General features: G+C 42.4%; 396 protein-coding genes and 5 tRNA genes (2 of these 401 running past the window's edge). 179 read left to right on the top strand and 222 right to left on the bottom strand.

The genetic code is table 11. From position 1 onward, the window contains the following. Positions 1-603, bottom strand: the 5' portion of a protein-coding gene (gene uxuA / locus DEO27_RS06135) for a mannonate dehydratase (protein WP_223818172.1). It extends 594 nt beyond the left edge of the window; the window shows 603 of its 1,197 coding nt (coding positions 1-603); its start codon is at positions 601-603; its stop codon lies off the left edge, out of view. Positions 604-821: 218 nt separating this feature from the next. Between uxuA and DEO27_RS06130 the strand changes: the two genes are divergently transcribed. The 3 genes from DEO27_RS06130 (at position 822) to DEO27_RS06120 (ending at position 3,697) form a co-directional block, all read left to right on the top strand. Next, positions 822-2,213 (top strand): sensor histidine kinase, encoded by a 1,392-nt coding sequence (locus DEO27_RS06130; RefSeq protein ID WP_112572296.1) that lies wholly within the window; start codon positions 822-824, stop codon positions 2,211-2,213. A 63-nt stretch (positions 2,214-2,276) separates the two neighbouring features. Continuing rightward, on the top strand, positions 2,277-2,654 hold the full coding sequence (locus DEO27_RS06125) for a response regulator (protein ID WP_112572092.1): 378 nt from the start codon (positions 2,277-2,279) through the stop codon (positions 2,652-2,654). Next, on the top strand, positions 2,654-3,697 hold the full coding sequence (locus DEO27_RS06120) for an adenylate/guanylate cyclase domain-containing protein (protein ID WP_190295337.1): 1,044 nt from the start codon (positions 2,654-2,656) through the stop codon (positions 3,695-3,697). Before DEO27_RS06125 ends, DEO27_RS06120 begins: the two co-directional genes overlap by 1 nt. A 310-nt stretch (positions 3,698-4,007) precedes the next feature. Here the strand turns inward: DEO27_RS06120 and DEO27_RS06115 are convergent, their stop codons facing one another. Next, a complete protein-coding gene (locus DEO27_RS06115) occupies positions 4,008-4,886 on the bottom strand; it encodes a YitT family protein (protein ID WP_112572094.1) in 879 nt (292 codons plus the stop codon). 12 nt (positions 4,887-4,898) lie between these two features. Continuing rightward, positions 4,899-5,474, bottom strand: a complete 576-nt coding sequence (locus DEO27_RS06110) for an HD domain-containing protein (RefSeq protein ID WP_112572095.1) — start codon at positions 5,472-5,474, stop codon at positions 4,899-4,901. Positions 5,475-5,707: 233 nt separating this feature from the next. Here DEO27_RS06110 and DEO27_RS06105 point away from each other — a divergent pair, with 233 nt between their 5' ends. Together DEO27_RS06105 and DEO27_RS06100 are read left to right on the top strand one after the other, a co-directional pair. Then, positions 5,708-6,931, top strand: a complete 1,224-nt coding sequence (locus DEO27_RS06105; protein WP_112572096.1) for a dicarboxylate/amino acid:cation symporter — start codon at positions 5,708-5,710, stop codon at positions 6,929-6,931. Between the two features lie 79 nt (positions 6,932-7,010). After that, entirely contained in the window at positions 7,011-7,625 is a 615-nt protein-coding gene (locus tag DEO27_RS06100; RefSeq protein ID WP_112572097.1) for a trimeric intracellular cation channel family protein, read from the top strand. A gap of 247 nt (positions 7,626-7,872) precedes the next feature. Here DEO27_RS06100 and DEO27_RS06095 read toward each other — a convergent pair whose 3' ends face one another. The 8 genes from DEO27_RS06095 to DEO27_RS06060 form a co-directional block, all read right to left on the bottom strand. Continuing rightward, positions 7,873-10,155, bottom strand: coding sequence for a GH92 family glycosyl hydrolase (locus DEO27_RS06095; protein WP_112572098.1), 2,283 nt, complete (start codon positions 10,153-10,155; stop codon positions 7,873-7,875). Positions 10,156-10,259: 104 nt separating this feature from the next. Then, positions 10,260-11,765: a RagB/SusD family nutrient uptake outer membrane protein gene (locus DEO27_RS06090; protein WP_112572298.1), complete on the bottom strand. Its 1,506-nt coding sequence runs from the start codon at positions 11,763-11,765 to the stop codon at positions 10,260-10,262. Positions 11,766-11,791: 26 nt separating this feature from the next. After that, the gene (locus DEO27_RS06085; RefSeq protein WP_112572100.1) at positions 11,792-15,193 is read right to left on the bottom strand and encodes a TonB-dependent receptor; all 3,402 of its coding nucleotides are present in this window, start codon (positions 15,191-15,193) and stop codon (positions 11,792-11,794) included. 292 nt (positions 15,194-15,485) lie between these two features. Then, positions 15,486-16,676 (bottom strand): FecR family protein, encoded by a 1,191-nt coding sequence (locus DEO27_RS06080; RefSeq protein WP_112572102.1) that lies wholly within the window; start codon positions 16,674-16,676, stop codon positions 15,486-15,488. Between the two features lie 92 nt (positions 16,677-16,768). Then, complete coding sequence (locus tag DEO27_RS06075; protein WP_112572104.1) at positions 16,769-17,371, bottom strand: RNA polymerase sigma factor; 603 nt, start codon at positions 17,369-17,371, stop codon at positions 16,769-16,771. A 173-nt stretch (positions 17,372-17,544) separates the two neighbouring features. Beyond that, positions 17,545-18,096 carry a pyridoxamine 5'-phosphate oxidase family protein gene (locus DEO27_RS06070; RefSeq protein WP_112572106.1) on the bottom strand — a complete coding sequence of 184 codons (552 nt, stop codon included), beginning with the start codon at positions 18,094-18,096 and terminating at the stop codon, positions 17,545-17,547. 118 nt (positions 18,097-18,214) lie between these two features. After that, positions 18,215-20,725, bottom strand: a complete 2,511-nt coding sequence (locus DEO27_RS06065; RefSeq protein WP_223818171.1) for a mechanosensitive ion channel family protein — start codon at positions 20,723-20,725, stop codon at positions 18,215-18,217. A gap of 142 nt (positions 20,726-20,867) precedes the next feature. Beyond that, positions 20,868-22,850: a hypothetical protein gene (locus tag DEO27_RS06060; RefSeq protein ID WP_112572108.1), complete on the bottom strand. Its 1,983-nt coding sequence runs from the start codon at positions 22,848-22,850 to the stop codon at positions 20,868-20,870. 113 nt (positions 22,851-22,963) lie between these two features. Between DEO27_RS06060 and DEO27_RS06055 the strand changes: the two genes are divergently transcribed. After that, the gene (locus DEO27_RS06055; protein ID WP_146750045.1) at positions 22,964-24,406 is read left to right on the top strand and encodes a hypothetical protein; all 1,443 of its coding nucleotides are present in this window, start codon (positions 22,964-22,966) and stop codon (positions 24,404-24,406) included. A 9-nt stretch (positions 24,407-24,415) separates the two neighbouring features. Here the strand turns inward: DEO27_RS06055 and DEO27_RS06050 are convergent, their stop codons facing one another. From DEO27_RS06050 to DEO27_RS06025, 6 genes are all read right to left on the bottom strand, one after another. Further along, positions 24,416-24,994, bottom strand: coding sequence for a TMEM175 family protein (locus DEO27_RS06050; protein WP_112572112.1), 579 nt, complete (start codon positions 24,992-24,994; stop codon positions 24,416-24,418). 15 nt (positions 24,995-25,009) lie between these two features. Continuing rightward, complete coding sequence (locus tag DEO27_RS06045) at positions 25,010-26,218, bottom strand: glycoside hydrolase family 88 protein (RefSeq protein WP_112572114.1); 1,209 nt, start codon at positions 26,216-26,218, stop codon at positions 25,010-25,012. 205 nt (positions 26,219-26,423) lie between these two features. Then, positions 26,424-26,957, bottom strand: coding sequence for a M15 family metallopeptidase (locus DEO27_RS06040; protein WP_112572116.1), 534 nt, complete (start codon positions 26,955-26,957; stop codon positions 26,424-26,426). 112 nt (positions 26,958-27,069) lie between these two features. Beyond that, positions 27,070-27,906 carry an alpha/beta fold hydrolase gene (locus DEO27_RS06035; protein ID WP_190295336.1) on the bottom strand — a complete coding sequence of 279 codons (837 nt, stop codon included), beginning with the start codon at positions 27,904-27,906 and terminating at the stop codon, positions 27,070-27,072. Between the two features lie 7 nt (positions 27,907-27,913). Beyond that, entirely contained in the window at positions 27,914-28,561 is a 648-nt protein-coding gene (locus DEO27_RS06030) for a LamG domain-containing protein (protein ID WP_146750046.1), read from the bottom strand. A 16-nt stretch (positions 28,562-28,577) separates the two neighbouring features. Beyond that, a complete protein-coding gene (locus DEO27_RS06025; protein WP_112572122.1) occupies positions 28,578-29,228 on the bottom strand; it encodes a hypothetical protein in 651 nt (216 codons plus the stop codon). Positions 29,229-29,363: 135 nt separating this feature from the next. On the opposite strand from DEO27_RS06025, the gene DEO27_RS06020 reads away from it, so the two are divergent. Next, positions 29,364-30,650 carry a hypothetical protein gene (locus DEO27_RS06020; RefSeq protein ID WP_112572124.1) on the top strand — a complete coding sequence of 429 codons (1,287 nt, stop codon included), beginning with the start codon at positions 29,364-29,366 and terminating at the stop codon, positions 30,648-30,650. 145 nt (positions 30,651-30,795) lie between these two features. Here DEO27_RS06020 and DEO27_RS06015 read toward each other — a convergent pair whose 3' ends face one another. The 5 genes from DEO27_RS06015 to DEO27_RS05995 all read right to left on the bottom strand — a co-directional run bounded on the left by DEO27_RS06015 (position 30,796) and on the right by DEO27_RS05995 (position 37,213). Beyond that, complete coding sequence (locus DEO27_RS06015) at positions 30,796-31,242, bottom strand: hypothetical protein (RefSeq protein WP_112572126.1); 447 nt, start codon at positions 31,240-31,242, stop codon at positions 30,796-30,798. Positions 31,243-31,251: 9 nt separating this feature from the next. After that, positions 31,252-33,459, bottom strand: coding sequence for a PQQ-binding-like beta-propeller repeat protein (locus tag DEO27_RS06010; protein ID WP_112572128.1), 2,208 nt, complete (start codon positions 33,457-33,459; stop codon positions 31,252-31,254). 395 nt (positions 33,460-33,854) lie between these two features. Then, a complete protein-coding gene (locus DEO27_RS06005; protein WP_112572130.1) occupies positions 33,855-35,165 on the bottom strand; it encodes a hypothetical protein in 1,311 nt (436 codons plus the stop codon). Positions 35,166-35,261: 96 nt separating this feature from the next. Next, positions 35,262-36,569 (bottom strand): hypothetical protein, encoded by a 1,308-nt coding sequence (locus tag DEO27_RS06000; protein WP_112572132.1) that lies wholly within the window; start codon positions 36,567-36,569, stop codon positions 35,262-35,264. Beyond that, positions 36,566-37,213: an RNA polymerase sigma factor gene (locus tag DEO27_RS05995; protein ID WP_112572134.1), complete on the bottom strand. Its 648-nt coding sequence runs from the start codon at positions 37,211-37,213 to the stop codon at positions 36,566-36,568. The genes DEO27_RS06000 and DEO27_RS05995 overlap by 4 nt, the downstream gene beginning before the upstream one ends. 301 nt (positions 37,214-37,514) lie before the next feature. Between DEO27_RS05995 and DEO27_RS31340 the strand changes: the two genes are divergently transcribed. Both DEO27_RS31340 and DEO27_RS05990 read left to right on the top strand, forming a co-directional pair. After that, positions 37,515-37,691 carry a hypothetical protein gene (locus DEO27_RS31340; RefSeq protein WP_190295335.1) on the top strand — a complete coding sequence of 59 codons (177 nt, stop codon included), beginning with the start codon at positions 37,515-37,517 and terminating at the stop codon, positions 37,689-37,691. 112 nt (positions 37,692-37,803) lie between these two features. Next, the gene (locus tag DEO27_RS05990) at positions 37,804-38,604 is read left to right on the top strand and encodes a glycosyltransferase family 2 protein (RefSeq protein ID WP_112572136.1); all 801 of its coding nucleotides are present in this window, start codon (positions 37,804-37,806) and stop codon (positions 38,602-38,604) included. Here DEO27_RS05990 and DEO27_RS05985 read toward each other — a convergent pair. Both DEO27_RS05985 and DEO27_RS05980 read right to left on the bottom strand, forming a co-directional pair. Next, entirely contained in the window at positions 38,588-39,802 is a 1,215-nt protein-coding gene (locus tag DEO27_RS05985; RefSeq protein ID WP_112572138.1) for a glycosyltransferase family 4 protein, read from the bottom strand. The genes DEO27_RS05990 and DEO27_RS05985 overlap by 17 nt on opposite strands. After that, positions 39,799-41,211, bottom strand: coding sequence for an oligosaccharide flippase family protein (locus tag DEO27_RS05980; protein WP_112572140.1), 1,413 nt, complete (start codon positions 41,209-41,211; stop codon positions 39,799-39,801). Before DEO27_RS05980 ends, DEO27_RS05985 begins: the two co-directional genes overlap by 4 nt. Positions 41,212-41,414: 203 nt before the next feature. On the opposite strand from DEO27_RS05980, the gene DEO27_RS05975 reads away from it, so the two are divergent. The 6 genes from DEO27_RS05975 (at position 41,415) to DEO27_RS05950 (ending at position 48,631) form a co-directional block, all read left to right on the top strand. Then, positions 41,415-43,097, top strand: coding sequence for a hypothetical protein (locus DEO27_RS05975; RefSeq protein WP_112572142.1), 1,683 nt, complete (start codon positions 41,415-41,417; stop codon positions 43,095-43,097). Further along, positions 43,090-44,109 (top strand): glycosyltransferase, encoded by a 1,020-nt coding sequence (locus DEO27_RS05970; protein ID WP_112572144.1) that lies wholly within the window; start codon positions 43,090-43,092, stop codon positions 44,107-44,109. Before DEO27_RS05975 ends, DEO27_RS05970 begins: the two co-directional genes overlap by 8 nt. Next, positions 44,099-45,301, top strand: coding sequence for a glycosyltransferase family 4 protein (locus DEO27_RS05965; protein WP_112572146.1), 1,203 nt, complete (start codon positions 44,099-44,101; stop codon positions 45,299-45,301). The genes DEO27_RS05970 and DEO27_RS05965 overlap by 11 nt, the downstream gene beginning before the upstream one ends. After that, positions 45,240-46,364 (top strand): DUF1972 domain-containing protein, encoded by a 1,125-nt coding sequence (locus DEO27_RS05960; RefSeq protein ID WP_112572148.1) that lies wholly within the window; start codon positions 45,240-45,242, stop codon positions 46,362-46,364. Before DEO27_RS05965 ends, DEO27_RS05960 begins: the two co-directional genes overlap by 62 nt. Then, entirely contained in the window at positions 46,342-47,607 is a 1,266-nt protein-coding gene (locus DEO27_RS05955) for an O-antigen ligase family protein (protein WP_112572150.1), read from the top strand. Before DEO27_RS05960 ends, DEO27_RS05955 begins: the two co-directional genes overlap by 23 nt. Positions 47,608-47,668: 61 nt before the next feature. After that, positions 47,669-48,631, top strand: coding sequence for a nucleotidyltransferase domain-containing protein (locus DEO27_RS05950; RefSeq protein WP_112572152.1), 963 nt, complete (start codon positions 47,669-47,671; stop codon positions 48,629-48,631). Positions 48,632-48,913: 282 nt separating this feature from the next. On the opposite strand, the gene DEO27_RS05945 is transcribed toward DEO27_RS05950, so the two are convergent. From DEO27_RS05945 to DEO27_RS05930, 4 genes are all read right to left on the bottom strand, one after another. Next, positions 48,914-49,735: a class I SAM-dependent methyltransferase gene (locus tag DEO27_RS05945; RefSeq protein ID WP_112572154.1), complete on the bottom strand. Its 822-nt coding sequence runs from the start codon at positions 49,733-49,735 to the stop codon at positions 48,914-48,916. Beyond that, a complete protein-coding gene (locus tag DEO27_RS05940; protein WP_112572156.1) occupies positions 49,732-51,195 on the bottom strand; it encodes a B12-binding domain-containing radical SAM protein in 1,464 nt (487 codons plus the stop codon). Before DEO27_RS05940 ends, DEO27_RS05945 begins: the two co-directional genes overlap by 4 nt. 231 nt (positions 51,196-51,426) lie before the next feature. Next, positions 51,427-52,479: a radical SAM/SPASM domain-containing protein gene (locus DEO27_RS05935; protein ID WP_112572158.1), complete on the bottom strand. Its 1,053-nt coding sequence runs from the start codon at positions 52,477-52,479 to the stop codon at positions 51,427-51,429. Positions 52,480-52,482: 3 nt separating this feature from the next. Next, positions 52,483-53,985 (bottom strand): B12-binding domain-containing radical SAM protein, encoded by a 1,503-nt coding sequence (locus DEO27_RS05930; RefSeq protein ID WP_112572160.1) that lies wholly within the window; start codon positions 53,983-53,985, stop codon positions 52,483-52,485. Positions 53,986-54,304: 319 nt separating this feature from the next. On the opposite strand from DEO27_RS05930, the gene DEO27_RS05925 reads away from it, so the two are divergent. The 6 genes from DEO27_RS05925 to DEO27_RS05900 are packed head-to-tail and all read left to right on the top strand — an operon-like array spanning position 54,305 to position 60,163. Continuing rightward, positions 54,305-55,057, top strand: a complete 753-nt coding sequence (locus DEO27_RS05925) for a class I SAM-dependent methyltransferase (protein WP_190295334.1) — start codon at positions 54,305-54,307, stop codon at positions 55,055-55,057. Further along, positions 55,044-56,201: an amidohydrolase family protein gene (locus DEO27_RS05920; protein WP_112572164.1), complete on the top strand. Its 1,158-nt coding sequence runs from the start codon at positions 55,044-55,046 to the stop codon at positions 56,199-56,201. The genes DEO27_RS05925 and DEO27_RS05920 overlap by 14 nt, the downstream gene beginning before the upstream one ends. After that, positions 56,198-57,202: a polysaccharide deacetylase family protein gene (locus DEO27_RS05915; RefSeq protein ID WP_112572166.1), complete on the top strand. Its 1,005-nt coding sequence runs from the start codon at positions 56,198-56,200 to the stop codon at positions 57,200-57,202. Before DEO27_RS05920 ends, DEO27_RS05915 begins: the two co-directional genes overlap by 4 nt. Beyond that, positions 57,195-58,130, top strand: coding sequence for a GNAT family N-acetyltransferase (locus tag DEO27_RS05910; protein WP_112572168.1), 936 nt, complete (start codon positions 57,195-57,197; stop codon positions 58,128-58,130). Before DEO27_RS05915 ends, DEO27_RS05910 begins: the two co-directional genes overlap by 8 nt. Positions 58,131-58,139: 9 nt before the next feature. Beyond that, complete coding sequence (locus tag DEO27_RS05905; RefSeq protein WP_146750047.1) at positions 58,140-59,060, top strand: hypothetical protein; 921 nt, start codon at positions 58,140-58,142, stop codon at positions 59,058-59,060. Then, entirely contained in the window at positions 59,060-60,163 is a 1,104-nt protein-coding gene (locus DEO27_RS05900) for a glycosyltransferase family 4 protein (protein ID WP_112572172.1), read from the top strand. The genes DEO27_RS05905 and DEO27_RS05900 overlap by 1 nt, the downstream gene beginning before the upstream one ends. 253 nt (positions 60,164-60,416) lie before the next feature. On the opposite strand, the gene DEO27_RS05895 is transcribed toward DEO27_RS05900, so the two are convergent. Further along, positions 60,417-62,072 (bottom strand): ATP-binding cassette domain-containing protein, encoded by a 1,656-nt coding sequence (locus tag DEO27_RS05895; RefSeq protein ID WP_112572174.1) that lies wholly within the window; start codon positions 62,070-62,072, stop codon positions 60,417-60,419. Positions 62,073-62,287: 215 nt separating this feature from the next. Beyond that, complete coding sequence (locus DEO27_RS05890) at positions 62,288-63,958, bottom strand: hypothetical protein (RefSeq protein ID WP_112572176.1); 1,671 nt, start codon at positions 63,956-63,958, stop codon at positions 62,288-62,290. A gap of 225 nt (positions 63,959-64,183) precedes the next feature. Between DEO27_RS05890 and DEO27_RS05885 the strand changes: the two genes are divergently transcribed. From DEO27_RS05885 to DEO27_RS05870, 4 genes are all read left to right on the top strand, one after another. After that, positions 64,184-64,726, top strand: coding sequence for an RNA polymerase sigma factor (locus DEO27_RS05885; protein WP_190295333.1), 543 nt, complete (start codon positions 64,184-64,186; stop codon positions 64,724-64,726). 55 nt (positions 64,727-64,781) lie between these two features. Then, on the top strand, positions 64,782-65,834 hold the full coding sequence (locus tag DEO27_RS05880; protein ID WP_146750048.1) for a FecR family protein: 1,053 nt from the start codon (positions 64,782-64,784) through the stop codon (positions 65,832-65,834). 139 nt (positions 65,835-65,973) lie between these two features. After that, entirely contained in the window at positions 65,974-69,165 is a 3,192-nt protein-coding gene (locus DEO27_RS05875) for a TonB-dependent receptor (protein WP_112572182.1), read from the top strand. A 24-nt stretch (positions 69,166-69,189) separates the two neighbouring features. Further along, complete coding sequence (locus DEO27_RS05870; protein WP_112572184.1) at positions 69,190-70,770, top strand: RagB/SusD family nutrient uptake outer membrane protein; 1,581 nt, start codon at positions 69,190-69,192, stop codon at positions 70,768-70,770. Positions 70,771-71,121: 351 nt separating this feature from the next. Here DEO27_RS05870 and DEO27_RS05865 read toward each other — a convergent pair whose 3' ends face one another. From DEO27_RS05865 to DEO27_RS05725, 29 genes are all read right to left on the bottom strand, one after another. Next, entirely contained in the window at positions 71,122-72,423 is a 1,302-nt protein-coding gene (locus DEO27_RS05865) for a sensor histidine kinase (RefSeq protein ID WP_112572186.1), read from the bottom strand. Next, positions 72,407-73,780, bottom strand: coding sequence for a sigma-54-dependent transcriptional regulator (locus tag DEO27_RS05860; protein WP_112572188.1), 1,374 nt, complete (start codon positions 73,778-73,780; stop codon positions 72,407-72,409). Before DEO27_RS05860 ends, DEO27_RS05865 begins: the two co-directional genes overlap by 17 nt. A gap of 21 nt (positions 73,781-73,801) precedes the next feature. Continuing rightward, positions 73,802-74,986 (bottom strand): ABC transporter permease, encoded by a 1,185-nt coding sequence (locus DEO27_RS05855; RefSeq protein WP_112572190.1) that lies wholly within the window; start codon positions 74,984-74,986, stop codon positions 73,802-73,804. A gap of 26 nt (positions 74,987-75,012) precedes the next feature. Then, a complete protein-coding gene (locus DEO27_RS05850) occupies positions 75,013-76,239 on the bottom strand; it encodes an ABC transporter permease (protein ID WP_112572192.1) in 1,227 nt (408 codons plus the stop codon). A 23-nt stretch (positions 76,240-76,262) separates the two neighbouring features. Beyond that, entirely contained in the window at positions 76,263-76,928 is a 666-nt protein-coding gene (locus DEO27_RS05845) for an ABC transporter ATP-binding protein (protein WP_112572194.1), read from the bottom strand. 31 nt (positions 76,929-76,959) lie between these two features. Further along, complete coding sequence (locus DEO27_RS05840; RefSeq protein WP_112572196.1) at positions 76,960-78,417, bottom strand: TolC family protein; 1,458 nt, start codon at positions 78,415-78,417, stop codon at positions 76,960-76,962. 250 nt (positions 78,418-78,667) lie between these two features. Continuing rightward, positions 78,668-79,912, bottom strand: coding sequence for an efflux RND transporter periplasmic adaptor subunit (locus DEO27_RS05835; protein ID WP_112572198.1), 1,245 nt, complete (start codon positions 79,910-79,912; stop codon positions 78,668-78,670). A 322-nt stretch (positions 79,913-80,234) separates the two neighbouring features. Next, the gene (locus tag DEO27_RS05830; RefSeq protein WP_262714162.1) at positions 80,235-80,579 is read right to left on the bottom strand and encodes a PleD family two-component system response regulator; all 345 of its coding nucleotides are present in this window, start codon (positions 80,577-80,579) and stop codon (positions 80,235-80,237) included. Positions 80,580-80,672: 93 nt separating this feature from the next. Then, positions 80,673-83,738 (bottom strand): PAS domain S-box protein, encoded by a 3,066-nt coding sequence (locus DEO27_RS05825; protein ID WP_112572200.1) that lies wholly within the window; start codon positions 83,736-83,738, stop codon positions 80,673-80,675. Between the two features lie 99 nt (positions 83,739-83,837). After that, entirely contained in the window at positions 83,838-84,656 is an 819-nt protein-coding gene (locus DEO27_RS05820; protein WP_223818170.1) for an NIPSNAP family protein, read from the bottom strand. Continuing rightward, positions 84,653-88,843 carry a hybrid sensor histidine kinase/response regulator gene (locus tag DEO27_RS05815; RefSeq protein WP_112572202.1) on the bottom strand — a complete coding sequence of 1,397 codons (4,191 nt, stop codon included), beginning with the start codon at positions 88,841-88,843 and terminating at the stop codon, positions 84,653-84,655. Before DEO27_RS05815 ends, DEO27_RS05820 begins: the two co-directional genes overlap by 4 nt. 239 nt (positions 88,844-89,082) lie before the next feature. Next, positions 89,083-89,853: a DUF1080 domain-containing protein gene (locus tag DEO27_RS05810; RefSeq protein ID WP_091211460.1), complete on the bottom strand. Its 771-nt coding sequence runs from the start codon at positions 89,851-89,853 to the stop codon at positions 89,083-89,085. 21 nt (positions 89,854-89,874) lie between these two features. Further along, positions 89,875-90,750, bottom strand: a complete 876-nt coding sequence (locus DEO27_RS05805; RefSeq protein ID WP_112572204.1) for a sugar phosphate isomerase/epimerase family protein — start codon at positions 90,748-90,750, stop codon at positions 89,875-89,877. A 51-nt stretch (positions 90,751-90,801) separates the two neighbouring features. Beyond that, positions 90,802-91,695, bottom strand: coding sequence for a hydroxypyruvate isomerase family protein (locus DEO27_RS05800; protein ID WP_112572206.1), 894 nt, complete (start codon positions 91,693-91,695; stop codon positions 90,802-90,804). 25 nt (positions 91,696-91,720) lie between these two features. Beyond that, the gene (locus tag DEO27_RS05795) at positions 91,721-92,944 is read right to left on the bottom strand and encodes a nucleoside permease (protein WP_112572208.1); all 1,224 of its coding nucleotides are present in this window, start codon (positions 92,942-92,944) and stop codon (positions 91,721-91,723) included. A 10-nt stretch (positions 92,945-92,954) separates the two neighbouring features. Next, positions 92,955-93,398: a c-type cytochrome gene (locus DEO27_RS05790; protein WP_112572210.1), complete on the bottom strand. Its 444-nt coding sequence runs from the start codon at positions 93,396-93,398 to the stop codon at positions 92,955-92,957. Between the two features lie 141 nt (positions 93,399-93,539). Next, positions 93,540-94,847 carry an MFS transporter gene (locus DEO27_RS05785; RefSeq protein WP_112572212.1) on the bottom strand — a complete coding sequence of 436 codons (1,308 nt, stop codon included), beginning with the start codon at positions 94,845-94,847 and terminating at the stop codon, positions 93,540-93,542. Between the two features lie 229 nt (positions 94,848-95,076). Further along, on the bottom strand, positions 95,077-96,129 hold the full coding sequence (locus tag DEO27_RS05780; RefSeq protein ID WP_112572214.1) for a sugar phosphate isomerase/epimerase family protein: 1,053 nt from the start codon (positions 96,127-96,129) through the stop codon (positions 95,077-95,079). A 26-nt stretch (positions 96,130-96,155) separates the two neighbouring features. Further along, entirely contained in the window at positions 96,156-97,307 is a 1,152-nt protein-coding gene (locus tag DEO27_RS05775; RefSeq protein WP_223818169.1) for a Gfo/Idh/MocA family protein, read from the bottom strand. A 146-nt stretch (positions 97,308-97,453) separates the two neighbouring features. Beyond that, positions 97,454-98,020 carry a gluconate 2-dehydrogenase subunit 3 family protein gene (locus tag DEO27_RS05770; RefSeq protein ID WP_091175423.1) on the bottom strand — a complete coding sequence of 189 codons (567 nt, stop codon included), beginning with the start codon at positions 98,018-98,020 and terminating at the stop codon, positions 97,454-97,456. A 117-nt stretch (positions 98,021-98,137) separates the two neighbouring features. Next, positions 98,138-99,565, bottom strand: a complete 1,428-nt coding sequence (locus DEO27_RS05765; RefSeq protein WP_112572216.1) for a Gfo/Idh/MocA family protein — start codon at positions 99,563-99,565, stop codon at positions 98,138-98,140. A gap of 38 nt (positions 99,566-99,603) precedes the next feature. After that, entirely contained in the window at positions 99,604-101,283 is a 1,680-nt protein-coding gene (locus DEO27_RS05760) for a GMC oxidoreductase (protein ID WP_112572218.1), read from the bottom strand. 276 nt (positions 101,284-101,559) lie between these two features. Then, a complete protein-coding gene (locus DEO27_RS05755; RefSeq protein WP_112572220.1) occupies positions 101,560-103,275 on the bottom strand; it encodes a GMC oxidoreductase in 1,716 nt (571 codons plus the stop codon). Between the two features lie 3 nt (positions 103,276-103,278). Beyond that, complete coding sequence (locus DEO27_RS05750) at positions 103,279-103,890, bottom strand: gluconate 2-dehydrogenase subunit 3 family protein (protein WP_112572222.1); 612 nt, start codon at positions 103,888-103,890, stop codon at positions 103,279-103,281. A gap of 182 nt (positions 103,891-104,072) precedes the next feature. After that, positions 104,073-104,987 (bottom strand): TIM barrel protein, encoded by a 915-nt coding sequence (locus DEO27_RS05745; RefSeq protein WP_112572224.1) that lies wholly within the window; start codon positions 104,985-104,987, stop codon positions 104,073-104,075. Between the two features lie 17 nt (positions 104,988-105,004). Continuing rightward, complete coding sequence (locus DEO27_RS05740) at positions 105,005-106,534, bottom strand: TolB family protein (RefSeq protein ID WP_112572226.1); 1,530 nt, start codon at positions 106,532-106,534, stop codon at positions 105,005-105,007. Between the two features lie 335 nt (positions 106,535-106,869). Continuing rightward, on the bottom strand, positions 106,870-107,940 hold the full coding sequence (locus DEO27_RS05735) for a fatty acid desaturase (protein WP_112572228.1): 1,071 nt from the start codon (positions 107,938-107,940) through the stop codon (positions 106,870-106,872). A gap of 258 nt (positions 107,941-108,198) precedes the next feature. Beyond that, complete coding sequence (locus DEO27_RS05730) at positions 108,199-110,103, bottom strand: tetratricopeptide repeat-containing sensor histidine kinase (protein WP_112572230.1); 1,905 nt, start codon at positions 110,101-110,103, stop codon at positions 108,199-108,201. Between the two features lie 54 nt (positions 110,104-110,157). After that, entirely contained in the window at positions 110,158-110,724 is a 567-nt protein-coding gene (locus tag DEO27_RS05725; RefSeq protein ID WP_112572233.1) for an acyl-CoA thioesterase, read from the bottom strand. 128 nt (positions 110,725-110,852) lie between these two features. Between DEO27_RS05725 and DEO27_RS05720 the strand changes: the two genes are divergently transcribed. Both DEO27_RS05720 and DEO27_RS05715 read left to right on the top strand, forming a co-directional pair. Next, complete coding sequence (locus DEO27_RS05720) at positions 110,853-113,636, top strand: TonB-dependent receptor (protein ID WP_112572235.1); 2,784 nt, start codon at positions 110,853-110,855, stop codon at positions 113,634-113,636. A gap of 70 nt (positions 113,637-113,706) precedes the next feature. Further along, positions 113,707-114,423: a hypothetical protein gene (locus tag DEO27_RS05715; protein WP_112572237.1), complete on the top strand. Its 717-nt coding sequence runs from the start codon at positions 113,707-113,709 to the stop codon at positions 114,421-114,423. A 136-nt stretch (positions 114,424-114,559) separates the two neighbouring features. On the opposite strand, the gene DEO27_RS05710 is transcribed toward DEO27_RS05715, so the two are convergent. Both DEO27_RS05710 and DEO27_RS05705 read right to left on the bottom strand, forming a co-directional pair. Then, complete coding sequence (locus DEO27_RS05710) at positions 114,560-115,063, bottom strand: peptidylprolyl isomerase (RefSeq protein WP_112572239.1); 504 nt, start codon at positions 115,061-115,063, stop codon at positions 114,560-114,562. 12 nt (positions 115,064-115,075) lie between these two features. After that, entirely contained in the window at positions 115,076-117,097 is a 2,022-nt protein-coding gene (locus DEO27_RS05705; RefSeq protein ID WP_112572241.1) for a thioredoxin domain-containing protein, read from the bottom strand. A 232-nt stretch (positions 117,098-117,329) separates the two neighbouring features. On the opposite strand from DEO27_RS05705, the gene DEO27_RS05700 reads away from it, so the two are divergent. Further along, positions 117,330-119,294, top strand: a complete 1,965-nt coding sequence (locus DEO27_RS05700) for a M1 family metallopeptidase (protein WP_112572243.1) — start codon at positions 117,330-117,332, stop codon at positions 119,292-119,294. A 111-nt stretch (positions 119,295-119,405) separates the two neighbouring features. Here DEO27_RS05700 and DEO27_RS05695 read toward each other — a convergent pair whose 3' ends face one another. Then, positions 119,406-120,563: a hypothetical protein gene (locus DEO27_RS05695; RefSeq protein ID WP_112572245.1), complete on the bottom strand. Its 1,158-nt coding sequence runs from the start codon at positions 120,561-120,563 to the stop codon at positions 119,406-119,408. 352 nt (positions 120,564-120,915) lie between these two features. Between DEO27_RS05695 and DEO27_RS05690 the strand changes: the two genes are divergently transcribed. The 4 genes from DEO27_RS05690 (at position 120,916) to DEO27_RS05675 (ending at position 124,768) form a co-directional block, all read left to right on the top strand. Continuing rightward, the gene (locus DEO27_RS05690; protein WP_112572247.1) at positions 120,916-121,275 is read left to right on the top strand and encodes a two-component system response regulator; all 360 of its coding nucleotides are present in this window, start codon (positions 120,916-120,918) and stop codon (positions 121,273-121,275) included. Positions 121,276-121,434: 159 nt separating this feature from the next. Continuing rightward, on the top strand, positions 121,435-123,717 hold the full coding sequence (locus tag DEO27_RS05685) for an ATP-dependent helicase (protein ID WP_112572249.1): 2,283 nt from the start codon (positions 121,435-121,437) through the stop codon (positions 123,715-123,717). A gap of 164 nt (positions 123,718-123,881) precedes the next feature. After that, positions 123,882-124,250, top strand: coding sequence for a helix-turn-helix domain-containing protein (locus tag DEO27_RS05680; RefSeq protein ID WP_112572251.1), 369 nt, complete (start codon positions 123,882-123,884; stop codon positions 124,248-124,250). A gap of 218 nt (positions 124,251-124,468) precedes the next feature. Next, positions 124,469-124,768: a hypothetical protein gene (locus DEO27_RS05675; RefSeq protein WP_146750050.1), complete on the top strand. Its 300-nt coding sequence runs from the start codon at positions 124,469-124,471 to the stop codon at positions 124,766-124,768. Here the strand turns inward: DEO27_RS05675 and DEO27_RS05670 are convergent. Then, the gene (locus DEO27_RS05670) at positions 124,765-126,195 is read right to left on the bottom strand and encodes a tetratricopeptide repeat protein (RefSeq protein ID WP_112572255.1); all 1,431 of its coding nucleotides are present in this window, start codon (positions 126,193-126,195) and stop codon (positions 124,765-124,767) included. The genes DEO27_RS05675 and DEO27_RS05670 overlap by 4 nt on opposite strands. Before the next feature lie 570 nt (positions 126,196-126,765). Between DEO27_RS05670 and DEO27_RS31335 the strand changes: the two genes are divergently transcribed. The 7 genes from DEO27_RS31335 to DEO27_RS31315 all read left to right on the top strand — a co-directional run bounded on the left by DEO27_RS31335 (position 126,766) and on the right by DEO27_RS31315 (position 130,578). Next, the gene (locus DEO27_RS31335; protein ID WP_190295332.1) at positions 126,766-126,927 is read left to right on the top strand and encodes a hypothetical protein; all 162 of its coding nucleotides are present in this window, start codon (positions 126,766-126,768) and stop codon (positions 126,925-126,927) included. A gap of 52 nt (positions 126,928-126,979) precedes the next feature. Then, a complete protein-coding gene (locus DEO27_RS31330; protein ID WP_154402382.1) occupies positions 126,980-127,123 on the top strand; it encodes a hypothetical protein in 144 nt (47 codons plus the stop codon). A gap of 33 nt (positions 127,124-127,156) precedes the next feature. Further along, complete coding sequence (locus tag DEO27_RS31325) at positions 127,157-127,309, top strand: hypothetical protein (protein WP_190295331.1); 153 nt, start codon at positions 127,157-127,159, stop codon at positions 127,307-127,309. Between the two features lie 75 nt (positions 127,310-127,384). Beyond that, positions 127,385-128,620, top strand: coding sequence for a hypothetical protein (locus tag DEO27_RS05665; RefSeq protein ID WP_149301869.1), 1,236 nt, complete (start codon positions 127,385-127,387; stop codon positions 128,618-128,620). 46 nt (positions 128,621-128,666) lie between these two features. Then, positions 128,667-128,837 carry a hypothetical protein gene (locus DEO27_RS31320; protein WP_190295330.1) on the top strand — a complete coding sequence of 57 codons (171 nt, stop codon included), beginning with the start codon at positions 128,667-128,669 and terminating at the stop codon, positions 128,835-128,837. Between the two features lie 128 nt (positions 128,838-128,965). Further along, positions 128,966-130,336, top strand: a complete 1,371-nt coding sequence (locus DEO27_RS05660) for a dipeptidase (RefSeq protein WP_112574017.1) — start codon at positions 128,966-128,968, stop codon at positions 130,334-130,336. 104 nt (positions 130,337-130,440) lie between these two features. Beyond that, positions 130,441-130,578 carry a hypothetical protein gene (locus DEO27_RS31315; RefSeq protein WP_190295329.1) on the top strand — a complete coding sequence of 46 codons (138 nt, stop codon included), beginning with the start codon at positions 130,441-130,443 and terminating at the stop codon, positions 130,576-130,578. 57 nt (positions 130,579-130,635) lie between these two features. On the opposite strand, the gene DEO27_RS05655 is transcribed toward DEO27_RS31315, so the two are convergent. Both DEO27_RS05655 and DEO27_RS05650 read right to left on the bottom strand, forming a co-directional pair. Next, positions 130,636-131,091, bottom strand: coding sequence for a GNAT family N-acetyltransferase (locus DEO27_RS05655; RefSeq protein WP_112574018.1), 456 nt, complete (start codon positions 131,089-131,091; stop codon positions 130,636-130,638). A gap of 3 nt (positions 131,092-131,094) precedes the next feature. Next, the gene (locus tag DEO27_RS05650; RefSeq protein ID WP_112574176.1) at positions 131,095-132,192 is read right to left on the bottom strand and encodes a mandelate racemase/muconate lactonizing enzyme family protein; all 1,098 of its coding nucleotides are present in this window, start codon (positions 132,190-132,192) and stop codon (positions 131,095-131,097) included. A 206-nt stretch (positions 132,193-132,398) separates the two neighbouring features. On the opposite strand from DEO27_RS05650, the gene DEO27_RS05645 reads away from it, so the two are divergent. The 3 genes from DEO27_RS05645 to DEO27_RS05635 all read left to right on the top strand — a co-directional run bounded on the left by DEO27_RS05645 (position 132,399) and on the right by DEO27_RS05635 (position 136,434). Next, positions 132,399-133,145, top strand: a complete 747-nt coding sequence (locus DEO27_RS05645) for a DUF4290 domain-containing protein (RefSeq protein WP_112574177.1) — start codon at positions 132,399-132,401, stop codon at positions 133,143-133,145. Positions 133,146-133,416: 271 nt separating this feature from the next. Further along, the gene (gene murA, locus DEO27_RS05640) at positions 133,417-134,724 is read left to right on the top strand and encodes a UDP-N-acetylglucosamine 1-carboxyvinyltransferase (protein WP_112574019.1); all 1,308 of its coding nucleotides are present in this window, start codon (positions 133,417-133,419) and stop codon (positions 134,722-134,724) included. Positions 134,725-134,871: 147 nt separating this feature from the next. Next, entirely contained in the window at positions 134,872-136,434 is a 1,563-nt protein-coding gene (locus DEO27_RS05635; RefSeq protein WP_112574020.1) for an ArnT family glycosyltransferase, read from the top strand. Positions 136,435-136,545: 111 nt separating this feature from the next. On the opposite strand, the gene DEO27_RS05630 is transcribed toward DEO27_RS05635, so the two are convergent. Beyond that, entirely contained in the window at positions 136,546-137,907 is a 1,362-nt protein-coding gene (locus DEO27_RS05630) for a pyridoxal-phosphate dependent enzyme (protein WP_112574021.1), read from the bottom strand. A gap of 165 nt (positions 137,908-138,072) precedes the next feature. Between DEO27_RS05630 and DEO27_RS05625 the strand changes: the two genes are divergently transcribed. Next, positions 138,073-143,928 carry an alpha-2-macroglobulin family protein gene (locus DEO27_RS05625; RefSeq protein ID WP_112574022.1) on the top strand — a complete coding sequence of 1,952 codons (5,856 nt, stop codon included), beginning with the start codon at positions 138,073-138,075 and terminating at the stop codon, positions 143,926-143,928. Positions 143,929-144,005: 77 nt separating this feature from the next. Here DEO27_RS05625 and DEO27_RS05620 read toward each other — a convergent pair whose 3' ends face one another. The 12 genes from DEO27_RS05620 to DEO27_RS05565 all read right to left on the bottom strand — a co-directional run bounded on the left by DEO27_RS05620 (position 144,006) and on the right by DEO27_RS05565 (position 155,457). Continuing rightward, the gene (locus DEO27_RS05620; protein WP_112574023.1) at positions 144,006-144,860 is read right to left on the bottom strand and encodes an AMP nucleosidase; all 855 of its coding nucleotides are present in this window, start codon (positions 144,858-144,860) and stop codon (positions 144,006-144,008) included. Between the two features lie 91 nt (positions 144,861-144,951). Next, positions 144,952-146,190, bottom strand: coding sequence for an ATP-dependent Clp protease ATP-binding subunit ClpX (gene clpX / locus DEO27_RS05615; protein WP_112574024.1), 1,239 nt, complete (start codon positions 146,188-146,190; stop codon positions 144,952-144,954). A gap of 138 nt (positions 146,191-146,328) precedes the next feature. Continuing rightward, positions 146,329-147,057: an ATP-dependent Clp protease proteolytic subunit gene (locus DEO27_RS05610; RefSeq protein WP_112574025.1), complete on the bottom strand. Its 729-nt coding sequence runs from the start codon at positions 147,055-147,057 to the stop codon at positions 146,329-146,331. 424 nt (positions 147,058-147,481) lie between these two features. Continuing rightward, positions 147,482-148,840 (bottom strand): trigger factor, encoded by a 1,359-nt coding sequence (gene tig / locus DEO27_RS05605; protein ID WP_112574026.1) that lies wholly within the window; start codon positions 148,838-148,840, stop codon positions 147,482-147,484. A gap of 306 nt (positions 148,841-149,146) precedes the next feature. Beyond that, a complete protein-coding gene (locus tag DEO27_RS05600) occupies positions 149,147-150,130 on the bottom strand; it encodes a c-type cytochrome (RefSeq protein WP_112574027.1) in 984 nt (327 codons plus the stop codon). 90 nt (positions 150,131-150,220) lie between these two features. Continuing rightward, positions 150,221-150,943, bottom strand: a complete 723-nt coding sequence (locus tag DEO27_RS05595; protein ID WP_112574028.1) for a head GIN domain-containing protein — start codon at positions 150,941-150,943, stop codon at positions 150,221-150,223. 116 nt (positions 150,944-151,059) lie between these two features. Next, the gene (locus tag DEO27_RS05590; protein ID WP_112574029.1) at positions 151,060-151,668 is read right to left on the bottom strand and encodes a GIN domain-containing protein; all 609 of its coding nucleotides are present in this window, start codon (positions 151,666-151,668) and stop codon (positions 151,060-151,062) included. A gap of 489 nt (positions 151,669-152,157) precedes the next feature. After that, positions 152,158-152,622 carry an SRPBCC family protein gene (locus tag DEO27_RS05585; RefSeq protein WP_112574030.1) on the bottom strand — a complete coding sequence of 155 codons (465 nt, stop codon included), beginning with the start codon at positions 152,620-152,622 and terminating at the stop codon, positions 152,158-152,160. Next, a complete protein-coding gene (locus DEO27_RS05580) occupies positions 152,603-152,944 on the bottom strand; it encodes an ArsR/SmtB family transcription factor (protein ID WP_112574031.1) in 342 nt (113 codons plus the stop codon). Before DEO27_RS05580 ends, DEO27_RS05585 begins: the two co-directional genes overlap by 20 nt. 145 nt (positions 152,945-153,089) lie before the next feature. Continuing rightward, on the bottom strand, positions 153,090-153,833 hold the full coding sequence (locus DEO27_RS05575; protein WP_112574032.1) for an SDR family oxidoreductase: 744 nt from the start codon (positions 153,831-153,833) through the stop codon (positions 153,090-153,092). A gap of 38 nt (positions 153,834-153,871) precedes the next feature. After that, positions 153,872-154,726, bottom strand: coding sequence for an oxidoreductase (locus DEO27_RS05570; protein ID WP_112574033.1), 855 nt, complete (start codon positions 154,724-154,726; stop codon positions 153,872-153,874). A 140-nt stretch (positions 154,727-154,866) separates the two neighbouring features. Then, positions 154,867-155,457, bottom strand: a complete 591-nt coding sequence (locus tag DEO27_RS05565; RefSeq protein ID WP_112574034.1) for a TetR/AcrR family transcriptional regulator — start codon at positions 155,455-155,457, stop codon at positions 154,867-154,869. Positions 155,458-155,830: 373 nt separating this feature from the next. Between DEO27_RS05565 and DEO27_RS05560 the strand changes: the two genes are divergently transcribed. Continuing rightward, positions 155,831-156,442, top strand: a complete 612-nt coding sequence (locus DEO27_RS05560; protein ID WP_112574035.1) for a hypothetical protein — start codon at positions 155,831-155,833, stop codon at positions 156,440-156,442. 90 nt (positions 156,443-156,532) lie between these two features. On the opposite strand, the gene DEO27_RS05555 is transcribed toward DEO27_RS05560, so the two are convergent. From DEO27_RS05555 to DEO27_RS05545, 3 genes are all read right to left on the bottom strand, one after another. Next, positions 156,533-157,132 (bottom strand): GIN domain-containing protein, encoded by a 600-nt coding sequence (locus tag DEO27_RS05555; protein ID WP_112574036.1) that lies wholly within the window; start codon positions 157,130-157,132, stop codon positions 156,533-156,535. A 962-nt stretch (positions 157,133-158,094) separates the two neighbouring features. After that, entirely contained in the window at positions 158,095-159,990 is a 1,896-nt protein-coding gene (locus DEO27_RS05550; protein WP_112574037.1) for an ATP-dependent DNA helicase RecQ, read from the bottom strand. Between the two features lie 220 nt (positions 159,991-160,210). Then, complete coding sequence (locus tag DEO27_RS05545) at positions 160,211-161,284, bottom strand: alpha/beta hydrolase (RefSeq protein WP_223818168.1); 1,074 nt, start codon at positions 161,282-161,284, stop codon at positions 160,211-160,213. A 413-nt stretch (positions 161,285-161,697) separates the two neighbouring features. On the opposite strand from DEO27_RS05545, the gene DEO27_RS05540 reads away from it, so the two are divergent. The 3 genes from DEO27_RS05540 to DEO27_RS05530 all read left to right on the top strand — a co-directional run bounded on the left by DEO27_RS05540 (position 161,698) and on the right by DEO27_RS05530 (position 167,427). Continuing rightward, on the top strand, positions 161,698-164,712 hold the full coding sequence (locus DEO27_RS05540) for a SusC/RagA family TonB-linked outer membrane protein (RefSeq protein ID WP_112574039.1): 3,015 nt from the start codon (positions 161,698-161,700) through the stop codon (positions 164,710-164,712). A gap of 32 nt (positions 164,713-164,744) precedes the next feature. Beyond that, positions 164,745-166,337 (top strand): RagB/SusD family nutrient uptake outer membrane protein, encoded by a 1,593-nt coding sequence (locus DEO27_RS05535; RefSeq protein WP_112574040.1) that lies wholly within the window; start codon positions 164,745-164,747, stop codon positions 166,335-166,337. A gap of 61 nt (positions 166,338-166,398) precedes the next feature. After that, positions 166,399-167,427, top strand: coding sequence for a SusE domain-containing protein (locus DEO27_RS05530; RefSeq protein ID WP_112574041.1), 1,029 nt, complete (start codon positions 166,399-166,401; stop codon positions 167,425-167,427). A gap of 285 nt (positions 167,428-167,712) precedes the next feature. Here the strand turns inward: DEO27_RS05530 and DEO27_RS05525 are convergent, their stop codons facing one another. After that, complete coding sequence (locus DEO27_RS05525) at positions 167,713-168,999, bottom strand: citrate synthase (RefSeq protein WP_112574042.1); 1,287 nt, start codon at positions 168,997-168,999, stop codon at positions 167,713-167,715. A 131-nt stretch (positions 169,000-169,130) separates the two neighbouring features. Here DEO27_RS05525 and DEO27_RS05520 point away from each other — a divergent pair, with 131 nt between their 5' ends. Continuing rightward, positions 169,131-172,418, top strand: coding sequence for a PAS domain-containing hybrid sensor histidine kinase/response regulator (locus DEO27_RS05520; protein ID WP_146750081.1), 3,288 nt, complete (start codon positions 169,131-169,133; stop codon positions 172,416-172,418). A gap of 129 nt (positions 172,419-172,547) precedes the next feature. On the opposite strand, the gene DEO27_RS05515 is transcribed toward DEO27_RS05520, so the two are convergent. Together DEO27_RS05515 and DEO27_RS05510 are read right to left on the bottom strand one after the other, a co-directional pair. Beyond that, on the bottom strand, positions 172,548-173,087 hold the full coding sequence (locus DEO27_RS05515; protein ID WP_112574044.1) for a DUF3347 domain-containing protein: 540 nt from the start codon (positions 173,085-173,087) through the stop codon (positions 172,548-172,550). Between the two features lie 7 nt (positions 173,088-173,094). Next, positions 173,095-174,342: an ABC transporter permease gene (locus DEO27_RS05510; RefSeq protein ID WP_112574045.1), complete on the bottom strand. Its 1,248-nt coding sequence runs from the start codon at positions 174,340-174,342 to the stop codon at positions 173,095-173,097. 261 nt (positions 174,343-174,603) lie between these two features. Between DEO27_RS05510 and queA the strand changes: the two genes are divergently transcribed. Both queA and DEO27_RS05500 read left to right on the top strand, forming a co-directional pair. Further along, a complete protein-coding gene (queA, locus tag DEO27_RS05505) occupies positions 174,604-175,653 on the top strand; it encodes a tRNA preQ1(34) S-adenosylmethionine ribosyltransferase-isomerase QueA (RefSeq protein ID WP_112574046.1) in 1,050 nt (349 codons plus the stop codon). A gap of 233 nt (positions 175,654-175,886) precedes the next feature. Next, positions 175,887-176,600: a 2-C-methyl-D-erythritol 4-phosphate cytidylyltransferase gene (locus DEO27_RS05500; protein WP_112574047.1), complete on the top strand. Its 714-nt coding sequence runs from the start codon at positions 175,887-175,889 to the stop codon at positions 176,598-176,600. Between the two features lie 41 nt (positions 176,601-176,641). Here DEO27_RS05500 and DEO27_RS05495 read toward each other — a convergent pair whose 3' ends face one another. The 3 genes from DEO27_RS05495 to DEO27_RS05485 form a co-directional block, all read right to left on the bottom strand. Next, positions 176,642-176,791, bottom strand: coding sequence for a lmo0937 family membrane protein (locus tag DEO27_RS05495; protein ID WP_112574048.1), 150 nt, complete (start codon positions 176,789-176,791; stop codon positions 176,642-176,644). A gap of 107 nt (positions 176,792-176,898) precedes the next feature. Continuing rightward, the gene (locus DEO27_RS05490) at positions 176,899-177,120 is read right to left on the bottom strand and encodes a DUF2795 domain-containing protein (protein ID WP_002996718.1); all 222 of its coding nucleotides are present in this window, start codon (positions 177,118-177,120) and stop codon (positions 176,899-176,901) included. A gap of 94 nt (positions 177,121-177,214) precedes the next feature. After that, positions 177,215-177,763, bottom strand: a complete 549-nt coding sequence (locus DEO27_RS05485; RefSeq protein WP_112574049.1) for a cob(I)yrinic acid a,c-diamide adenosyltransferase — start codon at positions 177,761-177,763, stop codon at positions 177,215-177,217. 239 nt (positions 177,764-178,002) lie between these two features. On the opposite strand from DEO27_RS05485, the gene DEO27_RS05480 reads away from it, so the two are divergent. The 3 genes from DEO27_RS05480 to DEO27_RS05470 all read left to right on the top strand — a co-directional run bounded on the left by DEO27_RS05480 (position 178,003) and on the right by DEO27_RS05470 (position 180,122). Beyond that, positions 178,003-179,028, top strand: a complete 1,026-nt coding sequence (locus tag DEO27_RS05480; RefSeq protein ID WP_112574050.1) for a chitinase — start codon at positions 178,003-178,005, stop codon at positions 179,026-179,028. Positions 179,029-179,095: 67 nt separating this feature from the next. Then, positions 179,096-179,707, top strand: a complete 612-nt coding sequence (locus DEO27_RS05475) for a hypothetical protein (RefSeq protein WP_112574051.1) — start codon at positions 179,096-179,098, stop codon at positions 179,705-179,707. A 7-nt stretch (positions 179,708-179,714) separates the two neighbouring features. Beyond that, positions 179,715-180,122 (top strand): hypothetical protein, encoded by a 408-nt coding sequence (locus tag DEO27_RS05470; protein ID WP_112574052.1) that lies wholly within the window; start codon positions 179,715-179,717, stop codon positions 180,120-180,122. A 90-nt stretch (positions 180,123-180,212) separates the two neighbouring features. Here the strand turns inward: DEO27_RS05470 and DEO27_RS05465 are convergent, their stop codons facing one another. From DEO27_RS05465 to DEO27_RS05445, 5 genes are all read right to left on the bottom strand, one after another. After that, on the bottom strand, positions 180,213-181,862 hold the full coding sequence (locus DEO27_RS05465) for a serine hydrolase domain-containing protein (RefSeq protein ID WP_112574053.1): 1,650 nt from the start codon (positions 181,860-181,862) through the stop codon (positions 180,213-180,215). A 59-nt stretch (positions 181,863-181,921) separates the two neighbouring features. Next, complete coding sequence (locus tag DEO27_RS05460; protein WP_112574054.1) at positions 181,922-182,737, bottom strand: helix-turn-helix domain-containing protein; 816 nt, start codon at positions 182,735-182,737, stop codon at positions 181,922-181,924. Positions 182,738-182,792: 55 nt separating this feature from the next. After that, the gene (locus tag DEO27_RS05455; RefSeq protein WP_112574055.1) at positions 182,793-183,533 is read right to left on the bottom strand and encodes an ABC transporter ATP-binding protein; all 741 of its coding nucleotides are present in this window, start codon (positions 183,531-183,533) and stop codon (positions 182,793-182,795) included. Between the two features lie 128 nt (positions 183,534-183,661). Then, complete coding sequence (gene gatC / locus DEO27_RS05450; protein WP_112574056.1) at positions 183,662-183,952, bottom strand: Asp-tRNA(Asn)/Glu-tRNA(Gln) amidotransferase subunit GatC; 291 nt, start codon at positions 183,950-183,952, stop codon at positions 183,662-183,664. Positions 183,953-184,090: 138 nt separating this feature from the next. After that, on the bottom strand, positions 184,091-184,846 hold the full coding sequence (locus DEO27_RS05445) for a lysophospholipid acyltransferase family protein (RefSeq protein ID WP_317132978.1): 756 nt from the start codon (positions 184,844-184,846) through the stop codon (positions 184,091-184,093). A 37-nt stretch (positions 184,847-184,883) separates the two neighbouring features. Between DEO27_RS05445 and trpS the strand changes: the two genes are divergently transcribed. The 9 genes from trpS (at position 184,884) to DEO27_RS05400 (ending at position 196,709) form a co-directional block, all read left to right on the top strand. Continuing rightward, entirely contained in the window at positions 184,884-185,879 is a 996-nt protein-coding gene (trpS, locus tag DEO27_RS05440; protein WP_112574058.1) for a tryptophan--tRNA ligase, read from the top strand. 125 nt (positions 185,880-186,004) lie between these two features. After that, positions 186,005-186,619: a deoxynucleoside kinase gene (locus DEO27_RS05435; protein ID WP_112574059.1), complete on the top strand. Its 615-nt coding sequence runs from the start codon at positions 186,005-186,007 to the stop codon at positions 186,617-186,619. 9 nt (positions 186,620-186,628) lie between these two features. Next, entirely contained in the window at positions 186,629-187,363 is a 735-nt protein-coding gene (kdsB, locus tag DEO27_RS05430) for a 3-deoxy-manno-octulosonate cytidylyltransferase (protein ID WP_112574060.1), read from the top strand. Between the two features lie 241 nt (positions 187,364-187,604). Then, positions 187,605-188,741, top strand: coding sequence for an FIST signal transduction protein (locus DEO27_RS05425; protein ID WP_112574061.1), 1,137 nt, complete (start codon positions 187,605-187,607; stop codon positions 188,739-188,741). A gap of 3 nt (positions 188,742-188,744) precedes the next feature. Then, the gene (locus DEO27_RS05420; protein ID WP_112574062.1) at positions 188,745-190,277 is read left to right on the top strand and encodes an ATP-binding protein; all 1,533 of its coding nucleotides are present in this window, start codon (positions 188,745-188,747) and stop codon (positions 190,275-190,277) included. Positions 190,278-190,476: 199 nt separating this feature from the next. Then, positions 190,477-192,087 carry a CTP synthase gene (locus DEO27_RS05415; protein WP_112574063.1) on the top strand — a complete coding sequence of 537 codons (1,611 nt, stop codon included), beginning with the start codon at positions 190,477-190,479 and terminating at the stop codon, positions 192,085-192,087. Positions 192,088-192,109: 22 nt separating this feature from the next. Next, on the top strand, positions 192,110-193,954 hold the full coding sequence (gene yidC, locus DEO27_RS05410) for a membrane protein insertase YidC (RefSeq protein WP_112574064.1): 1,845 nt from the start codon (positions 192,110-192,112) through the stop codon (positions 193,952-193,954). Positions 193,955-194,172: 218 nt separating this feature from the next. Continuing rightward, a complete protein-coding gene (locus DEO27_RS05405) occupies positions 194,173-195,537 on the top strand; it encodes an exonuclease domain-containing protein (RefSeq protein WP_112574065.1) in 1,365 nt (454 codons plus the stop codon). Between the two features lie 635 nt (positions 195,538-196,172). Next, on the top strand, positions 196,173-196,709 hold the full coding sequence (locus tag DEO27_RS05400; protein ID WP_112574066.1) for a pyridoxamine 5'-phosphate oxidase family protein: 537 nt from the start codon (positions 196,173-196,175) through the stop codon (positions 196,707-196,709). A 118-nt stretch (positions 196,710-196,827) separates the two neighbouring features. Here the strand turns inward: DEO27_RS05400 and DEO27_RS05395 are convergent, their stop codons facing one another. Together DEO27_RS05395 and DEO27_RS05390 are read right to left on the bottom strand one after the other, a co-directional pair. Continuing rightward, positions 196,828-198,810, bottom strand: a complete 1,983-nt coding sequence (locus DEO27_RS05395; protein WP_149301868.1) for an alpha/beta hydrolase family protein — start codon at positions 198,808-198,810, stop codon at positions 196,828-196,830. 30 nt (positions 198,811-198,840) lie between these two features. Then, complete coding sequence (locus tag DEO27_RS05390) at positions 198,841-200,814, bottom strand: alpha/beta hydrolase family protein (protein ID WP_112574068.1); 1,974 nt, start codon at positions 200,812-200,814, stop codon at positions 198,841-198,843. A 280-nt stretch (positions 200,815-201,094) separates the two neighbouring features. On the opposite strand from DEO27_RS05390, the gene DEO27_RS05385 reads away from it, so the two are divergent. Next, on the top strand, positions 201,095-202,537 hold the full coding sequence (locus DEO27_RS05385; protein WP_112574178.1) for a B12-binding domain-containing radical SAM protein: 1,443 nt from the start codon (positions 201,095-201,097) through the stop codon (positions 202,535-202,537). Between the two features lie 307 nt (positions 202,538-202,844). Here the strand turns inward: DEO27_RS05385 and pyrF are convergent, their stop codons facing one another. Continuing rightward, positions 202,845-203,675 carry an orotidine-5'-phosphate decarboxylase gene (gene pyrF / locus DEO27_RS05380; protein WP_112574070.1) on the bottom strand — a complete coding sequence of 277 codons (831 nt, stop codon included), beginning with the start codon at positions 203,673-203,675 and terminating at the stop codon, positions 202,845-202,847. A gap of 369 nt (positions 203,676-204,044) precedes the next feature. Between pyrF and rho the strand changes: the two genes are divergently transcribed. The 3 genes from rho to purS all read left to right on the top strand — a co-directional run bounded on the left by rho (position 204,045) and on the right by purS (position 206,727). Continuing rightward, entirely contained in the window at positions 204,045-205,679 is a 1,635-nt protein-coding gene (gene rho / locus DEO27_RS05375) for a transcription termination factor Rho (protein ID WP_112574071.1), read from the top strand. A 90-nt stretch (positions 205,680-205,769) separates the two neighbouring features. Then, positions 205,770-206,492 (top strand): CDP-diacylglycerol--serine O-phosphatidyltransferase, encoded by a 723-nt coding sequence (gene pssA, locus DEO27_RS05370; protein WP_091210667.1) that lies wholly within the window; start codon positions 205,770-205,772, stop codon positions 206,490-206,492. Then, the gene (purS, locus tag DEO27_RS05365) at positions 206,473-206,727 is read left to right on the top strand and encodes a phosphoribosylformylglycinamidine synthase subunit PurS (RefSeq protein WP_112574072.1); all 255 of its coding nucleotides are present in this window, start codon (positions 206,473-206,475) and stop codon (positions 206,725-206,727) included. Before pssA ends, purS begins: the two co-directional genes overlap by 20 nt. A gap of 155 nt (positions 206,728-206,882) precedes the next feature. Here purS and DEO27_RS05360 read toward each other — a convergent pair whose 3' ends face one another. Together DEO27_RS05360 and folK are read right to left on the bottom strand one after the other, a co-directional pair. Then, the gene (locus DEO27_RS05360) at positions 206,883-207,260 is read right to left on the bottom strand and encodes an Hpt domain-containing protein (protein ID WP_112574073.1); all 378 of its coding nucleotides are present in this window, start codon (positions 207,258-207,260) and stop codon (positions 206,883-206,885) included. Positions 207,261-207,276: 16 nt separating this feature from the next. After that, the gene (gene folK / locus DEO27_RS05355; RefSeq protein ID WP_112574074.1) at positions 207,277-207,765 is read right to left on the bottom strand and encodes a 2-amino-4-hydroxy-6-hydroxymethyldihydropteridine diphosphokinase; all 489 of its coding nucleotides are present in this window, start codon (positions 207,763-207,765) and stop codon (positions 207,277-207,279) included. 87 nt (positions 207,766-207,852) lie between these two features. On the opposite strand from folK, the gene sppA reads away from it, so the two are divergent. Both sppA and DEO27_RS05345 read left to right on the top strand, forming a co-directional pair. Beyond that, the gene (gene sppA / locus DEO27_RS05350) at positions 207,853-209,643 is read left to right on the top strand and encodes a signal peptide peptidase SppA (protein WP_112574075.1); all 1,791 of its coding nucleotides are present in this window, start codon (positions 207,853-207,855) and stop codon (positions 209,641-209,643) included. Between the two features lie 81 nt (positions 209,644-209,724). Then, positions 209,725-210,189, top strand: coding sequence for a hypothetical protein (locus DEO27_RS05345; RefSeq protein WP_112574076.1), 465 nt, complete (start codon positions 209,725-209,727; stop codon positions 210,187-210,189). Positions 210,190-210,244: 55 nt separating this feature from the next. Here DEO27_RS05345 and DEO27_RS05340 read toward each other — a convergent pair whose 3' ends face one another. Then, the gene (locus DEO27_RS05340) at positions 210,245-210,994 is read right to left on the bottom strand and encodes an ankyrin repeat domain-containing protein (protein WP_112574077.1); all 750 of its coding nucleotides are present in this window, start codon (positions 210,992-210,994) and stop codon (positions 210,245-210,247) included. Between the two features lie 202 nt (positions 210,995-211,196). On the opposite strand from DEO27_RS05340, the gene DEO27_RS05335 reads away from it, so the two are divergent. From DEO27_RS05335 to DEO27_RS05305, 7 genes are all read left to right on the top strand, one after another. Next, a complete protein-coding gene (locus tag DEO27_RS05335; protein ID WP_112574078.1) occupies positions 211,197-212,870 on the top strand; it encodes a DNA polymerase/3'-5' exonuclease PolX in 1,674 nt (557 codons plus the stop codon). 87 nt (positions 212,871-212,957) lie between these two features. Beyond that, positions 212,958-213,953: a D-glycero-beta-D-manno-heptose-7-phosphate kinase gene (gene rfaE1 / locus DEO27_RS05330; protein WP_112574079.1), complete on the top strand. Its 996-nt coding sequence runs from the start codon at positions 212,958-212,960 to the stop codon at positions 213,951-213,953. 101 nt (positions 213,954-214,054) lie between these two features. After that, a complete protein-coding gene (gene gmhA / locus DEO27_RS05325) occupies positions 214,055-214,624 on the top strand; it encodes a D-sedoheptulose 7-phosphate isomerase (RefSeq protein WP_112574080.1) in 570 nt (189 codons plus the stop codon). A gap of 87 nt (positions 214,625-214,711) precedes the next feature. Then, positions 214,712-215,215, top strand: coding sequence for a D-glycero-beta-D-manno-heptose 1-phosphate adenylyltransferase (gene rfaE2, locus DEO27_RS05320; protein ID WP_112574081.1), 504 nt, complete (start codon positions 214,712-214,714; stop codon positions 215,213-215,215). Between the two features lie 14 nt (positions 215,216-215,229). Next, complete coding sequence (locus DEO27_RS05315) at positions 215,230-216,195, top strand: glycosyltransferase family 9 protein (RefSeq protein WP_112574082.1); 966 nt, start codon at positions 215,230-215,232, stop codon at positions 216,193-216,195. 133 nt (positions 216,196-216,328) lie between these two features. Continuing rightward, the gene (locus DEO27_RS05310; RefSeq protein WP_112574083.1) at positions 216,329-216,949 is read left to right on the top strand and encodes a porin family protein; all 621 of its coding nucleotides are present in this window, start codon (positions 216,329-216,331) and stop codon (positions 216,947-216,949) included. Between the two features lie 161 nt (positions 216,950-217,110). Then, entirely contained in the window at positions 217,111-217,587 is a 477-nt protein-coding gene (locus DEO27_RS05305; protein ID WP_112574084.1) for a SixA phosphatase family protein, read from the top strand. A gap of 96 nt (positions 217,588-217,683) precedes the next feature. On the opposite strand, the gene dprA is transcribed toward DEO27_RS05305, so the two are convergent. Beyond that, the gene (gene dprA / locus DEO27_RS05300; protein WP_112574085.1) at positions 217,684-218,781 is read right to left on the bottom strand and encodes a DNA-processing protein DprA; all 1,098 of its coding nucleotides are present in this window, start codon (positions 218,779-218,781) and stop codon (positions 217,684-217,686) included. Between the two features lie 197 nt (positions 218,782-218,978). On the opposite strand from dprA, the gene DEO27_RS05295 reads away from it, so the two are divergent. The 3 genes from DEO27_RS05295 (at position 218,979) to DEO27_RS05285 (ending at position 221,538) form a co-directional block, all read left to right on the top strand. Beyond that, positions 218,979-219,317, top strand: coding sequence for a BlaI/MecI/CopY family transcriptional regulator (locus DEO27_RS05295; protein ID WP_410505399.1), 339 nt, complete (start codon positions 218,979-218,981; stop codon positions 219,315-219,317). Beyond that, the gene (locus DEO27_RS05290; RefSeq protein ID WP_112574087.1) at positions 219,314-221,020 is read left to right on the top strand and encodes a M56 family metallopeptidase; all 1,707 of its coding nucleotides are present in this window, start codon (positions 219,314-219,316) and stop codon (positions 221,018-221,020) included. Before DEO27_RS05295 ends, DEO27_RS05290 begins: the two co-directional genes overlap by 4 nt. Before the next feature lie 275 nt (positions 221,021-221,295). Further along, positions 221,296-221,538 carry a hypothetical protein gene (locus DEO27_RS05285; RefSeq protein WP_121810747.1) on the top strand — a complete coding sequence of 81 codons (243 nt, stop codon included), beginning with the start codon at positions 221,296-221,298 and terminating at the stop codon, positions 221,536-221,538. Between the two features lie 355 nt (positions 221,539-221,893). On the opposite strand, the gene rsmG is transcribed toward DEO27_RS05285, so the two are convergent. From rsmG to DEO27_RS05270, 3 genes are read right to left on the bottom strand one after another with little or no spacing between them, the layout of a single operon-like run. Further along, positions 221,894-222,520 (bottom strand): 16S rRNA (guanine(527)-N(7))-methyltransferase RsmG, encoded by a 627-nt coding sequence (rsmG, locus tag DEO27_RS05280; RefSeq protein WP_112574089.1) that lies wholly within the window; start codon positions 222,518-222,520, stop codon positions 221,894-221,896. After that, positions 222,510-223,115 (bottom strand): RNA polymerase sigma factor, encoded by a 606-nt coding sequence (locus tag DEO27_RS05275; RefSeq protein WP_112574090.1) that lies wholly within the window; start codon positions 223,113-223,115, stop codon positions 222,510-222,512. Before DEO27_RS05275 ends, rsmG begins: the two co-directional genes overlap by 11 nt. Beyond that, on the bottom strand, positions 223,106-224,227 hold the full coding sequence (locus DEO27_RS05270) for a glycosyltransferase (RefSeq protein WP_112574091.1): 1,122 nt from the start codon (positions 224,225-224,227) through the stop codon (positions 223,106-223,108). Before DEO27_RS05270 ends, DEO27_RS05275 begins: the two co-directional genes overlap by 10 nt. Before the next feature lie 222 nt (positions 224,228-224,449). Between DEO27_RS05270 and tgt the strand changes: the two genes are divergently transcribed. The 5 genes from tgt to DEO27_RS05245 all read left to right on the top strand — a co-directional run bounded on the left by tgt (position 224,450) and on the right by DEO27_RS05245 (position 229,830). Beyond that, entirely contained in the window at positions 224,450-225,580 is a 1,131-nt protein-coding gene (tgt, locus tag DEO27_RS05265; RefSeq protein ID WP_112574092.1) for a tRNA guanosine(34) transglycosylase Tgt, read from the top strand. 66 nt (positions 225,581-225,646) lie between these two features. Beyond that, positions 225,647-226,750 carry an LptF/LptG family permease gene (locus DEO27_RS05260; protein WP_112574093.1) on the top strand — a complete coding sequence of 368 codons (1,104 nt, stop codon included), beginning with the start codon at positions 225,647-225,649 and terminating at the stop codon, positions 226,748-226,750. Next, entirely contained in the window at positions 226,750-227,652 is a 903-nt protein-coding gene (locus DEO27_RS05255) for a DMT family transporter (RefSeq protein ID WP_112574094.1), read from the top strand. Before DEO27_RS05260 ends, DEO27_RS05255 begins: the two co-directional genes overlap by 1 nt. 1,008 nt (positions 227,653-228,660) lie before the next feature. Then, complete coding sequence (locus tag DEO27_RS05250) at positions 228,661-228,939, top strand: lipopolysaccharide assembly protein LapA domain-containing protein (RefSeq protein ID WP_112574095.1); 279 nt, start codon at positions 228,661-228,663, stop codon at positions 228,937-228,939. Between the two features lie 3 nt (positions 228,940-228,942). Further along, positions 228,943-229,830, top strand: coding sequence for an NAD(P)-dependent oxidoreductase (locus tag DEO27_RS05245; RefSeq protein ID WP_112574096.1), 888 nt, complete (start codon positions 228,943-228,945; stop codon positions 229,828-229,830). Between the two features lie 395 nt (positions 229,831-230,225). On the opposite strand, the gene ispE is transcribed toward DEO27_RS05245, so the two are convergent. Next, the gene (ispE, locus tag DEO27_RS05240; RefSeq protein WP_112574097.1) at positions 230,226-231,026 is read right to left on the bottom strand and encodes a 4-(cytidine 5'-diphospho)-2-C-methyl-D-erythritol kinase; all 801 of its coding nucleotides are present in this window, start codon (positions 231,024-231,026) and stop codon (positions 230,226-230,228) included. Between the two features lie 178 nt (positions 231,027-231,204). Between ispE and DEO27_RS05235 the strand changes: the two genes are divergently transcribed. The 5 genes from DEO27_RS05235 (at position 231,205) to DEO27_RS05215 (ending at position 238,405) form a co-directional block, all read left to right on the top strand. After that, positions 231,205-232,026, top strand: coding sequence for a thymidylate synthase (locus DEO27_RS05235; RefSeq protein ID WP_112574098.1), 822 nt, complete (start codon positions 231,205-231,207; stop codon positions 232,024-232,026). 244 nt (positions 232,027-232,270) lie between these two features. Then, positions 232,271-232,753 carry a dihydrofolate reductase gene (locus tag DEO27_RS05230; RefSeq protein WP_112574099.1) on the top strand — a complete coding sequence of 161 codons (483 nt, stop codon included), beginning with the start codon at positions 232,271-232,273 and terminating at the stop codon, positions 232,751-232,753. Positions 232,754-232,867: 114 nt separating this feature from the next. Beyond that, on the top strand, positions 232,868-235,858 hold the full coding sequence (gene secDF, locus DEO27_RS05225; protein WP_112574100.1) for a protein translocase subunit SecDF: 2,991 nt from the start codon (positions 232,868-232,870) through the stop codon (positions 235,856-235,858). Positions 235,859-236,095: 237 nt separating this feature from the next. Further along, positions 236,096-237,409: an NAD(P)/FAD-dependent oxidoreductase gene (locus DEO27_RS05220; protein WP_112574101.1), complete on the top strand. Its 1,314-nt coding sequence runs from the start codon at positions 236,096-236,098 to the stop codon at positions 237,407-237,409. A 135-nt stretch (positions 237,410-237,544) separates the two neighbouring features. Further along, entirely contained in the window at positions 237,545-238,405 is an 861-nt protein-coding gene (locus DEO27_RS05215) for a hydroxymethylglutaryl-CoA lyase (RefSeq protein ID WP_112574102.1), read from the top strand. A gap of 103 nt (positions 238,406-238,508) precedes the next feature. Here DEO27_RS05215 and DEO27_RS05210 read toward each other — a convergent pair whose 3' ends face one another. From DEO27_RS05210 to DEO27_RS05185, 6 genes are all read right to left on the bottom strand, one after another. Continuing rightward, positions 238,509-239,741, bottom strand: a complete 1,233-nt coding sequence (locus tag DEO27_RS05210; RefSeq protein WP_112574103.1) for an ROK family protein — start codon at positions 239,739-239,741, stop codon at positions 238,509-238,511. A 259-nt stretch (positions 239,742-240,000) separates the two neighbouring features. Next, positions 240,001-240,534 (bottom strand): hypothetical protein, encoded by a 534-nt coding sequence (locus DEO27_RS05205; protein WP_112574104.1) that lies wholly within the window; start codon positions 240,532-240,534, stop codon positions 240,001-240,003. Between the two features lie 8 nt (positions 240,535-240,542). Beyond that, positions 240,543-240,968: a VOC family protein gene (locus DEO27_RS05200; protein ID WP_112574105.1), complete on the bottom strand. Its 426-nt coding sequence runs from the start codon at positions 240,966-240,968 to the stop codon at positions 240,543-240,545. 64 nt (positions 240,969-241,032) lie between these two features. Beyond that, entirely contained in the window at positions 241,033-241,650 is a 618-nt protein-coding gene (locus DEO27_RS05195) for a pyridoxamine 5'-phosphate oxidase family protein (protein WP_112574106.1), read from the bottom strand. A gap of 90 nt (positions 241,651-241,740) precedes the next feature. After that, positions 241,741-242,277: a carboxymuconolactone decarboxylase family protein gene (locus tag DEO27_RS05190; protein WP_112574107.1), complete on the bottom strand. Its 537-nt coding sequence runs from the start codon at positions 242,275-242,277 to the stop codon at positions 241,741-241,743. A gap of 97 nt (positions 242,278-242,374) precedes the next feature. Then, on the bottom strand, positions 242,375-243,238 hold the full coding sequence (locus DEO27_RS05185) for a helix-turn-helix domain-containing protein (RefSeq protein WP_112574108.1): 864 nt from the start codon (positions 243,236-243,238) through the stop codon (positions 242,375-242,377). 233 nt (positions 243,239-243,471) lie between these two features. Here DEO27_RS05185 and DEO27_RS05180 point away from each other — a divergent pair, with 233 nt between their 5' ends. Continuing rightward, the gene (locus tag DEO27_RS05180; protein ID WP_112574109.1) at positions 243,472-244,302 is read left to right on the top strand and encodes a sterol desaturase family protein; all 831 of its coding nucleotides are present in this window, start codon (positions 243,472-243,474) and stop codon (positions 244,300-244,302) included. A 134-nt stretch (positions 244,303-244,436) separates the two neighbouring features. On the opposite strand, the gene DEO27_RS05175 is transcribed toward DEO27_RS05180, so the two are convergent. Both DEO27_RS05175 and DEO27_RS05170 read right to left on the bottom strand, forming a co-directional pair. Further along, entirely contained in the window at positions 244,437-244,877 is a 441-nt protein-coding gene (locus DEO27_RS05175) for a DUF695 domain-containing protein (RefSeq protein WP_112574110.1), read from the bottom strand. 118 nt (positions 244,878-244,995) lie between these two features. Continuing rightward, positions 244,996-247,413, bottom strand: a complete 2,418-nt coding sequence (locus DEO27_RS05170; RefSeq protein ID WP_112574111.1) for a glycoside hydrolase family 3 N-terminal domain-containing protein — start codon at positions 247,411-247,413, stop codon at positions 244,996-244,998. Positions 247,414-247,577: 164 nt separating this feature from the next. Here DEO27_RS05170 and DEO27_RS05165 point away from each other — a divergent pair, with 164 nt between their 5' ends. After that, entirely contained in the window at positions 247,578-247,967 is a 390-nt protein-coding gene (locus DEO27_RS05165) for a hypothetical protein (RefSeq protein WP_112574112.1), read from the top strand. Positions 247,968-247,975: 8 nt separating this feature from the next. On the opposite strand, the gene DEO27_RS05160 is transcribed toward DEO27_RS05165, so the two are convergent. Further along, positions 247,976-249,370 carry a hypothetical protein gene (locus DEO27_RS05160; protein WP_112574113.1) on the bottom strand — a complete coding sequence of 465 codons (1,395 nt, stop codon included), beginning with the start codon at positions 249,368-249,370 and terminating at the stop codon, positions 247,976-247,978. A gap of 201 nt (positions 249,371-249,571) precedes the next feature. Between DEO27_RS05160 and DEO27_RS05155 the strand changes: the two genes are divergently transcribed. After that, positions 249,572-250,582 carry a Kelch repeat-containing protein gene (locus tag DEO27_RS05155; RefSeq protein WP_112574114.1) on the top strand — a complete coding sequence of 337 codons (1,011 nt, stop codon included), beginning with the start codon at positions 249,572-249,574 and terminating at the stop codon, positions 250,580-250,582. Between the two features lie 71 nt (positions 250,583-250,653). Here the strand turns inward: DEO27_RS05155 and DEO27_RS05150 are convergent, their stop codons facing one another. From DEO27_RS05150 to fdhD, 9 genes are all read right to left on the bottom strand, one after another. After that, complete coding sequence (locus tag DEO27_RS05150) at positions 250,654-251,676, bottom strand: alpha/beta hydrolase family protein (RefSeq protein WP_112574115.1); 1,023 nt, start codon at positions 251,674-251,676, stop codon at positions 250,654-250,656. Between the two features lie 66 nt (positions 251,677-251,742). After that, on the bottom strand, positions 251,743-252,312 hold the full coding sequence (locus DEO27_RS05145) for a Crp/Fnr family transcriptional regulator (RefSeq protein WP_112574116.1): 570 nt from the start codon (positions 252,310-252,312) through the stop codon (positions 251,743-251,745). 42 nt (positions 252,313-252,354) lie between these two features. Next, positions 252,355-252,876, bottom strand: coding sequence for an O-acetyl-ADP-ribose deacetylase (locus DEO27_RS05140; RefSeq protein WP_112574117.1), 522 nt, complete (start codon positions 252,874-252,876; stop codon positions 252,355-252,357). Positions 252,877-252,925: 49 nt separating this feature from the next. Next, a complete protein-coding gene (locus DEO27_RS05135; RefSeq protein ID WP_112574118.1) occupies positions 252,926-253,654 on the bottom strand; it encodes an esterase family protein in 729 nt (242 codons plus the stop codon). Between the two features lie 42 nt (positions 253,655-253,696). Continuing rightward, positions 253,697-254,302 (bottom strand): GDSL-type esterase/lipase family protein, encoded by a 606-nt coding sequence (locus DEO27_RS05130; RefSeq protein WP_112574119.1) that lies wholly within the window; start codon positions 254,300-254,302, stop codon positions 253,697-253,699. A 105-nt stretch (positions 254,303-254,407) separates the two neighbouring features. Beyond that, positions 254,408-254,725 carry a hypothetical protein gene (locus DEO27_RS05125; RefSeq protein ID WP_091210719.1) on the bottom strand — a complete coding sequence of 106 codons (318 nt, stop codon included), beginning with the start codon at positions 254,723-254,725 and terminating at the stop codon, positions 254,408-254,410. A 75-nt stretch (positions 254,726-254,800) separates the two neighbouring features. Continuing rightward, the gene (locus DEO27_RS05120; RefSeq protein WP_112574120.1) at positions 254,801-257,116 is read right to left on the bottom strand and encodes an FdhF/YdeP family oxidoreductase; all 2,316 of its coding nucleotides are present in this window, start codon (positions 257,114-257,116) and stop codon (positions 254,801-254,803) included. After that, the gene (locus DEO27_RS05115; RefSeq protein WP_112574121.1) at positions 257,113-257,469 is read right to left on the bottom strand and encodes a DUF7009 family protein; all 357 of its coding nucleotides are present in this window, start codon (positions 257,467-257,469) and stop codon (positions 257,113-257,115) included. Before DEO27_RS05115 ends, DEO27_RS05120 begins: the two co-directional genes overlap by 4 nt. Positions 257,470-257,484: 15 nt before the next feature. Next, positions 257,485-258,369 (bottom strand): formate dehydrogenase accessory sulfurtransferase FdhD, encoded by an 885-nt coding sequence (gene fdhD, locus DEO27_RS05110; protein WP_112574122.1) that lies wholly within the window; start codon positions 258,367-258,369, stop codon positions 257,485-257,487. A gap of 305 nt (positions 258,370-258,674) precedes the next feature. Here fdhD and DEO27_RS05105 point away from each other — a divergent pair, with 305 nt between their 5' ends. The 3 genes from DEO27_RS05105 to DEO27_RS05095 all read left to right on the top strand — a co-directional run bounded on the left by DEO27_RS05105 (position 258,675) and on the right by DEO27_RS05095 (position 259,910). Beyond that, on the top strand, positions 258,675-258,917 hold the full coding sequence (locus DEO27_RS05105) for a MoaD/ThiS family protein (RefSeq protein WP_112574123.1): 243 nt from the start codon (positions 258,675-258,677) through the stop codon (positions 258,915-258,917). A gap of 126 nt (positions 258,918-259,043) precedes the next feature. Further along, entirely contained in the window at positions 259,044-259,472 is a 429-nt protein-coding gene (locus DEO27_RS05100; RefSeq protein ID WP_112574124.1) for a GNAT family N-acetyltransferase, read from the top strand. 18 nt (positions 259,473-259,490) lie between these two features. Then, positions 259,491-259,910 (top strand): molybdenum cofactor biosynthesis protein MoaE, encoded by a 420-nt coding sequence (locus DEO27_RS05095; protein WP_223818167.1) that lies wholly within the window; start codon positions 259,491-259,493, stop codon positions 259,908-259,910. Positions 259,911-260,009: 99 nt separating this feature from the next. Here DEO27_RS05095 and DEO27_RS05090 read toward each other — a convergent pair whose 3' ends face one another. The 5 genes from DEO27_RS05090 to moaA form a co-directional block, all read right to left on the bottom strand. Further along, on the bottom strand, positions 260,010-261,068 hold the full coding sequence (locus tag DEO27_RS05090) for a HesA/MoeB/ThiF family protein (protein ID WP_112574126.1): 1,059 nt from the start codon (positions 261,066-261,068) through the stop codon (positions 260,010-260,012). Next, positions 261,061-262,254 carry an NTP transferase domain-containing protein gene (locus DEO27_RS05085; RefSeq protein WP_223818166.1) on the bottom strand — a complete coding sequence of 398 codons (1,194 nt, stop codon included), beginning with the start codon at positions 262,252-262,254 and terminating at the stop codon, positions 261,061-261,063. Before DEO27_RS05085 ends, DEO27_RS05090 begins: the two co-directional genes overlap by 8 nt. After that, positions 262,235-262,705 (bottom strand): cyclic pyranopterin monophosphate synthase MoaC, encoded by a 471-nt coding sequence (moaC, locus tag DEO27_RS05080; RefSeq protein WP_112574127.1) that lies wholly within the window; start codon positions 262,703-262,705, stop codon positions 262,235-262,237. Before moaC ends, DEO27_RS05085 begins: the two co-directional genes overlap by 20 nt. 86 nt (positions 262,706-262,791) lie before the next feature. Beyond that, a complete protein-coding gene (locus tag DEO27_RS05075; RefSeq protein ID WP_223818165.1) occupies positions 262,792-263,997 on the bottom strand; it encodes a molybdopterin molybdotransferase MoeA in 1,206 nt (401 codons plus the stop codon). A 20-nt stretch (positions 263,998-264,017) separates the two neighbouring features. Next, positions 264,018-264,971: a GTP 3',8-cyclase MoaA gene (gene moaA, locus DEO27_RS05070; protein WP_262714173.1), complete on the bottom strand. Its 954-nt coding sequence runs from the start codon at positions 264,969-264,971 to the stop codon at positions 264,018-264,020. A gap of 471 nt (positions 264,972-265,442) precedes the next feature. Between moaA and DEO27_RS05065 the strand changes: the two genes are divergently transcribed. Then, positions 265,443-266,033 (top strand): NTP transferase domain-containing protein, encoded by a 591-nt coding sequence (locus DEO27_RS05065; protein WP_112574130.1) that lies wholly within the window; start codon positions 265,443-265,445, stop codon positions 266,031-266,033. On the opposite strand, the gene DEO27_RS05060 is transcribed toward DEO27_RS05065, so the two are convergent. After that, complete coding sequence (locus DEO27_RS05060) at positions 266,034-266,477, bottom strand: KTSC domain-containing protein (RefSeq protein WP_112574131.1); 444 nt, start codon at positions 266,475-266,477, stop codon at positions 266,034-266,036. 274 nt (positions 266,478-266,751) lie between these two features. Here DEO27_RS05060 and DEO27_RS05055 point away from each other — a divergent pair, with 274 nt between their 5' ends. The 3 genes from DEO27_RS05055 (at position 266,752) to DEO27_RS05045 (ending at position 270,358) form a co-directional block, all read left to right on the top strand. Then, positions 266,752-267,477, top strand: coding sequence for an RluA family pseudouridine synthase (locus tag DEO27_RS05055; protein ID WP_112574132.1), 726 nt, complete (start codon positions 266,752-266,754; stop codon positions 267,475-267,477). 56 nt (positions 267,478-267,533) lie between these two features. Further along, positions 267,534-269,012, top strand: coding sequence for a hypothetical protein (locus DEO27_RS05050; RefSeq protein ID WP_112574133.1), 1,479 nt, complete (start codon positions 267,534-267,536; stop codon positions 269,010-269,012). 335 nt (positions 269,013-269,347) lie between these two features. Continuing rightward, a complete protein-coding gene (locus DEO27_RS05045; protein WP_091210736.1) occupies positions 269,348-270,358 on the top strand; it encodes a glutamine synthetase beta-grasp domain-containing protein in 1,011 nt (336 codons plus the stop codon). 209 nt (positions 270,359-270,567) lie between these two features. On the opposite strand, the gene DEO27_RS05040 is transcribed toward DEO27_RS05045, so the two are convergent. The 3 genes from DEO27_RS05040 to DEO27_RS05030 form a co-directional block, all read right to left on the bottom strand. Continuing rightward, the gene (locus DEO27_RS05040; protein WP_112574135.1) at positions 270,568-271,539 is read right to left on the bottom strand and encodes a zinc-binding alcohol dehydrogenase family protein; all 972 of its coding nucleotides are present in this window, start codon (positions 271,537-271,539) and stop codon (positions 270,568-270,570) included. A gap of 69 nt (positions 271,540-271,608) precedes the next feature. Continuing rightward, positions 271,609-272,193 carry a Crp/Fnr family transcriptional regulator gene (locus tag DEO27_RS05035; protein ID WP_112574136.1) on the bottom strand — a complete coding sequence of 195 codons (585 nt, stop codon included), beginning with the start codon at positions 272,191-272,193 and terminating at the stop codon, positions 271,609-271,611. 12 nt (positions 272,194-272,205) lie between these two features. Continuing rightward, the gene (locus DEO27_RS05030) at positions 272,206-272,622 is read right to left on the bottom strand and encodes a gamma-glutamylcyclotransferase (protein WP_112574137.1); all 417 of its coding nucleotides are present in this window, start codon (positions 272,620-272,622) and stop codon (positions 272,206-272,208) included. Positions 272,623-272,740: 118 nt separating this feature from the next. Between DEO27_RS05030 and DEO27_RS05025 the strand changes: the two genes are divergently transcribed. The 10 genes from DEO27_RS05025 (at position 272,741) to arsB (ending at position 282,336) form a co-directional block, all read left to right on the top strand. Further along, entirely contained in the window at positions 272,741-274,099 is a 1,359-nt protein-coding gene (locus DEO27_RS05025) for a glutamine synthetase family protein (RefSeq protein ID WP_112574138.1), read from the top strand. Between the two features lie 197 nt (positions 274,100-274,296). Then, positions 274,297-275,334 carry a hypothetical protein gene (locus DEO27_RS05020; RefSeq protein ID WP_112574139.1) on the top strand — a complete coding sequence of 346 codons (1,038 nt, stop codon included), beginning with the start codon at positions 274,297-274,299 and terminating at the stop codon, positions 275,332-275,334. A gap of 52 nt (positions 275,335-275,386) precedes the next feature. Beyond that, positions 275,387-276,256, top strand: coding sequence for an HAD-IIA family hydrolase (locus DEO27_RS05015; RefSeq protein WP_112574140.1), 870 nt, complete (start codon positions 275,387-275,389; stop codon positions 276,254-276,256). Between the two features lie 297 nt (positions 276,257-276,553). Beyond that, the gene (locus DEO27_RS05010; protein WP_112574141.1) at positions 276,554-277,606 is read left to right on the top strand and encodes a UDP-glucose--hexose-1-phosphate uridylyltransferase; all 1,053 of its coding nucleotides are present in this window, start codon (positions 276,554-276,556) and stop codon (positions 277,604-277,606) included. Positions 277,607-277,649: 43 nt separating this feature from the next. Further along, on the top strand, positions 277,650-278,816 hold the full coding sequence (locus DEO27_RS05005; protein ID WP_112574142.1) for an aldose epimerase family protein: 1,167 nt from the start codon (positions 277,650-277,652) through the stop codon (positions 278,814-278,816). A gap of 158 nt (positions 278,817-278,974) precedes the next feature. Next, positions 278,975-279,460 carry a hypothetical protein gene (locus DEO27_RS05000; RefSeq protein WP_112574143.1) on the top strand — a complete coding sequence of 162 codons (486 nt, stop codon included), beginning with the start codon at positions 278,975-278,977 and terminating at the stop codon, positions 279,458-279,460. Between the two features lie 152 nt (positions 279,461-279,612). Next, the gene (locus tag DEO27_RS04995; RefSeq protein ID WP_112574144.1) at positions 279,613-279,942 is read left to right on the top strand and encodes an ArsR/SmtB family transcription factor; all 330 of its coding nucleotides are present in this window, start codon (positions 279,613-279,615) and stop codon (positions 279,940-279,942) included. A gap of 40 nt (positions 279,943-279,982) precedes the next feature. Then, on the top strand, positions 279,983-280,816 hold the full coding sequence (locus tag DEO27_RS04990) for an arsenite methyltransferase (RefSeq protein WP_112574145.1): 834 nt from the start codon (positions 279,983-279,985) through the stop codon (positions 280,814-280,816). A 10-nt stretch (positions 280,817-280,826) separates the two neighbouring features. Continuing rightward, a complete protein-coding gene (locus DEO27_RS04985) occupies positions 280,827-281,252 on the top strand; it encodes an arsenate reductase ArsC (protein ID WP_112574146.1) in 426 nt (141 codons plus the stop codon). 1 nt (position 281,253) lies between these two features. Continuing rightward, a complete protein-coding gene (gene arsB / locus DEO27_RS04980) occupies positions 281,254-282,336 on the top strand; it encodes an ACR3 family arsenite efflux transporter (RefSeq protein ID WP_112574147.1) in 1,083 nt (360 codons plus the stop codon). A gap of 89 nt (positions 282,337-282,425) precedes the next feature. On the opposite strand, the gene DEO27_RS04975 is transcribed toward arsB, so the two are convergent. The 3 genes from DEO27_RS04975 to gatB form a co-directional block, all read right to left on the bottom strand. Continuing rightward, the gene (locus tag DEO27_RS04975) at positions 282,426-283,115 is read right to left on the bottom strand and encodes a response regulator transcription factor (protein ID WP_022831601.1); all 690 of its coding nucleotides are present in this window, start codon (positions 283,113-283,115) and stop codon (positions 282,426-282,428) included. Positions 283,116-283,221: 106 nt separating this feature from the next. Next, positions 283,222-284,367, bottom strand: a complete 1,146-nt coding sequence (locus DEO27_RS04970) for a TlpA disulfide reductase family protein (RefSeq protein WP_112574148.1) — start codon at positions 284,365-284,367, stop codon at positions 283,222-283,224. Further along, positions 284,368-285,837, bottom strand: coding sequence for an Asp-tRNA(Asn)/Glu-tRNA(Gln) amidotransferase subunit GatB (gatB, locus tag DEO27_RS04965; RefSeq protein WP_112574149.1), 1,470 nt, complete (start codon positions 285,835-285,837; stop codon positions 284,368-284,370). It lies immediately after the preceding gene. Positions 285,838-286,420: 583 nt separating this feature from the next. Between gatB and DEO27_RS04960 the strand changes: the two genes are divergently transcribed. Then, a complete protein-coding gene (locus tag DEO27_RS04960) occupies positions 286,421-286,933 on the top strand; it encodes a hypothetical protein (RefSeq protein WP_146750082.1) in 513 nt (170 codons plus the stop codon). A gap of 199 nt (positions 286,934-287,132) precedes the next feature. Here DEO27_RS04960 and alaS read toward each other — a convergent pair whose 3' ends face one another. Next, entirely contained in the window at positions 287,133-289,793 is a 2,661-nt protein-coding gene (gene alaS / locus DEO27_RS04955) for an alanine--tRNA ligase (protein ID WP_112574151.1), read from the bottom strand. 326 nt (positions 289,794-290,119) lie between these two features. Between alaS and DEO27_RS04950 the strand changes: the two genes are divergently transcribed. The 6 genes from DEO27_RS04950 to DEO27_RS04925 all read left to right on the top strand — a co-directional run bounded on the left by DEO27_RS04950 (position 290,120) and on the right by DEO27_RS04925 (position 296,444). After that, positions 290,120-290,794 carry a hypothetical protein gene (locus tag DEO27_RS04950; protein WP_112574152.1) on the top strand — a complete coding sequence of 225 codons (675 nt, stop codon included), beginning with the start codon at positions 290,120-290,122 and terminating at the stop codon, positions 290,792-290,794. A 122-nt stretch (positions 290,795-290,916) separates the two neighbouring features. Then, positions 290,917-291,117: an addiction module protein gene (locus DEO27_RS04945; RefSeq protein WP_112574153.1), complete on the top strand. Its 201-nt coding sequence runs from the start codon at positions 290,917-290,919 to the stop codon at positions 291,115-291,117. 122 nt (positions 291,118-291,239) lie between these two features. Continuing rightward, positions 291,240-291,575, top strand: a complete 336-nt coding sequence (locus DEO27_RS04940) for a MerR family transcriptional regulator (RefSeq protein WP_091210753.1) — start codon at positions 291,240-291,242, stop codon at positions 291,573-291,575. A gap of 90 nt (positions 291,576-291,665) precedes the next feature. Next, a complete protein-coding gene (locus DEO27_RS04935; protein WP_112574154.1) occupies positions 291,666-293,768 on the top strand; it encodes a ComEC/Rec2 family competence protein in 2,103 nt (700 codons plus the stop codon). Positions 293,769-293,847: 79 nt separating this feature from the next. After that, positions 293,848-294,492 carry a DUF4412 domain-containing protein gene (locus DEO27_RS04930; RefSeq protein ID WP_112574155.1) on the top strand — a complete coding sequence of 215 codons (645 nt, stop codon included), beginning with the start codon at positions 293,848-293,850 and terminating at the stop codon, positions 294,490-294,492. A gap of 74 nt (positions 294,493-294,566) precedes the next feature. Further along, positions 294,567-296,444 carry an LTA synthase family protein gene (locus tag DEO27_RS04925; protein ID WP_112574156.1) on the top strand — a complete coding sequence of 626 codons (1,878 nt, stop codon included), beginning with the start codon at positions 294,567-294,569 and terminating at the stop codon, positions 296,442-296,444. Positions 296,445-296,555: 111 nt separating this feature from the next. On the opposite strand, the gene DEO27_RS04920 is transcribed toward DEO27_RS04925, so the two are convergent. The 4 genes from DEO27_RS04920 to DEO27_RS04905 are packed head-to-tail and all read right to left on the bottom strand — an operon-like array spanning position 296,556 to position 299,841. Then, positions 296,556-297,161, bottom strand: coding sequence for a hypothetical protein (locus tag DEO27_RS04920; RefSeq protein WP_223818164.1), 606 nt, complete (start codon positions 297,159-297,161; stop codon positions 296,556-296,558). Between the two features lie 3 nt (positions 297,162-297,164). After that, complete coding sequence (gene bioA / locus DEO27_RS04915) at positions 297,165-298,430, bottom strand: adenosylmethionine--8-amino-7-oxononanoate transaminase (protein WP_112574157.1); 1,266 nt, start codon at positions 298,428-298,430, stop codon at positions 297,165-297,167. After that, positions 298,427-298,867, bottom strand: coding sequence for an NUDIX domain-containing protein (locus DEO27_RS04910; RefSeq protein ID WP_112574158.1), 441 nt, complete (start codon positions 298,865-298,867; stop codon positions 298,427-298,429). The genes bioA and DEO27_RS04910 overlap by 4 nt, the downstream gene beginning before the upstream one ends. Further along, entirely contained in the window at positions 298,867-299,841 is a 975-nt protein-coding gene (locus tag DEO27_RS04905) for a cation diffusion facilitator family transporter (RefSeq protein WP_112574159.1), read from the bottom strand. Before DEO27_RS04905 ends, DEO27_RS04910 begins: the two co-directional genes overlap by 1 nt. Before the next feature lie 92 nt (positions 299,842-299,933). Here DEO27_RS04905 and DEO27_RS04900 point away from each other — a divergent pair, with 92 nt between their 5' ends. Then, positions 299,934-301,127, top strand: coding sequence for a pyridoxal phosphate-dependent aminotransferase (locus DEO27_RS04900; RefSeq protein ID WP_190295328.1), 1,194 nt, complete (start codon positions 299,934-299,936; stop codon positions 301,125-301,127). A gap of 112 nt (positions 301,128-301,239) precedes the next feature. Here DEO27_RS04900 and DEO27_RS04895 read toward each other — a convergent pair whose 3' ends face one another. The 6 genes from DEO27_RS04895 to DEO27_RS04870 form a co-directional block, all read right to left on the bottom strand. Then, entirely contained in the window at positions 301,240-301,773 is a 534-nt protein-coding gene (locus tag DEO27_RS04895) for a hypothetical protein (RefSeq protein WP_146750083.1), read from the bottom strand. Between the two features lie 230 nt (positions 301,774-302,003). Continuing rightward, positions 302,004-302,576 carry a hypothetical protein gene (locus DEO27_RS04890; protein WP_112574161.1) on the bottom strand — a complete coding sequence of 191 codons (573 nt, stop codon included), beginning with the start codon at positions 302,574-302,576 and terminating at the stop codon, positions 302,004-302,006. Between the two features lie 118 nt (positions 302,577-302,694). Continuing rightward, on the bottom strand, positions 302,695-303,267 hold the full coding sequence (locus DEO27_RS04885; RefSeq protein ID WP_112574162.1) for a hypothetical protein: 573 nt from the start codon (positions 303,265-303,267) through the stop codon (positions 302,695-302,697). A 403-nt stretch (positions 303,268-303,670) separates the two neighbouring features. Beyond that, the gene (locus DEO27_RS04880; protein WP_112574163.1) at positions 303,671-306,847 is read right to left on the bottom strand and encodes an efflux RND transporter permease subunit; all 3,177 of its coding nucleotides are present in this window, start codon (positions 306,845-306,847) and stop codon (positions 303,671-303,673) included. Positions 306,848-306,918: 71 nt separating this feature from the next. Next, positions 306,919-308,094: an efflux RND transporter periplasmic adaptor subunit gene (locus DEO27_RS04875; RefSeq protein ID WP_112574164.1), complete on the bottom strand. Its 1,176-nt coding sequence runs from the start codon at positions 308,092-308,094 to the stop codon at positions 306,919-306,921. A 55-nt stretch (positions 308,095-308,149) separates the two neighbouring features. Further along, entirely contained in the window at positions 308,150-309,502 is a 1,353-nt protein-coding gene (locus DEO27_RS04870) for a TolC family protein (RefSeq protein ID WP_112574165.1), read from the bottom strand. Positions 309,503-309,874: 372 nt separating this feature from the next. On the opposite strand from DEO27_RS04870, the gene spt reads away from it, so the two are divergent. The 10 genes from spt to DEO27_RS04820 all read left to right on the top strand — a co-directional run bounded on the left by spt (position 309,875) and on the right by DEO27_RS04820 (position 322,076). After that, on the top strand, positions 309,875-311,083 hold the full coding sequence (spt, locus tag DEO27_RS04865; protein ID WP_112574166.1) for a serine palmitoyltransferase: 1,209 nt from the start codon (positions 309,875-309,877) through the stop codon (positions 311,081-311,083). Between the two features lie 107 nt (positions 311,084-311,190). Further along, positions 311,191-312,309 (top strand): GNAT family N-acetyltransferase, encoded by a 1,119-nt coding sequence (locus DEO27_RS04860; protein ID WP_112574167.1) that lies wholly within the window; start codon positions 311,191-311,193, stop codon positions 312,307-312,309. Then, positions 312,306-313,292 carry an NAD-dependent epimerase/dehydratase family protein gene (locus DEO27_RS04855; protein ID WP_112574168.1) on the top strand — a complete coding sequence of 329 codons (987 nt, stop codon included), beginning with the start codon at positions 312,306-312,308 and terminating at the stop codon, positions 313,290-313,292. The genes DEO27_RS04860 and DEO27_RS04855 overlap by 4 nt, the downstream gene beginning before the upstream one ends. A 32-nt stretch (positions 313,293-313,324) precedes the next feature. Then, positions 313,325-314,647 carry an inositol-3-phosphate synthase gene (locus tag DEO27_RS04850; RefSeq protein WP_112574169.1) on the top strand — a complete coding sequence of 441 codons (1,323 nt, stop codon included), beginning with the start codon at positions 313,325-313,327 and terminating at the stop codon, positions 314,645-314,647. Between the two features lie 593 nt (positions 314,648-315,240). Then, a complete protein-coding gene (locus DEO27_RS04845; RefSeq protein WP_112574170.1) occupies positions 315,241-317,805 on the top strand; it encodes a DUF5686 family protein in 2,565 nt (854 codons plus the stop codon). A gap of 29 nt (positions 317,806-317,834) precedes the next feature. Beyond that, positions 317,835-318,572, top strand: a complete 738-nt coding sequence (locus DEO27_RS04840) for a CDP-alcohol phosphatidyltransferase family protein (protein ID WP_112574171.1) — start codon at positions 317,835-317,837, stop codon at positions 318,570-318,572. 228 nt (positions 318,573-318,800) lie between these two features. Beyond that, positions 318,801-319,424, top strand: coding sequence for a sterol desaturase family protein (locus DEO27_RS04835; RefSeq protein WP_112574172.1), 624 nt, complete (start codon positions 318,801-318,803; stop codon positions 319,422-319,424). A gap of 2 nt (positions 319,425-319,426) precedes the next feature. Further along, entirely contained in the window at positions 319,427-320,362 is a 936-nt protein-coding gene (locus DEO27_RS04830) for a phosphatase PAP2 family protein (protein WP_112574173.1), read from the top strand. Between the two features lie 246 nt (positions 320,363-320,608). Further along, the gene (locus DEO27_RS04825; protein WP_112574174.1) at positions 320,609-321,409 is read left to right on the top strand and encodes a hypothetical protein; all 801 of its coding nucleotides are present in this window, start codon (positions 320,609-320,611) and stop codon (positions 321,407-321,409) included. Between the two features lie 109 nt (positions 321,410-321,518). Then, positions 321,519-322,076 carry a CAP domain-containing protein gene (locus tag DEO27_RS04820; protein WP_112574175.1) on the top strand — a complete coding sequence of 186 codons (558 nt, stop codon included), beginning with the start codon at positions 321,519-321,521 and terminating at the stop codon, positions 322,074-322,076. A 152-nt stretch (positions 322,077-322,228) separates the two neighbouring features. On the opposite strand, the gene DEO27_RS04815 is transcribed toward DEO27_RS04820, so the two are convergent. From DEO27_RS04815 to DEO27_RS04800, 4 genes are all read right to left on the bottom strand, one after another. Then, positions 322,229-322,477 carry a DUF1456 family protein gene (locus tag DEO27_RS04815; RefSeq protein WP_112576055.1) on the bottom strand — a complete coding sequence of 83 codons (249 nt, stop codon included), beginning with the start codon at positions 322,475-322,477 and terminating at the stop codon, positions 322,229-322,231. A gap of 25 nt (positions 322,478-322,502) precedes the next feature. After that, entirely contained in the window at positions 322,503-323,804 is a 1,302-nt protein-coding gene (locus tag DEO27_RS04810) for a DEAD/DEAH box helicase (protein WP_112576054.1), read from the bottom strand. A gap of 168 nt (positions 323,805-323,972) precedes the next feature. Then, a complete protein-coding gene (locus tag DEO27_RS04805) occupies positions 323,973-324,242 on the bottom strand; it encodes a hypothetical protein (protein ID WP_112576053.1) in 270 nt (89 codons plus the stop codon). Between the two features lie 58 nt (positions 324,243-324,300). Beyond that, positions 324,301-324,978, bottom strand: a complete 678-nt coding sequence (locus DEO27_RS04800) for a pseudouridine synthase (protein WP_112576052.1) — start codon at positions 324,976-324,978, stop codon at positions 324,301-324,303. 263 nt (positions 324,979-325,241) lie between these two features. Here DEO27_RS04800 and DEO27_RS04795 point away from each other — a divergent pair, with 263 nt between their 5' ends. Continuing rightward, positions 325,242-326,390, top strand: coding sequence for an acyltransferase family protein (locus DEO27_RS04795; RefSeq protein WP_112576051.1), 1,149 nt, complete (start codon positions 325,242-325,244; stop codon positions 326,388-326,390). Positions 326,391-326,499: 109 nt separating this feature from the next. Here DEO27_RS04795 and rlmF read toward each other — a convergent pair whose 3' ends face one another. Both rlmF and DEO27_RS04785 read right to left on the bottom strand, forming a co-directional pair. Next, on the bottom strand, positions 326,500-327,465 hold the full coding sequence (gene rlmF / locus DEO27_RS04790) for a 23S rRNA (adenine(1618)-N(6))-methyltransferase RlmF (RefSeq protein ID WP_112576050.1): 966 nt from the start codon (positions 327,463-327,465) through the stop codon (positions 326,500-326,502). Between the two features lie 23 nt (positions 327,466-327,488). Then, positions 327,489-327,959 (bottom strand): nucleoside triphosphate pyrophosphohydrolase family protein, encoded by a 471-nt coding sequence (locus tag DEO27_RS04785; protein WP_223818163.1) that lies wholly within the window; start codon positions 327,957-327,959, stop codon positions 327,489-327,491. Positions 327,960-328,222: 263 nt separating this feature from the next. Between DEO27_RS04785 and DEO27_RS04780 the strand changes: the two genes are divergently transcribed. The 3 genes from DEO27_RS04780 (at position 328,223) to DEO27_RS04770 (ending at position 332,385) form a co-directional block, all read left to right on the top strand. Continuing rightward, on the top strand, positions 328,223-328,540 hold the full coding sequence (locus tag DEO27_RS04780; RefSeq protein ID WP_112576049.1) for a hypothetical protein: 318 nt from the start codon (positions 328,223-328,225) through the stop codon (positions 328,538-328,540). Between the two features lie 279 nt (positions 328,541-328,819). Further along, entirely contained in the window at positions 328,820-331,594 is a 2,775-nt protein-coding gene (locus DEO27_RS04775; RefSeq protein WP_112576048.1) for a TonB-dependent receptor, read from the top strand. 203 nt (positions 331,595-331,797) lie between these two features. Continuing rightward, complete coding sequence (locus DEO27_RS04770; protein WP_112576047.1) at positions 331,798-332,385, top strand: RNA polymerase sigma-70 factor; 588 nt, start codon at positions 331,798-331,800, stop codon at positions 332,383-332,385. Positions 332,386-332,412: 27 nt separating this feature from the next. On the opposite strand, the gene DEO27_RS04765 is transcribed toward DEO27_RS04770, so the two are convergent. The 3 genes from DEO27_RS04765 to DEO27_RS04755 form a co-directional block, all read right to left on the bottom strand. Then, a complete protein-coding gene (locus DEO27_RS04765; RefSeq protein ID WP_112576046.1) occupies positions 332,413-332,967 on the bottom strand; it encodes a dihydrofolate reductase family protein in 555 nt (184 codons plus the stop codon). 82 nt (positions 332,968-333,049) lie between these two features. Further along, complete coding sequence (locus DEO27_RS04760; RefSeq protein ID WP_112576045.1) at positions 333,050-335,167, bottom strand: FtsX-like permease family protein; 2,118 nt, start codon at positions 335,165-335,167, stop codon at positions 333,050-333,052. After that, positions 335,119-336,552 (bottom strand): helix-turn-helix domain-containing protein, encoded by a 1,434-nt coding sequence (locus tag DEO27_RS04755; protein ID WP_112576044.1) that lies wholly within the window; start codon positions 336,550-336,552, stop codon positions 335,119-335,121. The genes DEO27_RS04760 and DEO27_RS04755 overlap by 49 nt, the downstream gene beginning before the upstream one ends. Before the next feature lie 295 nt (positions 336,553-336,847). On the opposite strand from DEO27_RS04755, the gene DEO27_RS04750 reads away from it, so the two are divergent. The 3 genes from DEO27_RS04750 to DEO27_RS04740 are packed head-to-tail and all read left to right on the top strand — an operon-like array spanning position 336,848 to position 341,387. Next, positions 336,848-337,840 carry a FecR family protein gene (locus DEO27_RS04750; protein ID WP_146750162.1) on the top strand — a complete coding sequence of 331 codons (993 nt, stop codon included), beginning with the start codon at positions 336,848-336,850 and terminating at the stop codon, positions 337,838-337,840. Positions 337,841-337,900: 60 nt separating this feature from the next. Beyond that, positions 337,901-340,561 (top strand): TonB-dependent receptor, encoded by a 2,661-nt coding sequence (locus DEO27_RS04745; RefSeq protein WP_223818162.1) that lies wholly within the window; start codon positions 337,901-337,903, stop codon positions 340,559-340,561. A gap of 4 nt (positions 340,562-340,565) precedes the next feature. Beyond that, on the top strand, positions 340,566-341,387 hold the full coding sequence (locus DEO27_RS04740; protein WP_190295327.1) for a DUF4249 domain-containing protein: 822 nt from the start codon (positions 340,566-340,568) through the stop codon (positions 341,385-341,387). A gap of 208 nt (positions 341,388-341,595) precedes the next feature. Here DEO27_RS04740 and DEO27_RS04735 read toward each other — a convergent pair whose 3' ends face one another. After that, positions 341,596-344,268: a glycoside hydrolase family 2 TIM barrel-domain containing protein gene (locus DEO27_RS04735; protein WP_112576041.1), complete on the bottom strand. Its 2,673-nt coding sequence runs from the start codon at positions 344,266-344,268 to the stop codon at positions 341,596-341,598. 123 nt (positions 344,269-344,391) lie between these two features. On the opposite strand from DEO27_RS04735, the gene DEO27_RS04730 reads away from it, so the two are divergent. Together DEO27_RS04730 and DEO27_RS04725 are read left to right on the top strand one after the other, a co-directional pair. Beyond that, the gene (locus tag DEO27_RS04730) at positions 344,392-345,096 is read left to right on the top strand and encodes a 3'-5' exonuclease (RefSeq protein ID WP_112576040.1); all 705 of its coding nucleotides are present in this window, start codon (positions 344,392-344,394) and stop codon (positions 345,094-345,096) included. Beyond that, the gene (locus DEO27_RS04725; protein ID WP_112576039.1) at positions 345,080-346,987 is read left to right on the top strand and encodes a DUF294 nucleotidyltransferase-like domain-containing protein; all 1,908 of its coding nucleotides are present in this window, start codon (positions 345,080-345,082) and stop codon (positions 346,985-346,987) included. Before DEO27_RS04730 ends, DEO27_RS04725 begins: the two co-directional genes overlap by 17 nt. A 124-nt stretch (positions 346,988-347,111) precedes the next feature. On the opposite strand, the gene DEO27_RS04720 is transcribed toward DEO27_RS04725, so the two are convergent. The 11 genes from DEO27_RS04720 to DEO27_RS04670 form a co-directional block, all read right to left on the bottom strand. Continuing rightward, positions 347,112-348,269 (bottom strand): glycoside hydrolase family 76 protein, encoded by a 1,158-nt coding sequence (locus DEO27_RS04720; RefSeq protein ID WP_190295326.1) that lies wholly within the window; start codon positions 348,267-348,269, stop codon positions 347,112-347,114. Positions 348,270-348,326: 57 nt separating this feature from the next. Continuing rightward, on the bottom strand, positions 348,327-349,463 hold the full coding sequence (locus DEO27_RS04715) for a SusE domain-containing protein (protein ID WP_112576037.1): 1,137 nt from the start codon (positions 349,461-349,463) through the stop codon (positions 348,327-348,329). Positions 349,464-349,507: 44 nt separating this feature from the next. Further along, a complete protein-coding gene (locus DEO27_RS04710) occupies positions 349,508-351,133 on the bottom strand; it encodes a RagB/SusD family nutrient uptake outer membrane protein (RefSeq protein ID WP_112576036.1) in 1,626 nt (541 codons plus the stop codon). A gap of 11 nt (positions 351,134-351,144) precedes the next feature. After that, positions 351,145-354,483 (bottom strand): TonB-dependent receptor, encoded by a 3,339-nt coding sequence (locus DEO27_RS04705; RefSeq protein ID WP_190295325.1) that lies wholly within the window; start codon positions 354,481-354,483, stop codon positions 351,145-351,147. A 260-nt stretch (positions 354,484-354,743) separates the two neighbouring features. After that, a complete protein-coding gene (locus tag DEO27_RS04700; RefSeq protein ID WP_112576034.1) occupies positions 354,744-355,712 on the bottom strand; it encodes a FecR family protein in 969 nt (322 codons plus the stop codon). A gap of 68 nt (positions 355,713-355,780) precedes the next feature. Then, positions 355,781-356,374 carry an RNA polymerase sigma-70 factor gene (locus tag DEO27_RS04695; RefSeq protein WP_112576033.1) on the bottom strand — a complete coding sequence of 198 codons (594 nt, stop codon included), beginning with the start codon at positions 356,372-356,374 and terminating at the stop codon, positions 355,781-355,783. A gap of 96 nt (positions 356,375-356,470) precedes the next feature. Further along, positions 356,471-359,026 carry a hypothetical protein gene (locus tag DEO27_RS04690; protein WP_112576032.1) on the bottom strand — a complete coding sequence of 852 codons (2,556 nt, stop codon included), beginning with the start codon at positions 359,024-359,026 and terminating at the stop codon, positions 356,471-356,473. Positions 359,027-359,361: 335 nt separating this feature from the next. After that, positions 359,362-359,886 carry a hypothetical protein gene (locus tag DEO27_RS04685; protein ID WP_112576031.1) on the bottom strand — a complete coding sequence of 175 codons (525 nt, stop codon included), beginning with the start codon at positions 359,884-359,886 and terminating at the stop codon, positions 359,362-359,364. A gap of 164 nt (positions 359,887-360,050) precedes the next feature. Then, positions 360,051-360,662, bottom strand: a complete 612-nt coding sequence (locus DEO27_RS04680) for a PAS domain-containing protein (protein WP_112576030.1) — start codon at positions 360,660-360,662, stop codon at positions 360,051-360,053. A gap of 189 nt (positions 360,663-360,851) precedes the next feature. Continuing rightward, positions 360,852-361,616: a polysaccharide biosynthesis/export family protein gene (locus DEO27_RS04675; protein ID WP_190295324.1), complete on the bottom strand. Its 765-nt coding sequence runs from the start codon at positions 361,614-361,616 to the stop codon at positions 360,852-360,854. 70 nt (positions 361,617-361,686) lie between these two features. Continuing rightward, on the bottom strand, positions 361,687-362,847 hold the full coding sequence (locus DEO27_RS04670; protein ID WP_112576061.1) for a DUF1972 domain-containing protein: 1,161 nt from the start codon (positions 362,845-362,847) through the stop codon (positions 361,687-361,689). Between the two features lie 379 nt (positions 362,848-363,226). Here DEO27_RS04670 and DEO27_RS04665 point away from each other — a divergent pair, with 379 nt between their 5' ends. After that, complete coding sequence (locus tag DEO27_RS04665) at positions 363,227-363,892, top strand: acyltransferase (RefSeq protein WP_112576028.1); 666 nt, start codon at positions 363,227-363,229, stop codon at positions 363,890-363,892. Between the two features lie 3 nt (positions 363,893-363,895). Here DEO27_RS04665 and DEO27_RS31920 read toward each other — a convergent pair whose 3' ends face one another. From DEO27_RS31920 to DEO27_RS04620, 9 genes are read right to left on the bottom strand one after another with little or no spacing between them, the layout of a single operon-like run. After that, complete coding sequence (locus DEO27_RS31920) at positions 363,896-364,495, bottom strand: acyltransferase (protein ID WP_146750161.1); 600 nt, start codon at positions 364,493-364,495, stop codon at positions 363,896-363,898. Between the two features lie 27 nt (positions 364,496-364,522). Continuing rightward, positions 364,523-365,239 (bottom strand): acyltransferase, encoded by a 717-nt coding sequence (locus DEO27_RS31675; RefSeq protein WP_112576027.1) that lies wholly within the window; start codon positions 365,237-365,239, stop codon positions 364,523-364,525. Further along, positions 365,202-366,362, bottom strand: a complete 1,161-nt coding sequence (locus tag DEO27_RS04650) for a glycosyltransferase family 4 protein (protein ID WP_112576026.1) — start codon at positions 366,360-366,362, stop codon at positions 365,202-365,204. Before DEO27_RS04650 ends, DEO27_RS31675 begins: the two co-directional genes overlap by 38 nt. Before the next feature lies 1 nt (position 366,363). After that, positions 366,364-367,662 carry a glycosyltransferase family 4 protein gene (locus DEO27_RS04645; protein WP_112576025.1) on the bottom strand — a complete coding sequence of 433 codons (1,299 nt, stop codon included), beginning with the start codon at positions 367,660-367,662 and terminating at the stop codon, positions 366,364-366,366. A gap of 4 nt (positions 367,663-367,666) precedes the next feature. Then, positions 367,667-368,437, bottom strand: a complete 771-nt coding sequence (locus tag DEO27_RS04640) for a glycosyltransferase family 2 protein (protein ID WP_112576024.1) — start codon at positions 368,435-368,437, stop codon at positions 367,667-367,669. Positions 368,438-368,450: 13 nt separating this feature from the next. Beyond that, positions 368,451-369,725: a hypothetical protein gene (locus DEO27_RS04635; protein ID WP_112576023.1), complete on the bottom strand. Its 1,275-nt coding sequence runs from the start codon at positions 369,723-369,725 to the stop codon at positions 368,451-368,453. Beyond that, positions 369,713-370,369 carry an acyltransferase gene (locus DEO27_RS04630; RefSeq protein WP_112576022.1) on the bottom strand — a complete coding sequence of 219 codons (657 nt, stop codon included), beginning with the start codon at positions 370,367-370,369 and terminating at the stop codon, positions 369,713-369,715. The genes DEO27_RS04635 and DEO27_RS04630 overlap by 13 nt, the downstream gene beginning before the upstream one ends. A 13-nt stretch (positions 370,370-370,382) precedes the next feature. Further along, positions 370,383-371,744, bottom strand: coding sequence for a lipopolysaccharide biosynthesis protein (locus tag DEO27_RS04625; protein WP_112576021.1), 1,362 nt, complete (start codon positions 371,742-371,744; stop codon positions 370,383-370,385). Positions 371,745-371,787: 43 nt separating this feature from the next. Continuing rightward, entirely contained in the window at positions 371,788-374,190 is a 2,403-nt protein-coding gene (locus DEO27_RS04620; protein WP_112576020.1) for a GumC family protein, read from the bottom strand. A 446-nt stretch (positions 374,191-374,636) separates the two neighbouring features. On the opposite strand from DEO27_RS04620, the gene DEO27_RS04615 reads away from it, so the two are divergent. From DEO27_RS04615 to DEO27_RS04595, 5 genes are all read left to right on the top strand, one after another. Next, the gene (locus DEO27_RS04615; RefSeq protein ID WP_112576019.1) at positions 374,637-375,323 is read left to right on the top strand and encodes an NUDIX hydrolase; all 687 of its coding nucleotides are present in this window, start codon (positions 374,637-374,639) and stop codon (positions 375,321-375,323) included. Between the two features lie 766 nt (positions 375,324-376,089). After that, on the top strand, positions 376,090-376,986 hold the full coding sequence (locus tag DEO27_RS04610) for an NUDIX domain-containing protein (RefSeq protein WP_112576018.1): 897 nt from the start codon (positions 376,090-376,092) through the stop codon (positions 376,984-376,986). 4 nt (positions 376,987-376,990) lie between these two features. Then, positions 376,991-378,406: a nicotinate phosphoribosyltransferase gene (locus tag DEO27_RS04605; protein WP_112576059.1), complete on the top strand. Its 1,416-nt coding sequence runs from the start codon at positions 376,991-376,993 to the stop codon at positions 378,404-378,406. A 30-nt stretch (positions 378,407-378,436) separates the two neighbouring features. Then, the gene (locus DEO27_RS04600) at positions 378,437-379,339 is read left to right on the top strand and encodes a ribose-phosphate diphosphokinase (RefSeq protein WP_112576017.1); all 903 of its coding nucleotides are present in this window, start codon (positions 378,437-378,439) and stop codon (positions 379,337-379,339) included. 59 nt (positions 379,340-379,398) lie between these two features. Next, positions 379,399-380,829 carry a DUF2971 domain-containing protein gene (locus DEO27_RS04595; protein ID WP_112576016.1) on the top strand — a complete coding sequence of 477 codons (1,431 nt, stop codon included), beginning with the start codon at positions 379,399-379,401 and terminating at the stop codon, positions 380,827-380,829. A gap of 386 nt (positions 380,830-381,215) precedes the next feature. Here DEO27_RS04595 and DEO27_RS04590 read toward each other — a convergent pair whose 3' ends face one another. The 4 genes from DEO27_RS04590 to DEO27_RS04575 all read right to left on the bottom strand — a co-directional run bounded on the left by DEO27_RS04590 (position 381,216) and on the right by DEO27_RS04575 (position 386,790). Then, on the bottom strand, positions 381,216-383,621 hold the full coding sequence (locus DEO27_RS04590; protein ID WP_112576015.1) for an outer membrane beta-barrel protein: 2,406 nt from the start codon (positions 383,619-383,621) through the stop codon (positions 381,216-381,218). A 212-nt stretch (positions 383,622-383,833) separates the two neighbouring features. Continuing rightward, a complete protein-coding gene (locus tag DEO27_RS04585) occupies positions 383,834-384,769 on the bottom strand; it encodes a hypothetical protein (RefSeq protein ID WP_112576014.1) in 936 nt (311 codons plus the stop codon). Between the two features lie 213 nt (positions 384,770-384,982). Next, positions 384,983-385,426 (bottom strand): cyanase, encoded by a 444-nt coding sequence (cynS, locus tag DEO27_RS04580; RefSeq protein WP_112576013.1) that lies wholly within the window; start codon positions 385,424-385,426, stop codon positions 384,983-384,985. A gap of 113 nt (positions 385,427-385,539) precedes the next feature. Further along, positions 385,540-386,790: a DUF2130 domain-containing protein gene (locus DEO27_RS04575; RefSeq protein WP_162996933.1), complete on the bottom strand. Its 1,251-nt coding sequence runs from the start codon at positions 386,788-386,790 to the stop codon at positions 385,540-385,542. Positions 386,791-387,049: 259 nt separating this feature from the next. On the opposite strand from DEO27_RS04575, the gene DEO27_RS04570 reads away from it, so the two are divergent. Continuing rightward, positions 387,050-387,448 carry a hypothetical protein gene (locus DEO27_RS04570; protein ID WP_146750160.1) on the top strand — a complete coding sequence of 133 codons (399 nt, stop codon included), beginning with the start codon at positions 387,050-387,052 and terminating at the stop codon, positions 387,446-387,448. Between the two features lie 172 nt (positions 387,449-387,620). Next, positions 387,621-387,836: a hypothetical protein gene (locus DEO27_RS04565; RefSeq protein ID WP_112576011.1), complete on the top strand. Its 216-nt coding sequence runs from the start codon at positions 387,621-387,623 to the stop codon at positions 387,834-387,836. A 79-nt stretch (positions 387,837-387,915) separates the two neighbouring features. Here DEO27_RS04565 and DEO27_RS04560 read toward each other — a convergent pair whose 3' ends face one another. The 3 genes from DEO27_RS04560 to DEO27_RS04550 form a co-directional block, all read right to left on the bottom strand. Beyond that, positions 387,916-388,491, bottom strand: coding sequence for a YceI family protein (locus DEO27_RS04560; protein WP_091210822.1), 576 nt, complete (start codon positions 388,489-388,491; stop codon positions 387,916-387,918). Positions 388,492-388,669: 178 nt separating this feature from the next. After that, a complete protein-coding gene (locus DEO27_RS04555) occupies positions 388,670-388,891 on the bottom strand; it encodes a YdeI/OmpD-associated family protein (RefSeq protein ID WP_190295323.1) in 222 nt (73 codons plus the stop codon). 393 nt (positions 388,892-389,284) lie between these two features. Continuing rightward, the gene (locus DEO27_RS04550; protein WP_112576009.1) at positions 389,285-390,106 is read right to left on the bottom strand and encodes an alpha/beta fold hydrolase; all 822 of its coding nucleotides are present in this window, start codon (positions 390,104-390,106) and stop codon (positions 389,285-389,287) included. A gap of 221 nt (positions 390,107-390,327) precedes the next feature. On the opposite strand from DEO27_RS04550, the gene DEO27_RS04545 reads away from it, so the two are divergent. From DEO27_RS04545 to DEO27_RS04535, 3 genes are all read left to right on the top strand, one after another. Next, positions 390,328-391,149: an N-acetylmuramoyl-L-alanine amidase gene (locus DEO27_RS04545; RefSeq protein WP_112576057.1), complete on the top strand. Its 822-nt coding sequence runs from the start codon at positions 390,328-390,330 to the stop codon at positions 391,147-391,149. A 3-nt stretch (positions 391,150-391,152) separates the two neighbouring features. Next, positions 391,153-391,692: a DUF4269 domain-containing protein gene (locus DEO27_RS04540; RefSeq protein ID WP_112576008.1), complete on the top strand. Its 540-nt coding sequence runs from the start codon at positions 391,153-391,155 to the stop codon at positions 391,690-391,692. Between the two features lie 223 nt (positions 391,693-391,915). Then, complete coding sequence (locus DEO27_RS04535) at positions 391,916-392,566, top strand: autotransporter outer membrane beta-barrel domain-containing protein (protein ID WP_146750159.1); 651 nt, start codon at positions 391,916-391,918, stop codon at positions 392,564-392,566. A gap of 40 nt (positions 392,567-392,606) precedes the next feature. Here DEO27_RS04535 and DEO27_RS04530 read toward each other — a convergent pair whose 3' ends face one another. From DEO27_RS04530 to DEO27_RS04490, 9 genes are all read right to left on the bottom strand, one after another. Next, positions 392,607-393,005 carry a GNAT family N-acetyltransferase gene (locus DEO27_RS04530; protein ID WP_112576006.1) on the bottom strand — a complete coding sequence of 133 codons (399 nt, stop codon included), beginning with the start codon at positions 393,003-393,005 and terminating at the stop codon, positions 392,607-392,609. Between the two features lie 141 nt (positions 393,006-393,146). Continuing rightward, a complete protein-coding gene (locus tag DEO27_RS04525; protein WP_112576005.1) occupies positions 393,147-393,518 on the bottom strand; it encodes a DMT family protein in 372 nt (123 codons plus the stop codon). Positions 393,519-393,612: 94 nt separating this feature from the next. After that, positions 393,613-394,308, bottom strand: a complete 696-nt coding sequence (locus DEO27_RS04520) for an outer membrane beta-barrel protein (protein WP_190295322.1) — start codon at positions 394,306-394,308, stop codon at positions 393,613-393,615. Between the two features lie 228 nt (positions 394,309-394,536). Continuing rightward, complete coding sequence (locus DEO27_RS04515) at positions 394,537-394,752, bottom strand: hypothetical protein (protein ID WP_112576003.1); 216 nt, start codon at positions 394,750-394,752, stop codon at positions 394,537-394,539. A gap of 127 nt (positions 394,753-394,879) precedes the next feature. Then, positions 394,880-395,095, bottom strand: coding sequence for a hypothetical protein (locus tag DEO27_RS04510; protein WP_112576002.1), 216 nt, complete (start codon positions 395,093-395,095; stop codon positions 394,880-394,882). A gap of 107 nt (positions 395,096-395,202) precedes the next feature. After that, on the bottom strand, positions 395,203-395,484 hold the full coding sequence (locus DEO27_RS04505) for a YciI family protein (RefSeq protein ID WP_112576001.1): 282 nt from the start codon (positions 395,482-395,484) through the stop codon (positions 395,203-395,205). A 39-nt stretch (positions 395,485-395,523) separates the two neighbouring features. Continuing rightward, entirely contained in the window at positions 395,524-395,910 is a 387-nt protein-coding gene (locus DEO27_RS04500) for a VOC family protein (protein ID WP_223818161.1), read from the bottom strand. Positions 395,911-395,915: 5 nt separating this feature from the next. Continuing rightward, complete coding sequence (locus DEO27_RS04495; protein ID WP_112576000.1) at positions 395,916-396,506, bottom strand: TetR/AcrR family transcriptional regulator; 591 nt, start codon at positions 396,504-396,506, stop codon at positions 395,916-395,918. Positions 396,507-396,597: 91 nt separating this feature from the next. Continuing rightward, positions 396,598-397,317 carry a hypothetical protein gene (locus tag DEO27_RS04490; RefSeq protein WP_112575999.1) on the bottom strand — a complete coding sequence of 240 codons (720 nt, stop codon included), beginning with the start codon at positions 397,315-397,317 and terminating at the stop codon, positions 396,598-396,600. Between the two features lie 283 nt (positions 397,318-397,600). Between DEO27_RS04490 and DEO27_RS04485 the strand changes: the two genes are divergently transcribed. Both DEO27_RS04485 and DEO27_RS04480 read left to right on the top strand, forming a co-directional pair. Next, on the top strand, positions 397,601-397,822 hold the full coding sequence (locus tag DEO27_RS04485) for a hypothetical protein (RefSeq protein ID WP_146750158.1): 222 nt from the start codon (positions 397,601-397,603) through the stop codon (positions 397,820-397,822). 205 nt (positions 397,823-398,027) lie between these two features. Then, the gene (locus tag DEO27_RS04480; RefSeq protein WP_112575997.1) at positions 398,028-400,262 is read left to right on the top strand and encodes a tetratricopeptide repeat protein; all 2,235 of its coding nucleotides are present in this window, start codon (positions 398,028-398,030) and stop codon (positions 400,260-400,262) included. A gap of 109 nt (positions 400,263-400,371) precedes the next feature. Here the strand turns inward: DEO27_RS04480 and DEO27_RS04475 are convergent, their stop codons facing one another. Further along, positions 400,372-400,734 carry a helix-turn-helix transcriptional regulator gene (locus tag DEO27_RS04475; protein WP_112575996.1) on the bottom strand — a complete coding sequence of 121 codons (363 nt, stop codon included), beginning with the start codon at positions 400,732-400,734 and terminating at the stop codon, positions 400,372-400,374. A 374-nt stretch (positions 400,735-401,108) separates the two neighbouring features. Here DEO27_RS04475 and DEO27_RS04470 point away from each other — a divergent pair, with 374 nt between their 5' ends. Beyond that, positions 401,109-401,450, top strand: a complete 342-nt coding sequence (locus tag DEO27_RS04470) for a hypothetical protein (protein WP_112575995.1) — start codon at positions 401,109-401,111, stop codon at positions 401,448-401,450. Positions 401,451-401,579: 129 nt separating this feature from the next. Beyond that, positions 401,580-402,458 (top strand): alpha/beta fold hydrolase, encoded by an 879-nt coding sequence (locus tag DEO27_RS04465; RefSeq protein WP_112575257.1) that lies wholly within the window; start codon positions 401,580-401,582, stop codon positions 402,456-402,458. Between the two features lie 80 nt (positions 402,459-402,538). On the opposite strand, the gene DEO27_RS04460 is transcribed toward DEO27_RS04465, so the two are convergent. Further along, on the bottom strand, positions 402,539-402,955 hold the full coding sequence (locus DEO27_RS04460; RefSeq protein ID WP_112575255.1) for a hypothetical protein: 417 nt from the start codon (positions 402,953-402,955) through the stop codon (positions 402,539-402,541). A gap of 46 nt (positions 402,956-403,001) precedes the next feature. Then, on the bottom strand, positions 403,002-403,193 hold the full coding sequence (locus DEO27_RS04455) for a hypothetical protein (protein ID WP_112575253.1): 192 nt from the start codon (positions 403,191-403,193) through the stop codon (positions 403,002-403,004). 204 nt (positions 403,194-403,397) lie between these two features. Between DEO27_RS04455 and DEO27_RS04450 the strand changes: the two genes are divergently transcribed. The 3 genes from DEO27_RS04450 (at position 403,398) to DEO27_RS04440 (ending at position 405,655) form a co-directional block, all read left to right on the top strand. Continuing rightward, positions 403,398-404,099, top strand: coding sequence for a helix-turn-helix transcriptional regulator (locus DEO27_RS04450; protein ID WP_112575251.1), 702 nt, complete (start codon positions 403,398-403,400; stop codon positions 404,097-404,099). 474 nt (positions 404,100-404,573) lie between these two features. Then, positions 404,574-405,083 (top strand): GNAT family N-acetyltransferase, encoded by a 510-nt coding sequence (locus tag DEO27_RS04445; protein ID WP_112575249.1) that lies wholly within the window; start codon positions 404,574-404,576, stop codon positions 405,081-405,083. Between the two features lie 221 nt (positions 405,084-405,304). After that, the gene (locus DEO27_RS04440; RefSeq protein ID WP_112575247.1) at positions 405,305-405,655 is read left to right on the top strand and encodes a hypothetical protein; all 351 of its coding nucleotides are present in this window, start codon (positions 405,305-405,307) and stop codon (positions 405,653-405,655) included. A gap of 11 nt (positions 405,656-405,666) precedes the next feature. On the opposite strand, the gene DEO27_RS04435 is transcribed toward DEO27_RS04440, so the two are convergent. The 6 genes from DEO27_RS04435 to DEO27_RS04410 all read right to left on the bottom strand — a co-directional run bounded on the left by DEO27_RS04435 (position 405,667) and on the right by DEO27_RS04410 (position 413,423). Next, the gene (locus tag DEO27_RS04435; protein WP_112575245.1) at positions 405,667-409,434 is read right to left on the bottom strand and encodes a gliding motility-associated C-terminal domain-containing protein; all 3,768 of its coding nucleotides are present in this window, start codon (positions 409,432-409,434) and stop codon (positions 405,667-405,669) included. A 280-nt stretch (positions 409,435-409,714) separates the two neighbouring features. Beyond that, positions 409,715-410,005: an RNA recognition motif domain-containing protein gene (locus DEO27_RS04430; RefSeq protein WP_112575243.1), complete on the bottom strand. Its 291-nt coding sequence runs from the start codon at positions 410,003-410,005 to the stop codon at positions 409,715-409,717. 146 nt (positions 410,006-410,151) lie between these two features. Next, entirely contained in the window at positions 410,152-410,748 is a 597-nt protein-coding gene (locus DEO27_RS04425; RefSeq protein ID WP_112575241.1) for a hypothetical protein, read from the bottom strand. A 275-nt stretch (positions 410,749-411,023) separates the two neighbouring features. Beyond that, the gene (locus tag DEO27_RS04420) at positions 411,024-412,268 is read right to left on the bottom strand and encodes a hypothetical protein (protein ID WP_112575239.1); all 1,245 of its coding nucleotides are present in this window, start codon (positions 412,266-412,268) and stop codon (positions 411,024-411,026) included. A gap of 84 nt (positions 412,269-412,352) precedes the next feature. Next, a complete protein-coding gene (locus tag DEO27_RS04415; RefSeq protein WP_190295321.1) occupies positions 412,353-412,817 on the bottom strand; it encodes an RES family NAD+ phosphorylase in 465 nt (154 codons plus the stop codon). A 99-nt stretch (positions 412,818-412,916) separates the two neighbouring features. Beyond that, entirely contained in the window at positions 412,917-413,423 is a 507-nt protein-coding gene (locus DEO27_RS04410; RefSeq protein ID WP_112575235.1) for an antitoxin Xre/MbcA/ParS toxin-binding domain-containing protein, read from the bottom strand. Positions 413,424-413,596: 173 nt separating this feature from the next. On the opposite strand from DEO27_RS04410, the gene DEO27_RS04405 reads away from it, so the two are divergent. The 6 genes from DEO27_RS04405 to DEO27_RS04380 all read left to right on the top strand — a co-directional run bounded on the left by DEO27_RS04405 (position 413,597) and on the right by DEO27_RS04380 (position 418,923). Beyond that, the gene (locus DEO27_RS04405; RefSeq protein WP_190295320.1) at positions 413,597-414,067 is read left to right on the top strand and encodes a terminase small subunit; all 471 of its coding nucleotides are present in this window, start codon (positions 413,597-413,599) and stop codon (positions 414,065-414,067) included. A gap of 48 nt (positions 414,068-414,115) precedes the next feature. Continuing rightward, positions 414,116-415,375: a PBSX family phage terminase large subunit gene (locus DEO27_RS04400; protein ID WP_112575231.1), complete on the top strand. Its 1,260-nt coding sequence runs from the start codon at positions 414,116-414,118 to the stop codon at positions 415,373-415,375. 33 nt (positions 415,376-415,408) lie between these two features. Then, positions 415,409-416,128, top strand: coding sequence for a hypothetical protein (locus DEO27_RS04395; RefSeq protein ID WP_112575229.1), 720 nt, complete (start codon positions 415,409-415,411; stop codon positions 416,126-416,128). Positions 416,129-416,133: 5 nt separating this feature from the next. After that, a complete protein-coding gene (locus DEO27_RS31305; protein WP_190295319.1) occupies positions 416,134-416,271 on the top strand; it encodes a hypothetical protein in 138 nt (45 codons plus the stop codon). Positions 416,272-416,343: 72 nt separating this feature from the next. Beyond that, on the top strand, positions 416,344-416,784 hold the full coding sequence (locus DEO27_RS04385) for a hypothetical protein (protein ID WP_112575227.1): 441 nt from the start codon (positions 416,344-416,346) through the stop codon (positions 416,782-416,784). 33 nt (positions 416,785-416,817) lie between these two features. Then, on the top strand, positions 416,818-418,923 hold the full coding sequence (locus DEO27_RS04380) for a hypothetical protein (protein WP_112575225.1): 2,106 nt from the start codon (positions 416,818-416,820) through the stop codon (positions 418,921-418,923). A 7-nt stretch (positions 418,924-418,930) separates the two neighbouring features. On the opposite strand, the gene DEO27_RS04375 is transcribed toward DEO27_RS04380, so the two are convergent. Then, the gene (locus DEO27_RS04375) at positions 418,931-419,377 is read right to left on the bottom strand and encodes a lipocalin family protein (RefSeq protein ID WP_112575223.1); all 447 of its coding nucleotides are present in this window, start codon (positions 419,375-419,377) and stop codon (positions 418,931-418,933) included. Between the two features lie 106 nt (positions 419,378-419,483). Here DEO27_RS04375 and DEO27_RS04370 point away from each other — a divergent pair, with 106 nt between their 5' ends. The 11 genes from DEO27_RS04370 (at position 419,484) to DEO27_RS04320 (ending at position 433,718) form a co-directional block, all read left to right on the top strand. Then, entirely contained in the window at positions 419,484-421,532 is a 2,049-nt protein-coding gene (locus DEO27_RS04370; RefSeq protein ID WP_112575221.1) for a hypothetical protein, read from the top strand. A gap of 84 nt (positions 421,533-421,616) precedes the next feature. Next, the gene (locus tag DEO27_RS04365) at positions 421,617-422,213 is read left to right on the top strand and encodes a hypothetical protein (protein ID WP_112575219.1); all 597 of its coding nucleotides are present in this window, start codon (positions 421,617-421,619) and stop codon (positions 422,211-422,213) included. Positions 422,214-422,557: 344 nt separating this feature from the next. Further along, positions 422,558-424,873 carry a hypothetical protein gene (locus DEO27_RS04360; RefSeq protein ID WP_112575217.1) on the top strand — a complete coding sequence of 772 codons (2,316 nt, stop codon included), beginning with the start codon at positions 422,558-422,560 and terminating at the stop codon, positions 424,871-424,873. 126 nt (positions 424,874-424,999) lie between these two features. After that, positions 425,000-425,239, top strand: a complete 240-nt coding sequence (locus DEO27_RS04355) for a hypothetical protein (protein WP_112575215.1) — start codon at positions 425,000-425,002, stop codon at positions 425,237-425,239. A gap of 319 nt (positions 425,240-425,558) precedes the next feature. Then, positions 425,559-426,758, top strand: coding sequence for a head maturation protease, ClpP-related (locus DEO27_RS04350; protein ID WP_112575213.1), 1,200 nt, complete (start codon positions 425,559-425,561; stop codon positions 426,756-426,758). A 113-nt stretch (positions 426,759-426,871) separates the two neighbouring features. Next, entirely contained in the window at positions 426,872-428,080 is a 1,209-nt protein-coding gene (locus tag DEO27_RS04345; protein ID WP_112575211.1) for a hypothetical protein, read from the top strand. 98 nt (positions 428,081-428,178) lie between these two features. Continuing rightward, positions 428,179-428,769, top strand: coding sequence for a hypothetical protein (locus DEO27_RS04340; protein ID WP_112575209.1), 591 nt, complete (start codon positions 428,179-428,181; stop codon positions 428,767-428,769). Between the two features lie 87 nt (positions 428,770-428,856). Then, positions 428,857-429,090, top strand: a complete 234-nt coding sequence (locus DEO27_RS04335; protein WP_146750126.1) for a hypothetical protein — start codon at positions 428,857-428,859, stop codon at positions 429,088-429,090. Continuing rightward, positions 429,087-430,370: a hypothetical protein gene (locus DEO27_RS04330; RefSeq protein WP_112575205.1), complete on the top strand. Its 1,284-nt coding sequence runs from the start codon at positions 429,087-429,089 to the stop codon at positions 430,368-430,370. Before DEO27_RS04335 ends, DEO27_RS04330 begins: the two co-directional genes overlap by 4 nt. A 166-nt stretch (positions 430,371-430,536) precedes the next feature. Then, positions 430,537-431,151 (top strand): hypothetical protein, encoded by a 615-nt coding sequence (locus DEO27_RS04325; protein ID WP_112575203.1) that lies wholly within the window; start codon positions 430,537-430,539, stop codon positions 431,149-431,151. Further along, positions 431,151-433,718, top strand: coding sequence for a GDSL-type esterase/lipase family protein (locus DEO27_RS04320; protein ID WP_112575201.1), 2,568 nt, complete (start codon positions 431,151-431,153; stop codon positions 433,716-433,718). The genes DEO27_RS04325 and DEO27_RS04320 overlap by 1 nt, the downstream gene beginning before the upstream one ends. A gap of 150 nt (positions 433,719-433,868) precedes the next feature. On the opposite strand, the gene DEO27_RS04315 is transcribed toward DEO27_RS04320, so the two are convergent. Next, positions 433,869-434,741: a hypothetical protein gene (locus tag DEO27_RS04315; RefSeq protein WP_112575199.1), complete on the bottom strand. Its 873-nt coding sequence runs from the start codon at positions 434,739-434,741 to the stop codon at positions 433,869-433,871. Between the two features lie 136 nt (positions 434,742-434,877). On the opposite strand from DEO27_RS04315, the gene DEO27_RS04310 reads away from it, so the two are divergent. Beyond that, positions 434,878-435,129, top strand: coding sequence for a hypothetical protein (locus DEO27_RS04310; protein ID WP_146750125.1), 252 nt, complete (start codon positions 434,878-434,880; stop codon positions 435,127-435,129). Between the two features lie 17 nt (positions 435,130-435,146). Here DEO27_RS04310 and DEO27_RS04305 read toward each other — a convergent pair. Both DEO27_RS04305 and DEO27_RS04300 read right to left on the bottom strand, forming a co-directional pair. Next, positions 435,147-435,230 (bottom strand) — tRNA-Leu (locus tag DEO27_RS04305). A 62-nt stretch (positions 435,231-435,292) separates the two neighbouring features. Then, a tRNA-Leu gene (locus DEO27_RS04300) sits at positions 435,293-435,376 on the bottom strand. 141 nt (positions 435,377-435,517) lie between these two features. On the opposite strand from DEO27_RS04300, the gene DEO27_RS04295 reads away from it, so the two are divergent. From DEO27_RS04295 to DEO27_RS04285, 3 genes are all read left to right on the top strand, one after another. Further along, positions 435,518-436,540 carry a WD40/YVTN/BNR-like repeat-containing protein gene (locus tag DEO27_RS04295; protein WP_112575197.1) on the top strand — a complete coding sequence of 341 codons (1,023 nt, stop codon included), beginning with the start codon at positions 435,518-435,520 and terminating at the stop codon, positions 436,538-436,540. A 132-nt stretch (positions 436,541-436,672) separates the two neighbouring features. Beyond that, positions 436,673-436,745 (top strand) — tRNA-Lys (locus tag DEO27_RS04290). Positions 436,746-436,830: 85 nt separating this feature from the next. Then, positions 436,831-436,903 (top strand) — tRNA-Lys (locus tag DEO27_RS04285). Between the two features lie 84 nt (positions 436,904-436,987). On the opposite strand, the gene DEO27_RS04280 is transcribed toward DEO27_RS04285, so the two are convergent. The 8 genes from DEO27_RS04280 to DEO27_RS04245 all read right to left on the bottom strand — a co-directional run bounded on the left by DEO27_RS04280 (position 436,988) and on the right by DEO27_RS04245 (position 443,496). After that, positions 436,988-439,426: an outer membrane beta-barrel family protein gene (locus tag DEO27_RS04280; RefSeq protein ID WP_112575261.1), complete on the bottom strand. Its 2,439-nt coding sequence runs from the start codon at positions 439,424-439,426 to the stop codon at positions 436,988-436,990. 382 nt (positions 439,427-439,808) lie between these two features. Further along, positions 439,809-440,276: a hypothetical protein gene (locus DEO27_RS04275; RefSeq protein ID WP_112575196.1), complete on the bottom strand. Its 468-nt coding sequence runs from the start codon at positions 440,274-440,276 to the stop codon at positions 439,809-439,811. 70 nt (positions 440,277-440,346) lie between these two features. Beyond that, positions 440,347-440,694, bottom strand: a complete 348-nt coding sequence (locus DEO27_RS04270) for a hypothetical protein (RefSeq protein ID WP_112575194.1) — start codon at positions 440,692-440,694, stop codon at positions 440,347-440,349. An 8-nt stretch (positions 440,695-440,702) separates the two neighbouring features. Continuing rightward, positions 440,703-442,289 carry a Na+/H+ antiporter gene (locus DEO27_RS04265; protein WP_112575192.1) on the bottom strand — a complete coding sequence of 529 codons (1,587 nt, stop codon included), beginning with the start codon at positions 442,287-442,289 and terminating at the stop codon, positions 440,703-440,705. Positions 442,290-442,293: 4 nt separating this feature from the next. After that, complete coding sequence (locus DEO27_RS04260; RefSeq protein ID WP_112575190.1) at positions 442,294-442,491, bottom strand: hypothetical protein; 198 nt, start codon at positions 442,489-442,491, stop codon at positions 442,294-442,296. Between the two features lie 42 nt (positions 442,492-442,533). Next, on the bottom strand, positions 442,534-442,809 hold the full coding sequence (locus DEO27_RS04255; RefSeq protein WP_112575188.1) for a hypothetical protein: 276 nt from the start codon (positions 442,807-442,809) through the stop codon (positions 442,534-442,536). A 94-nt stretch (positions 442,810-442,903) separates the two neighbouring features. Then, on the bottom strand, positions 442,904-443,254 hold the full coding sequence (locus DEO27_RS04250; protein WP_112575186.1) for a hypothetical protein: 351 nt from the start codon (positions 443,252-443,254) through the stop codon (positions 442,904-442,906). A gap of 168 nt (positions 443,255-443,422) precedes the next feature. Next, a tRNA-His gene (locus tag DEO27_RS04245) sits at positions 443,423-443,496 on the bottom strand. A gap of 181 nt (positions 443,497-443,677) precedes the next feature. On the opposite strand from DEO27_RS04245, the gene DEO27_RS04240 reads away from it, so the two are divergent. Together DEO27_RS04240 and rnhA are read left to right on the top strand one after the other, a co-directional pair. Next, on the top strand, positions 443,678-445,723 hold the full coding sequence (locus DEO27_RS04240) for a heavy metal translocating P-type ATPase (protein WP_262714159.1): 2,046 nt from the start codon (positions 443,678-443,680) through the stop codon (positions 445,721-445,723). An 85-nt stretch (positions 445,724-445,808) separates the two neighbouring features. Further along, positions 445,809-446,279 carry a ribonuclease HI gene (gene rnhA, locus DEO27_RS04235; RefSeq protein WP_112575182.1) on the top strand — a complete coding sequence of 157 codons (471 nt, stop codon included), beginning with the start codon at positions 445,809-445,811 and terminating at the stop codon, positions 446,277-446,279. 197 nt (positions 446,280-446,476) lie between these two features. On the opposite strand, the gene DEO27_RS04230 is transcribed toward rnhA, so the two are convergent. The 5 genes from DEO27_RS04230 to DEO27_RS04210 all read right to left on the bottom strand — a co-directional run bounded on the left by DEO27_RS04230 (position 446,477) and on the right by DEO27_RS04210 (position 451,891). Then, positions 446,477-446,968, bottom strand: coding sequence for a metallophosphoesterase family protein (locus DEO27_RS04230; protein ID WP_112575180.1), 492 nt, complete (start codon positions 446,966-446,968; stop codon positions 446,477-446,479). Between the two features lie 42 nt (positions 446,969-447,010). Continuing rightward, entirely contained in the window at positions 447,011-447,715 is a 705-nt protein-coding gene (locus tag DEO27_RS04225) for a tRNA1(Val) (adenine(37)-N6)-methyltransferase (protein ID WP_112575178.1), read from the bottom strand. Between the two features lie 785 nt (positions 447,716-448,500). Next, positions 448,501-448,890: a VOC family protein gene (locus DEO27_RS04220; RefSeq protein WP_112575177.1), complete on the bottom strand. Its 390-nt coding sequence runs from the start codon at positions 448,888-448,890 to the stop codon at positions 448,501-448,503. Further along, positions 448,890-451,112, bottom strand: a complete 2,223-nt coding sequence (gene purL / locus DEO27_RS04215) for a phosphoribosylformylglycinamidine synthase subunit PurL (protein WP_112575175.1) — start codon at positions 451,110-451,112, stop codon at positions 448,890-448,892. The genes DEO27_RS04220 and purL overlap by 1 nt, the downstream gene beginning before the upstream one ends. Positions 451,113-451,396: 284 nt before the next feature. Further along, positions 451,397-451,891: a hypothetical protein gene (locus tag DEO27_RS04210; RefSeq protein ID WP_112575174.1), complete on the bottom strand. Its 495-nt coding sequence runs from the start codon at positions 451,889-451,891 to the stop codon at positions 451,397-451,399. Between the two features lie 255 nt (positions 451,892-452,146). Between DEO27_RS04210 and DEO27_RS04205 the strand changes: the two genes are divergently transcribed. Then, positions 452,147-452,659: a hypothetical protein gene (locus tag DEO27_RS04205; protein ID WP_112575173.1), complete on the top strand. Its 513-nt coding sequence runs from the start codon at positions 452,147-452,149 to the stop codon at positions 452,657-452,659. A gap of 3 nt (positions 452,660-452,662) precedes the next feature. Here the strand turns inward: DEO27_RS04205 and DEO27_RS04200 are convergent, their stop codons facing one another. The 3 genes from DEO27_RS04200 to DEO27_RS04190 all read right to left on the bottom strand — a co-directional run bounded on the left by DEO27_RS04200 (position 452,663) and on the right by DEO27_RS04190 (position 456,294). Next, positions 452,663-454,159, bottom strand: coding sequence for an ArnT family glycosyltransferase (locus DEO27_RS04200; protein WP_112575171.1), 1,497 nt, complete (start codon positions 454,157-454,159; stop codon positions 452,663-452,665). Between the two features lie 230 nt (positions 454,160-454,389). Next, positions 454,390-454,872: an SgcJ/EcaC family oxidoreductase gene (locus tag DEO27_RS04195; RefSeq protein ID WP_112575170.1), complete on the bottom strand. Its 483-nt coding sequence runs from the start codon at positions 454,870-454,872 to the stop codon at positions 454,390-454,392. 114 nt (positions 454,873-454,986) lie between these two features. After that, positions 454,987-456,294: a serine hydrolase domain-containing protein gene (locus tag DEO27_RS04190; protein WP_112575169.1), complete on the bottom strand. Its 1,308-nt coding sequence runs from the start codon at positions 456,292-456,294 to the stop codon at positions 454,987-454,989. Positions 456,295-456,516: 222 nt separating this feature from the next. Here DEO27_RS04190 and bla point away from each other — a divergent pair, with 222 nt between their 5' ends. Then, positions 456,517-457,383 carry a subclass B3 metallo-beta-lactamase gene (bla, locus tag DEO27_RS04185; RefSeq protein WP_112575259.1) on the top strand — a complete coding sequence of 289 codons (867 nt, stop codon included), beginning with the start codon at positions 456,517-456,519 and terminating at the stop codon, positions 457,381-457,383. Positions 457,384-457,485: 102 nt separating this feature from the next. Here bla and DEO27_RS04180 read toward each other — a convergent pair whose 3' ends face one another. Next, a complete protein-coding gene (locus DEO27_RS04180) occupies positions 457,486-458,550 on the bottom strand; it encodes a cobalamin-independent methionine synthase II family protein (protein WP_112575167.1) in 1,065 nt (354 codons plus the stop codon). 152 nt (positions 458,551-458,702) lie between these two features. Then, entirely contained in the window at positions 458,703-459,011 is a 309-nt protein-coding gene (locus DEO27_RS04175; protein ID WP_112575165.1) for a MarR family winged helix-turn-helix transcriptional regulator, read from the bottom strand. Between the two features lie 110 nt (positions 459,012-459,121). On the opposite strand from DEO27_RS04175, the gene DEO27_RS04170 reads away from it, so the two are divergent. Continuing rightward, on the top strand, positions 459,122-460,690 hold the full coding sequence (locus DEO27_RS04170) for a M81 family metallopeptidase (protein WP_112575163.1): 1,569 nt from the start codon (positions 459,122-459,124) through the stop codon (positions 460,688-460,690). Between the two features lie 112 nt (positions 460,691-460,802). On the opposite strand, the gene DEO27_RS04165 is transcribed toward DEO27_RS04170, so the two are convergent. After that, a protein-coding gene (locus DEO27_RS04165; RefSeq protein WP_112575161.1) for a DUF5683 domain-containing protein crosses the window boundary here: on the bottom strand, positions 460,803-461,373 show its 3' portion. 35 nt of this gene lie beyond the right edge of the window; the window shows 571 of its 606 coding nt (coding positions 36-606); its start codon lies beyond the right edge, outside the window; its stop codon occupies positions 460,803-460,805.

Here is a 461,373-nt window from a genome sequence, read left to right as displayed (position 1 = left end):
CAGCGTAAAGCTTTCCTCGCTGCCGGGCAAACCGGCTATAATATTGCGCTGCAATAGTTGCTTGTCTTCATCGCTCATGCCTTCAAAACGAGCTTTAGCGCGGGCAAGTTCATCAGCAGTATATTCCTGTTCTGCCCCTTCCCTTTTCAGCATAAATACGTCAAAAGCTATGAAAGCTGCTTTTTCAAACCGAAGGGCTTTTGAGCCATCCTCAACTGTAAAACTCAAATCGGTACGGGTCCAATCAAGCACCGGCATAAAGTTATAGGTAACTATATGGATACCGCAGGCAGCCAGATTTTGCAGGCTTTGCTTATAGTTTTCGATGTATTGCAGGTAACCATTCGTTTGAGTTTTGATGGCTTCGTGTACAGGTACGCTTTCAACTACATCCCAGGTAAGGCCGGCAGCTTCAACAATAGCCTTGCGTTCATTAATGGCTTCAACGCTCCAAACCTGGCCATTGGGAATTTGATGCAGGGCGCTTACAACGCCTGTGCAACCTGCCTGCCGAATATCATTTAAACTCACCGGATCATTAGGGCCATACCAGCGCATGGTATTGATCATGCTGAAAGTATTGCTTGTATTGGTACTACTCATTTTTTATATAGATAGGTTTAATATCAAAAACAGATGTTTTCTGCTTTTTAAACAGAACACTGATACACGGGCCAATAATCGTTATATTTTTTTAATAGCCTAACAGCTAATTGCAAATTGTTTTCGCCTGCCAATTAAATTACCCGCATAGTTTAATAATCATTGTAAAATTGTTAAATTTCGGCTTCGCATTTAATAAAAAGACAAAAACTGCCTTCATGAGTTTAGAACCTTTCCTCGCCGTATTTGTGATAACCCAGTACAGGAGACACCTGAAAATGGATGGTCTGCTAACTAAGTGGAACAAATACCTTAACATAGGCTATTACATAGCTATAGCCATTTTTATATTTGGCGTAAGTTTTGACCACGGAGAAAAACTGACCACGGTAATCTCACACCTGTTTTTTTTAGGGGTTGTAGTATGTCCTTACTATATTGAAGACCTGCGGTCGGGGAAACAGCTTGCCTTTGCGTTAATCCCCTACGCTATTGCCGGGTTAATACAGGATGTATTGGAAAAATGGTTTCCTACTTTTTATGACAATCATGACAACATGATACAAAGCCTGGTGGTGTTCTCGCTCATCTGGGCGTTTTCACTTTGGCTTATCAGCAGGAAGCAAACCAAAGCCCTGGAAAACGAGCGTAAACAGCGCTTTGCCGAGCAGGAACAAAACCGTATGATGGCCGCCATGAAGGTAAACCTTGAAAGCGAAGTGCGCGAGCGTACAGCCGAGCTTACCAAACAAACCGAAGAGCTTCAACTGGCGCTGTCCGAATTGAAAAGTACCCAGGCCCAACTAATCCAATCAGAAAAAATGGCTTCATTAGGCGAGCTTACCGCCGGAATTGCCCACGAGATCCAGAACCCGCTTAACTTTGTAAACAACTTTAGCGAGGTAAGTATCGAACTACTGGAAGAACTGAAGGACGAAGTTCTTGATAAACTGCCCGACGATGTAAAAGAAGATGCCGGCGATATCATTAACGACATTACCCAAAACCTGAGTAAAATAAACCAGCACGGCAAACGCGCCGACGCCATTGTTAAGGGCATGCTGCAACATTCGCGCGCCACAACGGGTAAAAAAGAACCTACGGATATTAATGCACTTGCCGATGAATACTTACGTTTAAGCTATCACGGGTTACGAGCCAAGGATAAATCATTTAACGCCGGTATGAAAACCAACTTTGCCCCTGATCTGGGCAAAGTAGAAGCTATTCCGCAAGATCTGGGGCGTGTGTTGCTTAACCTTTTTAATAATTCTTTTTACTCCGTTAGCGAAAAGAAACGGACTTTAGGCGAAGGTTACGAGCCTACAGTAACCGTTAATACCCAAAAGGTACGATCTCCATCGGGCGTCAACATGGTGCAAATTACCGTGGAAGATAATGGTACAGGAATTCCACAAAAAGTATTGGATAAAATTTACCAGCCATTTTTCACCACCAAACCTACCGGACAAGGCACCGGCCTTGGGTTATCCATGAGCTATGATATTATAACCAAAGGTCATGGCGGTGAGCTTAAGGTTGAAACCGCCGAAGGTGAGTTTGCACGTTTTGTGATCTGCATACCGGTAGGCAATGTTACCCAAAGTTAAACGCCCGTAATTTTTGCGTTTAACGGCTAATAAAACCATTCAATAATTTAACTTTGAACTACTATGAAAATACTTGTTGTTGATGACGAGGCCGATGTTCAACCCTTGTTTTTGCAACGTTTCAGAAAAGAAATAAAAAACGGTGAAGTAGAGTTTAACTTCGCCCTATCTGGTGAGGAAGCGCTTCATTTTTTGGAAGAGCACCACTCGCAGGTGATCCTGATCTTATCTGATATCAATATGCCGGGCATGAGCGGTTTGGAGCTGTTACGTAACATCAGGCACAGCTATGAGAAACCACCACCGGTTGTAATGATGATAACCGCTTATGGCGATGATGATAATTACAAACAATCAATGGAGCTTGGCGCAAATGATTTTTTAACCAAGCCACTTGATTTTAATAATTTGAAAGACAAACTTAAACACTTAGAACAATAATGGCCAAGATACTGGTAGTAGATGACGAACAGGACCTGGAATTACTGATCAGGCAAAAATTCAGAAAAAAGATAAGGGAAGGGGTATATGAATTTGTATTTGCCCAAAATGGTTTTGAAGCGTTAACTCAACTGGCTTCCCACCCGGATATTGATGTTGTTTTAAGCGATATCAATATGCCTGAGATGGACGGCCTTACCCTGCTCACTAAACTACCGGATGCCAATCCTGTTTTGAAAGCGGTAATGGTTTCAGCTTATAGTGATATGGACAATATCCGTACCGCCATGAACCGTGGCGCTTTTGATTTTGTGTGCAAACCGGTAAACTTTGAAGACCTTGACATTACTATCGAAAAAACTTTACAACACGTTATCGAACTAAAAAAAACCATGCAGGCCATCAAGGAAAACAATATCCTGCGCATGTATGTGGATGAAAATGTGCTCAACTTCATGACCCATAAAGAGTTTGAGAACAGCCTTTTGAGTAACGAAACTATCGAAGCAACCGTGTTATTTATTGATATCTGCGGCTTCACCGCGATCACGGAGCACGTTGCCGCCAATACCGTTGTGGGCATGATCAATAAGTACTTTGATATCATGGTGCAGGAGATCATAGCTCAAAACGGCCATATTGATAAATTTATGGGCGATGCCGTAATGGCTGTTTTTCGCGGCGAATACCACCTTGACCGTGCCATTGATGCAGCCCTCGCCGTCCGTGATAAAATGCACGGGGCCGACGAGATACAGGCAGGTGATAAAACCTTTAAACCATCCGTTTCTATTGGTATTAATTCGGGCGAGATGATTTCAGGTAATATTGGCTCAGCTACCTTAAAGCGACTGGACTATACCGTTATAGGCGATGCCGTGAACCTGGCCCAGCGCCTGCAAACCGTGGCACAAGCCAACCAGATCATCGTTAGCGCCGATGTGTATGAACAGGCTAAGGGATCATTTGCACTCAATAAAATTGGTGAGGTTAGTTTAAAAAACAAAGCTAATCCGGTTGAGATTTATGAGGTGGTGGATTAGGTCTTAAATTGGATGTTTTAAGTTCAAAGTCGGTTTGCTGCAAAACGATCAAGGTTCTGAACTCCACGCCGTTGTTGGTGTTGTCACCAACAACTTATATTGTATAAAACGGATTTCTCAAAACAGCGCAGAATTGTTGGTGACAACACCAACAATGGCACAGAGCAAAGCCATCCTTTTGGGATGGCTTTGCTGTTTTCATACTATATATGTCATTACGAGGAGGAACGACGAAGCAATCGCATGCTATACAGAGTGGCTATGCTTACGTGCAGTTGCCACGCTTCACTCACAATGGCAAATTGGGATATTAATGATCCCTAACTTTCTTCTTCAACACACCACCGGCTGCTTCTTTAATACTGTTAGTAAAAACGAAAGCTTTAGGATCGATACTATGTACCAGGTTTTTTAACCGGCGAACTTCTAAACGGGTTACCACAGTGAAGATGATATCAACAGGTTGGTGAACATCAAAGCTCTCTTTCATAAAACCACGCTCACCTTTATAAATGGTGATTCCGCGACCGAGTTCCATCACCAATCGTTCTTTAATGATCTCGCTTTGACCTGAGATAATATTTATCGCGGTATATTCTTCCAAACCATCAATTACAAAAGTTATTGTTCTTGATGCAGTATAATAAGTCAAAATTGAGTATAACGCTGTAGGTAGGCCGAGCTCAACTGCCGCTATCAGGAAAATAATGATATTGATACCTAAAATAATCTCGCTGATGGTAAAACTGCTGCGTTTCAGTGTGTATAAAGCTAATATCTCGATGCCATCCAGCGCGCAACCTCCACGGATAGACAGGCCTACGCCCAGCCCCATGAACACGCCACCAAAAATAGACACCAATAGTTTATCCTGGGTTATAACCGGATATTCTATAAATTGCAAGCACAGGCCAAGTCCAATTACGCATGCAAACGTTTTTAGCGCAAATGATTTATTAACCTGGAACATTCCCATGATAATAAAAGGGATGTTGGCTATGATAATTACATAGGCTATATTAAAATGATAAAGCTCATGAATAAGCAATGAGATGCCGGTTACCCCGCCATCGAAGAAACTATTGGGTACCAAAAAGCCTTTTAAAGCGAAACCGCAGAATAAAATACCAATGATAACGGTTACTACATCTTTGATAACTTCTTCAATTTTTAAACCCGGCTGTGTCATTAATAGCAGTATTTATAGTCGTTGTGTGATAGCTGTTAAGTGTTCGTTTTTACATTCGGCCCTGAGCCTGAGCGCGGTTTGGGTGAAGTAGTGATGGCTCTGCAGGAACTTCACCTGCTGCCTGTCCCACTCCAATTCCGATTCAAGGTGATCTGTAATTACAAGTTCCGAAAATAACCTTTTACTGAGGATAAAAAAATCATTTCGGCCCAAATAATCCAAATCGGCATCACAAATTATCTGCCCTAAATGATTATGAGGGCTTTGCGGCATTTTGGTTGCCATAATAATATCGCAAACCTGTTCAATTTCATCCGCAGTATAACCAAATTGTGGTAGATATTGTCGTGCGTTTTTGCATGAGCTTTCCTCATGATTGGCCTGCCCGAACAAAAAGCCCGAGTCATGGTAATAGGCTGCTGTTAGCAATAAGTCCAGCTCAAGGCCGCTTATCCCCTCGCCTGCCGCGATTTGTTTTGCAGCGGTATAAACATCAAGCGCATGATCGGCATTGTGGTAATGGAAATGTTCGAGGAGTTCGTTTTTTATTTTGTCGAGGATAAATTCCCCGGCTTGTTCTACTTGCATTCGGTGCTTATAATGGGACGCTAATATATAAATTTAGGAGAGATACGGTGATTGGGGAAAATCTTATTTAAGACGGGATGTTCCTATGAAGCCATTGGCGATCGCCATTTTTCATCAGTAACAAAGAGATTATATTTCCACAAACATGTCAGAATTTAAAATAGGCACGGATTCAACGGACACAATTATGTACCTCTACATTAAAAACAAAACCTAACAATTATCTTAGCACAATGAACAGCTGGTTTAAAAATTATAAAGGCATTATTCTATTAATAACAGGCATTATCATAGGTAGTATTGCCGGGGCTGTTTTAGGTAATAAAGTTGAGATCATTAAGCCTATTGGCGATATTTTCCTGAACCTGTTGTTTACCGCTGTTGTGCCGCTGGTTTTCTTCGCCATAGCTTCGGCCATCGCGGCTCTGGATAGTTCGCAAAAGCTGGGGAAACTATTAGGAGTTACTTCGCTCGTGTTTGTCTCTACGGTACTGGTGGCTGCAATAGTTACCATTATCGCCATCTGGATCTTCCCTATCCATCAGCATCTGGTTGCCAGTCCTATCACCGAAGCCATCACAAAAAAGCCTTTCGGCGATCAATTAACCAGCTTGTTTACCACCAGTGAGTTTTACCAGCTGTTATCACGTAAAAGTATGCTGGCCATGATAATTTTCGCGGTGATCACGGGATTTGCCACACTGCACGCCGGCGAAAAAGGTAAAGCATTTGCCAATTTCCTCCACAGTGGCAACGAGGTTTTCAAGAATATTTTTATCCTCATTATGAGGGTTGGCCCTATTGGTTTGGGGGCTTATTTTGCTTACCAGGTTGGCGTATTCGGCCCGCAATTGTTTGGCGGCTACGCGCGTTCTATGGCTTTATATTATGGCGTAGGCGCTTTTTATTACCTGGCGTTATTTAGTGCTTATGCATTTATTGCAGGCGGCGTAAGCGCGGTTAAACGGTACTGGAAAAATAATATCGTGCCATCGGCCACGGCGGTGGGTACCTGCAGCAGTATTGCCACTATCCCGGCTAATTTAGATGCCGCTAAAAAAATGGGGATTTCAGATGCTATTGCCAATATCACCATCCCGCTTGGGGGCACTTTGCATAAAGATGGATCAAGCATCTCATCCATAGTAAAAATGGCCGTGGTTTTCGCACTGTTCGGCAAAAGCTTCAACAATGCCGAAACGATTATCATAGCGCTTGCAATGACCGTTTTAGTAAGCCTTGTTGAAGGCGGTATACCCAATGGCGGTTATATAGGCGAGTTACTTTTTATTTCGGCCTATGGTTTCCCGCCAGAAGCCCTCCCTCCCGCCATTATTATAGGCACTTTGGTTGATCCCATGGCAACATTGTTGAACGCCACCGGAGATACAGTAGCCGCCATGCTGGTAGCCCGGTTTACGGAAGGAAGAGGCTGGATGAAACCTGAAGCCCCCTAACCCCCTAAAGAGGGAACCTTCGCAGTTTTTATTATTGTTTATTAACTTGTCTCTATAATAAACCTTAAACATTATCTATATGCTGCACATCCTTTACATTATAGCTATTATCGCTGAAGCCATGACCGCCGCTTTATCCGCAGGGCGAAGAGATATGGATTGGGTTGGTGTTTGTATTATAGCCTGGGTAACGGCCTTGGGTGGTGGAACGGTACGCAATATCCTGTTTAACCATTACCCCATGAGTTGGGTAGAGCATCCTGAATATTTGGTGATCACCGCGGGGGCAGCCATATTGGCCGCCATTATTGCCCGCATCATGACCAAGATGAAAACATTATTCCTTTACCTGGACGCTCTCGGCTTAGTGGTATTTACCATTATCGGCTGCCAGATAGCCGAGCAGATCAACCTGCCCATGATCATTATCTTACTAAGTGGTATGATAACCGGATGTGCGGGTGGTGTATTGCGCGATGTGTTATGTAATGAAGTACCATTATTATTTAGAAAGGAAGTTTATGCCAGTGCGTCCATTGTTACCGGGGCATTTTACTTAGGAATTGAACAGCTGGGAGCCCCGAATGGAGTAGCGATTGTAATAGCTTGTATTATTGGTCTGGCGCTACGCTTGCTTTCTATCAAATACAACTGGCAAATGCCCAAGTTTGTTTACCGGGAAGAATGGCATTGATTTCGGAATTGGGATTTTCGATTTCGGATTTTGCTTTTACGTCAGCTTAAAGCTGGCACTATGGTATACCACGTGCTGAAAGCCCGCGGCAGCCTTACATAAAAACAGCAACGGCGAGGTAAAAACCTCGCCGTTGCTGTTTTATATCTAAAAAAACGTCATTGCGAGGTACGAAGCAATCGCGAACTATACAGGGCGGACCTGCTAATCGGAGATTACTTCGTGCCTTATAATGACGAAACTTTTTTTACTTCTCCGTACTCAACGAATACGGTACATCGCTCACTTTTACGCCTCTTGTTTTATTAGGCTGAGGCGCCATGTTAAAGTTAAGTACCGCACCTTTTTTAAGCTCAGAATGGCTTAACCAGGTTAAATCATACGGTTTGCCGTTAACGTTCAATGTGTTGATGTATTTATTAGCCGGACTGTTGTTAGCCGCGTTGATCACTACTGTTTTACCATTTTCAAGGTTAAGGGTAATTTTCTTAAACAATGGCGTACCTAACACATACTGATCGCTGGCCGGAGTTACCGGGTAAAAGCCCATGGCCGAGAACACATACCATGCAGATGTCTGGCCGTTATCCTCATCACCGCAATAACCATCAGGAGTAGCTTTGTACAGTTTCTCCATAGCATCACGTACATGGAACTGGGTTTTCCATGGTTCACCGGCATAGTTGTATAGGTATATCATGTGCTGGATAGGCTGGTTACCGTGCGCGTATTGCCCCATGTTCATGATCTGCATTTCGCGAATCTCGTGGATGGTTTCGCCATAATAGCTATCATCAAATACCGGCGGCATACTGAATACCGAATCAAGCTTTACAATAAATTTCTGACGACCACCCATCAAATCAATAAGGCCCTGCATATCCTGGAATACGCTCCAGCTATAGTGCCAGCTGTTCCCTTCTGTAAAGGCATCGCCCCATTTAAAGGGACTGAAAGGTTTTTCAAATGTGCCATCCTGGTTTTTACCGCGCATCAGCTTGGTTTCCGGGTCGAACAGGTTTTTATAGTTCATGGCACGCTGTTTATAAATGCCAATTTCTGATTCGGGTTTGCCCAGCGCCCTGCCTAACTTGTAAATAGCAAAATCGTCATAAGCGTACTCCAATGTGCGGGCAGCGTTTTCGTTGATCTTAACATCATAAGGCACATACCCTAATTTGTTGTAATACTCCACTCCCTGCCTACCGGTAGCCTGCGGACCGGCATTGTTAGCACCATGTACCAAGGCCTCCCACAAAGTACTGATATCATATCCACGCAAACCTTTTAAATAAGCTTCAGAAACCACAGAGGCCGAGTTATTACCAATCATCACCGCCGAATACCCCGGACTTGACCACTCAGGTAACCAGCCGCCTTCTTTGTAATCGTTGATGAGCCCTTCCTGCATTTCTTTATTGATAGAAGGGTAAACTAGGTTCAGGAATGGATATAAAGCCCTGAAGGTATCCCAAAAGCCGGTACCGGCAAATTTATAACCAGGGAATACTTTACCTGTAGAGGCGCTGTAGTGAACTATCTTGTTGTCTTTGTCTATCTCATACAGCTTGTTCGGGAAAAACACCATGCGGTAAAAGCATGAATAAAAAGTACGCATCTGATCAACCGAACCACCTTCAACCTGTAAATGATTAAGTGTTTTGTTCCAAACGGCTTTGGCTTTTTGGCAGGTTACGTCAAAGCTGTCTTTACCCTGCTCACGTTCTAAGCTAATTTCAGCCTGTTCAATGCTGATGAATGATGAAGCTACCCGCAAATGAACCTTTTCGCCCTGCGTGGTTTTAAAACCAATTAAAGCGCTCGCGTGCTCTGCTTTCAACTCCAGGCCATCAGCCTGTGTGGTATCGCTGAAGGTGTGTGCATACGTGATAGGCTTATCTACATAAATAACAAAGTAGTTTTTAAAGTTTTTAAGCGGACCGCGGGCGTATTTAGTAGAGTAGCCTACTATCTTCTTCTGATCGGGCATGATCTTTACATACGAGCCCTTGTTCAACGCATCAATAACTATAAATGAGCTATCGGTTTTAGGATAAGTAAACCTGAACTGCGCCGAGCGTTCAGTTGGGGTAATTTCGGTAGTTACATCATGATCGGCCAGGTAAACGCTGTAATAGTAAGGCTTGGCAGTTTCGGCTTTGTGCGAGAACCAGCTGGCCCTTTTATTTTGGCCTACCGCCGCGTGTTTGGTAACCGGCATAATGGCAAACTGCCCATAGTCGTTCATCCATGGTGATGGCTGGTGGGTTTGTTTAAACCCGCGGATCTTATGCGCATCATAAGTGTATGCCCAACCATCGCCCATAACACCGGTTTGGGGCGTCCAGAAGTTCATACCCCATGGCAGGGCAATTGCGGGATAAGTGTTACCATTTGAAAGGTCGTAATGCGAATCGGTACCCATCAATGGATTGATGTACTCAACAGGATCGGTAACTTTATTTACCTGCTGAGCAAAAGTACCGGAGGCCAACAACACGGATGTGATAAGTACCAGGGCTTTTTTCATTGCTTTAATGTATTTAATATTTGGTGAAACGTTTTACCAGCCGTAAATATAAAAGACTGGCTTGATATGGCCAGTCTTTTATGTGTATTATTTGCAATATACAATTACCAACCCGGATTTTGGGTTAGTTTACTGTTAGTGCTAATTTCACGCTGTGGAATTGGCCACAGGTAGTATTGATCTTTGAAAGTTACCCCCTGCTCTGTTTGTGAAGCAGTAGGATCGGCAAAGGTATTTGACTGTGGCAGGTAAGCCATGTGGGTACGCTGCATATCAAAGTACGCTTTGTTTTCATAAGCAAGCTCATGGTAACGCTCTTTCCAGATAGCCTGACGGAAGGTATCTTTAGTTAAACCGCTCAAAGCAGCCAGTTTGGCCCGTGCACGGATAGCGTTTACTGCCGCATAAGCATCGGCAGTTGGGCCATTTACTTCGTTTGATGCCTCAGCGAAAATTAGCTGAGCTTCAGGTAAACGCAATAAAGTCCAGTTCTCATCGCTGTTTCCGCTTTGTGCAGCACTTTCAACATGAAAATATTTGTAAAGTGCATGCTCACCAAATTGGATAATGTTGCTTGGGTTACCATACTGCGGATAGCTTGAGAAGTAAAACTGACGCTCTTGTGTGCGAAGATCGCCTGCTTCATAACTTGCCACAAACTGGTTGGTAGGTATCATAGCACCCAGGTGGTCGCCATAAGCACCAACCAACAGGTTAAACGGAATTGTTAACTGAGGGATAGCGTTGGTTTGAGTACCTACCAGGTAATTGATCTGGAATATTAGTTCCTGTTGATTTTTATGAGCATTATCATGCAGGTAAGCATAATCGGTAAATAATGAATACCAACCTAAAACCGGCTGAATTTCAGATACGGCCTTAGCGTAATTTTCAGTTTGTTTAAGCGGGAAACCTGCAGTTGTTAAGTAAACACTGGCCAATAAAGTTTTTACCGCGCCTAAGGAAACACGACCGGTTGCATCTGTATTTGGCATACCAGAGTTTTCAGCGGCCTGCAAATCAGCAATGATTTGTTTGTATACATCAGCTACAGCTGTACGTGAAGGGTATAGGTCAGGGCTGCTAACTGTTTGCGAAGTGGTAATCAGCGGAACATCGCCATATAAGCGCACCAGGTGGTAGTAGTAAAATGCCCTGAAAAAATAGGCCTCTCCTATTAGCTTCTTTTTCAAGCCATCATCCATAGGTGATATGCCTGGGATCTTTTCAATGGCAAGATTTGCATTGGCAATACCCTTGTAACAATTAGACCATACCGTTTCAAAACCTGGGTTAACGGCGTCCGTACGCTGATGGATTACGTTACCATTGTTAACACTTTGTCCTAATGAAGTAGCGTGACCAGCAAACAACTCCATTGTAATAAACGGGCTTTCACCGTAAGCATCACCATTCTGGAAAAAATACATGATGTTATACAAACCGTTTACAAAAGTTTGCGCCTGGTTTGAGCTGGTGAAATAATTATTTTTAACGAAGTCCGTTTTGGCTTGTTCATCAAGATATTTTTTGCAACCACTGTTTACGGTAGCCGCAGCAAGGATAAGTAAAAGACCACCTACCCTGTATTTTTTAAAGTTAAATTTCATAATATGATATTTTAACATGTTTTAGATTAAAGACTAACATTAACACCTAACAGGAAAGTACGTGGTTTTGGATAATCATAAAACTGGATACCCTGTGTAAAGTTACTTGAGGCATTGTAGGTTGATACCTCAGGATCATAACCGGTATACTTGGTTATCAGGAACAGGTTTTGTGCCTGTGCGTAAACCCTTAAACGGCTTAATTTTAACTTCTTAAGAATGTTATCGTTAAAGGTATAACCCAATGTTACTGCCCTGCCGCGAATGAAGTTACCGCTCTCAACTTTGGTTGAATAAATTTCAGTTTGGTAACGCACATAAGCTGGCCTGTCTTCGGCAATGCTAGTGTTTTGGTTAGTTGGCGTCCAAGCGTTCAACACAGTTGCATAACTGTTTGCCTGACCTGTACGGTCCTGACCAGAGTGACGTGTTAAGTTCATGATCTGGTTACCGTAGTTAAACTGCAAATCCACACCTAAATCGATGTTTTTGTAACGGAAGTTGTTGCTGAAAGTACCGTAGCCATCAGGTATTGATTTACCAAGGATCACTTTATCAGCAGCGCTCACTTTGCCATCGCCATTGGTATCCTGTATTTTCAGGTCGCCTGGCAATAAACCATATTTAGCAGCTTCAGCAGCCTCTGCAGTTCCCCAGGTTCCAAGCACTTTGTAACCATAGAAGCTACCGGCCGGAAGACCAACACGCATCAGGTTAAATTGCGACAGGAAGGTTGGAGCAAGGAAGATATCATCATTAGATGCACCTAACTGAAGGATCTTGTTTTTAAGGAATGAAATATTAAATGTAGAATTCCAGGTAAAGTCCTGAGTTTTTATTGGAGTTGCATTTACGGTAAACTCTAAACCTTTATTTTGTAAGCGGCCGATATTTTTGTAAACCGCATTAAAACCACTTGTTTCTGGTAGTGGTGCATTTAACAACAATGCTTTTGTTTTTTTCAGGTACGCGTCCGCTTCAATGTTCAAACGGTTGTTAAACAAGCCTAATGAGAAACCTAAGTCATACTCGGCTGTTTTTTCCCATTGCAGGTCTTCGTTACCAATTGAAGTTTGAGTAGTACCTACTGCACTGTTACCGCCAAAGGCATAACCAACTGTTCCGATATTTGCCAATGAACGGTACTCACCAATTTCAGAGTTACCGGTTAGACCATAGCTCAACCTGAATTTCAGATCAGATATAGTTTTGTTGTCTTTCAGGAAATCTTCCTGTGATGCACGCCATGCAAACGCTGCTGATGGGAAGAAACCATACTTTTTGTTAGTACCGAAACGAGATGAACCGTCTTCACGACCGGTTAAAGTCAACAGGTATTTCTCGTTGTAATTATAGTTTAACCTGCCAAAGAACGATTGCATTTGCCATGCATCATAACCAGACTCAGGCTTGTTTGGTACGATACCTGCTGAAAGGTTATAGTACTGATAAAAATCGTCAGATAGTGTACCGGTTGATCCTTTTAAGCGAAGTTGCTGGAAGTTTTGACGTTCGGCACCTACAACCAGGTTTACGCTGTGTACTTTATTAAAGGTTTTGTTATAGGTGAAATAGTTTTGCCATTGCCAAAACGTTTTGTTAAACTCTTCTATCGAAGCCGAACTGTAGCTTTGTCCGGCAACAGGGCCACCAACAAGGCCGCTTTGTGAAGCAGGGTTATAGTTGGCAGATGTAGTTACACCTAAAACACTGCGGAATTCAAGACCTGGCACAATGTTTAAATTCAAATAACCATTACCGCTGAATATACGGTTGCGGGTAAGTGATTGAATTTCGTTAGCCTGCGCTACCGGATTATCGCCACCTTCAAGGTTTGGATAATCGGTACGTTTGCCATAAGTTCCGTCAGGGTATCTAACCGGAATAAAAGGAACCATCTCAATCAACATACGCGGAATGTTGTTACCGCCGGTACCCTGATCCTGGTTACGGCCATCCTGGTAGTTATAGTTTAACGTTGCACCAACTTTAACCCATGGTTTTATCTGGTTATCAAAAGTTAAACGCACATTATAACGTTTCAGGTAGCTATTCAGGATGATACCTTCATCATCGGCATAATTCAGGAATAAGCCATAGTTTACATTTTCGGCACCGCCGGTGAATGCAACGTTGTGGTTTTGGCTTACCGAAGTACGGGTTGTAGCTTTTTGCCAATCAACGTCATACAAAGGGTTCAGATTTTGATCGAACAATTTACCGATAAGGGCAGTTCTCTGTGTTACCGGGTTACGATCTGTATAGTCGCCCGCAGCCCAACCGGTAGGGTCATATTTTTTGATATTAGCATAAGAAATATCCTCAACCTGCATAAACTCTCTTGAGTTAAGCACCGGTATTTCTTTAAACATATGGTTTACCGCTACGTACGCATCGTATGAAATGGTACCGCCTTTTTTACCTCTTTTAGTAGTAACCAAAATTACACCGTTAGCGCCGCGTGTACCATAAATAGCGGTTGATGACGCGTCTTTCAATACGTCGATAGTTTCGATATCGTTAGGATTGATCGCGTTACCGCCTTCAGTCCAAACCACACCATCCACAACATATAACGGATCGGTGTTGGTGTTGATAGAGCTATAACCACGAATCCTGATCTTGGTTGCGCCGCCTGGTGCACCTGAGTTGCTTGATACGTTTACACCTGCAATTTTACCCGATAACTCCTGCTCCAGATTAGTTTGCGGGCGCTCTTGTAATTGTTTCGCGCCAACGCTACCAACAGAACCGGTAAGGTCGACTTTTTTTGCAGTACCGTAACCAACCACAACAACCTCGCTCAAAGCTTTTGGCTCTTCTACCATAACAACGTCAATCTGGCTTCTGCCATTAATGGGCACATTTTGGGTTGTATATCCAATAAATGTAAATACCAGCGTTCCGTTACCGTCAGGCGCGTTAATAGTGTACTTACCGTTAACATCGGTTTGTAAACCAACATTACTGCCTTTTACCCTAACAGTAACACCAGGGATAGGGCCTTTTGAATCGCTTACGGTACCCGTGATCTTGATCGGGGCAACAGCAATTTGCGACACAACAGGTTCATCCTTCTTTTTTACGACGATGGTTTGGTCAAAAATTTTGTAAGTAAGTGGCTGATCTTTAAAGCATTGATCAAGCGCGTTTTCTATAGATACGTTTGCAACTTCAATGTTGATTGCTCCTGCTTTTGAAACATCCTGCTTGTCATACATAAAATGATAGCCGGTTTGTTTTTCTATTGAACGGAGTACTTTTTCAACGGTAGTGTTTTTTTGGTGCAAAGTAACTATCTGGCTATAACTTTTGGCGCATACGTTGGTAAGGGCCGCAAGTATAATAAAGGCAGTTAGCTTCATGGCCAATATAAATTTGCGTAATTGGGGCCATGCCAAAGGCGTGGCCTTAGAATTAAAATTCATAAGTTTGTAGAGTTTGGGTTAAACATTAACTTTCAATTCATCGATTGTAGAATTTTGGGACCCAGATGTTTAAGCCGGGCAAGTACTGCGAATACTTCCCGGTTTTTTTATATCCTGGTTTTTAGCTTTAAACATGTGTTTAAACACATGATAAACCGTTTTACCATTTTGGGCCCAAAGGGGTCGGGCTAAATTTTCTTAGGTATTTCTTCCATCATAGGGTTGTTTAAATTGTTAACAATTGGTTGCTTAATATAGTAGGTATAATAATTATGCTATTGTTGTATGTATGCTATTGTTGTATGGTGATGCGCTTATCTTCAATTTTATATTTCACCCCGGCATAACCAAGCATGTTCATTAATTCGGATGCTTTTACATTTCGGGATATCCGGCCTGTAAATTCACGCTGCGGTATTTTGCCTTCGTAGGCCACATCAACATCATACCAGCGGGCAGCCTGTCTCATAATGGCATCTATCCCCGCGTCCCTGAATTGAAAAATGCCATCTTTCCAGGCTATTTCATCATCAACATCAACATCGTTAAGTACTTTCAACTTACCCGCTTTATTGAGTACAGCCTGTTGTCCGGGCTTTAAAATGCCTGTTGCAGTGCCATTGCTTATTTTTACTGATCCTTCTAATAATGTGGTTTTCATTTCGGCCTCGTCATTGTAGGCCATGACATTAAAATGTGTTCCTAAAACCTCAACTGTTGTGTTATCGGATTTAACCCTGAAAGGCATGTTCGGATTTTTAGAAACCTCAAAGTAAGCTTCGCCGGTGATGGTGACCTCACGTGTTTTTCCGGTAAATTTGGTTGGAAAAGTTAATGATGATTCTGAATTCAGACAAACCTTGCTCCCATCCGGTAAAATCAACTGATATTGTCCGCCACGGGGAGTCGAGATGGTATTTATAACCGGAGCATCAGCATTGATACCGGCTTCATATACCAGCTGACCGTTGCGGGTTTTGTTGATTTTAGTGGCTCCCTGTTGTGCAAGCAGGCCGTTTTGCGCACTATCAAGTGTAATGGTTTTGCCGTTAGCCAGTGTTAAAATTGCTTTGTTACCGCCCGGCAGCGCATCATTTTTAGGATGAATTTTGGCAATGCTCTTTTTTGTAACAACCTGCTTTTTTTGATTGCTATAAATATACGCGCCAAACCCTACAAGGAATAAAAGAGATGCGGCAACGCCCAGCTTTCTCCATGGTAAATTGTTTTTTGTAGGGGTAACAACAGCTGGCTCGGTATTAGTCCTTAAAATCTGGGCGAGCATCTCATCGCTTTTTGACTTATCAAAAAGCGGGCCATCGTCATCAAGACTGTCCCATGCCTGGTGTATAAGCGAAGCAAGCTCCGCGTCCGTTGCCGATGAGTCGATGATCTCGAAAAGTTCATCGCGCTCACCCTCCGAGGCAGTGCCGTTATAGTACTTATTAAACAGATAATTCAGCCTAACGTAAAGTTCGCTCATAGTGTTGCTTTTCGGTATAACTGTATAATTGGCTACAGTGAGTTGGGGCAGATCTCATATACATGACACCCGCAGGATTAAAAAAGGGGGTATTACCTTTTAAAAAAATGAAAAAAATGTACCAGCGCCGTTATAAGCGCTATAGCTTCGCGGTGCTCATGTACATATTCTTTTATGGAAGCGGTGGCTATTTGCAGGTATTTCTTTACCGTTTCACGGGATAGTTCCAGTTCATCGGCAATTTCATGGTATTTTAAACGACTGTGCCTGCTCATCAGGTAAATCTTTTGCTGCTGTGGAGGCAGCTTGTCTATCGCTTCATCAATCAGGTTATAATAATGATCAGATGCCTGTGCTTCGGTAGTAAAAGGTACGATATTGGTTTCTTCCAACTTTTTAAGCTGTAATTGCTCTCTTGAAACTTTGCGCAAACAGTTTAAAGCATGATTTTTGGAGAGCACAAACAGGTATGCTTTGAAATTATCAACATTGGCAAGCGCCTCGCGGGTCATCCAGATCTTCATAAAAACATCCTGAACCACTTCCTCTGCCAATTCAACAGACTGGGTAATGCGTAAGATGTGAACACCTAAACGCTGATGGTAGGCTGCAAATAAGCGGCGAAAGGCAAATTCATTGCCTTCGGCTACCTGCAAAAGCAGCTCCTTCTCATCTGATTGAGTAAATTCAAACATAGGTTAATGTTGGTGCTACAAATATTATAAAAATCGTAGTATTTGCAACATATAATTATATCGATGAAACCATCGTATAACTTTAAAGCAATTGAAATGTTTGAATAAAATATTCAACACCTCTATTCCTTAAAGTTGTTTTAACTATTAAGTATGTATTAAATAAAGGGTTATCAATATAATGGCGTTGGTAAACCATCCAAACTAATCCTGTTTTTCTCCTGCTTATAATCGGCCAGTCCTTGCTCGCCTTTCTTCTCTGCCCATTTAATAGCATAATCACGTTCGCCCAAATATTCATAAAGTGGTACGCTGAACCCGCATGAGGTTTGCACCATGTCTATATCGCCTACTATAATTTGCCGTGTAGCCATGTGAATGTCGAAATACCGGGAAAGCGTGTTCCACTCCTCGTTACCGTCATCAGGCAAAATACTATAACCCTTACCGTACAGACGCAGGATATTAGGAGGTCCATCAAAGGCACAAAACATAAAAGTGATGCGCCCGTTTTCAAGCAGATGAGCGGCGGTTTCATTACCACTACCAATTATATCCATATAAGCCACACGGTTGTTGGAAAGAATGCGAAAACTCGCGTTATCTTTTGGCGAAAGATTTACATGCCCCCTGGAAGTTAGCGGGGCAGTTGCCACAAAAAAGATTTTTTGATGGGCAATAAAATCCTTGTGGTGATCAAGTATCTCATTAAAAAACTTACCCATAATATGAGGTTTTAATTAGCGATACTCAAATATAAGCATAATCGTTTTAGCATTGTGTTAGCGAAGCGTGTTTATTAAATTAACCGGCACGCTAAAACACTCCTTTTTCGAGCAAAAGCTATTTTTTGTGCTCCTTTTTATTTGTGCTGCGATCAACAGCTTCATCGGCAGGCGGCTGATGGATATAAAGCTCCTGTTGCGGAAATGGAATCACAATCCCTTCGTTTTTAAACGCGACATCTATAGCGGCTATAACTTCGCTTTTAACGGCTGCCCCATCCTTATAATCGCGCACCCAAAAGATAGTTTTGATATCGATGGAGCTATTGTTAAAATTTTGAAATAAAACCGCCGGTTTAGGATGCTCATGAATCCGCTTATTCTCTGCCAGCAAACCGGCGATAATCTGCTGAGGTTTCTGCAAATCGGTTCCGTAGGCTACCCCAACTATTATTTCAATTTGCCGTTTGCTGCCGGCCAATGTCCAGTTTATTAAATGGGCATTTAACAAATCGCCATTGGGTATAACCATATCGGGGCCGTCCCATTTTGAGATGATACTGCTCCTGAAACCAATTGATTTCATGGTGCCCCCCTGCCCTCCTATTTCAACAATATCCCCCACGTTTACCGGTTTTTCAAAGGCGATGATAAGCCCGCTCACCAGGTTATTAACCAAAGTTTGCAAACCCAGGCCTATACCTAAACCCAAAGCGCCTACTATAACTGTTATTTGCTGTATTGGGAATCCCGATGCCGCAAGCGCCAGGAATAATCCCGTACTCATAATAGCAACCCGGATGAGCAGAAGCCAACTGCCCAACCCTGCTTTTCTGACGTTGCCAGTATTAACAGGATCTGTATTTGACTCCGAAGCGAAATAGGACACGATTTTTGAAACTACTATAGATGCAGCTAAAATCAGGAAGAATACCAGTATATTATTTACTGTGAAGGTGTAATTGCCAAGCGTTCGTTCATTAAAGAAAAAATCATTTAATGGGTCTGAGATCTCTTTGAAAACATAAAAATTATGCCCGAAAAGCACAAACCATCCAAGCACCAACAGGATATAAAGCAAAGGCGGGGCTTTTTCCCCAACACGATCAAAATTGATATAAAATAACTTTTTATCCTGCTTCGTATATACGTTTGAGGCTATGCACAGTCCCTGGTTTATCAACCTGATAGTCCACAAAAACAGGATGCCTATTACTACATTTAAATAACCGCTGATAAGAAGCGTTTTTGAAAGGTTATACCGGCCGAATATATTGGCCACAAGGGAGGCCAGCTCTAAAAATGCGGCAAGCCCGATAAAATAAAGGATCAACTTTTCCCGCAATTCGTCTTTTCGGCCTTTTATCAATACCAGTATGCTAACAATGAAACCTGCCAAAGCCAGGATCAACATGGCCCATCGCTCTACCCGGGATGCCTGCAGAATAAGATTATCAAAACAGGTTATCGCAAAAAGCACGACAAACGTTAACCAGATCATCATCCAATGCCGGGTAATAAACTGCCTAAAAACGATGGTTAGACAAATGGTAGGTGTAATCCAAAACAAACAGTTAAAAATAAAAGGCGGATCGGAAAAAATAAACTGACCAAGGTTGAGCACCATAATTATCGCTGAAATAACGGGATAGCGCAATACCAGCAACCTTTGCGCGTCATCAGCAGCATTATCCTTATAACCAATCATCTTTTGGAGCGTTTGTAAAAAGATGGTTGAAGCGGTGATCATTAACAGGATCAAAAAGATGCGGCCAGGATTATTCCGGGTATAAAAGATAAAGTTGAGCTTCGCCTTAATGTACGAGAAATGAAAGATCTGACTAAATGGTCTTGCGTATCCGACATCAGCTCCCAGGTTTGCAAACTCCCGGCTAAACATGTTTGCCGATAGGTCTTCCTGGTAATTGTCAACTTCCTCCAGTTGAGTACGAAGCTTTATGGCAACAAGGTTTACTATTTTTTGCAGTTTATGTACGTTGTTTATAGCATAAGTAAGTGCGGTATCTGCAGGGTTGATCTCATTGGCAACCATATTAATTTTCTGCACATACTCGTGTGCCAGTAACGAATCTTTCGGGAATTTATATAGCGATGTATCGGCAGATAATGAATCTATCTTATACCTGAACTGTACAAGATTCTTTTCATATTTATCAATTAAATCCTTACGTGCGTTTGCGCGATTTAATAACTCGGATAAAATTTTTGATGTGGCCGTGAGATTACGATAGGTTTGCGCAGTGCCTTTATTGGTAAAAACGCCATCGCCCACCACTTTTATGGTAGCTTCTACTTGTTCAAGTTCGCTATTTATGCCTACGGTATCAATCCCTGCCTTGATAAATACCTGGGCGCGCAATGTAAGTTTTTTGATATCCTCAATAAGTTCATCCTGCTTAATGGCTGTTTTTTCTACATTGAATTTAACTATACTTCGTTGCGTAATTGCCTGCCCAAGCCGTTTTACTTTTGAAGCATAATCTTTTTGAATGCTATCGACAACCTCCATTTTACTGGTTGAATCCTGTTGGGCAGCAGCAGAAGAGCACATCAATATTGTGCATAAAAACAGCAGAAACCATTTTTTATAGATATGAATTAACTTCATAAATGTTATTTCACGATACGGAATAAACAAAGCGGGCACAGATATAAATATGCAGGAGGTTTATAACCGGATCAGTATGTTTTTAATAGGACGAGGTAATTTAATTAAATTATTTGAATTGTGGTTTTCAACATCATACCCGCTAATTATAAAGCGGGGTACTGTTAAGTTCAATGCAATAATCGGTAATCCAGGGGCCCGCCACATCCACATACAGGATATTAGGTTTATTGGTTTTATTTATGGCTCCGCTATTTATCCATCCGTTAAGTTTGGCGGGCAAGTATTTATTACCTGATTGGGCAAGATCAATGATACTCTGATTTTTTTTCACAACGTTGGTCAACAGCATTATGCCGTTTACAACTGGGTTTACTTTTTCGTCCTCAAAATCATTACAGACCAGGGCTGCCTCATCGCTGCTCTGCGTTAGCTGCCAGTCCAATCGTACCAGGTCGTTTTTATTAATGCCATCCTTCATCGATCTAAAAAACGACTCTTCCCTTGCAAGCAGTTTATCTATTTGGTTGGTGGCTGCATAAGCACGCCGGAAATTCAGAAAGGTTTTAGACCTATCGGCCATTGAGTTCGAATCGATCATCTTTTCGCGATTGGCATATTGTTCGAAAGTAATGATCACTTTACCGGCCAGCTCGTTCAATTTAATATCACCTATATTTTTTCCCTGATTATTATAGATCTTATCCTTTCCAAGAACGCTCAAAATGGTATCAGCCACATGATCAGCAGATGCTTCCCTGGTGCAAAAATGGCTGAAAGTTATTATGATAAACTCCTTTTTATGCATGTTGAGGAACGATTTAACGGAATCAAGAATATCTTTAAACTGTTCTCCGTATCCTCCGCCCATAGCCTCGGCCATACAGTCGGACGAGCTGTGCTTGGCGTAAATAGCATTCTTATATGCCCCTACCCTCAAATCAAACATCCGGATACCCGCGTTAAGCTGCTTCCCTATATTTAACTTTTGGGTAAGCGTATTGCATGGGTTGATGGAACCGGCGTGAATACCACCAGTGCCATTCAATGCCGACATGCCGGCATCGTGCGCACCTGGAATAACAATATCCTTTAAAGTCAGGTTTCCCTTTGCCGGCATCAGGGTATCTTCCATCCAGTTGGCCGGGTTGTAGCTGGTAAAATAACTGAGATAAAGTTTTTGATCCTCTCCAACAAAAGCCATGATAAACTTTTTGCTATCAACATTACATATTGATACCGGGTATGGGGTTTTAAAATAATCGGGGAGTTTAAAGCCGTTTACCGGCCTGTTCTGTTCATGTTCAGACGCGTAATAAATGAAATTGTCTTTTTTATAGCCCTTCCACATGTAAAACAAACGTGTGGTATTAAAGGCATGGTAAACTGCCGGGGCCACCTTGGTTTTTGATTTTTCTACGGCGGTTCTATCAGTCCAGGTTTTATTTGCCGGATTATAATCGGTGTAAAACATGCCATCATCATTGGTATAACAAATTCGGGCACGATTGTCGGACAGCGTTACAATAAACGGATAATCAAGACTTCGCTTACCCGAAATGGTTTCCAAAACAGCCGGCTTAAACACCCCGTTTTCGTCTTGGTCAAGCAAGGTAACTACCATGTCATTTTTATTATCGGCATGCGACGCGATCATCACTTTACCACCAATCACCGTAGCTGTAATTCCCAGCTTTAATTTTGGCGCACCTCCAAAGCTTACCTTATTGATAGTTTGTGTATTGAAAGTAGTGTCGCTGTTGTTGATGATATACTTCAGCGAACCGTCGGTACCTATCCAAAAAGCATAAATATGTTTGTCTGTTGTTCTGAGTACGGGAGCAAAAGCACTAACCTCTGATCTGGCAGTTGCATCGTGCTGAGAAAACCTGGTATCATATTGTTTGCCCAGGTAACAAACATGGATAATGCCGGTAGCACCGGCCTCTTTCCAGGTAACAAAGTATCGCCCTTTAAAATTGGTAATATCAACCGCCTTATCTGTACTTGCTGCAGGCAAAAAGTTTACGGGAACGCTAAGACTTAAATTCTGAGCGTTGACCGAACCCAAACTCACAAGGATCAGCATGAACAGGTATAAAAGTGCATTTAGGAAAAGTTTCATAAAGCATAGGTTCAAGTTAAATACGAACAGGATTTTCATCTAAAATGAAAATTTATATACTGACTATTAACAACTTGAGTGAATTTATAATATTTTTATATAAAAACGAACCTATGACAAAAATCCTTACCACTTTTCTGTGCGTTTTCCTGTTTATTGAAGCCGTTAAAGCACAGGATGCCAATTATTGGTCTTCAAGTTATAATCCCGGTGGCTTTTTAACTCCCGGTGCGGTGATAGCTTTTAACCGTGATAGCGGGGTTATGTTCCTGAACCCGGCATTGTTAGCTTACAGCACAAAAAGTACAGCCTCCATCAACGCATCTATTTATCAATATGGGCGCATCAATATAAAAAACGGAGCGGGTACCGGGCTTGATCTTAAGTCGACATCAACCAATATTATCCCTCAAATGATATCCGCAACCGTGTCATTAAAAGGGAATCATCCCTTTACCATCGGATACGCGCTTACCCACAACCCGGTAATGACCTACCGGGTTAATCAACAGCGCGACGCAACTCTGAATGTACTTGACGACTCCTACAGCCCAGGCAATGAATATTTTTTAGGTCAATACAAAAATGTAAATACTATCAATGAAACCTCCGGAATTATAAGCGGAGGCTTTAAGGCGTCTGACCATTTTGCGATGGGACTTACTATTGAAGGCCAGATCAGGAAGCAGGATTTTGATTACAACACAAGCGCAAGGGCTTTATATAACGTGGGTGATTTTGCGCTTCCAAAATTTTCAAATGTGCAGGAATCATATACCGCAGGCTATTATAACGTTGGCATCAGGTTTAAAGCCGGATTGGCTTATGATAATGAAAGGCACCATTTGGGCTTAACCATATCATCGCCGTTGCTCCATGTGGCTGGCAGCGGAAACATATTAAGCGATGACCAAACCAGCGATTTAATAATGCCTAAGGAAGCAGACACCGTAAATTTACTTGCAAACTCCAGGCAGCGAAGCCTTAAGGTTAATTATAAACTACCGTTTAGTGTAGCCTTGGGCTATGCCATTGATTACAAAGGCGGTCAGTTTTATGTAGCTGCCGAGTATTTTGCCAACGTTGGCGAATACAATATCATAACCCCAAAAAATCAAAGCTTTATAAAAGGGGCTGATGGTGGCGACGATCTTCTTACGCCGGAGTTTTTAAAGTTCAAGGATGCCCGTAAATCAGTAACCAACTTCGGAATAGGTGCAAGCTATTTGTTAAAACCCGATTTAATGGGTTATCTCTCCTTTCATACCGATTTTAATAACATCAGCAAAGCCCTGTACAGCATAGATGATTCGGGGTACCGATCAAATACCGGCAATTATAATATTTACCATTGCCAGGTGGGCACCAATGTTAAAAAACGCAAGTTTAACCTGCGTACAGGACTCCTGTTGTCATACGGTACAACCAATAAATATTTGCAAAACGTAAATTTCGATAATCCCAATGAAGCAAATTATTTAGGCGGTTATACGGGATACACTAAAGCATCTCAATTTTCGGTAGGATTGATGCTGTCGTACATTCATAACCTGTAAATTATATTGCTATTCGAGCAGGCGTTCGAAACGCTTATCGGGTATAAACCAGGTTCCGGCTACTACCACATAGATTACCACGCTAATGGTAGGATTTACCCAGGTACATAAAATAGCAACCGCGTATAATAAAACAGAAACCTTCCCCTTAAAATCATTGCCAAAGGCTTGCGCTATGAGTGAGTCTTCGCCATGATGTTTGATGAGGGTAAGCGCTAAAATCCGGTAGGCTATCCCATTCATGATCAATACCACACCGTAAAAAAATACAGGCCATTGGGTTAGGTGGTTCTCCCCCATCCAGGCGGTTACAAAGGGGATTAATGATAACCAGAACAGCAGGTGCAAATTAGCCCATAATATTTTCCCGTTCACCGAGCGCACGGCCTGCATGGTATGATGGTGGTTGTTCCAGTAAATGCCTACATAAACAAAGCTGAGCAGATAGCTTAAAAAAATGGGGATTAATGGTTTTAAAGCAGCTAAGCTCTCATCGTGCGGAACTTTCAGCTCTAAAACCATGATAGTAATAATGATGGCTATTACGCCATCACTAAATGCTTCTAATCTGCCTTTGCCTAATGCCATGTGCTAAATATAGCACTATTTGGCAAAAGCCTTATAACGCTGCATAGCTTCAACAAAGTAATAGTCGGCGTAGGTTAATGGCACATCAACCTCGGTACCTGCCGGGAAATGGCCAACGCTATGTTTCAGGATAAAACCACCATTGGTATTCAAATCGGCTTTGTATGCCGGTGCAGATAAGTTTTTGATGATGGTTTGAGCGGTATTAAAATATTCCTGACCATCTTTTTTGTCAACGTAGCGGCAAAGTTCCAATAATGCGGAAGCCATAACCGAAGCAGCAGAAGCATCACGCAAGGCATTAGGAATATTTGGGGCGTTATAATCCCAGTAAGGGATTTTATCGGCAGGCAGGTTTGGATTGGTCAGGATAAAATGAGCAATATTTTTTGCCTCTTCAAGGTATTTTTTGTCTTTGGTTTCGCGGTACATAACAGTGTAGCCATATAAGCCCCATGACTGTCCCCTTGCCCATGCCGACTCGTTAGCAAAGCCCTGAGCGGTTTTCTTTTCTTTTACAGCCCCGGTTTGCTCATCGTAATTAATTACGTGATAGGAACTAAAATCGGGGCGGAAGTGATTTTTCATAGTGGTATTGGCATGAGTAACCGCTATTTTGTAAAAGCTGGAATCGCCGGTTGCTTTTGTTGCGTAAAACAGCAGCTCCAGGTTCATCATATTATCAATGATCACCAAAAAATCATTAGCCTTTGAATTCCATGAACGGATACAACCAACTGTTGGGTTAAACCTTGTTGAAAGCGATTTGGCGCTGTTAATCAAAATCTCTTTGTATTCAGGTTTGGGCTCAAGGTGCTTTGCCGTGCCGAAACTGCAATACATCATGAAGCCAAGATCATGCGTACCTTTATTGTATTGTTCTTTTTCGAGGCCTTTCAGATTATTATTGGCCTCGGTTAAAAGCGCGGCATCCTTAGTTTGCTGGTAAATCTGTAATAATGTACCTGAGTAGAAACCGCTGCACCACCAACTGCTATTGCTTGTTTCAAACTTATCTGTAGTGGGATGATAAGTTTTCGGGAACTGCTCCGGCCCAAACTGTTTAGCCATGTACTTGTATTGTACATCTGCGTCGGCAAAGTTTTTTTTTATGGTTGCCAATACATCCTTCTGAGGTTTAAAACTATTTTGGGAAAAAGACGGAAAGCTCAGCGCTAATAAGCAAGCGGCAAGTGTCGATTTGTACAGGTGCTTAAATTTCATAGACTATAACTGGTTAATGTGCATATGCAGGGCACAATTCAGTTATAAAAGTGCAGATTTTACACGCACAAAAACAAGCAACATACGGGCATTTGGTCATATTTTTCTACTACATCGATGTAGTGAGCTGAATTTTAGAGCCGGAAAGACCTACGAAGTTTTAAAAACTTCGTAGGTCGGGGGTATAGATAAACTACTTGTTATTTCATGGAAAAAGTCTTTTCATGGTATCATTTATTTGCACAAGCGAAAAATCTCCGGCAGGGCTTGGCGCCGAATGAAGCTGCACATGCGGCCAGTCTTTAAAAGTAGTCCATAAACCACCGGCAGTTAAACCTAACTTTTTGGCTTCATCAGCATATACATGATAACCGTTTTTTCCGCCTACAAGCCTGCTCTCGCTCCATTCCTCTTTTCCATCTACTATCCATACACAATCAAGAGCCTCATTCCACTGGTGCCATGATAGCCCGGGAATTGAATTGGTAACATGCTCGCCATTATGGGGGCCTGCTTTGATAATACAATCGGCAAGAAATGCGGCCCCATGTGCCTGCAGGTCTGCTACTTTCGCGTCAATTTCGGCCTTAGTTCTGGATTGGCGCCATAGTTTTCCTTGCTCAACAGGCGTTCTCAAACCTTGTGTTGGCCGCATCTCGTAACCCGCGGCTTTGCAATTGGCTAATAATTGAACAACTTTCTCCTTGAAAGCGGGGACTAATGAATCTAATACTGACATGGTAATAGGTTTAAAGGGTAAAATTTTTATATAAATCTACACCCATTTTGTTTATCAGTCAATCCGTTAAAACACGGTATTTTACTGTCAATCAAACTTTTATTATTAATTACTACTTCATTAAAAAGCCCGTTACCATGGTTTCCATCAGAGCTGGTTGCCGGTAAAAAATGATATGGTCAGAATTTGGTATGATAGCCAATTGAGCCAATGGCAGCAGTTTATAAATGCTTACAAAACTCTCAATGGCGTTATACCTGTCGCGGTCGCCTGCGGCAACAAGTACAGGGCATTTAATGCTTTTAATTTGTTCGGGAGTTACGGCAGTTTGATTAATCCAGGCATGCTTGAGCAGTTCAACAAAATCACCCCAGCGTTCAGGTTCGGGCATGAGCTTTTTCCGCTCACGTACAAAATCGGGAATATCACGCTCGAGCGAAGCACCCGATAAACGTTTTAATTGGTCCATTTCGCCGGGGCGGTAGCTTGCGGATGAAATGTTACCGCCTGCAAATACCAGTTTCCTCACCAAATCGGGATGACGAATGGTTAAGTCAAGTGCTATCACCGCACCATCGCTAAAGCCAATTAGTGTAATACTATCCTTAGTCACCTGCCTGATCACCGTATAAGCATCATCCGACATCAGTTGATAAGTATAAGGCTGATGCCCGATCTCCGATTTGGTATGCCCGCGCGTAGCAATAGCTATCACCATAAAGTTTTTGCTTAATACCGGGATCAGATTTTCATATTCAGAGATCTCGCCATAAAGCCCGCCGTGCAGTAGCACCAGCGGCTTGCCCGTTCCGTAAGTTTCATAATAGATACGGGTACCGTCTTTCACTTTCACATAATCACCGGCAGCAGGGTTATTGCCATAAGGAATGGCTTGACCGCTTACTATCGTCGGAATAAAAAACAACAGTATCAATAAGATCTTCTTCATAGCCACATTAATCAAAAGCTTTAACAACAAGATTTTTGTAAGCACCCGACGGACAGTTACCATGCCAGTAACCTACAGCGCCACTTTTTAGAGATGGATCAAGCGCGGTATAAACCATAGCAGGCTTTACAGCACCATCAACATAAACCTCCATTTTGCTGCCCTGCACAACTACCTTTACGTGAAACCATTTATTTTGCGGAATTATAGCTTTAGCCTGGTATTTCGTTGCCTCATAATCCCACCAGTTAAATTCGGACTTTTTTTCGGGCATATACTGGATGGCATTGATAGTACCCGATGAACCAGGCCTGAAATAAACCGTTTCATAATGATGTGCATCCCGGATACGAAAAGCCAAGCCCACAAAGCCACCTTTGGGGATAGTGCAGGCTATATCCATTTCAATAACACCGTCTTTAAAATTCAAACCGGGTTTGTAGGCTAAACTGGCCGATTTGTAGTTCTGAATTTTCCGCTTGATAAGTAAGGCCTTTTGCCCGTCAAATGTGCCCAGCTCATAATCGAGCGTATCGTTTTTAGGGATGATCCATTGTTTTGGATTTACGGCTGAAAGGTCATGTACCTGGTACTTTTGCTGTGCCTGTATTTTTACAACGGCAAACAGCGTTAACATTAAGATTAACTTTTTCATGATGATTGGTTTATAATTATTGGGAGATAACAAGGTTGGCAAAATCGCCGGGAAGCCCTGACGACCACAGGCCTATAAGCCCCTTCTGGCGGTTATTCAGCTTTTTTACCTTAAGCGATGGCCAATCCGAATGATTAACATACACCGTGATATCATCGGTATTAATCACGATACGCGCATGAAACCAGGCGGTAGCCTCCGGAAATGGGTTTACCGCGTTTTCATAAACCAGCGGGTGCTCTTTGCGGAGTTTATCCCAGGGAAAATCCGGCTCACTGATGTATTGTACTGTATGCTTGCGACGTAGCGTATCTGTGGTTTGAAAATTAAAAGGACGGAAATAGATTACATCGTTGGTTGTGGTATCCACACCGTGGAAAGCTATGCCTAAAAAGCTTTGCTGAAACACATCCCTCCCACGCAAATCAACCTCAACAACACCGGTTTCAAAATCTACATTCTTAAGCCATAAAATACCATCGGTGGTTAAACCCTGTTTACTACCGTCGGTAACTTCGGTAACAATTTGGCGTGGATAAGCTTTTATCAGCTTATTTTCCTTAAGCAAGCGGTTAACATCATATGTAACTTTTTTCTGCTGGCTGTAACAAAAACTGTCGCCAAGCGTCATGCTTATTAGGGCAATTAATAAAATCTTGTTGTTCATGGTTTTTGGTTTTAACTTTAGTCAAAACTTGCAAATTGCCTTTACAATAACGCTCAAGCGACATTTCAAGTTAAGTTCAAGTTTGTTCAAAGCATTTTAAGGATCTTTTAAAACCACATTATTACCTGTAGATCAATGGAAAAGGAAAAACAATTGCTTTTGCTATGCCGGCAGCTTATTGAGCAAATGTTAAACTGGGGCGACAGCAATATTTGGGGCAATGACGACTTTGAGCAGCTGAGCCAACAAATTTTTGATAAAACCCGGGTTCAGCTTAGTGTATCAACTCTGAAACGGATCTGGGGCAAGGTGCGCTATGAAAGCTTCCCCAATGCTGCCACGCTGAATGCCCTTGCTGGTTTCCTCGATTATACCAGTTGGCGCGATTTCAGGCAGCACTACCAGGTTAACGGTGTAGTTGAACAACCTGCAGAAACCATTAGCCATGAAATTCCAATTCCTCCGGCAATCCCCCCTTCAAAACCTCATATGCGATATGTATGGTTTGGAAGTGCTGTGTTGCTGGTGCTTGGCGCGTTATTTTTCATGAGCAGCAAGCGCAATAAACCTGTTGATCCGGCTTCAATTAAGTTCAGCAGTAAAAAAGTTTCTGACGATTTGCCAAACTCGGTGGTATTTAATTACGATGCTTCAGCATTCCATTCCGACAGTGTTTTTATTCAGCAATCGTGGGATCCCAACCGACGCGAACAGGTTCCCGGAGATGGCAAACAGTTTACCTCCATTTATTATAATCCAGGCTATTTTATTGCCAAGCTCATTGTTGATGGATATGTAAAAAAAACAACATCGGTATTCATTAAAACCAAAGGCTGGAAAGGCATCCTTGATCATCAACCTATCCCCGTTTACCTATCTCCCGAAGAAATTAAAGGGCAGGGATTTATGGGGATTGACGCCAAACTGATGCAGCAAAAGTTAGGTATACCTGTTTTTAACAACACCTGGGTAAAGTTTGCCAACATCCGCGAGTTTCCGGGCATTAATGCAGATAACTTTACGATGGATTGTACTTTGCGCAATACCTCAACACCAGGCGAGTCGGCCTGCGCCAAGGCCGATCTTACAATTTTAGGTAACGGCACAGCCATTGTAATCCCGATTGTAAACAAAGGCTGTATCTCTGATATGGGTATTTTAACCGGCACAGCTTGGGTGAGCGGCAAAGATCACGACCTGAGTGCTTTTGGTACGGATATGTCGCAATTTCAAAACCTGCGCTGCACGGTAAAAGATCATTTCCTGAGGATCTACCTCAACGACAAACAGATTTTTGAATTTAAGCAAGCCGATACCATGGGGCGCATTGTAGGTATCCGGTTTGAATTTGAGGGGCCCGGCGAGGTTAAACAATATAAGCTGGAAACACCCGGAGGTGCTGTTTACGCGGAGCAGTTTTAGGAACGGCCCGTTCCCAGGGACTCAGCTACATCATAATTAAAAAACGTCATTGCGAGGTACGAAGCAATCCCAAACTTTACAGAGCGGCTCTGCTAATCGGGGATTGCTTCGTACCTCGCAATGACGTGGTTTTAAGTATTTGTTTTTAATTCATCGAATTATCCGCAACTTTAATATCATATCCCTGTACAAGCAAATCGCTTACACCTGTAGTGAAAGGTTTGATAAACTGTTCAATCTTAGCATAAGCTCCTTGTACTTCGGTATCATTTTGCGGATCAAAAACCAGCTCGTCCAGGCTGCTGATCACTTTATTATCACCATGGTGTGCGTCGGCAATTAAAAATATGCCTTTAGCATCGCTATTGTGATCGGGATGATTTGGTTCTGTTTGTGCGTTAATGGAAAACACCAATCCGTAGTCATCATCAGAGATATTTTTCAAAACAGTAATTTCCAGCACCAGGCAAAACGCGCCATTATCGCTGTAACATTGCTGCGTGTACTGGCATTTGATCAGGTCCTGAAAATCATTTTCGGCCTTTAATCTTATTTGCTCGTATAAATCAAAAACTGCTTCAAATAAATCCATAATGAGGTATTAGTCCGGTAATCCAAAACAAACATAACTATCTCCCGACTTACTTCCAATTTTTCCGCCGCCGCAAGCAATAACTACGTATTGTTTACCATCAATTGAATAAGTTGCAGGGGTGGCGTAACCAGCCGCCGGTAACTGTGCTTCCCAAACCACTTTACCAGTATGTTTATCAAAAGCACGGATCTTTTCATCCTTAGTTGCCGCTATAAATATCAAGCCGCCTTTGGTAACCACCGGGCCGCCATAGTTCTCAGTACCGGTTACCGGGATCCCTTTTTTGCTCAATTCGGCAAATTCCCCCAATGGTACTTTCCAAAGCAGCTTGCCCGATGTAAGATCAACAGCATTGAGTGTGCCCCATGGTGGCTTAATACCGGGATAGCCATCCTTATCCAAAAAGCGATTATAACCATTCATAGCATATGGCACTTCATCAAGCATTTTCTTTTCTGTGGCAGAACTCACCGCACGATTACTGGTTGGTTCTTTTACTACCTCTTTCGCTGCTTTAGCTTCTGGAATTTTAAGCAGGAATGCAAGAAGGTTTTGCTTATCCTGCACTGAGATCTGCTTAAACGATGGCATCATGTTACGGCCGCTGGCAATAATGCCACTCACCTGCTCGGCTGAGTATTTTTTGCCGATGTTTACCAATGACGGATATGATGTGCCATTCCCCTTCAATTCCGCGCCATGGCAGCCAATACAATTTGTATTATATACCACATGGCCCAATGACTGTGGCGAATGGTCGTCCGCATTGGTTTTAGGCACATCTATCATGACCTGCGCCCATGGCATTTCGGAGCAATTAACGTACAAGATCTTACTTTCAGGGTCAACAGCGGCTCCGCCCCACTCACCCCCACCATCAAAACCGGGGAAGATCCATCCTCCTTCTTTACTTGGCGGGGTAAACATGATCCGGTTTTTAACCTGGTTATATTTCGCCAGCATTTCCTGGTGCACTTCAGGTGTACGGTCGGTAACATCTTCGGGATTAAACGTTTGGCGCGCAAATGGCTGCGGTAATGTTGGGATTGGTTGTGTAGGCCAAACTTCTTCACCCGGCAGGGCCTTTGTTGGTACAGGCTTTTCCACTATCGGGAATATCGGTTTGCCATTTGTCCTGTCGAACATAAATACATAGCCATGTTTGGTGATCTGCGTAACGGCATCTATTTTTTTTCCATCTTTTACAATGGTTACCAGGTTAGGATTTGCCGGCAAATCGCGGTCCCACAAGTCGTGATGAACAAATTGGTAATACCATTTCAATTTACCTGTAGCCGCGTCAAGCGCCAATAATGAATTGGCAAACAGGTTTTGTCCCTTCCTGAAACCGCCGTAAAAATCGCCACCTACCGAGCCTGTCGGGATATAAACCATCCCCCGCTTTTCGTCCAGTGCCATGCCCGACCAGTTATTGGCCCCGCCAAACTTTTTGTAAGCAGCAGTATCCTTCCAGGTATTATATCCAACCTCGCCGGGATGTGGTATGGTATGAAAAATCCATTTTAACTTTCCCGTGCGGGTATCATAAGCACGCACATGCCCGGGTGCAGCGTCGGCAGACTCCGATACACGGTCGCCAACAATCAATACATTTTTATAAACCACGCCGGGTGTAGTACCTGCCACAAACGATTTGGTATCCCTGTCCAGGTCCTTGGTAAGATCAATATAACCACCCTTACCAAATGAACGGATGGGTGTTCCGTTTTCCGCATCAATAGCCCAGGTTTTGGCGCCTACACTGTAAAAAATGCGTTTTTCACCACCATCATCATTTTGCCAGTAAATTACACCACGGCTCACCTTATAATAAGCCATTGGGTCGCCGTTATTGGTGGTATCATCCTTTGCGGGGTCAAATAGCCATTTTTGCTCGCCTGTAGCCGCATTTAATGCAAACAGCTTTAGCTTTGGGCTGGTACCATACAAAACACCATCAACCATAATGGGGTTACACTGATTTTGGCTCCTGTTACCGGTATCCTTATCTGCAGTGCTAAAAGTCCACAGCTGTTTTAACTTACTTACATTATTTAAAGTGATCTCTTCGTTTGATGAGTACCTTATCCCCTCCTTTGATCCTGCATAAGCCGGCCAACCACTATAAGGGCTATTACTTTTATGCTGATTTTTGCAGGACGCATAAATGCCTGCCACTAAACACAGGGCTATAAAATACCGGGGCTTAATCATTTTTAAGACAATATTGGGTGTTAAACTGGTTGTTGATCAGGGTATGATACCTGCTAAATGTATGAATAAAAATTATCTTATAAACAGAAAAGAGACTGTATCATAAGCCTCTTTATTAACTTGTTCAGCCTGTAGTTTTGAAATGGATTGACTCTGCTAAAAAAGAGGGTTAACAGGGTTAACACAATTCAGGGCTAACATCCATCTATATATTTAATAATCAAGTAATTAAGTACTTACATATCAAAAAACATGTAAACACCTCTTTTGTATAAATATTTCAATTCGTAGGTAACATAACGCCAAGTGATCAAGTTGATTTGTGACACAGGCTTTTCCTACATTAAATCTCCGTTTTAAACGGACACAACATCATCCAAACAGGAAAACAACGTTTACTTTTTCACCAAACTAACCGGCTCAACTTCCTGGCTTAGCAGTTTTCCAAAAAGCTCCCAACGCTTTGCCGGTGCTTTGGCGGTGCCCCCATTTGATTCAATGTAGTTTTTCACCAGGTCCTGTCCATAGTTGTAATTGATAACGTAGCTGCGGTATTTTTTGATGAAACTGAGAGATTTCTGTGCAGTTTCATCATTCATAAGGCAATATTTTTTAAGGTATGACAATGCCTTATCCTGGCTCATGGTATTATTGATCAGCCCTCTGGCGGCTTCATTACGGGCGTAATTCAAAGTACCTTTTATAGCAAGCGCCTTGAAATACAGATCGACACCTGCGGTATCCAAACCGGCCAGCGGCAGCAATACATTTTTGGCAAACTTGATTTTATCGTCACCCGGAAATGCTACCTCGATACCGTAATTAGCACTCCCCTCAGCAATCAGCGACTGCGGACTAAACAGCGGATATAACGAGATCTCTACCCAGCCTTTATCATGGTAAAGGTTTTTCTCCAGCAGCATATTGTATACATGGTGGCCGGGATAGCTTTCATGGCTGCCAACATCAATGGCGCGATCAATAAAGATCTTCAGATCGGTGTTGATCTGTACTGTGCTTTTATAACCGCCCTTATACCAGTTATAGCCAGACCATGGCTTATTGGTCACATATTCCAGCGTAAATGTTTCGCCGGCCGGTAGCTGATAATGGGCAAGCGCGCGTTTACGCGCCTCGGCAATGGCGGCTTTTATAACCGGGTCTAATTTATCTTTCGGGATAATGAATTTATTGGCCAGCTTTTGAAACCTGTCGTTCACGTTGCCTTTACCGGGTAAAATGCTATCGAGCAGGGCTACCTGACCTTTAAAGAAATCGTCGGTGTAAACAGGTGCGGCAACACCGAATAACTCACGTGATTCTTCATCAAAAGGCCTTTCTTCACCAGAAAATATACGAATACGGCGACTAAATGCAACCAACTGATCGGCCATCCAATTGGCCCTTATTTTATTGGTATCAATTTTTGTGGTGTTGGCTACCGTACGCAGATCATTCATCAAGCTATTTGCCGATGCCAGCAAACTATCTTTAGGAAAAGTTTTAAGCGGTTCCTGCTTAGGCTTTAATGAATCTGGGCCATAATAGGCATCTACAAAATCGCCATCATATTGCCCTATGGTAAGGCCAAGCTTTACATACTCAACAGCAAGGTGATTTAGTTTCTTATTTTCGAGCTTTTGCGCCGGATCCTGACCACATGAAAACAGCAATAACAAAGGAGCAAAAAACAGTAGTTTTTTCATGGCAAATTATCTTGTGCGGTAAATGTGGCGCAAGATAACAATTCCATTTGTTATAAGCCGAATAGGAGCCGCAACGGAACCGTTGGGTAAAACCCGTTAAGGTTTCCTGAATGAATTAAGATTATACGTTACCCCTACTGCTACACCTGTAGACTGCAGTTTGATATCAGAATATCCAACACCCGAAATTGGCACTTTCATGTACGGTTGTACACTCACCCCCACCTTTGAATTTATTTTGTGCTCATACGTGGCGTTGATATTGATAATGCTCAATAAATAGCCCTTGCTATTTGGCACGGTATAAGTTTGAGGCCATGCAGCGCTGTTAGTACCGTCTGCGTAGTTATAAGTATACTTTTCGTGCAGCATCAGGTATGACGATAAGCCAGTACCAACCGATAGTTTATTACGGAAATTACCATAAACCTGGTAACCAATGTTTATAGGAATATCAAGCATTTTGCAATCGGCGGTTACATCGGTTGGATCGTGCTTAAAGGTATAAGCCGTACGGTAATTGGCAAAGCTTGTATTGTAAGGTTTTGACGAATAAACAACGCCGCTGGTGATGGTCAGCTTTTTGGTAGCACCGAATGAAAGCAATACACCATAATTGCTTCCAACCTTACCCTGGAACGAGTTTGTACCGTTTACATCAGATGATGCCAGCGCCGTAATGGCCCATTGCGGCCTGTATCCAAAGCCTTGTTTGGTTATTTTCTTGTCTGGTTTGGATGCAGATGCGATAACAGGCTGCCTGTCGATATTTGTCTTAAAATCAGGAACTGCTAAAGGCGCCGGTTGTATGTCAAGCGACAAGGCCCTGTTCGCCAGTAAACTTTCAATGGAAGCTTTATTATTTAAGGGATTAATTGAAGGATCTGTGTTTGCTATCAGCTCAGAAGGACGTGACATGATGGTATCACGTCCAACTTTCCCCTTTTTGTTTGATCCCGTAAGGGGGTGATTAGCACCAGCCACAGAAGGTGTCAAAACTGTTTGACCGGCTTTAAGATGATTATCCGTATTGCTGTTAGCTGCAACATTGTTATTTGTTGGCGATGTTGTTTTGATACTATCCGTAACCCGAGGGTGTTGCACAACGCTACCGTTGGTTGCCGGATTTGCTTTAGGAGCAAGAGGCTTCACTTTAGCCTGTTGTTGTCCTGATGTATTACTGTCCTGCGTATTAGGTTTAAAAAACAACCAGCCTAAAAACAGCAATAGCATGGCCGCTATACCGCTTGCAAGCGGTAACCAATAAACAATTCCACGGCGTTTTTTGCCCTGATCAAGCATTTGCTCAAGCGCATCCCAGTCATCCTCGTTAAACGCCCGATGATTTGCAGGATCTTCCAGCTGCTTCTTAAAAATGTTATCTAAATCCTCTTCGCTTTTCATCCTCTGATACCATTATTAAAAAAAGTGCTTCTTACATCTATACCTATACCATTATAGGCCACAATCGGGTTAAAATCCATACCCCTGTTGTAATTGGTTTTATCAGCAGTTTCCTCTGCTTTTAATATCATTTGTTTTAGTTTATGCCTTGCCTTGTGCAAATTTGACTTAGATGTTCCCGGACTAATGTTCAGCATCTCACCTATCTCTTCGTGCGAGTATCCGTCTATTGCAAAAAGGTTAAATACTGTACGATAAGCCTGCGGCAACTGTTGCACCATCGCCAGCAGATCTTCGTAATTTAAATTTTTATCGGTAAGGTCGCCCTCGCTCACGTTTTCTGCCTTCTCCAGGTCTTCGGTGTAAGCCATTTTTAAATTGGCCCGATAGTAATCAATAGAAACATTCATCATGATCCTACCAATCCAGGCTTTAAACGGCCTTGAAGTATCAAACCTGTTTATGTGGGTAAACACCTTCATAAAACCCTGATTCATAACCTCCGCAGCCTCATCGCGGTTGCCTGCATAACGCAGACAAATCCCCATAGAAAACCCATAAAACGCTTTATAGAGCATTTTCTGACTTTTTCTGTCCTGCTTTACGCAGCCATTGATCAGTTGATGTAACTCTTCTTCGCCCATATGGGGTTTTATAAACTCAGAATGAAACGCATAAATTTAACCTAATCTACGCACATCACGGCAACTAATATTAAAAGGTTGCCTCCCAAATAAAATATTTTTATTTTTTCTCATAACCGGGCAAAACAATGTTCAATTTTCACATATAAGAGGGTTAGTTATACAAAATATGTACAAGTTAATGTATACCAAATAAATGCTTACTAATAATTATATTTTTGATAATGAAGGCAACTGGTACAAATGTTTACTGCGTAATGTTCATGTATTGAAAATCCCCGGCTGTTTTTAAAGGCCTTTTATGAGAATCGAAATAAATCCAAACTTCCCGGTTAACAATTGTAAAATATGCGGGACACGCCCGGTAGTTGAACAAACCAAAGACCGCTGGACCATACTATGCCCCCGCCTCACCTGCAAAAATGCTGTTTCTGACAGGCTGCTTAACGTAACCGAATGGAATAAGCAAAATCCGTAATATTTTTTTGTTTGTTTAATTCAAGGCAACCATACACGGTACATGTACGATATATCTTAATAAAGGGCCGTAACAGATCCTTTATAATATATACTACTAATACTACTGCTGCATGGTACCAGTGTCTGTTGTGATCATTACTAAAAACGAAGCCGCCTTAATTGAGGATTGTATAAAAATGGCCCGTTTAATAACCGATGATATTGTTGTGGTTGATAATGACAGTACCGACGGCACCCCGCTCATAGCGTCGGGTTACGGATGCCGGGTATTTCAAAAAAGCTGGGCAGGATATGGGGCAAATAAAAACAAAGGCATAGCACTGTCCCGCTATAACTGGATCTTAAGTATTGATGCCGATGAAGTGCCCGATGCCGACCTTGTTAAAGCACTCCATAATCTAAACTTTGATAAAGCAAATGTTGTTTACGACATCAAATTCAAATCGTATTTTGGTAAAAAGCTCATCCGTTTTGGTAATTGGGGAAATGATCACCATCTCCGTTTATTTAACCGCTCATTAGTAAAATGGGGCGAAACTGAAGTCCACGAAACATTGCTTTTACCACCCGATGCCGAAATTAAAAGTATAGCAGGCCATATCCATCATCACTCCGTAACTGATATTGAAGACTTTAAACGTAAAGCCATTCTTTATGCTCAATTAAGCGCGGCTAAATATTACAAAGCCGGTAAAAAGGCAACGTTTATTAAACTGTATTTTTCGCCCGCTTTTGGCTTTTTACGTAATTACATTATCAGGCTTGGTTTCTTGGATGGTGCCGAAGGCCTGGCCATAGCGCGCGTTATTTATAAAAATACGCGCCTTAAGTATGTGTATCTGAAACAATATAAAGAGCTGCCTCAAAAACAAAACGACTACCGTAATGAACTGGTTATAGAACAGGTTTAGTTAGCACCTCCTGATAAAACAGCAGCGTTTGCTTCGCCACTATATCAATATCAAAATATCGTTTTACTTTTTCATTGCCTGCGGAGGCAAGTTTCAGCCGTTTTTCAGGATCATTAAGCAGTGTAATTATTGCTGATGCTAATTGCTCTACATGATCAGGATCTATCAACATGCCGTTGATATCGTCATCAACCAACTCCGGGCCGGATGTACGGTTTGAATTGATCACGGCCGTACCACAGGCCATAGCTTCCAATGGGGCTAATGCAAAGGCCTCGGCATATGAAGGGAATACGGCGGCTGCCGATTTAGTCAGATAGCCATAAAGCTCATCCTTATTAACATGGCCTTTGAATACAACACTGTTTTTTGCATGCTCCTGTAAAAAAGCAGTCACTTTTACCATAGGGCCTTTTCCGAGTATTAATAATCGCGCGTCCGGAATTTCGTTTGCAACTATATTCCAGGCTTTTGCCAGTTGAAAAACGCCTTTCTTTTGAACAAGGCTGCCCGTAAACACCACCTGTTTATTATCACGCTCCGCATCATTCATAACCACGATATTCGTATCAATGCCATTATACAACACCTTAATGGGTTTGCCGTACGATAGATAAACAGCACTTTTGCCGGCAGTAAAGGCACTTGCACTGCTTACAGCGGCTGCTCCATTTAAAATATCCTGCTCCATTTTCAAAACATGGGGGGCTACCGTTTTTCCAGCCTCGCTGTTAAAATAGGTAATAGAGCCATTCAGCTTAACAACCACGGGGACAGGCAACTTTGGGAATGACACGTATGAATTACAAAACCGGATATAATCATTATAGTCGGGCATTTCAACAATGTCTATTTGCCGGGTTTTGATGATTTGCTCGAGTTTTTTTTGATAGGCTGCCAAACTCCTTTTAATATCCCGCTCGGTTATACCGGTATCCAATAATACCCTGTTAACCAGTCGTGCGCTTAGGCCCTGCTGGTTTTCAAATAACCTGCCATCTATTCCCCAGCGATACCTGAAAACCTTTACACCTTCATCTTCAAATTCATCAACACCTCCGTATCCGCGGCTGTATAGTCCGGCAATTATGACTTTGTGCCCCAGCTTTGCCATATGCCTGGCTATAAGCTGTACATAGGTGCCAATGCCACCATGCGGACCGGGAGGATATTCATCGCACAGGTATAAAATGTTCATTGCGCCAGGAATTTTTTACTATTTTGAATAGTGTGTCTGCTTAATTGCCTCGATACCACAGCAATTACCAGGTAAAAAGCTATCCCCAATAAAAGCCTTAACAAAAAATGTATGTTTATGGAGGATGTAATAAACCAGCCAGCCAAAGCAGTAGGAAACAGTATTATAAATGGGCGCAGACTGATATGCATAACATGTTTATTTACCAGCCGGTAATAAAGCGCTGCCTGCAATAAATTGGTAATTAAAAATGCCACGGCTGAACCTATACCATTAAACAACGGGATCAATACCAGGTTAAGGCCGATGTTTGTTACGGCGCAGCTTAAGGTAACAGAAGATACCGCTTTATACTTTTTAACACTAAAACTAAGCGACCAAAGCAGGTTGATAAAAAACTGCAAAGGTATGCACAATGATAGGATCAGGAACTCGGGGGCATTGGTAGCGCCGTATTTCCCTCCGGTTATCATGCCAACTACGGGTGTCCAAAGTGTATTAAAAACAAGCGGGAGCAGCATAGCCAATAACAGTTCGGCGGTATTAAAGGCGTTTACTTGTTCTTGTAATTTGGCAGATGGTTTTGAAGCCATCAATCGTGATAAACGCGGTAAGATAACGGGAGCTATAATAAGCATGGGCAGCCGGGTAAGTTCATAAGCGCGGTAAGCAAAGCTATAATCGGCTAAAACTGCTTTACTTGCCATAAAACCCAGCAACAACCAATCCATGCGCGAAAGGCTCATATCAAATATTACAGATACGTATTGTGCGGCAGACTCGCTCAGTAACTTCTTATAAGCCTGAAATCGAAATTTAAAACTAAAGCCTGTGTTGGTGATAACATAAATGAACAATGCCAGTAATTCGGCCCCGGCGGTGCATATCATTACCATGATGATGGAATGAACCTGTAGCTGATGGACGGCTACGAGATAAAAGGCACCACAAACTCTTAAGCTATTGCTTATAATGGCGATAACGCCATAAGGCGTAAATTTTTCTTTAGCGTTTAGAAACTGCTTTAGCGGAATGCCCAAAAAAAGCAAGCCCTGCGCCATGAAAAACCAGGGCAATAGCTGATAAATATCGCCGTGCAGCACCAAGCTGAGCAGCCATAAAATAAGAAGCGCTGCAAAAAAAGCGGCCAGCGAATGGAATAGAAATGCCGCCGCCGCCCAATCAGACCGTTGCGAGGCCGCTATACGACGGATCACCACCTGCTCCAATCCAAAACCAAGTATTGTAGTGATGAATATAGACATGGCGTTCATCCAGCTGATGATGCCAAAACTGTCCTTACTCAGGTAAACAGAAATAACATAGAAAAAGATACTGCCAAGCACTTGCAGGGCAAGTGCCTGCAAACCCGACGAAAAAAAACTGATGAACGCTTTACTTCTGAGCAATGTCTTGTAGTGTTTATACCCTTATACTATTGTTTTTACCGGCCGGTTGCCTGTAACATTTTTATATGCCGGTTAAATATCTGCATATATCGGCACAATGCCGAGGCAACCATTCCTTTTTTTGACACGTAACTATTTAAACAAAACAATCACGAACGGGCCTGCAAAACCGGGAATAGACATCAATAAATACAAGAGGAATAATGACAATCAGCTTGCCGGGTTTTGATATTAAAAAATGGAAAAATTATGCCGATTGGCGGATGTTGATCTTCCTGTTGCTTTTTATCAACGTTCATATTCCATTTAAAATAGTCGCGCTCCTTTTTGTTTACATAAGCCGGTTTAATTTTCAATTTGGCTTTAAGCTACGTAACTCAAGGCTTCCGTTATTTTATCTGCTCGTTTTCCCAATAGCCATTATTGCTGCAATAGTCAACAAAAACTTTATCAACCTGTATTATATACCCGTTTTTGGATGGGCATTGATATGTTGGGCACTGGCCTTGCTGGCTATTCACCAGGTTAAGCTTATGGTTGATGGATCCGATACCGAAACCATTTACCGAACACTGATCATCTTTTTCATTATAAACGCTGTTTTTTCGGCCGCCAACCTGGGGCATATCATGTGGATCACCAAAAGCATTAACCCCTATGCCTATATGGGGATGCACCAGCGTTACTTTATAAATACCGGCGATGATGTTATGGGTATCAGCTTTGATATATCATCAACTAATGCCGTTCTGTGTGCCTTTGGTGTGTTTTACTTTATCTATAAACGCAATCTGGCCATGATGATCGTGTGTATGAGCACACTGGTGCTTACCTACAGTAACCTGATCAGTATTTTGTTCCTGCTTACCCTCGCATTTATATTCATTTTCAAAACTACACGCAATCAAAAAAGTATGATCGTGGTGGCGTTGATGATCTACATCGTTTCCATGGCCAAAATATCGCCGCAAAATGGTAAATACCTTAACGAAGTTACTGCAAGCGCCTTACGTGAAAATCGCCCGGAAAAGCAAACAGCGACTATGAGCGATGCAACCTCTCGCACAACCAATGTATTGAGCAGAGACGAACGTCGCAGAAAATTCGCTCAAAATTACCTGGATAGCCTGAGCACCATTAAAGCCCGCCAGGAAAAGCTGAACGAGCTTGATAAAAAAATTAAAGGTTTACCACTTACTGATTACGGCCGACTGTACATTCCTGAACCTAACACTCATTTTGCCGAGTTTTATAATACCGGCGAGATGACGCCTGACAGACAGCAATTGCTTGACTGCATAGCTATCCATCGGGATCAATTGCCACTTTGCCATGTTGAACCATTCCTGCCTGCGCTGCCCGGTAAAATCACCGGCACCGTACAAACATTTGATTACCTGGTTGCACATCCACTGAAAAGTATAGCCGGTTTAGGGCCGGGAAATTTTTCATCTAAGATAGCTTTCAGGGCCGCAGGTGCAGGTATCAGGGGTGACTACCCCAAAAACTATATTTATATCAACCCGGCGTTCATGCACAACCATCTTGATTTGTATCTGAGCTTCTTCAGCAAGAATGCGGAGTTCCGTTCGGTACGCAATAACCCCTACTCTACTTACGACCAAATACTGAGTGAGTATGGCATCCTCGGATTACTGGCCCTCATCATTTTCTATATCGGCTTTTTTGCACGGAACTATAAAAAACTAAACTATGGATTGCCCATACTAATGATGGTAGCGGGCATATTTTTTCTTGATTACTGGTTCGAGCAACTCTCGGTACTGGTAGTTTTTGAGCTCATGCTATTCCTCAATATAAAAGAAACCACTTCATCTGATTTGAAAACAAAAACTACAGTGCAGGAGGAGCTGGCTTATGCATAACCCTCAAATTACTGTTTTAATGCCGGCCTATAATGCCGGTAAATATATCCGCGAAGCTATTACGTCGGTACTTGAGCAATCGTTTACCGATTTTGAACTGCTCATTGTAAACGACGGATCAACTGATGATACACTGGATATCATCCAATCATTTAACGATGAGCGCATAGTGGTTTTAAACCAGGAAAACAAGGGAGTAGCCGCAGCCTTAAATACAGGCTTACGCCATGCACGAGCCCCTTATATTGCCCGTTTTGATGCTGATGACGTATGTTATCCCTACCGTCTGCAGGTTCAATATGATTTCATCACTTCGCACCCATATTACAGCATTATAGGTTCGGGCGTTGACTATACCGATGTGCGCGGCGACCTGATATTCACCTGGCAACCAGATGCTTTGAGCCACAATGAAATCCGTCAGCTTAGCTATAAAATTTGCCCTTTTATCCACTCAAGCGTGTTTTATAAGCGCGATGTTATTTTAAACGCAGGCGGCTATAACGAATTGGCCTACACATTTGAAGACCACTTTTTATGGGCAGGTATCCTCAAACACGAAAAAGCCTTTAATCTTAATCAGCCACTCATTAAAGTGAGGCTCAATGCCGAGTCTATCACCATTGATGAAAAATGGCGCACAGGCAAATTCAGGCAGATCAAATACAATACGCTGCGTAAGCATAGCATCACAGAAGCTGAAGGAAAGCAACTATCCGAAATCGGTATAAAGCAATTATCTCCACGCATTAAAAAAGGCGCTTATTATGCGCTGATAGGCAAAAAATACCTGTGGAATAATTACCAGCCGGAAAAGGCAAGAAAAAACCTGATCAAAACATTATCCATCAGTCCGCTGCATATTAAAAATTACTTTTTACTGCTGATGACATTTTTGCCCGAGCGTACACTGATCAGGTTATATCATTTGGCCAAAGGTAGCTTCCGCTTAGAAGAGACGGAACTGCCAACCGCTGTTTTAAATCAAAAGGAGTTGAACTATGGCAGCTAAAAAGATAAAATTGTTTGTTGATGCACACTCCTTTGATAAAGAATTTCAGGGCGCGCAGACTTTTATACGTGAGCTATATAATCACTTGCTGGCCGAGCGCCCGGACATAGATATTTATATCGGCGCACGCGATACAGATAACATTCGTAAACAGTTTCCGTTGCTGCCGCCGCAAAACATATTGCCTTATAAGAACCGGGGGATAAACATTCTGCGTTTTATTTTTGATATACCGGCATACATCAAAAAATACAAGTTTGATTTTGCCCACTTTCAATATATCAGCCCTAAAAAAATAGCGGGCTGCCAATATATTGTGACCATGCATGATATGCTTTTTAATGATTTCAGAAAGGATTTCCCAATTCTGTTTAGCATACCACGCAACTATCTTTTTGGCCGGAGCATTAAAAATGCCGATATAAAAACCACTGTATCTGAGTATTCCAAAAGCCGTATTTGTGATTATTACCAGATTCCCGCGGATGAAATGCACATCATCCAAAATGGGGTAAGCAACTCGCTGTTGCAATACCAGGCCTCAAAGCAAGAGGCTGAGGATTGGGTAGCAAAGAAATTCGGCATCAGCAATTTTATCCTGTATACCAGCCGTATTGAGCCGCGCAAAAACCATCTCTTATTGCTTCAGAAATATTTAAGCCTGAAGTTATATGAAAAAGGTATCAGCCTGGTGTTCATCGGTAAGGCATCAATATATACCCCTGGGCTAAACGAGCTCATCAAAAGCCTCACTGCCGAGCAAAAGCAATTTTTCAGGTGGATACCACAGGCAGAGCAGGCTGATTTGGCAGCATTTTATCGCGCCTGCAGGTTGTTTGTATATCCTTCAAAAGCCGAAGGTTTCGGCATCCCGCCGCTTGAAGCGGCCATTTGCGGTGCACCAGTGTTGTGCTCGTCAGAAACAGCGATGAAGAACTTTAACTTCTTCGCGCCATATGCTTTCAATCCAGCCAATCAAGCCGACTTTGAGCAAAAACTGGCATTTGCTGTTGAGCAGCCTCCCGGCTACGCCTTTACCAAGCGAGTAGCGGAGCACGTTGCTCATCAGTACCACTGGGAAAAAAGCAGTATCATATTTTACAATTTATTACAAGCAAACTTTCATTGTCATGAAACTAAAAATAGCGATTTTAGGAACGCGGGGCATCCCGAACTACTATGGCGGGTTTGAGCATATTTCAGAATATGTATCGGCAGGTTTGGTAAAAAAGGGCCACTCGGTTACCGTTTATAATTCGCACAATCACCCTTACAAAGCTGATACCTGGAACGGTGTCAACATTGTTCACTGCTACGATCCTGAGTATCTTATAGGTACTGCCGGACAATTTGCGTATGATTTTAATTGTCTTATGGATGCCCGCAAACGCAAGTTTGATGTAGTACTGCTTATGGGCTATACCAGTAGTTCGGTTTGGGGGCACCTTTATCCACCAAACAGTGTCATCATCACCAATATGGATGGCCTGGAATGGAAACGCTCCAAATACTCAAAACCAGTGCAAAAGTTTTTGAAGTATGCCGAAAAGCTGGCCGTAAAACACAGCCAATATTATATCTCCGATTCAAGGGTGATCAGATCTTATCTTAAGGATAAGTATGAGGTTGAGAGCCGCTATATCCCTTATGGTGCCGATCTGTTTTCGGAACAGGAGCGTGAGCAATTTGATAAAAGCGAAGTGCTTAAGGAAGATTACTTTTTACTGATGGCCCGCATGGAGCCGGAAAACAATATCGAAACCATTTTGGAGGGTTTTAATAGCAGTTCATCAAAGAAGAGCTTCATGGTTTTGGGCGACACCAGTAACCGTTTTGGTAAATTCATTACACATCGCTTTAAAAACGACGACCGGATCCAGTTTAAAGGGGCAAATTTTGACAACTCGGTGGTACGCGCACTACAGAACAACAGTTACCTGTATTTCCACGGGCATAGCGTAGGTGGCACTAATCCTTCTTTACTTGAAGCCATGGCCAGCGAAGCGCTCATAGCCGCGCATAATAACCCCTTCAACAAAGCTGTACTTAACTCAGATGCGTTTTATTTCGATAACGCGAATGAGGTTCGGCACCTGGTTGAGAACGTACAGCGTAAGGATCCCGAACGCGAAATGGTAAAGAATAACCTTCACAAAATTCAATACCAGTTTAACTGGGAAATGGTGATCAACGACTACGAAGATTTTATACTGGAATGCTACCGCAATCAACATGAAAAACCTGCTAAAGCCTGATGATACGCTGAATAACAGGATCAGCTATTACCTGCTGATGCTATTGCTACTGAGCCTGCCGTTCAATATGTTTTACAGCCACCTGTTGTTAATAGGCCTGGCACTGCATACTATTATACAAATCCGTAAAATCACGATAAAGCCATTATTAACAACCGTAAACTTTGCTTTAGCTGCTGTTTTTTTAGTGACACTGATCAGCACCATTTACAGCACCAATAAACCGCAGGCTTTTACAGAAGTTGGCAGGCAGGTTACCATTTTGCTTATCCCACTGATATTTTGCTTTAATCCGCTCGATATAATAAAGTACCGGAACAACCTGTTACTAATATTTTCGGTAGGATGTACGGTTACCATCGCGTATCTTTTTTTGCAGGCGCTTATTACTATCAGGTATTATCATTTACCGCTCAAAGCTCTGGTATCTCCTGCCTTTACCAATCATAATTTTTCTGAGCCGTTGGAGATCCACGCTACTTTTTTTTCCATGCAGATAGCGATTGCGTTGGTATATCTTTTGTATATTTTTATAAAGGAGAATTCTCCGAAGTTTAAGGTATTTTATTTACTGTGCAGTTGCTTGTTGGCAGCGGGCATTATCCAGCTTAGCTCAAAATCGATATTTGCAGGGATAGTGATTATCCTGACCGTGTTTATACCATGGTTTATGTTGAGGGGACGGATACGCTTAAAATATGTAACGATAGTTACGTCATTATTGATTGTAGTAATAGCAGGCATTTTTACCACGCGTGCCTTTCGTGAAAGATACGTGACCGAGCTCAGGAAAGACCTCAGCAAATCTGCCGGTGCCCAACTCACCGACCCGAGGCTGGCGCGCTGGAGTGTAGCTATGAGCGTAGGTGCCCAATCGCCGGTTATAGGTCATGGGGCTGGTACCGAAGTTGGTTTACTTAAAGATCCTTTTTTTGATCATCAGTTTTACCGATCCTACCTCACTGGGCTAAATTCGCACAACCAATTCATTAGTTTCTTTATTAAATCGGGAATTACAGGCTTGCTTATTTACCTGTTTGTACTTGCATTCGGCATCAGGGTAGCCATTGCAAAACGCGACCTGTTACTGATGGCCTTTATGATTGTCGTAACCAGCGTTTCCTTGTCCGAAAACTTCTTAGATGTAGATAAGGGAATCTTTTTTTATAGCGTATTTTTCTCATTATTAATATTTTCCGCAAGTATTCGGCCAGCTGAAAATCAAGCGAAAAATATTGTGTAACTACTTTGTTAACAGGCAACCATAGCCGCAAACGGTACGTCATCATTATATATACAAAGACGTGAAAAGTATAGCCACCTTAATTGAACAAAACAATAAACGCTTGCTGAATACCCGAAACAATATCTTAGCTACCCTTGCTTATTTTGACATGTGGGACTATCCGCTAACCTACGGCGAAATATTCCTGTTCCTTGAAAATAAGTATGGTCAGCATGATTTTACCGAAGCGCTTGATCAACTCATAGCAGATAAGCTGGTATTTCATTTCGACAGGTTTTATTCGCTCAAAAACGATTATATGATCGCGATAAAGCGTAATAAAATGAATAAGAAGGCAGCCGAACTGGTCAATAAGGCTAAAGAGATTGGCGCTTTCCTGATCAAATTCCCTTACGTACGTGGCGTAGGCATTTCAGGTTCGTTATCAAAAAACTGTGCCGACGAAAACTCAGATATTGATTTCTTCATCATTACCGAACGCAACAGGCTCTGGCTTGCACGTACGTTTATGCATATGTTCAAGAAACTTACCTTTTTGGTTGGTAAACAGCATAATTACTGCATGAACTATTATATAGATGAAGTCCGGCTGCAGATAGTTGAAAAAAACATTTATACCGCTATTGAAGTAGCCACCATTATCCCGCTTGAAGGAGATATCACCTTTGAGAATTTTTACAAGGCAAACTCCTGGATGCATGATTTTTTGCCCAACAAGTGTATGCGCCTTGCCACCGCAAAACCATTAAAAAAAACATGGTACAAAGTTTTTGCCGAAAAGCTGTTCGATAATCCTTTCGGAAGTTGGCTTGACAACCTATTAATGGAAATTACCGCAGGCCGCTGGAACAAGAAAACCGAAATGAAGAAACTAAATATGCGGGGCGCAGTAATGAGCATGGCCGCAAGCAAACATTTCGCCAAACCCGCTCCCGAAAATTTTCAGGTTAAATTAATAGAACGGTACCGGACTAAGGTTTGTATGTTATTACAGCAATCTGAAGAGCGGGTTGCGCAGTAAATATCGATTTTGCCAAGTAAGGTAAAGTAAAACGGGTGTCATGCGGAGTGGAAGAAAATAGAGATCTGTGAAGGTCAAATGGCATATCCACCGCGTCATTGCGAGGCACGAAGCAATCGCCGATAGGCAGGTAACGACTTATTGTTGTAGTGACCTTACATCGTCGCGCTCTTGGCCGCGCGAGGCCAGGTACTAAGCATCTTCTGCGCTCTGTTTAGTGGCTTTACGTATCGTAGAAGATCCTTAGCTATCGCTCAGGATGAACAATCTTCACTTTTACTTTCACTTCTTCCTCAACGAAATAATATAATAATCCCCGATATACTTAAATGGCCAGGTGGTTTTCAGCCTGTCTTCCCAGGCTGTCAATATTTTATAAGCACGTGGATGCTTTTCGGCAAAGCCTTCGATATATGAAGGAGGCACTATAGTACAGAGTCCCTCAACATCTAATACTTCAAAATCCCGTTTTAAGCGATTTTTGATGTATGACGGATTGTAGTAGAAACAATCAAAATACACACCTTCAACATGCGCCTTACGGCCTTTGCTGCTAAAAAAACGACGGAAAGCAGTTTTGAACTTCCCTTTAAATACCAGCAGAGTTTCCCAAAGGCAAAACCTGGGCAATATTACAAGAGTGACCATACCACCCGGATTTAGCAGTTCTGCAAATGAACCGAGCACTTTATCCAGTTCGCCGGTACAATTGAGGCCTGCAAAGTTGGAGAAGATCAGATCATAAGGGCCTTTATTATCAAGCTGTTTGAGCTGGGTATATGAGCAAAGTTCATTACTTACCAAATGTTGTACACCATGCTTTAATACCTTTTCCTGCAATTGCTGCTGCATCCCTTTTGAAATATCGGTAGCATGAACCTTAAAACCTTTTTTTGCAAAAAACAGGGCATCTTCGCCGGTACCGCTATTCAGTTCCAGGATACTGCCTCCGGGCTTAAGATACTGCAGAATATGGTCGCGTACCCGCTTGCGTTTGTAGCCAATGATGGTATCCCCAGAATACAGCTCATCAAAAATTACCGACTGGTTACTGAACGCCGCCTCGGCAAATTGTTCATTTACATGTGTTGCAGTTCCGGTCATATCGCTTTTTCAAATTTCTCCAGCTTTAGCTTTTCAAGGTAAGTAAGCGGGGCGTAATAAAATACCGATAACGCTTTCTTTATACCGTTTGCCGAAATCGCGAACGGATCTTTCAGCAGCTTTTGCAGGCTGTTTTGAGCCAAATGTTTGTGATAGTTACGGTGTACGTATTTATGCAGTTGCTTGTAGTAATAAGCAGGGTAAGTGTTCTTAAACATCAAAGCCATCTCGTCAGAATCTGTCCAGTTGGTTTTCTTTTTCAGCTCAGCTTTCACTCGCTCATAAAAACCGGTACCAGGTAAGGGATATGATACCGATATACCTATCTCATACGGTAGCAATTGATTGATCATATCTATGGTCAGCGTAATATCGTCGCGCGTTTCTTCCGGATAACCAAACTGGATAAAAAACGAGGGCTTGATGCCATGCGCTTTCATGAGGTGCGTGGCGGTATGGATCTGATCGATGGTAATGCCCTTATCCATAGCATCGAGTACTTTTTGCGATCCGCTTTCGGCCCCTATCCATACGTTCTCGCAACCGGCAGCGGCCAGTGCTTGCACAGCTTCCTCTTCAACCAGCAAATCGGCCCGCGACTGGATCTTGAAGCGGATTTTAATTCCTTCCTGCCCCAACAGTTTGGCAAACTCCTGCACCCAACCGGGTTTCAGTCCGAAAATATCATCGCAAAACCAGATATGATCCATGCCATACCTTTCCTTCAGCATTTTAATCTCGTTCACAATATACTGAGGACTATGCGAATTATATCTGTTGCCATAGATAGGTTTAGCACACCAGTTACACTTGAAAGGGCAGCCACGGGTGGTCACCACATTAATTGAAAAATAGCCGGCATTTTTTAACCACATCTCGCGGTAAGTATCCATGTTTACCAAATCCCAGGCGGGCATTGGTAAGCTGTCCAACTCCTTCATTACTGAACGGCCGGGAGTCTTAATGATTTCACTGCCGTTCATGTAGGCTAAGCCTTTAATACCGAAATGATCGGTATTGCCGCCTTTAATATGCTCTGTAAGTTCAATTAGCGTTTGTTCCGCCTCGCCCAGGATAACAAAATCAGCCCCCTCTGCAAGATAGGCCGCGTACCTATCGGTCGAATCGGAACTTGAAACAATTACCGTGCATCCTCTTTCCTTTGCCAGCTTTGCCATTCTAAAAGCAGCCTCGCGCATGTTGGTCAGGCACATTTTGGTGAGGTAATTGAACCCATCGTCATAAATCACAAAAAAACTGGGTTTACTCAGTTCAATGGCCGGTATTACCTCATCGGGGTTGCTCACAAACATGGTATCAAACAGGCTTACGTTATAACCTCGTTCGCGCATTAAAGCAGCAGCATATATGGTTCCCAGCGGTGCATAAGGCTGCCCTATACCCCATTGCTTGGGATCAAACCGTAAAAAGTAAGAATGTGTAAACAGTATATTGTTCATACGTTTTAAAAACCTTATTTAAATTCCCTTCTTTTGAAAACATAGTTGTCAAGTTAGGAAAAGGTTGGCAAGTGCGATTCCCCTCTTGAGAGGGGTGGAGGGGTGTGTTACTGCTTTAATTAGCATATCGTATAACACACCCCAGCCATCGCTCATTAACTCTGCGCCCCCTCTCAAGAGGGGAATTATGCAAAGCCGCCTTTTATAGTTTATATTTTTATCTTTTCTATCCTAATCCAACCTCGCCAAAGGCGATAAATTAAGCGAGCACACGCATTTAACACAGGTAGGATTATTAGCCATATCCAGTGTTTTACGAAAGTTGATCGCTTCGTTACTATTCAAAATATCCTCCAACTTATTATCCCTGATGTTGCCTATCGCCTCATGAAAAAAGCAGGGGCGCACTTCGCCGTCGGCCTCAATAACTGCAGATACCCAAGGCGCATTGCACTTTTTAAACGGGAACGCATTATGGCCGTAAAAAGCCGCGTAATAGCCATAAATATCCTGGATCTTAGCCGGCGACTCGGCAATGAACCTGTTGGTAAAATCAGCTTTGTTTGCAAGTACCTGATTCGTTATTTCCTGAAACTCGGCGAGTTCATTTTCCGTAGGTAAGATTTCATGCTGCCGGGGTTCGGCCCAGGCGGTTTGACGGTTAAAGGCATGACTGCTCACATCGGCAGGTAAAAAACTAACCTGGTCAATACCCATTTGCCTTGCAGCTTCAATAATAGCGGGCCAGTTCCTGTAATTTAACCGGTGGATCACCGTACGCGCTGTAATGCGATATTTTGGCTCGATAGATTTGATATATTCCACCCCTTCCCGCAGCTTATTAAACGCGCCGGAGACGTTGCGAATGGCATCGTGCAAAAGCTCATCGCCATCTAAAGAAACAATGAGATCATCAACCCACTTTAAGATATTGTCTGCGTTTTTTTTAATAGACAGGCCGGTTGATAGTAGCGTGACCTTGATCTTTTCGGCGTGCAAGATTTCACATAGCCTGAAAAAATTGGTATTCAGCAAAGCCTCTCCTCCCGACATCAGCACTTGTTTAGTACCAAATTTCCTCAAGGCACCAAGCAAGTCGGTTACATCGGCTTCGGTAAGCTGTTTCAGGTTTTTATTATCTTTCCAGATATCGCACATTACACAACGGCAGTTACAGGCGCTGTGCGGCATCAGTATTACGATGGGCAACGCGGCTATGCGGTGCGTTTGCAGTGTACGAAAACGCTGAAAGGTATGATATAACGATTGGCCAGTCATCTGCATAAATTAAAATCCCTGTATTTCGGGCTGCCTGTAGCGCCAAACTTTTTGTAATAACTTGATCTCGTAAGGGTATTGGTACATGCTGGCCTTATAGCGCATGGTAGCCACCAGCTTAATAGCCATACGTTTAAGCATGTTCAGCCTGATATCAGTTACTGTTGGATACACCCCGTTCAGCACCGTTTCAAAATTCCTGATCTTATCAATCATATCGGGTGTAAGCCATGGCGTAAGCGGATTTTTACGTAAGTCGAAGCTTTCCCAGGTAGGGCTTATCCAGTCTTCCAATGTTTCCGGAAAGCGGAAGCCACTTTTAATCACTTGCTTAAACAACTCCGATCCTTCGGTAGGTACGGGGCTATAGGTATAAATCACGATCTCGGTTTTGGGGTTTACCGCCTTTACTTTCTTAATAAAATCTATCTCAAAATCAATTTGTGATTGTACCTGCTCCTGCGTTGGTGCCGGCGTGCCCAATACAAATGAATATTCGGGAATGATATCAAACTTTTTCAGACGCTCGGCAAACTCGATGATCTGGTCGCCGGTTTGAGTACCGCCTTTATCCATTTGTTCAAGGATGGCATTGTTGCCGCTTTCCGCACCAAAAAAGATGATCTTACACCCCGACTCGCGGATAGCCGCCAGCGACGAATCTTTGAATTTTGACATGGTGTCAATACGGGCCATTCCCCACCAGGTCATGTTTTCGGGTTTTATCAAGCGGGCAAACTCAACCGCGCGTTTTTCTGATACAAAAAAGTTATTATCATGAAACTCGATGGCATCGGCTCCCCATTTATCTTTGATATATTTTACATCATTATAAACGTTCTGTGCTGATTTAGCTTTCCATCTTGCTTCATAAATTGGCACTACCGCGCAAAATGAGCAGGTGAAGGGACATCCAATACTGGAGTGATAAGCCATCGTTTTTTCACCCAGGTAGGTTTTACCTAAAAACTTGGTGATAGGATAAAAAGTATTCAGCTTATCATATGGCAATGGCGGCAGGTTGTCCTGGTCTAAAAGATCTTCCTTGGCGGTTTTGATGATTTTACCATCTGTTGCTTTGTAAATGAGGTTACGGATAAACTCGTAAGGCTCATTTTTTTCAAGTGCATCAATCAGGGCGGGAAAGGCATGATCGCCGGGGCCATTGATAATAAAATCAACATAACCCGAATATAAAACCGCGTTAGGCTGATTTGAAGGAAAATATCCTCCCCAAATCATTTTAGTATCGGGATATTTTTGTTTGATAGTTTTAGAAGCTATAATAGCCTGCCTCAATTGGGGTCCCGGCATCACCGTAAAACCGAAATACTTAAACTCGCCGGTGCTTAAATAGCTGTCTATTTTCACCATCGGGTCGTGCTCACAATTGCCGTCAACAATCACCCAGTCATATTTTCCATCAACCGATGCCGCTATATTCAAAATCGAATTTGGTATGCGGTATTTGTTGTTAGCGCTGCGCGGATTAAATAATAATATTTTGTTCATCTGTTAGTGTCAATACTTTGCTTTTCCTTCAATCCCCCGGCAATGGGTTTATTTTTTTGTTTAAGCGGCCTGTAAAGCACCCCTGCCAGTACAGAGCCAACATCAAAATAAAACCCACTGCCATACCCAATCACAAATGCGGGGGATTGCCCATACAACAATTATCTCTGAGCCTCTGCACTATCACACTCTCACAATAATAAATACGCCCGGCATTTTACGCGGGTTGCCTGCCTTTATAAATAAAGTGGCTGGCAACCATTATTATTTAGCAGCCGTATTTGTTGATATAAGGTTGTTAATCAAATACCCCTGTACTGTGATCCAAACTGTAAAGAATTATATCAAGCAGCGCTTTTTCCCACCAAATATTCTGGAGAAAAATTCAGTTGATGCCTATGACATCTGGGCAGAAAACTATGACCAGCAGCCTGGCAATCTGATGCTTGACCTGGATGAAATATTGTTTCCGCGGTTGGTAACTGATGCAATTATTACCGGTAAAAATGTTGCAGACATAGGCTGCGGCACCGGCAGGCACTGGGAAAAGCTGTTTGCCTTAAGCCCCAAAAAGCTAACAGGTTTTGATACCTCCGGTGGGATGCTGGCCCGTTTACAGCAAAAATTCCCTTCGGCTAATATTTACCGCATTACCGATGACCTGTTTGGCGATATGCCATCGGGTGGTTTTGACACCATAGTTTCAACGCTTACAGTTGCCCATATTAAAAATATAGAGGCCGCCCTGCAAGCCTGGATGCGGATCCTGAAACCTAATGGCGATATCATTATCACCGATTTTCACCCGCACACGCTGGCCAACGGCGGCAAGCGTACATTTAAACATGGCGACAGTTTTATAGCGGTTGAAAATTACGTGCACCCGGTAAATACTATTAAAGATTTACTATTGAACAACAACTTTAAACTGGTTGCCGAACAAGAAATTAAAATAGACGAAAGCATGAAGCATTATTATGCCGATAAAAACGCGCTTCATGTTTACGACCGATATAAAGGCTTCCCCATTATTTATGGATTGCATTTAAGAAGAACAGATGGTACTGAATAATGTGACGATACCGGGAAACGATATTGCTGTGAGCATAAGCATAAGCGAGGGTAAAATTGTACAGGTTGCCCCTGCCATTGCCAATGATCGCGAACAGCTTACCTTTGTTGGTGCCATCGCTTTTCCGGGATTGATCAATTCACATGACCATCTTGATTTTAACCTTTTCCCCCAGTTAGGCAATCAAACTTATGAAAGCTACACTGAATGGGGCAAACATATCCATCGGGCGTATGCTGATGAAATTGCATCTGTATTGAAAATTCCTGTTGCCTTGCGTGAGCAATGGGGTATTTATAAAAACCTGCTCTGCGGTGTAACAACTGTTGTAAACCACGGCGAAAAAACTATCATAAACGATCCGCTGATCACCGTGTTTGAAAACTGCCAAAGCATCCACTCGGTTCTGTTTGAAAAAAACTGGAAAAAACGGCTCAATAACCCGCTTAAAATAGGCTTGCCCGTAGTGATCCATTCGGGAGAAGGCTCCAACACAGCAGCACATACAGAGATTGATCAGCTTATTAAATGGAACCTATTCAGGCGCAAGCTGGTTGGCGTTCATGGGGTTGCTATGGGTACCAGGCAGGCCAAACACTTTAAGGCATTGGTATGGTGTCCCGAATCCAACTATTTCCTGTTTGATAAAACAGCAGCCATTCATGAGTTGAAGGCAAAAACAGGTATTTTATTTGGTACAGATAGTACGCTGACCGGCCATTGGGATATCTGGCATCATATCCGCCTTGCGCGCAAAACGCAAATGCTTACCGATCATGAGCTGTATCATTCCCTAACATCGTTACCGGCCAAAATCTGGCAGTTAAACACCGGCAGCTTTATTGCCGGGCTTGATGCCGATATCGTTATAGCCAAATCAAACGGAAAGCCAAGTCTGCAGGCATTTTATGATGTTACTCCTGATGATATTTTATTGGTAATGCACAAAGGCGAGATCCTTTTATTCGATGAATCGCTTTATCATCAGCTTACAGGCATCATCACCCAGAGTTATAATAAGATATTAACCGGCAATAGTTTCAAATATATACAGGGCGATATCCACGGGCTAATCGCCGAAATAAAACGCTACAAACCCGACGCCGGATTTCCCGTACCCTATCCCATCCAACCCGCCGCATGAGCATCATTCAGAAAATATGGTCGAGATCAAAACGCAAAGCAGCTTATTTAAGCGGCGATGCACGCCATGTTTTGGGGCTGGATAAGGAGCTTTATCAAAATGCCCGCGGAAGTCGCATTATCCTTTACCACAATGTTTGTAAAGGCGATCCGCATAAATTCAACACCCTGTTCCTGACCTGCGAAAGGTTTGAAGAACACCTGCAGTACTATAAAAAGTACTTCAACGTGGTTTCGCTTGATGATTATTATGCAGGGAATTTCAGTGATGAGAAATTTAACATCTGCCTAACTTTTGATGACGGGCTGGCCAACAACTACCATTACGTTCTGCCCCTACTGACCAAGTATCGTATACCGGCTACCTTTTTTGTTACAGCCATCCGCGATGCAGGTTTTGATATTTTATGGAACGATATGTTGAGCATTGCCGGATATTACGGCCCCGAAAAGTTCACGTATAAAGATCAAACCTATCGTAAAAACCGGAACAACAAATATGTTGATGAAAACGGCGCCCTTTATGCCGACAAGCTGAGATCGACCGGGTTCAACGAAAAAGCAGCACTCATGAGTTTTCTTGAGCAGCTTACAGGTTTTAAAGCAAACCGGCAGGATGATGATTATTGGCTGCAGATGACTCCGGCACAAATTAAAACCATGTCTGCTTCGGCTTATGTAAGCATCGGGGCGCATGGCTATTACCATAATGACCTTGCGCGCATCTCTTCAACAAGCGCGACAAGCGAGATGACTATGTGCAGGCAATATCTTGAAAACCTGACCGGCAAGCAGATCAATAGCTTCGCGTTCCCTTATGGCTCATACAATGAGCTGGTTTTAAAAGATGCCAAAGCAGCCGGTTATACCCAATTGCTTGCAACTGATTTTATTAATACGGGAGATGGGCAGGATAACACCTTACGCGAACGCTTTACCGTAAACCCGTTCATATCCACTGCCAACCAGTTAAACGCCATAATAAGGGGGAGCTATGCATAGCAACGGGTACAGGATAGAGCGTTTAACCGAAGATCGGCTTGCCGACATGACCAGTCTGCATAAAGCAGTTTATGGCAAAGCATTGCCGTCTGATTTCTTCGCCCGAAAGTATAATACTGCATTTACCGGCGTCATGTATACGGGCTACCTGGCCTATGCCGGCGATGTGCCCGCAGCGTTTTATGGTGTGATCCCTTGCTTTATAAACTGCGATGGGCAACCTGTTTTGGCTGCCCAATCGGCAGATACCATGACCCATCCCGATCACCGCGGCAAAGGGCTGTTCATTAAACTGGCCGAGCTTACTTATGAACTTTGTTATCAGGAAGATGTCCGGACCCTGTTTGGCTTTCCCAATCAAAACTCCCTGCCGGGCTTTATAAACAAGCTCGACTGGCAGGTATCCGCCCAAATGGAATGTTTTATTATCCCGGTTAAAGCCCTCCCGCTGGAAAGATTGGCCAATAAGTTCCCGGCTTTAAAAGGTGTATATTGGTGGTACGTGAAAAAAGTAATTAAGCAGCATGCGTCCTTACAATGCGGAGTACCAAGCACACTGCTTAACGAAGGTTTCCACGGCCTGCACAGGGATGGCCATTACCTCAGCCATAAAACATATACCGAAAGCTTTACTATTAAAACAGGCGATACTTCGATATGGTTCAGGATTGCTGACGGAATGGTCATTGGCGATATCAATATTGCAACTAACGACCTGCGCGATATAATCCCCCGGCTTAAGAAAATAGCCAGGCGGCTGGGATTGCGAAAATTACAGTTCCAGGTCGATAAGCGATCTGCGCTGAATGCCTTTCTGAAACGCTATGCCGATCCAATCCCATCATTCCCTGTAATTGTTAAAGACCTTGGCGCAAGGATGCCGCTTGATAAAATGGCGTTCGCTTTTGCCGATATAGATATTTTTTAAGTGTTTGATATGATAACTCAACCGATCAGAAAACTTCTGTTTAACGGAAGTCCTATAAAAACTTTCTACATAACCCGCCTGCAGCAAAGCCAGATCAGGGAGAAGGTTTTTTTGAACGTTGCAGGTAAAAATCTCGATATCACCCGCAACAACAGCATGATCTGCCTCGATCCGTTTTGTATGGCGGCCTGGCTACCCGCCCATGAGGCGGCGGACTTAAACGCAGCAAACGCTATCATTGAATTTAAAACCAACGGCATGTTGGGCGCTTCTATCAATGTATCGTTGATAGAAACTATAAATACCGGAAAAGGAAGCCTGCTTTTGTTCAGGATAGAAAGCGTCAGAAACCACCAGCTTAATGCGCTGAAACGTGAGATGCTTTTCAGGTATTTCCTACGGTCGAAAAAGAACACCTATGATAGTCGCAAAGTAGTTAGTGCCCTGTACTCCTATCCACGCAGCATCATCATTGTTTCCTACGCCGATGATGAATATTGCAACGTTTTCCCGATGGATATTCACGGCTATATTGAGGAAGAGGGTATTTACTTATTAGGACTACGCACAACCAATATTACACTGGATAAAATCCTGAACGCCGGCAAAGTTGTGGTATGTGACACGGATACAGTCGACATCAATTCGGTTTATAACCTGGGCAAACATTCAAGCACAGCTCCAACGCCGGTTGACCAGTTACCATTTGATACCGTTAAAAGCGAAGTTTTCGGTTTTCCTGTACCTGCGTGTTCGGGCGGATATAAAGAGATAGAAGTATTTGAGCATAAAAAAATGGGCTATCATATGCTCATGATTGGCCGGGTGATTAATAACAAAGTATTGAAGCCAAATCCCGAATCATTGTACCACGTGGGTTTCCTGCAATTTCAAAACAGCAATTATACCAGTATTGAGGGTTTATTTTAATGAGATACGTTTTTGTCAGTTACAACTACTCGCCCGATTTTGATGATCCTGAAGCCTGGTTTGTCCGAACACTGGGTTATACCGGTCTTATGGACCAGCTAAGCAAACGGCATGAGGTGATCAACGTAAAACAGATCAATTATGAAGGGATTGTTAATCATAATAACATCGCCTACCATTTCGTAAACTTCAGCAAAAAAAAGCTTCGTTTTAACTTCCGGCTTAACCTTTATGTTAAAAGCTTAAACCCGGATATCGTGATATTTCACGGCCTGCATCAGCCGGTACAACTGATCCAGCTTGGGTTAATGCTGGATAAACATATCCCTATCATTGTTCAAAACCATGCCGAAAAACCATTTCCCGGCGGGATCAAAAAATGGCTGCAAAAACTGGCGGATAAATATGCCCATGCCTACCTGTTTGCTTCGCATGATATGGGCTTGGAATGGGTAGCAGCAGGCAACCTCAAATCACCAGAAAAAATACACGAGGTGATGGAAGTATCTTCTGTATTTTTTCCGATTGACCGCCCGAAAGCCGAATCTCAAACCAACACTAAAAACGCCCCGGTATTTTTATGGGTAGGCCGTTTAAATGATAATAAAGATCCACTTAACGTAGTGAGAGCCTTTTTAAAATTTTCCCAGGGCTCTCCCGGAGTAAAACTGTATATGATCTATCATACGGAAGAGCTGCTTCCTGAAATCAACGAATTGATCAACGCTTCCTTAAATAAAGAAGCCATAGAACTAATAGGCAAAGTACCCCACGCCGATCTGTTATATTGGTATAACAGTGTCGATTTTATCATCTCCGGATCACACTATGAAGGCAGCGGAACCGCTATTTGCGAAGCCATGTCATGCGGATGTGTGCCGCTGGTTACCGATATCCTCTCGTTCAGGATGATCACAAATAACGGCGAATGCGGGGTATTATACGAGCCGGGAAACGAAGCCGCGTTACTTGCCGTGCTCCAGCAAACAGCCTGTATGAATGTGGCAGAAAAGCGAAGGTTATCAATGGAATACTACAAGCGAAATCTATCATTTGAAGCTATTGCAGAGCAGATTGAGGAGATAGCAGAGGGACTGGTATAATATCAATTCTTGCTTCAAAAACCTTGCGCTCGTTTGCAACGAGCGCTTAACCTGGGTTTACGTTTGTAACGTAAATCACAAGCGATACAATCGCGAAACCATATTAAGCACACGTTACAAACGTGCGCAAGACGAAGGGCGACAAAATTATGTCATTGCGAGCGAAGCGTGGCAACCGTACAGAAGCATAGCCGCCCTGCATAGCTACGAGATTGCTTCGTCGTTTCTCCTCGCAATGACATGAAAAAAAACCTTAGAAAGATATCATCTTATTACAAATCCCCAAACTGGCTTTGTTATGTGTGATCAGGATAATCATGGTACCCTGCAGGGCCAATTGTTGCAGTTTAGCCAGCATTTCATTTTCAGCATCGGCATCCATCTCGCTGAAAGGTTCATCCAATATCAACAGATCGCAATTATGATAAAGTGCCCTCGCCAGCATAATCCTTTGGCGTTGACCGCCGCTGATATTTTTGCCGTTTTCGGTAATGATCTTTTCTATACCTTCGGGATAACCGGCAATTAGTCTATTTAAGCCGCAAAATGCTAATACTTCGGCAAGCCTTTCCTCATCGATCGCTGCATCATCGAGTACAACATTCTTAGCGATAGTATCATAAATAAAGAAGGGCTGCTGCTTTACCAACGAAATATTTTTACGGTATAACCTGCGCGTAGTGGCAGCGGTAATTTTATCATTAATATAAATACCCCCCGCCGTCAGTTCTAAAAAGCCGGTTAACAAATTAATGATGGTTGTTTTCCCCCTACCCGAATTGCCCGAAATCCCCATAATATCGCCGGGAGCCATCTCAAAGTAAACCTCATTTAAAACCGGCTTTTCCGGATAACTGAAACTTACTTTTTCAAATTTCAATGAGCTGATGCGTTCGTCAATAGTCTCGCTAATTTGTATCTTGTTGCTTTCTTCAACAACGAGGTCGGCTAAAATAAACTCATAGGTCTTCATTTGTCCACTGCTGTTCAGTATCTTGACTGTACCAGGAATGATCTTATATGCAGCAGCCACGAAAATGCCGATAGTGAGGATACTGACTACTTCTGTATCGCCCATTAGTTTATTTACAGCGATGAGGATAAAAAAACCCAGCACAGCAAACACCTCCATTAACCGCAAAGGCAGATTTTGCCAGGTTTGCTGCGAGGCTATATTTTGGTTTAACTGCTGCTGATAGCTAAAAAACCTGCGACTAAAAAAGCCATTTTTTTGGTAAATATTACTTTCAACATAACCCGCCAACGATTCATTTAAATGCTGAAGCGTTTTTTCGCTTACGGTTTTGATCTGCCCGCGGATGGTTCTTAATTTGGTTTTTATGAACCAACCTAAAACGCCAACAGGCGGCAGCAACAACACAAACAGCAACACAAACAAAGCTGGATGATACAGCATAATTGCTCCAACGGTAAAAACAATCAATACCGATTGGGAGATGATCTGCTGCAAATTGGTTAGAATGTAATGGCTAAACTCAATAGGTTGCTGGCTGATACGCCGGGTATGAATAGATGAATCTATATGCACGTATGCGTTATAATCATCATCAAGGTAATTCCGGATGTTTCTTTCAGATAACCGGGAAGCCACATCATAAAAAAAATGGTGCTGGGCATTTTGAGCGAAAAACCCGATACAATTTTTCAGAGCAAACAATACCAGGAAAATACCGATAAGCCACAACGACCGGTTATCGGCAATGAAAGCCGGCAGAAAAGCCTGGTTATGCACTGTATTCTGAGTATAAAAATTAACAATAAGCAACAACAAACCTAAAAAAGCAACGTCCAACAGGGCCACAACAATATCAGCAATGATAAGCCTGATGAATTTTGCCTTCTCCTGGTGGTTAAGTATTAAGCCTATGCTTTTGAGAATCTGCTTCAAGGGGTGTTAACAATAAAGCCAGATTTATCACTGGCTTTATTGTTGGTTACGGATGTTGAGGTGCTGGGGTTGCCTTAACTGTATATTACGATAATGGAAATATGTGTCATTGCGAGGAGGCACGACGAAGCAATCGCATACTCTACAGATCGGCTCTGCTTCTGTGCGATTGCCGCGCTTCGCTCGCAATGACATGGTGATTAAACGTTATTTCCTTATGCCCAATCAAAATCCACCACCCTGCCATTCAACTTCCATTTGGTTGGTAGCATGGTTTCCATCCAATCCAATGGCTGGCCCAGTGGCTGTACTTTAGCGGCTTGTGCAAATGCTGTTTTCACGGCTTTCTTTTGCTCTTCACCCATCGCCTCAGGCTGACCGGAGATAAACAACGGCGCACCGCTTTCTGCCAATAATTGCAGCCATTGTTTGTTTCTTTTCCATTCAATATCTTTTGTTAGGCCTACGCAATCGCCATCTACCGCATAAAAAGCGTTATGCTGCGGCAGGCGGAAAGCCAGTGTGTTAACCCCCATTTTACGGGTACGCGCCCATTCATGGCCGCTGGTGTCATCACCAATGCGGCAAAGTTCAAAAACTCCTGCCGAAAGGTGGCTCATGGTATTACAACCTATCACATAAATACCATCACCGGCAGCTTCACGGATGGAGCGGTAAAGGTGCAGGATGATCTCGGCATTAGTTTTACTCTTGTCGTTAAAATGCCAGCCCGGCGAAGTAAAGCTATCCTTCATATCAAAACCCCAGCGACCGGCAATATCATAAGTAGTAAAATCGTGTTTCACCATTTCGTAGCCCCATTGCTTGTACACATCAAAATTATGTTTGATCCGGGCTATATTTTCGGGAATGGTTGGGTCAAGTGTTGGATTTTTTGGGTTATCCCTACCGGGGATCTTTGGCGCCAGCAGGCTCGCCTTTTCATCGTGCCTTGCGCAAAGCGGGCGCATCCAAAGTCCGGGACGCATACCCATTTTTTTGATCTCATCGCCAAGGGCATGCATATCTTTAAACTTATCGTTAGGCTTCGAAAAATCATCGTTCCAGCCGCCATCACCCGGTAACAATGGCGAATAAGTTGCCCAGCCTGCATCTATTACCGAAAAAGGTTTATTGTTGTGGTCTGTAACCAGTTCGGCCATCATCGCTGTTGTTTTTTTGATCAACTCGGCAGAGTTATTACCGTAGGCAAAATACCAGTCGTTAATACCGTATACCGGTTGTTTGGGGATGCGTGGCTTTTCGCACATCATTTTACAAAAGCGATGTGTGGCGGCAAAAGTGTCTTCGCCGGCTTTGGCGTTAGCCGTGATAACATTAGCAGCATGCAGCCGCCTGTCGCCCAGTAGTACACCTACCCCACCTGAGGTTGTATCTAAAGTAAGTTCAATATTATCGGCATTAACGCCCCACCAGCAAATACTGTTAGCGCCGGTTTTCACGCCGAAACAAGCTGTTTGCTTATCATCATGTATAATTACATACCATGGGTTTTTAATACCCGTAGCCATTGTTTTCCATTCCAGGTCACCGTATGATCGTTCCCAATGGTCGCCCAGGAATTTGGCAGAGGCAGGGGTATTATGTTTCCATTTTAAACGCACCGCATTTAACTCTTGCTTTGGCGATGATACATAAATGCCTAACGCATTGTCATTGGTTTTCAAATTCACGCTGACCTCTTTATAACTGTAGTGCGATCCGCCTGAGGCTTTAAGCTTAACCCATTCGGTACCCGATTGCGCCCAGACTTCATCAGGAGCATTCATGATAGCGGCACCGTTTGAAGCCGCGTAAGTAAGCCTGCTGAAAAGCAGGGCCGCCGATGTAGTTGCAGAAAGTTTTAGGAAATGCCGTCTTTGCATAGTTGATGTAATTGCGATGTGATTATCTGTTAACGTAACATTTAAATTGGTTTACAACATTACTAAAAGGATTAAGCAAAAACTAATACGATCTTATTAATTTGTTAAAAAAATCACACCTCCTTGCAGGGCGGCATAGGCAATAAAGTTTAACAATAACTTAATCTACAAAACGGGGGCATTGTAACACCTTAGTGATATAATTGCCGAACCGATAAAATGATAATGGAGGATATAGAATTACTGTCGAAAATTAAAACAGACGACAGGGAAGCATTTAATTCTTTATTTTTAAAATACTATCCGCTATTGTCAGATTTCTGCAGGTTTTTAGGAGCAGACAATGATGATGGTGAAGACATTATAGCCGATCTGTTTTTAGACCTCTGGGTGAAAAGAGAGCGGCTGCAGATTCATACCTCCATAAAATCATACCTGTACGGAGCCATAAAAAACAGGGTTTATACTTTAAAAGGCAAAAGCCAGAAAGTTGAACTGTTACCTGAAGAGTACGCGTCGGACAAACCCATAGGCGATCACCTTCGCCCTGATGAGATCCTGTTCAGGAAAGAGCGCCGCCTCATGATTGAGCGTTTTATAGATGAATTACCGGAGCAGGGAAAACTCATTTTCTTGATGAGCTGGCATCACCAGCTTGAGCACCATGAAATTGCCGAAATTTTAAATATCTCGCCCAATACGGTAAAAACTCATATTTACCGGGCCATCAATTATTGCCGGAAGCGCCTGCTTTTGTTAAATAATTAGTCACAATATTAACATTACATTAAATCATAAAATCATGTAATCGGATTGCAGCCTTTTGAATACTTACTTCAAAATGGCGCACATGGATGAACATCATTACCTATTGATCATAGGCTACCTGGAGGGGAAAATATCCGAAGAGGAAACCCAGTATTTATTGCAAAAAGTTCAAACCGATAAGGAATTTTCTGACGCGTTTGAAGATATCGCCGAGATCTGGTCGGCCAGGAAGCCCGTTCCCAGCAATACTGTCAAAGCTAATGATGCCCTAAACCGCCTTAATAAAAAAATAGATCAGCTTGAAACGCCATCCAACCAACAGGCAGCGCCAAAACCAAATGTCATTATTTTAAAACTAAGGCCTGTACTTGCAGTAGCGGCTTCGGTATTGTTCCTGGCCTGCGCGTTCTGGTTTTATAAAACCCACATCAGTAACAAAACTGCCAATACGTTAGCCCTTATTGAAAACCATACCGCACCCGGACAAAAAAAGAAGATCAATTTGCCCGATGGTACCATTGTAACCCTTAACGCGTCAAGTAACCTGCACATTGCCGTCAACTTTGATGACGAGAAACGTGAAGTGTATTTAGATGGTGAAGCTTTTTTTGATGTAAAACGCAATCCGCAGAAACCATTCATTGTACATACAGGCAAAGTTGCTACCCAGGTATTGGGCACGCATTTTAACGTATCGGCCTATGTTAACGACAGCAATATCACGGTATCGCTTGTGGAAGGCAAGGTTCAGGTTGATATGAATAATGATCTGTCCAAACGCGTCATCCTCGACCCCGGTAAGCAAATGATCTATTCAAAAAGCGATGGCCAGGCTCGTGTTATCGATTTTATAACCGAAGATATTACCGGGTGGAAGGAAAATAAGCTGGTGTTTAACTACGACAGCTGGACCGACGCCGCTAAGAAACTAAGCAGATGGTATGGCGTGCCTGTAAAACTGCAGGACAGTACCCTGCTGCGCTGCAAACTGAAGGGCACTTTTGATAATATCCCGCTAAACAAGGTGATGGAGCAAATAAAAATGGTTTCGGATATATCATGGAAAATGCAGGATAACGCTATGATCATATCCGGTAAATGTAACTAAACACAAGAGAGGTAAACTTAATGAAATAAAGAAAAGCATAAAACAACAACAGGCAGCATGATCAGATCACACCGCCTGCTCCGTAATCAGGTCCTCGCCAAAGGGCCCAATTCAAATTAGTATTAGCAATCTCAAAAATATGAAAAAATATATATTCTCACTTTTAAGTGCGATTTATTTGATGTGCACGGCTGTACAGGCCGGAGCAACAAACCAAAGCCGTACTTCCGATCCGGTTTGCACTATCCAGGTTACCGGGAAATCAATCAAAGAAGTATTCTCCTTAATTGAAAAACAAACCGGCTTACATTTTATACACAACGCTACAGAAGCGCAGCTGAGCAAAAAAATCAGTCTTTCTGAAAATAACCAGCCTATTGACGAAGTATTAAAAAAAATAGCTAAACAATCGGGCTTGTCATTTAAAAGGGCCGATCAAACTATTTATGTACAAACCTCGTCAAGGATCCTGCGTGTTAGCGGCAAAGTAACCGATTCACAAACAGGCGAAGCGTTACCCGGTGTTTCGGTAAGAGTAAAAGAAAGCGCAGATGGAACAGTTACCGACGCAAACGGCAACTATCACCTTGAGGCAGTGGAAAATAGCATATTGGTATTTTCGTTTATTGGCTATCAACCGCGTGAAGCAGCAGTGTCGGGCAGTACGCTTGATATTACGCTAAAATCCGACCAGGCTGCATTGAAGGAAGTTGTGGTTGTGGGCTACGGCAAGCAATCGCGTAAATTACTTACCAGCTCTATCGTAACTGTTCAGAATAAAGATTTTAACCGGGGCGCCTTGAGCAACCCGGCGCAGTTACTACAGGGTAAAGTTGCCGGCTTAAATATCACCCGCTCCGGCGATCCGAATGAAAGCCCGTCTATAAGTTTACGCGGCCCTTCAACCCTGCGCACCGGCCCTGCACAAGAACCTTTTTATGTAATTGACGGCGTAGCCGGTGCCGATTACAGACTTGTAGCCCCTGACGATATCGAAACCATCGATGTATTAAAAGACGCCTCCGCCACAGCTATTTATGGTACCCGCGCGGCTAATGGTGTAATCATCATTACTACTAAAAAAGGCAAAAGCGGTCAAACCGCCATTTCATATAATGCTTATGCCGGTGTCGAAAAAATTGCCAACAGCATTAAAATGATGAATGCTACACAGCTTGCCGATTACCTGAGCAAAAACAACCTGGCCCTTGACCCGTCCGACCAAAAAGGCGCTAACACCGACTGGCAAAAAGAGGTAAGCCGTACCGCTTACTCGCAGAACCATAACGTTGCCCTTACAGGTGGCTTTAACCAAACCACTTACAGCGCTTCGGTTAATTATTTTGATGATAAAGGCATTTTAAAAGGCAGCGCGCTCAACCGCTTCACTACCAAAATGGCGGTAGAGCAAAAGGCATTTAATGACCGTTTGAAATTAGGCTTATCTGTAAACAACAGCACAAGTAATTCAGACATCATCCCCAATCAAAACATTGTGTTGTATAACATGCTGCGCTACCTGCCAACTGTTCCGGTAATGCAAAACGGCGCGTATACAGAAAACCTGCAACGCATACAATACTATAACCCGGTTGCTTTATTGGCTGATGCCTATCAAAAAACCAAAAGCAAACTGAGCTTAATAAATGCAACCGCCGAGTTAAAGCTCCCTTTGGGTTTTACTTACAACATCAGCCTGTCTACCCAAAATGAGCAGGTAAACGGCGGTGCTTATTACAACAGCCAGTACACGCTTGACCAGGGTGTTCATGGCGAAGCTTACCGCTCGTCATTTGAAAATACCCGTAAAGTGGGCGAAACTTTTTTGACCTATGCCAAAACCACGGGCAAGCACGATATTAACGTATTGGCAGGTTACAGCTTGCAGCAGGATGTAAACGGCGACGGCTTTCAGGCCAACAACCGTAATTTCCCCACAGATGATATCGGTTACCTGAATATTGGCCTTGGCTCGCCGGCAGGTGATTTCAGGACCGATTGGGGACCAAACCTATATCAAAAGCTCCGTTTGATCTCTTATTACAGCCGTGCTAAATACAGCTATGACAATAAATACCTGCTACAATTATCATTAAGGCGTGATGGTTCATCGGCTTTTGGTGCAAACAACAAATGGGGTACTTTCCCTTCTGCATCATTAGGCTGGAGGATCACCGAAGAGTCGTTTATGCAGAACCAGCATTTATTTAACGATCTGAAATTAAGGGCCAGTTATGGTATCACCGGTAACTCGCTGGGTTTTGATCCGTTGATCTCACAGATCAAATATGGTTCGGCAGGTGCATTTTATTATAATGGTGTGTTCACTAATTCAATAGGCCCCTCGCAAAATGCTAACCCCGACTTGAAATGGGAAAAAACCACCATGTATAACTTAGGTTTGGATTTCTCTTTATTCAACGGCAGGTTGAGTGGAACTATCGAAGCCTACGACAAAAAAACCAACGACCTGATTTACTTTTACCCGGTATCAACCACCCAGTATTTTGTTGGTACGTTAACAGCCAATGTGGGTTCAATCTCTAATAAAGGCTACGAGGTTACCATTAACGCTACTCCTGTAGCTACAAGCAGCTTTAAATGGAATACCTCTCTTAACATAGCCCACAATAAAAACAAACTGGTATCACTGTCAAACAGCAGCTTTAAACTTGACTCTATTCCGCAGGCAGAACCAGGCGGCCAGGGTGAAACAGGTTACAAAGTACAGATCCTGAAAACTGGTTATCCGGTAGGTCAGTTCCTGCTCTACAAATATGCCGGTAAAGATGCTAATGGCGTATCGCAGTTTTACAGCCACAGCGGCGGTGTAACTACTACCCCAACTTCTAAAGATTATTTCTACGCCGGTAACGCGCAACCTAAACTGGTGTTCGGCTTTAATAACAGTTTTAGCTATGGCAATTTTGATCTTAATCTGTTTGTGCGAGGCTCGCTTGGTGGCAAGATCCTGAACGCTACCCTTGCCGATTTGAACCGTACCAGCGACGTAAGGAGCTATAACCTGCCCGCTTCATCGGCCAATGAATCGCCTAAAGATGTGAATGCTTATTTATACTCCGACCGTTATATTGAAAGCGGATCATACCTGCGCCTGGATAACGCTACCCTTGGTTACACCTTCCCGAAATTTACCCCTGGCATCCGCAACTTACGCGTGTATGTATCAGGTAATAACCTGGCTGTCATAACCGGCTACAAGGGCATCGATCCGGAGATTTCATTAGGCGGACTTACACCGGGTATCGATAACAAAAACTATTACCCGCGCACCAGGGCTTTCCTGTTCGGTTTAAGTGCATCATTTTAAATCAAACACCATTAAAAGATCAACATGAAAACTTCCATTCATAAATACTGTGCGCTGCTTTTCGCGGCCATTACCATATCATCATGCACCAAAGTTGATGTGCCTGTTGAAACCGAATTAACTCCATCAAACTTCCCTACTACCCCGCAGCAGTTTATCCTGGCTTCGGGAGCGGCTTATGCTCAGCTCAGAGGCTCATTTGCGCAGTCATACTGGCAAATGCAAACCCTGAGTACCGATGAGGCTATTATGCCTGCAAGGGCCGGCGGCTGGCGCGACGGCGGCCGTTACCAACAGTTGCACTATCACAACTGGAATGCCGACCTGCCACAGGTTCAGGATACCTGGACATGGGGTTTTGGTACCATCAGTACCTGTAACCGCATCATCGCTACGTTTGCTTCATCACCGGATAACGCGGCAAAAGCCACTACCATTGCCGAACTGAGGGCAACACGTGCCATGATGTTTTTCTTTATGATGGATCTTTACGGCAACATTCCGGTAGTTACTACATTCGGTTCTGCCGATAAACCTGCTACCACCGCGCGTAAAGATGTATTTGCCTTTATCGAGAAAGAATTAAACGAGGTGATCCCTAACCTGAGTACCGTAGTTGATCAGACAACTTACGGCAGGCCAACCCAGTTCACCGCCTACGCCATACTGGCCAAAATGTACCTTAACGCCGAGGTTTACACTGGTACCGGCCGCTACAACGATGTGGTTAAAATGTGTGATAACATCATGCAATCAGGAAAATATGCCCTTGAGGATGACTATTTAAAAATGTTTTATCCGGATAACGGCCCAAAGGTTAAGGAGTTTATCTTCTCTATTCCTTATGATCACGCACTGGCACAGGGCGAGCAGTTTAGCTGGTATTCGCTGCATCCGGCGTTGCAGGCCAAATATGGTTTATTGTACCGCTTAAGTAACCCATGCAGCACCATTCCATCATACTATGCTCAATTTAACGATCCTAACGACATCCGTACCAGCCTTTGGCTTATAGGTAAGCAGTATGATTTTGCGGGCAATCCCATCATCATAAAAACAACTAAAAAAGGGTTGGACGCTTCATACGCCGGCCCCGATCCTACCGCTCCGGTTGATTACCAGTTAACTTTTACGCCCGATCTTACCCTGGTCGACGTACCTACCTTTGAGGTTGGCGGCGACGAGCTGGGTAAAGCAAAAGGTATCCGCAATAACAAATATTACCCGGATGTTACAGCAACCGACCGTAATCAAAGTAACGATGTACCGGTTTTCCGTTATGCTGATATACTACTGATGAAGGCCGAAGCCATTTTGAGAGGTGCAACCCCAACCAACGGCGAAACCGCTTTATCATTAGTTAACCAGTTAAGGGCTAAACGTAAGGCAGCTACCTGGAGCAATGTTGACCTGCCTAACCTATTACAGGAACGCGCACGCGAACTAAACTGGGAAACATGGAGAAGGAATGACCTGATCCGTTTTGGAAAATATGAAGAATCATGGGGTTATAAAACCGACAAGGATGTTAACAAACGCCTTTTCCCTATCCCATCTGCCGAACTTATCTTAAACTCAAAGCTGCAGCAAAACACCGGCTATTAATAATACTTGTACCCCTATTTTATTACCAGGCTGTCCCGTTTTTCGGGGCAGCTTTTTTGTTTTGAGCATCTTTCATAATATAAAATGTCATTTCGATTGAGCATGGGGCGGTTGACGGCTGGGGCGAAAGAGAAATCTTATACGCCATGCACAGTGGTTGCATGGCGTATAAGATTTCTCCTCACGGTACCCGTACATATTCTCCCACGGTTCGTCGGAAATGACAAATGGGCTTATTGACGAATAATTGCTGATATCTTTTGCCACGACGGTCAAAGGCGGCTTTATAATTACCACTCGCCTGGAGGCGAAGTGGCGGCGATGGTTGTTTACACGTTACTCATTTTTATCTTATCCCCAATAAACCACAAACTCCGTTTGCCTTTCGGCAACAGTTTTTAATGAAAATTCAAAGTCATGATTTAGCATGATTTCGCGCACCAGAGTTAGGCCTATGCCCTGTCCGTCTTTTTTTGTGCTGAAAAATGGGGTAAACAGGTTAGCCTGCTGTTCGGCGCTAATGCCTTTGCCGGTATCAGTAATGGTTAGTTTCTTTTCTTGGGGATTGATGGCAAGTGTTACCGAACCGTTGCCATCAATAGCCTCGATGGCATTTTTAACGATATTGATAAAAGCCTGTTCCAGTTGTTGTTCATCGGCCATGATCTTGATTGGTTCTTCCGGTAAATCAAGACTAAGCGATACTCCTTTTTCTTCGGCACGGATGCCCATTAGCTTTACTACCGATTCTACGAGCTTTTGTAACACAACAGGTTGTTTGTTAGCCGGCGGTAACTTAACCAGATCGGCAAAGTTGCGCATAAACAGGTTAAGATTCTGGTTTCTGTCCATAGCTACTTGTAAGGCGTCCTTTATTGGATCGAAATCGTGCCCGGCCCAAAGTTGGTCGGTTTTCATGGCCGATTGCATGATGGAATTTACCGGGCCGATGGTATTATTAACCTCATGCGCCATCATCCTGATCACTTTGCCGTAAACCTTCTTTTCGGCAGCAAGGATCTCGGCAGTCAGGTCCTCCAACATGATAAAATGCCTCGAAAATCCGCGGTCAATAAAGTGCGACTTTTGCAGTTTGAAAGAGTTAATACCGTCCAACTTTACCACCAAAGTTTCGCCCGATTTAAGAGCTTTGATATGTGCAAAAACGGGATGCTTTAATTCCCCAATCAATTCACCAACTACGGCTTTTTCATCAATAGCTAAAACCTGTAAAGCTTTGGGATTTATTTGCTGTACGCGGTCATCAAAATCAAGAATGATGATGCCCGTTGGCGAAGTATGGATCAGCTTTTCTAAAAAGAAATGCTGCTGCTCCTGTCGTGTGCGTTCGGTTCTTAGCTCGTCCATCATTTGGTTATAAACATCAATCAGCGCGTCAACCTCAAGCTTGCCTGTTGAAAGAAACTTCACATTAAAATCTTTGTCTTTTATGGCTTCAATACCCTGTAGTAACATTTTTAAAGGCAATACAAGCTGGCGGTAAAGCTGTATAGCCACGGCTGCCGAAATGAGAACAAAAGCTTCGGCTATGATAAAATAGATCTTATTGTCGATGAAAATAAACCATGCAAGCACCAGGGTAAGCAGGTGTAGGATCAGCACAAATAAAATGTATTTAGTCCTCAGCTTCATCGTACGGGATCTGGTATTTTTCGAGGCGCCGGTACAGGGCGCTCCGCGTGAGCCCCAGAGCCGCCGCGGCCTTGCTTATTTTATTTTTATGATGATCTAATGCCCGTTTTATCATTTCTACCTCTACCTCTTCTAAAGTTAGGGTGCCTACGCCCGGTAACTGGATATTTCCTTTTTTAACCGGTGATAATTCCAGTTGCGACCGGAAATCGTCAATGCTCAGTTCATCCCTTCGGCTTACCAAAATAGAACGTTCCACCAGGTTTTTCAACTGCCTGATATTACCCGGTAATGGTAGCTGCTGCAACCATTTCATGGCCGATGGCGCTACCGATAGATTAGGCCGGTTATAGATCTGCTTTAAATTATTAATAAAAAAGCTAACCAGCAAAGGAATATCTTTCGGCCGCTCTCGCAAAGCAGGCAGATAAACCGTGATCAAATTGATCCGGTAAAGCAAATCCTCACGAAAAGTACCACGTGACACCATCTCGTTCAGGTTTTTATTTGTGGCGCAAACCACACGGGTATCTACGGTTTTAGTGCGACTGCTACCTAATACCTCGTAGGTGCGGTCTTGCAATACACGGAGCAGTTTCACCTGACTACTGGCATCCAGATCGCCTATTTCATCTAAAAAAATGGTGCCCTTGTTAGCCATCTCAAAACGACCTACCCTGTCAAACCGGGCATCTGTAAATGCACCACGGATATGCCCGAACATCTCGCTCTCGAACAGCGAAGTTGAAATACCGCCCAAGTTCACCTTGATAAAAGGTTTATTACGACGCAGGCTATTTTGATGAATTGCTTCGGCAATCAGTTCCTTACCGGTGCCGCTTTCGCCCATAATTAGCACTGAAGCATCGGTTGAAGCCACGCGGCCAATGGTTTCCAAAATATCGAGCATCCGGGAATCTTCACCTACAATATTTTCAAAATTGTAGGTTTTGTCCAGTTGCTTACGGGTACGGTGCTCCGTCTTTTTATCCTGTAGATCAAGCAGTGTTTTTACCGATTGGATAAGGTGCTCGTTAACCCAGGGTTTATTGATAAAATCGTTGGCGCCAAGCTTCATGCCTTTAACTGCCAGCTCGATACTTCCCCAACCGGTTATCAGGATCACCGGAATGGTACTGCTAAAAGCCTTGATCTTTTCAAGCAGGTCCATCCCCTCCTGTCCCGAGGTATCTATCGAAAAATTAAGATCAAGAATGATCAGTTCAGGGGCTTTTTTCCTGATGATCTTGAGGGCTTCAGCAGGTTCGCCGGTGCTCGCAGAATCGTAGCCCTCGCTTTTCAGCAGCAGGATCAGCGAGGTGCGTACGGCAATATCATCATCAATAACCAATATCATAACAAGCGGTCAATATCGTAATTATTCTTCGTGTAAAGCAACAGCAGGGTAAATAGCAGCCGCCTGTTTGCCGGGATAAAGCGAGCAAATGAGCACCAACAGGTAAACAAATAAAACAGATAAAAGCATTCCCCCGATATATATCCCCGCAGACAGGTCGAATACATTAAGCAGGGGAAACTGCACAGCGAAAAACACCCCTATAATAAGCGAAAGTGTAGCCAGGATCATGGATTCGCTTACCAATTGTGATGAAACTGAATTACCTGTGGCGCCAATTGCCCTGCGAAGGCCGATTTCTCCCCGGCGTTTATTAATGTTATACCATAATACCCCAAACAAACCAAGTGCAACATTAATCACCAAAAATGCACTTACAATACCTAATATGATCATAGGTACCAACGCAAAATAATTACTATCCTTTAGCTTATTGGTGAGGTGTTCAATCTCTACATTTGAATTTTTCATGTAATTGGCCATGGTTTTGTAGAGTTTACCCTCAAAGGTTGCATCGGTACCCGGAGCCACCCTAATCAGGATTTTACTAAGCCAGCGAAACGATCCCGTATCAGTTCTGAAATATAGCCCGGGGCCTGGATTTACATAATCACCATTTCTTTTTATGGTTTGAATTACGCCCACCACTTTTAGCCTGTCCTTATCGTTATCATTACCAAGAAGTTTGCCTGCGGCCGGTTCATTGCCAAAAGTAGCCTCCTTTAATGCAGCATCAATTACAACACTTTTGTTTTTGGCAACAGCATCCTGCTTATTAAACCAGCGGCCTTCAAGCAACTGCGCCTGAAGCACCTCTTTGTAACCATCTTCAACCGTAAAATTATTTAAATGGTTAACATGCTTTCCGTTAAAGGTTAAGGCACTTTCATTAACCTGTTGAGAAAACGGGATATTCCCGCTTACAAAACTTATTTCCTGCACCTGCGGCAATGACTTTATTGTTTTTCTTAATGTTTCATAGTACAGGTTAAGCGAATCGATATTTTTTGTTTGATATGCGTTGCCATAGTTTATGACCCAAACATTTTGATATTCAATACCCATGGGCTTTTTATAATTGCTGTAATAATAAACCATCAGCGTAAATACCGCAAACAGTACCAGGAATGACACCAGCATCTCGGCCATGAGCAGAAAGTTCTGCTTCTTTTTATTCCAGATGAGTTTAAATAAGTGCTTAAACATAATATTTTTAATTAATGATAAATATTTTACTGGGCCTTAAGTGCCGTAACCACATTGAGTTTTGACATGCGCCAGGCTGGATATACACCTGATAATAAACCAAAAACAAGGCATACCAGCAGACCGATAAATAAAACTGTAAAATTGATGCTTAATTCAAGGTTGGCTATCAAATTGGCGTTATTGATAAGGTAGAGCGCCAGCAGTGACAATGCAACACCAAGAACGCCCCCTAACAAGGTAAGGATCAGGTTTTCGACAATAAATTGGTAAACCAAGGTTTTGGATGATGCGCCAAAGGCTTTACGCACCCCAATTTCTGAAGAGCGTTCCATAATTCGGGTAATGTTGATATTTATCAGATTAAGCGTTGGCAAAAGGGTAAAAATGAAAACAAATACGCTTATGGCCATAAGCGCTATGGATACTCCTGAATGCTGTTCATTGCCTGTATCAAGATAAGCCGACAAAAACGGGTTGGCGTGGCTGTACAGGTGTGTAAATTCTTTTCTTTCAACCGGTACCCTTTTCATGAGATTTTCATACTCGTCACGCATTTTTTGTACATCGCCCTTCGAATTAGCCAATAAGATCCCCATATATCCCCCCATATACCCTTTGTCTTTATAATTGGCCTTCGAAACGGTGTACGGCAGGTATATATCACTATAAAGCATATAATCGGTAATAGGTACATTTTTAACTACGCCTATAACCCGGTAGTTTACGTTATCCGCTTCGATATATTTACCAACTACCGATGGCGCATCGCCAAAATACTCGCGTTTCATATCCTCAGATATTACTGCGACACGATCAGCATTGGTAACCTGCTGACTGTTGAACGCCTTACCTTCGGTAAAATCATAATCAAGTACATCCCAATATTCGGCATTGGTATATTTATAATTTACCGCTATTTTTTTATTGTTAACGTAGGTATTGGTACCATTAAATGCTGATGATATGGCAACCTTTACCGGTGTTTTCAACATACTTGTATAATGGCTCAAAAAGTAATACGATAATGTGCTCGACTGCAAATTATCTTTACCCGATTCCTGGATCCGATTAATGTATAATGACCTGTCGCGTTTTTTATCCGGGTAAGTATCGCCTACTACTTTATCAATAAAAGCAGTTAAAACCATCAATATAGTTAAGGTAAAACTGATACCGAACAGACTGATAAACGTGAAAAACTTGCGGCGCTTGAGTACCGCTATGGCTATTTTAAAATAATTTTTAAGCATAAACTCAATTTTAAAATGGTTAATTATTGAACTTGCGCGCCATCAAACAAGCGTACCAAGCGGTGGGTTTTATGGGCCATATTTTCATCGTGCGTTACCATTACTATGGTGGTGCCATCGTTACGGTTAAGGTTAAGGAGTATCTCCATAATCTCGTTGCCCATAGCGCTGTCCAGGTTACCTGTTGGCTCATCGGCCAAAATAATTTCTGGTTTGCCTACGATAGCACGCGCGATGGCTACACGTTGGCGCTGACCGCCTGAGAGCTGCGTAGGAAAATGTTTCAGGCGATTAGCCAGTCCCACTTTTGCCAGTGCCTCGGCTGCCAGTTCGCGGCGTTGTTTGGCGGTGGTATCACGGTAAAGCAAGGGCAGTTCTACATTATCAAGCACCTGCAAATCGTTAATAAGATGATAGCTCTGGAAGATAAATCCCAGCTTTTTATTACGGAACTGCGCCAGTTGTTTATCAGTCATGCCTCCTGTTTTTTGATCATCGATCCTGATCTCCCCTTTTGATGGCGCGTCAAGCAGGCCCATGATATTTAACAGCGTGCTTTTGCCACAGCCTGAAGGCCCCATGATAGATAAAAATTCACCTTTGGCAATATCAAGACTTACGCTGTTTAAGGCCAGGGTTTCGATGGTATCGGTGCGGTACACCTTTTCAATGTTTTGTAAACGGATCATATCGTTAGGTTTGAATTATTGAGTTATTGATTTAGTTATAGGTTATTTTTTTGTTTGTTTCAAAGTCGTAAAGTGAAAGATAGCGCAATTGGTAGTAAGCTCCCCAAAAATCGCGGAGAGCGCTTACATAATCACGCTGAGCCTGGTCGTTTTCGCGAAAGGCAATACCAAGGTCGGTAATACTCAGGTCGCCAAGCACATAGCGTTCGCGGGCTATCTTGTATTTTTCGCCTGCAATGCTATCGGCACTGGCGGTATATACCAATTGCTCTTTCATCATATTGAAAAGCGACACTTGCGTAACTATCTGCTGTTTAAAAGTTTGTTTATCCTGCTCAACGGCATACTCTGTAAATTGCTGGTTGGCGAGTGCTGTTTTTGCTCTGGATTTTGACCTACCCCAGTCAAGAATTGGTATGGATAGCTGCACCTGCAGCAATTGCTGATTCTGCGGATTTTTATATACATCCGGAATATTAGTTGCCGTGTTTGAAAAACCCAGGCTGGCCGTAAGGGTGGCAGTCAACCCATTTTGGCCTTTGGCTTTAGCCACATCACGCTTAGCTTCGGCAATGCGGCGTGAAAAAGCAATGGCGTCTGAGCGATTGGCATAAGCTTCGGCCAGTACTTTCTCTGATGATACAATCATTTTGCTAATCTCCTTCGGCACTATCAAAACTATCCTGTCGTCCCCCTCTTGCCCGGTAAAACTGCGCAGGTTCAGGGTGGCTATCTCCATATCGCGTTTAGCCGTGCCTACTGCTTTTTGCGCGTTGATCTGTTCCAGCTGTAATTGTAATATCTCGTTTTTTGATACTTTGCCTAATTCATATTTCAGGTTAGCGACCTTCAAAATTCCCTGCGTATTGGCGAAATTGGTTTCGGCAATTTTAAGGTTTACCTGGGCCAGCAACAGATCAAAGAAATAACCTTCTACGTCAACCGCTATCTTTTCCTGGGCTTCAATATAGGCCTGCTTGCTTTCATTAAACTTTAAAGGCTCAATCCTTTTATCCCATTTCAGGCTGTTGAACTGGAACAATGGCTGCGAGTAGTTTATGCCATAAGGGATACCGTTATACAACACATTATGCCTGTCAAAATCATCAAAACGCTGCAATTGTGTAGTACCGAAAATAGTACCACCAGTAGCCGTAATGCTCTGGCTAAAATTAAGCTGCAATGATGAGTTATCGTTATGTATCGGCTGGAAAAGTATCGTGCCATCGGGCTGCTGCACCTGCGAAAATGTTTTGGTATATCCCGGTAAAATACCGCTTAAAGCCAATTGCGGCTGATAGTTTGATTTATAAGTACGATACTCCCAATACTTGGTTTCGCGGACTGTCGCGGCCTGCTTTGCAGCTATGGAGTTGGCCTTAGCCAGATCAACCACCTGCTGCAAGGTGAGCCTGAGGGTATCGCTATCGCTCCGGCCAAAAGCCCCAAAGCTTATGGTTAACAACAATATAAGGTATAGATATTTCATGATGCTCAATTCATTTTTTCAACCGTCATTGAGAGGAACGAGGCAGTCCCCAATTAGCAAATCCGCCCTGTATAGTTTGCGATTGCTTCGTTCCTCGCAATGACGGGTTGTGTTTAGTTTTTTATTCCCGCCGTTGTTGGTGTTCTCACCAACAACCTTTGTATTTACCCATCACCCGACGTGGCGTAAAGCTGTTGATGACAACACCAACAGCGGCTAACATGGGCCCTCTCCTTTAGAGAGGGTGAGGCTATTTTACTGTTATTTCCTTCGAGTTTTTGTATTCGCTCATATCCGATGTAATAACCTCATCCCCAGCTTTAACGCCGCTCTGGATCTCCACATAATCAAAATTGGTTAGGCCGATGTGTACCGTACGGCGTTCGGCCTTGCCATTGTTCAGTACAAAAATATCTTGCACCGATGGGCCTTTAAATGCCGGTCCGTTGGCCACCCGCATGATCTTGTTATGCGTGGCCGTCACCAGAAAAACATCCACTTTCAGGTTTGGCCTCAGCAGTTTATTTGCCCGGTCATCAAGCTGTACATCAAAAGAAATTATGCTGTTTTGTACCGATGGGGATACATTACTTACATGGCCACGCAATTGATCGTCATTTATGCGCACAATTACCGGCAAACCGCTACGTACCTGATCGGCCACGTTATCAGAAACACTGCCCTGGATCCGGAAGCTGCCTAAATCGGCAATGCGGGCCAGGGTTTCCCCCTCGTGAATATTAGCGCCAATATTTTTGTTTACGTAAGTAATAACACCCGCGCGGGTTGCCACTACGTTGGCTAAGTCGAGTTTACGCTGCAGTTCTTTCAGATCATTTTGCTGGATATCGGCCGCTATTTCAGCCTCCTTGATCTCCAGTTGCATGGTTTGCTGCTTGCTTTTGATCTCGTTTTCCAGTTGTTTTTTTTCCAGTTGGGCAACTTTCAGGTTCAGTTCGGCTTGCTCGATGTTCTCTCGGGTACCGCCGCCTGCTTTGTACAGGCGTTTAGCATTTTCAACGGCATCGGCAAGGTTGCTGATGTGAAGTTGCTTAATATCGTTGTTGGATTGAATGTCGTAGAAGCTCTTGTTCAGATCAAGTTTGAGTTTGCTGATCTCGGTACGTTTGGTTTCGAGTTGAAATTTTTGTTTCTCGTAATCGGTTTGGGTGGCCGATTTATCAAGGGTCAGTATTGATTGCCCTGCTTTGATCTTATTTCCGGCATCCATCAGCGCGCTTTTGATAGAGGCGTTTATAGGACTGGTGATAATTTCTTCAAATTCCGGCAAAACTTCGCCGGTAGCGTTTATGGTATTTTCGATGTTGCCGATCTCAACTTTAGCAGTTGTTATTTCGGCACGGGTGATTGTTGATTTAATATATCCCCGCAAAAGCATTACGGCAAACACCAAAACAGCCAGGCTGATAGTGATGATAACCGCCGTTTTTTTGCGTTTGGCAGATGTAACTTCAAGTGCAATTTCCTTATCCATTGTGATAAATTTGGACAAGGTTTTGCAAGAGCTATACCAATATTAAATACTTAAAAACCAATACATTACGGATTTTATTTTTTGAAAAGTGATCGATATCGGACAAAATTTCTGTTATCGACCGTTGATTGGTTTTGATTACGTTGATTGCGCTGATTACTTTGAAAGCTTCCCCAATGAAGAAGTTGCGTACCTATGGCACGCTAAAAACTCAACTTGTTTTATTGCTACAGACCTGTTGCACCTTCAAACGAAAGTATAAGGAGCTTCAAAAGAACATCAACTTATTTTAATCTGAGACGTAGTTTATCTATAAATTGTCTTACTCTTCAAGATGTTTCCTGATCTTCCCTAACAAATCATCTATTTCGAAAGGCTTGGCTAAAAAGTCATCGGCACCGGCATCATAGGCTGATTTTTCGATGTCACGGCTTGCGGAAATCATGATGATAGGAATACCTTTGGTTAATTCGCGCTTTTTAAGCTCACGACAAATATCCCGCCCATCGGAACCGGACATCCATATATCAAGTAAAAGCAAGTCTGGGAACTCGCTTTGCATATCCAAAAGCGTCGATCCATTTACTGTCGACGAAACCTGGTATCCTTCAAAATCAAGCATTATCTCTACCGCATCCACAATCCCCGGATCATCGTCCGCTATCATGATCTTCTTCGTATTTTCCACTTCATCCGGGAGCCACAAAAATCAAGCCTTAAAAACAATCGATAACATTTTTTTTATAAAAGTTTTTTTAGCCTATTCTTTATCATTTTTAACAGGGAGCGCGAAGTAAAATGTTGAGCCTTTTCCTTCCTCGCTATCCACCCAAATCCGGCCACCCTCGCGTTTGATGATCTCCGACGAAATGTATAAACCAAGGCCTAAGCCGGGGAACGTATGCTGTTTAGCACCACTTACCCTATAAAACTGTTCAAAAACACGACTTTGCTTTTCTTTTGAGATACCGATCCCGAAATCCTGCACGCTAACCATCACCTCGTCATTTTCAATCCAGCTCTTTAAAATTATATTTTCGGTATGTGGCGAGTATTTGATGGCATTAGTGATCAAATTGACCAAAACCTGGCTTATTCGCTCTCTATCGGCATAAACCTGTCCTGTTTCCTGTAATTGCTCAATAAGTGTATGTTTTTTTGTAGTGCGTTGTAAATCTTCTGTTACCTCTTTAATGAGAGTATTAAAATCAAACAGGGTATAATTAAACTGCAGCCTGCCGGAGTTTATCTTGGTAACATCCAATAAATCTGCAATTAAACTGGTAAGGCGGTTCAGCTGGGCATCCATCTTGCTGATCATGGATGCTTCCAGGGTATCGCCTTTTTTGGTCAGCATGCGTTCAAGCACCTGGGTATAGGCTTTAATGCTGGTAACCGGCGTTTTTAACTCATGGCTTGCAATTCCAATAAATTCATCTTTCTGTTGCTGTAAAAGCTTTTGTTCGGAGATATCAAAAGTTACCCCTACCATTTGAGTAGCTTCGCCCATATCGTTATACCGGGCTTTGCCTGAAGCATTGATCCAGTGTATCGATCCATCGGGCCAGGCAACCCTGTACTCAGCGTTATACACTGTTCTGTTCCTGATAGCCTCATTTACTCTTTTCTGTACAACATCCCGGTATTCGGGCAGCATAACGGATAAAAGATCCGGAAAGTTAAATACGGCATCTTTATCAAGGCCATAATTAGCCTTACACTGCGGGGTACAGAACATGATACCGGTTTCCAGGTCCAGTTCATAAGAGCCTAAACGACCGGCTTCAAGGGCAATTTCAAGACGCTGATTAATCTGAACAAGCTCCTCCCTTGATTTACGGCGATCTGTAATATCACGGGCAACTGCAAAAAGATATGGCTCATCCGACAGCATCAAACTAACCATATTGATCTCTACCGGGTAAACTGAGCCATTTTTACGGCGATAAAGCGTTTCGTACTGAGGGATGTTTTGTTGTTGCGCTTTATTAAAAGCCCGGTTAAAAGTTATATCATCGTGGTAAATATCTATATCAGCCACGTTCATGGTCAGGGATTCCTCCTCGCTATAACACCAATCATCAAGCGCTACACTATTTACATAGGCAATCGAACCATCGGCACGTAACAGCATAAATATGTCCGAAGCGTTATCGGCCATAAACTTGAAACGCTTCAGCTCGTCTTCAGCATTCTTTTGTTTGGTTACGTCTATTACCGTACCCAGCATCCGGACCGGGATCCGCTCGTCATCATAATAAACTTTCCCCTCTGCTTCAATCACGTGCATGCTGCCATCCCGCCATAAAACCCGGCCGGTGTAAAAAAGCTGACCAGTTTTTAAAGCAACATCAAACGCCTTATCTCTTATATGCCTGTCATCCGGAAAAATCCTGTCAATATAACTCTCATGATCAGGCGATTCATCAATATCCATGATCACATTAAAACGTGGTGAAGTGATCACTTCGTCTGTAACCAGGTTTAAATCAAACGTACCCATCTCGGCAACATCAATAGCCAACCTGGCGCGTTCTTCAGCGTCTTCAATTTTACGTTTGGCAATTACCTGATTGGTTACTTCAGATGCTACAGCAATGATGCCGGTAACGCCGTTACTATCTTTTAAAGCCTCGTAAACAAAGTCTACATAAGTTTTTTCGATCTTGCCATTACGGGGTAGGTATACAGGCCTTTCAACAGCAATAAATCGTTCGCCGGTGTTGTATACATGATCAAGCAAAGCTTCAAGCCCTTGCCCTTTGGCTTCCGGTAAACCTTCAAAAATTGGCTTACCAACAGTTTCCTCTGCTGTTTTGCCCCACAGCTCAAACACCGGGGCGTTGGCAATCTCAACCACATAATCCCGTCCTTTAAAAACAGCTATTGCGACGGGCGCCTGTAATATCAGCGAGCGAAAATTCTGCTCACTTTCTATAAGTTCAAGGCGGGCTACCGTTTCATCAGTGATATCCTGCAGTGTGCCGTTTAACCGAATGGCTACTCCATTTTCATCATACAATGCTTTACCCTTGGCCCTCACTACACGCTCAATTTTTGTACGGGGATTTACTATGGTATACTCAACATCATACTTACCGCCCGATGATGGTAGTAAAGCTGCACGGATAGCATCAGCAACACGTTGCCTGTCTTTTTCTGCAATTACCGCTATTGCCGAATCAAGTTCTATTTCATCATGAGGGTCTAATCCAAACCAATCTTTTAACCTGTCGTTACCGATAAATTTATTAGTATGGGGATTAAGATCCCAGGTGCCCAATTCGGCGGCATCTATAGCAAACTCCAGCTCGGTTTTGCTTTCTTTTAGTTTATTGAATGCCAGCACCTTTTCTGTAGTTTCGGTACAAGCTACCAGGATCCCGCCCGGGTTGCCCGATTCGTCAATAACAGGGCTGTAGCTAAATGTCCAGTAAATATCTTCGATAGTGCCGTTCCGAAAAAATGGGATCAATTGGTCTTCATGCCAGGTTGCACCACCACCGGATAGCACCTGCACTATCAATGGTTCGAGGATATGCCAGATCTCGGCCCAGAAAATTTTGGCTGGCTGTCCTAAAAGTATGGGGTGTTTACCGTTTATGCCAAGGCTGGGACGGTAGGCATCGTTATAAAAGCAAACAAGATCGGGTCCCCAATACATAAACATCGGGAAGCGCGAATTTAGCACGATACCTATGGTAGTGCGCAGGCTTACGGGCCATTGATCTGGTGTGCCAATAGATGTTCCGGACCAGTCATGTGCCCTAATCAGCGCGCCCATCTCGCCGCCGCCCTGCAAAAATTTCAAACTATCCTGCTGCATTTACGATTGTACGATGAAGTAAACATCAACACCTAAGTTAAGTTTTACAATCGTATTAATTACCTATGAATTAATTTTATTCACAAAATAGCAATTATCCTAAAAATCAGAGTAATCCGCCGGGCGAAGAAAGATTATATCGGCATGTGATACGTTATGCTGGTACTCCGGTTTAGCCGAAAGTGTTTTCCAGTATTCATCCTTACCAAAGGTATCCCAGTGTTTATCCCTGTCCTCTTTGCTGTTAAAAGTGGTCATGTACATCAGGTTAGGCATGTGGCTGCCAGCAATAACCTCCGAATAAAAAACAGCATTGAACCCAAGGCGCTTAAAAAGACCTATTTCATCGCCAACGTTAAACATGGTTACTTTGTTAATGTTCAATTTTTCGGTAGGGCTTTCATAGCTGCGCAATTCATAAACCCTGTCGGCCTTTTTTGCGGTAAGGTTAGGAACGTTTGTAGAGGGCATTCCCGGAAAAGCCTGCAATATGATAGTCTCCAAACGGGTGTAAGGCTGTTCGTTATAAGCGGCATCAATATACTCTTTGCCATCGGCAAGGTATGCAACATCGGCCTCTAATTTTTGGTCAATCCCCATTAATTTGTCCCAGGACTGAAAAGGAGTAAATACATACAATAACTTTGCTGTATCAACCTGTGTAACGGGTTTAAACACGCCAACATTTTTTACGCCCGCCCTGTGTAGTGCTGGGATATAAGCTTGTTGTAAATATTTTTCTATCGTACTTTCCTGCGCCTGGGTTTTGTAATGATATATTTTAAGCTGATAATAATTACGCGCAGGGGCATTTGCAAATGCCGAGGCAACAGTAAAAAAACAGGCTAAAAAAGCAAAGGAGGTTTTATTAAGAAAGTTCATAATGGCAGATGGTTTCCGGAGTAAATATAAACTCATTTTAGCAAAGTTGTGTTAAGCCCGTTTATATATTTCCCCCATTTTTCAAGCATCTCCATTAAATCAGAAAGCTTCATGGGCTTGCTCAAATAATCATTCATTCCGGCATCCAGGCAGGCCTGCCTGTCTTCGGGCATGGCGTTGGCAGTCATCGCTATGATAACCGGCTGCTCCTGCATATTGCTGCGGATAAAGCGGGTGGTTTCCAGACCGTCCATATCGGGCATCTGCACATCCATCAAAATCAAATCGTAATGCTTAGCTACCATGGCGTTTAATGCCACGTGACCATTTTCGGCAATATCCGCACTATAGCCCATTTTGCTTAGCATATGGATAGCCAGCTTCTGATTTATTAAATTATCCTCAGCTATCAGGATACTCATCGGATAATTTCTGGCAAAATCTTTTGAAAACACTATTTGCACCGGTTGCACCTCGATTTTAATCCCGCTGCCGGTTTTTAACTGTTCAACAATATGCTTGTGCAAAAGATTATGCTTGGTTGGCTTTGTCAGTACGGCATTAAACACAGTATCTTCCCGCTTACCTTGCTCACTGCCTATTGAACTCAACAAAATGATAGGCATATCCGGAAATTTTAGCCTCACCGCTTTAGCCAGCTGTAAACCGTCCATTTCGGGCATGCTCATGTCAGTTATTAAAAGATCAACCTTTTCATCTTGCTGTTCAAGCACTTTCAGGGCTTCATTGCCTGAAGCAACAACTACCGGGTCATATTTCCATTGCCTTAGCTGGGTGTCAATAATACCTCGGTTGGTGGCGTTATCATCAACAAATAAAACGCGTTTATTTTCAAGTTCGGCAAGGTTGAGATAAACGTAATTTCGTTTTGCCTGCTGCCCTACTTTTGATTTTATGGTAAACGAAAAGGTAGTCCCCCTCCCTATTTCACTTTGTACGCTGATATCACCTCCCATTAGCCTCACCAGTTTTTCGCTAATGGCCAACCCCAGGCCAGTGCCTCCGTATTTACGTGTGGTACTGGAATCAACCTGCGAAAATGGCTTAAACAGGCGCTCCAGTTTATCATCAGGGATACCGATACCCGTGTCCCTGATCTTAAATATCAATTCCAGGTCATCGCCTTTTTGCGCCTTTACACCCGCACTTATAAAAACCTCGCCCTGGGCAGTAAATTTCACCGCATTGCCTACAAGGTTAATCAGGATCTGGCGAAGCCGTATCGAATCGCAAATGATCTGTACAGGCACGTTGTGCTCCACTTGATAAACCAGGTCAAGATTTAAACGGGAAGCCTTTTCGGCAAAAACATCCAAAACGCCTTCTATGCAATCTCTTAAATCAAAATCCTCTTCATCAAGCTCCATATTGCCTGATTCAATTTTGGAGAAATCGAGGATATCGTTAATTACCGTTAAAAGCGCGTCGCCGCAATTTTTTATAGTTTCGGTATACTCTTCCTGTTCGGTGGTAAGTTTAGTACTGCCCAGCAATGTTGCCATGCCAATAACGCCATTCATAGGCGTACGAATTTCGTGGCTCATGGTAGCCAGGAAAATACTTTTGGCTTTGTTAGCATTCTCTGCCTCTTCCCTGGCTTTTTCTGATATTTCACGAGCTACACGCTCATTCTCTGTCATTTGCACCAGGCTTTCGGTACGCTCTTTTACCTGCCGCTCCAGTACCATTTTCTGAGCCTTCAGAAACTTCACCCGGTACTTAAAAATAAAATACACCAACGCTATTATAGCTATCACAACAATTAGCCTAAACCACCAGGTCATCCAAAATGGCGGCACTATTGTAATTTTCAACCCGGTTGAAGCTGGCGACCATAAGCCTGACGCATTCTGATATCTTAATTTAAAAACATAATCCCCGGGGGGTAAATTGGTGTACGAAGCGGTGTTACGACTTCCTACATTATTCCAATCGGTATCAAAATTTTCAAGTATATAGCTGTATTTCTTTTTATCTGCCGATGAGTAATCAAGCGCCGCATATTGTAATGTTATTACCGATTGTTTGTAAGATAATCTGATATCTCTGGTATCGCTTATATCCTGCTTTAAAGGCGAAGGATCATCTTTATCGCGGGCTATTTTCACCGTTTTGTTAAATAATTGAAAATTGGTGATCACCAGTGGCATAAATGCAGACGGTTTTAAGATCTGCCGGGGAGTAAAAGAATTAAAACCGTTAATGCCGCCGAAAAAGATCCGCCCCTCTCTGGTTTGTAGGGCCGAATGCGATTTAAATTCCTCATCCTGCAAGCCATCTTCGATAGTGTAATTTTTAAAAGTATGCTTAACCGGATCGTAATTAGATAAACCATTATTGGTACTTATCCAGATGGTGCCTAACTTATCTTCGCGCACGGCATAAATAACATCGCTCGGCAGGCCATCTTTTGTAGTAAATGCCGTAAAATGTTTGGTAACTGGGTTTAGAAGATTGAGCCCTGAAAGGGTACTGATCCAGATCTGGCCCTTGCTGTCTTCAAACAAATCCGGGATACTGTTATTACTGATACTGTTGCGCTTTTCATCGTGCTGAAAACGGGTGAAGGTCCCGGTTTTCCTGTCCATCAGGTTTAAACCGGCATCAAATGTACCTACCCAAAAATTGTTATTATGATCTTCAAGCAAAGCGTATACCCTATCGCTGCTGATACTTTTTGGATCATTCAGATCATAGCGAAATGCCGAAAACGTGCCCGACTTTTCATCATACAGGTCAAGCCCCCCATTGTAAGTACCCACCCAGGTACGGTTATCGCGCGTTTGGGTAAGCGCGTAAATATTGTTATTGCTTAAACTACCGGGTTTTGCAGCATCATGCTTAAAACTGGTAAACCTGCCCGTTTTAGGGTCAAAGCGGCACAAACCATCTCCCCAGGTGCCCATCCAGAAATTACCGCTGTGGTCCTGGGTAATTTTCAATACATAATTCCCTACCAGGCTATTTGGATTTTTAGGATCATTCACGTAGTGTTTAACCGTGCCATCTTTATTAAATACATTAACACCGCCGCCATCGGTACCAACCCAGATATTGCCGTACTGATCTTCGTGCAGACTAAGTACAAAGTTATTGGCCAGGCTTTGTGGCGATGAGTTATGCCTGAAATGCGAAAAGCTTTCTGTACTGCGCTTATACAGGTTAATGCCACCACTAAAAGCTCCGAGCCACATGTTGCCCATCCTGTCGCGGCAAATACTATAAATAGAGTTGCCGTTGATACTACCCCGGTCAATATCGTCGTGTTTGTAATTTGTTATTTTACCTGTTACCGGATCGAGGACATTAACGCCGTTGTTCTCAGAACCTATCCAAAGCTTACCATTCAAATCCATACTTAAGGACAAAATGGTATTGCCTGCGATGGTATTAGGATCGGTATCGCTATGAATATAGTGCTTAAACGTGCCCGCCTCCGGAGTAAATAGATTAAGACCGCCATCTTCCGTACCAACCCATAACCGCCCGGTATTATCCTCGTAAATACTGCTTACATAAGTCCCGGAAAGGCTTGTATTCACTCCAGGTTGATTTTGGTAACTGGTAAAGGTGCCGGTTTTCCTGTCAAATAAGTTTAGGCCGCCGCCCAGCGTACCTACCCATAAACGATGTTTTGAATCTTCCTTCAGTGCTGTTACATCGTCATTACTTAATGACGATGGCTTTTCATCATCATGCTTATAATGGGTGATCTTATTTCTACGGATATCAAACCTGTCGAGCCCACCTTTTTGGCTGGCTATCCATAATATTCCTTCGTGATCAAATATTAGCCTGTTTACAAAATTGCTTGATATGGTGTTTGAATTGGCGTTATCGTGGAAGTAATGCACAAACTTGCCGGTTTTCCGGTCAAGCTTATTTAGGCCGAAAAGGGTGGCCAGCCAAATATTGCCATCCTTATCCTCAGCAATGTCCGATACCAGGTTACTGCTTAGCGAATTATCATCCTGGATACTATGTTTATAGATTACAAAACCGTAACCATCATAGCGGTTAAGGCCATCGCGGGTGCCAATCCACATAAAACCCTGGCTATCCTGAATGATGGTGCTTACATTAATTTGAGATAATCCCTCGCGTGTACCGATGTGTTCAAACTTGAGGTTCCTATCCTGCGAAAACCCGTTTTGAGTAACCAATAAGGCAACTGCAACAAACAAATACTTAAAGATATTCACAGTAACGGGCTGTATTAAAATTAATAAAAATTGGCTTACCTAAGCAAGAAACAAAATGGCTTATAGCTTAACTTATACGGTCACTATTATTTATAAGTTTAAAATAGACAAAAAAAGTAACAAAACAGATACCATTAAGCAATATTGAATTCAGCAGGCAAAAGCTCAAAATTGCAACATAAAAAAAGCCTCCCGGCATTTACCAGGAGGCTTATAATATTTTTCACTATTGATATAGCTTACAACTCTCTTACCCAAATATTACGGAAGCTAAGCGGCTCGCTTTTATCGCCGTGAGCTTGTAATTTAATTGGCGACGGACCATGTTTTTTACCCTCGTAAGATGGTTTGCCAATGTACTGTGTAGGACCAAGCAACTCAAAGTTGTTTTCAACCAATACACCATTGAAAAACACAGTAGCTCTCGCTGCTGATTTTAATGAACCATCTTCGTTAAATACAGGAGCAGTCCAGATCACATCATAAACATTCCACTCGCCAGGTTTGCGGCCAGGGTTTGCCAACGGAATAACTTGTTTGTACAAGCTGCCTGCCATACCGTTAACGTAAGTTTTGTTTTCGTATGAATCTAAAACCTGTAACTCGTAACCGGCATCGCCTTTACCTATTGAGGCTAAAAACACACCGCTGTTACCACGGGCTTGTCCGGTACCGGTAATGCTTGCAGGTACTTTCCATTCAATATGCAACTGGTAATTGTTAAAGCTTTTTTTGGTTTCGATGTTACCTGTAGCTTTGTTTACGGTAAGTACATCACCTTTTACCAACCATTTGGCAGGGGTCTTATCTTCAACAGAAACCCATTCGTCAAGGCCTTTGCCATTAAACAAAATGATGGCATCTGAAGGAGCATCACCTAAATTTTTGCCCGGGGTAACTACTTTAGGTACCGGTTCCCAAATTTCTGTGTCTTCAGGTTTCGCATTTTGCGCGTTCGCCATGAAGCAGCTACCTGCTAAAAGGGCGGTTAATATTAAAGGATATTTCATCTCTATTCGGTTTTAATTGGTTTAAACGTGAAGTGTATCTTTCAAATATGAAGCGCTTTTCGCGATGCTCACATACGGATCGATGTTGGTAAAGTTTTCCTGCTCAACAATAAAGTGCTTAATGCCGGCCAGTTTAGCTTTACCTAATATGGTTTTAAAGTCGATATCGCCATTGCCAATTTCTGTATTCAGTTCGGCATTGGTTTTATCCCTGTCTTTAACGTGTACAAATTCGAAGCGGCCTGGGTGTTTTGAAAATATCTCAACAGGATCTTTACCGGCGCGTACTACCCAGTAGATATCCATTTCCATGGCTACCAGTTTAGGGTCGGTATTGTTCAATACTACATCGTAAAAAGTAGTATCGCCAACAGGAGCCCACTCAAAGTTATGGTTGTGATAACCTAACTTCAAGCCAGATTTTTTCAGGATCTCGGCTATCTTATTCATTTTATCAGCAACACCTTTGCAATCATCAACCGTTTTAATAAAGTTGTGATTTAACGCCGGAATGATGATATGCGATTGACCAATTGTATTGGCAACTTCAATATAAGCGTTTAAATCATCAGTTTTGCCTGAGCCAAAATACTCATCTAAACCGTAATGGCCGCTTGCAGTTGTTAAGCCGTTATCTTTTAAAAGCTGGCTAAATTCTTTGCCTTTTAAACCCCAATAACCGGTTTCTTTGTTAAAACCAAAGGTTTCAACTTCTTTATAACCGGCTTTTGCTACCTGTGCAATAACACCTTTTACATCTTTGGGTAATTGATCGCGCAGGCTATACAATTGCAGGCCCACTTTATTTGTAGCTTTAGCCGATACCAACTTAGGTGCAATAACCGCACCGGCAGCAATTAATCCGGCTTGTGCTAAAAATGTTCTTCTGGTTGTCATGTATTTGTTTTAGTTAGTTTAGCTTTTTAGAGTGATAAGGTGATGTAAGGTTTAAACATCACAAATATGCACCGCTTTTCTGAGCGAAGCTATTTTGTCTTTTTGCTTTGGAATGAACTCCTGGGCTACAAAGCCTTTATGTCCCACCTCAACAATGGCTCGCATAATAGCAGGGTAATATAACTCCTGTGTTTCGTCAATTTCATTACGACCAGGAACGCCGCCAGTATGGTAATGCGCGATGTATTGGTGATTAGCGCGGATATTACGGATCACATCGCCTTCATCAATCTGCATATGATAAATATCATAAAGCAGTTTAAAGTTTTCTGAACCCAGCCTGCGGCAAAGTTCAGCGCCCCACTCTACCCTATCGCACTGGTAATCTTTATGGTCAATCTTGCTGTTCAACAATTCCATCACTAATACTACATTATGTTTTTCGGCAAGGGCAACCATTGGTTTCAAGCCTTCAACGCAATTGTTCCAGCCTTCCTCGTCGGTTTTACCGCGGCGGCTTCCGCTAAAGCAGATCAGGTTTTTGTACCCGGCTTGTGCTACCAACGGAATCATTTTGGTATAATTTTCGTGCAGCTTAGCGTGAAATTGTTTGTCGCCAAAACCATCGGTCAGGTTAATTTCTGCCCCATTACACATAGATGAGAACAGACCATATTTTTTTAGTGTAGGCCAATCTGATGGGCCAACAAGATCAATACCTTTTATGCCGATATCTTTAGCGGCCGCACAAAGCTGATCTACGGTAAAATCACCATAGCACCAGCGGCATACCGCATGATTAATATTGCCTTTTAGCTTGTCATCAGCCTGCATATGTTTTTCAGTTTCGGTAGTAAATGAAGATAATACGCCCGACGCGCCAATAGCCGCCGTGCCCGCGATCATGCTTTTAATAGCCGAACGCCTGTTTTGATTTGATGCCATGGTTATATTTGGTTAGTGCTGGTAATTATTCGGTTGCACCCTTTTTCTCCCTGAACGACAGGAAGAACAACAGGAACACTGCAGCGGCAATTGAAGCCGGTATCAACCAGATCATTCTCCAATCGTGACCTGCAGGGCCGTTATAGTTGTCTGATATTTTTCCGGCCACATAAAAACCTATCAGCATACCAACACCATAGGTAGCAAGGGTTATCATACCTTGCGCGGCACTTTTATATTGCACACCGGCTTTTGAATCGGTATAAATTTGTCCGGATACAAAGAAAAAGTCGTAACAAACACCATGCAGGGCAATGCCAATTATCAACATAAAGCTCAGATCACCGGCGTTACCATAAGCAAATAAAGCGTAACGCACCGCCCAGGCCAACATACCAACAAGTATAGTCCATTTAAAACCGGCCCTTTTAAAGAAAATAGGCAAGCAAAGCAGGAATGCCACTTCAGATGCCTGACCAATGGTCATTTTACCGGTAGGATTATCAACCTTAATATCGGTTAAAAAACTGTTGGCGTTTTGATAATAAAATGCCAGTGGAATACAGATCAATATGGAAGCAACAAAGAAAATGGCAAAATTTGGATCTTTAAGCAGCTTCAGGGCATCAAGGCCAAGCACTTGTCCGATACTAACTTTTTCGCCTTTTGCAACCTTTGGAGGGGTTGCAGGTAAAGTAAAGCTGAATAAACCTAAAACAGCCGATGCTATGCCCCCCATCAGAAATGTATATCTTAACATGCCTTCCGCTATTCCTTTTGGTGAATCCCAGTGAAATAAGTAACTGATAGCCAAACCTGCTACGATCCATCCAATTGTACCCCAAACCCTAATAGCTGAAAACTCTTTCTCAGGGTCTGTCATTTGGTTAAAGGATACAGAGTTTACCAACGCCAGGGTTGGCATATACAACACCATATAACCTAACACATAGGGATAAAATACAGAAACATCGGCAGCCGAAAACATCAGATACATCAAGCCGGCACCTAATAAATGAAGTACGCCCAAGATCTTTTCGGCGTTAAAATATTTATCGGCTATTAATCCTATAATAAACGGAGCAATGATAGCGCCCCATGATTGTGTAGAAAAAACTTCGCCGGATTGTGCGCCTGTAGCATGAAGAGTTTTATCTAAAAAAGTACCTAAAGTTACAAACCATGCGCCCCAGATAAAAAACTCCAGGAACATCATGAACGATAGCTTTGATTTTATCCCTATGGTCATGAAAATTTAATTATTTTTTTAATGATAGAATGTATTTTACAATTTCTTTAGCATCGCTTTCAGGCAATGAAGGGTGCGGAGTCATGGCAATGTTACCCCAGTTACCGCTACCACCGGCAATGATTTTTTTAGCAAGCATATCAATGTTCGCGTCTGAAGCATCATATTTTTTTGCAACCTCTTCAAATGCAGGGCCGATAACTTTAGTATCAACTTTATGGCAAGTGCTGCAATCTAATGATGCCATTAATTTTTCACCGGCCGATGAACCTGCAGAACCACCTGCCGGTTCGGTACCTGTTTTTGCTACAACAGTATCTGCGTTAGCATCAGCAGCTTTTGCTGATTGATTTGCACCGTTAGTGCTGTCGCTGCCACCGGTGTTTTTTGATGAATTTCCGCCGCAGGCAGCAAACGCTGCGCTGATACAAAGAATAACGAATACTTTTTTCATAAAAGTTTAATTGTGGTTTTCGATGATAACCTTGCCGAAAATCTGCCTTTAACAAAACCTCTGCTGTTTTTCATCATGTAATTTTAATTGGGTTGGTTAATCAGGCGAAAATTACAACTTTTTATGATATTTAAAGCCTTATTAAACCGATATAGCACCTAATGAAGCGGTTTTTTTACGTGAACGCATGTAAATCACCAGACCTATAAATGCTACGATTAATACAACAGGGATCATGAGGGTAGTATTCAATACTTCCGGACCTGCCGCCGACCGTGCCGCGTCAAACGCTTTGGCCATCTCCGACCCTGCCGGGGCCGAGCGATAAGCGTCCAGGTTCGCTCCTGCCGGTAATTTGGAAACCATGATATTATCATAGAAACCGCCCATGAACATCATATAAACAGATACGCCGAACATACCTGCACCACCCATAAGATTTAAACCTACGGCACCAGTGCGTGGCAGGTTCTCGGCCACAAAACCTATCATACATGGCCAGAAGAATGCTACACCCAGACCAAAGATCACCGCGGCAAAATAGATAGCGTCACCATGCAGGTGTACCATCAGGTAAATACCTAATGCTGATAAAATAGCCGAGATGAGTAACACGCCCTGCGGGGCTAAACGATGTACTATCGGACTTGCAAAAGCGCGACCTAATACCTGTACCGATGCAACAAAGGTTAAGATGAGTATAGCGTTATCTGTAACTGTCTTGAATAAAACGTCTGTCCACTGATTGGTGAACAATTCTGTAATGGCTGTGCCAAACATGCAGATGATCATGAATATAAACAACGGATTTAACAATGCCTTGTACATATCCTCGGTGCTAACACCTGCAGATACACGTTCGGTAACCGGGAAATCCAATTTTGAGAACAGGTAACCGTATGCTATGGTTGGAATCAACATCAAAGCAATCTCTACCTGCGAGATCCAGTATGGTTTTGGCGATACGCCATGTGCCAAAGCGGTATCCAGACCGAATACTATTAAAGTACCAATAACGATGCCCGCCGGAAACCAAAGGTGAAAGTGATTGAGTTTGGTTGTTTTGTTATCTGTAAATAACGACGCTACGAGCGGGTTGCAGGAAGCCTCAACCGTACCGTTGGCTATCCCTATCATTAAGGTTGATAGGAACAGCGTCCAGTAGCCATTGGCGAAAATGGTAAGCAGGATCCCCACCAGGTGGAAGATAAAAGCAGACACCAGCAGTTTTTTCATGCCGATGATATCTACAATAAAACCTCCGACAATGATAGCAAGCGGAAAGCCCCAGAATGCGGTTGCCGCGATAGTGCTTAACTGTGAAGCATTCAGGTGAAATCTTACACCCTGATCGTTCAGGATCCCGGCACGGATACCGAATGACAATGAAGTTACCAGTAACGACAGGCAGCTTGCCCTGAATAGCTGTGTACGGTTAATAGTTTGCATTTTAAATTATTTAGGTTATGATAATAATTGGTTAATTGGCTGTATCAAAATGCACTTAGCCGGTTTGCACCGGCATGAATCCTGCCTTGTGAATCCCATCTTCACGAAGCGGTTTCTTAAAAAATAAATTATGTCATTGCGAGCGTAGCGCGGCAATCGCATGCTATACAGAGTGGCCCTGTATAGCGTGCGATTGCTTCGTCGTTCCCCCTCGCAATGACACGGGTGGTTATATCCCTAACGTTTTCCTGTTGAACGCGTCGTCAGAGCCTGATGCTGCGAAATCGTCAAAAGCACGTTCGGTAACACGGATAATATGATCTTTAATGAATTGAGCGCCTTCTCTTGCGCCGTCTTCAGGATGTTTAAGCGCGCATTCCCATTCAAGCACGGCCCATCCTTTAAAATCATATTGTGTTAGTTTGCTGAATATCGATTTAAAATCAACCTGTCCATCGCCCAATGAACGGAAACGACCGGCACGGTCAACCCAGTTCTGGTAGCCACCGTAAACACCCTGGCGTCCGGTTGGATTAAACTCAGCATCCTTAACATGGAACATCTTAATACGTTCATGGTACAGATCGATATATTCCAGGTAATCCAGGCATTGCAATACAAAGTGCGATGGATCATACAGCAAGTTGGCACGTTTGTGGCCTTTTACATGATCAAGGAACATTTCATAAGTGATACCATCATGCAGGTCTTCGCCCGGATGGATCTCGTAGCAAAGGTCGATGCCATTTTCTTCGTAAACATCCAGTATCGGAGTCCAGCGTTTGGCCAGTTCTTCAAAAGCCGTTTCAACAATACCGGCAGGGCGTTGAGGCCATGGGTATACCATAGGCCAAAGCAACGCGCCGCTAAAGGTAACCGAAGCGTTTAAGCCTAAATTCTTTGAGGCCTGTGCAGCGTACTTCAACTGTTGAACAGCCCATTTCTGCCTTTCGGCCGGGTTGCCACGCAGATGTTCAGGTGCAAAACCATCAAATAAGGTATCATAAACCGGGTTTACCGCAACCAGCTGACCTTGCAGGTGAGTTGATAGTTCGGTTATTTCTAAACCCGCAGCATTAACTATGCCTTTAATTTCATCAGCATAGGTTTTGCTTTCGGCAGCTTTTTGCAGGTCGATAAAGCGTGCATCAAGCGTTGGCAACTGTACACCTTTGTAGCCCAAACCAGCCGCCCACTGGCAGATAGATTCAAGGCTGTTAAATGGAGCAGCGTCGCCTATAAACTGTGCTATAAATATGGCAGGTCCTTTTATAGTAGTCATATTTTTTGTTTTAGATAGATGATGAATTAAATAGTGAAATCAGTCCATTTGAGGTCCGATTTACCCGATGCAATCACATTTTCGATAAAGGCCATTCCACGAACGCCCTCTTCAATACCCGGGAAATCCAATTCCTCAGGAGTAGCTTCTTTACCTTCCAAACCCGCTTTTACTGTTAAAGCAAAATTGCGGTATAGGTTGGCAAATGCTTCCAGGTAACCTTCGGGGTGACCGGCAGGGGTACGTGTGTTATGCTGTGCGAATGAGCTGGTATAGCCACCACCTGTACGCCAGGTTTCGGCAGGCTTATCGGTGTACATAACGGTTAATGAATTAGCATCGCTCTGGTGCCACTCTAAACCACCTTTTTCACCATACACCCTGATCTTTACGTTATTTTCTTCGCCGGCAGCAATCTGCGTAGCAGTAAGCACGCCGCTTGCGCCGTTGTTGAATTTCAAAAGGGCAGCACCATCATCATCCAGCTTGCGACCAGGGACTACAATGTTAATATCGGCGCAAATCTTTGTCACCTCTAAACCGGTAACGTACTCGGCCAGGTTAAAGGCGTGCGTACCTATATCGCCCATTGCACCTGCAATACCGCTTTTACCCGGATCTGTACGCCATGAAGCTTGTTTGTTATCTTCTCCTTCTAAAAATGTACTTAACCATCCCTGCGGATACTCAACGTAAACTTTTTTAACAGCGCCTATAGCACCTGCTTTTATCAGTTGCTTAGCTTCCTTAACCATAGGGTAGCCGGTGTAAGTATGTGTAAGGCAAAACAGTTTACCTGATGCCTTTACTACTTTTTCCAATTCTTTAGCCTCTTCAAGCGAAAAGGTCATGGGTTTATCAAGCACCACGTGAAATCCATTCTCAAGCGCCATTTTGGTTGGGGCAAAATGCACATGGTTAGGCGTTACGATGCTGATCACCTGCACGCGTTCGTTCTCAGGCAGTTGTTTTTCTTTTTCAATTAGTTCCTGGTATGAGCTGTATGAGCGGCTTGCCGGTAAACCGAGCAAAAGACCGCTGGCCTGTGATTTTTCGGCGTTGCTGCTGAAAGCGCCGCAAACCAGTTCATATTCGCCATCAATACGGGCGGCTATACGATGCACGGCACCAATAAAGGCGCCTTGTCCGCCGCCGATCATTCCTAATCTTAATTTCATTTGTTTTTGTTGGGGTTGATGTTTTGAATTAAAGGCTTCTCAATCGATTGTATACGTCAAAAACAGCATTACATCATAATGCTGTTTTTGACAATAATTTCATTGGGATAATCACCAAAGGTATGATCAATTGATATTGCAATTTTTTAGGTTGCCCAGGCTTTATCGCCTTTTTTGTATGGCAGGTTACCATCATATTTACCAGGAACGGCAATATAACGTAAAGCCTGTGTAGCACCCGGTTTTGAAGTGAAGAAACCAAGCAGGGTTAATTCTTTCAGCATCCTGAAGTAATGGTTAGGATCTTCGGGTTTTTTAGTTTTGGTATAATCTTTTTGTTCTTTGTCAAGCGCGGTTAACAACTCGGTACGTTGCTCCGGAGTAGCCTCCAAAAACTTTTTACCAAATTTTTTGTCGCTTGCATCATTCAGGTCTTTTAAACCTTTGGTAAAGATCTTCTGATCATCGGCAGTATAGCAATCCTGTACCATAACAGTCATAAACTTGCCAATTTCGGCCGCTTTAGCACCTGGGGTTGAGGTTGCAGGCAAAATGGTTTCGCCAATTTCATCCATCAGGGCCACATCATCCTGTGTAAAAAGGTCGTTTACTTTTGGCGAAGATGATTTACATCCGGAGATGAAAAACTCGGCGCCGATGATGGTACCGCCAAGGATCAAACCTACCCTGCCTATCGCTTCTCTTCTATTCATGTTTAATTATTGATTTACTGAATTAGTGATTAGTTGGATTAGTGAATAGTGTTTACCAGAGTTACGAAGTTTTAAAAACTTCGTAACTCTTTTCCCAACTAATCACGTATTCCTAAATTACGCTTTCAACACGAAACCTTCGCGGTAATCGCGTTTAATGTATTGGTTAACTGCATCGAAGTTGGTAACTTTCATAGCCTGGTTATCCCAAACTAATTTTACCCTGCCACCTTGTAATTCATGACCGCGAACAGCAAGGTTTGCCATCAATAATGCCTCGGTAAGTGGACCAGCCTTATCAAACGATGAGCTTAATTCTGTTTTACCGTAACCGGCAATACAGCCTTCAACCCACTGCGCATAGTGACCCTCGGCACCGCCTGGTACACGAGCCCATTTTTGCGGAGCTTTCGCATCTTTGGTAAGCGATTTTGGTAACAACGTTGGCGCATCAGAATAAGTACTTGCATACATTTTTCCTTTTGTACCAATGAATAAAGTACCGTTGCCTTCTTCGCCGCCAAACCTTTCGCTTGCTAACAATTCGATAGGTCTTTCTGGCTGAATACCACCGTCCATCCAGTGCAGGGTAACATCACCTTTAGTTTTTTCCGTTTTAGGGAAAGTTAATGTAATGTGGCTTGAAGGAGGGCAGCTTTCAGGGAAGTGACCTTCTTTAAACTCATCTACATAAACGCTACCAACACTGGCCTGAACATCTTTTGCATACTGGATACCCAACACGCGGAAAGGAGCCTCAACCAGGTGACAGCCCATATCGCCAAGGGCACCGGTTCCGTAATCCCACCAGCCGCGCCAGTTAAATGGAACCAGTTTATCAACATAATCTTTTTTAGGTGCAGTACCCAACCACAGGTCCCAATCCAATTCTTTAGGAATGTTTGGCTGTGGCGGAGGCCATGCTATACCTTGTGGCCAAACAGGGCGGTTTGTCCAGCAATAAACGGTATGTACATCACCAATCAGATCGGCATCATACCATTCTGAAAGTAAACGTGTACCATCATTTGATGAACCCTGGTTACCCATTTGCGTTACCACTTTGTATTTTTTGGCAGCCTCGGTTAACATACGGGCTTCCCAAATATCATGGGTTAACGGTTTCTGAACATAAACGTGCTTGTTTAACTGCATCGCATTGTATGTGATGATAGCATGGTTATGGTCTGGTGTTGAAACCGATACGGCATCAAAATGCTTGTGTTCTTTGTCAAACATCTCGCGCCAATCTTTATAATACTTTGCTTTAGGGAAATCGCCGCGTGATTTGGCCGATCTTCTGTCGTCCACGTCGCATAGGAAAGCGATTTCAGCTTTACCGCTTTTGTAAAAGTTAGCGATATCGCTTTGGCCTTTACCACCTGCACCAACGCCGGCAATTAACAATTTATCGCTCGGGGCAATGAAGCCTTTACCGCCCAGTACATGGCGCGGAACGATCATAAAGCCAGCTGCCGCTATGGCGCCGCTTTTAAGAAATTGCCTTCTCGACGGATTAGGGGTTTTGTCCTTTTCTTCAGTCATGGGTGTTTTTGTTATAGGTTGTTTTTATGTGATAGTGATTAAATTTCCCCTTTTTTAAGCGCGTCAACCGCATAGTTAGCGGCACGTGCAGTTAAAGCCATGTAAGTAAGTGACGGGTTCTGGCACGCTGCCGACGTCATACATGAACCATCAGTAACAAATACGTTTTTAGCATCCCATACCTGGTTCCATTGGTTCAACACTGAAGTTTTTGGATCGCGGCCCATACGTGCGGTACCCATTTCGTGAATGCCACGGCCAAGGAACGGATTAGTGCTGGAAGTTTGCACTTCTTTAGCACCGATGGCTTCCAGCATTTCTTTGCCGTCTTTTTCCATATCGATACGCATTTTCAGCTCGTTTGCTTTTAATTCGGCATCAATGGCAACAACAGGTAAGCCCCATTTATCTTTTTTGGTTTTGTCGATAGTAACCTTGTTATCATGGTAAGGCAATGTTTCGCCGAAAGCGCCCATACCTATATGCCATGAACCCGGTTCGGTTAATGCATCTTTAAATGCACCACCGATGTTCAGTTCGGCAATATCACGGCTCCAGCCTTCGCGGCTTGCCGAACCCTGGTAACCGAAACCCCGGATATAATCACGTTTTTCGCCGTTAAGGTTACGATAGCGCGGGATATAGAAACCATTTGCACGGCGACCGAAATAATACTTATCCTCATAGCCTTCAATCCTGCCATAAGCACTAACATTAAGGTGGTGGTCCATCAGGTTATGGCCAAGCTCGCCGCTGCTGCTGCCTAAGCCGCCTTCCCAAACATCAGTAGCCGAATTCATCAGGATCCATGCAGAGTTGATTGTTGAAGCGTTTACGAATACGATCTTAGCGAAGTACTCATAAGTTTTGTTGGTTTCAGCATCCAGTACTTCTACGCCTTTTGCTTTTTTGGTGTCTTTATCGTACAAAATTTTGGTAACGATAGACCACGGGCGCACAGTTAAATTACCGGTAGCCATAGCCGCAGGTAAAGTAGCCGACTGCGTGCTAAAATAAGCACCAAAAGGACAACCTAACCAGCATTTATTACGGTACTGGCAGTTGGTACGGTTGTTATGCGGCACGGTGATATTGGCGGTACGGCCAATAATCATGTGGCGTGCTTCTTTATAGAATTCTTTAAGGCGTTTTGAAACGTCTTTTTCAACAACATTCATTTCCATTGGTGGCATAAAATCGCCATCAGGAAGGATTGGTAAACCATCTTTATTACCAGAAATACCGGCAAATTGCTCGGCATAGCTATACCATGGAGCAATATCTTTATAACGGATAGGCCAGTCAACAGCGATGCCATCTTTCAGGTTGGCTTCAAAATCAACATCCGCCCAGCGGTATGACTGACGTCCCCACATCAATGAACGACCGCCCACGTGGTAACCACGGAACCAGTCAAACCTTTTAATTTCGGTGTAAGGGCTGTCTTTATCACTTGCCCAATAGTCAAGGTTGGTCTCGTTTAACGGATAGTCGCGCTTCAGAACCGGGTAATCCTCAATCATTTTTTGGGTACGACCGCCTCTGTGCGGAAATTCCCAAGGATCTTTGGTCGCGTTCACATAATCTTTAATGTGTTCGATATTACGACCACGCTCAAGCATGATGGTTTTCAAACCCTTTTGTGTAAGTTCTTTGGCAGCCCACCCGCCTGAAATTCCTGAGCCAATGACTATTGCGTCATAAGTGTTTGCAGACATACGAATAATATGATTAGTTTAATTTGTTTAGTACTTGGTTATCTCGTTAAATGTATGAATAAAATTCATTTTCCAAAATTACATTGTGTTTTTTTTACACATAGGTCTTAGTTACAATGGCAATTAGTGGCAGTAGCAATGGCAGTTGCAGTTAGCTTTTCCCTTATACAGCAGCTACTTTTTCAGCAACTACTTAACAACTGCTACAGCCACTCAAAACTGCAACTTTTGCAATTCCTACTGTTGAATAACTGCTACTGCAGCTAAAAACTGCAACTAAATATTCCCTTTCTTCATCTCGCTCATGGCATAATCAGCGGCACGTGCGGTGAAAGCCATATAAGTTAATGATGGGTTTTGGCATGAGGTTGAGGTCATGCTGGCGCCATCGGTAACAAATACATTTTTAACGCTATGCACCTGGTTCCACTTGTTTAATATCGATGTTTTAGGATCGTTGCCCATACGTGCGCCACCCATTTCGTGGATGTCCAAACCGGGAGCCCGCCTATCTGTACTGGCTTTAATATTGGTAAAGCCGGCGCTGGTGAACATCTCAGTTAACTGCTCCACATAATCCTTCTTCATCTTTTCATCGTTATCGTCATAATCGATGTTCATTTTAAGCAATGGTACGCCCCAGGTATCTTTCTGCTTATCGTCAAGGCTTACAAAGTTGCTTTCCTTCGGAATGGTTTCACCCATCATGTGCGAGCCTACATGCCATGGACCAAGCTCTTTGTTAGCCAGGTTATCTTTCAGGCTGCTGCCTACCCCATCCCAACTGCGTTCCGGATACCTATATGCGCTGAAGCCCGATGCGTAGCCGCGTAAAAAGTCGGTTTCCTGTTTGTATACGTTTCTGAAACGTGGAATATAGCCACCACCTGCCGGGTTACGGCCATCGGTTGTCCATTCCTTAGCACCATCATACTCGGCACCAATATGGGCCGAATAATTATGAAACGCTACATATTTACCTAACACACCGCTATCATTACCCAAACCATTAGGAAAACGATGCGATTTGGAGTTTAACAATATCAAGTTGGTGTTTAACGCCGCGGCATTAACAAAAATTACTTTGGCATAGTATTCTATAGCTTCTTTGGTATTGGTATCAATAACCCTTACGCCGGTCGCTTTGCCAAGCTTGTCGTCATAAATAATGGATTCAACCACCGAGAAAGGCCTTAACGTAGCGTGGCCTGATTTTAACGCCCATGGAATTGTAGTAGCATTGGCACTAAAGTATCCTCCAAACGGGCAGCCACGCTCGCAGATAGTACGTCTCTGACATTGTACCCTACCCTGATCCAGGTGGATCTGTTTAGGAGTTGATAAATGCGCGCAACGCGCGCTGATCACATACCGGTTTTTATATTTACTTTTTACGTGATCCCTAAAATATTCTTCAACGGTATTTAACGGAAATGCCGGTAAAAACTCACCGTCTGGTAATTCGGCGATGCCATCTCGGTTACCGGAGATACCGGCGAATTTCTCTACATAGCTATACCATGGTGCTATATCCTTATAACGGATAGGCCAATCCACAGCGAAACCATCACGGGCAGGGCCCTCGAAATCAAAATCACTCCAGCGCTGAGTCTGGCGGGCCCAAAGCAGGGATTTGCCGCCAACCTGGTAACCGCGGATCCAGTCAAAAGGTTTATCCTGTATATATGGATGCTCGGCATCTTTTACAAAAAAATGTGCGGCGCTTTCACCAAACGCGTAGCAGCGGTTTACTATAGGATTAGCCTCCTGAACAGACATTGGCAATTCGCCGCGGTGTTCAAATTCCCAGGGATACATATTAGTGGTGGGATAATCCTTAATATGCTTAACATCGCGCCCTCGTTCCAGAATGAGTGTTTTTAAGCCTTTATCTGTAAACTCTTTAGCAGCCCATCCCCCGCTCATGCCCGAGCCAATGACTATCGCGTCGAAAGTGCGTTCTTTAACGCTGTCGATATTTAAATTAGCCATTACTTATACTGCTTGCTTTTGTTTATAAGGGAAATGCGCATTGTACCTACCCGGCACAAGTTCATATACCACTATATTGGTCATGAAATATTTTGAATTGGTGTAACCGTTTATGGTTTGCCTTTTTACGATGCTGTAAAACTTTTTAAGTTCGGGCGAATATTTGCCTGCTGGTGGCGTGGCCGGTGCAGCATTTTTTTCATCGCCACTTTTCTGAGCAGCGGCTTCTTCCGCTTTACCCTCCTGCTCTATACCCAGCAAAAATGCTTCGCGGGTTTTAGTATCCAGCTGGTCAAACGTTTTACTATATAATTTTTTAGACTGATCTGCAAAATGTCCCATACCGGTTACAAACGCCTGCTGATCTTCTTTTTTATAGCAATCATCCAGCATCTTCAGTACAAATAAATGCAGTTGCAGGTCTTTAGCGCCCGGTGTTGTTGTTTTAGGAATAATAGTTTCAGCTACATCGCCTATCAACTGCTCCTGATCGGCAGTGATATCGATATTTTTAAGTGCAACCTTCGACTTTGCTTTATCCTGCGAACAGGCCGGAAGCAATGCTGCCCCTCCTATTATCAAAGCCAGGTTTTTAATGACGGTACGCCGGTCCATTGTTTAAACTAAATTGTTTTAGCGAAGCTCCTTTTATCATCCGCGGTATTTTTACTTATTGGACAGATAAAGGGAAAGGCTTATTTATGATTTATAACGTATCTCCAAACTTAATAATTACAATTTAATATCAAGCGGAAAAAATTTAAATCTTCACGAAGGTGTAAGATAGCTTTATACTATCAATAGCCCCATTTTTTCATGATTTGTAAATCAATTTTTACACAATCGATGGGATCTTTCCCTTGGTACGATTCCTGCTCGATGATGAAAAGTGAGGTGCCTCCTTTTTTAGCCCCGGCCTTCACAATATCCCTAACAGGCAGGATCCCTTTGCCCAAAATAGTGCTTTCGGTATCATCACCATTATGCGGAGGTACCTTAATTTCGTCTTTCACGTGCATTGACTGGAACCGGCCTGGATACTTATTAATAAATTCTAATGCCATGCCTCCGGTGCTGAACATGTTACCAATATCAATTTGTTGGGCAACCAAAGCAGGATCGGTATTCTGGATGATATAGTCGTAAAGGGTGATATCGCCAACTTTAGTACTGATCTCAAAGTTGTGGTTATGATAACCAAACATCATGGACGATTGCTTGCAAAGCTCGCCGCATTTGTTAAACTGTTCCATTGTACGTTTCAGGGCATCTGTATCTGTACGTACCTTTTCGTCCAACCAGGGGCTGATCACAAATTTTTGCCCCATGGTGGCGGCATCTTCAACCGTATACTTCCAGGCATCGGTAAAATCATTTTTAGATGCATCCCAATGCTGTGCTGTCATTACCGTATGGCCGCTTGGCATTTTCAGGTCAAGGTCGCCCAGGATCTTTTTAAACTCTTTGGCTGTATAGCCATAAAATTTTCTGTCGATATAATTAGCATGCTCTACATGGGCATAACCCGCATCAGCTATCTTTTTAAGCGTTCCCTGCGGATCGGCTTTCATGGCATCGCGTACGCTATAAAGCTGTACCCCTACCCGCTTTAGTTTATTATCAGTTGCTGCAAATAAACTATCAGGAAGCAAAGCCGCTCCAGCTATTGCCATGGCTCCGGTTTTTAAAAATGATCTGCGTGATGTATGCATGGTATTACGTTTTAAGGTTATTTAGCTATTGGGAATACAGGAAACAATAAATCTGAATTGCTTACAAAAGCCAGGTGCTTGCTATCTGGCGCCCATGATGGGGTGTTGATAGTACCCTGACCGCCGTATAAATAAGCAACTACTTTTGACGGACCGCCTTCAACCGGCATTACCCTTAAATATACGTGTTTATAAAAAGGGTGATCGCCGGGTGCAACTTCGCTTTTCAGGAAAGTAATATACACAATCCATTTACCATCCGGCGAAATATGCGGGAACCAGTTGTTATAATCATCGTTGGTTAGCTGTGTTTGTTCGCTGCCATCAGCTTTCATACGCCAAACCTGCATCAGGCCGCTGCGCACCGAGTTAAAGTAAATATACTTGCCATCCGGCGAATACTCGGGACCATCGTCAAGTCCGGGGGTGTTGGTTAGCCTCTCCTCTGGGCCGCCACCAGCCGGGATGCGGTACACATCAAATTCCTTATTGCGTTCGCCACAAAAAACAATATATTTTTTATCAGGCGACCAGCCATGCATATAGCTTGCGCCATGCCCGGTTTGCGTTACCCGGGTAGCTTCGCCGCCAGCCGATGATACGGTATAACCTATAGAAGGGCCGCCATCGCCACTACTGATGGCCAGCATTTTGCCATCGAAAGAAAGTACGTGGTCGTTATTATTATTTTTAGCAATGCCCGTATTGAGCACCGTTGGTGTGTGCGATTTAAGATCAAATTTATAAAGTGAGCCCTCGCTGTTATAAATAAGCGATTTGCCATCCAACATCCAGTTTGGGGCCTGGATAGATTTTGGCGATTGGTAGATCACCGTAGCATTCTGGCTTTCCAGGTCAAGCAGTTCGATAGCACTGCCTAAATATTGTTTATAAGGCACAAGCGTAGCCGGAGCAGGCGTAACTATCCTTACATTATTGAATACTGCTTTTTCGATAACATCCGCATTGTGCGAACAGATGAAGATGCCTACGTAAACATCATCGCCCAAATCAAGGTCTGTTACCTCTTCATTTACAAACAGATCGCCTTTGCGGGCTACCGACATGGTGTAGGTATTGCCTTTACGTTCCAGTTGGATCACGTCGGCAGAGGTGATAGAAACTTTCTTTTCTTCGGTAATGCCGCTTACTGTTTTGCGATATTGCAACGAGGTAAGGCCATCGCCATGAACAACCGCATTAATGTGTTTTGAATTTGAATCGAGCGTGGTACGCACCATTAAACCCACCTTGCGGTGTGCTTCAACACCTTTACCTATAAAAGCTGCATTGGTACGCAGGATGAAATCGCCTTTTATTTTCCTCCACACAAAATGAAAATCATCGTGCGTTGCCCATATATTTTGTCCTGAACCCGTAAGTGTATATTGCTGTGTTTTAGCGTCGAAAGTTCCGCTACCTTTATGTTTAACAGTCCCTACATCGGTTTGTCCTTCAAATATTCCCGGCCCCTGAGCTTCAACCCGGAATGACGACAAGGCAAGGCATGCCATGAATAACACAACATTTAATACTTTACAGCGCATTGGTTTTGGTGTTTAGTGTACACTATAATCGGTTCACTAAAGGTATATAATCAATTTGCAATTAAGATAGTACTATTTTAACAATTCTCCACATTTTTAGGATATAACCAGATTTTTACAAAGTGTATTTTTAACACCTTGCTGGGCTTTCTATTGTAACAAAATCTGCATTAGCACGAGATTGCATCGTCGTTCCTCCTCGCTATGACATGTTTTTTCCCACCTCAATCTTCTGAACATTTATAGTGACGCCAACTGTGGCTTTAGAGAAAAAAACATAAAAAAAGCCATAACGGTAAACCCGCTATGGCTAAATATAATGATATAAGAACCGCCTATTCCGCCGCTACCAATATCTCGGCAACAGGTACAGCCACCGGCACAATAACCGGAACCGGGGTGCAATATTCTTTTAAAAAATCAGCCTTAGAGTCGCGGTATGAACTTACAGCACCCAGCATGCTCATCATTTTAATGTAGCACCAGGCCAAATCAAACTGGTACGGTTTAAAACCAGAACGTGCGCTTTTAGGATATAGGTGATGGTTATTGTGCCATTCGCCGGCAACATATCCGGGCCATAGCTGGTTGATAGACATATCTTCGCGATTATGGTCGATACCCTCGCGGCGCATATCTTTTCCTTTACCATGCCCTTCGTAATTAAATGTGCGCACACCAACTGCCCAGATCCCCGCCGAACCAAATACCGCGCAGGCCAGTGCTGGGCCACCTAACAGATAGAAAGCCGTGAACCAGAAACCCCAGTTAAGGATAATACCAATTACGGTGCGGGTTGGGTTGGCGAGGGTTCCCCATTTTTGATACTGTTTGTAAGTATTGGTGGTTACGCCGGTATGTTTCATTAGGTTAACACATTTTTTGTAACAGGCTTCGTCCATATTGCGGGCTATGGGCTGGTGGTTAACATCGGCAAGGAAGCAATACATGAAACCGCCTTGCGCGTTATATGGATCGCCCGGCTGATCAGACAAAGCATGATGCACGTGGTGCGATACCGCGTAGATCTCTTCCGGAATGATCTTAAGCGTAAGGTTTTGGGTAAAAAACCGCCAAAACTTATTTTTAAAGGTGTAAGCGCCGTGTGTGCAATACCTGTGATGCCAGATGGTACCATGGGTACCCATGATGATCATACTATATACAAAGGCAACAATTAAGCCTGTAATGCTGAAGTATTTAAAAATGAACAAGCCTAAAAAAGGCACTAAGGCCAGCACCAGCGACCAGCTTAAAAATGAAAGCCAGTTTTTTTTATCGGCGAAAACATTGATCCGTTTAAAAAATTCTTTTACAATTTGTTTGTTGGTGGGTTTCGAGAGATTGCCAAGTTCATCTGTCCAACCATATGCAGGTGGTTCGAGCACAGTGTTTAAAAATGCCATTAAGTTTTGGGGAGATTAGTTAAGCGAGTGGGAAATTTATGTTTATTTTGTCACAATATAGTAAAAACTACTTATTGCTTATACGTATTAACGGGTTAAATAGATTTAAATTACCCAACAAATGATTAAAACTTTTTCAGAATAATTAAATTTCTTTATATGAAAGTATAAAAGGCTATTTCCGCTACATTTGCTTAATAAGCATTAATCATGTAGCAAAACGGGATGTTTTAAATAGGAATAATTTTTGAGGAGAGATTAATCTGTAACCAAAGGAAGGCTAAAACTAAAGGTACTGCCCTTATTTACTTCCGAATTTACCCAAAGCCTGCCGCCGTTAAACTCAATAAGCTCTTTACATAAAAACAGCCCGATGCCGTTTCCCGTCTCACCGGAGGTGCCTGTTGCGGAATATTTGGTATTGAGACTAAATAACTTGTCCAGTTTTTCGGCAGGGATGCCGTTTCCTGTGTCGGCAATACTAATGACAAGCATATTGCCGTCAACAGCACTTTGTAAAGTAACCACGCCATTATCGCCGGTAAATTTGATAGCGTTGCTGATCAGGTTACTTAATACTACTTTGATATGCCTTTCATCTGCCTGAACACAGGTTCCCGGCAAAGCAAGGTTATCAAACCTGATATTTTTTTGCTGAAAAAGATAGCTGAATATCCCACCCAGCTCCAAACCTATCCGGTAAATATCTATCGCAGATAGTTCATGATTAATCCCCTTGATCTGGCTGCCGGCCCATTCCAACAGGTTTGATAGCGTTAACTCTGCGCTCTGTACAACAGGCTCTATCTCTTTCATCAGGCCCTGTATCTCGTTTTCGTTTAAAACTCCAGTATGATACAGTCGCAAAATAGAATGCAGGTTGGCAAGCGGTGTACGCAGGTCATGACCAATTACCGCCAGTAACTTATCTTTAAGACTGTTAACATCGGCCAGGTTTGCAGATTGCTCTTCTATCAAATCTTTCTGAATCAGCAAAGCCTTGTGCTGCTTACGCATCCGGTTGCTTAATATTCGTTTTTGTTTATAATGATAATAGGTAACCGATAAAGCCACTATCACAATAAGCAATGTAATAATCAAGGTAATAATGATTACTTTTTGCAGGTGGATCTTCGCGCTGTATTCCTTAGCCCTTTGTTCAACTGCCGCGATAGCATTAAGGCGGCTGTTAAGTTCAAAATAGCTTTGGATCAACTCGGTATTTTTACGCTTGTTAGTAGCGTTAAGGCTATCAAGCGCTTGCGTATATTTTTTTTGATAAGCTAAGGACTGCACCATATCATGCTTTTGTTCAAAGCTATAGGTCATGGTTTTATAGGCGGACGAAATACCATCCATAACCCCTATGCTGTCAGACAATGCAGCGCCTTTTTGAGCCAGCTCAATAGCTTTATCGTACTGGTTTAATGAATTATAAATAACTGCGCGTTCAATAAATGATATGGCCCTCAAACGCTTGTTATTAACCAGATAACTCATGTGCAGCGCCGTATCCGAATAAGCGATAGCTTGTTGATATTGCCCTTTTAACCGGTATGCATTAGCCAGCCTGCTGTATAATATGCAAATTGCGGGTTGGTCGTTTACGGTACGACTAAGTTGCATGGCCAATTTGGCGTTAGCTATGCCCTTATCGAATTGCTTCAGTTTAGCATAAACAAATGAACGTTCATTGTAAACCTCGGCCAGCATTTTAGAATCATGCCCCGCAAAGCGGGCAGCTATCTCCAGGTTTTTTAGGGCCTTGCCGTAGTTTTGCAGATCGGTATAAGCCCGGCCAATTGAACTGTAGCAGTGAGCAAGTAACAAGGGCTTGTTTTGCGGCAGATAACTTAATGCCGAATTAAAGTAAAACAAGCTGATGGGGTAATATGATTGCGACCAATATACATGCCCTAAGTTTAAAAAAGCACGACCGGTGCCGTCATTGTATTTTATTTTTTCCGAAAGCAGTAAAGCATGCTCGGCCAGTGCCCTGGCCTCATGCGGGGCGCCAACGTAGGTGTTTTCTATATGCTGGTTAAGGCTGTCGATAGTTTTGATTAACGTGGGAGAGCTTTTCGGTTCGGTTCCGTTTGTTTTTTGCGCATATGTGGTACCATGCATCAATAACAGCAGTAATAAACCTACAGGCCTCGTCATTCTCGTTAATAGTTTCAGACTGCAATCTAATAATAAACTTTATATACGCAATAGCTATCCGGCAACAAGGCAGCGTTCGCCCTTTAGCATTTCAATACAATGTTCATAGTTATCAGGCATTTGAATCTGTTCAACTTCCTTCATATAACTTTGTTTAATTTCTTTACGGCGACGGGCTTCAATAAAACGCCTCACCTGCTCGCGGTTTTCAAGCACTAAGCCGGGCACTTTAGCAGGTTTATTAAACTCATCCTTAGCTACCATGGTGAAGTAGCTGGTATTGGTGTGTTTTACCGAATGATTTTTGATATTTTCAGATATCACCCTGATGCCAACCACCAGTGATGTATTGCCCACATAGTTTACCGATGCCATCAACGACACCAGCTCCCCTACTTCTACAGGTTGCAAAAAATCTACAGTATCGATAGACGCGGTTACACAATAGTTTCCTGCGTGTTTTGCGGCGCACACATAAGCTACCTTATCCATCAGCGAAAGCAGGATGCCCCCGTGGATTTTGCCGCCAAAATTAGAATATGAAGGGATCATCAGTTCGGTAATGGTGGCTTGTGAAAATGCTACGCTTTTATAGCCGTCGATATCGGATAAAGTGCTCATAAATAATGGTAATATAGTATAAGGTTATGCGCTAAAATACAATTTATGCAACATTAGTATTACATAGGGTCAAATCATTAAACCTTCATTAAACTTTTAGGGTCAATAACCTAAATTGACCCTAAACTATGAAAAAACACTTACTGCTTGCGTTTATCAGCTTTCTTTTTTTGTCAACGGCCTATGCTCAGCAACCGCGCGAGGTACACGGAACCGTAATTGACAGCGTTGGCGCTGTGCCCGGCATTACCGTAAAACTGATATCTGATAAAGACAGCACAGTAGTAGCAACCAGTACCGCCGGTGCTTTCGTTTTCCCGGCAGTAATTTCCAAAAACTTTAAGCTCACCATAAGCGGTATCGGCTACCAGCCGTTTACCCGCCGTTATGTAATGGATAATGATACCAAGCCTATTAAGCTCGACCCGATCAAGGTAAAAGTGCAAACCAATATGCTGAATACCGTAGTGGTTTCGGCCGTGATCCCTATTACCATTAAGGAAGATACTGTTGAATACAAAGCCAGCGCCTATAAAGTAAGGGAAGGTTCGCCAGTAGAGGACTTATTGAAAAAACTGCCCGGTGTGAGCGTTGATAAAGATGGCAACGTAACCGCGCATGGCAAACAGGTTACCAAAGTACGGGTTAATGGCAAGGATTATTTTACCGGGGATGTACAAACCGCCACCCAAAACCTCCCGGCCGACATCGTAGAAAATATCCAGGTGATTGACGATTACGGCGATCAGGCCAATTTAACAGGCATCAAAACCGGCGACCCGGACAAGATCCTGAACATCACCATCCAAAAAGGAAAAAGCAAGGGCAACTTTGGCCAGGGAAGTGTTGGTGTAGGTAACGATGACAGGTACCAGGCCCGCCTGTCGGCCAATTCATTTTATGATGCCAGGCAGCTGGCACTCATTGGCACCTGGAATAATAACAATACAAACACATTCAATATAGGCAGCAGCGGTGGCGGTGGCGGTCGTGCAGGGCGTGGCGGTGGTGGCGGCGGAAGCAGTGCCGGAGGTGTTAGTACAGCAAACGGTATCACTACCAACCGCTCGATAGGTACCAATTACCGCGACGACTGGAGTAAAAAAGTCACTGTATACGGCAGTTACAGCTTTGCCGATAAAGACCGGGATATCAACAGTACAACCGTTCAGCAAAACCTTTACCAATCAGGTAATATCATTAACATGGACAACAGCACCAATCATAACCATGGGCTGAACCACCGCTTTGATTTTAACATCGAGTACAAAATAGATACATCCAACTATATTAAAATTAACCCCGGTTTTTCTTACGCCACTGCCGAAAACATGAGCACCGACACGTTTAGCAATTCGCGTAAAGAATCGGTAGTTACCGGTAACGAGCTGGCTTTAACCAATAACTCATCGCAAACCGGCAGCATCAATGTGCTATATAATCACAAATTCCATAAAAAAGGGCGTAATTTTAGTTTAAACGCCAATGCAAGCTATTCTAAAAACGACCAGGAACTTAATGATAAGTACACTACCCGACAGGATACTGTTGTAACCCCCTTGTTCCAGCAGATCAATTCAGATAACCAATCGCAAAGGGTAAGCCTGCATTTTTCATATATCGAGCCTATCGGCAAAACAAATTACCTTGAAGCTAATTACAGCTATAATTATTCCAACACGGATAACAATCGCTACAACTACCGGATAGATCCGGCGACAGGTAATCAAACCTATGTAGATTCGTTGAGTACGCTCTATAATTACCAGTTCATTACTAATCGTTTCGGATTAAACCTGCGTGGCGTGCATCCTAAATATAACTATACTTTAGGTTTGGCTGTTCAGCCTTCCAAACTTGATGGCGAATCGCACAATTTTCATACTACCACATCCACATTTAATGTTATTCCAACGGCGCGGTTTATTTATAACTTTTCAAAAAACCATTCGTTTTCATTTAATTACAGTGGTTCAAACGCGCAACCTTCATTTGCCCAGTTACAGCTTCAACCCGATTATTCAGATCCACAAAACAGGGTTTACGGTAATCCTGACTTAAAGCCTTCGTTTACCAATAGCATCAATATCAGGTACAACCAGTTTGATATTGCAAGTGGTAATTCCCTGTTCACCAATTTATCATTTTCAGAAACACAGGATGCTATAGTTACCAACTCATCGCCGGTTACCGATAGTACCCAAACAACCAAAGGCAATAACACCATCCAGGCAACCCGCTATGTTAACACCAACGGTATTTATAATATAAGTGGTAATTACTCCTTTTCAAAACCTTTTGCAGAACGCAAATTTACCGTTTCGTTAAACGGAGGTGCCAACTATAACAATAACATATCGTTTATTGAAAACCAGCGCAATGAGGGCAAAAACTGGGTGCTTAACCAGGGAGCCAAACTCAGGGTAGATATTGACAGTATTATGGATAGCGAAATCAGCGCTAATTACAGTATCAACACCACACGCTACAGTATCCCATCCACAGTAAATACAAACGCGCAAACATGGACCTTAGGACTTGATGGCCGCAATTACTTTTTTTACAGCTGGGTGCTGGGATATAACTTAACTCAAACTATTAATCATGGCTTCAGCAGCACTGTTAAAGCTAACCCTACCCTGTTAAGCAGCTACGTTGAATACCAGTTTTTAAAAAAGCATATCGCTTCCCTGCGTTTCCAGGCTTTTGATATTTTTGATGAGAATAAGGGCGTAACACGTACTACCTCAGGCAACCAGATCATTGATACCCGTACGAATAGGCTGGGCAGATATTTCATGCTTAGTTTTGCTATCAGGCTGCAAAAATTTACCGGCAGTCGCCCGCAAGGTGGTCGTGAAGGCGGACGTGGCTTTGGAGGTGGCGGTGGTCGGCGTGGAGGCAGAGGATAATTTGTATCCTGCTTTTTTTTGGAGATAACTTAACTGCTGTTATATATTTACAACAATCTATATCCCTGCATTGAGAAAACTTATTTTAACTTTTATATCGATATTATATATCGGCTATGCGTTTGCACAAACCAAAGATGTTGCAGCTAAAAACGCCCCGGAAACAGTTATTGTAAAAAATCGCCTTACCGACTCGGTAGTAGAGCGGTTTAATGTATTAAAAACCAACAGAGGCATCCGCCAGGGTTTATACCAGGCCCTTTATCAAAAAAATTACGCGCTGGCAAGCGGTTACTATGATAACGATAAAAGAAGTGGTGTTTGGCACTTTTTCGATAACCGGGGGCACCTGGTACAAAACTTTGACTATAAGGCCAACCAAATCACCTACGAAGCACCGGAAGACAGCACCTCAAACCTGCAATATGTTGTGGATGTAAAACTTAACGATACCGCACGGGTTACCAAACCACTTAAAATAGGCGGTCGTTTTTTTGGATACCTGCCTTATCTTAATCTGTTTAAGCTTCCGCCCGAGTTGCTTAACCTTAACCCCAATGTATCATTTGGAATGGTTGAATTACTGGTTAGCCCTCTGGGGCGACTTGCCTCATTCAAAGTGCATGTATTTAGTGGCAGTTTCGAAAAAGTATTTAATATGAGTATCGACGTACCCGACCCTGCCGATAAAATTTTTATACCAGCGACAATAAATGGCGAACCGGTATCATCCAGGGTTATTATAAAGTGCGCTTTCAGGAATGACGGCGGGCTGGAGTTTTACTAAGCCCCCTCTAAATCTCCCCTAAAGGGGAAACTTTTATTAGCAGGATAAACAAAAAAGGTTCATTTGCATTATGCAAAATGAACCTTTTTTATTTAAAGCCCTCTCCCTTTAGGGGAGGGTTGGGTGGGGCCTGCTATTAGTGATCGTGATGACCATCCGGGCCGTGTGCGTGGCCATGAGATAGTTCTTCAGGCGTTGCCGGGCGTACGTTAAGGATATCGCCTTTAAAGTGCAGTTCCTGGCCAGCCATTGGGTGGTTAAGGTCAACAATAACGGCATCTTCGGCAATTGAAACTACCATAGCCTGGAAACGGTGGCCTTGGTTATCCTGTAAAGGCAAAATGCTACCAATTTCAGGAATTTCGGTACCCTGAAACATTTCTTTAGGCAGGTTTGCTACTGCTTCTTCATCATATACGCCGTAAGCATCTTCCGGAGATAAGCGAAACTCATAGCTGTCGCCAGTTGAAAGTGTGCTCAGGTGTTCTTCAAACTTAGGCAGCATCTGGCCTGCACCAAATAAAAAGGTTAAGGGTTGTTCCTGAGTGGTACTTTCTACCAAAGTTTCGGTACCTGTGTTTTCGCGGTCTACGTACAAATCGTAGGTTAATGATACTACGTGCTGTGGTGCAATCTTCATTGTAAATTGTTTTTAGTTGTAAAATCTGGCTTCAACTTCATTAAGGGCGTCGGCCGGGTTATGAGCAGGTAATCCGCAGGTTTTATCTTTACAAATGAAAATTTGTGTTGATGTACCAAACTTATCCTGCAACAAAGGTAAACTTCCTGTATTACCACCCAACATAATTTTATTGGGGATGTAATTATTTTCCATTTCCTTTCTGAAAGCCTCGGCATTACTGCCGGTTATCGCAATTTCATTTACGCCAAATACCTCATCAAGCAGCAGCATTACCCAGTTTGAGTAGGCAGAGCCATATTTAGATAGTTGCGGCATAACATTGCGCAGCAACTGCGCCGAAACCTCAGTGTACTCTTCGTTATCAAAAAGCAAGCCTAACTTTTTAAGCACCCTTGCCATAACCGAATTGGATGCCGGAATTACGCCATCCATGATCTCCGATTTGCGGGCAATCAGCTGCTCATCGTCATCGGCTGTAAAAAAGAATATGCCTTTGGTTTCATCATAATAATGCAACAGGGCCGTATTAGCCAGTTTACGCGCTTCAAGCAGCCAATGCTCATTAAAGGTCACTTCGTATAATGCTATCAAACCGTCAATAATATTAGCATAATCATCCAAAAACGCAACCGGACTATCCTGCGACGATGTGGCACTGTAAACCCGTGATAGCCTGCCATTTTGGCCAAGCAGTTGATCTAACACAAACCCGGCGTTATTCAGCGCGAGTTCGAGATATGCCGGTTTATCAAAAGCGCGGTACGCATCGGCAAGTCCTTTAAGCATTAAGCCATTCCACGATGCCAGGATCTTGTTATCCAGGCCCGGTCTTACACGCTGGGCACGCGCTTCAAATACTTTTTGTTTTGAGGCGTTTATTTTGACAAGCAGCTCATCAACAGCAAGTCCTAATTTTTCAGCCAACGCCTCATCGCTATCCTTACGGAATAATACATTTGATTCCTCCTCTTCCCAATTACCTTCTTCGGTAATATTGTAGTAGATACAGAACAGTTCCGTGTCATCACCTAAAATTTCTGCTATTTCACCTTTAGTAAAGATGTAAAACTTACCCTCCTTGCCTTCGCTATCAGCGTCAAGGGCCGAATAGAAACCATATTCAGGCGATATCAGTTCGCGGGTACTGAACGTGATGATCTCGTCAACTATCTGTTTGTATAATTCATCGGGCTGCCAGGTATAGGCCTCTGCGTACAGACTAATCAGCTGAGCGTTATCATACAGCATTTTTTCAAAATGCGGTACATGCCAAAGCCCGTCGACAGAGTAACGTGCGAAGCCACCGCCAACATGATCATAAATACCGCCGAAAGCCATTTTATGCAGTGTTAGCTTTACCTGTTCGGCAACTTCCTCATCTTTCATTAAATAAGCATAACGCATCAAAGCCTGCCAGTTATTAGGCATCGGGAATTTGGGCGCATTACCACTGCCTCCCTCCCGCTTATCAAAATAACGTTTCCAGTTAGTGACTATGGTTTGCAAATCATCTTTGGTATGATCGGCCTGTGCTACTACAAACTCTATCGACTCATATTTTTGGATTCCCTCGGTGAGGCGCACAGCGTAATCTTCGGCTTCTTCAGGCTTTTGCTTATAAAAATCGGCAAGGTTAAAGAGCAGCGATGTCCAGTCGTTTTTACGGAAATACGTACCACCATAAATTGGCCGCTGATCGGGCAGGCAGATACAGTTTAACGGCCAGCCCCCACGGCCACTCATCAGTTGAACGGCACTCATATAAATCTGGTCTACATCGGGGCGCTCTTCCCTATCTACCTTAATACAAACAAAATACTCGTTCATTACGGCCGCCACGGCTTCATCTTCAAAACTCTCATGCTCCATAACATGGCACCAGTGGCAGGCCGAGTATCCAATACTCACCAGGATGAGCTTATTTTCGGCTTTGGCCTTGTCAAGGGCTTCCTTGCCCCAGGGGTACCAATTAACCGGGTTGTTAGCATGCTGCAATAAATAAGGCGATGTGGAATTGGCCAAACGGTTCATATATGATAAATGTATTTGCTGCAAAGGTGCAGATATAATTGCACCTGTAAGTTAAATGGTATTTATTTAGAAAAGTTTTACGGGGAGGTGGTTATTCATGTCTGATCCGGCACATTTTCCAGATTCATATTAATGTGCTAAAATCACTAATACACAGGCTTTATGACACTTTAAATTGCCAAACTCACAAATTATTTCCCTTTATTTGCCCCCTTATTGTCAAAAATTTAAGATGAACTGTTTAAAACTGAATTATTTATTATGCGCTGTAGCGCTAATGCCGTTAACGCGAACGGCATCGGCACAAAACTCCGACACTGTTAAATATAACCATCAGGACCTTTTTGGCCCTATTACCTGGCCGGTTACCAGCGGTGGCACACGCTCTGCTGCCGGCAAACCTTCGCCGGCTTACTGGCAAAATAAAGCTGATTACCAGATTAAAGCTTCGCTTAACGAAGGTAAAGACACCACCATTACCGGCGAAGTTAAAATCACCTATACTAATAACAGTCCCGATAAACTTGATTACCTGTGGCTGCAGTTAGATCAAAATCTTTTTAAACCGGATTCGCGCGGAGCGGCGGTTACGCCATATACCGGCGACAGGTTTGATGTTCGCGGTTTTAGCAGAGGTGGCTACCATATTGCTTCTGTTGATATTACTTATAAAGGCGAAACTTATAAAGTTGAGCCGATTATTACCGATGCCCGCATGCAACTACGCCTGAATACCCCAATGGATGGTAAAGGCGAAAAAATAGAAATCAAGGTAAATTATGATTTTGCTATCCCTTTTTATGGTGCCGACCGTATGGGCCGCAAAAAATTTAAACAGGGCTATGTTTATGAAATTGCCCAATGGTACCCACGCATGTGCGTTTATGATGATGTGGAAGGATGGAACACGCTGCCTTATATGGGCTTAGGCGAGTTTTATTGTGAATACGGCGATTTTGATTACTACATCACCGCCCCTGCAAATAAAATTGTAGTTGGCTCAGGCGATCTGCAAAACCCTGAAGAAGTACTTACACCTACCCAATTAAAAAGGTTGGAGCAAGCCCGCAACAGCGATAAAACTGTAACTATCATCAGCGCATCCGAAGTTGGCAAAGGCGCAACACGTCCGTTTAAGGGCACCCTTACCTGGCACTTTAAAATGGAAAATAGTCGTGATATTGCCTGGGGCGCTTCAGATGCGTTTATCTGGGATGCCGCAAGGGTTAACTTCCCTTCAGGACGTAAAGGCATTGCACAGTCTGCTTACCCGGTTGAGAGTTCGGGTAATGATGGTTGGGGCCGTTCAACCGAGTACCTGAAAAACAGCATGGAGATTTATTCAAACCTATACTTTGAATATCCATGGAATTCGGCAGTGAACGTATCAGGCGTGGCTTTGGGTATGGAGTATCCGGGTGCTATCTTCTGCCTGAGCAACCTTAAAAAAGCCGACCTTTGGGGCGACGTTACTCATGAAATTGGCCATAACTGGTTCCCGATGATAGTTGGCTCAAACGAGCGCAAATACATGTGGCAAGATGAAGGTTTTAACACGTTCATTAACGAGTATGCCACCAAAGCTTTCAACAACGGCGAGTATATTGAAAGAAGCACTTCGGCACAAAATGTACTGGCTGGTTACCGCAACAGCAAAGACCCGCTAATGACCGCTCCTGAGGCTATTGGTCTAAATGATTACGGTCAGTATTATACTAAAACCGCTTTAGGTTTAGATATCTTAAGAAATGTAGTGATTGGCCCCGAACGTTTTGACTACGCTTTCCGCGAGTATGTAAAAAACTGGGCATTTAAACACCCGCTGCCTTATGACCTGTTCAGGGCGATGAATGATGCCACCGGCGAAGATTTGAACTGGTTTTGGAAATCATGGTTCTTTACCACCTGGAAGCTTGACCAGGCTATTAGTTCGGTAACATACATTAAGGGCAACCCGGCCAATGGCGCGATGATCACCCTGACTAATAACGAAAAAGTGGCCATGCCTGTTGATCTTAAAATTGTTCAGGCTAACGGCAAAACGGAAATCCTTCATTTGCCGGTAAATATTTGGCAGCGTGATGGTGTGTGGAAATTTAAATATCCATCAACATCGGCCATTAAAAGCATGGAGATTGACCCGGATCACCAACTACCCGATGTTGACCTGAAAAACAACGTTTACAGGGGAGAATGATTTTGATTTCGGATTTGGGAATTTCGATTTCGGATTTTCCGGGATTAGAGATTAGAAAGAATTAAAAAAGGCGATGAGTGTTTGAGCTCATCGCCTTTTTGTGTCTTTGCTTTAATCAAAATTAACCCGGCCGAAGTTTGTTTTAATTACAATATTCCGGTTCGCATCGCCTTTACCCAAACGGCCTTTGTAGCTTTTCTCCTGATTATCGGGCGACTTATCACTCGTTAACGTGATTTGCGGATCGCTGTTGTTTAAGGTTCCGTAGTAGGTACTCACATCACAATTGGCATTTACCCCGGTAATTCGGCCTACCTGCACACTGGTGTAAGCGGCGTTTACATGCAATGTTTTTATGTTTTTGTCGATGTCTTCAATCCTGAATTGCTTGCCAAATCTCGCATCAATAGTAGCCGAAGAATAGATCTTCCCTATCCGTGCCGGACCATAGCTAACGCTTACGCTGAAATTGCTACCTTCATTAAGGTCAAGACTGCCGTGTAAAACCTCCAGCCTGGTACCGCTAAAGCCTTCAATATCGACATCGCCAAAGTTTACCTTTACGTAGTTGAGCGGGTTGATCAATCTTTTTGCCTTCAAGTTACTATAAAGGCTGTTCAACATCAATTTCCCTTCAAAATCGGGTAGAATAGTTGTGCCGTAGTTATTGATTATGCTGAGCGCGTTTTTCACAGGCATAAAAACGATGTAATTGATCTCGATTTTCTTGATACGGGGCTTATCTTCTCCTTTCCATAAAACATTGCCATTATTAATTCCATTATCCCCAATGATAGTTTTAAAGGATACAAGCGCTTCCCTCCTGCTGTCACTTATATTAATGGCGTTTAAAAAGCCCTGGGCGTCCGTTTGTTTATCGGCGTAAATGTTTACCTGTACTTCTACACTAAACTCGCTACGGTTCCAGGTGTTTATTTTAACCTCGCCAAAGCGGTTTTCAATCATTAGCTCATCCAGTTTACCGGCGGCATAAAGCTTGCTATATTTTTTTGAAGCGATCTTCAGCGCGCCATTTTTTATTTGATTGTCCGCGTTATCTTCATCATAAATAATTCCGGCATTTTTTAAAGGATCTGCCGGAGGCATAAACGCCGTCGCATTATTACCGAGTGTGTCGGCATCATTCCGAGGCATTATAACACTATTATCACCTTCCGATTTATCGGCAGATTGAGCAATGCTTCGGTTTGCGACAACAATAAAAAACATCAAAAGCATCAGCCGACCGGGGCGAAATTTAGTTTTCATTTTGCAAATCATATCTATCAGGTTATGCCATAAATGACACCTTAACTTTCAATGAGTTGCATCTCACGGATACAAAACGGCCAATTATACTGCCCGTTATAATTAAAACAGCCCCATTTAACTAATTATCAATCACTTTAACGAAATAAACATCAAAACAATTATCTTTACAAAAAGATAAAATACAGGTACAATACCGCTATATCGTACTGTTAATAAGGTCGATACCAATAATATATTCCCATATCCACTCAAATTAAACACAATAGGAATATTTTTAATTATAAAACATTTTGTTTATTTGTGTCATTAAGAAGCTAATAGCAAATCAAACATCAATTAGCATTTATCTATGGCGAAAAATATACTCATAATTGAAGATGATGCCGAAATTTTAAGGGTATTGGAAACAGTGCTCACTTTCCATGACTTTGAGGTTACCGGACTTAACCGTACCGATGATATTATTGCAGCCGTAAAAAACTACAACCCCGACCTTGTTTTAACCGACTATATGCTACCAGGCCTCAACGGCGGTCGTATTTGCCAGTTGATTAAAAGTAACGAAGATACCCGTCACATCCCCGTAATCCTGATCTCTGCCTACCATGAACAGGCCATAGCCCTGGTTAACTTTGGTTATGATGCCTTTGTCCCTAAGCCTTTTGATGTAAATAAGCTGGTGAAGACTATTAATAAGTTTTTGAATTAAGAGTAGCTTAAGAGCATAGTCCGATCGCAAAATTATGTCAGACACTCATCATTTCAATTTTCCAAAATAATTCCGAAATCTCAAATTCGATATCCGAAATCCTTTCCCCTTTCAGCCCAAAACCTTAATTTCGCTGCCTCATAGAAAGAGGAAAAGATTTTGGATTATTTACAGGGATTAAACCCCGAACAAAGGGCAGCGGTTGAACAAACTGAAGGACCGGTAATGATTATTGCCGGTGCCGGATCGGGTAAAACACGTGTTATTACCTATCGCGTGGCGCATTTGATACGTAAAGGTGTTGATTCGTTTAATATACTGGTGCTTACCTTTACCAATAAGGCCGCCCGCGAAATGCGCGAGCGTATCACCCATGTGGTGGGTACCGAAGCCAAAAATATCTGGATGGGCACCTTCCACTCGGTGTTTGCCAAAATTTTACGGGTTGAAGCCGAAAAAATTGGCTACCCAAGCAATTTTACCATTTACGATACCGACGATAGCAAAAGCGTTTTAAGGGCCATTTTAAAGGAAATGAACCTCGACGACAAGCTGTACAATGTGAACTTTGTACTCAACCGCATCTCGGCATCAAAAAATAACCTGATCTCGTGGCAGGAGTATAACAAGAACGAACAGATCCAGGCCGATGACTTTTCAAGCGGTCGCGGGCAAATGGGCAAGATCTACGAGATGTATGCCACCCGCTGCTACCGCGCAGGAGCTATGGACTTTGACGACTTGTTGTACAAAACCAACGAGTTATTGAAGCTGCACCCTGATGTGCTTAATAAATACCAACATAAGTTTAAGTACCTGATGGTGGATGAGTATCAGGATACCAACTTTTCGCAGTACCTGATTGTTAAAAAGCTGGCTGCCGTTAACGAAAACTTATGCGTTGTGGGCGATGACGCTCAAAGTATCTACGCTTTCCGTGGCGCTAACATTCAGAATATTTTAAACTTTGAAAAGGATTATCCGGATTTGAAGGTATTTAAGCTGGAGCAAAACTACCGCTCAACTCAAAACATTGTAAATGTAGCCAACAGCATCATCCGCAATAATAAAGATCAGCTTAAAAAGAATGTTTTCTCCGAAAAAGAATCGGGCGATAAGATCAAGGTTATGCGTGCCTTCAGCGATAACGAGGAAGGCAAAATAGTAGCTGAAGCTATTATGCAGGACCGTAGCTCGAACGGGCTTAAATGGTCGGCATTTGCTATACTTTACCGAACCAATGCGCAGTCACGCTCTATGGAGGAGGCTTTGCGTAAGCTGGGCATCCCCTATAAGATATACGGAGGGCTTTCATTTTATCAGCGTAAGGAAATTAAGGACCTGATAGCATATTTCAGGCTCACCTTTAATCCCAATGATGAGGAAGCCTTAAAACGCGTTATTAACTATCCTAAACGCGGCATTGGCGATACTTCGGTTGATAAGATCATTGTAGCAGCCGATCAGCACGGCATAACCCCATGGGAGGTAATAGTTGAACCGGGTAAATATCTTGAAGGTAAAATCTCCGGCGCGGTAGCCAATTTTGCTACCATGATCCAGAGTTTCCAGGTGCTGGCCAAAACCAAATCAGCCTATGAATCGGCCTTATATGTAGCCCAACATTCTGGCTTATTGAAGGATCTTTACGAAGATAAATCGGTGGAAGGCCTTAACCGTTACGAAAATATCCAGGAGCTTTTAAACGGTATTAAAGAGTTTTCGGAACGTGAGGATATTGAGGAAAAAGGCCTTGATATTTTCATGCAGGATGTAGCTTTATTAACTAACGATGACAAGGATAAAAACAAGGATGCTGATACGGTATCCCTCATGACTATCCATTCATCAAAAGGTCTTGAATTTCCGCAGGTTTATGTTGTAGGCTTGGAGGAAAATCTTTTCCCGTCGCAAATGTCGCTTAACTCACGTAGTGATCTGGAAGAGGAGCGCCGCCTGTTTTATGTAGCCGTAACCCGTGCCGAAAGTAAGCTGCACATTAGTTATGCTACTTCGCGTTTCAAGTTCGGAACCTTGATTAATTGCGAGCCAAGCCGCTTTTTAGACGAAATTGACGCTAAATTCCTTGAGCTTGACTACACCGCAAAACCATCATCGGCCAGTAATCCGTTTGACGACGAGCGCAAAGCATGGAGCCGCGACAAACAACCCGACAGCTTTTCACGCCCTAAGCCGGCTGCTGCCGCGCCTGTAAAAACCACTTCTATACTGACAAAGGCTCACGTACCTTCAGCCAATTTCAAACCTTCTGACACCTCTAATTTGCAGGTAGGTATGGAGGTTGAGCACGAACGTTTCGGCTTCGGTAAAGTGATCTCACTGGAGGGTAATAAGCCCGATATTAAGGCTACCATATTCTTTAAGGAGATTGGTCAAAAGCAATTATTACTAAAATTCGCGAAGCTTTACATTCTCCAGTAAACATAAACCAAGAGTTAAAAATCCCTACTTTGAGGAATTGCTTCCCCAGGCATTTCCACACCCCATCATTAAATTGCCTTTATAACACTAATTTAAAGGTAATTTAATGATGGCATACCATTTGGATTGTCTTCAGTGTCCTTTCCCTTAATTATTAATTGAACATGAGTGATACTGTAAAAAAGAAGACAAACAAATCCGTTGGTAAAAACATCCGGACATTACGCCACCAACATGGATGGAGCCAGGAAGATGTGGCCAACCGTTTGGGCATCTCAATTCCGGCATTTTCAAAAATTGAAACAGGTGTAACCGATATTAACTTATCGCGCCTGGAACAAATCGCTAATATTTTTGATGTGAATGTAGTACACCTGCTTGCCCTCGATAGTGAAGAGGTTGATACGAAACCTTCGAGCTTGAGCGTAGCACAAAAAAAACTAATAGACCGCGAATCGGAAATTGCCAATTTACAACGTAAGGTTATATTACTTTATGAAGAGCTACGTAACAAGGCCGTAGTGGCCATGTAATTGTGTGCTGAAAATGTTACAATTTATCGATAGTGTATATTGTTTGCTTCGTATTAGTATCCAGCCAAACGGCTTCCATTAAATACCAGTTAACATTATTTAATAAAACGAAATTTAAATAAATTTCATTTTATTGTATTCGCTAATTTATCGATAATGAGCGCTTTATAAAGGTTTTGGAGTAATAATTGTGGCATACGGGTATAAATAAAAAGCGTATGTCAAATTATCTTATCTCTATATCAAAAAACGAAAACCTGAGTGATGGCATCATCCATGATCCCAAAAGCAAACTAAAAGTTAAAGCTTTTGATTTACTGAAGGCTCGTTTTAAACCAAGCAAAGGAGAGGTAAGATTTTTTGTAACATCAGCCAGTGAAACACTGGCTTTTGAAACTCAGGGCTACAACCAACACAGGCAATTGCTGGTGTTACAAATGATATCGTGGTATTGTATATACCTGGGGCTTATTGAAGCACAGATACATTCAAATTTACCTGTGCATTTTGCGTATTAAACCCGGGGTGGGTTATGCAGCATATCGCTCATTTCGATGATCTTTTCATCAATTTCAGATACACACTTATCCATCATATCCAAACATTCGGCCTGGTCAACCAGGCCTTCTTTTTCGAGGTTAATTAAGCCGCGAAGTGTTGCTATTGGTCCCCTGATCTGATGCGACAGATAAGATGAATGTTCCGAAAGCTTTTTGTTTTTTAGCTGTAGATCTTTGGTACGCTCGTCGATAATCTCTTCCAGGTGATGATTTATACGGTCAAGGTTATCTTTTTGCCGCGATACTTCACCATTTAAAAGCGTAAGCTGGGCATTGGTTTTGGCCTTGCGTTTCACATTGCTTATAAGCAACCCAATTACTACCAGCAACAAACCCGCAACTACAGTTACAGCCCAAAACTTCGACCGGTCATAAGCCTGGCGTTCGGCAATTCTTTCATTCTCTTTTAGCTGCTCTTCCTGCCTGCGCTTAGCCTCAACCAAATTCATTTGTGCCGATACGTTGGTTTTATAGGTTGTACTATCCTGGGTATAAATTTCTCTCAATAAATTTACCGCGCGGGCGTAATTCTTTTTATTATACTCCAGTTCGTACGTAGTATATTTATAATCGTAATCAAGTTTTGGATCTTTTACCAATTGGGTATAGGCAGTGCCCTCCTGCACCATCTTCTCCGCGTTTTTAAAATCACCTTTGGCCATATAAAGCGCTGCAAGCGTAAGGTCAACGCTGGCTACGGATTCATTTAAATCGCCAGCTTTTGCCCCAGTGTTGGCCTCAAGCAATAAACTTAGCGCCTTATCATAATCTTTAAGCTTAAAATAAATAACACCCCTGTTTTGCAAACACTGGATCATGTTAATACTGTCCTTGCGTTTTTGAAATATGGGGAAGCTTTTATCATAAAACTTAAGCGCCATATACAGGTTATTTTTACGCGTGTAAACGTTACCTATGTTCAGGTACAATGAACCAAGCAGCTTAGCATCATTTATTTTTTGAGCTATCTCCAACCCTTTATTAAGATAATCAAGAGAGCGTTCATAATCATGGTCCCTGAATAGGATACCAATGTTATTATAAACGCTCGCCTCACCCTTCAGGTTATTATTACGGGTAAAATATGAAAGCGAATTAAGGTAGTTTTCTATAGCTTTTTCGGGCTGATCTAAATAGTATTTACCTATACCAATAACACGATAAGCTTCGGCAATACCGTTAATGTAATTGAGTTTGGTTGATAATTTGAGTGCCTTATTAGCATCCTGAACGGTTTGCTCGGGGTTAGTTAACCTGTTTTTATATGCATTTGCATTTATGGATATAACCTCATTAGTATCGGTAGCGGCAACATCATTAATATCATTCGCGTATACCGTTAATGATAATAAAATGAATAATATAAATGTACCGATTCTTTTCATCAAAAAACTTCTACGTTCTGTTGGGGTGAAAGTTATAAAATAATGCTGAATTATATTTAATGTTAAGAATAAAAAACACTGTGGAAAATTATTTTATATTTTTTTCAAACTAATTAAAAAACATATTTATATTTGCAGTGTTAAATATTTGATATACAGCGTATTAAATACGTAAAAAACAATTATCCCATACCGCATTGAGCAGATTATAACCAATTACAATAATATTTCAATATATACATGAAATATACAATATTGACTATAGTTTGTATATCAAATAAGTGAAATAATGTGAAAAACGTGCAATAAATTGTATACTCTGCAAGCAACTAACACAAATGATATAACATTTAAAATTAGTAATTTAACCGAATAATTAACAGTGTAAAAATACGAAACAGATAACATTTATTTAAGATTTAAATAACACAGCATTTTAAAAAAACAGAGAGTAAAATCCGGGTTTTGAAATATTTGTGATAAGCTTTAAATAAGCTTAACGAGTTTTATTAAATATTTACTATCGTATTAATTTAAAAAATAGAATATTAAATACAATAATTAATCAATATGAAAAAAACAGTGTTTTTTGTACTCCTTACCGTAGGCGCCGGGGTACTGTCACCGTCATCAGTTTTGTCATCATCGGCAAAAAAAGATGCACAGCCAACAGCTGTCAATTTCACTAAAACACCAACAGGTTTTAAACGCGACCTGGGAAGTGCCGACTGAGATCAATTAAAAAATCAATACAGAAATTCAACATCGATAATATCATACGATCATGAAAAAAATAATCACCATCGCTTTAGCAGTTCTGTTTACAGGAGCTATCTCATCATGCAAAAAAGAAAGCCCTAAAGTTGAGTTTGCTAACCTTCATTTATTTACAACCGGCTACAAAAGAGACCTGGGGAGTGCTGACTGATTTATCTATTCACGATCATAAACATAAAACAACATGAAAAAATTCATCCTCATAACAACAGTAGTGCTTAGCGCAGGTGCATTATCATCAACTACAAGCAAAAACGAAAGCAAAGAAAAACTTGTGATTGCACCGGTAAACTCACTAACAACCGGCTTTAAAAGAGATTTAGGCAGCGCCGACTGATAAAACAAGAAACAACATACAACAGAGATAATCAACAAAAAAAATATTTAAGTACCCCCACACATTTAAAACATCATGAAAAATTTAACACTGATAGCAACTTTAGCATTAAGCACCATATTATCAACCGCTACTATAGCAAATGCCGCCAACGGCCCTCAACCAAAACGTGATTTAGGCTCTGCCGATGCCCGTGGCCCTCAACCCAAAAGAGATTTAGGTTCTGCTGATTTTGCTCGCGGTCCTCAGCCAAAACGTGACTTAGGTTCTGCTGATTTTGCTCGTGGTCCTCAGCCAAAAAGAGATTTAGGTTCTGCTGATTTCGCTCAGTCTGGTCCTGGCCCAAAAAGAGATTTAGGTTCTGCTGATTTCGCTCAGTCTGGTCCTGGCCCAAAAAGAGATTTAGGTTCTGCTGATTTTGCTCAGTCTGGTCCTGGTCCAAAGAGAGATTTAGGTTCTGCTGATTTTGCTCAGTCTGGTCCTGGTCCAAAAAGAGATTTAGGTTCTGCTGATTTCGCTCAGTCTGGTCCTGGTCCAAAAAGAGATTTAGGTTCTGCTGATTTCGCTCAATCTGGTCCTGGCCCAAAAAGAGATTTAGGTTCTGCTGATTTCGCTCAGTCTGGTCCTGGTCCAAAAAGAGATTTAGGTTCTGCTGATTTCGCTTTCGGCCCTCAACCAAAACGTGATTTAGGTTCTGCTGATTTTGCTCAGTCTGGTCCTGGTCCAAAAAGAGATTTAGGTTCTGCTGATTTCGCTCAATCTGGTCCTGGTCCAAAAAGAGATTTAGGTTCTGCTGATTTCGCTCAATCTGGTCCTGGCCCAAAAAGAGATTTAGGTTCTGCTGATTTCGCTTTCGGCCCTCAACCAAAACGTGATTTAGGTTCTGCTGACTTTGCTTTCGGTCCTCAACCAAAACGTGACTTAGGTTCTGCTGACTTCGCTTTCGGCCCTCAACCAAAACGTGATTTAGGTTCTGCTGACTTTGCTTTCGGTCCTCAGCCAAAACGTGACTTAGGTTCTGCTGATTTCGCATTCGGTCCTCAACCAAAACGTGACTTAGGTTCTGCTGATTTCGCTTTCGGTCCTCAGCCAAAACGTGACTTAGGTTCTGCTGACTTTGCTTTCGGTCCTCAACCAAAACGTGACTTGGGTTCTGCTGACTTTGCTTTCGGCCCTCAGCCAAAACGTGACTTAGGTTCTGCTGACTTTGCTTTCGGTCCTCAGCCAAAACGTGACTTGGGCTCTGCTGACTTTGCTCAATCTGGTCCTGGCCCAAAAAGAGATTTAGGTTCTGCTGATTTCATGGCATAATCGCCCTCTTCAACTATAATACAATTCATCATAAAAAGTTAACAACATGAAAAAATTCATCATAGCAGCAGCGGTTTTAATAGCAACAGGGCTTACCGCAGTTTCGTTAACTCATAAAGAAGCTAAACAAGAAGTGGTTAAAATAAAAATCGAGAAACCAGGATTTTCAACCAAGGCTGCCGACGCCCCTAAAAAGGACTTAGGATCTGCAGATTGATAATAACCTAAAAAGATATTTGCCAGTCATCCATAAGGATTTTGTTAAAACTTTCATCCTTTTAATGACGCAATGACCTAATGACTACAATGACCTAATTAGCTATATTTGCTGCAAACCATAATATTATGCAGCACATAAAGCAATATGTTGAGCAAAACAAACAGCGTTTACTTGATGAGTTATTTGACCTGTTACGTTTAGCATCGGTTAGTGCCGACCCAAAATACAAACCAGAAGTACTAAAAACTGCCGATTATGTGGCAGCAAGACTCCGCGATGCAGGAGCAGATAATGTTGAAATTTGCCAAACCGCCGGGTACCCCATTGTATACGGCGAAAAGATCATAGATCCGTCAAAGCCTACTGTGCTGGTTTATGGCCACTATGACGTACAACCACCCGATCCGCTGGAATTATGGAAAACCCCTCCATTTGAACCAACTGTTAGGGATGGTAAAATATATGCCCGCGGCGCCTGCGATGATAAAGGCCAGTTTTACATGCATGTAAAAGCTTTTGAGCTGATGATGCAAACCAACACGCTTCCATGCAACATCAAATTTATGATTGAGGGCGAAGAAGAAGTTGGATCCTCAAACCTGGGCATCTTTGTTAAAGCCAATAAGGAGAAACTGAAAGCCGATGTTGTATTGATCTCCGATACATCGATGATCAGCATGGAGCACCCTTCGCTCGAAACCGGCTTACGTGGCCTATCCTATCTTGAAGTTGAAGTAACCGGCCCTAACCGCGATCTGCATTCCGGCGTTTACGGTGGCGCGGTCGCCAACCCAATTACCATCCTGGCGCAAATGATTGCCACACTTCACGACGAAAACAATCACATCACAATCCCTGGCTTTTATAATGATGTAGTGCCGCTTACAGAAGCAGAACGTGCCGCCCTGAACAGCGCCCCATACGATGAAGCCGAATATAAAAAAGACCTTGACGTTACTGAGCTTTGGGGCGAAAAAGGCTATAGCACCTTTGAGCGTACAGGCACCCGTCCAACCCTTGAGCTGAATGGTATTTGGGGTGGTTATATTGGCGAAGGCGCAAAAACGGTATTGCCGTCAAAAGCCAATGCCAAAATATCTATGCGTTTGGTACCCAACCAAACATCAGAAGCTATAACTAAACTTTTTACCGATCACTTTTTAAGCATCGCGCCTCCTTACGTTAAAGTTAAGGTAACGCCTCATCATGGCGGCGAACCTGCGGTAACCCCTACCGATAGCGTAGCTTACCGTGCGGCGCAAAAAGCCATTGCCGAATCATTTGGTAAAGAGCCTATCCCAACCCGTGGCGGCGGCAGCATTCCTATCGTAGCCCTGTTTGAGGCCGAACTTGGTTTAAAAACCGTATTAATGGGTTTCGGGCTTGATAGCGATGCGCTGCATTCGCCTAATGAGAAATATGATATTTACAATTATTATAAGGGCATTGAAACCATTCCGTTGTTTCACAAATATTTTGCTGAGTTATCGGAATAATGCCGTGAAGCCTTAATTTTCAAGTTAACCGTGGTTATTTTTTGATTTGCGTAAAACAAATAATAAATTTATGATATTATCTAATCATACAAAATCAAACAACCATGGCAACTAAAGAATTGGACAAAGAAAAGACCGATGCATCAAAGCAGTTGCACGATCCAAAATCATCCAAACAGGAAAAAAACACCACCGCCAAAACCTTAAGCGGAAACAAATGGAAACGAAAGCCCCTGTTATAAAATATTTATGACATCACTCACGAGCCGGTATATTAAACAAAATACCGGCTCGTTTTTTTATATACGTATCCTCATCTCAATCATCCGCTTTTCAAAACCTACCTTTTCATAGGCTTTGATGGCACCAGTATTATCGTTATAAACCTCAAGCCTTATTTCGGCCAGTCCCTGTTCTGCTACCCATTTCTTAAGCTCTTCAATAATAGCCTGATTTATCCCCTTACCGCGATGTGGCGGCAATACGTACATAAACCCCAGATAGGCATATTTTTCAAAATCATAGTAGCTATCCGGGTTCTTTTTGATGCGGGCATATCCGCTGCCTGCTATTTCCCCGTCAATTTCGGCAACCAAAACTTCTACTTCGGACGAGGATATGAATGCTTTCAGATCGTAATAACTAATAGGATCCGGTTTGAGTGTACTGTCAAACGGGCGTTCGGTGCTTATAATTCCCTGTTCAAACTGAAGCAAAACAGGCAGGTCTTCAATGGTAGCTTTTCTGATTAGCATTGGTTAAATAGTAAAACGTTCACAATCGGCCAGGAAGGCTTCGTCGGCATCGGCACCAATACCCGGAGCATCATCAATGGTCAGGTGATAACCATCGTACATGGCCCCGCCTACACAGGGATCAACCAGGTGGCCTAATTTGCAAGTATCCATATCATAAAACCGGATATTAGGACTGGCATATACAAAGTGTAATTTCGCGCTCAAAGCTATGCGGCTCTCCAGCATACCTCCCATCATACAGGGAATACCATATGAAGCAGCAACATCATGAATCCTTTTAGCTTCATAAATACCGCCCGATTTAGCCATTTTTATATTGATATAGTGGCAAGCGCCGGCATTGATCTGCTTACGGGCATCATGATGATTATACACACTTTCATCGGCCATGATCTTAACCGGCGATAATTGCATCAATTCCGGCAACCGGTCGTCATACCAGGTACGTATTGGCTGTTCGCAAAATTCAATATCATATTGCGCTATCGACTGTAGTGCAAAAACAGCTTCGTTAAAACTCCAGCCCTGGTTGGCATCAATACGGATCTTCATAGCAGGGCCAACCGCTTCACGGATCTGTTGAACGCGTTCTACATCCTCAATAACATTTTTGCCAAGCTTCACTTTTAAAATATTAGCACCGGAAGCCTTAAAATCAAGCGCTTTTAAAGCCATGGTATGATGCCCGGCTATACCTATAGTAATATCAGATTCAACAGTGCGTTTCTCGCCTCCTAAAAACTGGTACAAGGGCATATCTGCATTTTTTGCCGCTATATCAAACAGCGCGTTATCAAAAGCACTTTTTATGGTGGTGTTGCCGGCGGTGAAGCTGTGCAGCTCCTGAAGCCGGGCTTCAATATCAAGAGCGTCTTTACCTTTCCATAACCGGGCAAACTCGCGTGCCATTACCAGGCAGGTATCCTGCGTTTCGCCGACAATCATCGGGAAGGCGGAGCATTCGCCAACGCCGTAAAAGCCTGCATCGGTATGTATACGGATAAAAACATTTTGGGCATGCGCCAAGGTTCCTGTGGCAATAGTGAACGGCTCCATGGGAATACTGAAGCGATATATATCTATATGTGTGATGGTAATTTGCTGATTTTCCAAATTGTAGATGTTTAAAAGCTAAAATAAAACAAATAATTGCAACAATTAACCAACGTAATTTGCGTATTATAAGTATTAGTTTATATTTGCATTACTTCAATACAAGTAACAATTCAATTTTAGCCTCTTTTGCCCTTCCAATCAGGGAAATTTGTCTGGCTAACTTTCAAATCTTCATAAAAATTATTAACATGGCTAAAGAAAACACGCCTGCAAATTTTGATTATAACTCAACCAGGAACAAGTTGATCCTGTCTGAATATGGCCGCAACGTACAAAATATGGTTAAATATATTGTAGCGCTGCCAACCAAAGAAGAACGTAACCGCTACGCACAGGTAGTTATTGACCTGATGGGTTTCCTTAACCCTCACCTGCGCGATGTGGCCGATTTTAAACACAAACTTTGGGACCACCTGCACATCATTTCTGATTACCAGATTGATGTGGATTCGCCGTACCCAAAACCATCGCCTGAGGCTGTGCATATTAAGCCCGCACCGTTAAATTACCCTAATCAGCGTATTAAATACAAACACTATGGCAAAACCATTGAGCTGATGATTGAAAAGGCTAAAGCGATTGAAGAACCTGATCGTAAGCGCCACATGATACAGGCCATTGCCAATTTCATGAAAATGGCCTATGTACAATGGAACAAAGATTCGGTAAGTGACGAAAGTATCCTGTCTGATTTGTACGCTTTATCAGGCGGCACATTGAAACTGGAGGATAACGTTAATCTTAACCGTGTTGATTTCCGTCCTAACAACTTTCAGCAAAACAGCAACAACAACAACAATCGCGGTCGCAACAACAACCAAAACAATCAAAATCGTGGTGGCGGCAGCGGCGGCAGGCAAAACAACAACCAAAATCGCAACAATAACCAAAACAATCGTAACCGTAACAACGGCGGAGGTTCAAAAAAATATTAATTCGGGGGCATTCCCGCATAATTAAGAAAAACGCGTCATTGCGAGGTACGAAGCAATCACCAATCAGCAGGTATACCCTGTATAGTTCGTGATTGTTTGGTACCCTACAGCAATGGCGTTTTTGTATTATAGCATTAGCGATAAATCCCATCTGCCTTTTATTTTATCTGCATTAATTTTCTAATCTTTGCCCCAATAAATTATTTGGCAAAACCGATCATAGCTTTGATAGTTTATCATTGGTGATCTTATCAATTATCCGAAACTCCGCATGACTAACGCATTTGTAATAAATGGCGGCAAACCGCTAAAAGGTGAAATAACCCCGCAGGGTGCAAAAAACGAAGCATTACAGGTTATATCTGCCGTATTGCTTACCGAAGAAAAAGTAACCATCAGCAACATCCCTGACATTAAGGATGTAAACAAGCTGATAGAGCTGCTTGGCGATATGGGCGTTATTGTTGAACGCGTAAACGAACATACTTATACCTTCGAAGCCAAAGATATCAACCAGGATTTTTTCTTGTCTGAGGCATTTAAATCAAAAGGTGGTGGCCTACGCGGTTCTATCATGATAGTTGGCCCGCTGCTGGCCCGTTTCGGCAAGGCATCAATCCCTAAACCGGGTGGCGATAAAATCGGTCGCCGCAGGTTGGATACCCACTTTCTGGGTTTTGAAAAATTGGGTGCCCAATTCAATTACAATCCCGAAAATGGTTTCTTTAATGTAGATGCTTCCAATCTGCAAGGTACTTACATCCTGCTGGATGAAGCTTCTGTAACTGGTACAGCCAACGTGGTAATGGCTGCAGTACTCGCAAAAGGTACTACTACCATTTATAACGCTGCATGCGAACCATATTTGCAGCAGCTTTGTAAAATGCTGAGCCGTATGGGCGCTAAAATTAGCGGAATTGGTTCAAACCTGTTAACTATTGAAGGTGTTGAACGACTGGGCGGTACTGAGCACCGCTTATTACCCGATATGATCGAGATTGGCTCATTCATTGGTTTGGCTGCCATGACCGGTTCTGAAATCACCATTAAAGATGTTCAGTACAAAGAACTGGGCATGATCCCCGATGTTTTCAAACGTTTAGGTATTAAACTGGAGCTTAGAGGCGATGATATTTTTATTCCGGCCCAAGAGCATTACGAAATTGAAACTTTTATTGACGGCAGTATCATGACCATTGCCGACGCGCCATGGCCGGGCTTCACGCCCGACTTATTGAGCATTGTGCTGGTTGTTGCCATCCAGGCAAAAGGCTCGGTACTGATTCACCAAAAAATGTTTGAAAGCCGCTTATTCTTCGTGGATAAACTGCTGGATATGGGTGCCCAGATCATCCTTTGCGATCCGCACCGTGCTACTGTTATCGGTTTGGACAACCAGGTTAAATTACGTGGTATTTCCATGACCTCGCCCGATATTCGCGCAGGTGTTTCATTACTGATCGCCGCCCTTTCAGCACAAGGTCAATCAACCATTTACAATATTGAACAAATTGAACGCGGCTATCAGCACATTGATACCAGGCTTAAAGCTTTAGGTGCTGATATAACCCGTATTTAAGCTTTTAAGGTTAAAGGCGAAAGGTCAAAGGTTAAAGGTAGCTGCATAACGTGGCATCCTTTAACCTTTTTCTTTTAAAAACCTTTCGCCTTTAACCTTTTGCCTTTCGCCTCAAAATATTACCTTTAAAAAACCATTATATAAACAATGCCTTACAAAAACCGGAAATCTACCTACGTTTATTTTGTACTGATATTTGTATTTATTAAAGTAGTTCTTAACCTTTTCGCTATATCGCATTTCGGTTTTCATCGTGATGAATTTCTGCACCTTGTATTAGCCGATCATTTGGATTGGGGATACAAGGAGGTACCACCGTTTATAGCCATCCTGGCAAAAATTTCCATTACCTGTTTTGGCAACTCGGTTTTTGCCGCGAGGCTGTTCCCTACCCTGTTTGGCGGGCTCATTGTTTTGCTTACGGGCCTTATCGTAATTGAATTTGGCGGAAAAAAGTTTGCCATAACACTTGCTTGTTTATCGCTCATCTTCGCCCCTGCTTTTGCAGCAAGTGAATATCTCTTTCAGCCGGTGGTTTTTGATCAGTTTTGGTGGGTGCTAACAGTTTGGCTCTTGGTAAAATATCTTAACACTACCGATGTAAGGTACCTGTACTGGCTCGGGGCAGCTGTTGGTCTTGGTATATTAACCAAATACACCATGCTGTTTTTTGCAGCATCGCTCCTTATCGGCATACTGATCAGTAAACAACGTAAACTACTATTCAACAAGCATATTCTTGGCGCTGTCATGATAACAGTGGCTATTGTACTGCCCAATCTTATCTGGCAAATAAACCATCACATGCCGGTTTTTACGCACATGAAAAACCTGCGTGAACAGCAACTTGACTACATTACTCCAACCGACTTTATTAAACAGCAGTTGTTGGTCAACGGCGTTGCATTGTTTATATGGCTTAATGGGCTCGCATTCCTGATATTTTCGTTCAGGCTGCGTAATTTTCAGTTCATGGCGCTGGCTTATGCCCTCATCTTCTTTTTTTTACTGATGATGGATGGCAAAAGCTATTACATATTTGGCGCCTACCCCATGTTGTTTGCTGCAGGGGCTTTCGGTTTTGAGCGTTTATTAAAAACAAATGGTTATGTTTTGCGTACCGCTTTAATCGTGTTGTTTACACTGCCCAATGCTTTATTGTTGCCTATTTTACTACCAATATTACCGATGGATCAAACCCTGGCGTTTTTTCGCTTTGCGGATAAGCACCTGCCGCCTGTTCGTTTTTCAATGATCTGGGAAGATGGTAAAAAGCATGCCACCACCCAGGATTACGCCGATATGCTGGGCTGGGATGATATGGCTGCATTGGTGGATAAAGCCTACAAGAGCCTCAGTCCTGACGATCAGAAGCAGACCTTAGTTTATGCCGATAACTACGGTGAAGCCGGCGCCATACATCATTATCGTAAGCAATACGGCTATCCCAATGTAATATCGCTGAACAGCAGCTTTACCCTTTGGGCACCCGACAGCCTTAAATGCAAATACCTGATCTATATAGATGATGGCGGCGGCAAAAACATTAAAGAATTTGTGGCCGGCAATATGATAGGCAGCTTTACCAAAGTAGGCGAAGTAAGCAATCCACTCGCCCGCGAAAAAGGAACAGCTGTGTTTATCATTACACCAAATTACCGCTTAAATCAAAGGTATAGCCCGGAGTTGGCGAAGAAGCGGTTGGAGTAATGTTGAGGTGAAAGGCGAAAGGATAAAGGTAAAAGGTCTTAAAAAGGGAAAGGTTAAAGGACATTGCAAACTGCAGCTACCTTTAACCTTTCGCCTTTAACCTTTAACCTCTTAGGCGGAAATAGCGTTTATAATATCATATTGGGTAATGATCTCAATTTTGCCTTGTTCACCTTCAACCAGCACGGCAATGTTATCTTTATTGATCATGGCCGAGATCCTGTCGATTGAAGTGTTCAGATCAACAAACGGAAACGGCGCGGTAGTAATGTTCTTGATTGGCTGTGACTTAATCGATGGGTTTTCGATCAGCGAATCGAGGATATCGCTTTCGGTGATCTTGCCTATAACCATGCCTTTTTGCGTAACCGGGATCTGCGAGATATTAAGCGATTTAATGGTATTGATAGCTTCCAGTACGCTCTTTTCGCAATCAATGGTGATGATCTCCTGTACATCTTTTTTGCTGATGATATCGCGGGCGGTTAGCTTTTCATCTTTCAGGAAACCGCGGTCGCGCAGCCAGTCATCATTGTACATTTTGCCGAGGTAGCGGGTGCCATGGTCTGGGAAAATGATCACGACCACATCACCTTCTTTAAACTTATCCTTCATTTGCAGCAAGCCTGCCACTGCCGAACCGGTAGAGTTACCGGAGAAGATTCCTTCCTTACGGGCAATTTCACGGGTCATGAGGGCAGCATCTTTATCGGTCACTTTTTCAAAATGATCAATCAGGCTAAAATCAACGTTCTGCGGCAGAAAATCTTCGCCAATACCTTCTGTGATATATGGATAGATCTCGTTTTTGTCAAAAACACCTGTTTCCTTGTACTTTTTGAATACCGAGCCATAAGTATCGATCCCCAAAACCTGAATGGCCGGGTTCTTCTCTTTCAGATAACGGGCAATGCCGGATATGGTACCGCCCGTGCCAACACCTGCAATAAGGTGTGTGATCTTACCCTCGGTTTGCTCCCATATTTCCGGACCAGTTGATTCATAATGCGCTTGAGAGTTACTCAGGTTATCATACTGGTTAGGTTTCCACGAATTAGGAACTTCCCGCTCCAGGCGCGATGATACCGAGTAATACGAACGCGGATCCTCCGGCTCTACGTTGGTAGGGCAAACAATTACCTCGGCACCAAAAGCACGCAAAGCGTCAAATTTTTCTTTTGATTGTTTATCGGTACTGGTAAAAATACATTTGTAACCTTTTATAACCGCAGCTATTGCAAGGCCCATACCGGTATTGCCCGATGTGCCTTCAATAATGGTTCCGCCGGGTTTAAGCTTACCGCTTTTTTCGGCGTCTTCAATCATTTTAAGGGCCATACGGTCCTTAATGGAGTTGCCGGGGTTGGTTGTTTCTATTTTGGCTAAAACAGTAGCAGGTATGTCCTTTGCTACTTTATTCAGTTTTACCAGCGGCGTATTGCCAATGGTATCAAGTATGTTGCTGTACCACATAATTTAAATGTCTACTAACCCGATATATATAGCCGGGTTACGCCTCAAAAATAAGTTTCTTAAATGATATTTCTTTTATGGAAAAGTAAATACATCTGCATCTTAAATGCAAACACAAATAAATATAATTAAACCGCTGGCCATTACCACAAAATACACCTAAACATGCAAGCAACACTAAAAAGATCGTTTTTATTTTTCAGCTTCTTAAGTTTTTGCATAACTACCACATTTGCCCAAAATGTGCTAACACCAAGCCGGCAAAACAGTTTTTATACCTACATATATAAAGTAACTGCCGACGATGTGCTGAAATTTTACCAGCACCCGGATAAAAAACCCGACGAGCAGATACTGCGCAATCCCATAGATTCATTTAAAACGAATACCAAATGGGATAATACCCTCCCTCCCGGCAACTACATGCAGGTTGTTGCTAAAAAGAATTTGCTCAGCTATTCCCTTATCGAAAACCATTCGGCTAATTTAAAGTTGCTGGATAACCGTTATGACCTGCGCTTTATTTTGCTTGATAATGAAGGCAAAATCATCAATAATGCTTTGGTACAAACCAACAATCACACAATTGCTTATGATACAAAGGCCGGTTTATATATAGCCGATGCTTCAAAAAAAGGCACTATTTTGAAAGTAGACTACGCCGGCGTTACCAATTACTACAATATAAAAAAGCAGGAGAAACCATCCTATTACCGCTACAACCCATATCGTGGTATGAGTTTTTTCAAGGCCACCTGGAATCGCTTTAAAAACCTGTTCAAAAAAGGCAATAAGCCCCACTATCGTCCTTTGCCGGGGCATGATTACGAGGGTTTTATGGTATTCAACAAGGCTATTTACAAGCCACGCGATACAGTAAAATTCAAGGCTTTTATCTTAAACAAAAAATCAAAAAAGCCCATCAATGCAGCTCAATTATTGATACGGCTCAGATACCGGAATGATGAAGACGGCAAGATCATTGGCAGGGTAAAAAGTTATCGTGACGGAGCTTATGAATATAGCTTCGCGCTAACTGATAGCCTTGACCTTTCGCTTGACAGAGATTACACGATATCACTCGAAGATCCATCGAGCGAAAAATATAAACTTGACGATTATAAAGGAGATGACGATGAGGGCTTTTTAGCCAAACGCAAGGTTTATATGACCGGTGAATTTAAATACGAGGAATATGAACTTAAATCGATAACGTTTAGCACCCGGGTTGATAAAGAAGAACACAACCCCGGAAACCCGGCTACCTTATACCTCAAAGCGGTAGACGAAAATAACCTGCCTGTTACGGATGGCCGGGTTAATATCACGCTTTATACCCGCAACACAGGCACACACCGCCAGAACTACACTTTTGTACCCGATCAACTCTGGACGCACCAACTACAGCTCGACGCTATTGGTGAAACCAAACTCATTATTCCCGATTCTATTTTCCCCAAGGCTGATGTTACCTATTACATCAATTCCGAATTTCTGAACAGCAACAACGAGCGTCAGTCGGCCAATAATAATATGAGTTACCGGTATAACCGGTTTCGCGTCACCGCCAAACTAAGCGGTGATACACTGGTGAGCGAGGCATTTGACAATGGTGAGCCCATCAAAACAATGGCTACTATCAGCACGCTGAATCCCCGTTATGATACTATATCAAAGATCAAGGTAATGCTGCCCTCCAAAACTATCATTAACCCCTATGCCGATAACTACAACATCCAGACAGACAGCACCTATGCCGACCTTTACCTTAAAAACAATGATTCCGGGATCTCGCTTTCGGGCTATCGCACTGCCGACTCATTATTTGTAAAAGTTGAAAACCCGCGTCACCTGCATTTCTGGTATTCGGTATTTGGTGGTAACAGGTTGATAGATGCAGGGCAGGCCGATAACCTGTTTTATACACGTGCCTACAATGACCAAAACATGGTGAATTTTCAGGTGCATTGCATATGGGTGGGCGAAAGCAGAACCGAAGCCACGGATATTGTATACCGCGATAAACTCATGACCATTAATGTACGTCAGCCTGTATCTGTTTATCCCGGGCAACAGGCTAAAACAGACATTGTAGTTACCGATGCAAAAGGTCAGCCTGTAGCCAATGCCGATTTAACAGCATGGTCGATGACCAGTAAGTTTACTAATTACAGAACGCCCTATGTACCCTATCTGGGCAAAGATTTTACCTATCGCAAGCAAAAAGCGGCCTTTGAGGCCAACGGATTTAATATCATTGGTACGCTGCAGCTCAACTGGAAACGCTGGAGCAAGGAAATGGGATTGGACAGCATTGCCTATTACCAGTTTACGCATCCTGATAAAATTTACCAGGTTGAAGAAGATACTAAAGACTCGCTTACACAAGTAGCACCATTTGTGGTTAAAAACGGCGATGTGTTACCTGTTCATATTCTTTACATTGATAACCGGCCGGTTTATTTCGATCAAACACGGCAGCTTAAACGCTACAGCTTCGCGGTATCGCCGGGCAAACATTCGTTCAGATTCAGGACCAGCCATCAAAACGTTTGGGTAGATACAATTGATGTACCGAAATCGAAGAAGCTAATCTTCAGCATTAATGCAGACAGTGCGAAATTCACAAAAGTTTCTGATACGCTGAGCACTTATGAGTGCGACCTGATTAACCGCTATCTGATTACGATTATCAATAATTTTGGCTGGAAAATGGCCCTGCTAACCCAAAGCGAAAAGGTATTCATGATCAACGCGGATCCAGGCCAGTACAATAGTGTACTTGTAGGCCCATTAGCCGAAAACTTTGCTAATCTGGAAGTTAAAGGCAGCGGCTCAAGATATTTTGCCACCGAACCGGGCTATTCATTTCAATTTGAACAGGGTCTTATCAAGCAAAAAAGTATCGCGACCGCTTATCCCTTCAACCCTGTGCTATCATCTTATCAGGGCACTGCCGATGATTATACCCAGGAGGTGCTTACCCGCCCCGATGCCGAAAACGTTTGGCAGCAATACCTTGATCTGCGCAGCAATACGCAGGCGCTTTTTAATAATCCTACCATAAGCGGCGAGATAGGCAAGCTCAGCATGAATATTACTCAGCCGGAAGATAAAAAGCTCCTGATCAAAAATATCATCATCTATAAATATAACGATCCGGACTTTATCATGATCTATCCGGGCAATACTACTTATGTTTCTGGCCTTAACGCAGGCAGGTACCGGGTTTTATTTTTACTTAAAGGCGATAACTATGATATTAAAGAAAACGTTGTCATAAAAATACAAGGAACCAATTTCTACAATTTTACAGTCTTGCCTGCACACGCTAAAGATTCGGTAGGTACCAGGATCAGCAACATCATCAATAATCGCACGGGAGCATATACCAACGGGGACCGGGAGATAGAAAACGATGCATTGAAAATAAAAGAGGCTTTTAATGACAAATACCTGGATTCTGGCAGCTTTGCGGATACAATGAGCGGCATTATTTCAGGCAATGACAATCAGCCTGCGGCTGGTGTTAGTATAAGGGTTAGAGGCGCGGCAACCGGAACGTTTACAGATGCAAACGGCCGATTTAAAATAAAGGTTCCTAAAAACGGCAGGCTTATCATAAGCTATATAGGCTATGAAACGCAACAGGTGCCCATACATCCCGGAGAAACGCTTAGACTTGCTTTAACATCAAGCTCAAAGCTATTGCAGGAGGTTGTAGTTGTTGGCTATGGTACGGTGATGAGAAGAGAACTCACAGGATCTGTTAGTACTGCAACATATGGATTAGCTGGTCAGGTGCCCGGTGTTTCTGTAAATGACGGAAGCCCGAATCTTAAAGTAATGATCAGAGGAGTATCATCCTTACCATCGGCACCGCCGCTTGTAGTTGTCGATGGCGAAATTGTTGCTTCACTGTCTGATATTAATAAAGATGATATTGCAGAATTAAGTATACTAAAAGAGGCTGCCGCAACAGCCATATACGGCGCCCGCGCTGCCAACGGCGTCATTGTGATCAAAACTAAAGCTAAACCCGGTTTGGCCGGAGGCCAAAAGACTGATACTACGCAGACCGGCGGAACATCAACCCTGCGCAAAAACTTTTCTGATTATGCCTACTGGCAACCTAAACTAACTACCGATGAACACGGCAAAGCCAGCTTCATGGTTACTTACCCCGATGATATCACCAACTGGCGGACGTTTATTATCGGTATAAACGGTAACAAGCAAACCGGTTTTGCCGAAAGCAATATCAAATCATACAAACCGCTAAGCGCTAACTTCATCGCGCCGCAGTTTGCTGTTGCAGGCGATGAAATGAACCTGATAGGTAAAGTAATGAACTATAATACCAACACCGCAAAACTTACCCGTGTTTTTAAATACAACGGCCAAACCTTGAAGCAGGATGAGCTGGAGATTAAAAACTCTAAAATAGATACTTTAAGCATTACGGCAACCTCCACAGATAGCCTCACTTTTGAATACACTATTAAACGCGATAACGGCTATTTTGACGGCGAACAACGCAAAATTCCTGTAATGCCACAGGGCGTTAAAGAAACAAAAGGAATTTTTGAAGCCCTCGACCGCGATACAACAGTAAGCCTTAAGTTCGATCCGGCTTTGGGCCCCATAACTTTCCGCGCCGAAGCCTCGGCACTACCCGTGCTTGCAGAAGAAACCCGGAAATTGCGAGAATACAAATACCTGTGCAATGAGCAACTCGCTTCCAAACTGAAAGGCCTGCTCATGGAACGTCGCATCAAAAAGTTCATGGGTGAGGATTTCAAGTATGAAAAGAATATAAGAGAGGTAATAAAAAAAATGCAGGAAAACCGCAGGGGCAACGGCACCTGGGGTTGGTGGAAAGATAGTAACGAAGAGCTCTGGATAAGCCTTCATGCAATTGAGGCCCTTGTCAATGCTCAAAAAGAGGGTTTTGTTGTTGAACTGGATAAACAAAAATTAACCGACTACCTCGTTTACCAGCTGGAAAGCTATAAAGACAGGGATAAAATACTCTGTTTGCAATTGCTTCATAAACTGGAGGCAAAAGTTGATTACCAGAAGTATGTAGCAATCATCGAGAAAAAGCAAGCTAAAGCTCGCGAACCGTTTGGCGGTGGCTTATTAGTTTATGATAAATTGAGGCTGATGTTATTACGCCAGGAATCGGGCTTACCTATAAAAATGGACAGCCTGCTCAAACCAAGCAAGCGCACCATGTTTGGCAATATGTATTGGGGTGAGGATGATTACCGCTTTTTTGATAACTCGATACAGTTAAGCATATTGGCCTACCATATTATTAAAAACGAAGGTAGCCACCCTGAATTATTGAGTAAGATAAGGGGTTACTTCCTTGAACAACGCCGTCATGGCGATTGGCGCAATACTTATGAATCGGCCCTGATCCTGGAAACTATCCTCCCCGATCTCCTGATTGAAAATAAACAGGTTAAACCATCGGAAATTACATTGAATGGCAGCGATACAAAAACTATCAGCAAATTCCCCTACTCAGCTACTTTAACCGACAAGCAGATTAGTGTTAATAAAACAGGTAGCTTGCCTGTTTACATTACCGGCTACCAGCAGTTTTGGAACAGCAAGCCCGAAAAGGTAAGCAAAGATTTTACGGTAGATACCTGGTTTGAACGTAAGGAAAAGACAGTTACTACCTTAAAAGGCGGCGAGCCTGTATTACTAAAAGCGGAAGTAACAGTACGCGGCGATGCGGATTTTGTGATGGTAGAAATCCCGATACCCGCCGGATGCTCATACGAAAGCAAGGACCAAGCGTGGCAAAACAACGAGGTGCACCGCGAATATTTTAAAGAGAAGGTAAGTATATTTTGCCGTTCCCTTAAACAGGGTAAATATACATTCAGCATTAACCTCATCCCCCGTTACAACGGTAAATACACCCTAAACCCAGCGAAAGCCGAGATGATGTATTTCCCGGTATTTTACGGCAGAGAGGGGATGAAACAGGTGGTCGTTGATTAGAACCTTGATTTTCCTGATTTAAGGATTTCTTGATATCATTTATCAGGTAATCCTTAAATCCTAAAAATCATGGTTCCTTAGAATTTCAAATGCTTAACCGTTAACCCGTTATTGATCAACTGCTTTAAGGATTCGATACCGATATGCAGGTGTGTTTCAACAAATTGCTCGGTTACAGATGAGTCACTTTCGGCGGTTTTAACACCTTCGGGGATCATTGGTTGGTCTGATACCAACAGCAGGGCACCCGTAGGGATCTTGTTGGCAAAACCCGTAGTGAAAATTGTTGCGGTTTCCATATCAACAGCCATGGCGCGCAGATCTTTCAAATACTTTTTAAAGTTTTTGTCATGCTCCCAAACGCGTCGGTTAGTGGTGTAGCAGGTGCCTGTCCAGTAATCGCGTGAGTAATCACGAATGGTAGTCGAGATGGCTTTTTGCAGCGCAAATGACGGCAATGCAGGCACTTCGGGTGGTAAATAGTCATTTGATGTACCTTCGCCACGAATGGCAGCTATTGGCAATATCAGGTCGCCTACGTTGTTCTTCTTTTTAAGTCCACCACATTTACCTAAAAATATCACGGCTTTAGGGTGAATAGCAGTAAGCAGATCCATTACGGTAGCTGCAACCGAACTGCCCATACCAAAGTTAATAATAGTAATACCGTTGGCCGTAACACTCTGCATGGGCTTTTCAAGCCCCATTATAGGCGCGTTATCATTCCACTGCGAAAACAGCTGGATATACTTTGAAAAATTGGTAAGAATAATATACTCGCCAAATGCTTCAAGCGGTCGGCCGGTATAACGTGGCAGCCAGTTAGCTACAATTGCTTCTTTTGTTTTGAGGCCCGATTTAATTGGGGTATGTACCTCTTTTACTTTTTGGACGTTGTCTCCGTCCTTTTTTACATCTAATTCTTCGTTCATATGATTTCTTTTTATACAGCAAACCCCGGTATAGGAACCAGGGCGCGCTTTATTTTTTAATAAATATAAGTGTTTACTTATATACTGTGCGTTAAGCTACTTTTAACTTTTTCAGATCAGATTTTTCAAACTTCTCGTGTGCGTAGTCCAATGTTACATTCAGGCGTTTCACATCTTTTTTAGATGGGAACTCGAACATGGCATCAATCATAATAGCCTCACAAATTGAGCGTAAGCCCCTTGCACCAAGCTTAAATTCCATTGCTTTATCAACAATAAAATCGAGTACCTCGTCTTCAAAGTCGAGTTTTACACCTTCATATTCAAACAGTTTTTTGTACTGTTTCAATAATGAGTTTTTAGGTTCGGTAAGGATATTGTGCAACGCTTCCCTATCCAGTGGATTAAGGTAAGTAAGCACAGGTAAACGACCAATCAACTCAGGGATCAAACCAAATGATTTCAGATCCTGAGGAGTGATATACTTGTAGAAGTTTTTGGTGTCGATATCTCCTTCGTCGCGTTTAAGTTTGTAACCAACCGTTTGGGTACGTAAACGGTTCGCGATTTTCCTTTCAATACCATCAAATGCACCACCGCAAATGAAAAGGATATTGCTGGTATTTACCGTGATCATTTTCTGATCAGGGTGTTTACGACCGCCCTGAGGTGGTACGTTAACCATAGTACCTTCCAATATCTTTAACAAAGCCTGTTGTACACCTTCGCCGGATACATCGCGGGTTATAGAAGCGTTATCACTTTTACGGGCAATTTTATCAACCTCATCAATGTAAACGATACCTTTTTCGGCAAGGGTTACATCATAATCAGCAGATTGAAGTAAGCGGGTTAGGATACTTTCAACGTCCTCCCCTACATAACCGGCTTCGGTTAGTACGGTGGCGTCGCAAATACAAAACGGAACGTTTAGTACTTTGGCAAGTGTTTTGGCCAACAGGGTTTTACCTGTACCGGTTTCACCAACCATGATGATGTTTGATTTTTCAATCTCAACTTCATCTTTATCAACACGCTGGTTTAAGCGCTTGTAATGATTATATACAGCTACAGAAAGTATCTTTTTGGCATCATCCTGACCAATAACATATTGATCAAGGTGGGCCTTCATTTCTGATGGCTTAAGCAAGGCCGGCGCCAGAGGCGATGACTTCACTTTACGTACCTTCAACTCTTCAGCCAATATTTCATTGGCCTGGTTCACACATTTATCGCAAATGTGTGCATCAAGTCCTGCTATTAACATCAGGGAATCCTGTTTACCGGCACCGCAAAATGAACACCTGATCTCCTTGCTGTTTTTATTCATCTGATTCGTCTTCTTACTCAAAGTTAAATAATTAGTGTCAGAAAACAAAGTCTACAACCATAAGTACCAAGCCTTAAGCCTGAAGTCAATTTTTTTTCTGACTTCAAACTTAAGACTTAGAACTGAAGGTTTAAAAAATTATTTTCCTTTGTTACCTTTTAAAATCTCATCAACCATACCAAATTCTTTGGCTTCTTCGGCAATCATCCAGTAGTCACGGTCAGATGCATCCCAAACTTTTTGGTAAGGTGCACCGCTATGATCAGCAATGATCTGGTACAACTCTTTTTTCAATTTGGTGATCTCCTGGTAGGTGATCTCAATATCTGACTGCTGACCTTGCGCACCGCCTGATGGCTGGTGAATCATCACCCTTGCATGCGGAAGCGCTGCCCTTTTACCTTCGGTACCGGCTACTAACAATACTGCAGCCATTGAAGCGGCCATACCTGTACAGATGGTAGCCACGTCATTTGATATAAACTGCATAGTATCATAGATACCTAAACCTGCATAAACCGAGCCACCTGGCGAGTTGATGTAGATCTGGATATCGCGTTTAGCATCAGCCGACTGTAAGAAAAGCAACTGAGCCTGGATAATGTTTGCAATATTATCATAAATAGCATCGCCCAGGAAAATGATACGGTCCATCATTAAACGTGAAAACACGTCCATGGCCTGTACATTAAGCTGGCGCTCTTCAAGGATATATGGGGTCATGCCGGTAGGTACGGTAGTGATACCGCCTGTTGGCATATTACCTCTTTCAACACCTGCAATATATTTGTCTACATAAAGGCTGTTAATGCGGTGATGCTTAACAGCATATTTTCTGAATTCGTTTTTATCGATATTACTGCTCATGGTTTTTGTTTGTTGTTCGTTAGGAAATGCGGGCGTCTTACCCGCGATAAATATAGTTTTTAGTTGAATAGATTTTTTGCAAGATAGTTTTTATTAAGTAATTTTTTAATGAGAGCGCAGTGACTAAACCGGAATTTTTTAGTCAAAAACTAAGAGTTGAGGTTGCGGCAAAATGTTGGTAACAACGCCAACGTTGAGCGACAAGATAGCAAAAGCAGCCATCTCCAACCCGTCATTGCGAGGCACGAAGCAATCCCAAACTTTACAGGGCGACTTGCTTATGCATTCTGTTAATCGGGGATTGCTTCGTACCTCGCAATGACGCTGGGTTCAGGATTAGGGAAAAACACCAAAAGCAACCTTGTGAGTTGCTTTTGGTGAATATATTATAAAACCTACCCTAACAAGGGCGATTCAAAATTGCTTACTGAGCTGCGGTAACCAATGCACTGAAATCAGTGTAAAGGATATCCTGCTTATCTAAAGTGATTACATTTTTGATATAGTCAAATACCTTTAATGCTTTTACCTCTTCAAATATTTTGTTAGCGTTGTCTTTATTTTGCAAGTACTGAACAGTGTACTGACCTAACTGATCTTCAGGGATCGGGGTTGGGCTGTACATCCTGAACTGTTGATCTAAACGGATCTTAGCTAATTCAAACACATCTTCATATTTAATTTCGATAGTGTTATCAGTAATTATCTTGTTTTCGATCAAAGTCCATTTCAGGTTTTGAGCAAAATCATTGTAACCACCTTCTAATTCCTCGTCGCTTAGTTTTTCGTTAGTGGCTTTTAACCAACGTTTCAGGAACTCATCTGGAAGTGCAAAATCAACTTTAGCGATAGCTAATTTGTACATATCGTCCTGCAACTTGCGGTCAGAATCCTGTACCATCATGCTTTCAAGCTCTTCAGTAATTTTAGTCCTGAATTCCTCTTCGGTAGTCACTGTACCTTCACCAAATAATTTGTCAAAGAACTCCTGGTTAAGATCGCTTTCTTCTAAACGGTTAACGTTTTTAACAGTTAACTGGAAGTCGCCTCTTAAATCAGCTGCGTCATCCTCTTCAATTTTTAATAAACCTGCAATTTTTGCTGCATCGTTATCAAAAGCTTTACGGATATCAAACGTAACAACGTCGCCTTTTTTCAAACCGATCAATGAAGCTTTGATAGCCTCATCTTTGATCTGATCTAAACGTACAGACGCGGTGTTGGTAATTCCATCCTCAAAAACACTACCATCAGCAGAAAGTTGAACCAAATCGCTGTAAAGAACGTCATCGTCTGCCGATACGTCAGGATTTGTCATTTTGCCATAGCTGCGACGGATATTTTTGATACGTGAAGCCAATGTTTCGTCATCAATTTTGATAACGTATTGCGTTAATTTATCTGCTGATGAAAAGTCGATGCTGAACTCAGGAGCTAAGCCTAATTCATAGCTAAACTCAAAGTTATCGGCAAAATCCCAGTTATATTCTTTGTTATCATCAAGAGCAGGAAGCGGCTGACCTAATACGGCCAGTTTTTGCTCGTCGATGTAGTTATTTAAAGTATCTTGTAACAGGTTATTGATCTCGTCAACAAGGATGCTTTTGCCGTACATTTTTTTGATGTGCGCTGCAGGCACCATGCCCGGACGGAAACCAGGAAGTTTTGCTTTTTTAGCATTTTCCTTTATAGCTTTTTCAACACGTGGCTGATAATCTTCAGGGTTGATGTTAATTTTAACAACTGCGCTCAGGTCATTAATTTTTTCCTGTGTAATATTCATCTTTTACCGGGTATTTAATTTAATCCTTTGAAATATAGCCTAAAACCTAATTGGTGCTATACAAAATTCGAGGCGCAAAAGTATGAATTTATTTTTAATTTGCTGTTGATTTTATATTGTTTTCGAGGAAAATGAAACTGCTTTTAAACGGCTTGAACGGTAGGACAGCATAACAATGGGGTATAATTTGTCTGAACCTGAATTAAACGAATTTTTAGAATTGATCGAAAATCAGCTTTAAATTCTTTAATTCAATAAATTCAAGTTCAGACAATATTATGGGCGTTTAAACCCAATCTCCAACCTCTAATTCCTATTTCTTTCAAATTTCACTACGTGGTTGCTAATGGGCTTTATTGTTTTTAAATAAGCGTAAATCGCTTCCAGATCGGATGTTTTCATACCCGCGTATTTCCACCAGGGCATAATGGTTTGAAAATCGCCCGGTTTTACCGGTGTTGGCTGTACTTTTCCGTTGGCGTATTGAGTGAAACTGCTAACAAACTGCTCCTTTGTCCAGTTGCCTATGCCGGTTTCCTTGTCGGGCGTAATATTAGCGGAAAACACTTTGCTGCCTCCCGGCACAATATAACCCTGCCCACCGGCAAAAGCCATAGCCTCGTTCAGTTTACCTTTATCAGCTTGTGTATGGCATTCTTTACAGGCCGCGGCATTGAGCAAATAAGCACCATATTTAATGGTATCCGCCGGGTTGGGAATACTACCCAAGGCTGCCTTTTGCGGCATGGTATGCACAATAATATTGAGCGGAAAATCGAGCTGATGCCCGGGATAATTTTTACCGTTAGGTTTTAAAGTACGCAGGTAGGCAATGATGGAATAAAGGTCTTCCCTATCCATCTTCGCGTAATATGGCCATGGCATTATTGGGAATATCGCCGAGCCATCTTTTTTAACACCGGTGGTCATCGCCCTGAAAATCTCTCCGTCTGTCCAGTTACTTAAATTCAAAGGGGTAATATTGGGCGAATACACCGTACCCGGGAACCCCGCAGAGGCATCAAACTTTTCGCCTCCGGAACCTAAAATGGCCGAGTCGGCGGGAGCGGCAAATGTGCTCCAGTTACGGGCCGAATGGCAATCCATACACAGGGTAACGTTGTTGGCAAGATACTTACCGCGGGCAATGCGCTGCGGCGTAGCATCTATTTTAATAGCTTCAGGCTGGCCCACGTTGGGCAGGGCCAGTGTAATGTACGATACGCCGGCAATGGCAATCAGGACAAGTACTATAACTGCATAGGCTGTCCATTTTAAAAACTTTTTCATTTTTAATTAGTGATAAGAGGTTAATAAATCAAAGGGGCCGCGAATTAGTTAGATCCCGGCCCCTTTGTTATACTTTAATTATAAGGTCGATCAGTCAACTTTTTTGATAGATGAGGCTCCCGATTTATCGTTATTCACGGTAGACGGAGAACCTTTATATTGAATTTCGGATGCGCCGCTGGTATGTACATTCAGCGTTTTAAGCACATTGATCTTGCAATGGCCAATACCCGATGTTTCAATATCATAATCACCCACAACAAAATCAAATGCCTCTATTTTACCGGCACCACTCAGGTCAATTTTATGCGATGCAGCCTGGCCTGTAAGCCTCACTTCTGTAGCGCCACTACCTTCGGTTGATACATTGGCCGCGTTAAGATCAAGGGTTATCTTGGTAGCGCCTGAAAGATCAAGCTTAAAATCTTTAGCATTCAGCTTACCGTCCGAATTAACTTCAACCGCGCCTGCAGCCTGAATTTCTTCAAGGTTTTTTACGCCAATATTGATCACCATATCTCCGGGATCACAGAAATTCTTTTTTGATTTGATATGTAGTGTACCGCTTTCAACCGACGTCGAAATGTATTTGATCAGGTTATCGTCAGCTTTGATATCAATGGTTAATGAGCTGTCCTGTTTCAGGTGAACTTTAAACGCGCCCGAAATTTCAACTTTTTTAAAATCTTCGGCTTTGCGTTTTTCGGTAGTTTGGTTTCCCGAACCGTGTACGCACCTGTAGTTACATGATGATAATATGGCTGTAGATATAAATGCGCCTGCTATAGTGAAGGTAGAAAGGTAATTTTTCATAGTTTGGTTGTTATGACGCCGAATGGCGGTTTAGTGTTACATCAAAATTAAAAAAAGCTACCACATTTTAGGTGATAGCTTTTGAATATATGATAGACTTTTGCAAAAGTAAGGTATTAAAGACCTGCAAACTCGTTTTCAACGGTGTATTTAGCAGGAGCGTTGGTTACTTTATCGGTGAAGCTTACTGCGGCAAATGCATTGTTATTTACAAATGATTCTTTGGTGTGGTTCAGGGTGTAAACATCGGCAGTACCGGTAAATTCAGCTTTAGCTTTGTCATTAACGTTTACGGTTGCAGCGTAAGCTTCAACATTTAATTTAGCAGATGCATTATTGTAAAGGTTAACGTTCAAATCAAGAGCGGCAAGCTTTCCGAATGATTTAACTTCGGCATTATCATAAGCATCGATAGCTTTAAGATCATTGGCAGTTACCCAAACTACCAGTTTTTCGTTTTTATATGAAGTGATGCGTAAGGTACCGTTGTTGTTTTGTACAAGCGCGCTTTCTGAATAATATTTGTTGTAAACTTTAACATTTTCGTTTTCGCCGGCTGATACATATACTTCAACGTTACCGCGAACTTCGATCTTGTTGATCTTGCTTACGTTGTTTAAAACTACGGCTGCGCCGTTATCTATTTTGGTTGCTGCGTTGGCTGCGGTTGTTACTCCAAGTGCTAAAACTAAAGAGGTTGCGATTGTTAATATTGTAGTTTTCATGATGATTAATATTTTGATTGTCAATTATTTGTGTTTCTATTTCATTTAATACACTCATAAGACGCCCCCATTTTTAAAACGTTACAGGGGTTTCGGGCAAATTAGATGTACAGCAGGTTTTAGTCGGCGAACACCGGATTTATATCGGTGAAAAGCGGAAGAATTTTAGATTTTAAATGTGCAGATTTCAGATGTGCAGACGGAAGTAGGGATTACAGATGTGCAGATTTCAAATGTGCAGATGTGATTTGTCGATAAAAAACCAAAGCGTTATTGAACAATAACGCTTTGGATGATAACAGATTAATCTACAGATAGGATTATTATACGCTGATATGCTGACCGAAGTCTTTGACTTCGTCGACTATGCCTGTAGTTTGCAACTACAGCGTATTTCATTGTAGCAGCCTGTAGTTACAAACTACAGGCATAGCAAATTCGAAGTCAGAGACTTCGAATAGCGGTGAGAATATCGAGCTACTACAGAGATCATCTTTTGCTCGCCTCTTTCAAATATTGATTCAACTTTTCGATATTTTGTTTTAAGCCCTCATCGGCTTTAAATGTTTTTACCACCTGTACAAACTGCTCATGCGATTCAAAAAGCATATGCCAGCTCAGGGAGGTTTGCTCCCCTTGCTCTTCAAACTCAATTGTAGCAACAAACTTCGGACTGCTTACATGCTCGTACACTATTTTTTTAAGCGGAACAATTTCTTTAAACACACTTTTGTTCTTATAATCGGTACCGTCGGGGCCATGCATCACCAGGTCCCACTCCCCTTCCTGCTTAATTTCCATTTTGCTGATGGTATTGGTAAAACCGTCGGGCCCCCACCATTGGGCAATATGTTCGGGCTGGGTCCATACTTCCCATACCAGCTCAATCGGGGCATCTAAGGTTCGTGTTAAGCGCAATTCGCGATTGGCAGTGTTACTTTGATTGTTTTCCATTTCTCTCATTTTTTAGTTGTACTACATATTTCTCAAGACTATCTATTTTACTTTCCCAATGCTGGCGGTATTGATCAACCCAGGCCGAGATCTCGCTAAGCTGATCAAGCCGGGCCTCGCAGATCCGGTCGCGCCCCTGCTGTTTAACATTAATCAAACCGCAATCGGCCAGAATCTGGATATGTAAGGATATGGCCTGACGTGTAACATCAAAGTTTGCGGCTATGGTGTTCACGTTGTGTGGCTGGGTGGCAATCATATTAATGATGGCTCTTCGGGTTGGATCAGCAACCGCCTGGTAAACGTCTCTTCTGGCTTTCATAATTAAGCAAGCATTTGCTTGCAAATATAAATGCAAGCATTTGCTTGCGCAAATATTTTGAAAAAATAATCCAACAGAAAACAAAAAACGCCGCTACCCTATTAAAGGCAACGACGCTCCAGAAAACAATTGAGGTCAGTTCAATTTACCATGGAAGTTCTTCACCAAGGTGGATGAACCTGCCGTTAGGGCCGTCTTCACCAATAAGCGATAGTTCAACGCTGGTTTTGGCACCGTCAGGAACGCTCATAGGTGCGTGCTCAACACTACCCAATTCTGTTTGTACCCAACCCGGATGTGCTGAATTCACTTTGATTTTAGTACCTTTTAATTCATCCGCCAAAAGAACGGTAAACACATTCAAAGCTGCTTTCGATGCTGAATACGATAAGCGTTTGAAATCAGCTATCGGGCTGCCTTCAGTAGCATGTATAGTTATTGAACCCAATATGCTCGACAGGTTAACTATACGACCAGCCTCACTCTTTTTAAGCAAAGGAAGCAGCTCATTGGTAAGATATACAATGCTGAACAGGTTGGTATTAAAGATATATTCAAATTCATCGGCAGTTGTAGCAACGGTCTTTTTAACAAAAAGATCATTGTCTTTGGGGCCAACGCCGGCGTTGTTTACCAGGATATCCAGTTTACCAAATTTGTTTTCGATGTAGGCGGCAATCGCTTTTCTTTCATCGGCATTGGTAACATCCAGTTGAACGCCATATGCTTCAATTCCTTGTTCGGTTAATTGAACCGCGGTTTCTTCAGCTGCGCTCAGTTTACGGGCAGCCACTATTACGGCCACGCCTTTTTCGCCTAATTGTTTAGCGGTTTCAAAACCTATACCGCGGTTTGCGCCTGTTATTAAAGCTATTTTTTTAGTTGACATGATATTTTCTATTTTAATGTTGAGTGAATTGTGTTTGATTATTTTGTAGCAACGTGATCATGATCGGTACTGGTTGATACCGCTATCCATTGATCAATTTCTTTGCTTGTTTTTTCGGCATTGGCTTTATACATACCAACAGCATCTTTACCGATAGGCAGGTGTAACGGAGGGTTTTCGTTATGAGCGATATCAACTACAACCTTAGCCAATTTCTTTGGATCGCCGGGCTGGTTACCGTGTAACTGATCGGCACCCGTTCTCATCGGACCAACGGTTTCGGTATAATCGGCAATAATATTTTTTGCAGCACTATATGATTCCGCGCTCAGGAACTCGGTGCTGAACAAGCCCGGTTCAACTACGGTTACTTTAATATTGAGTGGAGCAAGTTCTGCAGCAAGGCCTTTTGAAATACCTTCAACCGCAAACTTGGTTGAACCATACAAAGCCCAGCCCGGGATGGCATCAAAGCCAAATAATGAAGAAACGTTGATAATATGACCGGATTTTTGAGCACGTAAATGAGGTAATACCGCACGCAATACATTCAACAGACCAAATACGTTAGTTTCATATTGCGCTTTTACTTCGGCATCAGTGGCTTCTTCAATGGCGGTTACTATACCATAACCTGCATTGTTGATCACTACGTCAATTTTGCCAAAACGTAGCAAACCTTCGGCAACAGCGGCTTTAACCTGTGCTTCGTTAGTTACGTCCATTGTTACCACCAACAGGTTAGGGTTGTTACTTAATGTAGCAGCCAGCTGATCGGCTTTGCTACGTACAGTGGCAATTACCTTATCACCTGCTGCCAATGCTGTTTTAGCTATCTCTAAACCAAAGCCTTTTGAGGCACCGGTTACTAATATTACTTTTTGAATTTTCATGATGTTTGTTTTATTGATTTTATATTTTAGACTTTTTAGTCGGTTCTTATTTTTAAAAAATACCGTTTCCGGTTATTGTGTTTTATTCTATTACATTTGATTAAAAACGACCAAAAAGTCTATTTATAATCAAAAAAAAATTATTTTAGTTCGTACTCCTTCAATTCATTTTTGAGCATGCGCACAAGGCTATTCATATATTTGCCACTTCCAGTCACTCTTGATACCAGCATTCCCCCTTCCAACAGCGTAAACATCTTGAGCGCGTAATCAGCGGCGTTTATTTCAGAAGATATTTCACCATCCGCAACACCCTTGTTTATGATCTCCACAAAAACCTTCTGCCCTTCCTCAATCATTGTTTTGAGCCTCTGTTTAAGCATGGGATTGTTATCGTCAGCCTCAACGCCAAAATTAAGTATCGGACAGCCGCCATCTATGTATGAATCAATAGGATCTTTGTAGATATCAATAAAAGCGAGGATTTTTTTAATGGCTGTTTTTTCTTTAGCCATAACGGTATTTACCTTATCGCTTAACTTATCGAGCAGGTAATTAACCATTACACTCGCAATTTCGTCCTTGCTTTCAAAGTGCCCATAAAGGCCCCCCTTAGCCATTTTTGTGGCGGCAAGGATGTCATCAATGGTAGTACCGGCTATACCTTTCTCATTAAAGATCGGCGCTGCCGTCTCGATAATGAATTGCCTGGTTCTTTCTGCTTTGCCCATTGTTGTTTTTGTTTGACGAATCAAAAATAGACCAAAAAGTCGAAAATGAAAATTATATTTTTATTGATGACAATGAGATGAACATTGAGGAACGTGTTTACTGCTACAATTAAGCTTGTGATGTTTTAACCGATTTATTATTTTCGTCTTGCCTAAACCACGCGCCTTCTCACTTATGGTCAATACCACAATTCAGATTACCAGTAAATATCATCACGAATTATTGCTGCTCAACAGAACGAAACCTGTTAAACTACAAACAATAGTGTAGTGCATCAATTGTTGGAAGATCTGTCTGGCAGATTATCACAATAAGCGTATATCCTACTTAATTATATCTAAACAAAAACCAACATTATCTAATCACAATTTCATGAAAAAATTACTTTTAAGCGCCGCCGCGCTGATGGCATTTTCTATCGCAATTTCAATCTTTCAAATGAGTTGCACCAAAATAGCCAATTCACAAACACCTTCTTATACATTACAACCGGCAACAACAACTAAATTGGGCGGTGTGATCCCCGACGGAACAACAATTTCCGTAGATGCAACCGGTAAAATATCAGCTCCCAATTCTTATACCTTACAAGCAGCTACGACAACGAAACTGGGCGGTGTAATCCCCGACGGAACAACAATTTCTGTAGATGCAACCGGTAAAATATCGGCTAATGCCGCTACTCAAGTCGGAAAATTGCTGTACGGCGTGACTGGCGCCACCGAACCGGCAAATGCTATATGGACATCAAATTTTGATGGCTCCAACCCGCAAAAAATTAATATCACTATGCCAACAGGTATTGTGATTGCTCCGGATAATATCAGAATATCTCCGGATCACAAAACAATATTTTTTTCGGCACATACAATACCGCCAGCTTCAATTTTGTACTATCTGTATTCATGCAATATAGATGGAACCAACCTGCGTCAAATCAGAAACCAGGGCGCTAATGGCGTTAGTGTGGAGGTTGCTTATTAATATCCATAGTTGATACCTCACAAAAAAAACCGCCCCTTTCGGGGCGGCTACACTGTATATAATTGACTCAAAAAAATGGCTGTTATAAAGTTATAAAGTTGCAAATTCATCAACCCTTGGTTTGGTTTCTTTATTCAACGTTTCGGTAGCGTGAGCGTATGCCAGGCCGTTACTGTTAACATTTGAAGTTACATTGCGGGTAAGGCTATATTCGTTGGTGTTACCTTTAAGCTCGGCTTTGGCGTTACCACTTAAGGTGATGCTGGCGCTGTAAGTATCCAGGTTAAGGCTTGCAGATGCGTTGTTGTTTAATTTAACATCAAGGTCGATGCCTGAAAAGCTACCGAATGATTTGATATCGGCATTATCGTAAGCACTAATTGCGCTCAATTGGTTTGCAGTTACCCAAACTACTAATTTTTCATTTTTATATGATGAAATGCGCAATACGCCTTTTTGTGATTGAACCAGCGCGTTTTCAGAATAATAGCGGTTGTAAACCTTTATCTCGTCGGCCGGGCCGCTTGATATATAAAGTTCAACGTTACCGTAAACTTCAATTTTGTTGATTTTACTGATATCAGTTAAAACAACGGCTGCATCATTTTTTGCTGTTTTTGCTGATGCGATGTTTGCGAAGCCAAGTACCATAAACATTACGGTAGCGATGGCGATTGATGTAGTTTTCATGGTATTAATATTTTGATTGTCAAGTGATTATTATTTTATTTCATTGAATACACAGATATGACGATCTCAAATAAAAAACGTTACAGCGGTTTTAGTTCAATTAGCCGGAGTGCAGGTTTTTATCGGTAAGCCGGTGATTTTCTCCGGTGAAATAGGGCATGAAATTAAGAGGGATTGATTATATCGTTGTCATGCTGAATAGAAAAACCGGGATCTGTGAAAGTGAAATGACATCTACTCCACATTATTGCGAGTAATTACCAAGGCAGCCCTTAAAAAAGTTGTGATGACATATAAAATAAGAATGTGTCGTTTTTGGTTTTGCAGTTATGGAGCGTAGACCCGCGTTAGGGATTGCAGTGTAAAGCCCACAGCGTGTGTAGGGATGTGGGTTGGAAAAGCGAGGACTTGCAACGGAAAGCCCGGGCCGCAGGCAACGCCCAAATTAACATTACATGCCAAGAAAAAATACACTTGATAATCAATAACTTAAAATCAAATCATTACAAGAAACCAAGATAACCGACCGAAAGGAACTCATTAATACATGCAAAAAATTACAATTATTAATAATCTCCGAGGGGCCGGTAACGATTATTGTTGTGATGAACTTACATTGTCGCGCTCTTGGCCGCGCAGGGCCAGGTACTTTTGTCGCCACAAAAGTACCCAAAAAGGCTTGCAGCAGAAAGGCTTCTTTGCGCACGCCCTACCCTCCAACCCACCACACTGCCATTGCCCTGCAAAACGAACAGAACCACAGGCTGCAATTATTTTGCCCCAAGTCACATGCTCCCATGGCTTCTGCAAAAACTTGCTATGCCCCTGCAGCCGCACATTCCCCACATGTTCTGTTCGTTTTCACCTGAAGCTGACCTGCTGCAAAAAACGGACTTTTAACAAATAATGTGTCGCTGTAGAGCAGAATCACGCCCTCTGTCAAACCCGGGCTATAAAAACCATCAACTCAAATAATAAGCTTCGCCATCGGTTTTGATCTTACCTGCATCGAGCAGCAGGCGTATGGTTTCCATCTTTTCTTTTTCGGTGCCGATATTGATACCAGTTATCAGGTTACCGATGTCGGGGTTTGAAATGCTGAGTAACTGTACAATTTCGGTAGTGATATTATCGAAGATCTCGTCCTGGTTCACCTTTCGCTTTTCCTCAAGGCAAACATCGCAAACACCGCATTTGCGGCTGTCGGTTTCATCAAAATAAGCCAGCAGCATCTGGCTTCGGCATCGTTTATGAATAGCGTAATCAAAAACCGCCTCCATTTTTTGGCGGTAAACTTCCTTGCGTTGTTCAATATATTTCCTGTCGATGATGAGGTGGCTACCCTGCACCCGTGGTTTTAAATAAGTAACCTGAGGCTTATCGGTTTGCTGCATATAGCTCAACAAGCCATACTGCTGCAATTGTAACATGCCTTCAATAACCTGCTGAACGCTTAAGCCGGTACGCCTTGCAATATCAAACTCCTTGATACGCACATAATTTTCAAACGCGCCACCGTATGAACGGAGTAATGTTTTTACAAATGGGTCCCAGCCTGCATTCTGGATCTGGAAGTTGTATAGCTGTTCGTTAACTACCTCAAATTGAAAACGTGAGGGCAAAAACACACTCTCATTAAAAGCCAGATATTCATCGCGCTCTAAAAATTTAAGGGCGTTAAGCGTTTTAATGGCATCAAGCTTATAGCGGCTGCAAAACTCGCCAAGATCGAGGTCAAAGCTCAACCCCTCACCTGCCTCATAAGCCAGCTGGAAATAATTGGCCAGGTGATGGTACACCTGTTTAATTTCATCGATGGATGGAAAGTTAAGCTCAAACATTTTTTCTTGTTTAAGCTTATCAGCAGGGTTGTACAGCAATACTCCAAATGCTTTATTTCCATCGCGGCCTCCGCGACCGGCTTCCTGGTAATAAGCCTCCAAACTTTCCGGAATATCTTTATGGATCACAAACCTTACATCCGGCTTATCTATCCCCATACCAAATGCATTGGTGGCTACAATAACCTGCACCCGGTTATTTTTCCAGGCTTCCTGCTTTTCCGCACGCTGATCAACCGAAAGACCGGCGTTGTAATAATCGGCCCTTATACCGTTATCGCTCAAAAACTTTGCTATCTCAAAGGTTTCTTTCCGGCTGCGTACATATACTATGCCGCTGCCCTTAACGCCGCGTACAACATCCAGCATTTTACGAAACTTATCTTCCTCGTATTGTACCACATAGCTGATATTGCTCCTTTCAAAACTTTGCTGGTAAACAACCGGATTTTTGAATTTTAGCTTTTCCTGGATATCGGCCTTTACATCGGCAGTAGCAGTAGCGGTGAGCGCCAAAACGGGTACGTTAGGATGCAGTTCCCGCAGATCGGCAATGTGCAGGTACGGCGGTCTGAAATCATAGCCCCACTGCGAAATACAGTGCGCCTCATCAATAGCAAAGAGGTTAACTTTCATGTATTTCACCCGCTCGCGCACCAGTTCGCTGAGCAGGCGCTCGGGCGACAGGTACAGAAACTTTACCGAACCGTAGATGCAATTATCCAGTGCCAGGTCAATCTCTCTACGCCCCATGCCCGACACGATTGAAATAGCATTGATCCCCTTGGCCCGCAGGTTTTCAACCTGGTCTTTCATAAGGGCAATCAATGGCGATACCACGATGCATATCCCCTCTTTGGCCAATGCAGGTACCTGGAAACAAACTGATTTACCACCTCCGGTAGGCAACAAGGCCAATGTATCGTTACCTAATAAAACAGATTGGATGATCTCGGCCTGCATTGGCCTGAAAGTATCATGGTTCCAGTACTGTTTTAATATTTCTTCGATGGTCATGGGCATACGCTGACCTCAAAACTATTAAATTTAAGGGAAAGATTGGGTGAGTGACTGAATTATCCGCCATTGCGAGGCACGAAGACAACCGACCGAAGGGAGCTCATTAATACCTGTTAAAAACAAATTATCATTATTAATAATCCCCGATAAGCAGAGCCGCTCTGTATAGTTCGCGATTGCTTCATGCCTCGCAACGACGCGCGGAGATGCAATTTATTCAAAACCCTATCAACCATTTATAAAACCCCGGCCAGTCGCCATTCCATTGCTTTTCATTGTGCGACGCTCCCTTAATTACCGTAACGGGCGCATTTTCTGCTTTTATCCCTCTTGACTTTACTACATCAGCCATTTTTTGCATATCGGGAACCATTGTGTCGCTTTCCGCATCACCGCAAACAAAATAAAAACGGCTTTTTGCACTTATCTTAACCTGTTTAGCCAGGTCAAACAGTTGGGGAGCGTTCCAAAACGCGGGTGAAAATACACCGGCATTTCCAAATACCTCCGGATATTTCAACAGGGCGTACATGGAAATAAGTCCGCCCATCGAACTGCCTGCTATTGTTGTGTGAGTGGCATCACTTTCAGTGCGATAATGTGCATCGATATATGGCTTAAGGTTTTTAACTAAAAATTGCACATAATCATCCCCCCTGCCCTTACCATATTTTGAATCATACGGATTATATTCCGTCAAACGGTAATCGCCGCCATGGTCAATACCAACTATGATGCTTTCTTCCTGTTCAGGCATTTTATCCATGATCTCGTCAATGCCCCACTCGCCATAACTTGAGGTGTATTCGTCAAAAAGATTTTGACCGTCGTGCATATAAATTACAGGGTATTTTTTACTACCTGTATCATACCCGGCTGGTAAGTAAATCCAAACGCGGCGCTCTCTTCCTAACTGTGGTATTTCAAAGTTTTCGCTGATAATGTGTACCCGCGCTGTAGCGGTGTGCTTTTTCTCAGCCGGTGCAAAACTATCCTGCCAGCCCGCTATATCGAGTTTTACATTGGTATCACTTTTTATCACCAGGCTCCGGTTATCAATTGACTTACCCGTAGCGTCGCATTCAACTGTGTTCCAGCTGCCACGGGTAATTTTGAAGTGGATCAACCCAACGGGCAATTCTTTGCTTAATGCATAATTTCCGTTGCCGTTTTTAACCAGTTCCCACGTCTTATCAGCGGGGTTCCAGCCATTAAAATCACCTGCCAGAAACAGGCGTTCGAGGGGGCTTTTGGGAGCCTGAATTTTGCCGGTAAAAAAGGATATTTTCACCTGGCTAAAAAGCAAAAAATTTTGGCCAAAAACTAAAAACGCGCAGAAAATTATTTTTTTCATCATCATAAAACAGTTAAAATCGGTAACGTTACCGGGAACGTTCCCGGAAATTGGTTGCATAAAAGTAAAATCAACTATTGTGTAAACTTGACACTTACTTATTTCACAAATATGGGTTTAAATCCAAATTTCGCATAAAAACAATAATTTTTCTCTGCCATTTCGATAAATTTTAATATTTCGTTCAAGTTAAAAAAGACTTAATTAAACGCTTTAAAATTATCTTTTACATAAAATTTGCATTTGATATTTGTAAATGTAAATTAGTCGCATGCTGTTTCGGCCACAATAATAAACCAATTATAGCCGGCAAAATAAGCCTTTTTTTATCCATAAAAATCAATAAGTAAATGAGAAAAAATTACTCAAAAAAGTATGTTCTTCTTTGTGCTTTCCTGATGATGTCATTCATGGCGTTTTCACAAACCGGGAGTATTAAAGGAAAGGTATCTGACGAAACCAACCTGCCCCTCCCCGGTGCTACGGTTACTATCGATGGTACCACTATTGGTTCAACTACCGACCCTAATGGTAACTACGCCATTAATAATGTTAAAGCCGGAACTTATACGCTAAGTGTTAAGTTTATCGGTTATATCACCATCAAAAAATCAGTAACCGTTAGCGGTGCTACTATCGAAAACTTCAGCCTGCTGCCCGAAAGCAAAAGCCTGAGCGAGGTTGTGGTTATCGGCTACGGTACGCAACGTAAAAAAGACCTTTCGGGTGCTATTACCAACGTAACCGCCAAAGATTTTCAAAAAGGTGTTATTACAACTCCCGAGCAGTTAATTGCAGGTAAAGTTGCAGGTGTATCTGTAATATCAAACAGCGGCGCGCCTGGCGCAGGTAGCACTATCCGTATCCGTGGCGGTGCATCGTTAAGCGCCAGTAATGATCCGCTTATTGTTATCGACGGTGTGCCTATCAGCAACGCCAGCATCTCGGGCGCTGCCAACCCCCTAAGCCTGATCAACCCTAACGATATCGAATCGTTTTCGGTATTAAAAGATGCCTCTGCAGCAGCCATTTATGGTAACAGGGCTTCAAACGGTGTTATTTTAATCACTACTAAAAAAGGAAAAAGCGGAAAACCGGTTATTGATTTCAGCTCACAGGTTTCGGCCAGCAAGATCCCTAAAGAAGCATCTGTGCTAAGCGCTGATCAGATCCGTGATTATGTTAAAGCCAATGGAACAGCTGCTCAAATAGCGCAATTAGGTACTGCAAGTACCGACTGGCAAAAACAAATTTACCAAACAGGTATCACTACCGATAATAACATTAGTGTATCTGGCGCTACAAAACACCTGCCCTACCGCGTATCTGCCGGTTACCTTGACCAGGATGGTGTTTTAAAAACCAGCTCAATGCAGCGTATCACAGGTGCCATCAATTTGAGCCCAAGCTTTTTTACCGATCACCTGAAAGTTAATTTAAACGCTAAGGGCGCGCAGGTAAAACAAAGGTTTGCCAATGAAGGTGCGATAGGCTCGGCAGTAAGCTTTGACCCTACCAAACCGGTTTACTCAGGCAACAGCCGCTTTGGCGGTTACTGGCAATGGTTAAACAATCCGGCCCAGCCGGGCGGTCCGCTTAAAGATCTTGCTACTTTAAACCCGCTTGGTTTATTAGAGCAGCAGGATAACCGCAGTACTGTTTACCGCAGCATAGGCAACTTGCAGTTAGATTATAAATTCCACTTTTTACCGGAGTTACATGCCAATGTTAACTTAGGCTATGACGTATCAAAAGGTACAGGCCACAATATCATTCCTGATAGCGCGGCTTCAAATTACAAAGGCTTCCTTGATACAAAAGGTGTTACTCATCGCGGTTTAAACAACCAATACAAACAAACCCAGTCAAACACCATATTTGAAGGCTATTTAAGCTACGCTAAGGATTTGAAAAGCATAGCCAGCCACATTGACGCGGTAGCAGGTTACTCTTACCAGGATTTCTCTATCACTAATTACAACTTTGGCAACTTTGCACATGACGGTACAGAGCAGCCTGGCACACAGCCTGTTTATCCATATGATAAACCAGAAAACAGGCTGATATCAGTTTACGGTCGTTTAAACTATGTATTTGAAGATAAATACATTTTAACCGGTACTGTACGCCGCGATGGTTCATCAAAATTCAACCCTAACCAAAGGTTCGGTACTTTCCCTTCAGTTGCATTTGCATGGAAGTTGAAAGAAGAATCGATGTTTAAAGGCATAACCGCTTTATCTGACCTGAAACTTCGTGCAGGTTATGGTATCACCGGCCAGCAGGATGGCATTGGTAACTATGACGTTATCTCATTCTACAACCTGAGTACTAACACTGCACAATACCAGTTTGGCGATTCATTTTATAACTTATATCGTCCGGGTGGTTACTATGCGCTGCGTACCTGGGAGCAAACAGCTGCAACCAACGTAGCCATCGATTTCGGTTTCCTTGATAACCGTATTACCGGTACTGTAGATTACTATCACCGCAAAACATCAAAACTGTTAAACAAAATCCCGCAACCAGCAGGTACCAACTTCTCTAATTACATTGTAGCCAACATTGGCGATTTAACCAGCAATGGTTTAGAGTTAAACCTGAGCGCGGATGTGATCAGGACCAGCGACATTACCTGGAATGTTAACCTGAACGCTACATACAATACCAATAAAATAACCAAACTAACACTGGCTCCGGACCCAAGCTATCCAGGTGCGCCAACCGGCGGTATCTCAGGCGGTACCGGTAATACCATTCAAATTAACTCTGTTGGTTATTCACGCAATTCATTCTACGTTTATCAACAGGTTTACGGCACCGATGGCAAACCCCTGGATGGTGTTTATGTTGACAGAAATAAAGATGGTATAGTTAACGAAAATGACTTATACCGTTATAAAAGCTCTGATCCTAAAGGTTATTTTGGTTTAAGTTCAAACCTTAACTACAAAAAATGGTCGGCTGGTTTTGTTGCAAGGGCAAGCGTTGGCAACTATGTATATAATAACGTTTTCTCAAGCTCAGGCACACAATTAAGTGTATTTAATGGTATAGGCATCTTAAACAACGCCTCAACCAATTTACTTGAAAGCGGCATGACAGGCTCTTTTGACAAAAGCAGGTTATCTGACTATTACATCCAAAACGCTTCATTTATCCGCATGGATAACGTTAACGTAGGTTATAATTTTGGTAAAGTATTTCATAACACAGGCAATTTAAGGTTAAGCGCCAACGTGCAAAACGTATTTGTTATCACCAAATACAAAGGTCTTGATCCGGAGGTTAATACCGGCATCGATAACAACCTTTATCCGCGCCCGCGTACTTACGTGTTAGGTCTTAATCTTTCATTATAACCATCGTTAATCAACAATAAAGAAAAATTAACATGAAAAGACATTCATTAAAATATATAACAATTACAGCCCTGATTGCGGGAGGATTAACCTCATGCACCAAGAAGCTGGATTTACTACCAACCAACGACGTTACTGCCTCACAGGTTTACAGTACTCCCGAAGGTTACAAACAGGCTTTTGCCAAAGTATACGGCGCATTTGCGTTAACAGGTAACAAAGGCCCTGCCGGCGATGACGGTACCAAAGATATCCAGGGTATTGACGAAGGTACATCAGACTTTTTCCGTCTTTACTGGTGCGCAGAGGAATTACCGACTGACGAAGCAGTAGTAGGCTGGGGAGACGTGGGCTTGCCTGATTTTCATAACATGTCATGGTCATCAAGCAATACCTTCTTAACCGGCTTGTACTACAGGTGTATGTACCAGATCACATTGGCTAATGATTTCATTCGCCAATCATCTGATGCTAACCTGAGCAGCAGGGGTATCAAGGGTACCGATGCCGATAAAGTACATCAATATGTTGCTGAAGCACGTTTTTTAAGGGCTTACCAGTATTCAATTTTGATGGACCTGTTTGCGGCCCCTCCTTTTGTAACCGAAAACGATCCGCTGGGTGGTCCACTACCGAAACAAATTAGCCGTAAAGACCTGTTTGCTTATATAGAAAGCGAACTTAAGGCAATTGATGCCGGGCTTGTTGACGCCCGCGGTAATGAATACGGCCGCGCGGATAAAGCCGCTGCATGGGCATTATTAGCAAGGATTTATCTAAATGCCGAGGTTTATACAGGCACTGCACATTACCCGGATGCTGTAACTTATTCTAAAAAAGTAATTGATGCCGGTTACTCTTTAGTTACCGACTACACCAAGTTAATGCGTGCCGATAACAACCTCAATAAAAACGAGTTTATCTTAACCATTAACTATGACGGTCTGCATACCCAAAGCTATGGTGGTGCTACCTTTATGACCCACGCCCCTGTTGGTGGCTCAATGCCTGCTGCTGATTACGGTATTGCCGGTGGATGGGCTGGTTTACGTACCACCAAAGCGTTTGTAAACCTTTTCCCTGGCGGCGCTTCAAGTGCTGACAAACGTGCTCAGTTTTACACCGACGGCCAAAATATTGACATCAATACCATAAGCACCTTTACCGACGGCTATGCCATCAGTAAATTTAAGGATGTTAAAATAGATGGCGGAGCTCCACAAAGTTTGGACTATGCAGATATGGACCTCCCTATTTTCCGTTTAGCCGAGCAGTACCTTATTTACGCCGAAGCTACCACACGTGGCGGTGGTGGCGATGCAGCACTTGCATTAAGCTATGTTAACAAATTAAGGGCTCGTGCTTATCAAAGCGCTACTACCGGTCAGTTAACAGCCTTAACAACCGATTTATTGCTTGACGAAAGAGGTCGCGAGTTGTACTGGGAAGGTTTCCGCCGTACCGACCTGATCCGTTACAAAAAATTTGTTGAAGATACCTATCTATGGCCGTTTAAAGGCGGTTCAAAAGATGGAAAAGGCGTTGAGAGTTTCCGCACTGTTTATCCATTACCATCTGCAGATGTTACGGCTAACCCTAATCTGAAACAAAATACAGGATATTAATACTATACCGGGAGATACCCACAAAGTATCTCCCGTGAAACCATAAAACCTAAAAAAGGATATGAAAAAAATATTTACCACGCTCCTGGCATTTGGCGGTATCGCGCTGCTGATGCTGGCGTCATGTAAAAAGGATGAAACAAAGGTTGTAGCCAACGTGGGCAAAGTGGGTGCCCTAACTTCAACAACAACTTCACCGGCATTATCAAAACCAAATGCAAATAATGATGCTGTTACCTTTAGCTGGGCAGCAACTCCTGTTACTGGGTATAATGCACCAGTCACCTACACTTTACAATTGGATGTAAAGGGCGATAATTTTAAAAACACCAGGGAAGTAAGTACAGACAAGCTTACCCAAACACTTAAGGTAGGTGTGCTTAATGATATGTTAACTGCCCTGAAGTTATCTTATAACGATCCGTCGCAGGTTGAGGTACGTATTAAATCATCGGCAGCTCCAAACCTGGCAGCTACTTATTCAAATGTTATCACTTTAACCGTATTGCCATACCAGGGTACAGGCTACATTTATGTACCAGGCGCTTATCAGGGATGGGATCCGGCTACTGCCGATAGTCTTGTTTCGCCTAATAACGATGGCGTATATGACGGTTATATTGGTTTCCCTGCAGGCAAACTTGAGTTTAAAATTACCCCTAAAAAAGTGTGGGACGTTGCATACGGCGATGCAGGCAGTGGAAAGATAAGCACTACAGGCGGCAACATTTCAGTACCGGCTGCAGGCTATTATGCACTGCACGCAGTTATTGACCAAAGCGATAAAACCAAAGGTACATTTACAGCTACTCCTGTATTCTGGAGCGTTATTGGTGATGCTACTCCGGGTGGTTGGAACACTGATACCGATATGCTTTATGATGCTACTACCAAAACATGGAGCGTTACCGTTGCTTTAATTGCCGGCAAGGATATGAAGTTTAGGTTTAACCACAACTGGGATGTAAACTTAGGTGGTACCCCTGCTGCGCTTACCGCAGGCGGAGGTAATTATACCATAACAACCGGTGGCACATACAAAATTGTATTAAACACGGTAGTCAATACATTCACCATTACCAAGCTTTAGGCACAAACTTCACAGTTGATTGATTTATATACGGCCCCGCATGGTGAAAACCTGCGGGGCTTTTTTGATCGTTGATTTTTTTGATGAATGATTACACTGATTTCGTTGATTGGGAAATTGCATCAATAAAGCGAAATACGACTCAACGAAATCAGCGTAATCAACTTTTAAAGTAAAAAGTCAGCGGTCAAAAAAAGCGATGAGGTTATCCCCCATCGCTTTCCTATTTAATATAATATTTTCTATGAGCAATGATCCATCAACTATGAACCATTGACCCCGTTCTTAACGGCTTGCTATGTCAGCATATTCCCTGTCGGTAGCGCCAACATAAATCTGGCGTGGGCGACCGATAGGTTCTTTGTTTTCTTTCATTTCTTTCCACTGGGCTATCCATCCCGGTAAACGACCAAGGGCAAACAGTACAGTGAACATATCAGTTGGGAAGCCTAAGGCACGGTAAATAATGCCTGAATAAAAATCAACGTTAGGATAAAGCTTGCGCTCAACAAAGTAAGGATCTTTCAGGGCAACTTCTTCCAGTTTCTTGGCTATCTCCAACACTTCATCATTGATACCCAACTTTTCTAAAATATCATCACATGCTTTTTTGATGATCTTAGCACGCGGATCAAAGTTTTTATAAACACGGTGACCAAAGCCCATTAAACGGAAAGGATCGTTTTTGTCTTTAGCTTTAGCAATCCATTTATCGGTATCGCCGCCGTCTTCTTTAATTTTCTCCAGCATTTCAATTACAGCCTGGTTAGCACCACCATGTAGCGGGCCCCAAAGTGCAGAAATGCCTGCAGATACAGAAGCATAGATATTTGAATCGGATGAACCTACAATACGTACCGTAGAAGCAGAACAGTTTTGCTCATGATCAGCATGTAAGATTAACAACTTATTCATGGCATCAATCACAACCGGGTCGATAGTTACATCTTCGGTACGCTGACCAAAGGTCATGTACAGGAAGTTGGTAACGTAATCGTATTTATTTTGAGGATAAATAACCGGATGGCCTAATGATTTTTTATAGATCCATGAAACCACGGTAGCCATTTTAGCAAGCATTTTAATAATGCTCTGGTTAAGCTCTTCAGTAGTTTGTGATGGTTTTAATGATTCAGGATAAAAAGCCGATAAAGCTGATACCAGTGATGATAACTGGCCCATTGGGTGAGATTTTGACGGAAACCCATCAAAAAACTTTTTCATATCCTCGTGCACCAGCGTATGGCGGCTTAACTCATACTGGAATGCTTTCAGCTGTTCGGCAGTTGGTAATTCACCATATATCAGCAAATAAGCAACTTCTATAAATGATGATTTTTCGGCCAGTTCTTCAATGGGGTAACCACGATATTTAAGAATTCCCTGTTCCCCGTCTAAAAAAGTAATGGCGCTTTTGGTAGCGCCTGTATTTTTGTACCCGATATCAAGTGTTACATAACCGGTTTGATCGCGAAGCTTAGAAATATCGATTGCCTTTTCACCTTCAGTGCCCTCAATTACAGGGAGCTCAAATGTTTTATCACCAATTTTTAGTTGTGCTGTTTCCGCCATAGAAATTTGTATCTGCAACAAATGTAAATAAATCTGCGTATTAATAACCGCTAATATAATTTACTGTTTGTAAAAATTTCGGGCAAATTTATTATTTTAACACCTGTATTATTGTTTATAAACGTTAATAATTGATTAAAAAATTACTCCAAAACATGTCGTTAAAAGGTAACTCATTGGTAATGATCCAAAACGAAGCTACCGTTTACCGGCTGTTGTTGATAGGTTTGTTTATTGCAAGTCCGTCTTTGCATTATCTCTGCTTCCAAAATTCTTATGATCCTTTTTGGCTTCGGGCAATAAATTGCTTTTTTTGTGCTGTAGCTTTATTTTTTTCCTTCATTAACAATGCAGCTTTTTATAAAGCAGCGATTGTAGCTACAGTATCATCCTTCCTGGTAATAAACAACTGTATTTTACTCAGTAAAAACGAGTTCGCCCATGTATACCTGTTTAGCGCAATAACTATTTTCATCGCGCTAACCCTCTTCTGCAGAAAGCGTCGTGAATTTATCATTATAAGCGAAGCTAATCTTGCTGCAATTGTGATTGCCTATTTTATGGCGACAAAGCCAGTTATATCGTCCACGGTGCTTGTGGTGCTCATTCTTGTTTTTACGCTAATAGCTTACGTATCATTCCTGGTGGTGATGGCATATCAATACCAGCTAAAAAGAGCAGTTGATAACGTAATGGAGCTTAATAACAACCTGATGCAAAACGACGCCGAGCTTCGGGAACACCGTAAGCATCTTCACGCACTTATCAATTCGCTTAACGATATCATCTTTGAGTTTGATGAAACCAAGATTTGCCGAAACGTTTGGTTTAATGAACTTACCGAACGTGCGGTAGACCCAAGGGTGGCTATCGGTAAAACACTTGACATGGTTGTAGGCCCTCAAAAAGCCCATAAGTATGATATGGCCTTAAACTACGTCATGGCAAACCGTAAACCTACGTCGGTTGAGTTTCCGTCAGATTATGATAGCGGCCACTGGTTTATAGCCAACTTTACCCCTGTTTTCGATAGTGATGGTACTTACACCGGCCGGATCTCGGCCTCGGTTGTTGACATTACTGAGCAAAAAAAATATGAACTGGCTTTAAAAGAAAACGAAAGTTTACTGCTGGAAGCTCAGAACATTGCTAAAATAGGCAACTGGTGGTATGATCATGAAAGCAAGGAAACCCATTGGTCGGCCAATTTGAATGATTTGCTTGAGATTGAGGCTATCCCGGGAGGGATGAACCGCTTTCACTACTACATATCCCTTGTTCACCCCGACGACAGAGAGAATACCTTTCAGTATCTTAATGCTATCCGCAGCACCAGTCAAAACAAGTTTGAGCATAAATTCATTACCCCTGCGGGCAAGTTAAAATACATCAGGATACAACGAGGCGAAAAGGAATTAAGATCAGGCACAGGCTCGGGAACCCGTACCTTTGGTATCATCCAGGATATAACTGAAGCCCGCCTGGCCGATAAGGCCGTAAAACTAAGTCAGCTTGAACTTATGGAAGCCCAGGCCATAGCGAAGATTGGCAACTGGAAATATGATGTATCTACAGGCAACCTTAGCTGGTCGGATGAGTTGAATAATATTTATGAGCTTGGGCAGGACACCTCATTGTATCGCAAAACCTTTGTAAACCTGCTGCTTAAATACGTACATCCAAATGATAAAAACATCATCAGGAAACTGCTCCAAAGCGATGCCAACACCATGGATTCATCGCACGAATACCGTATTATAACCCCTCGTGGTAATTTAAAATACCTGAGCATTATTGCGGGCAAGCGCCTTTATAATGAGGACGGCAGCGTTCGTAAAATCATAGGCACACTTCAGGATATCACCGAACGCAAACAGGCCGAACTTGATTTCAGAAGTGCCGAAAACAAATACAAATCTGTACTGGAAAAAATAAACATGATAGCTATTACCGTTGACGGCGACGGGACAATAACTTTCTGTAATAAATATTTAGCCAAACTTGTTGGCTACAAACAACAAGAACTGATAGGTATGAACTGGATGGACAACTTCATACCTGATGACTTGAAAGACTTTTTGAAGAGTTGGTTTGCCAACAACGCCATTTTACCTCATTTTATAAACCCTATCATCTGCCGGAACGGAGAACAACGGATCATCAGCTGGCAAAACACGGTTTTTTATGATGAGAATGGTGATATTAAAGAAACTACCAGCATTGGCGAGGATATTACCGATCAGCAAAAAGCACAGCAGGAGCTGATCTGGGCCAAAGAAATGGCCGAAAAATCATCCAAGTTTAAATCGGAGTTTCTATCTATCATGAGCCATGAGATCCGTACGCCAATGAACGCGGTTATTGGTTCAACCAACCTGCTGCTTGATCAGGATCCGCGGCCCGAACAGATGGAATACCTGAACACGCTTAAATTTTCGGGCGAGAACCTGCTGGCCATCATTAATGATATTTTAGATTACAATAAGATAGAAGCAGGTAAACTCGAGCTTAATAATTCAAGGTTCAACATCCATCAGTTGATCCGCAAGATCAAGCAATCATTTGAATCAAGGGCTGCGGAGAAAGCGTTAACGCTTGAGCTAATAGCAGACGATACTATTCCCGCAGATTTAATGGGCGATGCTATGCGCCTGAGCCAGGTGCTCAACAATCTCATTAGCAATGCCATTAAGTTTACGCATAACGGTAAAGTTACTATCCGGCTGGATAAAGATGTAACAACCGAAAACACCGTTACTATCAAATTTGCAGTTACAGATACCGGTATCGGCATTTCGCCAGAAAGCTTTAATATTGTTTTTGATCCTTTTATGCAAGATCAGCAGGTAATCAATAACGACTATGGTGGCACCGGTTTAGGTTTAGCTATCACCAAGCGATTGATAGAACTACATAACAGCACCATTGCTGTTTCCAGCGAATTGGGTAAGGGCACCACCTTTTGTTTTTCAATAAACTTTGCAGTTGCGCCAGCAATTGCGACTCCCAAACCTGAAGTTGCCCCGGCACCGGTTACAGATAATAACCTGCAGGGCATGAACATTTTAGTGGTAGATGACAACAAAATGAACCTGATGATAGCCGGCAGGTTCTTAAAACGATGGAACGCGCAGGTGCAGGAGGCTTTAAACGGAAAGATAGCCGTTGATATGGTTAACCACAATACGTACGATCTGATCATTATGGATTTACAAATGCCGGTAATGAACGGGTTTGAAGCCACAGCCATCATCAGGCAATCGCACCCGGATATACCAGTTATAGCGCTCACTGCCGATGCCATGCCCGAAACCTATCAACAAGCCCTTGAAGCCGGCATGTGCGATTATCTTACCAAACCTTTTGTTCCCGAAATACTATACAGCAAGCTGGCAAAACATATCAGGCAATCAGCTTGATTTCGGATTTGGGATGTTCGATTTCGGATTTATCTATTCGATCAACCCCATCAAAATAAAAAGCGATAGGTACTTCCTATCGCTTTAAAATATCATGAAATCCTTCAATCGTGAAAATCAGGGTTCAACTTAATTAATCTGCTCTTTAACCGATCCGCACTCTTTCATGTGTTCCGGAAAATATGGATTTACGATAGGTTTGGTTGATGAAAGCCAGTAGCCACCTTTCCCGCCATCGGCCATAGGGCAAAAATCCACGTAAATTGGTGCTGATTTCAGTTTAGCTCCTTTTACTAAGGCGATCACATCTTTACTTAATACCAAAAACGCGTCGCGCTGTGCTTTAATATCGGCAGCTGTTGTTATCTGATGGGCTACGGTAGCTGTTTCGGTGCAACCTTTAATGCCTGAAAGTTTACCTTCCAGATCGGTAGCAGCAGTTTTAATTCCCGCTACGTCTGATTTAATAAACTCATCTTTTAAAGCAATATAAGCTTTCAAAACATCACTTGTATTAGCAGTATCGGCTGCAACCTGTGTTTCGGCGGGTTTAGCAGCGTTGGTTGCGGTTGAATCTGCTTTAGTTGAGTCCTGTTGTTTGGCTGGCTGGTTACAAGCGGTTGCGGCAGCCAAAGCCGCTAAAAAGCAAAATCCTTTAATTGTTTTCATATCAATGTTAGTTTGTACGGATGGCTTCAACCGGATCAAGCCTTGACGCTGAATAAGCAGGGATGATACCAGCTATTACACCTATAATAATTGAGTAGCTCAAACCTCTTGAAATGTTAGCGGCATCAAGTATTACCTGTACATCTAACGCCGCCTTGACGGCAAACGTACCGAGATATACGAAAAGCAACCCGATGATCCCCCCTACAAAACAAAGCAATACCGACTCAATTAAAAACTGCAATAATATGAAATAGTTTTTAGCGCCTAATGATTTTTGTATGCCGATGATATTGGTACGTTCCTTTACCGACACGAACATGATATTAGCTATCCCGAAGCCACCTACCAGGATAGAAAAACCGCCGATAATAGCACCCGCTATATTAACAACCTTAAACAAGTCATCAAGTTGCTGGGTGATCATGGTAGTACGGTTCAATGAAAAATTATCATCCGCACCGGGCCTTAACCTCCTGATAGAACGCATCAGACCTTTAATCTCGCTCTCAACATCATCGGTAGGGATACCTTTTTTGCCGCGCACGATGATGGATGGCCCATATTTAGAGCTTTGAATATCAATTAAATTGCGGGCAAAGTTAAGAGGCAGTAACACCTCTTTATCTGTCGAGATGCCCAGCATATCCTTACCCTGCTTTGAAAACACGCCCACAACGGTAACATAACGTCCCATTACTTTAATCTGCTTACCAACAGCGTCACCATCAGGGAAAAGGTTTTGTGCTATATCATAGCCAATATTGGTTATCGGCGCGCCGGTTTTTGATTCCATGTCCGTGAAATACCTGCCGCTTTCAAAATCAAAATTCCAGGTTTTGTCGTGATCTGCCGATGCGGCATCAACCTGGGCGCCTTCAACCGTGTTACTTTTATATTTGATGGTACGGTTATCGATGTTTATTTCATATGATAAGGCTTCGGCTGTGGTAATACGACGCGAGAGCTCATTAAAGTCACGAAGATCAGACTCCGGCCGTTGCAGATACTTCCACCAGGGGAAATCACTACCGCCTACCCAGGGCCATTTTTGCACATAGATACTGTTATTACCCAGCTTATTAACACTGGTTTGCAGGTTATTGCGCAGCGTATCAACTGCCGACTGAACAGCAATGATCGTAAATATACCAATGGTTACCCCCAGCAAGGATAGCAACGTACGTGTTTTGTTCTGCCGCAGGGCGTCGCCCGCAAACAAAAAACTTTCCCTTAAAAGTTTTAAAAAAAGCATATAACTTATTTTGATCTTACTTGTTAATCAACCTTTATTGCACGGTAAAAAAGCGCCTGGAGGTAATAAAATAGCTGGTGTTATTATTCCTAAAACATTTAACAACCTGCTGATATTTTTTAGACAACAGCGGGTGATTTAAGTTACAGTATTTTTTAATTAATATAACAGTAGTGTAATTAAAACCCTTCTTAAAAAAATCTGTTAAATTAACAAAAAAATTTCGTACATTTGCGCCCTTGAAAATTCATAAAAACAAGCATGAAATTATCTCAATTTAAATTTAACTTACCTGAATCCCTTATCGCCCATACACCCTCTGCCACTCGCGATGAATCACGTTTAATGGTTTTACACAAAGATTCAGGCAAAATTGAGCATAAAATATTTAAAGACGTGCTGGATTACTTTCATGATAAGGATGTAATGATCCTTAATAACACCAAAGTTTTCCCTGCCCGTTTATATGGCAACAAAGAAAAAACAGGTGCCACTATCGAAGTATTTTTGCTTCGCGAATTGAACAAAGAATTGCGCTTATGGGATGTACTGGTTGATCCGGCCCGTAAAATACGCGTAGGTAATAAATTATATTTCGGCGACGACGATTTGCTGATTGCCGAGGTTGTGGATAACACTACTTCACGTGGCCGTACCATCCGCTTCCTGTTTGACGGTACCGACGAAGAATTCCGTCGTAACGTTGAAATTTTGGGCGAAACACCGCTTCCAAAATACATTAAACGTAAAGCTACTGCCGAAGATAAGGAGCGTTACCAAACCATTTTTGCTAAACACGAAGGTGCTGTTGCTGCCCCTACTGCAGGCTTACACTTCAGCCGTGAACTAATGAAACGCCTTGAACTAAAAGGTGTTGATTTTGCCGAGGTTACATTACACGTTGGTTTAGGCACTTTCCGCCCGGTTGAGGTTGAGGATTTAACCAAACACAAAATGGATTCGGAGCAATTCATTATCGAGCAAAGACAAGCTGATATCGTAAACCGCGGTATTGAGCGTAAAGCGCGCATCTGTGCCGTTGGTACTACTTCAATGCGTACCATCGAATCGGCTGTATCTGCAAACAAAACATTGAAAGCAGCTAACGACTGGACCAGCAAGTTTATATTCCCGCCATACGACTTTAGTATTGCAAACTCAATGATCACCAACTTCCACACCCCAGAGTCAACCTTGTTGATGATGATCGCGGCATTTGGTGGCTACGAAAACGTAATGAACGCTTACGAAATAGCAGTAAAAGAAAAATACCGCTTCTACAGCTACGGCGACGCGATGCTGATCATCTAATATTATTAGGTGTGAGATATAAGATTTGAGATATGAGACTACGGTTTCATATCTCATTTTTTTTGTGGTAGTTTTGACCATGTACCATCATGTCACTGCGAGGAGCTGCGGGGATTGCGCAGAGAAGCGACGAAGCAATCGCACGCGTTTCTCCCGGGCTGCCCTGTATAGTGTGCGATTGCCACGCTATCGCTCGCAATGACATAGTGATCTCCAATTCTCAATAAAAGCAAATGGCTTCTAACCTCCAATCTCTAAACTCTAATCACCTTAATTACGTCATCATAGTAGCCGGCGGTTCGGGCAGCCGGATGCAATCGAACCTGCCTAAACAGTTTTTATTACTTAATGGCAAGCCGGTGCTGATGCACACAATTGAGGCCTTTGAGCAGTCAGCATTTAAGCCGGGCATTATACTGGTTTTACCCGAAGCCTATCATACTTATTGGCAGCAGCTGATTGAGGAATATTCTTTCACCATCCCCCACCAGTTGGTTAGCGGTGGCGAAACCCGCTTTCACTCCGTTAAGCAGGGACTTGATCTCATTACCGATACTGATGCCCTTGTAGCCGTACAGGATGCCGTACGTCCGCTTGTATCGCCAGCAATTATCGACGACGCCTATCGATGCGCCGCTGAGCACGGAACGGCCGTAGTAGCCGTTAAAAGCCGCGATTCGATACGACAGGTAAGAGATGGTAAATCGGTTAGTTTAATCAGGGACGAGATTTACCTGGTGCAAACCCCGCAAACTTTTAAAGCGTCACTGTTAAAAAAAGCCTACGAGCAGCCTTTCAATAGTACATTCACGGATGATGCCAGTGTTGTTGAACAATACGGCGCCGAAATAAAACTTACCGAGGGTGATCACAGTAATATCAAGATCACTTTCCCTGAAGATATTGCTATTGCCGAACTGTTATTAAACAAAAAGCCACAGCTATAACAGCCGTGGCTTTTTCTATTTGCAATACAAGGTTAAAATTGTTATGCCCGTCTGATCACACCTAAAAGCACCGATATGATTGCTATCACTAATAGTATGTGAATCAAACCACCTCCAAACGGGTGAATAAATGCTCCGAACAGCCATCCTATAACAAGGATAACAGCGATGATGTACAGTAAACCTCTCATTTTGTATGTTTTTAATTAAGTAAATGTGAATTCACCTATACTAAAATCATTCCAAAAAGTAGTGGTTAACAAAAAAACCCTTATTGCTAAGGGTTTTATTATCGTGATTAATACTCGTCTTCGTTAAAAAAGAAGTCGTCTTTAGTCGGATAATCCGGCCAGATCTCTTCTATGTTTTCGTACGGTTCGCCATCATCTTCAAGTGCCTGAAGGTTTTCGATAACCTCAACAGGAGCGCCTGAACGGATAGCATAATCAATTAATTCGTCTTTTGTTGCGGGCCATGGTGCATCTTCCAGGTGCGATGCCAGTTCAAGTGTCCAATACATCGTTTTTATTTATATTTATAATTTTCAGTAAAATTTGCTTTTTCGCAAAAGTATAACATTTTCAAATTGAATATCAATATTTTTTTTCAATTTTTTAAACCCGTGGTATCCACTGATTTTCAGCTATTTTATTAACATTTGCAATTTTGCGGGCCAAAATGAACAGGTAATCACTCAACCTGTTCAGATAAATATTCACTTTTTCATCAACTGTACTCTCTTCGGCAAGCTGAACGGTGATCCTTTCGGCACGGCGACAAACGCATCTTGCAATATGGCAAAATGAAATAACATTACTACCACCGGGCAAAATAAAATGTTTTAGCGGCGGCAGTTTTTCGTTCATGTTGTCTATCTCCGTTTCCAATGCTTCCACATCGCTCAGGTACAAGTCCGGAATAACCATTTTTGAGCGCTCCGGATCTGCCGCCAGTGATGATCCAATAGTAAACAATCTGTCCTGTATCTGCTTCAATACCTCCTTATCATTCGCGTCAATATCCTGATCGCGAATTAACCCTATGTACGAGTTTAGTTCGTCAACGGTTCCATAACTTTCAATCCGGATATGATGCTTGGGCACACGGGTACCACCAATTAATGAGGTAAACCCCTTATCGCCCGTTTTAGTATATATTTTCATGCTTAATTTAACAATTAAACCACAACAATCTGGTTACAAAAAACAGCTATGCTGGCTATCAGCAAATTAAATAAAGCCTGCAAAATCTTTTTTTCATGATTACTGTTATTCCAAAGCTATCATCTTAAAATTTGTATTTCATAGCAATTAGCATATTTTTTGCTAATGAAGTGTAATTTTTAAAATGTTAGCTTAAACTTGCATTAGTAACATCATCTAACATACTTAGTGTTAAACCCATGAAATCGATCATATTATCATCTAAGCTTCTTTGCCTCTCCCTTGTAATTCTACTTTCAACCGGTTTTAGCTGCGGCGGAAACAGTAAAAATAGCAGTGGCAGCGACAGTAATAAGGCGGTGTCAGATAAACCAGTTCCTCCTAAAGTAAGTATAGCCAGTTTACTGAGCGAAAAACAATTCAATGATCTATTTCCGCAGCGCGATAAATTTTACACCTACGCTTCCTTTATTAAAGCAGCCGATGAGCTGGGCATGATCAAAGTAAAAGTAACCCGCCGGGCAACATCTGTTTACCAGTTGGTGCGTACCGATAAAAAAACAAACAAAAGCGCCATTGTACGTCAGGATGTTGACTGGAACGAGGAATGGGCTAAGGCTAAACCCGATAGCACCTACACCATTGATTACGGTAATTTCTGTACCGAATACAGCGCCGATGTAAATAAAAAAGAACTCGCGGCCTTTTTCGCACACATTGCCCATGAAACCCGCCACGGCATGAATGCCTCTTATACTGACGGTTTGATGCTGATCCACGAAAGTAATACCAGTCTCCCCTACATTGCCGAAAATGATGAATATCCACCTGTTGCCGGTAAAAAATACTATGGCCGCGGACCAATGCAGCTAAGCTACAATGGCAACTATGGCTATGCTTCTGACTGTATTTTAGGCGATGATAAAATACTGCTGCAAAACCCTGAGTTAGTGGAAACCGACCCGGTAATGGCTTTTAAAACAGCTATTTATTTCTGGATGACCCCTCAAACGCATAAGCCATCGGCACATGATGTTATGACGGGCAAATGGCAACCTAATGCAGAAGATAAGGCCGCTGGCCGTACACCAGGCTTTGGCATGACTATCAACATCGTGAACGGAGACGTAGAGTGTAATAAAGGCGAAAATATGTACAACATGAACGACAGGATTGGCTTTTACCAGTTTTTCCTGAAAAAGATGGGCGTTAATGATCCAAATTGTGTTTGTTCATGTGGAAAAATGAAACCATATCCTAACTAATCACTTTTTGAATTTTGTTGCGAAAAAGTTATTATTGTGTTAATCATTAACACTAAACTTTATAAAAGTGTCAGCTTCCCTTGATACAACACAAATTGCAACACCGGTAACGGATATAAATGCTATACTTGAAACGCTTCAGCAAAGGTTCAGGATTGAGCAAACCGGACATATCGATTTTCATTTAGAACAGTTCAGCGTATTTAAAAATTACAGCGATGTAAGCCTGAGCGGCTCATATGCTGTAAAAAATAAAAACAACGATAGTTACATACTTTTTACGGAGGCCACACCTAAACATGCCGACCACGGTAAAGCTATCACTACCGAACATCACATTTGGGCGCTGGCCTACTTAAAACACGATTTTGGAAAGGTACTCATCAGGCGCGAAACGCTTGTTGACAAAATTAAAGAACTCATCCACCCCGTTGAGCTTGATTTTGCCGAAGACAAAGCATTCAGCGATACGTTTTACATGTTGGTAAGCGACCGTCAAAAAGCAGCATCCGGAGCCGATCGTAATTTCCGCAACGTAGTAATGGATATCCGTTTGGATGATTTTGTAATTGAGATAGTTGAACATACCCTGATCATTGGCAACACCCAAGCCAGAGGTGCCGAAAAAGCCATGCATTTGGCGGAGTTTGTTTCAAGGTTGTGTACCACCTGCGATTAAAGCAGCTATGAACTTATTCACCCTTATATTGGCTACTGCCATCAATACTAACATTTATTCAAAAGCCGATACTATTGATTATTGGCATGTAAAATACAACGATAAAACAATAGCAGAATATACCGCCTTTGACAAGGCGCCGATTACTATCAAGAAGCAAGACATAAAAGACTCTGATATATTGACAGTTGAATACGGCAACGACACCCCTTGTTATGATGGTAACAAGGGGTTATATATTTTAAGTGGTAATGGAAAAAAGATCTTCTTAACTACTGTAGGAGCAACCGAACCGTTAAAAGTTTACTTAAATTATATCATAGCGACTAAGAGTTATTATCATCTTAAGAATCTTGTTTTTTATTATTTCGATTGCCGAAGAAATAATTTGATATTCCGCTTAAAAATTGAATAAGCATAAAGTGTAGACGCATCACATGCGTCTCATTGTAATAAGGTATCGACCGGCATATTCATAGACGCATGTGATGCGTCTCTATATCAATTATTTCAACACTGCCGGTAAAATATAATCACGCATCATTTTATCAACCTGCGGGTGCGCGTAAGGTGTATTGTAGGCCTCGGCAGTTATGATAACCACCAGCGGCTGATCGGTAAAAACAAAGATTTTGTTGCCGCCGTTACCTGAGCAATAATAAGTTTCGTATGCCTTGCCATTTACCGTATAGGTTTTATTCCAGAAGAGATAGCCGTAAAAGCCCTCGCCTACCACATCTTTAGGCAAAGTGAGGTGTTGGGTAAATGAATCCTTCACCCAACTTTGGGGTAAAACCTGTTTACCGTTCCATAATCCACCGTTTTTATACAACTGACCAAACCTGGCGTAATCAAGCGAGCGCATTTGCAGACCGCCCGCAGTATTAGGGACATTTTTCGGGGTGTATTGCCAACGATAATTTGTTATGCCAAGAGGCTTAAAAAGCTTGTCGGCCGAATATTTATCCAATCCCCCAGGTACCGATTTATTGAGGATATCGCCCAATACAACTACGCCTGCTGTAAAATAATTCCATTGCTTACCAGCTACTTTGCTGCTGTCTGTTTTAAGGTCAAGCGCAAATTTCACCCAGTCGTCAGTAGGATACATATTATTCTCGTTTCCGGGCGAATCGCTTTTATCATCATCAGCATCAAAAACTGAACTCATGGTAAGCAGGCTCTTGAGCGTTACATTATCTTTTTGAGCCGAATAATTGTTGAATTTCTTCAAATTATAAAACTCCTTTAGAGTTTGATCAACGCTTTTAATATAGCTATCATGAATAGCTATGCCCATTACAGCCGACGCAAAAGTTTTACCTACCGAACGAGGATTGTGTAATGAATCGCGCGCGCTGCCGTTAAAATACTCCTCTATAAGCAACTTACCGTTTTTGATCACAACCACACTGGTGATCTGTTTAAACCTGTTGCCCGCAATCATGGCGTTCATATCCATGATCTTCTTTTTATCGAAAGCCTCATTTGATACCGGCCAGCCACTGCCTGGCTTTATAGACTGTAGTTGGGCATCCTTCGGATCAATTGCCGGAACAGTAAAGCTTATCCCGCCCTGTGCTATCAGCTCGCCAACTTTTAAATCGGGCACAGCAATATAAGGCCGCACCTCTATTTTAAGTTGGTGAATCCCGGTTGTAAGCGCGTCATCTCCGCCATGGTTTATGAACCGCCCCCATAAAGATCGTCCCCATGAATCCTCGCCCCGGTTACTGATAAGCGGAACAAAAATGGTGGTCTTCGTATTTTTCACAATGGGCAAGTTGGCTCCCTTGTGCAGGTTTTCCTGGTAAACCTGCCTGCCATCTACATAAAAAGTAAACTGAAAATTACCCTGATTCAGCTGCTCAACACTTGCCGATGGCTGTAAAATATGCTGATAATTGGTTAGCGAGTTGGCCAGCAAAAGGCGCATGTACAAATTATTGGCAGGCCTGGCCTGATAGTTTGTTAACAGATCGGTTGCTTTCAACCCTTCAAGCGGAATAGTATCTGCCTCAAAAACCACTTTACCTATATTGGCTTTTTGTAGGGCCGATGTAATTGGCTCCTGTTGGATGATATTACCGGGTTGTGCAAAGATTTTGCAGGTAGTATCGATTATAATAAGGAGGGTAAGTAAATAACGTTTCATTTTTATTTGTTTAGATTTTACAAATCTGCCTCAATCAACCAATTAAAAATAGAACAGGATTAACATGCCCTCAATAAAAGCTTACGATATGCCGATGGATTACTCCCGCTAAACTCCCTGAAACAACGTAAAAAGTGACTTTGATCGGCAAAACCACAGGCAAATGCTATATCTGTTAAGGATAATTCCTCATTGGCCAGTAACGCGAACGATTTTTCGACCCGGAGCTTACGAATATATTCGCCCATAGTACAGTTGAAATACTTTGAAAAATCGCGGGATAAATGAACAGGATGCAACTGTAGCAGTTCTGAAAGTCCGGTAAGCGTATATTTGTAGGCAGGATCATCGGCCAGTAACTCTTTCAGCCTGCTAACCCATGATGGCACAAGGCGTGATGAACTCATGTTGCTCAGCTCCATTTTATGGAGCGTTTGCAGTAATAACGACTCAACTGCAATAGCGGTCAGCTCATCACCAATCTTTGATTCTTTAAAGATGCGGTATAAAAGAAATTTAGCATCCGGATCATGAACGGCAAAGCTGCCTTCCAGTTTATCTTGCTTAAGCTCCAGACTGTCAAACCAGTGTTTTTGCAATTCGATATGAAAGCCGCGGGTAAAGCCTTTAGGTTTGATGTTGTAATGAGGATCATGCCAGTTGTGAAATAACAAACTGCCTGCAAGGCAATGATAAACTTCTTTCTTATTGCCTTCAATAACATTACCGGCCAAGATAAAAGTGAAGTAGGCATTTTCATGATAATGCCAGTCTACCTTATCGAGGGTGTATTCGGTATCAGTAATGGTGATACCCTGTAAATGAGTTGTCTGATTGGTTTGTCCGTAAAAGCTGCCTGTTTGTAATTGTTTCACGGTGCAACAGGTTAAATTCACACGTATAAAACTCCCCCTTTAGGTGGTTGGGGGCCTACACCTCCTCTACCCTGCGGTCAACAGTCTGAACGTTTGTATTAACGTAGTCGTTCTCAATCAATCCGTCGCGCATACGTACTATGCGGTGGGCATGCAGGGCAATATCTTCTTCGTGCGTTACCAGGATAATGGTATTGCCTTTCGCGTGGATATCTTCAATAAGGCCCATGATCTCGATAGAAGTTTTGGTATCAAGATTACCTGTCGGCTCATCGGCCAGGATAATGGAAGGATCATTAATAAGCGCCCTTGCCACAGCTACACGCTGCCTTTGCCCGCCAGAAAGCTCGTTAGGTTTGTGATCCATACGATGGCCGAGCCCTACGTTTTTCAAAGCGTTACCGGCACGTTCCATACGCTTCTCTTTACTAATACCGGCGTAGATTAGCGGCAAGGCCACATTATCCAATGCTGTATTACGCGGTAAAAGGTTAAATGTCTGAAATACGAATCCAATCTCCGAGTTACGAACCTCGGCAAGCTGACTATCGGTCATGTGGCTTACATCTATCCCATTTAGGATATATTGCCCCTTGGTTGGCGTATCCAGGCAGCCTAAAATATTCATGAGAGTTGATTTACCCGAACCAGATGGGCCCATCAAAGCAACAAACTCGCCTTTGTTAATAGATAGCGAAACAGATTTAAGCGCGTGGATCACCTCGGCACCTATTACGTATTTACGCCCGATATCTTTTATTGTTATTAACGGTTTGGCAGTATTTGTTGGCTCCATGAATTATTTTTTGTTTGGACTGCACATGGGTACCTAATGTTACAGCGTTAAAGTCGAAAGTCTTAAGTTTTTAGTCAAAAGTTATTTTTTATTACCAGACTTAAGACTCCCGGCTTAAAACTTCGAACTTACTTTTCAATCACTTTGGCTACTAAAAAGTAGTCCTCATCATGTTTAGGGGCATTTTCCAGGGCTTCTTCGTGAGTAATTTGTTGTTTCACCACGTCCTCACGCAGTACGTTGGCACCGGTAGTCATGTAAACCAGCGGCTCAACACCTGTTGTATCTACCTCGTTTAGTTTAGCCATAAAATCAAGTATCTTGCTCATATCTTTCATGGTATCCTCTACTTCGGCTTCGGTAAGTTCAAGGCGGGCCAGGTGGGCTACTTTTTCAACGGTTTCTTTATCAATGGTCATGCCTGTTGTAATTTTTGTTTTATAATAGCGTAAACCCCATAGCGCAAAGCGTTGGCATCATCTAAAGTTAAATGGGCCGTTTCAATGGGTTTATGCACAAATATATTACAAATTCCCGGTCTGCTACCATATAATTGATTAAGCAAAAGTAGAAACAGCACCTTCAAATCTTAAATCATGATTCATGACATCAAATACCCTATCGCGTAAGGCATCAGCATCATCAATATTCATATGAGCGGTTTCGATAGGTTTATGGACTTTAAATTTACACAACCCTGGCCTACTGCCGTGTTTGGTGCCTGTATCCCAAAGTATTTGCCATGTATTTGCGGATGCTACCGGGATGATGGGTATTTTTAATTCAATAGCCAACCTGAAAGGCCCATTTTTAAACGATCCAAGTTGCGGCGGATAATGGTCAGAGATACCTCCTTCAGGAAAAATAATAAGCGATATACCTTCCTGCAATTTCTCGGATGCCTTTTTAAATGCACGGAACGACGACATTTTGCTGTCCCTGTTAACCGGAATATCTACCGTGCGAAAAAAAAGACCGGTAACAAGCCCTTCCTCAAGCTCCTGTTTCCCCATGAAACAACAATTGCTTTTAATCAGTATACACATTGCCGAAATATCAAGGTTTGAGGTATGGTTGGGGCAAATGATGTATGGCTTGCTCCAATCTATCGGCTGCTCATACTCAAAGCGGTAAAAAATGCCCACAAAAGCCGAACTAACTAATCCCCAGATCCTTCTAAATGAATTAAGTGTACTGTAGCGTTCGGGTTTACGCGAAAAATAATAAAAAAAAGGCCACAGTATAAAGTAACCAAGGGCTACACTTATAACGTAAAGGTATACGTGCACTTTTCTCAATATCATTTTCATCATCACCAAAAATAGAAAAATTCCTTACTTTCGCCACACTATGGAGACTGTTGTTAGTGGTATCCGATCGACCGGAAACTTACACTTAGGAAATTATTACGGAGCGTTGCAAAACTTTATAAAAATGCAGCATGAATACAACTGCTTTTTCTTTATTGCCGACCTCCACTCGTTAACTACACACCCCACACCTGCCAATTTACACGGCAATGTAAAACAGGTGCTGATAGAATATTTAGCCGCCGGTATCGATCCGGAAAAGGCTACTATTTATGTACAATCGGATGTTCCGGAAGTTACAGAATTATACCTGTACCTGAACATGAACGCTTATATGGGCGAGTTGGAACGCGCTACATCTTTTAAAGATAAAGTACGCGCTAATCCCGAAAACGTAAATGCCGGCCTGTTAACCTACCCCGTATTAATGGCCGCCGATATTATTATCCATAAAGCCACTAAAGTTCCTGTTGGCAAAGACCAGGAACAGCACCTTGAAATGGCCCGTACTTTTGGTAACCGCTTTAACAGGTTATACAACAACGATTACTTCCCCGAACCTTATGCTTTTAGCTTTGGCGAAAGCTTGGTAAAAATACCAGGCCTGGATGGTAAAGGAAAAATGGGTAAATCAGAAGGCGAAGGCAACGCTATATTTTTAGGTGATACCCCTGAGGCTATCCGCAAAAAAGTAATGCGTGCAGTAACCGACAGCGGCCCAACCGTTGAAAATCAACAAAAACCACAGGAGATCCAAAACCTGTTCGACTTGATGAAAGTGGTATCAACACCTGACACGCTTGCTCATTTTGACGAATTATATAACAAAATGGCTATCCGTTACGGCGATCTGAAAAAAGAGCTTGCCGAAGACATGGTGTTAGCTACCGCCCCTATCCGCGACAGGATCAACGCTATTGCTGCCGATACTGATTACCTGCGTAAGGTAGCAGAAATGGGTGCAGATAAAGCCCGCGAAAGCGCTTCAAAAACAATAAGAGAAGTTAGAGAGATCATCGGCTTCAGGAAATTTTAAACAGCGGGTTTTGATAGTTCATAGTTCATAGTGTATATTAGTCGGAGTTCATTTCAAAACAGCGGGTGTTCTTCGTCAAAAACATCAGCTATGAACCATGAACTATAACCCATGAACTAAAGAATATGCACTTAGCTATTGTAGGAAATATAGGCGCCGGCAAAACCACCCTTACTGAAATGCTGGCCAAAAATTACGGGTGGGACCCATTGTACGAAGCCGTAGACAATAATCCCTACCTTGAAGATTTTTACAGCGATATGAAACGCTGGAGCTTTAACCTGCAGATCTACTTCCTGAACAGCCGTTACCGCCAGATCATCGATATTCAGAAAGGCGGGCAAAACATCATCCAGGACCGTACTATTTATGAAGATGCCTACATTTTTGCAGAAAACCTGCATGATATGGGCCTGATGACCACCCGCGATTACGAAAACTACGAATCAATTTTTCAGAATATAACCGAGTTCATTAAACCACCAGATCTGTTGGTTTACCTTAAGGCTTCCGTGCCTACCCTGGTAAGCAATATCCAACGCCGTGGCCGTGAATATGAGATAGGTATCCGTTTAGATTATCTTTCAAAACTGAACGAAAAGTATGATAAATGGATCAACAACTATAAACTTGGCAAGTTACTGATCCTGGATAAAGACAACCTTGATTTTGCCAACAATACCGAGGATATGGCCACCATTGTGAACCTGATTGAAAGGGAAATTAACGGACTGTTTTAGACTCACGCAATGAAAATCTTAGGCATTATCCCAGCCCGTTACGCGTCATCACGTTTTCCCGGTAAACCATTGGTTGATATCGGCGGTAAAACCATGATCCAACGTGTGTACGGGCAGGCTAAAAAATGCCGGAGCCTGAGCGAGGTTATTGTCGCCACCGATGACGACCGGATTTTTAAACATGTTACCGGTTTTGGCGGTGTAGCCGTGATGACAGGTTCAAACCACCAAAGTGGCACCGACCGCTGCGCCGAAGTTGCCCGCTTACATCCGGGATATGATGTGATCATCAATATTCAGGGCGATGAACCTTTTATTGATCCCGAACAGATCACCAAACTAACCAATTGCTTTGATGATGCGGACACCCAGTTAGCTACCCTTGTAAAAAGGATCTTCACCGAACAGGAGCTGCATAACACCAACTCCCCGAAGGTGGTTATCAATAGGCTATCTGAGGCCATATATTTCTCCCGCGCTACACTTCCCCACATTCGCGGTCAGGAACCCGAAAACTGGCTCGAATTTCATGTTTTTTATAAACACATTGGCATTTACGGTTACCGTGCCGATGTTTTGCAGCAAATTACCCTGCTGCCTGTATCTCCGCTTGAAAAAGCTGAAAGCCTGGAACAACTCCGCTGGATTGATAACGGCTACCGCATTAAAGTTGCCGAAACCGAACTGGAAACCCATGCCGTTGATGTGCCGGAAGACCTGGAAAAATTGAAGTTTGATATATAAATTACTGCGAAAGCAACGCCCGCGTTTCCTGCAATAACCTTCCTTGCTACTCACCCGTATAAAAGTGGAATGCATTAAATTAACAGCCAGTTTGAACTATTGAAACACGGCTCTACTATTAAAAAGTAAATAATTTATACCAACGACAAACCGTTTAATACTTTCGTATTTTAACCAATTATCGCGATGTAAATTATATAACTTTATATAGCAAGGCTCTGCTATTAACCTAAAAACCATTATGAAAATAAGGCAGCATCATTTTGTAAACAAAGGCTGGGTAAATTATTTTGCCGATCCGGAATTTAACACTGAAAAATGTCAGCTGGTACTTGCTTTTGGGGCACCGCAGCTTATTACCGATCCCGGAATTTACGATTATCTTAAAGTGGGTTATCCCAATGCTAATATCGTGTTTGCCTCCACGGCCGGTGAAATCATAGGTAGCGATGTGTATGACGATAGTATCGTAGTAACTGCCATAGAACTGGAAAAGTCAACCATCAGTTGCACGGCTACTCATGTAAATGAACAGGCAAACAGCGCCGAAACCGGAACTTTCCTGATGTCGCAGCTGGATAAAAAAGGATTAAACTGCGTATTCATCATATCCGACGGTACTTTTATAAACGGTAGCGAATTGGTTGATGGCTTTAACCAGGACAACCCAGATAAAGTGCCGGTAACAGGAGGCCTCGCCGGTGATGCGGCGCGTTTCAGCAGCACATTTACCAGTCTTAATGCGGTACCTGCCCAGGGCAATGTGATAGCTATTGGTTTTTATGGTGATAGCCTGCGTATCAATCATGGATCATGCGGTGGCTGGGAAGAATTTGGCCCGCAGCGCACCATTACCAAATCAGACAAAAACGTACTTTTTGAGATAGACGGTAAAAGCGCCCTCGACCTTTATAAAGAATATTTAGGTGAATACGCCAAAGAACTGCCCGGCTCAGCCTTGCTGTTCCCATTGTCGTTAAGTATTGATGGTTCGGATAAAAAACTGGTGCGGACCATATTAAACGTAAATGAAGACGAGAAATCAATGACCTTCGCTGGCAACTTGCCCGAAGGCAGTAAAGTACGATTGATGAAGGCCAACTTTGAAAAATTGATTGACGCCTCATCATCCGCCGCCACCGATTCAATAATAGGGCCGGAAGAGGCTGATCTGGCTATACTGGTAAGTTGTGTTGGCCGCAAGCTGGTACTAAATGATCGTACCGACGAAGAGTTAATAGCTGCAAAAAATATTTTCGGTGATAAAACATCCATGGCAGGATTTTACTCGTATGGAGAATTGTCGCCCCTCAATAAAGGGTCAAACTGCGAGCTGCATAACCAAACCATGACTATCACAACTTTCACAGAGCGTTAATTTATGGAGTACCATCATTTATTAGATAAGCAGATAAAAAAGATGCTCCCGGCCCAATACCTGGAAGATGAAACTATTTTACAGTTTTTAGGCGCAATAAATAACAGTTTCAAAAACTTCGATAAATCCATAAAGCTGGCAGATCATGCTTTCAATGTAAGCGAGCGTGAATATGTAGCCGTTACAGATAATCTGAAACTACAAAATGAGATCAAACAGCGCTCAATCTCCCAGCTAAAAGATGCCATCAAAGCGCTTAATCCGGATACAGAGCTGAACATCTCTGATTCGGACGATGATCTGATCCATATCATCAGCTTTTTACATGAGCGCATAGCCAAGGCCAAAGAGCTGGAAGTTGCCCTGATCCATTCAAAAGAGCTTGCCGAAAAGGCCGCCATGGCCAAAGCGCAGTTCCTGAGTATCATGAGCCACGAGATCCGTACACCAATGAACGCGGTTATCGGCTTTACTCACCTGCTTATTCATCAGGACCCTAAGCCCGAGCAAATGGAGTTTCTAAACTTCCTTAAGTTCTCGGCCGAAAACCTGCTGGTACTTATTAACGATATATTGGATTTCAGCAAGATAGAGGCAGGAAGGGTTGAATTTGAAAGCGTTGATTTCAGCCTTACCGATCTGATCAAAAATATCCGGCTTGCCCTGCTGCAAAAGGCTAACGAAAAAAACATCCAGATAAAACTGATGATGGATCAGGACCTGCCCAATGCCATTATTGGCGATCCGGTACGCCTGGGCCAGATCCTTACCAACCTGATGAGTAATGCTGTTAAATTTACACATAAGGGCAAAGTAACTGTAACCGCAACCCTCGCAAGCAGCGCTAAAGATTCATCAACTATTGATTTTGAAATAGCCGACACCGGCATTGGCATAACGCCCGATAAGATCGACCATATTTTTGAAAGCTTTAGCCAGGCCAGTTCAGATACCACCCGTAAATACGGTGGTACAGGTTTGGGCTTAACCATCACCAAACGCTTATTGCAGCTACTTGGTAGTGATATTACTGTTGAAAGCGAATATGGCAAGGGCTCGGTATTTAATTTCAGTCTTACCTTTAAAAACAGCCGGAAACAACTGGCAAGCACAGCTGATAGCGACGAGTTTTATCGATTGAAAAGCCTTAAAGGAACTAAGCTGTTAATTGCCGAGGATAACCAGATCAACGTAATACTGGCCAAGCAGTTCATGAAACAATGGGAGGTTGAGTGCGATGTTGCCGAAAATGGTGAAATAGCCCTGATGCTGGTGAAAACCCATGATTACGACATGATATTGATGGACCTGCAAATGCCCGAAATGGACGGATATCAAACCACCCGTGCCATACGTGAATTACCGGGCGATAAATATAAAAACCTGCCCATCATTGCGCTAACGGCATCCGCCATGCTTGATATCCAGGATATGGCCTTTACCGTTGGCATGAATGACTATGTGAGCAAACCTTTTAACCCAAATGAGCTGCACCGGAAAATAGACCTGTACAGCAGGCAAAATGAAAGTGTTTAGAACCCTCCTCATTAAAGGAACACCATCACACAACTATCTCCATAATTCACTCTATACAAAATACTTACAAACAAAAGACTTTAACCGTTCCCTTTTTTGAAAAACAGATACGTCAAAGCCTGAAAATTTTCTTACTTTTGTATCCCGTACAGAAACAATTGGTCGCGGTATAAAAGCCCGGTCATTTTCAAAAAAAATCATGACTAAATATATTTTTGTTACGGGCGGTGTTACCTCATCGTTAGGAAAAGGTATAATCTCTGCTTCTTTAGCCAAACTACTTCAATCGCGCGGTTACCGCGTAACCATCCAAAAGTTCGATCCCTATATTAATATCGATCCGGGAACCCTTAACCCTTATGAACACGGCGAATGCTATGTTACCGAAGATGGTGCCGAAACCGATCTTGACCTTGGCCACTACGAGCGTTTCCTGAACACCCCTACTTCAAAAGCTAATAACATCACCACCGGTCGTATTTATCAAAATGTGATCAACAAAGAGCGTGAAGGTGCTTTTTTAGGCAAAACTGTACAGGTAGTACCACACATTACCGACGAAATTAAAAGAAACTTCCGCATCCTGGGCGAAAACGGCGAATTTGACATCGTGATCACCGAGCTTGGCGGTACCGTAGGTGATATCGAATCGTTGCCATATATTGAGGCTGTAAGGCAGTTCCGTTGGGAAATTGGCTCTAACAACTCATTGGTTATTCACCTTACCCTGGTGCCTTTCCTTGCAGCTGCAGGCGAATTGAAAACCAAACCAACCCAGCACTCCGTAAAAATGCTATTGGAATACGGTATCCAGCCAGATGTATTGGTTTGCCGTACAGAGCATCACTTAACTAACGATATCCGTAAAAAAATAGCACAGTTCTGTAACGTAAATATCAACGCGGTTATTGAATCAATTGACGCGCCGAGTATTTATGATGTGCCTTTGTTAATGCTGAAAGAACAGCTTGACAAAACTGTATTGACCAAATTAAAGCTTCCACACAAAAACGAGCCAAGCCTTGAAAATTGGAAAGATTTTCTTGGTCGCCTAAAAAACCCAACTGCCGATGTACGCATCGCCCTGGTTGGTAAATATGTGGAACTGCCTGATGCTTATAAATCAATTACCGAAGCATTTATCCATGCAGGTGCTAAACAGGAATGTAAAGTGCGGATTGAATATATCCCATCTGAACAGTTAACTCCTGAAAACGCCGTTGAAAAACTGAAAGGTATGCATGGCGTATTGGTTGCCCCTGGCTTTGGCGAACGTGGCTTTGAAGGCAAAATTCAGGCTATCCGTCACGTACGTGAAAACAATATTCCTTTCTTTGGGATCTGTTTAGGTATGCAATGTGCCGTAGTTGAATTTGGCCGTCACGTATTGGAACTTGAAGGAGCCAACAGCACCGAAATGAACCCCGACACCCCACATCCGGTTATCGGCATGATGGAAGATCAGAAAAACATTACACTGAAAGGTGGCACTATGCGTTTGGGCGCTTATCCTTGCGATATCAAAAAAGGGACTAAAGCAGCTGCTATTTATGGTAAAAACCATATTTCGGAAAGGCACCGTCACCGTTACGAGTTTAATAATGACTATCTTAAGCAATATGAGGCTGCAGGCCTTACCCCATCCGGCATAAATCCTGACAATGGCCTGGTGGAGATTGTTGAGTTAAAAAATCACCCATTTTTTGTTGGTTCGCAATTTCACCCCGAATTAAAATCAACAGTTGCTAATCCGCACCCACTTTTTATTAACTTTGTCGCCGCTTCGCTGGCTTATGCCCGCAAAAAATAAGTAATTGTACGATAATTAGATAATGGATAAAAATACGTTTACAGGATTATTCCTGATCATGGCGATCATTGCCGGCTCGATATACTTTTTAAAGCCATCGGAAGCCGACCTTAAAAAAGAACGCGAGGTACAGCACCAGGATTCGCTGAAAAAAGCAGGCGCAGCCGCGACGGCAGCAGCTAAAAACACAGCTAAGTTTGATACTTCAAAAACAGCCCCGGTTGATTCGGCTTTATTAAAAATGCCTTTTGGCGCCGCTTCAGTTGGTAAGGAAGACTTTGTTACCATCGAGAACAAAGAATTGCTTATTAAATTAAGTACTAAGGGTGGTAAAGTGTCTTCGGTTGAGTTAAAGAACTATAAAACCTTTAGCAAACAACCTTTAGTACTTTTCAGTGGCGACAATAACCAGTTTGGTTTAAAGTTTGCCGCCGGCGTTGCCAATATCAACACCAACAATTACTATTTTACACCAAGCGCTAAAGCACTTACCGTAGCCGAAAAAGATTCGGGTTCGGTTACCATGCGTTTAAGCTACAGCCCAACTCAGTATATTGATTATATATACAGTTTAAAAGGTGATGGCTTTAAACTTGGCTTAACCATTAAGCCTACCGGCCTTGATGCTGTAATTGCAAACAGCAGCACCTATAACCTGAACTGGGCAGCCAGCCTGCACAAACAGGAAAAGGATATGAAACAGGAACGCCAGTACTCTACGGTATACTATTACAATACCGATGGCGATGTTGATTACCTGAGCGAAACTAAAGACGATCAGAAAAGCATCAGCGATAAAAAAATGGCCTGGGTTGGTTTTAAGCAACACTTCTTTTCAAATGTGTTGATTGCAAAGAATAATATAGCCAAAACAGATGTCGCGGTTGCTACAGATGTTAATGATACTACCGATGTAAAACAAATGAAGGCCGATCTGTCGCTTACACGCGCATCAGATGGTTCTGTACCGTTAGAGTTTTACTTTGGCCCTAACCGTTTCAATACACTTAAAGATCAGGGCCATGACCTTGACAAAATGGTAAACCTGGGCTGGGGGCCTTTAAAATACATCAACCGTTTCGCGGTATTGCCTGTATTTAATTTCCTTAACAAGTTTAATTGGAACTACGGTTTAATCATCCTGGTATTAACGGTATTGTTGAAACTGGTGTTATCGCCGCTTACTTATAAATCATACCTGTCAATGGCTAAAATGCGTGTGCTGAAGCCAGAAATGGATGAAATCAAAACCAAAGTTGGTGAGGATAACCCTACTTTATTGCAACAGGAATACCTAAAGCTATACAAAAAAGCAGGCGTTAACCCATTGGGCGGTTGTTTACCATTACTGATCCAAATGCCGATAGTTATCGCGTTTTTCCGCTTTTTCCCAAGCTTATTTGAGCTAAGGGGCGAAAGCTTCCTGTGGATGCATGACCTTTCAACTTATGATTCGGTTATCAAGTTTGCTCCTGTAGCTTTCCTTGGCGGTGTTAACCACATTAGCTTAATGTGTTTGCTGATGACTATCTCAACGTTGATCTATACCTATTTCAACAACCAGATCTCGGGCGCTACTGGCCAAATGAAATACATAGGTTATATCACTCCTCTTGTGTTCCTGTTTACACTTAACAGCTACCCTGCAGGTTTGAACTACTATTACTTCCTGGCCAACATGTTCACCTTCTTACAACAATACCTGATCAAATTCATGGTTGATGATAAGAAGATCCATGCCCAGATCCAGGAAAACAAAAAGAAACCTGAAGACACTAAAAAGAAAAAATCAGGCTTCAGCGCAAAAATGGAAGAGATGATGCGTCAGCAACAACAAGTTCAGGCTAATAAGAATAAGAAGTCTTAAGTTTTTTTAGTCGGAAGTCTACAGTCGGATAGTCCGAAAGATATTTGAGCCCCTGGGAAAGTTTCTCAGGGGCTTTTTGTTTATAAATTGGATCAAATGCAGCTCTTTCCAAACCTAAATTTTCGGACTTCCAGACTTTCCGACTGCGGACTTTCCGACTTCCTGACTTTTTCAAAAAGAACTAAAATAATTAGCAAAATTGTTTTACATTTGAAATAATGTATGCAATTGTCGATATCGAAACCACCGGAGGGCATGCCAGCGCAAATGGCATTACCGAGATAGCCATATGCATACATGACGGTAAAAAGGTAGTGAAGCGCTTTGAAACACTTGTTAACCCGCAGCGTGACATCCCTATTTACATTAGCGCCTTAACAGGTATTACCAATGAAATGGTAAAAGACGCCCCTCCTTTTGAGGATGTAGCGGCGGATATTTATCACCTCATTCATGGTAAGATCTTCGTTGCCCATAACGTCAATTTCGATTTTTCTTTTGTAAGGTATCACCTCGCTGCCGCGGGATACGATCTGCAAACCAATAAGCTATGCACCGTAAGGCTTGGTCGCAAGATAATACCGGGATTGCCTTCCTATAGCCTGGGCAAATTATGTAAACACCTTGGTATCGATAACCAAAGCCGTCACCGCGCCATGGGCGATGCCGAGGCGACTGCTGAACTCTTTACCCTGCTATTAAACAGCGATACGGATGGGCATATCAAACAATCGCTTAAACTGGGCTCAAAAGACCAGATATTGCCGCCTAACCTATCTAAAAAAGATATAGACCAATTGCCGTACACGCCGGGAGTATATTACTTTCACGATCAAAAAGGCAAAGTAATCTATGTAGGCAAGGCCAAAAATGTCAGGAAAAGGGTGAGCAGCCATTTTACCGGTAACAATCCCGGCTTTCAGCGGCAGGAGTTTTTGCGCAATATCCACCAGATCAGCTACCAGGTTTGTGGCACCGAACTGATTGCCTTTGTACTGGAAGCCATTGAGATCAAACGCCTGTGGCCAAAATATAACCGTTCGTTAAAGCGTTTTGAAAATGCCTTTTGTCTTTACGCTTTTGAAGATCAGCGAGGCTACATTCGCCTGGCGGTTGATAAATACCGCAAATATAGCGATCCGATATATACCTGTAATTCCCTGCTTGACGGATATAACCTACTCAACAAGCTGATAGAGGCCTTTGACCTATGCCCGAAGCTTTGTTTTATCCAGAAAAACAATGAGCTGTGCACCAGCCCGGCAGGAAGCTCGTGTGCATGTGAAGGTGTTGAGTCCCCTGAAATTTATAACAATAAGGTTAACAACGCCATCGACCAGCTTAAGCAGGCCTTACCAACGTACGCCATCAGGGATGAAGGCCGTACAGGCGATGAGCATAGCTGTATCCTTGTAGAAAAAGGGCAGTTTTATGGTATGGGCTACATCTCTCATTATTTTGACGCGGATAATATACAGCAACTCAAAAGCCACCTCACGCCCTACCCGGGGAATGATTACATCAAAAATATTGTAGCAACTTACGCCTCCAAGTATCCGGAGAGAATGGTGGTGTTTGGATAGACTATTCCCTGCAAATTCAAAGCTTTACATCGCGCGTCATTGCGAGTAACCATCAGGGAGGCCTGAAAAAATCGGAATGACGTTAAGTAAGAATATATCGTTTTTAGTTTGCGGTTATGGTGTGTAGGCCAGCGTTAGGGATTGCAGTGTAAAGCCCGGAGCGTGTGTTGGATTGGGGGGCGGAAAAGCGAGGACTTGTAACGGAAAGCCCGGGCCGCCGGCAACGCTCAAATTGATAATAGATATCAAGAAAAAATATATTTGATAGTCAGTAATTTTCAATTGCATAATTATAAGTCATTGATTATTAATGATATTTTTTTGATTCAATTTTGTAAATATGGGCGTTGCCTGCGGCCCGTGCTATACGCTCATACTACACAGGCATTAGCCACAAGGCCGGTATCCGCTCCTATCACTAACGCGGCCCACGCACAGCATCGCTAAAATACACGCTATAACTCATCTCTTTTTTTCAGGCCTGCCTAATCGTGCCTCGCAATGACGTAACGAGGGGAGCCCGCTCCAACAGAATACTTTTTAACTAAATAATTATCTATTAAGTTAAATAAACTTCACACAAAGATGCTTTCCATTGGTTAATCTTATATCATTTACCAATCAAAAACTTAAACATGGATAGTATCAATCAACAACAGCCCGAGGATAATATGCAGGACCTTAACGGCCCTGAAGCTTTGGCTAAGATCAAAGAAATGGCCGAGAGCGCGAAAAGTTGCTTCTTTGTAAGCAATATCAAAACAGGTGTACCGGCTTCTGTGCGACCGATGTCGGCACAGAAAATTGACGATGCGGGTAATTTCTGGTTCCTGAGCGCCAACGACAGTCATAAAAACGATGAATTAGCTAAAGACCCATTTGTTCATCTGCTTTTCCAGGGATCGGCTTATTCTGATTTTCTGAACCTTTACGGATTCGCTACCATCACCGAAGACAAAGAAAAGATCAAAGAACTGTGGGAGCCGACATTAAAGGTTTGGTTTACTGAGGGTATTGACGATCCGCGTATCAGCATCATCAAAGTTGAACCATCTGAGGGTTATTACTGGGACAATAAACATGGCAATGCCGTAGCTTTTGTTAAACGCCTTGCCGGGGCTGCAATTGGCAAAACTATTGATGACTCCGTTGAGGGAAAGCTGACTGTCTGAAATCAGATTGTCTGAACCTGAATTTGTCGAATCAAGGAATTAAAAGAATTTGAAAAGGCCTGAGATCATTAACTCAGGCCTTTTCAAGTTTATAAGTTAGCTATCAAAAAGCTCCCCTTTAGGGGCTGGGGGATAAATATTTATCAAACCATTCTATATATCGTTGCAACCTGTCAACCTGGTAGCTGGGCACCGTGATACCATGATACTGGCCGGGGTAAAGTACCAACTGTGTTGGTATGCCTTGCGATCTCAGCGCTTGATACATCTGTTCGCCTCCGCCTGTAGGCACGTTAAAATCCTTTAAACCCGACATGAATTGTGTTGGTGTTTTTATTTTATCGGCATGAAAAAACGGGTATGATAGTTTAATGTATTTATCGGCGTTTTTCCATGGCGCGCCCAATTCGTTATCATATTGCATTATCCACTGATCCGAGCCGTAGATGGATAACTGCAAAGCACTCCCCGCCCCGCTTGACGCCGCTTTAAAGCGTGGATCGGTTGCTATGGTATAATCGGTGAGGATACCTCCGTAACTCCAGCCGCCAATTCCAAGGCGGTCTTTATCGGCTATTCCAAGCTTAACCAATTCATCTACAGCGCCAAGTAAGTCCTTCACTTCTTTGTTTCCCCAATCGGCATAAATGGCTTTAGTATATTCGATGCCCCTGCCGGTACTTCCCCTATAGTTTACCGCAGCTACGGCATAACCGGCACAAGCCAGTGTTTGCCTGATCTCGTCAAACTCAAACTCGTCCTGATCTGTAGGGCCGCCGTGAATATAAAGGATGAATGGCATTTTTTTAGTCACCACGCTATCCGGCGTATACAAAATGCCGGATACCAACGTGCCATCACTACTGAACGACTGGAAACCTTTTACATAGGCCAGCTTAACTTCGCTTAGCCATTTTTCCTGGTGAAACGTTAAGCGACGGATCTTCCCATTTTCAATCGCCACCAGTTCATTAGGCATATAAGGCGTAGTCATCCGCCCTACCCATACACCTAAGGAGTGCCCTGCTATATCAGAAAAGCTGCATTCATTTCCTTTATAAACCAGTACAGATTTGCGGAGAAGCACATTATACCTGTTAATATAGCGGATCCTGTCGCTGCTTACCACGTATTCCAGATCTTTACTGTCCTTGCTCCAGGCAATGTTACTTACTGGCCTGTCCAACTGATCGGTTAGCGGGCGGTTGTTTTTACCATCGGCATCCATCAGGTACAAAACATCGTGCTGATAGATGAAATAATCGGCATCACTTGTAGAGCGGAGATATGCAATATGCTTACCATCCGGACTCCACAAAGGATTAATATCGTGGCCGGTAAAAGTAGTTAGCTGCTTTGGTTCTGCGCAGGGTTTAGGCTCAATGGTAAAAATATCGGTATTTTCATTCCGGTCGGGATCAAGCGTATGATTACTCACGTAAGCGATAGTTTTTCCGTCGGGACTCCACTGCGGCGAACTGTCGTCCATATCGCCGCTGGTTAAGGTATCTATCTTTTTAGTGTTAATATCATACACATACAAATGCGAATGCCGGTTTTGCAGGTAGCCATCAATATCCTGTTTAAAATGATAACGATCTATCCGGATAGGCGGTGCGGTTTTAGGTGCCTCCTTGCCTTTATTCTCCGGATCTTTGATGATCAGCGCCAGCCTTTTACTATCCGGCGCCCACACGTACTCTTCAATCTCACCTTTAATATCAGTAAGCTTAAGTCCCTCGCCGCCGCGCCTGTCCATCAGCCAAACCTGACCACCATTTTTTGAATCTTTTTCGGACAGGTACGAGACAGACTTACCATCCGGTGTCCATTTTGGGGTAGACGCAGGCTCATCACCATATGTAAGCTGGATAGATTGCTTGCCATCAAAACTCTGCATCCACAGGTGCGATACACGTTTATCCTTAGCCGTATCAACTTCAGATAATTCATAAACCAACCATTTGCCATCGGGCGATAATTGCGGTGCCATAAGCGTTGGCTGCTTATACAGATCGGTAGGTTTGAGGGGCTTTTTAACAGTTTGGGCAAATACCGGTTTGAAAACCAACCCTCCTAAAATCAACAGAACATATTTCATAAACACGATGCAAAATCCTTAGTGTAAACCTTATTTCTTCAGATACTTATTATACCAATCCACATAACGCTGCAGCCTGTCAACCTGGTAACTTGGCTTGGTAAGGCCGTGAAACTGGTTAGGATACAGTATTAATTCGGTTGGAATGCCTTGAGTGCGCAGAGCTTCATACATCTGCTCGCTACCAATGGTTGGCACATTAAAATCCCGCAGACCTGACATAAACAATACCGGTGTTTTTATTTTATCGGCATGGAAAAACGGATACGAGATCTGGATCCACTTATCTGCATTTTTCCATGGCACACCTATTTCATTTTCATATTGCAATACATACTGGTCGCTCCCGTAAACCGAAAGTTGCAGGGCGCTGCCAGCGCCGCTTGCCGCGGCTTTAAAGCGGGTGTCAGACGCGATGGTATAATCAGTCAGGATACCGCCATAACTCCATCCCCCAATACCCAATTTATCGGGATTGGCAATGCCCAATTTTTCCAGTTCGTCAACCGCCCCGAGCAAATCTTTAACTTCCTTGTTACCCCAATCGGCATAAATAGCTTTACAATAATCAAGACCACGGCCGTTACTGCCCCGGTAATTTACAGCAGCTACGGCGTATCCCGCCGCAGCGAGTGTTTGCCGCGTAGCATCAAAACCAAACTCGTCCTGCCCTACCGGGCCGCCATGAATGAACAGGATCAACGGATATTTCTTGTTAGGAATGCTATCAGGCGTTAAAACAATACCCGATACCTTTGTACCGTCAGAACTTGTTGATTCAAAGCCTTTGGCATAAGCCAATTGTACAGTATTTAACCAGGCATCATGATGAAATGTAAGCCTGCGCAGCTTTTTATCCTCCAAAGCAAATAGCTCCGCGGGTGTGTAGGGATCGGTCTTCTGTACTATCCAATTACCCGAAAGATTAGTAGCGATATCGTTAAAAACATAATCTCCTTTATTTATGGTAGTGATTTTACCATTGTTGATATTGATATTGGCCAGGTAGCGGGTACGATCATCAGTTACAATAAATACAATGTTTTTACTGTCTTTAGTCCAGGTTTGCGCCGCAGCCGGGCGATCAAGCTGCAAGGTAAGTGGCTTATTATTTTGGCCAACAACGTCCATGATACACACTACGCTTTGATCATACATCATATAATCAGCATCACTGGTTGAACGCAGATAGGAAATATACCTACCGTCGGGACTCCATTGCGGATTGCCGTCCCTACCCTTCCAGGTGGTAAGTTGTAACATACTTGCTCCGGGCCGGGCATCAATGGTAAAAATATCAGTGTTTTGATTTTTATCCGGATCGGCACTGCGGTTACTTACAAAAGCGATGGTCTTGCTATCAGGCGACCATACCGGCGAACTCTCGTCTTTATTGCCGCTGGTAAGCGTATCCAGCTTTTTTGTAGCAACATCAATTAAATACAGGTGACTGTGCAAATTTTGAAGGTATCCAACTATATCCTGCTTAAAATGATAGCGATCTATTACTATAGGCTTAGGCGTTTTAGGTTCCTCCTTACCTTTATTTTCAGGGTCGCCAATCACCATTACCAAACGTTTACCATCCGGGCTCCAGGCATAATCGCTTAGGTCGCCTTTAATATTGGTTAGCTTGGCGCCCTCACCGCCACGGCGGTCAATCAGCCAAAGCTGCGAACCTGTTTTTGAATCGCGCGAGGAAAGAAATGACAAATATTTGCCATCCGGGCTCCAACGTGGCGATGAAGCCGCTTCGTCGCCATGTGTTAACTGGATAGACTCCTTACCATCAAAACTCTGCATCCATAAATGAGATACCCTCCGATCTTTCGCCGTATCCACATCCGAAACACTATAGGCCACCCATTTGCCATCGGGCGATAATTGAGGATCGCTAACCGTGGGAATACGATAAACATCAGCAGGCTTTAAAGGCTTTTTTTGTTGGGCGGATGTGCTGAAAGCAACTGAAAGCGTGATAATTGCAAGTAAGGCTCGCTTCATAAATGATGTATTTTATGGAGCCCGTAATTTAGCAAAAGAACCTCGGTTTTAGGGTTAAAAGGATTGCCATGGTTTTGTTATAAAATTTTGGCATATTTTAGAAGCATTTGCAATTCTGAAAGGAATAGCGTTTCCGAAAGATCCTCCATTATCTCTCAGGATGACAAAGCTTTTTTTAATAAATAATTAATCCCCTATCCCAACTCATCCATATTTCTATTTTGAAGTTTCAATTTTATCCTTAACTTTGAAATACAAAGTACTTTTTAATATCAAAATCATGAAAGTAAAATTGATCCTTCCCGCGTTAACCGAAGCCGAAAGTCCTTTTTGGCGGCCGATAAAATATTCACTTTTTCCGCCTTTGGGACTGGCTACACTTGCCGCCTACCTCTCTCCTGATGACGAAATTGACCTGCAGGACCAGCACGTGGAAAAACTCAACCTCAACGATCACCCTCACCTTGTGATTATACAGGTGTATATCACCAACGCCTACCGGGCCTATAAAATAGCCGACCATTACCGGGCAAAAGGATCATACGTAATTTTGGGCGGATTACATGTTACCTCTTTACCATTGGAAGCAGCGCCACATGCCGACAGCATATTTATAGGCCCGGGCGAGGATACATTTCCTAAATTTTTGATTGATTTTAAGAATGGTTGCCCGCAAAAAATATATCGGTCTACCATCCGGACCCTTGAGCGGGTGCCACCAATTCGCCGCGACCTTATCAAAAGGCATTTATATCTGGTGCCCAATTCAATAGTGGTAACACGTGGCTGTCCGCACCATTGCAGCTTTTGTTATAAAGATGCCTTTTTTGAGGGCGGTCGTACTTTTTATACACAGGAAGTTGATGATGCCCTTGCCGAAATTGACCGCCTGCCAGGCAGGCATCTCTACTTTTTAGATGATCATTTGCTCGGCAACACTAAGTTTGCTTCGGCACTTTTTAGTGGGATGAAGGGCATGAACCGTGTTTTTCAGGGAGCCGCAACCGTCGATTCCATATTACGCGGGAACCTAATTGAACAAGCCGCCGAGGCCGGGCTACGCAGCTTATTTGTTGGTTTTGAAACATTTTCGCCCCAAAACCTTAAACAAAGCAATAAAAAGCAGAACCTTGAAAAAGACTATATCAAAGCGGTTAACCGCCTGCACAATCTCGGAATTATGATAAACGGCAGCTTTGTTTTTGGATTAGATGATGATGATAAAGATGTGTTTAAACGTACGGTAGATTGGGGCGTAAAGCATTCCATCACAACATCAACCTATCATGTGCTTACTCCATACCCCGGCACCGAACTATTTAACAGTATGGAACGCCAGGGCCGGATGCTCACAAAAAACTGGGATTTATATGATACCCGGAAGGTCGTGTATCAAACTATAGGTTTAACCGCCCAGGAACTGGAAGATGGTTATTGGTGGGCGTATAAGGAATTTTATAAATGGAATAGTATTTTCAAAGCCAGCATGCAGCATGAATCGCACCTGCATAAGCTGAAACATTTCTTTTACGCCGGCGGATGGAAGAAATTTGAACCAGTATGGAACTTTTTGATCAAAACTAAAAGCCTGAATAATACACTCCCGGCGCTGGAAACGGTATTAACTAAGATAAATTTGGGGAAACGAACGGGTAATGCTATTCCTGATATCGCCGATTTGCCTATTCGACCTTTGCACGTTCAAGCGTCCACGCTTGAATGATTTTTAACTTACAACAACTCATACAGAGATTGTGCAATTCTCTTCTTGAGAGGTTAATATATACATTTATTAAAATAAAAACACGTTGTCATTTCGAACCCTTTGAGGAGGGAAATAGAGAAGGCAAGGGTGAGAAATCTTATACGATATATTATTATCATGCTAAAACTGCTCGTATAAGATTTCTCCTCAACCTATAGCGCAATTCCCCCGCTGTTTCGTCGAAATGACATTTTTTTTGATTATCAAAACGCCTAAAGATGTATACATACCCTAGCGCAGACGCTTGAATCTGCCATTGTTATAGTTATATCACACCAGCCTTTTCGAGCTCAACCTGCATTTGCTGTTGCAGGCTAAGCGCTTCGGCGCGGGCAGCATCGGCAAAATCTTCGCCGTTGCTTGCATACAGGATAGAGCGGGACGAGTTTACGATAAGGCCGCAATCTTTAGTAATACCGTATTTACAAACCTCTGCCAGGCTGCCGCCCTGTGCTCCTACGCCTGGTACCAATAAAAAGTTATCGGGAGCATATGCGCGGATATTGGTAAACTCGGTGCTTTTTGTAGCCCCTACTACATACATGATCCTATCCGCACCTGCCCAGGTATTGGCCTTTTTAATTACGTTTTCATATAAATAACCATCGCCGGTTTCCAGGTATTGAAAATCCTTACTCCCTACTGATGAGGTAAGGGCCAGAATAATTACCCATTTACCTTCATAGGCAAGATATGGTGTAACACTGTCATTACCCATATAAGGTGTAATGGTAATGGCATCAAAGCTCATTCCGCCAGATTGTTCGTCGAAAAACGCTTTGGCATATTTATCGGATGTATTGCCTATGTCGCCACGCTTGGCGTCAATGATGCTTAAACAATCTTTCGGCAGGTATTTATAAGTATCAATTAATGCCTGTAAGCCTTTAATACCGTAAGCTTCATAAAAAGCGGCGTTGGGCTTATAGGCCACACACAAATCCTGTGTAGCATCAATAATGCGTTTGTTAAATTCAAGTATAGGATCGGGGTATGATCTTAAAAATTCAGGGATCTTATTAATATCGGGATCAAGCCCAACACATAAAAACGATTTCTTCTTTTTGATCTGTTCAATTAACTCCTGGCGAGACATCATCAGCTGCTGAATAATATTTTAATTGTCAAAAAAACTAAAAATTTGGCTTATGTGTTCTGATATAGTTGATATTTATTTAATTAATTTGAAATTAAAGAATAATTGTTTACACTTGCATCGTTTTCCATTGAATTTTTCTTGCACTAAAGAAACAATTTAAATCACCACGCTTTTTATTATCACTTTTATATAATACTTGCATGGGTTTGGATGTTTACTAAAAACAAGGTTTCAAGATCAATTTCTTTCAATTATAGCCCTCTCATATGTTTTAACATGTGGTCAAGCTTTAACACTTGCTTAGAAATTTTTGCCGTTTGAAAACAACTTACAATTTAAAAATCCCATTGAACTATAATTCATATCATGTCTGATAAAATTGAATTGAACGACAAACTCGTTTCTGAGTTGCGCGAAATTGCCAGAAATTTAGGTATTGCTGAGGCCGACGAACTACGTAAAGCTCAGCTTGTTGCCCGCATTGTTGAACAACAACAACTTATTGAAGCCGCCAGGGCTCAACAAAATCTTGTTGAATCAAATTACACTCCAACTCAAGCTCCGGGCGAAGAACCTGCAGAAACAGCAGAAAAACCACGTAAAAGAGCACGCGTTATAAAAACAAAAGATCAATCGAAACCTCGTGTAGAAGTTCCTTTAGATGATACTAATCTTTTTGATGTACAGGAAGATGAACCATCACAGGATGAATCGGAGGTCGAAGCGCCCGCAGTAGTTGCAGAAACAGAAGCTCCCCAGCCGGGTGAGGCACCAGCCAAAACCGAAGAAGTTGTTCCTGAAGCCCGCCCTCAAAAATTTGAACGTAGGATCAACAGCAATAATCAAAACCAGCAAAAAGCGCAGGAACCGCCAATCAATCTCGACTTTGATAATGTAATTGTAAACGAAGGTGTTTTAGAAATTATGCCTGATGGTTATGGTTTCCTTCGTTCATCTGATTATAACTACCTTACTTCTCCTGATGATATTTACGTATCACAATCACAGATAAAATTATTTGGTCTTAAAACAGGTGATACCGTTCGTGGAAGTATCCGTCCGCCAAAAGAGGGCGAAAAATACTTCCCATTGGTACGCGTTGAGGCTATTAACGGCCGCATCCCTGCAGAAGTGCGTGACCGTGTTCCTTTTGACCACTTAACACCATTGTTCCCATCTGAAAAGCTGAGCCTGTTCACTGATCCGAACAATTACTCAACCCGCATTATGGACCTGTTCTCGCCTATTGGTAAAGGTCAGCGTGGTTTGATTGTGGCGCAGCCAAAAACAGGTAAAACCATGTTATTAAAGGATGTGGCCAATGCTATCGCCAAGAACCATCCGGAAGTATACCTTATTATATTACTGATAGACGAACGCCCGGAAGAGGTTACCGATATGGCCCGCAGCGTACGTGCCGAAGTTGTTTCATCAACCTTTGATGAGCCTGCTGAACGCCATGTAAAAATTGCCAACATCGTGCTTGAAAAAGCAAAGCGTATGGTGGAGTGTGGTCATGACGTAGTAATCCTGCTTGACTCTATTACTCGTTTAGCCCGTGCTTACAACACTGTTGCCCCTGCATCGGGTAAAATATTATCAGGTGGTGTTGATGCCAACGCGCTTCACAAACCTAAACGTTTCTTTGGTGCTGCCCGTAACATTGAAGATGGCGGTTCATTAACCATCATCGCTACAGCACTTACAGAAACCGGCTCAAAAATGGACGAAGTTATTTTCGAGGAATTTAAAGGTACCGGCAATATGGAGTTACAGCTTGATCGTAAATTATCAAACAAACGCATCTTCCCGGCTATCGATATTACTGCTTCAAGTACCCGCCGCGACGACTTACTGCTTGACCGTGAAACACTTCAGCGTGTTTGGATCCTTCGCAACCACCTTGCCGATATGAATTCGCAGGAATCGATGGAGTTTTTACAGGCTCAAATTAGGGGCACAAAAACTAACGAAGAATTTCTGATTTCGATGAATTCGTAATATTTTAGCGATAATGAAGTTATAAGTAAAGTAGAATATTATTTGTAACTTCATTATTACTTAATAATTTCCTGATAATTTCATGGCGAAATGAAGAGACGCGTTAAAAAACACCTCCCGAATGCTATTACCTGTGCCAACCTGTTTAGTGGTTGCATAGGGATTGTTTTCGCCTTTCAGGGAAATCTTGTAGTGGCAGCTTATGCCATTTTTCTTAGTTCGATATTTGATTTTTTTGACGGTCTTGCATCAAGGGTTTTAAATTCTTACTCATTTATAGGTAAAGATCTCGATTCATTGGCCGATATGGTAAGCTTTGGCGTATTGCCTTCAGTTATCATGTATGAACTGTTCTTACAGGCACCACAAATAAATGGGGTGAGCCAGATATTAAACTTTGTGGCGTTTTTATTGCCGGTATTTTCGGCATTGAGGCTGGCAAAATTCAATAATGATACCAGGCAATCAGATAGCTTTATTGGTTTGCCAACACCGGCAAACGCTATATTAATAGCATCATTACCTTTAATAGTACAACAGTATGATGCTTTGGCGCATTATATACTAAACCCTTACTTCCTTACGGTATTGGTATTGGTAATGTGCTCGCTGTTGGTGTCCGAAATACCGTTAATGTCGCTTAAATTCAAGAACCGCGACTTTAACAAAAACATTTTCCGTTATTTACTGCTCTTGTTTTCGGCAATACTCATACTATTTTTTAAATTTGTGGCCGTTCCGGTGGTTATATTTATTTATATCACCTTATCTCTAATTCAAACAAAACTCACAAATGACAAAGTTCCAGGCTGAAATCGAAGTAATGCCAAAAAAAGAAATACTTGACCCACAGGGAAAAGCAGTAACCGGTAGCATGAAAAACCTTGGCTTAACCGAAATTCATAACGTGCGCATCGGCAAACACATTACGCTTGAAATTGAAGCCGAAAATGCAGAAGTTGCAAGTGCTAAGGTTGACCAGGCCTGCAAAAGCCTGCTGGCTAACCTGATCATGGAAAGCTATACTTTTAAAATATCAGCCGTTTAAGTTAAAGGCGAAGGGTAAAAGCTAAAAGGTTTTTTATTTTTCTAATCTCATCCAATAATTCTTTTATAAAGCACAAAAGGCAAGAAAATTTCTTGCCTTTTGCTTTTATGTATAACATCAGGGTAATCCCCTAATCCTAAAAATCATGGTTCACCTTATAAATTTGCTTCCTTTTCGGCTTTAATTTCCTTTAAAGTGATCAGGTTGGCTGATACCATGCTGTTTACCTGGTTAAACTTTTCAAAAATTTCGGCGGGGTTCTGGCCACCGGCTTTGCAGGCCAGTTCAACTTCCTGAATAGTAGCCTGACTTATAGGCATACCGAAAAATCCAAGATTTGGTTTTAATTTATGTGCGGCCTGTGCGGCTAATGCCCAGTCCTGGTTATTTAACGCGTTGCTGATGGTGTTGAGTAGCTCGGGCGATTGCTCAAGGAACATCCCAATCGAGTCAACAATAAAATCGTCGCTCCCGTCAGCAATCTCGTATAAAAAAGAAAGATCAAGATCCTGATCTGGTGAAATATCTGCCATTATAAAAGCTTTGTGTTTATTCAAAAATATGCTTTTTTACGATTAAGTTATCCTTTAGTTCATCCTTTAGCTGCAAAATATTTTTTTTAAACACAGGATGAATAAAATCAGGCGCTATCTCGGCCAAAGGAATTAATGTAAAACTGCGTTTATACAATTCAGGGTGCGGGACTACCAGGTTAAACTCGTGAATCACCACATCGCCATAAAACAAAATATCGATATCAATAGTACGAGATCCCCACTTAACCTCCCGCGTACGCCCCATCTCCAGTTCGATACCCAATATTTTTTCCAAAACATCCTGTGCCGAAAGCGCTGTTTGGAGCATCAGCACCTGGTTTAAATAGTCGGGCTCATCAGTTTTCCCCCACGATTGGGTTTCGTAAACCGATGATACAATTTTAACGGGCGCAATTTGGGACGAAATAGTTTCAATTGCTTGTTGCAGAAACAATTCGCGCTTACCGAGGTTACTCCCAAGTAGTAAAAAAACATCAATCATGTTGTAACAAATATAATGGAAACCGCTCTTAGCATTATACGGCGCCTTATTACTAAGTTTGCATAGTTAAAAAGATTTATAACATTAATGAAACAATTCTTCAAATTCGTTCTGGCCACTATTGTAGGGGTAATTATTTCAGGCATAATAATAGGTGTAATAGGAGCTGGCATTATTGTCGGCCTCATCGCATCAGCCGGCAGCGATAAAACGGTAGATGTTAGTCCCAACTCTATTTTGTACATGTCGCTTAAAAATCAGATAGTTGAACGTACCCCCAATAATCCGCTTGCCGATCTGGACTTTTTAGGATTGAATGACAATAAATCGATAGGGCTTAATGATATCCTGGCCGATATTAAAAAAGCCAAAACCGATAATAATATAAAAGGTATATACCTGGATGAAAGTTATATGACTGCCGGCCAGGCCACTACCGAGGAGATCCGCAACGCCCTTATCGACTTTAAAAAATCGGGCAAATTTATCATAGCCTATGCCGAAGTATACACCCAAGGCTTTTACTACCTGGCTTCAGTTGCAGATAAGGTTTATATTAACCCAAAAGGTATTTTTGAATTCCATGGCTTCAGCTCACAAACTACTTTCCTGAAAGGAGCTTTGGATAAGTTAGGCATTGAAGCGCAGATCATTAAGGTTGGCACTTATAAAAGTGCTGTAGAGCCTTTGTTCCTGACCAAAATGAGTGATGCCAATAAACTTCAGGTAACTTCATACCTGGGTTCATTGTATGATCATTTTTTAACCGGCATCAGCAAAAGCCGTGGTGTTAGTAGAGATTCATTATTTAGCTACGCCGATAACATGCGCATCCAGTTCCCCGAAGATGCTTATAAACTGAAACTGGTTGACGGATTAAAATATAAAGACGAGATCCTGGACGATCTGAAAAAACGTACCGGTACTGATTTAAAGGACGATTTGAAAAGCGTTGACCTTAAAGACTACGCAAAAAATAAAACCGAAGATACTGACGACAAGGAAGATGACTCATCATCAAAAAACCGCATCGCTGTTGTTTATGCATCGGGCGATATTACCGGCGGCGAGAGTGACGACAATAACATCGGCTCAGAAACAATCTCCAAAGCATTGCGTAAAGCCCGTTTAGATGATAAGGTAAAAGCTGTGGTATTGCGTGTAAACTCACCGGGCGGCAGTTCATTGGCATCGGATGTAATCTGGCGCGAGGTAAAACTTATCCACGAAAAGAAACCGATCATTGTTTCTATGGGTGATTACGCGGCATCAGGCGGCTATTACATTTCATGCGCTGCCGATTCTATCATCGCGCAGCCTAACACTATCACCGGCTCTATTGGTATTTTCGCGGTGCTGCCTAATATGCAAAAATTATTTAACGATAAACTGGGTGTAACATTTGACGGTGTAAAAACCGGCAAATATGCTGACCTCGGCGATATCAGTCGTCCGTTGAGCCCGGAAGAACGTTTGATATTACAAAACAGCGTAAACCACGGTTATGACGAATTTACCAAGGCTGTTGCCGATGGTCGTGGTAAAACGCAGGCCTACATCAACAGCATTGGCCAGGGCCGTGTATGGACAGGTGAGCAAGCCCTGAAAATTGGCCTGGTTGACCGCTTAGGAAATATAAATGACGCTATTGCCTCTGCCGCTAAAAAAGCGAAGATCAAAAACTATAACATTGTAAACTACCCCGAGCAAAAAAGTATTTTCAGCAAAGTGGGCAGCGGCTTAAGTGCCGAGGTACAAACCCGTATGGTAAAAAATGAGCTTGGCGAAAACTACAGGGTTTATCAACAGATAAAAGGCATCACCCAAATGATGCGCACCCCGCAAGCCCGCCTGCCTTACGACCTTGTGATCAAGTAAAATTTCATTAATACATACATTTTGATTGTGAAAAGCCGCCCGATTTGGGTGGCTTTTTTTATTTTTAGAAAAACTTAAACCATGAAATATCCATTGGATTTCTATACTTCATATAACCAGTTTTATGTTTATGATGAAAGCTCTCCCGGCCAAACTGATTCTGCAAGTTTTTGTACAAACGAAGCTTATGAAGATCGGTTAGCTATTGAAGATGGCGTTTTAGGTATAAGAACGGAATGTTATGGCCCCGTTAAAGCCGAACTTGAAATTTTAGAGACAGCGAATAACATTGTAGATTTTTCCAGTTTCGATCATGTTGTTGAGGCTGGTATTGATATAAAATCCGGAGTAATCCAAATACTTAATTGCCCGGATTGGACAGTACAAATAGAATTACGCACCGCGCCTGGAAATTATAGGGTTAGGATATATTCTTCAAACCTTGCTTCTGTTGATGGAGATGAAGGTAATGATTTCTATCGAATAGAGATTTGGCCCAGTGAAAATGCAGAAAGAACCGTTTTAAAGAAATATCTACGTAGTTAATTTACTTATTGGATTACGAAGTTTTAAAACTTTAAGTCTGTTGAGTACTATTTATCTACCCCCTCATCAAATAAGCATTAGGTACATTATTTGGCACATAATTAATTCCATAAGCATGCTTTATCAGCAGGCTCACAGTTTCCATAGTTGTTTGTTCCTTACGATGAAATTGAGGTAATGAGCCCATCATAGCATAACTTATTGGATTTACCGACGGCACAAACGTTTCCCATTCATATCCCCTGCCCCAGATCAGACCTTTAACCGTATACAACAGATCGGCTCCGTTTTGCAGCAAAAAGTGAAGCATATCAACCGAGCTATTGCCATTTTGATTGACAGTATGAAAAATAGGCGTATGTCCGCCGAAGCCATATTCATCATATGCCGCTTTAGCATTTATATCAGCACCATGATCTAAAAGTATTTTGGCGCAGGCCAAGCTATTATATTCGGCACAAAAATGCATTAAAGTGCCGCCGGTTAATGGCGTATAGGTATTATTATATAAGAAATATGTTTTGTCAACAACTGAAGCGTCTGAATTTAAAGTCAGTTTTAGCATTTCTTCATCATGAGCCAAAACCGCCAGCAAAGCCTTGTCTTCATATTCAAGTCCTGCATCAATGAATACCCTAACGCAATCCTTAAACCGGGGTCCACGGGCATACATTTCAACCATCATAGTAAAAACCGGAGTCCCGTCATGAACTTCATTCGGACTGCCGCCTTTATTAAAATACGCTTTAATCTCATCAACTGCATGAGTTTCTGCCGCGTAAAGGATATCGTTGTAATTGGGCATGGTCTTTTTATTAAAGTTAAATAATTCAATGGCTACTTACTGTATAATTTGAAATACCACGCAAAGCCCAAGGGCTCTAAACGTTCCAACACATTTAGAATACTTTGTGTCTTCGAATGAAAATTCCGTCCTGCAAAAACAAACCCTCTCCTTAAGCTGTCATTACAATGGCTTTTTGTATTTTTACCGCCTCATTGTATTTATGGAAAACAAACCCATAGCCCGCACGCTTCGCTTACTCTCGCAACTCATGGAACTCCATGAGGTTAATCCGTTCAAGATCAAATCGGTAGCTAATGCAGCTTTTAAAGTTGACAAGCTGCCCTTCCCTATCGCCGGCAAAAAACTGGACGAACTGGAAAAGATTGATGGCATAGGCAAAAGCATAGCCGGCAAAGTAGCCGAACTACTTGAAACCGGCACCATGACCGAACTACAGGACATGTTGGATAAAACGCCTGCCGGAGTGGTTGAGATGATGGGGATCAAAGGTATAGGCCCTAAAAAGGTAGCCATTATCTGGAAAGAGCTGGGAATTGAAAATACAGGCGAACTATTTTATGCATGTAATGAAAACCGCCTGATTGAAGCGAAAGGTTTCGGCCTTAAAACACAGGAGGAAATCCGTAAAGCTATTGAATTCAGGATGGCGAGCAATGGCAAATTCCTTTTTGCGCAGGTCGAGAAGGAAGCTAATGAGTTGATGGATGAAGTAAAGGCCATTTTCCCTGATGCGCTGAAACATTTCGCAGGTGAATTCAGGCGTTTAAATGAGATCATTACCGAAATTGTGATTGTAGTTGGCAGTCTTAACCAGGATGTGGCTTACAACGCGTTGGTAAATTCTACTATTCTTTGCAACGTAACTCAGAATAAAAATCATATTCAGGGTGAGCTGCAAAATGGCTTGCTGGTTGATATTATTTGTGTTGATAAAGCGGATTATTATTATGAACTGTTTGTTAACACCGGTACAGATGACCACGTACAGGCTGTTTTTGACAGGATCAACACACCGATGGAACAACCTGCGAGTGAAGAACTCATTTATACCAAAGCCGGTTTGGCCTGGATGCAGCCCGAATTGCGTGAAGGCACCCTGTTTATTGAAAAAGCCGAAAAGAACGAACTGCCAATACTAATCAACTGGCATGATCTGAAAGGCACGCTCCACAATCACAGTACCTGGAGCGACGGGGTAAATACCATTGAAGAAATGGCACTTTACTGCCGGGATACCCTGAAACTCGAATACCTGGGTATGTGCGATCACAGCAAAAGCGCTTTTTATGCAAAGGGCCTCAGCATTGAACGGGTACTGCAACAACACGAAGAAATAGACGCCCTGAATAAAAAAATCGACGGCTTTCATATTTTTAAAGGCATTGAGTCGGACATTTTGTATGATGGTTCGCTTGATTATCCTGATGAGATCCTGCAAAAATTTGATTTCATTGTAGCCTCTGTGCACTCAATCCTTAAAATGGACGAGGAAAAGGCAACTTCAAGGCTGATCACTGCAATTGAAAATCCGTACACAACCATATTGGGGCACCCTACCGGCAGGCTTTTGTTAAGTCGTGGCGGTTATCCTATCAATTATAAAAAAGTAATAGACGCGTGCGCTGCCAATAATGTGGTTATTGAGATCAACGCAAATCCGCTGCGTCTTGACCTCGACTGGCGCTGGCACCAATATGCTTTAGATAAAGGTGTTATGCTTTCCATAAACCCCGATGCCCACCGCATTGAAGGTTTTACAGATATGCATTACGGCATCCTTGCGGCACGTAAAGGCGGCTTATACCGAGAGATGTGCATGAATGCCATGTCGCTGGATGAAATTACAAAAGCGTTTACTAAGAAAAGAGGTTAGTGATTAGAGATCGAAGATTAGTTTTTAAGGCATTTTCCCGATAAAACAATGACTTAATGACGCAATGAAATAATGACTAAAAATTAAATGAACCACCTTAAAGACAAAGTACGATCCATACAGGCTTCGGCACATAAACCGGCAATACTGGTTATTGGCGACCTGATGGTTGACCATTATATATGGGGCAATGCCACCCGCCTTTCGCCCGAGGCACCTGTACCTATTGTAAATGTAAAAAACGAAACCACTACATTGGGCGGTGCCGGCAATGTGGTTCAAAACCTGGTATCATTAGGGGCAAAAGTTATTGTTGCGGGTGTAATTGGTAACGATCAGGCGGCAGGCGAACTAATCAAAATCCTGACCGATGAAGGTGTTGAAACTGACACTATTATAAAGGATAACGGCAGACCAACAACTGTTAAAACCCGTGTTGTTGTAGGCAGTCATCAACTGGTACGGGTTGATCGTGAAGTTACCGACGAGGTATCGGAGCCAATTGCTAATGAGCTTATCGGCAAACTCAACGGTTATATTGATAATGCCGATATGGTACTTTTATCTGATTATAACAAAGGCTTGTTTTCGCCGTTTTTAACGCAAGGCATTATAAAGGCCGCGAATGCTAAAGGCAAAAAAGTGATCATCGACCCTAAAGGGCTTAATTACGAAAAATATAAAGGTGCTTTTATCATCAAACCTAACCGCAAGGAACTGTCTGAAGCCGCTAAAACCGAAAAGATCAACTCGATAGAAAGCCTGCAGCAGGCCGGGAAAGTTATTTTTGAGCAAACGGGTACGCAATACATTGTAGTTACTTTGTCTGAAGAGGGCATGGTAATACTAAGTGAGCAGGATCATAAAAGCTTACCGGTAAAAGCAACCGAAGTTTTTGATGTAACCGGTGCCGGCGATACTGTATTGGCAACCATGGCTTACTTCATGGCAGGTGGCTTAAGTATTGAAGACTCATGCGAACTGGCCAACCACGCCGCCGCCATAGTAATCCGCAGGGTTGGCAGCGCCACAACTACTGTAGATGAGATTATTGAAGATATATTAAAGTCGGCGGCTAATTGAGGCTAAAGGGAAAAGGTCAAATTAAGGCTAAAGGGAAAAGGTCAAAGGCGAAAGGTCAGAAAAAATGACCAAATGACTTAATGACCCAATGAAATAAATTAATGAACAAAATTCAAATATTAAACGAACTTAAAGATCATCAGGATACCCTGCAAAAGGTAATTGATACCCTTAGCGGCGATATTGAGACAGCCTGTGAAATGATCACATCAACCATAAAAAGCGGCAACAAGGTACTACTGGCCGGCAATGGCGGCAGTGCTGCCGATGCCCAGCATATTGCCGCGGAGCTTAGCGGTCGTTTTGTAAAAGACCGTAAACCTTTGCCAGGTATTGCTTTAACGGTAGATACTTCGGCACTTACATCGATAGCTAATGATTATGGCTACGAGCATGTGTTTTCGCGCCAGGTAGAAGCATTTGGCAAACCGGGCGATCTGTTCATCGGTATTTCGACCAGTGGTAACAGTCCGGGGATATTGGCGGCGTTTGAATCAGCTAAAAAACTGGAGCTTAAAACCTTAGGCCTTTCGGGTAGGGACGGCGGTAAAATGAATGGCCTTTGCCAATTGAATGTCATCGTGCCATCCAACATCACTGCACGCATCCAGGAAATGCACATCCTTATTGGGCATATCCTGTGTACTGCCGTAGATAACCTTTTTGAATAACAACAAGTAGAGACGCATCATATGCGTCTTTATATCTTTGGTCATTAAAAAAAAGACGCATGTGATGCGTCTCAACAGGAAAACTAAATGAGAACCGGCTTCGAAAAAACACTTCTTGATAAAATAACTGATCAACCATCGTTGCAATCCCAAATCAAAAACTGGCAAGCCGAAGGTAAAAAAGTGGTGTTTACTAATGGCGTGTTTGACCTGTTGCATATAGGGCACCTCACCTACCTGGCCAAAGCGGCCGAACTTGGCGATAAGCTGGTGATTGGTCTCAATGCCGATAGCTCGGTAAGACGTATCAAAGGCCCAACCCGCCCGGTAAACGATCAAAATAGCCGTGCCGCATTATTGGCAGCCCTATTTTTTGTGGATGCCATTGTTGTTTTTGAAGAAGATACACCGCTTAACCTGATCAGTTCGCTCCTGCCCGATATCCTGGTAAAAGGCGCGGATTACGCGGTTGAGAACATTGTAGGTGCCAAAGAAGTGATAGCCAACGGAGGCGAGGTTAAAACCATTAACTTTGTTGAAGGATATTCGTCAACCTCGATAATCGAAAAAATCAGGAACCAGATTTCCTGAGCCCAAATAACAACATGAAGATACTGGTGATCCGCTTTAGCTCGATGGGTGATATAATTTACACCACACCTGTTGTACGTTGCCTAAAAAAGCAGGTTCCTAATGCCGAGGTCCACTTTTTAACCAAACCAGCCTTTAAGTATATTTACGATAACAATCCTTACGTTGATAAACTACTGTTATTAAAACCTTCCTTAACAGATACGATCAACGAGATCAAAGCCGAAAAGTACGACCAGATAATCGATCTGCATAACAACCTCCGAACCAGTATTATTAAACTGCGTACAGGAATTAAGGCATCAACCTATAAAAAACAGCCCATCCTCAAATGGCTGAGCTTAAAGCTAAAGCGAAACCTGGTAAGTAAGGATCATTTGGTTGACAGGTATTTGAAAGCCGTTAAGTTTTTAGGCGTAGTTAATGATGATAACCCAATCGACTACTATATCAAGGCCGAACATGATATTACCAAATTACTCCCTGTAAGTCATCAAAACGGATACGCTGCTTTTGTAATTGGCGCAACACATTTCACCAAGCGCATGCCCAATTACAAGATCATTAGCATTTGCAAACAGCTTAAACTACCGGTTTTATTATTAGGCGGCAATGATGTTAAGGCTAATGGCGATGAAATTGCCGCTGCCATAGGCACTTCTGTTTATAATGCCTGTGGTATTACCTCTCTTGACGAATCAGTATTCCTGGTATCGAAAGCTAAGAATGTAATAGGTTTTGATACCGGCCTCACCCACATTGCCGAGGCTTTTAACGTGCCAATAGCATCTGTTTGGGGCGGCACCACGCCCGATCTGCTGGGTGTTTGGCCATATAAAGTAAAAGAAGTATTGGTTGCGGGCGTTGATCTATCCTGCCGCCCCTGCTCAAAATTCGGTCTCGAGAAATGCCCGCTTGGGCACTTTAAGTGTATGAACGATATGCCTGAGGCAGATATCGTAAATTTCTCCAATCGATAACACAACACTGTAAAACATTGCTTAAGTAATACTTACAAGCACACTACTGTTAATATCCCACAAAAAACACCAGATATATTTTATACTAAGTGTATTTGTATAAATTTGTGAATTAACTTAAAATCCTTACACCATGAAAAAAACCTTACTAAGCCTGTGCCTTTTAATGGCATCTTTTGCCGCGTTTGCTCAATTACCAACCTTTGGTGTTAAAGGTGGCGTAAACTTCGCTACTTTACATGCAACAGTTGATGGATTTAGTGGCTCCGGCAATTCCGGCAGCTTAACCTCATTCAATGTAGGCGCTTTTGTCGATTTTAAATTTGGCAACTTATCATTGCAACCGGCCCTAAACTTTACCGGTAAAGGCGGTTCGTCAAGCGTAGCTGTCGACAATGAAGCAAGCTCAAATAGCAAAGTAAAACTTTACTATTTACAAGTACCTGTAAACGTTGTTTATCACGTTCCTGCGGTTGTTGGCGACTTTTATTTTGGCGCCGGCCCCTACCTGGGCATGGGTGTTTCAGGAAAAGCAAAAGATGACAACGGCAGCTCCGAAGACGTTAAATTTGGCAGTAGCCAGGATCAGATCAAAAGAACCGATGCCGGTTTAGACGCTATTGTTGGCTTTAAATTTAAAACCGGTTTCCTTATTAATGCCAACTATGACTGGGGATTAACCAACATTACCAATGTTAATGGCATTAAACTTACAAACCGCGTTTTCGGCGTTTCGGTTGGTTACGCGTTTTAATTAAAAAAGGGAAAAAAGGGCTTTTTGTCCATCTCTTTTAAAAAGGAGAAGCTTTCGCTTCTCCTTTTTTTATTTAGTATTATTGAAACCTATTGAAAAACTTTCACGTTATATTTACAACACCTTAATATTATAAACCCATCGCTAACCCGTTTAAAATCATGAAAAAGTTATTATTAATACGCCACGCAAAAGCTACCCATGAAAGCGGTTATATTGATTTTGACAGACCTTTGAAACAATCGGGCATGCAGGATGCGGTTTTAATGGCTACACTTTTAAAAGGTCAATTACAGATTCCCGAATTTATAATAACCAGTCCAGCACTGCGTACCAAAACCACCGCCGAGATCTTTGCCAACCATTTTAAATTACCGGCACCCGGTGAAGACAAAAAAATTTACGAAGCCAGTGAAAACACCTGGGTTAAAGTAATTAACAGCCTTCCGGATGAGTATGATTTTATAGGCGTGGTGGGCCATAATCCCGGTATTAGCCAGATATTATATTACCTTACCAGCCAGTTAAAGGAAATGCCTACTTGCGCTGTGGCCATCATCGCTTTTGAAAACGATACCTGGCAATCCATCAGCGAAGAAGACGGAAAACTAATCCATTTCGATTCACCGAAAGGGTAGATTTAAGTCTGGAGTCTTAAGTTCTGTGTCTGGAGTCTGAATTTCCACTTAGAACTATCAACTTAAGGCTTTCGACTTAAGACTTAGAACTTAAGATTAATTCACCTTATAAGTCTTTCCCGGCAATGAGCTGATATAGCCTTGCATTTCCATGGTAAGCAGTGTCATAGCCAGTTGGCTCATTGGCATATTGGCCTTTAAGGTAAGATCATCTATCGCAATTGGAGCGTTATTTTGCCGTAATATGTCCATGATCAGCCGTTCATCGTCTGACAAATCAAAGGGCAGCATAAATTGCTCAACCGGCTTACTTACATCATTTTTTTCCCAGCCCAGGCTAAAAGCCAGGTCGGCAGTGCAGGTTAGCAGGCTTGCTTTGTTATTGCGGATCAGAAAGTTACACCCTTCAGAAAATTCATCGCCCAACCTGCCCGGAAAAGCAAATACATCCCGGTTATAGGAATTGGCTATTTCGGCAGTGATAAGTGCCCCTCCTTTTATACTGGCTTCAATGACCACCGTCGCGTCAGCAATCCCGGCAACAATGCGGTTTCGCTGCGGGAAGTTTTCCCTGTCGGGATTAGTTCCGGATGGATATTCTGACAGCAAACCTCCGTTTTGAAGCATTTTATCGGCAGTGGCCCGGTTTTGAGCGGGATAAAGCCTGTCGAGCCCGTGACCAAGCACGCCTACAGTTGGCAGGTTTATCTTTACGCACTCTTTATGAGCTGCAACGTCGATACCGTGCGCCAGTCCGCTTACTATTAATACATTATATTGCTGTAATTCTTCTATTAACTGATGGCATAGCTGCTTGCCGTACTCCGTAGCGTTACGGGTGCCAACTATACTGATGATATGAGGCGGATTAAGGTCCATTTTCCCTTTCGCGTAAAGCAGCACAGGCGAATCATGACAGTTTTTTAAGCGTTTCGGGTATCGGGCATCCGTGTAAAAAATAACATCTATCCCATTTTCATCAACAAATTTCAGTTCCTTTTCGGCTTGTTTTAAGGCGTCATCAAAATCCCATTTCACAGCGCGCTTCTCTCCTATTCCGGGGATCCTGATCATTTTTTCGGGCGATGTCCTGAATACCTCTTCTTCATTACCAAGGTATGCAATGAGAGACTTGGCCGCCACCGGGCCGAGATTTTTAACAAAAGATAAGGCAACTTTATGGAGTAATGACATTGGGTTTAGATGCGCTGATGATAGATTACAGCCGCGCAAATTATAAATATTCGGCCGATTATCAAGCGGAAAAATCCTTCGTTAAATAAAAACTACAAAAATAGTTTGCAAACTATAAAAATAGTTTTACCTTTATCTAACTATAAAAATAGTTTGCTATGCATATTAAAGAACTAACCAAAGCCGAAGAACAGGTAATGCAAATACTATGGCAGCTGAAGGAGGCCATTGTTAAAGACATTATTGAGGAAATGCCGGAGCCCAAACCAGCTTATAACACCGTATCAACCGTGGTAAGGGTGCTTGAAGGCAAGGGTTTTATTGACCATAAGGCCTACGGAAACTCGCATGTTTACTTCCCTTTAATCAGCGATGCTGACTACAAAAAGTTCACTTTTGATAAGATGATGACTAACTATTTCAGCAATTCGTATCAAAGCCTGGTATCATTCATTGTTGACGAAAAGAAGATCAGCGTAAAGGAACTGGACGAGTTAACTTCATTAATTGATAAACTTAAAAACGAAAAACAATGAACTGGCTGCATTACCTCCTGGAGGCAAATTTGTACCTCTGCATATTTTATGCGGTATATTGCCTGTTTCTGAACAAGGAAACACACTACACCCTAAACCGTGTATACCTTTTACTGAGTTGCGTAATTTCGTTTGTATTACCGGTGGTACAAATTGGCTGGCTAAAAGTAACTGAATCGCCTACTACCACTTTTATTATACCACGCAACGGTAAGCAAGCTATTGATCATAAACTGGCCTCGCAACCTGCCTCAAGCCTTCAGGAACTGCTGCTTTACGCTTATATATTGGGTGCAATAGTGCTTACGACGGTACTTTTAGTAAGATTATACCAGCTGGCCAAACTTACAAAAGCCACCAAAACTTTGGTTCATGATAAGTATAAACTTATAAGCATTGAAGGTTCAAATACAGCTTTCTCCTTCTTCAATTATCTTTTTATCGGCACAAAAACACAAGCAAACAATATCATAATCAGGCACGAACTGGTGCATATCCGTCAAAAACACTCGGCAGATATTGTTTTCCTGGAGCTGATCAAGATCCTAAACTGGTTTAATCCGCTGATTTATTTACTGCAGATAAGCCTGAAAACTATACATGAATATATAGCTGATGAGCAAACAGCTGCACAGGAAAGCGACGCCCTAAGCTATTCATCATTTTTAGTAAGCAACGCTTATGGATTAAACGGTTCATCCCTCGCGCATTCATTTTTCAATTATAACTTATTAAAAAAGAGGATAATCATGTTAAACCAAAAACGTTCGGGGAAATTAGCCAGGCTAAAATACCTCGTGGCCGTACCCATAAGCGCCGGCCTACTTTGCGCGTCGACCTTAGTATTCAGTAAAAGCTACGGATTTATTGATCTGATGCCTAAACAGCAGATCGTTACCCCATCGGCAAATGCACAAACAAGTTCTGCTGATACAATAAAAGCAGATCCAATTCGCATAAAAAAAGAAGATCGTACCTCAAAAGGTTATCAATACGAGGAAACCGGTTATCTGGTTAACAATAAAACCGATTACAGGGTGATCATTACCGAAAAAAACGGAGAACAGAAAGAATACTATAAAAGCAAAGCAACACCAGAGGAATTGGCTACGCTGAAAAGTAAATATGGCTATACCTTCCCTAAAATGATGATCTACCCAAAACTTCCGCCACCGCCACCTGCGCCTCCTGCTCCGGGCAAAAAAACTAAAGGCATTGATGCTAAGGTCCCGCCGCCACCGCCAAATCCGGAAAAAGTAAAAAAGGCGCCCAAGGTGGTAAAAGTTCAGGAAGCTATTCCTGTAGGCGAGCCTATAGCCCCTGCACAACCTTCAGCATCAGCGAAATTGCCGCCGCCACCGCCACCTGCAGATCCGATGGACCCGCTTTACAAATACATAGCTAAGCATGTAAGGTACCCGGCTGCAGCACGCAATAACCGCATTACAGGCCAGGTAACGGTGGGTTTTAAGCTAAGCAACGGAAAAATAAACGGGGTTAAAGTACTTAAATCTGCTGACCCTCAAATAGACAAAGAGGTAGCAAGAGTAGTGAGTGATTTTGATGGCAAACTCGCAGGCTTAAACCAGGGTGATTATACAGTTACCGTAGCTCTTGAACTGGCAACTTCAAATGATAAGTTTATATCTAACAATATCGACAAAGAAAAAAGTCAGGTTGTTGTTGTTGGGTATGTAGACTAAATTATTCTATTTTTCCAACTAAATTCATTGCCGATCGGCCTAAAACCGTCCCGGCAATTTTTTGCGTAAAGCCCATTCCTCCTTTTTAAAGTATCCTTTTTTTAAACTTTTAAATATTTCATTAACTATTTAAAAGTTTGTAACTTAGTTATATATCTTACAGATTTTAACCAAACAAGGGAAACCTATCCAAATACGCTTTGTTTAGTTTATACCAATTATACTTCCTGAGCCTTACCGGTAACCTGATTTATTCAATTTTTAAACTTGATAATATGAAAAGGTTTGGTATCATTTTAGCAATTGTGGGCATTGTGATGCTCATTGCAGGCAACTTCTTCTATCACCATACTATCAACGCTGTAGATAGTTCGGGCAGTTCAATTATTACCTTAGGAGTAAATGGCGGATGGACTTTTAAACTACCTGTTTTTGCAGGTGGTGCTTTGTTTTTCCTGGGATTTGTTTTCTGGGCTGCGTCACGCACTGATAACCAACACCACGATCATTTGATATAAAAAAGGAGTGGATTAGTTGCATTTAGTGCGGCTAAAATCCATCAACTTTTGAAAATAAAATTAGACCGGGTGCAGAGGGACTGTCCTCCTGAGCTTGTCGAAGGGCGCGCGCAGAGGCCACCCCACTATGTTTTCGACAGGCTCAGCATGACACCCTATTTTAATTGAATCAGGAACAAAAACGGAGGAGTTTTTTCGCCTGTATAGCGGTTGTGGATATCAATGAAGATCCTTTGCTATCGCTCAGGATGACAGCAATCTTCAAGCCCTATAATTAACAAAGGCTAAGGATTTTCCGTGAAAATCCTTAGCCTTTGTATACTTTACAGCCACTCAGCATAACAAAAAAAGGGTATTACCCCTTCACGTAAATCACCTGTTTGGTTTCAAAAAACTCTTCTTTAAAGTAATCTTTCAGATGATATTGAACAACTTTTAAACCCGATTCTTTGATCTCCTGATCAAGGTCGCCTCCTTTTAAATAAAGGATTCCGTTGGGCAATTTATTGTTAGATTCTTTGTTAAACTTACCTTTTACCCAGGGATAAAAATCTTTTAATTGGGTAACGGCGCGCGATACTACGAAGTCAAATTTGTCGTCAATTTGCTCTGCTCTTGCATGTGATGCCTTTACATTTTTAAGGCCTAAAGCCGCTGCAACTTCGGTAACAACCTTGATTTTTTTCCCGATAGAATCAACCAAATGGAAGCGCGTTTCGGGAAATAAAATAGCCAAAGGAATACCCGGAAAGCCCCCGCCGGTGCCTACGTCAAGTACATTTTCGCCGGGTAAAAAGGTCATAACCTTGGCAACTCCAAGCGAGTGAAGTACGTGACGCTCGTACAAAAGATCAATATCTTTGCGCGAAATTACGTTGATCTGGCTGTTCCAATGTTCATATAACGCTGGCAGTTTTTCAAATTGCGCGCGTTGTTCTGTACTTAAATCAGGAAAATATTGTAGAATTATTTCAGATGTCATCCCTGTTAAAACGGTTAATAATATTACCAAGCAGGTATCTCGCCCTAAATAATTGGGCCTTTACAGTCCCTAACGGAAGGTCGAGCTGCTGGGCTATTTCCTCGTACGAAAGCTCATCAAAGTAGCGTAAAGTAATGAGGTTTCTGTAACGTGTAGGCAAGCTTTCTATCAACAATTTCAGCTCCTGGGTTTGTTGCTTTTTGATAGAAGTTTCTTCCGGATTGAGAATATCTGCCTTAATTTGTAATGGCTTTTCGTCTCCGTCATCATCCATCATGCCATGGATAGACATGGTGGTCAGCTTTTTTTTGCGGATAAAATCAATGCAATTGTTAGTTGCCACCCTAAAAAGCCAGGTGCTAAAAGCATAATCAGGCTGATATTTTTCAAGTTTTTCAAATGCTTTGGCAAAGGTTTCAACCGTTAAATCCATCGCGTCTTCTTTGTTGTTTACCATCTTCAGCACCATAAAGTAAATCGAATCTTTATAACGGTGCATCAGATCGGCGTAGGCTTTCTGATCTCCTTGCCTGGCTTTCACTACCAAGTGAAAATCATTCTTCGCATTCTCGGTAAAGTTGGCGTTTATTTCCATTGAGTAGTTTTTAAAAAGGTACCGATCAATCCAAAAACATTTAAATACATATAATATAATATGTCAAAAAAGGGAAGATACCACAAGAGGTCTTTAGCATCCAGTTTTTTAAATATACGATTATAAATGGCCGCTTGTAATATCAATCGAAAAACGCACAAACCTAATGCCAGTAACGGCTCATACCCTAAAATAAGGAATAATATTAATAAAATATAAAATATAAATCCACTTATTGCGTCAAAACTAAGCATGCGCCTGTGCTGGTTTTTATACAGTTTACCTACCCCCATGTGGCGTTTTTTTTGCTTAAACCACGATTTAAAAGTGGTTTTAGCCTCGGTAAACATGAAGGATTCGGGGTTTAATTCAATAACTGTGTTATCGGCAGTGGCATGCTGATTAACAAAAAGGTCATCATCGCCCGATATTACATGCATATGCGATGCAAAGCCTTTTGCACTAAAAAATAGAGATTTTGTATACGCCAGGTTACGGCCAATACCCATATAAGGATCACCTGTTAAAGCGCTTGACAGATAACTTGTGGCTGTTTTTATTGTTTCAAAACGTGTAAAAGTGTTAATAAAACCGCCGGCCTTAATATAAGGTGAATAACCTAACACAATTTGTACACCGCTGGTAAAATTGGCTGCCATCCGGCTGATCCAATTTTCGGAAGCGGGCTTACAATCGGCATCGGTAAATATAAGGTACTCGTTTTTTGAGGCCTTGATCCCCAATGTAAGGGCAAATTTTTTCCCGGTTTTAAAGCGGTCATGCTCTGTAATGGTAACCACTTTAAGATGCGGGTATTGCTTTTGCAGGTCTTCAAGTACTTCGTCGGATGCATCATACGAGCAATCATTAATAACAATAACCTCAAAATCGGCGTACTTTTGCTCCAGTATGGCCGGAAGGTTTTCCTGTAAGTTGCGAGCTTCGTTGCGGGCGCTTATAATAACCGAAACAGGGATCATAACCTGCGGCGGCAGCCCCTCAGCGGGTTTAAAGCCTGCAAGGCGGGTATGCCTGCTTACCAGATAATACAGCTGAACTATAAAACAAAGCTGAAAAAGAATAAAAAGCGCGTCGTGTAAGTACGTTTCCAAACAAAAAAAATAATGAGGCAAATTTGTTAAAAATCAATGAAATTAACTGCCAATATCAGCGTTAATTTGAAGTTTAATATGCTCTTATTTTATTCCCGTAAAATAAAGGCCATTAATTAACATGGTTTTAATATTCAGCACCTTTATAAATAGCTTTTATCGTAATGACGCCCTTGAAAGAACGGTCGGGAGGCTTTTTTTTGCTAATTTTGCAACCCTAAAATGAAATTTAACTTAACAGCACAAGATCCGCTTTCAAAGGCCCGCGCCGGCGAGATCACTACCGACCACGGTACTATACAAACCCCGATATTTATGCCTGTAGGTACTGCAGGTACTGTAAAAGCAGTGCATCAACATGAGCTTAAGCAGGATATTTCAGCGCAAATTATACTTGGCAACACTTACCATTTATACTTGCGCCCCGGGTTAAATACCCTTGAAAGTGCCGGAGGGCTGCATAAATTTAATGGCTGGGACGGCCCTATCTTAACCGATAGCGGCGGCTACCAGGTATATTCATTAACCGAAGTACGTAAAATTAAAGAGGAAGGCGTTACTTTTCGCTCGCATATCGACGGATCAAAACACCTCTTTACGCCCGAAAATGTTATGGATATTCAGCGCATAATTGGCGCCGATATCATCATGGCGTTTGACGAATGTACTCCATACCCATGCGATTACAACTATGCCAAACGATCAATAGAAATGACCCACCGTTGGTTGAAACGCTGCTGCGACAGATTCGATAGCACCGAGCCAAAGTACGGTTACAGCCAAACACTTTTCCCTATTGTTCAAGGCTCGGTATATAAAGATTTGCGCGTACGCTCAGCCGAAGTTATTGCTTCTTACGAGCGTGAAGGCAATGCAATAGGTGGCCTTTCTGTAGGTGAACCAGCCGAAGAAATGTATGCCATGACCGAAATTGTATGCAATATATTGCCACAGCAAAAACCGCGTTATTTAATGGGTGTAGGCACGCCTGTAAACATCCTCGAAAATATAGCCCTTGGTATTGATATGTTTGATTGTGTTATGCCAACCCGTAACGCGCGTAATGGGATGCTTTTTACAAAAAACGGCATCATCAACATCAAAAACGAGAAGTGGAAAAACGACTTCTCGGCCATTGAAGATGACAGCGATTTGTTTTCCGACAGGGATTACAGCAAGGCGTATCTCCGTCATTTAATTCATTCCGGAGAGATGCTTGGCGCACAGATTGCAACCTTGCATAATTTGCATTTTTATTTGTGGCTGGTTAAAGAAGCGAGAAAAAAAATCATTGCAGGCGAGTTTTACGACTGGAAAAATATGATGGTAAAACGCCTGGGACAACGCTTGTAAGCAATTAAAAATTTCAGAGATTTTAACTCAAAAATGAACATCAAAAAATCAAAAAAATACCGATAGATGAAAGCTTTTTTTCATAGACATTTAAAGATCATCGATAGGTTTATTATCGGAAAATACCTGGGTACTTTCATCTTCACCATGGGCATTTTTATGGTGATATCTGTGGTATTTGATGTATCGGAAAAGCTGGATAACTTCCTGAATAAACACGCCAGCTTTCACGATATTGTATTCAGATATTACGCCGGGTTTGTTCCGTTTTATTTGAACATGTTGTCGCCGCTGATCAACTTTTTGGCTGTAATTTTCTTTACAGCCAAGATGGCAAATCAGACAGAAATCGTCCCGATCCTGAGCGGAAGAGCAAGTTTCAACCGCTTTTTACGACCATATGCAATTGCTTCTACTATCATATTTGTGGTGTCATTTTTTGCAAATGTTTACCTCATTCCGTATACAAACCGCCTCAAAATCGATTTCGAAAACGCCAACGGCATGATGGATAACGACCCCACCAAGCTGGAAGTACACATGCAAATTGACAAACATACCTTTGTTTATCTTGCCAACTATGATGAAACAACACACCTTGGATATAATTTCATCATGGAAAAATTCAACGGCGATACGTTAAGGGAAAAGCTAATCGCCGATAGGATTCAGTATGATTCTGTAAAAAGAAAGTGGTCGCTTATGTCATACAGCGTCAAATATGTGAACGGAATGAAGGAGCAATTTATCAAAAGTGACGCGCCAAAAGATACCGTTTTAGACATGCACCCGAGCGATTTCATTGTATATGATAACGTATACCAGGCGATGTCATTAAGCGACCTGAACAAAAATATCGACAAAGAAAAACTGCGCCGGCCCGAATATTTAAAGGCCATTTATTTTGAAAAATACCACCGGTTTGTGTACCCTTTATCGGCGTTTGTGCTCACGCTAATTGGCGTTTCCATATCATCAAGAAAGGTACGCGGAGGCGTTGGTTTACCACTGGGTATAGGTATATTATTATGCTTCGCCTATATTATATTAGAGAAGTTTGCCCTGGTATTTTCGATAAAAGGGGGCATGTCTCCATTGATCGCCGTTTTCATTCCTAACATCATTTTCGGTATTTTAGGCTATTACCTACTTTTAAAAGCACCTAAATAGTGGCACAAAACACCCCTTCTACCTTAAATAAGAACCTAATTATCCTTCATTTTACGGTTTTTGTATGGGGATTTACAGGAATTTTAGGCGCTTTGATCAGTATTTCGGCCGTACAATTGGTATGGTTTAGGGTACTTATAGCCTTTGTTTCGTTGTTTTTGTATTTCAAATTCAACAAAACCGATTTTAAGATCGATAAAAAATCACTGATAAAACTGGTACTTACCGGCGCAATTGTAGGTGCTCATTGGATCCTTTTTTTCGCCGCAATCAAACTTTCAACCGTCGCGGTAACGCTGGTTTGCCTTTCATCCATCACACTTTTCACGGCAATTTTTGAGCCGCTGATCAATAAAAAAAGCATTTCAAAACTGGAGATCCTGGCCGGGCTTTTAATTATTACCGGCATCGTTTTGATTTTTAAATTTGAAAGCAGATACACTAAGGGTATAATAACCGGGCTCTCGAGTGCCGTTTGTGCAAGCCTTTTCTCTATCATAAACTCGCGCCAGGTACAAAAAATACAAGCTCCTGTCATTGCATTTTACGAGCTTTCCGGCGCCTTCGTATGGATCTCCATATACCTGTTTATAACCTCGGGCTATACCCGGGCCATGCTGTTGAAGCCCGCAGATATCGGTTACCTGGTACTGCTTGGAACGGTGTGCACATCGCTCGCTTACGTTGCGGGTGTATCCGTAATGCGCGAACTGTCGGCCTTTCGGGTGGCGCTCATCACCAACCTTGAACCGGTGTACGGTATCATCATGTCGTTCATTTTTTTTGGAGACATCAATAAAATGACCCTGGGATTTTGGGGTGGCGCAGTCCTTATTTTATCTACAATTTTTTTATACCCCGTAGCGCAGAAGCAAATTACCAGGAGTAAAAACCGCGTCTGATTTTTTCATTTTCCACATCCTCACTTCATAAAATCGGTTACCAAAAAAGTACTTCCGCCGGCTATCGGACAGCTGTTTTAAAATTCAAATCTTTCCTGTATTTATAATTTCCAGCCCCAAATAGGGGCAAATTCCCCATACCAGTTTTGGCCATTTTTAGCCCCTCAGAGCGATTCTAATTTTTTTGGGTATTCCGGGCTCAATCAACACTTCAGCGCAAAATAGCGACAAAATCCATTTTTTACTTAGTGTATCAAATTAAAATCACAAAATCATACAGTCAATTTCATAAAATTGGATTTCATTCGATTATTTTAAACTTTAAAAGTTAAAATATACATTTAATTAACAAAAATATAAAACTAAAAATGAGATATTTATATTGTTTATATAAACAATAAATCAACAATAAGCAAGCTAAGTAAAATCATAAAAAACTAAAAATATTAGTAATTAAAATTATCGCTTTTTAAAACAACTATATAATTTTAATAATCAAATAATTAAATCATATTACATAAGGTAAAAGTTTCAATCAAGGTAAATACAGCAATGGTTTTACAAAGTGTAGTGAAGTAATTATTCAGGAATCAAAAAAAATCAGCGCATCTCTCCTGCTTGTATACAGAGCTCGCCTTCGTATTGATTTTTTTTCACTCTCGTACGATTGTGCCGGAGAAATTTCAGGCATCAAAATTTGCCAAAACCACAAGCTGCGGGAAAGTTGGGTGCACAAATCTTAGCCCTGAAAAAATAAGGCGCAACGTTTTATGCGGCTCGACCTACTTCTGTTTTGGGAGCGTTATCATTGGCCAAACGAAATGCCGAAATCTTAAAAGCAACGAGAATACCCCACACTGTAGGCAGCAGTAAATAAGTGGAGGTAAAAAGACAAAGATTCCTACCGCTCCGGCTCAATCAGATTTCGGGACATCAATTTACCGGAGATCAATTTTTATTAAACATTTAAAAAGCGGATATTGTATTACTCTAAAACCAACATTCATCATGAGCATTAAAACTATAGTCATTGTAGCCATCGCAGTTTTGCTTACCATCGTCCTGATGCAAAACACAGATGAGGTTTACTTCAAATTTCTGTTCGCCACTTTCAGGGTATCTAAACTAATGATGATGCTTGTAGTTGCCATAACGGGTTTTGTGCTCGGCCTGATTGTCGCCTGGCCCAAAAAACAGAAGTATGATATTGAAGGGTATCATGACGCCCTACACAAAAAAGACAACACCGATACACTAAGCGACGAAGACAGGGAATACATCAGCTAACATATGAAAACAAGAATTGGATTTATAGGCCTTGGCCACATGGGTATCAACATGGCCAAAAACCTGATCGACTCGGGGTACCACCTACAGGTTTACAATCGTACACTTTCAAAGATTGACGAGCTTGGCACCGACAACGTAACCAGGTGCCTGAGCCCTGCCGAAGCGGCCGCCGACGTGCCATTTTTAATCACAATGGTGTCGGATGATGAAGTGTTGCGAGAATCGGCTGTAGGCGACGGCGGAATTTTAAAAACGCTACAGCCAAATGCTGTGCACATCTCCATGAGCACAATTTCGCCCCAAACTTCGGAGGAACTGGCTAAATTACACGAGCAGGCCGGTAGCCGTTATCTCGCCGCTCCGGTGTTCGGCAGGCCCGAAGCAGCCGGGGCACGTAAGCTTTGGATCTGTGTTTCGGGCGACGAAAGAACCAAGACCGACGCCCGCCCTATCCTTGATTTATTAGGTCAGGCGGTAATAGATTTTGGCACCTCAGCAGGTGGCGCAAACGTGGTTAAAATAGCCGGCAATTTCATGATCATGGCATCCATGGAAATGATGGCCGAAGCATTTACCCTCGCCGAAAAAAATGGACTGAGCAGAACTCAGGTTTCCGAGTTTTTTGGCTCCACACTTTTCAACGCTCCTATCTTTCAAAACTACGGTAAGCTTATAGCCGGTAAACAGTATGAGCCGGTAGGCTTCAAGTCAAAATTGGGCTATAAAGACGCGCGTCTTGCATTCAAATTATCGCAGACAAGCGAGATGCCTATGCCAATCGCAAACGCCGTACACGGCCGCTTATTAACCGCCGTAGCCAAAGGCTGGGGCGAGAGCGACTGGGTAGAAGGAATAGCACGCGGAGTAAGTGAAGACGCGGGGCTTTGATTTATTTTCGATTTCGGATTTCGGATGTTCAATTTCGGATTTTTTGATTGACGGATTTCGAGATTGATGCCCGATATAAAATTAAGATGCCGGATGAGGTATTGATCGTTCTATTGATCAATATACCATCCGGCATTTTTGTGTGTAATGGAGCAAACAAAATTGCTTATCTGATAACCTCATTTTAAGACTTACGAAGTTTTAAAAACTTCGCAAGTCTGTTTAACAGCACCACGTCATTGCGAGGCACGAAGCAATCCCAAACTGTACAGAGTCGCTCTGTAAATCGGAGATTGCTTCGTTCCTCGCAATGACGCTTTTTTTACCTCAAGGCAGCTTCTAAAATCCAGCTAATTCCGAAATTGAACATCCGAAATCCGACATCAACAATGATATCATAAATAGAACACTTCGTTCTCCGTTTCTAAAAATTTCAGGTCGGGTGTATCTGCAAAAATCCCGAATACAGACGCGCCGGTTCCGCTCATGCTGGAGTAGATGGCGCCGGCTTCATAAAGGGTAGCTTTGATACCTCGGATCTCCACGTGATTTTTAAACACGGTTTGTTCAAAATCATTTTTGATAAACTTCTTCCAGTCGGCTATTGGCTCGTTGATAAGATCAAATAACGACTCCTTTGCAGGAGCAGGTTGTATGCCCCTGAAAGCCTCGCCGGTTGATACGTGAACAGGTGGCATTACCAGCACTATTTTATAAGCCGACAGATCCAGTTTAATGCTCTCAAATTCGTCGCCACGCTCAAAGGCAAACACCGGTTTATTCTCAATAAAGAAAGCACAGTCAGCACCGAGACGGCGGGCGTAATCTGTCATCTCATCAACAGATAAATCAAGCTTAAATTCGTCGTTCATCAGCCTGATAAAAAAAGCAGCGTCGGATGAGCCTCCGCCCAACCCAGCGCCTATCGGGATATGTTTATGCAAGTGGATGCTAACCGGCGGCAAATCGAAATCTTGCTTCAGCATGTGGTAGCCTTTAACGCACAGGTTATCCTCCATTAGTCCGGGAATATCAAGACCAGTTGAGGTAAAGCTGAGCTTGTCGCTTTTTACTACTTCAAGGGCGTCTTTAATATCAATAGGATAAAAAATGGTTTCGAGATTATGATAACCATCCGGCCGGCGTTCGGTAATATTGAGGCCGATGTTTATTTTTGCATTCGGAAATAAAATCATACAAAGTAATTAACACGTGATGTATTTGCTAACATCCGTAGGAAACCAAAGGTAGATTATTTTTCTTTGCCCTTTGAAAATGTTCATTAGTTCATTGGTTCAATAGTTCATTGGTGTCCTATCCAATAAACCTGTATACCACTCACCTAATCAACAACTCACCTAATCAACTAAAAAAATGAAACAGTATCTCGACCTGATGAGGCATGTGATGGAAACCGGCGCGCAAAAGCATGACAGAACCGGCACCGGTACGGTAAGTGTGTTTGGCTACCAGATGCGTTTCAACCTTAAGGATGGTTTCCCGATGGTGACCACCAAAAAGCTCCACCTCAAATCTATTATTCACGAGCTCATCTGGTTTTTGAGCGGCGACAGCAATATCCGTTACCTGAAAGAAAACGGCGTACGCATCTGGGATGAATGGGCCGACGAGAACGGCGATCTTGGCCCGGTGTACGGCAAACAGTGGCGCTCATGGCCAACGCCAGATGGCGGTCATATCGACCAGATTAAACAAGTGGTAAACCAGCTTAAAAATAACCCCGACTCGCGCCGCATCATTGTATCGGCATGGAACGTTGCCGAGGTTAACCAGATGGCCCTGCCGCCGTGCCATAGCTTGTTCCAGTTTTACGTAGCTCCGCCCGATACTACAAAGGGCGAAACTAAAGGAAAGCTCTCTTGTCAGCTATACCAAAGGAGTGCTGATATATTTCTGGGAGTTCCGTTCAACATTGCGTCTTATGCCCTGCTCACCATGATGATGGCGCAGGTATGCGATCTTGACCTTGGCGACTTTGTACACACCTTTGGCGATGCCCATTTGTACAACAACCATATGGAGCAGGCACGTCTGCAACTAAGCCGCGATCCGCGTCCGTTGCCAACCATGAAAATCAACCCGGAGGTTAAAGATATCTTCTCGTTCAAGTTTGAAGATTTCACGCTCGAGAACTATGATCCATGGCCACACATTAAGGCGGAAGTGGCGGTGTAATCATTTGTTCATTGGTTCATTGGTGCTTACCTATGGCCAGACTTAAGAATTAATAGAATTTCACTATCCTTACAAAAATAAACTAAACGTCATTGCGAGGCACGAAGCAATCCCTGATTAGCAGAGCAACTCTGTATAGTTTGGGATTGCTTCGTGCCTCGCAATGACGCTTTGAAAAACATAGCTAAAAAAAACACACGGGTTCATCTGCTTAGCACCAATGAACCAATGAACTAATGAACTAATGATACTAAGCATCATCGTAGCCATAGCCAAAAACCATGCTATTGGCAAAGACAATAAACTACTCTGGTACCTGCCTAACGATCTGAAACATTTCAAGGATGTTACTTCCGGGCATACCGTGATCATGGGCCGCAAAACTTTTGATTCTGTTGGTAAGCCTTTGCCTAAGCGCCGCAATATTGTTGTTACCCGTCAGGCCATCAGTATTGAGGGTTGCGAGGTAGTGCCATCTATTGAGGCAGCCATTGAGCTTTGCAAAACCGAGGAAGAAGTTTTTGTTGTTGGCGGGGCCGAGATCTACCGGCAGTCTATTCCGCTTACAAACCGCATATATCTCACCATAATAGACCAGGATTTTGAAGGGGACACATTTTTCCCGGAGTTAAATCCTGATGAGTGGCAGGAAAAAGATCGTGAAGATTTTGAGCCCGACGAAAAAAACAAGTATAAATATTCGTTTATCACACTTGAACGTCGGTAACATTTTTTGTCATCATTTTGTTTTAATTTAAAATTTTGTCCTTACGAAATTTTATTAGATTTGCTGCCTTATTAAAAAAGCTTATAAACTAATTTATTACATATTACAAATTCAATGCAAGGCAAAGGGGTTATTAAATTTTTCGCCATACTACTGGCAGTGGTGTGCTTATACCAGCTATCATTTACGTGGGTGGCCCATAAAGTTGAGAGTGATGCCAGGGAATACTCCAAAGGAGATTCTACAAAAGAGAAAACTTATTTAGATTCGATCTCTAACCAGCCGGTATATCCGCTGTTAAAACATGACTATGCTTATGTAAAGCAAAGGGAAATTGCATTAGGTTTGGACCTTAAGGGTGGTATGAACGTTACCATGCAGATCCAGCTTGATGAACTTGTTAGGAAAATCGCCAATAACAATCCTGATGCTACTTTTAACCAGGCTTTGGCTAATGCCGATAAATTACAGGCTAACGCTCAAACCAACCAGAAAGATTACATCGCGTTATTTGTAAGCGAATACGAAAAGCTAAACCCTAACGGTAAGCTTGCCGCCATCTTTTCAACAAAAGATAACCAGGACCACCTGAAGTTTAATGCTTCAAACAGCGAGGTTAAAACTTACCTTGAGGATCTGGCTTCAACAGCGGTTAAACAATCATTTACTGTTTTGAACACCCGTATCAACCAGTTTGGTGTAACCCAGCCTAACATTCAGTTGCAACAAGGTTCAAACAGGATTTTGGTTGAGTTGCCAGGTGTTAAAGAGCCGGAGCGTGTTCGTAAATTGCTTTCAGGTTCGGCAAAATTGGAGTTTTACGAAACTTTTGACAACGCTGAGGCTTACCAATACCTGATCAACGTTGATAACCTGCTTGCAGCTAAAAGCAAAACAGCTAAAGCCGATACAGGTAAATCAGCAAAAGCTGATACTACTGCTAAACTTGCTGCCGGAAAAGCAGATACTGCTAAAGGTAGTTCATTGTTAAGCAAGGTTCAGAAAAACGCTGCTAAAAACGATACTTCAGCTGCTTCATTAAGCAAAACAAAATTGGCTTCACAGCACCCGCTGTTTGCTGTAATGTCATTAAATGTTGGCCAGGGTGCAAACGGTCAGCAGCAATTAGGCCCTGGCCCGGTTGTTGGTTATGCTCCATTACAAGATACTGCTAAAGTTAACTCATACCTGCACAGCGCGGATGTTTTGGCGGTTATCCCACGTAACATCAAATTTTTGTGGGAAGTAAAACCGGTTAAAAACACTAAAACTTTCGCCTTATACGCTATTAAACTTACCGGTGCTGATAATGGCCCTGTACTGTCAGGCGACGTAATTAACGATGCCCGTGCTGATAACGACCAGAAAGGCAGCCCCGAGGTTGTGATGATCATGAACTCAGAAGGTGCTCAAAAATGGCGTGCCGTTACTGCCGAAGCATCATCTGGTACTAACAAAAAAGCTATCGCCATCGTATTGGACGATAACGTATACTCTGCTCCTACTGTACAAAACGAAATTTCAGGTGGTGTATCGTCAATCTCTGGTAACTTCACCATTGATGACACCCGCGACTTAGCCAACGTATTAAAAGCTGGCCGTTTACCTGCTCCTGCTCACATCGTATCTGAGTCAATTGTAGGTCCGTCATTAGGTCAGGAAGCTATTACTGCAGGTATCACTTCAAGTGTTTTAGGTTTGGTGGTAGTGTTGATCTTCATGATTGCTTACTACAACCGTGCAGGTACTGTAGCGGTAGTTGCGGTAGTTATCAACATCTTCTTCCTGATGGGTGTATTAACCAGCTTAGGCGCGGTATTAACTGTACCGGGTGTTGCAGGTATCGTATTAACCTTGGGTATTGCGGTAGATGCTAACGTATTGGTTTACGAACGTGTACGTGAAGAGCTCGGCTTAGGCAAATCATTAAGGGTTGCTGTTTCTGACGGTTTCAAACACGCTTTACCTTCAATCCTTGACTCACAGATCAGTACATTCCTTACCGGTTTAATCCTGTTTGTGTTCGGTTCAGGTCCTATCCAGGGCTTTGCAACTACTTTGATGATCGGTATCGCTACTTCATTGTTCTGTTCATTATTGATTTCAAGGGTTATATTTGAGTGGATGCTTGATAAAGGCATGGATATCAAATTCTCTAACCCATGGAGCTCACATACCTTTAAAAATGCAAACTTCGCGTTCGTAAAAAACCGCGGTAAGTTCTACATTTTCTCAGGCTTGTTCATTGCTGCTGGTTTGGTATCTATCTTCACCCGCGGCTTTACCTACGGTGTTGACTTTGAAGGAGGCCGTAACTACATCGTTAGCTTCCCTAACAAAACTGTTACTACCGAGCAGATCCACGAGGCCATTGATGCTACTTTAGGTCGCAGTACCGAGGTTAAAACCATGGGTACCGATAAATTCAGTATCACAACCAACTACCTGTTTAATGATAACTCAACCGCTGCAGATGCTAAAGTACGCGCTACATTGGTGAGCACATTAGCTAATAAAGCCGAAACCAAAATCAGCGACAGCAACATTTTGGGTGGTTCAAAAGTAAGTGCTACCATTGCCGATGAGTTAAAAACATCAGCTATTTATACTGTATTGTTTGCCATCTTCGTGATCTCGGCTTACATCCTGATCCGTTTCCGTAAATGGCAGTTCAGCTTAGGCGCGATGATCGCTACAGCTCACGATGCGCTGTTGGTATTATCGTTCTTCTCATTGTTCAATGGTTTCCTTCCATTCTCATTGGATATTGACCAGGCGTTTATCGCGGCTATCCTTACAGTTATCGGTTACTCGATTAACGATACCGTGGTAGTATTTGACAGGATCCGTGAATTCCTTGAGCACTCTAACAAAAACGAAAAACCAGAAGAGGTTATCAACAAAGCCATCAACAGTACATTAAGCCGTACCATTATCACTGCTTTAACCGTGGTATTCGTATTGTTAGTATTGTTCATCTTTGGTGGTGATGTGATCAAAGGCTTCTCATTCGCGTTATTAATTGGTGTTCTTTTCGGTACATACTCGTCGATCTGTGTGGCAACACCGGTAATCGTTGACTTTGGAAAGAAAGACCTTAAATAAAATAAAGTTTAAATAACTGAAAGGCTCCAAAGTAATTTGGGGCCTTTTTTGTTATAGCCCAATCGCAACAAAAAATATAAAAACAGCCGACAGTGGGTGTTGCATATCGTAAACAATGAGGTATAATTGCACTGTACTTCAGTATGCATCAGCATTGGCGGCACGGTGATTGTGCAACACCTGTATAATAGATCGCAAGTGTCTGTAAAAGAATAATTTTTTAATAATAACCTGCTCATGAATACATCCAATAATTCCAAATTTCCTTTAGTAGTGATAGTGGGCGGCGGCTTCGGCGGTCTGCAGGTGGCAAAGCAACTAAAGGACAAACCGGTTGACGTTTTGATGCTTGATAAGCACAACTACCATACATTTCAGCCCCTGTTATACCAGGTGGCTATGGGCAGCCTTGAATCGGAGTCGATAGCTTTTTCATTAAGGAAGAATTTTGCCAGTCAGAAAAACTTCCGGTTTAGGATTGCTGAGGTAACCAGGGTTGATGCGGATAGCAACATGCTCGAAACAACCATAGGCAATATAGCTTATGATTACCTGGTAATAGCAACCGGCTCAACCACCAACTTTTTTGGCAATAAGGACATCGAGCATTATGCTATGCCGATGAAATCAATCCCTGAGGCGCTGAACCTCCGGTATTCTATTTTGCAGAACATTGAGGAGGCCCTGCTTAAAGTTGGCAAGGCCGAGCGCGATCCTTACCTTACCTTTGTGCTGGTAGGAGCCGGACCAACCGGTGTTGAGCTAGCAGGCTCGCTTGCCGAGCTCCGAAACCACGTTTTAACCAAAGATTATCCAGAACTCAAGAAAGAGGATATGAAGGTTTACCTGGTCGACTTTTTGCCGAAAGTACTTGGGCCTTTTTCCGAGCAGGCATCAAACGCCGCACGCACTTTCCTCTCCAATATGGGCGTTGAGGTGCTAACCGGCGTAAAGGTGGAAAGCTATAATGGCGAAGAGATTAAATTTGAAGGCGGTAAAACCATCCGTACCAAAAACGTGATCTGGAGTGCCGGAGTTATGGGTGTTATTCCCGAAGGTTTTGATAAGGACGCTATTGAACGTGGCAATAGAATAAAGGTAGATAGCATTGGTCGCGTAGCTGGCTTTAACAATGTGTTTGCAATTGGCGACGTAGCAGCAATGATCACCGACGAAACGCCTAAAGGACACCCCGGTGTGGCACAGGTAGCGATACAGATGGGGCAGCATGTAGCTAAAAACATCATTCATATCATCAACGGCGAACAAACCTCACCTTTTAAATACAATGATAAAGGCTCGTTGGCAACCATTGGCCGCAATAAAGCGGTGGCCGATTTGGGTAAAGTAAAGTTCCAGGGATTTTTTGCATGGCTGGTGTGGATGTTTGTGCACCTGATATCGCTTTTAGGAGGCCGTAACAAGGTGATCGTATTCATTAACTGGGTATCGAGCTATGTGACCTATAATGGCGGTACAAGGCTTATAATCCGCAAATTTGAGCGCGAAGGCTTAACGGAAGATCAGCATTTGCCTAATACGGTTGATTAGTTTAAGCTGCAAGTTCTAAGTCCTAAATCAGAAGTTTTAAGTTGGACGTTTTATGTTTTGTAAACTAAATTGATGAGATTTGACTTAAGACTCAAGACTTCAGACTTGCGACTTAAAACCTAAGACTTCCAAAAAATGGCAATCAAAATAACCGAGTGCCCCCGCGATGCCATGCAGGGTATTCATGATTTTATTACTACCGATGTAAAGGCCGAATATATTAACCTGCTTTTACAAGTGGGTTTTGATACGATTGACTTCGGCAGTTTTGTATCTCCTAAAGCTATCCCCCAGTTACAGGATACGGCAGAGGTATTAAAGAAACTCGATCTGAGTAGTACCAGCTCGAAGCTACTGGCTATCATTGCCAATTACCGGGGCGCCGAAGACGCGGTTAAACATGAGGAGATCACCTATCTCGGTTATCCTTTTTCCATATCCGAAACTTTTCAGCTCCGAAATACAAACTCTACCATTGAGCAGGCCTTTGAAACTGTGCAGCGGATAAATGAATTGAGTAATGAAAACGGTAAGCAATTACTGGTTTATCTGTCTATGGGCTTCGGGAACCCTTATGGCGATGAATGGAATACCGGCATCATTGAACACTGGGCAGAAAAGCTTGTTGCTGAAGGAATAAAAAATATAGCCCTTGCCGATACCATAGGTATTGCGAATGCAGAACAGATCAGCAGTATTTACCCAAACCTTTGCCATTTATTCCCGGATACCGAATTTGGCATCCACCTGCATTCTACGCCTGATACCTGGCAGCCTAAAATAGCCGCAGCCTACCAAAGCGGTTGTAAACGTTTTGATACTGCCCTTAAAGGCTACGGAGGCTGTCCAATGGCCAAAGATGACCTTACAGGCAATATCGCCACCGAAAACCTGATAGCTTATCTTAACACGCAAGACGAGCCAACAGGGCTTAATATGGATAAATTTAAGGAAGCGATGGATTATTCGGGGAGGGTGTTTGGAGATGTTTTATAAACGTGTCATTGAGCGAAGCGCGGCAATCGCATGCTATGCAGGTCCGCCCTGTATAGTATGCGATTGCTTCGTCGTTCCTCCTCGCAATGACATTTTTGTTGCATTACGCCGCCGCGCTCTTGGCTGCTTTAACGGCTTTAGTTTTTACCACACGGTCAAAGTTTTCCATTACCAGTACGGCTGCACCGATGAGTTCGGCATCAAAACCAAGTTCGGATACCAGCAGTTCGGTACCGGCGGCAAGGCGCGGGATACAGTATTTATGTAATGCCTGCTGCATAGGTGCTGTTAGGATCTTAGCCACTTTAGCGCCGCGACCACTCAAAACAATGATAGCCGGATTCATGATGTGGATAAGGATTGCAATGGCCTTCCCTATTTTATAACCTGCGTCAGAAAGCAACTCGATCGCAAACTGATCACCATTGTTCGCTGCATCCAAAAGGGCATCACCTATTAGCTTAGAATGATCCTCCTCATTATATTTTAAACTGGTTACACGACCTTTTTTAATACCTTCAATGGCTTTTCGGGCCACAACAAGTAATGAAGCCTCGGCTTCAAGACAACCGCGTTTACCGCACTCACAAAGGGAGCCATCTTCCGACAGTGGGATATGGCTTAGTTCACCTGCAAAGCCATTATGTCCGCGGAAGAGTTTGCCGTTTACAATCATCCCCAAACCAATACCCCAACCCAGGTTTATCACCATAACTTCCTGCTGTGCTTTGGCAATACCAAACTTTTGCTCGGCAAGCGCTATAAGACTCGAGTCGTTATCGATATAAGTAGCGATACCTGTTTTTGAAGTGAGATAGGCGGTTAAGCTTTGTCCGCCGGCATCCAGATAAGTGTAGTTGATACCTTCGGTGATATTTATAAATCCGGGCATACCAATGCCAATGCCTGCGATTTTATCTTTAGAAATGCCACTATGCGCGATGTAACTATTGATCTCTTCAACCAGTTTAGGTAAAGCATCCGGGTTATTAAGCAGTTTAAGCTCAAAGGTGAGCATATCTGCAACCGGATTGTTCAATAAATCAAACATCTGTATGCGGGCCGTGAGCTGATCAAGCGCGATAGCCAAGATATGCATGGCACTTGATTTTACCGAGTACATTAACGGCCGGCGCCCACCGCTTGACGGGGCATAACCCTGCTCAACCACAAAGCCCTCATGCATTAATTCATTTATAGCTTTAGCTATAGAAGGGATACTTTTATCAAATAACTCACTTAATCCAGCACACGACATGGCCTTATTAAAATAAAGCCTTTTAATGATCATATTTTTTAACTGGCTGCCTTTTACCCCTTTAGTCGTAACTTCCATTAACAAAATTTATAGTTTGGTTTATAACAGGCCAAGCCCCTTAGTGTATTGCATTTATAAAATTATAAATAAAGTAATAAAGTACAACTGTATTTATTACAGTATTAACCTGCTGTTAGTACATGGACATTATTAATGTACCTTTTGCCTACAAGGCACAAAAATATCTATAATATCCGTGTACGATAACAATCTGTAAAGGTTTTGGTTAAAAATTAGCTATTCAAAGCCAATTACATCAATTTAAAGTTAAAATCTGCTACGGCAACAGCCAAAACCGCCATCCGTTCCAGTACTCGTCATATTGAGGCCTGAAGCCCCGCAACTGGAGCGACAAAGGTAAGCCGTACGAAAAAGCAAAGGCATCATACATTTGCCCTTCGCTGAAGTTAACAACGCCCTTAGTCTTTAAATTGTATACTTTGTATCCCGAATCAACTGCCATACAAAGGTTATCCCCTTTCAAGGCAAATACTTTTACATGAATCTGTTCACTTTTATCTTTAGGTTCAAAATAAGCGGACTGATCGTTTTCCAGTATTGCTTCACCATGCCCTAATGGAATACGTGAGCTGTCGCCAAGACCGTGATCGCCATAATAGGTGAATGAAAAAACGATGAGTAAAAGGGCGACAACAGTATAAACTTTAAATACTCTTGACCATTTAAAACCGGTATACTTTTTCCGGGCTTTCAGGATCAGTACCCATAAAAACCAAACGATGGGCGCATAAATAAGGGCAAGTAGATATGATTTGAGTACTACAAATAAAAAGTGAAACAGTGCAGTCATAAGGTGGTTTAATTTTTTTCAATTTGCATAAACATCCAGCGTTGCCCTTCAAGATCAGCAGCGCGATAACGGGTACCTGGAAAGCCATATTCAAGCTCGCTTAGTATGATCGCGCCTTTGCTTTTCGCAATATTATAATGAGCTACAACGTCATCTACATAAACTAAAACGCCGTTTATAATGTAAGGCACTGTGCCCCATTTGGCAGCAGTTTCACAATTTTGAGCATGATGCGCCGGCCCCTGATAATTAGGTGAAGGCTCGGCCAGCATCACCAGGCTATCGCCCATTTTTAGCTCACCGTGAGCAAGGCGACCAGCGTCATCCGTCATCCGCATGTTTTCGGTAAACCCAAATACATCACATAACCAGCCCATAGCCGCAAGGCCATCTTCATAGGCAAGCATCGGAATTATTTGCTGGTTATTGCTCATCGGTTTACCACTGGTTGTTATCTGCAACTAAGGTAAACTATTGAAACATAATTATCAAAGCAGCTTACTTTTCTTCCAGCTGTTTTTTAAGCCTGGCTATTTCGTATTCCAGCTTTAATACATACTCATTTTGCGGGGCGAAGGCTTCTTTGATCTCTTCAACAGTGTAACGTGGCGTAATATGCTGCGGGCAATTCCAATCAAACGCTTTTACATCAAAAATGAGCATCCGTTCGGCGGTGTGTTTATATTCTGACGGATCAATCAAATCAAACAATTCGGGATTATCGGCAAGTTCAACAATCCGGGCGTCGGCGTAGATTTTGAGCCTTGTTTTATGCGGATAATCCATCAAAAACAAAGATACCTGCGGGTGCGCCATCACATTGCCAACAGAAATATATTGCTTGTTTCCCCTAAAATCAACTACACCAAGCGTATGGCTATCTATCACCTTGATAAAACCAGCGGGACCTCCCCTGTGCTGAATATACGGGTAACCGTTTTCGCCTATGCTGGACATGTAAAAACTATCCCGGCTTTCAATAAACATTTGTTCGGCCTCGGTGATCCCCTCCTTATCGGCCAGCATATTTTCCATACGGGCGTAAGCCGGGCGGCTGCCATATTTTTCCTGGAGTTTTTTTACCCCATCGGTAAATGCAAAACGTGCAAAGTTCATGATATAGGTTTTTTATAAAAATAAACAGTTATGCCCGCCTTACAGAAGCAAGGCGGGCATAAAAGCGTAAACTAAATTATAAATCGACAATTATTTGACTTCCGGGATAGCTGGCCAGTCAACTGGAACCTGGGTTAAAGCGTATACATAGTTGGTGATGGTTTTATCGCCAACGGCCACAACTACGTCAATCAGGTTGGCTTGTGTATAACCGGCAGCGTAAAAGTTTTCAACCACTTGATGATCGGCATGACCTTTATTCTCGGTAATTGATTTGGCTACTTTAACCAAAGCATCAATTTTAGGATCAAATGAAGCTGAACCACCACGAATTTCAAGGATCTGGTCATCGGTAAAACCGTTCATTTTAGCGATAGCAGTGTGGGCGGCAGAACAGTAAGCACAATCATTTACCTGGCTTACTATAAGGTTTACGGCTTCTTTTTCTTTAGCACGCAATGATGTTTTACCGTTTGAAAGTGTTATATAGTTAGCAAGCGCATGGTCTGAAGTTGCAAAAACTGCAAACAGGTTTGGCACGCGGCCCACTACTTTGGTTAATGTATCAAATATGGCTTGGTTTTCTGGAGTTACTTGTTCTCTTGTTGGAATTGCGAAAGTTTTCATTTTATATAGTGTTAATTTTTGTTGTTTTGAATTAACACTACAAAGGTGGCAACTTTAACAGCCCTGCGGAATGGGCAAATTTCCCGGCTTCTTGTAATTATTTCCCTTCGGCAACTAAAAGCTTGTTATTTCTGAAATCGGTGGGTGAAAACGAGGTATGTTTTTTAAAGAAATTACTGAAATAAGCCGCGTCATCAAAGCCAAGTTCATAGGTAATTTCCTTTGCCGACTTGTCGGTATAGTATAGCAACCGTTTAGCTTCAATAATAAGCCGCTCCTGTATCACCTGCAAAGGTGTTTTATGGTTATACAAAGCGAAAAGGTTTGACAGCGTTTTAGGCGATTTATTTAACTGCTGCGCGTAATAGGCTACCGTATGGTGCTCGCGGTAATTATTCTCCACCATCAGGTTAAATTTGCGGATGGTGCCAAATTTTTCATCGGCTATTGCCTCGCTTTGCCCACGATGAGCCTTGGCCAGGCGGGTTACAAGAATAATGAGGCGTTTCAGCAACATCCGGAGCATATCTATCTGAATATTGTCTGTCGTTTCAAACTCTTCAATAAAAATATCAAGCAGGCGCTGCAACTTAAACTTCATGGTTTCATCAAGGCTTACAAATACTTGCTCCGAGCTGCCGTAAAACAGGAAACCCACACAGCTTACCTCTTCATCATGGTCAACAATGCAATAAAAATCACGGTTAAACTGCCAGGCCACAATATCCTCGGGCCGTTCAAAACGGAAGGACTGGTTAACCATTAAAGGCAAAATGGTATTGGGCAAAAAATCATAATCCACCTCATCAATGGTAACGGTTTGCTTTTCGCCCCTGTTCCAGGCTATGGTGAGGTATTTATGCTGACGATCGCGCGTGTAAAACATCCTGTCGAAATGTTTTTCATTGATAAGCAACAGCAAATCGCCGCCTGTAGATTGTTCTGTAACCGATAGTTTCATTTTTTGCGCAAACACGAAGATATTTAAAAGCGGTAACTAAACATTAATTACTACTGGTTTATCACATCCCGATGACCAAACCTGCTGAACATCGGTCATGAGCAAAGCATTATCAAATCACACTGTTTTAACAACTGCTTAACACACTTCATCAAACATTCATTCAAAAAAAAGAAATTGCACTCAAATTGCTTTTTAATACTTAAAGGCAATTACTCCTACTAATTTAAAGAATGACTGTTACCCAATTCCTCGACCAGCATCAGGATGCTGTGCAAGTTGCTTTATATGCTCTAATCATATGCTCATTATGGCTGATGGAAGTTTGTTTTTCATCAGGTATTTCGGTAAAAAAGCGCTGGCAGCATAACAAAACCAATCTGCTGTTCATTTTTACCGCTCTTCCTATCCAGCTATTACTTACTACTATTGTTATAATTATAGTAAGCTGGACCAATTTACATCATTGGGGATTAGTTAATTACATACCCGGGCATCACAACAAATGGATTTACTATATCAGTCTTTTTATGCTGCTTGACCTTTGTGAGTATATTTATCATGTAGTGATGCACAAAATAGATCCGCTCTGGAAATTTCACCTCGTACATCACAGCGATCAACATGTTGATGTATCGACAACCGTTCGTGAACATCCCGGCGAAACCTGTGTGCGCACCTGCTGCTTAATGCTTTGGGTGTTTATTTGCGGTCCGGGAATTGGTGTTTTAGTATTACGACAAACATTCCAGTCATTATTTAACATACTGGCGCATACCGAGTTCAGGTTACCACAACGCGTTAACAAAATTGTTGGTTTAATTTTTATAACACCTAACCTGCACCATGTACACCACCATTATCAACTACCCCACACCGACCGCAATTACGGCGATGTACTAAGCATCTGGGACAGACTTTTTGGCACTTTTGGCGAACTGGAGCAAGAAAATACCCGCTTTGGCATTGATACCCACATGGATAAGAACGTTACCGGCAGGTTTGCAAATATTCTTAAAATACCTTTTCAGAAATTGGAAAGACCGAAAGGACATCAGAACTAAAAATCAAAGGTGCCAGAGGTACATAACACCAAAGTTGTGTACCTCTGGCATACCAAAAATCTGTTATATCTTATTTCTACAGACCTTTTGCACCTCTGGTGCAGTCCTTCAATCTCTACCTTAACATATCAGAACTACCCTACATCCTCTCCAAAATCCTCCATTACACCAAAATATTCTTCCCAGTCCGGGTCGTCAATAACGGTGATGTTGATGGGGAGTTCATCAAACTCGGATAAGGCATCGTTTAACCTGTCGCCTGCAACTTCTATATCTGTGGTATACCAGGCCCACCACCGTTCGTTTTCACCGGTAAACACAAAGGCAAGGATACTTTGATGGTCATCCTCAAGCAGATCCACCAATGCATCTTCTACTTGCTCCATTAAAAGCATTTCATCTGCGGGGGGTAATAACGAGGGATCGAACGTATCATACCTCCAGGTCACGTCCATGCGCTGAAAGTAAGCGCCACTTTCAAAAAAATTTGTGAGATTGGGTCTGTAACGTACCAACAGGGGAATATCTTCGTCAGATACAGCCTCTACCGATACCCAGGTATCATCTAAGATCATAGGTTTAATTTTACGCTGAAGTTATGAAAAATAGCGCTATCAGCATAAAAAAAGAGCAATTTGAATTATAATCAAATTGCTCTTTTTCATTAACGCTAATGTTTTATTTTGGTCGATTTTATTCTACCTCAAACTCTTTTTTCAGTTTAATATCAACTGATGAGCTTCCTATCATCACTTCAAACTTGCCTGGTTCAACTGTCCAGTTCATGTTTTTGTCCAGCAGTGCCAGGTCATCAGGATGAAGGGTGAATTGTACCGTTTTCTTTTCGCCCGGATTAAGGGTAACACGATCAAAGCCGCGCAGGTCGTACTCATAAGTGGTAACACTGCTCACCTCATCCTTCAGGTAAAGCTGTACTACATCGTCGCCTTTGCGCTGACCAGTATTGGTTACATCAACACTAACCTGTATAAGCCCTTGAGAGTTTCCTTTTTCGGGCGATACTTGCAGATTGCTATACTCAAACGTGGTATAGCTTAACCCATAGCCATAAGGATACAAAGCGCCTTTTACACTGGTTTTACCCCAACTGTTTTGGCCGCCCTGTTCGGCCTGTGATGATGGCTTGAAAGGGAAATTATATTCCAGCTGACCAGTTGTTTTAGGAAATGTGATCGGCAGCCTACCACCAGGATTATTATCGCCGAACAGCGTTTCGGCAATTACCTGCCCGCTTTGTACGCTCGGGAACCAGGCCTCTAAAATGGCTGGCACATATTTGTTTTCCCAATTGATGGTTAGCGGTTGCCCGTTAATCATAACCATTACTACAGGTTTACCTGTAGCTTGTAAAGCCTGGATCAGCTTCAGCTGCCTGCCCGGCAGGTTTAAGCCTGTACGTGATAAACTCTCGCCTACACGGTCAACATCCTCACCTACCACAGCTATTACAATATCCGACTGCTTAGCCTGTGCCACTGCCGAATCAATGCCGGCCTGCTCCTGAGCGGTTAATGGCGTTTCGATGATCTCACTTTCTGGCCAGGTGGCATCAATCATATTGCAGCCTTTAACATAACTTACTTTAGCATCATTGCCGACGTAATTTTTAACCCCGTCAAACACAGTAGTGACCGGGTTGTGTGACGGGCCGTACCTGCTCACAGCGTAATTGGTTTCCTTAGCCAGCGGACCGGTAATTAGAATATTAGGGTATTTCTTTTTGTCCAACGGTAACAAGTTGTTAGCGTTTTTAAGCAATACCATCGATTCGCGGTTCATTTTAAGGCTCATCGCCTTATCAGCCTCGGTGTGTACTATTTTATCAGCAGCTTTAGGGTCTTTAACGTAAGGACTATCAAATAAACCTAACCTGAATTTCACTTTCAACACCTCGCCAACACGGGTATCAATGATCTTCATCGAGATGCGGTTCTCTTTAATCAGCTCGCGCAAGGGCATAATAAATGTTTGCGGCATTGTGAAGTTAGTACGCACGTTAAGACCTGCTTCAACAGCCTGCCTTACGGCTTCCTTATAATCAGCTGCTACGTGGTGTTTAGAGTACAGGAACTCAACAGCCTCACTATCGCTCACTACATAACCGTTAAAGCCAAATTGCTGACGTAAAAGCTGCGTAAGGAAATAGTAGCTACCAGTTATCGGCACACCATCCCAATCGTTGTAACTGCTCATTACACCCATTGGATGTGCTTCCTGGATTACCCTACGGAAGGGGTATAAATACAACTGATGCATTTCCCGTGGGGCCACGTGCGGATCGGTACGGGCACTCCCATCGCGGCCGCCTTTAGGTACGCTATATACAGCAAAGTGTTTAAGCGTTGAAGCTACGCCACCTTCCTGGATCCCCAGTACCATTTGCTTGCCCATTTCGGCAATATGAAATGGATCTTCACCATAACATTCAACCACACGGCCCCAGCGCTGATCACGGGCTGGGTCAAGTATCGGCGCGTAAACGTTGGTATATCCCAAAGCTTTAGCTTCGCGGCCAACCGTTTTACCGGCCTCATAAACCAGCTCTTTATCAAAGGTACTGCCTATAGATATCGGTGCAGGCAACGGTGTAGCCCGGTCATGATTAAGACCGTGGATACCTTCGTTGGTAAAGTCAACAGGGATGCCTAAACGGGTTTCTTCAACAAACCATTTTTGAATGGTATTAATGGCCGACGCGTGCTTGCTGAACGGATATGAATACTGCGTAGGCGCATCATCGGTATGCGATGTAAGGTTGTTCAGTTCTTCATCAATATTGGCTATACCATCTTTCCAAACTTCGTTTTTCCAGTTGGGCACCGGCATTTCATCTTTCAATACGCGTTTGTACCCGTAAAGAGTAGCCATCTGGCAGGTTTTCTCTTCAACGGTCATCTGGCTTACCAGGTCGGCCACGCGTTTGTCAATGGGTTGGGATGGATCTTCAAACACGTCCATCTTACCGTTCTTGTTAAAATCTATCCAGCCTTTGTGGTAGATATTTTTTTCCTGTGCCGATGCACTGAGGCTAAAGCTAAGAGATAAAGCGGATGCCACGAAAACCCGGGGCAGGCAGTATTTATTTCTCATGAGGTTGTTTTAGGGTTGGTTTTTCCAAATATATAGCTTTAGGCTTAACCTGTGCGGTTACAGCCATGTTCGTAACAGTATATTTTAACTATATCGTTTGAGTTGACAGCGTTTAATCAACCACTTGCATTATTCAGAAACTTTCTGTTACTTTTATGCTTTCGATGAGCTTAAAACAACCAGTAACCCTAATTTCACAAGCGCTTATCCAGGCCGGTATTTGCGTCCCTTTCCTGATAATTGCACTTATTATTTACGGCATTACCCGCGAAGGAAGTGAGATAGCCGCAGCGGTAATGTATGCCTTGTTTGCTATCCCAGGCTATGTGATTGCTGTTTGCAGCTACCTGGTATATAACATTTTCGATACTAAGGCAAAAGCCAACTGGAGCACACTTAAATATGCAGCACCCTTGTTTCTACTGGTTATTGGTTTATTGGCGATAAGCAGCTATAAAGAAAGCGACCGGCAGATATTTTTCATCATTATTGCCACTATTTTTTTCATCGAACCGGTTAAGATTGTATATCAACGGGTATTAAAGACTTTATAAACAATCCACTACCGGGCATCGGCCCAATCAGCATCGGTAAATGATGGGTTTATCTTATAATCGTTATAGGTAATACTACTTTTTTGTGCCCCTTCACTTTGTAATTCAGCAGCTGGTAAAACAATACCATCTACCGTTTTAAAACCTGTAAAAGCCGATGCCTGAATCACTGAACCTGTTTTAGTGCCTTCGCCAACCAACTGATTGTTACTGTTTAAAGCCGCAAAACTGGTTACGCCATCATAGTTATAGCTTACGATCACGATATTGTTTTTACCCTCCTGCACTTTAACATTTTGGATGTGATCGAGATTCTCTTTCCTGAATAACAATGGCCCGGAGCGGAAACCTTGTTTTAACTGCGCGATGCGTGAGGCCGAAAGCGGCTGTTTATTGCCATTACGCCATTGCCAGCCGTTATCTCCCTCCATTTGCTCAACCTGTAGCAACTTCCCTCCTTTTCGGAGTTCAGAACGTACACGATGAGCGGCGAGGTCAACCTTCAGGGTAATATCAATACCCATCATTATGGCTGATACCTGCATGGTTTTAATGGCATCAAGCTTTGCCCCGCCATGAGCTTCGGCAGCTTTGCTTAGTAAACTTGCGGCGTCATTGGTACTGCTTGTTTCAGAATCAGCAGTCGGCTTGGTATTATTACGGGGAGCCCCAGATGTAGTTTTTGCTGTAGATGAAGCACTTTTAGGTGCTTTATCTTTCATAAAATAAATATTGCCATCTATAGCGGCCATAATCGGTTTTTCGCCGGGGCGACAAAAAAAGCTGTGGGTTTCGGTTTTACCGGTGTTATAAGCTAAGGTAAGTATGCCGTCTTTTATGGTATAAGTACCAGCACCGCTATCTTTATGACTCCCGCCGCCACCAATACCATCACCTGATACCATGGTAGCCGATAAATTGTTTTGACTAAAATTGCCCTTCCCATCAAAATAAAGCCCTTTTTCGCCGGAGGTACCAACAAATACCTGCCCGGTGTTCATACCGCCCATACTGCTTGCATGCGTAAATTCATAGTAACCGGCAGGCACCCTGTCAGATGTATTAAGTTTCAGTATATTAAAGCTGCCTGCATCTATATCACCATCGGCTTCCAACTTGTACTCTTGTTTGGAGCCTTTTAGATACTGCATTTTGAGCGTATTGCCCTGTACCTGATAATGACCGGCAACGTGGGTTTTCCAATCAGGCTTTTCAAGCAGATCGTTGAACGTTCCATCGGGCCTTAGCATGTATACCACATCGTTACGCCCCATCCCGGCCCCCATGGTAACGGGCAGTGTTAATTCAATACCGGCGTAAACACCACTTACATTTTTTGTTTGTGCCCCGGCATCAACACCGGCAAAAAATAGGATAAGGAAACAAAACACAATAGCTTTCATAGTATCAGCAGAAATAATTTAATACCAAGAGTTAAATTATCAACTCCTGCACGGTAAAAATGTTTTTAGCTGAATAATTAGCTTTTGTTAAAAGCCAATTAATACTATATAATATCAGTGTAAATAATAAGCTACAATTAAACCAAAGGCTTTATACTTCAGTTTAATAATTTGTACATTCACTTATTAAACTAAACCGCCATGAAATCAATAAAAACCTTGTGTCTTTTTGCAGCTATTGCAGGATTAAGCTACAATCCCGTATCTGCCCAATCTACTTCTGTACCAACAGTAACTTTTCAAAATGTAAGTAATCTCCCCTATCCGCTTACCTGGACCAGCAGTGTTACCGATGGCAACAATATTTACACCGTTGCCGGTTATAAAGGAGGGCGCGGCGGCTATTCGTCGGATGTATTGAAATACAGTCCTGAAACAAACAGCTGGACTAAAATTGCCGACATGGGCGGCAACAAAGTTCAATCGGCCACGGCTTATGTGCCAGCTACCGGTAAAATATATGTTTTTGGGGGTATTGGCGGCGTTAGCAATGATATACGCACCAGCCAGATTTTTCAGGGCGTACAAAGTGTTGATATTAAAACCGGGGAAGTAAAAAATCTTGATGTATTAAACCCGATGGCCAGCACCTACGGCAGCGCGATTGAATGGCAAAACAAAATTTACTTATTCGGCGGCAGTCGCGAAGGCAAACGCAGCATCAATTCGGTGTATGAATTTGATCCGCTAACACTAAAATTCACTCAATTAGCCAATATGCCCGAATACCTACAGGCTGCCGGAGCGGTTGTAAACGGCGTTATTTACACTTTTGGTGGTTACGATACTTTTCTTAAACACCAAGGTACTAATATTTACGCTTATGACATCAAGGCCAATACCTGGAAAACTGTTGGCAAACTACCGGAGTTTATGTCGGCTAACAGCGTAGCCGCAAGCGGTAACGTGATATTTGTTGCAGGTAGCTATGATGATGAAGACCTGTTAGGTTATTTTGATACCGATAGTGGCAAATTCACCAAACTGAAGTCAAATATGGAGCCTCGTCGCGCTGCATCATCAGCTATAGTAAATAATATGTTGTTTGTTTTTGGCGGCAGTACACGCTTCAAAGCATTTAATGTTTCAACTTTGGCAACTGTACAGGCTACCAATATTACGCCATTCCTTAAAAACTCTACAAGCAGGTAAAAGCCTGATATTATACAAAGAAGCCGGTTAAAGTTTATTTTTAACCGGCTTCTTTATTTAATGTGATAAGCTTACTTTAATTCCTTTCTGAAAAAACCCACAGCCATACTATCTACCTGTAAATGGATAGCATGCCTGTTAACCGAAGGATCGTCGGTAAAATATATTGGTGCCTCTTTCTTCACTGCGTCAATAGCTTCTCCAAGCATCACATAATGGCCTATCTTGCCCGGTAGTTCGGTATAGATTGATTTACTGATTAACTGATGATAGTGCCTCGCATTGGTTTTTACCGGGGCGATGCTATCACTTTGAGAGCCTACAATATACAAAGGGCTTTTAATATCGGCCACTTGCTCTTTGCGGATAAAGCCGAAGCCCAGCGCGGGCGATATGGAAAAGAAAGCTTTGATCCGTTTATCCTTTAGTGGTGGCACATGTTTAGACCCGGCGATAAGCGAACTATCATCCAGTAATTTTACCAGACCCGGAAATTCGGGAATCTCCAACTCTTTATGACCAATAGTTTTGTAATAGTTACGCGCCTGTTCAAAATCAAGCCTTGCACCGGCAAGGGCAATTACGGTATAACCACCGAAAGAAAAGCCTATAGCCCCGATCTTCTGCTGGTCGATAAGCGGACCAACATCCGGGTTATTCAGCAGCGAGGTAAGCGCGAAGCTGAGATCCAGAGGCCGCTCCCAGGGTTTAACAAATTCAAGCGGGATTTTATGATCATAAGTATTGCCGTAATGATCTACGGCAGCAACTATGCAGCCGCTGTTTGCCAGGGCCTGGGCAAGCCACTCTAAAGTCAGCCTGCCACCACCGGTGCCATGTGAGAGCAGGATCAGCGGTAGCTTATTCACCGGGAGTTTACCATCACGAACGGTTGGTTGTCGTAAAAAGGGTGAGAAATGTTTATCTGATGGTTTTAGCGTATCTACCGTCGGATACCAGATTTCTGTAACCACTGGGCGGTTATTACGGCTGCGATCTTTAAAATTAAACGTACGTTCGCCTAAATTTTGAGCCATAGCTACGCCACCTGATAGCAGTATTGTAAGAGCGATAAGTATTTGCTTGTACATCATTGTTTAGTGTTTACACCACAAAACAAGGCATTTACGACTTCAAAAAGATTGACAATAGTCAATAAATCATTTTTTTGATTTGAGGCGACTGAGGGTTTCCTGCGAAATGCCAAGATAGTCGGCAACTATTTTATTGGGGAGTCGCTTGATAATCTCGGGCTGGGTCTGCATCAGGATATTATAGCGGGCTTTTGAATCCATGGTGATCAGGCTTTCTATCCGCTGTATGGATGCGATATAATCCAATTCAAGCCCTAAACGGTACATAGTTTCAAACCCTGGGATTTCCTTCAGCAAGAGATCACGATCAGCATAACTCAATACCAATAACTCGGATGGTTCGGGACTTTGGATAGATGCTACAGATGGTTCTTTCAGTATAAAACTGGGGAAGGCGGTTCCCATGCGTCCTTCAAATATCAGGAAGCGGGTTGATTCATTACCATCATCATCGGTTAAAAACACACGGAGGCAGCCTTTCACTACAAAATACAAATGCCTTGCGATACTTCCTTTTTCAACCAGGATTTCGTTGCGTTTGGTTAGTCGGGTTTTAAAACAGTTGGTTACCAGTAGCTCATGCTCCGGCGAGAGTGTTAGCTTATCTCCAATATGTTGTTTTAAAGCCGGGTGCATAGCTGCAATTTATGCACTTAGCTTGGAGTTGACAAGTCCGCATCAATTTTGAGCGAGTAGATTTTGATATAAATTATAGTTTTCATCATCAAAGCAAACAAATATCACTTTCTGCACCACATTGTTATCAGCCAAGAAATCCTGAACTGTTTTAACAGCGATAGCAGCTGCTTTATCTTTAGGGAAGTGATAAATACCAGTGCTGATGTTTGGGAAAGCTATAGTATGTATATCATTTTCGGCAGCAAGCTTCAAACTATTTAAATAAGCGGCATGCAGCAGCTCGTCCTCTCCTTTTTTACCACTGTTGTAAACGGGGCCAACCGTATGAATTACATATTTGGCGGGCAAGTTGCCTCCTGTGGTAATTACAGCCTGCCCGGTTTTGCAGCCACCTTGCCGGGCTACTATTTTACGGCAATCTTCCAAGATTTCCGGTCCACCGGCACGGTGTATGGCACCATCAACGCCACCTCCGCCCATTAGCGAGCTGTTCGCGGCGTTTACGATGGCATCAGCTTTAATTTTTGTGATATCGCCCTGTATCAACTCGATAGTGCCCATAATAATTAAGATTTACAGCTGATATAACAAACAGGAAAATGTTTTGCTTTTAGAAATATAGCTGCACCATTTTGCGCCAGTAACGCGCGCGGTGAGCTTCTTCATGCCAGATATACAGGCTATTTTGAATGCCTTTGCTTGCTAAAACAGTGCTCAGGTATTTATTATCTTCCAAAAACGCGTCTTCCTCGCCTACGGCCAGGATAATTTGAAGGCGCTTGATCTGGTCAATAATTTCGGGACTGTGCAAGTTATTTAAAAACTGGTTAGGCATGTTGAAATACACATTCTCATCACGGTAGCCATCCAGCAGGTCGCGGAAGTTACCCATGGCCTGGGTAATATCATAGCGGCCACTCATGCCCACAACTTTAACAAATACCGAGGGGTGTTTAAACCCGATATTAACAGCATGGTAAGCGCCCATGCTGCAACCTGCCGAAATGATTGGCCCATCAGCATTAAGTGTTTTCATCAGAGGCACCACTTCCTGCAAAATGTATTGTTCATAATGCAGGTGACGTTCCATACGATGGTAAGGGTGGCTGTACTCGTTGTAAAAACTTTCGCGGTCGATGCTGTCAACGCAGTAAATTTGCAGGTGGCCTGCTTCAATTTTGCTGCGTAGGGCTTCGATTACCCGCCAGTCTTCATAATCATAAAACCGGGCGGTACGTGTGGGGAAAAATAAAACAGAGGCACCGGCATGGCCAAAAACCAGCAATTCCATATTACGCTGAAGCGACGGACTGAACCACTTGTGGTACTCTCTTTTCATCTTTAAACCGCTGAAAGATGGCAAATGCGTGTAAACCCTATATTAAGCTAATTTGATGCTTTGTGGCATTCGCTGCAAAACTGCATTTTTCCACAAAGTGTAACCGGCGGTGCTTAAATGCAAACCATCTTTATCATAATATTCGCGTATTGGTTTACCGGAAGCATCTATCATCTGATTAAATATGTTGATGAACTGCCAGTTTTTATGGCGGTGAATTATTTCGTTTTCAATTAAGCTGTTAGTGTACCTGTACTTTTCAACAATAGGCCAGCGCGCAAGGCTTGGCTTAAGTGATATGTAATAGCAGGGGATATTTCCAAAAAGCCGCTCAACCTCAACGGTTAGCTGCTTAAAAAATATAAAAACCTCTTCGGGATTGCGGCCATCGCCAAGATCATTATCGCCCGCATACACCACAATGGCTTCGGGATTGTAAGAATGCATTATCCGCTCAAAAAACCATACGCACGCCGCCAGTGTTGAACCTCCAAAACCGAGGTTAACAGGCTGCATATCATCAAAATCATTATCAAGCGTATTCCATAAACGAATGGATGAGCTTCCGTAAAATATTACCCGCGGCACGTAATCAAGCTTTGTTCGCCTGATTTCCAGCTGCTTCACATCCTCTTCGTACCAGATCATATTCTTCTATAGTAGGGCCGTATTAAATTAAGCGCTAAAGATAATACAATAGCCCAAACTTAATGTAACGTTGATAAAACAATGGTGTTAAAATTGTAAAAATGACTATTCTTCTGCCGCTTCCTCGCCTTTGGTTCCCAATTCCACAATATCGCCCTTTTTGAAGAGTATGGCCTGCAAAGTGGTACGCCATACCGGTTTTTTACGTAGCAAAAACTCAAGGTCCATACCAAAATGCTTAAACTCTTCCTGCTGGGCGTTTTGCATAATGGCTTTTGCCTGTTTATCTTTTTCAACCGAAATGCGCTGCTCATACCAGTTTATAGCCTCAGCTTCTTCGGTTAACGAAACTATCATACGGGCAAATGTGCGGGTTTCGTCCGATAGCTCATTTGCAGGTTCGTGATATTGATCAAATGACATATTACTCCTTTTTTAAAGGAGATAAGCATGATTTAAACATTTTTGTTTTAAGCTTTGCAGTATTTAGAATGGTTATCAAGCCAGGTGTTTTCTAATTTTGATGGTGACCAGTTTTGATGTGGGCGTATTACTTTGCGCCGCCACGCTGTTAATTGGCACCAGTACATTAGCTTCGGGATAGTAGGTAGCTGTGTTGCCCTCAGGTATATTGTAGGGCACTACTACAAACAGTCTTGCGGCCCGTTCTACACCATCATCATAATTGAACAGGTCAACCTTTTCTTGCGGACTAAAACCGGCTTTCTTCATGTCGTTTTCGTTCATCAGAATCACCCGGCGCTCGTTATGAATGCCGCGATAGCGATCATTAAGGCCATATATGGTAGTATTGAACTGATCATGACTGCGAATGGTGGTCATGTGGTACTCATCAGCTGCCAGTTCGTGTTTTGGTAGCGGAGCAATATTAAAAGGTACAACACTGCCATTCTTTTCGGTAATAAATTTACCCTCCCGGGCAGGATTGGGCAGGTAAAAACCACCAGGCAAGCGCACCTTTTGATTATAATCCTCAAAACCGGGGATCACTTTGGCTATCACATCGCGTACAGCATCGTAGCTTTTAGCGTATTTATCCCAATCTACAACCGAGCGGCTACCCAATGTAGCTTTGGCCATATTGCACACAATCTGGTTCTCGTTCATCAGATGCTCAGATACCGGCGTCAGCATCCCTTTTGACATCTGAATAACGCCCATGGAGTTTTCACAGCTGATAAACTGGTCTTCGCCATTTACAACATCCTTATCACTCCGGGATAATGTTGGCAGGATCAATGCCTCCTCGCCATGTACCAAATGGCTCCGGTTTAACTTAGTTGATACATGTACTGATAGTTTAAGTTTACGCAAAGCCTGCGCTGTAAACAAGGTATCCGGCGTAGCCGAAAGAAAGTTGCCACCCATAGCGAAAAACACTTTCAGTTTACCCTCATCCATCGCCTTGATGGATTCCACAACATCATACCCATGCCCCCTCGGCGGCTCAAAACCGAAAACTTCCTTCAGCTTATCCAACTGTTTGGGCTTCGGTTTATCCCATATGATCATGGTACGGTTTCCCTGCACATTGCTGTGGCCGCGAACCGGGCATAAACCGGCCCCCGGCTTGCCTATAGCGCCTTTAAGCATAGCCAGGTTTACAATTTCCTTTACCGTAGCCACACCGTTTTTATGCTGGGTAACACCCATGGCCCAGCAAATGATAATGCGGTTTGTATTTTTAATCAGTTCAACGGCCTGCTCAATTTCCTTTACCGTTAAGCCTGCAGCTTTGGCCAGGTCATCAACCTCGTACTGATTCAGACTATCTAAAAAAGCAACATAGCCTGTAGTGTTCTTTTTGATAAACTCATGATCAAAAACACTTCCGGGGTTTCCGAGCTCGGCTTTATAGAGCAATTTTTCTATGGCTTTAAGGAGTGCCATATCGCCGTTTATCCTCACTTGCAGGTACAGATCGGCAAGCTGGGTTTTGATGCCTAAAATGCCTTTTACTTTCTGCGGATTTTTAAAGCCCATTAAACCAGCCTCATGCAATGGATTTACGGCTATAATCTTCGAGCCTTTATCCTTGGCTTTTTCGAGCGCGCTGAGCATCCTCGGGTGATTGGTACCAGGGTTTTGCCCCATGATGATGATCACATCTGTATCGTAAAAATCATTGAGGGTAACGGTGCCTTTGCCTATCCCAATAGCATCGGCAAGGCCAACACTGGTGCTTTCATGGCACATATTAGAGCAATCGGGCATGTTGTTGGTACCAAACTCACGTACAAATAATTGGTACATAAACGAGGCCTCGTTACTGGTACGGCCAGATGTATAAAACGCAGCCTCATCCGGCGATGCCAAAGCATTTAACTCATCGGCTATTTTTTTAAAGGCGAAGTCCCAGCTTACAGGGGCGTAATGCGTGGCATCTTTGGCAAGATACATTGGTTGGGTTATCCGCCCTTTTTTACCTATGTCGTAATCATTGAGCTTGGCAAGGTCAGCCACCGAATTTTCGGCAAAAAACTCCCCGGTAAGCTTTTTGGTAGTAGCCTCTTCGGCGAGGGCTTTAGCACCGTTTTCACAATATTCGGCTATTGGTGAGCGGTCGTCATCCGGATCTGGCCAGGCGCAGCCCGAGCAATCAAAACCGCCTTTTTTGTTCATATGAAAAAGGCCTTCCATCCCCCTCACAAAGCCTGTTTCCTTGAGTATATCAACCATGGCAACTGTTACTGCAGGAATGCCCGCCGCCCAGTCTTTGGGTTCTGTTATTTTCAGGTCGAGCAGTTCTTCGGGGTTTTCAGCTGCCGGATCCTGTTCTGGTTCCTTGCTCATATCTTTTTAGCTGCTAATGGATTAGGATAATTATCGCTTTGATCTTCGGCAACTTCATCTAAACAGGTAAAATCTTTTTCGACCAGTAAATGCAAATTGCCATGATTGCCCTCGTAACCAATTTTATTTTCATCGGCAAAACCGGCAACCATTACTTTAGGCGCGTAAAGCGTTATGGCGTTTTCTTTATAGGTTGCCGAAAGGTGCTCGTCATCAACCAACCTTAAAGCATAAACAAGTTGCTGGCTGCCAAAATCAACCGTTTCCTGCACATAACCCTCTTCGGCCAATTTAGCTACATCGGTTTTAGTAAGCCTGTATCTCAGCGAATTACCTTTTATTCTTATTTTCATTTGGTATTAAACGGTTTATATTGATGGGGCTGTAAAGACAGCCTCATCGGCTGGAATCATTACCCGGTGCGCGCCGGTATAAATATTAAAGCGCTCATCGCGCAAAAAGCCTATCAATGTTATATTAAATTCGTTTGCCAGCTCTACAGCCAGGCTTGATGGGGCCCCTACAGCAGCGATGATGCTGATGCCTGCCATGGCCGCTTTCTGTACAAGTTCAAAACTGGCCCTGCCACTTAACAACAATACGGTTTGCTGTAAAGGCAGCCAGTTATACATCATAGCTGCGCCTATAAGCTTATCTAAAGCATTGTGCCGGCCAACATCTTCCCGAAGCAACAACAGTTCGCCAACAGGGGTAAACAATGCGGATGCATGTAAGCCCCCGGTATCATCAAAAACCCGCTGATGCCTGCGCAAAACCTTCGGCAGCTGATTAAGTATAACACTGTGAATCATGTTACCATCATCTGGCCCGGCGGCATAACTGCTCACTGTACGAATGGCACTGATAGAACCCTTACCGCATACGCCGCAGCTGCTTGTAGTATAAAAATTACGCTCCGTATTTTGGAGATTGGGCACAGCGTTGTGCTCAAGTGTTACCAGAATAGTGTTCTCCTTATTTTCGGCACAGGCTATAAAGCTATGTTTGGCAGATTTTACCTCGTCGGCGTTTTTAATGATGCCTTCGGTGAAAAGAAAACCGGTAGCCAATTCGGCATCGTGGCCAGGCGTACGCATGGTTACGGAAATATTGCGCACCTCCTTACGGTCGGCAGGCCCATATTCCAGCTTAATTTCCAATGGTTCTTCAATCGCTATACTATCCTCTTCCCTTGCACTTTGGTTGGCGTTAACTTTTACAACGGGGATATGTATAATTGATGGCGTAGACATACTCAAATATACAACTTAAAGGGTGGCTTTGTTTATGCAATTCACGTAGCAAGTTCAAGCGTCCGCGCTTGAGCATATTGAGTTTTTAAATTCCCCTCTCGAGAGGGACGCGAAAGGTATGAGCTGTAGCAGGGGTGTGTTTGTGCCACTGGCTTATCAAAGCAGAAACACACCCCTCCACCCCTCTCAAGAGGGGAATCGCACAATTCCCTGCTTTTGCTCTTAAGTAAAGGATGCTTAAACCTGCAAATGTTAAATTTAAACCCAGTACTCGTTTTATAAGCTAAATTGAATAATTTTGAGATATGAAGATCAATATACTGGCTTTTGGAGTGACCAGGGAAATATTTGGAAGCGGTGAAATTAGCCTGGAAATGACCAACGATGCTACCATCTCCAATCTGAAATACCTGCTCGAACAGCAATATCCGCGTTTAAAGCAGCTATCATCATATATGCTGGCTGTTAATAACGAATATGCCTTACCTGGCGATACCATTCATGAACGCGATGAAATAGCCATCATTCCACCGGTAAGCGGGGGGTAGTCAGTTGGCAGTTGGCAGCAGTTATTAGTGGCAGCGGCAGTCCTTATAGTTTGCAGTTTTTTCCGGCGGTTTACGGTACCTCTAAAACGATATTTTATTACAAATTCATTCAACCTAAATAAAACAATGGCTATCAGAAGCGCTACGCTTGCCGATCATTCTGCAATATCAAACCTGTTAACCCAGTTGGGATATCCTGGTACTCAGGATTTTTTGCCGGAGAACCTTGAAAAGATGCTAAGCCAGGCTTCATCGCAGGTTTTGGTTTATGACGACGAAGGTGAGGTTGCAGGATTTATAGCTATCGACTTTTTAACCCAACTGGTTGTTAAAGGCGATTTTATCCGCATCAGTTGTTTTTCTGTTGATGAGAATACCCGCGGCAAAGGCATAGGTAAAGCCCTCGAAGATTATATTACCGAACTTGGCAAAAAAGGCTATTGCGACCGGATAGAGGTTCATTGCCACTCGCGCCGGGTGGATGCACACCGGTTTTACTACAGGCAGGGTTATTCCGAATCGCCCAAATACCTGATGAAATCATTAGTTGAATAATATTAAAATTACATCATCTTGAATACACAGATCCTCCTATCGGCCCAAACACTGGATATCCAATCGTGTATCGACTGGATCATGTCGCCCGAATCTGGAGGGATAGATGTGTTTATTGGCACCGTCCGCAATGCCACCAAAGGCAAAAAAGTATTAAAGCTTGATTTTGAAGCTTATGAGCCCATGGCCATCAGCGAGATGAACAAGATAGCGGCGCAAGCCTTTGAGCGCTGGCCGGTTCAAAAAATACTGATCCATCACCGTACCGGTTTGCTACAGGTTGGCGAGGTACCTGTGGTAATAGCTGTTTCAGCAGCCCATCGTGATGCTGCTTTTGACGCATGCAGATATATCATAGATACGCTAAAACAAACCGTCCCTATCTGGAAAAAGGAAAGCTTTGAAGATGGCGATGTTTGGGTGGCAGCACATCCTTAGGATTTCGGATTTGGGATGTTCGATTTCGGACTTTTCAATTTAAAATTAAAAATCTCAACTTCTAAATCCGACATCGAAATTCCGAAATCCGAAATCATACTAACTAACCTTATACCCTTCCAATCCACCTTCCAGCGAAAACACATCAGCCTCGGGGATCATTTTGATAATAAGCTTTACGGCCTCATCACTTCGCTTGCCTGATGAGCAGTAAAGGACTTTAGTATTCGGACTGGTAAAATAGGCCAGGTATTCTTCAACTTCGTCTAAGGGAATATGGGTGCCGCCAATGTCATAAGCCTCCCGCTCCTGTAATGTACGTACATCTACAAGCTCAACCGTATCATCAACCAGGATCCTTTTTTTCAGATCATCGGCGTTAATAGTAGGAATAGTAATAGTTGTTTTTAGCCTGCGGATATGCGTTTTAGTAACCGGGCCTATCTTAAAGATGCGGCTTTGCATGCTTTGCGCGTCAAATATCAGCACTTTTCCCGCCAGTAGCTCGCCTGTTTTAGTAATGTATTTAATAACCTCATTGGCCTGCATACAACCAATAATACCGGCCAGCGTTGGGATCACCCCGCCTTCGGTACAGTTGGGGATTTGAGTGGCATCTACTTCCGGGAATAAATCGCGGTAATTGGGCGAATTTGCACCCTTTCCATTATTTACGTTCCAAACGGCAACCTGCCCCTCAAACTGGTATATAGCACCGTATACCAATGGCTTACCGGCCAAAACACAGGCATCATTAAGCAGGTAACGCGTTTCAAAATTATCGGTACCATCCAGCACAATGTCATAATTACTAATAACATCCATCACATTATCGGAAGTTATTTTGGCAGGATGCGAAACAAGCTTAATACCGGGATTTTGGGCTTGCAAACGTGCGCAGGCTACTTCAGCCTTATTTTTTCCTTCATCGGCCGGGGTATACAAAACCTGGCGGTGAAGGTTGCTAACCGATACCATATCAAAATCGGCAATACCTAAGGTGCCTATTCCCGTTGACGCCAGGTATTGCGCGGCCGGACAGCCCAGGCCGCCTGCCCCTACTACCAGTACGCGGGCTTGCTGTAATAATTGCTGAGCTTGTTCGCCAAAACCAGGCAGCGCTATCTGACAGTTATATCGTTGTAAATCCTCATTCATTAGTAGCAACTATTTTATTATGGATCATTGATTTTACTTTCTCCAATTCCTCAGGCGTATTCACATTGGTGAGCGCTTCCTCATGCGGGGCGTTTAGTAAGGTGATATCGCTATTGATCAAAACCTTGCGTGGGCATGAATACCCCTGAGCCAAAAACGATAACAGTACCGGATAGCTTTTGGGCTCCCATATCGTAATCAAAGGTTCTGGAAAATTGGTTACCGGGCTATGATAAGCCGTTGCCACCGAAGAACTGTTTCTCCAGGCTGCTAAATTGCGGAGCGTGCTATCATCCATCAAAGGCAGATCGCAGGCTATTACCAACCATGCCGCGTCCGGCTGTTCACGAAACGCCGAAAGAATAGCACCATACGGGCCCAAACCTGTAAATGTATCTTCTATAACAGGATAAGCCGGGTCAATTTCCTGCTGTTGGCCCGGGCGGCCGGATATATAAACTTCCTTGCAAAAACTTTTAAGCAAATCGGCCATATAATACCGCTGTTGTTTGCCATGCCAGTTGGCCGCGCCTTTATCAAAACCCATCCGGGTGCTTTTACCGCCTGCTAAAACCAGTCCGTTTAAAACAGGCCTGGTTTGCTTTAAAGCTGCTTCAAAAAAAGCTACGATCTTTTCACCGTCGTCTACCTTTATGACCGGGATCTGCTGCCAGTGCGGGATTGCCTCCTGTATAAAATCAGGAATTTCGCCCGCGTTATCGGCCAGCAGAAAAAGCTGTACGTTATCAAGCTGATCTGTTCTTTTTTGCAGCGAGGCTTTTTTATTAATGTCGATGATCACCACCTGGGCTTTGGCCTGCTGATGGTTACCGTTAACCAAGACCAGATCGGCAGATGAAAATTGCTGTTTAAGCTGGTAAGGGAATACCGGGTTTTGATAGTTAAACTGCTGATAGTTTACCTGGTCGGTAAACTCAAGCGAGGCGCCGCATACCAGCCTTCCGGGTAGTAACGTGATATCATCATTATGCGACATATCCACATAAGCGCATTTATAAACCGGCGAAAGCGAGCGGATCACATCATCCGCCAATAGTTTGATCACGGTGCATGGACCACCTACAATAGCCCATTCATTTCGCCCAAAATTGCCGGTTGAAGGCCTGGCCAGCTTAGCATGTTTGCGGTGTGAGCCTGATGGCTGGTTATGATCTTTTAAAGTCACGTTTACCTCCTGTTTTTGATATCAGTTTGGTTTCTTTTATCACTATATCGTGGCTCATGGCCTTGCACATATCATAAATGGTAAGTGCCGCTATTGAAGCGCCAACTAATGCTTCCATTTCCACCCCGGTTTTAGCGGTTATACTTGCGGTACAATCAACTTCAACCTCTTGCTGTTCGTTTATGCGGATAGTAACATTACAATTATCCAAACCCAGCGGGTGGCAAAGCGGAATCAGGTCGCCGGTTTTTTTGGCCGCCATAATTCCTGCAATAATAGCTGTTTGAAAAACCGGGCCTTTTTTGCTTTGTAATTCATTCCCCGCCAAAAGCTCAAATATTTCGGCAGGCAAAGCAACCACGCTGCGCGCCGTAGCAGTGCGGTGTGTAACCTGTTTTTCAGTTACATCAACCATATTTGGGTCGCCTTGTTTGTTTATGTGGGTTAACATGTTGAACCTTGATTTACTTGATTACAGGATTTAAGGATATTTGCTTGCATATTTTTATCAGATTCCATCAGGGTGATCCCAAAATCCTAAAAATCATGGTTAAACCTCCAAACCTTAAACACTTCTCCCGCTTTAAATTCACTCTTTTCCAGCGGAAGTTCTAAAAAAGCTTCGGTATCTGCTAAGTTAGCAAAATCGCCCGAACCATTTCCCTCAACAGGCATCGCTATCAATTGTCCTTGCCGGTTGCTCTGCAATTTTACCTGCAGATAATATTGTAATGCCGGCTGAAAGGTAAAATCCTTGCCTAATACACCATATAACCGTGCTTTTGCTGGCAGACCAAGCGTGGCACTCAGCCATGTTAAAAAGTAACGATGCAGGCACATAAATGTTGCTACCGGGTTACCCGGAAAGGCAAACACTAACGCGCCGTTGTTATGCCTGCCAAACCAAAAAGGTTTGCCGGGGCGCTGGGCCACTTTATGAAACAGTTTTTCAACTTCAGATTCTTCCAGTGCCTGGGGGATATAATCAAACTTCCCCATCGAAATGCCGCCGCTCAGCAGTAACACATCATAATGCTGCAAGCAATGTTGAATTTTTTCGCGGGTGATGCTCGGCTCATCGGGAATATGTAAAATATCGGCATTAATATGATGTTGTTTCAAAACAGCCTTAACCGTGTAACTGTTTGACTTGCGGATCTGGTATGGCAAAGGTGTTTCATCCACATCCACCAGTTCATCGCCCGATGAAATGATTACCACCCGCGGCATTTTTTTAACAAGCAGATGGGTTTTACCCACCGATGCCGCCACGCTGATGATGGCAGGACTTACCGGCTGACCCGATAGCGCGATAATATCATTTTGCTTTTTATCAACGCCTTGCAAATGCAGATTTTGCCCCCTTTTGACGTCTATAACATTTAAGCTTGCCTGCCCGGCGCTAATCTCCACATCTTCATAACGGATCACCGTATCAACCGAAGCAGGCAATACCGCCCCTGTCATGATCTCAATACATTCGTCAAGTTCATTTATTTCAACAGGTTGGTCACCTGCTGCCTGGGTGGCTTTAATGCGAAAAGTATGGATGCCCTTTTCAATGGCAGCGTGTTTTACTGCAATGCCATCCATGGTTACCCTGTTAAAAGGGGGCAGGTCACGATCTGCTTGCAGGTTCTCGGCCAGTACATAACCCAAGGCTTGTTCAAACGGCAGACTTTGTGTACCGTAGTCCCTTGTTTGTGCCAATACCAGTTTTTCAGCCTCTTCAACCGTTGTCATTTTTATATTGGGTTTTAAAACTATCCGCCAATAGTGGCCATTGATTCATGAATCCCGGTTTTAGCTACACGGGCCCGCTCAGCCTCCCAGCCGTCTGCCGGCCGGTGACTAAAGGCAGTTAACAACGCATCTTGCAGTGCCTCGTCAGAAGCGCCCTTCCGCATCAGATCTTTTAAATTAAGCACACCATCATCATACAAGCAGGTTTTTAACTCGCCCTGTGGTGTTATGCGGATGCGGTTACAGGTACCGCAGAAGGTACGCGAATAAGCGGCTATAATACCTATGCTCCCTTTGTGTCCAGGAATTTGGTAATTATATGAAGTAGAATAAGCCGGATCATCCAGCTTTTTAATTTGAGGGTAGCTGCCTTTTATTTCATCCAGGATCCTAACATAATCCCAGTGCGATCCATCATACACATGGCCATCACCGTTAAAAGGCATTTCTTCAATAAACCTCACGCTAACGGGCAACTCTCTGGCCAGCTCAACCAGCGGTATAATATCCTGTGTATTTTTGCCGTCCATCACCACGGCATTGATCTTCACCTCCATATCGTGGCTCAGCATAGCATCTAAAGAGGCCATTACATTGCTAAACTCATCGCGACGGGTAATGGTAAAAAAGCGATTGGCATCCAGCGTATCTAAGCTCAGGTTTACCGAACGTACACCAATCTTTTTCAATTCGGGAACGTAGGGGGCGGTTAGCACACCATTAGTGGTCAGGCCAAGTTCTTTTAAGCCATTGAGGCCGGAGATACCGGTGAGCAGTTGCACAATATCCTTCCTTACAAAAGGCTCTCCGCCGGTTATACGGATCTTTTCGATGCCCATTTTAACCAGCAAACTGCAGATCTGCAGCATTTCCTCATTGGTCATGAGTTCGGTGCGTGAAAGCCAGTCGAGGCCATGCTCCGGCATGCAGTAAAAACAGCGCAGGTTACACCTGTCTGTCACCGCGAGGCGCATATAACTTATCTTCCGGCCATGGTTATCTGTTAGCAAAATATAGCGCTTTTACTTTGTAAATTTAATCAATTAACAGCCATTAAAACTTTAAGTTTATACGTGGCGAGGGTAAAAGTAAGCATTACGGCGTGGCGGTATGTTTATAAAATGTATTTTTTGTTTTGCGATTTAACAATCAATTTTATCTAAAATTAAACTAACAGGAAAATTAAGCAATCCTCTCCCGTTCACGACCTCCACATAAACCACAAAAAATCAATTTGTTACAAATGAACAGATATAACTAAAACTTTAATTTAATCAATCCCGTATTAAGGCAAGCATCCGCCCGAAAGCAATTATAAAAAGGGAGTCCCCTGAACCCTGGCACATAAGCAAAAAGGACCGGAAGCTGTATGAATTGTAATGCACGATGACTAACCGGGCACTACAGCAATAGTTATACAAATACCTAATGTTAACAGTTAAAAAATGACGGGGATTATTATTCTGGCAGCAGGCTCATCAAGCCGTTTTGGCTCACCTAAACAAAATTTCGTTTACCAGGGTAAAACCCTTTTGCAGCGGGCAATTCAAACCGCACTCACCTGTCTGCACTGCGAAAAAGTTATTGTTGTGCTGGGAGCTAATGAGGAGCTGATCCGTTCAAATATAGATGACCAGGTTGTTCATGTTGCTTACAACCCGCACTGGCAGGAAGGTATGGGTTCATCAATAAAAATTGGCGTACAGGAAATGCTGCGGCTTAAACCCGACATCACTTCGATTATTTTAATGTTATGCGATCAGCCTTTTGTTGATTCATTCCTGATATCCCAGTTAGTTGAGAAAAAAGAAATTAATGATTGTGGCATCATCGCCAGCAGCTATCGCGATGCCTTGGGCGCTCCGGCTTTGTTCGATGCAAAGTATTTCCCCGACCTGCTGAACCTGCAAGGGCACGAGGGGGCAAAAAAAATCATCGAAACACATGCTGATGATGTTTTTATCCTCCCCTTTCCGCTGGGTGCTATTGATATTGATACTGCCGACGATCTGGAACGGCTTAACCAGGCCGGTTAATTAGGCAGAAGCTACCAGTTTATTTACGCTGCGGTATACAAACTCGTTGAAAATATGCCTGCGGGCAAACCTTCCCGGCGAGTCGGCATTGATGAATTTGGTATAAACCGCTCTCGGCACATCAAAATATTCGTACACGTTACCATCCAAAAATGTAACTTTTAGTACCTGTTGTTTGTACTCAAAATCGGCAATGTTTGATAATGTTGTTGTAGCTGTATAATCGGACAGGGTTTGCGCACGGGTTTCGGGAGCTATGCTTACTAAAAAGTGATAAGCTTCGATAATGGTTTTGCTCTTTTCTTCGGCTTCTATCCTGCTCTCATCCTGAAACCTGTCAGGGTGCCAGGTTTTCATCATACTTTTATAAACCGTACGTAATTCGGTTAGCTCCGCGTTTTCAGTTACGTTCAGGAGTTTCCTGTAGTCGACAATTTTTTTCATTATTTATTCTATTTTTTTTATTGTCGATGAAGGGATTACAGGTAAAACTGTCTTTAATACCGTCATGAAAATAACGGCGCGAAGGTACGCTTTTTTAGCACCAAAAAATCACGAAGTTTTATTTATTAATAATGATGATATTATCTAAATATTGGCTAAAACTTCTATTAACAAATCCATTAATTCCTTACCACCCCTGCTACTTTAATTAACATCACGAATGAGTAAAATAGAGTGTCAGCTGTTTAAATTATAAACCGTATTTTTGCGGGCTATGAAGTTTCCAAAATTCGCCGATCTGATACTGTTTGAAAACGATGATATTATAGTTGTTAACAAGCCTCCTTTTATAAGCTCGCTTGATGAACGCGGCGAAGGCAGCAGCGAGATCAGTATGCTCAGGCTGGCTAAGGCTTATTGGGACGATGCGCAGATTTGCCACCGCCTGGATAAGGAAACATCCGGAGCCCTTATTTTTGCCAAAAATCCTGAGGCTTACCGCTCGGTTTCTATGCAGTTTGAAAAACGCAAGGTTAAAAAAGTATACCATGCCGTTATTGACGGTACCCACACCTTCGACAACCTGCTTGTTGACCTACCTATATTAAACGTAGGCAAAGGCAGCGTTACCATCAGCAGACAGGAAGGCAAACGTGCCGAAACCTGGTTTCAATCGTTAAAATATTATAAACATTATACCCTGGTTGAATGCCGCCCGGTAACAGGCCGTATGCACCAGATAAGGATTCACCTGGCTACCCAAAGGGCCTCCATAGCCGGTGACGAAATGTATAAGGGCGAGCCTGTTTTTCTGTCAAAAATAAAACGCAAATACCATTTAGGTAAAGATCAGGAAGAACTGCCTATCATGAAACGCTTTGCCCTGCATGCCTACGAGGTAACGTTTCGTATCAATCCGGAAACTGAAGTTACTATACATGCGCCGTACCCTAAAGATTTTGAAACACTTTTAAAGCTGCTTGATAAATTTGACCTCTAAAATTAAATAGTAGAAAGTGTTTGATATTTACCCACGCCAACGTATTTTTATGCCTAATGGCTTCTCTTGTTAAAAAGTTCTCTCTCTGTATTTTACTGGTGGCGTTTGTTGTAAGCAGTTCAGAAGCCTCATCATACATTTATCTCTCCGAAGACAGTCTGGTTAATTTTATTAAGATAAAAGACAGAAACTTACAGGACAAGAAAATAGTTGATTATATCAAACTCCGCTTTCAGCAGGGACCAGAAAACACCATTCCCGAAGGTAAGACAGAAGTTTACGAAAAACTGGATAAATACCAGGTTGATGACCGGGAAGCTTTAAAATACTTTATCGAAAGTACCGTGCAACGGCGTTTATCCAAGCTCCCCGAAGCCGAAACCGCCATGGTTAAGGCCATTGATCAGGCGTCAAAAGCCAAAGCCGATTTCCTGATCTACTCCTTTATCAGTCACCTTGCTTTCATTCAAACAGACCGCGGCAACCCCATCGGAGCTATATACAGCTACGGACTGGCCCAAAAGCAAGCCTTAAAGCTTAACGAGCCGTTATTACAGGTATACCTTAATATTAATATCTCCGATCTGTACTACAAGCTCAACCTTTATAGTCAGTCGCTCTATTACCTTAACCTGGCATTCCGGATCAAGGAAGAAAATAAGATCAAAGACGATAGGTTTTACACCATCATAAGCTATAACAAGGCCGAAAACTTTTTCAGAAGAAGAAACCTCGATTCGTTGCAGCAGTGCCACAAGGAGTTAATGGGGCCTAATAACAAAAGCTACAAATTATTTACCTATCAAAACCGTACAGCCTACTATATATCTATCCTGAAACACCACTATGCCGAAGCTATAACACAGATTAAAGAGCTTCAGGCCAATAAAAAATACGTACACAACGATCTTGAGAAGCAAAACCTTGCCGATGCGTTTTACCTCAATGGCCAGGCCGATTCGGCAACTACTATCGCCAACCAATTACTTGTCCTGCCCTATTCTGCCAATCACCCGGAAATAAAACATCACCTTTACGAATTACTGGGAAAAATTGCCCGCGACAGGGGTGATTATAAACTGGCAGCCGAAAATTTTGATCTCGCCTTAAAGCAATCAGAAGAAAGCCTTAATAATACTACACAGGTGGGCAACGCGTCGGCGCAGATAAAAATCGACAAAATTGAAAACACTTTTACAGATACTGCCGAAAAATATCGTCGCGAACGTTTGATTTTAATCCTCGTTAGTATCACCACCGTTTTTATGTTTGCTGTTATCGCGTTATTATACCGCAGTGCCAGGCAAAAACGCCATTACGAAAAACTACTGTACGATAACAAAAAAAATGAGCTTGCATTTATTAACTCGCACGAGGTACGCAAGCATCTGACCAATATATTAGGCCTTGTTGAGCTGATGAGTGAAAGCAAGGATAAAAAACAGGAATTTTTACTGGTAGAAAAGCACCTTTACGATTCGGCTAATAAACTTGATGAGGCCATCAAGAACATCTCTGACAAACTGAGCGATTAAACTCAGGCGACAATAAAATTTCCATAACTTAATCATCCGCAGCAAGTTAACCTGTTTAACAAATGCCCCGGCTGTACGGCTCTGCATTCAAATTTACGTTATTGTCAAAAAACACCCTCAATTTATTTCTAAAAATATGAAATTGTTAAAAATGCAGTTTTGAGGTTTCTTTTTTACGTGTTTCCGGCCATAATTAACATGTTATTGAAAAAAAATGTAAAATTTCTTAACATTTGTAATGATTTTTGTAAAAATAATTTAAATTCGCCTTAATAATTATTGAGATTAATACAAAAACTATAATTAGAACCCCAACTTTACAAATTAATTAAAAAATGGCAACAAAACTCGAGTACATTTGGCTTGATGGCTATAAACCAACACAAAGCCTGCGTAGCAAAACAAAAATCGTTAAAGAATTTAGCGGCAAAGTAGAAGATTTAGATAACTGGAGCTTTGATGGTTCTTCAACTGAGCAGGCACCAGGTGGTTCATCAGATTGTATCTTAAAGCCAGTTTTTGTTGTTCCTGATCCACAAAGAAAAAGCGCTTACTTAGTAATGTGCGAAGTATTAAGTGCTGACGGTAAACCACACGAATCAAACGGTCGTGCTACCATCGCTGATGATGATAACGATTTCTGGTTTGGTTTTGAGCAGGAGTACTTCCTGTGGGATCCATCAACCAGCAAACCGCTTGGTTTCCCGGCTGCCGGCTACCCAGCTCCACAAGGCCCTTACTACTGTTCAGTAGGCGCTAAAAACGCTTTCGGTCGCGAAATCGTTGAAGAGCACTTAGACGCGTGTTTAGAAGCAGGCCTAAACGTTGAAGGTATCAACGCTGAGGTTGCTGCAGGTCAGTGGGAATTCCAGATCTTCGCTAAAGGCGCTAAAGAAGCTGGTGACCAGATCTGGGTTGCACGTTATTTATTAGAAAGAATTGGTGAAAAATACGGAGTTGCTATTAACTGGCATTGCAAACCGCTTGGTCAATTAGACTGGAACGGTTCTGGTATGCACGCTAACTTCTCAAATACTACTTTACGTACTGCAAACAGCAAAGAAATTTTCACAGCTATCTGCGAGTCTTTCCGTCCTGCTGTTGCTGAGTGTATCGCAGTTTACGGTGCTGACAACGATCAGCGTTTAACCGGTAAACACGAAACCGCTTCTATCCATGACTTTAGCTATGGTGTATCTGACCGCGGTGCTTCTATCCGTATCCCTCTTTATGCAGTAGATCATAACTGGAGCGGTTACCTGGAAGATCGTCGTCCTAACTCAGCTGCTGATCCATATAAAGTTGCTGCAGTTATCATCAAAACTGTAAAATCAGCTAAGCTTTAATGCCCTGAATAAAATAGTTATTTGTTTTATCCCCCGGTTTTAATAAACCGGGGGATTTTTTATTTATAAATAAAATTGCTATTCCACCCGTCATTGCGAGGTACGAAGCAATCGCGAACTTTACAGGGCAGCCTTGTATAGCTCCTCTGTCTATTGGGGATTGCTTCGTGCCTCGCAATGACGGCTTTTATATATTTTCAAAAAGTTTCTTAGATTGTTACAACGAGGCGTTGCCCGCCAAATACGTCCTGCTCCCACAGTTCGGCTATATCCGCCAATTTAACCGCGATAGTATCAACTTTCAACTTACCTCCGGCGGCAAGCACGAACATCTCCGGCAAAATCTCAGTAAACAGTTCGCCTACCTGTGCTTTTGACCAGGCACCAAGTCCCGACCCAGTTAATTGAAGATCAACACTCCTGAGGTTGGCAGCCGATAACTGTATAAGATCTCCCGACATGCCACCAACAGATACGTATCTTATTTTATTGGTAAATGAGCCATCTCCTTTTATACAGCCCAGTATCATTTCGGCTGTATGCCCCCACAGGTAATCAACAATAATATCAATAGGAGTTTCTGAATGTATTGCACTGATCCGACTTTTAAAACTTTCATCATCCTGTATTACCTGAATTGTTTCATCAGCCCCAAGGGATAGTAATTCATTCAATGATTGCTGGTTTCTGCCGGTCGCAATTATCTTTTTCGCGCCATAGTGCTTTGCTATCTGCACCGCAACACGCCCGGTAAACCCGGTTGCTCCATTAATAAGAACCACATCGCCCGGCTGAATATCAGCTTTAAATTTGAACCCCATAGCAGCGCCAATTACGGCGTTAGGCAGGGCTGCTGCTGTAATATCATCCAGTTCATCAGGCAATTTCACTATCCTGCTTTTGTGAATAGTTGCTTTTTCGGCAAGCATACCACTTACCCCTACACCATAAACTCTTGTACCATCGTCCAGGACACAAACACCATCGCCGCCAATTACCTGGCCGCTTGTAACGGGCGCGTCGCTCGAATAATGATTGCCGGAAGCTCTTACTTTGTCAAAATGCTTAAGTGCTACCGCCTTTACGCTTATTAATATTTCATCGTTATTTTGAACCGCCGGTTCCGGGAAATCTGTATATTGAGGTAACCCTCCCTGTTGATACATTACTGCTGCTTTCATGCTATTTTTTTTAATAACACAAAATTAGCCCGGCCTACAGCGCCAGAACGATAACATATGTTATCAAGTTCAGAAATGCGGTTTACCTTTTGCAAGCTTACTTTTTATACGACTCAAATGCACTTTGCTTACTCCAAGATATGAGGCAATATAATGCTGGGGTACCCGCTGAACAATGTGCGGCCGCTCGCTCAAAAGTAGTTGATAACGCTGCTCAGGAGTATCGCGAATAATAGAAACAAACTCATTAATGTAGTGCATCTGCCGTCGGGCTGTCATTTGCAATATCATTTGGGCGAAGTCGGGCTCATGGCTCAACTCGTCCATTAAACGAAGAACGTGTTGCTTAGGCAGCAGATAAATAACCGAAGGTTCGATAGTTTCGATGGTGAATGTGCTTGGCACATTATTTATAAAACTATCAAAAGAGCTTAACCCTTCATTCTCAAAGAAAAACTGCACTGTTTTATCATCTCCGTTATTATTAAAAAAAGTGCGTACACAGCCTTTTTCAATAAAGATATAGTGCTGGGATATTTTGCCTTCCTCAAGTAAAACAGTTTTAGCCGGGGCTTCTACCCGTTTTTGAAATGGCAGGTATTTGTCCCAATAGGCATTTAACTTCGGAAATCTATCTTTAAAATGGAAAAACATTTTGTTTAATGATTATTTGGCGGCATTGTTTAAGTATAGCATATAATCGCCGCTGATTATTTGGCGATATGTGCTTACAGGCAAGTTGTAAAGATACATCCAGCAATTTTCGGCACCGTTAACAGTGAGAATATTAACCAGTTCTCTTGTATACTCCTGTGGATGGTCATAGGCCTCTCCTATCCCCTCGTAATCGTCAATTATATTTAATATAACTTCCGGTTCATCCATCATAAAAATACCGCCGTGGATAAAAAGAGCTTCTGCATTATTAATCACCGCACCAGGGTATTCCCCAATATCATAAAGCCGACCGTTGACCTTACCTTTGTTTATAAATTTACAATGTTTATTCAGGTAATCTGCAAACTCGTTACCGGGCTGCAGCAATGTGCCGTAAACAAATAAAAACCGATTTGTTATTTCCATATAAATAGCTCAAACAAAGGTAAAAGCAATTGCGTATTAAACGCGTAAAGGCTATTTTTTTATAGTTTAAGCCATAATAGCTATCTTGCCATACCTTAACCGGCCATACTTTTACACCATGAACGCAGAACAGATCAAAGCATATATTGAACAGAATAACATCCAGAAAATAAAATTCGCATTTGCCGATATTGATGGCATTTTGCGGGGTAAGGTTATCCACCCAAAAAAGTTTATTGATGGGTTACAGAGCGGTTACGGTTTTTGCGATGTTGTTTTTGGATGGGACAGCAACGATGTTTGCTATGATAATGTACAGCTAACAGGCTGGCAAAGCGGTTATCCTGATAAACTTTGCCGCATTGATCTTTCAACGCTTCGTAATGTGCCGTGGCAGGATGATATCCCGTTTTTTTTAGCCGATTTCAGCAAGCCCGATGGCGATGACCTGCCGGCATGCCCACGCAGTTTGCTCAAACACATCAAGAAGCAATGTAACGACATGGGTTACCACGCCGAGTTTGCACAGGAATTTGAATGGTTTAATTTTAAAGAGACTCCGCAAACCCTTGCCGATAAAAAATTCACCAACATTGAACCGCTTACACCCGGCATGTTCGGTTATTCGATACTGCGCACATCCGAAAACAGCGACTTTTACTACGACCTGTTTAACCTGCTTACCAAATTCAATATCCCGATAGAAGGTCTGCATACCGAAACCGGTCCGGGGGTATACGAAGCAGCTATATTGCATGACGAAGTTTTAGTTGCCGCTGATAAGGCGACCCTATTTAAAACCGCAGTTAAGGAGATTGCCTATAAACACGGCATTATGGCGTCGTTTATGGCTAAGTGGACAGAAACCCTGCCAGGCTGCAGCGGTCACATCCATCAAAGCCTGTGGACTGCCGACCAATCAAAAAACCTGTTTTACGATGCTAATGATGTAAATAAAATGAGCGATCTGCATAAGCAATATCTTGCCGGTCAGCTTTATTGCATGCCTCATTTACTGCCTATGTATGCGCCAACCATTAACAGCTACAAACGCCTTGTAGAAGGCGCCTGGGCCCCCACTACTATTACATGGGGTGTTGAAAACCGTACTACAGCCATCCGGATCATTAACACCACCGAAAACTATACCCGCCTGGAAACCCGCATCCCGGGATCGGATACCAACCCATACCTGGCTATGGCCGCGGCACTGGCATCAGGCCTGTATGGTATTAAAAACAAACTGGAATTAAATATTGAGCCAACCGTAGGCAACGGCTACCAGGATAAACGCAATGGTGTACTTTGGCCTAACCTTCACGCGGCCGCAACAGCCATGCAAAACTCAGATATTGCCAAAGAGCTTTTCGGCGAAGGCTTTGTTGACCACTTCACCCAAACCCGCCTGTGGGAATACCGCCAGTTTGCCAAAAGCGTAACTGATTGGGAATTGAAAAGGTATTTTGAGATTATCTGACTTCTTTTTCATGTCATTGCGAGGAACGAAGCAATCGCACGGGAGCAAAGCGGCCCTGTATAGCATGCGATTGCTTCGTACCTCGCAATGACGCTTTTAATTGTATAGTCCCCAACAAACAAATTATAATATATTTGTACCCTTAATTATAAACCGAATGCTGCCATTGGCGTAACTTTGCCGGCAGATATATACAAATGGACTATTCTTTTATTATCCGCAAGGCCTGGGAGGGGTATGACGCGTCAAAAACTATCCGCGATATTGAAGATATCAGCGCCATGGTTTCAACCAATCATGTGTACCGTATTACGTTCGACGACGACGATATAATCATAGCCAAACTATCATACTTTGGCATATTTGAGCACTTTAAAGAAGACCACCGCATTATCCAAACACTGGCAATTAACCTGCTTTATCCGTTTGAGAACTTCCTGGCACGTTCTTTACAAAAAAACAACCGGGTATACATTTATCATCATAAACATGGTAAAACCGACGCCTGGGTGGTATTTTATAATCCTACACGCATATTACAGCGTCTTCCGCGCCGGTTGGAAGAAAACCATATTAAAAAACTTGGTCAACAGGTGGGTAAATTTCACAAGGCCTGTTCAAGGGTGAAAAATGTATTGCCTAAATCATCAAAAACTTTACGTACCGATATTTCGGCATTATTACAGCAAATTGAGGCTGATCCTAAACAGTTTGGCACCGGCATGCAGGCCGATTTCCTGAAATATCATTGCGAAACTTTCCTGAAGAACCGCTCTAAATACAACATGAGCTCATTTGAGATCATCCCCGTATTTATCGATTGGAACATCGGCAATTTTTCGGTAACGCCAAACCTGGAACTGTACTCGCGCTGGGATTATGACTGGTTCAGGATGAGTTACCGCCTGCTTGATTTCTATTTCTTTAGCCGCGTAGTATCTGATATTGGCGACCGTACCGTGTTCAGTTATGTGATCAACACCATGATGGAAGACCGTTTTATCATGTTTTTGAAGGAATACCACAAGGTAAACCCGCTGACTGCAGATGAGATAAGGTTTTTGAAGGAAGCTTACCGCTTTTTTATCCTGAATTATGTAATTAAAGACGGCAAGCACTTTTTTAACGAACAATACGCCAAAAAACTACAGGCTGAAGCATTTGATATCTATTTACCATCTGTGGACAGGGATTTTGATGCTGAAAAAATCATTGAGGCTTTAAAATTAAAATAGGTTAGCTATCTTTCGGGCTCATTTTATTGCAGAACCCTAAAAACAGACAAGCATGACCAGAATAGACAGCTTTAAATCCATAATTGATAAATACGAAGTTGTTTTTTTTGATGCTTTTGGGGTTCTGAAAAATTATGGTGGCCTGCTTCCTGGTATTGAAAACACTTTTGCTTATCTACAGGAACAAGGCAAGGAGTACTACATAGTAACTAATGATGCATCAAGAAGCCCGGTGCAGCTGGCCGAATCCTATACAAGTAAAGGTTTAATGGCCATAACTCCCGACAGGATCATCTCGTCGGGAATGCTTACCAAAGAGTATCTTGACCTGAAGGTAAATGATGGCATTGTGGCTTACCTTGGCACGCCCGATTCTGCCCATTATATTGATAGCTCGGGTCTGCATACACTACCGATCAGCGAAGTGAATGAAAGCAATATCGACAGGGTTAACGCGCTGGTATTTTTAGATGACGAAGGCTTTGACTGGGGCCGCGACCTGAACAAATCGGTTAACCTGATGCGGAAGCGCACCATCCCGGCTATTGTGGCTAATACAGACCAGGCTTACCCCTTAACTAAGCATGACGTATCCATAGCTATTGGTGGTTTGGCCAGCATGATCGAAAAAATTGTGGGCAAGGCCTTTATCCGTTTCGGTAAACCAGATTCACAGATGTTCATGTTTGCTTATGACCTGCTTCGTGAACGCCGTGCTATCAGCAAAAAGGATATTGTAATGGTTGGCGATACCCTGCAAACTGATATCCTGGGCGGTAATAAATTCGGGTTAGATACTGTATTGGTACTATCCGGAAATACCCAGGCCAAAGACGCCGAAAACCGCATTACCTCAACCGGCATTGTACCAACCTACATCTGCGACTCGGCAGTGGTGGAGCTTGGTGGGTTTGCGTTTTAGACTAATAAACCATGACGGGCATGCCTCACTCCCATGTCATTGCGAAGCGCGGCAATCGCACAGAAGCTTAGTCGCCCTGTATAACATGCGATTGCTTCGTCGTTCCTCCTCGCAATGACACAACGTCATCCCCCCTCTTTTTCTACAAATCCTATCAATCTTTCTACTTTACCTATTTATTTCAAAAAAGCTATTTTAAATGTATGGTTTACATTTATTTTTACCAACTTTGAAATCGCTAAGGTATAACTGTCTACCTTACATGTATTAAGCCAATTATTACCTGATTTTAAACTAATGGACACTAATTTTGATCTGAAAGAGCATCCTCACAGTAGGTTAAACATTTTAACGGGCGACTGGATCCTGGTATCGCCGCATCGTACAAAACGCCCTTGGCAAGGCAAGGTTGAGGCCACACAAGCCGATGACCGCCCGCAATATGATCCGGCCTGTTACCTGTGCCCTACCAACAAACGCGCCGATGGAAGTGAAAACCCTGACTACAAAGGCAGCTTTGTTTTCACCAATGATTATTCATCGCTCTTGCTGAATACGCCTGATGGTGGTTTAAATGAAGATGAACTATTAGTAGCAAACAGCCAGAAAGGTATTTGCCGGGTGATCAGCTTTTCGCCACGCCATGACCTTACCCTGCCACAGATGACCACCAAGGAGATCAGCAAAGTGGTTGATGTATGGCAGTCGGAATTTGAGGACCTTGCCTCTTACCCATGGATCAAACATATCCAGATCTTTGAAAACAAAGGCGATATCATGGGTTGCAGTAACCCGCATCCGCACGGGCAAATCTGGGCACAAAACAGTCTTCCGGTTGAAGTAGCTAAGGAAACCCAGCAGCAAAAGCTTCATTTTGAGCAAAAAGGCACCAGTCTGTTAGCCGATTACTTTGCACTTGAACTGAAAAAACAAGACCGCATCGTTTTTGAAAACGATCATTTTGTGGTGTTAGTACCGTTTTGGGCGGTGTGGCCGTACGAAACCATGATCATCAGCAAAAGACATGTAACCAGCATTCTTTACTTTACTGAAGAAGAAAAACACGCCCTTGCCGATGCTATAAGGAGACTGACCATCAGGTATGATAATATGTTTGAAACTTCGTTCCCTTATTCGGCAGGTATGCACCAATCGCCGGTTAATTCGGGCGAACATCCATACTGGCACTGGCACATGCACTTTTATCCGCCGCTGTTGCGTTCGGCCACAGTTAAAAAATTCATGGTAGGTTATGAAATGCTGGCAAACCCGCAGCGCGATATTACCGCCGAATTTGCTGCCGAAAAGTTACGCGGTTTAAGTGAGGTGCATTATAAAGAAAGGGGATAATGAAAAAACGCTATTTTTAAACCAAACAATAAACAAGCCATTTATGAGAAACTTAATTAAAGGTATTTCTTTAACAATTTTACCCGCCTGTAGCCTATATTTGGCTGCTTGTAATCAAACTTCAACCTCACAGAAAAACACTACTATGGCGGATAGCACCAAAACTACTGCATCGGCATTCGAAAAAACAATCGATGGAAAACAGACTCATCTGTTCACCCTTAAAAACAAAAACGGCTTAACTGCTACCATCACCAATTATGGCGGCAGGGTGGTAAGCCTGTCGGTGCCTGACAAAAACGGTAAGCTAACCGACGTTGTTTTGGGCTTTGATGATGTAGAAGGTTTTGAAAAATCAACCGAACGTTATTATGGTGCTACTATTGGTCGCTACGGTAACCGTATTGCCAAAGGTCATTTTAAAATTGATGGCAAAGATTACCAGTCGTCAATAAACAATACGCCAAACACGCTGCACGGTGGTAAACATGGTTTCCAGGAGGTGGTTTGGGATGGCAAAATGATTGATTCGTCAACCGTGGAGCTTACCTATCTTTCAAAAGATATGGAAGAAGGTTTCCCGGGTAACCTTACTGTTAAAGTTACTTATAGCCTTACAGATGATAACTCATTTAAATGCCAGTACGAGGCTACAACTGATAAAAAAACAGTTGTTAACCTTACAAACCACGCGTTTTTTAACTTAAATGGCGAAGGTAGCGGTACTATCCTTGATCACGTTGTGCAGATAGATGCTGATAGCTATTTACCGGTTGACGCAGGCCTGATCCCTACCGGCAAACCCGAAAAAGTTGCTGGTACCCCATTTGATTTCACCAAGCCTGAAACCATTGGCAAACGCATTAACGAGGATAACGCTCAGTTAAAAAATGGCAAAGGTTACGATCATAACTTCGTGTTAAACAAACATGACCTGACTACCCCAATCGCTACAGTTATTGGCGATAAAAGCGGTATCAAGATGGAAGTATTTACCGAGGAGCCGGGCTTACAATTTTACAGCGGTAACTTTATGCAGGCTAAAAACGTGATGAAACGCGGTATTAAAGATGAGTACCGTACATCATTCGCTATGGAAACTCAGCACTTCCCTGATTCACCCAATCAACCACAGTTCCCTTCAACAGAATTAAAACCGGGCGATACTTATAAAACTCAATCGCTTTATAAGTTTTCCGTTGTAAAATAATTGAATGCTCCAATATTGAAAGTCCTGCCCCAAAAGGCGGGACTTTTTGTTTTATGTAAATATGATGCGTTTGTTAAGCAGATTTAAAACAAACCTAAACTTTTTAAGGTTAGAAGGTTAATTAATAACAATCTGTTTACCTATCTATAAAAAACATCATGAGTGACAATTCAACCCAACCAGAAGAAAAAGGATTTTTCGAGAAGGTTAAAGAAACAATTGAAAGCCTTTGGGAAGGCACAAAAGACACAGCCGAAGACGTAAAAGAAGCAGCCGAAGAAAATATAGAAGATATAAAAGAAAAAGTAACCGCTAAAAAAGCCACTACTGCCAAAAAAGTAGCAACGGCGAAAACAGCAGCAACAAAAAAAGCTGACGCGGTAACAGCCAAGGCCAAAACAACGGCTTCGGAAGTAAAAGCTAAAGCAGAAACCAAGGCTAAAGCCATCACCACCAAAGCGAAAGATGAGGCAGCAAGTGCTAAGAAAGCCGTAGCTGAAGTAAAAGCCAAGGCAGCAACCAAAGCTAAAGCCATTACCACAAAAGCCAAAACCGAAGCTACAGAGGCTAAAAAAGCCGTAGCATCTAAAACAGCAAAAGCTGCTACTGCAGTTAAAAAGAAAGCTGCAGCAGCGGCCAAGTAACATTACCCATTTCCAGACTTACGAAGTTTCAAAAACTTCGTAAGTCTTCCTCTCTCCTATCCTCAGCTCCTCCTGTCAAGCAAACAATTTCGAAAAATAATTAAGACTGCTATTGACATTAATTTAATTAATCGTAATATTGCAATATAATTATGGGAATTACCAAAACAGAAATATTTACCGACGAGCAGAATAAACTGGCGCTACAGCTTAAGGCTATCGCCCATCCTGCCCGCATTGCTATCCTTCAGCTCATAATAGAAGCAAAGGCGTGTATCTGTGGTGATCTGTCGGCCGAGTTGGGACTGGCCCAGCCTACGGTATCCCAGCATCTTAAAGAGCTCAAGAATGCCGGTTTGATACAGGGTACTATTGAGGGTGTAAGCGTTTGCTATTGCATTGAACCTGAGGCCTGGAAAAACCTGAATAATGAGCTAAACAAATTGTTCTCATCTTACAAAGACATCAATAGCTGCTGCTAAAATTTTTTGATTATATCAATTGTAATATTGCAATAAACAAATGAAAACAAACGAGGAATTAAAAGAATTGGTAAAGCTGAAATACAGCGAAATAGCATTACAGGATAAGGATACCAATCAATCGTCATGCTGTGGTGCAGGCGGCTGCTCCACCGAGGTTTACAACATTATGAGCGAAGATTATACCACGCTACAGGGGTATAACGCTGATGCTGATTTGGGTTTAGGCTGTGGTTTACCCACACAGTTTGCCCAGATAAAAAAAGGCGATACAGTTGTTGACCTTGGCAGCGGCGCGGGTAACGATTGCTTTATTGCCCGTGCTGAAACCGGCGAAACAGGCAAAGTGATTGGCATTGATTTCACGGAAGCGATGATCAGCAAGGCCCGTGAAAACGCGGAAAAGCTTGGTTTTAACAACGTAGAATTTCGGCTGGGCGATATTGAGCATATGCCGGTTACAGCTAATGTAGCCGATGTAATTGTAAGCAACTGTGTTTTGAACCTGGTACCGGATAAAAATGCTGTGATCAAGGATATCTATCGCGTATTAAAACCCGGCGGGCACTTTAGCATTTCGGACATCGTGCTAACCGGCGAGTTACCGGAAAAACTCAGGGCAGCGGCCAAAATGTATGCAGGTTGCGTATCCGGAGCCATTCAAAAAGACGACTATCTGGAGTTCATAAGCAGCAGTGGCTTTGCCAATTTCACAATACAAAAGGAAAAACCCATAGTAATCCCCGACGATATCTTGGCTAATTACCTATCGGCAGATGAAATTACTGATTTCAAAAATAGCGCCGGCGCTATTGTAAGTGTTACTGTTTATGCCGAAAAACCTAAAGCATGCTGTGAACCCGGCTGCTGTTAATCAATAATAAATGAAAAATGTATTAGTATTATGCACAGGCAATAGTTGCCGAAGCCAAATAGCCGAAGGATATTTAAAACATTTTGCCGGCGATAGCGCAAAGATATATAGCGCAGGTATTGAAACACATGGCGTAAACCCCAAAGCCATTAAAACAATGGCAGAGGATGGCATTGATATTTCCGGCCACACATCAAACCATGTTGATGAATATGCCGATATTAAGTTTGATTACGTGATAACTGTTTGTGATAACGCCAAAGAAGCCTGTCCGTTTTTTCCGGGGAATGTAAAACGTTTTCACCATAATTTCCCGGATCCGGCAAAAGCTCGTGGTACCGAAGATGAGGTGATGGATGAGTTTAGAAATGTACGGGAGCAGATCAAAGTATATGCCCGGGAGTTTGTGATGGGCTATTTAACAGAAAGGCCTTAATATGTCTGCCAATAATTGCTCTCCGGCCATTGAACGAAAACGACTTGGCTTTATTGACCGTTATCTTACTGTCTGGATTTTCCTGGCTATGATTATAGGGGTTGCTATAGGCTATTTTATACCCTCCTCATCAGGTTTTATCAATTCCTTTTCAAGTGGTACAACCAATATCCCCCTGGCTATCGGCCTTATATTGATGATGTACCCACCGCTTGCCAAAGTAAAATACGAACATATGGGCAAAGTGTTTAAGGATGTTAAAATCCTGAGTGCGTCCCTGTTTTTAAACTGGATCATAGGGCCTGTGCTAATGTTCATATTAGCATTAGTTTTCCTGCATAGCTACCCCGAGTATATGATAGGGCTCATACTAATAGGCCTTGCACGTTGTATTGCCATGGTTGTTGTATGGAATGAACTTGCCGATGGCAACCGTGAATACGCTGCGGGTCTGATAGCTTTGAACAGCATTTTCCAGGTACTTTTATACAGTGTGTACGCTTATATTTTCATAACCGTACTACCGCCCTTATTCGGCTTTAAGGGCCTTCAGATTCATATCACCGTCATTCAAATTGCCAAAAGCGTAGGTATATATCTTGGCATTCCATTTGCCGCAGGAATCATTAGTCGTTATACTTTAATTAAGTTAAAGGGTATTGATTGGTTTCAGCAAAAGTTTATTCCCTTTATTTCACCTGTTACGCTTATCGCGCTTTTGTTTACCATTATAGTGATGTTTAGCCTTAAAGGCAGGCTTATCGTGCAGATCCCAATGGATGTTGTACATATAGCGCTACCCTTAGTACTTTACTTTGCCATTATGTTTTTACTGAGTTTCTTTACCGGCAGATTCTTCGGCGCCGATTATTCGAAAAGCACATCCATTGCCTTTACAGCTACAGGCAATAATTTTGAGCTGGCCATCGCGGTGTCAATAGGCGTATTCGGTATTAACTCGGGTCAGGCCTTTGCCGGGGTAATTGGCCCGCTGGTGGAGGTTCCGGCTTTGATAGCATTGGTTAATGCGGCATTTTGGCTTCGGCGAAAATATTATATTAAAGAAACCGAAACTGTGAACTAAAGACCGGCTGACGATATAGGCACAAAAAAAGCGATTGGTTTTCCAATCGCTTTTTTAATATTCCAAACTCCCCTTTAGGGGCCGGGGGCTTACGCCTCAAATTTGTAACCTACACCTTTTACAGTAGCAACACAATCGTCGCCCAGTTTTTCGCGTAGTTTACGAATGTGTACGTCGATGGTACGGTTGGTAACCACTACCGAATCTTCCCAAATGTTTTTAAGGATCACCTCGCGGGTATAAACCTTGCCTGGTTTTGAAGCCAGCAGGTAAAGCAATTCAAATTCTTTTTTGGCCAATACTACCTTAACGCCGTTTTTGTAAACCAAGTAAGCTTCACGGTCGATAACCAGGTCGCCAATTTCCAGTTTGTTATCAATTACGTCTTCGGCAGGGGCATTACGGCGCAGTATCGCGTTTATGCGGCTAACCAGTGCGCGGGGTTTAATAGGTTTTGCAATATAATCATCGGCACCTACATTAAAACCGGCAATTTCCGAATACTCTTCGCTGCGGGCTGTTAAAAACACCATAAAGGTATTTTTAAACTCGGGCATGGTGCGCATAATGCGACATGCTTCTATCCCATCCATTTTAGGCATCATGATGTCCAGTACAATCAAATCAGGTAAGGCTTTCTTTGCTTCGGCAACGGCTTCCTGGCCATTACGTGCTAAAAACACCTGGTAACCCTCTTTTTTCAGGTTATACTCAATCAGTTCTAAAATATCCGGTTCATCATCAACAATAAGTATTTTCTGTTTTGCGGTGCTGCTCATGTTGCGTTAATTTTTTTGTATAAAAGTATACGCTTTACAACAGCTAATAGTTAAGCTAATATTAACAAATTGTTAAACGTTACCTTATATTAACCGTAAGTTGAGGCTATTTAAATGTTTTATTTAAAAAAGCTTCAAGATCGGCGCCTGTAATATTCTTGGCAACGATGTTTCCCTGCGGGTCGATAATGAAATTTGAAGGGATAGCCTCAATATGATAAAGCCTTTCTGTAGGGCCTTCAAAGCCATTTAAATCAGATCCGTGCGCCCAGGTAAGTTTATCATCATTGATAGCTTTTCGCCATGGATCTTTATCTTTATCAAGGGATACACCTAATATATTAAAGCCTTTAGAATTAAAAGCAGCATATTGTTTAACCACATTAGGGTTTTCCTGGCGGCAAGGCTGGCACCATGAAGCCCAGAAATCAATCATCACATATTTGCCTTTGTAATCAGACAACTTGATTGGTTTACCATCAATGCCGTTAACAGCAAATTCAGGCGCTTTATGACCGATAGAGATCGGCTTAGCCTTATCCATCTGCGCTATGAATTTTTGTACAGTGGGGTTATCTTTAAAATCGCCCCTGATCTCGTCGGCAAAATTAATCAGTTGAGCTTCGTATTTTGTAGGGTCAAGTGTGGTAGCCGCGTAGAAACCCGCAAGCGAGTTTTTATTATCGTTCACAAATTTTAAAACCGCCTCACCACTTTCGTTCACGTTCTTTAAAAATATAGGCATGTATATTTTCAGCAGCGAATCGTTACGCTCACCGTGTGATTTTTCCTGGTACTCGGCAAAAAGCTTGGCGTTTTTATCGCCATAAAGGTTACTGATGCGGTTAAACTCTTTTATTTTGTCCGAATCGTCAGAACCTTTAATGGTATACTCGTGCTTTTTATCGTTATTGTCGGTTTCAAACTCGATATCGTCACCATTTTTAGCGATAAAGTCATACAGGTTTTCGCCTTGCATTTCGCTGCCCTGCGGGCCGGTATTACCTACACGAAGTTTAAACAGGTTTGGATAAAGCGCTACGTGCTTAAACTCAAATTTGCCACCCTCGCCCAGTGAAGTTGAGTCAACAATTTTTAAGCCCGAGCTATCGGCTTCAATCAAATAAACAGCTTTAAGCGCACCCGGATTTTTGATTGTTCCCGAAACGCTGAACTGCGATTGGTTTTTACAAGAGTACATACCCGCGCTTAGCAATAACAATGCGCCGGCAGCCATATTTTTAACTTTCATTTACTTAGCTTCTAATTCTTTAATCAATAGCTGGTTAGTTTTCTGCGGATCGATCTTGCCTTTTGAGCTTTTCATGATCTCACCCATAAACAGGCCTAAAACGCCCTTTTTTCCCTTTTGGTATTCCTTAACCTTATCAGGATATTTAGCGATGGCATCCTTTATAAAACGGGTTACATCATCGCCGTCGGCACTGATGAGCAGGTTAAGTTCCTTAGCCAGATCATCCGGTTTTTTACCCGGCTCCTTGATCATGGCAGGGAATAGTTTGTGCGAAGCTACAGAATTATTTATCACCCCGGTGTCAATTAGTTTGATGAGGCCGGCAAGGTTTTGCGGCGTAACAGCAAAGTTACCAATGGTTTGATTATGATCGTTCAGATACGAGCGAACAGCGCCCATCAGCCAGTTGGCAGCAGCTTTATAATGATCGGTATGTTTTATCAGCGACTCAAAATAAACAGCGGTATCCCTATCAGCGGTGATAACCGAAGCATCATAAGCTGTTAAGCCTAATTGCTCGGTATATTTATGATATAACTGGGCAGGTAATGCAGGTAAACCTTTACGAATGTTCTCAACATACTCGTTAGTGAGTTTCAAAGGCGGCAGGTCTGGTTCGGGGAAGTAGCGGTAATCGTTTGCCATCTCCTTTGAGCGCAGCACCGAGGTTTCGCCGGTGTCAGCATTAAAGTTCAGTGTATTTTGGTCGATATGGCCACCAGCCTCGATAATATTTACCTGGCGTACAAACTCATGCTCAATAGCACGTTGCACGTTACGGATAGAGTTCAGGTTTTTCACTTCGCAGCGGTTACCATAAGCGGTAGCTCCTCTAAGCCTAACCGAAATATTGGCATCGCAACGCATACTGCCTTCTTCCATGTTGCCATCGCAGATATCCAGGTAACGTAAAATCTTACGCATCTCGGTCAGGAACTGACCGGCCTCTTCGGCACTACGCATATCCGGTTCAGATACGATCTCAACCAGTGGTACACCGGCACGGTTCAGGTCTATCAGTGAATCGGCGTGGTGCTGATCATGCATACTTTTACCGGCATCTTCTTCCATGTGGATGTGATGTAACGCGATATTCTTTTCAGTTCCATCGGCCAGCTTCACAGGCACATAACCTTTGAGGCATATCGGTGCCTGATCCTGGCTTATCTGGTAACCTTTAGGCAAATCGGCGTAAAAATAATTTTTACGGGCGAAGCTATTATTCAGGTTGATAGTGCAATTACAGGCCAGGCCCATTTTAACGGCATATTCAACCGCTTTTTTATTAATAAAGGGTAAAGTACCGGGATGCCCCAGCGATACCGCGCTAACATGTCGATTAGGTTCGGCACCAAAAGCAGCAGAATCTGCCGAGAATACCTTACTTGATGTAGATAACTGCGCGTGTACTTCGAGGCCTATAACCAACTCGTACTTTTCAGCTATCCCGTCTGCGAGAACTGTCATAAAATAAAAAATTCAGCTATAGTTTACTTAGCTATAAAAACCAAATATATAAAGATTAATAAACTATCGGTACCATTTTGCTCTTAAAAACAACGGTAAAGATGCAATAATATACTTATAAGGTAGGAAACATCAGGTTTACAGTTTACTACACATAATCAATGAAGTGTAGCAATAGCACTGATGGCTTTCGCATTGCTAAATTTTCTAAGATAAAAAGCATTAAGCCTAAAAAATCCAATTGCGACAGCGACTTACATCATTTAAAAAGTGAAAGTTAATAACCTGAGATTAACTTAAAGGCCGTTTGCAATAAATCCATTGTCGTAGGTTTTAACCAACGGAGTAAAGACTGAAAAGACTTGGCTTTAGCCCAATTATACGAGCAGTTTTTGGCTGAGGTCCTTTTATCGCTTTTCGATGATCCGTTGGTTAAAACCAACGACAATGAAGTTTTATCAACATGTAAATGATGTTCGTTGATTTTAACAGCTTGGTAGATTTAAACCTTATCCGGATGATACCGTCTATCAACATACAGGCACAGAAATTGAGTATGTGCCCGCATATTTATACAGACACTATGAAAAAGTTAATTTTAGGAATGCTTGCGGGATGTTTTGTACTTGCAGCTTCGGTTACAAAAGCAAATGCACAGGTAAACGTAAATGTAAACGTTGGTTTATGGAACCCACCTGCCGAATATGCAGGTGTTAACTACTACTATTTACCGGATGTGGAAAGCTACTATTATGTGCCAACCCATCAATATGTTTATTTAGAAGGTGGCACATGGGTTAGGAGGACTGCCTTGCCCCCACGCTATAGAAGTTATAATATTGCCACCGGTTATAAAGTTGCCGTAAACCGCCCAAGGCCATACACTTATTTTGCGCACGACCGTGACACTTATGCCCGTTACCGTGGTACCCGTAACGTGATTGTTCGTGATAATTATCATACCAGGGTAGTTAACCGCACACGTGTTGTGAATCGTACCCGCGTTGTAAACCGCTACCAAAAGCCGCATAAAACTGTAGTAAAACGTACCCGCGTAGTTGAACACCGTGGACACGATAATGGTCACCACCATTAATATTCAACGAGACTTTTCCCCAAAAAAGTATATAAAATAAAAACGACCGCTTCTGCTGAGGCGGTCGTTTTTTTATTTTATGTCATCGCGAGGAGGAACGACGAAGCAATCTCGTAGCTGTACAGGGCGGAAAGGCATTGGCTACGAGATTGCCGCGCTTCGCTCGCAATGACATCATTTTGAGATTTTGCTTTTTTAACTAAGCTACAAAGCTTCTCGCCTTAGCCAGCGCGTTATCCAACCCGCTCACGTCACTACCGCCGGCAGTTGCGAAAAACGGCTGACCGCCGCCGCCGCCTTTAACCTCTTTGGCCAGTTCTTTTACGATATTACCGGCATGCAGGCCTTTTTCTTTCACCAGGTTTTCGGCAATCATTACGGTGATGCTTGGTTTGCCATCAAAATCAGCGACCAGCACAAGGAACAGGTTTGATACGATGTCTTTAAGCTGATAAGCCAGGTTTTTAACCGCGTCAGCATTGGGCAGGGCTACTTTTTGGGCGATGAAATTGATGTCGCCAATAGCTTCGGCTTTTTGAGCCAGTTCGGTTTTCAGACCTGATGATTTTTCGAGGATCGATTTCTCGATCTCTTTTTTCAGTTTGGCATTTTCATCCAGCAATCCTTCAATACTTTTTGAAAGATCCTTTGGATTTTTAAGCAATTCCTTTAACTGGTTAACCAAAGCGTTTTGGGTAACAATATATTTTTCGGCAGCAACACCAGTAATAGCCTCAATACGGCGTACACCTGCGGCAACAGCGCTTTCGGCTATAATTTTAAAGAAACCGATTTGCCCGGTTGCCTTTACGTGCGTACCACCGCAAAGCTCCTTGCTGAAATTATCATCAAAAGTAATTACACGCACATACTCGCCATATTTTTCGCCGAACAGGGCTGTTACACCGCTGCTGATAGCCTCGGCATATAATACGCTGCGCTCTTCCTTAAGCGGGATATTTTCACGTACCTTTTGGTTTACTATAGCCTCAATCTGCGCCAGCTCCTCGTCAGTAACTTTAGCAAAGTGCGAAAAGTCGAACCTTAAATAATCAGCATTAACCAACGAACCTTTTTGGTTTACGTGTGCGCCCAATACCTGCTTCATAGCTGCATGCAGCAAGTGCGTAGCCGAGTGGTTGCTGTTGGTTTGACTGCGTAAAGCAGGATCAACAATGGCGGTTAACGCATCGTCAATATCCTGCGGCAGTTTATCGGTAAAATGAACTATCAGTCCGTTTTCTTTTTTGGTATCTGTAACCAGGATGATCTCGCCGTCAGGGAAAACCAGTTCGCCTTTATCCCCCACCTGGCCACCGCTTTCGGCATAGAAAGGCGTTTTATCTAATACCAGTTGATATTGCTCTTTACCTTTGGCAGTTACTTTACGATATTTTACGATATGAGCAATGCTCTCCGTTTCGTCATAACCGGTAAATTCAACCGATTCATCATCCCTTAATACGATCCAGTCGCCGGTATCAATAGCCGTAGCAGCCCGGGAACGGTTTTTTTGTTCGGCAAGTAATTTTTCAAAGCCAAGAACATCCACGGTTAGACCTTTCTCACGAGCCATAAGCTCAGTTAAGTCCAAAGGAAAGCCATAGGTATCCGACAATAAAAATGCCATTTGGCCTGGAATTTCACCCGTCTTGCTAAGGTCCCCCCAAACGGTGTCTCCTACAATGTTGTTCTCGAAGTAGATAATACCTTGCTGTAAGGTCCTTAAGAAAGAAACCTCTTCTTCCAGAATCACCTTTTGCACAAAGTCTTTTTGCTCAAATAGATTATTGAATACTCCTTTAAACTGTTCGGCCAGTAAAGGTACCAGTTGGTTAAAGAATGGCTCTTTAAAACCTAAGGTTTGATAGCTATAACGCACAGCCCTGCGCAGAATCCTGCGGATCACATAACCCGCTTTATTACTTGCAGGCAATTGTCCGTCGGCAATGGCGAAGCTTATGGCACGGATATGATCGGCCAGTACACGCATAGCAACCGCATCGTTCCAATCGGCGTCACCCGGTTTGGCGGCGCTGTTATATTTCTTACCCGATTTTTCGGCAATGAACTGGATCATCGGCTGGAAAACGTCGGTATCATAGTTGGATGTTTTACCCTGCAGCACACGCACCAAACGCTCAAAACCCATACCGGTATCAACATGTTTGTTAGGGAGCGGCTGCAATACACCACCTTTAAGGCGGTTAAACTGCATAAATACATCGTTCCAGATCTCGATAACCTGATCGTGATCCGCATTTACTAATGTAGCACCGCTTTCTTCCGCACGCTCACTATCCGGGCGACTGTCAAAGTGAATTTCCGAACATGGACCACAGGGGCCAGTTTCGCCCATTTCCCAAAAGTTATCTTTTTTGTTACCGCGAAGAATATGATCTTCAGCCACATACTGTTTCCACAGTTGGTAGGTTTCGGTATCCGCTTCAAGGCCTTCCTTTTCGTCGCCTTCAAAGTAGGTAACATACAGGCGGTCTTTAGGCAGCTTGTACACTTCGGTAAGCAGTTCCCAGCTCCAGGCAATGGCTTCTTTTTTAAAGTAGTCGCCAAAGCTCCAGTTGCCCAGCATTTCAAACATGGTGTGATGATAGGTATCGATACCTACTTCTTCCAAATCGTTGTGCTTACCCGATACGCGTAAACAACGTTGTGTATCGGCTACGCGCGGGGCCTTAGGTGCCGCCTCGCCTAAAAATATATCTTTAAACTGGTTCATCCCCGCGTTGGTAAACATCAGGGTTGGATCGTTTTTAATTACAATTGGTGCCGAAGGAACGATGGTATGTCCCTTTGAAACAAAAAAATCAAGAAAAGCCTGTCGTATTTCAGTAGCAGTCATAGGGAGCAAAGATAGGATTTTCAATTATTTCGGATATCGGATTTTCGATTTCAGATTTATTTATTAATCAGCTTGAAATTAACTTAAACTTCTTAGTTGAATTATCGCCCCCTCTTACTCTCTCGCAGAACGAACGATAATAATCCGGGAAACAGAAAGCCCGGAAGTGGGAAAGTGCTTTAATTTAATCTATCTGACACTCAACCATGTAGTTGTTGTCCCCGATATGCCTGTTAAACTTTAGCCGGGCAACACTGTCAGACCATATCATTACTATTATACAATTAAAACTATTAACCTATTTTTGCAACCTATCACAAAGTATTATGAAATTATCCTACAAACCTATTGCCTTATTATTCACTATTATCAGTATCACGGCCGCATCCTGCAAAAAAGACAGGCAGACCCAAAGTTCAACGGATACATTTCCAAAGGTATTTCAGTACCAGGGTGTAACGCTCTCTACCGAAAGGGTGTTCACTTACCAGGGAGAAGTTAGTGACCCTGTCGTTAAAGCAAAAGCCATTATATCAACGGAGCTTAATTTGATGTCGCATTCTGTCTCAACACCTCAAAACGATATTACTTTCACATCGCCTGAAAAAATTGAAATTGCTAATGATCATTATAGCGGGGATCTATCCAGCAACGGTAAACAGGCATTTTATAATGATGTGCACACCGAAATTTCAATGGATAACGGCGATGATATCAGAGCAGTATTTTCACCTTTTTATAAGCATTTGAACATTTTCAATGAGAACAATAAATACCTATATACCAGTTCGTTGATCTTTACCAGCGATGATTCGGCAGCTAAGGTTATTGGAATTGATATTTGTTTTTTACACAGAGACCCAACCACCAATAAGCTTATTAAAAAGTATACCACATCATCGTCAAATGAATTCAATCCGTCGTCTATAAACACGGCACTCGACAAAAATGATACACTTGCAATAAGAGAGTTTACAACTAACTACGTAATTAAAAAGTAAATCTACTTTTCACAAGCACCCACAAATGTGTTTCTAATAAAATATAGTGTCAATTAAAATATAACCTTAAAGTTGTTGCGGCGTTTAAATACTAATTCGCCTTATTTGAATTAAATTTGCGTATGGAAACTTTAAGAGTAGACATTCAAAACGAACAGGAGAAAAGGGTACTCCTGGCATTTCTTGACAGTTTGGATTACAACTACCGTATAGATAATGAAAGCGATGCCATTCTTGAGCAACAGGCGAAAGAACTGGCCAGCCGCAAAGCTGATTTTTTAGCAGGTAAAGCTTCTTCTCTGCCCTGGAGCGAAACTAAATAGCCACGCGCATGTTACAGGTTAAGTAATTATGTATTACTGGGTCATTACAAAAGTAACGCGACCCGAAGAAAATTCCGAAATCGAAATTCCCAATTCCGAAATCAAATAAATACATTTGTACTATGCCGTATAAAGAACGTGAAATAAGCAAGATGTACTACACCATGGGCGAGGTGTCGGCCATGTTTGATGTTAATCAATCGCTTATACGTTTTTACGAAAAGGAATTTGACGTACTGCAGCCCAAGAAAAACAAAAAAGGCAACCGGTATTTCACCCCCGAAGATATCGAAAATTTCAAGATCATCTTCCACCTCATCCGGGATAAGGGCTACACCTTAAACGGCGCAAAAGATCACCTCAAAAACAATATGGGCGATACAAAAGATAACCAACGTGTTATCGACTCGCTCGAAAACCTCAAAAAGTTTCTGCTCGAAGTACGCGACCAGTTGTAATCTACAGCATAAAAACTATCTTTATTTTTATAATCCTTTTAGGTTTACCTATAACCATGCTGTCACCTGCAATAACAAGCCGTACTTAATATGATCGCTAATCATAAGAGCGAGATCCCGGTTGTTATTTTATTGCTTCCGTTTTTGTTAGGAACAGGCGTCGGTATCAATTTCAATTTGGCCATTTATTTGGTGCCTTTGGCCATTGGTTTTGCAAGCCTGCTGATTTTGTTCCTGCTGCTCAATTTTTATTATAACCGCTTCAAAGTTTATAAAAAACGATGGCTCGGCGGTGTTCTCATTCATCTGCTACTATTACTTGCGGGTTGGATAGCTGTCATCAATAATAATGAGCTTAATGGTACCGGGCATTTTTCAAAACAGCCTGCACAAAGGCTTATTGTACGTATTAATACCGAGCCTCAACTTAAAAACGGCCTAATCCGTTTTACGGCGACAGTTATTGCAAACATCAACCAAAACCAAGCGGTACCAACAACCGGCACATTGCTAATCGCGATAAAAGATAGCGTGGCAATAAAGCTCACTTATGGTGATGAACTGCTGATTCCCGGCAAGTACTCCCCTATCGATCCGCCCTTTAACCCGGCAGAATTTAACTACAAAAAATACCTCGCGCACCAGAATGTTTATTACCAGGAGTTTTTATATCCGGGACAATATCGTTTGGTACAATCAAATACAGGTAACCCTTTCATATCGCAAGCACTGTCCCTCAGGCGACAAATGGTTCAAAGACTAAAACAACAATTACGTGATCCAAACGCCATAGCCGTAGCCTCTACCCTGATATTAGGTTACAAAGCCGATTTAAGCGACGATGTACTGCAGGCATATTCCAAAACCGGTACTATCCATGTGCTGTCGGTTTCAGGTGCACATGTGGCAATAATCTGGGCTTTGCTGGCTTTTATCCTTAGTTTTCTGGACAGGTGGAGGCATGGTCGGCTCATCAGGGCAGTCATCATCATTCCCGTTATCTGGTATTATGCCATGCTTACCGGGTTCTCACCTGCAGTTTGCCGGGCCGCAGTAATGATCAGTACAGTTATCATTGGGAAAACCTATAACCGGTATATCAACAATTTAAATATCCTGGCTATATCCGCGTTTATATTGTTATTGTACAATCCTTTACTGATAACGGATGTGGGCTTTCAGTTGTCCTACCTCGCCGTAGCCGGACTTGTTATTTTACAGCCGGTAGTTTACGCGTGGTTTACTTTCAAAAATCAATGGATAGACAAACTCTGGGTCCTTTGCTCGGTATCTGTAGCTGCACAGGTTATTACCTTTCCGCTAAGTGCCTTTTACTTTCACCAGTTCCCGGTTTATTTCCTGTTCAGTAATTTATTTATTGTCATCCCAACCGCTGTTATCATGTACAGCGGTATTTTTTACCTGCTGCTACCTCAAATTCCTTATATATCGGCTTGCCTGGCCTGGCTTTTAGAGAAAACCATTTTACTCATGAACTATGTACTGGCCTGGGTTGAGCATTTACCTTTTGCAAGCATCAGTAAAATATGGCTCACCACAACCGAGTACCTTTTACTCTATGCCATTATCATTTGCGTGTTTTACTTTTTGTATGATAAACGAGCTTGGCTGTTACGGACAGGTCTCATACTGATGCTTTTGTTTACCTTTAGTATCGGCGTAAAAAGATATCGCTCCTACAATACAAACAGCATCGCCTTTTTAAACCTGCGTAAAAACTCGGGTATCGTGTTCAAAAACGGTAACCGCGCTATCGTAATAAGTAACCTTGCCGATACCGATAAAAACTACAATTACTCCATAAGGCCGTACCTTGATAGTTGTAAAGTAAGCGATGTTGCATTGTACCAACCAGATCAAGAGATCCGGTCGGCATTTTTACAAAAGCAGGATAATTTTATACAGTTCCGGAATCAATCCATATCCATCATCAACAATGGCGATATCGATACAACATCAACCATAAAACAAAAAACTGACTACCTGTACATTACCGGCAACCCTAAAATTCCGCTTGCTATTATTAATAAAAATCACGAATATCATACCATAATTATTGATGCCACAAACACCCCTAAAACCATACAGCTTATTGTGGATCAGGCCCGCTACCTGCACGCTAATTATGTGGTTTTAAAACGTAACAAATCGTTTATAGCAGCATCTAATTGAAAAACATATTAAACTACATACCTAAAAATTTGTCTTTTAATTAATAAAAGTCAATTTTGTATTAAATCAAACTCAAAACATGAACATTAAAATTTTCAACGTTGCCTTAGGCCTTGCCCTTACCGCAACAGCAATCAGCGCTAACGCCCAAAAAGCTTATAAAGAGGGTGTGATAACTATTTCTACGGCAATGCAGGGACAACAAGTTGAAGCGAAAAGTTATTTCCGTGCCGATTCTGCAGCTATGCAATTTACTACCGGTCCGGCTACTATTAAAATATTAACCGACGCTGATGGCAAATCTTTAGCTGTTTTGGTTGACGTGCCGGTGGCTTCAATTAAAAAAGCGGCCATCGCAACTCCTGATGAGGTTGATCAGGCTTTGGCCACCCTACCAACACTAACATTTGCTCCGGGTACCGAAACCAAAGTAATTTCGGGCTTCAACTGCAAAAAGGTAGTAGCTACAGATACTAAAACCAACAAAACCTATGATGTTTGGGTAACTAACGATGTTACTTTACCAACCACAGGTATTGCTAAATATTACCGCAATGTTGGTGGGTTCCCGGTTCAGTATACTTCATTTTCACAAGGTCAAAGCACCGAGGTTACTGTTAAAAGCATCACCGAACAAAAAAACCCTGCCGGTACATTTGGCATCCCTGCTGACTTTGAAAAGATCACCCTGGATGACCTGAAAGCGATGAGCGGCGGCAGGTAATCGAAAAAATATTTCATTAACAATTCATTAAAGGTTCCTTAACATTGTAGCAAAATATTATTTTTGTTACACCAATGTTAAGGAACCTTTTCAGTTTTTTCAGATTTTTTCTCTTTTGGATCGTCTTCTTCGCTATCACGAGGGCTACATTTGAGATCTATTTTCTGCATAAGCTTAACGATGCTCACATAGGCGAAATCCTGCAAACTTTTTTCTGGGGCTTAAGGCTTGACGCTTCGGCTACGGCATATATCTGTATTATTCCCATCCTTGTATTCATCATCAATTGGTTTATTCCAAAGGTACAGGTAAAACCTATCTGGCTAAAGGTTTACGTTTGGTTTTGCCTGTTCTGCATTTCGTTAAATACGGTACTTAACTTCAATATTTTCCGCGAATGGGGCACTAAGGTTAGCTTCAGGGTGTTCACTTCATTTTATCATGCCCCTTCTGAAGCCATTGCTTCAAGCGGTTCATCGCCGGTTGGTAAATGTATTTTCATTGGCATTGCCTTACTTACTACAGGCATTGTGCTATCGCATTTGATCATCAACTACCGGTTTAAAAAACCCGACGCCCGGCCAAGCCTCAAGGTTTCGTTAACTACGCTACTGGTGTTTGTAAACTTTGTGCTGATGCGTGGCGGCCTGCAAGCTAAACCCGTAAGCCAGAACTCAGCCTATTTTTCCGAAAAACAGATCCTGAACCAAAGCGCCTTGAATACCGAGTGGAACCTGTTTAACAACGTATTTGAAAATCTGCGCCCGCTTTATAACCCTTACCTTTACGACCACCCGGACGAGGCTGAAAAAACCGTTGATGAGCTGTATCATATAAAGGATAATGCCACCGAGCAGATTCTTACCACCAGCAGGCCCAATGTGGTAATTATCCAGATGGAAAGCTACACAGCTGATGTTATTGAGTCATTGGGTGGCGATAAAGGCGTAGCGCCAAACTTTGAAAAGTTCATCAAAAACGGCCTGTTCTTTAACAACATTTATGCCTCCGGCGATCGTACTGATAAAGGCATTGTTGCCCTCATGAGCGGCTTCCCATCTCAGGCCATCCGCACCATTATCAGCGATACTGTTAAACATAAAAAGCTTCCTGCTATATCTGCATCGTTTAAAGATGCAGGTTATGAAACCGCTTATTTTTATGGCGGTAAAAGCAATTACATGAATTTTGATAAGTTCATGATCTCGCACAATATCGATCATATTATTGACGAGGGCAGCTTTGATAACAGCCACGTAAAAACCCAATGGGGCGTTTATGACGATGACCTACTTACGCGCAACCTGCAATATTCGGCCAAACAGAAACAGCCTTTTTTTGATTATGTGCAAACCTCATCAAACCATGAGCCATTCACCTTGCCGGTAAAACACCATTTTGCCGACGATGCCAATGGCGATGCGGCCAACAAATTCCGCAGTACAGCCTACTTTACCGACTCATGCCTGAACGCCTACTTTGAGCATGCTAAAAAGCAAAGCTGGTATAAAAATACATTGTTCATTTTAGTGGCAGATCACGGTCACCGCCTGCCCCGCAATACCGCCGAAGCTTATGACCCCGCTAAGTACCACATCCCGCTATTGTTTTTTGGCGATGTGATAAAACCCGAATACCGCGGCAAAAAGATCAGCAAATTGGGCGGACAAACCGATGTCGCCGCCACCCTGCTGTCGCAATTGGGTATCCCGCATAGCCAATTTAAATGGTCGAAAGATTTACTGAATCCTAACAGTAAAGCATTTGCTTTTTTTGATTGGGATAATGGTTTCGGTTTTATGCAACCCGGGCAAACTGTATCCTATGACAACGCCGGTCGCACCATGATCTATAACAACAACCGTAACGCAGATGACAAGACCACCGAAGCTGCACTTACCTATGGTAAGGCTTATTTGCAGCAGGTGTTTACAGAGTATATGAGTTATTGAGGTTTATTCTCATGTCATTGCGAGCGAAGCGTGGCAATCGCATGTTATACAGAGCCGCTCTGCTTCCGTGCGATTGCCACGCTTCGCTCGCAATGACATATTTTTTATTCCTTACAAGGCCAGTTCTTTCCCCAACTGCTCAACCCATTGATTAAACAATTTGGTTTCAAATTCAACTGCTTTTTGGGCGTGTAGCTCCCATTGCGGTGAGAAATGCTGTAACTGGTTGATCATCTCTTCCAGGTGGCCTTCTTCTTCTAAAATGATCGATTTTACATTCACTTTACTGCCGGCTTCGTCAAGGGCATCCTGGTAAACAGGGTAAAGTTCATCGGCACGAACTTCAATAGCGTACGTAACCAGCAGGTAAGCCGCAAAACGGAGTTCTGCACCTTTCAGGTTAAGCTCATTCTTTAAATAACGGCAAACATCAACATCCAGCTGGTTCAGATAATACTTGCTTGAACCCGGGGCGAGCAGGTATTCTGCAGCGTAGGTCGGTAACGTTACACCGGTTTTTTCCAGTTGCTTTTTCAGATAGAAAGCATGACGATGCTCTTCGGCAGCGTGTTTTAATATAATGTATGTAACAGTAAGCGGATCTTCGCTGGCCGAGATCTTGCGTGCGCCGGTATTTTCCATTAACGATAATGTATTTAACCAGCGTGAGTGCAGTTGATTATCGGCTATTATAGTAGGTAGTATTTTGTTCAGCATAATTTATAGTTCTTCAAGAGCTTGCTCAATTTTGCTGTAAACATAATTGAGTTGCTCATTAGTAATGCAATATGGCGGTAAAATATAAATAACGTTCCCTAACGGGCGCAATATGATCCCCGCAGTCAAAAAATAATGGTATAGCTTATCCCTAAGTGAGCTAAAGTACGATGTATTATCACCGGTTTCCCACTCCATAGCCACTATGGTGCCCGTTTGCCTTATGGTTTTTACTTTAGGGTGATTGCGAATCCTGTCGGCAAAGACCTTATGGGCAGCTTTGATCCTGTCAATGTTCTCTGCCGTTTCGGGTTGTTGGAACAGATCAAGACTGGCCAGCGCCGAAGCACAAGCTATTGGATTAGCCGTAAATGAATGCCCGTGAAAAAGGGTTTTCAGTTTATCGTCAGATAAAAAGGCGTCATAAATTTGCTGCGTACAGGTTGTTAAACCAAGAGCCATGGTACCACCGGTAAGTCCTTTGGAAAAACACATGATATCCGGTTCAACCTGTACATGATTTGTAGCGAAAGGCTTCCCTGTACGCCCGAACCCGGTAAATACCTCGTCGGCAATCAGCATCACCTCTTCCTGGCGGCAATGCGCCATCAGCTCATTTAAGTATTCAGCCTCATACATGATCATTCCTGCCGAGCCCTGTATTAACGGTTCAAAAATGAAACAAGCGGTTTGAGATTTGAGATCTGAGATTTGAGATTTGAGACTTTCGATATTCTCCTTGTTAGGTATATCGATAAATTCAACTTCAAAAAGTAAACTATCAAAAGCTTTGGTAAACGCGCTGCGGCCACTTACGGCCATGGCGCCAAAGGTATCGCCGTGATAAGCGTTATTAAAAGCGATAATTTTAGTACGCTGATCGCCTTTGTTAAGCCAGTATTGCAGGCACATTTTTATGGCTACCTCAACTGCTGTTGAACCGTTATCTGAGTAAAACGCTTTCTTTTGATTTGCAGGCAAAATGGCCAGTAACCGTTCGGCCAGTTCAACGGCACCTTCATGAGTAAAACCCGCGAATATTACATGCTCCAGCTTATGAAGCTGTTCTGATACTTTTTTGGCGATGTAGGGATGCGCATGCCCGTGGATATTTACCCACCATGATGATACCGCGTCTATATATTGTTTGCCCTCTTCATCAAATAGCAACGCCCCTTCTCCACGCACAATGCCTATCGGAGGCTGGGCGGTTTTCATTTGGGTGTAAGGGTGCCATATTACCTGTAAATCCCTTTCGGTAAGGTTCATAGTTCGTTTTGTAAAAGTTCAACCACACGTTTATCTGTCGGAAATTCGAAATCGGCCGTGCTTAACGCGGTAAGTGGTACCCACCGGAAAGCCTGCAACACCTCTCCTTCCCCATCAAAATCAAACGCTACAGTTTTAATATTTAAATTAACCGGAGTAAGGCTTCTCACCATATAATACACACTAATGATCTGCGAATTATTAAATGCCGATTTTACTGCAAAATCGGTAGTATAAAAATGGCTTACTACTTCAATTTCCAGGTTACATTCTTCTATAAACTCGCGTTTAAGCCCGTCAATCAACCCTTCGCCAAGTTCAAGGCCACCGCCCGGAAATTTTGAAAAACGTATACCATACTCCTGCTCATCGCTTATCAGCAATTCGTCCTCGTCATTTAATAACAGGCCGTAAACCCTCACATTAAAGTATTCCATTATTCAAAGTGTTTTTTATTACGTACGACTTTTTCCAGTGTCCAGGCTATGGTTTCTGTTTGTGCTTCCGACCGGATAGGGCAATTGGGCATACTGCAGTAGTGGCAGCAATCGGGCAAACAAGGATCGGCATGGATAAAAAGTTCTGTTTTAATACCCATATCCTTATTAATCATCTTATCCACCAGCGAGATCTCGGTATGTACCGTGTTCAGGTCGAAATAGCTTGGCAAGGTCATGTGACAATCGATATGTAATTCGTGGCCATATTTCTGCGCACGAAGATTGTGTACATCTATCCAGGCCTCGCGGCGTTTTTCGCTTAAAACGTTAATGATATCTGTCACCACCTGAAAATCGGCTTCATCCATCAACCCACCTACCGATTTACGCACCAGCTTATAGCTACTGTATACTATGTATAAACCTACCAGTATGGATAGCGCGCTATCAAGCCATAATATGCCCGTAAATTCAATGAGCAATAAACCAACCACCAAACCACCACTGGTAACCGTATCGGCAAGCAAATGGCGGCCATCAGCATCAAGCGTCATGGAGCGAAGCTCTTTTCCTTTGCGGATCATATAATAACCCAGCGCGCCATTAACCGCACCTGTGATACCTATAATAATAGCACCGGTAAACAGGTCATGGATGATATTAGGGAAGAAAAAGCTGTAAACCGATTTTACGATGATGACACATCCGGCAATACCGATAAGTGCGCCCTCAATAAAAACGGAGAAAAACTCCACTTTACCGTGCCCGTAAGGGTGATTTTCGTCACGCGGCAGGGCCGAGAGGTAAATACTGTAAAAAGCGAAGGAGCTTGCAATAACGTTTACAATGCTTTCGGCGGCGTCGGTTAATACAAAGTTGGAGGCTGTTAAAAAGTAGGCGCCAAATTTCGCCAGCATCAGCACAATCCCTGTTATCAGCGAAATTAATATGATCCTTTTTTGTTGATTCAAAGCAAGGTGGTATTAGGCCGCAAATTTAAAAAATAACAAGCGTAAGTAGCAGTAAAGTTATTTTCTATATTTGCCGCGATAACATAATTTATATGAGCGCATTAAGTACCCGGATACAAAACCTGTCCGAATCTGCAACAATTAAAATGGCCAAACTGGGCCGTGAACTTGCCGCTAAAGGTGTCGACGTGATCAGCCTTAGCTTTGGCGAACCTGATTTTCATACTCCTGAACACATCAAGGAAGCTGCCAAGCAGGCTATGGACAAGAACTTCACCTACTACACACCCGTAGCAGGCTACCCCGAACTTCGCAAAGCCGTAGTTGCCAAGCTGAAGAACGAGAACAATCTTGACTATGATTTTGGCGATATCGTTGTATCAACAGGTGCTAAGCAGGCTATCGCTAACGCGGTATTATGTTTGGTTAACCCCGGCGAAGAGGTGATCATCCCTACCCCTTACTGGGTGTCATACAGTGAAGTGGTTAAATTGGCTGAAGGTAAAAGCGTTTTCATCAACACTACCGTTGATACCAACTTTAAAATTACTCCTGAGCAATTAGAAGCTGCTATTACCCCAAATACCAAGCTGTTCATGTTTTCATCGCCATGTAACCCTACAGGCAGTGTTTACAGCAAAGAAGAGCTGGAAGGTTTGGCTAAAGTATTTGAGAAATATCCACAGGTTTACATCCTGAGCGACGAAATTTACGAGCACATCAACTTTGTTGACAAGCACGAATCTATCGCCCAGTTTGATTATATTAAAGATCGCGTTGTGATCATCAATGGTTGGTCAAAAGCGTTTGCTATGACCGGCTGGAGGATTGGCTACACTGCCAGCACTAAAGAGCTTGCCGCTGCTTTTGATAAAATGCAGGGCCAGGTAACTTCAGGTACTTGTTCAATCACCCAGCGTGCAGGTGTTGCCGCTTATGAAGGTGGTTTGGAAAGCGTGCTTGAAATGCGTGCCGAATTCAAAAAACGCCGCGATATCGTTTACAAATTATTAAGCGAGATTGATGGTGTTAACGTGAACCTGCCAGATGGTGCGTTCTACTTTTTCCCTAACGTAACTTCATTCTTTGGCAAAAGCTATAACGGCCGCGTAATTAATGACTCGGACGATTTAAGCTTATACCTGCTTGAAGAAGGCCATGTAGCTACCGTAGGTGGTGATTCATTCGGCGATCCGTCTTCTATCCGTTTATCATACGCAGCGGCCGAAGATAAACTGATTGAAGCTATGAGGAGATTGAAAGAAGCCTTGGGTAAACTGGCGTAATATGCAGATGTGCAAATTTCAGATTTGCAGATGATGTCCCCTAATAATTAAAGAATTAGCAGTGTAAGATTCTGCTAATTCTTTAATTCTGTAAATTATGATTCAGACTAATTTAAAGTTTGAATCCATAAGCAGTATGCAGCCCTACTAAACCATAATTTTCCAACCCGCCTAACAGGTTTTCATAGCGTACGCTTACATCAAGCTGCTTTGTGGCATATCCTAATGCAGGGGCTAAAATAAATTTCCTTCCACCGCCGGATACAGCTTCAATAGCCATCCCGGTTTCTCCAGCGGCATAAAATCCATCGTAAAAAAACACTTTAGCGCCTACTTTTATAGGTACTATTTGCAGATTAGCCCGTTTGTAAGGGGCGAAAGGCGTACCTAATGTCTTTGACAAAAAATTGTAATAGCCGGATGTAAATGTCAAAACCAGTTGATCATTCACTCCATACTGGATGGTTCCGGTACCACCTAAGGAAAGCTTGTACTCTTTTGCACTTGGGCCGGTTGGCAAGCCGGTTTCAAAGGCCACACCAAAGCGTGTTTCGCCCGCCGATGTTTTTTGGGCTTTTACCAGTTGCCCGGTCATTAACAATAAGAAGCTAACAATTGCAGAAACGATTTTGATCTGTGTGTTCATAAAGGTTAAGTTAAGTGTGTGATTAATGCCTTATGAACGGCACTCCTTAATTATTAGTTCATGAACTCTGCCTGTTTAACAAACCTTAACTAATGAAATATAAAAAGTGTTAAAAACAAAGAACCCCGTGCCATTGGCATGGGGTTCTTGTGCATACTAATAGGATTTAAGATATCAGATTTTTCAATCAGGTTAATCCCCAAATCCTAAAAATCAGGGTTCAGTTCTATTTACAAACCGAAACCGTAAGCTATGCGCAAGCCGATTAAACCGTAGCTATTACCCTGACCGAAGAAACCTTCATAGCGTAAGCCCAAATCAATTACCTTAGTCGCGTAACCAATTGTTGGCGAAAGGATCAGCTTAGTATCCTTGCTGCCATCACCATAAAGAGAAGTAGTTTCAAAACCAGCACCAGCCTCAGCTCCAAAGTAAAGCCTGTGCGCCAGGAAAGATTTTATACCAAGCTTTACTGGGATAATACCCAGGTCTTTAGATTTTACCGTTACCGTAGTTCCTGCTGCATTTGCGTCAAGAACGGTAATGTTTTTACCAAACATGTTATAATAGCCAGAGGTAAGCGTTAAAGCAGTACTATTGCTTAAACCATATTGCAAACGGGCTGTACCGCCTAATTCAAAATTTGAAATGTCATGTGCGTTTCCAATTGGCCTGCCTACCTCAAGACCAATGCCTAAACGCCATTTGTCGGCCGGTGTGGTTTGAGCGTTAACATTTTTGGCAGTAAACAGTGCAAGAACAACCGATACTCCGGTTATAACTTTTGTAATTGTATTTTTCATATGGTATAATTTAAACTCTTGTTAACTTTTTATTAACAAGGTGGCAAATGTATAAAAAAAATAAAAGCCCCCTGTTATACATAACAGGGGGCTTTTGTAACAGTTTTTATTGTTTGTCTTATAAACCGAAGCCATAAGCTAAACGCAAGCCTACTAAACCGTAGTTATTGCTCTGGCCCGAGAAGTTTTCGTAACGAACACCGATGTCCCATGATTTGGTAGCGTAACCAATACCCGGAGCAAGGATCAGCTTAGTGTTTTTCTCAGATCCTGCAACCGGCTCATGTACTTCAAAACCGGCACCAACTTCACCGGCAAAGTAAAAACCATCGCCAACAAAGGCTTTGATACCTGCTTTAACCGGAACTACACCTAACGACCTGCCTTTAACAGTTACAGTAGTTGTTGATGTATTGTTAGAAAAAGAAGATGTATAAGTTTTACCGAAGAAATTGTAGTAACCAGAGGTAAGTGTAAGGGCTAAATCATTACTTACACCGTATTGTAAACGGGCGGTACCGCCTAACTCAAATTTTGAAATGTCATGCGCGTTACCTGTAGGGATACCTGCTTCAAGGCCAACTCCAAAACGAAGGGCATTAGCCGGGGTTGTTTGAGCTTTTACATTTGTTCCGATAAAAATAGCTACTGCAGTAAATGCCGAAGCTATCATTTTAGTCATTGTTTTCATAGTTGTGTTTTTTTAGTCAATTCTACAATGGTTAAATCTTAATTTTTCATTGTATTAACCCCATCTTAACAAATACTTTGCCATTGTTTGCACAGTTTGCCTTTGCCAATATTAGTTTAACTATTAAAACAACCGTATTTTATCCAATAACTACAACCTTAGTAATTGAAAATCAGCATCATTTTAAGGAGACATAACACATATTCGCGCACTGGAAAAGTGTATCTGCCTGAGTAAAAATCTTGTTAAAAACTGCCCTGCTTACAATGCAAAAGTGTATGCAAACACGAAATTTAGTGACGATAAACATCATTTCATCAATCGTGAAAGGCATACCAAAACTGCATTAAAACAAAAAAAGAGAGGCGCGCGTCTCTCTTTTTACAAAATTCAAACAATGTTATTAAGCTTCAGGACCGTGCTTTTTAGGGTCGTAATTTTTTTCAAGCTCGGCAAGTTTTTCTTTACCATAAGCCATTTTGGTGATCAGGTAAAATAAAACCGGCACTATAAATATCGCTAATGATGTAGCGGTGAGCATCCCCCCAAATACCGTCCAACCTATGGTTTTACGGGCTTCAGCACCTGCACCAGATGCAATCATCAATGGTACTACACCTAATATAAAGGCCATCGAGGTCATGATGATTGGCCTTAAACGAAGCCTTACCGCCTCAAGGGTTGCTTTCTCCAGCTCCATCCCCGCGTCTACACGCTCCTTGGCAAACTCCACAATCAGAATGGCGTTCTTCGCCGCCAAACCTATCAGCGTTATCAGACCAATTTGCGCGTAAACGTTATTGGTAAGGTCTGGCCAGAACGTAAGGAACAATATAGCCCCAAATGCACCCAATGGTACCGATAATAATACGGAGAACGGCACAGACCAGCTTTCATACAATGCAGCCAGGAACAGGAATACGAACCCAATTGACAACGCGAATATGTACACTGTTTTTGAACCGGATAATAACTCCTCACGGCTCAAGCCCGAAAACTCGTAACCATAGCCCTGTGGTAATACCTGTGCAGCTGTTTCTTTTAATGCGGTAATAGCGTCACCACTACTGTAGCCAGGCTTGGTACTACCATTAATCTCAGCCGAACGGAACAGGTTGTAGTGCGATATCAACGGAGAATTTTCAATTACCTTATACGATGTAAGGGTACTTAACGGAACCATAGCTCCGGCGGTATTGCGCACAAAATACTGACCGATGTTTTGCACATTGGTACGGTAACTGGTATCGGCCTGGGCCACTACCCTGAAATTACGCCCGTAAATGGTAAAGTCGTTAATATAGGTACTACCCAAATAGGTTTGTAGCGCGTTGTTGACATCAGATATAGCTACCCCCAGTTTTTTAGACTTCTCACGGTCTATAGTTAACTGATATGCTGGGGTACTTGCTGTGAAAAACGAGAACGCCCTTGCAATTTCTTTACGCTGATTGATAGCCCCCAGGAATGTGCGAAGCGTTTTTTCAAACACTTTGATATCCCCACCCGCTTGTTTTTCTTCCAATATGAACGAGAAACCACCTGTACTACCTAAACCAGGGATAGCAGGCGGTTGGATCACCACCACGTTGGCCTCTTTGTATTTGCTCAGCTTTTGGTTTAACCGGGCAACAAGGGCCGTTATTTGCTGTGACTTTTCTTTACGCTCATCCCAGGGTTTAAGCTGCACGAATATGGTAGCACTGTTTGATTTACTTGCAAAACTGATAGCGTTCAATCCGCCCAAAGCCGCGTAGTGCGCAATTTCGGGTACGCTGTCAAGGGTCTTCATCATTCGGCCCAGCACGTCCACTGTTCTACCCGTTGATGATGCTTCAGGGAGATCAAATGTGATGTATACACGACCATCATCCTCCAGCGGAATAAAGCCTGACGGTTTACTTCTGAACAATAAAATCGCTCCTATTATAATACACACCAGCAAAATGATAATGTATTTTGAATTTTTGATGCTCTTATCAACCGTATTACGGTATCTGCCTGTTACACGTGTAAACCAGTTATTGAACTTAAAAAAGAACTTATTAAGTCCACCTGAGTTTTCGTCTATCTTGTGCGGTTTTAATAACAGCGTACACAACGCAGGTGTTAATGAAAGCGCCACAAAAGCCGAAATCAATACTGATATAGCAATGGTGATAGCAAACTGTTGATACAATCGCCCTACTATACCCGGCACAAAACCTACCGGCACAAACACGGCCGCAAGAATCAAGGCGATGGCTATTACCGGCGCGGATATATCGGCCATGGCGTGCTGCGTGGCCTCCTTAGGCGTCATCCCTTCCTCGTCCATATAATGCTGTACGGCTTCCACTACCACAATGGCATCATCCACCACAATACCAATAGCCAATACGAAACCAAAGAGTGTAAGCGTATTGATGGTAAAGTTGAGCGGAATAAAGAAGATGAACGTACCAATAATAGATACCGGAATAGCCAGTACCGGGATAAGTGTAGTTCGCCAGCTTTGTAAAAACAGGAATACTACCAAAATAACAAGTGCCAGCGCGATAACCAATGTATCAATCACCTCGCTTACAGATACCTTTACCACAGTTACTGCTTCAAATGGTACCACGTAGTCAATATCTGTAGGGAAACTCTTTTTAAGCTCGTTCATGGTGGCATACACGTTATCAGCAGTCTCGAGCGAGTTACTGTTAGGAGCCTGGTAAACCAGAAGGTAAGAAGCCCTTTTTCCATCAACAAACGAGTTACCTGAATAGTTGAATTTACCCAGATCTATACGGGCAACGTCTTTAAGGTGTACAATGCCGCCGTTATTAGGCTGGGTCTTGATCACCACATTGCCAAATTCTTCCGGTTTCTCTAAACGGCCTTTTACAATTACCGAATATTCAAACGTTTGTCCTTTTAGCTGAGGCGTAGCACCCACTGTACCGGCCGCAACCTGCGCGTTTTGTTCCTGCAAGGCCGTAGTTACATCGGCTGCACTCATACCTAAAGCGGCAAGTTTATCCGGGTTAAGCCAGATACGCATACTGAAGTCGTCGGCACGGGTAACAACGTCACCCACACCTTTGGTACGCAAAATAGCGTCCTTTATAAATACGTTGGTATAGTTATCGGTAAAAGTAACATCATGTGTGCCTTTTGGGCTAAACATGGCCACCAGCATCAGGATGCTCGGGTTACGTTTACGTACCACCATACCTAAACGCTGTACCTCCTGCGGCAAAGTAGGTAGGGCAATCCCCACACGGTTCTGCACATCAAGCGCGGCAATGTTAATATCTGTACCAACGTCAAAGTTAACGGTCATACTCATCTGGCCGTTACTACTGCTGTTACTTTGCAGGTAGGTCATGCCCGGTACACCGTTTACCTGTACCTCAACCGGAGTGGCTACGGTTTGTTCAACGGTTAAAGCATCGGCACCGGTATAGGTACCACTAACCGAAACGGTTGGCGGGGTAATATCGGGGTACTGGCCTATCGGCAGGCTGGTAATTGACAGGATACCCACTATTAATATCACTAATGATATTACAATGGCGGTAACCGGTCGTTTTATAAAAGTATCTGCGATCATTCTTTCTTTATATTAAGTTTCCAGGGTAGATGTGCCCTTGTTCAGCTTAAGTTTATTCCTTCGGTATAAAATTATTTTTTAGGAGCCGCTCCGGCCGGTGCTGCAGATCCGGCAGTAACCCTGCCCCCATCACGCAAACGCTGGAAACCGTCGGTAATCACTTTATCACCCTGTTTAATACCATCCATTACCACAACATCGCTATTAATGCGCGGCCCTAATTTTACTTTCACCTGTTTGGCAATAGTATCGCGCCTGTCCTTAACTGTTTTATCAGCCGCAGTATCTTTAACAACGGTATCCCTTGTCGCGAAAACAAAGAACTCGCCCATCTGCTCGGTTACTGCCTTAAACGGAATTTGTACCCTATTGCCCGACTGACTGTTCAACACTTGCAAAACACAGCTCATACCATCCTTCAGCACATCATCCTCATTCGGGAACTGAATCCTTACCTTAATACTACCGGTTTGATTATTCACCCCCCTGTCAATCGCCAGCACCTTACCTGCTTTGGCGTATTTACTTCCATCGGGCAGTACCAATTTAAATGTACTGTCGGTGCTTGATTTTTGCAGATTATAAAAGCGGTTGATATCCTGCTCGTTGATCACTACATCCACACCAATAGGGTGTTCTGCCGATATGGTGTTCAATAAAGTAGTACCTGTTGATACCTGCGTACCCAGCCTTACCTGCGAAATACCGATACGGCCACTGAAAGGCGCAGTAATGGTGGCATATGACAAATCGGTACGGGACGACTCAAGCGCGGCTTTAGCTACTGCAACCTGGGCTTTACTGGTTTCATAAGTAGCCTGTGCCTGATCAACCGTTTGACGGGCAATTGCATCGCTCTTCAGGAGCATGTTATACCTGTCTATATCTTTTTGCGCTTTAACCAGATTAGCTTCGGCGCTTAATACGTTTGCTTTAGCCTGATCATATGCCGCCTGGTATTTGCGTTTATCTATTTCATACAATACTTTGCCCTTTTGCACAATGTCACCTTCTTTAAAAAAGATGCCGGTTACAAAACCAGGAACCTGGCTGCGCAGTTCAACTGTGTTTACCGAAACCACAATACCCTGATATTTATCATAGTACACCGCTTCGGCTGTTTTAGCTTCGGCAAGGTATACCGGGGTTGGAGGCATGGCGGCCGGTCCGCCTTTTTGAGGTTTACCGCATGATGCCCATGTTAAAAGTGCTGCAGGGGCTAACCAATATATATATGTATGTTTCATGTAGAATAGGTTGTTCGTTGAGTTGCTGTAGTTTTTTGTTTTTTATGACGATGATTTACGGTTGCTGAACAGGCAATATCCCCAATGCCTTCTCCAGATCAATTTTGCTGCTTAGCAAATTAAACAGTGCATTATAATAGCTCAGTTCGGCGGTACGAAGATCGGCCTGCGATACAATTACATCCAGGTAAGTTTTCACCCCTTCGCGGTACTGCAGACTTACTACCTTATATACATCCTTCGCCAGGTTCACGTTTTCGCGAATAAGCTGATAGCTGGTATAATTGCTTTTATATGCCGCCAATGCCTGGGTGTACTCTGTAAAAATGGAGTTTTTGGTATTGATCAAATCCAGATCGGTACGTTCAACCTGCAACTTAGCCTTGGCCAGGTTTTGCAGTCGTTTAGTCCCCTGGAAAATTGGTACGGCAAGTGTTAAGCCTACATAGCCTGTAGGGAATGAATTGTTATACAGATCGCTGAAATCATGACTGAAGTATGCATGCTGATAGCTGCCTACTGCAGACAACGAAGGTAAAAACCCAAAGCGGTAATAGTTTACGTTGAGGTTATTGAGCGCCTTGCTTGTTTCGAGCAAACGATATTCAATACGGTTATTGATGTTAAGCTGTTGCAGGGTATCAATACTTGCTTCCTGCTCATACCGGGTAGAGTCATAAGAAAGGTTTAACTGTGCAGCCGCCCCAACGCCCATGATCTGCTTCAGCAAAGCCGTTTTGCTTTTAATGGCTTCCTCGGTTTGCTTACGGGTAGCTAACGAATTATTTAATGAGATGGTAGCCTGCTTATAATCTGTAGGATCGGATACACCAGCTGTATACCTGCTTTTGGCATCTTTAAGGCTTCTTTGCAGTCTGACGATATCCTCATTGGTAATGTCAAGCTGTTTTTCAGAAAGTAAAACATCAAAGAAAGCTTTGCTTACATCGCTTACCACATCAATCTGGCTGCTCAGCGTGTTCTGTTTATAATATTCGCGCGAATATCTTTTTGCCCTTGAAGCGAGAAACACATCATTGTTATACAATACCTGCGAAGCTGTAACACCCAAAGTTGAAAGATTACGGATGCTCCCCGCGTTACTTGGGATATTGGCGCCGGACGCTCCCGCCTGCGGACTACCTTTATAGTAGTAGTTATAAAGCCCGGATCCGTTCACCTGCGGCAGCCAGGCCGAAAGGCCAATTTTGATATCACGCTCATTGATTTGCTCATCAATGGAGGCCTGCCTCACGGTTGGCTGGTTACGCAATGCAAAGTCAATAGCCTGTTTCAGCGTAACCGGACCGCTTATGCTGTCGGCTGCTGTTTGGGCATAACTTTTGCTATGTAAATTAAATGTTAAGTTAAGTACAAGAATTGCTAAAAAGTACTTGTTTTTTTTCATACGGTAGCTATAGATAACTGTGTATATCAAGCAAAAATCATAAAGAAAAGTTTTATAATTTGTACAGGATTTATACGAAGGAATGCGAATATGTAATTAATATTACTAAATTAAAATCAGGAACAAGAATTTTACCTAAAATTTTACAAAAACTCGGGATAGTGTAAGCTTTTTGGGCTTTTTACAAAAAAATGAAAATAATAGGCCTGATATAAATAAAAAAATTAATTAATTTGCCTTGTAAGAATTTGTGTGCTTCTTAAGTAGTATCAATACGTTAATAGGCATTATTTAAAAAAATTTACACACACCGTATAAGTTATATGCTTATTCATGGTATTTTTACACAAAATTTAAGCAGAGTTAATATACATGGTTAAAAAACTACATGGGAAAATCGCTCAGTTTCAAGTGGCCAACATGCTACGTGAACGAGGGTTATATCCTTATTTCAGGCCTATTGAGTCTGCACAAGACACTGAGGTAATTATTGACAACAAGCGGGTATTAATGTTTGGTTCTAACTCATACTTAGGCCTTACTAATCATCCAAAAATCAAAGAAGCTTCAAAAAAAGCAATTGACAAATATGGTACAGGTTGTGCCGGTTCACGTTTTTTGAACGGTACACTTGATATTCACATTGAGCTTGAAAACAGGCTGGCTAACTATGTAGGTAAAGAAGCCACTGTTTTATTCAGCACAGGTTACCAGGTAAACCTTGGTGTACTTTCGTGCGTTACCGGTCGTAATGACTATATCATACTTGATGAGTATGACCACGCCTGTATCATTGACGGCAGCCGCCTGTCGTTTTCAAAAGTGATCAAGTATGCCCATAATGATATGGCCGATCTTGAGCGCAAATTAAGCATACTTCCTGAAGATGCCGTGAAGATTATTGCCGTTGACGGTATTTTCAGCATGGAAGGCGATATCGTTAAATTGCCTAAAATTGTTGAGCTTGCCGATACTTACGGCGCCAATATCATGGTTGATGACGCGCACAGCCTTGGGGTAATTGGTGATAAAGGTGCAGGTACCGCCTCACACTTTAATTTAACCAACGAGGTTGACCTGATCATGGGTACCTTCAGTAAATCATTAGCCTCGTTAGGTGGTTTCATTGCCAGCGACCAGGATACAATTGATTATATTAAACACCGTGCACGTTCATTGATGTTTAGCGCAAGTATGCCTCCGGGCTCTGTAGCCAGCGTAATTGCAGCGTTAGATATCATTGAAACCGAGCCCGAAAGGATCGAAAAATTATGGGATAATACAAATTATGCCATGAAGCTTTTACTGGAAGAAGGTTTTGACCTTGGCCCTACCGAAAGCCCTATTTTGCCGATCTACGTTCGTGATAACGAAAAAACTTTCGCGGTTACCAAACACCTGCAAGCTTCTGGTGTATTTGTTAACCCGGTTGTATCCCCTGCCGTTCCTTCTGATTCATCACTGCTCCGTTTCTCATTAATGGCTACCCATACCTTTGAGCAAATTGACGAAGCTGTTGAAAAACTGTCAAAAGCCTTTAAAGAAGTTGGTGTAAACGCTTCTGTTAAAGAAAAAATATAATGAAGAACTCTAATTGTGCATTTAGCTACTTTTATTTTAAGGTAAGCTAAATGCACATTATTATTTTAAGGCACACCAATTTGCTTTAATTCAATCATTTACCACACATGATTACAATTGTAACGGTTAAATCAAAAAAAGAACTGGCTTCATTTATTGATTTTCCGCACGACCTGTACAAGGACGATCCTTATTACGTTCCCGAATTGTTTATTGCCCAAAGAGATCTTTTAACCAAGCATCCCTTTCATAAACACAACACTGTACAGCCATTTTTAGCTTATGACGGTGATAAAATAGTTGGCCGTATAGCTGCCATCCTTAATAACGGCCATAATGAATACAGCCACGTTAACGATGGCTTTTTTGGTTTTTTTGATTGCATTAATGATACCAATGTGTCCAATGTGCTTTTTGAAACCGTTACCAAATGGCTTAAAGAAAAAGGTGTTACCGGCAAATTATTAGGTCCAACCAACTTTTCAACCAATGAACCTTGCGGTTTGTTAATTGAAGGTTTTGACAGTTCGCCATTCCTGATGAACACCTATAATTTTGCCTATTATGCTAACCTGGTCGAAAATTTTGGTTTCACCAAAGATGTTGACCTGATTGGATGGCACTGGGAAGGGCAAGCCTATGACGATAAATCGGTACGTTTATTAAACTCGCTTGAAGAGCGGTTGAAGCGTAACGATATCATCATCCGTAAAATCAACCTTAAAAATTTCAAGGAAGAGGCCGAAAAGCTGCGCGAAGTTTATAACTCGGCATGGGATAAAAACACCGGGTTTGTGCCTTTAACTAATGAAGAGTATGATTACCTGGCCAAAGACCTTAAGTTAATCCTCGATCCTGATTTTGCCATAGTAGCCGAACAACGTGGTAAAATAGTAGCCTTTGGCCTGGCCTTGCCCGATTACAACGATATTTTCAAGAAAATAAAACGCGGTCGCTTACTGCCTACCGGTATTTTCAAATTATTGTTTGGCAAGAAAAGCATTACCGGTATCCGCATTTACGCCTTAGGTGTTATTGAAGATTACCGGAAAATGGGCATCGAAGCCTGTTTATATGGCACCATCATAAAACAGTATAAAGCCAAAGGTTATAAACATGCTGAAGCAGGCTGGACACTGGAAAACAACGATATGATGAATCGTGCCATTGAAGCCATTAAAGGCGATCCTTATAAAAAATACAGGTTATATCAAAAAGCAATATGAGGGAACGGGTGTTAATAACCGGTGCAAGCGGATTTGTTGGATATCATTTAATTGAAGAGGCCTTACAAAACAATCTGGAAGTTTTTATAGCCGTCAGAAAAAGTAGTAAAATAAGTCACTTAAACGATTTAGATATTCAATATATTTACCCCGAATTTAACAATAGGGAAACACTAAGTAAACAACTCGCGGAAATAAAGCCCGATTATATCATACACGCTGCCGGCGTAACCAGCGCCCGTTCCGAAGCCGAATATAACCGCATTAACGCTACGTACACTTATAACCTCGCATCGGCAGCTCATGAAGCTTGCCCCGATCTGAAAAAGTTTGTACTTATTGGCAGCCTGGCATCCGTTGGGCCGCTTAATTCACTAACCGGTACCATAACAGAAGCAACCACGCCGCAGCCAGTTACAGCTTACGGCCGGAGTAAATTGCTTGCCGAAGAAAAACTGAAAACGGTAACCGGCTTAAACTATACCATACTTAGGCCTACCGCGGTTTACGGACCAAGGGATACGGGCATATTTATATTTTTTAAACAGGTAGTAAAAGGCATTGAGCCATACATTGGCAATACCCCGCAAAAGCTAAGCTTTATATATGTTAAAGATTTGGCCAAGGCAAGTATCAAGGCTTTGTATGGTGGTAATAACAAGACATTTAACCTGAGCGATGGTAATTTTTACGACCGCTATGAGTTAGGTAACATTACCAAAGAGGTATTGAAGCTAAAAACTTTAAAATTTCATCTGCCTGTAAATTTTGTAAGAATAATAGCCGCAGTGGCCGAAAAAGTAAGTTCTTTGAGCAACAAGGCTGCGGTATTGAATATAGAAAAGCTTAATGAATTAACCGCCATTAACTGGAATTGTGATATTGAAGCAGCAAAATCCGACCTGGGTTTTTATCCCTTGTACAATCTGCAATACGGTGTGGCCGAAACGCTAAAATGGTATAAAGTCAACAAATGGCTTTAGCCACTTAATTTTAATAAATAATAGTTACATAAATGAAAATCAACATTACACCTGCCAAAGGTAAGCTTGGTATCCTGATCCCAGGATTAGGCGCCGTGGCAACTACCCTGATTGCCGGCGTTGAAGCCGTTAAAAAAGGCATCTCGCAGCCAATTGGCTCCCTTACTCAAATGGGCCACATACGCTTAGGAAAAAGGACCGAAAACCGTAATCCTAAAATTAATGAGTTTGTTCCGCTCGCCAACTTAAACGATTTAGTATTTGGCGGCTGGGACGTTTATGAAGATAACGTATTTGAATCTGCATCAAACGCTCAGGTACTTGAACCGGTTCTTTTACAAGCAGTTAAAGCCGAATTGGAAGCTATAAAACCAATGAAAGCTGCATTTGATAAAAACTATGCTAAGAACCTTGATGGTACCCACGTTAAAACCGGAACCAGGCTTGAGCTTGCCGAGCAGGTTATGGAAGATATCAAAAACTTTAAAGAGGCTAACGGCCTTGACAGGGTTGTTTTGGTATGGTGCGGTTCAACCGAGATCTACTACGAAGCATCAGCTGTACACCAGTCATTAGCTGCTTTTGAAGAAGGCTTGAAAAACGATGATAAACTGATCGCTCCAAGCATGATCTACGCTTACGCGGCATTAAAATTAGGCGTTCCTTTCGCTAACGGCGCCCCTAACTTAACCGTTGATATCCCTGCCCTGATTGAATTGGCTAAATTAACCAAAACTCCAATTGCCGGTAAAGACTTTAAAACTGGTCAAACTTTAATGAAAACCGTATTGGCTCCAGGCCTGGCAGCACGTTCATTAGGTGTACACGGCTGGTTCTCAACCAACATTTTGGGTAACCGCGACGGTTGGGTTCTTGACGATCCGGATAACTTCAAAACTAAAGAAGTTTCAAAACTGGGTGTGTTGGAAGATATCTTCAAACCTGAAGATAACCAGGAGCTTTACGGTAACATTTATCACAAGATCCGTATCAACTATTACCCTCCGCATGGCGATAACAAAGAAAGCTGGGACAACATCGACATTTTTGGCTGGTTAGGCTACAAAATGCAGATCAAGATCAACTTCCTTTGCCGCGATTCGATCCTTGCTGCCCCTATCGCGCTTGACTTGGCTATCTTCTGTGACTTAGCTAAACGTGCGGGCATGAGTGGTATCCAGGAATGGTTATCATTCTACCTGAAATCGCCTCAAACTGCACCAGGTTTACACGCAGAAAACGATATCTTCAAACAACTGATCAAATTGGAGAATACACTTCGTTACCTGATGGGCGAAGACCTGATCACACATCTTGGGTTAGATTATTATGACGATATGTTCGCTACTGAATAATCGTTAAATTACTAAATACCGTCAAAACAGCCGTAAGTAGTAGAACCCCTGCTCTACGGCTGTTTTGTTTTTATGAGGTAAAAAAATCATAAGCCGGTAACATTATTTTAAAGTCAAAATCGTACCTACGGAAAGCTTAAAATTGTTAAATTAATGTTATTTCCATAGCCTAAAAAGTCTACAGAATAACATACAATTATCTAATTATCAAAACATTAAATAAATACTAACACAATAGATCCCGCACAATCAGCAATACTAACCATATGCTAAAACCGTTGTTTGGATTTACTTATTGTTGTTGTAATATGATGGTAAAATAGCTGTAAACAATATTTGACTTTTTGACCACATTAGTCTGTACTGATTTTTTTTACCTTTGGCCTGTTAATTGTGAACTCCGTAACAACCACTGCCGGGAGTGTAAAATTGAGGTAAAAAAGGTGAATTTCGGTGGTGGACTAATGAAAAACATACAGGGGCGGGCATAATTAATCCGTCAAAAACATTTGAATAACTTATACATACCTCTTTATCTAATAATACAGTTAAGCCGAAAAAAGAAGTTTGTATTTGCACAATGCACTAAGTACATGGATTGTAAAAAATTTTATAAAAGCTTATTCTTCTTAATACTGTTCTTTTCTGCTTCGGCATTATATGCACAGCAAACGGTAATAACGGGTATTGTTACCGATGCAGGTAACAAACAAACCCTTCCTTCTGTTAGCATATCATTTACAGGTACTACAACAGGTACCACTGCCGATGTTAATGGTAAATATCGCCTTGTAACCAGCAATCAGGATTATAAACAAATCAAAATTTCGTTTTTGGGTTATAAAGATGCCTTTTTAGCGGTTATTCCCGGTAAGGAACAGGTTATCAATGTAAAATTGTTTCCTGCCTCACAACAACTTAACGAAGTTGTTGTAAAATCGGGTAAAAAACCTAAATACCATAACAGAGATAATCCCGCTGTTGAGCTGATCCGCAAGGTTATCGAAAACAAAGAAAAGAACCGTCCTGAGGCATATGATTATGTTGAATACAAGGAATACGATAAAATGATGTTTGCGCTGAGCAATGTATCAGCCCAGTTTTCGGACAGGAAGTTCTTCCGCAAATACAAGTTCATTTTAGATAACCGCGATAGCTCATTAATTCCGGGTAAATCATTACTCCCTATCTATCTTGACGAAAAGCTGCAACAGGTTTACTACCGCAAAAACCCTGAAAAAACAAGGGAAAATATAACAGGGCAAAAAAGTGTAAACTACGGTCCTGGTATTGATAACGAAGGCCTTACCCAGTATTTTAAACACCTTTACAACAAGGTTGATATTTATACCAACAACGTATTTTTAATAACCAGCCAGTTCCTGAGCCCTATCTCTGATAACTCGCCTAATTACTACAAATACTTTATTGCAGATACCGTTCTTGACGCGCACAACAACAAGCTCGTAAAGCTTGATTTTACCCCGCGTAATACAACCGACGTACTTTTTGAAGGTAGTATCTATATTACCCTTGATGGTAACTATGCTGTACAAAAATGCGACCTGACCATCAACAAGCATATTAATATCAACTTCATCAGGTCCATGACCGTGAACCTGGAGTTTCAGCAAAACCCTGATGGACGTTACCACCTGAGCAAAAGCACTACCATTGCCGACTTTGGTGCATCCAAAAAAGATGCTAAGAGTGGTTTATTTGGTATAAGGGCTATAACATACAGCAACTATGTGGTAAACAAGCCACGTCCTGATACTACTTACCAGGGTTCGGAATATGCTGAGCTGAGCGATGAGGTAAAACATCGCCCTGATTCATTCTGGCAGGAAAACAGACCGGATACATTAACGCTGGCCGAATCAAAGGTTTATAAAAACATTGATAGCCTGCGCAATATGCCATCATTTAAGCGTACGGTTGATATTGCAACCCTGCTACTTGCTGGTTACAAAGGCTTCGGTAAGTTTGAATTAGGCCCTGCAAATACATTTTATAGCTTTAACCCAGTTGAGGGTTTGCGTTTGCGTATTGGAGGTCGTACGACGCCCGAATTGAGCAAACGTTACTATTTTGAAACTTATGCGGCTTATGGTTTTAAAGATGAACGCTGGAAATACTTTTTAAGCGCTACCTACTCCCTTAACGATAAATCTATTTATCGTTTCCCGCAAAACTATATCAGGGCAAGCTTTCAGCGCGATACCAAAATTCCGGGTGCAAGCCTTCAATTCGTTCAAGAAGATAACTTCCTGTTATCATTCAAACGTGGTGTGAATGATAAATTCTTGTACAATGATTTTTACAGGTTTGATTATGTGCATGAATTGGAAAGCCACTTTTCATATGCAGCAGGCTTCAAAAAATGGACCCAGGAGCCGGCAGGATCGTTATATTTTGATAATGTGATCAATGATCTGCCAAACTCGATCCACCATTTAACTACTACCGAGCTTACCGCGAGCGTGCGCTGGGCACCTCATGAGCAATTTTACCAGGGCAAGATCTATCGTATCCCTATCCCTAACAAATATCCTGCATTTGAGCTTGACTATGCTCAAGGTATAAAAGGGTTCTTTAACGGCGAATACAACTATCAGAAGCTTGATTTCCGTGCCGATAAACGCTTTTACTTTTCACAGTTAGGTTACGCGGATATAAACGTTTCTGCTGGCAAAATTTTCGGTTCGGTGCCATACCCATTATTAACCATACACAGGGCCAACCAAACTTACGCTTACGATATCGACTCATACAACTTAATGAACTTTTTAGAGTTTGTGAGCGATAAATACGCAAGCTTCAGGATAGACCAGCACTTCAGTGGTTTCTTCTTTAACAAAATACCGTTGTTAAAGAAATTGAAATGGCGTGAAACCGCATCGTTAAAAGTATTATACGGTGGTTTATCTGACCAAAATAATCCTTCAATACACCCGTCATTGTACCAGCTTCCGGTTGGCGCCGATGGCGTGCCAATCACCTATACTATAGGTAAAACACCTTACGTTGAAGGTAGTGTTGGTATCGAAAATATATTTAAATTTATACGCATAGATTTTGTAAGGCGCTTTACTTACCTTGACCAGCCAAACGTTGCCCAATGGGGTTTGCGTACAAGGGTTAAATTCGACTTCTAATCATCGCACCTAAATAAGCAGAGAGAAATATGGAACAGCAAACAACAACACTTAGGAGATCATTCAGAACCAACTTGCAATTAGGCATTTATAAGGTTATTGATCCGTTTGTGAAGATCCTCATAAAAATAGGCTTAACCCCTAATGCCGTTACCACTATTGGTTTTGTACTTAACGTAGGTGTTGCCGGTATATTTATTTTGGGAGCCGAAGAAGGCAACCGCGGCGACCTGAGCTATGTGGGCTGGGCAGGTGGTTTGATCCTTTTTGCAGGCTTATTTGATATGCTTGACGGCCAGGTAGCCCGTTTAGGAAACATGAAATCGATATTTGGGGCTCTGTATGACTCGGTACTTGACCGCTACAGCGAGCTGATCATGTTTTTGGGTATTTGCTATTACCTGGTGGCTCATCACTACTTCCTGAGCTCAATAGCTGCCTTTATCGCGCTTATCGGCTCAATGATGGTTAGCTACGTACGTGCCCGTGCCGAAGGTTTAGGTGTTGAAATTAAAGGTGGCTTAATGCAAAGGCCGGAACGTGTGGTAACAATAGGTTTGTTTGCAGCTTTATCTGGTATTGTGGCACAATACATTGGTGGTAACTACAAATTGTTTATCCCAGGCATTAAATTCCATGTGTTTGAAACTATATCGATATTTACTATTCCTATTGTAATACTTGCTGTGTTAACCAATATCACTGCATTTAACCGCTTAAGAGAAGCAAAAAAAGCATTAATGAAGCTGGAAGAAGAAGGTAAATAAGTTGGCAGTAAGCAGTGCCAGTTGGCAGGTTGATAAGTGAATAGTAACCTTAGCTTACAACAACCGACAAAATATCATATCTTCGCAACAATAAAATAAAGGCATTTACACTTAGCAATATCTTTGCTAAAATTGCCTTTTGTTGGTTTAAGGCCAATCGTCTTTAATAAATTAATACACCGTAAACAGGCAGAGAAATAGTAAAGCATTTTTAAACCTGATTATATCATGAAAAAGAAATATATATCCAACTCACAGGAATCTGTGAGAATGTTCAAGAGCGATTTTTTAGAGGGACTTTCAAAAGTACATTACACTGTGCCCCTGTACATTTTTGTACCTGTTATTGGATATTGCAGCTATAAATTTTTTGATTTAGGGTTGGATATATTAAGCTATATCGGTCTTTTCATTTTCGGTCTGTTTATCTGGACCATTACCGAATACATTATGCACCGTTTTGTTTTCCATTACCAGCCAAGCGAAAAACTGGAGTGGGCGCAACGTTTGCACTTTATTATGCATGGTGTACATCATGACTACCCGAGCGATGCCAAACGTTTGGTATTACCACCATCATTAAGCATTCCGCTGGCAACCGGCTTTTTCTTTTTGTTTAAATGGATGCTGCCTGTAAACTATATCTGGGGCTTTTTCCCTGGCTTTATTTTAGGTTACCTGTTTTATGACATATCGCATTATGCCATGCACCACTTTAACTTTAAAAGCGGTTTGTTTAAGAAGATAAAACAGCATCACATGCTGCACCATTACCAGGATCCTGAAAAGGGTTACGGTGTTAGTTCACCTTTCTGGGATAAAATTTTCCGTTCAGATTTCTTAAAAAAATAACAATGACCAATGCCAACAACGGTGTAACAGTAAATATCAAGTCGGTAATTATTGTTTCGCTGCTTTCCGTTGCTTACCTGGCGCTTTCCACTTTTCTTATCGGTTATAAACCCGATGAGCTTACCCTGGTAGTTATTTTTAACGTGTTGTTTTATGCGTCGGCCATAACACGCAAGTTTATATTGGGCTTCACTATTTTTATAGTGTACTGGATCATTTTTGATTACATGAAGGCCTTCCCCAATTATAACTACAACCCGGTACATATCGCGCAGCTTTACAATGCAGAAAAACATTTGTTCGGCATCCACTTTAATGGGAAATTGCTAACTCCTAACGAATACTGGCTTGCCAATACAAAAACTTATATCGATGTAATATCAGGCCTGTTTTATTTGTGCTGGATCCCGGTGCCACTTGGCTTTGCCGCTTACCTGTTTTTCAAAAACAAAAAACAGTTCCTTAATTTTTCGCTGACCTTTGTTTTGGTAAACATATTAGGTTTTATCGTTTATTACACCTACCCTGCCGCACCACCATGGTTTGTTCAATATCATGGGTTCCATTTTATTCCGCTAACGATGGGTAATACTGCAGGCCTGGCCAGGTTTGACGCTTATTTTCACGCGGATGTTTTCAAGAATATCTACACCAAAGGATCAAACGTGTTCGCAGCTATGCCATCGCTACACTCCTCTTACCCGGTTATCGTGCTTTACTACGGCATAAAAAACAGACTGGGGCTTGTTAATATCTTCTTTGCTATAGTAACTGTTGGCATCTGGTTCACGGCTGTATATGCAAGTCACCACTATGTACTTGACGTATTAGCCGGCATTACCTGCGCTTGTTTAGGTATAACATTGTACAACGTATTGGTAAATAAATTTGCCGGTTTACAGTCTGCCCTGAACAGCTACGAGAAGGTGATCTCTTAAGCAGCATCTACTGTACAAAATCTCCTTTTGCATACAATCTTCTGTAGCAAAGCCAGTGCTGTGGAAAAAGGCTTTGCTAATTGTTGATTAATATTTCCGGGGATATTATCCTGAAAAACAGCCTGTATCGTTACTAAACGAGTCAAAAGTCATTCTGTTCTCATAAACTATATTAAGATTACGTTAAACAGGCACGCTATTTGCCTAATTATAAGCAGATTATTGTATTTTCGAGTAATCTGTTATATGAAGAGACTTTTTACCTTACTTTTTATTCTGACAGCCGCATTTAAATTATCTGCACATGCAAGTGATCTGGATAGTCTTAAGCAAAAATTACAGATTACCGGCGACTCGCTGAAAGGTCCTATCTACACCCAAATAGCCGCTTATTATTTAACGTACGATACTGTATCAACCAGGCGGATGAAATACTATTTCCAGACCGAGGCGCTTAACTATACCATGCTCGCGCTGCATTACTATTCTACATATAATGATACTTTAGGCCAGCGTACAAGCTTTAACGCGCTGGCGAAGGTTTACCGCTCACAACGAAAGTTTATCCAGGCCAAATGGTTCATTTTACAGTCGAACACCATATCGCGGCAAAAAAAGGATACCCTTAATATCATTACCTCGTTAATTGAACTGGCAGCTATTAAAAGTGATATCAAGGACTATAAATTAAGCATGAAGGATCTGAACGATGCTTTAAACCTTTCGCTCAAAACCCATGATCCTAAAAAGGAATCGGTGGTACAGGTGGGTTATGCCGAACTGTACCGCAAAATGAATGATTTTGAAAAAGCTGCTGCTGCCATTAAACGTCACGAGTTTTTAGACGATAGCCTTAACCAGGTTACGGTTGACAGTATCGCAAAGGTAGCCGCGGCAGATTCTATCAAGATCAAAAAGAAAGATTCGGTATTGGCCAAAAAAAAAGTATATACCAGCAACTCCAGGCGCAGGCCAATGCTAAGATACGCCAGGCACATAACCTCATTATCTTTCTCATCGCCACAACTCTTGTTCTCGTCGTTATAACCCTTGTTATTATTTACAGGCGAAAGAAAACCGGCCGCTGGCGTTCAGCTATCAGGCGGCCGAAACAATAATTTAAACCACATGCGTTTAAAAGTGTCATAACACTAAGATGAAAAAGTTGATACTATTATTTGCTGCCCTGTTGTTTTTGGATAACGTTTACGGGCAAAGCAGCAAAAAATTCAGGACCGAGTTTTTGAACAGTATTAATGCTACCCGGCAAAAGGGCTGTAATTGCGGCAGCAAATATTTTCCTCCTGCTCCACCTCTCACCTGGAATAACGATCTGGAAGATGCAGCCGTTGGTCATGCTAAAGATATGGCACGCCAAAACTACTTTAGCCACGATAGTAAGGACGGGCGCAGTATGGAAGACCGAATTGTTTACGCAGGATATAAATTTAAAGGATTTAAGAGTTTTGCGATAGGCGAAAACATAGCGCAGGGTCAACTAAGTATTGCCGAGGTAATGGCAGGCTGGTTTAAAAGCGAAGGTCACTGCCGCAACCTCATGAACCCCGATTTTAAAGAAGTTGGCGTAGCGGAATATAAAACCTACTGGGTGCAGGATTTTGGCGGGCGTACCTCGTTTTCGGCGCAGCAGCAAAAGCTCATTAAATCGGGTAAATACAAGCTAATACAGGAAAAACCTGTGGAGGGGCACTGAAAAAATACCCATGTCATTGCGAGCGATAGCGTGGCAATCGCACGGAAGCAGAGCCGCTCTGTATAGCATGCGATTGCTTCGTCGTTCCTCCTCGCAATGACAATCCCTTTATTGTTGCCATTTAGCCGTTGTTGGAGTTGTCTCCAACAACCTTACTTCTCAGCTTCCGGTTTTGGTTTTGGCTCCCTTGGGCCGCGTTTATAAATGATAAGTCCGTTCAGGAAATTACGCAGGATCTGATCGCCGCAGGGTTTAAAGTTTGGGTGATCATCTGCACGAAAAATAGCACCTATTTCTGCCTTGGTGATCCTGAAATTAACCAGCGCCAAAACCTTGATGATATCATCATCAGTAAATTTCATAGCCACCCGCAGCTTTTTCATGATATCGTTATTGCTCATTATTATATCTTTCTTTTTAACAAAATTACCTCGAAATTTCCATCTTCACCTTTTTGCCTTTAATTTTTTCGGCTTTTACCTGTTTTACAACGCCCTCTATTTTATCACGTTTGATGGCAGCGTATGATGAATAATCCAACACTTCTATCAGGCCGAGATCATCCTTCGCCAATCCGCCTTTTTTAAGTAACAGACCGACTATATCCACCTTATTAACTTTATCCTTTTTCCCGGCGGCTATGTACAATGTAACCCAAGGCGATGCAGGTGGAAATATCAGCTTTTCGGGCAATTGTTCAATCTCAGGTAATTGTTTCAAGTATGGTAGCTTTTCATCGGGCGTGAGCATCAGGTACGATGTGCCCTTGGCGTTCATGCGCGCTGTGCGACCGTTACGGTGTAAAAAAGCTTCTTCATTATGCGGCAGCTGATAATGCACCACATATTCTATTTCAGGGATATCCAACCCGCGCGAGGCTAAATCAGTAGTGATCAGCAAGCGATGGCTTCCGTTTCTGAATTTTAAAAGGGCGCGCTCCCGGTCGTCCTGTTCCATACCGCCATGAAAAATGTCATGTTCAAGCCCTTTATACCAAAGTAGTTCGCTGATCCTGTCGACGGCTTCACGGTGATTACAAAACACCAGGGTGGCCTTATTTCCTATTTTGCAGATCAACGCGAACAAGGCATCCAGTTTATCAGCCGCCTCTGATATCACAGCCTTTTGCTTAATATCGGGTGCCGAAGTTACATTAGCCAAAAAATTTACTTCAACAGGCTTGTCCACCCCGGTAAAAGCCGGGATCTCATCCATTTTAGTGGCCGAAGTCAAGATCCGCTTTTTAACAGCAGGCAACTGCCTGATGATGTACGACATATCCTCCTGAAAACCAAATTCAAGCGCTTTATCAAACTCATCAAGTATAAGTGTATGAACGGTATCGGTGCTAAAATTTTCCTCCCGCAGGTGAAAGGCAATCCGCCCCGGCGTGCCAACTAAAACGGCAGGCGGATGCGAAAGATTATTGCGTTCAATTTTTACTGCGTGACCGCCATAACAGCAATTAATTTTGAAGCCGGTACCCATTGCCTTCCAAACCTGTTCAATTTGCAAGGCAAGTTCGCGCGATGGCACCAGGATCATGACCTGTACCGTGTCAATATCGGCCTTAAGCAAATTTAATAAGGGCAATAAAAAGCCAAGTGTTTTCCCCGATCCTGTAGGCGATAAAAGAATTACATCGCCTTTTTTAGCGGCGCTAAGCGCGGCAAGCTGCATAGGGTTAAGGGCAGTTATGCCGAGGTTACTCAGAGCCTGATCAATCATATGGGATTTGTTAGTTGAGGCGCAAAGATACGGTAAAAATCTGGCGGGCTAATCATTTGCGCAGGTTTAAGCGCCCACGATTAACTTAAATCGGGAGCGTGGACGCTCCTATTCACGGGCATTCAAGCGAGAGACGCTTGAACGGGTATTTTATATTACTCCATAATCTTATCCAGCTACTTCGGTACTAAAATTATGTTTGATAAACCGTGCTATTTTCTTTGCTTCGTGGTGATTTAAATTCCCCATACAGGTATATTCCCACTCTTTCAGGTTATCATCAAAAACAATATCTCCTAAATCTGTTTCACCCTCACTTAATCTAAATACACCAGTAGCATATACATGGGTACCTGGTATTAGCTGGTGTACCGCCTCAATACTGATCTGGCGCATACCATCCTCGGTATCCAGATCAAAAACGACCAATTTTTCCATGCTATTAATACAATAGCAGATCGGTTTTGTTTAAATAATTGCTTAAAGCTTAATACAGTTACCAGCCCATGATCTCCATCACCCGTTTAAATTCAGGCTGAAGATTTGCTTCTATCTTTATTTCTTCGCCACCTACAGGATGCTTAAACATTAACTCAGAGGCGTGAAGCAGCATAGTTGTCATTTCCCATTGCTCTAAAAAGAGCTTATTTTGTTTATTGCAACCATGGGTACGGTCGCCGATGATGGGGTGAAATATATGGCTCAGGTGTTTACGTAATTGATGCATGCGCCCGGTGGTAGGCACAGCTTCAACCAACGAATATCGTGAAGTAGAATGTTTACCTAAGGCGATATCAAGTTCGGCACGTTTTAAGGTTGTATAGGTAGTAAATGCATCCTGCAGGGTGCCGTTTTCTTTTCGGAGGGGATAATCTATATCTTCAGTATTGGGTGTATGGCCACGAACTATAGCCAGGTATTTTTTACTTACCTGGTTTTCCATAAATGCTTTTTGCATGGCTATTTCAGCCTCTTTGTTGAATGCAAAAAGCAGGATCCCGCCGGTTTTACGGTCGATACGGTGTACAGGGTTAACTTTCATGCCAATTTGATCACGAAGCAATTGCAGTGCAAATTCTGAAGCATCTGCAGCAATGGACGAACGGTGTACCAGCAACCCATGCGGCTTATTGATGGCAATCAAGTGTTCGTCACGATAAATGATCTCTAACATCGGCATAATTATAAGGCTGCGAATTTACGGCGGCATTTTGGATTTATTTCTAAAATCTTTTCTCCCACGTAGAGACGCATCACATGCGTCTCTCTATATAAAAGGCCCACAGTTGCATTGCGGCAGACGCATGTGATGCGTCTCTACATAAGAATGCAAAATCTTTTTAAACTGCTTTTAAAAGTCCACTGATGTAAAAAAATAATTTTAAATAGTATTGGTTTTCATATCTTTAGTTCAAACCTAAAAATACAATTAAACTAATGGCTATTACAGCAAACCAGGCGAGTGCCAAACAGGCCGATGATATTAATGCAGCCCCTACCCGTTTATTTTCACTGGATGCCCTTCGCGGTTTCGATATGTTTTGGATTATGGGTGGCGAAGAGATCTTTCACGGAATGGCTAAAGCCACCGGCTCACCATTTTGGGGCGCCATAGCCAACCAGTTTACCCATCCAGATTGGAACGGCTTTCACCTCTACGATTTGATTTTCCCCTTGTTCCTGTTTATGGCGGGTGTGTCAACCCCATTTTCTGTGGGGCGTGAACTGGAAAAAGGCAAAACCCGTCGGCAATTACTGCTTCGGGTTATAAAAAGGGCATTTATTTTAGTGCTGCTTGGGCTTGTAGTAAACAACGGGATAAAAATCATGCCCATTGCCGAGATCCGGTTCCCAAGCGTACTCGGCCGCATAGGTATTGCCTACATGTTCGCCAACATCATTTACCTGTACAGTAAAGAGCGCTGGCAAATGTTATGGTTTTGCTTTTTCATTATCGGCTACTGGCTGCTGCTTAAGTTTACTTCGGCACCAGGCTTCCCAATTGGCGATCTGACCATGAAGGGCAATTTTGCCTCATATGTTGATCGCAGTATATTACCCGGCAGGTTGTATTTGGGCATCCATGACCCTGAGGGGCTTTTTTCAACCATTCCGGCTATCAGTACCGGTATATTAGGGATACTTACCGGCATACTACTTAAAAAAGGAGACATAACTCAAATGCGCAAGGTAGCTACCATGGCTGTAGCTGGCGTTATCTTCCTGGTACTGGCCCAGATCTGGAACCTTGATTTCCCGATCAACAAAAACCTGTGGACAAGCTCATTTGTACTGCACGTAGGCGGTTTAAGCTTATTGCTGATGGCTTTGTTTTACTATATCATTGATGTAAAGGGGTACAAAAAGTGGTCCTTTTATTTCAGGGTGATAGGTATGAACTCCATCCTGATCTACGTATCTGGCCACTTCATTAAATGGGATTATACTACTGAAGGTTTCTTTGGTTGGATAGGCCAGTTAGTTGGCGATCCCTATAATATCGTAGTAATGGCTATTTGCTACGTGATGGTGAAATGGTTGTTTTTGTACTACCTGTATACTAAGAAGACATTTTTGAGAGTATAGGAACCCTGATTAGAAAGATTTTAGGATGACCACGAATTAAATGTCACGGCTATCCTAAAATCCCAAAAATCAAGGTTCTAATATCAAGAAAATCCTTTAATCCTACAAATCAGGGTTCTGTTCGTTTCCCCCACGCCTGCTGCTCCTCAGGAGTTAAATAAGTCCAGGCCATGATGCGGCTTACTTTTTGGCCTTGCGACATGTTAATGGTTTGCACGTCTTTTACGCCTTCTTTTTGAAGGGCATTAAACAATATCCTGAGGTTTTCTTTTTTAGACACCAGCGTGGTAAACCATAAAACCTGTTTCTCAAATGGTTTACTCTGTGTAGCCATCAGTTTCAGGAATGCGGCCTCACCACCGGGATACCACAACTCCGTATTTTGGCCACCGAAGTTGAGTATAGGCTGTTTGTCTTTTCTTAAACCCAGGTTATCCCATTTGCGGGCCGAACCGGCAGCCGCCTCTTTAGCCGAAGCATGAAAAGGAGGGTTACAAATAGTAAGGTCAAACAATTCGCCTGGTTTGATAATGCCTTTAAATATATCGGCCTTTTTACTTTGCTGCCTTAATTCAACAGCAACTTTTAGATGACTGTTTTGTTCAACAATGCTTTGTGCCGATGCCATAGCCTCCAGCTCCAATTCGGAGCCAACAAAATTCCATCCGTACTCTTTAAAACCTACAATTGGATAAACAAGATTAGCCCCTACCCCAATATCAAGCACACGTACCCTTCTTCCTTTACGGATAACGCCATTATTAACAGAAGCAAGCAAATCGGCAGCGTAATGAATATAATCGGCGCGACCTGGAATAGGCGGGCATAAAAATCCTTCGGGAATATCCCAATAATTTATCCCATAATGATGCTGTAATAACGCCCTGTTAAGTGTTTTTACCGCTTCCGGATCGGCAAAGTTGATGGTAAAGTTATCATACTCGTTAGTGCGCACAAACGGCCTTAAAGCAGGAGTAGCTTTAATCAATGTCTTAAAATCGTATCCCCCGCGATGTTTATTGCGTGGGTGCATATTGGTTTTAGCCTCGGGCTGGTTGGATTCCTGTTCTGCCAATGGAATAATATTTTAATATGAAATTAGCCTACGATGCTTTTCAGATCGGCCGGCGAATAGTTGATAGATTTCAATGTTTTATGATCAGATCTACGATACACCAGGTACAAGCCATCTATCTCTTTATAATACGCATCGGTATTGGCTGTGTTTTTATAATGTTCGATGGTTTTTTCGGCCTCTTCAACTGTTTTGCAGGCTTTGCTCATGTTTGAACGGTGCACCTCATCAAACAGCTCTTTAAATTTTGAGCCCAGTCCAAACTCAAGTACAGCGCCCGATAATACATATTGCAGGTCGCAAAGGGCATCAGCCACTTCAACCATGTTGTTATCGATAACGGCCTGTTGTAACTCTTTTAATTCTTCGGCAATAAGTTCGATACGCAGATCGCAGCGTGCTTTTGAGGGCATTACGGGCTTTTCAACTATGGGGTGCTTAAAAGTTGTATGAAATTCGGCTACCTGGGTTAACGCGCTTAAATCTTTAATCATATTGTTTTGGAACGATAAATAAATGGCTAAGTTATGAATTAAACTAAAAGGCTTTCAAAAAATTAGTGCAACTGTATCTGATGCTATGTTTTATAAAATAAAAATAAATAAGCACAGACAAATTAATAGCACTGATTATCAGTTTATAAAAACTTAACATATCTAACAGTTGTTAACATAAATATAATATTAAAAACACTTTATATTAACCTAACTTTGCATCGCGAAGAAAAAAACCGCTCCAATCGATTTAATCCGTTCACATGAAAAACATAAAAGATAAAGCCGCTACCAAGCAAGCCCGTAAAGTTCTTAAAAAACAATTAAAAGAAAAATTAGTGATCCAGATTGAAACCCTGGTAAGCGAATTTGGCCCAGATGCCAGCAAAGCAAAAAAAGCTATTGACAAAGCCGCGAAAAACCTCGCTAAAACATTAGCAGCTAAATTAAGCCCCGTAGTACACGCAGCTCCTGCTGAGCCGAAAGTAAAAAAAGAGAAAAAAGCAGCCGAAGCAATTGCACCTGAAAAGGTAAAAGTGAGCAAAAAAGCAAAAATTGCCGAAACTGAAAAAGCGTTATAATTAAACCCCCTGTCCCCAAAAAAGACATTTAGTTTATTTTTTAAATCCATAAAAGCCAATTATTAAAGATATCCATGCTTTAATAATTGGCTTTTTTAGTTTAATTTAAAAATACACGCAAAAAAGACCATAAAACAAAACAATATTTCATACAAACTTCAAAAAATATAATTTTAAAATAGAAAATCAACAATAAAACACACTAAATATTGATAATAGTTTAATAATTATTAACTTACATTAAATTAACAGCATCAATAAAGCTTTACCAACCGTTTTATGAAGAGATTTTTACCACTTACCTTTATTTTGCTTGCCATGTCATCGCTACTGGCGTTAGCACAAAAGAAAGCCATTACCGGAACCGTTACCGATGCCGCAAACAGTGCACCTATGCCCGGCGTATCGGTACATATTAAAGGGAGTAACTTAGGCACGAGTACAAACGCCAAAGGGGTGTATACCATTTCGGCGGCAGCTACCGACGAATTGGTGATAAGTTACACAGGCTATAAAACAATTACCGTAGGTATTAACGGACGCAGTAAAATTGATATCACCCTGGTGAGCGATGTGGCCCAGTTAAATGAAGTGGTTTTAATAGGTACACGCTCGGCAGGGCGTGTAAAGTTGGAAACAGCCGTTCCTGTTGATATTGTTAATGTAGGCAAAGCCGCTTCTGTAACCGGCCGAATGGATATTACAGACATTCTTAATTACTCGGCCCCTTCCTTTAATTATAATAAACAATCCGGCTCGGATGGTGCCGACCACGTTGAACTGGGTACCTTACGCGGCCTGGGACCGGATCAGACGTTGGTTTTGGTAAATGGTAAACGCCGTCATTCTACAGCTTTCGTTTCTGTATTTGGCACACGCGGCCGTGGTAACTCGGGTGTCGATCTGAGTTCTATCCCAACCGCTTCTATCGACAGGATCGAGATCCTTCGTGACGGCGCGTCGGCCCAGTACGGTTCTGACGCTATCGCAGGTGTTATCAACCTTGTGTTAAAGAAAACCACAGGTGTATTTAACGCCAATGTTGGCTATTCCGGTTACTATGATCCCGCTTTTAACAGTGGCAAAAGCGTTGTTGCTTCGCAATATCCACACGGAGGCGCGATAGATGGTAACGGCATTACCATTGATGCCAACTATGGTTTAGCCCTCGGCAAAAGTGGCGGCTTTATCAACTTTACCGGCGACTATGCCAAAAACGGCAAAACCTTCCGCCAAACGCATGATACCACAACTTCAAACCCTAAAGCGCTTCCTATAAACCCTTATAGGCGGGCCAATGGCGATGGGTCGGCCGAGAGCGGTACTTTCTTTTTCAACCATGAATCGCCGCTTGCCGGCACCCGCACAACTTTGTACAGTTTTGGAGGTTACAGTTATAAAGCATCTGATGACTATGCTTTCACCCGTAATTTCTCCGGCAGACCAGAAAGGTTCCCTACCGATAATAGCGGCAAGATAATTCCTGTTAGCGGCATTATTTTTACTACTCCCGACGGCGAATCGTATTATAATCCCATTATCCGGACACACAACACCGATATCGCGGTTGCAGTAGGAGCCAAAGGCACTTTGGGCGATGCCTGGGACTGGGATTTGAGCAACAACATAGGCAATAACAAATTCCACTTTTTTGGCTACAAAACGTTTAATGCTTCTTTAGGTGCAGATAAAACAAATTTTGACGACGGTGGATCGGAGTTTTTACAAAACACCAGTAACCTGAACATCAATAAACACTTTGGCAATATAATGCAAGGCCTTAACCTCGGTTTCGGCGGCGAATACCGTTACGAACGATATAAGATCTTTTCGGGTGAAGAAGCATCGTACAAAAACTACGACCCAACGGGTGTAAAAGCGGCCGGCGCGCAGGGCTTCCCCGGTTACCAGCCAAGCGACGCGGTAAGTGCACATCGCTCGGTTGAAGGCGTGTATGTTGACCTCGAAGGAGACATCACCAAACAATGGCTAATTGACTTTGCCAACCGCTACGAACATTACAGCGATTTTGGTTCAAACTTTAATACCAAACTGGCTACACGCTACAAAATCACCGACAACTTTAATATCCGCGGGTCCTTAGGTACAGGTTTCCGTGCACCATCGTTACAACAGATCAATTACAGTTCAACCTTTACCAATGTACAGGGAACAGTAATATCCGAAGTTAAGATAGCGCCAAACTACAGCCCTATAACTAAAGCGGCAGGCATCCCTAATCTTAAACAAGAAAAATCAAAAAATGCCGGCTTAGGTTTCACATTTAAGCCAGTGCCCGAGTTAAGCTTTACTGTTGATGGTTACTATATTAAAGTTACCGACCGCGTAGTACTATCGGGCCAGTTCAGTGCCGACGACGAAACTCTCGATCCTACATTTACCAATGCGCTGAAAAATCTGCATGTAAGCTCTGCCCAGTTTTTTGCCAATGCGGTTAACACTACTAACAAAGGTTTGGATGTAGTAATTGAATATAACAAAACCATTGGTGCAAACAGGTTCAGAGTATTATTCACTGGCAATTTCCAAACCATGAAGATTGACAAAGTGAATTACCCGCCTATACTCGGCACTACCGCTGCCCTGCGCGAAACTTTCCTGAGCGAACGTGAAAAGAAATTCATCCTTGCATCGGCACCGCCTCAAAAACTTAACCTGAACCCTGAGTTTAGCCATAAAAACTTTACTGTTGGAACCCGCTTTACTTATTTTGGTAAAGTTGTTATCGACGGTTATGGCGATGGCACAACCCTTACCCCTACCGTGCCTACCGATGATGGTTCGGCACAACTGCCCGACCAGTACATTTACAGCGGCAAAGTTGTAAGCGACCTGTATTTCGCTTATAAAGTAGCCAAATCTGTCCGTTTATCTATTGGAGCCGATAACGTATTCAACGTACATCCAGATTTAGCTTATGTTAAAGGCGCAAAAGGTTATGCATTCAATAATGAACCATCAGGTCCGTTTGATGCTGTACAAATGGGACAAAACGGTCGTCGCTTTTTCGCAAGGGTAGGCTTTACATTTTAAAACTATTAACTGACAGATCTCATAGCTTAAGGCGTCCAGGTTTTCCGGGGCGCCTTTTTTATTTTAGGGATAATTTATAAATATCAAAAGCATTGTAACTTTATCCGCCGATAAAACTCTAAACTTGCAAACTGTTAAAACATGTTAAACAAGTGCGAAAGTTATTTTTTGTAAATTCTTTAACTTAGCATTGCAGATAAAGAATGCCTGCACCCAATCAGCATATCACCCATACCGACGAGCAGCTACTACAACTCATAGCCGGCGACAATCGCGAGGCTTTTACTGAGCTGTATAACCGGTATTGGGATAAAACCTTCGCGGTAGCCTACCACCGTTTGGATGACGAGCACGAGGCCGAAGAGGTGGTTCAGGAAGTATTTTTAAGTATCTGGCAACGCCGTGCAAGCCTCAAGTTAACCCATACCCTGGCAACCTATCTTTCGGTCGCGGTTAAATATAAAGTGATCAACCATCTTGATCGCCAATACAGAAAACAGCAGCATTTAGATGAACTTGCTTTTACCTCAACCGAAACTGAGGATACCACCATTCAATGGTTGGAGGAAAAAGAACTGCGCGAACGGCTTGACCACGGCATCAACCAACTGCCTGGAAAATGCCGCATTGTGTTCCTACTGAGCCGCGATGAAAATAAAACCTATGCGGAGATAGCATCAGAGCTTGGCATCTCACAAAAAACAGTCGAAGCTCATATGTCAAAAGCTTTAAGTTCGCTTAGGCAGTCGCTTGGTGTTTCCTTACCAATACTGATTTTGCTGCTTAGTTAAGAACACTGTACATTAATTTAATGCCCGTCAGACTTTCTTGTAATGGAGCGCGATACAACCGGATTCAAGAATCTTTGATTCAATTAATTCTAAACCTAAACTTTCCTTCAAACCGGCGGCTTCCAATAAACTTCTGCCCTCGCCTACAATTACCGGATGGATCACGAAATTAAACTCGTCAACCAGACCAAGTTCAATAACCTGCAAGGGCAGGTTTACACCTCCTATCGAAATATTGCCACCCGGTTGCTGTTTCAATTTACGGATCTCATCGCCAAGATTTGCGTGGGTAATCGTTGTATTTTTGTCATCGGCAACGGTTAAAGTCTGGGAGAAAACAAGCTTATCAATACCATCAAATGCCTGCGCAAATTCTTTCTCCGCCTTGGTTGTGTTTGGATCTTTTGCTGCATCCGGCCAATAAGGAACCATAAGTTCATAGGTTTTACGCCCGTATACAATCAGATCTACACCATCCATAAGCCGGGTAAAATATTCTAATATATCCTTGCCGCCGCCAAATTTGGCATGGTCGCAGCATCCGTCTAAACTCAGGTTAATACCGTAGATTACTTTTCTCATTTGATGGGCTTTAGTTAGGTTATGCTAAAAATAAGGATTTCCGGGTTGGTACAGCTACTTGGTGTCATTTCTATTACTTACCCTATTCACTCTTTAAGCTTCTCACGGGGTTATTAGTAGCGGCCTTAAGGGCTTGGAAGCTGATGGTAACCAGAGCAATTAAAGTAACAATTGCTGTCGCGAATACAAATACCCACCAACTGATTGCTGTTCGATAGGCGAAATCCTGCAGCCACGTATACATGGCGTACCAGGCAACCGGGAAAGCGATTACCGAAGCAAGCAGCACCAGTTTCAGAAAATCTCCTGATAGCATCAATACTACATTTGCAATGGAAGCGCCCAACACTTTTCTTATGCCTATCTCTTTGGTGCGCCGTTCGGCAGTATACATCGCCAGGCCAAATAACCCAAGGCAGGCTACAATAACAGATAGCACAGTAAACACGCTGAATACTTTACCCATGGTTTGATCGGTGCGGTACAATTCGTCATATTGCTGATCCAAAAAATGATAGTCGAAAGGATATTCCGGCATAAAACTTTTCCAGACTGACCGAATCCTGTTAATCGCACCGGCATAATCACCCGGACGCAGCTTGACGGCGATATACGACGAATGCGTTAGGTAATTTCCTGATTTAGTATAGAACAGTGCCCATGGCATGATCTGATCATGTAAGGAGAGCGGGTTAAAATCCTGTGTAATGCCGATCACTTCAAAACGCTTATCGCCACCGCCATGGTAAGAGATGTGCTGGCCAATGGGGTTTTTCCAGCCGGCAAGCTTTGCAGCAGCCTCATTAAGAATTACTGATGCCGAGTCATTATAGGCTTTCGAAAAATTACGCCCGGCAATGAGACGCAGCTTAAATGTAGGCACAAACGCCTCATCCACCATGTAGGAAGACAGGTCCAGTGTTTTTTCCGCAGATGAAGGATTATTGGCATCCATTTCAGGCTTATACTCATCTTCAAAGTATTTTTGCGATGCCGGCAGGTTAGTACTCATCGTGGCACCGGCTACCCCAGGCAATTTCAAGATCTCCTGCCGGAAATTTTCCTCTTTGTTGCCCAGCCATTCGGCATCACCGATTACCAGTACATTTTCTTTGTCATAGCCAAGATCTTTTGACTGATTATACCTGAGTTGCTTATACACAACCATGGTGCAGATGATCATTACCGCTGATACTGCGAATTGAAAAATCACCAACACATTACGTGTTGAAAAACCGGCCTTAGATGTTTTACCATCGGTGTTTCCTTTCAATACGGCAACCGGTTTAAACGCGGTCAGAAAAAACGCGGGATAACTGCCTGCGAATAGCGCTGTAAGCAGGGTAAGCAATAGCATTCCGCCCAAAACACGTACATCAAATAACGCATTAAGCGGTATAGACTTGGACGCCAGCCGGTTAAATGCCGGTAAAACACAAACTACCAGGGTTGTAGCAACAATCCCTGCCAGTATGGTATAGACAAGTGCTTCGTAAAGAAACTGCCAGATCAATTGCCCCCTTTCGGAACCGAGCACTTTGCGGATACCGACCTCGCGCGCACGCCTCGCGGACTGTGCTGTTGCCAGGTTCATAAAATTGAAGCAGGCCAGCAATATAATAAATAAGGCTATGGCCGAGAATATGTATACGTACTTGATATCACCCTGGATAAAATAACGGTTACCGATCTGTGCGGAATAAAAATGCATATCCACAAGGGGCTGAAGTAATACTTCGTATTTGTTCCCCTTCTTCAGGTACTCGTCAAACGGTGTGCCGATGCGGCGAAAAGCGGTGGCTGTCTGTACCCGTACCATCTCGGGGAAACGCGAAACCAGTTTTTGGACATCCACGGCGGCATTGGGCGCATTTGGCCGCAGTTTAACAAAAGTACCCGTTTGCAGCCAAACCCAGCTCCAGCTATAGCGTTTAATTGCTGGCATAGCCAGATTGCATTGCAGCATATCAAATTGCATTGATGATCGTGCCGGCAGGTCTTTCAGAACAGCTGTAACGGTGAATGGTGCGTCGTATCCGTCAATAACCATGCTTTTGCCTATCGGGTCTGCATCACCAAAATACCTTTTTGCACCACTTTCAGTGAGTACGACAGCCCCCCGCCCATTAAGGCAACTGGCGGCATTACCCTTCAGCAAGGGATAGCTGAAAAATTGCAGGAAGTTAGAGTCAACTGACAAACAATTTTTGTCGATAAGCGCTTCACGATGCCCATTCCGGTCAAATGAACCACCTGATCGCCCGGCTGGTAAATACGCGTGTAGCTTTCAATCTCCGGAAAACCGCTTTGCAGGGCCGCTCCCACCGGCGGTGGTGTATGTGCAGCTATAAATTCATTATTACCGTCTTTCTCATGAATGTTTACACGATAGATGCGCTCGGCATTTTTAAAAAAGCGATCATAACCTAATTCGTCCCCGATATACAAACCGATCAATAGGACACAGGCCATACCGATGGCCAGGCTGCTGATATTGATAATGGACAGGCCGCTGTTTCGACTAAGGCTGCGGTAGGCGATCTTAAAATAATTACGGATCATAATATTGCGTTTGGTGGTTTTGAAAACCCCAACCAGTGGGCTTTCCTGACGCAATATTACCGGACGCGAGTTTGACGGAGTGGCCAGTTTATCATTTGGCCATTCTTTTTTCAGGTTATTTTTGTATTCAACCGGGCTTTTGCCGGTCATTTCTTTAAAAACGCGGCTGAATGTACGCTGGGAATTAAAACCAGACTCATAAGCAATACCCAACAAGGTGAACCTGTCATAAGCAGGATCACGCATTTTTCGCGCAACCTCCCTAACGCGAAAGCCATTGATCAGATCATTAAAATTTTTCTGTAAACCATTATTGATGATCCGGGATAGTTCATGCGGATGGAGACCTAATTTAATAGCCAGCGATGTAAGGGTCAACTCAGCATCCTCATACAAACGGCCGGCAGCCACCGCCTCCTTCAGGCGCCGGGCTTTTTCCCTGTCATTCATGTTACCGGTAGTCAGCGTTACATTCACATCTGTTTTCAATATTACAGCTACCACCATCCCTGTCATCACCAGGGCAATGGCTAAACAAAAAACTCCGTTAATGATGCCAGGCAGGCAAAGCAATCCCAACAATATCAATACTTTTTCCAGTCCCCGGAATGCAAACCGTGGCCTATCCATCAGCACAGGCTGTAAACTTTGATAAAAATGCCGGATTAAGCGGTGCGACAGGTACAGGTACACGATAACCGGGATCAAAACTAGCCCTCCGGGTATCCAATAGCCCGCCAGTAAAGGGCAAAAGTGCAGCCCGTCCTGCCAGCGCAATGATCTCTCCCGCAAAACAAGCTGGCGTACGTATAAATAAAGCAACGGACCAAAGGCCAACAAAACGGCCGGGGGCAGCCCGGCTACGTGTAATAAGGAAACAATCAAGGCCAGACTCAGCAACCGGTTAGCCTTTGGGTTATCTTTGCGGGTGAACCATAACAGTAAGGCCAGCGTAATTCCGCTAATCAGCAGCGTTAAGCGGGCCAATTGATAGGGAGCAATATGAAAAACAATGGCATCCAAATGAATTTATTGCCTCAATCGTCATTCCAAAATACTAAATTACTGACAATCAAAAAGGTATAGTAAATCTAAGTAATTCAAGTGTAATATAACCGAACGGATACCTGTTCGATTTCAGAATTCAACCTTTAAAGATCAATCTGGTATCACCAGGGTCTTTAAAGCGCCAACATACTACGTCAATTTCACTTTCGCTTAAACAGAAAATCCAACATTAAAATATTTTTCATTTTGCACTAAGGGTATCGGCTTTTATCACTGACTATATGTGCAAAAGGTTGAAAGATCAGTTACAATGGAAAACAATACCTATAACGTAAAGGAGCTTGCTCATAAGTTAATGCAGGGCACCATCAGTCCGGACGAAAAAATCTGGCTTGATGCCTGGTATGCCAATTTTAGCGATGAGGAAGTTTTGTTATCGGCCTCAAAATACCAAACTCCCGAACAGCTGCGGGAAAGTATTTTGAACAAGATAACCGCACGAATGGAAACACCGGGGAAACCCGCGCGTAAGGTAATTACCTTATGGCGAAGCATAGCTGCTGCAGCGGCCGTGGTATTGCTGGTTACATTTGCGGCGCTTTACAAAAATGAGGTATTGGAAGTTGTTGATCCGGCCAAACAGGTTGAACTGGTAACCTCCCCAGGCAAACACCGGCAAATCAGTTTACCTGATGGTACACGCATCTGGCTTAGCCCCGGCAGTAAGATCAGCTATCCTGATAAGTTCAGGGCCAAAGAACGCCTGGTAAAACTGGAAGGCGAAGCTTTTTTTGATGTGGTACATGATGAAGATCATCCTTTCGTGATCCAATCGGGACAGCTTAAAACGGTGGTACTGGGCACCAGCTTCAACGTCAAAGCCTACCCGGACGAGATGATATCTGAGGTAACGGTCATCAGCGGAAAAGTAGCTGTACAAGAACATGATTTACCTAAAAGCAAACAGACTATCATGGTGCTTAACCAACAGGCAGTTTATAATAAAACTGACAGATCGTTGATTAAAAAGGATTATCCCAACGCTTCAAAATTCCTGTCGCAGCGTACCGGTTTGTTCAGTTATGATGGCGCATCGCTGCAAGACGTTACCGATGATATATTACTCCAGTATGGCATCCGCGTAAATCTGGCTCCGGGCATTGCTCAAAAAGGGTTTTACGGACACATCAACACCAATGAGGCGGTTGATAAAACACTTAACAAACTTTGCGCCGTAATGGACCTGCGCTGGAGCAAGCTTGATAACGGCTATTACCTGCAACCTTTGCCACCCAACAATTAACCTTTTCATTTTCAAAACATCTCCCTAAAAGGAAAAACCACACCAACAATTAAAGCATTTATGAAAACCAACAGACCGGCATGGGTATCCATGCTGATTTGCGAGATAACGCGAATACCCCTCCGAACGGCACTCGGCATATTGATGTTACTATTGATAACAACACAAAGCCAGGCGCAAACCCAGAGCCTTTTAGACAAACCCGTTACTATAACTATCACTAACGAACCGCTTAAGCAGGCTTTAGATAAGATCACAGCCGCCAGCGGTATCAAGTTTACCTATAATGAAACAGTTGCAAAAAGCACAGTAAAGATCAGTATCAATGCCAAAAATCAGCCATTGGGTGATGTATTGCGCAAAGCCCTTGCCACTCAACCCTTTAGTTTTACGGTACTTGATAACGAAGTGCTGATCAAATATGACGCGGGTAAAATAAAAAAGCAGGCCGCCGCCGATGGCAAATACACGGTAAGCGGCACCATTAAATCAAAACAAACCGGCGAAACCATTATCGGCGCAAGCATCAGGGTTACCGATGCAAACGCGGGTACCTCCAGTAACGAGTATGGCTTTTATTCGCTTACCTTGCCTGCCGGTAATCATGAGCTTTCTATAAGCGCCATGGGGCAAAAAACTATCACGATGCCAGTATCGCTTAGTGGTAACCTCAAACTGGATATCGCCCTTGAAGATAATTCGCAACTATTACAGGAGGTAACCATCAAAGCCGCTCCCGCAGGGGCACGCGATTTGGCCAGTCCGCAAATGGGCGTTGAGCACCTCAGCATCCAGGAAACCAAAAACATCCCTGTGCTGCTCGGCGAACGCGATGTGATCAAGACCATTCAATTGCTACCGGGCATCAAATCGGCTGGGGAAGGCAGCGGCGGCTTCTTTGTGCGTGGCGGCGCTACCGATCAAAACCTGATCTTGCTTGACGAAGCACCGGTTTACAATGCATCGCACCTGCTGGGCTTCTTCTCTACCTTTAACTCCGATGCGATCAAAAACATGAATATTTACAAGGGCGATATGCCTACGCAATATGGCGGCCGGTTATCGTCCGTGTTAGATGTTAAAATGAACGATGGCAACAACCAAAAATTTGGTGTTAGTGGCGGTGTAGGCCTGATAGCGGCGAGGATCAATGCCGAGGGCCCTATCCAAAAAGGCAAATCTTCGTTCCTGATCTCGGCACGCCGTACTTATGCCGATGCTTTCCTGGCTTTATCGAAGGACAGCATCGCAAAAAAAAGCCAGCTTTATTTTTATGATCTTAATGTCAAAGCCAACTATGTTTTAGGCGATAAAGACCGCTTGTTTGTTTCCGGCTATTTTGGTAAGGATGTACTTAAAGCCGCCGATATTGCGGGCATTAACTGGGGCAATACCACGGCTACCCTGCGTTGGAACCACATTTTTAATAGTCAGCTTTTTTCAAATACATCGCTCATTTACAGTAATTACGATTATAAGCTTAACATCAAACAGGATGTAAACGAGTTCAACATCTACTCACAGATCCGCGATTTCAATTTTAAGGAAGACATGCAATGGTACGCCGGCGACAAAAACACCATTAGCTTTGGTGTAAATAGCATCTATCATACCATTAAACCGGGCGAAATTTCGGCCACAGGTAACTCGGGCATTATATCGCAAAGCCTGCAAAACAGGTACGCCCTTGAAAACGCCGCCTATGTTACTAATACCTGGAAAGCCACTGATCGCTTTACCTTAACCTACGGTCTGCGCCTATCGGCCTTTACCATACTTGGATCGGGCGATTATTATGATATTGATGCCGATGGAAATATCATCGGCTCAAAACATTATACTCCCGGACAGGAGGTTAAAACCTACGTTAACCTGGAACCGCGTATCGCGGCAGCATTTCAGCTCAACGATGTAAGTTCGCTTAAAGCGTCATACGCCCGCAACGCGCAAAACCTGCACTTGATCTCCAATTCCAATTCGGGTTCCCCAACGGATAAATGGGTAGCCAGTACCAACCTCATCAAACCTGAAATTGCCGACCAGTTTTCCGTAGGATACTACAAGGATTTCAGTGAGCACAACTATGAATTTACGGTGGAAAGCTATTACAAAAGGCTGCAAAATCAAATAGATTACCGTAATGGCGCCAATGTATTTACCAACCAACCTATCGAAACACAATTGCTTTATGGCAAAGGTCGCGCTTATGGTGCTGAGTTTTTGCTGAAGAAGAAAACAGGCAGACTAAGTGGCTGGATCAGCTATACGTTGTCAAAATCTGAACGGATGATTGACGGGATCAACAATAACCAATGGTACAATGCACGGCAAGATCGCACGCATGATATAGCCATTGTTGCCATGTACAAAGCCAGCGACAAATGGACATTCTCGGCCAATTTTGTTTACTACACCGGCGATGCAGTTACCTTTCCAAGCGGTAAATATCAGGTTGATGGCGTAACTTATTACTACTATACTAACCGTAATGCCGACAGGATGCCTGCTTACCACCGCTTAGATTTGGGCGCTACCAAGCAGCTTAAGAAAACCGCGAAATTTCAGTCTGATTTAACATTCAGCTTGTACAATGCTTATGGCAACCCTAACGCGTACCGCATATTTTTCCGTGATAACAAAACGGATGCAAGCCGTACCGAAGCCGTACGCACCACTTTATTCACCTTTGTACCTTCGGTTACCTATAACTTTAAATTTTAAGCCGATGAAAAACACTATAAAATATATAACCATTATCCTGTTTGCAGCAGCTCTGAGCAGTTGCGAAAAGGCCATCGACCTGAAACTGAAAGATACCACTCCGCAATATGTAGTTGAAGGCGTATTAACCGATGAAGCAGGCGGCTGTAAAGTATTGTTAAGTCAAACCAAAAACTTTACCGATAACAATGATTTTAATGGCATAAGCGGCGCTACCGTTACCATTGTCGATGATAATAACAATGTATATCCGCTAACAGCAACCGGCACAGGCGTTTACCAACACAGCACTTTAAAAGGCACCGTTGGGCATACTTATTCGCTTAATGTGAGCGTAAACGGAAAAACATTTACTTCAAGCTGTATAATGCACCCTGCTGTTCCGCTGGACAGTATTTATTTGGTTAAAGACCAACTTAACAATAACAAAGACGGCACTCCGCGTAAATATGTTACCGTACAATACCACGACCCTGCATCTACCAAAAACTACTACCGCTTTGTACAGTACGTTAACAACCGTAAGGAAGAATCTATTTTGCTCGATGATGATGAGTTTACCAACGGACAGGAAGTAAACACGCGCCTTAACTTCAACAATGATAACGACAACCCGGCCAGGGACATTCGCCCGGGTAACCAGGTAACCATCGAAATGATGAGCATTGACCAGGCTGTATATAAATACTTTTACAGCCTTACCAACAGCGCCAACGGCGATGGCAACAATGCCGCACCGGCTAACCCGTTAACCAACATCAAAGGCGGTTCATTGGGGTATTTTAGTGTGCATACGGTGTTAAGGAAGACTTTGACGGCGCCGTAGCCCCCCGGCCCCTTAAGGAGGAGCACTTGTAATTTATGCGTTGGCAAGTTCAAGCGTTCATGCTTAAACTTGCCAACGCATACCATAATTAAAAATGTCATTGCGAGCGAAGCGTGGCAACCGCACGGAAGCATAGCCGCCCTGTATAGTATGCGATTGCCACGCTTCGCTCGCAATGACATAACTTTTTATTCTTTTATTTTTCTCTCTAATACACCTTCCTTACCTGCACGGCATTCAATATGGCCTGCCCGGTTATTGCTTTAAAGCTTATCGTTATGCCATCAGCGTCAACAGTAACCGGAATTTTGGTAGAATAAGCCTTCAACGGTTCAAGGTAATTACTGTTACTTAAACCTTCAATAACGGTTTGCCCGTTAATAAGCACATCAAAACTGCGGGCAATGGCGGTTTGTTTTTGGGTTGAATTGTTGAGGTTATAAACCAACTGCGGCGAATTATCATTGGTGGTCAGTTCGGCGAAATGCAGAGTAACTTCGTATTTACCTGCCGGCACATCTAATTTAAAATCGCTTAACCCTACACGCTGGGTTTGGTAAATAGGATCATAATTGGTTTCGAGGATATTTTTGTTTGAGCCATAAGGCAGCTGTCCGTTTTGGCCGAGGGTAAATACTTCGCCGCCAACATAACCCCAGCTACCTTTGGTGTAAGGCTGTTCAGGGATCCAAACCTGGTGCAGTTTATCATCAACCAACTGGCGCTTATCGCCAAGGCTTACATTAAGCTCGGTAAATGGCGTTTGCGGGTTACTCAAATTGTGCGGAATGAGGTTAAAATCAACCGCCATAAAATCTTCAAGGCTGTCACCGTCTCCTGCTGTTGCTTTAAGGGTATTTTTACCAGATACAAAAGGAACATTAAAAGTAGCTATTCCCTCCTGTACAGTTTTATTTTCCAGTAATTTACCATTAAGCCATAGTTTTACTTGCGGTTGATTGCTATACACATTTACCGGCTGCTGGCAAACGTTGTTTTCATTGCCGTTACCCGCTTTTAGCATGCTCGTACCTATTTTGATAAATGGCTGTTTCAGCAAATTGGCCTGGTAAAAAAAGTATGACTCTTTTGGCTGGCGATCATTGGTCAGCAAACCTTTGGTATTGATATGCGGAGTGGCTTCCTGCCTTTGTTCAGCATTGAAATCAACCAGGTTCCAGATGGCGCCGCCTGCTACAAATGGTAGCTTTTTGATACGGTCGAGGTAGTATTGGTGGTATTTAACTTCGTATTCAACGGTTTTATCAAACCTTACCGGTTCAAAGCTGTGCAGGCGGCTATCGGCATCGGCTCCAAATTCGGTTATGATCATGGGCTTGGTTGGCAGCATCTGGTGATGCTTTTCCAAAAACTTATCCAAGCCGGCAAAATCTTTGGCGTACCAACCATAATACAGGTTCCAACCAACAATTTGCGGCACGGCGGCAAGCCCGGTGTTATAATACCTGTCGAAATCGCCATGGCACGGGATCATGGTATAGCGCGATGGATCCTCCTTACGGGTAAGGCTATCAATCTGTTTAGCCAGGTTTACCAGGTTAACAAAATACTTCTTCTGCTCATCGGATCCTGATTTATACCGCGGGCTAATCTCCACCTCATTCATATAAGCCCAGATGATAATACTCGGGTGATTAAAATTTTGGCGGATCATTTCCAATTGCATGTGTTTGGCATTGTCGGCAAAGGCGGTGGTTTCGGTAATCCGGTTAACTTCCGGCGTCTCTACCGACGCCAGGATCCCCAGCCTGTCACAAGCCTCCAGTACCGACGGATCCTGCGGATAATGTGCTATACGGATAAAATTAGCGCCCATGGCCTTCAGCAGTTCCATGTCGTGGATATTGATGGCATCGGGTATGGCGTTGGCCATTCCCTGAAAATCCTGGTGGCGATTAGCCCCAATCAGTTTTACAGGATTTCCGTTTAAAAAGAAGCCTTTATCGGCATCAAAACTAAACCAGCGGAACCCCAAAGCGCTGCCGCTTTCATCCAATTGCTGCCCCGTTGAAGCATCAACAATTCGTGAAACCACATGATATAAATAAGGCTCATCCGGCGACCATAAATGAGGATTACTTACCGTTTGTTTTTGACTGAACGAAAGTTTATTACCCGCTGCTAAGCTCAGCGCGCTTTGCAATTTTGCTACAATTTTACCATCGGCATCAACTACCTCACTTATAACTCTAACTTTAGTCTTTTTTGATGATAGATTATTTACCATTCCTTCAATCAGCACATCACCTTTTTCGGCAGATACCGCAGGCGTTTTTATTTTGATGCCGGGCGAAGCCAGTTCCGAATCAAAAGCTATTGGATTAGACGCTACGATATATACATCACGATAAATACCGCCATAAAAAGTGAAATCGGCATCCAACGGCGGGATATCTTCATTGTGGCTGTTATCCAGCTTCACCATCACCTCGTTGGCTGTTAAACTATCTTTACCAAAAGGTTTTAAGTAACTGTTGATCGGGATGTTAAACGCGGTGTAGCCACCAATATGTTTACCAGCAAGTTTTCCGTTTACATATACTTCGGCAACTTCATTGGCCCCTTCAAAGAACAGGGAGAGCTGTTTATATTTCCATTGTGCAGGCACATAGATGGTTTTTTTGTACCAGCCTATACCGCGGTAATATCCGGGTTCGTCATCGTTAGCGTCGGTTGTGTTCCAGCTATGCGGAAGAGATATCTTTTGCCAGGCCGAAGCATCTGTAGCAGCGGTAGGCAAACCAGCTATATCGCCTTTATGAAAAGCCCAGCTGGTGTTGATACTTTGTTTGATAGTTTGCGCAAACAGGTATGCGCTGCAAAAACACAGGATAAGACTAACAGTGATTTTTTTGAACATTGGGTAGATCGGTTTTTAAAAGGCGGGGCTAAAATAGCGGTATTTTTTAAAAAAGATGCCTCACAAATCGGTTACAAAAGCCATGTGGCTACCATCATTCAAATAAATTCATAAATTTAGCATGTGCAAGATTACCTTTTATTCATAGATACCGAAACTTCCGGCCTTCCCAAAAAGTGGGACCTGCCCTACTGTGATAACGACAACTGGCCTTATGCGCTGCAGGTGTCATGGATAGTTTACACCAAAGATATGCAGGAACTGAAGCGCGAAGATCATTATATTAAAGACAACGACTTCATCATAAGCCCCAAAGCACATGCAGTTCACGGTTTAACTCAGGAATATTTGGTTGAGCATGGCGAGTGGCGCAAGGATGTTATGACCCTGCTGGCCAATGATTTGCTCCAATATGAGCCACTGGTGATAGGTCATTTCATTGAGCTTGACCTAAATGTTGCCGGTGTAGAGTTTTATCGTACAGGTATCATCAATCCGCTTCAAAATTTAAAAACCTTTTGCACCATGCTGGCAACTACCAAATGGGTGCAAAATCCCAAAGCCAAATACCTAAGGTTAAACCAGTTGTACGAGGTACTGTTTAACAAAACCTTAGACAGGCAGCACAACGCCCTTGAAGACGCGGAAGCCACTGCCGAATGCTTTTTTGAGATGCTGAAACGCGGCGACATTACCGACGACAGTATACAGCACCAGGAGGTTTACCTGCAAAAAATCCGTTCCGAAAAAAAATACCTTTTACCCGCAGCCATCGTTTTAATTTTGATCATCATCATAGCTTTTTGGTTATATGGTTCAACGTCTTGATTTTTTAAGCAAAGTATCCCCTTTTAACCTGCTCCCCGCCGAGGTACTGGAAGAAATTGCCGACCAGCTGCAGGAGATCCGTTACAGTAAAGACACGGTTATTTACCAGCAGGAAGTAACCAAAATGCGCGGCGTAGATATTATTGCCGAGGGCGAATACGAATCCTTTTTTTACGATACTCAACAAAACAAGCGCCTGCTGGAGCATCATCATCCGGGCTATTGTTATGGTGGCATTTCGGTGTTGCTTAACCGCAAACAATCTATCCGAACGGTGATTGCCAAGAAGGGAACTACTGTTTTCTTTTTGCACCGTAAGGACTTTCGGTCGTTATGCAAAGCCTACGAAGAATTTGTACAATATTTTACCGCTGATTTTGGCAAGCGCATGCTTAATGATGAGTTTGCCCATTTTTATAAGCGACCGGCAACTTTTGAAGAAAGCTATATAGCTTCAGAACAAATGTACTCGCGTAAAATAGAAAGCATCGAATACCGAGAGATAGTTTCCTGCCCGCAAAGCACCCCGGTTTATGAAACTGCCCGCTTAATGGCCAAACACAAGGTAAGCTGCATTTTTATCCGCGATGAGCAAAGCAAAATTGTAGGCTATGTAACTGATATCACCCTTCGCGATAATGTGGTTTCTAAACAGGCCAACACCGCCCAATCTGTTGGTAATATCATGGATAACCCTATCGTTTGCATCAGCACCAATGCTTATGTATATGAGGCTATTTTGATGATGTTTCGTACCAAAACAAGGTATTTGCTCATTAAAAATGGAGATGAATTTGTAGGCAGTATCAGCAGGAATAAATTACTGGCCGAGCAGGCACAATCACCATTGGTATTTATTCAATCGGTTAAGCAGGCTATATCTGTTCAGGAGCTTAAACGTAAATGGGAATCGGTACCACAGATGGTTACGCAGCTACTTGGCCGCGGCGTAAATGCCGAAATTGTGAACCAGGTAATCACCACCATTGCCGATACCATTGCCATAAAAGTAATTGAAAGCGTTATTGAGGTCATGGGCCTACCGCCTGCTAAATTTGTTTTTATGGTGCTTGGCAGCGAAGGCCGTAAAGAGCAAACCTTTAAAACCGACCAGGATAACGCCATTATTTACGAAGATAAAGCCAATGAGCACCGCGAAGAGGTGCGTGAATATTTCCTGAGCTTTGCACAGCAAGTATCCGAAAAGCTTGATCATATAGGATTTAGTTTTTGTACCGGTGGCTACATGGCCCAAAATCCTAAATGGACACATTCGCTTTCGCACTGGAAACGTAATTACGAAAGTTGGATGACCGAGGCTGTACCCGAAACGGTGATCCAGTTCTCTACCTTTTTTGACTGCCGGTACCTGTATGGTGAAGCCAGCATTATGGACGAGCTAAAAGAGTTTTTGGATGAAGAACTGCAAAAACCCCTCGGGAAGATCTTTTTCCATATGGCTAAGAACGCACTGCAATATGAACCGCCGCTTACCTTTTTCAAGAATATAAAAACATTCACCAAAGGCAGCCAAGAGGTTTTCGACATTAAAAAGTCGATGACTCCTATTGTCGACCTGGTACGGATGTATGCCCTGCGCCACCGCGTTTTTGAAGTTAATACCGGTGAGCGATTGAAAGCCCTAAAGGAAAAAGAAGTATTTACCGAGAAAGAAGTTCAGGAACTTATGCAGTCGTACTACTTTTTAATGAGCCTGCGCCTTCGCAACCAGGCCTCCCAAATTATCCAGGACCGCACCGAGCCCGACAACTACATAGATCCCGATAAGCTCACAAAAATTGAAAAAGTTGCCCTAAAGGAGATCTTTAAAACGATTGATAATTTTCAAACAAGGATAAAGCTGGAGTTTACCAATAATTTGTTTGGGTAAGGATTTAAAAATATGTCATTGCGAGCGCAGCGCGGCAATCTCGTAGCCAATGCATGTCCGATCTGCATAGCTACGAGATTGCTTCGTCGTTCCTCCTCGCAATGACATATAAATTTAGGCCCTGTTACAACTTCCCTGCCGCTTTTAAAGTTGCGGCGGCTTCAACCATCATTACACCGCTTAGCTGGGTGGTAAGATCTGTTGTTTCTGATGGTTTCTTTTTCCAATCCGGACTGATCATAAGCGATGGGCGGTCGATGCCCTGGGTGTACAGGGTTTCGGCGTTGAACTTCAGGAAGCTGATAAACTTGGTTTTATCGGCGTCTGAAACATCTGCGTCGAGGGCCAGCAAGGTAAGATACCTTATCAGGATGCCTTTAAACAAACCACCATCACCCTGACCTTCTGATTTCAGAATACCACCCGGCGAAATATCAGTATCGTTAATTGTGGCGTTGGCGGTGTTTACAGCATCGGTAAGATAGGTGGCATCTTTGGTAACATGGTAAAGTTCAAGCGCCGCGCCTATGAAAACGCCCTGGTTATAGGTGAACTTCCACTTGCTGATCTGGCCGTCGCCATTGGCATTGATACCATCCCATATAATACCTGACGGATCAAGCAGCGTTTTCTTTAACCAGGTATACAGTCTTTTTGCTGTCACGAGGTCTGCTTCATTCTTCTCCAAAGCGTATAAGCGGGCGGCGAAGATGATAGCAGGGGCATTTGCAGGCGTATTTTTATAATCTAACTGATTTTTACGCCAGGCAATACCTCCACCCTGGTTGTTGTTTTCACCGGTTTTGATATCTGTCCATAAGGTATGTGCCGCTGTTAAATAAGCGGCATCGTTGGTTGCACTGTAAGCCCTCAGGGTAGCCAGCGACAACCACTCCATATCGTCATAAAAATTGTTTGATAAACCGCCGTTGGTTGTTTTAATACCCGCCAAAAGCGAACTCATCCTTTGCTTGTAGATATCATTTTTGCTGCGCAGATAGGCATCGGTGAAAATATCAAGCGTATGAGCGTTTGGCCAATAGTTAAAAGTGGTGCTACCCGCGTTATCAGCTACAAAATAATTGCCGTTTCCTGATATAAAGGTGGTATATGTTTTTTCCTGTAAGGAATCGGCTGTTTCGGCATACTTATATTCCACCTTTGCCGAGGCTTTGTTGCCGTACAAAGGGAAAGGTTTATCTTTTAAGCACGATGAAAAGCTTGTGATCATGCCTCCTGCCAAAGCAATGGCAGCTAAATTTCTGAATACTTTATTTTTCATAAAATATGATTTATGGTAAACCTGCCACCATTTAAGGCGGCAGGTGCTGATCATTAATTATTTAACAGTAACAGTGTGAGTATAGGCCGCCGCATCGGCGCTAAAATCAACTACGATATCGGCGTTGTGGTTATCAGCCGCCCCGGTAAACTTGAAGCAGAAGTCATACTGCGCATCGTTAACCGGTACCATGTACCAGAATGATTTGGCGGTATTGGCATCCGGGCGACTGTTATCTGAGTTTTTGCTGCCGTAAAACTGGGTAGAACTGTTACCCGCCGCATCCTTAAACGTAAAGCGGAATTTATAACGCTCATCGCGGCCCCATGACTCCTGGTGGAACACGATTGAAGCGTTGTCAATTTCCCATTTACCACCTGCTTTATACGGCAGCGGGAACCAAACTTTGTTATCGGCAGCAAACCATAAACCAACCTCGGTAACCTCGCTTACAGCTGCCGACGCCGAAGTAAAATCTACCACAATACGCTCAACCTTGGTAGCACCGGTAACTGTAGTGCTGCCATCTTTTAACAGTTTTGTGCCATCGATAGAATAAGTAGCAGGTGTGCCGGTATTACGCTCGGCAAAGTGATAAGTACCCACTTTTAATGATGTCCAGGCTTCAAATACACCGGCAGCGGTTTGTTTAAAGTGGACTGCTTTACTCAGGTCTTCACCACCTTCGGTTGCTGAACCGGTTAGGTATAAATCGGCAGGAATATCGGTAAAGCCTGCTGCACGCTGAACTTCAATAATACTTGACGCGCTTGACTTAACTACGTTAATGCCTTTTGACGACATTACTGTCCATTTCAGTTTACCGGTAGCTTGCGGCTGAATGCCCGCCAGGTCAGCAACCTTGTTCAGATCTTTGTAGGAGATGGTAAGTTTGTTGTAAAGTCCGTTAGCATCTGAAGGAATGGTGTAGATAGGTTTTGAGAAATCGCCGCCTTCTTTGTCAAAAGCAACTTCATACAATACCAGGCCGTTATCTTCGGCATGAGCTTCGGCCCATTCAAAAGTAGCCGAACCTGTTACCGGCTCCAGCTGAATGAATTTATTGTTTGCCGGGGTGTACAGATCTGTAACGGCAGAAACTTTGGTATGCTCAAGGGTTTTATCTTTTTTACAGCCTGTAATTACTAAAATGGCTATGATGCCTGCCATAAGGCAGTATGTAATATTTTTCATGATCGTAATTGATTATAATGTCTTTTTTATAAATAATTAATGATTTACCAGCCTGGGTTTTGAGTCAGGTTTGGATCAACGGAGCGTTCGTCGCGCGGGATAGGCCACAGGTATCCCCTGCTTTTATCAAACGAGCGCAGATTTGCCCTGATGTAACCGTTATCAACAGAAGCCGGGCCGTATTTGGCGCCATGTGCCCAACCGTTCAGCACAGTTTCGGCAGTGTGCCAGCGGCGGATATCAAAAACGCGTAAGCCTTCCATGGCCAATTCCACGCGGCGTTCGTTGCGCACAATGTCACGTAAACCTGCCTGTCCTACGGCATTAAAGTTTAATGCAGGCGCATCGGTAAAGCCGGCACGTGTACGGAGGGCCTTGATGGTTTTATCCCATACCCCACCGTCCAGCTGGTTAAGCTCATTTTTGGCCTCAGCATACATCAGCAGTACATCAGCATAACGGATTAGGATGAGATTTAAAGCCGACTGAAAGTTAACCGCCGAAGCCGGATCATAATATTTACGGGTATAATAAGCAGTTGGTGAACTCACCTTTCCCGGCGCATATTCATCCGGTTTGGTAGCTCCAGGATCATCGCCCGGTTTAGTATAGATTACCTGAACGCTATTGTCGGGCTTTTTCCACTTGTAACCATTGTAAACAACGGTATTGGTAAGCCTTGGGTCACGGTTTACATAAGGATTGTTTTCGTCATAACCCGAACCGGAATCGCTGATCTTTTTACCATTTGCCATCAGATAACTGTCAACCAGTTCCTGGGTTGGGGCCAGCGCGTTAAGACGAGCACCAACGGCAAGCGGGGCCATATCAAAAAAGTTGCTGTAAGTACGTACATCCGGAACAAACTCCAGGTCGAGGATCACCTCGCTGTTATATTCATTCTGAGGCAAAAACAAACCCTCGTACGATGAGAACAGACTGTAAGTGCCATTACTGTTGTCGTTCATCAACTTTTCGCAGGTGGTAGCCACATCCTGCCAGCGGCCTTCATAAAGCAATACTCTCGCTTTAAGCGCTATAGCAGCACCTTTTGTAATGCGGCCCCTGTCGGCATCTTTATAAGCGGTGTTAACAGGCAGATCATTGGCAACGGCGTCAAGCTCCTTTAAAACAAAATCAACCACCTGTGCCTTAGGTGTACGGGCAATTGTTTTTGATTCGTCAATGCTGATGTCATGATCAAACAAAGGCACATCGCCCCACCATGTTTCGAGCATAAAATAGTGGAACGCGCGTAAAAAACGGGCTTCCGCTTTCATACGTGTTTTCAAGGCAGCATCCATATCGGTCACCCTGTCAATATTTTCGAGGAAGATGTTGCTGGTTTTTATGCCGCTGTAGTGATATCCCCACTCCTGCTTGATACGCCCAAGCGAAGGGTCATAAGTACCGGCAGCCAGTGAAGCTACACCCTGGTTGTCACCACGACCATTATAGGCATTATCAGACATGCCCTCGTTATAAAAGAAATAATCGTTGGTGAACATCTGGTTATAAGCCGTGTTAAGTACGGCATTGGCTTTATCGGCAGTAGTCCAGAAATTGCTGTCGGTAAATTTATTGGTTGGCGCCAGATCGAGCTTTTTACAGGCTGCTACACTTGCCACCAACACTAAAAAAGCTGTTTTATATGTTGAGTATTTTTTCATGATGGATAGTATTAAAGGGTTACATCTAAACCAAAACCGTAATAAATTGGCGTTGGATAGGCGCGCGCGCTGTTTGCACCTCCAGCATTCAGGTTACCATTAAACTCGGTCGACTCCGGATCGATGAACTTCATACCCGAGAAAGTCAGTATATTTTGGGCAGACAGGTAGGCCCTAAGCTTTTGCATACCTAACTTCTTGGCCCATGTAGCCGGTAACGAGTAACCCAATTGCACGTTCTTTACACGCAGATATGAGCCATCAAAAAGATACATATCCGATCCTCGCCTGAAGTTATTCTCGTTTGACTGGCTGCCGCTGGCTGCAAGACGCGGGAAACGGGCATCGGGGTTTTGAGGTGTCCAGAAATCGAGCTCATGCTGGTAAATAACCTGTGAGTAGTTTACGTGAAAGGGTTCAACCTGCTCGCCGCGAACAAACATGCTGCGTTTGCCAACGCCTTGTAAAAACAGGTTAAAATCAAACCCTTTAAATGTAACGTTGTAGGTAAAACCGAAAGTCAGGCGTGGGAAAGGATTACCCAAAACAAACTTGTCATTGTCGTCTATCACGCCATCTCCATTTACGTCAACATAGCGGTTGTCGCCGGGTGATACTGTCAAACCTGTTGGTTTTGGCCCATTTTTAATGTCATCCAGGTTTTGGAAATAACCATCGCGTTTTAGGCCAACGTATGAGCCGATAGGCAAACCAACCCGGTTAATCACCTGCATCTCATCATAGCTCTTTAGCTGATCGCCGCCCTCCAGGTATTCTACTTTATTTTTACTGTCGGCTACGTTAAAGCTGAAACTATGCTTAAAGTTGCGGGTGATAAGGTTATAATTAACGGTAACCTCCCAGCCCCTGTTACCCACTTTACCGGCATTATAACTTGGCAAGCCGGCACCAAACGTTCCCGGCACTATTGGTGGCAGGAGTATGTCGCGGGTGGTTTTGCTAAAGTAATCAAGTGCGAGTGTTAAAGTATTATTGAAGAAACCAGCATCGGCACCAATGTTAAGTGTTGCCGCGCGCTCCCAGCGCAGATCGGGGTTGGCAAAATTGATCGAAGTTCCCCCTACGCCCACATTGTTAAAACCATATGCGTTTTGGAATGGGCCATAAGTACGCAGATATTGATAATCGCTCACGCTTTGGTTACCCAAAATACCGTAAGAAGCCCTCAATTTCAGATCGCCTACCTTGGTACGGTAATTTTCCATAAACTTTTCGTCGGTAAGTCTGTAACCCGCAGATACCGAAGGGAAAAATGCACCACGATTATTAGGCGCAAACTTTGAAGAAGCATCTACACGAAAATCAAACTCGGCATAGTATTTATTTTGGTACGAATAGTTTGCCCTGCCGAATAATGAGTTAAGGCTTGTTTCGGTAGTACCGTTGTTAGATGCTGTCGAACTCGGATCGATGATGGTACCGGTAGTCGGGGTCCCCAATTCAGGATCGGTATATTTAAGGTGGATACTATTCTCTTTGGCAGTGGTCGACTCGTTAGCCACACCTACCAATACATCAACATTGTGCGATTTATTGAAGGTTTTGGCAAACTCGGCCAATAGCTGTGTATTGGTGAATAAGGTTTTATTGTTATCATCATTGGTGTTACGGTCTGCACCGTAAGTTCCTGACGGATAAAAGTTAACCTGCTTAACACGAGTAAACTGATGATCGGACAATAGCCGGCCACCGAAAACCGCTTTCAGTTTAAAATCTTTGGTAACAGAAAGCTCGGCATTTAAATTACCCAACAGGTTATCATCATCATGGGTACGATAGCCGCCTTGCTCCAAAATCCCCAGGGGATTAAACTCGGTAAGCACGTCGTTAGTAAGGTAGCGGCCCTGATCATCCTTAATTTTATAATAAGTAGGCGTACGACCGGCATCAACTATCAGTGTACCTGTATTATAGGAGTGTTCACGAATCTCGGAACGGGAATAAGCCAAAATACTGGTTAATTTTAACCTACCATAGTTACTGGTAAGGTTCATACGGTAGTTATAGCGCCTTAAACCATAATCGGGACCAACAAGGTTACTGCGCTGATCTGTAACGCCTGCCGATACCAGGAATGATGTTGTAGCCGTACCACCGGTAAGGCTCAGGTTATGACTTTGCAGCCAGGCATCTTTTAAAATGGCATCCAGAAACCACTGCTGATCGCCCTGTTGTTGAAAATTACGGATATCCTGCGGGCTGTAGATAGGTTGCAAACCGGCATTTACCATGGCTTCGTTACGCAATATGGCATTTTCGTAGCTGTGCACTGGTTTGTAACCTACATGCGGACTTTGAATCCCGGCCTGACCGTTGTAACTCACCGTTGTACGCGAATTGTTTTTACCTTTTTTGGTGGTAACCAAAATAACACCGTTAGCCGAACGCGAACCATAAATAGCAGCCGAACCCGCGTCTTTCAGTACCGAAACACTTTCGATATCCTGTGGGTTCAATAAATTGATATCGCCGCCGGTGATACCATCAATAACCACCAATGGCGAGTTATCATTCAGCGTGCTTACACCACGTATATTAACAGTAGCATAAGCGCCCGGCTCCGAACTGGTTTGTTGTATAATAAGGTTAGGCGATGTTCCTTGTAAAGCCTGTGTAAGATTAACCGATGGCTTTGATTCGATAGCTTTAGCGCTTACCTGGTCAACCGCACCTATTAAATTTGCACGGCGTTGTGTACCGTAACCCACTACTACCACCTCATTAAGTGACGTACGCTCGGGCACCATCTGCACATTCAGTGTAGTTTCATTGCTAATGGCAATTTCCTTTGGTGTATAGCCAATAAAGTTGAAAACCAATGTACCATCCGCATCGGGTGCATCGATGGTGTAATTACCGTTAAGATCGGTTACGGTGCCTATCGTTGTGCCTTTAACGCGGACACTGGCCCCCGGGATGGGGAGGTTATTTTCGTCGGTAACCTTACCCTTGATTTTGATAGGTTGCCTGGGGCCTTGCTGTATGCCTCCGGTGCTGCTTTCAATCTCTGGCTTTTCATCAATAACAATAACGTCGTCAATGATCTTGTAGCTGAGATTAAAGGGAGTTAAAACCTGGTCGAGTACTTCTTTTATACTTTTGTCTTTAACCTTAAGGCTTACAACATAGGTAGATTTAAGTACATTATCGGCATAGGCAAATTTGATATGCTTTTGGTTCGAGATCTTTTCCAGCGCATCGGTTAGTTTGGTATTTTTTAATTTGAGCGTAACCGATACCTCCAGAAATTTTTGGCCGAACGAGTTGTTTGCCACAGCCGTAAAGCACATCAGGCAAACCACAAAGCAGGCAAGCGAGGTAATTTTCATTAATATTAATACATGACGAATTACTCCATTTGAAAATAGAGATATATTCATAGATTTGAGAAAATTAAAGTGTTTGAAATTCAAGTGCTTCGTTCTGAATTGGACCTCTAAACGCTGCACTAATTAATAACCCGGCATTTTAGTTTAACCCTGTCAAAAGCCTTTTTTGAGCAGGGTTTTTTATTGTAATTATGTTATCATAGCTTGTTATTTAGGTTAACTAATAATTGGTATATCTCTTTGTATTAATTGGTTTAACGTTAACAACCGCGGCCTTTAAGCTGGTAAACAGTACCCTTCTGGATAGCTTTCCCCTTTACCAGTTTCGATATGATCTTCATGATATTTTCGAGCGATACATTGGTAAAATTGGCTGTGATGGAGCATCTTGCCAGGTTAACATCGGCTTTAACCGTTACATTAAAGTGGCGGTTGATGGCATTCAGCACTTCGGGCAGTGCCATATTTTTAAACATAAGTTCACCGTCTTTCCAACGGCTCAATACGCTTACATCAACCTGTTTATTCTTAACTATTGATAGCTTGTCTTTATCAAAAACAACCTCTTCGGCAGGGGTTAAAAATGTAGTAGTGCTTTTGGTCTTACCGGCAGGGGTAACCACGCCTACCTTTCCGCTTAAAACATCAACCTTAATAAAGCTTTCGTTAGCGTAAGCTTTAATGTTGAAACTGGTGCCCAATACCTGGGTGCGTACCTTACCGGTATGTATAATGAAAGCTTTGGCCGGATCATGGGCAACATCCAGAAAGGCCTCCCCCTCCAGCCTGATCTCGCGCTTTTCGCCACGAAAAGTTTCCGGATAGGTAAGCTTGCTGCCTGCATTCAGCCATATTTTGGTACCATCGGCAAGGGTAAAGTTTACGGTTTGCCCGTTTGCGGCAACCAATTGTTTACTGGCAATAGGATCAAAACGATCAAGCAGGGCATAACGGTAATAATAGGCTGCAGTTACCGAAATACAAAAACCGGCAATAATTGAGGCGGCAACCATCCATTTTTTTGACCTGCCTGCAGTTTTCTTCTCTGCATAATCTAATGCGGCATTGATTCTGCCGTACACCCTATCCGCGTTAAATTCCACGTCATCGCCGGTTTCGTTTTGTGCGCCGCGGAGATCGAGCTCGTCAAAATATTTATTTACAAGCTCTTCCTGCAATTGCCGATCATCTGCAACAGATTGTTTTTTTCTGAAAAGGAATTTTGCCATTGGTTTATAACTGCAGGATGCAATAAACCGGGGTACCCCCCAAAAGCAATTGAAAATATTTTTAGATTTTATTTGCCGAAGGTATACAGCAACAGCAATGCCACTACAGATGGTAGGTAATCTGTTAAACCGGTACGCAGATATCTTAAAGCGATGGTGATCTGATTTTCGACAGTTTTGATAGAGATGTTTAGCCGGGTGGCTATTTCTTTATTACTGAGATACTCTTTACGGCTCAAGGTAAAGATCTGCCTGCATTTTTCAGGTAGCTGAGCTACGCCGTCTTCCAATAAATGAGCAATATCAGCCTGGAACAGTTTGCTATCTGCCGAATATTTTTCGACCAGTGTTTCAATTACCGTGATATCCACAGATGCTTTTTTAGTACGCAAATAAAACAGCACACGGTGCCTTATAGCTACCTTAAGATAAGCTTCGAGCGAGGTGATATTTAGCTGATTGCGTTTTGTCCATAAATCAATAAAGAGCTCCTGCACCAGGTCTTCACAAACATCCTTATCTCTGAAAATATTATAAGCCGCGTAAAACAACTTCGACGAATATTTGCGGTACAGAATTTCAAATGCCTTACGGTCATCAAGCCTTAATTGCTCCAATAACCGGGCATCAGGCCATATTTGAAATTCCTTTTCGTGGAGCATAAGCAGGCGGTAAATCGGTTTACTGATTGGAAAGGCATATTTACAAGAAAATTTTTAAATAAAAAAACTTTTAAACTTTACCTGCTATAAACCGGGCTAACCTACCATATCCGGCACAATAAAACGATTACGGTTAAGACCGTTCCTATTGATGATCATAGTGAGGTCATGTACCGCCTGACGTTTGAAAAAAGGATATTTATCAAGCACACCATTGTGTTTGAGCAGCATCATTAGCACACTCATTTTCAAAATCTTGTTGCCGGAATCCTCAGCAATGGAATTTACGCATCTCAGTTCATCGATTATCAGGTCCTCCCGGGAGGTATTCATCAGCAGTTTTATTTTCAGACTGTAAAACCGGGCCTTAATAATGGGGCTCAATTGCTCACCGTTGTCGCCAAAGGTACCTGCTATTAAATTATATATACCGAGCGCTTTATCGGTTTCACCAAGCCCATGCCAGGCTTCGCCGAATAAGAGGTTTATAAAAAAGGCAAAAGGGGTTTCCGCTTGCTCTATTTCATCGGTTTTGTAAATATTTTTAACCGTATTTACATACCTCACAACTTTATATAAGTCGCCGCAAATGAGCATCGTGTAAGCCCCCTGTATAAAAAGCATATCGTTTGCTACGCAGGGTTTTAACTGATCCGGCTGTAAAACAGGAGAAAACGACAACCGGTCGAGTTTATTAAAAGCCTCATCCGGTATCGCGCCATCATGTAAAAATGAGTAGAAGGCAGTCAGACAGTTTAAGGGATCGATAGCGAATGCTTCAATATCCGCCTGATCAAACTTTCTTAACTCTCCAATTCTGATATTAACCTCTTTTAAGTTTAGCTGTATTACAGCAATTATACCTAAGGCCGTTTGGACAAGTATTTTTTGGTCTGAAGAAAGCTCAAACCTCAGCATTGTTAAAAGTGTTTTTTTATAGGCCGGGTTGATCAGATCAAGGCTAAAAAAGTAGTCGAACATTTTCTCGCTGAACACTTGCTTAAAATATTGAAGCAGAAGTTCGTTCTCTTTCATCGACGAACATTCCTTTTCCAGCAAATCACCTATAAACATCATTAGCTCCGCCTTCTCCGCCGAATTCAGATTTATAGCGGTAAGGTGTTCAAGGCTTTTTTGCTGCCCGGTTTTAATAGCAATCATCAAACACCATTTCAATACGGTCAGTTTATTCCCCGTACGGGTAAAAGTATCATTAAAGTGTTGAGCGAAGCTATCATCAAACTTGCTACCGGTATATGACAGCAATGTTTTTGCGATACTGTGCTCTAAAAAATTGTTACTAAAGATTATACAAGTGTGGATGCTATGCCCATTGTTATGACTAAGCTCTTTTAAAAAGCCAATGCTCAGCAATTCCTGGTAAGCCGGATTATGTTGTTTGAGCAGGTTTAATACATTGATTTTCTCAACATCAAAATGACCACCCCTGATATCCATATTTTCAACCAGGCTTTTTATAATGAACACTTTTTCAGTAGCATTTTTACCCAGGTAAATGTTATTTAATATAAATGAGGCAGACAGCTCATAAAGGCAAACATTATTTAGGCTGCTCAATGAAAAATTACCACGGTAATGCTTATAATAATATTGAAAAAACAGGGGATGGCTTAGTGTTTCAGCTGCTTCAAAACTGATGGTATTGGATAGTGAAGGATTAATTTTGAGACAAAGCTCATTTACCTCCTTATGACTAAGCAATGGTACATTATTATGCTTGCTGCTATCGGGATGAAACCCCGTAAACCAGGTATTATTACCAACCTGTAACTCATGCTTGTAATTTATCCAGGTTGACGAACGCAGGGACAGTACAAGTTTTAACCACTCATAATTTTGGCATATACTAAGGCCATTTAAAAGGTAATTCAAAATAGCCTGAAACTGATCGCTCCCCGTAACATGTTCATCAAAACCGTCAATCAACAGATAAAACTTTCCTCCATTGCTCTGCCTTTTATTAACCAATGCCGTTAATTGCTGATTAGTGCTGCAGCCTAAAAGCGCTAAAACCCATTCAAACAAATTACGCCTGCTTTGCAAAGCGTTTATAAGCGCGTTACTATTAATAAACAAAATAACGTCGTTGCGTAAATTGGCTGCGTTCAGCTCCAATCTATCTTCAACCCATTGGCACAATGCCATTGTTTTCCCATATCCGGCCGGAGCGCACAAAATTGCATTTGTAAAGGCCGAATGTATAAACTCGCTCAGGTGAGCGTTTACAAGTTCTCTTTTAATGACATAATGATAAGGGATCCCGGCCCGGTTCCTGGCGGCCTGCAAGGTTAAGTTGCTTATACTTGCTGCTTTTTTTCGGATCTGGTTCCAGTCAAAATCATTGTTTGAAGGCTCAAGGTCATCCTGGATCTGAATCTCACAAAACTCCTTCCAGCTATTATAATTACAGTATTTACAAAGTACATCAAGTGTAAACGACGATGGATTAAACCTGCTTAATGCAAAACCATAAATCCGCTTAAGGGTGGTTTCACTTATGCAATGTTTAGTTTTACTTGTTACCAGCGCAGATATTACCCGGCAATCGGCCGGGCTGATGCTTTTGAATCCGGTAGCGGTGAGTATCTCCCTTTTTAACAAATCATAATGAGCGTGGGAAATAACTGTCATATACACTTTACTTTTTAAAACAAACTAAAAACGGAAATTATTAATTGATATCAGGACGTAAGCTGTAGAAAATACGGCTCAATTATTAACTAATAATTTAGTAAATTATTTAAAATTCCATGATAGTAATAATAATATCAGCGAAACTTTATACAATATTACGTAAATGCCTTTATTAAGTTTACTTAAAACAGCTTATAATATTCCAGTTAGTTTTAAAACAAAAAATGAACAAGAATGAACAATATTGCATAAAATGAACATCCTGACCAGGAGATATAACTATTGGTTAAACAAACACTCATTATCTTATCTAAAACTGAGAGAGCCGGAACTTAGTAGTGGGCGGTTTCGGTATACATATTAGTCAGTTGAGAGGCAAGCGTACTATCAACATTAACAAAATCTTCTCTTAATAAAAATGAAAGCTTTTCGTTTTGCAATTTGATAGCGAGCATTTTTAATATGTGCACAGAAGCACCTTCAAGACATTCAATAAAGCTCAGATATGAAAGGATCATGATAAGCCCAAGATCCGGGTCGGTCATGTTCCACTGAAAATTAGTAAAGGATTTTTCTAAAAAACTAACCAGGTTACTAACGGTATCAAATGAATATTGGGTTTTAAATAAATTATAGATCTGATCCATTTTGTATACCTGCACCTCGGCACGCTCAATGGTTTCATTTATGGTGCCTTTTATACTTCTAAAACAATCGGCATCCGCTATATCCGGCAGGCGTTCAATGATATGCGCTTTAGCGCAATAAAGCCGGTTAAGATGCTCCATAAAAAATGATTGCAGCTTTTCAGCGCCAGAGTTTAAGGGTGCAAATACTTTACCTGATTCGTTTTCCATTAAAAGGGGTATTGGTTAACTAACATATACCATTACTAAAATTATTAAGGAAGCTACGTATTGTATGCCAGGCAGGTTTTGTTCATTTTCCATCAGCTTATTATATAGTAGTCCTTAAGTTTAATAGTACCTCAACAGTACTGATAAAATCTATCAATTCGTATTCAAATAAAACGGTACTCCAATTGTAAATTAATTTTCCTGATTACCATATCAAGTTCATCGGCACTTAATTTCAACATGTTTATCGATTCTGCAAGCTCACATTTGTCCTGTCCGCAGGCCTCAAGCGCATAAATAATCCCCAGTATGTTTGCCAGCGGCTTCCTGATCATGTGCGAATTAATAAATGCCAGGTTTTCAACCTCGGTAAAATGCCCGTTGAACATATCAGCTCCCCGGCATTTTTCAACAATACCGTTCACCATGATCATGCCACAGCAGCAATTACAAAATTTTATACTATATGAGGTTACATTAACATATATAGGTGTGCCATCTTTTTTAAGATGGGTAAGCTGTTTTTTTACTGCTTGATTATGTTCTAACTTTTTTAAAAGCGTATTAAAACCTTCGTCTTCTTCGGGCAGGTTAAGCAGGGAGATGGTATTTTTTAAAAACTCCTCCCGCTCATAACCGTACTGCCTCACAGCCGCATCGTTAACAGCAATAACCCTTAACGTATTAGTTTCAACTATCCATGCGGGGAGCGGATTTTGGTAAAACAATACGTTAAACGCGCTATCTTTTTCAGTTATGGTAACAGAAGTTTCCATTATAAATTGGTCAGCAAGCCGCTAAAAGCGCTGCTTTTTTTTCAAAAATTCAATATTTAGGTTTCACTATTGTAAGATATACAATAACCCTGTGTTTTTTAGCAGTTCATTTTATTCAATTACCTGATACAAAAAAGCGCCCCGGCTTTTGTACCGGGGCGTTAACTTTTTAAGAAGAGTGATACCTTTTTACTTTATTGTTGTTATGATAAGCGCCGAGTTAAGCAGAAGCAATATAGGCTGTATTAAGGTTGAAAAATTCTGCAGTTTTTCGTTACGTAATGATTTCTTGTTTTGCTCGATGTAAACCACATCATTGTTTTGCATAATCATAGCCGGACTGGATAACGAAGCCACATCGCTTAAGTCAAGCTCTATGATTTGCGGGTTTACAATACCGCCACGAACAACTTTAACATGTTTCTCGTTTCCTTTGTCGGTAATGCCACCGGCCTCGCCAAGCATATCTATTAAACTGGCATTATCCTTTATTAATTGGTAATTACCGGGGCGCCTTACCTCGCCGAGTACTGTTACCTTAAGATTAATGATCTTTACATCGATAATGGGATTTTTGATGAGATCTTTGCCATACAGGTCCTGGATTTTATTGGCAGCTTCCAGCCTTGATAAACCATCAACCTTTACCCGGCCAATTACAGGCAACGCAACGGTTCCGTCTTCGGCTACCTCATAGCTTTGGCCGGCCGCTGCCGCTCCTCCTCCCGGAGATGAAGCCCCGGTGCCCGCACCAGCACCCGCGGGGACGTCATCAACTATATATTTAATACTCTGCAGGTTTCGCACCTGCAAAATATCCTGCGGCTTTATTTTATAAACCTGAACATTTCCTGTGAAGCCCGTTATGGGAGCGTTTGCATCTTTTCGTTCAAGGAAAGCCTGATTCTGTTTATAAGAACAGGAGCTGCAGAAACTCAGCAGAAAAAATGCCATTAAAACCAATTTTAATGGCAGGGGGAAATTACATTTGATCATCTTTATGGGGGAAAAATTAATTTGTTGTTTAAGCGTTTTCGAGATATAGTGCTACTTCTACATTTCCTGGTAGTGCAGGCTGAGTTTTAACGGTACGTGGTTTAATGCTTTCAAAATGGCTGGCATACTGGTTCACGATATTTTCGCAGGTATAAACCGTTTTGATCTTGTCCGTGTTATTTGCCAAAAAGTGTGCATAAGCGTTATCACTCTTGCTTGCAGCGCGTAAATGTTCGGCTACATCCATAGCTGTACTAAAGTAAAAGGCATCGTCACCCAATACCGCCCGGTTAAATTTATTATCATGCGAGCATATCAGGCTGTTTGAACCCATTGCCTCAAGCAAAGAAGGATTTGTACCACCAACCGTATGCCCATGGAAATACAGATTTGAGTAGTAGCGGAGATTATTCAGTTTCGCCATATCATAAATCCCACCTACAAATTTTATTTTATGATAAGGTGCGAATTTTAGCTTCAGGTATTCGCCAAAATCATTGGTGGTATTACCAACCACCAGGAACGGCCGTTCCCTGTTGGCCCTTACAACGCCGTCAAGTATAGTTTCTATGCTGTTTTCTGGTTCCATCCTTGCAATCAGCATATCATAATCATGAACTTTAACGCCATAATCATCCAAAACTGCCGGATCAGGTTTTTCGAACAGTTCGGCTCCATAAGGGATAAAAGTGGCTTCCTTCTTGTATTTATTTCCTAAATAGCGTTGTATCTCGGTGGAGTCGGCAATGAGATGGTCACTATATTTCACGGCTAATTTTTCTGCAAACTGCAAAAAGCGCTGTACCGGCTTTGAATATTTAGCCCGTTTCCATTCAAGGCCATCCATGTTGGTGGTAACAACCGTATTACGCGGAAAAAACCATGACCAAACCGAACTGCTGGTATATCCTAACTGTAGTATAATATCAAAATTGCCGCGGCGCAGATCCCTGATACAGTTGAGATCGTAAAAAAACTGGCCAATGGTACCCAATTTACATTCGGGATCATAACAATGCCTTATTTCAACGCCATTCCATTGTTTTTGCTGATAGGGATGATTATGCGAGTTATAAACCACAACTTCATACCCTTTTTTTACTAAGCCAACCGATAAATATTCGGCACATTGTTCAAAACCACCATAGTGATTGGGAATTCCTCTGGTTCCGATAATAGCAATACGCATAAGCCAAAATTTTGATATTATATTAATATTAATTAAAAAATACATTAGCTTTAATAACCACTCAGGGTTTAGTTTTAAAAACTAACGAATGACTAATATTACGCACAAAAACGCAATTTTGACGCTTTTTAAGGGGATATGAATAGAATGAACAGAGCGAACAGACATGAACAAAAGAAACAAAAACATAATAATAATTTCGCAATAATAGTATTATGAAACTATTATTTACCAGACATTTTACTTATCTTTAGTCCGCTCCAAAGCTGAAACGTAAGCTGAAATTTTTAACGGCGCGGGGGTAACGACTTACAGATTGGGGAGTTTATTAGATTATTTATATTTAAACATATTTTTAGCCATTTAACCTTAATAATAAATGAGCAAAACACTAAAACTGCTTTCGCGCATCAACCTGAAAACCATTGTTTTTAATTTCAAATACTTCCCGTTTAAAACAGCGATAAAACTGCCTGTTTTAATTTCAAACAACATTTACCTTCACGAAACCAAAGGAAAGATTACCATAAATGGCCCCATCAAAACAGCGTTGATACAAATTGGTTATGGCAAAGTAGGCATCTCTGATTTTAAAAGGGCCCGGGGTGTTTGGCAGGTGTTTGGCGAAGTTGTTTTTAATGGCCGCGCGTTTATTATGCATGGATGTAAAATAAATGTTGGCGAAAATGGTCAGCTCATTTTTGGCGAAAACTTTAACATGAGCACCGAATGCGCCCTGGTTGCCGAAAAGAAAATCACCATTGGCAACAACAGCGGCATAAGCTGGGAAAGCCTGGTAATGGACACAGATTTCCATCATATTTTTGATGAAAACGGCCAGGTTTTTAATCACCCCAAGGAGGTTATTATTGGCGATAATGTTTGGGTGGGCTGCCGTTGTACTATTTTAAAAGGGGCCAACCTGCCTAATGGAAGTATTATAGCGGCAGGATCATTAGTAACTAAAAAGCTTGTTGGCGAGAAAAGCATTTTTGGCGGTAACCCGATGCGGGTTCTTAAAGAAAATATAACCTGGAAATATTAAACCTCAGATAATTGGCAAAATGGCATTGCCCAAGTCGTAATTAAGATTCTTGTTCCGGTTAGCTATAGCTTTGGCCGGCACACCGCCAACTACTGTATAGGGTGCAACATCGCGGGTAACTACCGCGCCGGCGGCAACTACAGCTCCTTCGCCAATGGTAACGCCGGGTAAAATAATTGCCCTTGAGCAGATCCAGGCATAATTACCAATAGAAACAGGCGCACCGGTTTGGCCAAAGCCGCTGTCATTATAATCGTGATGTAAAGTCCAGATCATCACTTCGTTACTTAAGTTAACATTATCGCCAATAGTTAAACCACAACGGGCATCAAGTAATGCACCGTGACCAATAACCGAACTATTTCCAATAGTTAAAAAACGCGGCCTCCTTACCTCAAACCCTCTATAAACACCAGTACGTTTACCAATCTTTGCATTCAATAAACGTAAACAGCTAATCCGCAGGGTGTGAAAAGGCAAATAACCAATAAAGCCGCAAATGATATAAATAAGCGAACCTATTAATTTTTGAACAGACGTTGCCACAGCCGCAGAAGCTTCCTCCGTTGGCGTATTCATTATATTTTGTTCGGCTATATTCATGATTAATCGAAATTGTTGTTTAAAATATTACGCTACTTTCCCTACGCTAATCACTTTACGGTTTTTCAAAACTTTACCGGGCACACCCGCTACTACCGAATCATTATCAACAGAACGGGTAACTACGCTCCCCGCGGCAATTACACAACCGTTGCCTATAGTAACACCGGCCAAAATAATGGCTCCGGCCCCTATCCAGCAATCATTTTTGATAACCACACCATTACGGGATACGCCCTGATCTTTAATGTTAACATTGATATCTGAAAAATTATGATTTTCAGAAAACACCTGTACCCCCGGACCAATAATCACGTTATCTCCTATTTCAATGCCCCCCTGGCCACCGAGATATGCACCTGCGTTTATGCCGGTGTTATTGCCAATACTGATGCCTTTACCTTTTTGCGATATAATACCGGTACCAACCAATGTACAATTGCGGGCAATGGAAACATTATCTTTTACCATTATCCCGTCATGCGATAAGGCATTAATAAAAACATTGTCCTCTATGATTAGATTTTTACCCGCCGAAAAAAGATATGCATGCTTTATTTTAACGTTTCTCCCGATAAAAAGCAGACCTTCAACGTGTTTTAAAAACAGACGAGTGTATCCGCCCCTCATTATTTGTCCAACCCTGCCCGATAGTATCACCCTCATATCCCTGAAAGTGTACCTGCTCTCCCACTTATAATCGGGATTACGCTTGAGCTTCCGAATAATTTTCTCTACCAGCATAAGCTTCAGTAATTAAGGTTAATATTTCGTTTGCGGCTTTTGCCCATGAAAATTTGCTTGCTTGTTTTAAGCCATGGTTTACTTTTTCGTTATATAGATCCGGATTACTCAAAAGCAATTCAATTGCTCCCGCCATTGATTTTTCATCATCAGGATTAGCGTAACTTGCGGCATAGCCACAAACTTCGGGCATTGATGTGCGATCGGCAACTACAACGGGAACGGCGCATTGCATAGCCTCAAGTGGTGGCAGACCAAAGCCCTCGGCGTATGACGGGAAACAAAACACCTTTGCCCGGGCGTAAAGTAAACGCAGATCGGCCTCGGGTATGTGCCCGGTAAAAATAATACGATCTTCAAGCTGCGTTGCACTTATATAGTCGTCAAGTTCCGGATAGGTCCCCCTTTCGCCGGCTATAACCAGCTTATGATCAAAATCCCGCAATAAGTTCAGCGCTTTAACCAGGCCAAGAATATTTTTACGAACATTTACCCTGCCAACGTAAAGTAAATAGGCTTGAGGTAAATTGTACTTTTGCTCCAGTGCTATAATTTCATCATCGCTATAGGTATGTAGCGACTTAAAAGCTCCATTAATGCCATGATAAACAACGTTGATACCCAGCGGTGCATTCAGGCCATGTTTATGCATGCGCTCTTTCTCGCAATTTGATATGGTGATGATCTGATCAACATTAGCTGCAAAGCGGACCATCTGTTTAAAATAACCCACCTCAGCTTTGGTGTAGTACTGCGGATAGTCAAGAAACAGCACATCATGAATATAAACTATCTTTAACGCTCGTGCAGGCCATGCACTGCCAAAATTTTGAAACAATACTACATCTATATCATACAACAATGTCATTAAAGGCAGCAGGAACAGATTTGATAACAAGTTGGGGATACCAGGTAAAAAAATGAGCCTTATATGCTCCGGAAAATGCGCTTTGGCCTTTTTCTTGTTTTTACTTACCAGGAAAAGACATAATTCAACCCTGTCATCGCCTGCTTTAATAATTTCATCTACCAGGTTTTTAACTACCATGTGACCGCTCGGTGGCCCGTCAAAATACCACTTTGCGTCTATACCAACCCGTATCTTCAAATCCTGGTTACTCATATCACAAGGCAATTAAATTTTCGTTTTCAATTAAGTAACCGGCACTCTGCTCACGTAACCTGATTGCTTTTGAATAAGCCTCATCAAGTGTATCAAGCCTTTTATCCCACTTAAAGGCAGTTGCATAAGCAATTGTGGTAAGGGCGAGTCCCCTTAGCAGTTCGGGCTTCACAAGTAATCCATCCAAACATTCCGCTATACTTTTAACCATTACAGGATATTCATCAACCGGCACTTTAATACCGCATTTATTGCAGATTACGTCGCCCATGCCATGATGATCAATAGTAAGCGAAGGAATGCCACAGCTCATGGCTTCAAAAACCACGGCCGGGTTATCCTCCGCTATGCTGGTAATAATATGCAGGTGTGAAGCTGCCATTATAGCCATCGCTTCGTTACGGCTTAAGTGCCCGTACCATGTAATTTTATTCTGCAAATTCAATTTGGCTGCATACTGCTTTAGTTTGCCCGTGAGCGGCCCTGAGCCCAATACATGAAGCCGCCAGTTGTTGTTTTTTACAATAGCCAAAGCATCAAGACATAGCTGCAGGTTTTTCCGCTCGATATGGGTGCCGCTCCATACCAATTGCACAATATCACCGGCAAATTTTGTTTCGTTCAATGATACATTGCCTATAATACCCTGCTCTGACAGGTAATAACTATCACGACCAAATTTGCTCGTGATCGTTTGCTGCCCGGTCTTTGTCGCGGAGATTAGCACATCGGCCTGTTTAAACGCCTCTTTTATTCGTACCGAATAGCCCAGCTGTACCCGGTTAATAATATTTTTAAGCGAAAACTTGATACGGGTAGCCAATGGTTTATTGCGCATTAAGCGTTTATCAATAACCATCATACCACCTATTGGCCCCCAAACTGTTGGCTTGCCCAATTTGTATAAAAAGCCGGGTTCACGATAGCCAATTGGCCCAAGCTGATGCACCACATCAATATCAATAGTTTCCAGTAGTTTTTGTGCTGCCCTATATGCCTCCTTTTGCCACAGATAATAGGCGAAGTAAAAGAACCAGCCCAAGCCGGCTTTATTAAGCAGGTTGATAGTTTTGGCAAAGAAGCCAGGCTGTACCTCAATAAAATTCACGTTGGCAACTTTATTTTCAGATAGATACGAGCGCATGGTTTGGGTATCGCCCATATGATCATCAGACATACCGTAGATCACCCAAAGTTTGTGCCTTGTGGAAAGGTTCATGACCGTGTTCCAGGCCGCGCCATATTCCGAACCTTTACTTGGCGATATAGCGTAGGCTGATATAAGTATCTTCTTATTCATATCCTTAAGCTTTCAATGTCATTTGTTTCCGGAATGGATCTTTGTAAAAAAAGCGCCAGCGCAATCTGTTCAGGTAATTAAACAGGTATGATAACAGGTAGTTAATACCGCGAAGATGCCTCCTCATTACCTTTAACTCTTCGCGGTGCATTTTAACGGTATCGTTGCTAACGCCGTCGGTACGCATATATGCTATCACCTTGTCGATATATTTTATGCTGTAACCCAATCTTTTGATCCGCAAAAACATATCAAAATCCATGGCTATGCGCAGGCCGATATCATAGTTTCCCACATGCCGGTACACACTTCTGCGCACAAAACAGCTTGGATGCATAACGTACATGCCAAAATTTAACCAACCCACCTTACTCCTTTTATCACGCTCGGTACCGTTGTTGCCCATCAACCTGATATTACCGCAGCAAACAAAATCACTCTTTGATATATGGTTCATAATGTTCTCCACGGCATCTTCAGCATACCAGTCGTCGGCATTGATCATGCCTATCCACTCGCCCGAGGCCATGGAGATGCCTTTGTTAAAGCCATCTCCGATACCTTTATCGGGTTCGCTGATAAAGCGATCTACCCGGTTGCGATATTTTTCGATAATCTGCAATGTGCCATCGGTCGATCCACCGTCAACAATGATATATTCCAAGTTTTTATAAGCTTGATTAATAACGCTTTGTATAGTATCCTCAATGGTATTTACCGCGTTATATACAACCGTGATGATGGTTACCTTTTGTGGCTTGTAAATTTGCTCCATATCCTGATCCTCATTAAATATTTAAACCCGCCAATTGAAATTCTATAGCTTGCTCCCTTATTTTCAATTTGTGCATCAATACGTGCACATTCATATAACTATAACCAAGCAATACCATAACCACGCTCATTTCCATGTTAAAAAAGGCTGTTACGATATAATTGGTGAGCAGTAAACTCAATACACAACCGATAATAAAGGCCGAAAAAATCCGGATAATCGGCTTACTCATCGCATCGGCATAGGTGCGCCATTTGGTTACGATAAGCCCGAAAAATATGCTCATGTAAACCAGTACACCTACAGCCCCGGTTTTAACCAGGATATAGAGCCATCCGTTATGCAAAACCGGGATATACTGCAGATCCGCATCTTCGCCAAGGTGTACAACTGTTTTTAAATCGATAAGCTTGCCAAGGCCACCAAATATCCAGTCGGGCAGCCCACCACTCAGGTAGCCCCTGAATGCCATAAATGACTCATAACCACGATAACGAAGATTAATATCCTGCTCGGTATTGAAATTACCTACACTCACTTCATTAAATGAACCCATGATTTTGTTCAGGAAGGTACTATCAGAATTTAAGCTGATTGTGAAAAAGGGAACTACTATAACAAATACCCCCAGCAAAAATATAACAGGAAAAATCCATACCTTTTTTATCTTATCAGCTACAAGCAGCAATACAAAACACAGGGTAATAATAAGATACGTACGCGAAGCAAACATATAAACACCAAAGGCATTTACACCTAAAAAAAGCCTGAACAAATTGCGCTGAAACAGCTTGATATTAAACTTCCAGGTAAATAGCAAACACGCTAATGCTATGGGAGGCGCAGGTGCGCCTACGATACCAATAGCGTAATGCGCCGAATACGGATCGGTAAGCGCACCGACACCCATGTATGATATGGATATGCCTGTTACAAGAAAAGAAACCAGTACGCCCGCTATAACCACCGTTTTCAGGAACAATTCAACCTCTATGCGCCTTGCCAGCATGATACCCGCAAGCGTAAATAATATGGGTATCGAGAAATAATAAAAATCCTTAAAAATGAGGTATGTGCTATTGCGATAGCCTACTATTAAGCCAAGCATGGCAGGGATAAGTAAAACAGCGAAAACCCCAGCCATTTTAATAGCCGCAAACTGATGCTTTACCGGTGGCAAAATAATAAGTACAGCCAGACCAAGCACAGGCGCCTGCATATGGAAGAACGATGCCAGCACCATCACCAAAAACAAAAGGGCATAAACTGCCTGATTTACCTGCTGCATACTTCCAACTCCATTTTATAAGTATCACGTATATAAACCGCCGGGTTTCCGGCCCAGATCTGCTCGTCGGGTATACTTTGAAAAACTACCGACCCCGCTCCTACTATCGAATTTTTCCCGATAGTTACGCCTTTTAAAATAGTGGTATGGCCGCCAATAAAAGCCCCGTCTTTGATGATCACCGGCTTGGTGCGTAAACCATCCAGGCGCTCGGGGATATCATTACGGGCTTCGGCGTACAGCGAGTGGAAATCGGTATCATAGATCACGGTATTGATACCAATTTTTACATGGTTGCCGATCTTGATCTTATCGTGGCAGATGAAGGCTACCGAGGTGCAGCCTACATAATCGCCAATGGTTAGTTCGCCGCCGGCGGCTACCACAAAATAACATTGCTGCTGACGTCCACCCATGGCATGGTATTTACCGCTGTTAAACCAGAACTTTTTTCCGATGGAGAATTTCCCCTTCATGTTAATATCAAGAATAGGAATGCCGTACCCGGTAAAATCACTGTTGAAACTTACCCCGTTCAACCAGAATTTGAACGTTGTAACCACATGCGAATAATTTTTGGCCGACTTGAAGTAAACCACCCTTAAAGCCCTGTAAAATTTCCTGATGATATATGCTGGTGTCATTTTGCTATTCTCCTTACCTGTTAAAAATTCCGGTTGCCGTTCGGTTAATGATCCTGTTGGTCTGAGTAGAAAAAACTATCCCCATCACCACAAAAATGACAGCGTTTGCAAGCGGGATGCCTGCCACGCCTATAAGTTTCCCAAATAAAACAGACAGCGGGATATTCACTACCGACGTTGCTACGCCCAAATACAACTGCAGCCTAATCTTACCTATGCCGTTCAAAAATTGCACGTGGATAGCCTGCCATATAAGCGTTATAATGTAAATGCACATGGCTATTGAAAGACTCAGCGGCATAGAAACGCTTTTACCAACCCACACATCATACAGCCAGGGCGACAGCGCCGTGAGCACTATTGTGCATAAGCTGAGGCCCAGCCAAAGCTTATTAATTTTGGCGAGGGCATTTTTGATCCACTCATACTCGTTTTTAGTATAAGCTTCGGTAAAGGCGCTCCAGAAAGGCGTTATCACCACCACAAAAAACATCAGCACAACCGAAAATAATTTGTAGGCGATATTGAACGTGGTAACCTCCTTAGGGCCAAACAACTGGGTAATAACAATATTATCCGACTCATACATAACCAGCGCGCAGATCTGGATAATGAAAAATGTGCTGCCAACGCCAAGCATTTGTTTAGCGCTTTTAAAATTTACTACGGAGATGGCGGGTGCCAGTGACCTGTAATCGCCTTTAAACATTAGCACACTTCCCCCAAGCATTACTAACAAAGGCACACCCGCCATCACCATCACCAGCCAGGTTAACGAACCTGGCATCAATTTCATCAATATTAATATGGCAAGTAGCGAAAGTACCTGCCCTACAAGGTTCAGCTGTGCTGTTTTTGCCGGCTCCTGGTTAGCCGCCAGCACAGTATTAATCAGTTGTACCACAAACTGAAAACAAAAAAAGCCGAAGATGATCAACACAACCTTGTTCAGGTAACCGCTGCCATCATCAGGTACATTTAAAATGCTTGTCCACTTAATAAACGGATTAATAAAGTAGAAGACCGCGAACATCAGTATCCCGATAACCCCCATGATGGCGTAGGTTGAACTAATGTAAACCCGTCCCTTTTCGGGCTCATTAAGGGCTATGGCCTGGGCCAGTTTGTTTTTTAGGCCGTTACCTAACCCCATATCAAATAAGGCCGCCCAGGTTATAAGCGAACTTAACGTAAGCCATATACCATATTGGGTTGGATTTACATACCTGATGGTAAGCGGGATCATGACCAGCGTTATAACCACGCTCCCACCCTTCAGTATGATGGAACGGAAAATATTTTTCCGCGCCCTTACCGAACGTTCATGACCTTTATTAAAAAACCTGTTAATACCAACTGTTAATACCTGCAACATAAAATGGGTTTAGGGGGATTCAAGGCAGATTAAAAAGCTTACTCTACCAAACGTTCATTTTAATTTTCTTCAACCAGTCTGCAACTTTGCTGCTGTTAGTGTCTTCATAGGGCGATCCGTAACCATAGCTGCCGTAGCCGTGCCCGTACCCTGTAATGGTATTGGTGCGCATTTCAATATCATTAACTATAAGGTACATGTGTTTGGCTTTTTTGGTGCGATGCAGATCATTTACAATACCCAGTTGTGTTTTGAGGGTATAGTTTTGACGCACTACGTAAAAGGTAACATCAACAAACTCCTCAATGATCAGTGCGTCCGATACCAGTCCTACCGGGGCGGTATCAATAATCACGTAATCAAACTTTTTCTTAAGATCTTCAATGAGGGTTTTAAGCCTGCCATCCATCAGCAGCTCGGCCGGATTAGGCGGTACAGGGCCCGATGATATATAAAAGAAATTGGGATTAGTTTCAAAGGGCTTAACCAGGCAGTCAACACAGCCTTCGGGCGATATGACATAGTTTGTAAAGCCATAGTCATCCTTCATTCCTATATTTTTAAGCAGCTTAGGCTTACGCAGGTCAAGCTCAAGTAACACAACCTTTTTACCTGTAAGCGCTATGGAATTACCAAGATTAAGCGAGATGAAGGATTTACCCTCACCGCTCATACTTGAAGTAAACATGATCACGTTTGAGCCTTTTTTATTATCGGTAACATACTTTAAACTGGTTCGGAGCGCCCTGATCTCTTCAGCTACAGCCGAACGCGAATCATTATAAACCAGCGATTTTGAACGTTTATCGCCCCGGCTTATCTCGCCAAATAAAGGCACGCTGGTATGTTTATTGATATCGGCCTTGGTATTGATGCGTGTGTTCAGCAACTCTTTAATACTAAGCCCCGCTGCAGGGATACAAATACCTGCAATTGCACCAATAAGATAAAGCAATGATTTTTTTGGAGCGAAGGGTTTCTCGTCGGCATCGGCATCATCTAAGATGCGACAGCTCGAAAGCGTAGCGGTTTGTGAAATAGCGGTTTCCTCACGCTTTTGCAGGAGGAACAGGTATAAATCCTGCTTAAGGCTTTGCTCGCGGGCATAATCCAGGTAGATCCGTTCTTTTACCGGCGCGTTTGTAATTTTGTTCTCGATAGTAGCATTCTGCTTTTTGAATGCAGATTGCGATACATGAAGACTATTGCGATAATTGCTCAAACTGGTTACCAGCGCCTGGCGGGCCAGCTCAATTTGCTGATCGAGGTTTTTGATGATCACGCTGTTATCGGTAAGCGTGAGGCGTAATTGCTCCTTGCGCAGCAGCATTTCGTTATAGCCGTTTATCGCGGTACCAAAGGCCATATCCTTGGTAATTAAAGAGCTTGGCACCACCTGGGGGTTGGCCTCATCGCTTACATATTTATAAAGGTCATTAGCTATGGCAAGCTGCACTTCATTGTCATTCAGTTTACTTTGATAGGCGTTGGCACCTTCAATCAGGGCTTTCGACTGTGCGTTAATATCCGAAATGCCATTTTTAACTTTATACTGTTCCAGGTTTTTCTCAACCTTGCCCAATTCGGCACCAACAACTACCAGGCGTTTGTCAATGAACTTCATGGTACTGTCGGCAATGCGAATTTTGTTGGCCAGGTTATTTTGTAAATAAACATCCATCAGCTTCTGAAGGATCACCCGCCCACGCTCGGGGTTACTGTAACTCAGATTAAGGTCAATAACGGTAGCCTGCTTATCATCAAGGCCCACACCCAAGTTTTCATCCAGCTCTTTTTCAACCTGTTTGGGGGTTTGTACGCCTATCTTGTACTCGCCTTCGGGCTTAAAGTATTGCGTTTTGTGAAGAGTAAGGTTATACTGGTGCAGGCTTACCGCCTTATCAAAACTGCCGGTAACACTTTCGGCGCTTTTATCATTTACCAACCTGAAAGTATTGCTGTTCAGTACCTCTAAAGTATAATTAGCCGGCACCAATTTATCTGTTTTGTAACCGATGTTAATTTTAAAAGGGGCTTCATCAAACAGCTCGGCTTTGCGAAAGCCGTTGTTATCATAAATATGGATATTAAGATCGAGCAGGTAAACCACCCTTTTAATCAGGCTTCGCGATTTAAGCACCTTAACCTCGTTATCGGCATTGCTCTTGATATCAAACAAGGATGCCAGATCAGAATTTACACCGTTGGTAAGCGCTTTGGTGGGTGAGTTTTTTTCATCCTCAACAATAATTTTACTGGAGATGTTCCATTTACTGGGTTCGTATTGTATATATACAAAAGTGGCAATCACGCACACCACTATACCAATACAGAAAAGGTACCAGTAATTAAGGCAAATGGCAACAAGGCTTCGAATATCGCCGGGGGCTTCCTCCTTTTTGTAAACGAAATCGAGCTTGTCAGCTAAAAGGTCCAATTTATCCATATCAACATTTATTAAAATGCCAATAATCACGATAAAGCTATCAGTTCCATAAGTAGAAATAATAAGCAGCTATAATGATCAGGGCAACGATTTGACTACGCTATTATTTTACCCGAAAGTTAAGGCAGAAAAGCCGTTTGCAAGCACATATGAACGGTTATGAACAAAGTGAACGCCTATTACATAATGAACGAAATGAACGATCAAGAAGAGAGAATAGAGGTTGGAGATTAGAGGTTAGCCTGTTTACCACATCATATGAAACCTTATATGATACTTATTAAGATACTTTATAAAGATAAAATATTACCTAAATCTTAACAATAGGTTACTTTTCCACTACCGGGATTAAATACCGGAAAATGGTATTTGATACGCTTGCTTTATACGATTGATTAATTTCGCTAATGCTTGCCCCGCCACTTCTCAATATCTAACTTTGTAATATGCCAGTTACCCAAAATATAAAGGTTGCCGTTGATGCTGTAGTATTTGGATATACCTCAAAAGAAGGACTATCCGTATTGCTCATAAAACGGAACATAGAACCTTTTAAAAACAGCTGGGCATTACCCGGCGGTTTGGTGGGTGACCATGAATCGTTAGAGGAAGCTATCCAGCGCGAATTAAGGGAGGAAACCGGCGTAAACATCACCTACCTGGAACAGCTGTACAGCTTCGGTCAGCCGGAGCGCGATCCGCGGAACAGGGTGATCTCCATAACTTACTACGGTTTGGTACGGCCCGACGCCTTTGTTGTTAAAGCTGCTACCGACGCCAGCGATGTAAACTGGTTCAATATCAAAAAACTTCCCGCCCTGGCGTTTGATCATACTACTATTATAAGCGTAGCCCGGGAACGCCTGAAAAGCAAAATGCTTTATCAACCCGTAGGTTTCGAACTGCTTGAGGAAAAATTCCCTTTCTCCGAACTCGAAAAACTCTATCTCGCGGTGCTCGACCGCCCTATCGACCGCCGTAACTTCAAAAAGAAGATCACCAAATACGGCTTCCTGGAAGAAACCACCGAAAAACAAGCCCTCGAAGGCGCCGGTAGGCCGGGTAATCTTTTTCGTTTTAACGAGGAAAAGTATTATCAGCTGCAAAAAGAAGGGATTAGTTTTGAGATATAAGCGCCCTATGGTGCACAGGCCAGCGTTAGGGATTGCAGTGTAAAGCCCCACAGCGCGGGTAGGGATGGGTGCTTGAAAGGCGAGGACTTGTAACGGAAAGCCCGGCCCGTCGGCTGACGGGAACGCCCAAATTAATGTTAAAATTGTGGACAACCGATCGAAGTTCATTAAAGCCTGCTATTTTTAACCATCTCTGAGAGGCAGGTAACTAACTATTGTTATAATGAACTTACACTATCGCGCTCTTGGCCGCGTGTGGCCAGGTACTTTTGTCGCCACAAAAGTACCCAAAAAGGCTTGCAGCAGAAAGGCTTCTTTGCGCACATCCTACCCTCCAACCCACCACACGGCCTTTGCCCTGCAAAACGAACAGAACCACGGGCTGCAATTATTTTGCCCGGTTCGCACTCACCCCTGCTTCTGCAAAAACTTGCTATGCCCCTGCAACCGCACAATCCCTGCATCGTTCTGTTCGTTTTCACCCGAAGCTGGTCTGCTGCGAAAAATGGATGTTTCAATTATATAATTGCGCAGCGCGGCAATCGCACGGATGCATAGCCGCTCTGTATAGCATGCGATTGCCACGTCGCGCTGATGCTCATTCCCGTTCTGCTCCTCGCAATGACATTTTTTATTCGATTCAGAATCAAAAAACTTTACTTAAGCTGTTACTGATACCAAACCCCCTCTCTCAAAAAAATCAAAAAAATAATTTGCGTATTAAAAACACATATTTATATTTGTGTATAATTAACGCAAAATAGAAATGAAGACAGGAGTAATTATAGCACGCTTTCAAACGCCGTACCTGCATGAGGGTCACAGGCAACTGATAGCACAGGTTAAGCAAAATCATGCCAAACTGATTATACTGCTGGGCGTTAGCCCTATAAAAGGCAGTCGCAAAAACCCTTACGACTACTACACGCGTGAAAAAATGATTAAAAAGGACTATCCTGAAATTGTGGTACTGCCCATCGGCGATAATCCGAGTGATAAAATATGGTCGGATAATATGGACAACCTGTTGAAAAGTGTTTTCAATGCTGAGCAGTTTTGTTTATACGGCAGTCGCGATAGTTTCATCCCCTATTACAGCGGCAAATTTGAAACCATCGAACTCCCCGAGCATGGCGATTACAACGCCACCGAACTTCGTAAACAATACGCCGATAAGGTTTTTGATTCAAACGATTTCCGGGCGGGCATCCTGTACGCTTACTATAATCAATATCCTAAGGTATACCCTACCGTTGATGTAGCCCTGTTCAGGAATAACCGCAGCGAGATATTGCTTGGCAAAAAAGCCATCAACAATAAATGGCGCTTTGTAGGCGGTTTTACCGACCCGGAAGATACCTGCTACGAAGATGCCGCAGAACGTGAGCTTGCCGAAGAATGTGGCGAAATGCAAACCACCGCCATGCAGTACGAAACATCGGCCAAAATAAATGACTGGCGCTACCGCAGCGAAGCCGACAAGATCATTACCCTGCTGTTTAGTTGTGATTTTATCGGCGGAGAGCCAAAGGCCCAGGATGATATTGCCGACCTGGCCTGGTTTAAACTTACCGATCTGCCTTTAATGATAAAAGACGGCTCCATTAGCGAAGAACACATTGAATTGTTTAATTTCATCACCGGCAAATACCTTAAAAACTAAAGCCATGAAAAAAGAGAATTTGATTCTTTTAGCCGACGCATATAAATACGCCCACCATAAGTTTTACTACCCCGACACCACCAATATTTACAGTTACCTGGAAAGCCGCGGCGGAATGTTCAACGAAACCGTTTTTTTCGGTCTGCAATATTTTTTGAAGGAATACCTGCAAGGCCCAGCCTTTAACCAGGTTGATTTAGATGAGGCCGACGAATTTATGAAACAGGTTTTCGGTCGCGATGATGTGTTTGACTGCAGCAAGTTTCAGTACATATTAGATAAATATAACGGTCAGCTGCCGGTACGCATCAAAGCCGTTGCCGAGGGCAGCAGCGTACCCACCGGTAACGTGCTCATGACCATCGAGAATACCGATCCGGAATGCTACTGGCTCACCAACTTTTTAGAAACCCTGCTGATGCAGGTTTGGTACCCCTGTACCGTGGCCACACTGAGCCACGAGGTTAAAAAAGCAGTTACCCAATATTACGAGGAAACCGCCACACCCGAAGCCTTTGGCGGGATTGGTTTTGTGTTGAATGATTTTGGTTTCCGTGGGGTGAGCAGCGTGGAGAGCGCTAAACTGGGTGGAGCCGCCCACCTGCTTAGTTTTGCAGGCAGTGACAACCTTGCAGGCTCAGGCATGGCCATTAAATACTACCATGCCGATAAAGTACATGGCCTGAGCATTCCTGCTACTGAACACAGCATTTGTACCCTGCTTGGGCAGGAAGGTGAGCTGGAAGTATTTAAGCACGTGCTGCGCAGCTTTCCCACCGGTGTTATAGCCTGCGTAAGCGACAGCTTTAACATTTTCCGTGCTTGCAGTGAGTACTGGGGAGAGGATTTGAAAGAAGAGATCCTGAAACGTGATGGCACACTGGTAATCCGCCCCGATAGCGGCGACCCGGTGATGACCCTGCTGGAGATTTTTAAGATCCTGTTTGATAAATTCGGTTTTACCACCAATGTTAAAGGTTATAAAGTGCTGCCTCCACAGGTTAGGGTGATACAGGGCGACGGCGTTAATTATACCGAGATAGGTGTAATTTATAAAGCCCTTAAAGCAAACGGCATAAGCGCCGAAAACCTGGTACTGGGCATGGGCGGGGCCTTACTGCAAAAAGTAGACCGCGACACTCAAAAATTCGCCCTGAAATGCAGCAGCGCCGTAATAAATGGTAAAGAAGTAGCTGTAGAAAAAAGTCCGGCCGAAATGGATGCCCATGGCAACATTACCACCAGCTTTAAAAAGAGCAAAGGCGGCAGACTTAAATTGGTAAAAACTACGGAAGGTTATAAAACCATTAACGAGGATGAACAACCAGAACTGGCCGACCAGTTACAAACCGTTTTCGAGAACGGCCATATCATTAAAGATTTTACTTTTGAGCAGGTGATTGATACTTTAAATAACTAACCAATTCATCTGCTTTCAGCTTTATAGAAAATGAAAAAACTACTTTTTGCCATAACCGGATATGAATACCTTGCCGAAAAAGTGCTTGCCCTTGGCACCTGCGAACGCGGAGAAATTGAAGTAAGCCACTTTACCGATGGCGAACGTTACCAGCGCATCCTCTCTAACGTGGAAGGCCGCGAAGTGCTACTTATAGGCGGCACCGTGAGCGACAGCGCTACGCTTGAACTTTATGACCTGGCTTCATCCCTGGTGAGCTATGGCGCCGATTCGCTTACGTTAGTCATCCCCTACTTTGGCTACAGCACCATGGAACGCGCCGTAAAACCCGGCGAAATTGTGACTGCCAAAACCCGCGCCCGCCTGCTCTCGGCTATCCCCAAATCAAACCGGGGCAATAAAGTGATGCTGTTCGATCTGCATAGCGAGGGCATCCAGTACTATTTTGAGCAGGACTTGTACCCTGTACACGTATACTGCAAGGATATTGTAATTGAAGCAGGCACCCGCTACGGCGGCGATAACTTTGTAATGGCCAGCACCGATGCAGGCCGGGCCAAATGGGTGGAATCATTGGCTAACGACATGGGCGTAAATGCCGCCTTCATCCTCAAACGCCGCCTCAAAGGCGACCATACCGAAGTAAGCGCCATTAACGCCGACGTAGCCGGAAAAACGGTTATTATTTATGACGATATGATCCGCTCAGGCGGCAGCATCGTAAACGCAGCACTGACTTATAAAAATGCCGGTGCCGGGGATATTTATGTAATAACCACGCATGGCCTGTTTGTTAACGATGGCATTGGTAAGCTAAAGGCTTGTGGGGCTATTAAGAAGCTCATTTGTACCGATACGCATGTGAATTGCAAGGATTTGGAGGGCGATGATTTTGTGGAGGTGAGGACTGTGGCGGGGTTGATTTGTGGGTGAGGGGAGTATTAATCGCTTTTATATAATGTAACTACAAATGATACTTAAACCGATATTACATGAACGAAATTTACCGCTTCCGAAGAATTGAAAATCTTTTAGGGCAACATCAGGAGTTGGTTAAGCAACAGATATATTTTGCTTCTCCTGATCAACTAAATGATCCTATGGAAGGATATCAGGATATTTTTTGGAAAGGAGACCAAGTCGTATGGGAAAACTTTCTAATCAATTATTTGCGTTGTGTAAGCCACATTTTCTTTTTGTATTTACTATTGGGTGAGTCTAAAAAGCTCACACCCGATGATTTACCACTTTACCCTTATGGAATCAAACAAGAAACGCCACAAAGTTTAGCCTTTTTTCAAAAAACAAAAGCAGCCTTTTTTAAACATAGATTTATTAACACTTTACCTGGTGTTCTGGCAGATCGAACCTCCCCAATGCGCCGCCGAGAACTATCTCCTTATCTTTCTTTTGTTCAACATTATGCAGTAAACACAGTTTCTGATCAGTATTTTCAAGCTGGATTGAGCGACAAACGCTTGTTCTATCACGATGTACCTGAAATGGATAAACATCTTTCAAGAAGCCACATATTGGTTAAGTTGACTAATCGACTTGAAAAAAAGCTTATTGGCGTTACTAATTCTGCTGACCTTATTTTCTCTATTGCTGATCAAGTTCGCAAGCAACATTCACTCGCTGTGAAATACAATGATATGAGTTCTGAACATTTGAATTCCAATGCGTATTTCTTAACAATGGAGTTACCCGACATTTTTTTAGATAAATTGGAAAAGATAATGTTTTCTGATTGGTATTCAGCATCGTTTCTTGGCAATTGTACAAATTCAGCGATTTGGGGCCACTATGCTGATAATCACCGTGGAGCTTGCTTAATTTTCTCACCTGACCGTATCGAAGAACAAATAACTTTGAATTTAACTAAAGTATGTGACAATAGCGAGGCTGTCTCAACGAGTGGACTGCGACCACATTATTTTCAAAAAATCGAATATCACAATAAACACGTTGAAATAGATTTTTTCAAATCATTAGGTCGAGCACCTTTGCATACATTAAATTATCTTTGGTATAAAAACAGCAGTGGAAAAACAAGTATTTGTGCCATTGATATCGACACGGACAAATGGCGTAAAGAATATTGGGAAAACTTCAAAAAAGCATATTCGGTAAAGCTTGAAGAATGGGCATATGAAGAAGAATATCGCTTAGTCATAAATGACATCCTTTACGAATACACAGATCCTGCTAATCGGAAACTAACGTACGATTTTCGGCAATTAAAAGGCATTATATTCGGCATGAAAATGCCCCTCACAGATAAACGGCAAATCATAAAGCTTATTCGCGAAAAGTGCGCAGCCCAAAAACGGGAGCAATTCGAGTTTTATGAAGCCTATTATAATCAATCTACCGGAAAAATAGATAGGTTTAAGTTGGATTTGTTCAATAAAATTCTATAGCCTTCAGGTGGTGCACGCATGCCGTATTCCTTTCAATCAGCTTTTAATGCCCAACTGGCGCGAGTATGCAGCGCGGGCAAATGCGCAGCGCCCCCCACTGGTCGAAGTTTAGCGTTAGCGTAACTTCGTCCTAAAATTATTTAAGCTTTCAGCTTAACCTGCAACAACGGCAATTCCTTTATCACAATTCCGGCCACACAAGCAAAATGCTTACATAGTTTTGGGTCGAAGTTACGCTAACGCTAAACTTCGACCAGGCTAAGTACTCGCCCCACGCCCCCAGCGCTCGATACTCGCGCCAGTTACAGCACGCGTACCACGAGTTTCCATATTCACCGCGTCGACGATGGTTTAATGGCATTTATGAAGAATAAGAGCACCTATCCTTACCCATTCCCCACCCGCTGCATTTCATCGGCCGCCCCGTTATCACGCTTAACCGTTTTGTAGGTTTTGCCGAAGCGATAGGTAAACGCGAGCACCACCACGCGGCTATCGCGCTTGATCTTAAAATATTCAGTGGCGTTGGGAAACTGTGTCAAGCCCTCCATGGCGTTGGTATAGAATATATCGCGCATACTCAACTTCAGGGTAGCTTTCTTTTTAAATACCGACATGCCCAGTCCTGCCGACATCTGCCCGGTAGGATACAAGCGTTCCTGCACATCGTTGCGGGCGCGGGTGGTATAAAAGCCCGATAACTCGCCTGTAAAACGTTTGCCAATGGTAAACTGATTGCTGGCGTTGAGGTTAAGCTGGTTAATATCTGATGTATAATGATTGCCGTTAAAACCGCTCAGCTTTTTGTAATTGTACAGTGCCTGTGCTGTAAGTGTCCACCAATTGGTAGGCGACGCGGTTATAGCTTCAGATACCCCGATAATATACGTGTGCCCCACATTTCCCTGCGTATAGAGCAAAATACCTGCATATGCAGGATCGCTCAAAAATATCTGCGAAAAGTAATTGCTGATGTTACTGTACGATACTGTGGTAGTAAGCAGGTTTTTATATTGATGGCTCAGCTCCAGATTCCAGCTGTATTGCGGCAAAATGTAAGGATTGCCCGTTTGATAAGTGTACTTGTTAATGATAAAATAGAACGGGTTGAGCGTTTGGTAAACCGGGCGATCAATACGGCGGCTCACGGTAAAAGTAAAGTTATTAGCGGTATCAGCCTGGTAACTGAAATAGCTGCTGGGGAAAAAACTGCCATAGTTGCGTGAAAAGGCCGAATCTTTTTGAAGCGCATTACCCATTTGACGGGCATGATAATCGGTGTGCTCATAACGCAGGCCTACCTGGTAGCCAATGGCCTTGTGTTTACGCTCCAACAGCGCATAAGCTGCATGGATATTTTCACTGTAAATGAAATGGTTACTGCGGGTCAAATCATCTGTCCATTGGCCTGAAACAAAGTTTTGATAACCGGCGGAGTTGTCGGTACTGCTGTGTGCCGATTTCCAGCCCAGTTGAATTTGGCCGTCGTCGTTTGTTTTAAGTGTATAGTCTGCTTTGCCTGTGAATATCGTGATGCCCGTGGTGATTTTAGCGCGCGTCAGTTCGTTATAACCGCCGGTGGTTTGCAGGCGGTTGTTAAAATTCTGGTCGCTGGTAATGTCGTAGTGCAGCCAGTCGGCATCAGCGCTGATGTCCTGGCTTTTGCTGATGGCATGACGAAGGTTCAGGCTTACCTGTCCGTTTTTAAACCGGCTATTGTTGGCGTTATCGGTAGCAATGACAGAATCTGCCGTGCCAGCCGGGTTAAGCCAGCGTGCCGAAGCTGTATTGTTACCCTTGCGATGGATCATAGTTCCCCCAAGCATAATGCCAACCGTAGTTTTGGGCGAAACGTCATAATCCAGCCCTGCTTTGGCGGTGTTATTCAGCAGCGTGCCGGTGAAGTGTGAAGGCTGCTCCAGCGTTGAAGTGGTTACCCCGCCAGCGCCGGTGTATTTGCGCAGCGCGTACAGGTTGGTAAGGTATTTCTGATCGCTGATATTATAATTAAAGAAAGTGCTGATGCGCCCCTCGCGATAATTCAACGTTAGTGTATTATTGGTTTTGAAATAAACACCCTGCGCCACGGTAGCCGAAACAGATCCGTTAAAACCTTTCTGTCGGTTCTTTTTGGTTTTAATGTTAATGATACCAGCGTTGCCATTGGCATCATACCTCGCGGTGGGATTGGCAATCAGCTCAATCTGCGCTACCTGGGTAGAGCTCATGCTGCTAAGCAGGTTATTCAGATCGGCTCCGGAGAGATAGGTTGGCTTGCCATCTATCATCACCAGTACCCCTGGCTTGCCTTGTAAAGAGATGCCGCCATTACGGTCGACCATCACACCGGGTGATTTCTCCAACACTTCCAATACCGTAGCCCCCACGTTGGTTACCGAGGCATCAACGTTTACAATCACCTTTCCCTGCTTCACTTCCACCGGTGGCGTTTTGGCGGTGATGCTCACCTCTTTCAGCTCGGTGCTAAGGGGTTGCATGCGGATGGTGTCCTGCTTTATATTATCCGCGATAGTGTAGCTGCGTGTAATTTGGGGCTGATAACCGGTATAAGTTACCGAGAAGCTAAATGCTCCCTGCGGAATGCTCTGAAACCTGGCCCGGCCATGGGCATTACTTACGCTCAGGCTTACCTGCCTGTTAGCCTGCATCAGTTTAACAGTAGCGCCATCGGCAGGCTGGGCATTTTCTTTAACAACTATCAGCGTAAACTGCTGCGCAAAGCCGCCAGTGGGTAACAGGGCCAGTAAAAAGAATAAAAGCGTACGGGTCATTCAGTCAATCCTAATAATTCCGTAAGATAATCAGGCTGAGGATGATGTTTGTAATTTAAGATGCGAAAAATATACGTGAAAATCACTTTTTTATGTTGCTATTTTCTTTTACTCCGCGGGTACACGCGTGCATCTGCAATAAAAGTCGCCTCTTCACACAAGCTGACGAAGCTATGCTTCGTCATATACAGAAGAAAGCACAAACTAATCAGCTAAACCTCTTCACCTTTATCGCTTACCCTTGCCAACCTCACACGAAGCTGTTCACGAAGCCTGAAATTTTTATAGGAGTATATAGTACCCAAAACAATAGCTGCCATCACAAAAACATTCCAATAAAAATATTGATGCGATGGGTGATGCAACACCATAGGTAATAACGACATGGCATATGCCGGGGTTAGTTTAAATGACACTAACCGCAACATGAGGGTTACGGCTACAAGATCCAGCAATGCAGCCAGGAGCAGATTATTCAAAAAATACAGGCTCTGAATGCCGATATAAGCAGCCAGGCTTAGGCAAATTACCTGCTTATAAAACATCTTGAAGGTGTACTCCTCTTTATGCATCGATTCATAACCCACCACCAAAACCGGCGGAATAGCGGCTATATACATCCAGCCATTTTGCGCGCAGATGAGCACCCAGGCCGATACAAAGATGATATATAGAATATTATCCTGTGGCCTTTGTCTTTTTGAAACCATTGGAGCCGGCAATGCTTCGCGCTTTGCATAGAGACTTATAGCCAGTATGAACGTCAGCGTCAGAATAGAGAAAATAAAATATACTGATGTAGCATTGGTTATAACAGGCAGCAGACCGGTTGCCAGCGCCGGGGCCAGGCCGCTCCTAAACACACGAAGGGTTAACAACACAAACATCACGGCCAATATGAGTTTTGCTGGCAGGTTAACATCTAACCTGTTGATCACAAACCCACCTATGGCAGTTATAGAAGGCAGAAGAAAAATATGAAGCGGCTTAGCTAACCATGCCGAATTTTGATGGATCAGGCAGCCAATAGCAAGTGCGGCCATTTCCGGAAGTATAATTTCTTTATCGTTAAAAATAACGGATGCGCCAATCATCATAAATATCAAGGCGTATCCAAATGCGCTTTTAAGCGGCAGTATCTTTTTCATTGTAGAAGAACTATGACTAAATAGTATAAACGGGGTAAGGTCAAAATAAAAGCCCCATAGCACTCGCTGCATGGGGCTTTAAAACCTAAACCTTATCACAAATCAATGAGTGCTTGGGGCACTCAGAAATTATTGTGTAAAATTAACACATTCACAGCAAACGGTCTAATAAAAATTAAAACCAATAGGTTTAAGTACTCAAACAGAAGGCTTTTACCACTTTTTAAACGGCAGGAATTTACCTTCCATAACCACTTTGACACGGTCGCCGGCAGGGTTTTCAACCTTGCTGATATCCATGGTAAAATCAATAGCGCTCATGATACCGTCGCCAAATTGCTCGTTGATAATAGCTTTCAGCGTTGTGCCATACACGAGCAATAATTCATAAAAACGGTATTGAGTTGGATCTTTAGGCGGCATCTGATCTAAGGAGCCCCTGTCAGGAATTTCCTGCAAAGAAGCGATGATTTCGGCATCAAGGTCAAGCAGTTCGCCAATTTTTTCGGCTTCATGTTTTTCCATTACAGCCTGTCCGTGTAGTGCAAGGGTTGTCCATACCAGGCTCCTGCCAATAGCGTCGGCCAATGCCTGGTATTTTACTTGTTTATTTTTGATCTGCCTGATGATGATTTCAGTGGCGATTACTCTGTTCATTTTGCTTTTCTTTTTAAAGTCAAAATTAGCGGTTAATCACCTGTAACTATGGTGCTTTTCAGGCAAGTAATGGTATTAATCAACGATTATGATAGTTTGACATAAAAGCAACATTATTCCAACAACAAGGCATCCTCATCATCAGTAAGATTAAGCTGAATAGTATCGTTGCCTGCTATACCTTCAATGCTGCCGCGGATGTGGGCCGCGCTTAACAGCACCTTATCCAATTGCTTTTCCCGAGCTTTCCAGAGTTTCTCCATAGCATCACGCTCGCGTTGGATAGACTGACGCATACTCATATAGCCTTCACGAATAGCCTTCCATTGTTCCGAAAATTCGCTGCTGGTAAGGTAATCATATAGGAGGTGCATTTTATCACCTTTATTATCCTGTGACTTGGCCAGGTTCGAGAGCTTCATTACCCCGTCCCTTAAAATATACGACACGGCTTTCACCTCATCAAAACTGCAGATCCACACACCGTCACGTTCGCCAAAGCAATCCATGCCTTTCGGGTAGCATTGGGTTACAATAACAGCTACATCAACCCCCATGCTGCGCATATCCTTCTTCAGTTTCTCAATCCAATCCATCGAAAAGGCATTGGTACGCTTGCTCTCGTAAATGATCTTGCCGCACTCCTGCCCAAATTGGTTGCGTACGGTTTGCACACAGTCGGCACCGCGTACGCCCTTCCCTACCTCGCTAATAATATCAAACGGAAAATAATTACGCAAAGCTTCTTCCAGTATCAGTTCCTGTACTTCACCTTGCAGTTGCATCGAGCCTTGTTCGGCTTTACGTTTCATTTCGTCGGCCAGTTTCTTTTGGTCTTCGAGTTGTTTCTCCAGTTCCTTAACCTTCAGCTGATATTCAGTATCTTTTATATTATGGCGTTCGGCTTCCTGCTTGCGGATCTGTTCGGTAAGTTCATTCCGTTGCTCCTGTAGCTTACGTTGTACGGCCAGTTCCATCTCTTCTTCCTTCTGCTTCAACTGGCTTTCCCGCTGTAAAAACTCCAATTCTTTCTGGCGGGCTTGCTTTAGCTTTTCTTCAGTTTCAGTAGCTGAGTTTTTGAGTAAAAGCAATTGGTTCTCAAAATCCTCGCTTATGGTTTTGCGCAGGTTATCTTCAAGTGTTTGCTGCAACTGCTTTTTTTCGTTGTTAAGTCGTTGTTCAAAAGCAACCTGTTGCTGGCGCTCCTTGTTTAAAAACTCCTCATCCTTTTTGCGGTATTCCTCCTCTTTTTGACGGGTATAATCCATCATTTTAACCCTGAGTTGTTTTTTATACTCTTCGGCCATTACCTCTTCTATCGGAAAACCGAAACCGCAACTTGGACACTTAACTTCTGTAGCCATATTATTTATGTAAAAGCTAAAAGCAGAATGCACGAAGCATAAAGCTATTAGCTTAATGATATTATTAAATTACCTTATGTGAAAGTAACTGATAGATTCTGTTTAAAAGGAAAGTTTTTCCCGGAAACCAAAGATAGGGAATTTACGTTTAGCATATAAAAACAGTAATGCCAGGCTTTATTAACATTATTGTAACAAAATGAAACTATGATGATAACAATCTATTGCAATTGCCGTTTATATTGCCGAAGTTTATAACATGCAGATATTGAGAATAGGAAAGGTAATGTGGAGTCATGATTATGACCTGGGCACATTAGGGGTGGCTAACGACGGAGGCGCATTATTTGCATTTACGGCACCGCCACACCACCATACCGGCGAAATTATACTTACCCCTAAAAGTATTGTACTTGATGGCGATGGCTATGAGCATATCCCGCTCGACAGCCTGGAGCAGCTGTACTTAGGATTCGATGAGTTTTACAAACGCTCGATGGTGCGCAGCAGTGGACTATTCTGGCAACCATTGAGGCTGCGTTACAGGCTTAAAGAAGAATTGAAAACATTATATCTTATTGTTGACCATACCCTTTTTGGCGCAAAAAACCAGCTTTGGTTTAATATCCTGAAACAATTGGTATCCCGCAACGCCTAATTTACTCTGTTTTTCTCCCGGGCATCTAAAACAACACTCTAAAAACATCCAGTTAATCAACAGTTTAGCAATACTGGTTGTGAATATACCTCATTACAGGTATTTCATAAAAGCACGAATAATGGCATATTTGCAACGCTGAATTGCACTTAACACCTGTTATCACTTTTTTATGAAAAAACTCGGATTCCTGAGGCTATTCTCTTGTTTACCCCTCATTGCCATCATTATTCCGGATATTACCGAAACGTTTATTAATCCCGACTTTAAGATACCTTTTATTCATGTTATTTCCGGCGCGGCCCTTGTTGCCATCATCGGTATTTGCACATTAATAATCCGTCGTCAAAAAAAGCAGGAAATGAAAGTTCAGTACCAGCGTTCCTAAAACCGGACGTCCCATACCTTAATAAAACAAAAAAACGGCGCGGATTATCCGCGCCGTTCCTGTTAATATATTTTTCAAATTATTTGGCTTTGCCAAACTCACCGTTAGCTTTAATAGTTACTTCGTCGCTTACCATAGCGTTACCGAATTTTGAACCGAAGTTAAAGTCAGAACGTTTGATAGTACCGGTTAACTGGAAACCTGCGTCGTCAGCTTTACTCATTGGGTTTTGGATAGTACCACGGTACCATAAATCAAATGAAGCCGGTTTAGTTACACCGTGTAAAGTTAAGTTACCGGTAAGTTTGTAGTGCTTATCAGATGTTTTGGTGATAGCAGTGCTGGTGAAAGTAAGGGTTGGGTAAGTAGCTACATCAAAAAAGTCAGGGCTTGTGATGTGTTTATCGCGCTGATCGTTATCAGTACTTACTGAAGCTGTTTGTATGCTGATCTGGAATTTAGCATCGCTGAAATCCGGTTTAGCGGCAGTGATAGTTGCATCGTAGTTTTTAAATATACCGTCAACGTCAGATACCATTAAGTGAGTTACAGTAAATTTAACGTTTGAATGCGCTTTGTCTACAGACCAGGTAGTTTGCGCTGATGCTGCCGTGTAAGAGAATGCTGCTGCTAACAGGATAAGAATCTTTTTCATTGTTTTAATCTTTAAATTTCTTTTTTGTTTTTGATTTATGGCTCAAAAGTATACAAATGATCGGGACTTCAAACAAAAAAGATGTTTAAACATCTTTTTATTAAAATCGGATGACAATATACTACCAATTTAGTAGAACATGCAAGTGTAATCAGCAATTTTTGAGGAGTTTTTGCCTTTAAGTTTTTAAGGTCTTTTGTTTATTACGAAGCATAATCATGGCCTTATCAGCCCTTACTTTTCGGGTAGCTTCCTGCTTGGCCGAACCTACCCAGTCGCAATATCCTTGTTTGTATGATTTAGCCAGGCTCTCAAAAAACTCGTTGGCTTCGGCATCGCTGTCAAGCAATACCTGTAATTCGGCAGGGGTACCTTCAATATGTTCGCCGGCTTTGAGCATGATTTTTTGTATCGGTTGATTTACGGCTAAAGATAACATTTACTGGGGCAATATATCGGGCTGAAGCACCATAATTACGGCAAGTAAAATTATTAACAGAAAAGAGATGGCTAAAAGCGTGTCAACAAGCAACCTTTGTTTTTTTGATTCCATATTACTATTAATTAAAAACAGTAAAAGCCGCAGGTTAGCTTATAATTGAATATGGTGAAAACGACGCTCCTTCTTTATTATTATAAGGCATTTAGATAAAAAAACATATGTAACTTAAATTTTATAAAACCTAAAACAAATACGGTTGTTATTTAGCTATAATTGAGATTTTACCAAAAATTAAAGTAATTATGCACGATAGCCCGGCGTAAAAGTCGGGCTATCTTTTTTGAGGTTACCTTAATGGCGATGAAATGGCTGCTCAAAAAACTCATCTACCTTTTTATTAAACTCATCAGCATGTTCAACCAGGGTGCCATGGCCCGAATTTGGCAGGATCCACAAATAAGAATTAGTGATATTTTCAGCTATTTGAACAGTGTGCGTTGTTACGATGAGATCATGATCGCCTGCAATAATGAGCGAAGGACATTTAATAGCCTTCAGGGCCGACAACTTGATATTGGGTTCCTTATAGTCAAGCATAAAGATCTTCCTGTCGTTTTTTTCCTTAGCGGTTGTGAAATGGTAGTCCTTTTTAGCGGCATATTCCCTCTCCATATCTTTCCATAACGAAGGGATAAGCGCTGTAGAATCGGGCCAGAGATTAGCACCTGTAGAAGCCAGCTTTATTACCTTTTCAGGATGCCTCATAGCCAACACCAATGCATTAATCCCGCCATCGCTCCATCCAATCACGTAGGCAGAATCAATATGCATTACATCAAGCAGCGCGGCAAAATCATCGGCCATCATTTCAAAGGTAAGCGAGTCGCGCGGGTCGGTTGATTTGCCATGCGCCCTGCTATCGACAGCTATAACCTTGTATTTTTTAGCAAAATAGGGTATGTTTTTTTCAAAAGCGTTGATACTGCCGCCATTGCCATGTATCATCAACAAAGGTTTGCCTTTGCCATAAACCTCCGTATAAAGTTTTATCCCCCTAACGTCGTAGTATTTACCGGCAGCAGCATTATCGCCATAAACAATGCCTTTTTGCTGGCTGCAGGCCATAAACGCCTGGCATACCAATACTACTAACAACAGCTTTTTTAATACCATGATCGGCCCGATTTAAGTTCATTAAATATACAGCTATAATGCACAGTTCTGCCTTCGGTTGCAGCGTACTTTAATTATTTTTTAGATAATGCTGTAAATCAAACATGTATTATATTTGTGCACTTTAACAAAAGTACTTTTTAAACCATACGGTCAAAACAATATCATACCTGTAACTATTATAGAATGAAATGTTTATAAACCGTATACATACATTGTTCATGCCTGCAGCCTTTCCTAAGCAACTTACAATAACAGCCCCGCTTTTTTTCCTGATTTCCCTGTTTGCAACGGGTAATTGTTTTGGCCAGCAAAGTGCCGCTACATCGGCCAATCATTTTAAGTTTAAAACGGTAATTATCGATGCCGGACACGGAGGTAAAGATCCGGGGTCGCACGGCGCTTACTCAAAGGAGAAAAACGTTTCCTTAAGTATCGCCAAAAAGCTGAGAGATGCTATAAACGATGAAATGAGCGGTATTAAAGTGGTCATGACCCGCAGTACCGATGTTTTCATTGAACTACATAAACGTACTGATATAGCTAACGATAATAACGGCAACCTGTTTATTTCTATCCATTGCAACTCTTCGCCTCAGCGTAAAGGATCATCAAGGGGGACGCTCTTACTTGTTTACGGTTTTCACCGTAGCCAGGAACAGCGTGAGGCTTTGCGCGAAAATGCTTCGATTTTTATTGAAAAGGACTATAAGGAAAAATACAATGGCTATGGCGATAATGCAGCGGTGAACACCATAGTGCTAAACGCCTTTCAACAAAAATATCGTAAACAGAGTATCCAATTTGGCGATTTAGTAGATAACCAATTCCGCAAAGCCAATGGCAGGCATAGTTTGGGTGTAAAAGAACAGGGGGTTTTAGTACTGGCCCAAAGCGGCATGCCGGCAGTACTGGTTGAAACCGGCTTTATCAATAACCCAGCCGACGAAGAATACCTGAACTCGGCCAGCGGGCAAAATGAAATTGTACGGTCGATACTGACCGCCTTAAAGCAGTACCGCAATAATCTGGAAGGAAACTGATGCTTGACAAATACAGTAACCAATAAATTTGATAGCATCACCTATTTGGCCGGTGGAAGCGTACGCCAGCAGGAAGCTTACCGATTGCTTACAAACTACCGCTTTATAGAGTTACTCTCCGGGTTCTCTCCCCTATTAGCCGGTACAATTCCCCTTAACATTGATATTGAAAGCAGCGATCTTGACATTATTTGCTATTATAAAAGTAAAGATGATTTCAGGACATGTTTAATACAACACTTTTCGACATTTACGGGTTTTAGTTTGCAGGAACTGCTGATAAACCAGGAACAAGCCATATTGGCTTCATTTACAGCAGATGGCTGGCCAATTGAAATATTCGGGCAAAACATCCCGGTAAAACAACAAATGGCTTATCGGCATGTGATAATAGAATATCAACTACTTCAGCAAAAAGGGGAATTATTCAGGAAACACGTAGTGGATCTGAAAAACCAAGGCTATAAAACCGAGCCTGCATTTGCAAAGGCGCTTGGTCTAATTGGCGATCCCTATCTTAGTCTTCTTGATCTTGAAATGTAACCAATCATTACGCTCCCTTATGATATTTATTATCAATAATGTAATATTTATTTAAGGCATCAAAGCAACATAACGGGTTAAAACGGACTTTTAAAGCTTATATTATTCACCTAAAACCAAATAAAAATTTATTTTATAAATATTGTATAAAGGCATTTTTTGGCAAAATATCTTTTGTGTTTCGCCGTTTCAGGGACTCAATAAAACCCAAACACAAACACAAATGAAAAAAATCCTTATCGTAATCCCGGTACTCCTGCTGGTATTTCAAATTTCAAAAGCTCAAACCGAAAAAGGCTCACAAACCCTTGGTACCGATTTGCTGTTTCTGCATCAGAAGTCATCGCAAAACTATGTTGTGCCAGGTGGTGGCCCGTACAATTCCGATTTTAAAGTCACCAACTTTAACTTTGGCCCCACCTACAGCTATTTTATAGCAGATAAGCTTGACATAGGTTTAAGTGCCAATTATGGTTATACCAAACAGGACAATAACAACAGCAGTTACTCAAGCAATCAAACATCGCATCAATATGGGGCAAGCCTCTTTATGCGCAAGTATTTTATGTTTGGCGATAAATTAGGCTTGCGCGCAGGCCCGTACCTGGGATATAGCCGTAGTGACTTTAAATCGATAGACGCCGGCAATGTCACCAAAAATAAAACCGATAATTATTCAGTTGGAGCAAACATGGCCCTTGTTTATTATCCGGTAAAAAAACTTGGCGTATCGGCTATGTTAGCAAACGTTTCCTATCAGCATAGTAAGCTAAAAGATGATACAGGCCAGATTGGCAGCGGCGACAATGTTTTTTTTAATTTAATAAATGACGGCCTGTCGCTGTCAGTATTTTACACCTTTGGAGGAAAATAAGCGCTAAACTTCAGGGCAGGATTCATCATCCTGCCCCATTTTATTTTGTGCGGTGGATGATAAAACCGTTATGAACGGTTTCCATACCTACCTTAGGATAATACTCCATAGCTGTGGTAGCCGAAAGCAGCAAAAGCATAGTTTCATCCCCGATGGCTTCCTTGGTTAGTTCGATCAATTTTTTCCCGATACCTTCTTTTTGATAGTCTTTAGTAACCGCCAAATCTGATAAATAGCAACTGTAGCAAAAATCAGTTAACGCGCGTGACACACCCACCAGTTTATCGCCATCCCATGCGCTTACTACCAGATTTGAATTTTGGTACATCCTGGCAATTCGTTCTGCATCGTGGGTTGGGCGTTTCAGTCCGGCGGTATCATAAAGTTCTATCACTTGTTGGGCTGTTGGTATTGTTCCTGTTTTGTAAGTTATTTCCATATTGTAGTTTATTTGTTTACCTGCTTATACATCAAATGTAAGCAGCATCTGCACTACACCAATACGCCAGAATTAAGAAAGCAGGTAGTCCAGCCGAAATGAAATGGAAATAACTTAATAGGAATAATTAGTACAGCCCGATCACCATTTTTTGAAAATGACAAACACAGCCAGCACAATAAGTCCGAAGCCAACCAGATGGTTCCAGCCCAATTTTTCGTTTTTGAAAAGCACGGTCGTAAATATCATAAATACGGTATGCGTAATAGCCTCCTGAATAGTTTTCAGCTCAACCAGAGTAAAAGGGCCGCCGTTTTCCTTAAAGCCACCCTCGTTGGCCGGCACCTGGAACAGGTATTCAAAAAAAGCCAGCCCCCAGCTTATCAGTATAATGGCTATCAAACTCAGGTTTTTACCCCAGTCGTACTCCTTAAACTTAAGGTGTCCGTACCAGGCAAATGTCATAAAGGTGTTGGATATAAACAGGAACGAAACTGTGCGCAAGCCTTTCATTAATACAAAATGTTATGGTGCATAATATCAATAAATTGAGATACATAACACACCAGCCTCTGCTTTGTTACACAATTTGCTTAAAACTTGTTTATTAAAACTTGAAGACCAGCTGGGCACCAAGTGAAAGCGAGTTCCAGTTTGTTGAGCCGGACGCATCGCCCAAAGTTAGTTTCTGAGAAAAGAAGTTATACTTAGATTCAATATTGATACCCAAGTTAGGCGTTAAAGGAAATGCTATCCCAACCTTAGGAGCATAATATAATGATTGCGACCATTTATCGTAAACAAAAGGATCGATGCCATCAATTTCATAGGCTACCGCAAAATCGGTAAAATACAGCCCTAAATTGGCGCCACCATAAACCCTGAAATTGTCAGCTATATCAATATTATAAGCAGCTCCTGCATAAATAGAGATTACAGGCATATCGGCATAATAGGTATTAGCAGTTACCCCGCTTGCCTCATCTGTTTCAGAAATAAAATAGTCGTGCGGCCTAAAATTAGTGTATCCACCGTTTAAGCTCACCGTAAGCGGGCCCAAAAACCTGTAAATACTGGCGTTAAAATTAATGGCAGACTTAAAAGTAGAATTAAAACTACCTGTTGGGATCTCTGCTCCGGTACCTACTGCTACGCCCCAGCCATCGCTAAAGTTAACAGCACCACTCCCGCCACCGCCATAAGTTAAAGCCCGGGTAGATCGATGCTGTGCAATGACATCACCAAAGCAAAAAAACAAAACAACTATTAATGATAGCTTAAAAAAGAAAACAGGATTTTTCATGAGCAGCAGGGAAAACCTTTGGGGAGATTTCGGATAATGGTGTTTAGGGGTCATTTACCCGTAAAAATAAGAAAATTAAGTTAATCGGAAACACTAAATTAATTTCATAACAATACTAAACCACAAAAAAGCCCGGCTTTGTAAACCGGGCAATGGCACATTAAGGGGTACTAAACTATATGTAGGTTTATAATGATCTGTTTATATCAGCTTAAAGCCGGTAAATTGTTATTGCAACTGTGAATCAGTTGTATCTCTGAGTTTCCGCAGGTATGCTATGCCCAATGTACAGGCTATTATAAAAACCAGTAAAGAGCACTCAATGTAAATATGAAAAGGTGAAATGTTTTTAAAAGAGCCAACAATAAAAGTGGCGATATCAGGCAGCAACAAGCCAAATAATGGAAAGCCTGCAAACAACCTTAAAATTGCTAATTTTTCCATAAGAGAGATAGGTGTCAGTTAATACGTCTAATTTACAACTTTTACGAATAATAAAAAATAAATATTTCCTTTTGGTAAATATTTATTTTCGACATGATTAATTTTATTTTTCCCGATCCTGAATAGATCAGAGTTTATAGTACTCTTCTATTGAGCGGCCAATTTCCTGCAAAGGAATTAAATGATCCCCAAAACGGTGCTCAATGATCTCCCAATAGCCTTTTGTTAACCTGGTTATGGTGTAAAAAGCGGAGTAGTTTAACACACTAAAGGTAGTGTGATTAGCAACTGAGGGAATAATTTTATAAGTTCGCGTATTAACTTTTAGTTCAAAAGGTTCCATAGGCATTAGTTACACAAAACTATTGCGCAATATACAAGTTATGCAAGCCGGATACACCCCGTATTTTCACCCATTTTGCACTACGTATTTATACCTATTTAAAAGGGTTAAAAAGGCATTGCTTTTACCAGTTCAAGTACATTTTGTTTAATTGCCGGATCATTTTCGATGATATGCAGAAGCTCGTCATCATTTGATACTGAAACAATTACAAAATTTTTATCCTGGTTCCAGAAGTTACCACTTATAACCACTTTCCCATTGCTTTTAAGCTCTTCATAATAACCTACCCTGTCGGTTAAACATTGTTGGTGATTTGCGGCGTTGGTGATTTCTTCAAAAAACAGCATCACATGATGCGGATCTTTATAGGCTGATGCATGTATCATAAAATTGCTTTTCTTATTGCAGATATTTAATTACTAAATCTATGAAGCTAAACAGGTAACCTCCGTTAGGATATTACCCGGAGCGTTAAAATAAAACCCGTAGCCTCCACGTAAAGAAGCCGGAGCCTGCGTCACATTAATCCCACCTGCAATCAGGCGATCATAAACCTCGGTCACCTGTTCATGACTATCAACCAAAAAACCGATATGAAAGGCATCGGGATAACTGTTGTTACCATTACGGTTAAAGCTATCGGCCATAAGTACCAGGATAAACCCGTCCTTACTTTCTAATATAGCCAGCATATTATTACCTTTTATACCGGTGCATTTAAATTGAAAATATTGCTCAAAAAACAAAGAACTTGCCTGCACATCCGTTACCGGCAAATTGATGTGATTAAGCTTTATATTGCTTACAGGCATAATTATCAGGGCTTTAATGCTTTTAATACGAGGCCAAGTGTTTGTTCCATCAGTTTATCATCAAGCGTAAAACTGCTGTTAACATAGCTATTACCCTGGTTATGAAATTTGATGAGCTGATAAAGCGGCGCATAAGCAATTGCCCAGTAAACCTCAAAAGGCAATGGCACCAATTGTTGCTTTTCTTCGGCATTACGCATAAATACACCTAAAATTTGCCCGAAGCTAACTGTAAGCATGGCGGTTACCTTCTCATAAAAATGAGTGTAACGCATAATTTCAATGAATTCCATATCCAACGGGCATTCCATAAAATATTCAAGCCGATTATGCCACTGCACCTTTAATCCCTCGGCAAAATCCATATCGGGCGAAAAATTCCTGAGACTAAAAGCCATCATTTTTTCCGCTACACTAACACAAAGGCTGCTGATTAGCTCTTCCTTATCTTTATGATAAATATAAATGGTTGCCGGTGATACACCTGCAGCCTTTGCAAGCTTGTTGATGCCGAAGCCGTCAAGTCCTTCGGCAACTATCATTTCAATAGCTTTCTGACGTATCTGCTGCTCCTTATGTTCGTCGCGTGGTCTCATTTCAATACAAATATAAGTGAGCGTTCGCTTATTTAAAAACAAAATGTTCAAATAGTCATCAAACGGTTACGTTTGCCCGGAAGCAGATTATTTAAGCGATAAGTTTAAAGTAAGATATAGCTAAAACCAACAGCAGCAACCACACGATATTGATTAAACTTTTTTTAGGCTTACTCATCCCGTCCTTGTTTTTGAGTACCTTGAAAAAGGCCACAGTATACAGTACCACCGAAAACCCGGCACAAATACTAACTACAATCTTGTTATCTATAAGGTATACACCTAAAAGCGGTAGTAAAATAGCAATTGAAACCCAACGGCCATATTTTTCTTTAAATGTAGGCCGGGTATTAACAGTTATCGGCTTTATTCCCTCTAACACTAACGCCAATGCTTCCCTATCATCTATCAGTTTAGAGATAATTATGGTATTGGCCGGATCATTAGTTTTACCCTTGATTGTAAAAGCGCCGTTGGTACTTTTTATAATAGCAGTTATATCAGAAAGCAGGATAGATCTTGGCAACAAATTCTTTTGCTCACGGGTAATCGTCAATTCGTCGATGGTAATAACATAACTATCATATGCTGCTTTTAACTTTTTTAATATCCGGAAAACAAGAAATCCGTAAAGTAATATTAAAAAAACCAGCAAACCAACCCACATGGCGTCTGCTCCGTTACGCGGCTCATAAGTATAATAACCGAAAGCTATTATAACAATAACTATTGCAGTTATTGCCCAAATTACCGTGTTTTTCTTTGACGCCTCATATCCGGCCTGGCCAATCTTAAATTTCTGAGCTTCCATCGCTATTTGCAATAAGGTTTTTGTGCACCTAAATTACTTAAATCCGGCAATTTAAATGTGTGTTTGAAATAAAAGCCATCCCCGTTAAAACAATAAGCAGCATCGCCTGTTCCTATTCTGATTAACTAATAATTACCACGCAATGGATACCATTTTTACAAAACGACGATAAAGCCGGCTTAAACAAGTCATTTCGAGTTTCGAAACAATAATTAATTATTTTTAGTTAAATTATAAAGAAATAATCCTTACCTTAGCATTGTCATACTAAATGTTAATAATTATGGAAAAATTAATAATATTAAGAATGTTCTTTTGCTTCCCGCTTGTGGGTTTGTTACTTCCGGATGCCGGCATTTTATTATCAAATTTCCCGGGCAAAATTCCGGTAGTTCATGTGGTGATTGAAGTAACATTACTACTTTGCATCTCACTTTGCACCGCGGCTATAGCATACGGAAAAAAACGCAATCAGGCTCCAGCTAACGAAGCTTCTTTTTCCTGAACAGTCTATACAAAAAATAAAAGTATTTATGTTGGGCTTACAAAGCCTACTTTAAAATTGGGGTCTCTATGCCCCAATTTTACTTTAATACCCCACAACACTACCCTTATTTCTTATTGGTTATACCGTATTTCATGCTGGTATAAGTTTTGCCATGTTCAATAATAGTTTTTTTATTGATATTTGGTAAACCGCTATCGCGTTCATGAAAAAAATTCTATTTCTACTTTTTCTCCCACTATGCTCACTTGCTCAAACGGCAGTCACATATATCCAGGAGGGAAACTCAAAAGCCAACGTCAAAGATTATAAAGGAGCCATCCAGGATTTTACACGCGCCATAGAGCTAAACAACCAAAACGCCGATGTTTTTTATTACAGGGGGAATGCCTACGGCAATATTCAAGATTACAAAGCGGCTATCAATGACTATACCCAGGCCCTTATCCTAAAACCCGAACTAACCAACGCTTATCTTTACAAGGCTAATGCTGAAGCCTCTATACAGGATTACCAGGCAGCAATTGCCGATTTTGACAAGGTTATAGCACGGGGGCCGAAAACAGCGGATATGTTCCATTACAGGGGCAACGCCAAAAGTAATATGGGCGATAATGTAGGCGCTATTGCTGATTTTACAACCGCGCTTCAATTTACGCCTAACGATGCCAAACTGTACAAATACAGGGGACTTGCCAAAAACAATAACAACGATTTTACCGGTGCTATTGCAGATTATAGCCTGGCCATAAAACTTAGCCCCAACAGTGCCGAGGTATACCAGTACAGGGCAGGCAGCAAAGCCAACATAAACGACTATAACGGCGCTATTGCCGATTATACGAAAACGCTCGCACTTAACCCCAATAATGCCGAAGCTTATTTTTACCGGGCAAATACCAGGGCAAAATTAAACGACAACAAAGGCGCTATTGAAGATTATAAGAAAGCCGCGGCCATAAACCCCAACCTCAAAAATCTTTTGCTTTATATGGCCAATGCGCAAAGCAATACGGGTGATACCAATATCGCGCTTGATTATTTTAATAAAGCCATAGCGCAGTCTCCTCAAAATGCAAACCTGTATATGTCCCGCGGAGTTATCAGGAGCGGCAAAAAAGACCATCAGGGAGCCTTAGATGATTTTAATAAAGCTATTGAGCTCGACCCAAAAAACGGCGAAGCCTATCAAAGCCGCTCGTTTGCAAAACTGGAATTAGGGGACAATGAAGGCGCAAAAGATGATGCCCAATCAGCAATTGACTTAAACCCTAATAGCATTAGTGCCTACATAAGTTTGAGCAAAGCTAAAATGGCAATGAAGGATACCGTAGGAGTTATCGCCGATTTAACTAAAGCAATAAGCCTTAATACTAAAAGCGATGAGGCTTACCTTGCCCGTGGCGATGCATACCGAGATTTAGGTGTCCCGGTAGCAGCTATTAATGATTACACGAGAGCAATTGCTGTAAACCCGGTTTATACTTATGCCTTTTTAAACCGTGCTATTGAAAAAACTAAACTAAGTGATTATGCCGGAGCGGTGAAGGATCTTGAAAAGTTGATCAGCATTGCGCCTCAGCAGCAAAATGCCTACGCGCGGTTGGGCAAAATCAATAATTTTTATAAGTATACCGATAACGGCGTTCAGCTGTTTACTGCGGCAATAGCCCTCAACCCTGCAAACGTTGATTTCTATCTTTACCGTGGTGAGGCAAAAGCGGCCACTGGTGACACCAAAGGGGCTATGGCCGATTATAACGCAGGCGTACTCAAAGCCCCTAAAAATATTACCTTGCTATTAAAACGAGCCTTAGCCAAAGCCGATGCCGAAGACAATAATGGCGCGATTGCCGACCTGAGCAATGCTCTCAAAATCGATTCTTTGTCCGACTCTACCGCATTGGTATGGCAGGCAAGGGGTTTTGTAAAAGCCAAACTCAAAAATTATAAGGCCGCCCTTGCTGATCTTGACCGTGCCGTTTCAATTTACTCCAACGATGAAACTTTCTTAATCAGGGGCGATGTTAAAATGGCCATTAAAGATTATGCCGGCGCGGCAGATGATTTTCATAACGCGGCCTACATGAACGATACCAGCATAAAAGCGTATTCCCGAGGTGCAATTGCTAAAAGTTACCTTGGCGATGCCCAGGGCGTGAAAGATGATTTTACCGCCGCGTTTAAAATAGCGCCAAACAATTCGGATTTATATATTGACAGGGCAATTGCCAAAATAAATTTAAAAGACCCCAACGGGGCTGTTTTGGATTGCAACACTGCTATAAGCCTCGATCCGAAAAACAGCAGGGCTTATTTACAAAGAGGCCTTGCCAAATTAGCGCTCAGCGATAAAACAGAGGGCTGCGCCGATATGAACAAAGCGTTAAGCATGGGCTCGAAGGAAGCACCGGATTTAATATCAAAATATTGCAAATAAGTATAACTTTTTATTTACAATATTCGTAAAATAAGTAACTATTAACTGATCTATAAATAACAACCAAGCCCCGAAAGGGGCTTTTACATTTAAACGGATTTTAATGCGGTTATACCGCTTTCTTATCCTCTATATGCAATTGCTCGCGCAGTTCCTTTAATTCCATTTCGTAAGCACGCATACGGGCCTGCAAAATATCAACCTCGGTACGCATCATCTGTATTTCGGTAATCAATTTAGCTGATTCGGGCTTATTGATCATTTTTTCGCCGGTGCCGAGGATCAACCATTCGGGCGAATATTTAAGTTGAAAACAAAGCTTCCGGATTAGATAATAGCTGATATCCTGCTTTTTATTGATCACCTTACTAATAAAACCCTGGTCAACACCAATAGCTCCGGCAAGCCCCAGCTGGCCGCCGTGCTCTTTCACAACAACCTTCAACCGTTTTATAATCGCTTCGTCAGACATAAGTGACTGCAATAATAATCATTTTGTTTATCCATGCAATATATAATTACTTTATTGACAAGTATCAGAAATAAAAAAGGTCAAATGCCCCAACAGCAAATGACCTTAAAGTAAAACTAACCAACAAAAACTATATATGACAATAAAAATAAGCTTAGGTTAAAGCAGCGAGCAGTTATAACGTCCTGATATTAAAGGTTCATTATACATTTTAATACGAAGCCCATAAAATAAAGTTGCGTAATATTTAAAACTTTTTCGAATATTTTTTTGCCTAAAAATTACGTTACGCATAAATTTTAAAATATGCTTAAAAAGCCGAACTTTACGTTTACAATCTCTTAACAAAAGGGACACTTAAAATTGAAATTATTATGAAACCGGGCGATAAGGTAATTTGTATAAATGACAAAATAGACCCTGAAAAGATGGCCGAAATACGTCAGGACTTCGAGATATGGATCACCAAAGATAAGGAATACACCATACGCGAAATACTTGATAACAATGGCATAGTAACCGGCTTACTATTGGAAGAGGTACACAACTTCCCAAAATTCTTCAAACTCATAAACCGTTTCCAGGAACCGGCTTTTGCACAATGGCGTTTCAGGAAATTAAATTATGCTACTCAGCAGGCACAAGAAGAAGTTAACGAAGAACTTGTACTTGTTGAGCCAAATGAAAAAGAACAGCAGCAGGTAAAAGCAAAGTAACAGTACTACCTGCGCCCGGCGTTGCCCTTGGCGCAATACCTGCATTGTTAAAATAAGTTAAACATTTGGCGTAACCCGTTCATAAACGGATATTTATATAGTGAAACCGCCGTATATAAATATCCGTTTATGAAAAAGCTACCTGCGCTGTTTTCATTATTAGCATCAATTGGTTTGTGGTATGCCTGTGTTCAGCATCCTCAAAACAAAAAAATGACTCTTCGATCTGATTTAAAAGTCAGCAATCATGGTGTTAACATCGCTTATACAGATACCGGCAAAGGTGATACTACGTTACTTTTTGTGCATGGTTGGTGCATTAACAAAAGCTATTTCAACAACCAGGTAAAACACTTCAGCAAAAAATACAGGGTAGTTACTATGGATCTGGGAGGCTACGGCCAATCGGGTAAAAACCGCAACTCGTGGACAACAAATGATTTTGCCGGTGATGTAACCGCTGTAATAAATACGCTTAAATTAAAAAACGTAATTCTCGTTGGCCATTCCATGGCCGGTGAAATTATTGTACAGACCAAGCTCGATGCTCCACATCAAGTTATAGGCCTGGTTGGTATTGATAACTTTAAAGGCTTTGACGGAAAGCCCGAAAGCGCGAAAGCAAAAGCTGATTATGCAAAAGCAATAGCCGAGTTGAAAATGCATTTTAAGGCGGTTACTACAGCATATTTTAATCAGGACCTTTTTTATAAAACAACAGACACAGCCATCAGGAAACGGGTACTCAAAGATGTGGCTAACGCCGATAGTGCCATAGCCATAGCGAGTATGGAAGATAATGGCTTTAATACCGTGGCCAAGCTTAAGGCCATCAAAACAAAACTCCACCTCATTAACAGCGACTATACCCCTAATGATACCATCGGTTTCATCAAGGCAGGTATCCCCTATCAGTTGCTACAGATACATGCCACCGGGCACTTCCCTATGGTTGAAAAACCAACTGAATTTAACAGGCTTCTACAACAGGCAATCAATCAGATTTAACACCACAAACAGCATTTAAAGCTAATTTCACCACGTTATAATTATGAATAAAATTCCAAATAGCATAATTAAAATTTAATTTAATAAGCATAATCACTTGCGGTGCCTGCTTCTACAAGCTGGGTAAGCAGCGCTTTCAAAATAGCCTCGCGGGTCCATTGTTGTTCTTGTATTGATGCATCATCTCTATACCATTGCACAGGTGCATTAATTTCTATTCGGGTTTTATAAGCAAAGTTTTTAGTTGGATGCAATCTGGTACCTTCATAGCTATTCAGGTTTTCGGTTTTAATTATACGGGCCATATCTCGTACACGGATATCCACCTGCAGGCATTCATCAATCGAATTTTTGAAATCTTGTTTATCCTCCAGCCATAAAGTAAGTACTTCATCTGTCAGGTCATGATCGGCTATGGTGATCCGGCTATAGTCATAATCAACCGAAATAATAAGCCACCAAAGCTGGCTTCTAAGTTTTTGAGAAATTTTTATCATGGTAATTAGTATATTATTTTAATTCAATAAGGTTTATGGCGTGTTATTACCGCGTAAATGAAGGCAGCCATCCGGGCATATATTTTTGAATAGCGGCAATTTCGTCCCGGTACTTTTCGCATGCCATCCTGTACCCTTCTATGCGTTGCAATACCTCCTGCTCATTTGCTACGTCGGTTCTATATTCATTGATACTGATTTGCGCCGGTTGCCTGAACGCGGAAAATACTATATACATGATGCTGTTATTATTGATTATTATCTATATTTTTCTTGATTTTAAATTACAGAACATCATAGTTCAACAAAAGAATACTCTTGATAAACAAAGTTCCATATTTTGATTTGTGAATAATTTGACTTACATTAGCAATTATCAACGAAACAAATATACAGAATAATCTTTATTAAAATCAAGAATAATCTTTAATTATTTTTAATCATGGAAGACGGATCAAAACCCAACAAAATAAAGATTGTACGTCCAGAAACATTGGAGTTCATCATCCTTTACAATCAGCTTAAAGGAAAGGCATTTAACGGCAATGCGCAGTTAGCCGAAACCCTGGGCTTTAACTCTCCAAGCTCAATCACAGAGATAATAAAGAGCAGACAAAACATAGATCCAGAAAAGCTCCGTATTTTTAAAGAAAAATACAAAGAATACATATCTGGAGAAAAAAACCAGAATTATTCTGAATCAAAACCTGTATCCAAACACAGCGAAGGCATACCGATGTATGAAATTTCTGCTACCGCTTCCGGCGTGGAAGTATATAATGATATTAATGATTCCCAGCCCGTTGGCCACATGAATTTCCCGGGCATTGAGGATTGTGATTTCGCGCTTCCGGTTTGGGGGCACAGCATGTACCCATATCTTGAAAACGGATGCTGGGTGGCGCTAAAAATAATTCACGATAAAAAGATCCTGCCAGGAGAGGTATATTATATTGAATGGGGAGACTATCGTATGTACAAACGCCTGCTTGCCGGCGACAGTCCCGACGAAGTAATTGCCCATTCAGATAACACAACCGAAATGGTTGGCAACCGGTTAAAATACGCACCGTTCATTATAAAAGTTGCCGATATTAAAAAACTTTGTCTTGTTAAAGACATCCACAAAAAGCACAACCACTAATACTCATAACAGCTGCATTTTGTTATTACAGCAATAAAATGCAGCTGTCATTATTCCGCCATTAATATTAAAAACATCATATAACTAACAACATTCTTACGCATATACGGTTAATGTAGTACACATTAATTTATCTACACCCTGCTTATTATTCCGCAGCACTTTTAAACCTTTGAAGATGCCGCGAATCAAAATTATAGTATTAAGCAAGGCTAAATTTTTAAGCGATGCAAAGTGAGATGTTAAAACTTATAGTTAATGAACTCAGTGTTGGCAACTGGGTACAAAACTTTGCATTTTATACCCTGCTCCTGCTATTATTCTGTACAGTTATCCGACAAATACAATCCCCTTCAAAAGTTGGACTTAGAAAGCGTCGCGCTTTGAGGTAGTGGATAATAATTTATTGCAAAAAGCAAATTTTCCATTCTCAAACTTCTATATTTTTGCGATGTTCTTTTTCCGACAGATAGAATGATCATCAGACTGGCTACATTCAACGATATACCACAGATTTTAACACTTGTTTCGAACGTAATACCGACAATGAAAGCTGCCGGTAACTTTCAATGGAATGATGACTATCCCAACAAAGAGGTATTTACTAAAGATATTGACCTAAATCAGCTTTGGGTAGCCGAGATTGATAGAGCTGTCGCGGGCGTAGCCGCCATAACCACCGATCAGGATGCCGAATATGCCCAGGCCGGGCTTGACATCACCGAAACCGCCATCGTTACACATCGACTTGCTGTAAACATCAATTACCAGGGTCGCGGTGTTGCGGCAGCGCTTTTAATACAAGCCGAACAAGAAGCCATCAGACGTGGAATTAATACATTACGAATTGACACCAATATCGCCAATCAGGCAACTCAAAAACTATTCCCCAAATTAGGCTACGTTTTGGCGGGAGAAATCAGCTTAGATTTAAGACCCGGGCTAAGATTTTTGTGTTATGAAAAACGGATAAACCACAATTAACGATAAAGAAAGTATTTGCACGAAATTTCCCATTTTAACCATTTTTGAATTTCACACTTTTACACAAAACATACAGTCATTTCTCAATAGTTATTCACAAATGAGCAATTTTTCAACAATTGCCTTTTAGTTTATTTTTTATTCAACTATATTTAGTTCAATTATAAGCCACCGGCCCTAAGTCCGGAATCATAAACCTGTAACAATAAAGAGAGAAGAAGATGGATCCTATAATGATGCTGGTAATTGCCGCTATTATTGCTGCTATAATTTTAGTAGAATTTAACAAACAACAAAAAGCAAAAGTGACCGATAACAGTCATATCACTTTTGATGTTCAACAAGCATACCTGCTTAAAGCTGCCGAATATAAAATAGAAGTTATTGAAGACCATCAAAAGCATAGTACAGCCACAAACAACACTGATGTTCAACACCTTGAAGAAGAACTAACCCAATTGACCAAAGCATTTGAAAAAGGCGACATTCAATTAAAAGAATTTAACCTTAAGCTGGATACTTTACTCAACAATCTCGATCCGGATAAAGTGTCGCTGGCGCAGGCGTCATAATTCCTTTACTATTATTTCAAGAGCACAACATACCCTGATAAAGGTTTGCTACCGTCCTTAAGATCAACCACGTAATAATAGGTGCCGGAAGGCAATACATACCCATTAAAAGAGCCATTCCAATCTTTACTGTAACCTACCGAACGGAATATCCCGGCACCGTACCTATTAAACACGTTCACTGTGCAGTTTGGGTATGCAGCAAGTCCTGCTATGCGCCAGGTATCATTAACACCATCGCCATTTGGAGTAAAAGCACTTGGAACAAGCATTTGTTCAAGTACATTAACCTTAATACTGGCCGATGCCTGACAACCTCCTGCAGATGTAACTATTAATGTATATGAAGTAGTTACAGTTGGCGACGCGTTTGGAGAGGAAACGGTTGAATTATTTAACCCAACCGAAGGCGACCAGCTATAATTAATAATTCCATTAGATAGCACTGGCGATAAGGTAATACTTTCACCTTTTTTAATATTAACATTCCCGTTAAACGCAACTGTAGGCAGCTCCTTAGTTTGAATAAAAAACTCATTACTGGTGCCGGGTATGGCGCATTGTCCAGAGCTACTTATTGTACAAGTTAACACATCGCCGTTTTTCAGGATGTTACTTTTAAAGCTATCGCTGTTTTCGCCAACATTAACGTGATTCAATTGCCATTGATAATTAGGATTAATGCCCGGATTAGGTGACGTTGCTATAAAAGTTTGAACAGTCCCCTCACAAGCAGGGTAAAACGATGAGGGGTTAATAGTTACAATTGGTGTTAGTGGTGAATTATATGAAGGCGATATCGGCGAAGAAGCTGCACTCAATGGACCACAATCACTTGTATTGATCAGCGTAACAGTCACTTTATCACCCGCAGTAATTGTAGCAGGCGCAGGAAATGTCTTATTGTTATTATGCTGATCGATATTGTTGATCTCCCAACGATAAGCAGAGTTAGCAATCTCGGTTCCATGGGTATTTGCCACAAACATTACCGACTGCCCCGGGCATGCTAAACCCTGTTGCTCTACCGTTACTACAGGAGGCACTACCGGTATATACGCAGGCGATATTGAGACTGAAGTTGCACTCAATGGACCACAATCACTTGTATTGGTCAACGTAACAGTCACTTTATCAGCAGCCGTTATAGTAACAGGTGCCGGAAATGTCTTATTGTTATTATGCTGATCGATATTGTTGATCTCCCAACGATAAGCAGAGTTAGCAATCTCGGTTCCATGGGTATTTGCCACAAACATTACCGACTGCCCCGGGCATGCTAAACCCTGTTGTTCTACCGTTACTACCGGGGGCACTACCGGCGTTGTATACTCAGGCGATATCGGCGAAGAAGTTGCACTCAGGGGACCACAATCACTTGTATTAGTTAGTGTAACAGTCACTTTATCAGCAGCAGTTATAGTAGCAGGCGCAGGAAATGTTTTATTGCCATTATGCTGATCAATATTGTTGACCTCCCAACGGTAAACAGAATTAACGCTCTCAGTACCATGTGTATTTGCCACAAATATTACCGATTGCCCCGGGCAGGCCAAATCCGGTTGTTCTACCGTTACTACCGGGAACACTACAGGTATATACGCAGGCGATATTGGGGCTGAAGTTGTACTCAATGGACCGCAATCACTTATATTGGTCAGCGTAACAGTCACTTTATCACCCGCAGTAATTGTAACAGGCGCCGGGAATGTTTTGCTGTTATTATGCTGATCAATATTGTTGATCTCCCAACGGTAAACAGAGTTAGCAGTCTCAGTACCATGGGTATTTGCCACAAACATTACTGATTGCCCCGGACACGCTAAACCCTGTTGTTCTGCAGATACTACCGGCGTTACTAACGGTATATACATGGGTGATGCCGGGGCAGAAGTAACGGATGGCGAAGTTGTACAATCGACGGTATTAGTCATAGTTACCGTTATAACATCAGTACTGCTAACGTCAGAGCTTATAAAATTTACACTGTTGGCACCCTGAGGACTCCCGTTTACATACCACTGATAATTCAGATTATTTGCCGGGTTGGGTGTCAACGCAACAAGTATCACCTGCTCGCCTGGGCAGCCCAAAATTTGTTGATTAATACTCACCTCCAATATCATAATCTGGTTTACCACTCCGCTTACAGGCACCAGAACATCAGTTACCCCTGTTGATTTTAACAACACAGTACCGGTTAGGTTTCCGGCAGGCGCTGTTGCTGCAGAACGAACATACACGGCAATTCCGTCACCGTCTGGCGGCAGCTCCAAATCAACAAGTGGTATGGTGACGGTGCTACTATAACCGCCAACCGGCGTTAACGACACTTCAAAATTGGCAGGAGCTACAACAACTGCATCGTTGGTGAGGTTAGTTCCCGCCACCATGAATGTTTGATAATTTGCAGATGCTGCTCCAACACAGGCCGCAATAGTCCCACTGGCACTGCTACTATTGAGAACCGGCTTTGCCACTTCATCAACCTCTATACTCAATATGAACTTACTGCTGCCAGCTGCATTATATGCGGTAACAGTATAATTAGTAGCTGGCCATAAAACTGTAGGTGTGCCAGTAATAATGCCGGTTTTAGGATCAAAGACAAGACCGGCAGGCAACGCTTTATCAATAGTGTAGCCGGTTGCTATAACACGTTTTATAGCATTTTTACCATACTCAGCCACGTATAAATTACCATCCGGCCCAATTGTTATACCGCTCGGGCTACTAAAATGAACATTGGCACCAACCCCGCTTTCCGCTCCTACCGGGCCGCCCCCTGCTATAGTTTTAACCTCCCCATCCGGCGAAATCCTCCGTACAGTACCTACGCCACCGTCCGTAACATATAAATTATCAGATGGATCAACCGTTATCCCTACAGGAAACTGAAAGTTGGCAGCGGCTCCGTTTCCATCACCCGTACCAAAGGAACCGCTACCCGCTATTGTTGTAACCTGCCCGTTAGGGGTAATTTTGCGAATCACAAACCCAGCCTGATCTGCTACGTATATGTTCCCGTCTTTATTAACTGCAAGTCCGGCCGGTTTGTTAAACTTGGCACCAGGCCCCAGTCCATCTAATGTACCTGCCGCCGGCTGCCCGGCAAGCGTATATACATACCCCGATGGAGAAATTTTGCGAATTGCGTTATTCACATCCGACACATAAAGATTATCGTCCTTATCAATTGCAATACCATTAGGATTGATAATATTTGCCACATTACCCGGACCATCGGCGGTACCGCTTTGGTTAATACCGGCAAAAACTGTAATTATCCCTGAAGGGGTAATTTTTAATATGTTGTGGTTGCTGTAATTGGCTACGAATAAATTGCCGTTTTTATCCTTAACTACGCCGCGGGGATTATTAAGCTTTGGTATGTTAAAGGGAGGGCCGGGCAACGCATCAGTAGCAATTGACGAAACTTGTCCGGAAGTGCTTATCATACGGATCCCGCCGCCGCTTTCAGCTATATACGTATTTCCGTCGGCATCCATACTTATACCATATGGCAATTTAAACTGTGCAGTAGCTGCATCGCCATTTACATTGCCAAACTGACCTGTGCCCGCTACAATCTTAGTTTCACCATAAATAGTGGCAGGCACAGCGCCACCGATATTTGAAGGACTTAAGGGCGTTATTTCAGCACCAAGAATATAAACATTTGGAGTGGTATAGGTAATATCAGGCGCCTGGCCAAAAGCTGAAAAAGCTACAAGCCAAAGCGCAATTGCCGCTATTGCCGGTTTCAGGAAAGTACACACTGCTATTATTTAAAATTGTAAGTAAGCAGGCGAATCCTGGAATATGGAAGATAATAAGAGCAGATATAATTGGCCATTAAATTGCAGGTAAGGTTGTAGTAATCTGTTTTGTCTCATCAGTCTACCAATTACTTATAGACATACTAAAATAAGTTTTTTCCGGCAACCCAATTAATGTAATATGATTTTAATTATTCAATTTCAACATTATGTTTAAAAACAAAAAAGCCGGCAATGCCGGCTAATATTTTGAAAAAGAAGAATAATGTTTTATTTGGTATTAATTACGCCTGAAGCCACCTTTTTGGCCACCACCGTTAAAGCCAGGACCTTTATCTTCGGCTATGTTAACCGTGATCCTGCGGCCATAATAACTTGCTCCATTCATGCAACGTATCGCTTCTTTCGCTTCATCCTCGTTAACCATCTCCACAAAACCAAAACCCTTACTCTCTTTTGTTTCGCGATCTTTAATGATCCGGAGCGATTTAACAGGCCCGAAATCACCAAAAACAGCTGTTAATTCGGCCTCATCTACTTCTAAAGGAAGACCTGCAATAAATACTTTCATCAATGTTTTTAAAATTTGCGTAAAGGTACAAAAAAAGAGCCGTATTACCGCCCTTTAAAGCACTAATGACAATTTGGTAATGGCTTTTTTACCTTAATATTACTGAAGAAAAGTTTTTCAAATCAGCCCAAAACCAGAAGGGTATTTTATTTAAGCTGCAACTCAAAGCTGCCCTCCACCCGGTAAAACGGAGAGTCGGACTTATCATCTTTAGCCAAAAAGGTAAAGAAGGTACCTTTAGCAATTATATTTTCGTGATTATACTGATCCATATCTATCTTACCAAAATCCTGCTGACCCGCATACCTGGTGAGCGTATATTGCAATAAAGGCTTTTTGTCATCAACTTTAAACAGAAACTGGCTTCCGGCTACATCATTACTGGTTTTCACCGAGGCCAACCCTAATGAGCTAATGCCAAAACTCATGTTATGCGCCTTGTTGATTGCCGTGATGCCGAAATATTTGTCATCGCCGTTATGCACATTGATAAATGCGATTGAATCCTGGCTGGCATCAAAAGTATAGGTTGAATCTTCGATGGTAACTTTTAAGGTACCCTTTCCTGCAAGGAAATTACCCGGGATATTGATAATGTTTACTGATGATACGCTGTCTTTACTTGTAGCTGTTTTAACCGCGTTAATATCCTTTACCTCCTCATCTTTCTGGCAGGAAGTTAAGGCCACCGAAATGGACAAACTTAGTAAAACAAACCATTTAGTAAAACTGGTACGGATCATAGGCTTATTGGCGAATAAACATAGCAATAAATAATTACAAATTTCATTAATTGTAGTTAAACAAATTAATTTTTTAACTTTTTTTAACCTTTGTATGATATACGTCAATATTCATGCAAAAGTTGCTATTTTATTGTACCACAACACACTTTTAATAAAAATGCAAAAAACAAATAAACAACAACCTGTTTCTATGGCCTTTTAATCGCAATAAATACAAAAAATAAAATCTACCGTGTATACGGTACACTGTCAGTCAAATTAATATACAGCAATTAAAACACCTCGCCTACATTAATAAACAGGCCTTTTGATCCTTCACGCCCGAAACCATAATCAATGGCAATATTGGTTTTAGACACTTTGTTTAGCTTTACTCTTAAACCCGCGCCAAAACCGGGCTGCATAGTTTGCAAGGCCGTACCTGGCGCTGCCGAAAACGATTCGCCGTTTACAAAGGCCACGCCGCCCAATAATCCATTGCGCATTATTTTAAACCGGTACTCACTTTCCAGGTAAACCATTTGCGCACCTCTGAACCTGCCCTGTATATATCCGCGACCGGTTGTGAAGCTTGGGTCATGCCCTGTGGCTGGCAAATCAAGGTAGGCCGGGCGGCCGTGTAGTACCAACCAATCGTATGACCAAAATGCCAGCACGTTATCTGAACTTTCAGGAAACCTGAAATACTTACGCACGTCAACAATTAATGAACGCCAGGCGGTTGTACTTCCTAAAAAAGTATAATTGTCCCGGTACTGCAATGAGCTGTAAAACCCACGCGATGCATTGATCGGGTTATCGCGGCTGTCATACAATCCGCTAAATGTTATCCCTGTCGATATGGCATGACTAACGGGGCCGTATCGTTCATAATCCGATACCTTTCCATTGAGCTGCCCCTTCTCGTACATATTCCACCTATCATCAAAAATATAGCCCAAACCGGCGTAAAAATTCCCGGTTACATTGCGCAATACAGTCTCATGAAAACGAAAAAAGCTATAAACTAAGGGGTTTTCGTTATCCCTGTCAGAATTACTGCCTAAGCCAAAACTACTTTGTGGGTATTTATAAAACCTGAAATCGCCGATAAAATCATACTTATTGTTTTTTGACCAGATGTTTGATTGTATGGGGATAATTACCTGTTTATTTTGAGTGTACGCAGGATTTACTGTGATTGTGGAGATACGCGTATCTGGCGCTAACCTGAAAATTACATTGCCGGATATGGTACCGGCCAGGCCGGTTTGCAAAGTATATCCTATGGCAGGGATAATTGATATTACAGGTTTTGAAGTTACAGAGTCAACCTTACCTGGCTTCTTGCTTTCGCCAAAAATGGATCCTATAACATCAAAAATATCTTTATCAAAGGTGGTATCGGGATGGGTGACAAGTATTGTATCCTTATATTTAGTATGCCCTATGGGGATGTATTTTTGATCCTGGGCATGCACCCGTATGCCTATGAGCAAGCCTGCAAATATTAAAATGCCTGTTTTATTAATACCCATTATAATTATTCGATGCAGGATGTGTAAAGGTTATATCCGTGCAATTATAAAATAATTATTTAAGTTATTTGTTTGTGCAAAGTCTTATTGCGCCTTGAGCCGGGGGTCGAAAGCGAACTTACTTACACTGCTGATGGTTATTTTATTATAGTCAGCATGAGCCGGATTGAGCAGGTAATTATACTCCAGGTCGATAATTGCCGAGGGTACCTTCAAAACAGCTGTTTCCATTTTTCGCAACCAGGTATCGCCAAGCATTTGAGTGGCAGGGTAATTAATTACCTTATACCAATTGGCATTAAGTTTTTGAAGCTGGTTTAAAGTAATCTCAAATATGGGCAGGTTATCAGGTATTTGAAATATAATGACGGAGAAATCGCCGGCGTACAAAGCTGTGCCTGGTGAATGGGCCAGTTTTTCGAGACATGAAAGGGCCAGGGAACCGCCCGTGTAGATCATGTATTGCCCTAATGAATTCCAGCGGCCGTCAATACCTGAACCTTTACGGTCATGCGCATATTTGGTTTGACTTATCCGGTAAACGTTCAAAAGATAGAAGGATAGATTAATAAACTATTTAGCGATCAAAAATACAGTTCTGTTGATAGTAATCAACAATTCACTAAATCATTAATTCAATAATTGATATTAAGCAAGAACACCATAATCAATGCGGATCAGCTGACTTATCACAATGCTAATACCTGTTATGGTATCAAGCAGCTCATAAGGGATGGCATCGATACCCGGATTGTATTGTTTTAACCAGCCTTTAAACTGATCAAGGGCACCAAATGTATCAAGGCCTTTATCAAAAAGTTCAAAAAGTTGAATGATATGCTCGCTAAGCCCCTGGTTTAGCTCATGGGCGCTTTGTAAATGCTTACGCAAGGTAGGCTCGGTAATATGCAGCCATTTGGCAATATCACTTTGAGTTGCACCGGTTACTTTTAGTAAATCGGTGATGGAATTGGAATGCAACCCTTGTTTTATAGCCCCAAGTTTAGCTAAAGGCGATTTAAAATAGGTTTCATAAGGCACCAGCAGATCATTAAAAACCTGCATAGGCGCATCGGTAAATACATAAGGACGGGATGCCGCCTGCCCTTGCCTGGCTTCTATAGCCGTACTACGGTGTTTGATTGCTTTGCTCATATACAAATGTAAATATTTTCTATTAAAAAAGAAAATATTTACATTTATTCATAATTACCACTTACCATTTGGGCTTTTATCAGCACAAAAATTATTACCAATAAAATTAGTAATTGTAAAATATATTTCCGACATTTGATTATTCTTTTATGCCATTCGGCATTGATAACATAATGAAATCCGATATATCTTCCTGCAATAATGCCGCCCAGCTTAAGCGGCTTATTGATAAATATTTCGACACTATAAAAGGTGAATATCACCTCGAACAAAAACCTTTAAAAAGCAACAAAGACAATGCAGAAACTATTGAACACAAAGTTTGGGACCGTGAGCCCGAACCGGCCACCCTCTCCGGATTAGCCCTCGCCCTTGGCTTTAACAGCCGTCAGGAATTTCAGGATCATGTGCAGCATGGCCGCTTCTCGCAAGCTATTAAACAAGGAATTTTGCGCGTAGAAGCCAGCTATGAAGCACATTTACATCAAAATACAACAGGCGCAATGTTCGCGTTAAAAAGTATGGGGTGGAGCGAGAAACACGAGCAGGCCTCAACCAATACAGAAACCGAAAACACCCTCAAAGTAGAGATCGTTAACTCTGGCCCTCCTCCTGCCGACAGCGAAAAAGATGTAAAACTATAACATCCGTATCCAACAGCACTTCAGCCAGCAGATAAACAATTAATAATCATGACCAATGACGAAGTAAGTACCGAAATTACACTTAAAGAACCAGAAGGTTTTCAGTGTTCAATCCTGTTTAAACAAAATTATCTTTCAACCGCGCACATAGTGATTAATCAGGGCGGTACCAGCAGCGGCAAAACATTTGCCATTGAACAGGCGCTATTTTGTATCGCCGGCGAAAGCCCCAAGCAGGTAATCACTATAGTAGGCCAGGATATCCCTAACCTTAAAGCAGGCGCTATGCGCGATGCGTTGAATATATATGGATCTTCGCCGGTTCTACAGGTAAAAATTAAAAACTATAATAAAAGTGATCGTATTTTTGAGTTCGCTAACGGTAGCATAATAGAGTTCAAAAGTTACGATAATAGCCAGGATGCGAAGTCCGGGAAGCGTGATTATTTGTTCATAAATGAAGCCAATGGCCTTACCTGGGATGTATATACCGAACTGGCCCTTCGCACTAAAAAGCGCATTTTTATCGACTATAACCCAAACTCCGGCTTTTGGGTACATGAACACCTGATCGGGAAACCGGGCGTACAACTTATTATATCCGACCATAGGCATAATCCCTTTTTAGCACAGGAAATGCACGATAAAATAGAAGCCTTAAAAACCGCTGACATTGAGCTGTGGAAGGTATACGCCCGCGGCTTAACAGGCAAAATAACCGGGCTGATATTTGACAACTGGCATATCTGCGAATCTATCCCGGCAGATGCCCGTTTGATAGCCTTGGGCCTGGATTTCGGTTTTACAAATGATGAAACCGGCTGTATCGAGCTATACCAGCAAAATGGTGAGTTGTGGGCCAATGAATTGTTTTACGAAACTGGTTTAACCAATACCGATATATCTGCAAAATTAAAAGCAGCGGGGGTAAGCATCAACAACGAGATCATTGCCGATAGCGCCGAACCAAAATCAATTGAAGAACTAAAACGCCTGGGATGGCGTACCACGGCCGCAAAAAAAGGCGCCGACAGCGTCAAGAACTCTATTGATATCTTGAGGCGTTACAAAATAAATGTAACACGTAACAGTGTAAACCTTCGTAATGAGCTTAACCGTTACAAATGGCGTGTAGATACAACAGGCAAAACCGTTAATGAACCGGTTGATTCATGGAACCACTTGATAGATCCCTTAAGGTATATCGCCCTTAATAAATTAAGAATAAGCAATGCCGGGAAACTTCAATCACGCCTGCCTCAACAGCAAAGCAGTCAACAAACAAATGCGTTACACGGACTGATCTGAGCATTTTGATCTAAACCGATACAAATTTTAATTATGATAGAACGAATAGTAAAAACCACAGTGGGTAAGCTTCGCATTCAGATGCCAACGCAACTAAATGAAATAAGCCTTGGTCAAATGATGGACCTGCAGGCAAAGACTGATATAACAGACATTGAAGCGATCAGCATACTTTCCGGTATACCTGTTCCTGAGCTTCAGAATATCAAAAGCTATGATGAGTTGCACCAGTTTGGCGACACAGTGTTTTCATTATCGAACCAGATCAAATACCTATACAGTAGCAATGTGATCCCGAAAGAGGTAACTTTCACATTACCAGGCATTAATGGATCATCGCCCAAAGAAACAATGGTAAAAGTAATGCAAAACCTTTCGGTTGAACCTGCTGGCGCTTTTATGGCGGCACGCGATATCATTACCGAAGAAATAAACACGCATATAAAAACCCATGGCGAAGATGACTGGCAGGAGCAATTTAACCCTTCGCTAAATGCATGCTGCCAGGTTTTGGCGCAATATTTTTACTGCCGGGCAACAGGCAAACAATACAATGAATATGAGGTTGAAAGCTTTATGGATGAAGTAAAAAAGCTACGGGTAACGGAGGCACTGCCCATCTCGAGGCATTTTTTTACATGTTATCCGAACTTATCGATAGCGAAAACAAACTTCTGGCTTCGGCTTCTACCGCGCTTGAAAAAAGGGCGGGGATCCAATCGTTCGAAAAATTCAAGTATATCAATACAGTAAACTCATTGGCCGGTGGCGATATTACCAAATGGCACCTGATCATGAGTATGCCATATGAGCGGGTACTCACCAAACTCCTGTTAAACCAAACCGAGGCCGAGTATCAAAAACGGTACAGCGAACTATCTCAAACCTCAATTTAAGTGCCTTATCCCTGGCAAGGCTATTAACACAATTAACCAACCCAAACCGGGGATTTGGGCTCTATAATTATTATGCGTAACCAAATAGAAGCTATTGTACAAACACTTAACGGCCAACCGGCATTTGCCTACGGCACCCAGGCCGAATTAAATACCCTTGCAGACGACATTACCTTTCCATGCGTATTTCTCTATCCGCCACAACCCATTGAGGTCAGTCCGCAGGTTAATGGTTCTGTTGATAATACATTTACCGTTTATATGGAGTTCCTGTTTAAAACGGATTTTGGACAGTATACCGCCGACAACGAAACCTACATAGCACAGGCACAGCAAATGGCCAATCAGTTTGTGGTAAAAGCCTCTAAATACCGTGAAGGAGAAGGCAGATATTTCAGGATCAAGGCTAGGCAAAAAGCCAAATGTGTACCGGTTTATAACAAGTTTGATGTTAACACCACAGGAGTTGGTTTAACTATAACACTATCAACCATGTACTTCAACATTTTTTAAATGACTCCCTCCCTAAAACAAACTCATAAATAAATGAATATTACAGCTACAATAAATGAAATCATCAGCTCAACAACCTACCCCGATCAAAACGGCGGACAGATAGACCAGGGCGATGTATTCATAAGTATTATTGACGCAGACACCAGGCAGCCGACTAATGGAAATAATTGCGAAGTGACTTATCAGCGTAACCAAAACGGGGTAACAAGTAATTACACGGTTATAGTGGCCGGGCAATCATTCCCACTTTATTCGGGAGTGATCAGGGATTTTGAATACAGTCCCCAGGGCGATATGATCCGAAGTGATTACATATCGTTCACTTTAATTTCTGTAAAAGCAGGAAGCAGCCCGCCCGTTAACCCTTCTGTCTGCGATCTGAAAATAAATTATATCGATATTAACAGGGGCGAGTCGGCTCCCGGCGCTGCAGATGCCCAGATTACAGTTAGTGCAAGCTCAGGTTTTGCATCCATATTGTATAGTATAGACCTGGGCCTAAACTGGCAAAACTCAGCAATTTTTACAGGTTTAAGTGGTGGATTAAAACATGTAATGGTTAAAGACAGTAATCCACTGGGATGTACCGATACTGCGGATGTAAGTATCCCAACGGCCGCAAACCTATTAACCGGCGATCCCTCCGTTACACTTCCAGACGGATATGTGTCCCGCTGGAACGCGGCGTTTAATCCGATTGTATTTACTTATCAACGGAAAGATTTCACAATAAAAAGCACAACGGCGGATAGTGAAAAAGGCTACGCGAGCATCAGCGTTAATGCAAATTTTAACGATACTAATACAGGATTGGCAAAAGTTAAGGAAGGTGATAAAGTTTACCTGAATACGCCGACATATAAAGGCGTTTATGTTGTAGAGAAAATCATCGGTACAAGCACCATTGTGATTAACACACCATTTACAGGCAGCGATAATACCGGCTTTATCAATATAAATAGCATGTATCCATATTATGAACTGCATACCCGTATTACTTATACCGATCCGTTAACCAACGCATCAGCCACAATAAAATCAGTAAACCGCCCAGATAATACGGGATTGATTAAGGCTGATCTGTCTAACTTTTTACAGAGCTTATTACGCCCGTTTGATAGCAATAATTACAACCAGGTTGATTACCGCGATACAAACCTCTGTGCCGAATTTACGGTTGAATATGCTCAACATTATGATGATGGCTCAGCCGAAGGTTTTACAAGCAGCTTCAACCAAATTCAGCATCCGTACTATGTAGTTTACGCTGCCAAACAACTCGGGGATAAATATGGCGGAAACCTTGCCGCCTATGTACCTAATGTCAATTCGCCCGCACAGTGGATAACAGATTTTAAAGAACCTGCTTACTCCACCGGATATCCATTTGATATCGGATTTCTTTATACCGATGAGATGTCAACGCTTCAACCCTATTGCCAACTTACTTTGCTTGATATCAACCGGAACCAACTCCCCGGCAGTTCAGAACCGGATTATCTGCAAAATGAAGATAATTCATGGATCCTGAATGAAGATGGCAGCAGGTTTAGCATCGGCAATCAAACCTCTTTCACAATGCCATTAACAGGTCTTGCGGGCTTGCACCGGTTAGTCATCAATGCAAATTTTCCAACTGAGGCATATTATTTCAACCTCCAGATCAGGTATGACGATGAAAAGGGCACACATTCCTTAACGCAGGTACAAACCGTTAGGATTGATAACGCGGTTGATGATAACTCAGTATATCTGAGATGGATCGGGCTGAGCGGCGCCTGGAACTACTATCGTTTTGTATTTAATCAGGAAGTAAGCCTGGATGTTCAGAACGCAGTCATCATCAAAAACTTTGTGCAAAACTGGCAAACCCAACAAGGGATTGAAGAAGTGATTAGCAAAAGCGCAGGGCAAAAAATGAAAGTTATGGCCGAAGACCTGTCGGTAAATGATATCCGTGGGCTGCAATCCATAAAATATTCTCCAAAAGTTCAAATGTTGATGAATAAAAACCCTGTTAAATGGCAAACCATAGTAATCAATACGGCAACCTACAGTGAGTATGAAACACGCAACGGACAGGCTCCTTTTAGTGTTACGTTCAATATGCCATCAATAAATATTCAAACCCAGTAAATAATGGCTACCTTTTAAAAAGTATGTTATCAATTCCGTGGTAATGATCACCATTAAAAACGGTTGAGCTTTCATAGGTAACCTCAAGTGTATTTTCTGTAAGCTGAATAACCGTATAGGTACCGGCATAAAAAGCAGGCGTATCACGGCTTATTATTAACACTTTCCCATTTAAGGTGTAATTGTATTTTATCAGGGCTGTTTCGCCCGCTGGGGTAAGATTTGACGTGTATCCAGAGCCGTCAGCATCAAAAACTTCAAAATCAGTAGTGCTATAATTGGACCGACTTGTATCCCTCAGCAGCACGTTGTTCTTGTAGCTGCGGGTATGGTATTTTTTCAGATACCATTTGCCCACAATGGTAACCTCAGGATTGGCGGCATTATTGTCCTTTTTACAGGATAACAGGCAGCAAGCCAATGCAACAACTACAAAGCAAAATTTCATATGCATTGAAATGCAATTTTAGGGTTACTCCCTGAGCCGAAAGCAACAAATAAACTTAACAAATTATTGATAACAAACCAATTGTTTTTAAACAGCCTCTACTAACAATCCTATGAACCAGATTCAACTTTATATTAATGATCAGTTGGTCGACTTAAGCGACGATACCCCTATCGCGCTCACTTTCCAGATCAATAACCTGGCCGAGGTTAAAAACCAGCAGGGTAATACCAGCAATCAGTTTCAACTCCCTTTAACACAACGTAACCGGCAAATTCTCGGCTTTCCGGATGATATAGCTTTTACCTCTGCCCTGCCCTATGATAATTACCAGGCAAAAGTTATACAGGATGGGCTTGAAATTATCCCCTATGGACTGGCTGTGCTCAACGGTATTGAACAGAACATGGCCAACGTAACGATCTTAAGCGGTAATGTTGATTTTTTTTACGCGCTGGAAGGTAAAATTTACGATATGGGCGACAGCACCAGCTCGGTTACTAATTTAGGAAAAAACCTGCCATGGCAGGTTTATGACCATCCCTGGAACCTGGAAACCATTGTTGCATCGCAAAAAAAAGAAGAAGGCTGGATCTGGCCTGTTGTTGACTATGGGTCGATCAATGAGATTGACTTTGATAAACCTTTGGATGTTTATACTATGCGCCCCGGCTTTTTCATTAAAACAGCAATCGAACTCATGATCGGCAATACCGGTTATAAAGCAAGTGGCTCCTTACTTAAAAACGAGTTATATCCTAAACTCATATGCCAGTTTGCTAATGACGAATTTGAACATGGTACGGATTTTCAGAATTCCGTTGATGGTTTAAGTAAATCAGCTTCGTTATTGTATGTAACCAACAAGGAGCTTGTAATTGACGGCGGACAGTTAGGTATGCACGCCAATGATAATACAGACAGAACATTGCCAATAGGTTTTCAGGAATACCATGCAACCGACCGGGTTAACGGTACCGCAAGCCTTATTCTTGATCTGGATATGCATGGCGTGGCCAATACCGGCGATAACGGTTATTTTGAACTTATAATAAACTACCGCGATGCCAGCGGGCACGAAAGTGAGGCCACCAGACAAACCATAAACTTTACTGATAAGGCTTACCCACCAAATACCCGCGAACGTACGGAAACCGTCAAAAACTTAAAATTGACGTACGATTTCGAACTTAACAAAGGCGATTCTGTATTTATCACTTACCACCTGCATCGTTACAATACTACGGTATTTATTCACAAGGGCGCGGCATTTAGGTTTGATGTTGATCAAAAACCGGTTTTGTATGGCCAACAGGTTCAATGCGAACGTATTTTTCCGGACATAAGTCAGAAAGATTTATTGAAGGATACGCTGCAACGATTTGGGATAGTTTGCCAAACAGACAACAGCAGCCGAACCGTGTCTTTTAACTCATTCGCGGATATAGTTAGCAATATTCCCATCGCAAAAAACTGGACAAGCAAATGTATTGATCAGGGTAAAACCATAAGTTTTCAACTTGGCGGTTATGCGCAGGTTAATTACATGACATACAGGGACGATGATAATGTATTGCCTAAAAAACTGGCCGATTCGGAAATCATAGTGAAAGATAAAACCTTGCCCGCCAATGCAGATCTGTTTGAAAGCCAGTTTGCCCCTACCCTTAACCGGGCTTTTACCGGCGGAACCATAGCCCAAATTAAAAAGCTTGATCCGGACAGTGACACCAATGATTTTAGTATCAGTACATCGCCAAGAATATTGATTGATCAGAAATTAAATCTATTAAACCTCAAAGACTCACCTACCGTAAAATTTACCGACGGAGAAAAGACAGTAGAGGTAAATGACATTGTATCCGTACCCTATTTTTACAAGCCAGATGGTGAATTTAATCTCTGCTTTTGTGATAAGCCAGGGATCAATGGCAATGTATTACCAGGTTTGAAAACACAATATTACCCCCAGCTCGAAAAAATACTTACACAAACAAAAAAGGTGGTCAGATATTTTTTGCTTACGCCACGCGATATATTGGAACTTGATCTGCTCATTCCGGTATACCTTGAACAAGACAGTTCTTACTACTACATTAATAAAATTGACAGTTGGCGTAAGGGACAGCCAACAAAAGTTGAATTAGTGAAACTGGGGTAATTCTTATTTTTAAATATTGTTTGCGGCTCAATATATAAATAGTATATTTACCAATAAAATTAGCAAAATCTAAATTATCACTTAATGAAACTATCAAGATTGCTATTATTAGCATCATTAATTGTTGTGGGTTGTAAGCCCCTTGTTAAAATAACTGATGGCCGGCCAGAAGAACAATTAGCATTTATAAAAAAGTTCCACGTAGCCGATTCTCTTTATTCACAAGAAGAAAATGAAATAAAGAAAAAAGAAATACTTGATGAACAACGAGCCCAGCTAAGTAAATTTATAACAGATACATTACATGCGAATGTAAATAAATGGCAAGCTATCGTTAGCAAAATTGAAGTTCATAATGCCCCTGTTGATCATATTGAAATAACATTATTATTAACAAAAGATGGTGATTTAGATCCAGGTCAAAAGTACCCCTATCTTAGTAACATAGTGTTATTTGCACAAATTAAGCTGGAAGACCCTCTTAAGAACAAATTAAAAGAGCTATTAAAAGACGACAAGGTGTTAATAACCGGTGAGTTGGAGAAAACACTAACAGGTGATGTTGAAATCCAAAACAACGAACACCATGATGAAGCTACTTTCTCAAACCCACAATTTGAACTTAAAATAGAAAGTATATCTAAAATCGACCCAAAAGACTACTATAAAAAAAAGCCTTAGTACATGTATAATTGTTTTTTTTGCTAACATATAATTCCATTTTTCAGCCTTAAAAAAATGGACGGCTGAGTAAAGCTTTTATAATGAAGAAAAGCCAATACGCCAAATTCAAGGCAAAAAAGATTAATCATTATCACACGAACTTTTGAGAATAAGAAAAACTTTATCTATCAATTACTATAAATTGATAGATAAAACGGCCACAAATATGCCAATTAGCATTTTAAACATACATCAATTATCTCTTTTCGAATATAAAAGCTTCTTCATCCATCTAAATACCATTAATCATTAGGCTCGTGAATTTTTAAACAACCAATCAAATCCACTTTAAATAAGCTAAAATGGCAAATACCCGTAATGATGATTCAATATTCCCGGATATGAATCATCCCGATCAACAGATTGAGAAATATAACCAGGCGTTTATTAACTTAAAAGAAACTATAAGCAGTTTAAGCAAACCGATCAAAAGTTTCTCCGATAATGTCCACGCCTTAGACAAAGATCTCAACAAACTAACCGATTCAATTAGTAAACTAAACGAACAAAATAAAGCAGCAGCAGAATCCGGCAATAAATTTCAGGAAACTTTGTCTACACTTTCTTCTACTTTTTCAACATGGAAAAAAGTTATCGACGGCGTAAAGGCCGGCGTTTTTACATTTACCAACGTACTAAGCGCGGGTTTAACAATATTAACTATTTACGGCCCCGCAATACTGAAATGGATAACGTCCCTTACCCAGGGCAAAGATGCAATTGATAAGGCAAAACTCAGCCTGGATTCGTTAAATAAGGCTTTTGGTGGTAGCGATTATTCAAAAGCCATCCGGCAGTTAGACGAGTTAAAGATAAACGTTGACTTAGCCAACAACAGTTTTCTTAAGAAAAAAGATGTGTTAAATCAATATAATGAAACTCTGGGTAAAACAATGGGCAAAGCCTCATCATTAGCCGAAGTTGAAGAGAAATTAACTAAAAATGGCCCTGATTATATAAAAATGACTTTATATAAAGCGGCAGCACAGTCAGCACTACAGGACGCGGCAAAAAAAGCTTACGAAGCGGAACAAGCCAAATTAAAGTCTGATGATGATTCCCTTACTTTTTGGGACAAAGTTATGGACGTTCTAAACAGAAACCCGGGCGCTGCCGGTGAAGGATCAAGAGGTATACCAAACACAAGCGAAACCGCTGATAAAGAAAAGAAAAGACAAGCCGAAAAGCGACGGGCTGAAGCAGTGGCAAGCGCAACAACCGAAATGGAGCAATTAGAAAAAATAGCAGCAGGATTTCAAAAGCAAGCTGCCGACATAGCAAAAAAAACAGGGATGAGTTTTTGGGATAACTTTAATACCGATACCACACCGCATAAAAAGAAACCTAAAGTAGATACCTCCCGTATGGCTCAATTGTTGCAAGCCAAAGCAATTGATTTTGCTAAACAAGTTGCACTTGATAAACAGAACTATGATACCGAGCTTGCCTTACTAAATGAACAGTTTAACAAAAAGCTAATCGGCCAGGAAGAATACAACAAAAAAAGTGAAGAGCTTCAGCAAAAATTTCACCTCGGAATTGGCAATAAGATCCAGTTTTTCAATAAAAATGACTTTGCTGAAGCGCAAAAGCAAATGCAAGCAATGATTGATGCACGGCAACACGAGGATACAATGGCAAGGGATCAAAAAAAAGTTGATAAAGCACTGTTACCTGGTCAAAAATTAGACGCGGAAAAAAAACTTATTGAGGATAAATACACTTATGAAATAAATCTTGCTGCCGGTAATGCCGAAAAAATCAAAGCACTGGAAGATCAAAAGCAAAAGGATATTACGACATTAACTCAGCAATACGAGCAACAACGCAAAGAATTTGCCTTGCAAAACGCACAGCAAGTGGCCGATAAAGCTTTTTCTATCATTCAAAATAACATTAAAACTCAAAGCGATGCCAGGGTAAAAGGATTGGAAAAAGACAAAGCAGCTGAACTAAGCAATAAAAACCTGACAAATACCCAGAAAAAAGCGATTGAGGATAAATACCAAAAAAAGGAGGCTGCAGAAAAAGTCAAAGCTTTTAAGTCCGAACAAAAAGCATCCATACTTCAGGCTGTTATTAACGGTGCGCTGGCTGTTACCAAAGCTACTTCGCAAACTGGTGTATTGGCTCCTTTTGTAATTCCCGGTATAATTGCGTCTACAGCTTTACAGGTTGCAACTATAGTAGCTCAAAAACCACCGCAATATGCAAAAGGCGGTTTACACTATCAGTCCGACGGTCGGGGAGCATTATTGCCTGGTTACAGCCGTACAGATAATACAAATGCGTACCTCCGCTCAGGGGAAGCCATTGTTGTGTCCGAAGCCATGCGTAACCCGTGGGCGCGTAACCTGGTAAGCGCTATAAACGTAGCACATGGCGGTCGCGACTTTTCGATACCTAACCCAGGGCGCGGCTATGCTGTAGGTGGTATATTTACCGATGGCGGTAATGCTAACCGCTATTATAATCAACCGGTTAATGATGTTAAAGATCTGGCCAACACCCTTGCCTATCAAATGATCAATAACTTCCCTCCTGTTTATGTTGATGTAAAGGACATTAACAACCAACAAAATATCCTTGCACAAACTATCAATCGCGTAAACCTGTAAATAAACTATGCCAATTATCACAGAAAACATACCTCTAACCTCTAACCTCTAACCTCTAACCTCTAACCTCTAACCTCTAACCTCTAACCTCTAACCTCTAACCTCTAACCTCTAACCTCTAACCTCATGGATATTCAAATCGCAAACACCCTGTTTGATGAAGGTATTTTCTCGGCCATGTATAAGGCGGGATTCATCACTACTAAAGTATTCGTGTATCGCGAAATTTATTTATGGGTGAATGCCCAACAACAAACGCGCGGTATTTCTAAAAACCAGGCAGTACTTGAGGCCGAAATCAAGTTCAATAAAGACGAACGTACCATTTGGCGTGCACTCAATTGTTTTTCTGAGAAAGCAGCTTAAAAATTCGTCCACTGACAAAACACTGTCACCAGGTTAAAAGAAATTTGTGCCGACATTTGTTATGTCAATCAGCTAAACAAAAAATAGCCCTCACCCAGAATCAGCTAAAGCAAATTCAAATCATTTAAAAATTCAGAGGCAGACACCAACTGACAAAACACTGTCACCATTAAAACAAACAATAACCACGATCTTTGATATATGCCAACCGGCATTACACGACATTAAAAAACGTCTGCTATTCAAAGCTAATTTACAAACTCCGATTCTTCTTTCGGACTTTCCGTCTTTCCGACTTTCGGACAAAAACAACACCAATATGAGCTATAAAATTTATTTATACGATACCGAAACCGACTGCATTGGTTCGGGTAATTTATCATCGGCCTACATCCAAACCCAACTTGAAGCAGCAGCTGGAACTGATGTTGAAGTTCACATCAGCTCGGTAGGCGGCAGCGCATTCGATGCCATCGCCATTTATGATCTGCTAAAAAAATATCCAGGCAAGGTCACTACTTATATTGATGCTTTGGCTGCATCGGCAGCTTCAGTTGTTGCAATGGGTGGTGGGCAAATAGTAATGAGCAAATATGCGCTGCTTATGATCCACAAACCTATGGTTGGCACAGGTGGCAATGCCGATGAGCTTTTAAAAGATGTGCAGATGCTAAATGTAGTTCAGGAGCGGCTGGCGCAAATTTATATGGACAAATCTGGTTTGGACGGAGTTACCGTAAACAGTTTGATCAACTCTGTAACCTGGATGACCGCTGATCAGGCCCTTGAACTGGGCTTTATCGATCAAATAGAAGATTATGGCACAGAGATAACCAACAGTGCCCTCATAAAAAATTATACCAGCACAGCACCTGCCATTTATCAGCGATGCATTAACAAAATCTTAAACATAAATAATAACAGCATGAACATCGAAAACAAAGAACTTATCGAGAAGACCACTTCGGTATTAGACAAGATCATGAACTTCTTTAAAAAAGTGGTAAACAAACAAACCATTACCGACAAAGGTACACTACATCACACAGGACAGATTGAAGAAGGTGCCGAAGTTTACCAGGACGAGGACATGACCACTCCTGCTATAAGTGATATTTATACTTGTGCCGATGGTAAGCAACTGGATATAAAACACGGCAAGATCAATGCTATAACACAGGTGGAACCTGAAAAAGCTCCCGAAGCGGAAGATGAAGACGATGATTTACCCGAAAGCAAATTAAAATCGGCTAAACCTACCGAGGTACAAAACCGCATACAACAGCTAAAGGCCCGCTTGCATGCGCAGAACGCCTTACTAACCGAGGCACGTACCGCACTTGAAGAAGCAAATAACCGTCTGCAAAAAACACGTACCGAGGTAAAAAACGAAATCAAATCAACCTTTACACCCGAGGGCTCAAAACGAAGCAACAAAGCCCATGCTGAACCAGCCCCGTTCTTTGCTCCACAAACTGAGATAGCTAAAAACGCTGTTAAAAAAGCAATAGCGTCTTAATTATCTTCTTCACCAGCCTAAACCTTATCAAAATTTATTAACCCTTTTCTACTATCCCTATACGTTTAAAACATCAAAAGCTCTCCCTTTAGGGGGCCGGGGGGCTAAACTTTATGGCTCAATTTACATTTACAAACAACACCTATGCCGGCGAAGCGCTGGCAGGATTTATGGCAAGCACATTGCTCGAAGCTGATTCGGTTAAACGTGGGCTGCTCACAGTAATTAACGACGTAAAAGCCCGCAAGGTGATCCTTGATGTTGATGATGACGTTGTATTGCAAAACCCATCAGGCATATTCACCGATCAGGGTACAACTGCGCACCAAACCGAAAGCTATCTTGATCCGGTAGTTTATGAATTCATGAAACAGGAACAATGGGACAAACTTGCCCAAAGCTGGGAAGCCCAGGCCCTGAAACCGGGAGCATTTATGGATTATGAGGGCGTGGTTGATCTGTCGGACTTTATGGTGCAGCGCTATTTAACCAAAATCCAGATCGCCAATGAACGCCTGTACTGGCTTGGCAAAAGTGCTACCAAAGAAGCAGCCTTTACCGCCGATTTCCCTGGTCTATTACCTTCAATCGCTGCTGCCTCCGGCGTTTACAAAGTAGGCTTAAGCAAACCGGCCACTTCATTAGCAGCAACAGCAATTGACGCGAACGGCATCGTGACCGTGGCCGATACCTCTACCCTTGCCGATGGCGACGTTGTTACCATTACCAGCCTAACCGGTACCAGTAAGGATACAACAAACGGAGCACCAGGCATCACTATTCAGGGGCAGTCATATTTTATTCAGATCGCAAGCGCTACGTCATTTAAACTTGTGCGTAACTACAACGAAGTTAACAGCCGAAAACCGGCAACTTTTACGGGCACTGCTACTGCAGCTACAGTAAATTACATTAACGTAAGTAATGTATTGCAGGTACTCGGTAGTGTTTATGCCCAGCTTGATCCAGCCGACAGAATCCAGGAGGATTTTAACTTGCAAATCCCGCTACATGTGGGCTATGCCTATGCACAAGCCCAGGCTAACAAAGCGCTCAACGTTATCAATGCTTTCACCGATATGAAAAAGATGGATTACCTGGGTATTCCGCTCCAGATCATGAACCACTGGCAGGCTAATACCATTTTAGGCGCAAGATCATCAAACCTGTTTCTTGGTGTGGATCTGTTAGGCGATGCTTCCGAATTATCGACCGTTTACCTGAAACCATACACCAATGATAACGTGGTACGTATGAAAGCCCGCATGAAAGCCGCGGTAAACTTCAAATTTGCCAACGAACTGTTTTACCTGTCGGCATAGTGAATTGTTGATTGGGTTGATTAAGTGAGTAGTTATTTACTTATGAAGGCAACCCAATCAACTTAATCAACCATTTAACTTAATCAATCCAAAACAACATGTCAATTTATAATAAAATAAACGCCGGGTTCAGCCTCGGCACAGATGAGCCTATTACCTCGGGTATTGAGGATGTGATCTACATATTTAATGCCGATGATATCGTGCTTACTTATGACACAACCAATCCGCTTATTGTTAAAGGCTTAACGGCTGTGAGCAATGCTAAGGTTTATAAATTTGAAGGCACTAATAATAGCTTCAATACTACATCAAAACTGGCAAAAACGCAGGTTGGCCCCCGCTATACCGAAGAGATAGATTTCAATATCGCGGGCCTGTCTGTTGAGGTTAAGGCTCAGCTTATGGCCATGGGATATGGTCGTGTACGCGCCATAGCAGTTAACAACTATAAATCCAGCGATTCCGCAATTGAACTTTTTGGTGCTGTAAACGGATTGATCCTGACCGATGCCGAACGCAACGCTGCCGACGAATCATTGGATGGTGGTTACAAATTAAAACTTACCAACCCTGACAAGATGAAAGAGCCTTACCCTCCACGCGCGGTTTCCATTGCGCCTACATCGGGCACAGCTACCTATGCAAGCACCATAGCGGCTATTGAAGCGCTGGTTGTTACGGCATAATTCATTGTGTCATGAGGTCATTAGTCATTTTAATAATGGCTAATGACCATTAAAAGCTCTTTTTTTAAACCTAAAGCTAATGACCTAATGACTAATGACACAATAACAAAAAAATACAAGCTAAAACCCGGGCTCCATCAGTTCGCTCCCGGCTCGGCAGCTGTGCATTGTAACGATAACTTGAGCGATGAAGAAGCAGAATGGTATTTGCAACGATACCCACATATTGCAAAGCTGTTTTCCACCCAGCCTCCTAAAGGGGGAGTTATTAAAACTATCTCCAAATCCACCAAAGCTTCAGATAAAGGAGGTACAGAATGAAAACTTATCTTCCGCAAATTGAAAGGCGAATACTGGTAAGACCGAATCAAACCTACGGTATTCTTAACTATGACCTGGACAACGCCTATCCTCAACGGATGCTTGAGTTGGTAGCAGGATCGCCAACGGCAAAAGATTGCTGGAACAAACGAACAAAATTTATAGCGGGTAATGGGCTTGAAGAAAAAGATTTAGGTAAACAGATTATCAACGCAAAGGGATTAACTATTGCAAAACTATTAAAAGCGTTGGCAACCGATAAAGCGTTGTTTACAGGCTTCGGCATTCATATAAATTACAATGCCGACTTCAGGATCACATCGGTAAGCTATGTAAAGTTTGAAGACATCCGAATGGGCGATACCGATAACGCGGAAACTGCTGATAAATTTGCTCTATATTCCGATTGGGGCCGCAAGACCTGGAAAAACATCATGCGCAGCAAGGTCACCTTTTTAGACAAGTATAATCCCGAACCGGAAGTGATCAGCGAACAGGTGTGTAAGGCAGGCGGATGGGAACACTACAAAGGGCAGTTGTTTTACTTTAACCCGGAAGTTGACGATTACCCGCTGATTGAGGCAGACTCGGTATGGGAAGATTTTGAAACCGAAGCCGGGATCAAAATCTTCAATAACCGGGAAGTAACAACCGGCTTCCTGCCATCAACCATGCTTTTTATGCAGTCGCGCCGTGAGGAAGCTGAAAATACCAGGCCCGATGCCGATACGTACACCGGTATCAATATACCTACGCAACTTGAAAAAGACCTTGGCGCATTTCAGGGAGCCAAAAGCGCGCAAAAAATCATTGTTATTGAGTACGAAGATGAAAGTTCGAAGCCCGAGTTTAAAGCCTATCCTATTCAAAATAACGATAAGCTTTTTGAAACAACCGAACGATCTGTCGAAGCACGCATTATTAAGGGTTTTTCGGTTCCCAAAGAATTGATCAATGCCGAGAAATCATCAGGGTTAAGCAACGGCAGCGAAAAGAAGCAAGCCATTTTAGAATTCAATGATAATACCGCAGCGGACAGGCTTGAGCTATCAGAAACATTGGCCGAAATCTTTAGTCGGTTTTACAAGGACATCAACCCTGGTAAAAACTGGAACATTATACCGGTAACTGCAATAGCAGCAGATGATAATCCAGGCATTAAAGCCGGAAACGCAATCAACGAGCTTTTGCAATCAACCCTTCCCCGGGAAAGTAAAATAGCCGCCCTGGTATACGCATACGGTTTCAAACAAGCCGAAGCCGAAGCAATGTGCCTGTGATTAAGTCATAAGTCTTTAGTTCTAAGCCGTAAGTTCTAAATATTAAAAAAAGAAAATCTGACTTGAGACTTCGTACTTAAGACTATTATTCCAACTGGCATTTCAATAAACATCATTATGAACAAAATATTTTCAACTCGCATAACGAGAGTTGGGAGGGCATGCTATGATCTATTTAATCAATCAAACCATATTTCAGCAATACGAGGATATCAACGTAAATATTAAACCCGAACGCCTCAAAGTATTCATTAAAAAAGCACAGGAACTCGACCTAAAGCCATTTTTAGGCTACGCTTTATACTACCAGCTAATGGCTTATTGCAACGATGACGGCACTATAAAGGAAGACGCACCACAATCATATAAGGATCTTCTAAACGGATGCGAATATCTTGACGAATATGGTCGAATTGTTTTGTATGAGGGCCTTGCTCCTGCGTTGGTATACTTTACTTTCGCCCGCTTTATTGAAAACGATGCCATACACTACACGGCTTCCGGACCGGTTATTAAACAACACGATAATGGTAGCGCGCTTTCATCGCCTGAGATAACAAAACTGGTGCAACAGCAACGCAGTATCGCCAATGCTTACGCCAATGACATTGAAAGGTTTTTAAGAGATAACCAGGAAAACTTTCCGCTTTGGCACTATAATGAAAAAAATAAAAGTAGTCGCCAATCCGGTCCGCGGATCCGTGGTATCGACAAAACTGATTTCAATTATCCGGGCACAATTAACAATTACAACTTACCAATAATCGATTTTTTAAACTGATGGCAAACGATAAAAAAATAAGCGAACTTCCGGTAGCGGAAACTATAAATGCCTCCGACAAATCAATCCTGATCAGCAATAATGCTGACTATCAATTTGATTTTGCCGCTCTGTTGCAATTTATTAATGCGGGATTAAATGCCGGAGCTAACTTAACCTTCGGCTCGGTGTTGCCTCAAAACGTTAGCGGCAAAAATGGAGACGTGTTTATCAACACAACCGCAGGCTCCTTTGCACAAAAAATAGCAGGTGTTTGGACGGTTGTTTACACAATATCCGCAGGAGGCACCGCCGATACCACCGTACTATATGGCACAACGACACCAAATTCGGCAACCGGCGGCAATGGTGATACTTTTATAAACACTGTAAGCGGTATATTTTATAAAAAGTCCGCAGGTGCCTGGAGCCAGGTATTTTCCATGCAAACCGGCCCGCAAGGCCCCCAGGGTGCAAGCGGAACAAATGGTACCAACGGCAGTAATGGCAAAACCGTATTAAACGGCACAGCCAACCCATCCAACAACCTGGGCACCGATGGTGATTTTTACATTAATACGTCTTCTTACTTTTTATTTGGCCCCAAAAGCGCCGGTGCCTGGGGAACCGGGATCTCCCTGATAATTTCAGGTGTACAATTTGAAGAAACCGATAATAAAAACACGCCGAACGGCTACGCTGGTTTAGACGGCAGCGGGAAAATTGCGGCAGCCCAGCTTCCCAGCTATGTTGATGATGTGGTGGAAGTTACCAACTATGCCTCGTTACCGACAAACGGTGAAGCCGGAAAAATCTACATAACCACCGATACCAACAATGAGTATCGTTGGAGTGGTTCTACATATATTCAAATTGTTGCGTCGCCAGGAACTACCGATACGGTGCCTGAAGGTACGACCAATAGATACTTTACGGCGACACGAGTATTGACGTCTCTATTAACGGGCATAGGTTTTAGTACTGCTACTGCAATTACAGCAACTGACACAATTTTACAAGCCCTTGGTAAACTTCAAGCTCAAATTACCGGCTTATTCAAGATCCCGGCAGGAGGTGCAAGCGGACAGATATTAGCAAAAAACAGCAATGCTGATGGCGATTTACATTGGATTAATCCGCCATCGGGAGGAGGAGGTAGCGGTTCATACGAACCATCAGGTCAAATAAAATCTTTTCGGGTTGATTATGGAGCGGTAGGCGATGGGGTGACGGATGATACGGTGGCTATCAATGCAGCATTGCAGGCAAACAAAAGGGTATTTGATAACGGAGATTTTCTTGTTACAAATATGGTTAATGATTATGGGTGTCAAATCGAAGGAGACGTAAGAATATTAAAACAAACTCCAAACCAAAAACAGCAAATTAACTCCTATGCGGATAAATATCAAAGGATATTTGGAGAAGAGTATTTATCATCCTTCCACAAAAAGCTAATTAGTGGAACAGCAACAAAAGTAATATTGACGGGTGATAGTACTACTACCGGTGATGGAACATCTAACGCTTCTTTTCGCATTGAAAATATCCTCCATATGTTAACATTGCGATATCAAATACAGGGAGGTGTGACGTATACAAATAATGCCGTTGGAGGTAAGGGAACTACGGATTGGCTTAGTACTTATTTGACTAACGATTTAGCACTTAACCCTGATGTATATATAATCCGTTGGGGGGTGAATGATACCATAAGTCTCACGGCAGACCAATTCATTGAGAATTTAGATACTGGACTTTCGATAATTAGAGCAAATGCTAATTTTACACGAGATAAGCTGACTATCATTTTACAATCACAAAATACAACCACGGATGATACTTCAGGCCATAAAGGACAAATATTTAATGAAGCTGTTAACAGCGGTTTGCGGGTGCTAGCTCGTAAGTATCAATGCTGTTTTATGGATATTTATGGGATGTGGCAGGATAGCAAAAATGGTCAGGATTATATTAATTCAACCGACGCCACAACACTGAATTTAATCCATCCCAAAGATGTATTCTACGCTTGGATATCTGACGCTATCTTTAAGGTTTTGTATCCCGAGTATTTTAGAAAACTGCCATTTACCGAAAATACACAGACTGGTATTACAAACATGGCTGCTTTTTCTCATTTTAATATCGGTGTTAATTATGACTTTGTACTTTCGGATGATGGATACCCCATAAAAGGGCTTCTCACGACTCACAAAAATAGCATTGGCATGATTTCGCAATATCTGATGCCGTACGACCAAGCGACTATAATTTATATAAGAAACGGATACAATGGCATTTACCAGGAATGGGTACAATTACAAGCCGTAACGCCCCCACTAATTTATGATGGTACACCCGGAGGAATAACAATTACTAAATTACCTACCGCGTTTCCCATTGGAATCTGTACCGATTTTGTTACTGCCAGTGATGGTTGGCCTATAAATGGGATGTTGATAACTCATAAAACAAGTATTGGTTTAATTAAGCAAACATTGTCATCTTATGACACGACAACGGATGAACGTGTACGCGTAGGCTATGGCTCTTGGCAAGCATGGAAACAGGTGACCTTAGTATAAGCGTTAAATTTATACTCGGTTACTTCATTTGAAAGTCCTGGGTATGATTTCGGCAATAATTTAAGACTAAATCATCATAGCTTGTAGAGAAATAACATGAAGCGATTTATTTGCGCATTAATTTAGAAAAAATACAGTTTAATGCTACAATTACGGTAAAATCAAAGCCTCTTTCATTTTGGGCATTAACTCAGAACATGAAGCGAAGTGCATAAATATTGACAAATCGTAAATATTTTTTAAGCAGTCGATCTTTTCTTTGCTTGCTTTTTGTTCCGCGTGTTTACCGGTAAGCTTTCGAATCACCCTACTGTAAAATTCAAAAAAAACACTTTTTCTTTCGTGAAGAATATGCGGATAAAATGCTGAAATAATATTAATGACACAGAAATTAAATCTGCACGGCAACCAAAAGACTAAGTTTGCTCGTAACAGCTCGTATGAAAGTGCCGGATTTTCATAGTTACCGCCACCGCTCTTATCATCATACTGATAATAAACTTTTTCAAAAATCTCTTTATGAAATTTAGGTGAACATACAAATATGCCAGCCTGAATTACGTGGTTAAGATCATCGCCAGGTATACCACGGTTAGAATAGTAGGAACCTGCGGATAGATTGCTTAAATACTTTACATTGTTTTTATCCCACGATTTATAAAGCCTTTCGAGAGATAATTTGAAAATGTCAGGAGTAGGCATCGAATATTGATCCACGCAGCCCACTTTATCAAGGGGGACACCCTGCGTTATATCAGATGCATATTCACAATTAATGACAACATCACTGTCAACCCAAACTATTCGGTCGTATTCCAATGACCAGGGTTGTGAAAGGATTAATAGCTTCTGCCATGATGGAGACCTTGTATTTGCAAGCTCGGATTTATCTAAAGCATTGGTAATAACAATTAGCTCAAAGTCGAACAAATCACAGTACTGCTGCCAATTTGCCCTACAATATTCGTTAAATAATTGCTCAAATTTTTTGCCTATTGCTAAAGTAATAAGTGCTTTTCTCATTTACGTCTATCCTTAATATCTACCAAAAGTAATAAAAGCAGGATTAATAGCAGTGATCATCATATGGAATAGAAAACAAACTCAATTAACCTACAAAAACCCAAAAATCAGCCTTCGTATACAACCAACACCCACCATGACAACATTTGAACACAGAGAAATCAGAGGCATCACCATAAAAAACATGATCGTAACTATTGCGAGCACCATAAGTATTGTCGTATCCGTTATGACAGGTTATTTTCAATTAAAGGGCGATATAAAAGATATCCGCTCATCGCAGGAAACACAAAGCAGGATCAACGAGATCAGGTTAAAGGTGCTTGAAGGACAAGTGAACGTGCTCCAGCAGGAAGTTCAGGGATTAAAAGAGGGAAAGAGATCTTAAATATTGCGTTTTAGGTGTGCCCAGAACGAGATTCGAACTCGTACATCCTTACGAATGCCACCCCCTCAAGATGGTGCGTCTACCAATTTCGCCACCTGGGCTTTTAAAAAATGTGAGAATCTTTCAATTCTCACATTTCAATTTTTCATTACTTAAAAAGGCGTGCCCGAAGAGAGACTCGAACTCTCAAGAGACAATTCTCAACGGCTTCTGAGACCGCAACGTTTACCAATTTCGCCATCCGGGCTTATCGTTTTATTAACAAGCGTGCAAATATAATCGTTTCCGGCAAATTGCAACTTAATAAATTAAAAAATCAAAATTATGTTGTTAAACGCTCCTTTAAGAGATAACTTAGGTTTTCATAAAACACTTTATATCAAACTAAATGAAGCTAAGTCGCGTTTTTATTTCTGGCATTTTATTTTGTTTTCTATCCTTTAATTCTGCTTTAAAAGCACAAACAATTATCATTTTGCAGCAAGATAAACCTACAAGTATTCGTGGGTTATCTGTTGTTGATGATAAAACAGCGTGGATAAGCGGCAGCAAAGGATACATTGCTAAAACCGAAGATGGCGGTAAAACCTGGAACTGGCAGCAAATAAAAGGCTATGAAAAATCCGACTTCCGGGACATAGAAGCTTTTAACGACAAGGAAGCGGTGATCATGAGTGCAGGTTCCCCTTCCTTCATTTTAAAAACAATAGACGGCGGGCAAACCTGGCAGGAAAAATACAAGAAAACTGATACAACCTATTTTTTAGATGCCATGGATTTTGCAGACAAGCTCCATGGTTATATTTTAGGCGATCCCATCGACAACAAATTTTTATTATTGGAAACCAAAGACCGCGGCGAAACATGGAGTGAAGCTAATAATCCTCCGGATGCTTTAACTGGCGAAGCAGCATTTGCAGCAAGCGGAACTTGCCTTAGAGTATCGGATAAAGGAACGATATATATTGCTTCAGGAGGAAAAAGAGCAAGACTTATTTCGTTAAAACCTAATGCCAACTCATGGCAGTATTCAAATCTACCAATTACTCATGGTCAAAGTAGTGAAGGAGCCTTTTCATTGTCAATAGGGCAAAATCATGGAATTATAGTTGGAGGTGATTACGCTAAGGATAAGAAAACAGATTCAGCAGCGACTATCTACACTTCCCACCCTACTCCAAGTTTCATATCGCCACAAACAGGCCCGGCAGGTTTTCAATCATCTGTTGAACACATAAAATCAGATATATTTCTATCAACCGGAACGCCTGGAAGCAACATAAGTGTTGATGGCGGAAGGACTTGGAAGCAGATTGACGGCACAAGTTTTAACGTTTGTCGCAAAGCCAAGCGCGGAAAACTTGTGTTATTAGCAGGGAACGGCGGTAAAATAGGCATTCTGAAATTATAGTTTACTGGTTATTAATAGCTTAAAAAAAGCTTTACATTAATTTAAAAAATAGCTTGCAGGGTATAATTAAGAACCCTATATTTGCACCACTTTAAACGGAAACGATAATCGGAACGAAGAAGTTTAAAGAATGATTCCGTAGCTCAGCCGGTAGAGCATAACACTTTTAATGTTGGGGTCCTGGGTTCGAGTCCCAGCGGGATCACAAAGCCTTCAAAAAAAGGCTTTTCTTTTTAAAAATAAAAGCTGCCTTTAACAGCTTCGCTTCAATAGCGAGAAGTTTAAAGAATGATTCCGTAGCTCAGCCGGTAGAGCATAACACTTTTAATGTTGGGGTCCTGGGTTCGAGTCCCAGCGGGATCACAGAAAAGCCTTCAAATGAAGGCTTTTCTTATTTATATCCAAATTAAAATCACGTAAATGATTGGTATCTGGTAGGTTATTCGTTTAATTTCCAGAAGGCGCTCCCTGAACATCGTCATTGCTGATACCGCGTTTATTTTTCTTCACAGCTTCTTTCAGCTTACCGAAACGGTAATTCAGGCTGACGGTAAAGCCTCTGAAATAGGCGTGGTTAATATTTGTCTGAGTAAAATCAGGACCGAACGAACTCCGGATGTTATTTCTGTATTTGCTGAAAGGATTATTTACTGTGGCCGCGAACGAAAGTTTATCCTTCACTAAATCCTTATTAACAGTGAACGATACACTGGCATAAGGGTTTGAGGTGCCTTGGATAGAAAGATTAGGGCCGTTTAAAAACACGTTGGTGCTAACATGCCAACCCTGCTCAAAATTATAGCCACTGTTCAGCGATGCCCCATACATAAATCCCTGGTTTTTTACCAACTGGCCATTCACTATACCCTGCACTCGACCATGCGCAATTCGTCCGTTAAACAAAGAGCTCCATTTTTTGGTAATGGGGTAATTAATATTGCCATTGAAGGTAAAAAGACGAGCCTTGCCGGTATTATCAAAACTGTTGCGGGTGATATTTGTGGCCGGATCAAAAATCACAACAGGCATGATCAGGTCATTAAAATAATTGTAGCCCAGCATCAGGTTCAATGAAGCCTTTTGCGTTCTGCTGTAACTCAACTGGATACTATTGGAAACCGCCGGCCTAAGATTAGGGTTTCCCGACGATTCGAAGTTTGGATTCGAGCGGTCTACAAAGGGGTTTAGCTGATATATACCCGGGCGCTGTATCCTTTGTGAAAACCCGAGATTAATCGTACCGGCACTTTTAAACCGTTTATTTATACTTACTGAAGGCACTATATCAAAAAAGTTTTTGTTCAGCTGCGATGAAGTAGAAATAAAATCAGCATCGATCAGTGTCTCCTCTACCCTTGCACCGGCCTTAAAACTCCAGTTTTGCAAAGTGTAGCTATAAGTGTTGTATGCACCCAGTACATTCTGCTTATTATCGAATTTATTACTTCTCGATGAGTCTGTTTCAAAATCACCCGCTGCTTCGTCATATCCGAGGTATTGATAATCGCTCTTATTATCACGCATGATTGCTTTTAGCCCCATTTCGATAGTTAACTTCTTTACAGGTTGTACATAATCTACCTGGAAAGTCTGTTCAGAAGATTCGTCTTTATTGTGTTGCAGGTAATCGGGCGTGGTATAATTCACTCGGTTTGATGCCGTCAGCGCCGCGTTCTGCCTGTTGTTAAATGTATAATACTGATAAGAAAATGTGAGCAGCCTTTGCTTGTTGTTTTTAAAACCCAATTGATAATTTAAACCTACATTAAAGCCCCTACCTCCAGAGGTATTGTTATTATACAGGTCATACTGCTGAACCATATCGCCTGCTTGGTTCAAAACGGAATTTTGCGTATTGATGCCGTCCTGGTTATTTCCATTAACATTGAATTGTCCCGAAATAAGGTTAAGGCTATCTATTTCATAGCTGATCCCAACTTCCGCATAGCCATTTTTACCATCCCACTCTGCAGTATTATTTTGGCTAAGATTGGTAGGATTACTCCCGGTGGTAAGCCTGGCAATAGAACTGCGTACTTCGGGCGAATTAGAAATATTACCGCCAAAATAACTCGATACCTCCAGCTTACCCTGTTTAGACGAAAATGACCCGCCCAATCTGGGGCCACCAACCGGGAACACCTGGCTAAGGTTTAGCGTACCATTGTATCCGTTGCTCACTTTTTTATTAGTCACTATATTGATGATACCCGCTAATCCTTCAGCATCATACTTAGACGAAGGATTGGTAATTACCTCAATACTTTGAATGGTTGAAGCAGGCATACTTTTGAGGATATTTTTTGGATCGCGCTCCATCATACTTGATGGTTTACCATTAACAAATATGCGGTAACCGCTATTCCCCTTCAAAAGGATATTATCGTCGCCATCTACGCTTAACAAAGGCACTTTGCGCATCATCTCCAGAACACTACTGCTTTTGCTGTCGGGGTCGGATTTTAAGTCGTACGTGAGTTTATCAATCTCCTGTTTAATGATAGGCTTGTCGGCGGTTATAGCTACCGTTTTAAGCTGCGTAGTTTGCTCACCGATAGCGATACTGCCCAAGTTTAAGGAAGGCTTCGCGTTTTCTGCTAAGTCAACAGGCAGTGTTTTTGTGCTAAAACCGACACTAACCATTGAAAGGGAATATTTTCCAGATGGCAGCTTTTCAAACCTGAATGTCCCGTCAGTTTTGGTCACAGCCGTGCGCACCAATTGTTTTAAATTATTGCGCAGGTTTACGGTTACATAACCGATGGGTTGTTTCGATATCGAATCGGTTGCAATTCCGCTTACCGCAAATAAAGTCTGCCCTTTTTGCCCGAGTGCCGGAATCATAATGATTGAAAATAAGATAGCGAGTAACAATTTTAGTTTCATGTTGATGTGATAGGTAAAATGTTTGACATAAATTTTGGAACCGCTCCAAAGCAAATTACAATCCATAATACCATGCAATACATAGTACTATAAACATAGGACTACACCCCAAATGAATTTGTTACACCTAACCGAAATAAAAATTTAAATCATCCTATCACCGCCAATTTGATCAAATCTGGCATGTTGAATCTGGCATGTAGAATAAAACCCAAAGTTGGTCTATTATATTCTCTGCTAAATTACTGACAGGTTTTTGCCGAATGCCATAAGTAACTATTGCAGGTTTTAATTTAAGTAAATACCGTTCTTAATGAATGTCCAAAAATCACGAACTCATACTTATAATAAAAAAGCCTTCCCTTATCCGGGAAGGCTTTCTTTATCGCCCCAAATAAGAATTGAGCAATGTTTCCCAATCCTTCGCCTGTTTTTCAAATTGTTTCAGTTTCATTTCATTGTCCTGAAATTGCTGATAAAAGGGAAGAGTATCGAGCACCCTGTTTTGCGCATCGGCTATCTGCAATGAAATTGAGCGTACCGAAGTGCCGTTCATAGTCTTCAGCACATAAGTCCGCACGGCTTTCGTCAGGTTATATACTTCAACTTCAGATTGTGAAACATGGGTCAATAACAATATTTTACTTGGCTTGGCCCAGCCTATGATCTTATTGCTAAGGGTTTCATACCTGGTAAGCTCAAGGCTGAGGTCGGCCGCTTTGCGCAGTAATCTATCTTCCAACAATTTCTGCTGCTTCTGTTTTGAGCGTTTGGCAATAATATAAAACGGTACGCTAAAAAGCGTCACCAACCCACCTGCAATCAGGGAGTTTTCTAAAATATGAGTCATACTAAAATTTTCTAAATAAGTTTAAAAGAAGCCGTACGCTTCATTGATTATAGCGGAAAACTTAGTGATATCACCAAAAAACATGGAAGGGAAAGAGCAGCAGCAGAATCCTGCGAGGCATTTGACAATTGCGCAAAATTATGTTGCAGGAACGTGCGGCCTCAGGAATACTAAACAGATTGGCAAGTTGATCTGTAACAAAAGCCGGATGAGAAATAAAACACGTTAGCGGCGCCTCGTTAATTAAAATAGAAGCCAGCGAGGTTTCCTCTGCAAGGTTTTCAAGGTGGAGATGGAAGTGTTGTTTTACAATATGCCCGGGTACGTGAGTTTTCACCACACCACTGCCAGCCTTTGCTGTAAAAGCAAAGAATAGCAAACCGGTTACCGTAAGCAGTTTAAATAATCTGTAAAACATCTTAAAAATTAATTTTTCCGTGTTCTCGCCTCTTCAAGATCCAATTCTCGCTCTCTTGCCCGGATCAGGTGATCAGCAAACTCCTTGTTCCGGTGCATCTTTTTTAACTCGCCACGCCTAACCTCAATAATTTCCAGTAGCATTTGCCGGTAATCATGAATAAAAGCAGGTGTTTGTTCTTCGCCATTCAACTGCTTTTCGGCTATCTCGGCCATGCGCTCGTATTTTTCTTTCACCCTTCGAAATAGCGGTTTAGCCTCAATCTCATGGCTGCAATTGTCATCAAGATAAGCGATAACTGCTGTGGCTAAGCGGTGCCTGATCTGTTGCTCCTGGCTGGCATCGTTTTCTATAACTTCCAGTTTTAACACTCGTAGTAACAGCGGCAGGCTTAATCCCTGAAGCACAAGCGTAAATAGTATAACAGCGAACGTAATAAACAGGATCAGGTTACGGTGCGGGAAAGCAGTCCCATCTGCGAGGGTCAGCGGAATGGCAAGCGCCGATGCAAGCGAAACTACTCCCCGCATCCCGCTCCATCCAATCACAAACACCGGTTTCCAGCTAAGCGGCCCTTCCTTCTCTACAATCCGGCGGCTAAACAGTCGCGGTAAATAAGCCGAAGGAAAAACCCAGATCAGCCTAACAATTATCGACAGCACACTAATCGCGACCGCGAAAACAATACAATCGGACAAAGAGTAATGTTCAATTCCGTGAATTATACCCGGCAATTGCAAGCCAATCATGATGAATACCACACCATTTAATAAAAAGATAGCCACATTCCATACCGTAATTGTTTGCAGGCGTGAGTCATAAGAAAAAATATCAGATGAACGGAAGGATAAAAACAGACCTCCGCTAACAACCGCCAGTACGCCCGAAAAATGAAAATGCTCTGCCAAAAGGTACATGAGATACGGAGCAATAAGCGTCAGCGCCGTATCAATGCTTGGTGTGGTTGGCAAAAACCGGTGGATAGCATAAACCACATGCGCTATCGCCAGGCCAATCAATACGCCCATGATAACCACAGAAAAGAAACTACCCGTTGCCTGCCAAAAAGTAAATTGCCCGGTAAAGATCGCTACAAGCGCAAAGCGGAAAACGATAAGACTTGATGCATCATTAACCAGGCTCTCCCCTTCCAATATGGCAACGATCCGGCTGGGTACTTTCAGGTCCTTAAATACGGAGGCCGCCGCAACAGCATCGGGTGGTGAAATTATACCACCCAGTAAAAAGCCGAGCGCCAGCGAGCAATCAGGAATAAGCCAATGCGCAAAAAAAGCGATAGCCGTAGCCGTAAAGATCACCAAGCCGAAAGCCAGCAACCCAATCGGGCGGCGTAGCCGCCAGAACTCGGCCCAGGAGGTGTTCCATGCAGCCGAATACAACAACGGCGGCAGGAACACCGCAAATATGATATTGGGATCCATCTTTACAACGGGAACGCCCGGTATAAAACTGATCACCAATCCCGCCAGAACTAACAGTATCGGGTACGACACGTTTAGTTTGTTACTAAGCAAGGCCAGCATGGATGTGGTGAACAACAAAGCAAGCACAACAAGCAAATGGTCTTGGATCATTATATTAAATTATCGCGTTATCAACTTCAACATCGGATAGAGAAATGAAACGAATCTGTCCTTTGTAGTTAATCCAGATCCCCGTCCAGCCATTGCTGTCATAACCAAGAAATTCGGCCTGGGGCGATTGCGGATCAAGTCCTTCAAATGGTTTTCCGGTGTAACGCAGCAGCGTTCCTGCCGTTAAATGTTGTTTATTCATCGATATTTTTTTATAGTAAAAAATTAGTTTTTTTTAATAATCTTAAGCCGCCGGCTTCCAGATCTTAAAAACGTTTTCATAGCGGCTGCCGCCATCTCTGATCAGCAAAGCAATATCCTCCTGTCTTTCGGGAAAATATTTTTCTACCAATCGTTGTATCTGCAGCAGGATCGCGCCCAGCCTGGACTCAATTGCAGCTAAGGGCATCTTGACTTTAATGATCATATCCTGGAAATAAACTTCAGCTTCCTCCCGAAGTTCTCTTTTCAGCATGACCGCTACTTGTGCATGAAATTTTCTTTTCAAATTTCTTTTCATAACGCCAGGTTAATGCGGTAATAAATTAAGATTGAACGGCATTATCGTTTATCACAAAAATATAAACGTTAATGCACACAGAAAATATCAACGACTACCAGAAGGCGTGAAAAGGATACAGGAGAAACCTGTGATACAGAATCTTATATATAGATGAAATTTGGGGCGCACTGGCAAGTACCGGATATTGGACATTGGCCTGCTGTATTGTAGCAGCCTCTGCATGTAAATCCGGCGAATAATTCAGCTGCTGCTGAAAATTAAACCCGGTGTGTAATATCTCACCACAAAGCTCCTGTGCTGATTGCCCGGCATATTTTAGTGCTGCCGCTTTCAGGGTAAATGAGTGAGTGGTTGGCGCGGAAGCGGCATAAGACTTGACTGTTAATCCTGAAAGGATAAACACAGTTAGTATTCCGAAAAATAGCTTCAAGCCTTTTGACATACAAACAAATATAAAAGAATATTTGATCAATTTACCAGTTTCTTTGCCCGCGTTATGTTATAATATACTCTAATTGCTACCGTATGACAATTCTTTATATTGTAAAAGCTACCCTCCGGGCATAAAAAAAGGCCCATTTACGTATGTAAATGAGCCTTAAGAAAAGCGGGTAAGCAATGGGGCTCGAACCCACGACCCCCAGAACCACAATCTGGTGCTCTAACCAACTGAGCTATGCCTACCGTTTTGTTTTTCGAGTGTGCAAAAATAGAAATCTCCCGGTAAATTGCAAACTCTTTTTTAAAATTACATTAAGCTTACCCGTTTAATTTAGAATGATTATGCTTAATAAGTATTTTTGTAACTATGGCTGAGCAATTGATAGAACTAAATGTAACCGGCATGCATTGTAATAATTGCGCGATGTCTGTTCATAAATTCCTCGAAAAAAAGGGCTTACACAATATCCTTGTCGATTTTGCCGGCGAAGAGGTGAAATTTTCCACCAGCGATGAGGCAAAGCTGCCTGAAATAAAAAAAGGGATAGAAAATTTAGGATTTAAAGTCGTCGATGATCTCAGCACCCATTCGGTGCCGTTTTATGAGCGGGTTGAAAACAAATTTATTTTCTGCGCCATCTTTACCACTCCACTTTTGCTGCACATGATATTGCCCTGGCATTTTCTGCATCAGCCCATCATTCAGTTATTATTGTGCCTACCCGTATTTATTGTAGGATGCTTACATTTTGGCAAAAGTGCTATCAGCTCCCTTAAAGGAGGCATTCCTAATATGGATGTACTCATTTTTGTAGGTTCAACATCGGCATTTATTTATAGCCTTATCGGCACAGTACGTAACCTGGGGCCACAATACCAGTTTTATGAAACCTGTGCAACCATTATAACACTGGTGTTACTTGGCAATGTATTTGAAAAACGTTCGGTAAGTCAGACTACTTCGGCGGTAAAAGATCTGATTAAGTTTCAGCAAGTAAATGCTAACCGAATCATAAACGGCAGCGTTGAGGTAATCAATGCTAAAGAAGTACGCCCCGGGGATACACTACTGGTTAACCAGGGCGATAAAATCCCTGTTGATGGCGAGCTGCTTTCTGGTCAGGGTTCTGTTGATGAAGCTATGCTTACCGGCGAAAGCATCCCGGTTGAAAAACAAAAATATGATAAGGTTATTGGTGGCACCATTCTGGTTAATGGCAACTTCCATATGTTGGCCACTAGTGTTGGATCAAATACCATCCTGGCCCAAATCATCGACCTGATGAAAAAAGCCCAGGCGGCTAAACCACCTGTTCAAAAATTGGGAGATAAAGTTGCGGCCATATTTGTACCCGCAGTTATACTGATAGCGCTTGTTACTCTTATACTTACTTACTTCGTTGGCGGGGCCGGTCTGCAGCATGCCATAATGAACGCCATTGCCGTGCTGGTTATTTCCTGTCCGTGTGCTATGGGCCTGGCTACACCCACAGCTGTTATGGTTGGTTTAGGCAGGGCGGCCAAAAATGGCATCCTTGTTAAAGGCGGTGATACTATTGAAGCGGTTACCAACACCAAATATGTGGTATTTGACAAAACAGGCACCCTCACAACCGGGAAGTTCACAGTTAATGAAATCAATATTACGGATGGTGCCGATATCAAGCACATCAGGGGCATGATTGTGGCCATTGAGGAGCGCTCCAATCACCCGATAGCCAAATCACTTGTAAACGGCTTAAAAGGGCTACCACAGCAAAAACTCATTTTAAAAACGGTTAAAGAAGAAAAAGGGCTGGGCATGCGCGCTGAGGATGTAGAAGGGAATCATTACTTTTTAGGTACGGCAAAAGCCAGTAATGATGGGCACTTTAACCTGTCGCTTTATAAAAACCAGGTACTGATGGCACAAATTGCTGTTGATGACCAAATAAAACCTGAAGCTCCAGAGCTCATAACCCAGCTTAAACAAATGGGCATTATCCCGGTATTATTAAGCGGTGATAAAAAAGACCGATGCCTTAAAGTGGCCAATCAATTAGGTATCAAAGAAGTACATGGCGAGAGGCTTCCTGAAGAAAAGCTTAAAGCAATTGATATTTACAAGCAAAAAGGCAAAACCATAATGATAGGCGACGGCATTAATGATGCCCCTGCCCTAACCCATGCTGATGTTGGTGTATCCATGAACGATGCCAGCCAGGTTGCTATCCAATCGGCCAGTGTGGTATTGTTGAACACCGATCTGCATTCGGTGATTAAGTTTTTACAGATCAGCAGGCATACACTGCTTACCATCAAACAAAATCTTTTTTGGGCATTTGCCTATAATATTATAGCCATCCCTGTAGCTGCCATGGGCTTCCTTAACCCTATGGTTGGCGCGCTTACCATGGCATTTTCGGATGTGGTAGTGATCGGGAACTCGTTGAGGTTGAAGATTAAAAAAGTTGGCCCCCCGGCCCCCTAAAGGGGGAGTTCTCTTCCTGTTTGCTTAACAAAACTATTTATTGTTCCCCCTTTAGGGGGTTAGGGGGCTTTACTATATTTGCGTCATGATCGAAATTTTTACAGACGGGGCTTCAAGTGGTAATCCGGGACCGGGTGGTTATGGTGTGATATTGCGTTCGGGACAGCATTACAAAGAGCTATCTGAAGGGTTTCGTAAAACTACCAACAACCGAATGGAACTGTTGGCAGTTATCAAAGGACTGGAGGCGTTGAAAGCCCCCAACCAGGATGTCATGATCTTTTCCGACTCTAAATATGTGATTGATGCTATCGAAAAACGCTGGGTTAACGGCTGGGTAGCAAAAGGCTTTGTGGGTAAAAAAAACAAAGACCTGTGGATGCGCTATTTAGAGATAAGCAAAATTCATAAAATTAAATTTACCTGGGTGCGCGGCCATAACGGTCACCCGGAAAATGAGCGCTGTGATCAACTGGCAGTAGCAGCAGGTAAACGTCCTCCCCTGCTTATCGACTCTGTTTTTGAGGCTGAGAATGCCAGGGCTGGAATGATGTAATCTAATCACAAATTTACTTACATAGCCCTAATGTCATCGACGAACAGAATGAGAAATGCGCGGTAGCTGTGAGGAGAAATCCTATACGCCCTGCTTTAAGCCATTCATTGTTGCATTACAAAGCGTATAAGATTTCTCTTTCGCCCCAGTACTCAAATCCATCCGGCTCTATCGAAATGACATTTTTTGTATTTTTTCTATCCTGCAAGTTCTATAATCTGCAGGTCCTGGATTTTATCACCATCGATATTAAACCTTAACAGGGTACGTACTTTATGCCAGCCTTGCTTGCCGGCCGCACCGGGGTTCATGTGCAGGCAATTGATCTTTTTATCGAACATCACTTTTAAGATATGCGAATGCCCGGTGATAAACAGTTTTGGCGGATTGCTATAAATTTCGGCTTTGATATTCTGGCTGTATCTACCGGGGTAGCCACCAATGTGGGTCATCCATACCTCCACTTCTTCGCATTTAAAGCGCAAATGCTCGGGATAAACTATTCTTACATCCTTATCATCAATATTACCGTAAACACCTCTTAAGGGCTTAAAGGCTGCCAGTTTATCTGCCAGTTCGATGGTACCGAAATCACCCGCGTGCCAGATCTCGTCGCAATTTTCAAAGTGTTTAAAAACGGCATCGTCGAGGTAACTGTGGGTATCGGAAATAAGGCCTATTCGGGTCATGGGGTTAAAGATAGCTGTAAGAGGTGAGAACTATGCCGGAGATTAAAATATCGTCAGGAAATCTTTCAGCACCTCCTGGTATGTTTCCGTGTATACTTTTGGTTCATCGTAAATAACAAACTTATTAGTTATCACATGCACATCGTTTTTCCCGAAAGCAAGTATTTCCCGATGTGCGGCATCATCTTTAAAGGAGTGTACAGTAATTATTTTTTGCAGATGCAGCTTGTGATGCACCGCCAGGTTCTTAACCAAATCAGCGGTATCCACGGGTAATATCAACCAGCTGGTTCCCTGCTCGGCGAGGTGCATTGCTACTATCGATATCAGCTTTTCAAAAAAGCCATCTGCAGCATGCTTGGCCAAATTTGTTTTAATTCCCGGTGATTGCAGGGATTTGATATAAAACGGGGGATTTGATATAATTAGGTCATATCTCTTTTCGGGATAATCTTTAAAAAATTGCTCAAACCCGTTTGCGTAAAGTGTTAGCCTGCTGTCAAAAGGCGATTTGCTGAAATTACCTTTTGCTGTCGTTGCAGCCTGCTCATCAATCTCAACTGCATCAATAACGGCATCTGTGAAGCGCTGAGCCAGCATCAGGGCTATTACGCCTGTTCCGCTACCAATATCAAGTACACTTAACGGCTGGCTTTCGCCGGCCATGGCACCAAGTAATACTCCATCGGTATTTATTTTCATGGCACAGCCGGTTTGGTCAACGCTGAATTGTTTAAAACGAAACATGAGGGCGAAGTTATTGTTTAGGATTAAAAACTTCCCGTTGATAAGGATATAAATATAATTCTACTAAATAACAAGCATCGGCACGCTCATTCGCCGCGGGATGGCTGTTACTTTTGGCTTGGCCCAAAAGTAACCAAAAACCCAAGACAGAAAAAAGCTTCTCCCCACAGGCCATACTCCCTGGCCCGCTTTTCTGTCAGGCCGACGCGCTTTTCCTTTTTTAATAACATGTCATTGTGAGGCACGAAGCAATCTCGTAGCTATACAGAGCGGCTATGCTTCCGTGCGATTGCTTCGTGCCTCGCAATGACATGGTTTTAAGTTGCTTTCTTCTCTATTCAACTATTTTACTTCCGACTCTTGCTGTCTTGATTCTCACAATCTTGTTTCCTGACTCTTGTCATCTTGTTTCCTGACTCTTACAGTCTTACCTCTTTCCCCTCTTCGTCAGCAGTTAAGCTTAGGGTGAAAGCGGGTAGAACAATAGTGGGCTGTGCGGCTGCAGGGGCATAGCAAGTTTTTGCAGAGGGCCGGAAACGTGTGGGCGAAGCGGGGCAAAATAATTGCAGCCCGTGGTTCTACTCAGTTTGCAGGGCAAAGGCCAAGCAAAGGCATGTGGGTTGGCCGGTGCGGCAAAGAAGCCTATCTGCTGACTTGATTTTTTGGTTCTTTTGTATCAAGACAAAAGAACAAAGCCACCCCGCGGCAATTGAGCGGGCCAATGATTGTTAATACCTATAAAAGCTATTTAAAACGAAGCAGACTTGTCCGTGAGGGGGGCGAAATTAAATCTCATACAATTCCAACGGCAAACCGTCCGGATCTGCAAAAAAAGTGAAACGCTTCCCGGTGAACTCATCTACACGAATAGGCTCCACATCTACACCAAAAGATGAAATATGTGCTACGGCCTCATCCAAATCATCAACTTCGAAAGCTAAATGACGCAGACCTGCCGCTTCGGGACGCGACGGACGTGCAGGCGGATCGGGAAAAGAGAAAAGCTCGATCTGGTAGAGGTTGCCCACTTCCAGATCAAGCTTGTATGATTGTCGTTGTTCACGATAAACCTCGCGAACTATTTTTAAGCCGAGTACTTCGGTATAAAACTGTTTAGATTTTGCGTAATCCGAACAGATGATAGCTATATGATGTACCCGGTTAAGTTTTAACATTATTCGCCTAAAATACCGTGAAGAATGTTTGCGTGAACCATTTTCAGATCGGTAACATGACCAAAGGCTTCTTCATCAACAGTTAAAGCGCCATTGGTTACGGTACCCAACAGGGTAAATTCAACCTCGCTGGTAGCCATTACCTCAACAAAACGCTCCTGCTCTTCAGGGGCAACACTCACTACTACCCTGCCTTGTGCTTCGCCGAATAAGAAAGCATCTTTACGGATACTATCGTCAGAAGCGATCTCGAAACCAAGACCGTTAGGCATTGATGACTCTAACAACGCGATGTATAAACCACCATCAGCAACGTCATGAGCCGATTCAACTACTTTGTGTTTGATCAGTTCCTTAACAGTTTGCTGCATATCGTATTCTTTATCGATATCGAAATGCGGAGCAGGCGCTTTGGTTATTTTATGCCATGAAGCAAGGTATTGTGATGACGCGATATCATTAACCGATTCGCCAATCAGATAGATCATGTCGCCCGGTTGTTTAAAGTCGGCAGTCATAATATTATCAACGTTGTCCATTACACCCAGCATACCAATAGTTGGCGTAGGGAATACCGAGCCACCATCTGCAGACTGGTTATAGAAACTTACGTTACCACCGGTAACAGGAGTTTCAAACTTACGGCAAGCATCGCCCATACCTTTAATAGCGCTTACAAACTGCCAGTAAACTTCAGGAATGTAAGGGTTACCAAAGTTTAAGCAATTGGTAATGGCCACAGGCTCGCCACCGGCGCAGGTAATGTTACGTGCAGCTTCGGCAACAGCAATGGCAGTACCTTTGTAAGGGTCAGCATATACGTAGCGCGAGTTACAGTCGGTAGTTAATACAATGGCTTTGTCGGTGTCTTTAACGGCAACAACGGCAGCATCACATGAGCGATTGGCAGTCATAGTTTGCACACCTACCATGCTATCGTACTGGTCGGTTACCCAACGTTTTGAAGCGATATTAGGGTGACCAACCAAATGCTCGGCAACCTCAACGAGGTTTGCAGGCTCGGCAACATCGTCGATGTTAAATTTCTGGTTTTCGGCAAAGTAAGCAGGCTCGCGGTATTCGCGTTGGTAAACCGGGGCACCACCACCTAACACCAGGTCATCGGCAGGTACGTCGGCAACCTTTTCGCCGTGCATAAAGTACTCTAAACGCTGGGTATCGGTAACTTCACCAATAATGGCGCAGTTTAAGTCCCATTTATCAAAAATATCTTCAACCTCTTTTTCGCGACCTTTATGAACCACGATCAGCATACGCTCCTGTGATTCAGAAAGCAGGATCTCGTAAGGTTTCATATTGTCCTGGCGGGTTGGCACTTTATCCAGGTCGATACGCATACCGTGCTCACCTTTGGCGCTCATTTCTGAGTTTGAACAGATGATACCGGCAGCGCCCATATCCTGCATACCAACAACGGCGCCGGTTTTAATAACCTCAAGGGTAGCTTCCAGTAAAAGTTTTTCCTGGAAAGGGTCGCCTACCTGTACGGCAGGAAGGTCGTTCACCGAATCTTCGGTAATATCTTTAGAAGCAAAAGCGGCACCGTGGATACCATCTTTACCTGTAGCCGAACCAACTATATAAACCGGGTTGCCCACACCATATGATGTAGCAGAAACGGTTTCGCCGGCCTTAACAATACCGGCCGACATAGCGTTAACCAGCGGGTTAACATTATAGCAATCGTCAAAAAATAATTCGCCGCCAACAGTTGGGATCCCGAAAGCGTTACCATAGTGGCTGATGCCTTTAACCACACCTTTAACTAACCATTTGGTTTTGTCGAGGCTTAGGTCGCCAAAACGCAGGGAGTTAAGCTGCGCGATAGGCCTTGCGCCCATGGTAAATATATCGCGGTTAATACCGCCCACACCTGTGGCAGCCCCCTGATATGGTTCAAGTGCCGAAGGGTGATTGTGCGATTCGATTTTGAAGGCGCAGCCAATGCCATCGCCAAGGTCAACAAGACCGGCATTTTCTTCACCTGCTTTAGCCAGCATCCGCGGACTATCCTTTGGCAAAGTTTTAAGCCATGTAATTGAATTTTTGTATGAGCAGTGCTCGCTCCACATTACCGAAAAAATAGAAAGCTCGGTAAAGTTGGGCACACGCCCTAATATTTCATTTATACGTGCAAATTCTTCGGGTAAAAGGCCCAGATCTTTAGCGGTTTCAACGGTGGTTAATTCCTGGTGCTCCAATGTAATATTGTTTTATTTGAAAGGATGCGCAAAAGTATGAAAAAAGCCTCGAAAATTAAAGGCGAAAGGTAAAAGGTTAAAGGCGAAAGGTTGGCGCAGAGGGCATGAACAAGGCAAACTTACGAAGTTTCGGAAACTTCGTAAGTTTTTGAGGGGCCGCTACACCTTTCCTTTTGCTGGCACAAGCGTGTTGCACGTGTTCCGTATGTTGAGTGAACGTTCAGTAAGCGATAGATTCGCAAGATTACAAATCTAAGTAATGATGACATTGCATTGATTTCTTATTAAGTAGCATTTTTCGTTGGGTTTCCTGACTCATATGCACTTAAGAGATCATTCAAGATTTGAATCTTTTCTTTGTTCATTGATTGCTCATTACATAATTGGTTAATCATAAGGCCAATATCGTAGAACTGATTATTGGTTGTAACCTTCCCTCTCTCAATTATCGCTTCCACTCGTTTAAAATAGTTATCAAAAACATTAACCTTGTAACCTGTTTTATTATATAGATATCCATTGAAGTTTAAATTACGACCTTCTATGATTGGTTCAGTCAAGTCCCTAAACCATTGTTTTAGCCTCGTGAGTCTACCATGATTATGATGCTCAATGGCCTGGCCTTTCAACCAATCGAAATATTCATTAGAGTCAAAGCTTTCGGTTTTGACTGTAGTTGAAGAATCCGCTAAAAGATAATCTATTGTTGCAAGGACCAGATCGCGAAACTTATTTAATTCGATTATTTTCTCTTCTTTAGTCAGTTTTTGCCCTGGCATTATCGTAAGTCATTTTTCTTGTAAAAGTATCATTCACCTATTCAAAGGGGGATTCACCCCAATTTACAATCAAGATTGTCATTCACCCAACAAATCCTTAATTTTATTCCAACCAATTATTGAACATGCCTTACAACGGCCCCACCCTTCCGTCGCCTGGCACAACGCATAACGGACATGCAGGTCAAGCCAATGAAGGTTTATTAGTATAAAAAGCGCACAACAAGCATCCACTCGCAAACCCCAATTAAACCCATGTCAATATTTATAAAAATAGTATCGACAGCATTGCTTATCATAAGCGCAGGGGATGCTTTTGCCCAGGCCGGCAACCAGTCTCCATCAAACATAAATTCAAAGTTGGTTGTGATTTTCCGGTATAATCCGCACCATAAAAAAGACCATAAGGTTAAAGCCATAGCACTTTTGGCTACTAAATGCTATTACTTTAAAAAAGTACCGCATGTTCAAATAGGCAAACTCTTATCTCCCGAAAACGGTAAATACATAGCCGATGCTGCCATGACCAGTTTCATGAGCAAGCTGACCGCAAAAAATTTCGAAAACATTAAAAAGCAGGACTGCAACTGCGGCGATATTAGTGAAGAAACTTATGTTGTAGAGATCAGCCCCGACGGGCAACCCGGCAACAGAAGGATTTTTTATGTTCCGGTGGTTAATAGCTGCCCGGCCAATTCGCCATGCGCGGTTCTTGGTACTATTACCGATTTCTTTTCAAAACTGAAGAAAAAACAAACTGCAGCTTAGTTATTATTGCTTTCGATTTAGCCTATATATTTTATAGTTATAAATAGTTGTATCAAGAAAATAACGCTGCTGAACAAGCTTAGCCACAAACTGCCGCTGATCGGCGTCAACAAGCTGTTGGTATTCGGCAAACATAGGGATCAGGATCAGTTCTGGTTTATTCTTATTTAAATCCTCATAGAAGCGTTTTTTTGCCAGCGGCGTTCGGTTGATTGAAAAATACGCCGAAGGAGACAACCGTTCAGAATAACATTGTATTTGAGTTCCATAGCTATGCACTAATACCAGATCAGTAGCTTTTGTATGTTGCTTTACCCAGGCTGCAAGCAGTTTACGATCGCCCTCGCCTGGATTAATATAAGGCTCCTGACCATAAACCGGTTTAACTGTTGTTTGACCAGTCAGTATCCGGATATTTTGTACTGGTTCCGACAAGGATGGAAAAAGGATCACAAACAATAGTATAACAACTAAGTAGAGCCTGATACCATATCGCTGCGATAATTGCGATATAGCGATAGCATTGCTGAGGGCTAAAGCAGGCAATACATCTTTTAAATGCACAACATCAAATATGCCAACGAGGCTAACTGCCGCAAAGGACAGGGCCCACCACCAGATCAGCAAATCGGCCTTGCGTTTTAGAAAAACATAAGCTATTAAAAACGGGTATAAAATGGCTATGGGCGAGTAAACAAATTTCTCCAAAAAGTTCTCCAGCTTGTAAGCCAGTGTGTGCGCCGTAGCACTGCCTGCACCAAAATTATCTGCAAAGCCGTATGTCCAAAACTCGCTTATTTTGATTCCAGTAAACAGGCAAAAAATCAATAGCATAATTACAGCGGTTATTACACCGGCAATCAATCCCAATTGATGACCAACCGAACGTTTTTGCTGCAGCCCGGCCAAAAGAATAGCCAGTATACCGAAAGCTGCTGTTATCCGAAAATCAAGCGCGATGCCGGCCCAAAGCCCGGCAACAAACCAACCTTTAAAGTCAGTAGCCGACAAGCTGCGATACACGGCGATGATCAAAAACATCACTTCAAACGTTTCTGTAAAATCGACATATTTACCGCCCGTAGCATGCCATAACAACGAAAGGCCATAAATAGGGATAGACAGGACACCGGCAAACCGCCCGGAAACGGTATCGGCTATTTTAAATACAAAATACAAGCCGGTCATTTCGCAAAAGGTACCAATAAGCCTGGGGAACCAATAATTAGGCCCAAACAGCAGATCAGAGACACCATAAACCAGGAAAATCAATGGTGATTTATTATCGATCCCTCCCGTGTAAGGAACCATGCCATGACGCAGCCAATTCCTGCCGATATAATGCCAGATTGATTCATCGAAGGACAACACAAAACCATTGCTCAGCAGTGTAATGCATAATTGCAACACGCATATAACCCCGATAATAAATAATGGCTGTTGCAGGAACGCAAAAACTCCATCCCAAGAATTGGACGACATATTTTTTGCATTCTTCATCTGCAGAAATATAAGGTTGGGCCTTTCAATTGAAATTCAGGTTACCCTGCAAAGTACTACATTTCGATAAAACTTAAATGTTATCTGCCCAATATATTTTTAGCGTTTGCGTTGATAGTGAGAGAATAAATACACAGCTATTACTCTTAAAAACAAAAACCGGGGCTTCGCCCCGGTTTCTCCCATTAACCAATCATCCCCGCTTGTGGCCCACTTTTAAGAACGGGACTCTATTTTACCCCTTTCTCCAATTTAGCATTTTGCCCGGCAAGTATCTTCCAAACCCCTTCACGTTTTATCAGTACAATAGTTCTCCGAAACTCAAATGTTTCACCAGGATACCTTTCATCACCATCTAAGCCCGTTCGTACATGTGAAATAGCAATATCGGGATACGGATAGCTAATATCTTCAACCGCACGAGTATAGTAATGTGTAAGTTTAAAATAGGTGGTATGCACTTGCCGATAATGAAACTGAATATCATCCCTCCCCTTATAATATGCGCCAAACCAGTTTACCCAGCTGGCATCAACGGTGTAATTATCGGCCAGGCCTTTAGGATCGTGCCGGTTCCAGGCGTCTTCATAATTTTTGATGAGTTGCTTTATTGCCCCGTTTTCTTTTGCAGTATCTATTTGCTGGCTATAAGCCTTAAAGCTAAACAGCCAGCATAGGCCAACTACTATGAATTTGTAACTGTTGATTTTCATATAAAAGCTCCGTTATGAATTAAAAAAAAAGATAAATATGCCCAGCTAATCATCTTAAAACCCGATCAAACAAAAAACCGGGGTCTCCCCCGGCTTCTCCCATTAACTAATTAACTATTTAAGAAACAAATCCTCCGTAGCCCAGGTTGGGTTTTTAGCGAAAGCTTTCCAGAAGATCTGATCCAGATTAGAATCGAAATTGGCTACGAAACTGCGCGTGTTGGTCAGGAACACGAAATTAAATCCATTGTCAAGGCGTGCCTGTTCTGTAGCCGTACCTGGCAAACTCCCCTGGTGAAAATAGTTGTTGCCGGCAATAGCCCAGCCGCATCCATAAGCTGCATTAGCTGTTGATCCGGTATACATGGTGTTCAACGAAGCAGATGTAAGAATATCAGGCCGTACCGGGAATTTATCAATATAAACCAGGAACCGGGCCAGATCTGCAGCGGTAGCCACCCAGCCTCCGTGCGCGTCCATCCGTGTAATATTATAGGCATAAGGGTTTTCGCCCGATTGGCCGTAATAGGTAACTTCTTTTGTTTGCTTATCGGCCAGGGTGTTACCACCAATGGTCATATCTGTAATTCCGATAGGTGTTAAAACCAATGTTTTTACAGCTTCGGCATAGGTTTGCCCTGTAATTTTTTCTATTACTCGTCCTAATATGCAGTAGCCAAAATTGGAGTAATCATAGTTAGAGCCCGGTACATGGTCAAGCGGACGGTTATCTAAAGTCCAGGTAATGAGTTCGGCGGTGGTCATGGTTGGGTTACTGAACATGGGGTCGTTCACCGAATTGCCCCAACCGCCGGAGGTATGGTGTAGCAATTCATCAACCGTAATATCGGTAATGTGCAAGCCATAGGCTTTGGTACCATAAGTTTTACCCAAAATAGCGCCATCGCCAAATACTTTGTCCGACAGTTTTATCTTACCCTGGTCAAGCAATTTCATAATAGCAACAGCCGTAAACTGCTTTGAACAGCTGGCTAAACGGTACCGGTCGCTGATAACGGCTTTGGTCCCCTTTGATTTATCGCTTACGCCGTAAGCTTTCAGATAAACCAGTTTTTCGCCTTTAGTAATTGCTACAGACACCGCAGGTACATTATAAGTAGTCATAAATGTGTTTACCTCATCATCCAAAGCGGCAACAGCAACTTTGCTTGGCGTTAGGGTATCTATCACGGTTCCGGTACCCGTTCCTGTACCTGTTCCAGTTCCCGTGCCGGTACCCGTTCCGGTACCTGTGCCAGTTCCTGTATGGGTGGTGTCTGTTCCGGTGGTAGTTTTAGTTACAGCGGGCGAGTCCTTTTTGCAGGCGGCAAAAAATAACAGACCCACAACAGCAATTAGCCGGTTAATTTTTAACAGATTGAGCTTTGCGCTGCAAACTCGGGGTTGATAAGTGTTTTTCATAGGTATTTAATAGATATCAGGTTTAGAATTGAATATCAAATCAATAGCACCAAACGTTACCATCTCTGGCTACAACGCTGATGCTATTATCTTACAAAAAAAGGGCACCGGATAAAAAAACACTTACGCGTATGTTGCAAATGCTTTCGATTTTGTTGCATTTTTATTGCGGCATACGTTATTGTACTTGTGTTTACAGATAAACAACCTTTAAAATCTAAAATGAAACGAACGCTTTTCCTGCTATTTTTTCTTTGTAGCGCATTAATTATTCAGGCGCAAAGTGTAGTTGAGCCATCTGCAGAAAAGCATCCCGAATGGACACAGCCATTTCCGCCTTTTCAAATTGCCGGCAATCTTTACTATGTAGGCACTACCGATCTGGCCTGTTATCTCATCACTACATCAGCGGGCAACATCCTGATCAATACCGGGCTGGCATCGTCCGAAACACAGATCATAGCAAATATCAAGGCCTTGGGTTTTAATATCTCAAACACAAAAATCCTGCTGACAACGCAGGCTCACTTTGATCATATGGGCGCTATGGCGGCAATAAAGAAAATAACAAAAGCTAAAATGATGGCAGACGAAGGCGACGCGGCAGTAATAGCCGACGGAGGCCTTTCTGATTATGATCTTAAAGGCGATGTGCGCACATTCGCGCCAGTAAAAGTAGACCGTATTTTACACAATGGCGATATCGTTAAATTGGGCAACATGAAGCTCACCATGCTTCACCATCCCGGCCATACAAAAGGTTCGTGCAGTTATTTATTTGATGTAAAAGATAATAAACGCGGCTACAGGGTTTTGATAGCAAATATGCCCACGATTGTTACCGATAAAAAATTCACAGATCTACCTTCTTATCCAAATATCGCTAAAGATTATGCTTATACACTGAAGGCAATGAAAGGCTTAAAATTTGATATCTGGCTGGCCTCCCATGGCATCCAATTCAACCTCCTTAGCAAACATAAACCAGGCAGCCCTTATAATCCTATGGCTTTTGCCGATAAGAAGAATTATTACGATGAAATAGCCGAACTGCAGACAGAGTACGATAAGAAAATGGAGGTAAAGTAATTGGCGGGGATCAGGTGTTTCTGCTTTATATACTTATCCCATAGCAATCAAAAGCCGATCAATTTGACCGGCCTTTAAATAAAAATACAAATTCCAAATATGTTACCCCGCCAACACCTTTTCAGCCAGCTTGGTCCCTTCTACCCTTGCGCGGATCTTAGCAAAGGCTACCTCCCTTGCAGTTGAAGTATCGTCACCAAACGGCGAAAATCCGCAATCATCTGTTGTGCCCAATTGCTGAATGGGGATGATCTGCGCGGCCTCCAGTATCAGGTCGCTTATCTCTTCCGCGGTTTCTACTTTGGGGTTAATAACGTCAGTAACGCCGAGGAAAACGCGCTGGCCGGTGCCAAGGTTTTCTTTTATGGCATTGAGTACTGTTTTCTTATCCTTTTCGGCCGCATACTCCAGGTAAAAATTACCAGCGTGGAGCTTGAACAACAGTGGCAACAATTCACTGTAAGGAATATCGGCACTGTGAGTTGAGTCGTGATCACCGCCGGGACAGGTGTGTACACCTATCTTCTTTTGCTCTTCGGCAGTAAAATGATCAAGTACTTTATTATTGAGATCGATAAATGCCGAGAGCAGCTGTTTGCTCGGATCCAGCTTAATAGCCAGGCGGGCTTCGGTAAAATCAATTTGTACATTATAAGCGCCACTATCAAGACATGAGCGGATATCATAGGCCGCGTCATTCACCAAATCTGTAAGAAACTGGTCGCGCGAGTAGCCGTCAATTCCTTCCTGAGGATAAAGCAGGCTCATGGCCGAGCAGGATATAACCGCTTGCTTTACCGGTAATGTGGCATATTTTTTTGCACGGCTCAAGTATGAGTTTGCAAAAGTGGTATAATGAAAAGGCCCGCCGGTTAGTTTGGGTAACTGACGGGTATGCCCGTCGGCAAAAGGGATCACCACGCCATCGGCAGCAAAATTTTTGAAACCCTGCATGGGATAGGTAACGAAGCTTGGTTTTGATTGCTCACCATCGCTAATAACAGGCGAACCGGTAGCTTCCAGCTGCTTAATGGTTTCGCGGGTAGCCTGATCAAACAGGTTATCTAATTCATCGGCTTTAATTTGCCCGCCGGCAAAGGCGGTCATGGCTTGTTGTAAGTAAACCGGGCGCGGAATGCTCCCGATAGGCTCAGTTTGTATTTTCATAAATATAGGTTAAGATTGATTCATAAAGTTAATAACTTAAACCTATGGTAAAACATTAGGGATAAATAAATTACTAAAATATCAGATCTTTACCGACCGAAGTTAATACTGACTTAGCCCGCAATATGATCTTCATTGCCATCACCAAAATTTTAGTAAAACTCGATGATCCTGTTCAAAACATTTATAGTGGTTTCAAGATCCTTTTCGCCAACCAGATTTTTATAGATATTGCTCAAATTAAATACATCCTGGTTTGCTTCCGGTAAAAACTGCTTGCCACTTTTGGTTAGCATTAATATATCGCTTCTTTTATCAGCGCTGTTGGCAACACTGGTAATCATACCGTTCTCTTCCAACTTGTGTATGGTACGGCTCATATTTTGTTTGGAGAGCATCGCAAGTCGCGATAGCTCGGTCATGGTGATCCCAGCAACAGTTACATTACAGATTACAGGCATTTCCCTGCACTTTCACGCAACCCTGCTAATATGTTATTTATTGCTTCAGCAGGTAAACTAAAAATATTCCTTATTTTTAGCAGACATCACCTGTTTATACCACATTGCTAATGAAATCAGCACGTTTATTTTGCTTAACCCTATTCATTTGCCTGTCATCTTGTTTAACCAGCGCGCAAGCACCCAAAGCAAACAAACAAATCCCCCGGATAGCCATAGCGGGTTTGGCCATTGAGTCGAGCACATTTTCACCAGCACTTACTGATGAGGCGGCTTTTCATGCCAAATACGGCGCGGATGTTTTCAGCTCCTACCCTTTTATGGCTGCAGATTCGCCGCTGTGCAAAAAAGCCCGTTGGTTTCCTACGGTGGTTGGCAAATCATTGCCTGGCGGGGCGGTTACGAGGGCGGCCTATGAATCGCTGGTGAATAAAACGCTTGATTCGCTAAAAAAACACCTCCCTTATGACGGTCTTTACTTTGATATTCATGGCGCTATGAGCGTTGTTGGCCTTGATGACCCTGAAGGGGATTTTATTGTGCGGATAAGAAAAGTGATTGGTTATAAAACCATGATCTCCACGTCAATGGACCTGCACGGTAATGTTTCCTGGCGACTGGCCCAAAATTCTGACCTGATCACCTGCTATCGTATGGCCCCTCATGAGGATGCCATGCAAACCAAACAACGTGCAGTACAAAACCTTATCGACAGGATTGAAAGCAGTAAAGGCAAGCCTGCTTATAAGGCATATATATCTGTGCCCATTTTACTCCCTGGCGAAAAAACAAGCACCCGCGTTGAACCGGGTAAAAGCTTATATAAACAGGTAGCTCCCGCAGCGGTACAAAGTGGCATTACCGATGCCGCCATTTGGATTGGCTACGCCTGGGCCGACGAGCCACGCAACCATGCTGTAGTAATGGTTACCGGCGATGATAAAGAAAAAGTAACCCATACTGCCGAGCAGCTGGCCCAAAGTTTTTGGGATGTTCGCAACCAATTTGAATTTGTAGCGCCAACCGGTACATTAACCGAATGCCTGGATAAAGCCATAGCCAGCCCTAAACATCCTTTTTATATCAGCGATTCGGGCGATAACCCTACCGCCGGTGGTGCAGGCGATGCCACCTGGACGCTGACGCAGATCCTTGCCCGGCCGGAATTTAAAGCAGCGAACGGGCCTTCGCTGCTTTATGCGTCTATCCCTGCGCCCGAACTCATCAAAAGTGCCATTGCCGCCGGCGTGGGCAATCATGTAGAAGGCTATGCCGGCGCGGCAGTCGACAACCGTTTTGCGCCGCCAGTGAAGCTATCCGGCACTGTGGAGTCTATTGTATCTGGTGATAAGGATGCCGAAGTTGAGGCTGTAATAAAAGTTGGCAGCGTTCATGTTATCATCACCCAAAAACGGAAGCCTTACCATAAAGAGATAGATTTTACACGTCTTGGCCTTAACCCGCGTACGGCCGATATTGTAGTTGTAAAAATAGGCTACCTCGAACCCGAGCTATATGCCATGCGTGCCGACTGGCTGTTGGCCATTACGCCGGGCGGTGTAGATCAAAATATCGAACGCCTACCCTACCACCGCATTCAGCGGCCGATGTTCCCGCTGGACAAAGACATGAAAGATCCGGATTTGAAAGCTAAGCTGGTGCCCTTGTCTGATAAATAAGATGAGCGCCTTTTATCGCGATAACCCAAAACGGGAAATATTCGGCCATGGTTTCAACACAATCCTTGTACAACGAGATATTGCGGGGAATGGTGGCCAATAAAAGTAAACTTTAAAATGCAGAAACAACTTTAATACAGGGCACAAAGCTATATACCCGTCCGCCCTGAACATATAGCTGCGGATTTAGTATGCCGGGAGTTATTTTTATCGACAAGTTATTATCCACGGTGTATGAGTGGATCATCTTAGCATCAATATAGGCGTCAATTGCCTGTATCCCCCATATTCCTAAAATGCTAATGATACATATATCCCGGTTACGCCTTGCGTTTTCACGCGCCGATGCCAAAATGCCATCACTAACATAATTTTCCGGGCTACTATACCTTATATATTCTGAATAATAGGGATCTCCCTTTTTTGGAGGACCGGCGTTACGATAACGTGATAGTGTAAGATATTCGTGATAATATTGCTGATTGTGAATGGTGTTGATCACCAAAGCGCTGAGTCCACCGTAAATAAGCGGGATTTTCCAGGCCCGATGATTATACGCCTGCCCCCAGCCCGGCAACATCAACGAACGGGTCACGGCCTTATGGGCTGAATGAGCACTGTCAGGATGATAAATTTTCTCTTTTACTATACCGGTTTGCGCAAAAGTTGCGGATAGATAGCAG

Origin of the sequence: Mucilaginibacter rubeus, assembly GCF_003286415.2 — a bacterium.
Classification (GTDB): Bacteria; Bacteroidota; Bacteroidia; order Sphingobacteriales; family Sphingobacteriaceae; genus Mucilaginibacter; species Mucilaginibacter rubeus_A.
The sequence above is the reverse complement of the archived record's forward strand: the minus strand, read 5'-3'. Positions and strand labels throughout refer to the sequence as shown.

Excerpts from the sequence above, each read along its gene's own strand:
- DEO27_RS06130 (WP_112572296.1), top strand. The coding sequence starts at position 822 with ATGAGTTTAGAACCTTTCCTCGCCGTATTTGTGATAACCCAGTACAGG.
- DEO27_RS06125 (WP_112572092.1), top strand. The coding sequence starts at position 2,277 with ATGAAAATACTTGTTGTTGATGACGAGGCCGATGTTCAACCCTTGTTT.
- DEO27_RS06120 (WP_190295337.1), top strand. The coding sequence starts at position 2,654 with ATGGCCAAGATACTGGTAGTAGATGACGAACAGGACCTGGAATTACTG.
- DEO27_RS06115 (WP_112572094.1), bottom strand. The coding sequence starts at position 4,886 with ATGACACAGCCGGGTTTAAAAATTGAAGAAGTTATCAAAGATGTAGTA.
- DEO27_RS06110 (WP_112572095.1), bottom strand. The coding sequence starts at position 5,474 with ATGCAAGTAGAACAAGCCGGGGAATTTATCCTCGACAAAATAAAAAAC.
- DEO27_RS06105 (WP_112572096.1), top strand. The coding sequence starts at position 5,708 with ATGAACAGCTGGTTTAAAAATTATAAAGGCATTATTCTATTAATAACA.
- DEO27_RS06100 (WP_112572097.1), top strand. The coding sequence starts at position 7,011 with ATGCTGCACATCCTTTACATTATAGCTATTATCGCTGAAGCCATGACC.
- DEO27_RS06095 (WP_112572098.1), bottom strand. The coding sequence starts at position 10,155 with ATGAAAAAAGCCCTGGTACTTATCACATCCGTGTTGTTGGCCTCCGGT.
- DEO27_RS06090 (WP_112572298.1), bottom strand. The coding sequence starts at position 11,765 with ATGAAATTTAACTTTAAAAAATACAGGGTAGGTGGTCTTTTACTTATC.
- DEO27_RS06085 (WP_112572100.1), bottom strand. The coding sequence starts at position 15,193 with ATGAATTTTAATTCTAAGGCCACGCCTTTGGCATGGCCCCAATTACGC.
- DEO27_RS06080 (WP_112572102.1), bottom strand. The coding sequence starts at position 16,676 with ATGAGCGAACTTTACGTTAGGCTGAATTATCTGTTTAATAAGTACTAT.
- DEO27_RS06075 (WP_112572104.1), bottom strand. The coding sequence starts at position 17,371 with ATGTTTGAATTTACTCAATCAGATGAGAAGGAGCTGCTTTTGCAGGTA.
- DEO27_RS06070 (WP_112572106.1), bottom strand. The coding sequence starts at position 18,096 with ATGGGTAAGTTTTTTAATGAGATACTTGATCACCACAAGGATTTTATT.
- DEO27_RS06065 (WP_223818171.1), bottom strand. The coding sequence starts at position 20,725 with ATGAAGTTAATTCATATCTATAAAAAATGGTTTCTGCTGTTTTTATGC.
- DEO27_RS06060 (WP_112572108.1), bottom strand. The coding sequence starts at position 22,850 with ATGAAACTTTTCCTAAATGCACTTTTATACCTGTTCATGCTGATCCTT.
- DEO27_RS06055 (WP_146750045.1), top strand. The coding sequence starts at position 22,964 with ATGACAAAAATCCTTACCACTTTTCTGTGCGTTTTCCTGTTTATTGAA.
- DEO27_RS06050 (WP_112572112.1), bottom strand. The coding sequence starts at position 24,994 with ATGGCATTAGGCAAAGGCAGATTAGAAGCATTTAGTGATGGCGTAATA.
- DEO27_RS06045 (WP_112572114.1), bottom strand. The coding sequence starts at position 26,218 with ATGAAATTTAAGCACCTGTACAAATCGACACTTGCCGCTTGCTTATTA.
- DEO27_RS06040 (WP_112572116.1), bottom strand. The coding sequence starts at position 26,957 with ATGTCAGTATTAGATTCATTAGTCCCCGCTTTCAAGGAGAAAGTTGTT.
- DEO27_RS06035 (WP_190295336.1), bottom strand. The coding sequence starts at position 27,906 with ATGAAGAAGATCTTATTGATACTGTTGTTTTTTATTCCGACGATAGTA.
- DEO27_RS06030 (WP_146750046.1), bottom strand. The coding sequence starts at position 28,561 with ATGAAAAAGTTAATCTTAATGTTAACGCTGTTTGCCGTTGTAAAAATA.
- DEO27_RS06025 (WP_112572122.1), bottom strand. The coding sequence starts at position 29,228 with ATGAACAACAAGATTTTATTAATTGCCCTAATAAGCATGACGCTTGGC.
- DEO27_RS06020 (WP_112572124.1), top strand. The coding sequence starts at position 29,364 with ATGGAAAAGGAAAAACAATTGCTTTTGCTATGCCGGCAGCTTATTGAG.
- DEO27_RS06015 (WP_112572126.1), bottom strand. The coding sequence starts at position 31,242 with ATGGATTTATTTGAAGCAGTTTTTGATTTATACGAGCAAATAAGATTA.
- DEO27_RS06010 (WP_112572128.1), bottom strand. The coding sequence starts at position 33,459 with ATGATTAAGCCCCGGTATTTTATAGCCCTGTGTTTAGTGGCAGGCATT.
- DEO27_RS06005 (WP_112572130.1), bottom strand. The coding sequence starts at position 35,165 with ATGAAAAAACTACTGTTTTTTGCTCCTTTGTTATTGCTGTTTTCATGT.
- DEO27_RS06000 (WP_112572132.1), bottom strand. The coding sequence starts at position 36,569 with ATGAAAAGCGAAGAGGATTTAGATAACATTTTTAAGAAGCAGCTGGAA.
- DEO27_RS05995 (WP_112572134.1), bottom strand. The coding sequence starts at position 37,213 with ATGGGCGAAGAAGAGTTACATCAACTGATCAATGGCTGCGTAAAGCAG.
- DEO27_RS31340 (WP_190295335.1), top strand. The coding sequence starts at position 37,515 with ATGAGAATCGAAATAAATCCAAACTTCCCGGTTAACAATTGTAAAATA.
- DEO27_RS05990 (WP_112572136.1), top strand. The coding sequence starts at position 37,804 with ATGGTACCAGTGTCTGTTGTGATCATTACTAAAAACGAAGCCGCCTTA.
- DEO27_RS05985 (WP_112572138.1), bottom strand. The coding sequence starts at position 39,802 with ATGAACATTTTATACCTGTGCGATGAATATCCTCCCGGTCCGCATGGT.
- DEO27_RS05975 (WP_112572142.1), top strand. The coding sequence starts at position 41,415 with ATGACAATCAGCTTGCCGGGTTTTGATATTAAAAAATGGAAAAATTAT.
- DEO27_RS05970 (WP_112572144.1), top strand. The coding sequence starts at position 43,090 with ATGCATAACCCTCAAATTACTGTTTTAATGCCGGCCTATAATGCCGGT.
- DEO27_RS05965 (WP_112572146.1), top strand. The coding sequence starts at position 44,099 with ATGGCAGCTAAAAAGATAAAATTGTTTGTTGATGCACACTCCTTTGAT.
- DEO27_RS05960 (WP_112572148.1), top strand. The coding sequence starts at position 45,240 with ATGAAACTAAAAATAGCGATTTTAGGAACGCGGGGCATCCCGAACTAC.
- DEO27_RS05955 (WP_112572150.1), top strand. The coding sequence starts at position 46,342 with ATGAAAAACCTGCTAAAGCCTGATGATACGCTGAATAACAGGATCAGC.
- DEO27_RS05945 (WP_112572154.1), bottom strand. The coding sequence starts at position 49,735 with ATGACCGGAACTGCAACACATGTAAATGAACAATTTGCCGAGGCGGCG.
- DEO27_RS05940 (WP_112572156.1), bottom strand. The coding sequence starts at position 51,195 with ATGAACAATATACTGTTTACACATTCTTACTTTTTACGGTTTGATCCC.
- DEO27_RS05935 (WP_112572158.1), bottom strand. The coding sequence starts at position 52,479 with ATGCAGATGACTGGCCAATCGTTATATCATACCTTTCAGCGTTTTCGT.
- DEO27_RS05930 (WP_112572160.1), bottom strand. The coding sequence starts at position 53,985 with ATGAACAAAATATTATTATTTAATCCGCGCAGCGCTAACAACAAATAC.
- DEO27_RS05920 (WP_112572164.1), top strand. The coding sequence starts at position 55,044 with ATGGTACTGAATAATGTGACGATACCGGGAAACGATATTGCTGTGAGC.
- DEO27_RS05915 (WP_112572166.1), top strand. The coding sequence starts at position 56,198 with ATGAGCATCATTCAGAAAATATGGTCGAGATCAAAACGCAAAGCAGCT.
- DEO27_RS05910 (WP_112572168.1), top strand. The coding sequence starts at position 57,195 with ATGCATAGCAACGGGTACAGGATAGAGCGTTTAACCGAAGATCGGCTT.
- DEO27_RS05905 (WP_146750047.1), top strand. The coding sequence starts at position 58,140 with ATGATAACTCAACCGATCAGAAAACTTCTGTTTAACGGAAGTCCTATA.
- DEO27_RS05900 (WP_112572172.1), top strand. The coding sequence starts at position 59,060 with ATGAGATACGTTTTTGTCAGTTACAACTACTCGCCCGATTTTGATGAT.
- DEO27_RS05890 (WP_112572176.1), bottom strand. The coding sequence starts at position 63,958 with ATGCAAAGACGGCATTTCCTAAAACTTTCTGCAACTACATCGGCGGCC.
- DEO27_RS05885 (WP_190295333.1), top strand. The coding sequence starts at position 64,184 with ATGGAGGATATAGAATTACTGTCGAAAATTAAAACAGACGACAGGGAA.
- DEO27_RS05875 (WP_112572182.1), top strand. The coding sequence starts at position 65,974 with ATGAAAAAATATATATTCTCACTTTTAAGTGCGATTTATTTGATGTGC.
- DEO27_RS05870 (WP_112572184.1), top strand. The coding sequence starts at position 69,190 with ATGAAAACTTCCATTCATAAATACTGTGCGCTGCTTTTCGCGGCCATT.
- DEO27_RS05865 (WP_112572186.1), bottom strand. The coding sequence starts at position 72,423 with ATGAAGCTGAGGACTAAATACATTTTATTTGTGCTGATCCTACACCTG.
- DEO27_RS05860 (WP_112572188.1), bottom strand. The coding sequence starts at position 73,780 with ATGATATTGGTTATTGATGATGATATTGCCGTACGCACCTCGCTGATC.
- DEO27_RS05855 (WP_112572190.1), bottom strand. The coding sequence starts at position 74,986 with ATGTTTAAGCACTTATTTAAACTCATCTGGAATAAAAAGAAGCAGAAC.
- DEO27_RS05850 (WP_112572192.1), bottom strand. The coding sequence starts at position 76,239 with ATGCTTAAAAATTATTTTAAAATAGCCATAGCGGTACTCAAGCGCCGC.
- DEO27_RS05845 (WP_112572194.1), bottom strand. The coding sequence starts at position 76,928 with ATGATCCGTTTACAAAACATTGAAAAGGTGTACCGCACCGATACCATC.
- DEO27_RS05840 (WP_112572196.1), bottom strand. The coding sequence starts at position 78,417 with ATGAAATATCTATACCTTATATTGTTGTTAACCATAAGCTTTGGGGCT.
- DEO27_RS05835 (WP_112572198.1), bottom strand. The coding sequence starts at position 79,912 with ATGGATAAGGAAATTGCACTTGAAGTTACATCTGCCAAACGCAAAAAA.
- DEO27_RS05830 (WP_262714162.1), bottom strand. The coding sequence starts at position 80,579 with ATGATAGCGGACGATGATCCGGGGATTGTGGATGCGGTAGAGATAATG.
- DEO27_RS05825 (WP_112572200.1), bottom strand. The coding sequence starts at position 83,738 with ATGCAGCAGGATAGTTTGAAATTTTTGCAGGGCGGCGGCGAGATGGGC.
- DEO27_RS05820 (WP_223818170.1), bottom strand. The coding sequence starts at position 84,656 with ATGAGTTTATATTTACTCCGGAAACCATCTGCCATTATGAACTTTCTT.
- DEO27_RS05810 (WP_091211460.1), bottom strand. The coding sequence starts at position 89,853 with ATGAAATATCCTTTAATATTAACCGCCCTTTTAGCAGGTAGCTGCTTC.
- DEO27_RS05805 (WP_112572204.1), bottom strand. The coding sequence starts at position 90,750 with ATGACAACCAGAAGAACATTTTTAGCACAAGCCGGATTAATTGCTGCC.
- DEO27_RS05800 (WP_112572206.1), bottom strand. The coding sequence starts at position 91,695 with ATGGCATCAAATCAAAACAGGCGTTCGGCTATTAAAAGCATGATCGCG.
- DEO27_RS05795 (WP_112572208.1), bottom strand. The coding sequence starts at position 92,944 with ATGACCATAGGGATAAAATCAAAGCTATCGTTCATGATGTTCCTGGAG.
- DEO27_RS05790 (WP_112572210.1), bottom strand. The coding sequence starts at position 93,398 with ATGAAAAAAGTATTCGTTATTCTTTGTATCAGCGCAGCGTTTGCTGCC.
- DEO27_RS05785 (WP_112572212.1), bottom strand. The coding sequence starts at position 94,847 with ATGCAAACTATTAACCGTACACAGCTATTCAGGGCAAGCTGCCTGTCG.
- DEO27_RS05780 (WP_112572214.1), bottom strand. The coding sequence starts at position 96,129 with ATGACTACTATAAAAGGACCTGCCATATTTATAGCACAGTTTATAGGC.
- DEO27_RS05775 (WP_223818169.1), bottom strand. The coding sequence starts at position 97,307 with ATGAAATTAAGATTAGGAATGATCGGCGGCGGACAAGGCGCCTTTATT.
- DEO27_RS05770 (WP_091175423.1), bottom strand. The coding sequence starts at position 98,020 with ATGAATAGAAGAGAAGCGATAGGCAGGGTAGGTTTGATCCTTGGCGGT.
- DEO27_RS05765 (WP_112572216.1), bottom strand. The coding sequence starts at position 99,565 with ATGACTGAAGAAAAGGACAAAACCCCTAATCCGTCGAGAAGGCAATTT.
- DEO27_RS05760 (WP_112572218.1), bottom strand. The coding sequence starts at position 101,283 with ATGTCTGCAAACACTTATGACGCAATAGTCATTGGCTCAGGAATTTCA.
- DEO27_RS05755 (WP_112572220.1), bottom strand. The coding sequence starts at position 103,275 with ATGGCTAATTTAAATATCGACAGCGTTAAAGAACGCACTTTCGACGCG.
- DEO27_RS05750 (WP_112572222.1), bottom strand. The coding sequence starts at position 103,890 with ATGGACCGGCGTACCGTCATTAAAAACCTGGCTTTGATAATAGGAGGG.
- DEO27_RS05745 (WP_112572224.1), bottom strand. The coding sequence starts at position 104,987 with ATGCATACATCACGCAGATCATTTTTAAAAACCGGAGCCATGGCAATA.
- DEO27_RS05740 (WP_112572226.1), bottom strand. The coding sequence starts at position 106,534 with ATGCGCTGTAAAGTATTAAATGTTGTGTTATTCATGGCATGCCTTGCC.
- DEO27_RS05735 (WP_112572228.1), bottom strand. The coding sequence starts at position 107,940 with ATGGCATTTTTAAACACTGTGCTCGAACCACCTGCATATGGTTGGACA.
- DEO27_RS05730 (WP_112572230.1), bottom strand. The coding sequence starts at position 110,103 with ATGACGAGGCCTGTAGGTTTATTACTGCTGTTATTGATGCATGGTACC.
- DEO27_RS05725 (WP_112572233.1), bottom strand. The coding sequence starts at position 110,724 with ATGAGCACTTTATCCGATATCGACGGCTATAAAAGCGTAGCATTTTCA.
- DEO27_RS05720 (WP_112572235.1), top strand. The coding sequence starts at position 110,853 with ATGAAAAAACACTTACTGCTTGCGTTTATCAGCTTTCTTTTTTTGTCA.
- DEO27_RS05710 (WP_112572239.1), bottom strand. The coding sequence starts at position 115,063 with ATGAAGATTGCACCACAGCACGTAGTATCATTAACCTACGATTTGTAC.
- DEO27_RS05705 (WP_112572241.1), bottom strand. The coding sequence starts at position 117,097 with ATGAACCGTTTGGCCAATTCCACATCGCCTTATTTATTGCAGCATGCT.
- DEO27_RS05700 (WP_112572243.1), top strand. The coding sequence starts at position 117,330 with ATGAACTGTTTAAAACTGAATTATTTATTATGCGCTGTAGCGCTAATG.
- DEO27_RS05695 (WP_112572245.1), bottom strand. The coding sequence starts at position 120,563 with ATGAAAACTAAATTTCGCCCCGGTCGGCTGATGCTTTTGATGTTTTTT.
- DEO27_RS05690 (WP_112572247.1), top strand. The coding sequence starts at position 120,916 with ATGGCGAAAAATATACTCATAATTGAAGATGATGCCGAAATTTTAAGG.
- DEO27_RS05680 (WP_112572251.1), top strand. The coding sequence starts at position 123,882 with ATGAGTGATACTGTAAAAAAGAAGACAAACAAATCCGTTGGTAAAAAC.
- DEO27_RS05675 (WP_146750050.1), top strand. The coding sequence starts at position 124,469 with ATGTCAAATTATCTTATCTCTATATCAAAAAACGAAAACCTGAGTGAT.
- DEO27_RS05670 (WP_112572255.1), bottom strand. The coding sequence starts at position 126,195 with ATGAAAAGAATCGGTACATTTATATTATTCATTTTATTATCATTAACG.
- DEO27_RS31335 (WP_190295332.1), top strand. The coding sequence starts at position 126,766 with ATGAAAAAAACAGTGTTTTTTGTACTCCTTACCGTAGGCGCCGGGGTA.
- DEO27_RS31330 (WP_154402382.1), top strand. The coding sequence starts at position 126,980 with ATGAAAAAAATAATCACCATCGCTTTAGCAGTTCTGTTTACAGGAGCT.
- DEO27_RS31325 (WP_190295331.1), top strand. The coding sequence starts at position 127,157 with ATGAAAAAATTCATCCTCATAACAACAGTAGTGCTTAGCGCAGGTGCA.
- DEO27_RS05665 (WP_149301869.1), top strand. The coding sequence starts at position 127,385 with ATGAAAAATTTAACACTGATAGCAACTTTAGCATTAAGCACCATATTA.
- DEO27_RS31320 (WP_190295330.1), top strand. The coding sequence starts at position 128,667 with ATGAAAAAATTCATCATAGCAGCAGCGGTTTTAATAGCAACAGGGCTT.
- DEO27_RS05660 (WP_112574017.1), top strand. The coding sequence starts at position 128,966 with ATGCAGCACATAAAGCAATATGTTGAGCAAAACAAACAGCGTTTACTT.
- DEO27_RS31315 (WP_190295329.1), top strand. The coding sequence starts at position 130,441 with ATGGCAACTAAAGAATTGGACAAAGAAAAGACCGATGCATCAAAGCAG.
- DEO27_RS05655 (WP_112574018.1), bottom strand. The coding sequence starts at position 131,091 with ATGCTAATCAGAAAAGCTACCATTGAAGACCTGCCTGTTTTGCTTCAG.
- DEO27_RS05645 (WP_112574177.1), top strand. The coding sequence starts at position 132,399 with ATGGCTAAAGAAAACACGCCTGCAAATTTTGATTATAACTCAACCAGG.
- murA (WP_112574019.1), top strand. The coding sequence starts at position 133,417 with ATGACTAACGCATTTGTAATAAATGGCGGCAAACCGCTAAAAGGTGAA.
- DEO27_RS05635 (WP_112574020.1), top strand. The coding sequence starts at position 134,872 with ATGCCTTACAAAAACCGGAAATCTACCTACGTTTATTTTGTACTGATA.
- DEO27_RS05630 (WP_112574021.1), bottom strand. The coding sequence starts at position 137,907 with ATGTGGTACAGCAACATACTTGATACCATTGGCAATACGCCGCTGGTA.
- DEO27_RS05625 (WP_112574022.1), top strand. The coding sequence starts at position 138,073 with ATGCAAGCAACACTAAAAAGATCGTTTTTATTTTTCAGCTTCTTAAGT.
- DEO27_RS05620 (WP_112574023.1), bottom strand. The coding sequence starts at position 144,860 with ATGAACGAAGAATTAGATGTAAAAAAGGACGGAGACAACGTCCAAAAA.
- clpX (WP_112574024.1), bottom strand. The coding sequence starts at position 146,190 with ATGAATAAAAACAGCAAGGAGATCAGGTGTTCATTTTGCGGTGCCGGT.
- DEO27_RS05610 (WP_112574025.1), bottom strand. The coding sequence starts at position 147,057 with ATGAGCAGTAATATCGATAAAAACGAATTCAGAAAATATGCTGTTAAG.
- tig (WP_112574026.1), bottom strand. The coding sequence starts at position 148,840 with ATGAATATTACACAGGAAAAAATTAATGACCTGAGCGCAGTTGTTAAA.
- DEO27_RS05600 (WP_112574027.1), bottom strand. The coding sequence starts at position 150,130 with ATGAAAAAGTTTTTAAAATGGACAGCCTATGCAGTTATAGTACTTGTC.
- DEO27_RS05595 (WP_112574028.1), bottom strand. The coding sequence starts at position 150,943 with ATGAAAAATTACCTTTCTACCTTCACTATAGCAGGCGCATTTATATCT.
- DEO27_RS05590 (WP_112574029.1), bottom strand. The coding sequence starts at position 151,668 with ATGAAAACTACAATATTAACAATCGCAACCTCTTTAGTTTTAGCACTT.
- DEO27_RS05585 (WP_112574030.1), bottom strand. The coding sequence starts at position 152,622 with ATGGAAAACAATCAAAGTAACACTGCCAATCGCGAATTGCGCTTAACA.
- DEO27_RS05580 (WP_112574031.1), bottom strand. The coding sequence starts at position 152,944 with ATGAAAGCCAGAAGAGACGTTTACCAGGCGGTTGCTGATCCAACCCGA.
- DEO27_RS05575 (WP_112574032.1), bottom strand. The coding sequence starts at position 153,833 with ATGTCAACTAAAAAAATAGCTTTAATAACAGGCGCAAACCGCGGTATA.
- DEO27_RS05570 (WP_112574033.1), bottom strand. The coding sequence starts at position 154,726 with ATGAAAATTCAAAAAGTAATATTAGTAACCGGTGCCTCAAAAGGCTTT.
- DEO27_RS05565 (WP_112574034.1), bottom strand. The coding sequence starts at position 155,457 with ATGGGCAAAGCAGAAAGAACCAGGCAATTCATTATCGAGACGGCAGCG.
- DEO27_RS05560 (WP_112574035.1), top strand. The coding sequence starts at position 155,831 with ATGAAAAAATTACTTTTAAGCGCCGCCGCGCTGATGGCATTTTCTATC.
- DEO27_RS05555 (WP_112574036.1), bottom strand. The coding sequence starts at position 157,132 with ATGAAAACTACATCAATCGCCATCGCTACCGTAATGTTTATGGTACTT.
- DEO27_RS05550 (WP_112574037.1), bottom strand. The coding sequence starts at position 159,990 with ATGACCATCGAAGAAATATTAAAACAGTACTGGAACCATGATACTTTC.
- DEO27_RS05540 (WP_112574039.1), top strand. The coding sequence starts at position 161,698 with ATGAGAAAAAATTACTCAAAAAAGTATGTTCTTCTTTGTGCTTTCCTG.
- DEO27_RS05535 (WP_112574040.1), top strand. The coding sequence starts at position 164,745 with ATGAAAAGACATTCATTAAAATATATAACAATTACAGCCCTGATTGCG.
- DEO27_RS05530 (WP_112574041.1), top strand. The coding sequence starts at position 166,399 with ATGAAAAAAATATTTACCACGCTCCTGGCATTTGGCGGTATCGCGCTG.
- DEO27_RS05525 (WP_112574042.1), bottom strand. The coding sequence starts at position 168,999 with ATGGCGGAAACAGCACAACTAAAAATTGGTGATAAAACATTTGAGCTC.
- DEO27_RS05515 (WP_112574044.1), bottom strand. The coding sequence starts at position 173,087 with ATGAAAACAATTAAAGGATTTTGCTTTTTAGCGGCTTTGGCTGCCGCA.
- DEO27_RS05510 (WP_112574045.1), bottom strand. The coding sequence starts at position 174,342 with ATGCTTTTTTTAAAACTTTTAAGGGAAAGTTTTTTGTTTGCGGGCGAC.
- queA (WP_112574046.1), top strand. The coding sequence starts at position 174,604 with ATGAAATTATCTCAATTTAAATTTAACTTACCTGAATCCCTTATCGCC.
- DEO27_RS05500 (WP_112574047.1), top strand. The coding sequence starts at position 175,887 with ATGGCTTCTAACCTCCAATCTCTAAACTCTAATCACCTTAATTACGTC.
- DEO27_RS05495 (WP_112574048.1), bottom strand. The coding sequence starts at position 176,791 with ATGAGAGGTTTACTGTACATCATCGCTGTTATCCTTGTTATAGGATGG.
- DEO27_RS05490 (WP_002996718.1), bottom strand. The coding sequence starts at position 177,120 with ATGTATTGGACACTTGAACTGGCATCGCACCTGGAAGATGCACCATGG.
- DEO27_RS05485 (WP_112574049.1), bottom strand. The coding sequence starts at position 177,763 with ATGAAAATATATACTAAAACGGGCGATAAGGGGTTTACCTCATTAATT.
- DEO27_RS05480 (WP_112574050.1), top strand. The coding sequence starts at position 178,003 with ATGAAATCGATCATATTATCATCTAAGCTTCTTTGCCTCTCCCTTGTA.
- DEO27_RS05470 (WP_112574052.1), top strand. The coding sequence starts at position 179,715 with ATGAACTTATTCACCCTTATATTGGCTACTGCCATCAATACTAACATT.
- DEO27_RS05465 (WP_112574053.1), bottom strand. The coding sequence starts at position 181,862 with ATGAAACGTTATTTACTTACCCTCCTTATTATAATCGATACTACCTGC.
- DEO27_RS05455 (WP_112574055.1), bottom strand. The coding sequence starts at position 183,533 with ATGGAGCCAACAAATACTGCCAAACCGTTAATAACAATAAAAGATATC.
- gatC (WP_112574056.1), bottom strand. The coding sequence starts at position 183,952 with ATGACCATTGATAAAGAAACCGTTGAAAAAGTAGCCCACCTGGCCCGC.
- DEO27_RS05445 (WP_317132978.1), bottom strand. The coding sequence starts at position 184,846 with ATGATGAAAATGATATTGAGAAAAGTGCACGTATACCTTTACGTTATA.
- trpS (WP_112574058.1), top strand. The coding sequence starts at position 184,884 with ATGGAGACTGTTGTTAGTGGTATCCGATCGACCGGAAACTTACACTTA.
- DEO27_RS05435 (WP_112574059.1), top strand. The coding sequence starts at position 186,005 with ATGCACTTAGCTATTGTAGGAAATATAGGCGCCGGCAAAACCACCCTT.
- kdsB (WP_112574060.1), top strand. The coding sequence starts at position 186,629 with ATGAAAATCTTAGGCATTATCCCAGCCCGTTACGCGTCATCACGTTTT.
- DEO27_RS05425 (WP_112574061.1), top strand. The coding sequence starts at position 187,605 with ATGAAAATAAGGCAGCATCATTTTGTAAACAAAGGCTGGGTAAATTAT.
- DEO27_RS05420 (WP_112574062.1), top strand. The coding sequence starts at position 188,745 with ATGGAGTACCATCATTTATTAGATAAGCAGATAAAAAAGATGCTCCCG.
- DEO27_RS05415 (WP_112574063.1), top strand. The coding sequence starts at position 190,477 with ATGACTAAATATATTTTTGTTACGGGCGGTGTTACCTCATCGTTAGGA.
- yidC (WP_112574064.1), top strand. The coding sequence starts at position 192,110 with ATGGATAAAAATACGTTTACAGGATTATTCCTGATCATGGCGATCATT.
- DEO27_RS05405 (WP_112574065.1), top strand. The coding sequence starts at position 194,173 with ATGTATGCAATTGTCGATATCGAAACCACCGGAGGGCATGCCAGCGCA.
- DEO27_RS05400 (WP_112574066.1), top strand. The coding sequence starts at position 196,173 with ATGGATAGTATCAATCAACAACAGCCCGAGGATAATATGCAGGACCTT.
- DEO27_RS05395 (WP_149301868.1), bottom strand. The coding sequence starts at position 198,810 with ATGAAATATGTTCTGTTGATTTTAGGAGGGTTGGTTTTCAAACCGGTA.
- DEO27_RS05390 (WP_112574068.1), bottom strand. The coding sequence starts at position 200,814 with ATGAAGCGAGCCTTACTTGCAATTATCACGCTTTCAGTTGCTTTCAGC.
- DEO27_RS05385 (WP_112574178.1), top strand. The coding sequence starts at position 201,095 with ATGAAAGTAAAATTGATCCTTCCCGCGTTAACCGAAGCCGAAAGTCCT.
- pyrF (WP_112574070.1), bottom strand. The coding sequence starts at position 203,675 with ATGTCTCGCCAGGAGTTAATTGAACAGATCAAAAAGAAGAAATCGTTT.
- rho (WP_112574071.1), top strand. The coding sequence starts at position 204,045 with ATGTCTGATAAAATTGAATTGAACGACAAACTCGTTTCTGAGTTGCGC.
- pssA (WP_091210667.1), top strand. The coding sequence starts at position 205,770 with ATGAAGAGACGCGTTAAAAAACACCTCCCGAATGCTATTACCTGTGCC.
- purS (WP_112574072.1), top strand. The coding sequence starts at position 206,473 with ATGACAAAGTTCCAGGCTGAAATCGAAGTAATGCCAAAAAAAGAAATA.
- DEO27_RS05360 (WP_112574073.1), bottom strand. The coding sequence starts at position 207,260 with ATGGCAGATATTTCACCAGATCAGGATCTTGATCTTTCTTTTTTATAC.
- folK (WP_112574074.1), bottom strand. The coding sequence starts at position 207,765 with ATGATTGATGTTTTTTTACTACTTGGGAGTAACCTCGGTAAGCGCGAA.
- sppA (WP_112574075.1), top strand. The coding sequence starts at position 207,853 with ATGAAACAATTCTTCAAATTCGTTCTGGCCACTATTGTAGGGGTAATT.
- DEO27_RS05345 (WP_112574076.1), top strand. The coding sequence starts at position 209,725 with ATGAAATATCCATTGGATTTCTATACTTCATATAACCAGTTTTATGTT.
- DEO27_RS05340 (WP_112574077.1), bottom strand. The coding sequence starts at position 210,994 with ATGCCCAATTACAACGATATCCTTTACGCGGCAGAAACTCATGCAGTT.
- DEO27_RS05335 (WP_112574078.1), top strand. The coding sequence starts at position 211,197 with ATGGAAAACAAACCCATAGCCCGCACGCTTCGCTTACTCTCGCAACTC.
- rfaE1 (WP_112574079.1), top strand. The coding sequence starts at position 212,958 with ATGAACCACCTTAAAGACAAAGTACGATCCATACAGGCTTCGGCACAT.
- gmhA (WP_112574080.1), top strand. The coding sequence starts at position 214,055 with ATGAACAAAATTCAAATATTAAACGAACTTAAAGATCATCAGGATACC.
- rfaE2 (WP_112574081.1), top strand. The coding sequence starts at position 214,712 with ATGAGAACCGGCTTCGAAAAAACACTTCTTGATAAAATAACTGATCAA.
- DEO27_RS05315 (WP_112574082.1), top strand. The coding sequence starts at position 215,230 with ATGAAGATACTGGTGATCCGCTTTAGCTCGATGGGTGATATAATTTAC.
- DEO27_RS05310 (WP_112574083.1), top strand. The coding sequence starts at position 216,329 with ATGAAAAAAACCTTACTAAGCCTGTGCCTTTTAATGGCATCTTTTGCC.
- DEO27_RS05305 (WP_112574084.1), top strand. The coding sequence starts at position 217,111 with ATGAAAAAGTTATTATTAATACGCCACGCAAAAGCTACCCATGAAAGC.
- dprA (WP_112574085.1), bottom strand. The coding sequence starts at position 218,781 with ATGTCATTACTCCATAAAGTTGCCTTATCTTTTGTTAAAAATCTCGGC.
- DEO27_RS05295 (WP_410505399.1), top strand. The coding sequence starts at position 218,979 with ATGCAAATACTATGGCAGCTGAAGGAGGCCATTGTTAAAGACATTATT.
- DEO27_RS05290 (WP_112574087.1), top strand. The coding sequence starts at position 219,314 with ATGAACTGGCTGCATTACCTCCTGGAGGCAAATTTGTACCTCTGCATA.
- DEO27_RS05285 (WP_121810747.1), top strand. The coding sequence starts at position 221,296 with ATGAAAAGGTTTGGTATCATTTTAGCAATTGTGGGCATTGTGATGCTC.
- rsmG (WP_112574089.1), bottom strand. The coding sequence starts at position 222,520 with ATGACATCTGAAATAATTCTACAATATTTTCCTGATTTAAGTACAGAA.
- DEO27_RS05275 (WP_112574090.1), bottom strand. The coding sequence starts at position 223,115 with ATGGAAATAAACGCCAACTTTACCGAGAATGCGAAGAATGATTTTCAC.
- tgt (WP_112574092.1), top strand. The coding sequence starts at position 224,450 with ATGAAATTTAACTTAACAGCACAAGATCCGCTTTCAAAGGCCCGCGCC.
- DEO27_RS05260 (WP_112574093.1), top strand. The coding sequence starts at position 225,647 with ATGAAAGCTTTTTTTCATAGACATTTAAAGATCATCGATAGGTTTATT.
- DEO27_RS05250 (WP_112574095.1), top strand. The coding sequence starts at position 228,661 with ATGAGCATTAAAACTATAGTCATTGTAGCCATCGCAGTTTTGCTTACC.
- DEO27_RS05245 (WP_112574096.1), top strand. The coding sequence starts at position 228,943 with ATGAAAACAAGAATTGGATTTATAGGCCTTGGCCACATGGGTATCAAC.
- ispE (WP_112574097.1), bottom strand. The coding sequence starts at position 231,026 with ATGATTTTATTTCCGAATGCAAAAATAAACATCGGCCTCAATATTACC.
- DEO27_RS05235 (WP_112574098.1), top strand. The coding sequence starts at position 231,205 with ATGAAACAGTATCTCGACCTGATGAGGCATGTGATGGAAACCGGCGCG.
- DEO27_RS05230 (WP_112574099.1), top strand. The coding sequence starts at position 232,271 with ATGATACTAAGCATCATCGTAGCCATAGCCAAAAACCATGCTATTGGC.
- secDF (WP_112574100.1), top strand. The coding sequence starts at position 232,868 with ATGCAAGGCAAAGGGGTTATTAAATTTTTCGCCATACTACTGGCAGTG.
- DEO27_RS05220 (WP_112574101.1), top strand. The coding sequence starts at position 236,096 with ATGAATACATCCAATAATTCCAAATTTCCTTTAGTAGTGATAGTGGGC.
- DEO27_RS05215 (WP_112574102.1), top strand. The coding sequence starts at position 237,545 with ATGGCAATCAAAATAACCGAGTGCCCCCGCGATGCCATGCAGGGTATT.
- DEO27_RS05210 (WP_112574103.1), bottom strand. The coding sequence starts at position 239,741 with ATGGAAGTTACGACTAAAGGGGTAAAAGGCAGCCAGTTAAAAAATATG.
- DEO27_RS05205 (WP_112574104.1), bottom strand. The coding sequence starts at position 240,534 with ATGACTGCACTGTTTCACTTTTTATTTGTAGTACTCAAATCATATCTA.
- DEO27_RS05200 (WP_112574105.1), bottom strand. The coding sequence starts at position 240,968 with ATGAGCAATAACCAGCAAATAATTCCGATGCTTGCCTATGAAGATGGC.
- DEO27_RS05195 (WP_112574106.1), bottom strand. The coding sequence starts at position 241,650 with ATGAACTTTGCACGTTTTGCATTTACCGATGGGGTAAAAAAACTCCAG.
- DEO27_RS05190 (WP_112574107.1), bottom strand. The coding sequence starts at position 242,277 with ATGAAAACTTTCGCAATTCCAACAAGAGAACAAGTAACTCCAGAAAAC.
- DEO27_RS05185 (WP_112574108.1), bottom strand. The coding sequence starts at position 243,238 with ATGAAACTATCGGTTACAGAACAATCTACAGGCGGCGATTTGCTGTTG.
- DEO27_RS05180 (WP_112574109.1), top strand. The coding sequence starts at position 243,472 with ATGACTGTTACCCAATTCCTCGACCAGCATCAGGATGCTGTGCAAGTT.
- DEO27_RS05175 (WP_112574110.1), bottom strand. The coding sequence starts at position 244,877 with ATGATCTTAGATGATACCTGGGTATCGGTAGAGGCTGTATCTGACGAA.
- DEO27_RS05170 (WP_112574111.1), bottom strand. The coding sequence starts at position 247,413 with ATGAGAAATAAATACTGCCTGCCCCGGGTTTTCGTGGCATCCGCTTTA.
- DEO27_RS05165 (WP_112574112.1), top strand. The coding sequence starts at position 247,578 with ATGAGCTTAAAACAACCAGTAACCCTAATTTCACAAGCGCTTATCCAG.
- DEO27_RS05160 (WP_112574113.1), bottom strand. The coding sequence starts at position 249,370 with ATGAAAGCTATTGTGTTTTGTTTCCTTATCCTATTTTTTGCCGGTGTT.
- DEO27_RS05155 (WP_112574114.1), top strand. The coding sequence starts at position 249,572 with ATGAAATCAATAAAAACCTTGTGTCTTTTTGCAGCTATTGCAGGATTA.
- DEO27_RS05150 (WP_112574115.1), bottom strand. The coding sequence starts at position 251,676 with ATGATGTACAAGCAAATACTTATCGCTCTTACAATACTGCTATCAGGT.
- DEO27_RS05145 (WP_112574116.1), bottom strand. The coding sequence starts at position 252,312 with ATGCACCCGGCTTTAAAACAACATATTGGAGATAAGCTAACACTCTCG.
- DEO27_RS05140 (WP_112574117.1), bottom strand. The coding sequence starts at position 252,876 with ATGGGCACTATCGAGTTGATACAGGGCGATATCACAAAAATTAAAGCT.
- DEO27_RS05135 (WP_112574118.1), bottom strand. The coding sequence starts at position 253,654 with ATGAAAAGAGAGTACCACAAGTGGTTCAGTCCGTCGCTTCAGCGTAAT.
- DEO27_RS05130 (WP_112574119.1), bottom strand. The coding sequence starts at position 254,302 with ATGATCTGGTACGAAGAGGATGTGAAGCAGCTGGAAATCAGGCGAACA.
- DEO27_RS05125 (WP_091210719.1), bottom strand. The coding sequence starts at position 254,725 with ATGTCATTTGATCAATATCACGAACCTGCAAATGAGCTATCGGACGAA.
- DEO27_RS05120 (WP_112574120.1), bottom strand. The coding sequence starts at position 257,116 with ATGAGCAAGGAACCAGAACAGGATCCGGCAGCTGAAAACCCCGAAGAA.
- DEO27_RS05115 (WP_112574121.1), bottom strand. The coding sequence starts at position 257,469 with ATGAAAATAAGAATAAAAGGTAATTCGCTGAGATACAGGCTTACTAAA.
- fdhD (WP_112574122.1), bottom strand. The coding sequence starts at position 258,369 with ATGTCTACGCCATCAATTATACATATCCCCGTTGTAAAAGTTAACGCC.
- DEO27_RS05105 (WP_112574123.1), top strand. The coding sequence starts at position 258,675 with ATGAAGATCAATATACTGGCTTTTGGAGTGACCAGGGAAATATTTGGA.
- DEO27_RS05100 (WP_112574124.1), top strand. The coding sequence starts at position 259,044 with ATGGCTATCAGAAGCGCTACGCTTGCCGATCATTCTGCAATATCAAAC.
- DEO27_RS05090 (WP_112574126.1), bottom strand. The coding sequence starts at position 261,068 with ATGAATGAGGATTTACAACGATATAACTGTCAGATAGCGCTGCCTGGT.
- moaC (WP_112574127.1), bottom strand. The coding sequence starts at position 262,705 with ATGTTAACCCACATAAACAAACAAGGCGACCCAAATATGGTTGATGTA.
- DEO27_RS05075 (WP_223818165.1), bottom strand. The coding sequence starts at position 263,997 with ATGACAACGGTTGAAGAGGCTGAAAAACTGGTATTGGCACAAACAAGG.
- moaA (WP_262714173.1), bottom strand. The coding sequence starts at position 264,971 with ATGCGCCTCGCGGTGACAGACAGGTGTAACCTGCGCTGTTTTTACTGC.
- DEO27_RS05065 (WP_112574130.1), top strand. The coding sequence starts at position 265,443 with ATGACGGGGATTATTATTCTGGCAGCAGGCTCATCAAGCCGTTTTGGC.
- DEO27_RS05060 (WP_112574131.1), bottom strand. The coding sequence starts at position 266,477 with ATGAAAAAAATTGTCGACTACAGGAAACTCCTGAACGTAACTGAAAAC.
- DEO27_RS05055 (WP_112574132.1), top strand. The coding sequence starts at position 266,752 with ATGAAGTTTCCAAAATTCGCCGATCTGATACTGTTTGAAAACGATGAT.
- DEO27_RS05050 (WP_112574133.1), top strand. The coding sequence starts at position 267,534 with ATGGCTTCTCTTGTTAAAAAGTTCTCTCTCTGTATTTTACTGGTGGCG.
- DEO27_RS05045 (WP_091210736.1), top strand. The coding sequence starts at position 269,348 with ATGGCAACAAAACTCGAGTACATTTGGCTTGATGGCTATAAACCAACA.
- DEO27_RS05040 (WP_112574135.1), bottom strand. The coding sequence starts at position 271,539 with ATGAAAGCAGCAGTAATGTATCAACAGGGAGGGTTACCTCAATATACA.
- DEO27_RS05035 (WP_112574136.1), bottom strand. The coding sequence starts at position 272,193 with ATGTTTTTCCATTTTAAAGATAGATTTCCGAAGTTAAATGCCTATTGG.
- DEO27_RS05030 (WP_112574137.1), bottom strand. The coding sequence starts at position 272,622 with ATGGAAATAACAAATCGGTTTTTATTTGTTTACGGCACATTGCTGCAG.
- DEO27_RS05025 (WP_112574138.1), top strand. The coding sequence starts at position 272,741 with ATGAACGCAGAACAGATCAAAGCATATATTGAACAGAATAACATCCAG.
- DEO27_RS05020 (WP_112574139.1), top strand. The coding sequence starts at position 274,297 with ATGGACTATTCTTTTATTATCCGCAAGGCCTGGGAGGGGTATGACGCG.
- DEO27_RS05015 (WP_112574140.1), top strand. The coding sequence starts at position 275,387 with ATGACCAGAATAGACAGCTTTAAATCCATAATTGATAAATACGAAGTT.
- DEO27_RS05010 (WP_112574141.1), top strand. The coding sequence starts at position 276,554 with ATGGACACTAATTTTGATCTGAAAGAGCATCCTCACAGTAGGTTAAAC.
- DEO27_RS05005 (WP_112574142.1), top strand. The coding sequence starts at position 277,650 with ATGAGAAACTTAATTAAAGGTATTTCTTTAACAATTTTACCCGCCTGT.
- DEO27_RS05000 (WP_112574143.1), top strand. The coding sequence starts at position 278,975 with ATGAGTGACAATTCAACCCAACCAGAAGAAAAAGGATTTTTCGAGAAG.
- DEO27_RS04995 (WP_112574144.1), top strand. The coding sequence starts at position 279,613 with ATGGGAATTACCAAAACAGAAATATTTACCGACGAGCAGAATAAACTG.
- DEO27_RS04990 (WP_112574145.1), top strand. The coding sequence starts at position 279,983 with ATGAAAACAAACGAGGAATTAAAAGAATTGGTAAAGCTGAAATACAGC.
- DEO27_RS04985 (WP_112574146.1), top strand. The coding sequence starts at position 280,827 with ATGAAAAATGTATTAGTATTATGCACAGGCAATAGTTGCCGAAGCCAA.
- arsB (WP_112574147.1), top strand. The coding sequence starts at position 281,254 with ATGTCTGCCAATAATTGCTCTCCGGCCATTGAACGAAAACGACTTGGC.
- DEO27_RS04975 (WP_022831601.1), bottom strand. The coding sequence starts at position 283,115 with ATGAGCAGCACCGCAAAACAGAAAATACTTATTGTTGATGATGAACCG.
- DEO27_RS04970 (WP_112574148.1), bottom strand. The coding sequence starts at position 284,367 with ATGAAAGTTAAAAATATGGCTGCCGGCGCATTGTTATTGCTAAGCGCG.
- gatB (WP_112574149.1), bottom strand. The coding sequence starts at position 285,837 with ATGACAGTTCTCGCAGACGGGATAGCTGAAAAGTACGAGTTGGTTATA.
- DEO27_RS04960 (WP_146750082.1), top strand. The coding sequence starts at position 286,421 with ATGAAAAAGTTAATTTTAGGAATGCTTGCGGGATGTTTTGTACTTGCA.
- alaS (WP_112574151.1), bottom strand. The coding sequence starts at position 289,793 with ATGACTGCTACTGAAATACGACAGGCTTTTCTTGATTTTTTTGTTTCA.
- DEO27_RS04950 (WP_112574152.1), top strand. The coding sequence starts at position 290,120 with ATGAAATTATCCTACAAACCTATTGCCTTATTATTCACTATTATCAGT.
- DEO27_RS04945 (WP_112574153.1), top strand. The coding sequence starts at position 290,917 with ATGGAAACTTTAAGAGTAGACATTCAAAACGAACAGGAGAAAAGGGTA.
- DEO27_RS04940 (WP_091210753.1), top strand. The coding sequence starts at position 291,240 with ATGCCGTATAAAGAACGTGAAATAAGCAAGATGTACTACACCATGGGC.
- DEO27_RS04935 (WP_112574154.1), top strand. The coding sequence starts at position 291,666 with ATGATCGCTAATCATAAGAGCGAGATCCCGGTTGTTATTTTATTGCTT.
- DEO27_RS04930 (WP_112574155.1), top strand. The coding sequence starts at position 293,848 with ATGAACATTAAAATTTTCAACGTTGCCTTAGGCCTTGCCCTTACCGCA.
- DEO27_RS04925 (WP_112574156.1), top strand. The coding sequence starts at position 294,567 with ATGTTAAGGAACCTTTTCAGTTTTTTCAGATTTTTTCTCTTTTGGATC.
- DEO27_RS04920 (WP_223818164.1), bottom strand. The coding sequence starts at position 297,161 with ATGCTGAACAAAATACTACCTACTATAATAGCCGATAATCAACTGCAC.
- bioA (WP_112574157.1), bottom strand. The coding sequence starts at position 298,430 with ATGAACCTTACCGAAAGGGATTTACAGGTAATATGGCACCCTTACACC.
- DEO27_RS04910 (WP_112574158.1), bottom strand. The coding sequence starts at position 298,867 with ATGGAATACTTTAATGTGAGGGTTTACGGCCTGTTATTAAATGACGAG.
- DEO27_RS04900 (WP_190295328.1), top strand. The coding sequence starts at position 299,934 with ATGAGCGCATTAAGTACCCGGATACAAAACCTGTCCGAATCTGCAACA.
- DEO27_RS04895 (WP_146750083.1), bottom strand. The coding sequence starts at position 301,773 with ATGAACACACAGATCAAAATCGTTTCTGCAATTGTTAGCTTCTTATTG.
- DEO27_RS04890 (WP_112574161.1), bottom strand. The coding sequence starts at position 302,576 with ATGAAAAATACAATTACAAAAGTTATAACCGGAGTATCGGTTGTTCTT.
- DEO27_RS04885 (WP_112574162.1), bottom strand. The coding sequence starts at position 303,267 with ATGAAAACAATGACTAAAATGATAGCTTCGGCATTTACTGCAGTAGCT.
- DEO27_RS04880 (WP_112574163.1), bottom strand. The coding sequence starts at position 306,847 with ATGATCGCAGATACTTTTATAAAACGACCGGTTACCGCCATTGTAATA.
- DEO27_RS04875 (WP_112574164.1), bottom strand. The coding sequence starts at position 308,094 with ATGAAACATACATATATATATTGGTTAGCCCCTGCAGCACTTTTAACA.
- DEO27_RS04870 (WP_112574165.1), bottom strand. The coding sequence starts at position 309,502 with ATGAAAAAAAACAAGTACTTTTTAGCAATTCTTGTACTTAACTTAACA.
- spt (WP_112574166.1), top strand. The coding sequence starts at position 309,875 with ATGGTTAAAAAACTACATGGGAAAATCGCTCAGTTTCAAGTGGCCAAC.
- DEO27_RS04860 (WP_112574167.1), top strand. The coding sequence starts at position 311,191 with ATGATTACAATTGTAACGGTTAAATCAAAAAAAGAACTGGCTTCATTT.
- DEO27_RS04855 (WP_112574168.1), top strand. The coding sequence starts at position 312,306 with ATGAGGGAACGGGTGTTAATAACCGGTGCAAGCGGATTTGTTGGATAT.
- DEO27_RS04850 (WP_112574169.1), top strand. The coding sequence starts at position 313,325 with ATGAAAATCAACATTACACCTGCCAAAGGTAAGCTTGGTATCCTGATC.
- DEO27_RS04845 (WP_112574170.1), top strand. The coding sequence starts at position 315,241 with ATGGATTGTAAAAAATTTTATAAAAGCTTATTCTTCTTAATACTGTTC.
- DEO27_RS04840 (WP_112574171.1), top strand. The coding sequence starts at position 317,835 with ATGGAACAGCAAACAACAACACTTAGGAGATCATTCAGAACCAACTTG.
- DEO27_RS04835 (WP_112574172.1), top strand. The coding sequence starts at position 318,801 with ATGAAAAAGAAATATATATCCAACTCACAGGAATCTGTGAGAATGTTC.
- DEO27_RS04830 (WP_112574173.1), top strand. The coding sequence starts at position 319,427 with ATGACCAATGCCAACAACGGTGTAACAGTAAATATCAAGTCGGTAATT.
- DEO27_RS04825 (WP_112574174.1), top strand. The coding sequence starts at position 320,609 with ATGAAGAGACTTTTTACCTTACTTTTTATTCTGACAGCCGCATTTAAA.
- DEO27_RS04820 (WP_112574175.1), top strand. The coding sequence starts at position 321,519 with ATGAAAAAGTTGATACTATTATTTGCTGCCCTGTTGTTTTTGGATAAC.
- DEO27_RS04815 (WP_112576055.1), bottom strand. The coding sequence starts at position 322,477 with ATGAGCAATAACGATATCATGAAAAAGCTGCGGGTGGCTATGAAATTT.
- DEO27_RS04810 (WP_112576054.1), bottom strand. The coding sequence starts at position 323,804 with ATGATTGATCAGGCTCTGAGTAACCTCGGCATAACTGCCCTTAACCCT.
- DEO27_RS04805 (WP_112576053.1), bottom strand. The coding sequence starts at position 324,242 with ATGGAAAAATTGGTCGTTTTTGATCTGGATACCGAGGATGGTATGCGC.
- DEO27_RS04800 (WP_112576052.1), bottom strand. The coding sequence starts at position 324,978 with ATGTTAGAGATCATTTATCGTGACGAACACTTGATTGCCATCAATAAG.
- DEO27_RS04795 (WP_112576051.1), top strand. The coding sequence starts at position 325,242 with ATGGCTATTACAGCAAACCAGGCGAGTGCCAAACAGGCCGATGATATT.
- DEO27_RS04785 (WP_223818163.1), bottom strand. The coding sequence starts at position 327,959 with ATGATTAAAGATTTAAGCGCGTTAACCCAGGTAGCCGAATTTCATACA.
- DEO27_RS04780 (WP_112576049.1), top strand. The coding sequence starts at position 328,223 with ATGAAAAACATAAAAGATAAAGCCGCTACCAAGCAAGCCCGTAAAGTT.
- DEO27_RS04775 (WP_112576048.1), top strand. The coding sequence starts at position 328,820 with ATGAAGAGATTTTTACCACTTACCTTTATTTTGCTTGCCATGTCATCG.
- DEO27_RS04770 (WP_112576047.1), top strand. The coding sequence starts at position 331,798 with ATGCCTGCACCCAATCAGCATATCACCCATACCGACGAGCAGCTACTA.
- DEO27_RS04765 (WP_112576046.1), bottom strand. The coding sequence starts at position 332,967 with ATGAGAAAAGTAATCTACGGTATTAACCTGAGTTTAGACGGATGCTGC.
- DEO27_RS04750 (WP_146750162.1), top strand. The coding sequence starts at position 336,848 with ATGGAAAACAATACCTATAACGTAAAGGAGCTTGCTCATAAGTTAATG.
- DEO27_RS04745 (WP_223818162.1), top strand. The coding sequence starts at position 337,901 with ATGAAAACCAACAGACCGGCATGGGTATCCATGCTGATTTGCGAGATA.
- DEO27_RS04740 (WP_190295327.1), top strand. The coding sequence starts at position 340,566 with ATGAAAAACACTATAAAATATATAACCATTATCCTGTTTGCAGCAGCT.
- DEO27_RS04735 (WP_112576041.1), bottom strand. The coding sequence starts at position 344,268 with ATGTTCAAAAAAATCACTGTTAGTCTTATCCTGTGTTTTTGCAGCGCA.
- DEO27_RS04725 (WP_112576039.1), top strand. The coding sequence starts at position 345,080 with ATGGTTCAACGTCTTGATTTTTTAAGCAAAGTATCCCCTTTTAACCTG.
- DEO27_RS04720 (WP_190295326.1), bottom strand. The coding sequence starts at position 348,269 with ATGAAAAATAAAGTATTCAGAAATTTAGCTGCCATTGCTTTGGCAGGA.
- DEO27_RS04715 (WP_112576037.1), bottom strand. The coding sequence starts at position 349,463 with ATGAAAAATATTACATACTGCCTTATGGCAGGCATCATAGCCATTTTA.
- DEO27_RS04710 (WP_112576036.1), bottom strand. The coding sequence starts at position 351,133 with ATGAAAAAATACTCAACATATAAAACAGCTTTTTTAGTGTTGGTGGCA.
- DEO27_RS04705 (WP_190295325.1), bottom strand. The coding sequence starts at position 354,483 with ATGAAAATTACCTCGCTTGCCTGCTTTGTGGTTTGCCTGATGTGCTTT.
- DEO27_RS04700 (WP_112576034.1), bottom strand. The coding sequence starts at position 355,712 with ATGGCAAAATTCCTTTTCAGAAAAAAACAATCTGTTGCAGATGATCGG.
- DEO27_RS04695 (WP_112576033.1), bottom strand. The coding sequence starts at position 356,374 with ATGCTCCACGAAAAGGAATTTCAAATATGGCCTGATGCCCGGTTATTG.
- DEO27_RS04690 (WP_112576032.1), bottom strand. The coding sequence starts at position 359,026 with ATGACAGTTATTTCCCACGCTCATTATGATTTGTTAAAAAGGGAGATA.
- DEO27_RS04685 (WP_112576031.1), bottom strand. The coding sequence starts at position 359,886 with ATGGAAAACGAATCAGGTAAAGTATTTGCACCCTTAAACTCTGGCGCT.
- DEO27_RS04680 (WP_112576030.1), bottom strand. The coding sequence starts at position 360,662 with ATGGAAACTTCTGTTACCATAACTGAAAAAGATAGCGCGTTTAACGTA.
- DEO27_RS04675 (WP_190295324.1), bottom strand. The coding sequence starts at position 361,616 with ATGGCATTTTTTCTGCTGAGTTTCTGCAGCTCCTGTTCTTATAAACAG.
- DEO27_RS04670 (WP_112576061.1), bottom strand. The coding sequence starts at position 362,847 with ATGCGTATTGCTATTATCGGAACCAGAGGAATTCCCAATCACTATGGT.
- DEO27_RS04665 (WP_112576028.1), top strand. The coding sequence starts at position 363,227 with ATGAGCAAAACACTAAAACTGCTTTCGCGCATCAACCTGAAAACCATT.
- DEO27_RS31920 (WP_146750161.1), bottom strand. The coding sequence starts at position 364,495 with ATGAATATAGCCGAACAAAATATAATGAATACGCCAACGGAGGAAGCT.
- DEO27_RS31675 (WP_112576027.1), bottom strand. The coding sequence starts at position 365,239 with ATGCTGGTAGAGAAAATTATTCGGAAGCTCAAGCGTAATCCCGATTAT.
- DEO27_RS04650 (WP_112576026.1), bottom strand. The coding sequence starts at position 366,362 with ATGAGTAACCAGGATTTGAAGATACGGGTTGGTATAGACGCAAAGTGG.
- DEO27_RS04645 (WP_112576025.1), bottom strand. The coding sequence starts at position 367,662 with ATGAATAAGAAGATACTTATATCAGCCTACGCTATATCGCCAAGTAAA.
- DEO27_RS04640 (WP_112576024.1), bottom strand. The coding sequence starts at position 368,437 with ATGGAGCAAATTTACAAGCCACAAAAGGTAACCATCATCACGGTTGTA.
- DEO27_RS04635 (WP_112576023.1), bottom strand. The coding sequence starts at position 369,725 with ATGCAGCAGGTAAATCAGGCAGTTTATGCCCTTTTGTTTTTGGTGATG.
- DEO27_RS04630 (WP_112576022.1), bottom strand. The coding sequence starts at position 370,369 with ATGACACCAGCATATATCATCAGGAAATTTTACAGGGCTTTAAGGGTG.
- DEO27_RS04625 (WP_112576021.1), bottom strand. The coding sequence starts at position 371,744 with ATGTTGCAGGTATTAACAGTTGGTATTAACAGGTTTTTTAATAAAGGT.
- DEO27_RS04620 (WP_112576020.1), bottom strand. The coding sequence starts at position 374,190 with ATGGATAAATTGGACCTTTTAGCTGACAAGCTCGATTTCGTTTACAAA.
- DEO27_RS04615 (WP_112576019.1), top strand. The coding sequence starts at position 374,637 with ATGCCAGTTACCCAAAATATAAAGGTTGCCGTTGATGCTGTAGTATTT.
- DEO27_RS04610 (WP_112576018.1), top strand. The coding sequence starts at position 376,090 with ATGAAGACAGGAGTAATTATAGCACGCTTTCAAACGCCGTACCTGCAT.
- DEO27_RS04605 (WP_112576059.1), top strand. The coding sequence starts at position 376,991 with ATGAAAAAAGAGAATTTGATTCTTTTAGCCGACGCATATAAATACGCC.
- DEO27_RS04600 (WP_112576017.1), top strand. The coding sequence starts at position 378,437 with ATGAAAAAACTACTTTTTGCCATAACCGGATATGAATACCTTGCCGAA.
- DEO27_RS04595 (WP_112576016.1), top strand. The coding sequence starts at position 379,399 with ATGAACGAAATTTACCGCTTCCGAAGAATTGAAAATCTTTTAGGGCAA.
- DEO27_RS04590 (WP_112576015.1), bottom strand. The coding sequence starts at position 383,621 with ATGACCCGTACGCTTTTATTCTTTTTACTGGCCCTGTTACCCACTGGC.
- DEO27_RS04585 (WP_112576014.1), bottom strand. The coding sequence starts at position 384,769 with ATGAAAAAGATACTGCCGCTTAAAAGCGCATTTGGATACGCCTTGATA.
- cynS (WP_112576013.1), bottom strand. The coding sequence starts at position 385,426 with ATGAACAGAGTAATCGCCACTGAAATCATCATCAGGCAGATCAAAAAT.
- DEO27_RS04575 (WP_162996933.1), bottom strand. The coding sequence starts at position 386,790 with ATGGCTACAGAAGTTAAGTGTCCAAGTTGCGGTTTCGGTTTTCCGATA.
- DEO27_RS04570 (WP_146750160.1), top strand. The coding sequence starts at position 387,050 with ATGCAGATATTGAGAATAGGAAAGGTAATGTGGAGTCATGATTATGAC.
- DEO27_RS04565 (WP_112576011.1), top strand. The coding sequence starts at position 387,621 with ATGAAAAAACTCGGATTCCTGAGGCTATTCTCTTGTTTACCCCTCATT.
- DEO27_RS04560 (WP_091210822.1), bottom strand. The coding sequence starts at position 388,491 with ATGAAAAAGATTCTTATCCTGTTAGCAGCAGCATTCTCTTACACGGCA.
- DEO27_RS04555 (WP_190295323.1), bottom strand. The coding sequence starts at position 388,891 with ATGCTCAAAGCCGGCGAACATATTGAAGGTACCCCTGCCGAATTACAG.
- DEO27_RS04550 (WP_112576009.1), bottom strand. The coding sequence starts at position 390,106 with ATGGTATTAAAAAAGCTGTTGTTAGTAGTATTGGTATGCCAGGCGTTT.
- DEO27_RS04545 (WP_112576057.1), top strand. The coding sequence starts at position 390,328 with ATGCCTGCAGCCTTTCCTAAGCAACTTACAATAACAGCCCCGCTTTTT.
- DEO27_RS04535 (WP_146750159.1), top strand. The coding sequence starts at position 391,916 with ATGAAAAAAATCCTTATCGTAATCCCGGTACTCCTGCTGGTATTTCAA.
- DEO27_RS04530 (WP_112576006.1), bottom strand. The coding sequence starts at position 393,005 with ATGGAAATAACTTACAAAACAGGAACAATACCAACAGCCCAACAAGTG.
- DEO27_RS04525 (WP_112576005.1), bottom strand. The coding sequence starts at position 393,518 with ATGAAAGGCTTGCGCACAGTTTCGTTCCTGTTTATATCCAACACCTTT.
- DEO27_RS04520 (WP_190295322.1), bottom strand. The coding sequence starts at position 394,308 with ATGAAAAATCCTGTTTTCTTTTTTAAGCTATCATTAATAGTTGTTTTG.
- DEO27_RS04515 (WP_112576003.1), bottom strand. The coding sequence starts at position 394,752 with ATGGAAAAATTAGCAATTTTAAGGTTGTTTGCAGGCTTTCCATTATTT.
- DEO27_RS04510 (WP_112576002.1), bottom strand. The coding sequence starts at position 395,095 with ATGGAACCTTTTGAACTAAAAGTTAATACGCGAACTTATAAAATTATT.
- DEO27_RS04505 (WP_112576001.1), bottom strand. The coding sequence starts at position 395,484 with ATGATACATGCATCAGCCTATAAAGATCCGCATCATGTGATGCTGTTT.
- DEO27_RS04500 (WP_223818161.1), bottom strand. The coding sequence starts at position 395,910 with ATGCCTGTAAGCAATATAAAGCTTAATCACATCAATTTGCCGGTAACG.
- DEO27_RS04495 (WP_112576000.1), bottom strand. The coding sequence starts at position 396,506 with ATGAGACCACGCGACGAACATAAGGAGCAGCAGATACGTCAGAAAGCT.
- DEO27_RS04490 (WP_112575999.1), bottom strand. The coding sequence starts at position 397,317 with ATGGAAGCTCAGAAATTTAAGATTGGCCAGGCCGGATATGAGGCGTCA.
- DEO27_RS04485 (WP_146750158.1), top strand. The coding sequence starts at position 397,601 with ATGGAAAAATTAATAATATTAAGAATGTTCTTTTGCTTCCCGCTTGTG.
- DEO27_RS04480 (WP_112575997.1), top strand. The coding sequence starts at position 398,028 with ATGAAAAAAATTCTATTTCTACTTTTTCTCCCACTATGCTCACTTGCT.
- DEO27_RS04475 (WP_112575996.1), bottom strand. The coding sequence starts at position 400,734 with ATGTCTGACGAAGCGATTATAAAACGGTTGAAGGTTGTTGTGAAAGAG.
- DEO27_RS04470 (WP_112575995.1), top strand. The coding sequence starts at position 401,109 with ATGAAACCGGGCGATAAGGTAATTTGTATAAATGACAAAATAGACCCT.
- DEO27_RS04465 (WP_112575257.1), top strand. The coding sequence starts at position 401,580 with ATGAAAAAGCTACCTGCGCTGTTTTCATTATTAGCATCAATTGGTTTG.
- DEO27_RS04460 (WP_112575255.1), bottom strand. The coding sequence starts at position 402,955 with ATGATAAAAATTTCTCAAAAACTTAGAAGCCAGCTTTGGTGGCTTATT.
- DEO27_RS04455 (WP_112575253.1), bottom strand. The coding sequence starts at position 403,193 with ATGTATATAGTATTTTCCGCGTTCAGGCAACCGGCGCAAATCAGTATC.
- DEO27_RS04450 (WP_112575251.1), top strand. The coding sequence starts at position 403,398 with ATGGAAGACGGATCAAAACCCAACAAAATAAAGATTGTACGTCCAGAA.
- DEO27_RS04445 (WP_112575249.1), top strand. The coding sequence starts at position 404,574 with ATGATCATCAGACTGGCTACATTCAACGATATACCACAGATTTTAACA.
- DEO27_RS04440 (WP_112575247.1), top strand. The coding sequence starts at position 405,305 with ATGGATCCTATAATGATGCTGGTAATTGCCGCTATTATTGCTGCTATA.
- DEO27_RS04430 (WP_112575243.1), bottom strand. The coding sequence starts at position 410,005 with ATGAAAGTATTTATTGCAGGTCTTCCTTTAGAAGTAGATGAGGCCGAA.
- DEO27_RS04425 (WP_112575241.1), bottom strand. The coding sequence starts at position 410,748 with ATGATCCGTACCAGTTTTACTAAATGGTTTGTTTTACTAAGTTTGTCC.
- DEO27_RS04420 (WP_112575239.1), bottom strand. The coding sequence starts at position 412,268 with ATGGGTATTAATAAAACAGGCATTTTAATATTTGCAGGCTTGCTCATA.
- DEO27_RS04410 (WP_112575235.1), bottom strand. The coding sequence starts at position 413,423 with ATGAGCAAAGCAATCAAACACCGTAGTACGGCTATAGAAGCCAGGCAA.
- DEO27_RS04405 (WP_190295320.1), top strand. The coding sequence starts at position 413,597 with ATGAAATCCGATATATCTTCCTGCAATAATGCCGCCCAGCTTAAGCGG.
- DEO27_RS04400 (WP_112575231.1), top strand. The coding sequence starts at position 414,116 with ATGACCAATGACGAAGTAAGTACCGAAATTACACTTAAAGAACCAGAA.
- DEO27_RS04395 (WP_112575229.1), top strand. The coding sequence starts at position 415,409 with ATGATAGAACGAATAGTAAAAACCACAGTGGGTAAGCTTCGCATTCAG.
- DEO27_RS04385 (WP_112575227.1), top strand. The coding sequence starts at position 416,344 with ATGCGTAACCAAATAGAAGCTATTGTACAAACACTTAACGGCCAACCG.
- DEO27_RS04380 (WP_112575225.1), top strand. The coding sequence starts at position 416,818 with ATGAATATTACAGCTACAATAAATGAAATCATCAGCTCAACAACCTAC.
- DEO27_RS04375 (WP_112575223.1), bottom strand. The coding sequence starts at position 419,377 with ATGCATATGAAATTTTGCTTTGTAGTTGTTGCATTGGCTTGCTGCCTG.
- DEO27_RS04370 (WP_112575221.1), top strand. The coding sequence starts at position 419,484 with ATGAACCAGATTCAACTTTATATTAATGATCAGTTGGTCGACTTAAGC.
- DEO27_RS04365 (WP_112575219.1), top strand. The coding sequence starts at position 421,617 with ATGAAACTATCAAGATTGCTATTATTAGCATCATTAATTGTTGTGGGT.
- DEO27_RS04360 (WP_112575217.1), top strand. The coding sequence starts at position 422,558 with ATGGCAAATACCCGTAATGATGATTCAATATTCCCGGATATGAATCAT.
- DEO27_RS04355 (WP_112575215.1), top strand. The coding sequence starts at position 425,000 with ATGGATATTCAAATCGCAAACACCCTGTTTGATGAAGGTATTTTCTCG.
- DEO27_RS04350 (WP_112575213.1), top strand. The coding sequence starts at position 425,559 with ATGAGCTATAAAATTTATTTATACGATACCGAAACCGACTGCATTGGT.
- DEO27_RS04345 (WP_112575211.1), top strand. The coding sequence starts at position 426,872 with ATGGCTCAATTTACATTTACAAACAACACCTATGCCGGCGAAGCGCTG.
- DEO27_RS04340 (WP_112575209.1), top strand. The coding sequence starts at position 428,179 with ATGTCAATTTATAATAAAATAAACGCCGGGTTCAGCCTCGGCACAGAT.
- DEO27_RS04335 (WP_146750126.1), top strand. The coding sequence starts at position 428,857 with ATGACTAATGACACAATAACAAAAAAATACAAGCTAAAACCCGGGCTC.
- DEO27_RS04330 (WP_112575205.1), top strand. The coding sequence starts at position 429,087 with ATGAAAACTTATCTTCCGCAAATTGAAAGGCGAATACTGGTAAGACCG.
- DEO27_RS04325 (WP_112575203.1), top strand. The coding sequence starts at position 430,537 with ATGATCTATTTAATCAATCAAACCATATTTCAGCAATACGAGGATATC.
- DEO27_RS04320 (WP_112575201.1), top strand. The coding sequence starts at position 431,151 with ATGGCAAACGATAAAAAAATAAGCGAACTTCCGGTAGCGGAAACTATA.
- DEO27_RS04315 (WP_112575199.1), bottom strand. The coding sequence starts at position 434,741 with ATGAGAAAAGCACTTATTACTTTAGCAATAGGCAAAAAATTTGAGCAA.
- DEO27_RS04310 (WP_146750125.1), top strand. The coding sequence starts at position 434,878 with ATGACAACATTTGAACACAGAGAAATCAGAGGCATCACCATAAAAAAC.
- DEO27_RS04295 (WP_112575197.1), top strand. The coding sequence starts at position 435,518 with ATGAAGCTAAGTCGCGTTTTTATTTCTGGCATTTTATTTTGTTTTCTA.
- DEO27_RS04280 (WP_112575261.1), bottom strand. The coding sequence starts at position 439,426 with ATGAAACTAAAATTGTTACTCGCTATCTTATTTTCAATCATTATGATT.
- DEO27_RS04275 (WP_112575196.1), bottom strand. The coding sequence starts at position 440,276 with ATGACTCATATTTTAGAAAACTCCCTGATTGCAGGTGGGTTGGTGACG.
- DEO27_RS04270 (WP_112575194.1), bottom strand. The coding sequence starts at position 440,694 with ATGTTTTACAGATTATTTAAACTGCTTACGGTAACCGGTTTGCTATTC.
- DEO27_RS04265 (WP_112575192.1), bottom strand. The coding sequence starts at position 442,289 with ATGATCCAAGACCATTTGCTTGTTGTGCTTGCTTTGTTGTTCACCACA.
- DEO27_RS04260 (WP_112575190.1), bottom strand. The coding sequence starts at position 442,491 with ATGAATAAACAACATTTAACGGCAGGAACGCTGCTGCGTTACACCGGA.
- DEO27_RS04255 (WP_112575188.1), bottom strand. The coding sequence starts at position 442,809 with ATGAAAAGAAATTTGAAAAGAAAATTTCATGCACAAGTAGCGGTCATG.
- DEO27_RS04250 (WP_112575186.1), bottom strand. The coding sequence starts at position 443,254 with ATGTCAAAAGGCTTGAAGCTATTTTTCGGAATACTAACTGTGTTTATC.
- DEO27_RS04240 (WP_262714159.1), top strand. The coding sequence starts at position 443,678 with ATGTCTGTTCATAAATTCCTCGAAAAAAAGGGCTTACACAATATCCTT.
- rnhA (WP_112575182.1), top strand. The coding sequence starts at position 445,809 with ATGATCGAAATTTTTACAGACGGGGCTTCAAGTGGTAATCCGGGACCG.
- DEO27_RS04230 (WP_112575180.1), bottom strand. The coding sequence starts at position 446,968 with ATGACCCGAATAGGCCTTATTTCCGATACCCACAGTTACCTCGACGAT.
- DEO27_RS04225 (WP_112575178.1), bottom strand. The coding sequence starts at position 447,715 with ATGTTTCGTTTTAAACAATTCAGCGTTGACCAAACCGGCTGTGCCATG.
- DEO27_RS04220 (WP_112575177.1), bottom strand. The coding sequence starts at position 448,890 with ATGTTAAAACTTAACCGGGTACATCATATAGCTATCATCTGTTCGGAT.
- DEO27_RS04210 (WP_112575174.1), bottom strand. The coding sequence starts at position 451,891 with ATGCCAGGGCAAAAACTGACTAAAGAAGAGAAAATAATCGAATTAAAT.
- DEO27_RS04205 (WP_112575173.1), top strand. The coding sequence starts at position 452,147 with ATGTCAATATTTATAAAAATAGTATCGACAGCATTGCTTATCATAAGC.
- DEO27_RS04200 (WP_112575171.1), bottom strand. The coding sequence starts at position 454,159 with ATGAAGAATGCAAAAAATATGTCGTCCAATTCTTGGGATGGAGTTTTT.
- DEO27_RS04195 (WP_112575170.1), bottom strand. The coding sequence starts at position 454,872 with ATGAAAATCAACAGTTACAAATTCATAGTAGTTGGCCTATGCTGGCTG.
- DEO27_RS04190 (WP_112575169.1), bottom strand. The coding sequence starts at position 456,294 with ATGAAAAACACTTATCAACCCCGAGTTTGCAGCGCAAAGCTCAATCTG.
- bla (WP_112575259.1), top strand. The coding sequence starts at position 456,517 with ATGAAACGAACGCTTTTCCTGCTATTTTTTCTTTGTAGCGCATTAATT.
- DEO27_RS04180 (WP_112575167.1), bottom strand. The coding sequence starts at position 458,550 with ATGAAAATACAAACTGAGCCTATCGGGAGCATTCCGCGCCCGGTTTAC.
- DEO27_RS04175 (WP_112575165.1), bottom strand. The coding sequence starts at position 459,011 with ATGCCTGTAATCTGTAATGTAACTGTTGCTGGGATCACCATGACCGAG.
- DEO27_RS04170 (WP_112575163.1), top strand. The coding sequence starts at position 459,122 with ATGAAATCAGCACGTTTATTTTGCTTAACCCTATTCATTTGCCTGTCA.